The sequence below is a fragment of the Lutibacter sp. genome, assembly GCF_033723435.1.
Lineage (GTDB): Bacteria > Bacteroidota > Bacteroidia > Flavobacteriales > Flavobacteriaceae > Lutibacter.
The window spans coordinates 173,015-602,902 of sequence record NZ_JAWVXC010000002.1; the positions used below are offsets into that span (position 1 = coordinate 173,015).

The 429,888-nt window shown below is 28.9% G+C and carries 417 protein-coding genes, 6 tRNA genes, 3 pseudogenes and 2 riboswitches (1 of these 428 running past the window's edge); of the genes and pseudogenes, 232 read left to right on the forward strand and 194 right to left on the reverse strand.

Features of this window, described 5'->3' with window-relative positions; genetic code table 11:
• From R3342_RS03675 to R3342_RS03755, 17 genes are all read right to left on the reverse strand, one after another.
• Window positions 1-307, reverse strand: partial view of a GNAT family N-acetyltransferase gene (locus R3342_RS03675; protein WP_318938321.1) — the 5' portion only. The gene continues 245 nt to the left of window position 1, outside the view; only the first 307 of its 552 coding nucleotides appear in the window; its start codon is at window positions 305-307; the stop codon falls past the left edge of the window.
• 68 nt (window positions 308-375) lie between these two features.
• Window positions 376-1,533, reverse strand: coding sequence for an alanine racemase (alr, locus tag R3342_RS03680; protein ID WP_318938322.1), 1,158 nt, complete (start codon window positions 1,531-1,533; stop codon window positions 376-378).
• Window positions 1,523-2,662 (reverse strand): amidohydrolase, encoded by a 1,140-nt coding sequence (locus R3342_RS03685; protein ID WP_318938323.1) that lies wholly within the window; start codon window positions 2,660-2,662, stop codon window positions 1,523-1,525. Before R3342_RS03685 ends, alr begins: the two co-directional genes overlap by 11 nt.
• A 158-nt stretch (window positions 2,663-2,820) precedes the next feature.
• Window positions 2,821-3,084, reverse strand: coding sequence for a hypothetical protein (locus tag R3342_RS03690; RefSeq protein ID WP_318938324.1), 264 nt, complete (start codon window positions 3,082-3,084; stop codon window positions 2,821-2,823).
• Window positions 3,085-3,112: 28 nt separating this feature from the next.
• A complete protein-coding gene (locus R3342_RS03695; RefSeq protein ID WP_318938325.1) occupies window positions 3,113-3,715 on the reverse strand; it encodes a hypothetical protein in 603 nt (200 codons plus the stop codon).
• Window positions 3,716-3,977: 262 nt separating this feature from the next.
• The gene (locus R3342_RS03700; protein ID WP_318938326.1) at window positions 3,978-4,637 is read right to left on the reverse strand and encodes a hypothetical protein; all 660 of its coding nucleotides are present in this window, start codon (window positions 4,635-4,637) and stop codon (window positions 3,978-3,980) included.
• A 662-nt stretch (window positions 4,638-5,299) separates the two neighbouring features.
• Window positions 5,300-5,596: an STAS-like domain-containing protein gene (locus R3342_RS03705; RefSeq protein WP_318938327.1), complete on the reverse strand. Its 297-nt coding sequence runs from the start codon at window positions 5,594-5,596 to the stop codon at window positions 5,300-5,302.
• Entirely contained in the window at window positions 5,596-6,534 is a 939-nt protein-coding gene (locus tag R3342_RS03710; RefSeq protein ID WP_318938328.1) for a hypothetical protein, read from the reverse strand. The genes R3342_RS03705 and R3342_RS03710 overlap by 1 nt, the downstream gene beginning before the upstream one ends.
• Entirely contained in the window at window positions 6,534-6,995 is a 462-nt protein-coding gene (locus tag R3342_RS03715) for a hypothetical protein (protein ID WP_318938329.1), read from the reverse strand. The genes R3342_RS03710 and R3342_RS03715 overlap by 1 nt, the downstream gene beginning before the upstream one ends.
• A gap of 338 nt (window positions 6,996-7,333) precedes the next feature.
• On the reverse strand, window positions 7,334-8,782 hold the full coding sequence (locus R3342_RS03720; RefSeq protein ID WP_318938330.1) for a DUF4932 domain-containing protein: 1,449 nt from the start codon (window positions 8,780-8,782) through the stop codon (window positions 7,334-7,336).
• A gap of 217 nt (window positions 8,783-8,999) precedes the next feature.
• Window positions 9,000-10,442 carry a toll/interleukin-1 receptor domain-containing protein gene (locus R3342_RS03725; RefSeq protein WP_318938331.1) on the reverse strand — a complete coding sequence of 481 codons (1,443 nt, stop codon included), beginning with the start codon at window positions 10,440-10,442 and terminating at the stop codon, window positions 9,000-9,002.
• 781 nt (window positions 10,443-11,223) lie between these two features.
• Entirely contained in the window at window positions 11,224-11,676 is a 453-nt protein-coding gene (locus tag R3342_RS03730; protein ID WP_318938332.1) for a hypothetical protein, read from the reverse strand.
• 100 nt (window positions 11,677-11,776) lie between these two features.
• Window positions 11,777-12,433, reverse strand: coding sequence for a hypothetical protein (locus R3342_RS03735; RefSeq protein ID WP_318938333.1), 657 nt, complete (start codon window positions 12,431-12,433; stop codon window positions 11,777-11,779).
• Window positions 12,417-12,908 carry a sigma-70 family RNA polymerase sigma factor gene (locus tag R3342_RS03740; protein ID WP_318938334.1) on the reverse strand — a complete coding sequence of 164 codons (492 nt, stop codon included), beginning with the start codon at window positions 12,906-12,908 and terminating at the stop codon, window positions 12,417-12,419. Before R3342_RS03740 ends, R3342_RS03735 begins: the two co-directional genes overlap by 17 nt.
• Before the next feature lie 382 nt (window positions 12,909-13,290).
• Window positions 13,291-14,454 (reverse strand): alpha/beta hydrolase-fold protein, encoded by a 1,164-nt coding sequence (locus tag R3342_RS03745; RefSeq protein ID WP_318938335.1) that lies wholly within the window; start codon window positions 14,452-14,454, stop codon window positions 13,291-13,293.
• Window positions 14,455-14,459: 5 nt separating this feature from the next.
• Window positions 14,460-15,455, reverse strand: coding sequence for an MBL fold metallo-hydrolase (locus R3342_RS03750; RefSeq protein ID WP_318938336.1), 996 nt, complete (start codon window positions 15,453-15,455; stop codon window positions 14,460-14,462).
• Between the two features lie 24 nt (window positions 15,456-15,479).
• Window positions 15,480-15,929 carry a hypothetical protein gene (locus R3342_RS03755; protein ID WP_318938337.1) on the reverse strand — a complete coding sequence of 150 codons (450 nt, stop codon included), beginning with the start codon at window positions 15,927-15,929 and terminating at the stop codon, window positions 15,480-15,482.
• Between the two features lie 280 nt (window positions 15,930-16,209).
• On the opposite strand from R3342_RS03755, the gene R3342_RS03760 reads away from it, so the two are divergent.
• Window positions 16,210-16,746: a nucleoside deaminase gene (locus R3342_RS03760; protein ID WP_318938338.1), complete on the forward strand. Its 537-nt coding sequence runs from the start codon at window positions 16,210-16,212 to the stop codon at window positions 16,744-16,746.
• A gap of 2 nt (window positions 16,747-16,748) precedes the next feature.
• Here the strand turns inward: R3342_RS03760 and R3342_RS03765 are convergent, their stop codons facing one another.
• The 21 genes from R3342_RS03765 to R3342_RS03865 form a co-directional block, all read right to left on the reverse strand.
• Window positions 16,749-17,306: a Crp/Fnr family transcriptional regulator gene (locus R3342_RS03765; protein WP_318938339.1), complete on the reverse strand. Its 558-nt coding sequence runs from the start codon at window positions 17,304-17,306 to the stop codon at window positions 16,749-16,751.
• Between the two features lie 171 nt (window positions 17,307-17,477).
• Window positions 17,478-18,485: a hypothetical protein gene (locus tag R3342_RS03770; RefSeq protein WP_318938340.1), complete on the reverse strand. Its 1,008-nt coding sequence runs from the start codon at window positions 18,483-18,485 to the stop codon at window positions 17,478-17,480.
• Window positions 18,486-18,715: 230 nt separating this feature from the next.
• On the reverse strand, window positions 18,716-20,356 hold the full coding sequence (locus R3342_RS03775; RefSeq protein ID WP_318938341.1) for an ATP-binding protein: 1,641 nt from the start codon (window positions 20,354-20,356) through the stop codon (window positions 18,716-18,718).
• Window positions 20,357-20,593: 237 nt separating this feature from the next.
• The gene (locus R3342_RS03780) at window positions 20,594-21,073 is read right to left on the reverse strand and encodes a thioredoxin family protein (RefSeq protein WP_318938342.1); all 480 of its coding nucleotides are present in this window, start codon (window positions 21,071-21,073) and stop codon (window positions 20,594-20,596) included.
• Window positions 21,074-21,161: 88 nt separating this feature from the next.
• Complete coding sequence (locus tag R3342_RS03785; RefSeq protein WP_318938343.1) at window positions 21,162-21,500, reverse strand: lipocalin family protein; 339 nt, start codon at window positions 21,498-21,500, stop codon at window positions 21,162-21,164.
• A 134-nt stretch (window positions 21,501-21,634) separates the two neighbouring features.
• A complete protein-coding gene (locus tag R3342_RS03790) occupies window positions 21,635-22,519 on the reverse strand; it encodes a helix-turn-helix domain-containing protein (RefSeq protein ID WP_318938344.1) in 885 nt (294 codons plus the stop codon).
• An 11-nt stretch (window positions 22,520-22,530) separates the two neighbouring features.
• Window positions 22,531-22,950 carry a nuclear transport factor 2 family protein gene (locus R3342_RS03795; protein ID WP_318938345.1) on the reverse strand — a complete coding sequence of 140 codons (420 nt, stop codon included), beginning with the start codon at window positions 22,948-22,950 and terminating at the stop codon, window positions 22,531-22,533.
• Between the two features lie 67 nt (window positions 22,951-23,017).
• Window positions 23,018-23,563, reverse strand: coding sequence for a carboxymuconolactone decarboxylase family protein (locus tag R3342_RS03800; protein WP_318938346.1), 546 nt, complete (start codon window positions 23,561-23,563; stop codon window positions 23,018-23,020).
• Between the two features lie 152 nt (window positions 23,564-23,715).
• On the reverse strand, window positions 23,716-23,910 hold the full coding sequence (locus R3342_RS03805; RefSeq protein WP_318938347.1) for a hypothetical protein: 195 nt from the start codon (window positions 23,908-23,910) through the stop codon (window positions 23,716-23,718).
• Between the two features lie 22 nt (window positions 23,911-23,932).
• Window positions 23,933-24,394, reverse strand: a complete 462-nt coding sequence (locus R3342_RS03810; protein WP_318938348.1) for a hypothetical protein — start codon at window positions 24,392-24,394, stop codon at window positions 23,933-23,935.
• Entirely contained in the window at window positions 24,378-24,581 is a 204-nt protein-coding gene (locus R3342_RS03815) for a helix-turn-helix transcriptional regulator (RefSeq protein ID WP_318938349.1), read from the reverse strand. Before R3342_RS03815 ends, R3342_RS03810 begins: the two co-directional genes overlap by 17 nt.
• Before the next feature lie 230 nt (window positions 24,582-24,811).
• Window positions 24,812-25,471, reverse strand: coding sequence for a hypothetical protein (locus tag R3342_RS03820; RefSeq protein WP_318938350.1), 660 nt, complete (start codon window positions 25,469-25,471; stop codon window positions 24,812-24,814).
• Between the two features lie 62 nt (window positions 25,472-25,533).
• Entirely contained in the window at window positions 25,534-26,094 is a 561-nt protein-coding gene (locus R3342_RS03825; RefSeq protein WP_318938351.1) for a hypothetical protein, read from the reverse strand.
• Between the two features lie 32 nt (window positions 26,095-26,126).
• Window positions 26,127-26,882 carry a DUF6090 family protein gene (locus tag R3342_RS03830; RefSeq protein WP_318938352.1) on the reverse strand — a complete coding sequence of 252 codons (756 nt, stop codon included), beginning with the start codon at window positions 26,880-26,882 and terminating at the stop codon, window positions 26,127-26,129.
• Between the two features lie 387 nt (window positions 26,883-27,269).
• Window positions 27,270-27,689 carry an SRPBCC domain-containing protein gene (locus tag R3342_RS03835; protein WP_318938353.1) on the reverse strand — a complete coding sequence of 140 codons (420 nt, stop codon included), beginning with the start codon at window positions 27,687-27,689 and terminating at the stop codon, window positions 27,270-27,272.
• 63 nt (window positions 27,690-27,752) lie between these two features.
• Entirely contained in the window at window positions 27,753-28,322 is a 570-nt protein-coding gene (locus tag R3342_RS03840) for a Crp/Fnr family transcriptional regulator (RefSeq protein ID WP_318938354.1), read from the reverse strand.
• 28 nt (window positions 28,323-28,350) lie between these two features.
• Complete coding sequence (locus R3342_RS03845) at window positions 28,351-29,097, reverse strand: hypothetical protein (protein WP_318938355.1); 747 nt, start codon at window positions 29,095-29,097, stop codon at window positions 28,351-28,353.
• A 259-nt stretch (window positions 29,098-29,356) separates the two neighbouring features.
• Window positions 29,357-29,734 carry a hypothetical protein gene (locus R3342_RS03850; RefSeq protein ID WP_318938356.1) on the reverse strand — a complete coding sequence of 126 codons (378 nt, stop codon included), beginning with the start codon at window positions 29,732-29,734 and terminating at the stop codon, window positions 29,357-29,359.
• A gap of 87 nt (window positions 29,735-29,821) precedes the next feature.
• The gene (locus R3342_RS03855; RefSeq protein WP_318938357.1) at window positions 29,822-30,376 is read right to left on the reverse strand and encodes a hypothetical protein; all 555 of its coding nucleotides are present in this window, start codon (window positions 30,374-30,376) and stop codon (window positions 29,822-29,824) included.
• Window positions 30,366-30,866, reverse strand: coding sequence for a sigma-70 family RNA polymerase sigma factor (locus R3342_RS03860; protein ID WP_318938358.1), 501 nt, complete (start codon window positions 30,864-30,866; stop codon window positions 30,366-30,368). The genes R3342_RS03855 and R3342_RS03860 overlap by 11 nt, the downstream gene beginning before the upstream one ends.
• Window positions 30,867-30,887: 21 nt before the next feature.
• Window positions 30,888-31,073 (reverse strand): hypothetical protein, encoded by a 186-nt coding sequence (locus R3342_RS03865; RefSeq protein ID WP_318938359.1) that lies wholly within the window; start codon window positions 31,071-31,073, stop codon window positions 30,888-30,890.
• Window positions 31,074-31,529: 456 nt separating this feature from the next.
• Here R3342_RS03865 and R3342_RS03870 point away from each other — a divergent pair, with 456 nt between their 5' ends.
• Window positions 31,530-32,156, forward strand: coding sequence for a MarC family NAAT transporter (locus R3342_RS03870; RefSeq protein ID WP_318938360.1), 627 nt, complete (start codon window positions 31,530-31,532; stop codon window positions 32,154-32,156).
• A gap of 126 nt (window positions 32,157-32,282) precedes the next feature.
• Here R3342_RS03870 and R3342_RS03875 read toward each other — a convergent pair whose 3' ends face one another.
• The 4 genes from R3342_RS03875 to R3342_RS03890 all read right to left on the reverse strand — a co-directional run bounded on the left by R3342_RS03875 (window position 32,283) and on the right by R3342_RS03890 (window position 34,398).
• Entirely contained in the window at window positions 32,283-32,819 is a 537-nt protein-coding gene (locus R3342_RS03875) for a GNAT family N-acetyltransferase (protein WP_318938361.1), read from the reverse strand.
• Window positions 32,820-32,903: 84 nt separating this feature from the next.
• Window positions 32,904-33,395: a hypothetical protein gene (locus R3342_RS03880; RefSeq protein WP_318938362.1), complete on the reverse strand. Its 492-nt coding sequence runs from the start codon at window positions 33,393-33,395 to the stop codon at window positions 32,904-32,906.
• A 41-nt stretch (window positions 33,396-33,436) separates the two neighbouring features.
• The gene (locus R3342_RS03885) at window positions 33,437-33,862 is read right to left on the reverse strand and encodes a DUF3995 domain-containing protein (protein WP_318938363.1); all 426 of its coding nucleotides are present in this window, start codon (window positions 33,860-33,862) and stop codon (window positions 33,437-33,439) included.
• A gap of 14 nt (window positions 33,863-33,876) precedes the next feature.
• Window positions 33,877-34,398: a GNAT family protein gene (locus R3342_RS03890; RefSeq protein ID WP_318938364.1), complete on the reverse strand. Its 522-nt coding sequence runs from the start codon at window positions 34,396-34,398 to the stop codon at window positions 33,877-33,879.
• A 115-nt stretch (window positions 34,399-34,513) separates the two neighbouring features.
• On the opposite strand from R3342_RS03890, the gene R3342_RS03895 reads away from it, so the two are divergent.
• The gene (locus tag R3342_RS03895; RefSeq protein WP_318938365.1) at window positions 34,514-34,885 is read left to right on the forward strand and encodes a cupin domain-containing protein; all 372 of its coding nucleotides are present in this window, start codon (window positions 34,514-34,516) and stop codon (window positions 34,883-34,885) included.
• Between the two features lie 69 nt (window positions 34,886-34,954).
• On the opposite strand, the gene R3342_RS03900 is transcribed toward R3342_RS03895, so the two are convergent.
• Window positions 34,955-35,821, reverse strand: coding sequence for an NAD(P)-dependent oxidoreductase (locus R3342_RS03900; RefSeq protein WP_318938366.1), 867 nt, complete (start codon window positions 35,819-35,821; stop codon window positions 34,955-34,957).
• A gap of 164 nt (window positions 35,822-35,985) precedes the next feature.
• Here R3342_RS03900 and R3342_RS03905 point away from each other — a divergent pair, with 164 nt between their 5' ends.
• From R3342_RS03905 to R3342_RS03920, 4 genes are all read left to right on the forward strand, one after another.
• Window positions 35,986-37,089, forward strand: coding sequence for an alkaline phosphatase family protein (locus R3342_RS03905; RefSeq protein WP_318938367.1), 1,104 nt, complete (start codon window positions 35,986-35,988; stop codon window positions 37,087-37,089).
• On the forward strand, window positions 37,086-39,881 hold the full coding sequence (locus tag R3342_RS03910; protein WP_318938368.1) for a bifunctional YncE family protein/alkaline phosphatase family protein: 2,796 nt from the start codon (window positions 37,086-37,088) through the stop codon (window positions 39,879-39,881). The genes R3342_RS03905 and R3342_RS03910 overlap by 4 nt, the downstream gene beginning before the upstream one ends.
• A gap of 160 nt (window positions 39,882-40,041) precedes the next feature.
• Window positions 40,042-43,128, forward strand: coding sequence for a SusC/RagA family TonB-linked outer membrane protein (locus R3342_RS03915; RefSeq protein ID WP_318938369.1), 3,087 nt, complete (start codon window positions 40,042-40,044; stop codon window positions 43,126-43,128).
• 11 nt (window positions 43,129-43,139) lie between these two features.
• Complete coding sequence (locus R3342_RS03920) at window positions 43,140-44,546, forward strand: SusD/RagB family nutrient-binding outer membrane lipoprotein (RefSeq protein WP_318938370.1); 1,407 nt, start codon at window positions 43,140-43,142, stop codon at window positions 44,544-44,546.
• 87 nt (window positions 44,547-44,633) lie between these two features.
• On the opposite strand, the gene R3342_RS03925 is transcribed toward R3342_RS03920, so the two are convergent.
• The 3 genes from R3342_RS03925 to R3342_RS03935 all read right to left on the reverse strand — a co-directional run bounded on the left by R3342_RS03925 (window position 44,634) and on the right by R3342_RS03935 (window position 49,018).
• Window positions 44,634-45,272 carry a hypothetical protein gene (locus tag R3342_RS03925; protein WP_318938371.1) on the reverse strand — a complete coding sequence of 213 codons (639 nt, stop codon included), beginning with the start codon at window positions 45,270-45,272 and terminating at the stop codon, window positions 44,634-44,636.
• Between the two features lie 503 nt (window positions 45,273-45,775).
• A complete protein-coding gene (locus R3342_RS03930) occupies window positions 45,776-46,297 on the reverse strand; it encodes a hypothetical protein (RefSeq protein WP_318938372.1) in 522 nt (173 codons plus the stop codon).
• A 6-nt stretch (window positions 46,298-46,303) separates the two neighbouring features.
• A complete protein-coding gene (locus tag R3342_RS03935; protein ID WP_318938373.1) occupies window positions 46,304-49,018 on the reverse strand; it encodes an AAA family ATPase in 2,715 nt (904 codons plus the stop codon).
• Window positions 49,019-49,274: 256 nt separating this feature from the next.
• On the opposite strand from R3342_RS03935, the gene R3342_RS03940 reads away from it, so the two are divergent.
• A complete protein-coding gene (locus R3342_RS03940; RefSeq protein WP_318938374.1) occupies window positions 49,275-49,994 on the forward strand; it encodes a hypothetical protein in 720 nt (239 codons plus the stop codon).
• Between the two features lie 42 nt (window positions 49,995-50,036).
• Here R3342_RS03940 and R3342_RS03945 read toward each other — a convergent pair whose 3' ends face one another.
• From R3342_RS03945 to R3342_RS04005, 13 genes and pseudogenes are all read right to left on the reverse strand, one after another.
• Window positions 50,037-51,566 (reverse strand): FMN-binding glutamate synthase family protein, encoded by a 1,530-nt coding sequence (locus R3342_RS03945; protein WP_318938375.1) that lies wholly within the window; start codon window positions 51,564-51,566, stop codon window positions 50,037-50,039.
• Between the two features lie 22 nt (window positions 51,567-51,588).
• The gene (locus R3342_RS03950) at window positions 51,589-52,905 is read right to left on the reverse strand and encodes an NAD(P)/FAD-dependent oxidoreductase (protein ID WP_318938376.1); all 1,317 of its coding nucleotides are present in this window, start codon (window positions 52,903-52,905) and stop codon (window positions 51,589-51,591) included.
• Window positions 52,906-53,224: 319 nt separating this feature from the next.
• Window positions 53,225-53,506: a hypothetical protein gene (locus R3342_RS03955; RefSeq protein ID WP_318938377.1), complete on the reverse strand. Its 282-nt coding sequence runs from the start codon at window positions 53,504-53,506 to the stop codon at window positions 53,225-53,227.
• Window positions 53,507-53,536: 30 nt separating this feature from the next.
• Complete coding sequence (locus R3342_RS03960) at window positions 53,537-54,646, reverse strand: hypothetical protein (RefSeq protein WP_318938378.1); 1,110 nt, start codon at window positions 54,644-54,646, stop codon at window positions 53,537-53,539.
• Between the two features lie 17 nt (window positions 54,647-54,663).
• The gene (locus tag R3342_RS03965) at window positions 54,664-55,062 is read right to left on the reverse strand and encodes a cytochrome c (RefSeq protein ID WP_318938379.1); all 399 of its coding nucleotides are present in this window, start codon (window positions 55,060-55,062) and stop codon (window positions 54,664-54,666) included.
• A gap of 213 nt (window positions 55,063-55,275) precedes the next feature.
• Window positions 55,276-55,704, reverse strand: coding sequence for a hypothetical protein (locus R3342_RS03970; protein ID WP_318938380.1), 429 nt, complete (start codon window positions 55,702-55,704; stop codon window positions 55,276-55,278).
• A gap of 179 nt (window positions 55,705-55,883) precedes the next feature.
• Window positions 55,884-58,382, reverse strand: a complete 2,499-nt coding sequence (locus R3342_RS03975) for a heavy metal translocating P-type ATPase (protein WP_318938381.1) — start codon at window positions 58,380-58,382, stop codon at window positions 55,884-55,886.
• A 71-nt stretch (window positions 58,383-58,453) separates the two neighbouring features.
• Window positions 58,454-59,035 carry an AraC family transcriptional regulator gene (locus R3342_RS03980; RefSeq protein WP_318938382.1) on the reverse strand — a complete coding sequence of 194 codons (582 nt, stop codon included), beginning with the start codon at window positions 59,033-59,035 and terminating at the stop codon, window positions 58,454-58,456.
• Window positions 59,036-59,049: 14 nt separating this feature from the next.
• On the reverse strand, window positions 59,050-60,864 hold the full coding sequence (locus R3342_RS03985) for an efflux RND transporter periplasmic adaptor subunit (protein WP_318938383.1): 1,815 nt from the start codon (window positions 60,862-60,864) through the stop codon (window positions 59,050-59,052).
• Window positions 60,865-60,874: 10 nt separating this feature from the next.
• Window positions 60,875-62,122, reverse strand: a complete 1,248-nt coding sequence (locus R3342_RS03990) for a TolC family protein (protein ID WP_318938384.1) — start codon at window positions 62,120-62,122, stop codon at window positions 60,875-60,877.
• A gap of 4 nt (window positions 62,123-62,126) precedes the next feature.
• A pseudogene (locus R3342_RS03995) lies at window positions 62,127-65,965 on the reverse strand (efflux RND transporter permease subunit).
• Window positions 65,966-66,080: 115 nt separating this feature from the next.
• Entirely contained in the window at window positions 66,081-66,497 is a 417-nt protein-coding gene (locus tag R3342_RS04000) for an HYC_CC_PP family protein (RefSeq protein WP_318938385.1), read from the reverse strand.
• 101 nt (window positions 66,498-66,598) lie between these two features.
• Window positions 66,599-66,994 carry a DUF302 domain-containing protein gene (locus R3342_RS04005; protein WP_318938386.1) on the reverse strand — a complete coding sequence of 132 codons (396 nt, stop codon included), beginning with the start codon at window positions 66,992-66,994 and terminating at the stop codon, window positions 66,599-66,601.
• A gap of 199 nt (window positions 66,995-67,193) precedes the next feature.
• Between R3342_RS04005 and R3342_RS04010 the strand changes: the two genes are divergently transcribed.
• The 3 genes from R3342_RS04010 to R3342_RS04020 all read left to right on the forward strand — a co-directional run bounded on the left by R3342_RS04010 (window position 67,194) and on the right by R3342_RS04020 (window position 69,070).
• Window positions 67,194-67,463, forward strand: coding sequence for a helix-turn-helix domain-containing protein (locus R3342_RS04010; protein ID WP_318938387.1), 270 nt, complete (start codon window positions 67,194-67,196; stop codon window positions 67,461-67,463).
• 98 nt (window positions 67,464-67,561) lie between these two features.
• Window positions 67,562-68,533 (forward strand): type IX secretion system membrane protein PorP/SprF, encoded by a 972-nt coding sequence (locus tag R3342_RS04015; protein WP_318938388.1) that lies wholly within the window; start codon window positions 67,562-67,564, stop codon window positions 68,531-68,533.
• A 27-nt stretch (window positions 68,534-68,560) separates the two neighbouring features.
• The gene (locus R3342_RS04020) at window positions 68,561-69,070 is read left to right on the forward strand and encodes a gamma carbonic anhydrase family protein (protein WP_318938389.1); all 510 of its coding nucleotides are present in this window, start codon (window positions 68,561-68,563) and stop codon (window positions 69,068-69,070) included.
• 87 nt (window positions 69,071-69,157) lie between these two features.
• Here R3342_RS04020 and murI read toward each other — a convergent pair whose 3' ends face one another.
• From murI to R3342_RS04060, 8 genes are all read right to left on the reverse strand, one after another.
• On the reverse strand, window positions 69,158-69,958 hold the full coding sequence (gene murI / locus R3342_RS04025) for a glutamate racemase (protein WP_413468699.1): 801 nt from the start codon (window positions 69,956-69,958) through the stop codon (window positions 69,158-69,160).
• A gap of 72 nt (window positions 69,959-70,030) precedes the next feature.
• On the reverse strand, window positions 70,031-70,531 hold the full coding sequence (locus R3342_RS04030; protein ID WP_318938391.1) for an OmpH family outer membrane protein: 501 nt from the start codon (window positions 70,529-70,531) through the stop codon (window positions 70,031-70,033).
• Between the two features lie 18 nt (window positions 70,532-70,549).
• Complete coding sequence (locus tag R3342_RS04035) at window positions 70,550-71,335, reverse strand: OmpH family outer membrane protein (protein WP_318938392.1); 786 nt, start codon at window positions 71,333-71,335, stop codon at window positions 70,550-70,552.
• 67 nt (window positions 71,336-71,402) lie between these two features.
• A complete protein-coding gene (gene bamA / locus R3342_RS04040; RefSeq protein ID WP_318938393.1) occupies window positions 71,403-73,964 on the reverse strand; it encodes an outer membrane protein assembly factor BamA in 2,562 nt (853 codons plus the stop codon).
• Window positions 73,957-74,715: an isoprenyl transferase gene (locus tag R3342_RS04045; RefSeq protein ID WP_318938394.1), complete on the reverse strand. Its 759-nt coding sequence runs from the start codon at window positions 74,713-74,715 to the stop codon at window positions 73,957-73,959. Before R3342_RS04045 ends, bamA begins: the two co-directional genes overlap by 8 nt.
• Window positions 74,715-75,395, reverse strand: a complete 681-nt coding sequence (locus R3342_RS04050; protein WP_318938395.1) for a DUF6089 family protein — start codon at window positions 75,393-75,395, stop codon at window positions 74,715-74,717. Before R3342_RS04050 ends, R3342_RS04045 begins: the two co-directional genes overlap by 1 nt.
• 121 nt (window positions 75,396-75,516) lie before the next feature.
• A complete protein-coding gene (locus R3342_RS04055) occupies window positions 75,517-76,398 on the reverse strand; it encodes an NAD kinase (protein ID WP_318938396.1) in 882 nt (293 codons plus the stop codon).
• 1 nt (window position 76,399) lies between these two features.
• Window positions 76,400-77,059: a CBS domain-containing protein gene (locus R3342_RS04060; protein WP_318938397.1), complete on the reverse strand. Its 660-nt coding sequence runs from the start codon at window positions 77,057-77,059 to the stop codon at window positions 76,400-76,402.
• A gap of 98 nt (window positions 77,060-77,157) precedes the next feature.
• On the opposite strand from R3342_RS04060, the gene R3342_RS04065 reads away from it, so the two are divergent.
• The 4 genes from R3342_RS04065 to tig all read left to right on the forward strand — a co-directional run bounded on the left by R3342_RS04065 (window position 77,158) and on the right by tig (window position 80,461).
• The gene (locus R3342_RS04065) at window positions 77,158-77,883 is read left to right on the forward strand and encodes a pyridoxine 5'-phosphate synthase (protein WP_318938398.1); all 726 of its coding nucleotides are present in this window, start codon (window positions 77,158-77,160) and stop codon (window positions 77,881-77,883) included.
• Window positions 77,883-78,650 (forward strand): alpha/beta fold hydrolase, encoded by a 768-nt coding sequence (locus R3342_RS04070; RefSeq protein WP_318938399.1) that lies wholly within the window; start codon window positions 77,883-77,885, stop codon window positions 78,648-78,650. The genes R3342_RS04065 and R3342_RS04070 overlap by 1 nt, the downstream gene beginning before the upstream one ends.
• A gap of 45 nt (window positions 78,651-78,695) precedes the next feature.
• Window positions 78,696-79,049, forward strand: coding sequence for a phage holin family protein (locus R3342_RS04075; RefSeq protein WP_318938400.1), 354 nt, complete (start codon window positions 78,696-78,698; stop codon window positions 79,047-79,049).
• An 89-nt stretch (window positions 79,050-79,138) separates the two neighbouring features.
• Complete coding sequence (tig, locus tag R3342_RS04080; protein WP_318938401.1) at window positions 79,139-80,461, forward strand: trigger factor; 1,323 nt, start codon at window positions 79,139-79,141, stop codon at window positions 80,459-80,461.
• A 78-nt stretch (window positions 80,462-80,539) separates the two neighbouring features.
• On the opposite strand, the gene R3342_RS04085 is transcribed toward tig, so the two are convergent.
• Together R3342_RS04085 and R3342_RS04090 are read right to left on the reverse strand one after the other, a co-directional pair.
• Entirely contained in the window at window positions 80,540-81,871 is a 1,332-nt protein-coding gene (locus R3342_RS04085) for a DEAD/DEAH box helicase (RefSeq protein ID WP_318938402.1), read from the reverse strand.
• An 88-nt stretch (window positions 81,872-81,959) separates the two neighbouring features.
• Window positions 81,960-83,531 (reverse strand): M1 family aminopeptidase, encoded by a 1,572-nt coding sequence (locus R3342_RS04090; protein WP_318938403.1) that lies wholly within the window; start codon window positions 83,529-83,531, stop codon window positions 81,960-81,962.
• A gap of 152 nt (window positions 83,532-83,683) precedes the next feature.
• Here R3342_RS04090 and clpP point away from each other — a divergent pair, with 152 nt between their 5' ends.
• From clpP to dnaG, 3 genes are all read left to right on the forward strand, one after another.
• Window positions 83,684-84,343, forward strand: a complete 660-nt coding sequence (gene clpP, locus R3342_RS04095; protein WP_318938404.1) for an ATP-dependent Clp endopeptidase proteolytic subunit ClpP — start codon at window positions 83,684-83,686, stop codon at window positions 84,341-84,343.
• Between the two features lie 45 nt (window positions 84,344-84,388).
• Window positions 84,389-85,627, forward strand: a complete 1,239-nt coding sequence (gene clpX / locus R3342_RS04100; protein ID WP_318938405.1) for an ATP-dependent Clp protease ATP-binding subunit ClpX — start codon at window positions 84,389-84,391, stop codon at window positions 85,625-85,627.
• A gap of 114 nt (window positions 85,628-85,741) precedes the next feature.
• Window positions 85,742-87,718 (forward strand): DNA primase, encoded by a 1,977-nt coding sequence (gene dnaG / locus R3342_RS04105; protein WP_318938406.1) that lies wholly within the window; start codon window positions 85,742-85,744, stop codon window positions 87,716-87,718.
• Here dnaG and R3342_RS04110 read toward each other — a convergent pair.
• A complete protein-coding gene (locus R3342_RS04110; protein WP_318938407.1) occupies window positions 87,715-89,316 on the reverse strand; it encodes an NAD+ synthase in 1,602 nt (533 codons plus the stop codon). The genes dnaG and R3342_RS04110 overlap by 4 nt on opposite strands.
• Before the next feature lie 98 nt (window positions 89,317-89,414).
• On the opposite strand from R3342_RS04110, the gene gldB reads away from it, so the two are divergent.
• Both gldB and gldC read left to right on the forward strand, forming a co-directional pair.
• Window positions 89,415-90,374 carry a gliding motility lipoprotein GldB gene (gldB, locus tag R3342_RS04115; protein WP_318938408.1) on the forward strand — a complete coding sequence of 320 codons (960 nt, stop codon included), beginning with the start codon at window positions 89,415-89,417 and terminating at the stop codon, window positions 90,372-90,374.
• On the forward strand, window positions 90,364-90,699 hold the full coding sequence (gene gldC / locus R3342_RS04120) for a gliding motility protein GldC (RefSeq protein ID WP_318938409.1): 336 nt from the start codon (window positions 90,364-90,366) through the stop codon (window positions 90,697-90,699). Before gldB ends, gldC begins: the two co-directional genes overlap by 11 nt.
• Window position 90,700: 1 nt before the next feature.
• Here the strand turns inward: gldC and folK are convergent, their stop codons facing one another.
• Window positions 90,701-91,828: a 2-amino-4-hydroxy-6-hydroxymethyldihydropteridine diphosphokinase gene (gene folK / locus R3342_RS04125; RefSeq protein ID WP_318938410.1), complete on the reverse strand. Its 1,128-nt coding sequence runs from the start codon at window positions 91,826-91,828 to the stop codon at window positions 90,701-90,703.
• A gap of 105 nt (window positions 91,829-91,933) precedes the next feature.
• On the opposite strand from folK, the gene sppA reads away from it, so the two are divergent.
• Complete coding sequence (sppA, locus tag R3342_RS04130) at window positions 91,934-93,688, forward strand: signal peptide peptidase SppA (RefSeq protein WP_318938411.1); 1,755 nt, start codon at window positions 91,934-91,936, stop codon at window positions 93,686-93,688.
• Here sppA and R3342_RS04135 read toward each other — a convergent pair.
• The 8 genes from R3342_RS04135 to R3342_RS04170 form a co-directional block, all read right to left on the reverse strand.
• A complete protein-coding gene (locus R3342_RS04135) occupies window positions 93,685-94,170 on the reverse strand; it encodes a dihydrofolate reductase (protein WP_318938412.1) in 486 nt (161 codons plus the stop codon). The genes sppA and R3342_RS04135 overlap by 4 nt on opposite strands.
• A 15-nt stretch (window positions 94,171-94,185) precedes the next feature.
• A complete protein-coding gene (locus R3342_RS04140; RefSeq protein WP_318938413.1) occupies window positions 94,186-94,554 on the reverse strand; it encodes a 2TM domain-containing protein in 369 nt (122 codons plus the stop codon).
• An 8-nt stretch (window positions 94,555-94,562) separates the two neighbouring features.
• Window positions 94,563-94,775, reverse strand: a complete 213-nt coding sequence (locus R3342_RS04145) for a hypothetical protein (RefSeq protein ID WP_318938414.1) — start codon at window positions 94,773-94,775, stop codon at window positions 94,563-94,565.
• A gap of 37 nt (window positions 94,776-94,812) precedes the next feature.
• Window positions 94,813-95,637, reverse strand: coding sequence for a thymidylate synthase (locus R3342_RS04150; protein ID WP_318938415.1), 825 nt, complete (start codon window positions 95,635-95,637; stop codon window positions 94,813-94,815).
• Between the two features lie 35 nt (window positions 95,638-95,672).
• Window positions 95,673-96,914, reverse strand: coding sequence for a nucleoside permease (locus R3342_RS04155; RefSeq protein WP_318938416.1), 1,242 nt, complete (start codon window positions 96,912-96,914; stop codon window positions 95,673-95,675).
• A 5-nt stretch (window positions 96,915-96,919) separates the two neighbouring features.
• Complete coding sequence (locus R3342_RS04160) at window positions 96,920-97,534, reverse strand: bifunctional nuclease family protein (protein ID WP_318938417.1); 615 nt, start codon at window positions 97,532-97,534, stop codon at window positions 96,920-96,922.
• 84 nt (window positions 97,535-97,618) lie between these two features.
• Window positions 97,619-98,581 (reverse strand): electron transfer flavoprotein subunit alpha/FixB family protein, encoded by a 963-nt coding sequence (locus tag R3342_RS04165; protein ID WP_318938418.1) that lies wholly within the window; start codon window positions 98,579-98,581, stop codon window positions 97,619-97,621.
• A 32-nt stretch (window positions 98,582-98,613) separates the two neighbouring features.
• The gene (locus tag R3342_RS04170; protein ID WP_318938419.1) at window positions 98,614-99,360 is read right to left on the reverse strand and encodes an electron transfer flavoprotein subunit beta/FixA family protein; all 747 of its coding nucleotides are present in this window, start codon (window positions 99,358-99,360) and stop codon (window positions 98,614-98,616) included.
• Window positions 99,361-99,514: 154 nt separating this feature from the next.
• On the opposite strand from R3342_RS04170, the gene R3342_RS04175 reads away from it, so the two are divergent.
• The 4 genes from R3342_RS04175 (at window position 99,515) to R3342_RS04190 (ending at window position 106,196) form a co-directional block, all read left to right on the forward strand.
• Window positions 99,515-100,513: a pyruvate dehydrogenase complex E1 component subunit beta gene (locus tag R3342_RS04175; RefSeq protein ID WP_318938868.1), complete on the forward strand. Its 999-nt coding sequence runs from the start codon at window positions 99,515-99,517 to the stop codon at window positions 100,511-100,513.
• A 70-nt stretch (window positions 100,514-100,583) separates the two neighbouring features.
• Window positions 100,584-103,070, forward strand: coding sequence for a DUF5686 family protein (locus tag R3342_RS04180; RefSeq protein WP_318938420.1), 2,487 nt, complete (start codon window positions 100,584-100,586; stop codon window positions 103,068-103,070).
• A 62-nt stretch (window positions 103,071-103,132) separates the two neighbouring features.
• The gene (locus R3342_RS04185; protein WP_318938421.1) at window positions 103,133-103,660 is read left to right on the forward strand and encodes an inorganic diphosphatase; all 528 of its coding nucleotides are present in this window, start codon (window positions 103,133-103,135) and stop codon (window positions 103,658-103,660) included.
• A gap of 118 nt (window positions 103,661-103,778) precedes the next feature.
• Window positions 103,779-106,196, forward strand: a complete 2,418-nt coding sequence (locus R3342_RS04190) for a sodium-translocating pyrophosphatase (RefSeq protein WP_318938422.1) — start codon at window positions 103,779-103,781, stop codon at window positions 106,194-106,196.
• Window positions 106,197-106,271: 75 nt separating this feature from the next.
• On the opposite strand, the gene R3342_RS04195 is transcribed toward R3342_RS04190, so the two are convergent.
• From R3342_RS04195 to R3342_RS04205, 3 genes are all read right to left on the reverse strand, one after another.
• Window positions 106,272-106,886: a deoxynucleoside kinase gene (locus tag R3342_RS04195; RefSeq protein ID WP_318938423.1), complete on the reverse strand. Its 615-nt coding sequence runs from the start codon at window positions 106,884-106,886 to the stop codon at window positions 106,272-106,274.
• 77 nt (window positions 106,887-106,963) lie between these two features.
• On the reverse strand, window positions 106,964-107,650 hold the full coding sequence (locus R3342_RS04200) for a response regulator transcription factor (RefSeq protein WP_318938424.1): 687 nt from the start codon (window positions 107,648-107,650) through the stop codon (window positions 106,964-106,966).
• Window positions 107,643-109,112, reverse strand: coding sequence for a HAMP domain-containing sensor histidine kinase (locus tag R3342_RS04205; protein WP_318938425.1), 1,470 nt, complete (start codon window positions 109,110-109,112; stop codon window positions 107,643-107,645). The genes R3342_RS04200 and R3342_RS04205 overlap by 8 nt, the downstream gene beginning before the upstream one ends.
• 121 nt (window positions 109,113-109,233) lie before the next feature.
• Here R3342_RS04205 and R3342_RS04210 point away from each other — a divergent pair, with 121 nt between their 5' ends.
• The 4 genes from R3342_RS04210 (at window position 109,234) to R3342_RS04225 (ending at window position 114,164) form a co-directional block, all read left to right on the forward strand.
• Window positions 109,234-110,088: a GLPGLI family protein gene (locus R3342_RS04210; RefSeq protein ID WP_318938426.1), complete on the forward strand. Its 855-nt coding sequence runs from the start codon at window positions 109,234-109,236 to the stop codon at window positions 110,086-110,088.
• A 78-nt stretch (window positions 110,089-110,166) separates the two neighbouring features.
• Entirely contained in the window at window positions 110,167-112,833 is a 2,667-nt protein-coding gene (locus R3342_RS04215) for a TonB-dependent receptor (RefSeq protein WP_318938427.1), read from the forward strand.
• Window positions 112,834-112,884: 51 nt separating this feature from the next.
• On the forward strand, window positions 112,885-113,400 hold the full coding sequence (locus R3342_RS04220) for a PepSY domain-containing protein (protein ID WP_318938428.1): 516 nt from the start codon (window positions 112,885-112,887) through the stop codon (window positions 113,398-113,400).
• Window positions 113,401-113,465: 65 nt separating this feature from the next.
• Window positions 113,466-114,164 (forward strand): SIMPL domain-containing protein, encoded by a 699-nt coding sequence (locus R3342_RS04225; RefSeq protein WP_318938429.1) that lies wholly within the window; start codon window positions 113,466-113,468, stop codon window positions 114,162-114,164.
• A gap of 66 nt (window positions 114,165-114,230) precedes the next feature.
• On the opposite strand, the gene metK is transcribed toward R3342_RS04225, so the two are convergent.
• The gene (metK, locus tag R3342_RS04230) at window positions 114,231-115,487 is read right to left on the reverse strand and encodes a methionine adenosyltransferase (protein WP_318938430.1); all 1,257 of its coding nucleotides are present in this window, start codon (window positions 115,485-115,487) and stop codon (window positions 114,231-114,233) included.
• Between the two features lie 253 nt (window positions 115,488-115,740).
• Window positions 115,741-115,841, forward strand: a riboswitch (SAM riboswitch).
• 102 nt (window positions 115,842-115,943) lie between these two features.
• Between metK and thrA the strand changes: the two genes are divergently transcribed.
• From thrA to R3342_RS04290, 12 genes are all read left to right on the forward strand, one after another.
• Complete coding sequence (gene thrA / locus R3342_RS04235; RefSeq protein ID WP_318938431.1) at window positions 115,944-119,333, forward strand: bifunctional aspartate kinase/homoserine dehydrogenase I; 3,390 nt, start codon at window positions 115,944-115,946, stop codon at window positions 119,331-119,333.
• Window positions 119,334-119,352: 19 nt separating this feature from the next.
• A complete protein-coding gene (locus tag R3342_RS04240) occupies window positions 119,353-120,522 on the forward strand; it encodes a trans-sulfuration enzyme family protein (protein ID WP_318938432.1) in 1,170 nt (389 codons plus the stop codon).
• 128 nt (window positions 120,523-120,650) lie between these two features.
• Complete coding sequence (locus R3342_RS04245; RefSeq protein ID WP_318938433.1) at window positions 120,651-120,920, forward strand: DUF2061 domain-containing protein; 270 nt, start codon at window positions 120,651-120,653, stop codon at window positions 120,918-120,920.
• Window positions 120,917-121,534: a phosphoadenosine phosphosulfate reductase family protein gene (locus R3342_RS04250; protein WP_318938434.1), complete on the forward strand. Its 618-nt coding sequence runs from the start codon at window positions 120,917-120,919 to the stop codon at window positions 121,532-121,534. Before R3342_RS04245 ends, R3342_RS04250 begins: the two co-directional genes overlap by 4 nt.
• Window positions 121,535-121,544: 10 nt before the next feature.
• Entirely contained in the window at window positions 121,545-122,444 is a 900-nt protein-coding gene (cysD, locus tag R3342_RS04255; RefSeq protein ID WP_318938435.1) for a sulfate adenylyltransferase subunit CysD, read from the forward strand.
• Between the two features lie 87 nt (window positions 122,445-122,531).
• Entirely contained in the window at window positions 122,532-123,779 is a 1,248-nt protein-coding gene (locus tag R3342_RS04260; RefSeq protein ID WP_318938436.1) for a sulfate adenylyltransferase subunit 1, read from the forward strand.
• Between the two features lie 86 nt (window positions 123,780-123,865).
• A riboswitch (SAM riboswitch) is annotated at window positions 123,866-123,973 on the forward strand.
• A 151-nt stretch (window positions 123,974-124,124) separates the two neighbouring features.
• Window positions 124,125-125,126 carry a homocysteine S-methyltransferase family protein gene (locus tag R3342_RS04265; RefSeq protein ID WP_318938437.1) on the forward strand — a complete coding sequence of 334 codons (1,002 nt, stop codon included), beginning with the start codon at window positions 124,125-124,127 and terminating at the stop codon, window positions 125,124-125,126.
• A 12-nt stretch (window positions 125,127-125,138) separates the two neighbouring features.
• The gene (gene metH / locus R3342_RS04270) at window positions 125,139-127,823 is read left to right on the forward strand and encodes a methionine synthase (protein WP_318938438.1); all 2,685 of its coding nucleotides are present in this window, start codon (window positions 125,139-125,141) and stop codon (window positions 127,821-127,823) included.
• Between the two features lie 23 nt (window positions 127,824-127,846).
• Entirely contained in the window at window positions 127,847-128,800 is a 954-nt protein-coding gene (gene metF, locus R3342_RS04275; RefSeq protein WP_318938439.1) for a methylenetetrahydrofolate reductase [NAD(P)H], read from the forward strand.
• A gap of 120 nt (window positions 128,801-128,920) precedes the next feature.
• Window positions 128,921-129,238, forward strand: coding sequence for a thioredoxin (gene trxA / locus R3342_RS04280; RefSeq protein WP_318938440.1), 318 nt, complete (start codon window positions 128,921-128,923; stop codon window positions 129,236-129,238).
• Window positions 129,239-129,331: 93 nt separating this feature from the next.
• Entirely contained in the window at window positions 129,332-130,255 is a 924-nt protein-coding gene (locus R3342_RS04285; RefSeq protein WP_318938441.1) for a DUF58 domain-containing protein, read from the forward strand.
• A gap of 64 nt (window positions 130,256-130,319) precedes the next feature.
• A tRNA-Asp gene (locus R3342_RS04290) sits at window positions 130,320-130,393 on the forward strand.
• A 409-nt stretch (window positions 130,394-130,802) separates the two neighbouring features.
• Here R3342_RS04290 and R3342_RS04295 read toward each other — a convergent pair.
• The 16 genes from R3342_RS04295 to R3342_RS04370 form a co-directional block, all read right to left on the reverse strand.
• Window positions 130,803-131,258 carry a hypothetical protein gene (locus R3342_RS04295; protein ID WP_318938442.1) on the reverse strand — a complete coding sequence of 152 codons (456 nt, stop codon included), beginning with the start codon at window positions 131,256-131,258 and terminating at the stop codon, window positions 130,803-130,805.
• A complete protein-coding gene (locus R3342_RS04300) occupies window positions 131,248-131,949 on the reverse strand; it encodes a DUF3800 domain-containing protein (protein WP_318938443.1) in 702 nt (233 codons plus the stop codon). The genes R3342_RS04295 and R3342_RS04300 overlap by 11 nt, the downstream gene beginning before the upstream one ends.
• 877 nt (window positions 131,950-132,826) lie before the next feature.
• Entirely contained in the window at window positions 132,827-133,042 is a 216-nt protein-coding gene (locus R3342_RS04305) for a hypothetical protein (protein ID WP_318938444.1), read from the reverse strand.
• 10 nt (window positions 133,043-133,052) lie between these two features.
• A complete protein-coding gene (locus R3342_RS04310; RefSeq protein WP_318938445.1) occupies window positions 133,053-133,535 on the reverse strand; it encodes a thermonuclease family protein in 483 nt (160 codons plus the stop codon).
• Window positions 133,536-133,544: 9 nt separating this feature from the next.
• Window positions 133,545-134,453 (reverse strand): hypothetical protein, encoded by a 909-nt coding sequence (locus R3342_RS04315; protein ID WP_318938446.1) that lies wholly within the window; start codon window positions 134,451-134,453, stop codon window positions 133,545-133,547.
• Window positions 134,454-134,463: 10 nt separating this feature from the next.
• Complete coding sequence (locus R3342_RS04320) at window positions 134,464-135,723, reverse strand: ABC transporter permease (RefSeq protein ID WP_318938447.1); 1,260 nt, start codon at window positions 135,721-135,723, stop codon at window positions 134,464-134,466.
• A 1-nt stretch (window position 135,724) separates the two neighbouring features.
• On the reverse strand, window positions 135,725-136,120 hold the full coding sequence (locus R3342_RS04325) for a hypothetical protein (RefSeq protein ID WP_318938448.1): 396 nt from the start codon (window positions 136,118-136,120) through the stop codon (window positions 135,725-135,727).
• A gap of 118 nt (window positions 136,121-136,238) precedes the next feature.
• Complete coding sequence (locus tag R3342_RS04330; RefSeq protein ID WP_318938449.1) at window positions 136,239-136,598, reverse strand: hypothetical protein; 360 nt, start codon at window positions 136,596-136,598, stop codon at window positions 136,239-136,241.
• A gap of 12 nt (window positions 136,599-136,610) precedes the next feature.
• On the reverse strand, window positions 136,611-137,162 hold the full coding sequence (locus R3342_RS04335) for a hypothetical protein (protein ID WP_318938450.1): 552 nt from the start codon (window positions 137,160-137,162) through the stop codon (window positions 136,611-136,613).
• Between the two features lie 139 nt (window positions 137,163-137,301).
• Window positions 137,302-137,508, reverse strand: a complete 207-nt coding sequence (locus R3342_RS04340) for a hypothetical protein (protein ID WP_318938451.1) — start codon at window positions 137,506-137,508, stop codon at window positions 137,302-137,304.
• 105 nt (window positions 137,509-137,613) lie between these two features.
• A complete protein-coding gene (locus R3342_RS04345) occupies window positions 137,614-138,027 on the reverse strand; it encodes a hypothetical protein (RefSeq protein WP_318938452.1) in 414 nt (137 codons plus the stop codon).
• Window positions 138,028-138,262: 235 nt separating this feature from the next.
• Entirely contained in the window at window positions 138,263-138,559 is a 297-nt protein-coding gene (locus R3342_RS04350; RefSeq protein ID WP_318938453.1) for a TM2 domain-containing protein, read from the reverse strand.
• A 130-nt stretch (window positions 138,560-138,689) separates the two neighbouring features.
• Window positions 138,690-138,860, reverse strand: a complete 171-nt coding sequence (locus R3342_RS04355; protein WP_318938454.1) for a hypothetical protein — start codon at window positions 138,858-138,860, stop codon at window positions 138,690-138,692.
• Between the two features lie 97 nt (window positions 138,861-138,957).
• Window positions 138,958-139,626: a response regulator gene (locus R3342_RS04360; protein ID WP_318938455.1), complete on the reverse strand. Its 669-nt coding sequence runs from the start codon at window positions 139,624-139,626 to the stop codon at window positions 138,958-138,960.
• Window positions 139,627-139,631: 5 nt separating this feature from the next.
• The gene (locus tag R3342_RS04365) at window positions 139,632-141,569 is read right to left on the reverse strand and encodes a hypothetical protein (protein WP_318938456.1); all 1,938 of its coding nucleotides are present in this window, start codon (window positions 141,567-141,569) and stop codon (window positions 139,632-139,634) included.
• 50 nt (window positions 141,570-141,619) lie between these two features.
• The gene (locus tag R3342_RS04370) at window positions 141,620-141,790 is read right to left on the reverse strand and encodes a hypothetical protein (RefSeq protein WP_318938457.1); all 171 of its coding nucleotides are present in this window, start codon (window positions 141,788-141,790) and stop codon (window positions 141,620-141,622) included.
• Between the two features lie 386 nt (window positions 141,791-142,176).
• On the opposite strand from R3342_RS04370, the gene R3342_RS04375 reads away from it, so the two are divergent.
• A complete protein-coding gene (locus R3342_RS04375; RefSeq protein ID WP_318938458.1) occupies window positions 142,177-142,860 on the forward strand; it encodes a hypothetical protein in 684 nt (227 codons plus the stop codon).
• Window positions 142,861-143,172: 312 nt separating this feature from the next.
• On the opposite strand, the gene R3342_RS04380 is transcribed toward R3342_RS04375, so the two are convergent.
• The 6 genes from R3342_RS04380 to R3342_RS04405 form a co-directional block, all read right to left on the reverse strand.
• Window positions 143,173-143,355, reverse strand: coding sequence for a hypothetical protein (locus R3342_RS04380; RefSeq protein WP_318938459.1), 183 nt, complete (start codon window positions 143,353-143,355; stop codon window positions 143,173-143,175).
• Window positions 143,356-143,458: 103 nt separating this feature from the next.
• Window positions 143,459-144,733, reverse strand: coding sequence for a DUF3987 domain-containing protein (locus R3342_RS04385; RefSeq protein WP_318938460.1), 1,275 nt, complete (start codon window positions 144,731-144,733; stop codon window positions 143,459-143,461).
• Window positions 144,723-145,097, reverse strand: a complete 375-nt coding sequence (locus tag R3342_RS04390) for a hypothetical protein (protein WP_318938461.1) — start codon at window positions 145,095-145,097, stop codon at window positions 144,723-144,725. The genes R3342_RS04385 and R3342_RS04390 overlap by 11 nt, the downstream gene beginning before the upstream one ends.
• Window positions 145,098-145,099: 2 nt before the next feature.
• Window positions 145,100-145,387: a helix-turn-helix domain-containing protein gene (locus R3342_RS04395; RefSeq protein WP_318938462.1), complete on the reverse strand. Its 288-nt coding sequence runs from the start codon at window positions 145,385-145,387 to the stop codon at window positions 145,100-145,102.
• 92 nt (window positions 145,388-145,479) lie between these two features.
• Window positions 145,480-146,331, reverse strand: a complete 852-nt coding sequence (locus R3342_RS04400) for a hypothetical protein (protein ID WP_318938463.1) — start codon at window positions 146,329-146,331, stop codon at window positions 145,480-145,482.
• Window positions 146,332-146,482: 151 nt separating this feature from the next.
• Window positions 146,483-147,757, reverse strand: coding sequence for a tyrosine-type recombinase/integrase (locus tag R3342_RS04405; protein ID WP_318938464.1), 1,275 nt, complete (start codon window positions 147,755-147,757; stop codon window positions 146,483-146,485).
• Between the two features lie 477 nt (window positions 147,758-148,234).
• Between R3342_RS04405 and rfbA the strand changes: the two genes are divergently transcribed.
• The 23 genes from rfbA to R3342_RS04520 all read left to right on the forward strand — a co-directional run bounded on the left by rfbA (window position 148,235) and on the right by R3342_RS04520 (window position 173,237).
• Window positions 148,235-149,107, forward strand: coding sequence for a glucose-1-phosphate thymidylyltransferase RfbA (gene rfbA / locus R3342_RS04410; RefSeq protein ID WP_318938465.1), 873 nt, complete (start codon window positions 148,235-148,237; stop codon window positions 149,105-149,107).
• A 21-nt stretch (window positions 149,108-149,128) separates the two neighbouring features.
• The gene (rfbC, locus tag R3342_RS04415) at window positions 149,129-149,677 is read left to right on the forward strand and encodes a dTDP-4-dehydrorhamnose 3,5-epimerase (protein ID WP_318938466.1); all 549 of its coding nucleotides are present in this window, start codon (window positions 149,129-149,131) and stop codon (window positions 149,675-149,677) included.
• A gap of 10 nt (window positions 149,678-149,687) precedes the next feature.
• The gene (gene rfbD, locus R3342_RS04420) at window positions 149,688-150,545 is read left to right on the forward strand and encodes a dTDP-4-dehydrorhamnose reductase (protein ID WP_318938467.1); all 858 of its coding nucleotides are present in this window, start codon (window positions 149,688-149,690) and stop codon (window positions 150,543-150,545) included.
• A gap of 6 nt (window positions 150,546-150,551) precedes the next feature.
• Entirely contained in the window at window positions 150,552-151,568 is a 1,017-nt protein-coding gene (gene rfbB, locus R3342_RS04425; protein WP_318938468.1) for a dTDP-glucose 4,6-dehydratase, read from the forward strand.
• The gene (locus R3342_RS04430) at window positions 151,569-152,852 is read left to right on the forward strand and encodes a nucleotide sugar dehydrogenase (protein ID WP_318938469.1); all 1,284 of its coding nucleotides are present in this window, start codon (window positions 151,569-151,571) and stop codon (window positions 152,850-152,852) included.
• 79 nt (window positions 152,853-152,931) lie between these two features.
• Window positions 152,932-153,900, forward strand: a complete 969-nt coding sequence (locus R3342_RS04435) for a Gfo/Idh/MocA family oxidoreductase (protein ID WP_318938470.1) — start codon at window positions 152,932-152,934, stop codon at window positions 153,898-153,900.
• Window positions 153,901-154,052: 152 nt separating this feature from the next.
• The gene (locus R3342_RS04440; protein WP_318938471.1) at window positions 154,053-154,580 is read left to right on the forward strand and encodes a UpxY family transcription antiterminator; all 528 of its coding nucleotides are present in this window, start codon (window positions 154,053-154,055) and stop codon (window positions 154,578-154,580) included.
• A 138-nt stretch (window positions 154,581-154,718) separates the two neighbouring features.
• Window positions 154,719-156,062: a UDP-glucose/GDP-mannose dehydrogenase family protein gene (locus R3342_RS04445; RefSeq protein WP_318938472.1), complete on the forward strand. Its 1,344-nt coding sequence runs from the start codon at window positions 154,719-154,721 to the stop codon at window positions 156,060-156,062.
• Between the two features lie 304 nt (window positions 156,063-156,366).
• Window positions 156,367-158,784 carry an SLBB domain-containing protein gene (locus R3342_RS04450; RefSeq protein WP_318938473.1) on the forward strand — a complete coding sequence of 806 codons (2,418 nt, stop codon included), beginning with the start codon at window positions 156,367-156,369 and terminating at the stop codon, window positions 158,782-158,784.
• A 234-nt stretch (window positions 158,785-159,018) separates the two neighbouring features.
• Window positions 159,019-159,318, forward strand: a complete 300-nt coding sequence (locus R3342_RS04455; RefSeq protein WP_318938474.1) for a GIY-YIG nuclease family protein — start codon at window positions 159,019-159,021, stop codon at window positions 159,316-159,318.
• 237 nt (window positions 159,319-159,555) lie between these two features.
• Complete coding sequence (locus R3342_RS04460; protein WP_318938475.1) at window positions 159,556-160,683, forward strand: Wzz/FepE/Etk N-terminal domain-containing protein; 1,128 nt, start codon at window positions 159,556-159,558, stop codon at window positions 160,681-160,683.
• Between the two features lie 478 nt (window positions 160,684-161,161).
• Window positions 161,162-162,547: a hypothetical protein gene (locus R3342_RS04465; protein WP_318938476.1), complete on the forward strand. Its 1,386-nt coding sequence runs from the start codon at window positions 161,162-161,164 to the stop codon at window positions 162,545-162,547.
• Window positions 162,544-163,698: an EpsG family protein gene (locus R3342_RS04470; RefSeq protein WP_318938477.1), complete on the forward strand. Its 1,155-nt coding sequence runs from the start codon at window positions 162,544-162,546 to the stop codon at window positions 163,696-163,698. The genes R3342_RS04465 and R3342_RS04470 overlap by 4 nt, the downstream gene beginning before the upstream one ends.
• Window positions 163,699-163,709: 11 nt before the next feature.
• Complete coding sequence (locus tag R3342_RS04475) at window positions 163,710-164,663, forward strand: glycosyltransferase family 8 protein (RefSeq protein WP_318938478.1); 954 nt, start codon at window positions 163,710-163,712, stop codon at window positions 164,661-164,663.
• Between the two features lie 5 nt (window positions 164,664-164,668).
• Complete coding sequence (locus R3342_RS04480) at window positions 164,669-165,676, forward strand: polysaccharide biosynthesis protein (protein WP_318938479.1); 1,008 nt, start codon at window positions 164,669-164,671, stop codon at window positions 165,674-165,676.
• A gap of 26 nt (window positions 165,677-165,702) precedes the next feature.
• Window positions 165,703-166,122: a WxcM-like domain-containing protein gene (locus tag R3342_RS04485; protein WP_318938480.1), complete on the forward strand. Its 420-nt coding sequence runs from the start codon at window positions 165,703-165,705 to the stop codon at window positions 166,120-166,122.
• A 7-nt stretch (window positions 166,123-166,129) separates the two neighbouring features.
• Complete coding sequence (locus R3342_RS04490; protein WP_318938870.1) at window positions 166,130-167,248, forward strand: NAD-dependent epimerase/dehydratase family protein; 1,119 nt, start codon at window positions 166,130-166,132, stop codon at window positions 167,246-167,248.
• A gap of 12 nt (window positions 167,249-167,260) precedes the next feature.
• Window positions 167,261-168,397 (forward strand): non-hydrolyzing UDP-N-acetylglucosamine 2-epimerase, encoded by a 1,137-nt coding sequence (gene wecB / locus R3342_RS04495; RefSeq protein ID WP_318938481.1) that lies wholly within the window; start codon window positions 167,261-167,263, stop codon window positions 168,395-168,397.
• A 6-nt stretch (window positions 168,398-168,403) separates the two neighbouring features.
• Window positions 168,404-169,564, forward strand: a complete 1,161-nt coding sequence (locus R3342_RS04500) for a glycosyltransferase (protein ID WP_318938482.1) — start codon at window positions 168,404-168,406, stop codon at window positions 169,562-169,564.
• A 79-nt stretch (window positions 169,565-169,643) separates the two neighbouring features.
• The gene (locus R3342_RS04505; RefSeq protein WP_318938483.1) at window positions 169,644-170,801 is read left to right on the forward strand and encodes a glycosyltransferase; all 1,158 of its coding nucleotides are present in this window, start codon (window positions 169,644-169,646) and stop codon (window positions 170,799-170,801) included.
• Between the two features lie 2 nt (window positions 170,802-170,803).
• On the forward strand, window positions 170,804-171,727 hold the full coding sequence (locus R3342_RS04510; RefSeq protein WP_318938484.1) for an NAD-dependent epimerase/dehydratase family protein: 924 nt from the start codon (window positions 170,804-170,806) through the stop codon (window positions 171,725-171,727).
• A 74-nt stretch (window positions 171,728-171,801) separates the two neighbouring features.
• On the forward strand, window positions 171,802-172,701 hold the full coding sequence (locus R3342_RS04515; protein ID WP_318938485.1) for a glycosyltransferase family 4 protein: 900 nt from the start codon (window positions 171,802-171,804) through the stop codon (window positions 172,699-172,701).
• Between the two features lie 245 nt (window positions 172,702-172,946).
• Window positions 172,947-173,237 carry a GIY-YIG nuclease family protein gene (locus R3342_RS04520; protein ID WP_318938486.1) on the forward strand — a complete coding sequence of 97 codons (291 nt, stop codon included), beginning with the start codon at window positions 172,947-172,949 and terminating at the stop codon, window positions 173,235-173,237.
• A gap of 537 nt (window positions 173,238-173,774) precedes the next feature.
• Here the strand turns inward: R3342_RS04520 and R3342_RS04525 are convergent.
• Window positions 173,775-174,155, reverse strand: coding sequence for an HU family DNA-binding protein (locus tag R3342_RS04525; protein WP_318938487.1), 381 nt, complete (start codon window positions 174,153-174,155; stop codon window positions 173,775-173,777).
• Window positions 174,156-175,302: 1,147 nt separating this feature from the next.
• Between R3342_RS04525 and R3342_RS04530 the strand changes: the two genes are divergently transcribed.
• From R3342_RS04530 to R3342_RS04550, 5 genes are all read left to right on the forward strand, one after another.
• Entirely contained in the window at window positions 175,303-176,538 is a 1,236-nt protein-coding gene (locus tag R3342_RS04530; RefSeq protein ID WP_318938488.1) for an oligosaccharide flippase family protein, read from the forward strand.
• 163 nt (window positions 176,539-176,701) lie between these two features.
• Window positions 176,702-177,907, forward strand: coding sequence for an O-antigen polymerase (locus tag R3342_RS04535; protein ID WP_318938489.1), 1,206 nt, complete (start codon window positions 176,702-176,704; stop codon window positions 177,905-177,907).
• A 4-nt stretch (window positions 177,908-177,911) separates the two neighbouring features.
• The gene (locus R3342_RS04540) at window positions 177,912-179,033 is read left to right on the forward strand and encodes a glycosyltransferase family 4 protein (RefSeq protein WP_318938490.1); all 1,122 of its coding nucleotides are present in this window, start codon (window positions 177,912-177,914) and stop codon (window positions 179,031-179,033) included.
• 232 nt (window positions 179,034-179,265) lie between these two features.
• On the forward strand, window positions 179,266-180,396 hold the full coding sequence (locus tag R3342_RS04545) for an aminotransferase class I/II-fold pyridoxal phosphate-dependent enzyme (RefSeq protein WP_318938491.1): 1,131 nt from the start codon (window positions 179,266-179,268) through the stop codon (window positions 180,394-180,396).
• Between the two features lie 271 nt (window positions 180,397-180,667).
• Complete coding sequence (locus R3342_RS04550; RefSeq protein ID WP_318938492.1) at window positions 180,668-182,590, forward strand: nucleoside-diphosphate sugar epimerase/dehydratase; 1,923 nt, start codon at window positions 180,668-180,670, stop codon at window positions 182,588-182,590.
• Between the two features lie 34 nt (window positions 182,591-182,624).
• Here R3342_RS04550 and R3342_RS04555 read toward each other — a convergent pair whose 3' ends face one another.
• On the reverse strand, window positions 182,625-184,028 hold the full coding sequence (locus R3342_RS04555) for a capsule assembly Wzi family protein (protein WP_318938493.1): 1,404 nt from the start codon (window positions 184,026-184,028) through the stop codon (window positions 182,625-182,627).
• Window positions 184,029-184,462: 434 nt separating this feature from the next.
• Here R3342_RS04555 and R3342_RS04560 point away from each other — a divergent pair, with 434 nt between their 5' ends.
• From R3342_RS04560 to R3342_RS04575, 4 genes are read left to right on the forward strand one after another with little or no spacing between them, the layout of a single operon-like run.
• Complete coding sequence (locus R3342_RS04560; protein ID WP_318938494.1) at window positions 184,463-185,281, forward strand: prephenate dehydratase; 819 nt, start codon at window positions 184,463-184,465, stop codon at window positions 185,279-185,281.
• Entirely contained in the window at window positions 185,281-186,429 is a 1,149-nt protein-coding gene (locus R3342_RS04565) for a pyridoxal phosphate-dependent aminotransferase (RefSeq protein ID WP_318938495.1), read from the forward strand. The genes R3342_RS04560 and R3342_RS04565 overlap by 1 nt, the downstream gene beginning before the upstream one ends.
• Window position 186,430: 1 nt before the next feature.
• On the forward strand, window positions 186,431-187,279 hold the full coding sequence (locus R3342_RS04570; RefSeq protein ID WP_318938496.1) for a prephenate dehydrogenase: 849 nt from the start codon (window positions 186,431-186,433) through the stop codon (window positions 187,277-187,279).
• Between the two features lie 21 nt (window positions 187,280-187,300).
• Window positions 187,301-188,377 (forward strand): bifunctional 3-deoxy-7-phosphoheptulonate synthase/chorismate mutase type II, encoded by a 1,077-nt coding sequence (locus R3342_RS04575; RefSeq protein WP_318938497.1) that lies wholly within the window; start codon window positions 187,301-187,303, stop codon window positions 188,375-188,377.
• A gap of 42 nt (window positions 188,378-188,419) precedes the next feature.
• Here the strand turns inward: R3342_RS04575 and R3342_RS04580 are convergent, their stop codons facing one another.
• Entirely contained in the window at window positions 188,420-188,875 is a 456-nt protein-coding gene (locus R3342_RS04580) for a hypothetical protein (RefSeq protein ID WP_318938498.1), read from the reverse strand.
• Window positions 188,876-188,988: 113 nt separating this feature from the next.
• Here R3342_RS04580 and rsgA point away from each other — a divergent pair, with 113 nt between their 5' ends.
• From rsgA to R3342_RS04605, 5 genes are all read left to right on the forward strand, one after another.
• Window positions 188,989-189,927 carry a ribosome small subunit-dependent GTPase A gene (gene rsgA / locus R3342_RS04585; RefSeq protein WP_318938499.1) on the forward strand — a complete coding sequence of 313 codons (939 nt, stop codon included), beginning with the start codon at window positions 188,989-188,991 and terminating at the stop codon, window positions 189,925-189,927.
• Between the two features lie 22 nt (window positions 189,928-189,949).
• Window positions 189,950-190,402, forward strand: a complete 453-nt coding sequence (gene dtd / locus R3342_RS04590) for a D-aminoacyl-tRNA deacylase (RefSeq protein WP_318938500.1) — start codon at window positions 189,950-189,952, stop codon at window positions 190,400-190,402.
• Between the two features lie 48 nt (window positions 190,403-190,450).
• Window positions 190,451-192,361: a DUF3857 domain-containing transglutaminase family protein gene (locus tag R3342_RS04595; protein ID WP_318938501.1), complete on the forward strand. Its 1,911-nt coding sequence runs from the start codon at window positions 190,451-190,453 to the stop codon at window positions 192,359-192,361.
• Between the two features lie 7 nt (window positions 192,362-192,368).
• Entirely contained in the window at window positions 192,369-194,369 is a 2,001-nt protein-coding gene (locus R3342_RS04600) for a DUF3857 domain-containing protein (RefSeq protein WP_318938502.1), read from the forward strand.
• 93 nt (window positions 194,370-194,462) lie between these two features.
• On the forward strand, window positions 194,463-195,047 hold the full coding sequence (locus tag R3342_RS04605) for a YceI family protein (RefSeq protein WP_318938503.1): 585 nt from the start codon (window positions 194,463-194,465) through the stop codon (window positions 195,045-195,047).
• On the opposite strand, the gene R3342_RS04610 is transcribed toward R3342_RS04605, so the two are convergent.
• A complete protein-coding gene (locus R3342_RS04610; protein ID WP_318938504.1) occupies window positions 195,040-195,504 on the reverse strand; it encodes an Lrp/AsnC family transcriptional regulator in 465 nt (154 codons plus the stop codon). The genes R3342_RS04605 and R3342_RS04610 overlap by 8 nt on opposite strands.
• A 157-nt stretch (window positions 195,505-195,661) precedes the next feature.
• Between R3342_RS04610 and R3342_RS04615 the strand changes: the two genes are divergently transcribed.
• Window positions 195,662-196,885 carry an aminotransferase class I/II-fold pyridoxal phosphate-dependent enzyme gene (locus tag R3342_RS04615; protein ID WP_318938505.1) on the forward strand — a complete coding sequence of 408 codons (1,224 nt, stop codon included), beginning with the start codon at window positions 195,662-195,664 and terminating at the stop codon, window positions 196,883-196,885.
• A 104-nt stretch (window positions 196,886-196,989) separates the two neighbouring features.
• On the forward strand, window positions 196,990-198,717 hold the full coding sequence (locus tag R3342_RS04620; protein ID WP_318938506.1) for a Na+/H+ antiporter NhaC family protein: 1,728 nt from the start codon (window positions 196,990-196,992) through the stop codon (window positions 198,715-198,717).
• Here R3342_RS04620 and R3342_RS04625 read toward each other — a convergent pair.
• On the reverse strand, window positions 198,710-200,836 hold the full coding sequence (locus tag R3342_RS04625) for a putative porin (RefSeq protein WP_318938507.1): 2,127 nt from the start codon (window positions 200,834-200,836) through the stop codon (window positions 198,710-198,712). The two genes, R3342_RS04620 and R3342_RS04625, sit on opposite strands and share 8 nt — an antisense overlap.
• Before the next feature lie 155 nt (window positions 200,837-200,991).
• Here R3342_RS04625 and R3342_RS04630 point away from each other — a divergent pair, with 155 nt between their 5' ends.
• Window positions 200,992-201,594, forward strand: a complete 603-nt coding sequence (locus tag R3342_RS04630; protein WP_318938508.1) for a ribonuclease HII — start codon at window positions 200,992-200,994, stop codon at window positions 201,592-201,594.
• 54 nt (window positions 201,595-201,648) lie between these two features.
• Window positions 201,649-202,701: a nucleoid-associated protein gene (locus tag R3342_RS04635; protein WP_318938509.1), complete on the forward strand. Its 1,053-nt coding sequence runs from the start codon at window positions 201,649-201,651 to the stop codon at window positions 202,699-202,701.
• Between the two features lie 19 nt (window positions 202,702-202,720).
• Here the strand turns inward: R3342_RS04635 and lipB are convergent, their stop codons facing one another.
• The 6 genes from lipB to dnaE all read right to left on the reverse strand — a co-directional run bounded on the left by lipB (window position 202,721) and on the right by dnaE (window position 210,999).
• On the reverse strand, window positions 202,721-203,419 hold the full coding sequence (lipB, locus tag R3342_RS04640; RefSeq protein ID WP_318938510.1) for a lipoyl(octanoyl) transferase LipB: 699 nt from the start codon (window positions 203,417-203,419) through the stop codon (window positions 202,721-202,723).
• Entirely contained in the window at window positions 203,419-203,577 is a 159-nt protein-coding gene (locus tag R3342_RS04645; protein ID WP_318938511.1) for a YqaE/Pmp3 family membrane protein, read from the reverse strand. Before R3342_RS04645 ends, lipB begins: the two co-directional genes overlap by 1 nt.
• A gap of 103 nt (window positions 203,578-203,680) precedes the next feature.
• Window positions 203,681-204,424 carry a head GIN domain-containing protein gene (locus R3342_RS04650; protein WP_318938512.1) on the reverse strand — a complete coding sequence of 248 codons (744 nt, stop codon included), beginning with the start codon at window positions 204,422-204,424 and terminating at the stop codon, window positions 203,681-203,683.
• An 8-nt stretch (window positions 204,425-204,432) separates the two neighbouring features.
• Window positions 204,433-205,524, reverse strand: a complete 1,092-nt coding sequence (locus R3342_RS04655) for an acyloxyacyl hydrolase (protein ID WP_318938513.1) — start codon at window positions 205,522-205,524, stop codon at window positions 204,433-204,435.
• 1 nt (window position 205,525) lies between these two features.
• On the reverse strand, window positions 205,526-206,626 hold the full coding sequence (locus R3342_RS04660; protein WP_318938514.1) for an acyloxyacyl hydrolase: 1,101 nt from the start codon (window positions 206,624-206,626) through the stop codon (window positions 205,526-205,528).
• Window positions 206,627-206,640: 14 nt separating this feature from the next.
• Complete coding sequence (gene dnaE, locus R3342_RS04665; protein WP_318938515.1) at window positions 206,641-210,999, reverse strand: DNA polymerase III subunit alpha; 4,359 nt, start codon at window positions 210,997-210,999, stop codon at window positions 206,641-206,643.
• Window positions 211,000-211,246: 247 nt separating this feature from the next.
• Between dnaE and R3342_RS04670 the strand changes: the two genes are divergently transcribed.
• From R3342_RS04670 to R3342_RS04995, 65 genes and pseudogenes are all read left to right on the forward strand, one after another.
• Window positions 211,247-211,699 (forward strand): SoxR reducing system RseC family protein, encoded by a 453-nt coding sequence (locus R3342_RS04670; RefSeq protein ID WP_318938516.1) that lies wholly within the window; start codon window positions 211,247-211,249, stop codon window positions 211,697-211,699.
• A gap of 1 nt (window position 211,700) precedes the next feature.
• Window positions 211,701-212,591 carry a Fe-S cluster domain-containing protein gene (locus R3342_RS04675; RefSeq protein WP_318938517.1) on the forward strand — a complete coding sequence of 297 codons (891 nt, stop codon included), beginning with the start codon at window positions 211,701-211,703 and terminating at the stop codon, window positions 212,589-212,591.
• Window positions 212,584-213,912 (forward strand): electron transport complex subunit RsxC, encoded by a 1,329-nt coding sequence (gene rsxC / locus R3342_RS04680; RefSeq protein ID WP_318938518.1) that lies wholly within the window; start codon window positions 212,584-212,586, stop codon window positions 213,910-213,912. Before R3342_RS04675 ends, rsxC begins: the two co-directional genes overlap by 8 nt.
• A gap of 2 nt (window positions 213,913-213,914) precedes the next feature.
• Window positions 213,915-214,925, forward strand: coding sequence for an RnfABCDGE type electron transport complex subunit D (locus R3342_RS04685; RefSeq protein ID WP_318938519.1), 1,011 nt, complete (start codon window positions 213,915-213,917; stop codon window positions 214,923-214,925).
• A gap of 2 nt (window positions 214,926-214,927) precedes the next feature.
• Complete coding sequence (locus R3342_RS04690; RefSeq protein ID WP_318938520.1) at window positions 214,928-215,524, forward strand: RnfABCDGE type electron transport complex subunit G; 597 nt, start codon at window positions 214,928-214,930, stop codon at window positions 215,522-215,524.
• 5 nt (window positions 215,525-215,529) lie between these two features.
• Entirely contained in the window at window positions 215,530-216,138 is a 609-nt protein-coding gene (locus R3342_RS04695) for an electron transport complex subunit E (RefSeq protein ID WP_318938521.1), read from the forward strand.
• Window positions 216,138-216,713, forward strand: coding sequence for an electron transport complex protein RnfA (locus R3342_RS04700; RefSeq protein ID WP_318938522.1), 576 nt, complete (start codon window positions 216,138-216,140; stop codon window positions 216,711-216,713). The genes R3342_RS04695 and R3342_RS04700 overlap by 1 nt, the downstream gene beginning before the upstream one ends.
• A gap of 100 nt (window positions 216,714-216,813) precedes the next feature.
• Window positions 216,814-217,398 carry a 30S ribosomal protein S16 gene (locus tag R3342_RS04705; RefSeq protein ID WP_318938523.1) on the forward strand — a complete coding sequence of 195 codons (585 nt, stop codon included), beginning with the start codon at window positions 216,814-216,816 and terminating at the stop codon, window positions 217,396-217,398.
• A gap of 15 nt (window positions 217,399-217,413) precedes the next feature.
• The gene (gene rimM / locus R3342_RS04710; protein ID WP_318938524.1) at window positions 217,414-217,944 is read left to right on the forward strand and encodes a ribosome maturation factor RimM; all 531 of its coding nucleotides are present in this window, start codon (window positions 217,414-217,416) and stop codon (window positions 217,942-217,944) included.
• Between the two features lie 5 nt (window positions 217,945-217,949).
• A tRNA-Ser gene (locus tag R3342_RS04715) sits at window positions 217,950-218,034 on the forward strand.
• A 337-nt stretch (window positions 218,035-218,371) separates the two neighbouring features.
• On the forward strand, window positions 218,372-219,643 hold the full coding sequence (locus R3342_RS04720) for a site-specific integrase (RefSeq protein ID WP_318938525.1): 1,272 nt from the start codon (window positions 218,372-218,374) through the stop codon (window positions 219,641-219,643).
• A gap of 70 nt (window positions 219,644-219,713) precedes the next feature.
• Window positions 219,714-220,559, forward strand: coding sequence for an RteC domain-containing protein (locus R3342_RS04725; protein WP_318938526.1), 846 nt, complete (start codon window positions 219,714-219,716; stop codon window positions 220,557-220,559).
• A gap of 363 nt (window positions 220,560-220,922) precedes the next feature.
• Window positions 220,923-221,201 (forward strand): helix-turn-helix domain-containing protein, encoded by a 279-nt coding sequence (locus R3342_RS04730; protein WP_318938527.1) that lies wholly within the window; start codon window positions 220,923-220,925, stop codon window positions 221,199-221,201.
• 150 nt (window positions 221,202-221,351) lie between these two features.
• Entirely contained in the window at window positions 221,352-222,056 is a 705-nt protein-coding gene (locus R3342_RS04735; RefSeq protein WP_318938528.1) for a hypothetical protein, read from the forward strand.
• 348 nt (window positions 222,057-222,404) lie between these two features.
• Entirely contained in the window at window positions 222,405-223,094 is a 690-nt protein-coding gene (locus R3342_RS04740) for an ATPase (RefSeq protein ID WP_318938529.1), read from the forward strand.
• A gap of 199 nt (window positions 223,095-223,293) precedes the next feature.
• A complete protein-coding gene (locus R3342_RS04745; protein ID WP_318938530.1) occupies window positions 223,294-223,710 on the forward strand; it encodes an HYC_CC_PP family protein in 417 nt (138 codons plus the stop codon).
• Between the two features lie 127 nt (window positions 223,711-223,837).
• Window positions 223,838-227,677, forward strand: coding sequence for an efflux RND transporter permease subunit (locus R3342_RS04750; protein WP_318938531.1), 3,840 nt, complete (start codon window positions 223,838-223,840; stop codon window positions 227,675-227,677).
• 10 nt (window positions 227,678-227,687) lie between these two features.
• Window positions 227,688-228,935, forward strand: a complete 1,248-nt coding sequence (locus tag R3342_RS04755; RefSeq protein ID WP_318938532.1) for a TolC family protein — start codon at window positions 227,688-227,690, stop codon at window positions 228,933-228,935.
• 8 nt (window positions 228,936-228,943) lie between these two features.
• Window positions 228,944-230,776: an efflux RND transporter periplasmic adaptor subunit gene (locus R3342_RS04760; protein ID WP_318938533.1), complete on the forward strand. Its 1,833-nt coding sequence runs from the start codon at window positions 228,944-228,946 to the stop codon at window positions 230,774-230,776.
• Window positions 230,777-230,796: 20 nt separating this feature from the next.
• On the forward strand, window positions 230,797-233,025 hold the full coding sequence (locus R3342_RS04765) for a multicopper oxidase domain-containing protein (protein WP_318938534.1): 2,229 nt from the start codon (window positions 230,797-230,799) through the stop codon (window positions 233,023-233,025).
• A gap of 26 nt (window positions 233,026-233,051) precedes the next feature.
• Window positions 233,052-233,621 (forward strand): hypothetical protein, encoded by a 570-nt coding sequence (locus tag R3342_RS04770; RefSeq protein WP_318938535.1) that lies wholly within the window; start codon window positions 233,052-233,054, stop codon window positions 233,619-233,621.
• Window positions 233,622-233,680: 59 nt separating this feature from the next.
• The gene (locus R3342_RS04775; RefSeq protein WP_318938536.1) at window positions 233,681-234,001 is read left to right on the forward strand and encodes a P-II family nitrogen regulator; all 321 of its coding nucleotides are present in this window, start codon (window positions 233,681-233,683) and stop codon (window positions 233,999-234,001) included.
• 15 nt (window positions 234,002-234,016) lie between these two features.
• A complete protein-coding gene (locus R3342_RS04780) occupies window positions 234,017-234,589 on the forward strand; it encodes a helix-turn-helix domain-containing protein (RefSeq protein ID WP_318938537.1) in 573 nt (190 codons plus the stop codon).
• 178 nt (window positions 234,590-234,767) lie between these two features.
• Window positions 234,768-235,154, forward strand: coding sequence for a heavy metal-binding domain-containing protein (locus tag R3342_RS04785; RefSeq protein ID WP_318938538.1), 387 nt, complete (start codon window positions 234,768-234,770; stop codon window positions 235,152-235,154).
• 126 nt (window positions 235,155-235,280) lie between these two features.
• Window positions 235,281-235,706 carry a hypothetical protein gene (locus R3342_RS04790; protein ID WP_318938539.1) on the forward strand — a complete coding sequence of 142 codons (426 nt, stop codon included), beginning with the start codon at window positions 235,281-235,283 and terminating at the stop codon, window positions 235,704-235,706.
• 204 nt (window positions 235,707-235,910) lie between these two features.
• On the forward strand, window positions 235,911-236,099 hold the full coding sequence (locus tag R3342_RS04795; RefSeq protein WP_318938540.1) for an SHOCT domain-containing protein: 189 nt from the start codon (window positions 235,911-235,913) through the stop codon (window positions 236,097-236,099).
• A 3-nt stretch (window positions 236,100-236,102) separates the two neighbouring features.
• Window positions 236,103-236,489 carry a DUF302 domain-containing protein gene (locus tag R3342_RS04800; RefSeq protein WP_318938541.1) on the forward strand — a complete coding sequence of 129 codons (387 nt, stop codon included), beginning with the start codon at window positions 236,103-236,105 and terminating at the stop codon, window positions 236,487-236,489.
• A 32-nt stretch (window positions 236,490-236,521) separates the two neighbouring features.
• Complete coding sequence (locus R3342_RS04805) at window positions 236,522-236,761, forward strand: hypothetical protein (protein WP_318938542.1); 240 nt, start codon at window positions 236,522-236,524, stop codon at window positions 236,759-236,761.
• Window positions 236,762-236,916: 155 nt separating this feature from the next.
• Window positions 236,917-239,724, forward strand: a complete 2,808-nt coding sequence (locus R3342_RS04810; protein WP_318938543.1) for a heavy metal translocating P-type ATPase — start codon at window positions 236,917-236,919, stop codon at window positions 239,722-239,724.
• A 23-nt stretch (window positions 239,725-239,747) separates the two neighbouring features.
• A complete protein-coding gene (locus R3342_RS04815) occupies window positions 239,748-240,032 on the forward strand; it encodes a DUF5676 family membrane protein (protein ID WP_318938544.1) in 285 nt (94 codons plus the stop codon).
• A 30-nt stretch (window positions 240,033-240,062) separates the two neighbouring features.
• Window positions 240,063-240,383, forward strand: coding sequence for a YHS domain-containing protein (locus R3342_RS04820; protein ID WP_318938545.1), 321 nt, complete (start codon window positions 240,063-240,065; stop codon window positions 240,381-240,383).
• Window positions 240,384-240,506: 123 nt separating this feature from the next.
• Window positions 240,507-241,808 (forward strand): APC family permease, encoded by a 1,302-nt coding sequence (locus tag R3342_RS04825; protein ID WP_318938546.1) that lies wholly within the window; start codon window positions 240,507-240,509, stop codon window positions 241,806-241,808.
• A gap of 12 nt (window positions 241,809-241,820) precedes the next feature.
• Window positions 241,821-242,003: an SHOCT domain-containing protein gene (locus R3342_RS04830; RefSeq protein WP_318938547.1), complete on the forward strand. Its 183-nt coding sequence runs from the start codon at window positions 241,821-241,823 to the stop codon at window positions 242,001-242,003.
• Between the two features lie 11 nt (window positions 242,004-242,014).
• Window positions 242,015-242,401 carry a DUF302 domain-containing protein gene (locus R3342_RS04835; RefSeq protein ID WP_318938548.1) on the forward strand — a complete coding sequence of 129 codons (387 nt, stop codon included), beginning with the start codon at window positions 242,015-242,017 and terminating at the stop codon, window positions 242,399-242,401.
• A gap of 69 nt (window positions 242,402-242,470) precedes the next feature.
• The gene (locus R3342_RS04840; RefSeq protein ID WP_318938549.1) at window positions 242,471-242,977 is read left to right on the forward strand and encodes a hypothetical protein; all 507 of its coding nucleotides are present in this window, start codon (window positions 242,471-242,473) and stop codon (window positions 242,975-242,977) included.
• Between the two features lie 358 nt (window positions 242,978-243,335).
• Window positions 243,336-243,716 (forward strand): cytochrome c, encoded by a 381-nt coding sequence (locus tag R3342_RS04845; RefSeq protein ID WP_318938550.1) that lies wholly within the window; start codon window positions 243,336-243,338, stop codon window positions 243,714-243,716.
• Between the two features lie 150 nt (window positions 243,717-243,866).
• Window positions 243,867-244,559, forward strand: a complete 693-nt coding sequence (locus R3342_RS04850; RefSeq protein ID WP_318938552.1) for a hypothetical protein — start codon at window positions 243,867-243,869, stop codon at window positions 244,557-244,559.
• Window positions 244,560-244,650: 91 nt separating this feature from the next.
• Window positions 244,651-245,277 carry a DUF3347 domain-containing protein gene (locus tag R3342_RS04855; protein WP_318938553.1) on the forward strand — a complete coding sequence of 209 codons (627 nt, stop codon included), beginning with the start codon at window positions 244,651-244,653 and terminating at the stop codon, window positions 245,275-245,277.
• The gene (locus R3342_RS04860) at window positions 245,277-245,732 is read left to right on the forward strand and encodes a heme-binding domain-containing protein (protein WP_318938555.1); all 456 of its coding nucleotides are present in this window, start codon (window positions 245,277-245,279) and stop codon (window positions 245,730-245,732) included. The genes R3342_RS04855 and R3342_RS04860 overlap by 1 nt, the downstream gene beginning before the upstream one ends.
• Before the next feature lie 150 nt (window positions 245,733-245,882).
• On the forward strand, window positions 245,883-247,277 hold the full coding sequence (locus tag R3342_RS04865) for a LuxR C-terminal-related transcriptional regulator (RefSeq protein WP_318938557.1): 1,395 nt from the start codon (window positions 245,883-245,885) through the stop codon (window positions 247,275-247,277).
• 218 nt (window positions 247,278-247,495) lie between these two features.
• A complete protein-coding gene (locus R3342_RS04870) occupies window positions 247,496-247,879 on the forward strand; it encodes a cytochrome c (protein WP_318938559.1) in 384 nt (127 codons plus the stop codon).
• Window positions 247,880-247,883: 4 nt separating this feature from the next.
• On the forward strand, window positions 247,884-249,044 hold the full coding sequence (locus R3342_RS04875) for a hypothetical protein (RefSeq protein ID WP_318938560.1): 1,161 nt from the start codon (window positions 247,884-247,886) through the stop codon (window positions 249,042-249,044).
• A gap of 20 nt (window positions 249,045-249,064) precedes the next feature.
• On the forward strand, window positions 249,065-249,343 hold the full coding sequence (locus R3342_RS04880; protein ID WP_318938561.1) for a cytochrome c: 279 nt from the start codon (window positions 249,065-249,067) through the stop codon (window positions 249,341-249,343).
• A 170-nt stretch (window positions 249,344-249,513) separates the two neighbouring features.
• Window positions 249,514-249,942 (forward strand): HYC_CC_PP family protein, encoded by a 429-nt coding sequence (locus tag R3342_RS04885; protein WP_318938563.1) that lies wholly within the window; start codon window positions 249,514-249,516, stop codon window positions 249,940-249,942.
• Between the two features lie 116 nt (window positions 249,943-250,058).
• Window positions 250,059-250,967 carry a DUF4382 domain-containing protein gene (locus R3342_RS04890; RefSeq protein ID WP_318938564.1) on the forward strand — a complete coding sequence of 303 codons (909 nt, stop codon included), beginning with the start codon at window positions 250,059-250,061 and terminating at the stop codon, window positions 250,965-250,967.
• A gap of 365 nt (window positions 250,968-251,332) precedes the next feature.
• Window positions 251,333-251,533, forward strand: coding sequence for an SHOCT domain-containing protein (locus R3342_RS04895; RefSeq protein ID WP_318938566.1), 201 nt, complete (start codon window positions 251,333-251,335; stop codon window positions 251,531-251,533).
• Between the two features lie 33 nt (window positions 251,534-251,566).
• Complete coding sequence (locus R3342_RS04900) at window positions 251,567-251,902, forward strand: DsrE/DsrF/TusD sulfur relay family protein (protein WP_318938871.1); 336 nt, start codon at window positions 251,567-251,569, stop codon at window positions 251,900-251,902.
• Between the two features lie 140 nt (window positions 251,903-252,042).
• Window positions 252,043-253,239, forward strand: a complete 1,197-nt coding sequence (locus R3342_RS04905) for an MFS transporter (RefSeq protein WP_318938569.1) — start codon at window positions 252,043-252,045, stop codon at window positions 253,237-253,239.
• 10 nt (window positions 253,240-253,249) lie between these two features.
• Window positions 253,250-253,552, forward strand: coding sequence for a rhodanese-like domain-containing protein (locus R3342_RS04910; RefSeq protein ID WP_318938571.1), 303 nt, complete (start codon window positions 253,250-253,252; stop codon window positions 253,550-253,552).
• A 91-nt stretch (window positions 253,553-253,643) separates the two neighbouring features.
• A complete protein-coding gene (locus R3342_RS04915; protein WP_318938572.1) occupies window positions 253,644-253,865 on the forward strand; it encodes a GDCCVxC domain-containing (seleno)protein in 222 nt (73 codons plus the stop codon).
• A 409-nt stretch (window positions 253,866-254,274) separates the two neighbouring features.
• A pseudogene (locus tag R3342_RS04925) lies at window positions 254,275-257,648 on the forward strand (Eco57I restriction-modification methylase domain-containing protein).
• 317 nt (window positions 257,649-257,965) lie between these two features.
• Complete coding sequence (locus R3342_RS04930; RefSeq protein ID WP_318938578.1) at window positions 257,966-258,370, forward strand: hypothetical protein; 405 nt, start codon at window positions 257,966-257,968, stop codon at window positions 258,368-258,370.
• Window positions 258,336-258,809, forward strand: coding sequence for a helix-turn-helix transcriptional regulator (locus R3342_RS04935; RefSeq protein ID WP_318938579.1), 474 nt, complete (start codon window positions 258,336-258,338; stop codon window positions 258,807-258,809). The genes R3342_RS04930 and R3342_RS04935 overlap by 35 nt, the downstream gene beginning before the upstream one ends.
• Before the next feature lie 10 nt (window positions 258,810-258,819).
• The gene (locus tag R3342_RS04940) at window positions 258,820-259,281 is read left to right on the forward strand and encodes a hypothetical protein (RefSeq protein WP_318938580.1); all 462 of its coding nucleotides are present in this window, start codon (window positions 258,820-258,822) and stop codon (window positions 259,279-259,281) included.
• 298 nt (window positions 259,282-259,579) lie between these two features.
• Window positions 259,580-260,581, forward strand: a complete 1,002-nt coding sequence (rhuM, locus tag R3342_RS04945) for a RhuM family protein (RefSeq protein WP_318938582.1) — start codon at window positions 259,580-259,582, stop codon at window positions 260,579-260,581.
• A gap of 252 nt (window positions 260,582-260,833) precedes the next feature.
• Entirely contained in the window at window positions 260,834-261,943 is a 1,110-nt protein-coding gene (locus R3342_RS04950; RefSeq protein WP_318938583.1) for a porin, read from the forward strand.
• Window positions 261,944-261,999: 56 nt separating this feature from the next.
• Window positions 262,000-262,524, forward strand: coding sequence for an FMN-binding protein (locus R3342_RS04955; protein ID WP_318938585.1), 525 nt, complete (start codon window positions 262,000-262,002; stop codon window positions 262,522-262,524).
• The gene (locus R3342_RS04960; RefSeq protein ID WP_318938587.1) at window positions 262,521-263,018 is read left to right on the forward strand and encodes a hypothetical protein; all 498 of its coding nucleotides are present in this window, start codon (window positions 262,521-262,523) and stop codon (window positions 263,016-263,018) included. Before R3342_RS04955 ends, R3342_RS04960 begins: the two co-directional genes overlap by 4 nt.
• Window positions 263,019-263,116: 98 nt before the next feature.
• Window positions 263,117-263,425, forward strand: a complete 309-nt coding sequence (locus R3342_RS04965; protein WP_318938589.1) for a DUF6660 family protein — start codon at window positions 263,117-263,119, stop codon at window positions 263,423-263,425.
• 74 nt (window positions 263,426-263,499) lie between these two features.
• On the forward strand, window positions 263,500-267,882 hold the full coding sequence (locus R3342_RS04970; RefSeq protein ID WP_318938591.1) for a CusA/CzcA family heavy metal efflux RND transporter: 4,383 nt from the start codon (window positions 263,500-263,502) through the stop codon (window positions 267,880-267,882).
• Window position 267,883: 1 nt separating this feature from the next.
• Window positions 267,884-269,071, forward strand: a complete 1,188-nt coding sequence (locus tag R3342_RS04975; RefSeq protein ID WP_318938593.1) for an efflux RND transporter periplasmic adaptor subunit — start codon at window positions 267,884-267,886, stop codon at window positions 269,069-269,071.
• Window positions 269,072-269,096: 25 nt separating this feature from the next.
• On the forward strand, window positions 269,097-269,429 hold the full coding sequence (locus R3342_RS04980; protein WP_318938595.1) for a P-II family nitrogen regulator: 333 nt from the start codon (window positions 269,097-269,099) through the stop codon (window positions 269,427-269,429).
• Window positions 269,430-269,454: 25 nt separating this feature from the next.
• Window positions 269,455-270,186 (forward strand): cation diffusion facilitator family transporter, encoded by a 732-nt coding sequence (locus R3342_RS04985; RefSeq protein WP_318938597.1) that lies wholly within the window; start codon window positions 269,455-269,457, stop codon window positions 270,184-270,186.
• A gap of 20 nt (window positions 270,187-270,206) precedes the next feature.
• On the forward strand, window positions 270,207-270,620 hold the full coding sequence (locus R3342_RS04990; RefSeq protein ID WP_318938598.1) for a Fur family transcriptional regulator: 414 nt from the start codon (window positions 270,207-270,209) through the stop codon (window positions 270,618-270,620).
• Window positions 270,621-270,673: 53 nt separating this feature from the next.
• The gene (locus tag R3342_RS04995; RefSeq protein WP_318938600.1) at window positions 270,674-272,617 is read left to right on the forward strand and encodes a heavy metal translocating P-type ATPase; all 1,944 of its coding nucleotides are present in this window, start codon (window positions 270,674-270,676) and stop codon (window positions 272,615-272,617) included.
• Between the two features lie 702 nt (window positions 272,618-273,319).
• On the opposite strand, the gene R3342_RS05000 is transcribed toward R3342_RS04995, so the two are convergent.
• On the reverse strand, window positions 273,320-273,532 hold the full coding sequence (locus R3342_RS05000; protein ID WP_318938602.1) for a hypothetical protein: 213 nt from the start codon (window positions 273,530-273,532) through the stop codon (window positions 273,320-273,322).
• A 742-nt stretch (window positions 273,533-274,274) separates the two neighbouring features.
• On the opposite strand from R3342_RS05000, the gene R3342_RS05005 reads away from it, so the two are divergent.
• From R3342_RS05005 to R3342_RS05015, 3 genes are all read left to right on the forward strand, one after another.
• The gene (locus R3342_RS05005; protein WP_318938603.1) at window positions 274,275-274,679 is read left to right on the forward strand and encodes a DUF6943 family protein; all 405 of its coding nucleotides are present in this window, start codon (window positions 274,275-274,277) and stop codon (window positions 274,677-274,679) included.
• A 107-nt stretch (window positions 274,680-274,786) separates the two neighbouring features.
• Window positions 274,787-275,152, forward strand: coding sequence for a DUF2493 domain-containing protein (locus R3342_RS05010; protein ID WP_318938605.1), 366 nt, complete (start codon window positions 274,787-274,789; stop codon window positions 275,150-275,152).
• Between the two features lie 222 nt (window positions 275,153-275,374).
• Window positions 275,375-276,424, forward strand: coding sequence for a DUF4339 domain-containing protein (locus R3342_RS05015; protein ID WP_318938606.1), 1,050 nt, complete (start codon window positions 275,375-275,377; stop codon window positions 276,422-276,424).
• 169 nt (window positions 276,425-276,593) lie between these two features.
• Here the strand turns inward: R3342_RS05015 and R3342_RS05020 are convergent, their stop codons facing one another.
• The 4 genes from R3342_RS05020 to R3342_RS05035 are packed head-to-tail and all read right to left on the reverse strand — an operon-like array spanning window position 276,594 to window position 278,208.
• Window positions 276,594-276,788: a hypothetical protein gene (locus R3342_RS05020; protein WP_318938607.1), complete on the reverse strand. Its 195-nt coding sequence runs from the start codon at window positions 276,786-276,788 to the stop codon at window positions 276,594-276,596.
• 8 nt (window positions 276,789-276,796) lie between these two features.
• Window positions 276,797-277,054 (reverse strand): hypothetical protein, encoded by a 258-nt coding sequence (locus tag R3342_RS05025; RefSeq protein ID WP_318938608.1) that lies wholly within the window; start codon window positions 277,052-277,054, stop codon window positions 276,797-276,799.
• 3 nt (window positions 277,055-277,057) lie between these two features.
• Complete coding sequence (locus R3342_RS05030) at window positions 277,058-277,453, reverse strand: DUF5675 family protein (RefSeq protein WP_318938609.1); 396 nt, start codon at window positions 277,451-277,453, stop codon at window positions 277,058-277,060.
• Entirely contained in the window at window positions 277,453-278,208 is a 756-nt protein-coding gene (locus R3342_RS05035) for a hypothetical protein (protein ID WP_318938610.1), read from the reverse strand. Before R3342_RS05035 ends, R3342_RS05030 begins: the two co-directional genes overlap by 1 nt.
• Before the next feature lie 157 nt (window positions 278,209-278,365).
• Here R3342_RS05035 and R3342_RS05040 point away from each other — a divergent pair, with 157 nt between their 5' ends.
• Window positions 278,366-278,569, forward strand: a complete 204-nt coding sequence (locus R3342_RS05040; protein ID WP_318938611.1) for a hypothetical protein — start codon at window positions 278,366-278,368, stop codon at window positions 278,567-278,569.
• 208 nt (window positions 278,570-278,777) lie between these two features.
• Window positions 278,778-279,494 (forward strand): tRNA1(Val) (adenine(37)-N6)-methyltransferase, encoded by a 717-nt coding sequence (locus R3342_RS05045; RefSeq protein ID WP_318938612.1) that lies wholly within the window; start codon window positions 278,778-278,780, stop codon window positions 279,492-279,494.
• 10 nt (window positions 279,495-279,504) lie between these two features.
• Here the strand turns inward: R3342_RS05045 and R3342_RS05050 are convergent, their stop codons facing one another.
• Together R3342_RS05050 and R3342_RS05055 are read right to left on the reverse strand one after the other, a co-directional pair.
• Entirely contained in the window at window positions 279,505-280,875 is a 1,371-nt protein-coding gene (locus R3342_RS05050) for a saccharopine dehydrogenase family protein (RefSeq protein WP_318938614.1), read from the reverse strand.
• 75 nt (window positions 280,876-280,950) lie between these two features.
• Window positions 280,951-281,178: a putative signal transducing protein gene (locus tag R3342_RS05055; RefSeq protein ID WP_318938616.1), complete on the reverse strand. Its 228-nt coding sequence runs from the start codon at window positions 281,176-281,178 to the stop codon at window positions 280,951-280,953.
• Between the two features lie 77 nt (window positions 281,179-281,255).
• Between R3342_RS05055 and R3342_RS05060 the strand changes: the two genes are divergently transcribed.
• Together R3342_RS05060 and pckA are read left to right on the forward strand one after the other, a co-directional pair.
• Window positions 281,256-281,624: a DUF423 domain-containing protein gene (locus tag R3342_RS05060; protein ID WP_318938618.1), complete on the forward strand. Its 369-nt coding sequence runs from the start codon at window positions 281,256-281,258 to the stop codon at window positions 281,622-281,624.
• Between the two features lie 302 nt (window positions 281,625-281,926).
• Window positions 281,927-283,552, forward strand: coding sequence for a phosphoenolpyruvate carboxykinase (ATP) (gene pckA, locus R3342_RS05065; RefSeq protein ID WP_413468697.1), 1,626 nt, complete (start codon window positions 281,927-281,929; stop codon window positions 283,550-283,552).
• Between the two features lie 60 nt (window positions 283,553-283,612).
• Here the strand turns inward: pckA and R3342_RS05070 are convergent, their stop codons facing one another.
• A complete protein-coding gene (locus R3342_RS05070; protein ID WP_318938620.1) occupies window positions 283,613-284,011 on the reverse strand; it encodes a DUF6146 family protein in 399 nt (132 codons plus the stop codon).
• A 93-nt stretch (window positions 284,012-284,104) separates the two neighbouring features.
• On the opposite strand from R3342_RS05070, the gene R3342_RS05075 reads away from it, so the two are divergent.
• Window positions 284,105-284,668 carry a DNA-3-methyladenine glycosylase I gene (locus tag R3342_RS05075; protein ID WP_318938622.1) on the forward strand — a complete coding sequence of 188 codons (564 nt, stop codon included), beginning with the start codon at window positions 284,105-284,107 and terminating at the stop codon, window positions 284,666-284,668.
• A 34-nt stretch (window positions 284,669-284,702) separates the two neighbouring features.
• Here R3342_RS05075 and R3342_RS05080 read toward each other — a convergent pair whose 3' ends face one another.
• Window positions 284,703-285,713, reverse strand: a complete 1,011-nt coding sequence (locus tag R3342_RS05080; protein ID WP_318938623.1) for an SRPBCC family protein — start codon at window positions 285,711-285,713, stop codon at window positions 284,703-284,705.
• Window positions 285,714-285,823: 110 nt separating this feature from the next.
• Here R3342_RS05080 and R3342_RS05085 point away from each other — a divergent pair, with 110 nt between their 5' ends.
• The 4 genes from R3342_RS05085 (at window position 285,824) to R3342_RS05100 (ending at window position 290,268) form a co-directional block, all read left to right on the forward strand.
• Window positions 285,824-286,693, forward strand: a complete 870-nt coding sequence (locus tag R3342_RS05085) for a cation diffusion facilitator family transporter (RefSeq protein ID WP_318938625.1) — start codon at window positions 285,824-285,826, stop codon at window positions 286,691-286,693.
• 271 nt (window positions 286,694-286,964) lie between these two features.
• A complete protein-coding gene (locus R3342_RS05090; protein ID WP_318938627.1) occupies window positions 286,965-287,681 on the forward strand; it encodes an SDR family NAD(P)-dependent oxidoreductase in 717 nt (238 codons plus the stop codon).
• 9 nt (window positions 287,682-287,690) lie between these two features.
• Window positions 287,691-288,074 (forward strand): nucleoside triphosphate pyrophosphohydrolase family protein, encoded by a 384-nt coding sequence (locus tag R3342_RS05095; RefSeq protein WP_318938629.1) that lies wholly within the window; start codon window positions 287,691-287,693, stop codon window positions 288,072-288,074.
• Between the two features lie 97 nt (window positions 288,075-288,171).
• The gene (locus R3342_RS05100; protein ID WP_318938631.1) at window positions 288,172-290,268 is read left to right on the forward strand and encodes a M13 family metallopeptidase; all 2,097 of its coding nucleotides are present in this window, start codon (window positions 288,172-288,174) and stop codon (window positions 290,266-290,268) included.
• A gap of 23 nt (window positions 290,269-290,291) precedes the next feature.
• On the opposite strand, the gene nadB is transcribed toward R3342_RS05100, so the two are convergent.
• The 3 genes from nadB to R3342_RS05115 form a co-directional block, all read right to left on the reverse strand.
• Window positions 290,292-291,887 carry an L-aspartate oxidase gene (nadB, locus tag R3342_RS05105; protein ID WP_318938632.1) on the reverse strand — a complete coding sequence of 532 codons (1,596 nt, stop codon included), beginning with the start codon at window positions 291,885-291,887 and terminating at the stop codon, window positions 290,292-290,294.
• A gap of 11 nt (window positions 291,888-291,898) precedes the next feature.
• A complete protein-coding gene (gene nadA, locus R3342_RS05110; RefSeq protein WP_318938633.1) occupies window positions 291,899-292,894 on the reverse strand; it encodes a quinolinate synthase NadA in 996 nt (331 codons plus the stop codon).
• A 124-nt stretch (window positions 292,895-293,018) separates the two neighbouring features.
• Window positions 293,019-294,071 carry a branched-chain amino acid aminotransferase gene (locus tag R3342_RS05115; RefSeq protein ID WP_318938635.1) on the reverse strand — a complete coding sequence of 351 codons (1,053 nt, stop codon included), beginning with the start codon at window positions 294,069-294,071 and terminating at the stop codon, window positions 293,019-293,021.
• A 263-nt stretch (window positions 294,072-294,334) separates the two neighbouring features.
• On the opposite strand from R3342_RS05115, the gene mnmD reads away from it, so the two are divergent.
• Both mnmD and R3342_RS05125 read left to right on the forward strand, forming a co-directional pair.
• The gene (gene mnmD / locus R3342_RS05120) at window positions 294,335-294,994 is read left to right on the forward strand and encodes a tRNA (5-methylaminomethyl-2-thiouridine)(34)-methyltransferase MnmD (protein ID WP_318938636.1); all 660 of its coding nucleotides are present in this window, start codon (window positions 294,335-294,337) and stop codon (window positions 294,992-294,994) included.
• An 18-nt stretch (window positions 294,995-295,012) separates the two neighbouring features.
• Window positions 295,013-295,150 carry a hypothetical protein gene (locus R3342_RS05125; protein ID WP_318938637.1) on the forward strand — a complete coding sequence of 46 codons (138 nt, stop codon included), beginning with the start codon at window positions 295,013-295,015 and terminating at the stop codon, window positions 295,148-295,150.
• Here R3342_RS05125 and R3342_RS05130 read toward each other — a convergent pair whose 3' ends face one another.
• Together R3342_RS05130 and R3342_RS05135 are read right to left on the reverse strand one after the other, a co-directional pair.
• Complete coding sequence (locus R3342_RS05130) at window positions 295,151-296,278, reverse strand: glycosyltransferase family 2 protein (RefSeq protein ID WP_318938638.1); 1,128 nt, start codon at window positions 296,276-296,278, stop codon at window positions 295,151-295,153.
• On the reverse strand, window positions 296,275-297,237 hold the full coding sequence (locus R3342_RS05135) for a hypothetical protein (RefSeq protein ID WP_318938640.1): 963 nt from the start codon (window positions 297,235-297,237) through the stop codon (window positions 296,275-296,277). Before R3342_RS05135 ends, R3342_RS05130 begins: the two co-directional genes overlap by 4 nt.
• 25 nt (window positions 297,238-297,262) lie before the next feature.
• Here R3342_RS05135 and ruvC point away from each other — a divergent pair, with 25 nt between their 5' ends.
• Window positions 297,263-297,817 (forward strand): crossover junction endodeoxyribonuclease RuvC, encoded by a 555-nt coding sequence (gene ruvC, locus R3342_RS05140; protein ID WP_318938641.1) that lies wholly within the window; start codon window positions 297,263-297,265, stop codon window positions 297,815-297,817.
• Here ruvC and R3342_RS05145 read toward each other — a convergent pair whose 3' ends face one another.
• The gene (locus R3342_RS05145; RefSeq protein ID WP_318938642.1) at window positions 297,818-298,105 is read right to left on the reverse strand and encodes an antibiotic biosynthesis monooxygenase; all 288 of its coding nucleotides are present in this window, start codon (window positions 298,103-298,105) and stop codon (window positions 297,818-297,820) included.
• A 112-nt stretch (window positions 298,106-298,217) separates the two neighbouring features.
• Here R3342_RS05145 and hemW point away from each other — a divergent pair, with 112 nt between their 5' ends.
• The 11 genes from hemW (at window position 298,218) to R3342_RS05200 (ending at window position 307,011) form a co-directional block, all read left to right on the forward strand.
• Window positions 298,218-299,360: a radical SAM family heme chaperone HemW gene (gene hemW / locus R3342_RS05150; RefSeq protein ID WP_318938644.1), complete on the forward strand. Its 1,143-nt coding sequence runs from the start codon at window positions 298,218-298,220 to the stop codon at window positions 299,358-299,360.
• A gap of 71 nt (window positions 299,361-299,431) precedes the next feature.
• Window positions 299,432-299,809, forward strand: a complete 378-nt coding sequence (locus R3342_RS05155; RefSeq protein ID WP_318938646.1) for an OsmC family protein — start codon at window positions 299,432-299,434, stop codon at window positions 299,807-299,809.
• Between the two features lie 86 nt (window positions 299,810-299,895).
• Window positions 299,896-300,504, forward strand: a complete 609-nt coding sequence (locus tag R3342_RS05160; protein ID WP_318938648.1) for a DUF4230 domain-containing protein — start codon at window positions 299,896-299,898, stop codon at window positions 300,502-300,504.
• A gap of 1 nt (window position 300,505) precedes the next feature.
• Window positions 300,506-300,859: an MmcQ/YjbR family DNA-binding protein gene (locus R3342_RS05165; RefSeq protein WP_318938650.1), complete on the forward strand. Its 354-nt coding sequence runs from the start codon at window positions 300,506-300,508 to the stop codon at window positions 300,857-300,859.
• Window positions 300,860-300,871: 12 nt separating this feature from the next.
• Window positions 300,872-302,461 carry an aldehyde dehydrogenase (NADP(+)) gene (locus tag R3342_RS05170; protein ID WP_318938652.1) on the forward strand — a complete coding sequence of 530 codons (1,590 nt, stop codon included), beginning with the start codon at window positions 300,872-300,874 and terminating at the stop codon, window positions 302,459-302,461.
• Between the two features lie 58 nt (window positions 302,462-302,519).
• Window positions 302,520-303,011 (forward strand): MarR family winged helix-turn-helix transcriptional regulator, encoded by a 492-nt coding sequence (locus R3342_RS05175; RefSeq protein WP_318938653.1) that lies wholly within the window; start codon window positions 302,520-302,522, stop codon window positions 303,009-303,011.
• Between the two features lie 194 nt (window positions 303,012-303,205).
• Window positions 303,206-303,400, forward strand: coding sequence for a 30S ribosomal protein S21 (gene rpsU / locus R3342_RS05180; RefSeq protein WP_318938655.1), 195 nt, complete (start codon window positions 303,206-303,208; stop codon window positions 303,398-303,400).
• Window positions 303,401-303,414: 14 nt separating this feature from the next.
• Window positions 303,415-303,861 (forward strand): GNAT family N-acetyltransferase, encoded by a 447-nt coding sequence (locus tag R3342_RS05185; RefSeq protein WP_318938657.1) that lies wholly within the window; start codon window positions 303,415-303,417, stop codon window positions 303,859-303,861.
• 6 nt (window positions 303,862-303,867) lie between these two features.
• The gene (locus R3342_RS05190; RefSeq protein WP_318938659.1) at window positions 303,868-305,271 is read left to right on the forward strand and encodes a sodium:solute symporter family protein; all 1,404 of its coding nucleotides are present in this window, start codon (window positions 303,868-303,870) and stop codon (window positions 305,269-305,271) included.
• Between the two features lie 4 nt (window positions 305,272-305,275).
• On the forward strand, window positions 305,276-306,349 hold the full coding sequence (locus tag R3342_RS05195; protein WP_318938661.1) for an alanine/ornithine racemase family PLP-dependent enzyme: 1,074 nt from the start codon (window positions 305,276-305,278) through the stop codon (window positions 306,347-306,349).
• An 83-nt stretch (window positions 306,350-306,432) separates the two neighbouring features.
• Window positions 306,433-307,011 carry a PhnA domain-containing protein gene (locus R3342_RS05200; RefSeq protein ID WP_318938663.1) on the forward strand — a complete coding sequence of 193 codons (579 nt, stop codon included), beginning with the start codon at window positions 306,433-306,435 and terminating at the stop codon, window positions 307,009-307,011.
• Between the two features lie 32 nt (window positions 307,012-307,043).
• Here R3342_RS05200 and R3342_RS05205 read toward each other — a convergent pair whose 3' ends face one another.
• Together R3342_RS05205 and R3342_RS05210 are read right to left on the reverse strand one after the other, a co-directional pair.
• Entirely contained in the window at window positions 307,044-307,439 is a 396-nt protein-coding gene (locus R3342_RS05205; RefSeq protein ID WP_318938665.1) for a hypothetical protein, read from the reverse strand.
• Between the two features lie 71 nt (window positions 307,440-307,510).
• Window positions 307,511-308,899 (reverse strand): dipeptidase, encoded by a 1,389-nt coding sequence (locus tag R3342_RS05210; RefSeq protein WP_318938666.1) that lies wholly within the window; start codon window positions 308,897-308,899, stop codon window positions 307,511-307,513.
• A 121-nt stretch (window positions 308,900-309,020) separates the two neighbouring features.
• Here R3342_RS05210 and R3342_RS05215 point away from each other — a divergent pair.
• Window positions 309,021-309,102 (forward strand) — tRNA-Leu (locus R3342_RS05215).
• Between the two features lie 61 nt (window positions 309,103-309,163).
• Here R3342_RS05215 and R3342_RS05220 read toward each other — a convergent pair.
• A complete protein-coding gene (locus R3342_RS05220) occupies window positions 309,164-309,751 on the reverse strand; it encodes a hypothetical protein (protein ID WP_318938667.1) in 588 nt (195 codons plus the stop codon).
• 130 nt (window positions 309,752-309,881) lie between these two features.
• Between R3342_RS05220 and R3342_RS05225 the strand changes: the two genes are divergently transcribed.
• On the forward strand, window positions 309,882-310,580 hold the full coding sequence (locus tag R3342_RS05225; protein WP_318938668.1) for a hypothetical protein: 699 nt from the start codon (window positions 309,882-309,884) through the stop codon (window positions 310,578-310,580).
• A 15-nt stretch (window positions 310,581-310,595) separates the two neighbouring features.
• On the opposite strand, the gene R3342_RS05230 is transcribed toward R3342_RS05225, so the two are convergent.
• The 4 genes from R3342_RS05230 to R3342_RS05245 form a co-directional block, all read right to left on the reverse strand.
• The gene (locus tag R3342_RS05230; protein ID WP_318938669.1) at window positions 310,596-311,039 is read right to left on the reverse strand and encodes a thioesterase family protein; all 444 of its coding nucleotides are present in this window, start codon (window positions 311,037-311,039) and stop codon (window positions 310,596-310,598) included.
• An 85-nt stretch (window positions 311,040-311,124) separates the two neighbouring features.
• Window positions 311,125-312,219, reverse strand: a complete 1,095-nt coding sequence (locus R3342_RS05235) for an ABC transporter permease (protein WP_318938671.1) — start codon at window positions 312,217-312,219, stop codon at window positions 311,125-311,127.
• A gap of 39 nt (window positions 312,220-312,258) precedes the next feature.
• Window positions 312,259-314,367, reverse strand: a complete 2,109-nt coding sequence (locus R3342_RS05240) for a carboxy terminal-processing peptidase (RefSeq protein WP_318938878.1) — start codon at window positions 314,365-314,367, stop codon at window positions 312,259-312,261.
• Between the two features lie 73 nt (window positions 314,368-314,440).
• Window positions 314,441-314,965 (reverse strand): hypothetical protein, encoded by a 525-nt coding sequence (locus R3342_RS05245; RefSeq protein WP_318938673.1) that lies wholly within the window; start codon window positions 314,963-314,965, stop codon window positions 314,441-314,443.
• Window positions 314,966-315,090: 125 nt separating this feature from the next.
• Here R3342_RS05245 and surE point away from each other — a divergent pair, with 125 nt between their 5' ends.
• From surE to lpxB, 3 genes are read left to right on the forward strand one after another with little or no spacing between them, the layout of a single operon-like run.
• Window positions 315,091-315,882, forward strand: a complete 792-nt coding sequence (gene surE / locus R3342_RS05250; RefSeq protein ID WP_318938675.1) for a 5'/3'-nucleotidase SurE — start codon at window positions 315,091-315,093, stop codon at window positions 315,880-315,882.
• Complete coding sequence (locus R3342_RS05255) at window positions 315,879-316,163, forward strand: hypothetical protein (RefSeq protein WP_318938677.1); 285 nt, start codon at window positions 315,879-315,881, stop codon at window positions 316,161-316,163. Before surE ends, R3342_RS05255 begins: the two co-directional genes overlap by 4 nt.
• 9 nt (window positions 316,164-316,172) lie before the next feature.
• Entirely contained in the window at window positions 316,173-317,276 is a 1,104-nt protein-coding gene (lpxB, locus tag R3342_RS05260) for a lipid-A-disaccharide synthase (RefSeq protein WP_318938679.1), read from the forward strand.
• 57 nt (window positions 317,277-317,333) lie between these two features.
• On the opposite strand, the gene R3342_RS05265 is transcribed toward lpxB, so the two are convergent.
• Window positions 317,334-318,221 carry a hypothetical protein gene (locus R3342_RS05265; protein WP_318938681.1) on the reverse strand — a complete coding sequence of 296 codons (888 nt, stop codon included), beginning with the start codon at window positions 318,219-318,221 and terminating at the stop codon, window positions 317,334-317,336.
• 146 nt (window positions 318,222-318,367) lie between these two features.
• On the opposite strand from R3342_RS05265, the gene R3342_RS05270 reads away from it, so the two are divergent.
• Window positions 318,368-320,410, forward strand: a complete 2,043-nt coding sequence (locus R3342_RS05270; protein ID WP_318938683.1) for a ComEC/Rec2 family competence protein — start codon at window positions 318,368-318,370, stop codon at window positions 320,408-320,410.
• Between the two features lie 5 nt (window positions 320,411-320,415).
• Here R3342_RS05270 and R3342_RS05275 read toward each other — a convergent pair whose 3' ends face one another.
• From R3342_RS05275 to R3342_RS05295, 5 genes are all read right to left on the reverse strand, one after another.
• A complete protein-coding gene (locus R3342_RS05275; RefSeq protein ID WP_318938686.1) occupies window positions 320,416-320,955 on the reverse strand; it encodes a thioredoxin family protein in 540 nt (179 codons plus the stop codon).
• 71 nt (window positions 320,956-321,026) lie between these two features.
• Window positions 321,027-323,057 carry a peptide MFS transporter gene (locus R3342_RS05280; protein ID WP_318938687.1) on the reverse strand — a complete coding sequence of 677 codons (2,031 nt, stop codon included), beginning with the start codon at window positions 323,055-323,057 and terminating at the stop codon, window positions 321,027-321,029.
• 69 nt (window positions 323,058-323,126) lie between these two features.
• Window positions 323,127-324,686: an MFS transporter gene (locus tag R3342_RS05285; protein WP_318938689.1), complete on the reverse strand. Its 1,560-nt coding sequence runs from the start codon at window positions 324,684-324,686 to the stop codon at window positions 323,127-323,129.
• A gap of 84 nt (window positions 324,687-324,770) precedes the next feature.
• On the reverse strand, window positions 324,771-326,270 hold the full coding sequence (locus tag R3342_RS05290; RefSeq protein ID WP_318938691.1) for a peptide MFS transporter: 1,500 nt from the start codon (window positions 326,268-326,270) through the stop codon (window positions 324,771-324,773).
• The gene (locus tag R3342_RS05295; protein WP_318938692.1) at window positions 326,267-328,450 is read right to left on the reverse strand and encodes a S9 family peptidase; all 2,184 of its coding nucleotides are present in this window, start codon (window positions 328,448-328,450) and stop codon (window positions 326,267-326,269) included. Before R3342_RS05295 ends, R3342_RS05290 begins: the two co-directional genes overlap by 4 nt.
• A gap of 151 nt (window positions 328,451-328,601) precedes the next feature.
• On the opposite strand from R3342_RS05295, the gene R3342_RS05300 reads away from it, so the two are divergent.
• The 3 genes from R3342_RS05300 to R3342_RS05310 are packed head-to-tail and all read left to right on the forward strand — an operon-like array spanning window position 328,602 to window position 332,016.
• A complete protein-coding gene (locus R3342_RS05300; RefSeq protein WP_318938694.1) occupies window positions 328,602-329,879 on the forward strand; it encodes a hydroxymethylglutaryl-CoA reductase, degradative in 1,278 nt (425 codons plus the stop codon).
• On the forward strand, window positions 329,879-330,808 hold the full coding sequence (locus R3342_RS05305) for a GYDIA family GHMP kinase (RefSeq protein WP_318938696.1): 930 nt from the start codon (window positions 329,879-329,881) through the stop codon (window positions 330,806-330,808). Before R3342_RS05300 ends, R3342_RS05305 begins: the two co-directional genes overlap by 1 nt.
• Window positions 330,808-332,016 carry an NAD(P)/FAD-dependent oxidoreductase gene (locus tag R3342_RS05310; RefSeq protein ID WP_318938697.1) on the forward strand — a complete coding sequence of 403 codons (1,209 nt, stop codon included), beginning with the start codon at window positions 330,808-330,810 and terminating at the stop codon, window positions 332,014-332,016. Before R3342_RS05305 ends, R3342_RS05310 begins: the two co-directional genes overlap by 1 nt.
• Here R3342_RS05310 and R3342_RS05315 read toward each other — a convergent pair.
• The gene (locus R3342_RS05315) at window positions 332,013-332,246 is read right to left on the reverse strand and encodes a hypothetical protein (protein ID WP_318938698.1); all 234 of its coding nucleotides are present in this window, start codon (window positions 332,244-332,246) and stop codon (window positions 332,013-332,015) included. The two genes, R3342_RS05310 and R3342_RS05315, sit on opposite strands and share 4 nt — an antisense overlap.
• 1 nt (window position 332,247) lies before the next feature.
• Window positions 332,248-332,853, reverse strand: a complete 606-nt coding sequence (locus R3342_RS05320; protein WP_318938699.1) for a thiamine diphosphokinase — start codon at window positions 332,851-332,853, stop codon at window positions 332,248-332,250.
• Window positions 332,854-332,967: 114 nt separating this feature from the next.
• On the opposite strand from R3342_RS05320, the gene R3342_RS05325 reads away from it, so the two are divergent.
• The 10 genes from R3342_RS05325 to R3342_RS05370 all read left to right on the forward strand — a co-directional run bounded on the left by R3342_RS05325 (window position 332,968) and on the right by R3342_RS05370 (window position 344,775).
• Window positions 332,968-334,062 carry a diphosphomevalonate/mevalonate 3,5-bisphosphate decarboxylase family protein gene (locus R3342_RS05325; protein ID WP_413468698.1) on the forward strand — a complete coding sequence of 365 codons (1,095 nt, stop codon included), beginning with the start codon at window positions 332,968-332,970 and terminating at the stop codon, window positions 334,060-334,062.
• Between the two features lie 7 nt (window positions 334,063-334,069).
• Complete coding sequence (locus R3342_RS05330; protein ID WP_318938701.1) at window positions 334,070-334,999, forward strand: mevalonate kinase; 930 nt, start codon at window positions 334,070-334,072, stop codon at window positions 334,997-334,999.
• Window positions 335,000-335,011: 12 nt separating this feature from the next.
• Complete coding sequence (locus tag R3342_RS05335) at window positions 335,012-335,941, forward strand: geranylgeranylglycerol-phosphate geranylgeranyltransferase (RefSeq protein WP_318938704.1); 930 nt, start codon at window positions 335,012-335,014, stop codon at window positions 335,939-335,941.
• Between the two features lie 59 nt (window positions 335,942-336,000).
• Entirely contained in the window at window positions 336,001-336,945 is a 945-nt protein-coding gene (locus R3342_RS05340; protein WP_318938706.1) for a pseudouridine synthase, read from the forward strand.
• Between the two features lie 149 nt (window positions 336,946-337,094).
• A complete protein-coding gene (locus R3342_RS05345) occupies window positions 337,095-337,400 on the forward strand; it encodes a hypothetical protein (protein ID WP_318938707.1) in 306 nt (101 codons plus the stop codon).
• Window positions 337,401-337,512: 112 nt separating this feature from the next.
• Complete coding sequence (locus tag R3342_RS05350) at window positions 337,513-338,217, forward strand: NUDIX hydrolase (protein WP_318938709.1); 705 nt, start codon at window positions 337,513-337,515, stop codon at window positions 338,215-338,217.
• Window positions 338,218-338,331: 114 nt separating this feature from the next.
• Entirely contained in the window at window positions 338,332-339,483 is a 1,152-nt protein-coding gene (galK, locus tag R3342_RS05355; RefSeq protein ID WP_318938711.1) for a galactokinase, read from the forward strand.
• A gap of 6 nt (window positions 339,484-339,489) precedes the next feature.
• Window positions 339,490-341,142, forward strand: coding sequence for a sodium/sugar symporter (locus R3342_RS05360; protein WP_318938713.1), 1,653 nt, complete (start codon window positions 339,490-339,492; stop codon window positions 341,140-341,142).
• A gap of 10 nt (window positions 341,143-341,152) precedes the next feature.
• Window positions 341,153-342,298: an arabinogalactan endo-1,4-beta-galactosidase gene (locus R3342_RS05365; protein ID WP_318938716.1), complete on the forward strand. Its 1,146-nt coding sequence runs from the start codon at window positions 341,153-341,155 to the stop codon at window positions 342,296-342,298.
• Between the two features lie 23 nt (window positions 342,299-342,321).
• Complete coding sequence (locus R3342_RS05370) at window positions 342,322-344,775, forward strand: glycoside hydrolase family 2 TIM barrel-domain containing protein (protein ID WP_318938718.1); 2,454 nt, start codon at window positions 342,322-342,324, stop codon at window positions 344,773-344,775.
• Between the two features lie 67 nt (window positions 344,776-344,842).
• Here the strand turns inward: R3342_RS05370 and R3342_RS05375 are convergent.
• Window positions 344,843-344,915 (reverse strand) — tRNA-Phe (locus tag R3342_RS05375).
• Window positions 344,916-345,013: 98 nt separating this feature from the next.
• Here R3342_RS05375 and R3342_RS05380 point away from each other — a divergent pair.
• The 7 genes from R3342_RS05380 (at window position 345,014) to R3342_RS05410 (ending at window position 352,739) form a co-directional block, all read left to right on the forward strand.
• Entirely contained in the window at window positions 345,014-345,736 is a 723-nt protein-coding gene (locus R3342_RS05380; protein WP_318938720.1) for a type III pantothenate kinase, read from the forward strand.
• 3 nt (window positions 345,737-345,739) lie between these two features.
• Complete coding sequence (locus tag R3342_RS05385) at window positions 345,740-347,029, forward strand: hypothetical protein (RefSeq protein ID WP_318938721.1); 1,290 nt, start codon at window positions 345,740-345,742, stop codon at window positions 347,027-347,029.
• Window positions 347,030-347,061: 32 nt separating this feature from the next.
• Complete coding sequence (locus tag R3342_RS05390; RefSeq protein ID WP_318938722.1) at window positions 347,062-348,414, forward strand: hypothetical protein; 1,353 nt, start codon at window positions 347,062-347,064, stop codon at window positions 348,412-348,414.
• A gap of 32 nt (window positions 348,415-348,446) precedes the next feature.
• Window positions 348,447-349,007 carry an LPS export ABC transporter periplasmic protein LptC gene (gene lptC / locus R3342_RS05395; RefSeq protein WP_318938724.1) on the forward strand — a complete coding sequence of 187 codons (561 nt, stop codon included), beginning with the start codon at window positions 348,447-348,449 and terminating at the stop codon, window positions 349,005-349,007.
• A 3-nt stretch (window positions 349,008-349,010) separates the two neighbouring features.
• Window positions 349,011-349,199 (forward strand): hypothetical protein, encoded by a 189-nt coding sequence (locus R3342_RS05400; protein ID WP_318938726.1) that lies wholly within the window; start codon window positions 349,011-349,013, stop codon window positions 349,197-349,199.
• Complete coding sequence (locus tag R3342_RS05405; RefSeq protein ID WP_318938728.1) at window positions 349,200-350,465, forward strand: hemolysin family protein; 1,266 nt, start codon at window positions 349,200-349,202, stop codon at window positions 350,463-350,465.
• 111 nt (window positions 350,466-350,576) lie between these two features.
• The gene (locus R3342_RS05410) at window positions 350,577-352,739 is read left to right on the forward strand and encodes a SurA N-terminal domain-containing protein (RefSeq protein WP_318938730.1); all 2,163 of its coding nucleotides are present in this window, start codon (window positions 350,577-350,579) and stop codon (window positions 352,737-352,739) included.
• Window positions 352,740-352,808: 69 nt separating this feature from the next.
• Here R3342_RS05410 and rho read toward each other — a convergent pair whose 3' ends face one another.
• Entirely contained in the window at window positions 352,809-354,542 is a 1,734-nt protein-coding gene (rho, locus tag R3342_RS05415) for a transcription termination factor Rho (protein WP_318938733.1), read from the reverse strand.
• Between the two features lie 220 nt (window positions 354,543-354,762).
• Here rho and R3342_RS05420 point away from each other — a divergent pair, with 220 nt between their 5' ends.
• The 3 genes from R3342_RS05420 to R3342_RS05430 all read left to right on the forward strand — a co-directional run bounded on the left by R3342_RS05420 (window position 354,763) and on the right by R3342_RS05430 (window position 357,730).
• Window positions 354,763-355,197 carry a DUF4293 domain-containing protein gene (locus R3342_RS05420; protein ID WP_318938734.1) on the forward strand — a complete coding sequence of 145 codons (435 nt, stop codon included), beginning with the start codon at window positions 354,763-354,765 and terminating at the stop codon, window positions 355,195-355,197.
• 147 nt (window positions 355,198-355,344) lie between these two features.
• Window positions 355,345-356,004, forward strand: coding sequence for a response regulator transcription factor (locus tag R3342_RS05425; RefSeq protein ID WP_318938737.1), 660 nt, complete (start codon window positions 355,345-355,347; stop codon window positions 356,002-356,004).
• Between the two features lie 16 nt (window positions 356,005-356,020).
• Window positions 356,021-357,730 carry a tetratricopeptide repeat protein gene (locus tag R3342_RS05430; RefSeq protein WP_318938739.1) on the forward strand — a complete coding sequence of 570 codons (1,710 nt, stop codon included), beginning with the start codon at window positions 356,021-356,023 and terminating at the stop codon, window positions 357,728-357,730.
• On the opposite strand, the gene R3342_RS05435 is transcribed toward R3342_RS05430, so the two are convergent.
• A complete protein-coding gene (locus tag R3342_RS05435; RefSeq protein ID WP_318938740.1) occupies window positions 357,727-358,221 on the reverse strand; it encodes a metallophosphoesterase family protein in 495 nt (164 codons plus the stop codon). The two genes, R3342_RS05430 and R3342_RS05435, sit on opposite strands and share 4 nt — an antisense overlap.
• A gap of 66 nt (window positions 358,222-358,287) precedes the next feature.
• Between R3342_RS05435 and truA the strand changes: the two genes are divergently transcribed.
• The gene (truA, locus tag R3342_RS05440; protein WP_318938741.1) at window positions 358,288-359,037 is read left to right on the forward strand and encodes a tRNA pseudouridine(38-40) synthase TruA; all 750 of its coding nucleotides are present in this window, start codon (window positions 358,288-358,290) and stop codon (window positions 359,035-359,037) included.
• Complete coding sequence (locus tag R3342_RS05445) at window positions 359,030-360,793, forward strand: ABC transporter ATP-binding protein (protein ID WP_318938743.1); 1,764 nt, start codon at window positions 359,030-359,032, stop codon at window positions 360,791-360,793. Before truA ends, R3342_RS05445 begins: the two co-directional genes overlap by 8 nt.
• Here the strand turns inward: R3342_RS05445 and cdaA are convergent.
• From cdaA to R3342_RS05465, 4 genes are read right to left on the reverse strand one after another with little or no spacing between them, the layout of a single operon-like run.
• Window positions 360,790-361,563: a diadenylate cyclase CdaA gene (cdaA, locus tag R3342_RS05450; RefSeq protein WP_318938744.1), complete on the reverse strand. Its 774-nt coding sequence runs from the start codon at window positions 361,561-361,563 to the stop codon at window positions 360,790-360,792. The two genes, R3342_RS05445 and cdaA, sit on opposite strands and share 4 nt — an antisense overlap.
• Window positions 361,564-361,609: 46 nt before the next feature.
• Window positions 361,610-362,323 carry a hypothetical protein gene (locus tag R3342_RS05455; RefSeq protein ID WP_318938746.1) on the reverse strand — a complete coding sequence of 238 codons (714 nt, stop codon included), beginning with the start codon at window positions 362,321-362,323 and terminating at the stop codon, window positions 361,610-361,612.
• Window positions 362,320-363,153 (reverse strand): dihydropteroate synthase, encoded by an 834-nt coding sequence (gene folP, locus R3342_RS05460; protein WP_318938747.1) that lies wholly within the window; start codon window positions 363,151-363,153, stop codon window positions 362,320-362,322. Before folP ends, R3342_RS05455 begins: the two co-directional genes overlap by 4 nt.
• Window positions 363,153-363,734, reverse strand: a complete 582-nt coding sequence (locus R3342_RS05465) for a TIGR00730 family Rossman fold protein (protein WP_318938749.1) — start codon at window positions 363,732-363,734, stop codon at window positions 363,153-363,155. Before R3342_RS05465 ends, folP begins: the two co-directional genes overlap by 1 nt.
• 61 nt (window positions 363,735-363,795) lie before the next feature.
• Between R3342_RS05465 and R3342_RS05470 the strand changes: the two genes are divergently transcribed.
• The 5 genes from R3342_RS05470 to R3342_RS05490 all read left to right on the forward strand — a co-directional run bounded on the left by R3342_RS05470 (window position 363,796) and on the right by R3342_RS05490 (window position 367,460).
• Window positions 363,796-364,338, forward strand: a complete 543-nt coding sequence (locus R3342_RS05470; RefSeq protein WP_318938750.1) for a DUF1599 domain-containing protein — start codon at window positions 363,796-363,798, stop codon at window positions 364,336-364,338.
• Window positions 364,338-365,300 (forward strand): DoxX family protein, encoded by a 963-nt coding sequence (locus tag R3342_RS05475; protein WP_318938752.1) that lies wholly within the window; start codon window positions 364,338-364,340, stop codon window positions 365,298-365,300. The genes R3342_RS05470 and R3342_RS05475 overlap by 1 nt, the downstream gene beginning before the upstream one ends.
• Before the next feature lie 3 nt (window positions 365,301-365,303).
• Window positions 365,304-365,675, forward strand: coding sequence for a fluoride efflux transporter CrcB (gene crcB, locus R3342_RS05480; RefSeq protein WP_318938753.1), 372 nt, complete (start codon window positions 365,304-365,306; stop codon window positions 365,673-365,675).
• A gap of 202 nt (window positions 365,676-365,877) precedes the next feature.
• The gene (locus R3342_RS05485) at window positions 365,878-366,216 is read left to right on the forward strand and encodes a P-II family nitrogen regulator (RefSeq protein WP_318938754.1); all 339 of its coding nucleotides are present in this window, start codon (window positions 365,878-365,880) and stop codon (window positions 366,214-366,216) included.
• 38 nt (window positions 366,217-366,254) lie between these two features.
• Entirely contained in the window at window positions 366,255-367,460 is a 1,206-nt protein-coding gene (locus R3342_RS05490; RefSeq protein ID WP_318938756.1) for an ammonium transporter, read from the forward strand.
• A gap of 68 nt (window positions 367,461-367,528) precedes the next feature.
• Here the strand turns inward: R3342_RS05490 and R3342_RS05495 are convergent, their stop codons facing one another.
• Window positions 367,529-368,146 carry a DUF1684 domain-containing protein gene (locus tag R3342_RS05495; RefSeq protein ID WP_318938758.1) on the reverse strand — a complete coding sequence of 206 codons (618 nt, stop codon included), beginning with the start codon at window positions 368,144-368,146 and terminating at the stop codon, window positions 367,529-367,531.
• Window positions 368,147-368,291: 145 nt separating this feature from the next.
• Here R3342_RS05495 and R3342_RS05500 point away from each other — a divergent pair, with 145 nt between their 5' ends.
• A complete protein-coding gene (locus tag R3342_RS05500) occupies window positions 368,292-369,512 on the forward strand; it encodes an MFS transporter (protein WP_318938760.1) in 1,221 nt (406 codons plus the stop codon).
• On the opposite strand, the gene R3342_RS05505 is transcribed toward R3342_RS05500, so the two are convergent.
• The 6 genes from R3342_RS05505 to R3342_RS05530 form a co-directional block, all read right to left on the reverse strand.
• Entirely contained in the window at window positions 369,505-370,080 is a 576-nt protein-coding gene (locus tag R3342_RS05505) for a peroxiredoxin (RefSeq protein ID WP_318938761.1), read from the reverse strand. The two genes, R3342_RS05500 and R3342_RS05505, sit on opposite strands and share 8 nt — an antisense overlap.
• Before the next feature lie 36 nt (window positions 370,081-370,116).
• A complete protein-coding gene (scpA, locus tag R3342_RS05510) occupies window positions 370,117-372,177 on the reverse strand; it encodes a methylmalonyl-CoA mutase (protein WP_318938762.1) in 2,061 nt (686 codons plus the stop codon).
• Window positions 372,167-373,522: a methylmalonyl-CoA mutase subunit beta gene (locus tag R3342_RS05515; protein ID WP_318938763.1), complete on the reverse strand. Its 1,356-nt coding sequence runs from the start codon at window positions 373,520-373,522 to the stop codon at window positions 372,167-372,169. Before R3342_RS05515 ends, scpA begins: the two co-directional genes overlap by 11 nt.
• Window positions 373,523-373,524: 2 nt before the next feature.
• On the reverse strand, window positions 373,525-373,845 hold the full coding sequence (locus R3342_RS05520) for an FtsB family cell division protein (protein WP_318938764.1): 321 nt from the start codon (window positions 373,843-373,845) through the stop codon (window positions 373,525-373,527).
• Between the two features lie 3 nt (window positions 373,846-373,848).
• Window positions 373,849-374,454 (reverse strand): uridine kinase, encoded by a 606-nt coding sequence (gene udk, locus R3342_RS05525; RefSeq protein ID WP_318938765.1) that lies wholly within the window; start codon window positions 374,452-374,454, stop codon window positions 373,849-373,851.
• A 233-nt stretch (window positions 374,455-374,687) separates the two neighbouring features.
• Window positions 374,688-374,761 (reverse strand) — tRNA-Thr (locus R3342_RS05530).
• Between the two features lie 218 nt (window positions 374,762-374,979).
• Here R3342_RS05530 and R3342_RS05535 point away from each other — a divergent pair.
• The 4 genes and pseudogenes from R3342_RS05535 to R3342_RS05550 all read left to right on the forward strand — a co-directional run bounded on the left by R3342_RS05535 (window position 374,980) and on the right by R3342_RS05550 (window position 377,379).
• Window positions 374,980-375,588, forward strand: coding sequence for a WG repeat-containing protein (locus R3342_RS05535; RefSeq protein ID WP_318938768.1), 609 nt, complete (start codon window positions 374,980-374,982; stop codon window positions 375,586-375,588).
• A 17-nt stretch (window positions 375,589-375,605) separates the two neighbouring features.
• The gene (locus R3342_RS05540; protein ID WP_318938770.1) at window positions 375,606-376,052 is read left to right on the forward strand and encodes a DUF2267 domain-containing protein; all 447 of its coding nucleotides are present in this window, start codon (window positions 375,606-375,608) and stop codon (window positions 376,050-376,052) included.
• Between the two features lie 11 nt (window positions 376,053-376,063).
• Window positions 376,064-376,714 carry a dienelactone hydrolase family protein gene (locus R3342_RS05545; RefSeq protein WP_318938772.1) on the forward strand — a complete coding sequence of 217 codons (651 nt, stop codon included), beginning with the start codon at window positions 376,064-376,066 and terminating at the stop codon, window positions 376,712-376,714.
• Between the two features lie 11 nt (window positions 376,715-376,725).
• Window positions 376,726-377,379 (forward strand): annotated as a pseudogene (locus R3342_RS05550) (phosphoribosyltransferase).
• On the opposite strand, the gene R3342_RS05555 reads toward R3342_RS05550, so the two are convergent.
• The 4 genes from R3342_RS05555 to R3342_RS05570 form a co-directional block, all read right to left on the reverse strand.
• A complete protein-coding gene (locus R3342_RS05555; protein ID WP_318938774.1) occupies window positions 377,357-377,767 on the reverse strand; it encodes a hypothetical protein in 411 nt (136 codons plus the stop codon). The pseudogene R3342_RS05550 and the gene R3342_RS05555 sit on opposite strands and share 23 nt — an antisense overlap.
• Window positions 377,768-378,316: 549 nt before the next feature.
• Window positions 378,317-379,156: a universal stress protein gene (locus tag R3342_RS05560; protein ID WP_318938775.1), complete on the reverse strand. Its 840-nt coding sequence runs from the start codon at window positions 379,154-379,156 to the stop codon at window positions 378,317-378,319.
• Between the two features lie 94 nt (window positions 379,157-379,250).
• Complete coding sequence (locus R3342_RS05565) at window positions 379,251-380,306, reverse strand: response regulator (protein WP_318938777.1); 1,056 nt, start codon at window positions 380,304-380,306, stop codon at window positions 379,251-379,253.
• The gene (locus R3342_RS05570; RefSeq protein ID WP_318938779.1) at window positions 380,303-381,550 is read right to left on the reverse strand and encodes a PAS domain-containing sensor histidine kinase; all 1,248 of its coding nucleotides are present in this window, start codon (window positions 381,548-381,550) and stop codon (window positions 380,303-380,305) included. Before R3342_RS05570 ends, R3342_RS05565 begins: the two co-directional genes overlap by 4 nt.
• Before the next feature lie 222 nt (window positions 381,551-381,772).
• Here R3342_RS05570 and R3342_RS05575 point away from each other — a divergent pair, with 222 nt between their 5' ends.
• The gene (locus tag R3342_RS05575; protein ID WP_318938780.1) at window positions 381,773-382,357 is read left to right on the forward strand and encodes a CDP-alcohol phosphatidyltransferase family protein; all 585 of its coding nucleotides are present in this window, start codon (window positions 381,773-381,775) and stop codon (window positions 382,355-382,357) included.
• 16 nt (window positions 382,358-382,373) lie between these two features.
• On the forward strand, window positions 382,374-383,591 hold the full coding sequence (locus R3342_RS05580; protein WP_318938782.1) for a metallophosphoesterase: 1,218 nt from the start codon (window positions 382,374-382,376) through the stop codon (window positions 383,589-383,591).
• Between the two features lie 5 nt (window positions 383,592-383,596).
• Here R3342_RS05580 and R3342_RS05585 read toward each other — a convergent pair whose 3' ends face one another.
• From R3342_RS05585 to R3342_RS05610, 6 genes are all read right to left on the reverse strand, one after another.
• A complete protein-coding gene (locus tag R3342_RS05585) occupies window positions 383,597-383,983 on the reverse strand; it encodes a hypothetical protein (RefSeq protein WP_318938784.1) in 387 nt (128 codons plus the stop codon).
• An 83-nt stretch (window positions 383,984-384,066) separates the two neighbouring features.
• Window positions 384,067-385,047, reverse strand: a complete 981-nt coding sequence (locus R3342_RS05590; protein ID WP_318938786.1) for an MlaD family protein — start codon at window positions 385,045-385,047, stop codon at window positions 384,067-384,069.
• Window positions 385,048-385,056: 9 nt separating this feature from the next.
• Window positions 385,057-385,803, reverse strand: coding sequence for an ABC transporter ATP-binding protein (locus R3342_RS05595; protein WP_318938787.1), 747 nt, complete (start codon window positions 385,801-385,803; stop codon window positions 385,057-385,059).
• Between the two features lie 8 nt (window positions 385,804-385,811).
• Window positions 385,812-386,588, reverse strand: a complete 777-nt coding sequence (locus tag R3342_RS05600) for an ABC transporter permease (protein ID WP_318938789.1) — start codon at window positions 386,586-386,588, stop codon at window positions 385,812-385,814.
• Between the two features lie 171 nt (window positions 386,589-386,759).
• A complete protein-coding gene (locus R3342_RS05605) occupies window positions 386,760-387,524 on the reverse strand; it encodes an exodeoxyribonuclease III (protein ID WP_318938791.1) in 765 nt (254 codons plus the stop codon).
• A gap of 48 nt (window positions 387,525-387,572) precedes the next feature.
• A complete protein-coding gene (locus R3342_RS05610) occupies window positions 387,573-388,085 on the reverse strand; it encodes a BON domain-containing protein (protein WP_318938792.1) in 513 nt (170 codons plus the stop codon).
• 225 nt (window positions 388,086-388,310) lie between these two features.
• Here R3342_RS05610 and R3342_RS05615 point away from each other — a divergent pair, with 225 nt between their 5' ends.
• Window positions 388,311-389,030 carry a TIGR00730 family Rossman fold protein gene (locus R3342_RS05615; protein WP_318938794.1) on the forward strand — a complete coding sequence of 240 codons (720 nt, stop codon included), beginning with the start codon at window positions 388,311-388,313 and terminating at the stop codon, window positions 389,028-389,030.
• Between the two features lie 75 nt (window positions 389,031-389,105).
• Here the strand turns inward: R3342_RS05615 and R3342_RS05620 are convergent, their stop codons facing one another.
• Complete coding sequence (locus tag R3342_RS05620) at window positions 389,106-389,618, reverse strand: nicotinate-nucleotide adenylyltransferase (RefSeq protein WP_318938796.1); 513 nt, start codon at window positions 389,616-389,618, stop codon at window positions 389,106-389,108.
• Between the two features lie 215 nt (window positions 389,619-389,833).
• On the reverse strand, window positions 389,834-390,037 hold the full coding sequence (locus R3342_RS05625) for a dodecin family protein (protein WP_318938798.1): 204 nt from the start codon (window positions 390,035-390,037) through the stop codon (window positions 389,834-389,836).
• 257 nt (window positions 390,038-390,294) lie between these two features.
• Here R3342_RS05625 and R3342_RS05630 point away from each other — a divergent pair, with 257 nt between their 5' ends.
• Window positions 390,295-390,927: a hypothetical protein gene (locus R3342_RS05630; protein ID WP_318938799.1), complete on the forward strand. Its 633-nt coding sequence runs from the start codon at window positions 390,295-390,297 to the stop codon at window positions 390,925-390,927.
• On the opposite strand, the gene R3342_RS05635 is transcribed toward R3342_RS05630, so the two are convergent.
• The gene (locus R3342_RS05635; RefSeq protein WP_318938800.1) at window positions 390,924-391,766 is read right to left on the reverse strand and encodes a universal stress protein; all 843 of its coding nucleotides are present in this window, start codon (window positions 391,764-391,766) and stop codon (window positions 390,924-390,926) included. The genes R3342_RS05630 and R3342_RS05635 overlap by 4 nt on opposite strands.
• Before the next feature lie 248 nt (window positions 391,767-392,014).
• Here R3342_RS05635 and R3342_RS05640 point away from each other — a divergent pair, with 248 nt between their 5' ends.
• Window positions 392,015-392,401, forward strand: coding sequence for a hypothetical protein (locus tag R3342_RS05640; protein ID WP_318938802.1), 387 nt, complete (start codon window positions 392,015-392,017; stop codon window positions 392,399-392,401).
• A 159-nt stretch (window positions 392,402-392,560) separates the two neighbouring features.
• On the opposite strand, the gene R3342_RS05645 is transcribed toward R3342_RS05640, so the two are convergent.
• The 3 genes from R3342_RS05645 to R3342_RS05655 all read right to left on the reverse strand — a co-directional run bounded on the left by R3342_RS05645 (window position 392,561) and on the right by R3342_RS05655 (window position 393,679).
• Window positions 392,561-392,995: an Hsp20/alpha crystallin family protein gene (locus R3342_RS05645; RefSeq protein WP_318938803.1), complete on the reverse strand. Its 435-nt coding sequence runs from the start codon at window positions 392,993-392,995 to the stop codon at window positions 392,561-392,563.
• A 222-nt stretch (window positions 392,996-393,217) separates the two neighbouring features.
• Window positions 393,218-393,292 (reverse strand) — tRNA-Pro (locus R3342_RS05650).
• A 48-nt stretch (window positions 393,293-393,340) separates the two neighbouring features.
• The gene (locus R3342_RS05655; RefSeq protein WP_318938804.1) at window positions 393,341-393,679 is read right to left on the reverse strand and encodes a thioredoxin family protein; all 339 of its coding nucleotides are present in this window, start codon (window positions 393,677-393,679) and stop codon (window positions 393,341-393,343) included.
• A gap of 54 nt (window positions 393,680-393,733) precedes the next feature.
• Here R3342_RS05655 and R3342_RS05660 point away from each other — a divergent pair, with 54 nt between their 5' ends.
• The 11 genes from R3342_RS05660 to trpA all read left to right on the forward strand — a co-directional run bounded on the left by R3342_RS05660 (window position 393,734) and on the right by trpA (window position 406,059).
• Window positions 393,734-395,158 (forward strand): aldehyde dehydrogenase family protein, encoded by a 1,425-nt coding sequence (locus tag R3342_RS05660; protein WP_318938806.1) that lies wholly within the window; start codon window positions 393,734-393,736, stop codon window positions 395,156-395,158.
• Window positions 395,159-395,168: 10 nt separating this feature from the next.
• Entirely contained in the window at window positions 395,169-396,758 is a 1,590-nt protein-coding gene (locus R3342_RS05665; RefSeq protein ID WP_318938808.1) for a GMC family oxidoreductase, read from the forward strand.
• 111 nt (window positions 396,759-396,869) lie between these two features.
• On the forward strand, window positions 396,870-397,817 hold the full coding sequence (gene trxB, locus R3342_RS05670; protein WP_318938810.1) for a thioredoxin-disulfide reductase: 948 nt from the start codon (window positions 396,870-396,872) through the stop codon (window positions 397,815-397,817).
• A gap of 134 nt (window positions 397,818-397,951) precedes the next feature.
• Complete coding sequence (locus R3342_RS05675; protein WP_318938811.1) at window positions 397,952-399,535, forward strand: aspartate:alanine exchanger family transporter; 1,584 nt, start codon at window positions 397,952-397,954, stop codon at window positions 399,533-399,535.
• 197 nt (window positions 399,536-399,732) lie between these two features.
• A complete protein-coding gene (locus R3342_RS05680) occupies window positions 399,733-401,124 on the forward strand; it encodes an anthranilate synthase component I family protein (RefSeq protein ID WP_318938813.1) in 1,392 nt (463 codons plus the stop codon).
• Between the two features lie 6 nt (window positions 401,125-401,130).
• On the forward strand, window positions 401,131-401,706 hold the full coding sequence (locus tag R3342_RS05685) for an aminodeoxychorismate/anthranilate synthase component II (RefSeq protein WP_318938816.1): 576 nt from the start codon (window positions 401,131-401,133) through the stop codon (window positions 401,704-401,706).
• Complete coding sequence (gene trpD, locus R3342_RS05690) at window positions 401,706-402,695, forward strand: anthranilate phosphoribosyltransferase (RefSeq protein WP_318938817.1); 990 nt, start codon at window positions 401,706-401,708, stop codon at window positions 402,693-402,695. The genes R3342_RS05685 and trpD overlap by 1 nt, the downstream gene beginning before the upstream one ends.
• A gap of 26 nt (window positions 402,696-402,721) precedes the next feature.
• Window positions 402,722-403,504 carry an indole-3-glycerol phosphate synthase TrpC gene (gene trpC / locus R3342_RS05695; protein ID WP_318938819.1) on the forward strand — a complete coding sequence of 261 codons (783 nt, stop codon included), beginning with the start codon at window positions 402,722-402,724 and terminating at the stop codon, window positions 403,502-403,504.
• Between the two features lie 5 nt (window positions 403,505-403,509).
• Window positions 403,510-404,118 carry a phosphoribosylanthranilate isomerase gene (locus tag R3342_RS05700; RefSeq protein ID WP_318938821.1) on the forward strand — a complete coding sequence of 203 codons (609 nt, stop codon included), beginning with the start codon at window positions 403,510-403,512 and terminating at the stop codon, window positions 404,116-404,118.
• Window positions 404,115-405,299 (forward strand): tryptophan synthase subunit beta, encoded by a 1,185-nt coding sequence (trpB, locus tag R3342_RS05705; RefSeq protein WP_318938823.1) that lies wholly within the window; start codon window positions 404,115-404,117, stop codon window positions 405,297-405,299. Before R3342_RS05700 ends, trpB begins: the two co-directional genes overlap by 4 nt.
• Window positions 405,292-406,059: a tryptophan synthase subunit alpha gene (gene trpA, locus R3342_RS05710; RefSeq protein WP_318938825.1), complete on the forward strand. Its 768-nt coding sequence runs from the start codon at window positions 405,292-405,294 to the stop codon at window positions 406,057-406,059. The genes trpB and trpA overlap by 8 nt, the downstream gene beginning before the upstream one ends.
• Here trpA and R3342_RS05715 read toward each other — a convergent pair.
• From R3342_RS05715 to R3342_RS05740, 6 genes are all read right to left on the reverse strand, one after another.
• Window positions 406,056-406,718, reverse strand: coding sequence for a uracil-DNA glycosylase family protein (locus R3342_RS05715; protein WP_318938827.1), 663 nt, complete (start codon window positions 406,716-406,718; stop codon window positions 406,056-406,058). The two genes, trpA and R3342_RS05715, sit on opposite strands and share 4 nt — an antisense overlap.
• 4 nt (window positions 406,719-406,722) lie before the next feature.
• Window positions 406,723-408,336 (reverse strand): amidohydrolase, encoded by a 1,614-nt coding sequence (locus R3342_RS05720; RefSeq protein ID WP_318938828.1) that lies wholly within the window; start codon window positions 408,334-408,336, stop codon window positions 406,723-406,725.
• A 10-nt stretch (window positions 408,337-408,346) separates the two neighbouring features.
• Window positions 408,347-409,750, reverse strand: a complete 1,404-nt coding sequence (locus tag R3342_RS05725; RefSeq protein WP_318938832.1) for a M20/M25/M40 family metallo-hydrolase — start codon at window positions 409,748-409,750, stop codon at window positions 408,347-408,349.
• Window positions 409,751-409,810: 60 nt separating this feature from the next.
• Window positions 409,811-411,535, reverse strand: coding sequence for a TonB-dependent receptor (locus tag R3342_RS05730; RefSeq protein ID WP_318938834.1), 1,725 nt, complete (start codon window positions 411,533-411,535; stop codon window positions 409,811-409,813).
• A 36-nt stretch (window positions 411,536-411,571) separates the two neighbouring features.
• Window positions 411,572-414,595, reverse strand: a complete 3,024-nt coding sequence (locus R3342_RS05735) for a tetratricopeptide repeat protein (RefSeq protein ID WP_318938836.1) — start codon at window positions 414,593-414,595, stop codon at window positions 411,572-411,574.
• A gap of 100 nt (window positions 414,596-414,695) precedes the next feature.
• Window positions 414,696-415,922: a TlpA disulfide reductase family protein gene (locus R3342_RS05740; RefSeq protein ID WP_318938838.1), complete on the reverse strand. Its 1,227-nt coding sequence runs from the start codon at window positions 415,920-415,922 to the stop codon at window positions 414,696-414,698.
• A gap of 116 nt (window positions 415,923-416,038) precedes the next feature.
• Here R3342_RS05740 and R3342_RS05745 point away from each other — a divergent pair, with 116 nt between their 5' ends.
• The gene (locus R3342_RS05745) at window positions 416,039-416,728 is read left to right on the forward strand and encodes a cell division ATP-binding protein FtsE (RefSeq protein WP_318938840.1); all 690 of its coding nucleotides are present in this window, start codon (window positions 416,039-416,041) and stop codon (window positions 416,726-416,728) included.
• Here R3342_RS05745 and R3342_RS05750 read toward each other — a convergent pair.
• The 12 genes from R3342_RS05750 to R3342_RS05805 all read right to left on the reverse strand — a co-directional run.
• Entirely contained in the window at window positions 416,725-417,855 is a 1,131-nt protein-coding gene (locus R3342_RS05750; RefSeq protein ID WP_318938842.1) for a hypothetical protein, read from the reverse strand. The two genes, R3342_RS05745 and R3342_RS05750, sit on opposite strands and share 4 nt — an antisense overlap.
• On the reverse strand, window positions 417,830-418,927 hold the full coding sequence (locus R3342_RS05755) for a glycosyltransferase (protein WP_318938843.1): 1,098 nt from the start codon (window positions 418,925-418,927) through the stop codon (window positions 417,830-417,832). Before R3342_RS05755 ends, R3342_RS05750 begins: the two co-directional genes overlap by 26 nt.
• A gap of 22 nt (window positions 418,928-418,949) precedes the next feature.
• Window positions 418,950-419,177, reverse strand: a complete 228-nt coding sequence (locus R3342_RS05760; RefSeq protein ID WP_318938845.1) for a uroporphyrinogen decarboxylase — start codon at window positions 419,175-419,177, stop codon at window positions 418,950-418,952.
• Window positions 419,178-419,491: 314 nt separating this feature from the next.
• A complete protein-coding gene (locus tag R3342_RS05765; RefSeq protein WP_318938847.1) occupies window positions 419,492-422,395 on the reverse strand; it encodes an FAD-binding and (Fe-S)-binding domain-containing protein in 2,904 nt (967 codons plus the stop codon).
• A 14-nt stretch (window positions 422,396-422,409) separates the two neighbouring features.
• Window positions 422,410-423,477, reverse strand: a complete 1,068-nt coding sequence (locus tag R3342_RS05770; RefSeq protein ID WP_318938849.1) for an anhydro-N-acetylmuramic acid kinase — start codon at window positions 423,475-423,477, stop codon at window positions 422,410-422,412.
• 21 nt (window positions 423,478-423,498) lie between these two features.
• The gene (locus tag R3342_RS05775; protein ID WP_318938851.1) at window positions 423,499-424,764 is read right to left on the reverse strand and encodes a DUF4010 domain-containing protein; all 1,266 of its coding nucleotides are present in this window, start codon (window positions 424,762-424,764) and stop codon (window positions 423,499-423,501) included.
• A gap of 136 nt (window positions 424,765-424,900) precedes the next feature.
• Window positions 424,901-425,503, reverse strand: coding sequence for a hypothetical protein (locus tag R3342_RS05780; RefSeq protein WP_318938853.1), 603 nt, complete (start codon window positions 425,501-425,503; stop codon window positions 424,901-424,903).
• A 101-nt stretch (window positions 425,504-425,604) separates the two neighbouring features.
• Entirely contained in the window at window positions 425,605-425,823 is a 219-nt protein-coding gene (locus R3342_RS05785) for a hypothetical protein (RefSeq protein WP_318938854.1), read from the reverse strand.
• 225 nt (window positions 425,824-426,048) lie between these two features.
• Window positions 426,049-427,188 (reverse strand): alpha/beta hydrolase-fold protein, encoded by a 1,140-nt coding sequence (locus R3342_RS05790; RefSeq protein ID WP_318938856.1) that lies wholly within the window; start codon window positions 427,186-427,188, stop codon window positions 426,049-426,051.
• A 166-nt stretch (window positions 427,189-427,354) separates the two neighbouring features.
• The gene (locus R3342_RS05795) at window positions 427,355-427,936 is read right to left on the reverse strand and encodes a hypothetical protein (RefSeq protein ID WP_318938858.1); all 582 of its coding nucleotides are present in this window, start codon (window positions 427,934-427,936) and stop codon (window positions 427,355-427,357) included.
• A gap of 200 nt (window positions 427,937-428,136) precedes the next feature.
• On the reverse strand, window positions 428,137-429,516 hold the full coding sequence (locus R3342_RS05800; protein WP_318938860.1) for a serine hydrolase domain-containing protein: 1,380 nt from the start codon (window positions 429,514-429,516) through the stop codon (window positions 428,137-428,139).
• A gap of 176 nt (window positions 429,517-429,692) precedes the next feature.
• Window positions 429,693-429,888: hypothetical protein (locus tag R3342_RS05805; RefSeq protein WP_318938862.1), on the reverse strand; the 196-nt coding region annotated here is incomplete at its 5' end.

Consider the following 429,888-nt stretch of genomic DNA (forward strand, 5'->3'; position numbering starts at 1 on the left):
CCAGAACATAAATTCGTTCTAGCTCCATAGCATCATCATCTTTTAAATCTGTCTGTGCCGAACCAAAGTTGATTTTTATATATCCAACAGTTACCTCATTCATTTTTGCAAAATAAAAAACCGATTGTTTTTCATTTATTTCAGATTTTAGTTGTTTAATACTTAAAGCTGAGTTTAAATATAACATCATATTTTCTTTACTATTTCCCCAAGAAAACGCATCAGAGTATGTTTTTTGACTTATATCTTTTAATTCTGTTAAATCTGATAAAGTCAGTTTTTTTAATTTGATTTCAGGGATTGCCATTTTAAAATAAATAGATTTTCAAATGTTCAAAGTAATTTTTTATGTATAATGTTTATTCAAAATGTTAGTTATCTTTTTTCAATAACAGCTCGTTTTATTGATCGTGATAAATGTGTTAATACTTCATAATTAAGCTCATCACTTATATTGCTAAAGGCGCTTACTTTAATTTCTAAACCATTTTGTTTTCCAATAATTACTACTTCGTCTCCAACTTTTGCATTTGGCACATTTGAAATGTCCACAATAATCATATTCATATTTACAACTCCAATTACCTGGCAACTTTGGCCATGTATAAGTATTCTACCTTTATTACTTAATGCTCTACTATACCCTGATGCGTATCCGACTGGGACAAGTGCAGTTTTAATATCAGTTTGTGCTTGATAAGAAATGCCATAGCTGATAAATTCACCACATTTAACATCTTTGACAGACATAATTTGACTTTCCCAACTCAGAATTCGCTCTAATGGATCTGTTTTATTGGTTTTGTTGTTGATATACTGAATAAAAACTTCTGTACTAGACCAAAAACCGTAAAGCATAATTCCTATTCGCACCATATCCATCCGTGCTTTTGGATAAATAAATGAGGCTGCTGAATTTGCCGCGTGTTTACATTTAGGTTTAATATCATTTGCTTCCAGAAAGTTCAACATTTTATGATATTTCTTTAATTGTTTTAATATTCTTGGATGATTTGAGATGCTTTCTGCTCCTGCAAGGTGCGTACAAAATCCAACTACGTTTATATAGGCTTCATTTTCTTTAATAATAGCTATAGCCTTATTTAATTCCTCCATATTTAAACCAGAACGATTCATTCCTGTTTCTGCTTCAAGATGAATATTTGCTTTACTATTTAGCTTTTTAGCACAAGTAATCGCTATTTGTAAACGTTCGATATTAAAAATAAAAAATTCAATTCCTTTTTCAATTACATCGGCCATATTTTCATCGAAAATCCAACCCATAATCATTATTGTTTGGGGATTGGAAAGCGAATTATAAACCCTGATGGCTTCGCTATAGCTAAAAACCGAATAATGATTTATTCCCTGTTTTTCAAAAAGAGGAACAATTTGTTCTATACCATGTCCATAAGCATTGGCTTTAACCACCGCTGATAAGATGACCTTATTGCCCATTTTCTTTTTTAAAAAAGCCACGTTGTTTTGTAATGCGTTTTCGTCGAGAGTTATTACTGAACTATCTGTCATTGTTTAAATTTATTTTTTGGTAAATGTTGTAAAATGTTTTTATCCCCGTTTCAATTATTTCATCTGGGAAATTAAAATCTGGGTTATGGAGTGGAGGTTGTGTTATTCCTGAACCTAAACCAAATAAACAAGAGTTATATTTTTGTGCGTAATATCCAAAATCTTCTGACCATTTAAAAGGTTTGTTTATGTTTTCAATTACTAAATTGTTTTCTTTTGCCGCTTGTTTAACATAGCTTACACATGCATCATTGTTTACGCTTGCAGGAAATTCTTCAGAATAAGAAATTTTGCATTCTAAATTTTCAGCTTTCGAAATTTCATTGATTATTTTCTCGGCTTGTAAAGTTAGTACTTCCATATCTTCATTTTCAAAAGAACGTAAGGTAACTCTTATTTCAGCATAACCTGGTGTTGTTCCAAAAGATATTTCCCCTAGTTGAATATGAATGATGGTTAGTAATGCCAAATCTTTAAACAGACTTTTATTTTCTTTTAATTGATGAAGTTGATTAATAATTTTAGAAATAGCACTTGCCGGACTGATACCGTTTTCAGGTTCGGCGGCATGTGCTGTTTTACCAAAAAGCTGAATGGTCATTCCTTTAGAAGCTGCTGAAAAACTGCCACCTTTTAACACAATACTGTGTTTTTTAATACCCGGAATATTATGAAGTGCAAAAATACCATCAGGTTCAATTTCTTTAAATCGGGGATCTTCCATTACATCTTTTGCACCTTGTTCTACTTCTTCAGCAGGTTGATAAAGCAAAACCACTTTTCCATATTTGGGTGGATTTTTTGCTATTTTTTGAGCTAAACCAGCCAAAATAGCCATATGTCCATCGTGTCCGCATACGTGCGCTACATTTTTATGGATGGAAGCGTAGGGGAGTGCCGATTTCTCCGCAATTGGTAACGCATCTAATTCGGAGCGGAACATAGTTGTTTTACCGGGGTTTTGACCGTTAAAAACAAATGCAAGTCCTGTTTTACTTAGAGGAATTACTTTGGATGGCGCAAGGGGATTGATAAAATCTGCAATTCGTTTTGAAGTTTTGAATTCGTTATTTGAAACTTCAGGGTTTTGATGAAGTTTATGTCTTAATTCAATAATTTCGGTTATCATTTAGATATATTTTTTAGTAAAGATATATACTAAAAAATAAACGAATTTTTAAACGCTGTGTGTACGTTAACTTTTATTTAACCTTTAGTAGTATTTATTACTAACTTTTATAAAGTTAGTTGTTACAATTTTTTACACCTAATGCCAGCTATAGTATTTTAGTCATTTAAATCTGAATCCGTTAAAATATTTTGTTCTAAATCTGTCCATTTTCCATTGTTAAAAATAATTACACCGAATTTTTGATGGTAAAATTCATTTCCTAAATCGAAATTTTGAGCTTCACCAGCAATATAATCGGGCATACAAATATCCTGTCCATTTATATTTACGCTTGTGTATCCAGAATCGCAAGTTGGTCCACAACTCATATACATTAAGCTTGTAGCTATTATAATCATTAAAATTTTAGTGTTTTTCATAAGGCAATTATTAATTATTGTTAAGTGTTTAATTACATTGTGTGTTGTAGTATTCTACAATTTCCTCAATATCTCTTTTTTTGTAAGTTTTATTTTGAATTTTATTTACCAGAGATTTACAGTCTTTAAAATATTCTGAGGCAGCTTTTTTAAAGTTTTTTTCGAATAATGTTCCTCTGCTTGTTAATTTGGTAACTGTATCACTATCATCTCTAGAAACATAATAACTATCCATGGTAAAACTCATTACCATTCCGCCCATTCCACCAAATGATCCAGCCATAGGAGCGCTAGTAGTGGTAGTTGTTATTCTGTATAAATCAATTTTCCCCGCCGTTATTAATATCATAAGTTTTCGTTTTGTAGAACGTTGATTTCCTTGAATATATTTATATGCATAGGTGTTTTTAGAATCGTGTTCATTTAAATCGAACTTTATTAATTGATTGGGTAAATAAATTTTCTTTTTACTTTTTTTATTATATCTAAATTTAATTTTTCCAAACGCTGTTATTTTGGCTAAGCCTTTAATTGTATCGCCATTTGTTAAATAAAGTGTTGCTGTTTTGTTTTGTGAATTAGAATTAAGTGAGAATAATATAATTCCAATAATTAGCATAGTTTTTTTCATAGTTTTCTTTTTCAATAGATACTAACTGTTTAGTATATATAAAGTTGAGATTTGGTACTTGCAATTTTTTGTTTGGTAAAATTAAAAAAAAATAATTTTAGAAACATTCTATATAATATGATATAGCAGTTATTGTTGTGTACTGCTTTTTTTAGCTATAGTTTGTGCTAAAATGGGTTTGCAGTGGGCTGTAAGCTCTTTGGCAAACTGTTAACAAAGCTTAGTTTGTGCGAGTTTGCCAATGTGCTTACTTTTTGGAAGATTAACTTCGTATAAATTTACCTAAGGATTCTAATAATTGAGGATTATCTTCTAATGCAATTTTACCTACGGTATAAAATTCGCTCATCCAGTCGTCTAATTCTCCAAACGCTTTGTCTTTTGTTTTTGTAGCGTTTTGCGACTCTCCTTTTTCTCTTAAATATTCGGCTCTGTTTATTTCTAATTCTGCTATTAGCGCAATTGTACTTTCTAATTCTGTAGGAGTTACCTTTAATTTTGCTAGTTTGGTTTCTATTTCGGTATCGCCAAAAGCTACTGCGTAAAATTTCTTAACTGCTTCTAACCACTTGATATAAGATTTAGGTAAACTTCCAGAAATTGACAGTTTACTTAAGGTAACCGGCTCTTTTCGGAAAATTACTTTTGCTTTTTTACGGTGAAGCGTGTAGGTATTAGCTAAATTTTCTTTTGTTGTTATAAAATTGTTATACGCTTCTGAAGTTTCATCGTCTTCTTTTTTATTGAAATCGTAAGTTTGACGCGCTTTTGTTAATAGGGTTTTACCTTCGGTTAGCAAGGTTTCATCGTACCCAAACTCAGCCATAATAGTGGCTATTTCGGGTTGACTTGCTACATTTTCAAAGGATACTCGGTACTGTTCTAAGGCTTCTGCCTCGGATAACGTTTTGTTTGTTGCCATTTTTTTGCAATTTTTAATGTTACTTTTTGTTTTTTGCGTTTGTTTTATTACTACTCGCCAGTATTTTATAATTCTTTTTCTATTTATTTTGACTGCTCATGCGTTCCTTAAGGCTTCCCATGCATTCCTTAAGACCGCTCATGTGTTCCTTAAGGCTTCTCATGCGTTCCTTAAGACTACTTTTCCATTCCTTAAGACTTCCCATGCGTTCCTTAAGACTGCTTTTCTATTCCTTAAGGCTTCCCATGCGTTCCTTAAGAATGTTTTTGTATTTCTTAAGGTTGTTGTTGGTTAAAATACTAAGTAGTGCCTAACTTTTATTAGGTATTTACCAGATTTTATTAAATTTAGTATTGAAAATGTGCAATTTTTTTCTGAGTACGAATGTAGGGTTTATTTTTTTGTTTTAAAGGCTACGAGTAATTTATTTGTATTGTTTTTTTCTTAAAACTTTTAGAACAAAAACCATGGTTAAAATAAGTATAATAGGAGAAAAGAAATTATTAAATGAGTTTGCATAAAAATTGGAATAATTAAATAAGTATAAGGCTCGGATAATTCCTATTATTCCTAGAATAATTAATAAATAGGGTAAATCTAAATATTTTTTAAGCTCTTTTATTTTCATAGTTTTTAATTCCCCCTGTTTTTTATATACATTGTTAGTCATTGTTATGCTCATTAACAGCATTTTGAATTCCTATTTTTATTATTGTTTTCAGGTCGTCAGATGCATTTAAAATTTCAATTCTTTCAAAGAATTTTTCAGAACCAAGTTTTAGGTAAAGATTTCCAAAAATCTGTTTAGCACAAAATGTAGCCATTGATTTAATTTTATTTAAATCGATTTGAATTTGAGTATTATTACTTAATGAATTATTAATCAACTCTAATATTTCATTTCCAGACTCTTTTCTACTTATTATCGGCCCGTATTTATTTAGATTAATATTTTCCATTATTTCCAATTTATTTTAATATTATTAAACTTTGTACTATCATGATTTTCTATATCACTCAATGTTATTGGTTTGTTTAAAGGTAAGGATAAATAAATTATTGTCCCTTTCCAATAGCCACAATTATCTACAATTTCTTTGCCAAATTCGTTCTTAAAGTATGCACCTTCTGAATAAATATGAAATCTACCATGTGTTTTTGTAGTTATTTGATTTAATATCCATAAACCATATCCCATATGATTAGTCATTTTTTTTGAAGTTATATTTTTTTCAACTGCTTTTCTTAGGATTACTGGTTTATCATAAGATTTATTAAAAAAAACAGAATTTAATGTAGAAATTATACCATTACCAGTATCTGCACACGCTATTTCAATATTGTTTTTATTACCTTCAGCAACAAGGATTGAGTTTGAATCATCTATTGCATGCTCCCAAAAATTCAATAAAATTTCAGAGAGGCATAAAAAAATCATTGCGACAACTTTTTCATTGCTTTTATAATAATTTTCAATTTTTGGAAGAAACTCTGTTTTTAAAAATTTATCTGAATAATCTCTTGATCTTAATAAAGCTTGGGGAGCAATTATAAAACGATCATCAACTTTTACTTTTAATTTTTTATAACCTTTCTCTGTTTGATCCTTATTTTCAATGAAAAGGTGAATTAAATCAGTAAAGCCATATCTTTCCCATTGAGCTTGTACATAATCATTTACTATCATTTCAGGATTTTTGAAGCAATAATGTTTATAAGTATATTCTACAAATTTGTAATTCAACAATATCCCCAATAAGGACGTTTTTTTTACCTTACCTAAATCAATTTTTATATTAGGAATAAGTTTTTGTTCAAGGTTAAAAGCAGTCTCTAAAGAATTAAGTAATAGATGAACATTAGTTGGCTTTAAAATTTTTGGAAATATATACCTCATTATTTATTAAAATTTGAAGATAATTTTTTAAAATATTTTTCTTCAATTAAATAATCTTTTTTTCTAAAATCAGATAAAACGGTTTTGTAATAGTCGCTTATTTCATAAATTAGTTTTGTCTCTTTATTATTAAAATATAATTTATTGCAACTTAAATATTTTTCAACGTTCTGTATTGATTCTAAAAATAAGTTATTATTAGATTTACCGTCATAAAAAGATAGCTTGTCTAATTGTTTGTATATATTTTCGTATAATTTAATTCTTTTTTCTTCTTTGATTTTGAATGAGATTATTTTTTTATCTTTTAATTTTAACCTATGCTGTGAAATAATGTTTATTATTGTTGTAATCAAATTAATAAAAATAAAAATAAGTAATGCTATTGATAATTTATTATTTAAAGCTACATCCTTTGAGAAGTTTTCTATTAAATTATTTAAGATTCCAAAGTCATTCATATTTCATAGTTTTTTTGTGACCAACCTTCATAACCTAAAAAATAGTTGCTTCGCACTATAAATTTTAAGATAAACTTAGTTTTAAGTTGTTATGGTTGGTTAGCAAATTTTAATAAGCAACTAAATTAATAAAAAAACAACGGTTTTAACTAAAATTAGAGCCGTTATTTATATGTTTTATTAAATGTGCACTTTTTTAATTTCTATAAATTTTTAAACGAACCTAGTTTTTTATTACAAACACCAACTGAATTATGGTTAAGGTTTGAAGAATTCCAATTTGGATATGGTAAGCATTAGCTTAGCTCTAAAATGGAAGGTGGTTAGTATTATTTTAGTTATTTTTTCCACGAGCTTATTTTAAAGTTATAAATAGTGTCCTTATCAATTTTCAATTCAATATTTTGTCCATTTTTAAATTTCTCTAAATTACCTTCGCTATCCCAACTTCCTTTAGTGAATTTAAACTTTGTGTTTTTATATAAGTTAAGTTTAATTGAACGTTCAAAATTGGATGATTTGTTCATTTTTATTTTACTTGGATTCCAATTTCCTAAAACAGATTGATTACCTACAATAAAAACTTCATCTTTTTTATTAGGAACTTTTAGGTTTATGGTAGTAGGATAAGTTTTTGTAGAAAGCCCTAAAAGTTCTCTTACCTGCTTTGGACTTACCTTATTTAAAGACGATAATAATTCTGGAAGAAAATTTTGATAGGTTGGATATTTATCTCGATTTTTTTCATATTCTACTATTTTCTTTTCTAAAATTGGAATTAAAACAAAGTGAAATTCGTTGATATGCATTTTTCTTAATTCTTCGGCTCGTTTTTTTTCTCCATTGCATTCGGCAATTCTAATTTCTCCTAATCTCACTAAATGCTCATCTAAACAAATATTCCAACTACCGTAGCCTTGACCTTGCATTTTTTCTGAAAGTCCTGAATTGAAAAGTTTTTCAGTAGCCTTTATTTGTTTTTTTACGGTTTTTAACGTGTGATTAACAAAGGAATGCCCAAACTCGTGTGTAATAATAAAACGAACATCTTTTGGGTAATTAAAACCATATTCATTAGGTTGCTTTTTTATGTTAATAGGTAAAAAAGCGCTTGTAATCATTGTTGCAACTGTTCCATTTTTTGTATCAATTCGTTGTCCGTTTCCGTGAAAAAAATCGGTATCTCCCTCATTTAATCCAACAGTGTTAAAAGGATCGGGATAAACTATAAATTTTTCGAATGTTTCGCCATAATAGTCTTGCATTTTTTTTACGTAATTTTTTGGAACGTTTTTTTTGAATTCGTTTATGCCTCCATTTATAAATTTTTCGTTTTCTTTAAAAAAAGAAGCGAGGTTATTTTTTATATAAAATTCTCGCAAATCTTTTACGTATTGTTTTACTGCTGTAATTTTTTCTTTGTCAATATTTAAGCTATCTAATGAATATTTAAACCCTTTACTTGGAAATTTTTTACTTCTTACTAATGCTTGGTAGGTTAAATCTTGTTGGTAGCCTACAATTGATAAATAGTGTAATGTACTTTGAATAATTTTTGAATTATCCTTATTCTTGAATTTATTAAAAGCTTTAGCCACCATTGGAATATAATTGTAATTGGCTTTTCCATCTATATAAAATAGTCTTCCTTGGTTGTTTGCAACCAATCGTTCTACAATAGAATATGTAGAAATATTTGGGTTAAATTTAATGGATAGTTTTTGGCTTTTTTTAGTTGTACAAGAAAAAGTTAGACTAACTAAAAGAATGTAAATTAAACGTTTCATTGTTTTTTAATTATGTAGTATAGTGGTTTGTGTATGTGTAGTGCGTAATTAAAAGTTTTGTACTTTTAATTACGCACGGAGCCAATTCGTTTATTCATATTTTCTTTTTTCCCGTCAATCGTCGAAGATAAATTGTCGGAGTTACAACAATGAGCCTCAGTTACAAAAACTTCTGAAACCCGTATTACTTATAGCCATTGTTAGCATTAGTGTTTTATTATCTATAAATCGATATTTTTTCAGGGTCAATTAGTTGATAAACAAATGGAACTCTGTTGAAACCACCATTGCCATATCTAATACTATCACCTGAATTTTCTTTATTTTTTTCGAGCTTTTCTTTTAATTCGGTTTCGTTTTGAACATCAAAAAGGACTTTTACTTTCTCAAAGTGTTTTTTCGAAGACAGTTTATCAAAGAAATTAAATCCAACGTTTCGTTCACCATACAGATAGGTAGCTGGAAACCAACGGTCATAATAATCTACGGTTTCTAAATAACTAACACAATAGCATAAGGTGTCTGAAAATATCAAAGTTTGTTTACTTATTTGGTCAGATAAATTCGTTATTACATAGTGTCCAAAACCTGTAACTTTATTGAATGTTTGATTCATATAGTTTTCCAGATTTTGATGATAATCATATAAAAATGGAAAGCTACTTGGCTCTTGATTATTTTTGTAAGGGTCTTTGACGAAATATTTAGAGTGAAGTAATTCGGATACAAATAGGTAATCCTTATTTTTTATTCCAACTGCAATAGTGTAAATAAAGAGTTCTTGAAAAATAATTTTGAATGTATCAAATTCAGAAACTGACCAGCTATTTCTTTCATCTCGTGGTCTTAAATACAAAGGTTTGTTTTCAAAGAATTCGATTATTACATCACTTGCAAAATCAGTCTGATTCATTGTCAATAAACCAATGAATTTTATAAAGTCTTCTCTTAAAGGTTTATAACTCTTTAAAGTCTCTATTAAGGTTTCACCAAAAACTTTTAAGTCATTTGGCGAATTCACAAGATTAAATTCCCATAATTTGTCTTGGAAAGCATCCAAAAAATCGGAAGCATACTTTTGATTAAAATCGTTGTGTTTCTTAATCTGGTTTTCAATAGTTCGTATCTTACTATTAGTCTCAGATAAGTCAACGATATTTTCTGTTATGTATGTTGGTGGTTTAGTTCCAAGTTTTGGTTTTGGTATTGACGGTGTTTCTAAAATGTTCCTCAATAATTCTTCATAGCTATCTTCAAAATCCTCTTCTTGGGAAAAATCAATATATTTTCTACTCGACAAGTAAATTGGCAAATATGGTTTTCCATCTTCGTCTCTTTCAAGTACGATTGGTATAAACTTTTCTTGTTTTTCGTTTGAGTATAAATTTGGGCTTATAATTTGAGTTTCAGTTCCAACACCACCTTCTCGGTCATCAGCTTTTTCTTTGTACTTTTTATCACATACGATAAGTACTCGAAAAACATCTTTAGACTTTACCATTTCCTCCATAAAACTATGGATATCGTGTCCATCTTTCAAGCTCCATCTATCTAAAATTACATCTACAGTATCGGTCATTAATCTTTTTCCAAGATTAACAATCCAATCTTGGTGTTCTTTATTTCCCCAACTATATGATATAAATACTTTTTTGTTCATTCAAAGATTTAGGTTTTTTACATTAATGCTAACGGTTTAGTGCATGAGAAAGTTGCGAGTTTTTATGCAAAATTTTCATAGCTTATTTTTCAACTTTAAATGTATTACTTTTTTTCTTTTAATCATAAAATTAGCAATTTTTTATGCGCAATGTTAGCCACTTTAGGGCTGCCTAAACCTTTCTGACAACTCAAACCTTAATTGATGATCCTATTACCAACCGAGACAGAATGCACGCCTAAAACTATTTAAAAATACAATGTCATTTCTATGAAGAAAATCAATTGATAAATACCTATAAACCTTTCTTGCATTTAGGTTGGTACACTGGTTTATGAAACTACACCTTTTTTGGATTTTGAACGAGGCAGAACGCTAACGAATTCTTTCTCTTAAAAACTTAATTTTTCTTTAAACTTTTATGTTTCTATTAAACCTAAAATTTGTCTTGCGTTTAGTTCCCAAAAAAGGAGAAATCAATGCTCAACATTTACCTAATAAAAACAATTTTCCAATGATATATCTTGCTTTCTTTAAATGTTGAATTTTCCTCTAGCACTATTGTGGGTAACTTGTTATATCCTTTAAAAACATACGGTTTATTGGTTTTTCTTTCAGGATAAACTTAGTTTTAAGTTATTTTATTGGTTAGCAAATTTTTACAAGCACCTAAATTAATAAAAAAATAACGGTTCTAATTAAAATTAGAGCCGTTATTTATATGTTTTATTAAATGTGTTGTTGTACTTAGTATTTTATTAAGTTTACTTGGGTGTATTAATTAGAGTATTTTTCCAGCAATTTTAGCTTGAGTATCTTTGCTACTACCAATTATTGCTCCAATTACCATTCCTCCAATTAAACCTAGAGAAATACCTAACGAGCGTTCTAGATTAGTTAAAACAGTAACTCCAAAAAGCAAACCAAATATTAATCCTAAACCTCCATATAAACTTGTGTAATACCCTTTGGGAGTTAAGGAAAAAGTGTTTTTTAAATATTTTTTAAAATCACTTAGTGTTTTCTTAAAATATTTTATTCTGTTTTCAGGATTTGACGTTAAGTTTAAACTATCTAATTCCGTTTCTATAGATTGAATTTCATTGGTATTGAATTCTCTATTTTCTAATTTTTTAAGAATATCAATAAATTGATTATAAATTTTAATTTCCGACTTTTTAACTGTTTCTACTTTTAAACTTTCAAAAAAGTTGATTGTATTTTTTAGTGTCATAATTTTTACTGTTTTTTTGGTTAGTGGTTTAAATAAAAAAATATTACATCTAAAATTTATTTTTTTAACTATTTAAAATAAAACATGTTATTTACCGTAGTTAACTTCTTAAACTTTCTATATCCGTCATTAATTCTTCAAGTTTTTTAAAAACTCTTCCATAGATTAGGTTTACATCCCAGTTGTAAATTCGACCACCAAAAAATGCGAGTAAAACTAAAATTAATAATGCTATAACTATTCCTGCTAAAGGAATTCCGTATACCATATAAGCATCAGGAAAACTTATACGAATTTCATTTACAAGTTTTTCACCCAATAGAATGCCTTCAGCATCTTTAAACCAAAATCCTAAAATCATGGATATAAATATAATTGGGTACAATAATTTTGACATTTTTTTATTGATAGCTATCTGTTTGTTTTTCCATTGGGTAAAACCTTTTAAGTACTGATAACTACTTACCCCAAAATCTATTTTCTCTAAATCAGTTAATAATTTTTTATTAATAATAACAATTACCGATAGGGTAACAAAAAATATAACACCAGCAATTGGTATGCCTATAAAAAATGAGATAACTAAAAAAAGAAATGAGAATACTACAATTGCAATTAAATTAATTTTAAACATTCTTTTAAATTTATCAATAATATGAATTGATTTTTGGTTGTATAGATTGTTTATTTTTGGCGCAACTAATGCATCACTTTCTAAAAAGCCTTCTTTCCATAAATTTTCAATTGATTTTTCCATCTAATATTTTTTTTAATCTATTTTTAATTCTTTTAACTCGTACTCCAATATTATTAGGGTTTGTTCCTATAATTTCAGCAATTTCCTTTTGGTTTTTTTCTTCTAAATAAAGCATAATAATGGCTCTATCAATTTCTGAGAGTTTTCGAATTGCATCATATAGAAGGTTTAAAGATTCGTTTGAAAATGCATAATTGTCTTCGGTTTCTTCAGAAGTTATAGAATCGGACACAAAATGTTGAACGTTATTTTTCTTTTTTTTAAGTAGGGTTAAGCAAACATTTAATGAAATACGATACACCCATGTGCTCCATTGAGATTCTTCACGAAATTTGTCTTTACTCCGCCAAATTTGTAAACATACTTCTTGGTAATAATCTTCAAAATCTTCTTGCGAGTTGGTATAGGCTCGACATAATTTGATGATTATTCCTGCAAATGGTAAAATGGATGTTTTATAAAAATCGCTACTCAATAGTGTTCTTTTTATTGGTTAGTGGCTTAAATTTTGAATTATTACAGATAACTGGCAAAATTGTAAAAGAAACTGTTTTGTTTAAATTTAAGCATAAATTTTATACATTGTTAGAGCAAGTACTTTTATCTATTTTTTTTCACACTATTCCTCTTGAATAATTGTACCTAATAATATTCTTAAATAATAAAGATAATATCTATAATATGAAGCTAATGTTAACAGTACAAAGCATAATAGAATTATTGGTAAAACCATATTGCAAGTAAAGATGCATAATGTTAATGAGGAAATTAAAAGACTTAAAGATATGTTTCTTGTAAAAATATACAGGATAAAAAACGAGTTAATTTGTTCACCTAAGTATAATTTATTTTGAAATTTAATTTGTGTTTAAACTTTCTATCTTCATTAAAGCATTTTTATTATTTGGATTAAGTTTAAGGGATTTTTTATAATTATTAATAGCGTTTGCTTTATCTCCAAGTACTTCATAAGCCTCCGCTAAACTATCAAAGGCATTATAAGAATTGGGGAAGTTTTCTGTATTCAAAAGAAAAAAAGATAATGCCTTAGTTCTATCAGTTGCATTTCTACTTTGAAGCATTCTGTAACCAATCCGGTTCACGAGAGCTTCAGGCGGACTGAAATCCCAGTATAGTCGTTGGGAAAGGGTTTGGTAGTGTTGTTTAAGTTGTTCTGCAGTTTCTATGTTTCGATAGTTAATTCCATAGCCATTAAAAATAGTAGAGATACCATTATGAAAAGCAATGATTGGAACTGATCTATGGTCTTCATTTTCAAAGTATTCTAATTTTGCAGGTAATTCACCTTTGCATTTACTATTCAATGACTCATACAATCGTACATGGCGATCACGATTTCTGATGTTCCTTTTGCCCCAATTGGCAGTGGCTATGTAAATGAATCGTTCAAATGATTGTTCAGTCAGGGAATCTAACTTTTTGTCCATGGTTTCTGAATCCCATGTTCCAAAACTTGGGTCAACCGCAATAAAAGCATTGAAAAGTGTCTTTTCTTTCATATATGCATGAGTTGCCAACAAACCTCCTAAAGAATGTCCGAACAATATTTGGTAGGATGTTGTTCTATAATTTTTATCTAGTTCTTTAATGAGTTCTTCTTCTAAAAAGCGTAAAAATTTTTCACCACCACCTGTATTGTTTTCTCTAACGGTAATTATTTTATCTGGTGTAAAATCTCGTCTTCTATCAATATTCTGAATACCAACCACAATCATTTCAGGAATTCTAATATTATACCCAGAACTCATATAGTTTACCATACCAGTTATAGCCCTGAAATGTGTATTTCCATCGAGTACAATAAGTAATGGGTATTTTTTATGTGATGCCGCTTGGGTATTGTAAGATTCAGGAAGACTAATCCAAAATTCTCTATCTTCATTTAAAATATTGGAGTGAAGATGGTGTTTAGTTCCAATAACTATTTGCTCAGCATTTTGTGAACTTACTTGGTTAAGCCCTAAAATAAGAAGTATTACTGTAATAAAATGTTTATTCATGTTGTTTAGTTTTGTAAAGAATACATAAGATTTATATACCGTTCAATTTCTGTTGTATAGTTTTTATATAAAAGTTTATATTGAGGTTCTAATTCAGCCTTAATTTTTAAGAGGGTTTCCTCAGGCTTGCTGCCATTTTCAGAGTCTAGTTTTACCTGCTTCCAAACACTTGATAACAAATTGATATCTCGTACAATTGATCTCACTGTGGTTTCATTACCATGCCCGGTTAACACTTTGGTAGGGTTTAATTCAACGATGGAATTAAGTGTGTTGATTAAACTTGGAATATTTACATCGTCAGTGATTATCGGCATCCAATCTGAACTTAAAATGTCTCCCCCAAAAACAACTTTATGTTTTGGTAGCCACATTATTATATCTCCAGCAGAGTGATTCTCTTCGGTCAAAATAAATTCAACTTCTATCCCATCGAAATTACGTTTTAGATTATTGTTTATTATAGAAGAGGGAAATACAAGACGGGTAGTACCTATTTTACCTTTAGTAACTTTATTATAAAATGTAATATCATCGTTGCCATTTTTTTTCATTTCAGTTAATGCGTGTTTACTAGTAATAATTTCAGTTGTAGTATCAGCAAAGGCAGCATTACCAAGCCAATGATCTGCATGACTATGCGAATTTACCACCCAGCGAACTGGAAGACTGGTAACAGATGCTATGGTTCTCTTTATTTTATATCCAATAGACTCAGACGAGCCTGTATCAAAAAGTAAGACGCCACTTTTGGTAACGATAAAATGAACATTAGAATTCCATCCTTTATTTTCAGGAGTTGGCAACCCAAATGACGGGGAAACTATACTATATATATTTTCTGCAACACGAATGACATTAAATGTTTCAGAGCTTATCTCTTTTTTATAGAATTTTTCAGTTTTTGCGTTTTTGTTATTGAAAGAAAAACACAAAAAGCAAATAATTAAGATGCTTAAATGGTATTTAAAGAATAAAAATTTATTTAGCATTGATGTCATTTGTTTGATGTTTTAATCATGTTATTAACCGGCTATTTGACTAAAGTTTACGTGTTCTTTTTCCCAATTCCAGATGGACATGCCAAAGTTTCCGGAATCTTCAACAACTTTCATTTGTACCTCATTTATTATTTCAATAACTATTTTACCGTTTAAATTGTCGTTGCCTATGGGAACGTCTGCCCATTCTAAAATTATTTGATTGCCCTCTATTTTTCCATTCCCAACATGACACCAGTTTTCAGCTAATTCACTTTCCGGTGTTTTATGGTTCATACCTAACCAAAAAACCTTGTTTTCAACAATGTTGATCCAAAAAAGATTCCCTCCGGTTGATTTCCAAAATCCTTTTTTTGGTACGATAGTTTCCTTTTTTACGTTGTCTTTCATACTTGTGTTTTTATGATATTTTTCATTACAGCCGAAAATAGAAATAAGAAAAACAAATATCATTATTTTTTTAAAATAGGTCATTTTTTTTAATCTAAGTTGTTATTAAGCTTATTTATAGCCTTTTACTATATGACTTTAGTTATGATAGATTTTCATTCTAAATGTATCTCCTAACTTTAGTTTAAGTAATTTACAAATGCTAATTGCTGTTTTAGTTTTTTTTGAGGTTGATGTATTTAATATTATCTATCTCAATTATAAAGTCAATTTGTTGTTTTAATTTTTTTTCTTGCATCAGAATAATTTTAAATGTCTAATTAATTGCAAAATACAATCTTTTAAAATTTATCTAAAAGGACAATTGTCCTTTGCCAAAAAATCTAAAACTATTTCATTTGCATTAACAAATTGTAGAAATAAACAAGATGAAGTTATGCCTTTAGATAAAAATGGAATTGAGAAAGCAATAAAAGTGGCCCAACAAGCAAAAGAAAAAGGGAATTTACCTTACGGGTGTATTTTAACAGATGCAGACGGAAAAGTTTTGCTCGAAGGAGAAAATACAATTAATACGGATAATGATTGTCTGGCACACGCTGAAATAAACTTAATTAGAGAAGCTTGTAAACTTTATGATTATAATGTTCTAAACTCATGCGTTATATACACCAGTGACGAACCATGTGCAATGTGTTCATCTGCAATTTACTGGAGCGGTATTGGCAAACTAGTTTTTGGATTAAGTAAAAAAACTTTCTATGATAAAGTAGGTAGAGAAAATCCTAATTGGGTATTTGAACTTGGTTCGCGAGAAGTACTTAGTAAAGGAGGTCGTAAAGTAAAAGTTGTTGGTCCAATATTAGAAGATGATGTCTTAAAGATTCATGAAATAAATTAAGGTTAAATTTGATTCTTTAAAGCTCTGTTTAGACTCCTTAATGTTACTCCTAGATAATTAGCAATATCTTGTTTAGATATGACTTGTGTTAATTCGGGAAAAATCTTTTTTAGTCTTTTAATATTAGAATGTATAGAATTAAATTGATTATAAGAATGCCTATGCGCTTTATAAGCAATTTTATTAGTAAGTGTTTTTAAAATTAAATCATTAAAATGCTTATCATTACTTAAAAGTTTTTTAAAATAACTTTTATTTATTGCATAGACTTGAACTTCATTAATACTTTCTACAGAACAAACACTTACAATATCATGTATAGCTTCTACCTCTCCAAATAGTTGACCTTCTCCAAAAAATTCTTGAATAAAAACATTTCCATCTTCAGTAGTTATATAACATTTACTAATCCCACTTTTTAATACATAAACATGAGATGTGTTATGATCTTGCTTTATAATCTTATTTCTTGGTTCGACTTGTTGCAAAATAATATGTTCACTCGATTTTTTTTCTAAGGATAAAATATAATTTAAAATGTTTTTGTCTACTCTAATCATATGAGATATCGTGTGTTTTTTTAATGAAGCCCAACGGTTTTTTTATAAGATTTGTGCGACTGGAAAATCGGATATTTTTCGGACGTAGCAAATCTATTTGTTAAATTTTTTTTCGTTTTGTACTAAATCAAATTTAAGCATAAATTTTATGAGTTGTTGTGTGTAGTGCATTTATTCATAATTAATGTTTGCATAAGAGTTAAAACTCTCAAATTCCTGTGGGAAAGTATTGTTGACAAATTCATACTCCCAAAGCTCCATATATCTAATACCTATTGTTTGTGCTTGTTCAAAAATAGTTGTGTAGTCGTTATTTTCAAATCTTGAAGGTTGGTCTGACCTCCCGATAGCTTGTGCATAAATATCTCCGGGGAAATCAATTAAAGCATTTACTAAATTAGGTTGATAGTTAATTTTTCCAGAAATCCACCACATTGCAGCACCGACTCTATGATTTAAAGAAGGCTCATTCCATAAATCTGTCATTATTCGATTAGGAATTGAGGTATCTTCCATTATATCGTGAACTTCAACTGCTATTGCCTTTTTTGTGAAAGCATTTGCAAATATCCTGGCTGTTTCTTTTACACCATTAACCCAATTATCAGAAGTTAGTCCAGCATCTAAAAGCTCATCTGTTGTTACACCATTAAAATGACCTTCTATACCATTTGCAGTCATTTGTGGAACATATACTAAAACCAAATCTTCATCTTCATTATATGCATTCGAAAGTGCTTCTGCAAGTAAAGTTAATCTTTCATTAACTCTAGTGTCCCAAATTTTAGGGATTCGTTTTACTGTATTGTCAATTCCTACTATTTCAAAATAATCAGCTCCAATAGATTCTGTCAACCATAAAGGACTATCTCCACCAGCTATAACACCAAGGCTCCACTTTAAATTTCTCCCTTTAATAATTTCACGAAATTGCTCTATGCTTGAAAAGTCATAAATCCCTTTATTTGGTTCTATTTCACTCCATTTTACTCGAATTAAGGAACCATTAACTTGATTATTATCTAGAGCAGTTTCATTTCCAAAAGAACTAGTGTAAAGTCCTTTAGGCTTTGTAATATCTAAAGTATTATTTGAATTTTCGGGAATAGAATTATTATCATCTGAATTACAAGAAAATAAAAATAGTATTATAAGAAAAGTTAAGTTGTATTTACTCATATTTAGTCTTTAATTAGTGATTTAATTTTAGACTTAAAGAATAGTATAAGGTTTAATTAGCATTACACACAACTTGTTATATCCGTCAAAAACTTATGGTTTATCCCTTATAATTTATATATAAACAGTTTTGAATTGTTTTTATTGGTTAGCAAATTTCTACAAGTAACTAAAATTAAAACCGTTATTTAGATGTTTTCATACAAAGTAGTAGGAGTTTTGATTTTTCCTTAAGAATCTAGATTACGTGGAATGGTAAAAAAGAAAGTTGAGCCTTTAGCTTCTTCGCTTATTACCCAAATTTTACCATCCAGCATTTCCACATAAGCTCTTGAAATGGTTAAGCCCAATCCTGCACCTTGCCTTGCCATTTTATCAAAGATATCTGCTTGAATAAAACGCTCAAAAATGGCTTCCTGCCTGTCTTTCGGAATTCCAATACCCGTGTCTTTCACATAAAATTCAAATTCGTTTCCTTTATTAGCATACCCAAATTCTATGGTTCCTTTATCGGTATATTTTATGGCATTTTTAACTAGATTGGAAAGAATTGAATAAAATTTTTCACTATCTGTTTTAATAATTGCTTTTTCTTCGGGTAGTGGACAATTAAAGGATAGATTGAGATTTTTATTATCGGCATCTAGTTTTAAAGAATCATAAACAAATTGTAACTGATTGTTTATATTCATTTTTGAAAGATGAACATCTAATATACCTGATTCTATTTTTGAAATACTTACAATATCGTTTATAATATTAAGCATACGAGCACCACTTTTTTCGACAAGCTGAATGTACTTTTGTTGTTTTTCACCAGACAATTTCGGTTCTTTCAGTAGTCCAACAAAACCCAAAATTCCATTCATAGGTGTTCGGATTTCATGACTCATGTTAGCAAGAAAGGCTGATTTTAATCGGTTGCTTTCTTCTGCTTTTTCTTTGGCTTTAATAAGCTCTTTATTTTTATCATTTAGAATTTTGGTTTTAGCTTTTACCTTGAATCTTAACACAAGTGTAAATAGCAAAAAAACAAATAAACCGAAACTTAAAATAATAATCAACCATATCAAATAGGTTGGTATTATTGTCTTATTTTTATTAAACCATTTTTTCAATGAAATATAAAAGTCTGATTTTGGATTGTTTTTGAGTGATGTTATATTTTTATCGAACAATTTGATTAATGCAGGATTAATATTTTTTGAAAAAGCAAAATGTACGTCGGAAAGTTGCATAACAATACCAGTGGGCAAAATTTCTTTATCACATAAATCAGAAAAATAAAAGAAACGATCAGCTACAATTACATCTATCTCGCCTTTTTTGAGTGCAATAACAGAATTGTAATAACTTTCGTACGTAAAAACCGAATAGTCAATATTATAATTATTTTTTACATTAAATTTCATGAAATCTTCCTGGGTTGATCCTTTTAGTACACCAATTTTTTTATTTGTTAAATCTTCAACCTTGTTAATAATGCATTTATTCGTGGTAAAAACTTGCAACCAAGAATTAAGAACAGGCATGCTAAAATTAAAAAGCGAATCTCGTTCAATTGAGTAGGCCATATCAGGCATAATATCAATTTCTCCATTTTCAAGCTTAGAAAACAACTCAGACCAATTTCCTGCGACATATTCTATTTGTAAATCTTCATTTTTAGAAATAGATTTCAGAACATCAATAAAAATCCCATCTGGATTTCCGTTTTTATTCATAAATATCTTAGGAGGATTATCATAGACTCCTACTTTTACAATTTTGGAATTAATAGCTTCCTGAGCCAACGCAAAAGGGTGAAAGCCTAAAGAAAAAAGAATTAGGCTTATAGTAATCTTAATATATTTTTGACTAAGCATTATCATCAACGTATATTTTTTGCATGCGGTACAATTTGTTATATCCTTTAAAAGTATAAGGTTTATTGGTTTTTCTTTTTGGATAAACGTAGCTTTAAGTTATTTTATTGGTTATCAAATTTTTACAAGTAACTAAATTAATAAAAAAACAACGGTTTTAACTAAAATTAAAACCGTTATTTAAAATGTTTTATTAAATGTGTACCGTTTAAATTTTAGCGCTATAAGCCAAAGACGTTATATTTATTGTTTAGGAGCAGAATTACTAAGCATTTCAAGAAATTTCTTTTTTTCAATCTTTCCCACAACGTAATCAAGTACTTTTCCTTGGGAATCAACAATAATTGTTGTTGGTGTTACACCGACTTTATAATACGTTACTAACTCTTTGGTATTTGGGTTGTCAATATCAATTATTACTGGTGTAACTTGCAAATTGACGATCTTTTCAACCTCGTTGTCTGCAAAAACCTCACGTTTCATAATTCGGCATGGTGAACACCATTTTCCTGTAAAAAAAAGAAGCGTGTTCTTATTGGTGTTTTTAGTAAGTTGTTGAATAGATGTAATGTTGTTGTCCCATTTAATATCATTAGAAGGAGCATAAAATGAATACCACGCATAAGCAAGTGATACTACAAGAAAAGTGAGCCAGAACCATCGCCAAAATGGATGAGACTTACTTTTAGCAAATTTTTGGGATGAATTAGCTACTTTATTCATTTAAGTTTTTATTTTTTGGTTCTGCTTGCATACCGTAAACATAAAAACCGTTAGCAAAGCAAAAAATGACATAGTTTTGGTTATGGTATTATTTTTTTAAATAGATTTTACTTTCAAAATTTTTAAGAACTAATTTTTTTTTAGAAAGTTTAAGAATTTTAAAATGCGCATCCTCTTGTCCGACATTTAGTGTTATCAAGTTTTCGTTTTCGTCATAGGACCATGTTCCGCTTTTAACCAAGTTGCCTTTACTTGCCTCAAATACACCACCTTGCTTAAACGACATTCTATCCATGCTATTGTCATGTTTCCTGGTTTTCGTATTTATGATTTTTGAAATTTTCCAGTTTCCCAGTAATTTTGTTGGAGGTGTGAAAGACGTTAATGTGAAAAAGCTGATTAGGAGGAGTAAAGTTAATTTTTTCATGGAGATAGTAGTTTACAATTTTCGGCAACTAATTTAGAAAATAAAAACCGAATAGAAAATCTGCGAGGATTTTAGTAAGTAGGCGAGTACTAGCAATAAATTATACACGTTGTTGTACGTTTGTTTTTATTCTTTTAACTATTCGAAGCTCTATCAAAACCAACAGTTTCTCTATAAAGTTGTGGAGATACATCTACATTTTTTTTAAAAAACCTGCTAAAATAGTATTCGTCATTATAGCCTAATTCGTATGCAATTTCTTTAATTGTTTTATTCGTTAAGTATAATTCCCTTTTGGCCTCTATAATGATGCGCTCCGAGATTAGGTCGGTTAAGGTTTTATTTAAATGAGCTTTGGTTAGTCTTGTTAATGCTTTTGGAGTAATTGCTAACATATTGGCATATTCGCTAGCTGAATGCTTTTTTTTGTAATGTTTTTCAATGTAATTTTTTAAATTCTGTAAAATGAAAGGTTCTTCGTTATCGATAGTTACTTTTTGGGCTTCAGCTTGTTGTTCTGTTTTTAATCTTGATGCGGTTATTAAAAATATTTTTAAATAGGATATTAACAATTCATATTGTGCTAAAGCTGACTTTCTCATTTCAACTTTGAATTGTTTTATTATCATTTCAAAACTTGCTGTTGCTTTGTCCTCAACTTGAACCATTGGTGGATCGTAAATATTATTGAATAACACCCCATGACAAGCAACTTCTTTGTGGTGTTTATGAATACAGAAAAAGTCGGGATGAAAATGAATTACTACACCACTTATGTTTGCTTTAGCACATAGCATAAATGGTTGATAAGGTGAAAAAGACAACAACATATTCTCTTTAAAATCGTATTCAGAAAAATCGGCTTTTAGAGTTCCATTACCTTTTTGTATCCAAATGAGCGAGTAATAATTTAGTCTTTGGATATGATCAAATGGATTGTCTTTTTCTAAATGATATATTTTAAATGCTAGATTACCCGTTTGTGGATTAATAAGTGTGAAGTTGTTGTTTTGCACCATGATTTAATAGTTTACCTAAGTTTTCTTTCGTTTTCTTCAATTTTTAAATCGTTTATACTAGCATAACGTTTTTGCATGAGTCCATTTTCATTAAATTCCCAAAGTTCATTGCCATAGGCTCTGTACCATTGGTCGTTTTTATCTTGAAATTCATACTCAAATCTAACAGCCATTCTATTTCCTCTAAAACCCCATAGTTCTTTTTTTAGTTTATAATGTCTTTCATTTTTCCATTTTTGGGTTAAAAACGTAATAATTTCTTCTCTTCCGTGAATAAATTGTGTTCGGTTTCTCCATTTAGAATCTATAGTGTAAGCTTTAGAAACTTGTATTGGGTCTTTGGAATTCCATGTATCTTCTGCTTTTTGAACTTTTTCAAGTGCAGATTCTAAAGTAAATGGAGGAAGCGGATATTTTTTTTCTTGATTCATCTCTAAATTAGTTTTAAAGTTAAAAATAAAGGAAATATGAAAACCCATATTTCCTTTATTTGTTTTTTTAAATGGTTTCTGCTAAAGGAAAATCTACAGGCACTTTAGTGAGGTTATGTAAATAATTCATAGCTGTTTTGTCACTTACCTGTAAAATAACATCTACAAGGTTTTCTTTAGTGTAACCTTGCGCAAAGAAATTTTCTACATTTTCATTGCTAGCTTTTCCTCTATTTTCAGTAATATCTGCTGCTAGTTTTACTAAAGCATTTAATTTAATATTTTCGCTTCTTCCTTTTCTGATATCTAATAATTGTTCATCATTAAATCCATTCATTTTTCCCAATACTAAATGTGCACTTTGGCAATAGATACATTTATTTACTTGACTTACAATAAGGTTTACTGCTTCTTTCTCCTTATTAGTTAATGATGTTTTAGCATTTTGATAGTCTAAAAAACGTTTTAAACCATTGTCTGAATACCCTATAGTTGCATAAAGATTCGGCACAAAACCTAATGCTTTGTTTAAATTGTCAAAAATCTCTTGATTTGTTTGAGATACCTCATTTCTTGTTGGAACATTAAATTCCGTAGCTGTTACATTTTCCATTTTTTATTTTTAAAATTGTTTGTCAATATTGACACTACAAAGTTGATGAAGAATGCAATGACTTAAAATGGATAATATTCGTTAATAGATGGATGATTTTCGTAAGTAGGGGGTAGAAATAGCAATAAATTATATACGATGTTGTGTGTTCGTTATTTATTGTTCTGTTTATCAACTTTACTTTTTTTACTCATACCAATAATGAAAAACAGTCCACCAACAGCTATAAATACCGTACCTAATGAACCAGGTACGTCTTTTAATGTTGTATTAAAAGTAATTCCTAGTGAAATAATAATTATTCCCAAAAAAATATATCTTCTATAATTCTCTATTTGTTTTTTCATTTCATTTTTATTTAAAAAGATTTTATTCTAATTCTTTATCAATTCGTTTTTTAGCCATAAATGAAAGTAATGTCCAAAATCCCATTATTAATCCTATGATGGTTATGATAATTATTAGTTTTTCAAATAATTGTTCAAATGACAATCCAGGGCTTTGAAAGATATTATATTTAAAATAGGTGAATATACTTCCAAGAATTACAAATACAAGATAAATTAATAAAATACTCTTGATTTTTAGTTTTCTAATCTGAATTGCACCAAAATATAAAAGAGCACTTACAAGAAATAGAGAATTTATTGTCATAATGATGGCAATATCCTCAAAATCGCCTAACTCTTGTTCAAGAATAAACTGTCGATATAATACAATCCCTTGCATTGCCAAAATTGTTAGAAAATACATTATGGAAATTACTTTATAAGCAATTTGCTTATTCCTCTCATCCATATTTAAAAACGGTTTCTTATTCTTTGTTTTCATACCAAAATAAATCATTTAAAGTTCTATCTAATCTCTTTGCAATCTTGATACATAAATTAAGTGACGGATTATATTTTCCTTTTTCAATCAAACCAATCGTTTGTCTTGTTGCACTAACCAAATCTGCAAGGTCTTGTTGAGATAGTCCTTTTTCTACTCTTGCTATTTTGAGTTTTATGTTTTCCACATTACAAATGTAATATAAATATTACTAAATGCAATATATATATTACATTTTTTTAAAACAATTTTGAAATCTAGAGTTTGACTTTAATATTTAATTGATTGTTGGGATTTTTCTTAATGACGCACAACTTGTTATATCCGTCAAAAACTTATGGTTTATCCCTTATAATTAATATATTTTATTAAATGTGCACTTTTTTAATTAGTTGCTTTAAACCAAGGGCTTTATTTTTATTGTTGTGGGTAGGTAGGTGAATTGTTAAAAGAAGTATAATAGGTGTACCCTTCTAAAGAATTAATTTTCCATTGCCTTCCTTCTTTTCTTGCAGTTATTTTGTAATTCATTGACTCATATTTATCCGGTATTTTCCAATTTAAATTAAAACTTGCAAAGCTGTTTTTAATTTTTAGACTATCAATAAGTAAAGTTTTCCAAAATTTATCAGGATAATCTTGACAATTACACCAATCCTCAGCTTCAGAGTCCCACATAGTAATTCCATCGTTTATATTTCTCCATTTAACACTGGCTTTTTTTATTGATTTATCCATTCTTAAAGCGATGGATTTGTGGTATTCTAAAAATTGATTAGTAAAGTAATTTGTTTTTTTGAACAATTCCATGTTTTGATTATACTTATCCCAATCTATGCCAGTGAAAATGCTATCGGATTCTTTTTCGTATTTATAAGGAAATTCGGCCAAATGTTTTTTCATGTGCCATTGATATGCTTCTCTTACTAAATTTGTCAATTTTAAGCTATCTGCATTTAAACTATTTGAAGGTTTTTCTTTTTCAATTGATTTAGCGTTTTTTTTATTTACGTTAGAGCAACTTACTAAAAAAGCCATGGATAGCGTTAATAATATTGAATAATACTTTAAATTCATTTTGGGATATTCTTTAATTGCGTTTGTTTAAAAGTAAGTATAAATTTTGTGCGTTGTTGTGCTTAGTTTTTTTCTGTATACTCTTCAAATATTTTAGTTTTCTCATTTAATATATAAATTATTGGTTTACAGTAATCACAATTTTCATAAAATCCTTTTGAGTCAGGTGGATTTACAATTAGCATTCTGCTTTTTGAATAAAACTTATAACCAAGTGAAGCAACTGGAGAGTCATAAATTTTTCCAGTTAATCGGTCAATTATTAAACTACTTTGACAACTTGAGCCGCAACCCCAAAAAACAAAATTATAGTGTCCTGCAAAATTTGAACTGTCAGATTTGTAAGCATCTTTTAATCGTGTTTTAAATAGACTTGCATTTTCATTTGAGTTCAAGTCTAGTTTAGCTTTATTTTTAGTATCCATATTTTTAACCAAAAAGTCATTAAATGAAATTTTAGGTTGAAACTTTATTAATTTTTCATTTTCAATAATTGTGTCTTTTGCACTTTTTACAATTTTTAAACTATCATTTTTAGTTGAAATAGTTTCTTTTGGTTTGTTTTTTTCTCCACACGAGAATGATAGGATTAATAGTAGCACTATAGCAAAATAATTTTTCATGTAATTAAGCATTATAAATTGTTGGTATTTGGTTATTTTTTTAATTCTTCATTAATAATCTTTGTAATTTCTTCAATATCTTGCATCAAGTTATTACTACGTGCATATGCGTTTTTAAGGAGTAGTTCCTCTTCATAGAGTAGGGCTTCAAGATGCAGTAAACTTTGGAGTGCAATTTTTTCATCATTAAAATATTCTATCAGTTTAGTTTGATTTCCGATTCTAGTTGGCAGATTAGCCCCACCATATATTTTTTCGGTAGCAATACTGGCATTTGAAATGATAAGGTTTTGAGATTTTACATAATCCAGTAGACCTGATTGTTTGTGCCTAAAATCAAGAATTTTATTTCTTATTTTTGTAGGAATTAATTTAATATCACCTGTGTTTATAAGGGTGTGAATTGTATTTGTGTTGGTTTCAAGATTCCAACCCTGACTTTCTTCTGTAGAAAACACTTTACCTATTCCAACAGTAGCTCCCCAAATTGAAATATTAGGTTTTTTGAAGCTTTCTTTATAGGATTGCAATCTTATAAAAAACGAATCGATATGTTTATTTGCTTCGGTCATAAGTGTCTTTTCTTTTTCTAAATCCTGTAGGATTTGAACATAATAAGATCTTTTTAAAGCATCGTTTTTTCTGTCCGTATTCCAATTATTGATTTTTAATGCTATTAAAATTCCAATAACAACTAAAACAATTTCTCCTATGGCATAAAGGAGGTATTTGCCAAATCTATTTTCGGTTAGCGATCCTAGTCTAATTTTCTTAAAAAAATTTATCATAGGTTATTGGTTGATTATAATTAAGCACAACTTGTTATATCCGTTAAAAACGTATTGTTTACCATTTATAATTTTAGATAAACGTGTTTTTTTAGCTATTCTGTTGGCTAGCAAAACTTTATTAACCCCTAAATTAATAAAAAAATAGCAATTTGAATTTTAGTTAAAACCGTTATTTATTGTTGGAGGTAGGAGGTTATTTAATTTAAGTTTTGTGTTAAAATTTTTAGCCAACCTATTTCAGGAAAGTACTTTGTTTTCTGGATATAGCCTAATGCATTTTTTTAATATAACTTAGGGCTGCCTCCAAGTAAATAGGAGTGGAATACAGTTTATATAATTCTGTTAATGAAAAAACTATTTTTTGGATCTGCGTATTGTTGGCGGTTAAAGCTTTTTTTCGGCTTCTATTTTTAATTGTTTATTCATTTTTATAAAACCATTTTTTGTTTCGGTTGTTAACTTTTTTTTGAAAAGTGGAACTAAAATTCCACTGAATTTTTCACTTTGCTCAAATTTTGTCGTTCCGTTTTTATTGTCGATTAATTTAAATGAATGTTCTCCATCAAAAAGTCCTTTAAAAAGTAAGTGACCTAGCCAACTAAATTCTTTTTCCTTTTTGAATGTTAACACTTTGGGTTTAAAGGTTATTCCTTGTAATTCAATTTTTATTGGCTTTCCAATTTTTACATCACCTATCAGCGTTTTGATGAAAGGATTCCAATTGGGATATTTTTCAAAGTTGGTTAATATTTCCCATACTTTACTTGGTTCTGCATTTATTATTATTTCTGTTTTTAATTCCATAATTTTTGATTTTTATTTTAATACAAAAATCAGAGTTATGAATAAAATTTGTCTTGATCTAAATCAAGAAATATTCTTTCTGCGTATTCTGCTTAGTGTTTCAGGTGTCATTCCAAGCATAGAAGCTATGAAATGAAGAGGAACCTGATTAAATAATCCGCTTTTATTCTCAAATAACAGATTAAATCTATCCTCGGCAGACATTGATAGAAATGAGTAAACACGGTCTTCTAAAGTCAGAAAACACTTTGCAATAAATAACTTTTCTAATTTGTCCCATTCCGGGATAACTTCTCCTATTTTTTTATAGTTTTCTTTACTTATGGTGTATAACTCACAATGTGTTAAGGCTTGTATATTCCAGCGAGAAGGTGTGTTAAAAATTAAACCTGATAAATCAGTCACAAATTCTCCTTTCGAAGAAATCCATTGAGTTATATCTTTTCCATCGGAATAATTATAAACTCTTAAATATCCATTTTTTACAAAACTTAGCATCAAACAATTTTTTCCTAATTCCGTAAAATATTCGTCTTTAGCAAGGGTTGTCAGGGTAAACAACTTTAATAAAATATTTAGATATTTTTTTTCAATTCTAAAATATCCATTTATATATTCTTCTAATTCTGTCATTGTTTTTATACATTTGTTGTAGTGCGTATTATTTTGTAATTTCTTTTTTCAGGTTTCTATGTGATATAAATATCAGAATTGTTATAAGTAATATTGAGATTATAGAAGAATTCAACGTTCCCAAGTTTAAACCTCCATTTGTAATTGGTTTTGTCAAAAAATCTCCAAATGTTGCTCCAAATGGTCTTGTGAATATAAATGCAATCCAAAACAATATTACGTGATTTATTTTTGTCATATAGTGTAGCAATACCACAATTAAAATTATTCCAGCCGTAACCATTGCACCATTAAGATAACTTAAACCAACCACATCACTCAAATAATCTCCAAAAGCTGTTCCTAAACTATTTGAGAATAAGATTGCAATCCAGTAATAAATTTCTTTGTCTTTGTCCAAAATCGGATAGACGCTTAAAGACTTGAATTTTTTGTTCCAAAGGATTAAGGTTAAAATTAGTCCAGAGAATAAGAACAAACTACCTAAAGTATATCCTAAATGTAAACTTCTATCAAGAAAATCGGATATTTCAGTACCTAATGTAGTTGTTGCTATAATTACTAACCAGTAAAAAACAGGAATATATTTTTTGGTATATAACTGAACGGAAAGTAAAACTAAAAAGAAAATTAGTGTGATAATAATTCCAGTTAAATAACCTAGATTTAACGTCATTGACAAATAATCACCCATAGTTTCACCCAGTGTTGTTGCAACAATTTTCATTAACCAGAAGATGAATGTTATTTCAGCTACTTTGTTTAGTTTTTCCATATTCGATTCTACTTGTTATATCCTTTAAAAAATATACGGTTTATTAATTTAAATTTTTGGATAAATGTTGTTTTAAGTTATTCTTATTGGTTAGCAAGTTTATTCAGACATCAAAATTAATAAAAAAAATAACGGTTTTAATTTTAGTTAAAACCGTTATTTATATGCTTTATTAAATGTACACCTTTTTAATTTTAGTTTAAAGAGAGTATAAATATTTTCTACTTTATGGTTGCAAAAATATAAGTTTAGAGCTTTATTATAAATCCATTGATATCCAATTAACAGCAGCTTCCATTGTAGAGAAGGGTTTAATTTTTAATTCTTTTTCATGTTCTTCACCTAAAAAAGGAAAAATCATTGTTTGTGGAGAACCTGTAATTACGGCTAGTTTAATTTCTTTAAAACAATCCTTCTTTTTTAGGTAATTTATTAGGGTTTTAAAATTTTCCATATCCATGGTAAGTTCACAATCAGATAAATCATTTATCACTCCCTTAGTTTTCTTATTGGTTAATTTGTTTACAAGTAAATATTCCCACGAATCAATAATATCGTTAAGGCTAACTTTTCCAATAAACTTTCTAATTAATATGGATTCTGGATACAAATCATGTTTTTCATAAATTATACTCATAGCATATTATTGTTTTAATTACTCAAAATTAATAAAATCAAATTACACATAACTTTTATATTATTAAAAGAATTACAAATTGTTTTATTATTTATTTATGTTTTTTAATTTTTTAATTAAAGGCAAAATCTCATGGTTGTAATTTTTTATTCCTACTTTTCTTACAATTAATAAAACGATAAAAAGAATGATTGTTGAAAAATGAAATAACATTTTGTAGGTCCAATATGTATTTTTTAATGCACCAATAAAAGCAATATTTAAGGCTAAGATAAATAGCGTTATAAAAATTAAGAAATAGACTTTAGGAATTAATAGTTTTTTCTTTAAATACTGAATATGGTTTTCAACAAATTGATAATTATTGATGTTATTTATGTCTGATTTTTTTTTGAGAAGAGGTATAAGAAGAATTAATAAGCCTGTTAATATTATTAAAGCTGCTGTAACATTGTATGAATTTAATGTAAGATGTGTGTACATAGAATAAATAGTAAATACAGAAACTAATAATAAAAGTAATCTTTGAAATTTTGTAATTCGTTCCAATTTTATTAAACGACAAGTTAACTTGTCAATATCAATATCACTAGCCTTTTGTTGTTGCCATAAACCTTCCCATTTATTTAATTCATCTTCCATAATTATTCATTTTTTTAGTTAAGGTTTTTTTTATTCTATTAATTCTAACGCCTACATTTGATATACTTATTCCAACAATTTTAGATATTTCAGAATAGCTGCTTTTCTCTAATAGCAAACTAATAATTATTCTATCTTTTTCTTTTAGACTAGCTATTGCTTGGTATAGCTTCATAATCTCTTCATCTAGAATTTTATCTTCATTATTTTCAAATCTTAAATTTTCGGGTTGTAGCTGGCTAATTTTCTCGTTATTTATTTTTTTATTTTTAATAAATAAAATTGCTGTATTTGATGCAATTCTATAAATCCATGTGTTTATATTACTTTCATTTCTAAAAGAATGTAAGTTATTCCAAACTTTTATGTAGACTTCTTGAAATAAATCGTCAGCATCAGTTTTGTTTCCCGAAAATCCTAAACAAAGTCGATAAATTTTATCTTTAGATTGTTGGTATACATCTTTGAATTTTCGTTCTTTTTTATTCATTTATAAAGTATCAAGATGACTTTAAATGGATGTGTGCTTTTTATTTTTTAACGTTACTTTTAAACCTAAAATTGTTATTCCAGATGCAATACCTATTAGTCCGCCATATATATAATCAGATATATTCAGATAATGATTGATGACTGGAATTATTGCTAAAATTATTATTCCTAAAAGTATTAATTTTTGCGATTTTTTATTGTTCATTTTAATACGTTTAATAAATTACTATACCCTTTAGAGTTTCAAGTATTAAATTTATTACACTTTTCTCAAATTTTTTTCGCTTGTGACTATACGTTACCAGTTATGAGTAACTGTGTGGAAAATAGATTTTAATTTGGATTAAAACCTCTATCCAGATGTTTTTATTAAATGTGTACTTTTTTAATTTTGACACTATTTGTCAAATGCTTTATATTTATTGTTGTGAGTAGATGTTATTTAGTTAGTTTAGTGATATTATTATCCGTTAAATTCAGAACATTCTCTTTTATCTTTTTAATATCCCAATTCCACCATTTTAATTCCAAAAGTTTTACGATTATTTTGTTAGAAAGTCATTTTTTTATTTATATCTAATTTTTGATATAAAAAATTTACATAAATCTAATATGGGGTTAATTCAAAAGAAAAAGAAAGCAATCATCTTTGCAAAAAAAAATGGAATTATTTATAATGATTTTTGCAGCATTGTTCTCAGTTATGAACCCTTTTGGGACAGTACCAGTATTTGTTGGTTTGACACAAGAACACGATAGTTTAGAGCGAAATAGAATAGCCTTCTGGACGTCTCTAAATGTTTTAATAATATTACTTATCTCATTTTTTGTTGGAAAGTATATTTTATTGTTCTTTGGAATTACATTAAATTCTCTGAAAATTGCAGGAGGACTAATTATTGCTTCATCAGGTTTTGCTTTATTGACTGGAGAGTTTAATAAACATAAAGGAATGAAAAAAGAAAAAGTAAAAGAAGATATTAAATCTCGTTCTGAAATTTCATTAACTCCTTTGGCAATGCCGATGATAGCTGGTCCAGGAACGATGTCCTTATTAATAACTTATAATCAAGAATTTAACGAATTAAATAGCGTATTAATAATTTTTGGAGCAATAATATTATCTACAATATGTATATATTTAATATTGAAAAGCTCGTTTTATATTGTTAAAATACTTGGAGCATCTGGCATAAATGCATTATCTAGAATTATTGGGTTTATTGTTATTGCAATTGGTGTTGAATTTATTATTTCAGCAGTTAAAAGTGTTATTAACATTGCCTAGCTTGATCTACTTTACATGTATCTAAATTAAATAAAGCGATCTGAATTCCAGCTCAGATCGCTTTTTTATAGGTTTTTATTAAATGTGCTTTTTTGATTTTAGTACGATGTGCCAAATACCTTATATTTAAGGTTGTTTGTAATCTTGTTTTTCAATTTTATAAAGTAATAATTCCTCATCATCATTTGGTAGTTTTGTTGTGCCATTTAACTCCAATCCTAATTTCTCTATTAGTTTTTGGGATGAGATGTTGTTTTTTGTAGTTATAGCATTTATATGAGTTAACCCGAATTTATTAAATGCCACATTTTTTAACTTATTTGCAGATTCAAAAGCATAACCTTTCCTTTCATATTCAGGTAAGAACGCGAACCCAATATCAACTCCTTCTAATCCTTCTCTGTCATAAAGTCCACAAGTTCCTATTTTACAATTGTCAGCTTTTCTTATTAAGGTATAATTGGAATACCCAAGTTTTTTAAGTTGAGGCAGCATTTTAGTTTTAATATAGTCTCTTGCATTTTTAACTGTTTTAATATTTCTATCTCCAATATATTTAATCCATTTAGGAGTGTTTAATAACTCAAAAATAAATTCAGCATCTTCTTCTGAAGTCGGTTTAAGTATTAATCTTTCAGTCTCAAATATTTTATATTGGTTCATTTAATTCAGCTTTGGTTATAAACAGGTTAGGTTAGGAAAATCGGATATTTTTTGGTTGCAGCAAATCGTTTGTTAAAATATTCGTCATTTTCCTTTAATTGAAATCCCATATTTTTTTAAAGTGTTTATAATTCTTTCGGTATCTTTTTTTTCTAACCTAACCTCACCTGAATAACGATCTGAAATATACTTTTTCCAAAATAAGGAAATTAAATTTTTTTCTTTTAATACCAAATAAAATTTAAATCCATTATCTATCTTCACTATATAGCTTAATTGATCCAATAGAAATAGTGTTTTATATGGTTTTTGTTCTTTTTTACTAACAATCCTAGATTCTAGTTTTTGTGGTGTTAATCGATATTCTATACGTGTAAATATTTTTGGGATAATTGATAAAATAAAACCAAATGCAGTAAATGCAAGTGTTTTTACTGCTGTTAGTGAATGAAATCCAAAATAAGTGATTGTAATTATAATAATAAAAACAATAGCTAAATATAATATTATTTTAGGAGACATACTTCTAGCTGACCAGTAATATTCAATTGCAGGATTTTTTTCTGTTATATTCATATATTTTCAAAAATACAACTTATCTCAATTAGGATTTGTCATTATATATTTAATTCTATCAAAATTCCAATTAGTCCAATTGTCAAACTTAAAATGGAAAAATATTTAGTGTCAAAAACTCCAAATTCCGTGTTTTTTATTTTTTTAAAGAAACCTATATATTTAAACTCTCCTATTGCTCGTAGCATAAAAATAGATGAAATTATCCAGCCACTATAATCTTCTATTAATTTTGGTAATTCTATTTCTAATACCCCAGCTTTTACTGCATAGTAAAATGCAAAAGATAATAGACCGAAAGCAACTATAGAAGTTTCTATTTTTCCAGGATTTAAGACTCTTTTACCTTTCTCGTCTGTAGGTAGTGCTTTGTTTAATCCTTTTAGTCCACCAAAAACCCAATAGAAATGTATTATAGAAATGCTTAAAAATATAATTATTAAGACGCTTTCAAGAGTAGTTTTCATTGGATAGGTTTAAATTAAAAATTGTAATCTGATTTTATAAGAGCATACATAATTGAGTCTTCAAATTCATTTCCGTTTTTATAATGTCCTCTTAATATTCCTTCACGTTTGAATCCATTTTTTTCAACTATTCTTATTGAGTTTTCATTAGTTGGATCAATTAATGCTTCTATTCTATTTAAATTCATCTTTTTAAATCCATAATTAATAACTTCCTTGATTGCTTCACTCATATATCCTTGATTCTGATACTCTTTATGAATTTCATATCCTATTTCGCTTCTTGAATGCTCTTTATTCCATTTATGAAATCCACAACTTCCAATTACCGTTTTATTTTTCTTCTCTATTAAATCAAATATTTGATAATCTACATTTTCTTTTGATAGACCTTCCTGTATTCTTTTTAGTTTATATTCTAATTGATTATTTGTAGAAAACCCAAAAAACAACATTTGTTCTTCTTTGGAATAGGTTAACATTTCACGGATTAACTCTCTTGTTCTATTTCTAAAAAATAATCTATTCGTATTCATTTTGTATTAGCTTGGTATTTTTTAAGCACCTAAAATAAAAAAATACTATTCAATAAGTATCAAAAAAATCAATTAATTAATTAAATTTATTGTTATAACAATTTAACTTTATATAATGGATAAAAAATTGAATTTGTTTAACATACTAGATAAAATTGAAGACTATTTTTCGCCTAAAATAATTGGAGAAGTAAATGATGTTTATATTAAACTAGCAAAAATTAATGGAGATAAAATACCATGGCATAATCATGAAAATGAGGATGAAATGTTTTATATTTTAGACGGCAGTTTGTTATTTGAAATTGAAAATGAACCAAGTTTTATGATGAACACAGGAGATATGTTTATTGTTAAAAAAGGCATTAATCATAGAGTAACTTCAACAGAAGAGTGTAGTGTATTATTGATTGAAAATAAATTAACTAAACATACAGGTTCTGTAAAAAGTGAGATTACAAAAAGTATAGCACAGCAAAAACTATAAAAACACAAATATTTAAGTGAAAGAAAACTACAAAGCTGTATTTATAAACTTTGTAGTTTTCTTTTTGTATTATCCGTTTTGTTCTAAATGTTTAAATATTGCTGAAAAATCAAGTCTTCCCATTCCTTTTTTATTAGCTCCTGCAAATAATTCTTTTGTTAGGTTAGCTAAAAATAATGGTTGTTTATTTTCGTAAGCAGTAATTGCTGCTAAATGTAAATCTTTATGCATCCATTCTAAAGGAAACTGAACGTCATAATTATCATTTTTTATATTATCTGTTTTAAATTTTATAAAAGGAGCTGACACAATAAGGTTTGGTAAAACCTCTAATAAAAAATCTTTAGAAATTCCTGTTTTTTCACCAAGTAATACAGCTTCTGAAAAAATTAACATAGATTGAGCAAGCATAATATTTACAATCATTTTAAGGGAAGCTCCTTTACCTGTATCTCCAACATGTAACACTTTTTTTCCCATCATATTCATATATGGTTCAACCTCATTAATTACTTCTTTTTTTCCACCAACAAAAAATAGTAATTCAGCATTTTTTGCTTGAGGTTTTGAACCTGAAACAGGTGTGTCTAAGAATCGGATTTTATGTTTTTTTGCTTCTTGAAATGCTTTTAAGCTAAATGAAGGATTTACTGTAGTACAATCTGCCCAAATTGCATTTTCTTTCATAAAACTTAGTGTATTACCTTCTCCAAAAAAAACTTCTTCAACAACTTCAGGAGTAGATAACATACTAAACACAATATCAGCATCTTTAACTGCGTTTTGTAACGAATCTGCAATAGTTACATTTTGATTTAAAAATGTATCTTTCTTAATTTCTGACCTATTGTAAACAGTTAAATTTACATTGTTTTTTACAAGGTGAGAAACCATTTGACTTCCCATAATTCCTAATCCTATAAATGTGATTTTCATGATTTATATTTTTTGCGTTTAATATTATAAAACTTTTATAACTATAAAATTAAATTTTTTCGATTGTAGCAAATCGATTTGGTGTTTTAATTTTTGGTAAATTTAATCTTAAGTTTACAATTACATTGTAATACAGCCGTATTTTTGTGGAATAAAATCTTTCCATGAAAAACTTATTTTTAACACTCAGTATTGTATTATTTCTATTTTCTTGTAAAAATAATGATAATAAAAATTTAACAACTTCTAATTTACCAGTAGTAAACCATTCAGCAAAAAGCAATGATTTAAACAAATTACCTGTTTATGACCATATTGTAATTGTTATTGAAGAAAATAAAGGGTATGATGATATTGTAAATAATAGTAATGCGCCATATATTAATAATATATTAAAAAAGGAAGGTGCTAGTTTTACAAAAATATATGCTGAGGAGCATTATAGTGAAGGTAACTACTTTTGGCTTTTTTCAGGAAGCAATCAAAATGTTGGATTTTTTGATAAAATTCCTAATTATAAAACTCCAAATTATCCTTTTAATACACCAAATTTAGGCTCAGAGCTTATAGATAAAAAATTATCTTTTAAAGGTTTTTCAGAAGGTTTACCTAAAATAGGGGATACCATTAACGGAAAATTTGAATTAATTGGTAAAGATTCTGTAAAAGTATATGCCAGAAAACATGTGCCATGGATAAGTTTTTCAAATGTACCTAATGGTAATACCTATGAAACTTCTTCTAATCTTAGATTTAAGGATTTTCCTAAAGATTCTTCAAAATTCAAAAATTTACCAACGGTAAGTATTATAGTTCCTAATCAACAGAATGATATGCATAATGGTCCTTTAAAAGAAAGTATTCCTAAGGGCGATAATTGGCTTAAAACTAATATAGATTCTTATTATCAATGGGCCAAAACGCATAATAGCTTATTAATAGTAACTTTTGATGAAAATAGAGATGTTACAAATTATTTAGGATTAACAAATCCAATGGTTAGTCCAGATGCAATAACAACTACAGGAGTAGCTAAAGATTTATATAGAGATATTGAAAATAAAATATTTACTGTTTTTGCCGGTGCACATATAAAACAAGGAGAATATGAAGAACGTGCAGGAATAACTCATGTTAATATTTTAAGAACTATTGAAAGTATGTATGGTTTATCACATGCAGGTAAGCAACAACCAAATGCTGTTGGAAAAGGGATTACAGACAATTATATTATAACAGATGTCTTTAAAACAAACAAAAAATCATGAAAAAACTAATCATACTTTTATTACTTCTGGTTAGTTGTAATACAAACAAAAAATCAAAAGATGTTTGGATAATTTCTGCACCTTCAGATAGTCAATTTACCAAGATTGACACTTTAGGAAAAACCATATTACCAAATGGAAGAATTATTACACCAACTGGTAAAAGCATAAGAACAGCACCGCATCCTTATGGATTAACTTTAAGTCCAGATGGACAAACTGTTGTAACCGCAAATTCAGGAACAAATCCACTTTCAATTACTATTGTTCGAAAAATACTATCTGAACATCCTGAAATTCAACAAATACCACCAGGTCCAACTACAGACAAAGGAGTACTTGCTTCTGTTTTTATGGGGTTGGCAATTTCACCAGATAATAAAACAGTTTATGTAGCTGGCGGACAGGAAAATAAAATTTATATTTTTGATTTAAATACAGGCAAATTTAAAGGAAGTATTGATTGCTCATTTGTTTCTAAAGACAAAAATTATTCTGATGGATATATCGGTGATTTAAGACTTACCAAAGATGGAAAAACAATTTATGCAGTTGATCAAATAGGATTTAGGGTTGCGGTTATAGATACCGAAAGTAAATCTTTAAAATCTTCTATACCAGTAGGAAGATATCCGTTTGGTATTTGCTTATCTCCAGATGAAAAAAGAGTATATGTTGCTAATGTTGGTATGTTTCAATATTCATTTATCAAAACTAATTCGAAAGATAAACCCGAATTAAAACCAATTGATTATCCAGCTACGGCTTATGGATCAAAAGAGATGATTAATGGTATTAAAAATGATACCATGGTTGTTAAAGGTTTAGGAAAAATGAATGTTGCTGATGCGTTTTCTGTTTTTACAATAGATATTGCAAATCCTGAAAAGCCAAAAGTAATTGCGAAAATTAAAACAGGTCATTTAGTTGGAGCTATGGTTGAAGATATTCCTGCAGTTGGTGGTTCTAGTCCAAACTCTATTGTTGCAACAGATAAATATGTATTTGTTAGTAACGGTACAAATGATAATATTTCTGTTATCTCAGCTTCAAAAGATACAATTATAAATACTATAAATCTTAAACCTTTTGAGCGGTTAAAACATTTTAGAGGCATTATTCCTTTTGGGTTGGCATTAAGTCCTGATCAAAATAGATTATATGTTGCAGAATCTGGAATAAACGCTGTAGCTGTAATACGCCTTTCAGATTTTAAGGTTTTAGGACACATACCTACAGGATGGTTCCCATCAAAACTTCGAGTGAGCAATGATGGTAAAAAACTAATTGTTGCAAATGCAAAAGGGTTTGGAAGTGGTCCAAATGGAGGTGAAAATTTTAAAATAGGAAAAGAAGGAAGCTACATTGGTTCCTTAATGAAAGGAACAGTTGAGGTTTTAAACATTCCAACGGATGATGAACTTCAAAAAATGACAAAAAAAGTAATTTCTAATAATTTTAAAATTACTAAAGCAAGTAATCCAATTTTTGATACAAGGAAAAATAATCCTATACCTCTTTATCCAGGAGAAAAAAGTAGCCCAATAAAACATATAGTTTTTATTTCAAAAGAAAACAGAACGTATGATGAAATTTTTGGACAAATTAAAAAAGGAAATGGTGATGCTACTATAGCTAGATATGGAGAACATTCCACTTTTAAAAATAGAAATAAAACAGATTCAGTAGTTGATGCAACTGTTATGCCTAACCATTTAGCCATAGCTAGGCAATTTGCAATGTCAGATAATTTTTATACGGATTCTGATGTTTCTGCAGATGGTCATCGCTGGTTAGTTAATACGTATCCAAACGAGTGGTGCGAAACATCAACTTCAGCAAGTTATGGAGGGAATAGAACTTTTAAGCCAGAATCAAAAGCTCCCGGAATTTATGCTATGAACGGATCAGCAGGTGCAATTTATCCTGAAGATTATAATGAAGCTGGTTCCATGTGGGATCATTTAGAAAGACATAATACTAGTTTTTATAATTTTGGTTTTAGCATTATGTTTGAGCCTGCTTTGTACAAACCAGAATATAAATATTCCGGAATTAATCAGATTATAAATTATCCAATGCCGGCTCCTTTATACAAAAGGACCTCTAAAATGTTCCCAACATTTAATATGGCAATTCCTGATCAATTTAGAGTAGATCAGTTTATTAAAGAATTTAATTCTAAATGGACAAAAGGTAAAGATTCATTGCCAGAAATTATTACCGTTATCCTTCCTAATGATCATGGTGCTGATGAAAGACCTGATGCAGGTTATCCTTTTAGAGAAAGTTATATGGCAGATAACGATTTAGCGGTTGGAAGAATTGTAGAATTTTTATCAAGAACACCTTATTGGAAAAATACTTTAATTGTAATTACAGAAGATGATGCTCAAAATGGAGTTGATCATATAGATGCACATCGAAGTGCTTTAATGCTCATTTCACCTTGGGTGAAAAGAAATTATGTTAGCCATGTGCATTATAGTTTTGGTAGCTTATTTAAAACTTTCTGGAATATATTAGATTTACCTTATTTGAATCAGTACGATGCTGGGGCAACGGATTTATCAGATTTCTTTACAGATGTTCCAAATTTTGAGCCTTATAATGCTTTAGAAGTTAATCATAAAATATTTGACCCTCAAAAAGCACTAAATCCATTGAATGAAAAGTTCAATTGGAAAGCACTTAAAGAATCTCCTAAAATTGATAATGTTGAAGATATGTTAAGAGATAGTAAAGAGCAAGATAAATATAGATTAGAGAATAGAGAGAAGAAAAAAGACTAGTTATTTTTTTTATTAATGAAAAGTTAAATAATTGTGAATTATGACCTATATGTCCAGTGATTCCATAAAAAACTATAATATTTAATTAAAGAAGAGTTAACCAGCTAGGGTTTAATTATTGGTTTATTTGCGTTGAATTAAAAACGAAAACTAATCAATAATGAAAAAACAAAAAAACTTACTTATTCTATTTTTTTCTTTATTATTTCATTTTCTAAATGCACAAGAAATTGAAGTAACTGGAAAAATAACTGATCAAAACGGGCAACCACTTCCAGGGGTTTCTGTTATAGTAAAAAATACTGCAAATGGCGTACAATCTGATTTTGATGGTAATTATGTAATCAAAGCAGAAAAAGGACAAACCCTAAATTTTTCTTATATGGGTTATAACCCTAAAGATGTATTAGTAGCAGCGCAAAGTAACATTAATATTACTTTAGAAGAAGCTACTCAAAGTTTAAAAGAAGTTGTTGTTACGGCATTAGGAATTACAAGAGATAAAAGAGCATTAGGTTACTCAACACAAGAGATTAACTCTAAAGATTTAAACAAGGTAAATTCTACAAATTTTGTTAGTAATTTATCGGGTAAAATTGCAGGTGTTCAGGTAACAGGTTCGGGAAATGGGCTTACAAGTTCATCTAGAATTGTAATTAGAGGCGAGAGTTCTTTAAATATTAATAATAATGGACCTTTATTTGTTGTAGACGGAATTCCAATAAATAACTCTGTATATGGAGTAGGAGGAGGACCTACTAATCAAGCAGATTTACCAACGGATTATGGAAATGGAGCTGCCGAAATTAATCAAGAAGACATTGAAAGTGTAAATGTTTTAAAAGGAGCTGCTGCTTCAGCATTGTATGGATCTAGAGCTGCTAATGGTGTAATTTTAATAACTACTAAATCAGGTAAAAAGCAAAAAGGATTAGGTGTTTCTTTTTCGTCGTCAACCATGTTTAGCTCGCCATTAAAATTATGGGATGTTCAAAATAAATATGGTGCAGGTTCTCATTTAACTTATAGTCCAGGAGCAGATACCAACTTAGGACCTAGATTAGATGGTACAACAACTGTAATTCAAAATGGTAGTCCTGGTTACTATTTAGGTCAAGCAGAACCACTTCCGTTAATATTTAGATACAATTTAAAAGATTTTTTTCAAACAGGTAAAACTTTACAAAACACATTATCTGTTAATGGAGCTACGGATAAATCAACCTATAGATTAAGCTACACAAATTCTAATAGTAATGGAATTGTACCTAATACAAATTTAATTAGAAATGATGTTAGTTTAAAAGCTAGTTATGAAATTAATAGCAAATGGAAAATTAATTCATCTGTTAATTACATATTAAGTAATAGTGATAATGCTTTGGTTACAGGTTATGGAAGCCAAGGAATTATGTATAATTTAATTTGGAACCATACTAATGTTGATTTAAACTGGTTGAGAGATTACTGGATTACTAAAGATGTGGAACAAAACAGTATGTTCTCTTGGGGCGATAATATTTTTAAAATTGCCAACGAAAATATAAATGCTTTTAGAAAAAAGAGAGTGTTAGGTAATATTTCATCCGTTTATAATTTTAATGAAAACTTATCACTTTTAACTAGAATTGGAATTGATAATTCAGGAGATTTTAGATGGTCTAGAAGACCTCTTGGTTCATCTCGATATCCAAAAGGAATGTATAGAGAGCAGAATATTGATTTCAGCGAAATAAACACAGATTTTTTATTAAGTTATGATAAAACCTTTGGTGATTTTACTACAAAATTTTCTGTTGGAGGAAACAGAATGGATCAGTTTACAAGTAAAAGTTTTATTGAAGGAGATGGATTAAGTATTCCTGGAATATATAATTTACAGAACATTAATGTTACTCCATCAATGTCAAGAAATGATTATAAAAAGCGAATAAATAGCTTATATAGTTTTGCCAATATTGGATACAAAAATTATTTATTTGTAGATGTAACAGCAAGAAATGACTGGTCATCAACTTTACCTAAGGGAAATAATTCTTATTTCTATCCATCTGTATCATTAAGTTTTATACCAACATCTGTATTTAATTTAGGAGATGAGGTAGATTATTTAAAATTAAGATTAAATGCAGCATCGGTTGGTAATGACACTGATCCGTATCGTTTAGAGAAAACCTATAATAATGGAACTCTTCCAGGGTCTTTAACTAACCCTAAAGTAATTTTAAATAATAATTTGAAACCAGAAATTCTTACATCATATGAAGCAGGTTTAGAAGCCTTTTTATTTAAAAAGAGAGTGTCTTTTGAAGCAACATATTTTATTTCTAATTCAAAAAATCAAATTATTGGATTAAATATATCTGAGGCTTCAGGAATGGAATACCATTATATTAATGCTGGAAAAATTCAAAATCAAGGTGTTGAGTTGAGTTTAGGAATTATCCCTGTTAAAAAGAAAGAAATGGAGTGGTCAGTAAATGCAAACTTTTCAAAAAATAACAGTAAAGTAATTGAACTTACACCAGGTATTGATAATTACGTTATTGCTAAAGGGCCAAATGGAGGAACAATAGAAGCAAGAGTAGGAGGTAGAATGGGAGACATTTATGGTTTAGGTTATTTAAGAAGTCCAGATGGGCAAATTGTATATGATAGTTCAGGATCTCCAATTGTAGACACTAATGTTAAAAGAATTGGTAATTACAATCCAGATTGGATGCTTGGCTTATCCTCTAATTTTAGTTATAAAGGATTTAATTTATTTGCTCAGTTTGATGTTCGTCATGGAGGAAAAATTTATTCAATGACCAATGCAATTGGTATGGAAAGTGGTTTATTGGCAGTTTCATTACCAGGTAGAGAAACTGGTATTGTTGGACCAGGTGTAGTTAAAAATGCAGATGGAACGTATAGTCCAAATACTACAGTTATAAGTGCTGAAAACTGGTATTATGGCAATGCTTATAGAAGGAACAACATTGAGGCAAATAGTTTTGACGCTTCTTATGTTAAATTACGACAATTAAGTATTGGCTATACATTCTCCAAAAAAATTGCAAGCTCACTTAAAGTTCAAAATTTAAGCATCGCATTAGTAGGAAATAATTTGGCGCTTTGGACAAAAGTACCAAACATAGATCCAGAATCACAGGCTTTAAATGGAGGAACGCTTTTACCAGGGTTTGAAGTAATGCAATTGCCTTCTACAAAAAATTATGGTTTTAAAATAAACGTAAACTTATAATAATTTTAAAAATGAAAAAATTTATAATATACATACTAACAATATTTGCAATTAGTGCTTGTACTAATCAATTTGATGAGATAAACACTAACAAAAATCAACCAACTAATGCTGGACCAAAGTTTTTATTGCCTTCAGTTATTTTTAATTTGGCAAATAATTCAGTTTATGCGGCTTTTGATTTTGGAGAAATAATTTCACAATATGGAGGCGATTATGAGTATAACGCCTCAGATATTTATAATTGGGGTCCTGATAGTCGTTTTTGGGATTTATACGAGAATTTACATGATGTAAAAGACATAGAAAAACAAGCTATTGCTGACGGAAATCAAAATTATCAAGCAGTTGCTTTAGTGCTTGGATCTTATATGACAAGTATTTTAACAGATAGTTATGGACCAGTTCCTTTTACCGAAGCTAATCAATCTGAAGATGGAATTTATGCGCCAAAATACGATTCACAAGAGTCAATTTATAATAATATTTTAGATAACTTAACTCAAGCAAACTCTCTTTTTGATACAAATAGTAGTATTGATGGTGATATTTTATTTCAAGGCGACATGCTAAAATGGAAAAAGTTTTGTAACAGTTTACATGTAAGATTGTTAATGAGAATTTCTAATAAAGAAGATGTTTCACAAAGGTTATCAGAAATTTTGTCGAATCCATCTTTGTATCCGCTATTTGAATCGAATAATGATAATGCTATTTATAAATATTCTGGAGTTTTTCCTGATATTTCACCAAGATCAAATGGTAATGGACGTGAATATGAATATCACATCGTAGTACCTACAACACATTTGGTAAATTTATTAGTTGATAATAATGATCCTCGTTTAAATGAATGGATTGATCCTAGTGCGGCTTCTAATTCTTATATTGGACTTCAACCAGGATTACCTTTAGATCAAATTGGAGAACCAGCTAATTATGCTAGAAGAGCAGATAGCTATTTTGAGAGTGCTTCGAAAATATCAGCTATTTTCATGACATATAGTGAATTAAATTTTTTACTTGCCGAAGCAAGAGAGAGAAATATAATTAATTTAAGTACAGCTCAAAATTTTTATAATAAAGCAGTTCAAGCTTCTTTTGAACAATGGGGTGTAAATATGCCATCAGATTATTTAACAACTACAGCACCGTATAATAATACAAATGATGTGTTATATGAACAAAAATGGTTAGCATTATACCATACAGGAGTAGAAGCTTGGTTTGACTGGAAAAGAACAGGTAAGCCTAGTTTTATTACACCTGGACCAGGAGCTCAAAATGATGGTTTAGTACCAAGAAGATTAATTTATCCTAGTATTGAGCAATCAGTAAATAATACTAATTATCAACAAGCTGCTCAAAGTATTGGAGGCGATAATATTAACGCAAAAGTTTGGTGGGATAATTTTTAAATAAATAAACTTTAAAAAAGCCTATTTTTAAATAGGCTTTTTTTGTTTAAAAAAGTGTTTCTTTTGAAAATACGTGTTAAAATTAGATTATTTAGTATAAGGTATCCTTCTTGATACTTTACGCATTAAAACATTAATTAGATCTTGAGCATCAGAGCCAAGACTTCCTTTTACCTTTTTATTATAATTAACAACTAATTCATCATCTACTGTACTCATAAAATTCATATTCATAACAGCGCTATTTGTAGCAAACATTCCGCCTGTTAAAACAGCTAGACCAATTGCAGCTCCTGTTGACATAGGTTTTGAAGTTTCATAAGAGCCGTTTATAACTGTTTCTACTCCTAAAATTTTTCCTAATTCACTTGGTAAATATGCATCAAGATTAAATTTGTCAATACCATTTTTTTTGAGTAAAGCATTAGTTCTTGCAGGGTTTTGAACTCCAACTAGTAAAGTACCTCTTTTCTTTCTTGTTAAAAACCAGGTGTACATAGCATTTTGTATGTCTAAAGATTCATTTTTTTCCATTTCTACAATCTGTTCAGAGGTAAAATCTTTTAATTGTTTAGGTCTTAATTTTACTTGAACTCTTAATGGTAAAATTGCAATAGTTTTAGTGTTTGCAACATAACCATCTGCTTTGGGGTTTAAGTACAGTTTAGTTTGAGAAAAAGATAATGTTGTAATGAATACAGTTAAAATAAAAATAATTTTTTTCATTTAATTTTAATTTGTTTCTACTCATAAGGCTTTTCGAAATTCGCCCCGTTTTTTTTAGTGGGTTCTGGTCTCCACTATTCTTTATAATTTTTTGGCATATAAATTTTCATTTGAAAGTTATATATGAATAAGGAGAAAAAATTTGCGTGCAATTTTTGATTCTTATCAATGATTAAATACTTAATTAGTCAAATTGAATTTTATATAGCTATGTATAGCCTTTAAAAAGACAATCAAATATTCAATAGTTTAGTTTGGTGTTTTATTAAGATATAAATTAATTTTTAGCAATTTTTTTATTTGGGAAACCAAATATAGAAAATAATTCCTAATGTTAAGATTCCATTATTAAATTTATTTTTCTTCTTTTAAAAGGCATTTTTATATTATATATTTAACTTGAAATAGGTTTTTGACATAAAAAGCGGAATTTAGTAACCTCATTAAGTTCTAGTTTTGTAAAAAACGGTTTAGTTTATACGAATTTATTTTCTTCGTTAATCTTAAATTATTTCTGATAAATTTTCTAAAAGAATTAATATAGAACCCATACATAATGTAATACTGAAAATAAGCAGTATAGTTTGAAAATGCCTAAAATAGAACTTCCAAATAGCTTTATTGCCAGGAATCCACAGAATAAGCATAGAAACAAGCCCAAAAATAAATGTATAAGATGCAAAGTTGACAAACTCTCTAGTTGCTGGCTGATTTTTAATAGTATAAATTAAAGCTGCAATTGCAAGTACAGCAGTAGCTGCTGTAAAAACATTAGATAGGCGAGCGTTTATTGGATTAAAAAGTTCCTCTTCTTCTTGTACAGGGCCAACATACCAAAAAATACTATTTAATATTAAATTACTCAATAAATAAATTAGACTTACCAAGAAAGGAAGCCATAAAATTTTGTATTCTTTAATCATTAAAGGAAAGGCATCAAGGAAATACCAGATTACTAACCAACATAAAATTGCTCCTGTATATAACAAGAAAAAGTACGTTTTTTTTGTATTTAAATTACTCATAAATAGTTATTTATATCCAATTTTAGTTCTGTTTTCTATTTTAATTTTACGTATATCAAATTCTTGAACATCACTTAATGTAATGGTTGACATAACTTTAGAGGTACGTTTATTTTTTGGTAAATCTGCCATTCTTAATTCATGGTTTCTAAATGCTTTTTCAACAATTTTACGTATTGAACGTGCGTTTCCAAAAAACTTATTTTTAGTTGCATTTAAATGCGAAATGTATTTTTTTAAATGAACTTCAGATTCGTCATCAGGTTTTACTTCTTTATCTGCAAACATGTTAAGCAGTATTTTCCATAAATCGTCTTTGGTAAAATCCTCAAAATGAAATGTTCTGTCAAAGCGAGATTTCATACCTGGATTTGTTTCTAAAAAATGTTGCATATTTTCGGTATAGCCAGCAACTATAACACCAAATTCACCTCTGTGGTCTTCCATTTCTTTAAGTAAAGCGGCTATTGCTTTTTTTCCAAAATCGTTATTATTCCCTATTCCAACATTTTCAGAAATAGCATATGCTTCATCTATAAATAAAATGCCACCGAAAGCACTTTTTATTAATTCTTTAGTTTTTAGCGCAGATTGGCCAACAAAACCAGCAATTAAATCACTTCCGTCAGCTTCAACTAAATGGCCTCTTTCTAGTAATCCGAGTGCTTTATAAATTTTACCTAAAATTCGGGCTACAGTTGTTTTACCAGTTCCAGGATTGCCTAAAAAAACAGAGTGCATAGAAAATGCTTTTAATAAATCTCTATTCATTTCTCTATAATATTTAGATAATCGAACTAGTTCTTCAACTTCTTTTTTTATGGCAGAAATTCCTGTTAATTTATTTAACTCTTTAAGGGTATCTTCTAATAAATTAGTGTCAACTTTCATTTCAATATCGACTACTTTATTTCCTTGAGTAATATCTTCTACATCTTCTTCTTTTATCACTGAAAGTATATGTTTATCTACATAAGAAGGCTCATAATTTCTAACGACTCTAATGCCTAAATTAATTTTGGCTTCTTCAATTATTGAGTGTGCTAATCGGGCATTACCAAATGATTTATCTCTACTTCTAAATGCATTAGTAAGTATTTTTTCAATTTTTTTACTAGCTTTCTCACTAATGGTTAGGTTTTTTAGTTTTGCTGCATAGTTTGCAATTTGTACTAATTCAGATGGGGTATAATCGTTAAAATGATAATAATTTCTAAAGCGAGATTTTAAACCAGGATTAGAGTTGATAAAGCTTTCCATTTCAGCAGGATATCCGGCTACCATAATTGCAATATCTCCAGGTCCATCACTCATTTCGGTTAATAAAACGGCAGTTGCCTCTGGCCCAAAATCATTTGAAACACCTTCTTTAAAAAGCATATAGGCTTCATCAATAAATAAAATTCCACCTCTTGCTTTTTCAATAAATTCTTTTGTGCTTTCACCTGTCTGACGAACATAACCAGAAACTAAATCATTGCTTTCTACACTAATTACATGACCTTTTGATAATAGACCTAACGATTTATAAATTTTACCGAGTAATTTAACAACGGTTGTTTTTCCTGTTCCTGGATTTCCAGTAAAAACACTATGAAGATTTATGGTTTCGTCATCATTAATCCCTTTTTCTTCTCGTAATTGTAAGTAAACAACATAGTCAATATATTCTCTAATTTTGGTTTTGATATCTTTTAATCCAATAAGACTATCTAATTTTTCTAATATTTTTTCTAAAGGTTCTGTTGGTTCAATTTCTTCATTAATTGTTTTTGATTCTTCTATTGGAGTTTCATCATCACTAATTTTATCTTCTTCTTTTAAATTTTCATCAACTATAGTTGTTGGTGGATTAAAGTAATTTTTTAGTCTTGAGTTAATTAAAGTATCATTACTATTTGTTCTTGCTTTTATTTCATCGCCTACAATAAAAGGAATAATTGCAACAACAGTATCCATAAAAACAACTTCTATTCTATAATTATCTTTCAACCAAATTGTAGGATCTTTACTTCCCCAGCCACGAATAATGCTGTAATCTTCTCCTTCGCCAATATTTGGAGTTATGTATCCAATATCTTCAGTAACACCAATTAATAATCCGGTATCATCATAATAATTAAAAAAAACTTCGCATAACCATTCTTCAGGAACATGATTAATGAAGTTAAATTCTGTCATAATATAATGGGTGTGTTTGTATAAAAACTGTTTTAGATAAATTTTGTTATTATCTTCATCGGTGCCATTAGTTTCAAAAGTTTTTACAGAAATTACTGTAAAATATGGGTTTTCATTTGGAGTTACTAATCCAACATCTTCAATATGAAATTTTGCAGATTCAACAAATTCATCATTTATAAATACTTCCCATATGTAATCTCCTTTTTTCCAATAAGAGCCGTGAGAATCATTCCCCCAACCATAATCACAAATAGCAATATTTTCTTCTTTTGAAATAGTTTGTTCAGTAGTATTTGTACAATGTTGAACTGTTTTTTTACCGTTTTCTAAGCTATATGCGGTAAAAGTTATAGTCGCTTTCCAATCTTTTTCATCAAAAAATTTATTGTATAATTCAAGAGCTACACTTAAATAGTTTATTTCTTTTCGATCAAAAACTTTACGATATTTTCGGGTATTATTAATGGTTTTATCCCAGGCATACGTTTTTAAACTTTTAAATTTATAAGGATTTTCCTTTTTTTTTGTAAACCACATTTGTATTTAGTTATTTTTTAATAAGAAATTGTTGCAAGACGTAATTTTAAAATTACTTTATTTAGAGTTATTAATACCTGATATAAATCATTTAAGCATTTGATATTATGGTTTTTATTGCCAATTTAGATTGAATATAAATTCATTTATCTATAAAATTTAGTATCATAATTCACTATATTTGATAGACTATGAAAATTAATTTTACTACTGCTTTTAATATTGAAATCTAAATAATTTTAATTTTTTTATTTAAATGGAAGTTTTAAAAATTATAGCAGAAATAGTGGTTCCTATTTTGGCTGTAGTAATAGCGGGTATTTGGACTTTTTTTAAATTGTTTCATAAGTTTAAAACAAAATTCTTATTTATTACAAATTGTCAGATATTGCATAAAGCAATATGGAAAGACATTGTTGCATATTATGATATTCATCAAAATGGGGAAATGGATCATGCTTTTAGACCTCTTGTTTTACTGCCTGATAGTTTAAAAAAATATACCTCTATAAAAAATGGTCAAAAAGCTGTTTTAGAATGTACAAATTCATTAAATGAAAACAAGTTAAAAGTTTTAGCAGAAGTCTACTGGATACCTGAAACAGTGGTAAAAGATGGTAAAAAAGTGAAATTTGAGCCGTGGAATACTATAAACCACCCAGTTTTTTCTTTAGTTCTTAGAAGATATTTTGGAATAGAAAGACCTATGTATCAAGATGCAGAAGAAGTAAACGATACTGAAAATTGGACTAAAGTAAATCATCATAAAAAGCATTTAGATCCGTTAAATAAATCTATAAATGGAGATTTTTTACAGTGGGCCGCGTCTAATAAATATACGTTTCGTTACTTTAATCCAAGCGAAGGCGAAAAAGGTGTTTATGAGACAGAACCAACTCAAAATAATTTTATTGAATACTGTGGCCTTTCCATAGTTTTTAGAACGCATTCCTTATTAAGCGTTGAAAATGATTAACTCAAAATATAGTTAATTTAATTACTATTTAGCTTTTTCCAATTAGTTTAACAAACTCCCTGTTTTTGTATACGGAAAAATATCTTCATATTTTAGAACGGTATTCATATTAACTCTTCTATTAATATGATGCCTTTTTAAATTAGACGGATTAGCAACTCCTGCAGCAGCAATTAACTCACTAAAACTTTGTAAAGTTTCCTGATGAAAATTGGTAACTCTTTTTGATTTATCTTCTACATCTAAACCACTCATTAACGATTTATTTTGAGTTGCAACTCCAACTGGACAAGTGTTATTGTTACATTGTCTAGCTTGTATACAACCAATAGCTAACATCATTGCTCTGGCACTATTTACCATATCGGCTCCTAAAGCAATAATTCTAGCAATATGAAATGCACTAAATATTTTTCCAGAAGCAATAATTTTTATATCCTTTTTTAAATCGTAACCCATAAGCGTATCAGTTACAAAAGCCAAACCATCTCTTAAAGGCATTCCTAACGAATTTGAAAACTCAACTGGTGCAGCACCTGTTCCACCTTCTCCACCGTCAACGGTTATAAAATCAGGTTTAATTCCAGTAGAAACCATGGCTTTGCACAAATCTATAAACTCTTCTTTTTTACCTACACACAATTTAAATCCAATGGGCTTTCCTCCAGATTTTTCTCGTAATAGTTTTATAAAATCCATTAATTCAGTTGGTGATGAAAATGCCGAATGCGAAGGCGGTGAATTAACATCAATATGAGGAGGGACATCTCTAATAATTGCAATTTCTTCAGAATTTTTAATTGCAGGTAAAATACCTCCATGACCTGGTTTTGCACCTTGAGAAATTTTAATTTCTATCATTTTCACATTTTCCAGTGTTGCTTTTTTTGTAAATGTATCTACACAAAATTTTCCATCATGAGTTCTACATCCAAAATAGCCTGTTCCTATTTGCCAAATTAAATCTCCTCCATGTTCTAAATGATAAGGACTTATTCCTCCTTCTCCTGTATTATGAGCAAAACCACCTTCTTTAGCTCCTTTATTTAAAGCTAAAACTGCATTTTGACTTAAAGAACCAAAACTCATAGCTGAAATATTTAATAAACTTGCATTATATGGCTTTTTACAATCTGGACCACCAACTTTTACTCTAGGATGCGAATTTTTTTCATTATCATTAAAAGCGTACATAGAATGGTCTAACCATTCGTAGCCAACTCTATAAACATCCATTTGAGTTCCAAACGGAACCGTATCATTTGTTTTTTTTGCTCGTTGATACACTAAATTTCTAAATATTCTATTAATAGGAGCTCCTTCAATATCTGTTTCTACAAAATATTGCATAATTTCAGGGCGAATTTTTTCGAGCATATATCTTCCATGACCTAAAATTGGAAAATTTCTTTTTATGGCATGTTTTTTCTGTAAAATATCGTAAAAGCCTAATAAAATAAGTGGACCAAAAAATAGTAAGCTCCATAAAATTGGTTTATAGGTAGTTGAAATAAATCCTATAATTATTAATGTAATTATAGACAAGGTAATAAATGCTTGTTTTGTTTTCATTTTAGTTAGTATTTATAATTTTTTAATTTTCTCTTTTATATTTTCTAATAATTAATTGGTTGGCTTTTTCATAAGAAAAATATTTAAGCATCCAGTTAAAAGAAACGGTAATTTTATTTTTAAACCCTGTAATTGAAATTAAATGGATTAATGACCATAGCATCCAGCCAATTTTTCCATCTAAAAAAGTAGAATTTAAATCAGCAACTGCATCTTTTTTCCCAATAGTAGCCATAGAACCTTTATCATTATATTTAAAAGGATTTTTAAAATGATTTGTTTTTATTTTTGAAACTATATTTTCTGCTAATGTATGTCCTTGCTGAATAGCAACTTGAGCAACCATTGGATGTCCTTTAGGGTTTTCAGTAGAAACCATAGAGGCTACATCTCCAATTGCAAATACATTTTTTAAGTTATCTATTTGATTAAATTCATTTACTTTAATTCGGTTTCCAGCTACAATAGCGTTTTCATTAATTCCTTTTATACTATTTCCTTTAACTCCAGCAGTCCAAATTAAGGAATTGGCATTTATAGTTAAATCTTTATCTATAGTTGATGTTTTAACCGTTTTACCATCGTAATCCGTTACTTTAGTGTTTAATAAAACTTCAATTCCTAATTTTTGTAAGACTTTTAGAGCATGGTTTGAAGCCTTTTCAGACATAGCAGGTAATATTCTATTATCAAATTGAATTAAATATATTTTCATAGAACTACGTTCTATTTCAGGATAATCATTTTTAAGTAAATATTTTTTAAACTCGGCTAATGCTCCAGCCATTTCAACTCCAGCAGGTCCACCACCAACTACAACAAATTTTGTTAAAGCATCTTTTTCTACCATATTACAACCATTTACTGCTTTTTCCAAATTTTGTAGCATCCAGCTTCTAATATTTATAGCATCATTTATATTTTTTAACCCAATACTATATTTTTCAATATTTTTTGAGCCATAAAAATTAGTACTACTTCCAGTTGCTATAACTAAGTAATCATAATTAACAGAACCTATATTTGTATGAATTTTATTGTTTTCAGTATCAATAAAATCAACTTTTGCCATTCTATAAATCATGTTTTTACAGGATTTAAATAGTTTTCTAATTGGGGAAACTATAGAATCGGGCTCTAGACCACTAATAGCAACTTGATAAAGTAAAGGCTGAAATTGATGATAATTGTGTTGATCAATTAAAATAATTTGAACAGGTTTTTCTTTTAGTTTCTTTATGAAATTGATTCCAGCAAAGCCGGCTCCAATAACTACCACCTTTGGCAAATTACTTTTAGGAATGCAAATTGATTTTGTAGTTAAGTAGGATGTTTTCATTTTTTTAGGATTTATTTGCCTTATTTTTTTGTTAGATATAAAAAATAGTAACAAATTAGGAAGTATACCTTTTACAAAGGTAAAATCTTTTCACCTCTATGTAAATTTTTTAGGTTTAAAGTAAAGTTAAATAATGAATTACTAACAGAATTATATTTTCTATATCCTTATGAAATGCCAATGTTTTTATTTTATAATAATTGCAATTTGGTTAGGTTGGTCGTATCTATTTTAAAACACTTACTTTAATTTAGTATTAAATAAAAAAACCGTTTAGAGTTTTAATTCTAAACGGTTTTTTAGTGTTATTAATATAAAATTAGTGATTTGCAGATTTCAAAAAAGCGGCAACTTTATTTATATCTTTTGTGGTAAATCCAGCAACTTTTTGCATGTGATTTGTAATAGCATCCCAATCAGCATCACTGTATGCGTTTGGAGGTGGCATGTTATGACATCTTAAACAATTACCAGCCCAAAGTTGTGATCCAGTAGGTTCTTCTGATGAAGCTACTTTTTTGTTAGTAGTACAGCTTGAAAGATTGATTGAAATAAGTATTCCGATAATTAGAATACCCATTATTCCTAAACTATTTTTCATTTTTTTAAATTTTTAGTTAACATATTTTAATTATAATCCCATGGCAAAAGTAAAACCAATGCCAGTTGCGTCATTGTTAGCAAAATCAACACCAAATTTGAATACGGTGTTCCAACTAATCCAGTAATCTAAACCTGTAGTAAAACGAGTTTGGTCAGCTCCCCAAGTAACTTGATTAGGAACATTAAAATTTGCAATTCTATTAACTAGTTCAAGTTTTGAATTTGGAAATCTATAAGCTAACTGTAAATAGGAAGCGCTTGTAGTATTATTAAAAGGTTGAAATGCTACTTTTGTGCCAGGATATACTCCGTCACTCACTTTTTGATTGTTATACTGTCCTTTTACATCAAATTTACCAAAGTCAGTTTGCTTAACGTAATTTAAATCCAAAGCAAATAATGTAACATTTACATTTGAATAAGCTGTTTTGTCTCCAGCTTTTCCTCTATACCCTGAAATTCCAACTTCAAAAGTTGAATTAGCAAATGGTAAAATACCAATTCTACCACCTACTGCTGGAGAATTATTATTATCCATTCCTACATTGTCCCAATTAACAGAACCATCATCATTTAATTTAGGTCCGTTGGTAATATACACGTTGTAATTTAACCTTGAGTTACCAGCGTAAAAACCACCTTTTAACCCCATTCCTATTTCACTATCCCCTTGTAAACGTTTTATTCCGTTTACTTCATTTTGAATACCAATCGGATTATTAATTGATTTATTTATCCAAGCTGGGTGGTATCGTTGTTGGTAAGTTCCAATTGGAGATAAAAATTTACCAGCATAAAAAGTCATGTTGTTATTTAATTCATACGCTAGTTCAGCAAATTCTAATGCAAAAGCTCCATCCCATTCTTCGGCATCTGCAACTTCAACTTCTAATTCTGCATTAAAAGATAATCTATCCGTTGGTCTGTAAACAAAAATTGGGTTAAAAGTAGAAGATATAAAACCTCCATTACCTCCTTTTGAGAAATAATTTGCAGTAGCATAACCTACCACAGCAATTTTCTTTTGATTATCAACTTGTTTTTGAATGGTTTCAGTATTCTGAGCAAACAAGCTTTTGGCTCCAAAGAACAGTAACATGCTAAGAACTATTCCTAATTTTAATATGTGTTTTTTCATTATCATTAAAGTTTATGTTATTTTTTTTTCTTAAAAGTTCGGATGTAATTAATTAAATCCCATCGTTGGGTTTTAGTTAAAATATTTTTATAAGAAGCCATTGGAGAGTTTCCATTGGTTAACTTCCAAAATAGATCGCCATCCGTTTCGCTTTGTATTTTAGCTGAAGTAAAATTAGCTGGATGCGGATTTAAATACATTCCTGCAGGTCCTTTACCATTTCCTTTTGCTCCATGGCACATTTCACATTGAGCTTTGAATAAAGCCGCTCCGTCTTTAACAGATGAGGCTAGATCTTTAGTTGGGTTTACTATGGAATCTGCACTTTTTGGTGCAACCCACATTTTTTGAGCAAAAACTTTTGTAGTAAAAGTGCTTAACCCACTAATAATTATAATTATTAATACTTTTTTCATTTTTTTGAAATAAGAGTTATTATTGTTTTTGTTTGATTTTATATTTACTTCTAACAATTGAGTTCATAATACTCCTCCATTAATTTTTCTATCAAATAGGAGTAAGAAAATAGAAGTATTCGGTTTTTATTTTACCGAACAACAATAATTGCTAAGAATAAATTTAAAAGGTGTTATAATTATTTGCCTAGAAGGTTGGCAAAGTAGTTTAAATCATATGCGAAAACATTGAATTAAAACCAAAATATTTTTTGAGTTTTTTGTTAAAGAAGCGCAATGTTTAAAATTGGTTGCACTTTTAATAGGTGTTTTAAATATACTTAGTTGTGAAAAATTTAAATAAGGAGAGTTAAAAGAAAAATTAAATTCTAAACTAAAATCATCATCATTAAGTTCAAAATTTGATGATTTTGGAAGAATTAAATTTAAATTGTGATTGTCTTCTTCTAAAGAGGTGTTTTTTGAATTTTCAGAAAACGATTTTAACGAAGCAGTACTATTATTTGCTTTTTTTCCAAAAAGAGAAATATTGTTTGATTTACTTAAATGAAAATGTTCTTCAATTTGAAAAAAGGATATGGAGAACAATAACAATATTGTTAAAGTAACCGCCTTAATTTCTATTAAAAAAGATTTTTTCAAAATAGTAGTATTAAAAGAATATGAGTCAAAATTAATTTATAAATTAAGATAGACCTATGACATCTGTCAATCCTTTTACAGAGCTCTTTTTGTTATATTAGAAGCAATAGTTTATTTATTAGATAAGTTTTATAAAGGTAATAATTGTTTTTGAAGTTAAAAAAATATTACAATTTTATTTATTCTTTTAAAGACACTTTTCTTAATCTTAATGAATTTGTAATTACAGAAACTGAACTAAAACTCATAGCTAAAGCCGCAATTATTGGAGACAGTAGAATTCCAAAAACAGGAAACAATACTCCAGCAGCAATAGGTACTCCTAAAGAATTGTAAGCAAAAGAGAAAAACAAATTTTGTTTGATATTTTTCATAACTGCTTCACTTAAAGTTTTTGCTTTTACAATACCTTGTAAATCACCTTTAACCAGTGTAATTTTAGAGCTTTCAATTGCTACATCAGTACCTGTGCCCATGGCAATACCAACATTTGCTTGTGCTAGTGCTGGTGCATCATTAATACCATCACCAGCCATAGCAACTATTTTCCCTTTAGATTGTAGATTTTTAATTATATTTAGCTTGTCTTCAGGTAAACACTCTGCTTTAAAACTACTTAAATTCAACTCGTCAGCTACTGCTTTTGCAGTATTTTTATTATCACCAGTTAGCATCATAACTTCAACACCTTTATCCATTAATGTTTGTACTGCTTTTTTACTAGTTTCTTTTATAGCATCAGAAATACTAATGTAACCAACAGCTTCATTGTCTAAAGATATATAAGAGACTGTTTTTCCTAACTTTTGTTCGCTAATAATTTCTTTTTCTAATTTTTCAGGAATTACAACCTTAATTTGTTGCATTAATTTTTTATTTCCTAAAGATACTTTTTTTTGCTCTACAACACCTTTTATTCCCTTTCCAGCAACAGCTTCAAAATTAGTAACAGTAGCTAGTTTAACATTATTCTTTTTTGCGAAATTTAAAATAGCTAATGCTAAAGGATGTTCACTAGATTGATTTAATGATGCAATGTATTTTAATAAATCCTCTGAATTATTATCAAAGGTTTCTATTTTTTCTACAGAAGGTTTTCCTTCAGTTAATGTGCCAGTTTTGTCCGTAATTAATACGTTTACCTTTTTCATAGTTTCAAGTGCTTCAGCATTTTTAATTAAAACGCCATTTTGTGCTCCTTTACCAACACCAACCATTACAGACATAGGAGTTGCTAAACCTAAAGCACATGGACAAGCGATAATTAATACGGCTACTGCATTTACAAAAGCATATATTAAAGATGGATCTGGACCAAATTTTGCCCAAATAATAAAAGTTATTATTGAAATTAACACTACAATTGGAACAAAATACTTAGAAATAGTATCTGCTAAATTTTGAATAGGAGCTCTTGATCTACTAGCATCACTTACCATTTGTATAATTTGTGCTAATAAAGTTTCGGAACCTACACGTTCAGCTTTCATAATAAACGACTTTGTCCCATTTATGGTTCCTGAACTCACTTTATCATTAGTAGATTTATCAACAGGAATAGGCTCTCCTGTAATCATAGATTCATCTATGCTACTCTCACCTTCAACAATACTTCCATCTACAGGAATTTTTTCACCGGGTTTTACTCGTAGTAAATCACCTTTTTTAATTTCACTTATTGAAACAAATTTGTCTTTACCATTAATAACTAAAGTAGCTTCAGATGGAGATAATTTTAATAGCTCTTTAATAGCACTGCTAGTTTGGTTATGTGCACGAGCTTCCAATAATTGACCTAATAAAACTAGAGTTAAAATAACGGCAGTTGCTTCGAAATATAAACTTACATTTCCAGATTGATCTTTGAATTCTTGAGGAAATATGGATGGAAAAATTAGCCCTGCAATACTAAAGATAAAAGCTGCTCCGGTACCAATACCAACTAAAGTAAACATATTTAAATTCCAAGTAATAATAGATTTCCAAGCACGTTCAAAAAACATCCAACATGTATAAAATACAATAGGAAGCGTTAATATAAATTGCGTCCAATCCCAATAAGTTTGAGGCATTAATTTTAATAATGGATTAGTAGGAAGATGCATGGACATGGAAATAATAAAAACAGGAATAGCAAACACAACAGATAGCTTCATTTTTTCCCACAGTGCGTTATAAGTTTTACTTTCGGCACTTTCATTTGGCTTTTTTGCAACTAAATCCATTCCACAAATAGGGCAATCTCCTGGTAAATTTTTAATAACATCAGGATGCATAGTACAAGTATATTGTGTTTCCTGAACGAGTTTAGGCTGTTCAATTAAATCCATTCCACAAACTGGACAATCACCTGGTTTAGTATATGTTTTATCGCCTTCACATTGCATTGGACAATAGAAAACCTCATTTCCTTGTAGTGGTTTTATCTTTACTTTTGGTTTTGCATTTTCGCTATTAATTTCAGGATTGTATTCTGTTATGGTATAGTGTAATCCAGCTTTTAAGAATTCTTGTTGCAAAAATTCTACAGAAAGATGTGTTTCCATTTCAACTTCAGCCTTTGCTTCTTTTAAATCAACGGTTGCTTTTTTTACACCTTGAATATTATTTAAGGTATTTTCGGCATTGGTTCTACAGCCATTGCAAGACATTCCAGTTATGGTATAAGTATGTTTCATTACAACTTCAATTTTAAAAAGTAAAATTAAGTAATCACTTTAAAAACAAGATGTAATATTTAGATTTTAATCTACACTATTTTGTCTAAAGATTTTCTATTCCAAATGGATAATTTTTTATAGGTACTCATACTCATTCCAGTTATTTGTTTGAATTGGTTTGATAAATAATTAACGCTACTGTAACCCAAATCATAGGATATTTGAGTAAAATTTAATTGCCCTGCTTGAATTAATTCTTTTGTTTTTTCAATTTTTAATAAAATAAAATATTTTTCAATAGTAATTTCTAATTTATTCGAAAATAGTTTACTTAAATAAGTGTAATCTTTTTCTAATTTATTTGCTAATATAACCGATAAATTAGTAGTCATTTCTATAGGAAGTTTACTAATTATTTCTACTAAAATAGTTTTTATAGCTTCTATAGTTTTAGTGTCTTCATCAATAATTAATTCAAAATTATGCTTAACTAAAGCATTTTCAATACTTTGTAAAGTGATTTTGTGCTTAGGATATTTTATAATTGCCTTGCCGAGTTTAAGTTCAATAATTTGTGCTCCTAAATTTTCCAATTCAGTTTTTACTACGCTAATACAGCGATCGCAAACCATACCTTTAATATGAATTTCTTTAAGATTTGAAGTTTCCAAATTGTTTTAAATTATTATTGAGTTTTATATACTTTTTTTACTTCTCCACAGCTTGCCATTACTTTTCCATAGAAAGGGTTTTTAATTGTTTTTTCAAAACTTAACCAATATTGATTTTTCATAGAACAGTATTCTAAATAAATATATTTATTAGAGTTTTGGACACCAAATTTATCAATTATATTTCCAAGAGTAATACTAAATTTTCCAAAATTATTTCTTTGGTTTTCAATATTTTCAGCACTTAAAATGGATGCTATTTGTTGAGTTAGCGTTTTTAAATCTTTCATCCATTCATTATGAACGTCACCTAAAAGTAATAACATATCTACATTGTTTAGAGCTTCTTTAACCTTTTTGGTTTTCATTTTGGCTTTGTCAAAATCATCATTAAACAGTGCGTCTTTTAATTTAATATATTGATTTACAACTTCTCCTAATTGTTTTTGAAACTCCGGATCAATCTTAGATTTGTTTATCATTATCTTATTTTTCATTTCTACATCACTCATTTTAACCTTTTTTTTATCACTATCTCCCATATCCATTCCTGTCATGCCGCCTATATTACCTTTAGATCCGGTTGGATTCATCATGCTTTTTTGACCAATTAATTGTGACGAAGCGTCTATTCTAAATACACCATTAGTTGCAATAATTTCACCTTGTTTTAATCCCTTTTTTACGATATAAAAATCACCCATATCTTGTCCTAAAATAATTTCTCTATATACAAATGAAATAGTTTTTTTATGAGGTGCTTTTACATAAACAACTGATCGTTTTCCTGTCCAAAGAACAGCGGATTTTGGAATTATAATGGCATTTTCGACATTAGTTAATTTTGCGCTAATAGTACCATTAGCATACATTTCTGGCAATAACTTATGATTTGTATTTTTCAGTTCAACACGTACTTGAGCAATTCTAGTAGTTGAAGAAACGAATGGATCTATATAAGTTATTTTTCCTTTAAATGCTTTTCCTGGAATTGCGTTGATTGTAAAATTGACCAAATCGCCATTATGAATCCAAGGAATATCAGCTTCATAAGCTTCAAACATTACCCAAACACTGTTTAAATTTGCAATATCATAAAGGTTGGTTCCTGCTTTTACATGATCTCCTAATTCCACATTTTTTTTCATTACATAACCTGAATAATCGGATAAAATATCAATTTGATCTTGTACCTTTCCTGATTTTTCAATAGCATTAATTTGGTTGTCAGATAATTTCCATAATTTGAGCTTGTTACGAGATGCAGTATATAATTGAGGATAAATTTTTCTGGATCTAATAGCTTCAAACAATTCTTTTTGAGCTGAAATTAAATCAGGAGAATAAATTCTAACAATTTTTTGTCCTTTAAATACTTTTTCACCAGTAAAATTCACATATAATTTTTCAATTCTACCAGGAATATGAGAGACTTGTGAATATAAACGTCTTTCATCAGGTTTTACTTTTCCTAATAGGTGAATTTCTTTAACAGCATTTCCTTTTTCAACTACAGAAGTTTGAATATTTGCTAATTGTATTGCTTCGGGCGTTAACACAATTTCGTTGGAAGCTATTTTATCTTTTACAGAATTACTATTGTCTAAAGGAATTAATTCCATTCCACAAATTGGACAATTTCCAGGTTTGTTTAATTTAATTTGTGGATGCATTGCGCAAGTCCATAATTTTGTAACAGAATCTTGAACATATACGTGTTCTTTTTCGTTATGAATTGGTTTAGAATTTCCATCGGAGAATAAATTTCCAAGGATAATGCCAATAATTAAAATACCAATTCCAATACCATAATTTTTATATTTTTTCATGAGTGTAATTTTATTTTCCGATTAAATAGTACATAAATGCAATAGCAGCATTTTTATCAATTAATGCTTGTTGATAAGCTAATTCGTAAGTCAATAATTGACTTTCAATTCGTAACACTTCTTCAAAATTTGTTGCATTTGTTGAATAAGAAGTAATTAAAACATCCAACACTTTTTTTGCAATTTTCGATTGTTTTTTATTTAAAGCTATTCGTCTATTTCCATCATTATAATTCTTATAGGAATCAGAAAAAATAGTGCTTAACATTCTCTTTTTATTTTCCTTTTTATTGGATTCAACTTCTTGTAAATAAGTTGTTTCTTTAATTAAAGCTTTATATTTTTTTCTGAAAATGGGAATATTTATTCCAACGGAAGGAAATAAAAATGCATCTTTACCATTGTTAATAGTATTTGAAGAAGGAATTTTTTCAACTACCGTGTAGTTTAATCCAATATTAAATTTTGGCATTCCTTCTTTTTTAGCAACAGTTTTTTGGTTTATAAAAGCATTTAATCTGTGATTAATACTTTTTAATTGATGGTTGTTAGCATAGATTTCAGTTAACATTGCTGATTTATCAAAAGGTAATTTATCTTGCCACAATGTGTCAGGAATTTTTATGCTTTTTGAACGCTCTCTTAACAATAAATTATTGAATTTTATTAGTAAAGTTTTTTTAGAATCTTCAAATAAAGCTAATTTATTTTCTAAATTGTTTAATTCTAATTCCACACGTAATTCATCAACAATAGAAGCTTTACCTGCCTCAATTTTAACTAAAGATAAGCGTTTGAAAACCTGAAGAATATTTATGTTTTCTTTAATAATTTGAATTGCTTTTTCCGTAAAATAGTAATTATAATAGGTAGTTTTAACTTCAAAAAATAAATTTGATTTCGAGTTTTCAAATTCTTCAAATTTTGCATTCGCCAATTCAGTTGCAAGATTTTCTTTGGCATTTAATAAACCAAACCAAGGAAAACTTTGAGCTAAATTAAATTTCCATTTTTGAGGTCCAACTCGTGTTTCAACAGGTTGAATAAAATAACCAAAAACAGCTTGAGAATCTGGCAAAGTACCTACTTGTGGTATTTTTTGCATAGCAGCCATATATTTGTTAAATGATGCTTTTAAATCAGGATTATTTTGTGCTGCTGTTTTTAGATAGTTTTCTAAATTTTCTTGACTAAAAATACTTGAGCTTAGCATTAATAACAAGCTAGAAAAAATTAAGGTATATCTTTTTAGTTTCATAATATTAAGCTTGTAATTTTTTTAATTGTTTTTTTAAACTATGTTCTTTCCACATACTATATAGCACAGGAACAACAAACATGGTCATTACTTGTAATAGCATACCTCCAAAAGAAGGAATTGCCATAGGTACTACAACATCAGCACCTTTTCCAGTTGCGGTAAGTACAGGTATTAACGCAATAATAGCAACAGCTGCAGTCATCATTGCAGGGCGCACTCTTTTTGAACCTGCGTGTAAAATTGAGGTTCTAATTTCTTTAATGGTAGTTGGCTTTTCTTCATCAAATACTTGAGTCAAATAGGTTCCCATAATAACGCCATCATCTGTAGCGATACCAAATAAGGCAATAAAACCTACCCAAACAGCAACACTCAGATTAATGGTATGGAGCTGAAACAAATCTCGCATCTGCATACCAGCAAAACTGAAATTTAAAAACCATTCTTGTCCATATAACCAAATCATGATAAACCCACCAGAAAAGGCTACAAAAATTCCTGTAAATACCATTAACGAAGGTAAAATATGTTTAAATTGAAAATATAAAATCAATAAAATTAATAATAATGAAATTGGAACTACAAGCATTAAGCGTTTTGAAGCACGAATTTGATTCTCATAATTACCAGTAAATTTATAAGTAACACCTTTTGGTAATTTAAATTCACCGGAATCTATTTTATGTTTGATGAATTTTTGAGCTTCTTCAACTACATTAGTTTCTGCGTGACCATCTTTTTTATCAAAAATTACGTAACCTGTTAAAAAAGTATTTTCACTTTTAATAACTTGTGGTCCACGAACATAATTTATAGATGCTAATTCTCCTAATTCAACTTGAACGCCTGCAGGTGTTGGAATTAAAATTTTTTTTAAATCATCAGGATTATCTCTAAATTCACGAGCATATCGAACTCGAATTGGGAAACGTTCTCTTCCTTCAATAGAAGTAGATAGTTGTTTGCCTCCAACAGCTACAGACAGTTGTGTTTGCATATCTTTTACGGTTAATCCGTAGCGTGACATAGCTTGTCTATTTAACTTAATTTCTAAATATGGCTTTCCTACAACTCTATCTGCAAAAACTGTAGAAGGATTTATACTTGGAACTTGTTTTAACATATTTTCTAATTCAAAACCTGTTTTTTCAATGATTTCTAAAGAAGGACCATATATTTTAATTCCCATAGGTGCTCGCATTCCAGTAGAAAGCATAATTAATCGAGTTTGAATTGGCTGCAATTTTGGCGCAGAAGTTAACCCTGGAAATTTAGAGTGTTTTACAATTTCTTTCCAAATATCATCTGCCTTTTTAATTTTCGGACGCCATTGTCTAAAGTATTCGCCATCTTCATCTACAATAAGTTGCTCTTTACTTATTTTTCTGAATGTATCTTTTCTATATTTATAAGTTGTTCCATCTTTTAGTATAAAAGCATTATTGTTATTTACTTTAAATCGAATTTTTCTTCCGTCAGCATTTAAAATATATTCTGGAATATAATTAATAGTGTTTTCAAACATAGATGTTGGAGCAGGATCTAAAGCAGAATTTACGCGTCCCCATTTACCTACGGAAGTTGCTATTTCAGGAATGGCATTCATACTTTTATCAATGCTAGCTATTACTTCCATATTTTCAGCTATACCTGAGTGTGGCATGGTAGTTGGCATTAATAAAAAAGAACCTTCATCTAAAGCTGGCATAAACTCTTTTCCAACCCCAGGAAATGTTTTTTCTAAGCTATTCCAAGCGCTATTTGTTTTTACAAAATTTGGCATAAATCCAAATACTTTTCCAAAGCCTATCCAAATAGTTACACCAAAAAATACTACAATAATAGGAATTGATAAAAATTTCCATTTATTATCTAAACACCATGCTAATATGTTTTCATAAAAATGAACAATAGTCATTAAAATTCCTAAAACAGAACTCACAATTATTATCACAAAAATAAAATTAACTAAAGTTGAGTTTGAAGCTCCTAAAGGCATCCATTCTACTGTTAAAAAGTAGATAACAATTAATACGGTAATACCAATATTAATATAGTTAGCAATTTTTTCAGAGTACGGTAATTTTATGCTGTTTTTTAAGAGGGATCTTTCTGAAACTTGTGTTAATAGATTATTTACTCCAAAAGCTACTAAAGCTAAAGCAATAATGCTTCCGTAATAGATCATAAAAACAATTCCAAAACCTATTAATAAAGAATTAAATATTCTGCTGGTTCTCTTTTATCTAATTTTATAGAGAATAATACTTGCGCAATTGCAGGAATAAACATAATTCCAATAAATAATGAAGAAACTAAAGCGAATGTTTTGGTAAAAGCTAAAGGTCTAAATAATTTTCCTTCAGAAGCTTGCATGGCAAAAACAGGTAAAAAACTAACAATAGTTGTAGCTAAAGCAGTTATAATTGCCGAAGCTACTTCAACAGTAGCTACATAAATTATTTGCATTAATTTTTTCCCTGAAGCTCCGTGATTTTCTGGCATTTCTAAATGCCGTATAATATTTTCGGTAAATACAATTCCCACATCAACCATAACTCCAATAGCAATAGCGATACCTGAAAGAGCTACAATGTTAGCATCTACATGAAAATATTTCATTAAAATAAAGGTCATTAAAACTCCAACGGGTAATAAAGTGGATATTAAAACTGAAGCACGTAAGTTTAAAACCAATACGATAACTACAAGAATACTTATTAAAATTTCATGAGATAAAGAAGATTCTAATGTGCCAAGAGTTTCCTGAATTAATCCTGAACGATCATAAAAAGGTACTATAGTTACTTTAGAAACTGTTCCATCTGCTAATTTTTTAGATGGTAATCCTGGAGCAACTTCAGCAATTTTATTTTTTAAATTATGAATTACTTCTTGTGGATTTGCTCCATACCTAGCAACAACAACTCCTCCAACAGCTTCAGATCCACTTTTATCTAAACCACCTCTTCTGGTAGCTGGCCCAAATTGAATTTTAGCAACATCTTTTAATCGAATAGGAACATTATTATTAACGGTAACTACACTTTCTTTTAAATCCGATAGATTTTTAATATAACCTAAACCCCTAACCAAGTATTCTACTTTATTAAACTCCAGAGTTTGCGCCCCAATATTTAAATTGCTGTTTTTTACAGCATTCATTATCATTTTTACATTAACATGATTTGCTTTCATGGCATCAGGATCAATATCTATCTGATATTCTTTTAAATAGCCGCCAATAGAAGCAACTTCTGAAACGCCACTTGCAGCGGTTAAATAGTAGCGAACATAAAAATCTTGAAAGGTTCTTAATTCTTGAGGATCCCAACCTCCAGTTGGTTTTCCTGTTTTTGGATCTCTTCCTTCTAAAGTGTACCAATATACTTGACCTAATGCTGTTGCATCAGGACCTAAAGCAGGTTTAACTTCAGTAGGAATTGTTCCGGGAGGTAAAGAATTTAATTTTTCAAGTATTCTTGTTCTACTCCAATAAAAATCTACATCATCATTAAAAATAATATAGATACTTGAAAGACCAAATATGGAGTTACTTCTAATAGTTTTTACACCTGGAATTCCCATTAAAGCTGTGGTTAATGGGTAGGTAATTTGATCTTCAATATCTTGAGGAGATTGCCCCATCCATTCTGTAAAAACAATTTGTTGATTTTCTCCAATATCAGGAATTGCATCAACTGGCACAGGATCTCTTTCAATAAAAGAAGTTTTCCAATTAAAAGGAGCTGTTACAATTCCTCCAATAATCAAAGCGAAGAATAACACAAATGTTATCAACTTGTTTTCAAGAAAATAGCGAATTATTTTATTAAGCATTATTATTAATTTTAAAAATTTTAGGTATGTTGTATTCTTGGTTAGGAATACAATAAAAAAATACAGCAATAGTTTTATTAAAAACTAGCTGGTTTTACATTAAAATTCTTAAAAATCAAATGATAAAAACTTGATCTACAACTTGTATGTTTGTGACCAATAGAGGAGGAGTGTAATTTTTAAAAGGAATGATGTTTTTATCTAATCCTTCAAATAAATTTATATAAGTGTAAACAAAAGAAGCAACCATAATTTGTTGGTAATTTTGAAGCTGTTGTGCTTCAGTTTTAACAACTTTTTTACCTTCAATTTGTTTAATAATATCTTTACAACAATTTTCTTTTTGAATACTACAGTCTTTTGGTGTAGCTGGTTTTTGCATTTCCATACCGCAAGATTTTGCTTTAGAAAACAGCGCGCTATTAACTAATTCGCCACCACAATAGTGTTGGCTAACAGTAAACGACATAGTAGAAAATATGACTACTAATGCCATTAATATGGATGCTATTTTTTTAGAAAAATCTTTCATATGGTTATACAAATATATCTAAAAATATGATTATTAAATTTTTTGGCTAAAAAAATAAAATCAAAGATGGTGAAAATCAGTTTTTTATCGTCTAATTAATTCTAATTTTTTAACAGGTCAATAATTCTTTTTAATTTTTGTTGTACTTCTTGTGCAATTCCTTCTAAATTAGGATTTTCAACAGCTCCCATAGACGCAATTGGATCAACAACAGCAACAGTAATACTTTCATCTTCATCTTGCTCAATAATAACATTACAAGGAAGCATAATTCCAATTTTATCTTCTGCTTGTAAAGCTTTATAAGCAAAATCAGGATTGCAAGCCCCTAATATTTCATAAGGTTTAAAATCAACATCTAGCTTTTTTTTGAATGTTTGTTTTATATTAATATTAGTCAATACTCCAAACCCTTCTTTTTTTAAAGCTAAAATTACTTTTTCTTTAACGGTATCAAAAGATTCGTTTTTAATTGTTGTGCTAAAATAATATTTCATAATATTTAATTTATTAGGGTAAAGATAATGTAGACTTATTTTAAAATTCTATATTTTTTTGATTCATTTATGTAAAATTAAGAATAAGTTTTAAAATGTGATACTTAAAATATTTTTGTAGATTAAAAATCATCAAAAAAGATTATTTAATTTATTAAAAATCTGTAAATTAGAAGAGCCAATATAAATTTCATTTAAAATGGTAACTATTAATTTAACCGAAGTAAAAAGTAAAGAACAGATAGCCAAAATAATTTTAAAAACCATGGAGATTAATGGTATTAAAAAATCGGAATTAATAAGAGGTACTAATCTAAGTGAAACAGCAATTAGAAGTGTAGTTATGCTTAATGAATCTAAAAAAGATTATCGTTTAAGCACTTTGTTAAAAATACTTAATTATTTAAAAATAACTATTTATATTGGTAAAAATGAAGAAAAAAGAAGTGAGGTACTTTCTCTTTTTTAAATAATTTAAATACTAAAAAGGTTGTATTAGAGTTTAATTATATAATCTTATATTTGGATATTGTTTTAACAAGTGAAAAGGATTATATTTTTTTAATAATGAAGATTAACAAGATAATTATAATATTAGTTTTAAGCTTTAATTCGTTATTACTTAAGGCTCAAGAAACGTTACCTATTTACTCTGATTATTTATCAGATAATGTGTATTTGGTACATCCTGCAGCCGCAGGAATAGGTAATTGCGGAAAGATAAGGGTTACAGCTCGTAGCCAGTGGAGCGGAATTACTGATGCGCCTTCACTGCAAACGTTAAGTGCGCATAACAGAATTGGAGATAATATAGGAGTTGGTTTTATTTTATTTAATGATAAAAATGGCTATCATTCTCAACAAGGTTTTCAAGGAACCTTTGCTTATCACATAAATTTAAGTAGGCCAGATGACGTAAATCAACTTTCGTTTGCATTGTCATTAATGGCAGTTAACAATTCGGTAGATGAAAGTACTTTTGTAATTCCAGATCCAGTAATTTCACAAATAGTTAGAAGTGAAAGTTATTTTAATGCTGATTTTGGGATGGCATATCATAATAAAGGTTTTTTCTCTTATTTTACAGCCAAAAATATTATGCTTAATGCCCGAAATTTATATAATCCAAAATACGAATCTTTAAACTTAAGACGATATTTAGTTACGCTTGGATACTACTTTGGAAAAGGTGAAAATTTACAATTTGAGCCTTCCGTAATGATGCAGGCTATTGAACGAACCGGAGAGAAATTTGCCGATTTTAATATTAAAGTTTATAAGAATGTTGCAAACGCTCAACTTTGGGCAGCATTTTCATATCGTAAAAGTTTTGATAATGCAGGAACTCAAGATTTAAATTATATTACTCCAATTATAGGTGTTAATTATAAAAATTATATGATATCCTACACTTACACTAAACAAACAGGAGATATTTTATTTGATAACGCAGGTTATCATCAAATTTCTTTAGGGTGGAATTTTTTATGCAGGACACCTAGAACCAGTGGTTGCCCTAACATAAATGCATCTTTTTAAAATTTCAAAAAATAATAGTTAAAAAAAATGATCATTAAAGAATTAAATGGCGTTAAACCTGTTTTTGGTTCCGATTGTTTTATTGCCGAAAATGCAGTAATTATTGGTCAAGTTACCATGGGTAATCAATGTAGTATTTGGTACAACGCGGTAATTAGGGGAGATGTGCATTATATTAAAATGGGTAATAAAGTAAATGTACAAGATGGTGCTGTAATACATGCAACTTATAAAAAATCGCCTACCAATATTGGTAATAATGTTTCTATTGGTCATAATGCAATGGTACATGGTTGTACTATAAATGATGATGTTTTAGTAGGAATGGGAGCTATTATTATGGATGATTGTATAGTAGAAAGTAATACTATAATTGCTGCTGGAGCTGTGGTTACTAAAGGAACTCATATAAAATCAGGAAGTGTTTATGCTGGAATTCCTGCAAAAAAAGTAAAAGGTATTAGTGAAGAATTAGTTTCTGGTGAAATTCATAGAATTGCAGATAATTATGTGAAATATGCTAATTGGTATAAATAATATCTGGATATTTCTATCTATCATTTAAATTATAACTACTAGTTTCAAGTAGGTGAAAATATTAATAAACGGTTTATTTATAAAAGACTAAAAATCTAATTTTTCTATTAAAATTGGATCTGTCACATCACTTAAAATATTTTGTAAGACTTCAAGAGAACCATTGGTGTAAAATTGATGCTTACTAGTTGTAAAATTATTTGAAAGTAAATGATGTTTTTTTAATATAGACTTGGTTTGCTTGGCAACTGCTGCACCAGAATCAATAATGGTCACATTTTCACCTACAATTTTTTTTATTTGAGGTATTAAATATGGATAATGCGTACAACCTAAAACTAAATGATCCAAATTATGCTGTAACATTGGAGATAAATATTTTAATAATAATTCATTTGTTTCAGAACTATTAAGTTTTCCGTCTTCAATTAAAGGAACTAATCCTTCTCCATCTTGTTCTATAGTAACTATATTTTTAGCAAATTCAGAAGATGTTTTTTCGAATAATTTACTGCTCAAAGTACCTTTTGTTGCCAAAATTCCTACAGCACCAGTTTTGCTATATAGTGCAGCAGGTTTTATAGCAGGTTCAATACCTATAAACGGGACATCGTAATTTTTTCTTAAATAATTAATAGCATTTGTAGTAGCTGTATTACAGGCTACAATGATTAATTTACAACCTTTATTTAGTAAGATTTCGGTATTTTTAATGCTTAATTTTAGTATTTCTTCAACAGGTTTTTCACCATAAGGTGCATTTTTACTATCGGATAGATATATAGTGTTTTCGTTTGGCAAAAGTTTATGTACTTCTTTCCAAATAGACGTTCCACCAATGCCAGAATCAAATAATCCAATGGGTTGCTTATTGTTCAAATTCACTATTGTTTAAAGGATAAATAAAAGTAAAAAAAAATCCTGCAATTGCAGGATTTTTTTTTACTTGAAATCTATTTTTTATTTAAGTCCTAATTTTGCTTTAACAGCAGGTAATAAATCTGTACCATTAGCAACAATTAGAGTAGAAGCTTCTAAAACATAAGTATAACCTTGTTCTTTTGCTACTTCATCAATTGCTTTTTTAGCTTTATCTAAAATAGGTTTTAATTTTTCATTTCTTTTTTTAGATAAATCATCTCTAGCAGCTTGTGAAGATTGATATAATTTTTGTTGATCTTGTTGTACTTCAACACCTCTTTGTTGGTTTACTTCATCCGTTTGCGTTTTAGCTTCTTCATCATATTTTTTTAATTTAGCTTGTAATTTAGCTTGTTCAGCTTTAAGCTCTGTTTCGTATGTTTTGCTTAATTTCTCTAATTCAGCATTCATAGCTTTTGTTTCGGGCATTATGCTCAATAATTTGTCTGTGCTAATATGTCCTATTTTTTGCTGTGCATTTGCTGCAGTAAACCCTAAAGTAATTATTGCAATTAATACTAAGTTTTTAAATTTTCTCATTTTTAGTGATTGTTTAAATTAATTATTTTCTTTTTTTTGTTCTTTCGCTTTCTTAGCGTCTTCTATTTGTTTTATTCTTGCTTGTCTTTTAGCTTCTATCGCTTTTTTTAAGTCTTCTCTTTTTTTAAGTTGAGCAGCTTTTCTTTCTTCAATTTTTTTTAGAAGCGCTGCTTTTTTTTGCGCTTTACTATCTATTTTATTTTGAGCTTCTTCACTTATTTCAGCTGCTGGCGCAACTGTTTTTTTACCTTTTTTAGTTTGCCTATTATTAGCTTCTATTACTTTTTTAGAACGTGTTATACTTTTAATAACTAAATCGCTAATATTATATTTTTTGTTGGAATATAACATTACTAAATCGCTAGAATTATCTAAAATAAAATCGTAACGCCTTTTGGTTGCTATATCTTGTATTGCATTATACACCAAATCTTGAATTGGTTTTACTAATTGTTGACGTAAAAAATACAAATCACCTTTGGTTCCAAAATAAGCAGCTTGTAATTTTTTTAAATCTAATTCTTTAATTTCAATATCTTCTTCTTTATCTGCTATTAATTCTTTAGTTAACAACTCTTTTTCATTATTGAGATCCGCTTTTAAATCATCAATTTCTTTTTGTTGTTTTTCAATTTTATTTTGCCAAGTAATTGCTTTGGCATTAATTTTAGCTTGTGCTTCTGTATATTCAGGAATATTTTCTAAAATATATTCCATGTCAATAAATCCAATTCTCTGAGGTTTTTGAGCATAAGTATGTAAACTGAAAATTAAAACTAGAATTAAAAGAACTTTCTTTATCATATTTATAAGGTATTAAGAAAAAACCGTGCCAATTTAAAAAATCATTTACAAATATAACTCAATTATATTAAAATTGTTGTCCAATAATAAAGTGCGTTTGCCAACCAGATTTTTGTGTTTGACCTGGTAAAGGATCAAACCCATTTGCAAAATCAATTCCTAACATACCAAAGGCAGGCATAAATATTCTAATTCCAAATCCTGCTGCTCTTTTAAGTTCAAAAGGATTAAAATTTTTGAATCCATTATATGAATTCCCAGCTTCTAAAAACCCTAAAACATATATAGATGCAGACGGTTTTAAGGTAATTGGATAACGAAGTTCTAACTGAAATTTGTTATAAATAGTGCCTCCATCTGTATTGGATAACCTTCCGTTTTCATAACCTCTTAATCCAATAGTTTCTCTACCATCTAATTGAAAAGTAGCCATTCCATCACCTCCAACATAATAACGTTCAAAAGGTGTTGCTCCTAATTTTTTGTTGTAAAAGCCTAAAACACCAAATTCAGCATTAGTCATTACTACTAAATCTTTATTTAACGCTGTATACCATTTAGCTTTAAAAGTTGTTTTATAGTATTCAAGCCATTTATATTTTTCTAAATCTGGTAAATTTGCATAATCTTTATTATTAACTAAGGAATAAGGAAAAGTCATTTTAGCACCTATACTAATATCAGAACCAGATTTAGGAAATACTGGGTTTGGACCGGAAGAATTTCTTCCTAAAGTAATACTGTAAGCTAAATTATTGGATTTACCAGTAGAAAATGAAAAGGTTGAAATAGGGTAATCTTTTAAATCGTATAATTGGTAACTAATACTTTGTGATAAAGTAAAATAGTTATCAGGCCATTGTAATCTTTTTCCTAAGCCAACAGTTGCTCCAACAATGTTTAAGCGTTGAGCTTTATCAACTCTATTAGTAGTGTAATCGTATCTAAATTGTTTTGAGTTATATATGGAAAAAGATAAGGATTGTGGTTTTTTACCTCCTAACCAAGGTTCTGTAAATGAAAAACTAGAAGTAGTATAATATCTACTTTTTTGTAAACGAAGTGATAATTTTTGACCATCACCCATTGGAAGAGGAGTATAAGCTTCTTTTTTAAATATATTTCTAATAGAAAAATTATTAAAGGATAACCCTAAAGTTCCAATAAAGGAACCACCTCCGTAACCACCTTGTAATTCAATTTGACTTGACCCTTTTTCCGCAACGGTATAATCAATATCAACAGTTTTATCCGTATAATTAGGTTTTATGTCTGGTGTAATTGCTTCGGCATCAAAAAAGCCAAGTTGGCCAATTTCACGAATAGTTCTAATTATTTGGCTTTTGCTATATAAATAACCAGGATTACTTCTAATTTCTCTATAAATTACGTGATCGTTGGTTTTATCATTTCCTTGAACGGTAACTCTTTTTATTTTTGTAGGCTCATCTTCATAAATTCTAATTTCAACATCAATAGAATCATTATTTACTCTAGTTTCAACAGGCATTACTCTTGAAAACAAATAACCATTATCTTGGTATAAGGTGGCAATATCTTCTGAATCTGGTTTTCCATTTCCAGTAACTCTTTCTTTTAATACTTTACCATTATAAGTATCTCCTTTTTCAATTCGAAGAATATTTTGCAATTGAGCATCAGTATATTTACTATTTCCTAAGAATTTAATATTTCCAAAAACATATTTTTCTCCTTCTTCTACTTTAACATTTAAATTAATAGTATTATCAGGATTCCAAGTTAGAGTATGATCTATAACTCTTGCATCTCTATATCCTTTTTCGCTGTACGTAGTAACAATATTTTCTAAATCAGTTTTAAAATCGGCATCAATAAATTTTGATTTTTTCCAGAACCTACCTAATACAGCTTGTTTGGTTTTTTTCATTGCTTTATGCAATTTTTTCTTGTTAAAAGCTTTGTTTCCTGTAAAAGTGATTTTTTTAATTTTAATCTTTTCCCCTTTGTCAATACGAATTAACATATCAACACTATTTGTATTTGAAGTGTCTTTTTTGGTAGTTAAAAGAACTTTTGTTTTTAGAAATCCTTTTTCTTGGTATTTCTTTTTAAAGTAGTTTTTGGTGGTTACAATAAGGTTGTCTGTAACCATTGCGCCTTTTTTAAGTTCAGCGTCTTTTTCTAAATCTTCGGCCTTATTTTTTTTAACGCCTTGTATTGTAATTTTGTTAAGTTGTGGTAATTCATCAACGTCAAATTCTAAATAAGCAGTATTTCCATCGATTTTTGCAATATAAACTTCAATATCACTAAACTGTTTAGTATCGTATAGTTTTTTAATAGCACTAGTTAATTTATCGCCTGGTAATTTTATTTTTTGTCCAACAGTTAAACCGGTATAAACTCTAACAGTTTGTTCTTCAAATTTATGAAGCCCTTTTACGGAAATACCACCAAGTAAATATTTGTGGTCTTTTATAAATTTAGGAGGTAAGTTTTTAATTGGAGTTAACGAATCATTAACAATTGTATCCGTTTTAATTTGAGTAGTTTCTTTTATACTTTTTTTTGTTGGTTCTTGCGAATATCCAACATTTACAAAAGTTATTACTATTAAAAATAGTAAAGTGCTAGTAAGTTTATTCATTGATATTTTTTTCAATTTGTTCACTTGTTTTTCCAAAACGACGTTCTCTTTTTTGATATTCTAAAATAGCCGTGTAATAATTTTCTTCTTTAAAATCGGGCCATAGTACATTGGTAAAATAAAATTCGGCATAAGCAACTTGCCAAAGTAAAAAATTACTAATTCGTTTTTCACCACTTGTACGAATCAAAAAATCAACATCCGGCAAAGAAAACGTATATAAATGATTATTAATAATATTTTCGTTAATTTCTTCTATTGAAAGTTGATTATTAACAACTTTTTTTGAAATATTTTTGATAACATTAACAATTTCATCTCTGGCTCCATAATTAAGCGCCAAAGTTAAGGTTAAAGTTTTATTATTTTTAGTTTTTTCGATTACTTCAGTAAGCTCTTTTTGTACTTTTTTTGGTAAATGACTTAAGTCACCGATACTTAGTAATTTAATGTCGTTTTCTACAAAAGTTTTTAATTCTTTTCTTAAAGAGGATACTAATAGAGACATTAATGTTTTTACTTCTATTTTTGGTCTATTCCAATTTTCGGTTGAAAAAGCATAAAGTGTTAAATAGTTTACACCAATTTCAACGCTAGCTTCAATAATAGCTCTAACAGAATCTACACCTTTTTTATGACCAAATGTTCTAGGTTTACCTTTTTGTTTTGCCCATCTTCCATTGCCATCCATAATAATTGCCACATGATTTGGAATAGTATTTTGCTGTATGGTAGTTTTTAGGTTTTCCATTAATAAGGTGATGAGTAACATGCTGGTCGTCCAAAAGTATACACTAATGATATGCCTGATAGCATATACCAATCATTACTTTTTGGATTTCCAAATTTTAGGTTATCTATTTTTTGGTTATTATAATCTAAATTGTCATTAAAAGTATATCGAGCTCTAATTTCTAAAGCTATTGCAAAATCTTGAAATAATTTAGTTTTATATCCAATTCCAAAAGGTATTGCAAAAGAAGTTTTATTACCATACTCATATTGATTTGGAGCTGTTTCATTGGTAACTACGCTATAATTATATGCGGCTAATTCTACTAAAATATATGGAGTTTGTGTGTATTTATAATCGTCTAAATTGTATTCAAAAAAATTAAATTCTAATCCTAAAGCTAATTCTTTTATGCTGTTGGTAAATCTTAAACCTCTATTAAGTCTTTCTAAGTTTTTAGATTTGGCATCATTTGCAGAAATTTGAGCATAAGTAAAAGTGCCTCTAAAAGCAATTCTTGGGTTTTTATTCCATTTATAAATTAGGCTTCCCATAAAATTATTGGGATTTATATAGTATTCTGAACCAATATCACCTATGTAATTGCTGCCACCAACCATGATGCCAATTTCATTGATTTGAGCAATTGAAGTGCTTGTTATCCAGCTAAATGCGATAAGTAAATATATTTTTTTCATATATAAAATAGCGAGCAAATATAACGATTTCTATTTGCTTTTAGAAGTTTCAATAATTCTTTTTTGAATAACTATTTATAAATGAAATTATTGTAAAATTAAAAGGATACTTTTAATAAGCTTAATTTCTTAAATCTTTACCCCAAAGTAATTTTTCTCGCAAAGTTTTAATAAAGGTTTGCTTATTAATTTGAACCATTTTTAAATTAAAAGGTGCTTTTTCTACGAATATCTCTGTGTTACTGTTAATTGTGGTAACGCGAGAATCTAGTGACAGCAAAAATTCGTTTTCTCTACCTTTTACTGTGAATTTTATGTTTGTTTCATCTGGAATTACGAGTGGACGCGCATTTAAGTTGTGTGGTGCTATTGGAGTTAAAGCAAAACTTTTTGCCTGTGGCGTTATTATTGGTCCACCGCAACTTAAGGAATATCCTGTTGAACCAGTTGGAGTTGAAATTATTAATCCATCAGCCCAGTAAGCGTTTAGGTATTCATTATCTAAATACGTTTCAATAATAATCATAGATGCCGTATTTTTTCTGCTAACTGAAACTTCATTTAAGGCAAAATTTAGAGGTAATAAATCTTTTTGGTTTGATGAAGTTGATACACTTAGTAAAGTTCTTTCTTTTATTAAAAAATCTTTATTTATAAGAGCGTTAATTGCACTTTCAATTTCTTCTTTTTGAACGGTTGCTAAAAAACCTAATCGGCCGGTATTTATACCAATAATTGGGATATTAGAATCTCTAACAATGGTTACGGCACTTAAAATAGTTCCATCTCCTCCCATAGTTATTATAAAATCGAAGGAGTTTTTTAAATCATTATAAGATGAAAAGGTAGCTATGTTTTTTGTTCTAATATTTTTTTTGATAAAGTTAAAATAGTTTTCTTCTACTAAAAATTCAACATTTTTTTTAGTAAGAATGTTAAAAAGTTCTTTTATATAAACAATGTCTTCTGACTTAAAAAACTGTCCGTAAATGGCAACTTTCATATTAAATATTTAAATATTTTTGTAAATATTCTGTTCTATCTTTTAACTCTTCTAGTAAAAAATCTTCTTTATGTTTGGATAAAACATGATAATTAAATCGCCTAAACGATTGTATAATTTCATTTACTTCGGAAGCATTAAATTTTAAGGTAATAGTTACGGTTGAAGGTGTTGTTTTTGAAATAAAAATTCCTAAAACTTTTCCGTTGTTAGATTCTACAATTTGACAAATTTCACTAAATGAGTAATCTCTTGCTTCTTTTTCAAGAATAATTATAGTGCCTTCATTACTTAAAAAAGGGGAGTTGTTATAAATATGTAAAATATCAATCAAATCATAATAACCAACATAATTTTGTTCTTTAGTAACAACAGGAGCTAAATTGGCTTCGTTAATAGCAAAAACATTTAAAATTTCTAAAAAATTAGTATGCTCTTCAATAAAAAAAGATTTAAATAGGTATTGGTATTTTTCTAAAGTGTTATCCTCATCATAAATTCCTTGAATATCAGTTTCTGAAATTAAACCAACTAATTTTTTATTACTTACTACAGGAAAATGTGAGTAAGTATTTTCTTTAAAAAAGGCTTTCGCTTCGGCAATTTTAGTTTGCAAAGTAAATGCTTTAAACTCTGTTAATAGTGTAGGAATTGCTTTCATTACGTTTTTAATTATAGTACAAATTAATCAAAAATAAAACCAAATTTGTATAGTTAGTTGTAAATTTGCATCATCATTTCAAAATAAAAGTTAAAAATATGACAAAATTAAGTGTAAATGTAAACAAAATAGCCACTTTACGAAACGCTAGAGGTGCAAATTATCCTGATGTTGTAAAAGTAGCTAGTGACATACAAGAGTATGGTGCAGAGGGAATTACAATTCATCCAAGGCCAGATGAACGTCATATTAGATATCAAGATGCTTTTGATTTAAAAGAAATTGTTACTACAGAATTTAATATTGAAGGAAATCCTATTCCAAAATTTATAGATTTAGTATTAAAAGTAAAGCCAACTCAGGTAACTTTAGTGCCAGATGCGGTAAATGCTATTACTTCAAATGCAGGCTGGGATACTATAACGCATCAATCTTTTTTAAAAGAAGTAATTACTGAATTTAAACAAAATGGAATTAGAACTTCTATTTTTATTGATACGAATTTAAAACTTATGGAAGCTGCAGCAACCACTGGTGCGGATAGAATTGAATTATATACCGAAAACTATGCTTCACAATTTAGTTTAGGAAATAAAGAAGTAGTAGAACCATATATTAAAAGTGCAAATTTGGCAACAGAATTAGGTTTAGGAATTAACGCTGGCCACGATTTGAATTTGGAAAATATTCAGTTTTTTGCTAAATCGATACCTAATTTAAAAGAAGTTTCAATAGGGCATGCTTTAATTACAGAATCATTGTATTTAGGATTGGAGAATGTTATAAATATGTATAAATACAAATTAAGTTTGGCTAATAATTAATGAATAAACTACATACTACTATACTAGGAAAGGGAGATCCGCTTATTATTTTACATGGTTATTTAGGAATGAGTGATAATTGGAAAACACTAGGAACTGAATTTTCTAAAAACTACCAAGTGCATTTAATAGATCAAAGGAATCATGGAAGAAGTTTTCATTCCGATGAGTTTGATTATGAACTATTAGTGGAAGATTTACATGATTATATTGAGAATCATAATTTGCAGGATCTTAATTTGTTAGGTCATTCAATGGGAGGTAAAGTAGCCATGTTGTTTGCAGTAACTTATCCAAGTTTAGTAAATAAATTAATTGTTGCTGATATAAGTACGAGAGCTTATAAACCTCATCACCAACAAATACTGGCAGCTTTAAACGCTGTTAATTTTCAAATTCAAAATACTCGTAAAAAAGTAGCGGAAATATTGAAAATTTATATTGATAATCAAGGAATTCTACAATTTTTACTTAAAAATGTATATTGGAAAAGTAAAGGAGAATTAGCATATCGTTTTAATTTAAACAGTTTAACCGAGAATTATCCTGAAGTAGGAGAGGCTTTACCTTCTTTTTCTGAGTTTAAAGGAAAAACGTTATTTTTAAAAGGAGAAAACTCGGATTATATTACCAAAAATGATGAAGCTTTAATAAAAGCTCATTTTGAAAATTCAAAAATTGTAACTGTCAAAAATGCAGGTCATTGGTTGCATGCAGAAAATCCGACACAATTTTATAACGAAGTTGTCAGGTTTTTAAGTGATTAACAGCCTGGCATAATTATAGTTACGTAAAATACAAAATATTAACTTATGAAAACTATATTTAAAATACTGCTCACAGCTATTGCTGTAGTTTTAATAGCAAATTTATTACCAGGTGTACAAATACAAAATTTCACCAACGCTATTTTAGTAGCAATTGTTTTGGGTATTTTGCGAATTACCGTTAAACCACTATTAATATTTTTTACTCTACCAGCAACCATTGTAACGTTTGGATTATTTTTATTAGTAATTAACGCTTGTATAATTCTGTTGGCAGATTATTTTGTTAGTGGGTTTAGAGTAGATGGTTTTTGGATAGCTTTGTTATTTAGTTTACTATTATCCTTGTTTCAATCTGTTTTATTTTCTTTATTAAAAGAAAATAATCAAAAGGATTGAATTTGAATGAATTAAATACTTTGACAAGTGCGCAAAAAGTAGTAATTTTGCACCCGATTTTTAATGATATAAGATAAATTTAGAATACAATGAATATTACAAAAGAAAATATTGATGAGTTAAATGCAGTAGTAAAAGTTGAAATTGCAGCTGCAGATTACCAAGATAAAGTGAGCGAAATTTTAAAAGATTACCGTAAAAAAGCAGATATACCTGGTTTTAGAAAAGGACAAGTGCCAATGGGAATGGTAGAAAAACAATACGGTAAATCTGTGATGATTGATGAAGTAAATAAACTATTACAAGATTCATTGAATAAATTTTTAACCGAAGAAAAAATTGATATTTTAGGAAATCCTTTACCAAAAATGCAAGATGATTTTAATTGGGATGCTGGAGATTATGCTTTTGAATTTGAGTTAGGTTTAGCTCCAGTTATTGAAATTGATTTAAAGGCTAAAAATAAAATCAATCAATACAAAATTGTTGCAGATGATAAATTGATTGAAGAAGAAGTTGAAAAAATTAGAAAACAATTTGGTAAATTAGTTTCAAAATCAGAAGTTGAAGAAGGCGTTACACTTACAGGTACTTTTGTAAACGAAGAAAAAGAAATCAATAAAAAATCTACTATTGAATTCGCTTCAATTAAAGGAAAAACAAATCAAAAGAAATTTTTAGGAAGTAAAGTTGGAGATGTCTTAATTTTAAAATCTAAAGGACTATTTGATGATGATCATAAATTAATGGGAGCTTTAGGTTTGTCTCACGATGATATTCATGGTTTAGATATCGCTTTAACTTTTACAATTGAAGAAATTAATGTTACTGAATTAGCAGAAATGAATCAAGAATTGTTTGATAAAGTTTTTGGTAAAGATGTAGTTAAAACAGAAGAAGAATTAAAAGCTAAAATTAAAGAAGAAATTGAAAAACAATTTCAAGCTCAAGCAGATCAACAAATTATAAATGATGTTAATGAATATTTAGTTGAGAATACTAAATTTGAATTACCTGCTGAATTTTTGAAAAAATGGATTGTTGTTTCAGGCGAAAAACCATTAACACCAGAACAAGCAGCTGAAGAATATGAAAAATCTGAGAAAGGGTTACGTTTTCAATTAATTCAAGATAAAATATTTAAAGACAATAACTTACAAATTACTTTTGAAGAGTTAAAAGAGTACACAAAAGGTTTTGTAGTTGCTCAAATGGCACAATACGGACAATTAAATCCAGAAGAAAAACAATTGGATGAAATTGTACAAAGAGTGCTAACTAATGAAGAAGAAGTAAAACGATTACAAGATCAATTAATGGGACAAAAATTATTAGACTTTTATAAAGCTAATGTTTCCTTTAAAGTTAAAGAAGTTAATTACGAAGAATTTGTAAAAGAAGTTTACAAATAAGAATTCGGTTTTTATAAAATTAAAAACTCCTTAAAATTAAATTTTAAGGAGTTTTTTTATGGTTAAATTAAAGCAAAACTATTTTCTTTTTTGGCCTCTGGTTTTAGGTTTTTTATATTTTTTGGCTATTTCTCTTCGGTAAGAACCTCCTAAATTTACACGTTTATTTTTTTCTTTTTTCTCATGAAAAGCATCGCCTTTGGGTTCTGTAATTTTTCTTTTTTTACCTGTTTTTTCGGGAGCTACTTTTGGCATTTCTTCTTCAATTTGTTTAGAAGAAATCTCTATGTTTTCAGGTAAATCGTAAACGTCAATCTCGGTATTCATTAAAGTTTCAATCTCACCTAAATAATCCGCTTCAATTTCTGTAAAAAACGAAATTGCAGTTCCTTTTTGTTCAGCGCGTCCTGTTCTACCAATTCGGTGAATATAATTTTCAGGTTCTTCAGGAATATTAAAATTTATTACGTGGCTAACGTCAGTTAAATCTAATCCTCGAGCAATAATATCTGTTGCAATTAAAACATTAAAAGTTCCTTTTTCAAAATTCTTTACAGATCGTAAACGATAATTTTGAGTTTTATTGGAATGAATAACATTGGCTTGGTTTGGAAGCAAAGTTTCTAATTCTTCAAACAAAATATTTGCCTGTTTTTTATTTTTTACAAATATCAATACTTTTTTAAATTCATCTTTATTTTGAAGAAGATGCACTAAAAAATTAATTTTAGTATAAAAATTTGGAACAGGATATGCTTGTTGTGTAATATTATCTAACGGACTTCCGCTACTTGCAATTTCTATTTTAACAGGCGATTTAAAAAACTGATCTAAAATACCAGCGACTTCTTTTGTTAAGGTTGCAGAAAACAAAATACTTTGTCGTTTTTTTGGTAATAAATCTAGCAAAGTAATTAATTGAGGTCTAAAACCTAGGTTCATCATTTCATCTACTTCATCAATTACTAATTTTTGAATGTGTTTTAATTTTAAAACGCCATCTAGCGCTAAATCTAATAATCTTCCTGGAGTTGCCACTAAAATATCTTGTCCTTCAAATACTAACTGTTTTTGCTTATTTAAGTTTGTACCACCATAAACTCCAGCAAATCTAACATTAATATATGGTGTTAAATTTTCAATTTCCTGAATTACTTGAACTACCAACTCTCTAGTTGGTACAACAATTAAAACACGTGGATGTTTTTGAGTAGAAAAAGTAAGTTGTCTTAAAATTGGCAACAAATATGCAAACGTTTTTCCAGTTCCTGTTTGTGCAATTCCAACCATATCTCTACTACTCATTATTACCGAAAAAGCTTTTTCTTGAATAGGAGTGGGAGTTGTAAACCCCATTTCATCTAATGCATTTAATAAAAAGCGGTTTAAATTTAAATCGGAAAATTTCATGGTTGTATTTTTTGCAAATATAATCTTTAATAACTAAGTGATTTTGGAAAAGATTATCTGCTAATAATATTCAACTTTTTAAAAATCATTAATTTTTCACGTGTTTAAAAAGAAGCCAAGTGTTAGGATCTAATACAATATTTTTTACTTCTTTACTTGCATTTAAAACAAAAGGAGTGACTTTATCAGTTATTTGCAAAGTTTTAATTTCTGAACTTCCATCTTTATAAATTAAAGCAACATCTAATGGAAATTGAAATGGAGTTTGTTGTGTTTGCGTAACCATAAGTCTAACTTTATTTTTAAAATAAATCCATTCGGTTTTAATTTCTGGCTGTCCGGGTTTTTCTAACCATTGATTAAAAAACGAAGTTAAATTTTTGCCAGATAATGCTTCCATTACATTTTTAAAATCTGTTGTAGATGCATTTTTATTTTTAAAAGAATCATAATAAGTGCGTATTCCTTTCCAAAAAGTTTCATCTCCAATTTTATGACGTAGCATATGTAAAAACCAAGCTCCTTTTTCATAGGAATTAGCATTTAATAAACTCATTAAATTTTTAGGATGTCTATCAATTAAAGGAGTTTGTTGTTTTTTATAGAAATTTAAAATTTTAGTTCGCTGTGTTTTTAATCGATTTTTAAAAATGGAATCATTTTTGGTTTTTTCTATATATAAATCGGTGAAATAAGTAGCAAAACCTTCGCTTAACCATAAGTGTGGCCAATCTATTTCTGAAACGGAATTACCAAACCATTGATGAGCAATTTCGTGTGCAATTAAGGCCTCGTTATCTTGTTTCCCAGTAACTGATTTTTCAAAATAAAAAATATTTCCTGCATTTTCCATGCCTCCATATCTTGTTTTAGACTGCACATTTGCTAATTTTTGATAAGGATAAGGACCTATATTATCTATATAAAACCTAAGGACTTTTTTTGCAATACTATAATCGTAAAAGCCTTCTTTTTTGTTTTGAGGATATACCCAACTTGAAACAGGAATTGTTTTTACAGTTCCTATGTTTTCAACAGCAAATTTGGCAACGCCAATAACCATTACTTTAGGTGGAATTGGTGCTATAGTTTGGTAATGGTATAATTTAGTAGAATTGGATGTATTTGTTTCTTCTGTTAATAATCCATTTGCAATAACTTGGTATTTATTTGGAGCAGTTACATAATATTCAACAGTGGCTTTATCCGAAGAATGATCTACACAAGGAAACCAGTTATGCGCTCTGTTTGGCCAATTATCTCCAAAAAAGGTACGATCACCAAACATGTTTTTACTAATAATTAAACCGTCTTTTGGAACACCTTTATAATCAATAGAAAAAGTATATACACTATCCGTTTTTATATTTATTGGAGTTATTGTTAAAAGGCTATTTTTATGGATATAATTTATGGTGTCTTTACCTTCTAAAACGTAATTTACTCGCATTCCTTTTCCAGTACTATCTTGTTTGGTGAAATCTAGTTGAAAATCTTTCAAAAGTTTTTTGAATTTTATGGAGATTCTCATGTTTCCATAAATAACATTTGAAGTATCGTTTACAGAAATAGTTAAATTGTAATGTAAAACGTCCAATTGATTTAATCGTTCTTTATAACTTTGAGCATTAATTTGAGTAGATATTAAACTAAAAATCAAACAAATTTTAAAGAGAATTTTCATTGTGAAATAGGATTATAGAAGTCCAAATATACTTAAATTGATAAAATAAAAAGTATAATACTAACTCTAATTGAGTATCTAACAAATACTTCTTATCTTTACAAACTAAAATTATAAAACCCTGTAAAATGGATTACGGAAAAGAATTCAAAAAATTTGCAACTAAAGACCAAGGCATTAGTAGCATGCACTATGACAAAATTATAAGTAGTGTTACACCTTATATTATTGAAGAACGCCAGTTAAACGTAGCACAAATGGATGTGTTTTCACGTTTAATGATGGACAGAATTATTTTTTTAGGAACAGCTATTGATGATTATGTTGCTAATATTATACAAGCACAGTTGTTGTTTTTAGAAAGTGTAGATAGTTCTAAAGATATTTCCATTTATATTAACTCTCCAGGTGGAGGTGTTTATGCTGGTTTAGGAATATATGATACTATGCAATTTATTAAACCTGATGTTGCTACTATTTGTACAGGTATGGCAGCTTCAATGGGTGCAGTTTTAATGTGTGCAGGTACCAAAGGGAAACGTTCAGCTTTGCCTCATTCAAGAGTTATGATTCATCAACCATTAGGAGGTGCACAAGGTCAGGCAAGTGATATTGAAATAACTGCACGCGAAATTTTAAAATTAAAAGATGAATTGTACCAAATAATTTCAAAACATTCAGGGCAAACTATGGAAAAAGTACATGCAGATTCTGATAGAGATTATTGGATGAAAGCTGATGAAGCAAAAGCTTATGGTATGATTGATGAAATTTTAATAAGAAAATAATAAATAGCATATATTTTCGCTATTAATTAAATAAAAACGATTAGTATGGCAAAAGATGAAGTATTAGAATGCTCGTTTTGTGGTAGAAAAAAATCAGAAACTGATTTATTGATTGCAGGTTTAGATGCACACATTTGTGATAAATGTATTGAACAAGCACATGGTATTGTAATGGAAGAATTAGCTGAAAAAAATTCTTCAACTTTAAGCACAGAATTAATATTAAAAAAACCTAAGGAAATTAAAGCGTTTTTAGATCAATATATGATAGGGCAATCACAAGCCAAAAAAACGTTGTCTGTTGCAGTTTACAATCATTACAAACGATTATTACAACCTGCTTCTTCCAAAGAAGAAGAGATTGAAATAGAAAAAAGTAATATAATTTTAGTAGGAGAAACAGGAACGGGTAAAACATTAATCGCAAGGTCTATTGCTAAAATGTTAAATGTACCATTTAGTATTGTTGATGCTACAGTTTTAACAGAAGCAGGGTATGTGGGTGAAGATGTTGAAACTATTTTAACACGATTATTACAAGCTGCGGATTATGATGTTGCAAAAGCAGAAAGAGGAATTGTTTTTATTGATGAAATAGATAAAATAGCACGTAAAGGAGATAATCCATCTATTACTCGTGATGTTTCAGGAGAAGGCGTGCAACAAGCTTTATTAAAACTTTTGGAAGGTTCTAAAGTAAATGTGCCGCCAAAAGGAGGAAGAAAACATCCTGATCAAAAATTTATTGAAGTAGACACTAAAAATATTTTATTTATTGCCGGAGGTGCTTTTTCAGGAATTGATAAAATAATAGGAAAACGATTAAATAGACAAGCAGTTGGTTATGGAGCTTCTATTAAAGAAGATAAAGTTGACCAAGAAAATATGTTGCAATATATTATTCCAAGTGATTTAAAATCTTTTGGGTTAATACCAGAAATAATTGGTCGTTTACCAGTGCTAACGTATATGCATACTTTAGATGAAAAAACTTTACGATCTATTTTAACGGAACCTAAAAATTCAATTATTAAACAATATAAAAAATTGTTTAAAATGGACGGAATTGATTTTTCTATTGATGAAAAAGCCTTACAGTTTATAGTTGAAAAAGCGGTAGATTACAAATTAGGAGCTAGAGGATTACGTTCTTTATGTGAAGCAATTTTAACAGATGCTATGTTTGAAATGCCTGGATCTGAAGAAAAAACTTTACGTATTACTAAAAAATACGCAGAAAATAAAATAGAAAAATCTACATTAAAAAGATTAAAAGCAGTTTAGTAAAATTGCATTTTATATAAAATTTAAAATCACTCTTTGAAATTTTCTAGAGTGATTTTTTTTAGTTAATTTTTGTACTTTAGACACAATTTAAAAACTTTTAAATAGCAACTATTGATTTCTAGAAACACCATAGATAAGGTTTTTGAAACTGCTCGGGTTGAGGAGGTTATTGGCGAATTTGTTAATTTAAAAAAATCGGGAAGTAATTTTAAAGGATTAAGTCCTTTTTCCGAAGAACGAACACCTTCGTTTATGGTTTCTCCAGTAAAGCAAATCTGGAAAGATTTCAGTTCAGGAAAAGGAGGAAATGTTATTACTTTTTTAATGGAGCAAGAACATTATTCCTATCCAGAAGCCATTCGGTATTTGGCAAGAAAATACAATATTGAAATTGAAGAAACCGAACAAACCGATGAGCAAAAACTGCAAGCTGATGAGCGTGAAAGTATGTTTTTGGTGTCAGAATATGCTCGAAATTATTTTCAAAAAACGTTACTTGAAAACGAGCAAGGAAAAGCCATTGGCTTAACATATTTTAAAGAACGCGGTTTTACCGAAGAAACTATCCAAAAATTTGAACTAGGTTACGCCTTAGATGAATGGGAAGCTTTTACTAAAGAAGCTTTAGATAAAGGATATGATCTTAATTTTTTAGAAGCTACAGGACTTACCATTGTTAAACAAACCGAAGAATTATCTAAAACTAAAAAGTTTGATAGATTTAAAGGAAGAGTAATGTTTCCTATTCATAGTATGAGCGGAAGAGTACTTGGCTTTGGAGGTAGAATTTTAACAAAAGATAAAAATGCGGCTAAATATTTAAATTCTCCTGAAAGCGAAATTTATCATAAAAGTAATATCTTATATGGTATTTATTTCGCAAAACAGAGTATTGCAAAACAAGATAATTGTTATTTAGTTGAAGGTTATACGGATGTAATTTCCTTTCATCAATCTGGAATTGAAAATGTAGTATCTTCTTCAGGAACAGCTTTAACTAAAGAACAAATTAGATTAATTCATAGACTTACAAACAACGTAACCATGTTGTTTGATGGAGATGCAGCAGGTATTAGGGCTTCCATTCGAGGGATTGATTTATTGCTGGAACAAGGTTTAAATGTAAAAGTAGTTTTGTTTCCTGAAGGCGAAGATCCTGATAGTTTTTCAAAAAAAGTAACTCCAGAAGAACTTAAAGTATATATTGAAAACGAAGCGCATGACTTCATTAATTTTAAGGTTACTTTGTTAATGAAAGATGCTGAGAATGATCCAGTTAAAAAAGCGGGATTAATTCGAGATATTGTTATTAGTATCTCAAAAATCCCTGATAGAATTCAGCGGGAAGTATATATTAAAGAATGTTCCAAAATTTTGGATATTTCAGAAACAGTACTTTTTAGTGAATTGGCGCAAATTGTAAAAAAAGAACAACGCGAGGCATCTAAAACTCCTGTGTATAATAAACCTTTAGCACCGGTTTTACAAAAAACTCCAGAGTTTAAAGAGATTGATGAGTTACATAAATGCGAACGTGAAATTATTAAAATTTTACTGCTATATGGTAATAAAGATATTGAATTTGAAGGTTATGTACCAGGAGAGGAAGTGGATGATAATGAAGTGAAACCCTTAAAAAAATACCATTTTGAAAATGTAGTTTCCAAAGAAATATATTTGAATTTACAAGAAGATGAAATTGAATTTACAGATGAACTATTTCAACAAATTTATTATGAAATGATTCATCAATTAAATCAAGAAGAAACCATTTCAGTAGATACTTTTGTGAATAATGAAGATATAAGAATAGCTAATTTGGTAACCAATATTTTAATGGACGATGAAAAATATGCTTTAAGTGATTGGAATAGAAAAAAAGTTTATCCGCCAAGCAAAGAGGATAATTTATCAAAAATGGTTTTAGATGCAATTTATAATCTTAGGCGTGTGCTTATTGAGAAAAAAATAAAATCCTTAATTTCTGAAATGGAACAAGAAGATATAAATAATCCAATTTTAGATACTGTTGTAAATTATACTAATCTAAAGCAAAAACTATTTGAGCGTTTAAATAGAGTTATTTAATCGTCTTTCCAACGATTAGTAATAGGCATTCTTCTTCCTTGACCAAAAGCTCTTGATGTAATTCGTAATCCTAAAGCAGCTTGTTGGCGTTTGTATTCATTTCTATCCACTAAATTTATTATTCTAGTAACAATTGCATCGTCAAAACCTAATCTAATTATGGCTTCTTTTCCTAAATCATCTTCAACATAAGCTTTTAAAATTGGGTCTAAAATATCGTATTCTGGTAATGAATCTGAATCTTTTTGATCTTCCCTTAATTCAGCAGATGGCGGTTTAGTTATAGTAGAAACAGGAATAACTTCTTTGCCTTTAACTTCATTTATATATCTAGATAATTCATAAACTTTAGTTTTTAAAACGTCTGAAATTACCGCTAATCCGCCAGCCATATCTCCATATAAAGTTGAATATCCAACAGAACTTTCAGATTTGTTACCTGTGGTAAGTACTAAATAGCCAAATTTATTTGAAAGTGCCATTAAAATATTACCTCTAATTCTAGCTTGAATATTTTCTTCGGCGACATTGAATTTAGTGTTTGCAAATTGAGTTTTTAAAGTTTTTAGATAGCTATTGTAAATATCTTTAATAGGAACTACATCACAAGGAATTTCTAAATTTTCTGCTAAATCTAAAGAATCGGATATGCTTCCTTTAGAGGAAAACTTACTTGGCATACTAACACCTCTAACGTTGTCTTTTCCTAAAGCATCTACAGCAATAGCAGCTGTTAAAGCAGAATCAATACCACCACTTAATCCAATTACCGTATTTTTAAATCCATTTTTTCTAAAATAATCTTTAACACCTAAAACCAATGCGTTATAAATGGATTTGTTTTCGTTCTCAATAAACGCTATTTCATTTTTAGATTCAATATTACTAACATAGCTTAATTCTTCTACAAAGGATTTACTTTGCTGCACTAATTTTCCTTTACAGTTAATAACATAACTTCTACCATCAAAAATTAGGTCGTCTTGTCCGCCAATTAAATTACAATAAACAATTGGGATGTTATTTTCTTTGGCTTGTTTAGCAACCACATTTAACCTGATTTTTTCTTTTCCTGCATGAAATGGAGATGCTGAAATATTAATGATCAATTCAGCTCCTTTCTTTTTTAAATCGTAAGCAGGACCATTATCTATCCAAATATCTTCACAAATAGTTAATCCTAATTTAACGCCTTTAAAATTTACTAATGAAGTGGTAGAACCAGCAGTAAAATATCTTTTTTCATCAAAAACATCGTAATTTGGTAAATGAATTTTATGATATATTTCTACTATTTTTTTATTTTTAATAAATGCAGCAGCATTGTATAAATTGCCGTTTTTTTCATCAACAAAACCAACAACAATGGCAATATTTTCTGTAAAATCAACTAGTTGGTTAAGTACTTCAATATTTTTTTTTACAAAACTTTTTTTAATAAGTAAGTCTCTTGGAGGATAACCCGTTAACGTTAATTCTGGGAAAACTACTAAATCGGCATTTTCATTTTTAGCTTTGGTTATATTTGAAATAATTTTTTCAAAATTTCCAGTAATATTTCCTACCGTTGTATTAATCTGCGCAATTGCTATTTTCATTTGGGTGTTTGATCTAATTTCAAAAAAGATTAAATGCTTTTTAAACTAATTTAATACTTTTGTCGTTACTTAAATTAAGTTTGTAAAGATAGAAATTAATGAACAGATATTATATTCCCATTTTTATTTTATTAGTGTTAGCATCATGTAGCGACACATCAAAAAAGGACATTGACGTTTCTAATATTAAAACTAAAGTTGTTGTAAATAGGTTTGAACAACAATTTTACACATCTACTAAAGAAACTTTACCCAAATTGGAAAAAAAATACCCGTATTTATTTCCAGAAAAAAATGATAGTATTTGGCTTGCAAAAATTAAAAATGAGCAAGAATTATACAAAAAATCGCAAAAAGTATTTGGAGATTTTAGTAATGAAAAATCGCAAATAAATAATTTGTTTAAACACGTAAAGTATTATTATCCAAATTTTAAATCGCCAAAAATAATTACATTAATTACAAATTTAGATTATGAAAGCAAGGTGATTTATGCCGATAGTTTATTATTTATTTCATTAGATATGTATTTGGGAACAAAAGATAAAGTTTACAATGATTTTCCAGAATATTTAAAGCAAAATTATAATAAATCTCAATTAGTTGTTGATGTTGCAAAAGCTATAGCAGATAAATATTACAGACCAAAAAGAGAACGATTATTTTTAAATAATTGTATAATTCAAGGGAAAAAGAAATATATGTTAGATGAATTTTTACCAATGGTTTCTGATGAGAGAAAAATGGGTTACACTAAAGATCAGTTGGATTGGGCTAAAGCAAATGAATTGCCTATTTGGACTTATTTTATGGAAAAAGATTTGCTGTTTAGTAGTAATTCATCTTTATATAAAAGATTTATTGCCGACGCACCTTTTTCGAAATTTTATTTGAATATAGATAATGAATCGCCTGGGAGAATTGGAAGTTGGATTGGCTGGCAAATTGTACGTTCATATATGAAAAATAATAATGTAACTTTGCAGCAGCTTTTACAAACTAAAGCGGAAGAAATATTTAAAAAATCTAAATATAAACCACATAAAAATGGCAATTAATCATACCTCTAAAATAGAATTTAACGTTGGATTAGACGAAAATAAAATTCCTGAAAAAATCAGCTGGACTGCAAAAGATAATAATATAAAAGATCAGGAAGCTAAAGCAATGTTAATTTCGGTTTGGGATCCGAATGCAAAAGATACTTTACGATTAGATTTATGGACTAAAGATATGCCGTTAGATGAAATGAAATATTTTTTCCATCAAACCTTACTTTCTATGTCAAACTCTTTTGAAAGAGCAACTAACGATGAAAGGATGAGTGCTACAATGCGTGATTTTTGCGATTATTTTGCAGAAAAGTTAGAACTTAAAAAATAAATTAATCAGCGTTTTTTATTAGCTCAATAATGTTTGTGTAATCGTCTGGATGGTTAACAAAATCTAATTCAGAAACGTCTATTATTAACGTTTTTAAATTTTCTTCTGTTTTAATAAAAGTAGCATAACCACTATGAATGTTGTCTAAATATTCTGGCGCAATATTTTGTTCGTATTCTCTTCCTCGTTTTTTAATATTTTCTAATAGGCGAGGTGTTTTTTGATATAAATAAATGTATAAATCAGGCTTAGAAATTTCTTTGTACATAATGTCAAACATTTTTCTGTATAAAAAATATTCATCATTTTGTAAGGTAACCTGTGCAAAAATCAAGGATTTAAAAATATAATAATCTGAAACTATAAAGTTTTTAAATAAATCAAATTGGGCTAAATCATCAGAAAGTTGTTGATACCTATCGGCTAAAAAACTCATCTCTAAAGGAAAAGCATAGCGTTCTTTATCTTCGTAAAACTTTGGTAAAAACGGATTATCTGCAAAACGTTCTAATACTGTTTTTGCGTTAAAATCTTCCGCTATCATTTTAGTAAGCGAAGTTTTTCCAGCGCCAATATTTCCTTCTATGGCAATGTAATTGTACTTTTCAGATAAACAAATTGGACGGTTTAGTTTGAAATCGGTTTTTGTAATTTTACTAGTATCTGTACAATTATTAAGTAAAATCTGTATTCTTCTTTTTTCTATTGGATGTAATAAATTTGGTGCAATTTCAGCTAAAGGAGCAAGTACAAATTTTCGCTGAAGCATTTCTTTATGTGGCACTATTAAATCTGGCGAAAAAATAATTTCATTATCAAAAAGTAAAACATCAATATCTATTTTGCGAGCTTCATAATCTTCTTTTGTTTTTTCTTTTCGACCAATAATTTTTTCTATAATTTGCGTGGTGTGTAATAAATCTTCAGGATTTAGTTTGGTAGAAACCTGTAAGCATATATTATAAAAATCATCACTTTCAAACCCCCAAGATTCCGTTTTATAAACGGTTGATATTTTGGATATTGCACCTATTTTTTGACTTATAAAATCTACTGCTTTTTGTAGGTTTTCAAGCTTGTTTTCTAGGTTGCTACCTATAGATAAATATGTGCTTCTAAGTAAATGCATAAAGTATATACAAAGAAAAGAAAAGTATTATATAAAAACATATCTTTGTTATTCAACTTATAAACATTTAGCACCTTTTTTTGCTAATAAAAATATTTTTAAACGATGAAATTTTTAAGAAATTTATTTGCTTCAATTTTTGGAACTTTAATAGGTATTGGTCTATTACTTTTACTAATAGTTTTAATCGCATCTTTAGTTAGCGACACAAAAGAAGTAGAGGTGAAAAATAATTCGGTTTTAACTTTAAATTTAAAATCTGTAGTTAAAGATTATGCGCCAAAAAATAGTAATTTTTTAGATGAAGTATTTAATATTAATGAGCGAAAAATTGGTTTAAATCAGATTTTAAATGCTATTGAAAACGCTAGTTACGATGATAATATTAAAGGAATTTCTATTTCAACATTAGGTATTAGTGCTGGTGTTGCTCAAATGCAAGCAATTAGAAATAAACTTTTAGAATTTAAACAATCTGGTAAATTTATTTATGCCTACTCAGATATATACGATCAAAAATCATATTATTTAAGTTCAGTTGCAGATTCCGTTTTTGTAAATCCACGAGGCTTTGTTGATTTTAAAGGATTGGCTACAGAAATTTTGTATTATAAAGATTTTGAAAATAAGTTTGGAGTTAAATATGAAGTAATTAGGCATGGAAAATATAAAAGTGCTGTAGAACCATATCTAACAAATAAAATGAGTGATAATAATAAAGAACAAATCACCTCATTTTTAAAATCTATTTGGAACGAACTTACTTTAGATATATCCAAAAGCAGAAATATTAGCATCCAAAAATTAAATAATATCGCTGATAATTTATTAGGAAGGAACGCTAATTCAGCAAAAGATAATATGCTGGTTGATGGAATTATTTATGCCGATGAATATAAAGATAAATTAAAAAATGCAGTAGAAACACCTTTAAAAGAAACTTTAAACAGTGTTTCATTACCAAATTATATTACAACAGGAAAAGGTAGAATTAGGTCATCAGCTTCGGATAAGATAGCTGTAATTTATGCGCAGGGTGAAATTATTTATGGAAAAGGAGATGAAGATAATATTGGACAAGATTTAATTATTAATGCATTACGAAAAGCTAGAGAATCAGCTAACACTAAAGCAATTGTTTTACGTGTAAATTCTCCTGGAGGAAGTGCATTAACTTCCGAATTAATTTGGCGAGAAATTGAACTAACCAAAAAACAAATTCCTGTAGTAGTTTCTATGGGTAATGTTGCAGCCTCTGGCGGATATTATATTTCGTGTAATGCCAATAAAATTATTGCAGAACCAACAACTATAACAGGTTCAATTGGGGTTTTTGGCATGATACCAAATGTTAGTGATTTAGCAAATAAATTAGGTATAAATGCCGAACAAGTTAAAACTAATAAAAATCCTAGTTATAGTGTTTTTGAGCCAATTTCTGATGAATTTAAAAAAGTAACAAAAGAAGGTATTGAAGCGGTTTATACTACTTTTTTAGATAGAGTTGCTAAAGGTAGAAATTTAAGCGTTGAAACTGTGGATAGTATTGCTCAGGGTAGAGTTTGGACAGGTGCTCAGGCAATTAAAAATGGATTGGTTGATGAGTTGGGTAATTTACATGCAGCAGTTGTTGAAGCGGCAAGTTTAGCAGGAATAACCGATTACGGAATTCGTAATTATCCAAGTTATCATATGAATTTAGAAGATAAATTTAGCAAGTTGCCTTTTATAAAATCTAAAGAAAAAATATTAATAGAAGAATTTGGGCAAGAAAATTATAGAATTTATAAAAGCTTAAGAAATATGACAAATGCAAAAGGAATTCAAGCAAGATTACCTTTTACATTAACCATTAATTAATCTTTTCTGGTATAAGTTACAAAACTATAATCGTATTTGTTTTTTTCGTCGGCTTTTAAATCTTGTCGGGCACTTTCTTTCCAAATAGATTTATCTATTTTTGGAAAAAAAGCATCTGCTTCAAATGTATGATGTACTAAGGTTATGTCTAACACATCGGCAAATTTTATGGCTTGCTCGTATATTTTTGCTCCTCCTAAAATAAATACATTTTCTTCATTTTTAGAAACAGCTATAGCTTCTTCTAGCGAGTGAACTACAATACAACCATCGGCTTTGTATTTTTTATTTCTAGTAACAATAACTGTGGTTCTATTTGGTAAAGGTTTTTTGAGAGATTCAAAAGTTTTTCTTCCCATAATTACATAATGATGTAATGTGGTTTTTTTAAATCGGGTTAAATCGGCAGGTAAATACCAAATTAACTGATTGTTTTTACCAAGAGCATTATTGTTTGCAATTGCAGCAATTATTGTAATCATGTAGTAGGGAATAAATTATAATACTATTTCATCATCCTTAGTAGAAGATGATTTTTTTTCTATTGTTTTTTGAAGTTGAGTAATCTTTTTTTCTTGTTTTTCAACTAATTTTTCTATTTGTTTTCGTTGCCATTCTTTTCCTAAAAATCTATTTACAAAAAATACATTTACAAAATGTAAGCATAGTAAAATAAACCAAAAAGAAATTACCCAAACAAACCAGTTTTCAATATAATTTTCTCCGAATTTAAAAATTTTATTTAAAATAATTAGAAATACCGAGCCTATTAAAAAAAGTACAAAGTGATAGTATAATCGCTTTTTTTGTTGCACTCTGTTTCGTGCATTCTCATACAATTCGTGTTGCTCAAGGTTGCTACTCATAAATTTAATTACATGCTTTTAACCCATTCTTTAATATATCCTGAAAAATCTTCTTTATCGTTAAAGTTTTCGCTATGTAGTTTTTCATTTGCAAATTTTAAAAAATTAGCCAAGTTTGTGTCTGACATGCTTAGTAAACTTTTTAATGAAAGCAATACTTCGCTGTCGTCTAATTGGTTAATTTTTTCAATGATTTCATCTCTTAATTCCTGTGTGTTCATAATGTATATTTTTAATTTTTTTAATCAAGTTTGGTAGTTATATTGAAACAGCTCCTTTAATATGAGGATGCGGATTATAATTTACTAAGTTAAAGTCTTCAAATTTAAAATCAAAGATATTTTTAACATTTGAATTAATTTCCATTTGAGGTAACTGTTTTGGTGTTCTTGATAATTGAAGGTTAATTTGCTCTAAATGATTGTTGTAGATATGAGCATCTCCAAAAGTATGCACAAAATCTCCTGGCTTTAAATCACAAACTTGTGCAATCATTAACGTTAGTAAAGCGTAGGATGCAATGTTAAAAGGAACACCTAAAAAAGCATCGGCGCTGCGTTGGTATAATTGACAAGAAAGTTTTCCATCGGCTACATAAAATTGAAAAAAAGCATGGCAAGGAGGTAAGGCAGCTTTTCCATTAGCTACATTTTCAGCAAAAGAAACAGATGTGTCAGGCAGTACACTTGGATTCCAAGCGGAGATTAACATTCTTCTACTATCAGGATTGGTTTTAATAGTTTCTATTACTTGTTTTATTTGATCAATTCCTTCGCTATTCCAATTACGCCATTGATGACCATAAACAGGACCTAAATCTCCGTTCTCATCTGCCCAAGCATTCCATATTTTTACATTATTTTCTTGTAAATATTTTATATTGGTATCTCCTTTTAAAAACCACAATAGTTCATAAATGATAGATTTTAAATGCAGCTTTTTTGTAGTGAGCATCGGAAAACCATCTTCTAAATTAAAACGCATTTGATATCCAAAAACACTTTTAGTTCCGGTACCAGTTCTATCTTCTTTTTGAGTACCGTGGTCACGTATATGTTTTATTAAATCTAAATATTGCTTCATATAGTTGTTTTATTAGTAGTAAACTTAAATACTTTTTAATGATGAACGTTTTTTATAGCATTTGGATTGTGTTTATACTTAAATATTAATCCAAAAACTATAGCTAAAACTAATGCATAGGCTGCAAAAATCATCCATATTGAAAACCAATCTCTACCTGTTTCAGTTGTAAATAGTTGCACAATATAACCGCTTCCTAACCCGCCAATTATAGCTCCAACACCGTTAGTTAGTAAAACAAATAATCCTTGTGCGCTACCTCTATATTTAGTGTCTGTTTCAGTTTCTATAAATAACGAACCAGATATGTTGAAAAAATCAAAAGCAGCTCCGTACACAACCATGGAAAGGATTAAATATCCAAGCCCAATTCCTTCTGGGCTACCTATTCCGAATAAGGCAAATCTAAAAAACCAAGCCATCATACTCATAATCATTACTGTTTTAATTCCGAATCGTTTTAAAAAGAATGGAATTGTTAAAATGAATAGAGTTTCGGATACTTGGGATAGTGCAATTAAAGTATTTGAATTAGTTACAGCAAAAGAATCTGGATAGGTTTCTTTGAAACTTCTTAAAAATTCGGAAGCCCAAGCATTTGTTATTTGAAGAACAATTCCTAGTAAGGTTGAAAAAATAAAGAAAACGGCTATTTTATATTCTTTAAATAAAACAAACGCATCTAAACCTAATCGTTCTAATAATGATTTATTGGATGCAGTGGATAAAGGAACGTTTGGTAATGTAAAAGAGTAAACACCCATTATTAGTGAAATAATCATAGCAAAATAAAATTGCATATTGCTTTGCGCCCACCCAAATGTTCCAACCGAAACTTCAGCAACAATAAATCCTATGGTTCCCCAAACTCTTATTTTTGGAAAGACTTTTATTACGTCAAATTTATTGCTTGTTAAAATACTGTACGAAACGGTATTTGCTAAACCTAATGTTGGCATATACACGGTTAAGTATCCTAATATTAGCCAAAAAAACAAGTCAAAATCTTTGGTTTGTGCTAAAAAGAACATAAAAATTGCTCCAATAATGTGTAATAAACCTAAAAGTTTTTGTGCATTTATATATTTATCGGCAATAATTCCTATTATGCCAGGCATTACAACAGATGCAATACCTAAAGTTGTAAAAATTTTACCTATTTGAATGCCTTCAAAATTTAATTGTCCTCCTAAATAACCGCCTAATGAAATAAGCCAAGCTCCAAATACAAAAAGTTCTAAGAAATTTAATACGGTTAAACGAAATTTAATGTTCATGTTTATTATGCTCTTTTATTGATTTCATCACGAATTTTAGCTGCTAATTCATAATTTTCATTTTGAATAGCCTCATTTAGTTTATCGTGTAATTGTTTAAGTGTGTCTTTTGAAAAGGAAGACTCTTTGCTTATAGTAGATTGTTGTTCTTCATCAATCAAATTTTCAATACTTAGTTTATCCTTTTCAACGTTTAATTCATCTTTAAATTTCAGATAAATACCTGCTTTGTCTAAAATGTTTTCATAGGTAAAAATTGGAGCATTAAACCGTGTAGCTAAGGCAATAGCGTCGGAAGTTCTAGTATCTATAATTTCTTCAATATTATCTTGTTCGCAAATTAAACTTGAATAAAAAACACCATCAACTAATTTATGTATAATAACTTTTTTGATAGTAATATGAAACCTGTCTGCAAAACTTTTAAATAAATCGTGTGTAAGTGGTCTTGGAGGTTTTATTGCTTTCTCCAAAGCAATAGCTATAGATTGTGCTTCAAAAGCACCAATAACAATAGGTAAAGTTCTTGTGCCTTTTACTTCACTTAATACTAGTGCATAAGCACCACTTTGGGTTTGACTATAGGAAATACCTTTAATATTTAAACGGACTAAGCTCATAATTTAAAATGTAAAAAACGGTCTAATCAAAGGACATCGTCATCCAATAATTAGACCGCCTTTTAGAGGCACAATTTAATAAAATTATGCGTTATTTGCTTTAAATTCTTTTAACTTTTCAATTAATTTAGGAACTACTTCAAAAGCATCACCAACAATTCCATAATCTGCAGCTTTAAAGAATGGAGCTTCAGGGTCGTTATTAATAACTACTTTTACTTTAGAAGAATTAACTCCAGCTAAGTGTTGGATAGCTCCTGAAATACCAACTGCTAAATATAAATTAGAAGCAACAGGCTTACCTGTTTGCCCAACATGTTCACTGTGAGGTCTCCATCCCAAATCAGAAACTGGTTTAGAACACGCAGTTGCAGCTCCTAAAACTTCTGCTAACTCTTCAATCATTCCCCAGTTTTCAGGTCCTTTTAATCCTCTACCACCAGAAACAACTATATCCGCATCGGCAATTGTAATTTTACCTGAAGTTTTTTCAATAGATTCTGATTTTAAATTACATGCTACCAATTCAGGAGAAAACTCTTCTGTGCTTCCTGTAACTGGAATTTCGTGTACTCCTACAGAATTTTTTGCTAAAGTTAATACTTTAGTATCTGTTGAAATTTGGGTATTATTAAATGCTTTATTTGAAAATGTTTTTCTTTTAACGGTAAATGGATTAGTAGAACTAGGTAATGCAACAACATTACTAGCATAACCAGCGTTTAATTGTACAGCTACCATTGGTGCAGCATATAATCCGTTTGTGTTTGCTTCAATTACAATAACAGCAGCATTTTCTTTTTCTGCAACTTGTTTTATAACGTTAGCAAATATTTTTGCATTGAAATTTTTTAAAGCATCATTAGACACTGAAATTACTTTTTCTGCTCCGTATGTATATAATTCTGTAGTATCATTTGCGTTTATTGCTAATACTACCAAATTAGTTTGCATTTGCTCAGCAACTTTTTTCCCGTAAGCAGTTGCTTCAAAAGCTGGTTTTTTAAATTTTCCTTCCGATGTTTCGGCATAAACTAAAACTGACATATATTTTTTTAATATTAAGTATTAGACAATTATTAAATTACTTTAGCTTCATTATGTAATAAATCTACTAACTCTCCTACATTATCTGCATCTACTAATTTACAAGCTCCTTTTGCTGCAGGTTTTTCAAAAGAGATGATAGAAGTTTTTGCTTCGCTATTTATTGGTTCTACAACAGTTAGAGGTTTTTTTCTAGCCATCATAATTCCTCTCATATTTGGAATTCGTAAATCTTTTTCTTCTACAATTCCTTTTTGACCTGCAATTACAATTGGTAAATTAGAAGTAAGTACTTCTCTTCCACCATCAATTTCTCTTGAAATAGTAGCTTTTTCACCATCAATTTCTAAACCAATACAAGCATTAACAAAATTATAGTTTAATAAAGAGGCAACCATTCCAGGAACCATTTCTCCATTGTAATCAATAGATTCTCTTCCAGCCATAATTAAATCGTAATTACCATTTTTGGCAACTTCAGCAAGTTCTTTTGCTACTGCAAATCCATCAGTTGGTTCTGCATTAACCCTTATGGCATCATCAGCACCAATAGCTAACGCTTTACGTAAAGTTGGTTCACTGGTTGTGTTTCCAACATTGGCAACCGTAACTGTAGCTCCTTGTTTTTCTTTAAACCACATTGCTCTGGTAAGTACAAACTCATCAAATGGGTTTATTACATATTGCACTCCAGCACTGTCAAATTTCGAATTATCATCCGTAAAATTTATTTTTGAAGTAGTATCTGGAACGTGACTAATACAAACTAATATCTTCATTTTATTATTATTTAAATAGTTGGGTTAAAATTAATCAGGTTTTTTTGTAATTGCTACGAAGTTACTACTTTTTTTTAAAATACTATGCGTGCATAGTAAAATTTTATTATGAATATAAGTTTGATAGAAAAAATAGAAATGCGTAATTTTGCAAATTGTAAAAAAAGATAAAATGAAGACAATACAATTCAGAGAAGCTATTGCTGAAGCAATGAGTGAAGAAATGAGACGTGATGAATCCATCTTTTTAGTTGGAGAAGAAGTTGCGGAATATAATGGAGCATATAAAGCCTCAAAAGGAATGTTGGATGAGTTTGGTCCAAAACGAGTTATTGATTCTCCAATTGCTGAGTTAGGTTTTACAGGTATTTCTGTTGGGGCAGCAATGAACGGAAATAGACCAATTGTAGAATATATGACGTTTAACTTTTCATTAGTTGGAATTGATCAAATTATAAATAATGCAGCTAAAATCAGACAAATGTCTGGCGGGCAGTTAAATTGTCCTATTGTTTTTAGAGGTCCAACAGGTTCAGCAGGTCAGTTAGGAGCAACACATTCTCAAGCTTTTGAAAATTGGTATGCAAATACTCCAGGTTTAAAAGTAGTAATTCCTTCAAATCCATATGACGCTAAAGGTTTATTAAAAGCAGCTATTAGAGATGACGATCCGGTTATTTTTATGGAATCAGAACAAATGTATGGAGATAAAGGCGAAATACCAGAAGGAGAATATATTGTGCCAATTGGTGTTGCAGATATAAAAAGAGAAGGAACCGATGTTACTATAGTTTCTTTTGGGAAAATAATTAAAGAAGCTTATAAAGCTGCTGATGAATTAGAAAAAGAAGGTATTTCTGTAGAAATAATTGATTTACGTACAATTCGCCCAATGGATCATCAAGCTATTTTTAACTCCATTAAAAAAACAAATAGATTAGTAGTTTTAGAAGAATCTTGGCCTTTTGGAAGTATTGCTTCAGAAATTACGTATCAGGTTCAAGAAAATGTATTTGATTATTTAGATGCACCAATTAAACGAATTACTACTGCAGATACTCCAGCGCCATACTCTCCAGTTTTATTGGAAGAATGGTTGCCAAATTCAAATGATGTTATAAAAGCAGTAAAAGAAGTACTCTATAGAAAATAAAAGTTACTACAAATACGTTATTAAACCTTTTAAGTAACACTTGAAAGGTTTTTTATTTGGAATGAAAAAAATGAAAACAAAAATATTTTTACTCTTTTTATTAAGCGTAACCGCTACTTTTTCACAAGTAAAAATAAAAGGAGTTGTAGTTGATGAACACAATGAAAGTATTCCTTTCGCAAATATTGTTTTTGTTGGATCAACTACAGGAACTGTATCGGATGAGAATGGGAAATTCTATTTAGAATCCGATAAAAACTACACAAAAATTGCAGTTTCATTTTTGGGTTACAAAACAAAAACAGTTCCTATAAAGAGTAGAGATTTAAACTTAACTATTCAGCTTAAAGAAGAAGCAGATCAACTTAAAGAAGTGGTTATTTATAGTGGAAAAGTTAAGAAAAAAGGAAATCCTGCTATTGCTATTTTAAAGAAAATTTGGGCAAAAAAAAGACAAAATGGAGTGTATTTATTTGATCAATTTCAATATGATAAATATGAAAAATTAGAGTTCGATATGAATAATATTGATAGCTCTATGATGAAAAGTAAACTTTTTAAAGGTCTTGAATTTGTTTTTAAAAGTATTGATACATCCAATATTACAGGAAAAGCTTTTTTACCAATTTTTATTAATGAATCGGTTTATAAAGCTTACGGAAAAAATAAAGGAGGCTTAAAAGAACGTGAAGATTTAGTTGCAAATAAAAACTCAGGGTTTGAATCCAATCAAAATGTAATAGCATTTATAAAAGATTTATATGTAGAGTACAATATTTACAGTAACTATATTAAAATTTTCGACAAAAGTTTTGTTAGTCCAATTTCAAAATTATCAGGAATTTCTACCTATAATTATGTATTGTCTGATAGCGCTTATATAGATAATAAATGGTGTTATAATATTGTTTATTATCCACGAAGAAAAAACGAACTTACGTTTAAAGGTGATTTTTGGGTAAACGATACCACTTTTGCAGTTAAAGAAATTAATATGCAAGCCACACGATCGGCTAATATAAACTGGGTAAAAGATATTTATATTGAGCAAGAATTTAACGTGCTAAATGATTCTGTGTTTTTATTGAAAAAAGATTATATGATGTCTGATTTCAGTTTAAATAAAAAGGACAAATCAAAAGGAGTATACGGTAGAAGAACTACCATGTATAAAAATTACGATTTTAATAAAGTTAAAGAAAACAGTTTTTATACAAAAAAGGCAGATATTTCAGATCAAAACATATATCATAAAAACGAAGATTATTGGACGGCTAACCGACAGGAAAAACTAAACAAAACCGAACTAGGTATTTATAAAATGCTAGATACTTTAATTACGGTTCCAAAATTCAAACGAATTTATAATTTAGTTTCCATTTTAGGATCGGGCTATATTGGTTTTAAAAACTTTGATTACGGTCCAATTTATTCCACCTTTGGTAAAAATGATGTAGAAGGATTACGTATTAGAACTGGAATACGAACCTATTTTGGGGAAAATGATCCTTGGCGTTTACAAGCATATACTGCTTATGGATTTAAAGATAATCAGTTTAAATATGGTATTTCGGGTAAATGGATGCTTAATCATAAAAAAAGATTTATTATAGGGCTTGGAAACCGAAGAGATATTGAACAAATTGGAGTAAGTTTAACTACAACCAATGATGTTTTAGGACGTAGTTTTGCCTCCTCTTCCTTTTTTGCAAGTGGGGATAATAGTAAATTAACCTCTATAAATTTAACTAGTGCTTTTGCATCGATAGAACCGAAACATAATTTAAAATTTCAAATAGGTGCATCATATAGAACCTTAAAATCAGCATCGCCACAAACCTTTAACTTAGATTATTGGATTGATGAAGCTAACAATATAAAAGGATCCAATATTGCTCAAACTGAAGCAGATTTCTCCATAAAATATACTCCAGATAGAAAAACTATTGGTTTTGGAGTGGAGAGAAAGGAAGTAACAGATACTTATGCAACGTTCTTTTTAAATTATGAACATGGTTTTAAAGGTATTTTAAATAATGACTTTAATTATGATAAAGTACAATTGTATTATCGTCAACCAATTTTAATTGGAGGCTTTGGTCGTATGTTTACCACTTTTGAAGTTGGTAAAACTTTTGGAGCAGTTCCGCTTGGATTGCTAAATGTGGTTCCAGGAAACCAATCGTATTTTACCATAGAAAATACGTATGCACTGTTAGATTATTATGAGTTTGTAACCGATTCGTACGCTTCTGTACATATTGATCATAACTTTAATGGTCGTATATTTTCAAGAATTCCACTATTAAGAAAGTTAAACTTAAGAGAATTAGTAGGTGTAAAAGCAGTAATTGGTTCTATTTCTGACAAAAATAGGGCATTAAATGCTTCTAATATTAACTATGTAGCTCCAACCAAAGCATATTATGAATATAGTTTTGGTATTGGCAATATATTTAAAGTGTTTAGAATAGATTTTAGTTGGAGAGGAAATTACAAAAATGTTCCGGGAGCTAATAAATTTGCTATAAAAGGAGCATTTGGATTTTATTTTTAAAAATAACCATATTAAAATAGGTTTACTATTTCAATTTTATAATTTTGTAAAAAAAAATAATAATGAGTTCAGAAGAAAAAAAATCGTTTGATGTATTAATTGAAATACCAAAAGGAAGTAGGAATAAATATGAATATGATTTTGTATTAAAAAAAATTAGATTTGATAGAACGTTGTTTTCATCTATGATGTATCCAGGAGATTATGGTTTTGTGCCAGAAACAATTGCTTTAGATAAAGACCCATTGGATGTATTAATTTTAGGAACAGAACCTACTTTTCCTATGTGTGTGATGGAGGTAAAGGCAATTGGTGTTTTCCATATGACTGATGAAAAAGGTCCCGATGAAAAGATTATTTGTGTTCCTGTTTCAGATCCTATTTGGAATAAATTAAATGATATTTCCGATATGAATCCTCATCAAGTAAAAGAAATTGAACACTTTTTTCAAGTATATAAAGATTTAGAAAAAAAGAAAGTTGATGTAGGAGGTTGGGGTAATGCAATTGAGGCATATGAAATAGTTGAAAAATGTACTGAACGTTATAATGAAAGTGAACATAAAAAGAATAGAACTTTTACAATTTAATTAAAAATAATTATAAAAAATTAAAGCCACCTTCAATTTAAAAAGGTGGCTTTTTTTATCACAGTTATTTTATTACATTTAGCACCGTGAAAAATAATTAAACAAACAACAAAATTAAATGGAATTAATAGTAAATTATTTACCTCTTTTTGGAATTTTAGCACTTGTATTTGTAGTGGTTAAAAATGCTTGGGTTACTAAACAAGAAGAAGGAAATGAACAAATGGCTAGAATAGCAAAAAACATTGCAGATGGAGCCATGTCTTTTTTAAAAGCGGAATATAAAGTACTTTCCGTATTCGTAATAGCTGTAGCAATTTTATTATATTTTAAAGGTGAATCTGAAGTTGGTTCAAGCGGAATGGTTGCTTTATCTTTTGTAGTTGGTGCAATTTGTTCAGCATTGGCTGGGTTTATTGGAATGAAAGTAGCTACAAAAGCGAATGTTAGAACTACTCAAGCAGCAAGAACATCTTTAGGTAAAGCGTTAGAAGTAGCTTTTGCAGGTGGTTCAGTTATGGGATTAGGTGTAGTAGGTTTAGGTGTTTTAGGATTAAGTTCTTTATTTATATTATATAGCGGTCAAGGTTGGGATATAACAGAAGTGCTTAATGTACTTTCAGGTTTCTCACTAGGAGCATCTTCTATTGCTTTATTTGCTCGTGTTGGTGGAGGTATTTATACTAAAGCCGCAGATGTTGGAGCTGACCTTGTTGGAAAAGTTGAAGCTGGAATCCCTGAGGATCATCCTTTAAATCCTGCAACTATTGCAGATAATGTGGGTGATAATGTAGGAGATGTTGCAGGTATGGGCGCCGATTTATTTGAATCGTATGTAGGGTCTATAATTGGTACCATGGTTTTAGGTGGTGCTTTTGTTGCATTACCAGTTTTTAAAGAAAGTGGTTTTGACGGATTAGGACCAGTTTATTTACCATTAGCATTAGCTGCTGTTGGTATAATAATGTCTATTATAGGAACATTTTTTGTAAGAGTTAAAGATGGAGGTAACCCTCAAACAGCTTTAAATATAGGAGAGTTTGGTTCTGCAGGATTAATGGTGGTTGCTTCTTATTTTATCATTGATCAAATGCTTCCAGCATCATGGACTTTTAACGGATTTGAATATACTTCATTAGGTGTTTTTTGGGCAACTATAGCTGGTTTAGTCGCTGGTTTAGGAGTTGGTAAAATCACGGAATATTATACAGGTACTGGAACAAAACCAGTTAGTTCAATTGTTAAACAATCAAATACAGGAGCTGCTACAAATATTATTGCAGGTTTAGGAGTTGGAATGATGTCAACAGCAGTGCCAATTTTATTGATTGCAGCAGCAATTTTAGTTTCACATCATTTTGCAGGCTTATATGGTATTGCTATTGCAGCAGTTGGTATGTTAGCAAATACAGGAATTCAATTAGCAGTAGATGCTTACGGACCTATTTCTGATAATGCTGGAGGAATTGCTGAAATGGCAGAATTACCAAAAGAAGTTCGTGAACGTACAGATAAATTAGATGCTGTTGGTAATACAACTGCAGCTATTGGAAAAGGATTTGCTATTGCTTCAGCCGCTTTAACTGCTTTAGCATTATTTGCAGCATTTATGCAAACAGCTCATGTTACTTCTATTGATGTTTCTAAACCAAACATTATGGCTGGTTTATTAGTAGGTGGTATGTTACCATTTGTGTTTTCAGCTTTAGCAATGAATGCAGTTGGAAAAGCAGCAATGTCAATGATTGAAGAAGTTCGACGTCAGTTTAGAGATATTCCTGCATTAAAAGCCGCTTTAGAGGTTATGAAAAAATATGACTCAGATATGTCAAAAGCTTCTGTTGAAGAAAGAAAAATATTTGATGATGCCCAAGGAGTTGCGGAATTTGAAAAATGTGTTGCAATTTCAACGGAAGCATCTATTAAGCAAATGGTATTACCTGGTTTATTAGCTATAGCAGTACCGGTACTTGTTGGATTTGGAGAAAAATGGTTTGGCATTGGTGGACCACAAATGTTAGGTGGTTTATTAGCAGGAGTTACTACTTCAGGAGTATTAATGGCTATTTTTCAATCTAATGCTGGTGGAGCTTGGGATAATGCAAAAAAAATGATTGAAGAACAAGGATTGAAAGGGACAGATGCTCATAAAGCTGCAGTGGTTGGTGATACCGTTGGAGATCCTTTTAAAGACACTTCAGGTCCTTCTTTAAATATTTTGCTAAAATTAATGTCTGTTGTAGCATTAGTAATTGCACCAAGTATTGCACTTTCTTCGGATGCAGTATCTGAACATGTTGCAATAAAACCAGCAACAGAAATAGTAAATCAAGAAGTTCAAAAACAAGTCCAAGTTGAAATGACTACCAATGAAGATGGTACTGTTAAAGCAACAGTTACTACTACTTCAACAATTAATGGTGAAACAACTAAGGAAGAAAAAGTTTTTGAAGGAACAAAAGAAGATGTTCAAAAAGATTTAGATAATTTGAAAAAAGATAATATTCAAGTTAATGTTGAAGAACATAAAGAATAATTATTTAATAGTTATAGATAATAAAAAAAGCTCACCATTGGTGAGCTTTTTTTATGAATTTTTATAAAAAGAAGATTAAAACAATCCGTTAATTTGAGCGTCAATTTTATCAATAATAGAACCTAAATCTTCAGGGTTGTCTACAAAATCTAAATTGTCAACATCAATAATTAGTAATTTACCTTTTTTGTATTTTGTAATCCAAGCTTCATAACGTTCATTTAATCTGCTTAAATAATCAATGCTAATAGAATTTTCATAATCACGTCCTCTTTTATGAATTTGCCCAACTAAAGTTGGTATAGAAGCACGTAAATAAATTAATAAATCAGGAGGTGTAACTAAACGTTCCATTAATTCAAATAGCGATTCGTAATTGTTAAAATCTCTATTTGGCATTAAGCCCATTGCGTGTAGGTTTGGCGCAAAAATTCTGGCATCTTCATAAATGGTTCTATCTTGAATAATATTTTTACCACTTTCACGAATTTCTAATATTTGACGAAATCTACTATTTAAAAAGTAAACTTGTAAATTAAACGACCAGCGTTCCATAGCGCCATAAAAGTCGTCTAAATATGGATTTTCATCAACGGATTCATAATGTGGATCCCATTTGTAATGCTTGGATAAAAGCTTGGTTAAAGTAGTTTTACCTGCTCCTATGTTTCCTGCAATAGCTACATGCATAATATGTGTTTGGTATAAAATTTAAAAGGCTAAAGTTAATTAAATTTTTTATGTTTTGGTAGTCGAAATTATAACTGTTAATAAATAAGTTTATATCCAAACCCACGTACATTAATAATTTGAATAGAAGGATCTTCTTTTAGCTTTTTTCTTAATTTAGTTATAAAAACATCCATGCTTCGTGCATTAAAAAAATCATCATTACCCCATAATTTTTTAAGAATAAACGAGCGTTCTAAAACTTGATTCTTATTTTTGATTAAATAATATAACAAGTTAGCTTCTCTATGGGTTAAATTTTGGATGGATTGCTTTTTATGTTGTAATGTTTGTTTTTTTAAGTTGAAAATAAAATTTCCTAAGGTAATAGTTTCATCATTATTGTTTTCAGAAGATGTTCGGTTTAGCAAAGCTTTAATTCGCACGATTAACTCTTCCATGCTAAATGGTTTTTTTAAATAATCATTACCACCAAGGTTAAACCCTTCTACCACATCACTAGTTTGCGATTTTGCGGTTAAAAATATTATGGGAATAGTTGTGTTTTCAGCTCTTATTTCTTTTGCTAAAGTGAAGCCATCTTTTTTTGGCATCATTACATCTAATACTAATAAAATAGGTTTTTCCTTTTTATAAACCTCGTAAGCTATTTCTCCATTTTCGCATAACAAAACTTCAAAATTTCTAGTTTCTAAACTTTCTTTAATTATTTGGCCTAAAGAAGGTTCGTCTTCAGCTAATAATATTTTTAAAGTTTCATTCATTTGGTAATGTTATTTTAAAAGTGGTTTCTATATTTTTAGTGTATACTATTTCAATAGTTCCACCATGTTTTTCGATTATTTTTTTGGTATAAAACAAGCCAATACCAAAACCTTTTACCGTATGTTTATTACCAGTTGGAATTCTGTAAAACTGTTCAAAAACTTTATTTTTTTGATTTTTAGGAATTCCGTTTCCGTTATCAGAAATAGTTAAAAACAAAGCATTATTTTCGGTTGTTAGTTTTGCATTAATAATATTTCCACCATATTTAATAGCATTATCAAAAATATTTCCAATAGCATTTTCAAAATGAAAACTATCTAAATTTACTATTTTATTAGGAATTGTAGAATTAAAATTAATGGTTTTCTCTTTGGATATAAATTGATATTTTGTTACAATTTCATCTATTAAATCGGTAATATTTACAGGCTTTTTAGTAATATTTAAATCTTCTTGATTTAAGGTTGCTGTTTCCAATATTTTTTCAATCATTACATCTAACTTTTGTATTTGGCTATTAGCAATGTTGATGTATTTTTCTGATTTTTCTTTATCATCTAAAGCATTAAAATTTTTCATAGCTTCTAATGCAGTTGAAATGGTTGCAATAGGTGTTTTAAATTCGTGAGTAATATTGCTAATTAAATCGTTTTTAATTTCAGATAATTGTTTTTGCTTATAAATGGTTTTCAATAAATATAATAAACTAGCAATAATGCATAAGGATAAGAATAATGATAGCAATATACTTATTAGCGATTCTTTTAATAAGATGGAAGACTCGTTTGTAAAAAACAATTCAAGGTCGCTTCTATGTGGTAAAAATGTAGATTTTGAAACTGCTTTTAAATATTTCTTGGGAAAATTATCTAAATTATAAGTGGTAACGGTTGGATTTTTACCATTACTTTCTCTATGAAAGGTTGAAAGTTTTAGTCCATAAGTTAAATTATCAATATTATTTCTATTGAGTTCTTCATTTACATAGGAGTTTAATTTTTTTAAATCTAAACTATCTCTGGAAATAGAAATAAATACTTTTGAAATTAAGCTATCAATACTTTTTGGAAATGATTTATTTGCTGTAAAAAAAGGATAATTTCCGTTTCTTCTATTTTTTATTAGTAGCGGTTTTTTAGTATCTGCTTTAGCTATTTTTTCTAAAGTACTATCAATTTTTTTACGTAAACCAAATCGCGAACCAGGTTTTAAATAAATAGTATCTATCTTTTTTTTGGTGGTAGATGAATCTGTAGATGTAAATGTAATAATACCTGTTTTGGTTAAATTTACATAATAGGCTTCTACAGAATTGTCTAAACTAAGTTGCACTTTACTAATTAAATGTTGCTTGTTTAGTTGAAATTCTTTAAAAATCCAATAAAGTTGAACGCCAATAATTACAACTATGGTAATACCAATTAAATAGACAACCGATTTGTAATTTCGTTTATTCATACTTCAAAGTTAAGTACATATATTTTATAATCCGAATAGGTTAACAATAGTTAACACTAGTTAACTGAAAAACATTTAAGTAGCTTTTATATTTGTTTAAAATTAATTTAAAATGATAAAAATGAATAAGGTGTTTTTAAAAATCTGGATTTTGGTTTTAATAAGTAGTAGTATTTCTGCTCAAGATTTTCAAGGAAAAGCTGTTTATCAATCAAAAACTTCGTTAGCATTAAATTTTGAAGGTTCATCTATTCCTGCAGATAGGATTAAAAGAATTAAAGAAATGATGAAAAATCAATTAGAAAAAACATTCATTTTAACCTTTTCTAAAAATACATCTATTTATAAAGAAGAAGAAAAACTAGATCAACCAACATCGGCAAGAGGTATGCGATTTAGAATGTCTATGTTAGGAGCTAATGATACCGAATTTAAAAATATTACAGAAAAAAGAATTGTAAAAGAAACTGAATTTAGTGGAAAAAAATTTCTAATTAAAGATTCGTTGGAAACGTATAATTGGAAAATGGAACAAGAAACTAAAATGATTGGCGAAAATTTATGTTTTAAAGCTACTACGGTTATTAAACAACCAAAACGAAATTCTAATTTTAGATTTGGAAGAAGAAATTCTAATGAAGATAAACCAGAAGAAAATAAGCCTCTGGTAATGGAAGATGTTATTGTAACAGCTTGGTACACACCAAATATTCCTGTTAGTAACGGGCCAAATAATTATTGGGGATTGCCAGGTTTAATTTTAGAAGTAAATGCAGGAAACACGCAAATTTTATGTACAAAAATTGTGATGAATCCAAAAGAAAAAATAATGCTTAAAGAACCTAATAAAGGAAAAGTAGTTACGCAAAAAGAGTACGATAATATTGTAAAAGAGAAGCTCAAAGAAATGCGTGACCGTTTTAGAAATGAACGTCAAAAAAGTGGAGGAGAACGACATTTTAGAATTGGCGGATAATATGTTTTATCATCATCTATTATAACCACATTAAATTTTCAAAGTGTTTACCAATTAAATATTCATATATAATTTATAATGAAAAAGACATTTTACATCATTTTTTTAATCGTTTTTTCTACTTCAGTTTTCTCACAAAACATTCAATTATCAGGAACGGTAAAAGATACAAAAGGAAACCCGTTAGAAATGGCAAATGTTATAGCCTTTAAAAAAGGGACACAATTTTTGCAATCGTATTCTATAACCGATACTAAAGGAAATTATAAATTGACTTTAGTAAACGATGAATCCTATACGTTAAAAGTAAGTTATTTGGGGTATGCAACTAAAAATGTTGCTGTTGAAATAGGAAATTCTACAGAAGACATTACTAAAAATATTACGTTAACTGAAGCTAGTGATAAACTAAATGAAGTGGAAATTACCTATGAAATGCCAGTAAAAGTTATTGGAGATACAATCGTTTATAATTCCGATTCATTTACTTCTGGAAAAGAGAAAAAATTAGAAGATGTTTTAAAAAAATTACCAGGAGTTGATATTGATGATAATGGTGAAGTTGAAGTAGAAGGTAAAAAAGTTCAAAAAGTTTTAGTAGAAGGAAAAGAGTTTTTTGATGGCGATTCTAAATTAGCAACTCAAAATATTCCAGCAAATGCGGTAGATAAAATACAAGTATTAAAAAATTACAATGAAGTTTCAGGAATGAAATCCGTTACAAATAATGAAGATAATATTGCCATAAATATAAAACTAAAACAAGGTAAAAAACGATTTTGGTTTGGTGAAGTTAACGCTGGTATTGGTGACAATGAAAAATATATAGTAAAACCTAAATTATTTTATTACAGTCCCGAAAAAAGTGTAAATGTACTTACCGATTTTAATAATATTGGTAAATCACCATTTACTATGCGTGATTATTTTAGGTTTACAGGTGGTTTGCGAAGTGCAATGCGTGGAAGCGGAACAAGTTTTAATGTGTCTTCTTCTGGATTAGGTTTTATGACAGCTCAAAATAATAAGGCACAAGAAATTACCTCTAACTTTGGAGCTTTAAATTTTAGTTTAGCGCCTAAAAAAACTATCGATTTTAATGGTTTTGCTATTTTGAATAGTTCAGAAACTGATATGTTGACTAATACCAACACTATATATAACAAAACAAATATTGTAGATGATAATACCACTTCTACTACACAAAAAAATCAATTAGGAATGTTAAAATTTAGTACCAACTATAATCCTAATAAGAATGTGCATATAGATTATGATGTGTTTGGAAAACTATCCAAACAAACTGAAAAAAATGATGTTACTTCTACACAACGAAGTGCCGATACTTATAAAGAAGAAAAGCCAACTACTTTAAATCAAAATTTTAATTGGTATTATACCATGAATGATAAAAATATCTTTTCTGCAGAAATGCAACATATGTATGAAAAAGATAAGCCACTTTATAATTCTTTGGCAGATACGCAACCATTTGTTATTATTCCAACTTCGTCGGCAGAATCTATTTTTAATTTACTTCAAAATAAAAAAACTACTACAAGTAAATTAGATGCAAAATTAGATTACTATTATTTGCTTACTCCAAAAAGTAATATCAATATAACTTTTGGAACAACTTTAAGTGCTCAAAAATTAGAATCAAACATTTTCCAAAAGTTAGACGATGGTAGTGTTTTAAATTTTTCAGATATTAATTTGAATAATGATGTAAATTATAATTTTACCGATATGTTTTTAGGTTTACACTATAAAATGGTATCAGGAATTTTTACATTTAATCCTGGAGTAGGATTACATTATTATCAAACTAAAGATAATCAATTAGAAAGTGTTTATAAAAATAAAGTAACCAAATTATTACCGGATGTTTATGCACGTTTGCAGTTTAATTCTTCGCAAAGTTTACGATTTAATTATTCCATTTCTACACAGTTTTCCGATATAAATACTATCGCAGAAGGTTATGTTTTATCTAATTACAAATCGTTAACTAAAGGAAATAGAACAATTGAAAATCAGTTATATCACAAGTATTCTTTAAGCTATTTTAGTTTTAGCATGTTTTCGTTTACCAATATAAACGCATCGGTTAATTATACTAAAAAACTAAACGGAGTAAAAAATAATACGGAGCTTTTAGATGTAAATTTTATAACCTATCCTATAAATTCAAATTTAGCAGATGAAACATTTTCAGCTAATTTTAGATATGGAAAAACGTATAGCAGATTAAAAACCAACTTTAGAGCAAATGTATCAAGTAATTTTTATAATAATATTGTAAATAATATTGCTGTAAAATCTAAAAGTGTAACGCAAAGTTATCAGGCAAGTGTTGCAAGTAAATTTAAAAATGCACCTAATTTTGAAGTTGGATTTCAAAAGTCGTATAATAACTATGCTAACACAAGCAGTATAACGGATCGACCTTATGCAAATATGGAAATAGGCTTTTTGAAAAACTTTATTTTAACTGCTGATTATAGTTATTATAATTATAAAAACAATACAAACTCTATAAAAAACACATATTCCTTTTTAAACGCAAACTTGTATTATCAGCAAAAAGACAGCAAATGGGAATTTAAAATTTCGGCAGATAATTTAACTAATAATAAATCGTTAAATACAGATAGTTATAACGAAATATCCGATAGTAATAGCACTTCCTTTTATTTTATACAACCACGAGTTCATATGTTTTCCGTAAAGTATAATTTATAGGACGTGTTACATTTTATAACCAAAAAACACAAATTATAATTAAATAGATTTATGAAGAAAGTAAAATCAACCAATTTCTATATGCGTATTATACATCGTTATTTAGGATTCTTTTTAGCAGGAATTATGCTTGTTTATGCATTAAGTGGGATACTACTTATTTATCGTAGTACAGATTTTTTGAAGGTTGAAACCCAAATGGTAAAAAAACTAAAACCTAATGTTGAAGCAAAAGAACTTGGCGAAATGTTAAGGGTAAAAGATTTTAAAGTAATTAAAACCGAAGATAATTTGGTTTATTTTAAAAATGGAACCTATAATAAAAAAACAGGTGTAGCAAATTTAACTGTAATGCAACTTCCAAAGGCGTTAGAAAAAATTACACAATTGCATAAAGCTTCTACTAATAAGCCATTGTATTGGTTAAATGTTTTTTTCGGAGTTTCACTTTTATTTTTTGCAATATCTTCATTTTGGATGTTTTTGCCTAAAACTAAAATATTTAAAAAAGGAATGTATTTTACGCTTGGAGGAATAATTTTAACTTTACTATTAATTTTTATATAAGCTAATTATATTTTGGAATAACATTTGTAATACCTTAGTAAATATAAAATCTTAATAATATAATTATGAAAAAAGGAATCCTCATTATTTTAGTAAACCTAATAGCAATCAGCGCATTTTCACAAACCAAAAATTTTATTGATCAGCCTTATTTAGAAACTCGATCTAAAGTAGATACACTAGTTTCTCCAGATAGAATTTATATGCAAATTTCTATTGCAGAAAAAGATTCTAAAGGTAAAATTTCAGTAGAAGAGCAAGAACATAAAATGGCTAATAAGCTTGTTGAATTAGGAATAAATTTAAAAAAACAATTATTTTTAGATGATGCTGCAAGTAATTTTAAAAAGTATTTTTTAAGAAAACAAAACGTTTTAAAAAGCAAAACATATCAATTAATACTGTATGATGCGGTTTCTGTAGGAAAGGTGTTAACAGGTTTAGAATCTATTGGAATATCTAACGTTGAAATAGTTAAAACAGAATATTCTAAAATAGAAACACTTAAATTAAATTTATTGAGTAAAGCAATATCTAAAGCAAAAAAACAAGCAGAAGCTTTAGTAAAACCGTTAAACCAAAAAGTATTAAACGCTATTTATATTTCTAACAATACCAACTATATTAATTATAGTTTACAAGGAAGAACAGCGGGTTTAAAAATGTCCTTAGTCCCAGATAAAGAACAATTAGCTCCTGTTAATATAGATTTTCAAAAGATAAAAGTGAGTTCTGAAGTTTTTGTAAAATTTAAGATAGATTAAAAAAATTAAAAGCCTCAAAAATTATTTTTGAGGCTTTTAACAATATATTTTAAAAGTTGTTGCGTTTTACTTAAGGTTAAACGCTTTTTTTATGTCGTCAACATAATCTAATTTTTCCCAAGTAAACAGTTCAACTTCTTTAGTTATTTCTGTTCCATCTACATTTTTAAAATGTTTAGTAACAATTTTATTTTCTCTTCCCATATGGCCGTATGAAGCAGTTTCAGAATAAATTGGTTCACGTAATTTTAAACGATTTACAATAGCTGCTGGACGCATATCAAACAAGGTTTCAATTATTTTTGCAATTTCACCATCGGTTAAATTAACTTTTGATGTTCCATAAGTATTTACAAAAATCCCCATTGGTTTAGCTACTCCAATTGCATAAGAAACCTGAATTAAAACTTCATCTGCAACACCTGCAGCAACCAAATTTTTAGCAATATGTCTGGTTGCATAAGCAGCACTTCTGTCTACTTTACTAGGATCTTTTCCTGAAAATGCACCTCCACCATGAGCTCCTTTACCACCATAAGTATCTACAATAATTTTTCTACCAGTTAAACCTGTATCACCGTGTGGACCACCAATAACAAATTTTCCAGTTGGGTTTACGTGATAATTAATTTTATCGGTAAATAAAGTTTTTAACTTTGCTGGTAATTTTTCAATTACTCTTGGCATTAAAATAGTAATAACATCATATTTAATTTTGGCAAGCATTTTATGATCATCACTATCAAAATCGTCATGTTGGGTTGAAACTACAATATCCGTAATTTTAACAGGTACATTATCATCAGAATACTCAATAGTAACTTGACTTTTAGAATCTGGCCGTAAATAAGTTATTTCTTTATTTGCTCTTCGTAATGCTGCTAGTTCTAATAAAATTCTATGACTAAGTTCTAAGGCTAAAGGCATATAATTATCTGTTTCATTAGTAGCGTAACCAAACATCATCCCTTGATCTCCAGCACCTTGATCTTCATTTATGCGCTCAACACCTTGATTAATATCATTAGATTGTTCATGGATTGAAGAGAAAATACCACACGAATTTCCATCAAACATATATTCGCTTTTGGTATAACCAATTTTGTTAATTACATCTCTAGCTATTTTTTGAACATCTAAATAGGTTTTAGATTTTACTTCTCCAGCTAAAATTACTTGTCCAGTAGTTACTAGGGTTTCACAAGCAACTTTTGAGTTTTTGTCAAATGCTAAAAAATTATCAACTAATGCATCTGAAATTTGATCAGAAACTTTATCTGGGTGCCCTTCAGATACAGATTCTGAGGTAAATAAATATGACATGTCTTTTAAATTTTAATTCTATTTAAATGAATGGTTGTGATTGCAACAGCGCTTGGAAAGTAGTTTAAAAACTGCTTTAGCATTTTTTTATGAGGTTGCAATCAGTACAAATCATTCCTCTTAATTATTTCGAGGGCAAATTTACAAAAACTATAAATCATAAAAAACAAAATGTGATTTTAATTTTAAAATGAGTTGTTTTATAAAAATTTAATGTGTTAATTTGCGGACTAGTTCATACACTTATTGACTATTGTTATCAAGAAAGGCAGAGGGAATAGACCCTGCGAAGCCTTAGCAACCCTTTACTTAGTAAAGAAGGTGCTACATTCTACCATTTTGGATAGATAACTTAACGTAATTACTTCCCGTAATTTTCTGCATTTTTTTCGTAACAATATTATTTAAGTATATCAAACTAAAAGTTTTGATTTTATAATTTATAAATAATATTTAATGAATACTTTAAAATACATAAACATATTTAATTTTATTTCTGAAAAAGAAGACGTTTATAATAATATTACACTTTCATATCAATTATTTGGAAAACAATTGCATACAGCTCCAGTTGTTCTAATTAATCATGCATTAACAGGCAATAGTAATGTTGCCGGTAATGATGGTTGGTGGCAAGAATTAGTTGGTAAAAGCAAGGTTATTGATACAGATAAGTATACAGTTTTAGCTTTTAATATTCCAGGAAATGGTTATGATGGATTTGTTATAGAAAATTACAAAGATTTTGTAGCGAGAGATATAGCAAAGTTATTTCTAATTGGACTTGAAAATTTGAATATTAAAGAATTATATGCAATTGTGGGAGGTTCATTAGGTGGTGGGATTGCTTGGGAAATGGCAGTAATAAATCCAATTGTAACAAAATATTTAATACCTATAGCAACAGATTGGAAATCTACAGATTGGTTAATTGCAAATTGTCAAATTCAAGAACAGTTTTTATCTAATTCAAGCAATCCGGTTCATGATGCTCGTATGCATGCAATGCTTTGTTACAGAACACCAGAATCATTTAATGCTCGTTTTCAACGTTCAAAAAACGAAACATTAGAAATTTTTAACGTAGAAAGTTGGTTGTTGCATCATGGTAAAAAACTGCAAGAACGATTTCAGTTATCTGCTTATAAATTAATGAATCAGTTATTAAAAACTATTGATGTAACTAAAAATAATGATCCATATGTGTTAGATTCTATAAAAGCAACTATTCAAATTGTTGGTGTAGATTCTGATTTATTTTTTACCGCTGAAGAAAACAGAGAAACCTATAAACAATTAGCATTAACAAATCCAAATGTTTCATATAGTGAAATTAATTCTGTGCATGGGCACGATGCCTTTTTAATGGAATATGAACAACTTGAAAAAATTATTGAGCCAATTTTTAGAAAAGATGCTAAAAGGAATTCCATAAAAGTGTTGAAATTTGGTGGAAAATCATTAGCAAATGGAAGAGGATTAGAAAGTAGTTTAGCTATAATTACTGGCAAAATAAAAAATGGTGAAAAAATTACTGTTGTGGTTTCAGCAAGAGGAAAAACTACAGATCAATTGGAAACTATTTTAGATAAAGCAAAAGCTAACCAACCTTATTTAGAAGAGTTTGAAGAACTGAAAAACTATCAACTTCAGGTTGATAAAACAATTGATTTTTCAAGTGAATTTAAATTATTGGATGAAATTTTTAGAGGTGTTAATTTATTGGGTGATTACAGCGAAAAAGTAAAAGATCAAGTGTTAGCGCAAGGGGAAATTTTTGCCGCCAAATTGATAACACATTTGTTAAATAAAGAAGGTATAAAGGCAAATTTTGTAGATTCAAGAGCATTACTAAAAACGGATAATCAATATGGAATTGCACAACCAATTGAAAGTATTTCTGAAAAAAATGTAGTAGAATATTATCAAAAGAACAACGGTAATACTACACATATTATTACTGGTTTTATTGCTTCAAATTTAAATGGAGATACCACTACACTGGGAAGAAATGGAAGTAATTACACCGCCGCTTTAATGGCTAATTTTTTAAACGCTTCCGAATTTCAAAACTATACACACGTAAACGGAATTTTTACTGCAAATCCTGATTTAGTTGAAAATTCTAAAAAAATAGAAAAACTTTCATATCAAGAAGCGAATGAAATGGCCAATTTTGGCACTAACATTTTACATGCAAAAACTATCATTCCACTTATTGAAAAAAAAATTCCATTGCGAATTTTAAACACATTTGAACCTGAAAATGAAGGAACTCTAATTGGTTTGGAAACAAAACAAGGAGGAATAAAATCATTAACTGTTCAGGAAAATGTGGCGTTGGTAAATTTAATTGGTAGAGGTTTGCTCGGAAAAGTTGGTGTTGATGGAAGAATATTTGGCGCTTTAGGACGCGAAAATATTAGCGTGAGTATTATTTCGCAAGGTTCTTCTGAACGAGGAATTGGATTTATTGTAGATGCAAAAAATGGACTTAAAGCAAAAAACGTTCTTGAAGAAGAATTTAAAACTGAGTTTTACAGTAAAGATGTAAGTCAGATTTATGTTACTGAAAATGTATCTGTTATTTCAATAATTGGGCAAAGTTTACAAGCATTTAATCAACCTTATAGTGCTTTAATCAAAAACCACATAACACCTATTTTAATTAATAATACGGTTACTGGTCAAAATGTGTGTTTAGTTGTAAAAAAAACCGAATTAAAAAAAGCTGTCAATGTTATTCACGGTGAAATATTTGGAGTTTCAAAAAATATTAATATAGCTATTTTTGGTAAAGGTTTGGTTGGTAGTACTTTAATAGATCAAATTCTTTTAAGTAAGCAGCATATTTTAAAACGAAAAAATATAAACCTAAATATTTTCGCTGTTGCAAATTCCAAAAAAGTGCTGTTGAATAAATCAGGAATTCTGGAGAATTGGAAAGAAAAATTAGCAAAAAGTACTATTGAAAGTTGTACTGATAGTGTGTTTGCTTATGCTGATCAAAATCATTTGGAAAATCTAATTGCCATAGATAACACGTCAAGCGTAGAATTTGTGAAGAATTATACAAAACTAATTGAAAATGGTTTTGATTTAATTTCTTCAAACAAAATAGCCAATACTTTAGGTTATAATGAGTATAAAGATTTCAGAAATAAATTGCTTCAAAATAAAAAATCGTATTTGTATGAAACCAATGTTGGTGCTGGTTTACCCTTAATTGACACTATTAAATTGTTGCACGATTCTGGTGAAAATATTACAAGAATTCGTGGTGTTTTTTCAGGTTCGTTAAGTTATATTTTTAACACTTTTTCAACTGAAAATAAATTATTTAGTGAAGTTTTAAAGGAAGCTATATCTAAAGGTTATACAGAACCAGATTCAAGAGAAGATTTATCGGGAAATGATGTAGGTAGAAAGTTGTTAATTCTAGCGCGTGAATTGGATTTGCAGAACGAATTTGAAGATGTATTTATCGAAAATTTGATTCCAACTGAATTGCAAAATGAAACTCCAAATGAATTCTTAAATAAGTTGGATAAATTAGATATACATTTTCAACAAGTTAAAGAAAAACAACAACCAAATCAAGTACTGAGATATATTGGAGATTTATCAGGTGATTTGCAAAAAGACAAAGGAGTTTTAGAAGTCAAATTAGTTTCTGTACCTGCAAATAGCGCTTTAGGTCAAATACAAGGTGCTGATGCTATTTTTGAAATTTTCACTGAATCTTACGGAAAAAAACCATTAGTAATTCAAGGAGCAGGAGCAGGAGCTTCTGTAACTGCTCGAGGAGTTTTTGGAGATATATTAAGATTAGCAAATAAGAATTAAAACATTAAAATTTATAAATATGAAAACAAATAATTTTGAAACTAACGCTATCAGAACGCAATTAGAGCGTTCTAAATTTCAAGAGCATTCTACACCAATATATCTTACTTCAAGTTTCGTGTTTGAAGATAGTGAAGAAATGAGAGCTTCTTTTACTGAAGAAAAACATCGAAATATTTATTCGCGTTTTAGTAATCCAAATACTTCTGAATTTGTAGAAAAAGTAGTTCAGATGGAAGGCGCTGAAAATGGTTATGCTTTTGCTACAGGTATGGCAGCTGTTTTTTCAACGTTTGCAGCTTTATTAAGTAGTGGAGATCATATAGTTTCTGCACGTTCTGTTTTTGGTTCAACACATACATTATTTACAAAATACTTTCCAAAATGGAATATTACAACTTCTTATTTTGATATTAATAAACCGGAGGAAATTGAAAGATGTATTCAACCAAATACTAAAATATTGTATGCGGAATCGCCAACAAATCCAGGGGTAGATATTATTGATTTACAATTGTTAGGGAATATTGCAAAAAAACATAATTTATTATTAGTTATTGATAATTGTTTTGCAACGCCATATATACAACAACCTATAAAATTTGGAGCTGATTTGGTAATTCATTCTGCTACAAAATTAATGGATGGTCAGGGGCGTGTTTTAGGAGGCGTTGTAGTTGGAAAAGCGGAATTAATACGTGAAATTTATTTGTTTTCAAGAAATACAGGCCCTGCGTTATCGCCTTTTAATGCATGGGTTTTATCCAAAAGTTTAGAAACATTAGCTGTTCGAGTTGAAAAGCACTGTGAAAATGCTTTAAAATTGGCTGAATTTTTAGAAAATCATGCAGAAGTTTCAAAAGTAAAATACCCATTTTTAAAATCTCATCCAAAATTTGAAATTGCAAAAAAGCAAATGAAATTAGGAGGAAATATTATTGCAATAGAAGTAAAAGGAGGTTTAGAGGCTGGTAAAAAGTTTTTGAATGCTATTAAAATATGTTCCTTATCTGCTAATTTAGGAGATACAAGAACTATTGTTACACATCCTGCATCTACCACACACAGTAAGTTATCTGAAAAGGAGCAATTAGCAGCTGGAATTACTCCAGGATTGGTTCGAATTTCAGTTGGTTTGGAACATGTTTCAGATGTTATAAAAGATGTTAATCAGGCATTAACTAAATAATTTTTTAATAAAACTTTAAAATTTAATTTTAAAAATGATTTTTCTTTAAAATATAAAGCCTATCAATTAAGTAGGGTTTTAAAAAATGTTGTAAGTTTGTATCCTAAAATGGATATAAATAGCAATACATGATAATTGATAGTTTTATTTCTTCAACTAAAAAAGAATCAACTAAAAAAAATGATCCAAAAAAGAATTCTGAAAAACCAATTCGTAGCTTGGTTAAAGCCTTTAGTTGGAGATTAGTTGGTACTATAGATACTATGATAATTTCTTGGTTTATAACAGGGAAATTAACTATGGCACTATCTATTGGTTCTATAGAAGTTATCACTAAAATGATATTGTATTATGGCCATGAACGAATTTGGAATTTAATTAAATGGCGAAAACAATGAGCAACTTAAACCTTGAAGATGTAAATAAATCTTTAAAAAACAGTACTCCCGAACAAATTATAGAATGGGCGTTAAGTATTTCTAAAACACCCGTAGTTACCACTAATTTTAGACCTTATGAAGTAGCAATTTTACATGCTTGTACTAAGGTTGATGAAAATTTAAAAATTATTTGGTGCGATACAGGTTATAACACGCCAAACACATACCATCATGCATTTGAACTTATTCAAAAACTGAATTTAAACATTCAGTTATATGTTCCAAAGCAAACTGTTGCCTATCGTGATGTAAAAATGGGAATCCCTGAAGTAGACACTGAAAATCATAAAATATTTACAGAACAGGTTAAGTTAGAGCCATTTAGAAGAGCTATGAACGAACATCAACCAGATGTTTGGTTTACTAATTTACGTAAAGGACAAACTTCATTTAGAAATAGTATTGATATTGTATCTAGAAGTAAAGATGGAATTTTAAAAGTAAGTCCTTTTTATTATTGGACAGATGAAGAACTAGATGCCTATTTAAGAACCTATAGTTTACCAAACGAGTTTAAATATTTTGACCCAACCAAAGTTTTAGAAAACCGAGAATGCGGTTTACACTCTTAAAAATTAGCATATGACAAGCAATTTACAAATAAATGCTTTAGAAAATGAAGCAATATATATAATGAGAGAGGTAGCAGCACAATTTGAAAAACCTGTGCTATTATTTTCTGGAGGTAAAGATTCCATTACTTTAGTTAGATTAGCTCAAAAAGCATTTTATCCAGCTAAAATACCATTTCCTTTAATGCATATTGATACTGGTCATAATTTTCCTGAAACTATTGAATTTAGAGATAGATTAGTAGAAGAATTAGGAGTTGAGTTAATTGTTCGCCATGTTCAAGATACCATAGATCAAGGAAAAGTACAAGAAGAAACAGGTAGATATTCTAGTAGAAATACCTTACAAACCACTACATTATTAGATGCAATTGAAGAATTCAAATTTGATGCTTGTATTGGTGGGGCTCGTAGAGATGAAGAAAAAGCACGAGCTAAAGAACGCATTTTTTCCGTAAGAGATGATTTTGGACAATGGGATGAAAAAAATCAACGTCCAGAATTATTTGATATGTTAAACGGACAAATTCATTTAGGTCAAAATGTACGTGTTTTTCCTATTTCAAATTGGACGGAGTTAGATGTTTGGACTTATATTGAAAAGGAAGATCTTGAAATACCATCTATTTATTTTGCGCATAAACGTAAAATATTTGTTCGAGATGGATTGATATGGTCTAGTTCTGAATTTGTTTATAAAGATGAAGAAGAAGAAGTTGAAGAACGTATGGTTCGGTTTAGAACTGTTGGAGATATGAGCTGTACTGCAGCCGTAGATTCTTACGCAACAACCATAAGTGAAGTAGTTGCAGAAATTAGAGATTCAAGCATTTCAGAACGAGGAGCTAGAATTGATGACAAACGTTCAGAAGCTGCCATGGAAAAAAGAAAACAACAAGGATATTTTTAGATAATTAAAAAAATAATAATGACCTTCTGAAAATATAACACTGAACTTTTCAAAATGTAATTTCAGAAATTTATAATAATATAGAAAATGGAAGTTTTAAAAATAGCAACAGCAGGAAGTGTAGATGATGGAAAAAGTACTTTAATTGGGCGTTTGTTATACGATACAAAATCACTAACTACAGATAAATTAGAAGCTATTGAAAAAAGTAGCAAACAAAAAGGATATGATTATTTAGACTTTTCGTTAGCAACCGATGGATTAGTTGCGGAACGTGAGCAAGGTATTACTATTGATGTTGCTCATATTTATTTTTCAACAGCTACTAGAAGTTATATTATTGCCGATACTCCAGGTCACGTAGAATATACACGAAATATGGTTACAGGAGCTTCAACATCACAAGCTGCAATTATTTTAATTGATGCTCGTCATGGCGTAATTGAGCAAACCTATCGTCACTTTTTCATCAATAATTTACTTCGTATAAAAGATGTAATTGTTGCTATTAATAAAATGGATTTAGTTGATTTTTCGGAAGAAATTTACAATAAAATTAAAGAAGATTTTAAAGCATTAGTTGCTAAAAGCGATTACGAAGATCAAAATATTACATTTATTCCGGTAAGTGCTTTAACAGGAGATAATGTGGTTAACCAATCAGAAATAATGAATTGGTATACAGGTAAAACTTTGTTAGAACATTTAGAAGAATTAGATACGCAAGATGTGTATAATAAAGGAGTTATGCGTTTTCCTGTACAGTATGTAATTCGACCAAAAACTACTGATTTCCACGATTTTAGAGGATACGCAGGTAAAGTATATGGAGGTGATATAAATGTAGGAGATGAGGTAGTTGTATTACCATCTTTAACTAAAACCAAAGTAAAAGAAATATATTTTAACAATAAAAAATACGCCAGCGCAACTAGAAGATCTTCTATTACTGTAACTTTAGAAAATGATGTAAATGTTAGTAGAGGTGATATGATTGTGAAAACTAATGAATTACCAAAAGTTGAAAAACAATTTGACGCAACTATTTCTTGGATGGATAATAAACCATTATCCAATGGATCAAAATATGTATTGCAACACGGATCGCATAAAGTACTTGCAAAAGTGTCCAATATTCACCATAAAATTGAAACCGATTTTTCAGGTGTTGTAAATGATATAGTTACTTTAAATATGAATGACATAGCTTCGGTTTCGTTTCAGCTAAATAAGCCAATATTTTTTGATGCTTTTAAAAATAACAGAACAAATGGATCTTTTATTTTAATTGATCCTCAAACTAATAATACTGCCGGAGTTGGTTTTATAAATTAATCCAAACCATATAAAAATCGTAAAATACTTGTAAATAAATGGCATAATGCCTTTATTTGCAGTCTAGTTCATAAACAAATCGATAAAAGTTATTAAGAAAGGCAGAGGGAATAGACCTGTTGAAGCCTTAGCAACCCTTTATTTATAAAGAAGGTGCTACATTCTACCGCATTTAATCTGTGGGAAGATAACACAAGAAACTTCATAAAGAACTTCTTCTTTTTTAATACTATTTATTTGGGCGTTACCGTAAACGGTCGGGCTTTTCGCTATATCTTTTTTTTCAAAAAATGATGTCGCTATAATCCCTAACGCAAAATTTTTGGACTACTAAAATAACCAAGTATGAATACAATACAAGAAGAAATAAAAAAACGAATTTTGGTTCTCGATGGGGCAATGGGAACTATGATTCAGCAATATCATTTTACGGAAGAAGACTATAGAGGTGAACAATTTAAAGACTTTCCTATTTCTGTAAAAGGAAATAATGATATGTTGTCTATAACACAACCAAAGGCAATTAAAGAAATTCATAGAAAATATTTAGAAGCTGGTGCCGATATTATTGAAACCAATACATTTTCAAGCACAACTATTGCAATGGCCGATTATGAAATGGAAGATTATGTATACGAAATCAATTTCCAATCGGCAAAAATCGCCAAAGAAGTTGCCGATGAATTTACTGCAAAAAATCCTAACAAACCACGTTTTGTTGCAGGATCTATTGGTCCAACCAACAAAACGGCTAGTATGTCTCCAAATGTTAATGATCCGGGTTTTAGAGCAGTTACTTTTGATATTTTACGAAAAGCATACAAGCAACAAGTTGAAGCATTATTAGATGGCGGTGTTGATTTATTGTTAGTAGAAACTATTTTCGACACTTTAAATGCAAAAGCAGCTTTATTTGCAATTGAAGAAGTTAAAACCGAACGAAAAATTGACGTTCCAATTATGGTAAGTGGCACAATAACCGATGCTAGTGGTAGAACTTTATCTGGTCAAACAGCAGAAGCTTTTTTAATTTCAGTGGAGCATATTCCACTTTTGTCAATCGGATTTAATTGTGCATTAGGAGCAAAACAATTAACACCACATTTAGAAGTATTGGCATATAAATCAGACCTGCCAATTTCAGCACATCCAAATGCAGGTTTACCAAATCATTTTGGAGAATATGATGAAACACCGGAGCAAATGGCTTCTCAAATTAAGACGTATTTAGATAAAAATATTATAAATATAATTGGTGGTTGTTGTGGTACAACTCCAGCGCATATTAAAGCAATAGCTGATTTGGTAAAAGAATATAAACCTAGAAATATAATTTCTACTAATTAATTTGAAAAATTGATGAAAGAAAAACCAAAAAAATATTTGAAATTATCAGGTTTAGAACCACTAATAATTACTCCAGAAAGTAATTTTATAAATGTTGGAGAACGTACCAATGTTGCAGGTTCACGAAAGTTTTTGCGTTTAATTAAAGAAAGAAAATTTGAGGCAGCTTTGGCAATTGCACGTCAACAAGTAGAAGGAGGAGCGCAAATTATTGATATTAATATGGATGACGGATTGATTGATGGTAAAGTAGCCATGGTTCGTTTTTTAAATTTAATTGCTGCAGAACCTGATATTGCACGCGTTCCTATTATGATTGATAGTTCTAAATGGGAAATAATAGAAGCTGGTTTGCAAGTGGTTCAAGGTAAATGTGTGGTAAATTCTATAAGCTTAAAAGAAGGAGAAGAAGCTTTTATTCATCATGCTACTTTAATAAAAATGTACGGCGCGGCAGTTGTGGTTATGGCTTTTGATGAAATAGGGCAAGCTGATAATTTAGAAAGAAGGATTCAAATTGCAAAACGTTCGTATGATATTTTGGTAAAAAAAGTTCATTTTCCTTCAGAAGATATTATTCTCGATTTAAATATTTTTCCAGTTGCAACCGGAATGGAAGAACACAAAAAAAATGCCATTGATTTTATAGAAGCTACGCGTTGGGTAAAACAAAACTTACCTAATATTAGTGTAAGTGGAGGAGTAAGTAATGTGTCATTTTCATTTCGTGGAAATAATACAGTTCGTGAAGCAATGCATGCGGTGTTTTTATATCACGCTATACAAGCAGGAATGAATATTGGGATTGTAAATCCTACAATGTTAGAAGTTTACGATGAAATTCCGAAAGATTTATTAGAACGTGTTGAAGATGTTATTTTAAATAGAAGGGAAGATGCTACAGAACGTTTATTAACTTTTGCTGAAACCGTCGTTAGCTCTTCCAAAGAACATAAAGTGGATTTAGCTTGGAGGCAAACCAATTTGCAGGATAGAATTACGCATGCTTTAGTAAAAGGGATTGATGAATTTATTATAGAAGATATTGAAGAAGCACGAAATGCTGTTGAAAACCCAATTGAAGTTATTGAAGGAAATTTAATGATAGGAATGAATGTGGTGGGTGATTTATTTGGTTCTGGTAAAATGTTTTTACCACAAGTGGTTAAATCGGCACGTGTTATGAAAAAAGCTGTCGCATATTTATTGCCTTTTATAGAAGCAAGTAAAGATGGTGTAGCCCAAACCAATGGTAAAATTTTATTAGCAACCGTAAAAGGAGATGTACACGATATTGGTAAAAATATTGTAGGTGTTGTGTTAGGTTGTAATAATTATGAAATTATTGATTTAGGAGTAATGGTTTCTCCTGAAAAAATTTTAGAAACTGCAATTAAAGAAAAAGTGGATATTATTGGCTTAAGTGGCTTGATAACACCTTCGTTAGATGAAATGACTCATTTAGCTAAAGAAATGGAGCGTTTAAATTTTAAAATTCCGTTGTTGATTGGCGGCGCAACTACTTCAAAAGCGCATACTGCAGTTAAAATTGACACACAATATTCCAATGCTGTAGTGCATGTTCACGACGCATCAAGAGCTGTAACGGTTGCAGGAAATTTAATAAATGATAATGATACGGCTAAAGATTATATAAAAACAATTAAAGAAGATTATGTAAAAGTTCGTGAAGGATTTGCAAATCGTTCTAAAAATAAAGAATACGTTTCACTTTCAGAAGCTCGAAAAAATAAATTTAAAATAGATTGGGAAACCCAAAATATTGCTACTCCAAAATATTTAGGAATTCAAGTTATAGAATCCATGGATTTAAAAGAATTACTGCCGTATATTGATTGGAGTCCATTTTTTAGAACTTGGGAATTACACGGTAAATATCCTGCTATTTTAACAGATACTATTGTTGGGAAAACTGCAACTAATTTATTTGAAGATGCTCAAAAAATGCTTCAAAAAATAATTTCTGAAAAGTTGTTGAAAGCAAAAGCGGTTTTTGGAATTTTCCCTGCAAATTCAGAGGAAGATACTATTGAAGTTTATACAAATGAAGACAGAAATCAGATTCAAACAACATTTAGAACGTTACGTCAGCAATTAAAAAAGAGAGAAGGCGCTCCACATATTGCATTGGCCGATTTTATTGCTCCAAAAACCACCAACATAAAAGATTATATAGGAACTTTTTGTGTAACTGCAGGTTTTGGAACTGATGAATTGGCAAAAGATTTTGAAAAAAATCATGACGACTATAATGCCATTATGATCAAAGCTTTGGCAGATCGATTAGCGGAAGCCTTTGCTGAATATTTACACCAAAAAGTACGAAAAGATTTTTGGGGATATAATTCTACTGAAAATTTATCGAATGATGAATTAATCAAAGAAAAATATAAAGGTATTCGTCCAGCTCCTGGTTATCCCGCTTGTCCAGATCATACGGAGAAAACAACCATTTGGGAATTACTAGAGGTAGAAGAGAAAATTGGAGTTAAACTTACCGATAGTTTAGCAATGTGGCCAGCCGCTTCGGTTTCAGGATACTATTTTGCAAATAAAAATGCACGATATTTTGGCGTTGGTAAAATTAAAGAAGATCAAGTTATAGATTTTGCAAAGCAAAAAAACAGGTCCGTAGAAACTGCTAAAAATTGGTTGCGACCTAATTTGGCAGAATAATAGAAAAGATTAATAAAATTAAAATGAAAGTAACCGAACATATTAAGCAAGCAAAGGGTAAAACTCTTTTTTCTTTTGAAATTATTCCACCACAAAAGGGACAAAATATTCAGGAGTTGTACAACAGTATTGACCCTTTAATAGAATTTGATCCTCCTTTTATCGATGTTACTACTTCAAGGGAAGAATATGTTTATATAGAAAAGCAAGGCTTGTTAGATAGGAAAATTACCAGAATGCGACCTGGAACCGTTGGTATTTGTGCTTCTATAAAACATAAATATAATGTAGATGCAATCCCACATGTGTTGTGCGGAGGTTTTACCAAAGAAGAAACAGAATATTTATTGGTAGATTGTCATTATTTAGGATTAGATAATGTTATGGCATTGCGTGGTGATGCTATGAAACATGAAAAATATTTTTCACCAACTAAAAATGGACATGCGTTTGCTTCAGAATTAGTTACTCAAATTCATAATTTAAATCAGGGAAAATATTTACATGAAATTATCGATTCGCCATACAAAGCAGATTTTTGTATTGGAGTTGCTGGATACCCAGAAAAGCATATGGAATCTCCAAGTTTAGAAGCAGATTTGCGAAGGTTAAAAGAAAAAGTAGATGCTGGAGCAGATTATGTAGTAACACAAATGTTTTTTGATAATGCTAAGTATTTTAATTTTGTGGAAAAGGCACGAGCTATTGGAATTACAGTTCCAATAATTCCAGGTATAAAACCCATTGCAATTAAGCGGCATTTACAAATACTTCCACAAGTTTTTAAAATTGATTTACCTGAAAGTTTAGTAGTTGAAGTTGAAAAGTGTAATAATAACCAACAAGTTCGTCAAATAGGTATTGAATGGGCTATTCAGCAATCTAAAGAATTAATTTCCAGAGGTGTTCCTGTGGTTCATTTTTATTCTATGGGTAAGTCCGATAATATTAAAGCAATAGCATCCACAGTTTTTTAAAAATCATTTTTAATAATTGCATTATAAATAAAAGTAATATTACTAATGTTGTTATGGTAAAATAATTGTTTATTTTTGTGCAATTAATAATCAGAAACTTATAATTTAAAAATATAGATTATGGCAGTAGAAGTAACAGATGCAACATTTGAAGAAATAGTTTTAAAATCAGATAAACCAGTGATGGTAGATTTTTGGGCAGCTTGGTGTGGACCTTGTAGAATGGTAGCTCCAATTTTAGAGGAATTACATAACAATTATGAAGGTAAAGCAGTAATTGCAAAAGTAGATGTAGATGCAAATCAAAAATATGCAGCTCAATACGGAGTTAGAAATATTCCGACAGTATTAGTGTTTAAAAATGGAGAAGTAGTTGAAAAACAAGTTGGTGTAGCTCCAAAAGCAACATACGAACAAAAAATAAATGCTCATTTATAAAAAATAAGATTTATTTACAATTTTTAAAGCCTGACCAATTTCGGTCAGGCTTTTTTATTTAAAGTACTATATTTACCTAAACTATTTTTTTGAATGGCGGATTTAAAAGAAATAAACATAGCAGAGTTAAAAAGTATTGAATTACTAGCAAAACAAATAGTAGAAGGATTTATTACAGGAATGCATAAAAGTCCTTTTCATGGGTTTTCTGTTGAGTTTGCAGAACATCGATTGTATAATACAGGCGAAAGCACACGTCATATTGATTGGAAATTGTATGCAAAAACAAAAAAATTATTTGTTAAAAAATATGAAGAAGAAACCAATTTGCGTTGTCACTTAATTATTGATAATTCAGCTTCTATGTATTATCCAAAAACAAAAGGCGAACTAATTTCTAATCTTTCAAAAATAAAATTTGCAACTATTGCTTCTGCAGCTTTAATTGAATTGTTAAAAAGACAAAGAGATGCAGTTGGTTTAAGTGTTTATAGTTATAAAAGCGAATATTATGCGCCAGCAAAAGGAAGCGAAAGTCATCGAAGGAAATTGTTTGTCCAATTAGATGAACTTTTGAAAAGCACTTCAAATTCTAGTACAGAAACTTATCAAATGCTGCATGAAATTTCTGAGAAAATACATAAGCGATCATTGGTTTTTTTATTTACAGATATGTTTCAAACAAATAAAAATCAGGAAGAACTTTTTGATGCATTACGCCATTTAAAATATAACAAACATGAAGTTATTTTGTTTCACACATTTGATAGTGAGTTAGAATTAGAGTTTAATTTTGATAATTCTCCTAAAAAATTTGTGGATGTTGAAACAGGGGAGATAGTAAAAATATATGCAAAAAATGTTCAAGAAAAATATCAGTTACAAGTGGAAAATTATTTTAACGATTTGAAATTGAAATGTATACAATATAAAATTGATTATGTTCCAATTGATATCCGTAAAGGGTTTAACCAACTTTTAACTTCTTATTTAATAAAGCGAAACAGAATTTTGTAATATTTTCAATAAAAGTTTTGCTATTAAAAAAAACGCAGTTATATTTGCATCCGCTAACAGCAACGGTTTGGTAGTTCAGCTGGTTAGAATACCTGCCTGTCACGCAGGGGGTCGCGGGTTCGAGTCCCGTCCAGACCGCAAAAAGCCTGATAATCATCTGATTATCAGGCTTTTTAATTTTAATGCTGTTTTTTGTGACGGTATTTGTGTCGTTTAATTTTTTTTAATTAGTATTTTGAAAATTATACTTAAAAAATTATGATTGAGTTCTCTTTGTTTATAACTTATACTGTTTTTCACATGGATATTTAGTTTATCTAATGAAAGTATTATTAAAATGTCCTTTATTTTTTATTTAAATGTAAAATTTAGAAGATTATTTTGATTGTGGAACGATCTTTGTAATTAAATGATTTGCAAACAATTAACATTTTATCAATTAATTTGAAAATTAATTTGTACATTTGCATTGTTCTTTACCTAAGGTCTGGAATTTAAAAAGGTTTCAAACGCTGTACCAGTAATCAGCGTTTTTTTTATGTCCTTATTATTCCCAGTCAGGACTGTTGTTAATTTTTTCGATATTTTCTGCTTCTAAAATTTCATACGCAGTAATAAACCTTGCTTTAGTTTTTTGTTTGTTTACACTTATTACAACAACATAGTTGCCTTTAACAAAATTAACTCTCCTATTATTTAAATAAACTTTTTTATCTCGATGCCATCCAAGTTTTAAAATGGCAGTTTCATCCTGTAAAGTATCTTTAATCCATAGCATTTTCTCTAATCTATTTAATGAGAGGATAGATTTATCTCTCATTTTATTATTTGCACTCTCATAAAAGCAATGATCAAACATATCTTCATAGAAACTAACTTGTATATTATCAAATGTCATTATTGGATTTTCCTTAATACAATATTCATTTTTCCATATCTCTCTCATAGCAGATTCAATATTTTCTTTAGAATAATTTTGAGGTTTTAATTTTTTATAAGCCATACCAACCTCCCTCTAAGTTAATTTTAAAAACATTAAAATGATTTTCCGACTTATAAGTTGGTTGTATGGGGTGTCCTAAATAATCTTCAATTTCTTGAATTAATTCTAGTTTAGATGCACTAGTTATTTTTTTATTCATTTTCCCATTAAGAGCTCCAGTAAATAAATCAGCAAATTGAATACCCAAAGATTCATGAGAGGGTAAAGCTTGAACGTTTTCAATATTGGAAAATAAATTTGCTTTTGAAAGAACATCTTTTAATTTATTAACTCTTGTTAAATCCTTATTTACTTTATGATCTAAAAAAATTGAATAATCATTAAAGCTAAATATCCAATGATGTAATAATTGATAATAGAATTTATAAAAGCTTAATTCGCTATCATCATTATGAAATTTTATTAAATCAATTTTTTCAGCTTCAACGATTATTCCTCTAAATCGAATATCATCTGAAGTAAAGAAATACCCAATTAATTCCTTGTAAAAATCTATTGAAGAAGGTGACACCTTATTCCATTTAATCTCGTTTCGATAACCAAATTCTTCTTTTATACTTTTAATTTTCTCTTTAAATTTATTTCTAAATCCAGAGGGCATCCAAATACTTCCTAAAATAAGATATTTATTAGCTTGACGGTCAGCTAATACTTCAGGACTACTTTCATCACAATATACTTCAAATTTCATAGTCTAAAATCAATTTATTATTTCGAAAATCTTTAACAAAACTGATATGAAAATTAAAATTATCATAAGAGTTAATAAAATTTTACCAAATTTTGAATTTAATAACCAAAACCGAGCATCATTATTTTTATAATTTTCAACATATTAATATATTATATAATACAAATATAAGCCACGATTAAGGGATTTGTAATTTGGTACACTAAATTTCTAAAAATTTAACATTTAGCTTGTTCATATTTTAAATTCCGAAATCATTACTTTTTATAATTATTCATAACAGTCTTTATTCCATTAGCTCCAAAAATAGTATAAGAAATTGTTAAAATCTTTTCAAAAAAATTGTCTATAACATTTATTTTCCTATTAGGCATTAACCAAAATAAAACTACTAAAATCAAAAAGAATATTAGAACGTATAATAGATTTTTGTTCATGATAAATACTTTATTAAATTATATACACACAAGTTGCAATTAGATATCCCAAAAATCTAGGACATAAAAAGGCATCTTAGTTTCTCAAGCTGCAAAAACCTCATTAATGTATTATTAAAAATGTAGTTTTTGCTATTGTTTACAAGGTATATCAAGTGATTTAATTTAAAAAGGACATCATAATTTTAGATCAGTAGCTGCACTAACTTTTTTATTGTTGAAGATTAGTTTTCTATCAGTTTAAGTTTAAAACTGACTACTTTAGTTTTTCTTACTGATTAAATATTGTTGTTGCAACGATATTTGGAAACGTTGCAACAAGTTATTAGAACGTTTTATGAAATATATTAACTCCTTTATTTATATAGGGTTTGTATAGGCTATACTTTAATTTAAGATGTTTAAGATTTGTTGCAACATTCTAAACGACAATACTATTTTTAATCTTCCCATTTACAAAGGGTTCTTCCAACTTTTTTTGCTTTTATTAATGTTATTTTTTCTATTTTATGAGAGCATCTTTTTAATCCTCTGCAATTTTTAACTAAATGATATCTTTTGCTATTTCCTCCTTTACAGATATATACATAAGTGTCTTTTGAAATAAAGGAGGCCGTTAAAAAAAAGATAGATGTTATAAGTAGTGCTTTTTTCATGATTTTTGTCTTAACCTTTTCTAAATATCCAAGGAGCAATTACATTTTGTTGAGACCAAATTCCAATTTTATCACTTTTTGCTTTTTGCTCTAGAAGGTTGTATGAGTTGTCTTTTGAATATTTTTTGAAATGCATTGCTAATCCATTTTTTACTAATTCTTTATTTATGTTTTTGCCTTCAAATTTAATAACAGCAATAAGCCTTCCCCACCTGTCTTTTTTCCCATTAGAGATAACATTTACTGTTTTACCAAAAATATAATCTGATACAAATTGTTTTGCTTTTTTTCCAAAAGGTTGTTTTCTTTCGGGGCAGTCAATATGTTCGAGCCTAATTACAATTGGGACTTTATTAAAAAGAACTTCGATTGTATCTCCATCCTTAACTCCTATAACTTTTGCTGTAAAGTCTTCAGGGTATTTTAAAACTTCAAGTCCTGAAGGGAAGTAATTAGGAATTAATAAAAATAGAAAAACAAAATTCTTTATCATATGTTAATTTTAATTATCTAATACAAAATCACGAATTACTTTTTCCATATTTGAAGGTAAATCGGCATTTTTTATTTTATATTTTTTAACTCCCATTTTATCAAACCAAGACTTCCAATATGTTTTGATAATATCTTCTTCATAAGGATTATTTTTATTTGGGTTTATTCCTAAAACTAAAATTTCTAAATTAGATAAATCTTGGTTTAAAGGTATAAAACCAAAATTATCATTTTCCATTTTAGATTTCCAATTAGAATTATTTAATTTATTCAATTTAATTGTTTCAGGTGTTATATAAGAGCTTAAATTTCCTTCATGAAATTTAGTAGCTTCATGATAAATATAACCGTCAGATAAAATGATTAAAATGTTTCGATAACCATCTTCAACACAATAATCTTTGATTTTATTCTTAAAAAAACGCCAAGTATCAGATCCAATATAATTACCATCTTTAATAGCTAAATTATAAATTTCTTCAGGTAAATTAGAATAAGCATTTTTAATCTCATCTAATAAATCTAAGGAAATATTATCTTTAGTTACTTTATATTTCAATTTTTTAGAAATGGAATTAATTTCTTGATTTAAGGGTTCGGGATCGAAAAAGAGTTGAATTTTATCATTCATACGTCTATTTTTTTTTGTCCCTAGATGTGAACTGAAAACCTGTGCAACACTATTTATATAGCCTATATCTCTTTTATAATAATCCATACTTTCATTTGGATGTTTTATTGGGTCAATTCTATCAGATAAATCAAGAAGGAAACTGATGTTCCAATTGTTTGAAACAGTGATTTTCTTTTTTTGGATTGGTGTTTCTTCCTTTTTTAGTTCTTTTACATCATTGCCTTTGCACCCTAATACTAAAAGTGATGCAAGACAAACTGTTTTTATTGCTAGACTATTCATTTTAAGTATTTTAAGAAAATATTACGTTTTGATTTTTAAAATCTTTTAAATTCAAACTGGATAAGTGGGTTTGGCAAACATCTTCACATTCAGATAATAACTCATCTTTTTGTTTTGCAGGCAACGCAATTTCAGTCCCTATGGCCTGGAACCAACCTTCTTTATATTGAGAATGATAAAGTAGATATTCTTTAATAGGAAATATAAACCCATTTATTTTAGCTTGTAATTGAGAAATATTCCCTTTAATTTCAGTAATATTTTTCTTTAATTCATCTATATTTTTTAACGCTTTATTCTTTTGAGTAAATATATTTTTTATTTCTTCCTTTTTAGACCTTATAAAAGCATTGATTTTATCCAGATTATCATATTCTTTCATTATAAAATCAAAAACTAAACCCCAAATTAAATACACTACAAATCCAGCAAAAATAATCATCCAAAATTCAGGCTCTTTAATTGCAATTCTAAAATTAAAATCGGGTGTAGTAGGTGTTCTATTAAAATCATAAATCTTTTTTTCAATGATAAAAGCCAACAATCCATCGAAAGAAAATGTAATCATGAACAATCCAATTAATTTTATGATACTAATAATTGATTTGCTTTTTTGCATCATATGAATTAAATATCCCAATCCTAAAAACACAAATGGTATTGTTATCACTAATATACCTTCTAACCAACTAGCTTTAAAAGAGTCTGTTAAAGCATTTGCATCAAATATTGCAGCAGTTAGACTATCATCAGTGAATATTTTAAAAAAGGCAGAATAGGAGGCAGAGATATAAAAGACAAACAGATATATGGTAATTGGTACTAATAATGCAAGACCTATATATAGAAGAGCTTTAGGGTTTTTATCTACATCTATCCCGAAATCTTCGGGATTTTGCCTGACTTTAACAATATCACTTTTTGCTATTTCAATTTTATCTCTATAATTCTTGACTTTTCCTTCTTGAATACCTTTTAAAGTTTCAATTTTTTTTAATTCGGTGTTTTGTCTTTCTTTTTCTTCTTGAAAAGGCTGTTTTAGCCTTCTTTGTTCTACTTCTTGATTTTTACATTGATTTTCAAAACTGTTATAAACATTCTCTAAACAAGCTTTTAAAACTATTGGTTTTCCTGTAGCTTTTTGGGAAGCAGCAAAACCACTTTGGTAATATGTAATTCTAATTTGTTCTTTATGCTCTTCATTATTTTCATAAATATTTTCTTCATTTTTTTGTTTATTAAACGCGAATAAATTTTTAAGAGTTCCCATATTACAAAGTTTTTATATCATTAATTATATCCTCTTTTTTCACACCTTCTTTTGCTCTCGTTAGCAAATAAGAAGCCAACTCATCTATATTTTCATTTAAAAATTCAAATCGTCTACAATATTTTTTTAAAGTATTTCGTTCATCTTCAGTTTCTTTTCCATCGGCCCAAATCATTAGTGCCAGGTCATATAGATATTCTATCCTTTTTTCTAAAGTTTTTGGTATTGAAACATCATTTGTAGGGTGTAGTAATATATGATTTAGTTGATCTTCACTAACACCCCTTTGTTGTGCAAAGGAGTATAACATTTGTAGTTCTAGAACATCAAAATTATCATCTGAAAATGCCATTTGATAAAGTCTTAAGAAGTGAGCTTTTAATTCTGCTGAAATCATAATATTATTCATTAAATTTAAATTACTTGATATAGTTGTTATATAAATTATTAGTAAGACAAAAGTTCTTAATAGCCATTACTCTTTCTATTAGGGTTTTGTTTTGACCAATGAAAAATCACCATTTTAAAGTTTTTTTACTTGCCTTGTTCTGTTCATTATACATCATTAAAATTGTAGAGTAATTGCACATTCCAATATTGCAATAGGTTTTGATAACATCTTTCAAAAGGGATGTATTAGAGGCTTTGGTTAATTCTTTAAAAGCCTTTAAATTTTCTTGTTCCATCATTCTTAATGTTGATGGGTCATCCATTCCAATAGCAGAATAATCATCTTTTACTTGCTTTTTTATATATGAAATTACCTTTTGTTTGTTTACTTCATTTGGAATAAAACCTATTGGGCTAATAAAAGATTGAGCAAATAGATTTAATGTGAAAAGCATAATACCGAATGATAATATTGTTTTTTTCATAGTAAATAGTCTTTATTTTTTGAGTTCTTCAATTTTTTTCTTTGCTGTATTAAATGCAGTTTTAAGTATTAAAGGATCCTTTATGAATATAGTGTTATCAGAACCATATTTCTCTAATACTAGGTACCAGCCAATTTTTTTATCACTAACATAATATCCTAGGCTTAATCCATCATCAGTAATAAATTTATTTTCTAAATAATCAGGATTAATTGCTTTATCATTAATTGCCTCAGCTTCTAACGTTTTTAGGGATTTAAGGATTTCTTGTAAATCTTCATATGCTATTGATGCAGTTTTAGTACCATATTTACTTTTTTTTGAAATTTGATAAAAAAGTTGAACTTCATTACCGCTAATTAACTTTCTGATTTTGGTTTTTGCAACTCCATAGGTAAGGGGTAAATCAGGAAGTGAAAAATCAATATATTTAATAATTACTCCTTTTTTTGAAGTAAAGGCTTCCATTTTAGTCACGTCTTTTTTTATTTCTTTTTTGGTTCCTTGAGCACAAGAAGTAATAGAAATAAATAGAATGCTGATAAGTAATATTTTAATTTTCATCTTTTATTTTTTAAAGTTTGTCAATCCAAATTTAAACTCATTAAAAAACAAAACCTTACGGATTTCCGTAAGGTTCAGTATTAACATTTCTTTTTCGTTTAACAGTATAGCAAATTTCCTAATTACTATTTTAATACAATTAGCTGGTATGACATTCTTTTGAGCAGTGATAACAACCGTTAACTTGTGAGTAATGCTCTTTTGCTTTTTGAACAGCAGATTTACAAGTGCTATGATATCCTAAATAAGTTCTATTTTCTTGTTTTGGCATCCAAGAACATCCTTCTTGGTGAACTTCATGATCTCCATTCGTTTGAGAATTATCATTTACATAATATTTTGGCATAATTTTGAGTTTTAAATTGATATTATTCAAATTTAACCTCAATAAAAAACAAAACCTTACGGGTACCCGTAAGGTTTAAAGTCATTAGAAGTTAATTGTGTAGTTTTAAAAAGCATTTTTAGCTTTTGCCTGTTTAAGATACTCATATTTTACCATTGTCCAATCACATTGCATTTTAACTAAATCTTTTAATCCAAAGGATTTCATTTCTTTGAAAATATTAATATTAAAACTTTGATAACCATCAAAACTCCATTCTTGAATCGCTTTATATGCAATATTTGTATTTTCACTTTTAAAAGCTCCAATTAATTCTATTAATGCATCAGCTTGTTTATTAATTTCATAAACAACCATGGAAAAATCATCTTTCCACTCGTTTAATGCATGTTTTTTTATTATATTCTCATATTCAGTTTCATAATTATTTTTAATATAACTAGCATTTGAATTTAAGCTTTGTGAACTCGCAACATTAGTCATTATAGATACAACTAAAAAGATAATTATTTTTTTCATTTTTTTAAATTTTAAGTTCTTAAATTTTTTATTTAACAATTTTATTACTCCCTAATTATTAAAAAATAGAGTTGTTGTAACTAAATTTATTCTAAACTATTTATCAGCCTATATTTTTATATAATTTATCTGATATTTACTTTTAAAACTTTGATGAGAAATAAATATATTTTTTTAATATTAGGATTCAATTTTAATCTTTTTGATTTTATTTTAAATAATTGATGTCTCTAATTTAATTCCCTTTAGCGGCAGTAATAAATGCTAATTGTCTTGCTTGGTCGTCTTCTCTTTCTCGTTTTTCAATTTTATCAATTTGTTGAAATATCTCTGCATTGTGACGCTCTACTTTTCCTGAAATTGTAAAAAGATCAATTAATGCCCAAATACCAAGCCCACCAGCAGTTAACCAGAATAAAAATTGTGTTCCCCATTTTCCAAGGTATGCATAATGAGAACCAAATATGAATAGGAAAAACAAATACGCTGTTCCTGTGGATTTAATTTGTGATTGAAGTTGATGTTTATTCATAACTATTATTATTAAGTGAATGTAAATTCTATTAATTTCAAATTTAAATTATCTATAAAATAAAACCTTACGGATTTCCGTAAGGTCTAATCATTTTTGTTCCTTTTTCATTATTTAGCAAATCCCCAAACTAAGCATATTGAATTAATTTCCAAGTTACAGCCTTGCCCCGATAAGGAGGCATTCTATTTCCTTCTGCAATTGGAGCAGTAGTTGTAGGCGTGCTAATTACTTTCCAAACTCCTGATTCAGGACATGATTGTCCAGTAGTAGCAGTTGTTCCTATTGGTTTTTTTGACATAAGTTTAAAATTTAAAGTTTAATATTTCAAAAATACCTCTCTAAAAGCAAAAAAACTTACGGGAAACCGTATGGCAATATCAATTGATGTAAATATTTTAAATAAGCCCTAAATCTTTTGCTAAAGAAACTAGATGTGTTGGGTTGTTAGCGTTAAAATGCTCTTTTAATAATTTCAAGCGCTTTTCAATAGTGCTTACACTTGTAGGTGACCATTTTTTTTCTTTTAGTAGATCGCTAATTTGTTCTTGTAAATAACCTTTAGAAAGACATTCTATTAAAAAAATATCATAATCAGCGATTTCGATTGCTTTATTTTTATGGAGAGCATTTGCAACTTGTGGAGAAATATAAAAACTTTCAGAATTATATATTTTTTGTATTGCTTTCTTGAGTTCTCTTAATCCTTGTCTGCTTTTCCATACATAAGCATTAATTTTATGTTCATTAAACAATGTTTGTATTCTAAAGTCTTTGTCTTCAACGGAAAATACAACGATTTTTAAATTAGGAAACTCATTTCTTACAGCTTTTATCAATTCATCTCCAGAATTAATTTTTTGTTCTAAATAATCTTTATCAAAAGATAAATCACTTATTAATAAGTCGAAAGGTACATTATTTAAACGCGCACTTTTTAATTTTAAAAGTGCTTCATCACAATATTGAACATAATCTATTTGTTGTATGTCTAATTTGGTTAATTCAGACTTTATTCCACTATTAATAAAGTCCATATCCTCAGCTATTAATACTTTTTGGAACATAGTAGTTATTTGTTAAAACTTATAAATGCTTTAAATCCATTATTTAATGACGAGTCAAAATTAATACTTCCGTTTATTGATTTTATACGGGTTTCCACATTTTTAAGTCCATTTTTCAAAGTAAGGTTATCAAATTCTAGCCCTACTCCATTATCAGAATAATTTATAAAATATTCACGACCAATATTTTTAAATGAAATTGCAACTAAAGAAGCTTTACTATGCTTTTGCATATTAACCATGAGCTCTTGTAATACTCTATATATCTCAATCTGTTTATTTTTAGCTATAAATTCTAAACCAATTTCATTAATATTTTTAAGAATAATCCTCGTTTTTTCATTGTTATAACTTGTAAGAAGTGCTTTTAAGGAATTCTCAAAATTACCTCCAGTTTCAATTGTGCTATTCTGGTGAGAAATATTACGAGTTAACAAATAAACTTTTTCCAAATCATCTAAAAGTCTATCGTTACTCTCTTTAGTATATTGAACTTTATTCATAATATTAATTACATTATTAGCAACTTCATCATGTATTTTTTTAGCAATACGAGTTTCAGTTTTATAAACTTCTTCTCGTTTTTCTCGCTGATGTTTTTGTTTTCGGAAATAAACAAAAACTAATAATCCAATTATAACTGAACCACTTGAAACAACTCCAATAATATTTCTTGTTTTTTCTTTTTCTAATTCTAATCTACTGTTTGATTGAGCTATTTTTAATTGTAAATTTTCTTTTTGATTTTTATCACTTTCATATCTGATTTTTGCAAATTTATTTTGTTCTACTTCTTTGGCTTTCTGTAAACTATCATTTATTTTGATATATGTATTATAATACTCTTTAGCGTTTTCTGGATTATCTAAAGCTATTAGTTTTTGCAAAGCTTCTAATTGATCATTTATTCTGTTTTGAGTTTTAGCTACATCATACATTTTTGAAGCATAATATAAAGAAACATTTGTGTCTATATTTTTATAATATTCAGAAAGATGTGCATAACTTGCTATAGAACCATATAAATCATTCTCTTCTTGTCTAATAGCTAGAGCGTTTTTTAATTCAGGGAGTACATACTCATTTTTATTGGCTAACCATTTTATATAAGCTAAATTATCTTCAACTCTAGCTTTAGTATTGTTATCAAGTGTTTCTATACTTTTTAAACTATCTAGGATTGCTATTGATAAATCATATTTTTTTAAATCTCGATAAATAATTGCTAAATTATTTTTATAAATTATAATATTTTTTTTTGAAGTTGAAAGACCAATCGCTTTTTTATAAAATAATAACGCATCTTTCAATTGTCCTTGTGATTTTGAAGAAATTGCCCAATTGTTATAAACAGATGCCGAATAATTTGGATTTTCACCTTTATAATAGTTAAGTGCTAAAGAACCAGAATATTCACTTGCTATGAAATCACCTATAGATAGTTCAATAATAGACATCCCAAATAAATTATTTCCATTTGAAAGGCTATCATTGTATTTTAAGAAATCATTTTTAAGTAAATTGTAATAGAAATAAGCGCTATCATTTTGATTATTTCTACTAAAATAATATGCCATTTTAGAATAATTTCTCCCAATGGATATCGAATCATTTTCTTTTATTGTTTTTTGTAATAATTCTCTAGTTGTATAAATTGCACTATCATACTGTTTTAAACTTCCAAATAAGTAAATTTTATAAGCTAAAATTTCATTTATATCTGAACTATCTTTTGTTATATTTATCCATTGTAAAGCTTTACTCGATGATTGTAAGCGAGTTTTATAATCAAAATTTTCATCTTTCATTTTAAGGATAAAAATATCCAAAGAATCAATTATTTTACTCTTTTCTTGATTTACTGATAATTTTTCGTTGCAAGATGAGAATAAAAATAAATTGTAAAGACAAAAAAAGAGGAATGCAATTTTTAAATCTTTCATTCCTCTAAATTAAGGTAAAACTATTAATTAATTATCAAACCATTTAAATTTTATGGAATTGGAGGAGGAGGTGGTGGTGGTGTTATACCTTCTTCACCGCCAGTTCCAAACAATTCAACATTATTTTGATAGGTGTCTAAATTCTGATCATCATCATTTGAACAAGAAAATAGCATTCCATTTATTAAAATAATTCCTGTTAATAAAAGTATTTTTTTCATTTTTTTCATTTTTTAAAATTTGACAATAGTATTGCTGTCCGAGTTTTGCTCAGTATTTTTTGCCTGACAGCGATACATTTAATATTGAAGAGATTTTCTCTCCTACTTTGGGAAGTATGAAGTCTAAAAACAGTTAAGATTAACTGCTTCCCAAAACGGTTGTCTTTCCTGTTTTAGAACTTCATTTAGAATTAGCTTATGTACAGCCTTAATTTGTACTTAATTAAGTTTTTCACTAATCCTAATGCAAAGATTAGAAGTGATTAACTGATTTGAGTGGAAAATTAATGGATAATACTTGGAAAAGATTAACCATAAGTGTTGGAAAATGTTTTCCATCGATTTTCCAAATTATTTTTAACTTTGAATAACTAATCTCAGCCAAAATGTTAAAAAAATTACTTAGCCAATTATTTGATAAACTTGAGAACGAAAGAGATAATGATAGAAAAACGAAAAATGGAAATGCTATTTATTTTGTTGAAGAAGTTCTAGAAAAAAAGTATGGATTATCTAATTATATTAGCTCACGAGCTATTAAGGGGTATTATGATAAGTATGTAGAAGAAAAAGAAAATAATGCAGGAGAACCTAGTGCTGAGTTAAAAAACTTAATTTCAAAATATTTAGAGTATAGTGATTTTCTAGACTTTGAAAATAATAATGGATCAATAGGGAGAGTTACTAAAATCTCTAAATTAAAGGTTGTTAAAATAACCGTTTTAATAACTTTAATGTTAATTGTGATATTTGGTTTTTTATATTATAAAGGAATATTTAAAAGTAATAATTGTATTATATGGGAGACTGATCACTATGAAAAAATTAATTGTGAAGGAAAATCACCAAACCTACTTTTAAAAGGCATTAATATTAAAAAATTTAAAAAGATCGAGGTTAGTGATACCACAACTTTTTTCGTTAATGGTCATCCTGTGATTTGGTATGGAAAATCTGATAAAGGGGAAATGGAATATTTTAATTCTAGGGGGGTACATCCAATTACAATGAAAGAATTAAAACCTATCACAGAGCATATAATTAATAAGTATATTTATGAAAAGAAATAAGCGCTATTGATATACGTTTGCTCTTCTTAGCTTACATCAATTATAGTAATATACTGGACAGAAAAATAGTGATTTGTCGTTTTTTTAATAAATTTCTGTTGTTGCAACGTTTTACTTTTCTTGTTGCAACAAGGTGTTTTTTTTAATGCATTTATCAATTGTCAATTATGAGAAGCCCTTTGTTTATAAAGGATATTGTATGTTGTAAGTTTTATTGATAACGTTGCAACGAGCTTATAATACTGTAATATCACTTAAAATAGTCACAGTTGCATTATTAGATGTAGAACTATTTTTTTGAATTAAATATTCTTATAAATATTTTTTATATTCTTCTTCGTTGAGATTACTTGCTGGATCATATTTGTAAACTACTTTATTTTTTGCTTGTTGCAATAAATAATGAGAATGAACAGGATATTTTCTTGTTATATCAATTGGGAAATAGATTTTTGTTTTTTTGTATTTTGTAACTTCAAATATTATTTGTTTCATAATTATTGTTTTGTTTAGAGAGTGTCATTATTGTCATTATTTACACTTTACTCTTAAAATTTAATACAGAATGACAATAGTGACAATAATGACATAAGAATAGCTAAATATATTTTACATAAATACCGTGATTTTCTTTAAGAAAAAATCTAGTATTTTTTAGAAATCTATATAATGTTCGTTCATTTAGATTTATTCTTTTTGCTTCAGTTAAAGCTTCTTTAGTTGTAAATCTAGTATTTAAGTTTTCGTAGAATTGTTTTTGAATTTTTGACAATCGATTTAAAGGATTTATATTATTTATTTTGTCATGAACCTTAAGGGCTACATTAAAATAATATTCAGTCAATTTAATAGAATTTTCTACGGCAAATAATTCAACTTTATCTTTTGTTTTATCAGTTAATGCCCAATGAGATAATTGAATTAGAAGTGAAAGCCTTATTGCATATACTTCATATTTAGCTTGAATGCTTGTTGCAACATCATCATCAATAAATTCTATTCTCTTGGAATTTTGCCATTCAATAAGAGCTTTTTTTGCTTGAGGATCAAACTCTAAAATTTTTGAATTTATATCATTATCGTTTTGTTGCAACATAAATAATCTTTCAATATATAGTTGATACATCTTAATTAGATCATTATCAATTTCATTAGTGCTCCAAAGTATGGGTTTGGGGTTGTCGTTTATAGAAAAAAGAAGCCTTTCAATAAATCCATTATTACCTCTATTATCTTTGTTTAATTCAGGTAAAATTTTAGTTTGCATTGTTCCAATTATATTTACATAAGTATCATCAAGTCGAATAGGATCATCATTTTTTCGATCAACAGAAATGGAATGTCCATTCCAAAGACTTAAATAAGTTTCTTGCTCACCTGAGCTATTATATCTTCCGAAATTTTTAATCCAGCCAAACAATTCATCTGAAAGAATTGCTATTCCATTTTTATTATTTGAATGTATTGATATTAATGACTCAGGTGTAAAATCTTTTAAAATATATTTTTTATAAATAGGTTTAGATTTAGTTCTTTTGTCTTCAGGACTAAGGCTATTGTATTCCTTTAATTCATTTTGATAATTCGAATATGAAGCCTTTTCTGTTTTTTCTATAGGGTTAAAAGCAAATTTTAAAGGATGAGATTTTACATCCCCTGCATTTCCAATAAGAGCTAAATATAAATTAGACTTAACAATAAAACCTTCTTTTAGTTTAACCTGGTATGAATTTCCAATTGCAACTGACGAAGCTGAAAGTATAGAACTACCTAAATATTCAATTGGAAAATTAAGGGTTTCTTCTGCTTTTTCAAGTAATATTTGGATCTCAATAGGAAATATCTCATAAGGGAATTTAGTTCTATATTCCATATACTTCAGGATTAAATTCACTAGGATTAATTAATTGATATACTGGTATTACAACGGTAATTCGTTTTGGTTTTACAGGAGAATTTCTATAAAGATTATCAATTGTTAATTGAAGTTTTTGATAAGGAAACCTTGGATCAGCAGTTGCAACAGTTTTAATGTGCTTTAATTTTCTTAAGTATTGATCATGCTCTCTTATTTGATTATCATCAATTAAGTAGGCTTGACTTCTAAGTATTTGTTGTTCTAAATTTTCTAATAACTGTAATAAATTAGATTTAATTTTTGAATTTTTCGTATATTGCATTTGATTTTTAACCGAATTATTGGGTGCTTTTTTAGTGCCCTTTTTCATTTTTGACATAGTTATTTTTTATTAATATTTGTTAAAGCATTTTCAATATCAATTCTCTTAAATCTAATACGATTTCCTATGCGATATGGACTTAGAATGCCTTTTTTACTCCAGTCGTCAATTGTAACAATTGAAATAGATAAAATGATTGATACTTCTTTTTTAGTAAGCCAGGTAGTAGGTTCTTTAGGAGTAAAACTTTTTTCAAATTCTTTGAGTTTGTTTTCAACACCTTTAATAATGTTGCGGATTAATTCATCTTTTGAAGTATGATGAACTTGGGTGATTTTTTCACTCATAATTTTTTAATTTAAATTTTGAGTAAAATTGTGATAAGTATGTTTAATTTATAGTACAAGGGTAACCCTATAAATTACCCTGTTGTATTTTTTTATATTGATTTTATAAAGTTTTTTATTTCTTTTTCATCATTTTTAAATTGTTGAGTCGTTTCTGATGGTTTTTTCTCTAATAGACGGAGACCTCTTAATGTATTAGTGTAATCTTTGTTAAATAATTTTGATAATAGTTTTGCTTTTTTTGTTTTGGCTATATCTCCCCATGTTTCAGATTGAAAACTAATAATATAGTCCATAAGTAATATGGATTTATTTAAAGTTAATGGTTTAATTGATTTGTTATTTTCTTCAGATAAATATTCATTTTTAAAAACTTTTAAGGCTTTTAAGACACCATTATATTTTTCAATTTTAATCCATTGATTAAATATTTTATTTTTGTCAAAATCTATAAATTGATGGGTAATAAATTCTTCAATTAAATTTCGATCTAATTCGCAGCTAATATGATCAATAAAATCTTTTTCACCATAATCTCTGTAATCATCTTGACCAAGAAAATACCAAAATGAAAGATCTATTTTAAATAATTTCTGAAAATATTTTTTATGGTTTTTTCTAAGAATATTTTCAATTTCAATTTTATCAAAAGCGTTTTCAATTTTCATTTTTACTTCTTGTATTTCCGCAAAGTTTTCGGTGTATGCTTCTTTTGTGTCCAAAAAATAATTAATGATTTCATCAAGCACAAGCTCATTTACTATGTGGGTACGTTTAAAGAGTTCTCCATTTTTTTTAAAAGAATTTAGATGTTCATTTGAATATTTTATTCTCCTTTTTTTGTAAATATTGTTCTTAACTAAATATTCTTCTTTTTCTTTTTCTGTAAAATTATAATACTTCTCTGTAGAAATAGAATTTGAAAATTTGGATGATTTCCCCATTTTTATTGCTAATTTTTTTGTAAAACTGTTATTTATAGATTTTAATTTTTAACATTTTGAAATACCTCTATTTTTTATTTATCTGAATTCTTTATTATAACATGATTTAAATTAAATATTTTTTAGATTACAAATTTCAAGCCAAATACAATTATGAATTAAAGAATGGATTGTTAGAAATTTTGATGGCTCTTTCATCCGTAGTAATTTTAATGTAGTTTAAAAATGTTTTTTCAGAACTATGGCCACTAATGGCCATAATATCTAATGTTGGCATACCGGCAATATATGCATTTGTACAAAAGGAGCGTCTGGCTGTATGGTTTTTAATTAAGTTATATTTAGGTGTAGTTTCAGTAATTGTTTTTCCTCCTTTTATTGAGTTAATAGTTATAATTTCTTTAATCTTTGCTTTTTTGCCAATTTTAGAGAGTTGATCATTTATTTCTTGAGGATGCATTTTTTTTGGAAGCTTGTTGTTATGTTTTTTAAGAATTTTTTCAACTTCTGGGTGAAGAGGAATAGATAAATATTTCCCAGTTTTCTTGACTGTTAGATTAAAAAATCGCTTTCCATTATGTTCTTTTATATTATCTTCTTTTAAGTCGTTAAAGTCAGAAACTCTTAATCCGGTATAAGCTCCTACAATAAATAAATCTCTTGCATTATCCATAAAAGGATTTTCTGTTAGGTCTAAATTTATTATTGATTGAAGCTCTTTTATATTGAGATAAATATTTTCTGAAACAACATTTGGTTTTATAAAGTGTTTGTTTCTGTAGCTTAAATTTGTATTATATCCTTGCTCCGTTGCAGCATTCATAAAAACTTTTAAAACTTTAATAAACTTTCCAATTGTATTTACAGAAAATTCAAGTTTTTCCAAATAGGTTTTGAAAGCATAATAAAACTCTAAATTGATCGTGTCAAAAGTAATTTTGTAGTTTTTCTTTTTTTCAAAATCTTTAACTAACTCAATGGTTCTATTGTAATCTTGAATAGTTCTTACTGATAATTTTTTTCCAGTTGTTTCGTTTACTCTGTTTTCTGATTGTTCAATAAATGTTTTTGTAAATGTATAAAAGGTGATTATATCTTCCTTTTCTTCTTCCTTTTTTCCTAAATAAATGTCAACATCATCTTTTAAAAGTTGTTTTATTTCATTTATGTTATTGGTTTCATATTTACTTAATTTATCAAAAACATAAGTTTTAAAATCAGAAAGCTTTTTGTTTAAATGGTCTTTAGTATTTGAAAGGGCAACAACGTTTCTGATTTGTTGTTTTGAATTATCCCAGTATTGCGGAATGACTTTAATATTAGTTGAGCCTCTCAATCGAATTGTAGATGATAAGCTAATATCATAATTAATTGAAACTGGTTTAATTGATTTTTTGTTACGTATTATATATTTGACAGTAGCCATTTTGAATTTGATCTTTAACCATTTCAAATGTAACTAAAATAAAACTTGTGACAGTATTTGTGACGGTAAAATTTTATATTAACTTTTTATAACTTTTATTTACTTTGTATAAGAACCTTATATATAAAGGGATCGAAGGCTAAATTACTATGTGTTAGTCTTAAGTACTCATATATTATATTAGTCCCGTCCAGACCGCGCAAAAAGCATCTCAATTGAGATGCTTTTTTTATGTTATCTTGTATTAAAACTTATTGATTGTTCCATTTATATCCATTTTTTATTTTTAAATGTATGCGCTAATAATTGAGCATTTGAAAAAACTCCATTTCGAAATTAAATAGGAAGCAGTAATAAACCTTTTATAAATTAACAAAAAACTAATCTTCATCTTATTTATTAATAATGACAATGCATATAAATTGGTATTAAGTAAATATTAATTTAGCTTTGCATCTAATTTATAAAACTGCACTTATGAAAGGAATTATTTTAGCAGGAGGCTCTGGAACTAGATTATATCCAATCACCAAAGGAACTTCCAAACAATTGCTGGCTATTTACGATAAACCAATGATTTATTATCCGCTATCCATATTAATGCAATCTGGCATTACGGAAGTACTTATTATTTCAACGCCACAAGATTTACCAAATTTTGAAAAGCTACTGGGAAATGGCAATAATATTGGAATGCAATTTTCATATAAGGAACAGCCATCACCTGATGGTTTAGCGCAGGCATTTATTTTAGGAGAAGATTTTATAGGAGAGGATGATGTTTGTTTAGTTTTAGGAGATAATATTTTTTATGGTGCTGGGATTGAAAACTTATTACAAGATGCAGTTAAAACAGTTACTGAGGATAAAAAAGCAACTATATTTGGATATTATGTTCAGGACCCTAACAGATATGGTGTAGCGGAATTCGATGTGAATGGAAATGTAAAAAGTATTGAAGAAAAACCCGTAAATCCAAAAAGTAATTATGCGGTTGTTGGATTGTATTTTTATCCAAATAATGTAATAGATATTGCTAAAAATATTAAGCCATCAAAAAGAGGAGAGTTAGAAATAACTACGGTTAACGAAACTTACTTAAATCAAAATAATTTAAAGTTAGAAGTTATGGGTAGAGGCTATGCCTGGTTAGATACCGGTACGCAAGATTCCTTATTAGAAGCATCTAATTTTATTCAAACTATTGAAAAACGTCAGGGATTAAAAGTTGCTTGTATTGAAGAGATTGCTTTTGAAAAAGGCTATATTACTAAAGCGCAGTTAATGAAATTGGCTGAAGAATATAAAAATAATGATTATGGCACATATTTGATGGGGCTGATTAAGTAAAGAAAATTTAACCTTAAATAAATGAAATTTACAAGAACAACAATACCAGAGGTAATTATTTGTGAACCACAAGTTCATGCCGATGAAAGAGGTTATTTTTTTGAATCCTTTAAAAAAGAATCTTTTGAAAAATTTATAGGATATTCTGTAGATTTTTGTCAAGACAATGAGGCGAAATCTACCAAAGGAGTTTTACGAGGATTGCATTACCAAATGCCTCCATTTGCACAATCAAAATTAGTTAGAGTAATTAAAGGAAGCGTATTAGATGTGGCTGTTGATATTCGAAAAAAATCTAAAACATTTGGTAATTATGTTGCGGTAGAACTTAGTGAACATAATAAAAAACAACTATTTGTTCCTCAGGGTTTTGCTCACGGTTATGTGGTGTTGAGCGAGGAAGCTATTTTTACCTACAAAGTGGATAATTATTATCATAAAGCATCGGAAAGAGGTATTTTATACAATGATCCAACGCTTCAAATAGATTGGAAATTTCCAATAGAAGAAGTGTTGATTTCTGAAAAGGATAAAATTCAAACAACTTTTAATAATGCAGATTATTTTTAAGCCATAGGTGATGAAGCATATTTTAATAACAGGAGCAAATGGTCAACTTGGTTTAACCTTTAAAAATATCCAAACAAAATATCCTAATTTTAATTTCTTTTTTGCAACAAAATCGATTTTAGATATAACAAATTCAGTTGAAGTTGAAAGATTTATAGTAACAAATAAGATTACTACAATAATAAATTGTGCAGCGTATACTCAAGTAGATAATGCAGAAGAGGAATTCGTTTTAGCAAATAAAATTAATCATATTGCGGTTGAAAATTTGGCTTTACAGGCAAAAAAATACGCTATAACTCTAATACATATTTCTACCGATTATGTTTTTGATGGAGATTCCAAAGTTCCTTATACAGAAATCTGCAAAACAAACCCTCAAAATGAGTACGGAAGAACTAAATTAAAAGGAGAAAAGGCTATACAAAAAGTTAATCCTAAAAATTCTATAATTATAAGAACTTCGTGGTTATATTCCGAATTTAATACGAATTTTGTAAAAACAATTCGTAGAATAAGTAAGGATAGAGATAAAATTCAGGTAGTTTCGGACCAAATTGGTTCCCCAACTTATGCAAAAGATTTAGCGGAAGCCATACTTAATAGTATTTCTAAAATAAAAAATACAACTACAGAAATTTTTCATTATTCTAATAAAGGAAGTTGCAGTTGGTTTACCTTTGCAAAAGAAATTGTCAAAATTTCTAATATAAAATGCATGGTGGAACCTATAGAAGCTATAAATTTTAAAACGAAAGCAAAAAGACCAAAATATAGCTTGTTAGATACTAATAAAATTCAAAATACGTTTGGAATAGATATTCCAAATTGGCAAGATTCTTTAAAAGAATGTATTAAAAACATGTAAATAACTATGAAAACCATTTTAATAACCGGAGGAGCAGGATTTATTGGGTCTAATCTTGTAGAATACCTTGTAGAAAAATACCCAAATAACCACTTTGTAAATTTAGATATGTTAACCTATGCGGGTAATTTAGAAAATTTAAAAAGTATAGAAAATGCTAACAATTACACCTTTATAAAAGGAAATATTTGTGATAGAACATTAGTAGAAAGCATATTTACCAAATTTAAAATTGAAGGCGTTATGCATTTGGCCGCCGAGTCGCATGTAGATAATTCTATTACCAATCCAGATGTATTTATTGAAACCAATGTAAAAGGTACATTTACTTTGTTAGATGTAGCTTATAAGTTTTGGATGGAAAAACCATTTACGTATAAAAAAGAATTTAAAAATAGCCGTTTTTTACACGTTTCTACGGATGAAGTTTATGGTACATTAGGAAAAACAGGATTATTTACCGAGCAAACACCTTACGCTCCAAATTCTCCATATAGTGCGTCCAAAGCTAGTAGCGATATGATTGTTCGTAGTTATTTTCATACTTATGGAATGAACACGGTAATTACTAATTGTTCCAATAATTACGGACCAAAACAGCATGATGAGAAATTAATTCCAACCGTTATCAGAAAAGCATTATCTGGTGAAATAATACCAATATATGGTGATGGAAGTAATATTAGAGATTGGTTATATGTATTAGACCATTGTAAAGGAATTAACTTGGCTTTTCGAAAAGGAATAAGTGGAGAAGTGTATAATATTGGAGGAAAAAATGAGCAGAATAATAATTATATTGCGCAAAGAATATGTGAATTGTTAGATGGTATTCAACCTTTAGAAAAAGGCAGCTATAAAGATCAAATTAACTATGTAGAAGATAGAGCGGGTCATGATTTTCGTTATGCCATTGATGCTTCTAAAATTGAAAATAATTTAGGTTGGAAAGCCGCTGAAAATTTTGATTCTGGAATTTTAAAAACTGTGGAGTGGTACTTTAATAAGTACAAAAATAAATAAGTGAAGCAAACACCAAAAATAGCAATTATAGGACTAGGTTATGTAGGTTTACCTTTAGCTCGATTATTTGCGACCAAATATTTGGTTGTAGGATATGACATTAAACCAAAAAGAGTTTCGGAACTTAAAAAAGGGATAGATACTACTTTAGAAGTTGAAAAAGAAATCTTAAATGAAGTTTTAGTAAACTCTGTAGATGAAAAAAAAGGATTGTTTTGCACTTCAAATCTTGGGGACATTTCTAACTGCAACTATTATATTGTAACCGTACCAACACCTGTAGATAAAAATAATAAACCCGATTTAACACCATTAATAAAAGCTAGTGAAACAGTTGGGGGTGTTATAAATAAAGGTGCTGTTATAATTTACGAATCTACTGTATATCCAGGTGCTACAGAAGAAATATGTGTTCCTATTTTAGAAGAAAAATCAAATTTAGTTTTTAATAAAGATTTTTATGTGGGTTATTCTCCAGAACGAATAAATCCAGGCGATAAAAAACATACGGTAGATAAAATTTTAAAAGTTACTTCAGGCTCTACTAAAAAAGTGGGAGAAGAAGTAAATAATTTGTATGCTTCGGTAATTACCGCAGGTACACATTTAGCGCCAACTATTAAAGTAGCAGAAGCTGCAAAAGTTATTGAAAATTCTCAGCGAGATATTAATATTGCATTTGTTAATGAATTGGCTAAAATATTTAACTTATTAGATATTGATACGCATGCGGTTTTAGAAGCAGCAGGAACTAAATGGAATTTTTTACCATTTAAACCAGGTTTAGTTGGTGGACATTGTATTGGGGTTGATCCTTATTATTTAGCACAAAAAGCACAGTCCGTTGGTTATAATCCTGAAATTATACTTGCAGGAAGAAGGCTTAACGATAGTATGGGAAATTATGTAGCTTCTGAGGTTATTAAACTTCTGGTTAAAAAGGATAAACCAATAAAAAATGCAAACATTTTAGTTTTAGGAATTACTTTTAAAGAAAATTGTCCGGATGTACGAAATACTAAAGTAGTAGATGTTATTAGAAACTTAGAAGAATACGAAACTAAAGTAACTGTTTTTGATCCTTGGGCTGATAGTAAAGAAGTACAGGATGAATATCAAATAGAAACAGTTCAAAGTATGCCAGATAATTATTTTGACGCTATTGTTTTAGCGGTTGCACATAAAGAATTCTTAAAAATAGATTTTTCAAAAAAATTAACGAAAAACGGAATTATTTATGATGTAAAAGGGGTACTAAAAGGTAAAGTCCAAGGGAGATTATAATTCACACAGAGCCTGTCGAAGTGTAGCGAAATCATTAATAAATTAAAAACACTAACAAAATAACTAAAACTAAAAAAACATGAAAAACTTTGCATTAATTGGAGCAAGCGGTTATGTGGCACCAAGACATATGAAAGCTATTAAAGACACCAATAATAATTTAATAGCAGCTTTAGATAAGTTTGATAGTGTTGGTATTATAGATAGCTATTTTCCAAATGCTGATTTTTTTACGGAGTTTGAAAGGTTTGACAGGCATATTTCAAAACTAAAATTTGAAAAGAATATGCAATTAGATTTTGTAAGTATTTGTACGCCAAATTATTTACACGATGCTCACATACGGTTTGCACTTAGGCAAGGAGCGGATGCTATTTGCGAAAAACCACTAGTATTAAACCCTTGGAATATAGATGCTTTAGCGCAAATTGAAAAGGAAACTGGTAAAAAAATTAACAATATTCTTCAGCTACGTGTACACCCAAGCATAATTGCTTTAAAGGAAAAAATAGATAACGGACCTAAAGATAAGATTTACGAAGTAGATTTAACGTATTTAACTTCTAGAGGACATTGGTATTATACTTCGTGGAAAGGAGATATTGCAAAGTCAGGAGGAATAGCAACCAATATTGGGGTTCATTTTTTTGATATGCTTTCTTGGATTTTTGGGGATTTAAAGCAAAATATAGTTCATGTAAATACTCACGATCGTTCTGCAGGATATTTAGAATTTGAAAAAGCTAGAGTTCGCTGGTTTTTATCCATAAATTATGATGTATTGCCTGAGGATATTAAAGCAAAAGGACAACGTACTTACCGTTCCATAACTATTGATGGAGAGGAATTAGAATTTAGTGGCGGATTTACCGACTTACATACCGTTTCTTATAACGAAATATTAAAAGGGAGAGGATATGGTATTGAGGCGCCTCGCCAAGCAATAGAAATTGTGCATGCAATTCGCCATGCCAATCCAATTGGTATAAAAGGAGAATACCATCCATTTGTTAAAAAGCCATTAGCAAAGCACCCTTTTGAAAAATAATCTTAGATATTTTAAGACTATTTTATAGAAAATTGTTCTAAAATATATTACTTTTGTGCCCTAATAAATTGTAAGGAAATACTAATAAATGGTAATTTATTCAATTTTATTTGAATATTGCTATAGTTGTTTTAAAAGAAAAAGAAATTATAATGTGTAAAAGTTCAGTAGGTTATGAGTTTAACTGGTATGCCATACGTACACATTCAAGGGCAGAAAAAAAGGTTTATGAACGATTGAATAATCTTGGATATGAAACTTTTTTGCCTTTATTAACCTCTATAAAACAATGGAGTGATCGAAAAAAGAAGGTAACGGAACCTCTGATTAAATCCTTTGTTTTTGTTAAAACTAGCAACGATAAATTTTCTGAAATACTAGCAGTATCAGGCGTAGTAAATATTCTAAAATATTTAGGTAAACCTGCTATTGTACGAGATGTTGAAATTGATAATTTAAAAATAATAATTGGTAATAGTAAAAATATTAAAATTATTAGTCCAATTAATTTATTAGAAGGCGAAACAATAGAAGTTGTAAAGGGGCCGTTTAAAGGATTATTTGCAACGTATATAAATAAAGCAGGTAAATATAGAATAATAGCAGAAGTTGAAGCTTTACAAAGTTTTATAGAGGTGAATTTACCGTTAAATAGTATTAAAAAGGTAGCTAATAATTAGTTGTTAGCTAATAAAATAAAGAAGTTTATAATACCAATGTTTCCAAAATAATATGGGACTGAGGAGGGCGAAGCCATGCTGATAAATAACTTTTAATTAAAAAGATTTTATTTAAATTTATATAGCTTAAAATAAATTATGAAAGTAACAATTATAGGGACAGGGTATGTTGGTTTAGTTACAGGAACCTGTTTTGCTGAAATGGGTAATACGGTAACTTGCATTGATGTTGATGCAAAAAAAATAAATGCCTTAAAAAATGGCGTTATTCCAATTTATGAGCCAGGTTTAGAAACGCTAGTAATAAAAAATGTGGCAAATGGAAATTTAAATTTTAGTACACAATTATCAGATGCCTTACCGGCTACAGAAATTGTTTTTATAGCAGTGGGAACTCCAATGGGTGATGACGGTTCTGCCGATTTACAATATGTTTTAGCAGTAGCTTCTCAATTAGGAAAAGAAATGACTCATGATTTAATGGTGGTAGATAAATCCACAGTACCTATCGGAACTGCAGATAAAGTTAAAGCCACTATTCAAAAAGAGTTAGATCAAAGAAACTCCACATTAAACTTTCAAGTAATTTCTAATCCTGAGTTTTTAAAAGAAGGTGCAGCAATTGAAGATTTTATGAAACCAGATCGCGTGGTAATCGGCGCTGAAGATGAAATAGCTTTTGCTAAAATGAGAACATTATATGCTCCTTTTTTAAGAAATCACGATCGTTTAATTGAAATGGATATTCGTTCTGCGGAAATGACCAAATATGCTGCAAATGCAATGTTGGCAACTAAAATTTCTTTTATGAATGAAGTGTCTAATATTTGTGAACTAGTAGGAGCAGATGTAAATAAAGTTCGTTTAGGTATTGGTTCTGATAATCGTATTGGGTATAGTTTTATTTATCCGGGATGTGGTTATGGAGGCTCTTGTTTTCCAAAAGATGTAAAAGCATTAAAAAAAATCGCAGAAGAATATGGCTACCAAGCACAATTAATTACTTCCGTAGAAAACGTAAACAATCAACAAAAACTAGTAATAGCGAATAAAGTAGTTAAACGTTTTGGCGAAGACTTAAAAGGCAAAACGTTTGCTTTATGGGGATTAGCATTTAAACCTGGAACCGATGATATGCGTGAAGCACCAGCAATTTACGTAGTAAAAGAACTGGTAAAAAGAGGCGCAAAAATACAGGCTTACGATCCAAAAGCTATGGATGAAGCCAAAGCATTTTATTTAAAAGATGTAGAGGGTATAATCTATAAAAATGCTAAATATGAAACCCTTATCAATGCAGATGCACTTATTATGTTAACAGAATGGAAAGAGTTTCGTTCCCCAGATTTTGAGGAAATAAAAGCACAATTAAAAAATCCAATTATTTTTGATGGTCGTAATCAATACAATATATTTAATTTAGAAGAAAAAGGGTTTGAATACTATCAAATAGGAAAACAAACAACCTTGCGAGGAGTGTAACGACGAAGCAATCTAAAGCTAAAAGTAAAAGATTGCTTCATTTCATTTTTCATTCGCAATGACGAATTTAACGCCATCACGAGGAGTACAACAAAGAAAACGTCATCACGAGAAGCGGTAGCGACGTGGTGATCTGCCAGTATTGAAAAAGATTGCCACGCTACGCTCGCAATGACGAATAAATGAAACTACCTTGCTAAGGAGGAATTAAAAATTCAAAATATAGTTTTGATCTAAGTCAAAACAATTCAACATCTAAATAAAAATAAAAAACTAAATTTACCACAAAATTAAAAGTAACCTTATGAAATTTAAAGCAATTGCTATTCTGCTGCTATTCAGTGTGTTTAGTGTAATGCAAAGTACGGCACAAACTATAAGTCAAAGCCAATTGTCTAGTATAAATATTGATGATTTATCCGATGCTCAAATTCAATCGTATTGGGATAAAGCAAAATCACAAGGATATACGATAGACCAAATTGAAATTTTAGCGAAGACAAAAGGAATGTCCGATGTGCAAATAATGAAGTTAAAGCAAAGAATTAATGCGTTACCTTTTAAAACTACAAATACAAGTTCGCAATCCGATATAAGTTCAACTTCTGCAATAAATCCATTAGAAAAATTTGGGTTAATAGATAGCAGCGAGGTTACCGTTAAAAAAGATTCTTTATTTGGTTACGATTTTTTTAATAATCCAAATATATCCTTTACCCCTAATTTAAATTTAGCAACACCAACAACGTACCAATTAGGACCTGGAGACGAGTTATTAATTGATGTTTGGGGAGCTGCACAAAATAATTACCGAAAACAGGTAGATAGAGAAGGTGCTATACGCATTGAAAATGTTGGTCCTATTTATGTTAGTGGTTTATCTATGGATAAAGCTAAAACTAAAATAATTTCCTATTTAAAAAAGATATATAATGGTATAAGTGCGCCAAATTCAAGTTACAATAAGGTATATGCTGATGTATCGTTAGTGGGGGTTCGCACGGTTCAGGTAAATATTATTGGAGAAGTTAAAGTGCCAGGAACTTATTCTTTAAGTGCATTATCTACAGTATTAAATGCTTTGTATGCAGCAGGAGGTCCAACAAAACATGGAACTTTTAGAGATATTAAATTAATTAGAGGAGGAAAAACATATAGTAATTTTGATATTTATGACTATTTAATCAATGGTTCAGAAAAAGGGAATACCCTATTGCAAGATCAAGATGTAATTATTGTTTCTCCATATTTGAGTAAAATTCTAGTAGAAGGAAATGTAAAACGCCCTGGGATTTATGAATTGAAAAAAGGAGAATCTATTCATGATTTGATTAATTATTTTAGTGGTTTTACTGCCGATGCATATAAAGAACGCCTATTGGTAGAACGAGTTAATGGTAAAGAAAAACAAGTTAGCGAAGTAGTATTAAAAGATCAAGGTAACTTTGAGTTAAAAGACGGGGATAAATTAACCGTAGGTACAGTTATTGACCGATATGAAAACAGAGTTAGTATTGGAGGTGCAATATACAGACCAGGAAATTACGAATTAACAAAAGGATTAAAACTATCGGAATTAATAAATAAAGCAGCAGGTATTAAAGAAGATGCTTTTTTAGATAGAGGTATTATTTATAGAACGGTAGATGATGTTAAACAGGAAGTAATACCATTTTCAGTAAATAAAGTAATACATAAAGAGGCAGATGAATTGTTGAAAAGAGAAGATAGTGTTCATATTTTCAGTAAATATAATTTAAAAGAAAAATATACCGTAAGTATTGATGGAGCTATTAATAAGCCTCAAACTATTGACTTTGTTGAGAAAATGCATATTGAAGATTTAATTGCTATTTCAGGAGGATTTAAAGAAGGTGCAGATCCTTCGGTAATTGATATTTCACGTAGAGTTGCAGATGGTAGTTATACCACTGTTAGTAAAAATATAAAAAAATCCAGTACTAATAAATTAATTGTTAGTGATAATCAAGGTTTTTATTTAAAACCTTTCGATAGAGTTTCTGTAAGGTATATACCTGGTTTTACCAAACAAAAAAATGTTAGCATAGAGGGAGAAGTAAAATATCCAGGAACCTATTCTTTAGCAAATAAAGACGAACGCATATCCGACTTGGTAAAAAAAGCCAATGGATTTTCACCTTATGCTTATTTAAAGGGAGCAACACTAGTTAGAAAAATGAATACCAATACAGATAAGCAACAGTTAGCAATGTTAGAAAACATTACTACAAAAGATTCTACATTAGTTTTTGAAAAAGATAATGAAATAAAAATAGGAATTAATTTAGAGAAAATTATGCAAGAAGGAGGAGCAAAATCAAAAATAGATTTGATTTTACAAGAAGGAGATGCTCTTTTTGTACCCACGGTAAAGCAAACGGTTGAAGTGCGTGGAGAAGTATTTTCCCCATCACTTTCAAGATATGATAAATCGTATTCGTTTAAAGATTATATTTCAAATTCTGGAGGATATTCGGAGAATGCAGTTAGAAGAAAGGCATATATAGTATATGCTAACGGAGATATTAGAAGTACCAAAAACTTTATATTTTTTAAAACGTACCCAAAAATAGAACCGGGAGCCTTAATAATTGTGCCTAAAAAATCTGAAAATAAACACAGACTTTCAGCAACGGAAATTTTAGGAATAACATCTGGTATTTCTACTTTAGGTATTTTAATTAAAACGTTGATTAATTAATTTAACATCATTGTGAGGAAAGAAAACGATCTTGCAAGGCAAACGTCATTGCGAGGAGAGCAACGACGAAGCAATCTGCTTCAAAATAAAGAGAAACACCTTTAAAAGAAACAGATTGCCACGCTACGCTCGCAATGACGGACATGAGGTGGGGCAAGGAAACATAACGTCATTGCGAGGGAGGAACGACCGAAGCAATCTGTTCTAAAATAAAACGAAGTAATCCGTTTCAATATGAAAAAGAATTATGTGTATTTTATGACAAATAAAAATAACAAGGTAATTTATATTGGAGTAACGAGTAATATAATTGAAAGAGTTTACCAACATAAAACAAGAGTATATAAAGGATTTACATCAAAATATAATTGTGAAAAATTAGTTTACTTTGAAGAGTTTAACGATATTAATCAAGCAATTAATAGAGAAAAACAGTTAAAAGCAGGTAATAGAAATAATAAAGTAAAATTAATAGAAGGTATGAATCCACAATGGAACGATTTAAGTAATGATTGGATATTTGAAACAGCATAATCCGTAATTGCGATGAGATAAACGAAGAAGCAATCTGTAGCTAAAATAAAAGATTGCTTCATTTCATTCGCAATGACGATTTTAACGTTATCACAAGGAGAGTAACAAAAAAGTACGTCATTGCGAGGGAGGAACGACCGAAGCAATCTGCTTCAAATTAAAGAAAAAGATTGCACAGCTTTTACAAAGCTTCGCAATGACAGATAAAAATAAAACATAGGTTATAAATTAAATAACATGGCCCAAGAAAACACCAAACCAACACTTACCTCAGAAGAAGATGAAATAGACTTAATAGCTTTAGCCAAAACGCTATGGGATGGTAGAAAAACCATTATAAAAGCAATACTTATTTTTATGGCTATAGGCTTATTTATAGCCTTGTTCTCCGAGAAAGAATATACCGCTTCTACCACTATTGTACCTGCTACTCAAGGAAAAAGTATTGGAGGGAGTTTAGGAGGCCTAGCTGCAATGGCTGGTATTAATTTAGGTAGTTTGGGGAGTGATTCAGGTATTTCAACTTCGCTATACCCACAAATTGTTAATAGTATTCCTTTTCAAAAACAATTATTGCAAACCCCCATAACGATAGAAGGACAAGAGAAACCAATAACATACACAGATTATTACACCAATGTATATAATCCAAGCTTGTTAGGGTATATCAAAAAATTTACCATTGGTTTACCGGCACTTATTATTAAAGCCATCAAATCCAAACCAGTCATTGCGAACAAAGTGAAGCAATCTGTTGATGGAAACCAAATTCAAACTGTCACAGATGATGAATACCAACTTATTAAACAATTAAAGGATCAATTGGTAATAGATATTAATGATAAAGATGGCTATGTTACTATTTCTGCAACTTTACCAGAAGCAAAATCTGCAGCACAATTAGCAAAAAAAGCACAAGAACTATTACAACATTATATCATTAATTTTAAAGTTCAAAAATCAAAAGAAGAACTTAAATTTATTCAAGGTCGCTATCAGGAAAAAGAAAAAGAATTTAAAACTATTCAAAATCAATTAGCTAGTTTTAAAGATCGTAATCAGAACATTAATACTACGTTGGCACAATCTAAAATGGTGCAATTGCAAAGTGAATACGATTTAGCATTTAGTGTATATACCGAATTAGCTAAACAATTAGAAACGCAACAATTACAAGTAAAACAAGATACTCCGGTGTTTACGGTATTAAAACCAGTTACTATTCCCATAGAGAAAGCAAAACCTAAAAGAGTTTTAATTTTAGCTATTTGGACATTTTTGGGTGTTATTATTGGAATTGGGATGGTGTTTGGAAAAACATTGTTAGGAGGACTGAAAAAGGATTGGATAAAAAGTGAAAATTAGTTATAAAAGAATTTAATTTAATGTAAGTGAAACAATTTCATAAGTATTATTGTCAGGTTGAAGACATCATCCTTAGCAGACCTGCACTGAGAGAAGTAGAAGTGTCGAAGGGTATTCCTGCGGCTTATGAACAAAACCTTCATTCTGAAAATGGACGACATGCTGAACTCGTTTCAGCATCTCGTGATACTAACGTCATTGCGATCGCAGTGAAGCAATCAGCCTCAAATGAGGCACCCACCACCACCTCACTGCCTCATCTAGATACGCAACCCCACATTAACATTTGACACAGGCAAAGATATCAGAATAAAAAAATTAACAAATACTTCTAAATTACACTAATTAGATTAGTAGCATAAAATTAAATTGGAAGAAGGGATTCAGAAAATGTATAAGTGGTGCTCAAGTAAAACTAGATTTTAAGATTATTTAAATTAATTATCTTTTTAACTTAAAGGATTCAAATAGATTATTTATGAGTTTAAAAAAAGATTTGTTAAGAGTTTCAGGCTCAAATTTGATTGTCATGCTATCAAGTATTATTAATGGACTTGTTTTGCCTTATGTATTATCAATTGACGCTTTTTCTGATCTTAAGACATATACACTTTATGCAAGCTTTATAGGATTTATGCATTTTGGTTTTGTTGATGGATTGAATATTAAATATGGAGGGAGCACATTTAAAGATGTTGATAAAAAAGAGTTTGATGGTTTTCATAGTTTTTTTATAACATTTCAACTATTAGTATTACTTTTTGTAATGTTAATAGGTCTTTTTTTAAATAATACTATTATTTTATTGGTTGGATTGGCTTTATTACCAATAAATTTACAATCATTTTTTCTGTATTTTTACCAAGCAATAGGTGAGTTTAAAGATTATACCAGAGCAGTAATTATTGTTCCTATTGTAAATATATTACTTACATTATTATTTGTATTCATAGGTGTTGTTGATTATAAATTTTATATTTTTTCAACAATATTTAGCTATTTAATCTCTATTATTTTTTTAGAACTAAGGTATAGAACATTTTTAAATAATCGATTTAAATTGTCACTAGGGCTATCTAATATATTTGATGATTTTAAAATTTATAAACCAATATTTATTTCAGGGTTTTTTATTATGCTTGGAAATGTATTATTTACTTTATTTTTTGATACAGGACGTTGGATGGCAAAGTTTTTATCAAACAATGAGGGTTTTGCAAAATACTCGTTAGGAATTTCATTAATTGGTTTTGTCGTAATATTTATTAGTGCAATAAACAAAACCTTTTATCCATATTTATATCGTAATAATAGTTCAAAACTTATCCTTAAATATAAAAATACCTTATACTTAATTGGAAGTTTTTCTTTATTGAGTTTTTTTGTTCTAAAACTAATTATAACTTTTTTTTTACCGAAATATATTGACTCTTTGCCACTTACAGCCATATTGATGACTTCAATTCCTGGGATGATGATTATAAAATCAATTTATGTAAATTTATATAAAATCCAAAAAAAAGAACGATTTTTTTTGTTTGATACTATGCTGTATTTAATTGTTGCAATAGTATTGAGTTTTAGCTTTTATTTTTATTTTAAAACATTAACAAGCATTGCAATTGCTGCGGTTATAGCAATTTATATTTGGGCTATTTTCCCAATAAATTGTATAGCCCTAATAGGTAAAGGTGTTGTAAAAGATTTAGGTTATATAATATTAGTTACAAATGCTTTTTGGTTTGTTTATTCTATGAATTTTAATCTTATCAGTAGTCTTGGTATTTTATTTGTTATCCTGCTATTTTTGAATCTTCTTTTTTTTAAAAATTTGGTAATTGACATTATTCATTTTAGGATATGATTTATTTTTTAATATTAATACTATTAATATTTTTCGCTTTTATCTATGATTTTGGGAATGCAAAATCAGGAAAAAAAATAGCGTATTATGGTATATTACTTGTTTTAATTTGTTTGTCTAGCTTTAGATACAGAGTTGGTGGGGATACTTTAATGTATATGCTTAAATATCAAAATATGCCGAATTTTAATGAATTTGGAAATTATGAAATAGGTTTAAGTAAACTGCAACCACTTTGGGTTCTTCTTGTGGCAATAGCCAAATCTATTACTCCAGAATTTTACATGTTACAAATTTTACATGCAATTATTGTAAATTCATTAATTTTTAGTTTTATAAAATCAAATACAAAATATGTTTTTACCGCAATATTGTTATATTATATTGGCTACTATGGTTATTTTAATTTTGAAATACTAAGAGAATCAATAGCAATTGGTATATTTTTATATTCAATTAAATATTTACAAAACAAAAAATGGTTTTTATATTTTACGCTCTCATTTGTTGCGTTTTTATTTCATTTTTCTGCTATAATTTTATTTATTTTCCCCTTTATTATTAATTTAAAATTTAGTTTTTGGCGAGCGCTTTTGATCTTTGTATTGGGTATTTTATTTAGCAGTTATTTCTCCAGATTTGTTGACTCTGTAAACTTAGTAGGTGGTTTAATTACAAGTATGAAAGAATATGTTGAATACGTCCCAACCATATGGGGGATAATTTCAATTTTAGTATTATATTTGTTGTATCCCACTGTTATTTATAAATTAAGTAAATCTTTTTTAAAAATAAATTCTAATTTTTATAGTTTCCTTAGTGTTTATATCATCATTGGTGCAGCAGCTACATTTTTTTTTATCTTCTTTAGGTTTTTAAATTACCTAACTCCAATTATCTTTATTTTTTTAACAGAAATATTACATGGTTTTTTTAGAAGAAAGGATATTAGATCTATCAGAATGGCATTTGTAATTATTATTTTTCTTATTTTTTCAATAATTCATATGAATCGTTATTTTACTGATACTTCAAAATATGTTGCTTCCTCAAGGTGGTATAGCTATTGGTATCCATATTATTCAATCTTTGATAAAAAGAAAGACGAAACAAGAGAGAATTTGATAAGAGCACAAAATAATTTAAATTAAAAAGAAATTTTATGAAATTAAACATAGCCTATTCTTGTGATGAAGCTTATATATCACATACAGGTATTTCTATAGTATCTTTATTAGAAAACAATAAAGAATTTGAAGAAATTGATTTTTATTTTGTAGCAAAAGATGTTTCACAAAAATCGTTAGATCTGCTAAAAAAATTAGTTAATTCATACGGTCGTAATTTAATAGTTGTTTCGTTTTACGATATTTGTGGTGATTTAAAAATAAAGGCGCTTGGTAGACATATTGAAACAGTTTATGCAAAATTGTTTTTTGCTAGGATTAAAGAAATTGATAAAGTACTATACATAGATAGTGACACTATAATTAATGATTCATTAAAAGAATTTTGGGAGACGGATTTAACAAATGACTTAATTGGGGGAGTAGAAACATACACAGTAGATGCAAAAAAGTTACTTAATCTAAGTAAATCTGATAAATTTATAAATGATGGAGTTGCACTAATAAATTTAAAAGAATTTAGGAAACAAAATATTGAAACAAAATTTATTGAGTGTATAGCAGAATATAATGGGAATCCACCTGTTTTAAGTGAAGGAGTTATCAATAAAGTTTGTAAAGGTAAAATAAAAGTACTTCACCCTAAATTTAATTTAATGAGCGGATTGATTACCTATAAAAAAAACCGATTTTTAAACATTACTAATTATTACAGTAAAACAGTAATTAAGGAAGCAATTGATAAACCTGTAATAATACATTACTTATCGGCTTTTTATAATAGGCCTTGGGATAAAAATTGTACACATCCAATGAAAGAAAAATATTTATATTATAAATCTATATCGTATTGGAAGGATGAACCCTTACAAAGTAAAAAAATGATTTTTAGGTTAAGAGTAATAAAATTTCTTTATGATTATTTTCCAAATATTATTTTGGATTTTATAAGATTTATTATTAAGAAAAAAAGAATATTTAAATACTAAAAAATATGTTTAAAAACAAAACATTATTAATAACAGGTGGAACTGGGTCTTTTGGAAACGCCGTATTAAATCGCTTTTTACATACTGACCATTTTAAAGAAATACGTATTTTTTCACGCGATGAGAAAAAACAGGATGATATGCGTAACCAATTGAAAAACGATAAATTAAAGTTTTATATTGGTGATGTACGTGATTATAATTCGGTTGAAAAAGCAATGCGAGGTGTAGATTATGTATTCCATGCGGCAGCGTTAAAACAAGTGCCTTCCTGTGAGTTTTTCCCTATTGAAGCAACCAAAACCAATGTGTTTGGTACGCAAAATGTAATTGATGCAGCAGAAGTAAATAAGGTGAACAAAGTAATTTGTTTAAGTACCGATAAAGCTGCATACCCAATAAATGCTATGGGAATTTCAAAAGCATTGATGGAGAAAGTTGCCATTGCAGCTTCACGAAATTTAAAAGATACAACGGTTTGTTTAACACGATATGGCAATGTAATGGCATCTCGAGGTTCTGTAATACCATTATTTTTAAAACAAATTAAAGAAGGACTTCCTTTGACTGTTACAGATCCTAATATGACACGTTTTTTAATGTCCTTGGAAGAAGCTGTTGAATTAGTACTGTTTGCATTTGAACATGGAAATTCAGGAGATTTATTTGTTAATAAAGCACCTGCTAGTACTATAGGTGATTTGGCTCAGGCAATTAAAGAATTATGTAATGCAAACAATGAAATTAAGATCATTGGAACGCGTCATGGCGAAAAATTATTTGAAACTTTATGTACCAGAGAAGAGATGATAAAAGCAGAAGATATGGGTGAATTTTATAGAGTGCCTGCAGATAATAGAAATTTAAATTATGCAAGCTATTTTTCTGAAGGAGAGCAGGATATTTCTACTATTGAAGATTATCATTCTCATAATACCGAGCAGCAAAATGTTGAGGGAGTAAAAAAAATGTTATTAAAACTACCAATAATACAACAGGCAATATCCAAATAAAATCTAAAATAATTATCTAAAAAAATATGGAAGAGCCACTTGTTATAAAAGGAGCTAGTTATTCGGATGATAGAGGTAAATTGCTATACAATAATCTATTTGATGTATCCGCTATTAAACGGATTTATGTTATTGAAAATGCAAATACAGATGTAATTAGAGCTTGGCAAGGACATAAAATTGAGCAACGTTGGTTTTCAGTTGTTTCAGGAAGTTTTAAAATTAAGTTAATTGCAATTGATAATTGGGAAAAACCTTCAAAAAACTTAGCCCAACATACATTTATTTTAAATGCAAATCAGCTAGATGTACTACACATCCCAGCGGGTTATGTTAGTAGTATACAAGCAATGGAAATTGGTTCAAAATTAAATGTAATGGCTAATTATTTGTTAGGTGAAATTAAAGATGAGTATAGGTATGATGCAAATTACTTTAATGAATAAAAAAATAATGAAAAAAATAGGAATTACAGGACAGCAAGGTTTTATAGGAACTCATTTGTATAATACAATAGGTTTGTTTTCAGAAGAATTTGAGCGTATTGAGTTTGAAAGAAATTATTTTGAGAATTCTGAAAAGTTAGATGCTTTTGTTTCTCAATGTGATGTAATTGTTCATCTAGCGGCAATGAACCGTCATAACAACCCTGAAGTTATTTATAGCACAAATATAAATTTAGTTAAAAAGTTAATTGCATCATTAGAAAGAACAAATTCTAAAGCACATATTTTAATAGCCTCCTCTACTCAAGAGGAAAAAGATAATTTATATGGAAAATCAAAAAAAGAGGGAAGAGAGTTATTAATACAATGGGCATCCAAAACAGGAGCTATATTTTCAGGGTTAATTATACCAAATGTATTTGGTCCTTTTGGAAAACCTTACTACAATTCAGTTGTTGCTACTTTTTCACATCAGATAGCAAATAATGAAGAGCCAAAAATTAATGTGGATGGAGAGATGAAGTTGATTTATGTAGGGGAATTAGCAACAGAAATCATTAATAAAATTAGAAAAAATAAGAGTGAGTTTCAATATGTAGTACCTCACACTTCAAAAGCCAAAGTTTCAGAGGTTTTACATTTGCTAAAAAAATATAAGGCAGAATACCAAGATAAAGGAGAAATACCAATAATAAATAATACATTTGAATTGAATTTATTCAATACCTTTAGGTGCTATATGGATATTGCAAATTATTTTCCAGTAAAATTTACACAACATACCGATTCTAGAGGTTCATTTGTTGAAATTATTAGATTAGGAATTGGCGGTCAAGTATCCTTTTCAACAACAGTTCCAGAAATAACAAGAGGAAACCATTTTCATACCCGTAAAGTTGAACGCTTTGCAGTTATTAAAGGGAAAGCGTTAATCCAGTTAAGAAGAATTGGTACAGATGAAGTATTAGATTTTTATTTAGATGGAGAGGAACCTGCATATGTGGATATGCCAATTTGGTATACGCATAATATAAAAAATATTGGAGATGAAATATTGTATACCAATTTTTGGATAAATGAAGCCTATAATCCAAATGATGCAGATACTTATTTTGAAGAAGTTTAAAAAAATAATGAAATGAAAAAATTAAAAGTATTAACCGTAGTTGGAACACGTCCAGAAATTATCAGACTTTCAAGAGTTATCTTAAAATTAGATGAAACTGAAAGTATTGAACATATTTTAGTGCATACCGGTCAAAATTATGACTATGAATTAAATGAAGTATTCTTTAAAGATTTAGGGCTTAGAAAACCGGATTATTTTTTGAATGCAGCAGGAGGTAATGCAACAACAACTGCAGGTCAAATATTAATAAATATAGATCCTGTTTTGGAGTCGGTAAATCCTGATGCTTTTTTAGTATTAGGCGATACAAATTCTTGTTTGTGTGCCATAGCAGCTAAAAAAAGAAAAATACCTATTTTCCATATGGAAGCAGGAAACAGATGCTTTGATCAAAGAGTTCCAGAGGAAACAAATAGAAAGATAGTAGATCATATTTCCGATATTAATTTAACGTATAGTGATATTGCAAGAGAATATTTATTGCGTGAAGGGTTGCCAGCAGATAGGATAATAAAAACTGGCTCACCAATTTATGAAGTTGTAAATGCTTACAGTTCTCAAATAAATAGTTCGAATGTTTTATCTAGATTGAAATTAAAAAAAGAGAACTATTTTGTGGTTTCTGCACATCGTGAAGAAAATATTAATTCCGGTAATTTTATAAAATTAGTAGAAATACTTAATGCTATTGCAGAGACTTATAAACTGCCTATTATTGTATCCACACATCCACGTACAAAAAATAAAATTGAAGAAAAAGGAATTATATTTAATAGCTTGGTTAAGCTTATGAAACCATTAGGGTTTCATGATTACAATCAATTACAAAAAAATGCAAAAGTTGTACTTTCGGATAGTGGAACAATTTCGGAAGAATCTTCTATAATGAATTTTCCAGCTTTAAACATTAGAGAAGCCCACGAACGACCAGAAGCTATGGAAGAGGCTTCGGTAATGATGGTAGGTTTAAATACTGAACGTATTATGCAGGCATTAAAAATTATTGACACTCAAAAAAGGGGAGAAAGCAGAACTCTACGTCCTGTTTATGATTATTCTATGCCTAATGTGTCAGATAAAGTGGTGAGAATAATAGTATCCTATACAGATTATATAAACAGAGTTGTTTGGAGTAAAATAGTTTAATTTTTGATGAAACATAAAAATGTATTATATATTGGAGGGTTTGAATTGCCCGATAAAAATGCTGCAGCACATAGAGTATTATCTAATGGTAAAATATTAAATGAATTAGGATGCAAAATGTTTTACATGGGTATTTCTCACAATGAAGAATGTGATAGGAATATATTAAAAACAAAAGAGGTTAAAAATTATGGGATAGACTATAAAGTAAAGTATCCAAATAGTAAAATTGCATGGTTTAATTATTTATATAATATTTCAAGTATTGTAAGTTTAATAGAAGATAATGATATAGATTTAATTATTGCATATAATTACCCTGCTTTGTCATTATTTAAGTTATATAAATATTGTAGAAAGCAGAAAATAAAATTAATTTCTGACTGTACTGAGTGGTATGTTCCGCAAGGAAATATTTTTTTTAAAATTATAAAGGGCTTAGATACTTTTTTCAGAATGAGGGTTATTCATCCCAAATTAGATGGTTTAATTGTAATTAGTAAATATCTTAATAATTATTATTCAAATAAAAACAAAAATATTATACTCGTTCCACCACTTATAGATTTAAATGATTTAAAATGGAATCAAAAAATAAATTATAATAACCCAGTATGTAGTTTTATTTATGCAGGCTCACCAGATAGTAAAGCAAAAGACCATTTAGGAAAAATAATATCAGCATTTAAAGGTGTTAATAAAGAATTTAATTTTAGTATTCTTGGCATAACTCTTGAAGATTATAATAAAATATGGCAAGATTCGCCAATACCTTCTTCTTTAAATGAAAAGATTAAGTTTTATGGAAGAGTATCTAATATTGAGGTAATAAAAAATCTGAAAAAGGCCGATTTTTCAATTTTCATAAGGGAAGATAATTTAATAACTAAAGCAGGATTTCCAACTAAATTTGTAGAGTCAATAACTGCAGGAACACCTGTTTTGTCTAATAAATGTAGTAATATTGATGACTATTTGATAGAGGGTGAAAATGGATTTTTTTTAGACATATCAGATGTTTCCACTTTAACTAATTCTTTAAATTTTGTCTTAAATCAAAGTAGAGATTTAATTGATGAGATGAAATTAAATTGTAAAAAATATAGTAGGTTTAATTATTTAGAATACAAAGACGACTTTATGCGTTTGTTAAGTTTTCATAAATAAAAATATGTTTCATAAAAAAATATTTTCAATTACTGAATAGTTGAGAATATAATAAATATTTTAATGATTATTTAAAAAAATGAAAATAGCATTAGTAGAAAATTTTGGATCAGATTTTGTTGGAGCTCGGTTGCGATTTGCTGTTTTTTTAAAGGAAAAAGGCATTGAGGTTACTGCAATTATTCCACAAGATGGCCATCGTGAATTTGTTGAAAATAGAGGTATAGGTGTAATAGAAGTTGGAGCTAATATTCGTGGCAATGGAATAAAAAATAAATTTGAATATGCCAAACAGTTAAAACAGATTTTAAAAAAAGAATCTTTTGATATTGTTCATTTTTATAGGTTACAGCCAAATATTATAGGTACATTTATAGCAGGTATATATACGAAATCCAAGATTGTAAATCATGTTACAGGTTTAGGAGTTGCGTTTACTAACAAATCTTCAAAAAATAGATTGTTTCAATTTGTAATTAAGTTTTTATATAAATTTAACAATGTTTGTTTTAGGCCGTATACAATTTATCAAAATAAACATGACAGTTTTGATTTAGGAATACAAAAAAGAGCTATATGTATTGAGGGAAGTGCAGTGAATGAATCAAAATTTTATAAAGAGTTAGCCTTAAAAAAGCAGGATGAAATTTTAAGCTTGAAAAGTGAGCTCAAAATTCCTATACAAGGAGCTAAGGTATTTTTATTTGTTTCAAGATTATTAAAGGAAAAGGGTATTTTACAACTCATTGATGGTTTTATTAAGGCTCAAAATGAAACGGATGAACCAATTTATTTAGTTTTAGTTGGATGGAGTGATTCTGAAAACCCTTCTTCAGTTAAGCCAAAGGAACTTGAAGCCCTAATTAAAAATTATAATAATATACTATTTCTCGGAAAGCGTTCGGATGTTGATTTATTAGTTACTTTAAGTGATGTTTGCATTTTACCAACCTATTATAGAGAAGGTACACCAAGATTTTTATTAGAGGCAATGGCTTTGGGTAAAGCTATTATTACTACTGATATGCCAGGTTGTGATCATTTAATTGAAAATAATGAGAATGGGCAATTAATTGAACCAAAAAGTGTGGATGAAATTAAAAATTCTATTTTAAAAATTATTGATAGGGACCTTGTTAAATTAGGAATTAAAAGTAATGAATTGTACCATAATAAATTTTCGGAAAAAAGAGTCTATTCATCCATTTTAAATCTTTATGAATCAATTTTAAAATAGGAATGAAAATATTAATAACAGGTAATAATGGGTTTGTAGGCTCAAACTTGAGCTTATATCTTCAAGAAAAAGGTTTTCAACTAGTTGGAATTACCAGAACCCCAAAAACAACCAATGAAATCAACTATAATTCACTTTCAACAGAAATTTGGGATGAATCCGATGCAATTATTCATTTGGCGGGCAAAGCACACGATTTAAAAAATACATTAGACGAGCAAGAATATTTTGAAGTAAATACCGAGCTAACTAAAAAATTATTTCAACAATTTTTAAAAAGTACTTGTAAAGTATTTATTTATATGAGTTCTGTAAAAGCAGTAGCAGATAAAGTGGCAACTACTTTAACGGAAAATGTTGAGCCAACTCCTGCAACCCCCTATGGAAAATCTAAATTAGCAGCAGAACAGTATTTATTATCTCAAAAACTTCCAAAAGGAAAATTCTTATATATTTTAAGACCTTGTATGATTCATGGTCCGGGTAATAAAGGAAATTTGAATTTATTATATAAGTTAGTTTCAAAAGGAATACCTTATCCATTGGGGGCCTTTAAAAATAAACGTTCTTTTTTGTCTATAGAAAATTTAAATTTTCTAATTTTAGAATTATTAAAACAAAAACCATCTTCAGGTGTTTATAATGCAGCCGATGATGAGGCTATAGCAACAACTGATTTAATTAAATTAATGTCAGAGTCACTTGATAAAAAGCCAAGAATAGTTAGTGTTACTCCAAAATTTGTAAAAGTATTAGCTACTTTTGGAACTTTAGTTAAATTGCCTTTTACAAAAGAAAAATTGCAAAAGTTAACGGAGAACTATGTGGTAAGTAATCAAAAAATAAAAGATACCCTAAATATTCAATTACCAGTTAGTACTAAAAAAGGATTGATTAGAACAATTAAATCATTTAATAATAAATGAATTATCTTTTAATTACAATTTTACTGATAATTTGTGCCGTGATATATATAAGATTGGCACAAAAATTTAATATTGTGGATAACCCTAATTTTAGAAGTTCACATACCATACCAACTATTAGAGGTGGAGGTATTTTATTTTATATGGCTGTAGCATTATTTTTTATGCTATCTGATTTTAAATATCCATATTTTTTTATAGGTATTAGCAGTATAGCCTTAATAAGCTTTATAGACGATATTGAAACACTATCCGCCAAAGTTCGCCTACCATTTCAATTTTTTGCCATAGCATTGGTAGTCTACCAAACAGGGTTATTTGATAGTTCAATTCTGATAATTATTTCCTTATTAATCGTAGGTGTTGGATTTATTAATCTTTACAATTTTATGGATGGTATTAACGGTATAACAGGTTTGTATAGTTTGGTGGTTTTAAGCGGATTTTTACTGTTAAATTATAATAATCAGATTGTTGAAACAAATTTGTTGTATTACAGTATATTGTCTATAGGTGTTTTTGGATATTACAATTTCAGAAAAAAGGCGCGTATGTTTGCTGGAGATATTGGTAGTATTACATTAGCCATGTTGGTGTTGTTTTTAGGGTTGCTGTTTCTATTTAAATTAGAAGCGCCTGTAATTATTTTATTGATGTTGGTATATGGGTTAGATAGTGTTTTAACTATTGCGTATAGGATATATTTAAAAGAACATATTATGCAACCACACAGACATCATATTTATCAGAAGCTGGTAGATGTTAAAAAATGGTCACACTTACAGGTTTCAGGGATGTATGCAGGAATTCAACTAGTAGTAAATGTTTTGGTGTTAGTTACTTATAAATTACCTATTTCTGAACAAATGGGAATTGTTGTGGTTTGTATTGTGCTGGGTGTTTTAGGGTACGTTTGGTTGTTTAAGATGTTAAAGATTACAAAGGTGAAGATGCTGAACGAAAACTTAAAGTAATCCGAAATGTACGTCCTCCTAAGCGCAACTTCATCCTGAACTTGTTTCAGGATCTCACGAACAGGATTTCAAAACACACAGATGCTGAACTAAATTCAGCATGACGAAAACTTAAAGTAATCCGGAACATACGTCCTCCTATGCGCAACGTCATCCTGAACTTGTTTCAGGATCTCACGAACAGGAGCTCAAAACACACAGATGCTGAACTAAATTCAGCATGACGAAACTTAAAAATAATTGTATTGAAAGAAAGTTACATTTATATAACTAGTAATAAAAACCGAACTGTATTATATATAGGTGTTACTTCAGATTTAATCAAAAGAATTGAGGACCATAAGAATGGCAAAGGTTCAATATTTACAAAAAAATATAATGTAAATGAATTGTTGTATTTTGAAAAATTCAATGCTATAAATTTAGCAATCAGCAGAGAAAAACAACTAAAAAAGTGGCATAGTGACTGGAAATGGAATTTAATAAAAGAAAGTAATCCTAATTTATTGGATTTGTGGGAATTTTTGCAACCATAACTTAATTATTTACGGTTATTCTGAGCGCAATATCCTCCAGAACAAACGTCATCCTGAACATAACGTCATCCTGAACTTGTTTCAGGATCTCACAAAAAGGAGTTCAAAACATACAGATGCTGAACTAAATTCAGCATGACGAAATCTTAAAATAATCTGGAACATACGTCCTCCTAAGCGCAACATCATCCTGAACTCGTTTCAGGATCTCACGAACAGGATTTCAAAACACACAGATGCTGAACTAAATTCAGCATGACGAAACTTAAAGCAATCTGGAACATACGTTATCCTGAGCGCAACGTCATCCTGAACTTGTTTCAGGATCTCACGAACAGGATTTCAAAACATACAGATGCTGAACTAAATTCAGCATGACGAAATCTTAAAGTAATCTATAAAAAGATACTTAACAAATTATAAAAGATGCCTTTCTTTTTTTAAAAGAAAGGCATCTTTTATTCAAAACAAAACAACTTATAAAAAAAAAGAAGGCAACATTATTGCCTTCTTTTAACGTTACCTTATAACTAAAAATTAAGAAACTTGCTCGTATTTAACATTCGCAAGCAAATTCCTAAATTCTCGTGCAGGTCTAAATCGCACATTTAGACTCTTAATTTTAGAAACCGTAAATTCAGGAGCTGTATCAGCACCCTCTGCGGATAAAGTACTTCTAAAAGTCCCAAAATCACCCAGCTTAATAATTTTGCCATTTGCAATTTCATCAGGAATTATTTGTAACAAACCTTCTAAAACAGCCATGGCGTCCATGGTACTTACGGTACTTTCTCTGCTGATTCTTTTTGCAAAATCACGCAAGGTTAATTCTTCCTGTGCTTGTTTAACAGGAAAGAATTTTTTTGGAGCGGCCAAATCAATAGGATTAACACGTTCCATTAATGAATATTTAATCATAACTTTTTTTTATGTTGTATAACATTGAAAAAGGCTGTTATACCGACGCCTTATAAAAAATAAACACATTATGGTACATCTTTATTGAATAAATCTAACAAATCCTTTGTGCGTAGGCTTGTTTGAACTAGTTTTTGATATAAAAACCAGGATGTAGGTTCCTAAAATTAAGTCATAATTCCTCCTTTCTGCATTGATTTGAATGCAATTAATTTTTTTGTTAAAAATTTAGGTAGGATAAAAGAAGTGTTGTAAATTTGTATTGTAAAAAATAAACACAACGCTTCTTTTAGCGTAACCTTATTAAAAAGTCTTAAAGCGCCAACTTTAGGACTTTTTTATTTTTTCAAATTTAAAGATTTATATTCTCTTTTAAATTTAAATTAAGAAATAGTTATGCACATTTTGCGTCTATAAACTATTTCTTTTGTTAAGAAATAATTATAAATGATGGTACAAAAATATGGTAGAAAATCACCATTTCAGAAAAAGGCCTTTTTTAACAAAAAAATAAATAAAACAGCATAGTTCTCGATACCTTTTTGTTTCATTACCTTATACAAAAACTACTCGAACTGACGTGGAAGGTATATGGTGGGGCAGTTATGTTTTTACACTAGTCAGACTATGCCATTACGAAGGAGGTACGACTGAAGTAATCTGTCTCAAATTAATTGATTGCTTCATGTTTTTACCAAAACTTCGCAATGACGGATTATAGCAAGGAAAACAGAATAATATAAAATTAGAAAATCCTTCAACCCTTCGATAAAAACTCAGGACAGGCTCTGTTCAGAAGGACAAGGTTAGAAAGAAATTATATAGAAAAACACAAGTTCAAGTAACAGCGAGGCGTATTTTTACGACATGCAGTCTGTTTAAAAGAATCAGGTAGTGTCAATATAAATCTTATTAGTTTACTAAAATGTTTTTTAAACATTTTCTACATGTTCCACTATGAAATGACGAAACAACTATAAGATCAATTAGCTTGATTTTTCTATCTAAAAATAATAGAAAAAAAAGCTTGGCTAAGCTTAGCCAATTACAACTGTTTAAACTATAATAATTTAATTTTATTTGCAGTTTTAATCTTAAAAAAAAACGTAATTTGTAATTAAAATTAAAACCAAAACGGTAGTAGTACTTGAACGGAAAAAAAATATATAAATTTTCTGAAAATACCCTTTCATTATTTAGTATAAAGGCTATAGAATTAGGATTAACTATTTTTTTAATTCCTTATTTAATTTCTAAGGTGGGATTATTAAATTATGGAAGCTATGCATTTGCAATGGCATTGATTATTTTTTTGCAAAATGTTATGAATTATGGTTTTAATTTAGCCACAGTTAGAGAGGTTGCCAAAAACAAAAAGGATAAAAGGGTTATAAATGAAATATTTAGTACGGTATTTTCTGTAAAAATATTTTTATTAATAGTTATTTATGGTTTTTTATTAACACTTATTTTTTTAATTCCTGAATATTATTCTCAAAAAAAAATGTATTTTTTTGCTTCATTTCTATTAATTGGAGATTTATTTTCTTTGCGCTGGTTTTTTTTGGGAATGGAGCAAATGAAATTTAAAGCAATTATTAATTTTTTTTATACTCTTTTATATCTTTTATTTGTTTTAATATTAGTTCAAAATGAAACAGATTTTTATTGGATACCATTTGCAGAGGGAATGGCATTACTAATTGTATCCATGATTTCTTTTGTCATGGTAATCCATCGTTATCAAATCATTATCAAATTAATTTCTATTTCAGAGATAATTAACTATTTAAAATTAAATTTTAGTGCTTTTGTAAATTTATTATTACCTTCAACTTTTAGTATAGTTGCTGTTTTTTTGGTTGGAGTTTTTGGTATGCCAACTCAAGTGAGTTTTATGCAAGTTGGAGTAAAAGTTTCTAATGCGTTTTGTACATTGAATTCCATTTTAACATTGGCTTTTTATCCAATGGTTAATAGAAATAAAAGTATTATGTTTAATTCAAGAGTTGTATTATTAACTATAGGCGTAATATTGAGTTTAACCATGTATTTTACTAGCGATTATCTTATAACAAATTGGCTTAGAATTGAAACGTCAGAGAATATTAATCACCTAATTAAAATTGTTTATTTATTAAGCCCAATGCCAATTTTGGTTGCCATTATTTCAAGTTATGGTATAAATGGTTTACTGCCTTTTTTAAAAGATAAAATATTCAGTTATATAAATGTGTTTTCCATGTTGTTTATGATTTTATTAGCATGGATACTTATACCAGTTTTTAAATTTTATGGAGGAGCAATTGCATTTTTAGGAGCTAGATTTGTTCATGCGGGCTTATCCTATTTTTTATTTAAAAAAATGAAAAAAAGTGTTTAAAAAATTAAAGAATTATAATACAACTAAATTATCAAGACTATTATTTATAGTGTTGTCAGTTTTTAGCTTTTTTTTTATTTTTTTGAATACAGGTGTTAGGTATGATTTATGGATATTGACGGTGTTTTTTCTTATAGCATTTTTTTCATTGTATAGTATTTTTATGTCAATGGATACTAGAGGTTTTTCATTAAATAAGTCTTTTGGCCTTTTCTTTTATTTTTTCTTTTCTTTAGCACCCGTTTTTCAATTTAAAAATAAACTTTCTTTTTTTATAACAGATTATTTACCAAGTGAAGTGTATTTAAAATCTGGTATAATTTTGCTAAGTATTTTACTCTTTTATATATTGTTATATCATATTGGGTTTAATTATTTACGTAGAAATAAATTTATGAGTTTAAAAGGTAAATTTAAACAAGGCAAAAAAAATGAAGATAATTTAGTTGCGATGTACGTCTTAGTTATAATTTCATTTATTAGCTTTATGTACCTAATAAAATGGGATTGGACATTACTATTATATCGCCCCTTTCTGTATAGATTAAAATACAATACAAACCTAGGATTTGTAGGCTACGCCATATCGTTAATTTTAAGGTTAATTCCTTTTATAGTTTTGTTGTATTATAAAATTCAAAATAAAACTAATAATAAGCATACTTATTTTTTTCTAATAATGTTGTTATTGGTAAATTTTCCTACCTCATTGTCCAGAGGTGTTTTAGCCATTATATATATTCCAGTTTTAATTTTGTTTATACCTAAATTAAGACAAGGAGTAAATTATGTGCTATTATTTATGGGAGGTTTATTGATCATATTTCCATTGTTTAATAATTTTAGATACTTGAAAGAAGGAATGGTTAATTTAAATTTTGAATTATTTAATACCGCACATTTTGATGCCTTTCAGAATTTTGCTTTGTTAATAGATAAAAATATTATTACAAATGGAAATCAGTTTTTGGGGAGCATATTGTTTTTTATTCAAAAATCTCAATGGGGAAGTAAACCAAATGGAACAGGGCATTTACTAGCAGAAACCATAGATTATTCTTATTTAAATGTTTCTATGCCTTATTTTGGAGAGGGATATGCAAATTGGGGTTATTTAGGAATCATTTTATTCTTAATATTTATTGCATTTTTCAATGCCTTTTTTGATGTAATTAGTAAGGAAATGAACTTAAAAATTTGGCTATATGGTTTATATCTTATTTTATTAGGCTTTGAATTTTATTTAATGAGAGGTGATTTGTATAGTTCAATAAAAATATTTTCCAGTTTTTTAATAGCAATGTTAATGGTATGGTTGCTACTTTTAATCCATTCAAAAATAATTAAGAAATTACTTTCTAAAGTATAAAATTATGAACAAGACCTTATTAATAGTAGTTAATGTGGATTGGTTATTTTTAGCACATCGATTAGAAATAGCAAAGGAAGCTCTAGGTCAAGGCTTTAAAGTTACAGTTGTTGCTAGAGATACAGGAAGAAAAGCAGAAATTGAAAACGCAGGTTTTCAATTTATCAATCTAAATATTTCTAGATTAGGAGTGAATCCGTTTTTTGAGTTTAAAACAGTTTATGAATTATTTAAAATATATAAAACATTACAACCAGCTATAGTATATCAGGTAACCCTGAAGCCAGTTATATATGGAACATTTATAGCTAGGTTTTTAAAAATTAAATCGGTGAATGCCATTAGTGGTTTAGGCTATAATTTTACAGATAAAAGACGTAGTTATGTCCAACAAATTATGCTTTTTTTTATGAGAATTGGGTTTAATAAAAAGTATAACTTTTTAGTTTTTGAAAATGAAGATGATTATAAAGAGTTAGATGCATTAAAAATTATTAACAATAAAAATAATTATAGGATTATAAAAGGAGTTGGAGTTAATTTAGTAGATTTTAAGCATGAGGACTTTGTTAAAAAAGAAAAACTAATTATTTTATTTCCGGCTAGAATGTTGTGGGATAAGGGTGTTAGGGAATTTGTTGAAGCAGCTAAAATTTTACAAGAAAAATATTTTGATAAAATATACTTTAAATTGTGTGGAATGATTGATAAAGGGAATATAGCATGTGTATCAGAAAATTATTTGAAACAAATTGAAATTGAGAATTATTTGAAGTGGTATGGACACCAAAAAGATATTAAATACTTTTATAAAAATGCAGATATTGTTGTTTTACCATCTTATAGAGAAGGATTACCAACTTCCCTTATTGAAGCTTGTGCTATTGGAAGACCTATTATTACCACTAATGCCATTGGGTGTAAAGAGTGTGTAGATGAAGGATTAAATGGATACAAAGTACCTGTAAAATCAACAATAAAATTAGCAAAAGCCATAGAAAAATTAATTGTGAGCTCTAAGCTTAGAAAAGCTATGGGAATTAGATCTAGACAAAAAGCAGAAGCTGAATTTGATAAGAAGGCTGTAATTAAAGAACATCTAAAAATTTTTAATGAGATGATTTAAAATAGGGAAGGCAATTAAGTATTTATTGATATCTTTTCATTTCATAACTCAAAAGCTATTTAAATGAGGTAAAGGTTTATGGCAGAGAAAATATTTACATTAGTATTCGAAAGGCTTAGACGGACTCATCGTCACTTCGAGTAATTTTTCAGTAAAAAATAGTATCGAGAAGTATTTTGTTTATTTTTATATTAAAAATGGTTGTAATTTTAGCCCAATAATAAGCTAAAAAATGAATAAAAAAATATGGCTTTCATCACCTCATATGAGTGGGAATGAGCAAAAGTATGTACAAGAAGCTTTTGATACTAATTGGATTGCTCCGTTAGGGCCAAATGTAAATGAATTTGAAAATGCTATTCAAAACTATATAGGTCAAAATAAATCTGTTGTGGCTTTAAGTTCAGGTACAGCAGCTTTACATATGGCACTTATTTTAGCTGGAGTTGAATTTGGAGATGAGGTTTTATGTCAAAGTTTTACATTTTCTGCTTCGGCAAACCCAATAATATATCAGGGAGCCAAACCAATTTTTATAGATAGTGAACCCGACACTTGGAATATGTGCCCGTTGGCATTAGAAGAAGCTGTTAAAATAAGTTTAAAGAAGGGCAAAAAGCCCAAAGCTATTATTATAACCCATACCCATGGTATGCCTGCTAAAATAATGGAGCTGTTGGCTATAGCAATTAAGTATAAAATTATTTTAATAGAAGATGCCGCAAGTGCACTGGGTTCGTCCTATAAAGGCCAAATGTGTGGCACTTTTGGAGATTTTGGAATTTTATCCTTTAATGGAAATAAAATTATAACGACTTCAGGTGGAGGTGCTTTAATTTGTAAAGACGAAAAAACAAAGCAAGAAGCCATTTTTTTAGCAACACAAGCAAGGGATAATGCACCACATTATGAACATAGTAAAATTGGTTATAATTTTAGAATGAGTAATATTCTTGCAGGGATTGGTAGAGGGCAAATGGAAGTGTTAGACAAGCGAATAGATCAACGAAGAGCTATGCACCAATTTTATAAAGAAATATTTAAAAACAGAAGTGATATTTTTATGTTAGAAGAGCCTTCTTCAAATTTCTATTCAAATTTTTGGTTAACCACTATTTTATTAAAATCTTTTGAGCAAAGAGAAAAACTTCGATTATATTTAGAAAAACAGCATATAGAATCTAGACCTTTATGGAAACCAATGCATTTACAACCCGTTTTTAAAAAATACCAATATTTTGGAACAGAACTTTCTGAAGAATTATTTAAAAAAGGTTTATGCTTACCTTCTGGATCAAATTTAAGGAATAATGATAAGATAAGAATTTCTAAAGCCATTCATAATTTTTTAGAAACTAACTAGAAATAAATCAATGTATAAGCTAGATAGTAATAAATAGCTGTTTGGAATTCTTTACTAAAAAATAAGTTGAGCTAATAGTTGTTTCTAAAATTTTATTTATTGCTAAAATTCTAGATTTGAAGATTTAGGTATAAATGTTTATATTTGCAATCTCTTCCCTAGTTATGAAAAAAGAAATAAAAAATGAAAAAGTTGTGTTTTACAATAGTTGTACATAGAAGTACACTAAAGTTGTTTAAATGGAGTTCTAATATTAATAAAATAGTTTAGTATGAAAAGAAGAATGCTAAAAAGGTTTGTTAAATATAGTACGCCTAGGTGGATTGTATTACTTATTGATGTTTATATTGTTGGAAATACTTTTCTTTTAGCCTATTTAATACGGTTTAATTTCAATTTCAACTTTAATGTATCAAAACTAATTTTTCAGGAACCTTTAGTTATAATAGCAGCTTTAATTAGCTTTTATGTTGTAGGTTCTTATAAGGGAATTATTAGACACACAGGCTTACGTGATGCTATAAAAGTGACTTCAGCAAGTTTTTTGATGTTGGTATTTTTAGTTGTTTTTGTTTTAATAAATAGAGTAACTGGAGTTTTTAATAATTTTACAATTCCACTGTCCATTTTAATTATCCATTTTCTTCTAAACACAATAGTGCTAATTGCCAGCAGATTTCTATTTAAAGAAATTTATAATTTAATCTTCTCTAATTTAAAAAACGAAACAAGAGTTTTAATTTATGGAGCAGGAGAATCTGGTATAATTACACATAATGTTTTAAAACAAGATAAAACATCTAAAATTAAGGTAGTAGGATTTGTTGATAACAACAAAAATAAAATAGGAAAAGAAATTAATGGTTTAAAGGTTTATAGGTCTAATACTATTGATGAAGATTTTATAATTAAAAAAAATATTAGTGAAATAATTATTTCCATTCAATATATTAGGTCAACACAATTAATGAAAATTGTCCAAAATATATCTGAGCTACCAGTTAAAGTTAAAATTGTACCACCAGTAAAAGATTGGATTAATAATAGTTTAAAAGCAAATCAAATAAAAAAAATAAAAATTGAAGATTTGTTAGGTAGAGCACCTATAGATTTGAAAAATCCTAAATTAGAAAAGGAATTTGAAAATAAAATTGTTTTAGTTACAGGAGCTGCAGGTTCAATTGGTAGTGAAATAGCGCGTCAAATTGAATATTTTAAGTATAAACAACTAATTTTAGTAGATCAGGCAGAATCAGACCTTTATAATTTACAACAATATTTTTGGAATAAAGGCGTAAAAAATTTCACAGCCATTGTTGGTGATATTAGAAATGAGGAAAGAATGCGGTCTTTATTTGAAGAATTTCATCCAAATCTGGTGTTGCATGCAGCTGCATATAAGCATGTTCCATTTATGGAACAATACCCAAATGAAGCAATTGGAGTAAATGTAAAAGGAACTAAAATTATTGCAGATTTATGTATTGAATTTAAATCTGAGAAATTTGTAATGATTTCAACGGATAAAGCTGTAAACCCTACTAATGTTATGGGGGCAACCAAGCGTATTGCAGAAATGTACATTAATAGTTTAAATAAACTGCAAGAAACTAAATTTATTACCACCCGCTTTGGAAATGTTTTAGGTTCTAATGGTTCGGTTATTCCACTATTTCAATCACAAATTGAAAACGGGGGACCACTTACTTTGACAGATAAAAGAATTACCAGATACTTTATGACAATCCCTGAGGCATGTAAATTAGTTTTAGAAGCAAGCACTATGGGAAATGGAGGTGAAATCTTTGTGTTTGATATGGGAGAATCCATAAAAATTATGGATTTAGCTATAAATATGATTCATTTATCTGGATTAAAATACCCAGAGGATATAGATATTAAAATTGTAGGATTAAGACCTGGAGAAAAAATTAAAGAAGAGCTTTTAGCGAATGATGAAAATACAATTCCTACACACCACAAGAAAATTATGATAGCAAAAACAAGAAATATAAATGCTAAATTAATTAAAAAGAAAATAGAGGATTTGTGTGCTATTAATACAGATTTAGATGCTAAAAAATCTGTTGCTGAAATGAAAAAAATTGTACCAGAATTTATTTCCAATCATTCTGTTTATGAAAAATTAGATGTTAATAATAACCCTAAAGTAATAGAGCTTAAAAGAGCCTAAAATGATATCGCTATAATATCTTTGATCTAATTGTTTAGAAAAATCCTGTTTTAGATAGTTTTATAAACCCTCCAAAATTTACAGGTCTATATGTTCCAGTATCAAATGAAGAGCTTACAGTAATGGTAAAAGGTAAATTTTTTAACTTGGGAAAAGTTACTGCTAGAAAACCAGAAAATTGCTTTGGCTGAGGATGGTATTCGTAATCAAACCATCCAACATAGGTTGCATGACTAAAAATAGCTTTATATTTTAGGTTATGTAAATTTCCATTCCAACCAAAATTAAAAGCAATAAACCTATTATCTCCTAAAATTATTCCGTTAGAAACACCTTCTTCATTTAAGGGAGTAGCTGTAAAATAAGGAGAACCAATAGTATTCCCATAATAGGTCCATCCAGAATTGTACACAAAGTTGTTAAAATAATTATCACGCCCTCTACCACCATTAGCGTCATCAGGGGCATTTGCTCCACTCATATGTTTGGTATAGGTAAACTCCAATAGAACCTGATTTATAAAACTTTTAGGTTTATTTAAATCAACAAATACACCATACAATCCATCGCGCCAATTTTGCATTTCTCTACCAGATCTATCTTCAAAAGGATGCGAATAATAAAAATTCCAGTTCGTTTTTAAACCTTTGTAATTTAATTGTAATAAATAGGCGCCAATTGTATTGCCTAATGCATTTATTTGATCTCCTTCACTAGCACTTGTTCCTCCTGAGCTTCCGGTAATAATTTTAATATAATCTTTTAATCCAGAGGGTTGCTTACCATAAATTGGAGAAGTCCCTCCCCATTGTACATAATGATCTAAACCAGTAATCACAGCTAACTTTGAGTTTAAACTAGATTTAAAATACAAACTTTTATGATGTAAATGTACGTGGTTAACAATGCGTTTATCATTCATTAAATATTCTGCATAATTAAATTTTATGCTAAGCCAGTTTTTAGCAAAAGGTAGTTTTATATAGGCATTGCTAGCAATGTTTATACCTGGTAAAGCTCTTGTATTGGTTGATTTTAAAATGTTTCCATTAGAACTGGAAAGACCTTCCCATTGTATGGCATCATTTTTATTTCCTAGGGTTATATGCCATTTCTTAAATTGTAAAGTACCATAAAGTTCATTAATCATGATTTTTTTGGAAGGAGATAAAAAGCCAGTAAAAGAGGCTTTATACTCAAAATTAAAAGAATTTTTTTTAGCGGGAATTTCACCGAAAAAGGACGTGTTTACCGAAGCGAAATCCGTATTAGGAACGGTTCCAAAAGTATTAGCAGTTAACCAAAAAGGCAAAGTGTTTTTAGTAGTAGCAGCGCCATTTAATGCGATAGAATAGTTAGTAGAGTTTTGACTAAAACCAATTTGGTATTGTACGATACTTAGAAAAATAATTAGGGATACTAAATGGCGTTGTTTCATTCCAATGAATTTTTTACAAATGTAATTAATTATTTAGGAAGTATTTTTATACCCTAAATAATATAGATGTTTGTTATTACAGGATGAGGCGCATAGGAGATGTTAAGCGATTCTTTTAAGCAGACAGGCTACTGCGTTGTGAAATACGTCTCGAAGTGGTGTGCATACTTAATACTACAAAATGAAAGATTACCTATTTGTATAACTAGTAATAACAGTTTAAGCAACATTTTTTTAAAAAAGAGTTGCATTTTTAAAATTATTGTATAGATTTGTTGCTCAAACAAGAATTATGAGAAACATTAACACTTGGAATAGCTTTTATTTTTACTTTTATTTTAACAATAAGAGATGAGGCTTTGTGTGTTAATTTTTAATAAATAATATAATAGTCTCGATTTAATCGAGATTTTTTTTTGACTAAATTTTAGGATATGAAAGTCGCAATTCAAGGTATAAAAGGATCATTTCACCATTTGGTAGCAAATCATTATTTCGGTAAAAATATTGAATTGGTAGAGTGTTTATCCTTTAGCAAATTGCCAGTTTTATTACAGACTAATAAAGCGGAAGTAGCGGTAATGGCAATTGAAAACTCCATTGCAGGAGCTATTTTACCTAATTACACACTAATTGACGAACATAACTTAACTATTTCCGGAGAATATTATTTATCTATACGCCATAATTTAATGGCTTTAGAAAATCAAAAAATAGAGGATATAAAAGAAGTATATTCTCATCCAATGGCATTATTACAATGTCACGAATTTTTTAAAAAATATCCAGAAATTAAATTAATTGAAGATACCGATACAGCTTCCGTAGCAAAACGAATTCAAAAACAAAAATTGAAAGGAGTTGGTGCAATTGCAAGTACAACAGCGGCAGATATTTATAAGTTGAAAATTTTAGCAGCAGATATCCAAACCATTACCAATAATGCCACTCGATTTTTTGTGCTAACAAAATCTGAAAATAAACATAGCGTATCCGCAAATAAAGCATCTATTAAATTTATAGCAAGTGACGAAACAGGAAGTTTAGCCGAAGTGTTAACCATTTTAGCAAAGCACCATTTAAATCTATCTAAAATACAGTCGCTTCCAGTAATGGAAACACCTTGGAAGTATGCTTTTTTTGCAGATTTTATTTTTAATAGTTATGCCGATTATTTTAATGCGCTAGAAGAAGTAAAACACAAAGTAGAAATGTTGCAAGTACTTGGAGAATATACAAAAAGTAAAAGATAATGATACCAAAAGCAGAACGATTACATAGTGTAGAAGAATATTACTTTTCAAAAAAGTTACGAGAAGTAGCCACTTTGGAAAAAGAAGGTAAACCTATTATTAATATGGCAATTGGTAGCCCAGATTTGCAACCTCCACAAAAAGTTATACAAGCTTTAGAGGCTACTTCTAAGCTAGAAAACGCACACAGTTATCAAAGCTATCAAGGTATTCCAGCTTTGCGTTTGGCAATGTGTGATTTTTATGATAAAAATTATAAGGTATCCTTAAACGAAAATGAAGTAATGCCTTTAATGGGCTCAAAAGAAGGAGTAATGATGATTTCTTTAGCCTTTTTAAACGTTGGAGATGAAGTTTTAATTCCTGATCCCGGTTATCCAACTTATACGTCTGTGACAAAATTAGTAGGTGCAAAACCTGTTTTTTATAACTTGAATGCTAAAAATAACTGGCTTCCTGATTTTGAAGAATTAGAAAACCAAAATTTAGAAAAAGTAAAAATAATGTGGGTAAATTATCCGCATATGCCAACTGGTACAAAAGGAACTGCCGATGCCTTTCAAAAAATAGTTTCTTTTGCTAAAAAGCATCAAATTTTAGTAGTAAATGATAATCCATATAGCTTTATTTTAAATGAGAATCCTTTAAGTATTTTAGCTACAGATGGCGCTAAAGAAGTAGCTTTAGAATTAAATTCGCTAAGTAAATCCTTTAATATGGCCGGATGGAGAGTTGGATTAGTTGTTGGAAGCGAAAAATATATAAAAGCTATTTTACAGGTAAAAAGTAATATGGATTCTGGTATGTTTTTGGGGATTCAAAAAGGAGCAATAGCCGCTTTAAAAACTTCAAATGAATGGTTAGCTAACCTAAATGCGATATATGAAAAAAGAAGAAAAATTGTTTGGGAAATTATGGAGGTACTAAACTGTACCTATTCAAAAAATAGCAGTGGATTATTTGTGTGGGGTAAATTACCAAATGGTATCAATGAAATTGACCTTACAGACAAATTATTAAGTAATAATAATATTTTTATTGCTCCAGGGAGTATTTTTGGAACTAACGGGAAAGGGTATATTAGAGCATCATTATGTGTGCCGGTGGTTAAATTAAAGGAAGCTTTACAACGTTTAATAACAGTATAATATGAAAAAATTAGTAGTTATAGGGTTAGGTTTAATAGGCGGTTCATTAGCACTAGATTTAAAGAAGCGATTAAATTATACGGTTTTCGGTTTGGATGCAGAAGAAGCACATCTTAAAAAGGCATTGGAATTAGGAATTATAGATAAAATAGCAGAAAATAAAGATATTAAAGAAGCAGAAGTTGTAATTGTTGCAACTCCTGTAAATAGTATTGCTTCAGTTTTACAAAATGTATTGGATAACTTACCTAAAGAGGCTTTGGTTTTTGATGTTGGATCGGTTAAAAATGAAATTTGTGAAGCGATAGCAAATCATCCAAACAGGAAAAATTATGTAGCAGCTCATCCATTAGCGGGGACAGAGTTTTCGGGTCCGGAAGCTGCTATTTATAAGTTGTTTGATGAAAAAGTTAATATTATTTGTGAAACGGAAAAAAGCGATTGGAGAATATTAGACAAAGCAATTAGTATATTTAAAGCATTAAATATGCGAATTAAAATGATGAATCCTGTAGAACACGATAGGCACATAGCTTATGTTTCGCATTTGTCCCACGTAAGCTCTTTTATGTTAGGAAAAACAGTACTGGAAATTGAAAAAAATGAACAACATATTTTTGATATGGCAAGTACAGGTTTTGCTTCAACTGTTCGTTTAGCAAAAAGTGCATCCTCTACTTGGACACCCATTTTTATGCAAAATAAAGTAAATGTAATTCGATCATTAGAAGAGTACATTAAAAATTTATCGGAATTCAAACAATTGTTAGAAAACGATGAAGAGCAACTATTAAATGAAACTATGGACAATACAAATTATATAAAAACCATTTTAAATGGTATTAAATAACAAAATAGAAAGTGAATTAAAATGGAAATAAAAAAAGAAAACAGACAGTGGTTAGATAATTTAAATTTACCGCATCCAATTGTAATAGCAGGTCCTTGTAGTGCTGAAACGGAAAAACAAGTTTTAGAAACAGCACATTTACTAAAAAACACCGATACAAATGTTTTTAGAGCGGGTATTTGGAAGCCTCGTACACGTCCAGGAGGATTTGAAGGGGTTGGGGAAATAGGATTACCTTGGTTACAGAAAGTAAAAGAAGAAACAGGATTGTTAACTACAACAGAAGTTGGAAATGCACACCATGTAGAACTAGCATTAAAACATAAGGTAGATATTTTATGGATTGGCGCTAGAACTACTGTAAATCCATTTGTTACTCAAGAAATTGCAGATGCATTAAAAGGAGTGGATATTCCGGTTTTAGTTAAAAATCCGGTAAACCCAGATTTACCTTTGTGGTTAGGAGCTGTAGAACGATTTTATGCTGCAGGAATACAACAGCTAGGGGTAATTCACAGAGGTTTTTCTACATATAAATCCACACATTATAGAAATAGTCCTAAATGGCAAATAGCTATTGAATTAAAAAAAGAATTCCCAAACTTACCTTTAATATTAGATCCATCTCATATTTGTGGAAGAAGAGATACTATTTTAGATGTTTCTCAAACAGCATTAGATTTAAATTATGATGGTTTTATGGTAGAAACACATATTGATCCGGATAATGCTTGGAGTGATGCAAAGCAACAAATTACCCCAGCCAGATTGGAAGAAATTACCAAAGAATTAAAAATACGACAACAACATAGTACTAAAGAAGAATTTCAACAGAAATTAAACTTGTTTAGAAGAGAGTTAGATTTAATAGATACTAACCTTATTGATTTATTAAAAGATAGAATGGGTATTTCTGCAGAAATAGGCGCATTAAAACATAAAGAGAATGTTTCTATTTTACAAAGTGCACGATGGGCTGATATTTTGAAAAATATGATTGAAAAAGGTGCAAAAAATGGATTAAATAAAGAATTTGTAGAGCAAATTTTTAAAGCAATCCACGTAGAGTCTATAAAAATTCAGCATGAAATAAAATAAATGAAAAAGCCGTTTGAAAGAATTTCAAACGGCTTTTGTTTATTACTTAATTAAGCGTTTAAAAATATAACGAGTTATAAAAATACCATTGCCATCACCTTTACCAGCATCACTTTCTACGGCACTTGTTACAAAGGCTAAATCCCAACCATCACTAACCATAGTATTTATTTTAGAGGTAATTAAAGCATCGTTAGTTGCAATATTTTGAAAACGAATTCCACCTAAATTATAAAAGTTCAATAGTTTTGTTTCATCAAAACCTTTAACTCTCATATCGCCTCTTTTTGATTTATTTCTACCGTTATTTTCTTCTGTTTGTGTAGAGGTATAATTTTTATAATCTCTATTGTCGTTAGCCGATATAATTCTAGAACGACCTAAGCCATTAGGGACAATAGATTCTACACTGGTTACTACTTTGTACTCATAACTTTGTGCCTGTAGGTTAATTATTGAAAACAAAACTACAGCAAACAGTATTAAACTTTTTTTCATTTAAATTATATTTTGGTTTATTAAATTGAATGCTAATATAGTTTATAATTCAATTATATTTGTGGATATTTAACATGCATTTAAGCATAATATATAATTAAAGCAAGTTTATAGTGAAAGGTATTGTTGCAAAATCTACTGGGAGTTGGTATGTTGTTTATAAAGAAGATGGCACTAAATTAGATTGTAGATTAAAAGGTAAATTCAGAATAAAAGGGATAAAAAGTACCAATCCTGTAGCTGTAGGTGATCATGTAAATTTTGATTTAGAAAACGATAAAAATACCGGAATAATAACTAGTATTAATGAACGCCGAAATTATATTATTCGTAAATCCGTAAACCTTTCTAAGCAAACTCATATAATTGCAGCTAATATTGATATTGCCTTTTTAGTAGTTACCATTAACAATCCGCCAACTTTTACCGGATTTATTGACCGATTTTTAGCTACTGCGGAAGCATATAATATTCATGCAGTTCTGCTGTTTAATAAAATAGATACTTATGCAAAGGAAGAGTTACAGAAGCTAGAAGAATTAGCATCTATTTACACTAAAATTGGTTATGCCTGTATTCAGGTTTCTGCTACCAAAAAGATTAATATTGATTTGGTTAAGGAAATGATGCAAGGAAAAACAACCATGTTTTCCGGACATTCAGGAGCAGGAAAATCTACTTTAATAAATGCTATTGAACCTAAATTAAACTTAAAAACAGCTGCTATTTCCAAGCAACATAAACAAGGCATTCATACCACAACTTTTGCGGAGATGTTTCCGCTAAGCTTTGGAGGCTTTATTATTGATACTCCAGGAATTAAAGGATTTGGTGTGGTAGATTTTGATGTGCAAGAGATTTCACACTTTTTCCCTGAATTTTTTAAAGTAAGTTCGAAATGTAAGTACAATAACTGTTTGCATATAAACGAACCGAAATGTGCAGTTAAAGAAGCTATAGCAGAAGGAGAAATTGCAGAGTCAAGATATAAAAGTTATTTGCAGTTAATGGAAGGAGATACAGAAAATTACAGAGTAGATATTTATGGATAAATGTTTAAAAGTATAAAGGTTTATGAGAGTTGTAATTCAAAGAGTTTCAAAAGCATCAGTAACGGTTGAAGATAAATTAATAAGTGCTATACAAAAAGGGCTTTTAATTTTAGTAGGCATTGAAAATTCTGATTCTATAGAAGATATTAAATGGTTAACTAATAAAATTGTTAATCTTCGTATTTTTAATGACGAAAATGAGGTAATGAATAAATCTCTGAAAGATGTAGATGGAGATACAATTATTGTTAGCCAGTTTACCTTACAGGCAAGTACAAAAAAAGGGAATAGACCATCTTACATAAAAGCTGCAAAGCCAGATGTAGCAATACCTTTATACGAAAAATTTATTCAGAATTTTGAAAGGCTATTAGAAAAAAAAGTTGGTACAGGAGAGTTTGGAGCAGATATGAAGGTAGCACTTGTAAATGATGGACCAGTTACTATTTTGATTGATTCTAAAAACAGAGAATAATTGTCCATCTAAAGGATTTTTTTTAAATTTAAACTCAAAAAAAAATCTATGAAAAGAAACAAGTATTCTATTGTTTTACTATTACTTATCACTATTTCAAGCTATTCTCAAAATAACATTTTTAGCGTTTTAAATATTCCTGAAAATCTTAGAAAAAATGCAAATTCTATAGTTCAAAAGGATGAGTCTTTAGTAACTATGGATTCACAAACTAGCTATACACTTAAATCTCAGCAAATTGTAACTGTTTTAAATAAATTAGGGGATGATAATGCATTAATTGCACTCTATTATGATAAAAGCAGACAAATTAAAAATGTGGTTGTTTATATTTATGATGCCTTTGGAAATGAAATAAAAAAAATAAAAAGAAAAGATTTTAAAGATGTAAGTGCGTATGATGGTTTCTCGCTTTACAATGATGGTAGATATTTATACTACAAATACATTCCATTATCTTACCCATACACAATTCATTCTATAATTGAAATTAAAAGTGAAAATACCGCAGGAATTCCTAGTTGGCGTGCAATTGATGGATATAACCAAAGTGTTCAATTAAGTAAATTTACCTTTAGATATCCTTTAGATGTAAAACTCAATAAAAAGGAATATAATTTCAACGGTTTTGACGTGAAATCAAATGCTATTAATGGCGAAATAAGTTACGAAGTAAAAAATATTCCAGCTATTAAGAAGGAACCTTATGCTCCTTCCTTTAGAAAAATAATTCCTTACGTACGTTTAAGTGTTAACAAGTTTAATTTAGAAGGAGTTAAAGGAATAGCAAATAACTGGAAAGAGTTTGGGAAATGGTATTATGATAATTTAATACAAGGCACACAAGCATTACCAGTAGCAACGAAAGAAAAAATTAAAAATTTAACTTCAGGTACTAATGACACTATTGAAAAAGCAAAAATTATTTATAACTACGTTCAAAATAAAGTCCGTTATATAAGCGTGCAAGTTGGAATAGGTGGATATAAGCCTATGCTATCAAGTGATGTGGACAGATTAGGATATGGAGATTGTAAAGCGTTAACCAATTACACCTCTGCTTTATTAAATGTTGTAGGAATTAAAGCTTATCCAACACTTATATATGCTGGAGAAGAAGAGAAAAGAAGTATTGATGCCCAAGTAGCTTCTCCTCAAGGAAACCATATGATTTTAAATTTACCTATTAATAATAAGAATATTTGGTTAGAGTGTACAAGTCAAAAAGTTCCTTTTGGAGAAATAGCAAGCTTTACTGACGATAGAGATGCTTTAGTGTTAACTCCAAATGGAGGAGAAGTAAAACATACTAGAGTTTATACTGCAGAGGATAATATGCAACAAACCAATGGAAACATGATTATTGATGATAAGGGAAACCTTAAAGCTCAGTTAACCATTAAATCTACTGGAACTCAATACGATTATCATTTAGGGAAGTATGATGGAGAAACTCCTAAAGAATTAGATGTATCCTTAAAAAAATATTTTTCGAACATAAACAATATTCACCTTTCAAAAGCAGAAGTAGCCAATAAAAAAAAGGAAGCAATTTATAAAGAAGATATAGCTTTTGAAGCATCTGATTATGCTTCATTTACAGATAGTCAAATGTTAATAAAAATAAATGCTTTTAACCGAAGATCAACTGTACCAAAACGAATAAGAAATAGAAAATTACCATTTGAAATTACAAATGGTTATAAAGATGTGGATTCTATTAATGTGCAACTTCCTAAAGCATTAAAAGTAAATTATATTCCAGAAAAAGTAGAGCTAAAAAATAAATTTGGAGAATATGTTATGGAATTAAAAAAAATAGATGAAACTCATTATTTATATGTTAGAAAATTAAAAATACTAGGAGGATTATTTCCAAAAGAAATGTACGATTCCTACAGAAAATTTATAAAACAAATACGAAAGTATGACAATACTAAAATAATTTTAACCAAATAAAAAAAATATGCAAAAGATAATATTCACCTTAATTTTATTCATCCTTAGTCAATTAGTTATTTCACAAAATTATAAAGTTGGAAAAATTTCAAAAAGTGAATTAACAGAAAAGGTATACCCTTTAGATTCTTCAGCAAATGCAGCTTTTTTATATAGCAAAAGAAATACATATTTTAAATATGTTCAAAATGAAGGATTCAAAGTGATTACGGAAATTCAAGAACGAATTAAAATATATAACCATGAAGGATATAAATGGGCTACGAAAGAAATAAGTTATTACAACCCTTCCATGAATGCTGAAAGAGTGACTATTTCAAATGCTAAAACGTATAGTTTAAAAGATGGAAAAATTGAAAGTTATAAATTGAAAAAAAATGATATTTTTGACGTGAAAGAAAATAAGTATTGGTCTACCAAAAAATTTACAATGCCAAATATAACGGATGGTTGTGTGGTAGAATGGACGTATAGAATTACTTCACCATATACCAGTATTGATGCTGTGCAACTTCAGTATGAAATCCCTGTTAAAAAAATTAGTTGTAAAATTGAAATTCCAGAATACTATGTTTATAGCATTAAGGAAACAGGTTATTTGCCTATCAATATTCAAAAATTACAAAAAAATAAAACTATTGTAATAAAAGATAAGACAAGATCAGGAGGTAAAGTAGTCAAAACGTATTACTCAACAAATAATATAAATTATATTTCAAATACTACTGTAATAGAAAATACAAATGTTCCAGCATTATTAAAAGAACCTTATGTTAATAATATAGATAATTATAAATCGGCAATTCATTATGAACTAGCTACAACAAAGTGGCCGAATAAGCCATTAAAAAATTACACGAAAAGTTGGGAAGATGTAGCAAAAACAATTAGTAAAAACAGTGAGTTTGGAGGTGAACTTAAAAAAACCTCCTATTTTAAAGAGGATTTAGATAAATTAAGAGCGAAATTCCCAAATAAAAATGAGTTGATGCTTGCTATTTTTGAATTTGTTAAACATAAAGTGAAGTGGAATAATACTTATGGAAAATATAGCTATAATGGTGTGAGAACCGCTTATAAAAAGGGAGAAGGGAGTGTAGCAGATATAAACTTAATACTAGTTGCAATATTTAGAGAGGCAGGCATACATGCAAATCCAATAATATTGAGTACTCGTTCGCATGGAATTCCAATTTTTCCAACTTTAAAAGGATTTAATTATGTAATTGCTGGTGTTGAGGTTGAAAATAATGTATTGCTTTTTGATGCTACTGAAGAGAATAGTATTCCTAACATTTTGCCAATTAGAGATTTAAATTGGAAAGGCAGAATAATTAGAGATAATGGAAGCTCAACTTGGGTTAATTTAATTACACAACCTGCTAAATTAAACACTACAGTGCAAGTTAAAATAAATGAAAACGGAGAGGTAGAAGGTTTAGAAAGAGCTCAATATATGAATTATGAAGCTTATTATTTTAGAAATACATATGGGAAAGTAAAAGATGAAGATATAATTAGTAAAATGGAAGAGGAGAATAGTAATATTGAAATTTCTGATTTTAAAATAATAAATAAGAATAATTTATATAAGCCAGCTACCATAATGTATAAATTTGATTCAGATGAATTATTAGATGTAGTAGATGATAAAATTTATTTTAAACCTTTACTTTTTATGGCAGAAACAAAAAATCCATTTAAACTTGAAACTAGAGATTATCCCATAGATTTTGGAATGCCAAATAATAATAAAAAAGTAGTGAGCATAACAATACCTAAAGGTTACGCTGTTGAATCAATACCTGAAAGTTTTGCAATAGGGCTTCCTAATAATTTAGGAGTATATAAATTTTCAGTAACTGCAACAGGTAATAAAATAAGTGTTATATCATTATTTAAAATTAATACACCAATAATTCCTACTGCATATTACCCTCAAATTAAAGAATTTTATAAACAAATGATTGCTAAAAATTTAGAGCAAATTGTTTTAAAAAAGGTATAAGTTTCTGTAAAAAAAATATTGTAAACACCTGATTTCAATTAATTAGGTGTTTTTTTGTATCATTGTTATAACTAAAAAATTAAAAACTATTTTATGAAGACTTCCTTAAAAAAATTTATGCTAAGTACATTTTTAATATTGGTAAGTGTTTCTTTTTACGCACAATCTAATAGTACATATACTATAGATAAAGTAAATTCTGTTATTCATTGGAAAGGGTATAAACCAGTTGGTTCTCAAGCGGGAACTATAAAGTTATTAAGTGGTTCAATAAATATTGAAAATAGTCAAATAGCAGGAGGGAAGTTTGTTGCAGATATGACTACAATTAAGGATAATAATGGTAGCGAAAGATTAGAAAATCATCTAAAATCTATAGACTTTTTTGATACAGAAAAATATCCAACTTCCAGTTTTACCATAAAAAACATTAAATATTTGAATGATGGAACTTTTTTAATTGGAGATTTAACTATAAAAAATATCACAAAACAAGTTGCTATTCCTGCTAGTATACTAATTAGTTCTAGTACCATTAAAATTAATACGAAAACTATAAAAATAAACAGAGCAGATTTTAATATAAAGTATAAATCAAAATCTTTTTTTGATAATTTAAAAGATAAATTTATTGAGGATGATTTTGATTTACAAGTAGATATAGTAGGAACTAATTAATTTTTAAAACTGCATTACTTTTTGTAGCTGAAAGTATAAAAGTACTTTGCACATTAGCTACAGAATCTAAAACCGATAATTTATTCTTTAAGAAGAATTGATAACTTTTCATGTCTTTTACAATTACTTTTAACAAGTAATCATAGTTGCCAGCTACGTGAAAACATTCTATAACTTCATTCATGCGTAAAACTGCTAATTCAAATTTATTTATTAATTCATTTGAATGTACCTGAAGCGAAACTTGACAAAATACTTCAATGTTAAAACCAACTTTTGATTTATTTATTATAGCAATATATTTTTCAATTACTCCTAATTTTTCTAGTCGTTTTATACGTTCGTAGGTTGGGGTTTGGGTTAAACCTACCTTTAAAGCAATTTCTTTAATATTGGTTTTTGAATTTAATTGTAGGATGTTTAAAATAGTTAAGTCAATAGTATCAAAAGAAATCATAAATAGGAATTTTTTCTAAAAGTATAAATTATTTTGAATAAATAAAGAAAATAATATGGTTAAATAAATATTAAATAGAAAATAATACTAAAAATATAAATTTATTCAGTTTAATACCTTGTAATGTTGTAATTTTATAATAAAAATAATAGTAATTATGAGCAATAAACCAGCCAATAAAATCCAAGATTTACAGTATTTTGGAGAATTCGGAGGTGTAAATCCTTCAATTTCAGATTCAGCAACGTACACGTTTTTACACGCAAAAACTATGCTCGACACTTTTGAAGGTCACGCAGAAGGTTGCTATTTATATTCTCGTCACTCAAGTCCCAGCAATTTATATTTAGGAGAAGCTTTAGCAGCTATGGAAGGTACAGAAACAGCTAATGTAGCTGCATCAGGTATGGGAGCTATAACTTCAGTATTATTACAAATTTGTGGAGCGGGAGACCATATTGTTTCAAGTAGAACTATTTATGGAGGAACTTATGCTTTTATGAAAAATTTCGCGCCAAAGCTAAATATTACTACTTCTTTTGTAGACATAACTTCCTTAGAAAGTGTTGAAGCTGCGATAACAGCAAATACTAAAATAATTTATTGTGAGTTAGAAAGCAATCCATTATTAGAAATTGCAAATGTACCTGAATTAGCAAAAATTGCTAAAAAGCACAATGTTAAATTGGTAGTAGACAATACGTTTACCCCTTTAATTTTTACGCCTAAAAATTTAGGTGCAGATGTAACTATTCATAGTTTAACTAAATTTATAAATGGTACTAACGATACTGTTGGAGGTGTAGTTTGTGGTAGTCAAGAGTTTATTAACGATTTGCGAAGTGTTAACGACGGAGCAGCTATGTTATTAGGCCCAGTGATGGATAGTTTACGTGCTGCCAGTGTTCTTAAAAACTTAAGAACTTTGCATATTAGAATGAAAAAACATAGTGAAAATGCTATGTACTTAGCAGAACATTTTGAAAAGGATGGATTAAAAGTGGTATATCCAGGTTTAAAAAGTCATAAAGATCATCAACTTTTTAAAACAATGTATAATAAAGAATATGGTTTTGGAGGAATTATGACGATTGATGTTGGAACTATAGAAAAAGCTAATGAACTTATGGAATTAATGCAAAAAGAAAATTTAGGTTACTTAGCAGTTAGTTTAGGATTCTACAAAACATTATTTAGCGCTTCAGGTACAAGTACTTCTTCTGAAATACCTGAAGAAGAACAAGTTAAAATGGGACTTTCAAATGGTATTATTCGTTTTTCTATTGGATTAGATAATGATATTGAAAGAACCTACCAATCTATGAAAGAATGTATGAAAAAGGTTGGTGTTTTAAATATAAAACAAGAAAGTGTTTTATAATTAATAATAACCTGTTTAGGGTTAAGCCTTACTCAATTTTGAGTAAGGTTTTTTTTTGCATAACCTTCTATTTTTATGTATCATTACATTTCTAAATTAAAACTATGCCTAAAAACGATAACCTTACACAATTTAAAGCTGGAGATATAACTATTGTTGAAAATAAAGATTTAAATATTTGGAAAGCGTTATTGCCAGTATTTGTATTAGTAGCTTTATTAGCTTTTAATGTTTTTGTATATGGCGATGATGCTTTAAGTGGAAGTAATCAATTTATTTTATTAATGGGAGCTGCAGTTGCGGCAATGGTTGGTTTTACAAATAAAGTTTCCTATAAATTAATGATAGAGGAAGTAGCTGAAAATGTAAAATCAACAACAGGTGCTATATTAATATTGCTAATGGTTGGCGCATTAGCAGGAACTTGGCTAATAAGTGGTGTAATACCTTCTATGATTTATTATGGATTACAAATTTTAAGTCCTACCATTTTTTTAGCGGCATCTTTAATAATTTGTATAATCGTTTCTACTGCAACTGGAAGTAGTTGGACTACATCTGCAACTATGGGAATAGCATTAATGGGTATAGGAAGTGCTTTAGGAGTTCCTCCAGGAATGACTGCCGGAGCTGTTTTATCTGGTGCTTATTTTGGCGATAAAATGTCTCCTTTATCCGATACTACTAATCTAGCACCAGCAATGGCTGGAGGGGATATATTTGAACATATAAAATATATGACCATTACTACGGTTCCAACCATTACTATAACCTTAATTGTTTTTATAATTTTAGGTTTTACAATTGATACCGTTGGTACTGCTAATACACAAGTAATGTTAACTGGAATTAAAGCTTCATTTCATGTTACGCCTTTGCTTTTTATTGTTCCATTAGTAGTTATAGTTTTAATTGTAAAAAAAACATCTCCTTTAATTGCTTTAATTATAGGTACGTTACTGGGAGGATTATTTGCTATTATTTTTCAAAGTGCAATTATTTGGAATCAAGGTTTACGATATCAGGTAACTAAAGTTCCTGAGAAATACTCTAAGATGGTTACTTGGGATAACATAACTAATAATCATTATCAAACACCAGGAACTTACAAATTAGTTACAAAAGCAGATAATATTACGTTACAAAATCCTGTATTATTTACGTTACCAGAATCTAATAAAAAAGTAAGCCAAATATTTAAAGGAAGCACCACTATTTTAGAAGACGGAAAAGTTGTTGGGGAATTAAAGGTTACTGCAAAGCCAACTTCATTTTTTACCACGGCTTATTTTGCCGTAATGAATGCAATGACTGTGCCGACTTCTATAAATACTAAAAGCAAAAAATTAAACGATTTATTTTCGTCAAAAGGAATGGGAGGAATGTTAGGTACTATTTGGCTTATTTTGTGTGCTATGACTTTTGGCGGCGTTATGGATGCTATTGGGGCTTTAGCTAAAATAAGTAGTGCTATTTTAAATTTATTTGACTCTATTTTTGGTCTTTTTGCAAGTACGGTATTCAGTTGTATTGCGTTGAATGTAACTGCATCCGATCAATATTTAGCAATTGTTGTGCCAGGTAAAATGTATGCAAAAGCGTTTAAAGATAAAGGTTTGGCACCAGAAAATTTGAGTAGAACTTTAGAGGATGCAGGAACAGTAACTTCAACATTAGTGCCTTGGAACACAGGCGGAGCTTATCAGTCTGGAGTATTAGGCGTTAGTGTTCATGAATATTTTATATATGCAATATTTAATTGGTTAAGTCCAATTATGACATTAATATTTGCTGCATTTAAAATAAAAATTAAAAAACTAGTGGTTAAATAAAGAAATTCCAAACTAATCCAAACCTAACAGTTAAATCACGGTATGGATAATTTGGAGCAGAATAATAATTTCTTCCAGTAAAACTTGCGCTAAAATTTTCCACTTTTAAAAATAATCTGGTTCTTTTAATTTGAGCATTAGCAAAAAAATCGAGTATAGGATAATTACCTATTTTAGAATTGTTTTGTAAAACAAATTCACTTAACAGCGGATTATATGCGTTTGCCTTAAATGCAGAAAAATACTTAACAGTAACACCTGTTTGTAAATACATTGGCTTACCTTTAAATACGTAGGAAGAATAATATAAAGAGTTACGAGTTATAATATCTGGAACTCTAAAAAAATCAGCGCCATTGATAACTTTTTGATATAATATGGTATTGGTAAGCGTAAACTTTTTATAATGAAGTGCTTTTTCTGCTTTCACTCTAAAATAATTTAAAGTTTTGGAAGTTTGTGTCGGCTTTGAATTTTCATCAAAATACGTATAATTATTTACCGAATTATAACTTGCTTTAGCCATTCCCCATTTATTTGAATTTATTTCAAAACCAAGAGTTGCATATTTTTCATTACTAAAGTTGTTTGCCCAATTGTAATCTTTATAATCACTTTGGTATAACTGTTTATTAAAATTAGGTTCTTTTGAAGCGTAATTTGCAAATACCTGAATGTTTAAAATACTATCTTTTTTAAAAGATGCTGTAGCGTATAAAGAGCTTCCGTTTATATTTCCTGTGAGGATAGAAGAAGCTTTAGCTTTAAGATATACGTTGCCAAAATTAGTATTCCAATCTGCTGCTAGTGCCACGGCATTCCCTTTTAAATGATCTGGAATAGTAGCGCTGTTTAAATATAAAATACTTTTATAGTGGTAGTTGTAGTTGAAATTAGAAATGCTGGTTTTTAATATCCCTAAATATGGTAAAGTAAACTGTGCATATAAACTACTTATACTTTTTTGATATGAAGTATGATCCGCTATGGTACTTGAGTAAGAGTCTCCAAAAATAGAAGTAGTGCTAGTTTGATTAAAACGATAATGTTTAGTTTCGTATAAAAAGCTAGAGCCAATTTTTAAGCTAGTTTCAGGTTTTGATTTAACCAAAGTAGAATCTTTTTTTTGAGTTTGTGCGATGCTTTTTTTTGCTAAGAGCTCCTTTAATTTTGGCTTCATAATTCTAATGGAATCCTTTTTTGCTACTAATTTATCTTTACGCTTTAAGTTAGAATCTAATGAAGCTGCTTTATTAAGTGGAGGTTTTTTTGTTTTCGATTTTTTAATAACTACTTCCTTTTTATTTGTAAATAAAGCATAAGATTGATCCATATAATAGCGCTTTCCTTCAAATAAATTATCAGCATTGGTGTAATTTACATCCAATCGTTCTCTTTTAATATAATTAGGATCATTATTTTCAAAATAGATAATAGATTGGTCTGTTAACCCTCCATTTTCTTGATTAGAAAAATCAAAGGAATAAAAATGACCTTTAAGAAAATAGCGCTTGTTTTTAGTGTGGTAATTAAAGGAAGTTCTAAAATTACCGTGACTTGCTAGTGTATTTCTGTATCTGCCTAAAGACCGTAAGCCTTTATAGCCAATAGCAATATTAAATTGTTTAGAAGTGTTTAACGTTAAAAAAGCATCCAGTACTTGCCCTTGTTGCAAACCAGTTCTGTACATTAGCTCAGAAGTTGGTGTTGGAACATAATAATACTTAATATCATTTAAGTTATAGTAATTAAATTGTTTGGCTGAAAATCCAACATCCGGTAAGCTACTTTCATTTTCGAAAGAATAAGCTAAAGTAGAATAAGTTTCTCCTTGATTATGAAAAGGTAATAACTCAAAATTATCTTTACGAATATAATTAAATTTATAATCTTTTTTAATGGTTAATGTAGTATCAATTATAGTAGTATCGTTATTAATAGAAATTATTTTGTAATCTTTATAATTGGTTTTACCATTTAGTTCAATTTTAACTTCTTTATTAAATGAGGTACTGTCTTTTGAAAACAAACCATTATCTCTAGAAGGTCTTATAATTTGTGCCTGTATAGTTGTAAAAGCAAAAATTCCAAAAAAGAAAACTAAAATTAATTTTTTCATACAAAGGTTTAAGTCGCAAAGGTAAAATATTTGAACGAATTGAACCATAGTATATTTTGTGGTTAACTTAAAAAAGAAAGCCCAATTTTTTAATTGTATTTTAAAATAGTTATAGATTAAGGTTTAAAATTAAATATGTTTTCTAAATTTGAAAAATGGCACTTAAAAAATACTATTTAAAAAATTGTGTAGAAGCAGGAACAGATGAAGCTGGTAGAGGTTGCTTAGCAGGTCCAGTGGTTGCTGCGGCAGTAATATTACCGCCAAATTTTAAGCACCCATTATTAAATGACTCTAAACAATTAACTGAAAAAAAACGATTAGAATTAAGACCTTTTATTGAAGAAAATGCGTTGGCATATTCGGTATCGTTTGTGTTTGAAAACAAAATTGATGAAATTAATATTTTGCAAGCATCTATTTTGGCGATGCATCAATCTATAGATAAACTATCTGTAGCACCCAAACATATTATTGTAGATGGAAACAAATTTAATCCGTATAAAAATATAGCGTTTACAACTATTGTTAAAGGAGATGCAAAATACATGAGCATTGCAGCAGCATCTGTATTAGCAAAAACGTATAGAGATGATTTTATGTGTAAAATTCATAAAGAATTTCCAGAGTATCAATGGGATAAAAATAAAGGCTATCCAACTAAAAAGCACCGAAGTGTTATAGCTGAATTAGGCGCAACAAAATATCATAGAAAAACATTTAAATTATTGCCAGATCAATTAAAATTAGCATTATAATTTGATGTAATTTAATTGTAAAAGAATACTTTTGTTCGGTAAAAAATTTAAAATATGATTAAAAGAAACCGAGCAGCTATAACAAAATTTATTATTCATAAAGTTGGAAATAAATTTAATTCCGCTACCAATATATTTTCAGAAACTGAACTAACTTTTGACCAAGAAAGTTATGAATTAATGGTTCCTTTTTTATTAAAACCTTTTGTGAATTTAGCGCAAAGTTATCGGTTTAACCATCATGCAAATATCGATTTAAACGAAATTAATAGCTATGCTACACAAATTTTTAATGATGAAACGGTATTTGTAGAAATTTCAAAACATATAGTTAATCATTTATACGAGCAATCTAATTCTGCACAAATAAAAACAGGCGATGTACTAATTGCAATTATCGAAGATATAGAGTACAACGAAGTGTTAACCAATGCTATAGGTATTTTTAAAATTGAAAATAAACTAGATTTTTTTCAAACCTATATGGACAATAATAGTTTTGATGTTGCTGTTCAAAAAGGAATTAGTACTAAAAAATTAGATAAAGGTTGTTTAATAATTAACACTTCAGATGCGGATGGCAAAGTAGTTTTAAGTGTTGATGCTAATAATTACGATGCTAATTATTGGGTAAATCATTTTTTAAATTTAAAATATGCTAATGATAACAATCAGCATACACAAAACTATATTGAAATGTGTAAAGAGTTTTCTGAAGAAATTTTAAAAGATGATTTTGGAATTCAGGAAAAAAATAAGTTTTTGGCAAAAACGGTTGATTTTTTAAAGGAAAACGAAACGGTAAACATTCACGATTTTAAAGAAGAAATTTTTGATGAAAATGAGGATCAAAAGGAATTATTTGATACTTACAAAAAACAATATGAAGAGGTAAATGATGTATTAGTTAGAAATCAGTTTGCAGTTTCTGAAATTGTTTTGAAAAAGCAAAAACAAAAAATTAAAACAGAAATAAAATTAGATACTAATATACAAATTAAGTTAGATGTTGATGCGCCAGATGCATCTATTGAATATATAGAAAAAGGATATGATGAGGATAAAAAAATGAAATTTTACAAAGTATATTTTAACGAAGAAGAATAAATTTAGAAAAAATTATTAGTTACATTTTAGCAAATTTAGCCTCAAATAATTCTGAAAAATGCTTTAATATTTTTGATTTAACTTCTTCTAAAGGAACTTTTCTATTTATTTCCGCTTCTAAGGAAGTAACTGCTTTTCCTTTTATACCACAAGGAATAATATTATCAAAATAACCTAAATCTGTAGTCACATTTAAAGCAAATCCATGCATAGTAACCCAGCGACTAGATCTAACTCCCATAGCACAAATTTTACGAGCAAATGGTGTTCCAACTCCTAACCAAACACCTGTTTCCCCTTTGCTCCGTTCACTTTGTAAACCATATTCTGCCAAGGTTTTTATAATTACTTCTTCTAAAAAACGTAAATATTTATGAATATCTGTAAAAAAGTTATCTAAGTCTAAAATAGGATAACCAACAATTTGACCTGGCCCGTGATAGGTGATATCGCCTCCACGATTAATTTTATAAAATGAAGCACCTTTAGCAATTAACTGTTCTTCAGACAATAATAAATTTTGAATATCTCCACTTTTTCCTAAGGTATAAACATGAGGATGTTCAACAAAAATAAAATAATTAGGAGTTGGTTTTTGGGTGTCATTTTTACGATTTTCAATTTTAACATCAATTATTTCTTTAAATAATTTTTCTTGATAGTCCCAAGTGTCTTTATAATCTTTTAAACCTAATTCTATAAGTTGAATATTTTTCATTAATTATTGGGATTATTATTAATAATAAGTGCAGCAATTACGCCAGGAATCCATCCTAAACAAGTTAATATAAACACAATTAAAATAGAACCACAACCTTTGTCAATAACTGCTAAAGGAGGAAATATAATACAAAGTAACACTCTAAAACACCCCATATATATTATTTTATTTTAATTATAGAATTTCAAAGGTCTTAAAAATAAATAAAACCCACAACGTTAACTAATAAAGAGTTATATTTTGGTAGTTTTTTAGTGTTTATTTAAAAATAAGTTGCCCCACATTTTGCACATCTACATCCACATTTGCTGGATGATTATATGAAATTACATTTCCAACGGAATGGATACTACCAGTTAAGCTTTCTAGAGGATAAATAAGCATGTCATTAGAACTAATTTGTGTAACATTTATATTTTTAGCTTTAAAATTTTTGCCTTCAAAACGAGTGTCGCCATCCGAAAAACTAATATCTAAATTGTTAGTTGTTCCGTCTATATGAAAAGTTGCAATGCCGTTACTCCATATTCTTACTTTATCATTTTCAATAGTTAGGTTAAAATCTCCAATGGCTAAATATTTTCTTTTTTCACCTGAGGATCTTAAATATAACGATGGGTAAGTAAGTGTATTTGTTGAAGTTATGTTTTGTTCTGAAGCATTTCTAATTTCTGTTAAATTTGGTGAAGTAACATATACTTTGGTAATGCCATAATCTCTAAAAAAATTACAAGTGTTATTGTTAATTAGCACTAATTGGTTATCTACCACAGAAACGCTAATATCTGGCATTAAATTTTTACCAGTTTCAACAGTTACTTTTTGTGTTGGACCTTCAGTTATTATTAATTCAATTTTGTCGTGAACCACAATTTTAGTAAAGTTGTCTAACGTAAATTCTTTTTGAATTTTTTCTCCAACGGTTTGCCAGCAGTCACCAGCTTTTTCACTATTACAGCTAATGCTTCCAATTAAAATAAGAATGTAAAGTATTTTTTTCATAAGTACTTTTAAAATTTATAACCTAAACCTATTTCTAAACCTTCTGCTCTAAATAAATTTGCTTTTAAAGTAACTTCGGAAAACAAATGTTTGGATATTTTATACTTAAATCCAAATCGTTCATAAAGTCTGCTTACATAAGGAAACGGATAATAAGCATAATATCCTATTTGAGAGACAAAAGCAAAATGATTTTGGGTTAATTCATGACCAATAAAAATTCCTATTCTACTATAATCGTTTGGATTATAATTTTTTCCAGTAATAGTAGCTTCATTTTTTATGTATTCTTTTAAAAATTTAGAATCAAAATAATCCGCACCTAAAGTTAGTGTTGAATATTTATTAAGGTATTTGCTTCCATAAAATGTAAAGGTGTAAAAAGGAAATAAGCCACTATCAATAATTAGGGATTCGTTATAACCAACTCTAACCAATACATTATAGTTCCATTTATAGGATTTTTCTACAGTTGTTAAAGGTTCAGGTTTTGTATTAATTATTGGGTTTTGATATTTTATTCCAAAATGGAGGGAAACGGTATTGATACCTAAATTCGGATTTTTAAATGCAATATTTGAAAAATGTACTAGGCTAAATCCAGAAGACAAGGTTATTTTTTTGTTTAGGAAGTATTTAAAATAATTTAATTTTAAAAAAGCAGTAACTAATAAATGAGAGCCCAAAGCAAAATTTTCAGAATTTGTGGCGGCATTATAAGGTTTATTAGCATAACCTAATCCAAAACCTGTAGTAAGTTTTAGTTTAAATTTATTATTTTGGCGAATAGCATAAGCATAATGTCTATAAGCTCCAACAGCTTCTCCTAAAATAGAAGAATTGTAATTTAAATAAATTAAGGAAAATCCTTTATCAGGATAATTATATAAAGTATTAAATTCAGATTTTTGATTGTTTGGTGTATTTAGTAAAACCATTAATCCATAACTATTTCCTTGAATTGCGTTGTGTAATGATTTATCGTGTTCGATATTTTTTCCAATAAAAAAATCACTTTCCACGCTTTTAAAAAAAGAAGAATTTTGTGCAAAAATACTTGTGCTTAATAATAAAAAAACGATGTAAATTATTTGTTTCATATTACATTCTAATTCCAACTCCAAATTCAACAGTTTCAGCGTTAGCAGCGTGTGCTTTTAAACGAACAGTAGCAAACCATTTTTTATTGAAATATCTTTTTAAACCAAGAGTTTCATAATAAACAGCCTGATATACATAAGGAGATTTTATATAATAGGCTAATGTGGTTTCTACAGATACTTTATTTATAAATAATTCGTGTCCAATAAATAATCCAACACGAGAAAATTCATGAGCTTCTTTTAAATGAGAATAAGGTATCGTCTCGTTAATTTTATAAAAATCTTTTACAATTGGAGAAATATATAAATCCAATCCTAACTGTAAAGCAGAAATTCTACTTATTCTTTTATCGGCGTAAACTGAAGCTACAAAAAAGGGTCTTTGTCCGCTACCAATAATTTCCGATTCATTAATTCCTCCTCGAACTGCTATGTTAAGTTTAATTGGTTCTGTATACTTCTTTGATTCAGAAGAAGGAATAAAAGAATTGTTTTTAAGATTTGGAGTTAAATTATAATTTAAACCTACTGCAAATGCCCATAAATTAACTCCAGAATTTGGAGATTTTACATTAGAATTAGAAGCGTGAATAAAGGTTAAACCTGCATTAAGTCCAATATTTTTAATTAGATTTTCGTGTTGGTAGTATAGTTTAAAATAAGTGCTCGAATTTAAGTGTGTACCAAACGCAGTATTTTTATTGTTGGTTACTTTGTTGTATGGATGCGTGTTGTAAGCTAAACCAATTCCAGCTCTAATAATTAACTGATTTTTATGAAGTCTGTTTAATAAATAAAAATTATAATGCCCATAAACTGCATACAGTTTTCCTAAAATTTCAGAGTGATAATCATAAAAACCTAATGAATAACCAAAATCTGGATAATTAAAATGTTCTTGCCATTTTTCTTCTCCAAAACTTCTTTTATTATAACTTAATATAAAACCAGTTGGATGTCCTTGTAGAAAAGCTGTTGCATCTGGATTATGTGCAATAATATTTCCATAGATATAATCGGCTTGAAGATAAGAAGATTTTGTTTGTGCAAAACTATAAAAACAGTTTAGTAAGCCTAATAGAAAAAATAACTTTTTCATCAAAATAAATACAATTAATTAAGTTTAAAGTGAATTTGTTCTTTTTTTAAATTTTCTAATAATTCATTAGAAATATTCACTTTAAAACTTCTGCTTGGCATTGTTAATTTTAAATTTTCTTTGGGCTCAAAAATAGTAAATTGAATTGGTTTTTTACCTTCATAATTTTTTAAAACTGTATTTATTTTTTGAATGTTTTCTTTAGTTACGTCGTTATTTAATAAATTAATAGTCAGTTTTTTAGAAAATTGTTCTAAGATATCGGATAAAAGTTGAACGTTTGTAAATGAAAGACGTACGTCTGTTTTATTCCAACTTGGACGACAACTAATTTTTAAATATAAAAAAGAATTCATCACTAAAAAGTGCCTGAATTTTAAGTATTCTTCTCCAAAAATTCTAAAATTGTACGAACCTGAAAAGTCTTCTAAAGTAAACATTGCCCATCCATTACCTTTCTGATTAGTTCTATGTTCTACATTAGAAACAATTCCACCAATGGCAACATCTTTATTAAGTAAATTTTCTAAATTTTCAAATTCAGAAAGAGGTGTTTTACAATAGGTTTCAATTTCTGTTTTAAAATCATCTAACGGATGACCAGAAATGTAAATACCAATAACTTCTTTTTCTTTAGATAATTTTTCCATAATTCCCCATTTCTCACAAAAAGGAATATCAGGTTCAGGAAATTGAATTTCAGAAGCTTCGCCAAATAAAGAAACTTGAGAAGAATTTTTATTTTCCTGATATTTATTTCCAAATCTAATAGCTTTTTCTATAAATGAAATATTACGTTCATCTTTTAAAAAATATTGAGCTCTGTTGGTATTAGAAAAGGAATCAAAACCTCCCGCCAATACTATACCATCAATTGCCCTTTTGGTTACGGTACGCAAATCTACTCTTTTGGTTAAATCAAAAATAGAATTATAGTTTCCATTTTTCTTTCGCTCCTCAACAATGGCAGCAACAGCATTTGCTCCAACTCCTTTTATTGCACCCATTCCAAAACGAACTGCACCTTGTTGGTTAACCGCAAATTTATAGTACGATTCATTAATATCCGGACCTAAAACTGCTATTCCTGCACGTCTACATTCTTCCATAAAAAAGGTAACCTGTTTTATGTCATTCATATTATTTGAAAGTACGGCAGCCATAAATTCTGCAGGATAATGAGCTTTTAAATACGCAGTTTGGTAAGCAATATACGCATAACAGGTTGAATGTGATTTGTTAAATGCATAAGCGGCGAATGCTTCCCAGTCTTTCCAAATTTTTTCTAGTATTTCTTCAGGATGATTATTTGCAATACCTCCTTTTATAAACTTAGGTTTTAGTTTTTCAAGTAAGGCAAAAATCTTTTTCCCCATTGCTTTACGCAACATATCCGCTTCACCTTTAGTAAAGTTTGCTAATTTTTGAGAAAGTAACATAACTTGCTCTTGATAAACCGTAACGCCATAAGTTTCTTTTAAAAACTCTTCCATTTCTGGCAAGTCATATTCAATAGCTTCTATGCCGTGTTTACGCATTATAAACAAAGGAATATATTCCATTGGACCAGGACGATACAGAGCATTCATAGCAATTAAATCTGCAAATTCCGTTGGTTTTAAAGCTTTTAAATGTTTTTGCATTCCGGGAGATTCGTACTGAAAAACACCAACCGTTTCTCCTTTTTGAAATAGTTCAAAAGTTTTAAAATCATCTAAAGGAAAATCATCTGGAATTAATTCTTTTCCATGAATTGCTTTTATAATTTTAATGGTATCCTTTATAAGTGTAAGTGTTTTTAAACCAAGAAAATCCATTTTAAGTAACCCTGCACTTTCTACAACACTGTTATCGTATTGCGTAACGTACATGTCAGAATCTTTAGCAGTAGCAACAGGAATTAAATTGGTAATATCTTCAGGTGTAATGATAACTCCACAAGCGTGAATTCCAGTGTTTCTAACAGTACCTTCAAGGTTGTGCGCCTGATTTATGGTACGTGCTTCTAAATCATCTCCTTCTGATAATTTGATTAATTCAGCAACGCAATCGTAATCTTCTTTTCGAAGTTCTTTTATTTTAGCTTTACTTTTTTCATCTTCTCCAAATATATTTTTTAGTTTAATATTTGGAATAAGTTTTGCAATTCTATCTGCGTCTGAAAGAGGTAAATCTAATGCTCTGGCAGTATCTCTAATAGAAGATTTAGCTGCCATAGTGCCGTAAGTTACTATTTGCGCAACTTGATTTGCACCATATTTATCAATTACAAAATCTAATACTTTTTGCCGTCCTTCATCGTCAAAATCAATATCAATATCGGGTAAAGAAACACGATCAGGATTTAGAAAACGCTCAAAAAGTAGGTCGTATTTAATAGGGTCAATATTGGTTATCCATAAACAATATGCCACTACAGAACCAGCTGCAGAACCACGTCCAGGGCCAACAGAAACTCCCATTTTTCTAGCCTCTAAAATAAAATCCCAAACAATTAAAAAGTAGCCTGGATATCCAGTTTTTTTAATGGTTTCTAGTTCAAAGTTTATTCGTTCTTCTACTTCTTTGGTGAGGTTTTCACCATATCTTTTTTTAGCGCCTTCAAAAGTTAGATGTTTTAAATACGCATTTTCTCCTCTAACACCATTATCTTTTTCATCTTCTGGATTTATAAATTCGTTTGGAATATTAAATTTTGGAAGTAAAACATCACGTTGTAAATTATAGATTTCAATTTGATCTATAATTTCTTGAATGTTGGTTATAGCATCAGGAATATCTGAAAATAACATTTTCATTTCTTCTTGAGACTTAAAATAATATTCATTATTAGGTAAACCGTTACGGTAACCCCGGCCTTTACCTTTTGGAGTAGCTAATTTTTCGTTTTCCTTTACACATAATAAAATGTCATGAGCTTCAGCATCTTCTTTTTTTGTGTAAAAAGTATCGTTAGTGGCAATTAATTTTACGTTATGTTTTTTTGAGAATTGAATAAGTACGTCATTAACGTGATTTTCATTTTCTTGGTGGTGACGCATAATTTCTAGATAGAAATTAGAACCAAATTGTTCTTTCCACCATAATAAAGCTTCTTCTGCTTGATTTTCACCAATATTTAGAATTTTACTAGGGATTTCTCCATTTAAATTTCCAGATAATACAATTAAATCTTCTTTATATTCTGCTACTATTTTTTTATCAATTCTTGGAACATAATAAAATCCTTCGGTATGAGAAAGTGAAGACATTTTAGCTAAATTGTGGTATCCATTTCTGTTTTTAGCTAAAAATACAACTTGATATCCATTGTCTTTATGTGTTCTGTCTAAATGATTTTCACAAACATAAAATTCACAACCAACAATAGGTGTAATAGGTGTCTTTTCTTTTTCTTCTTCAGGTTTAGTTTCATTAAATTTAGCTACAGAATTATTGTAATTTATAGCATCTCTAATAAAATAGTAAGAACTCATCATATTGCCAACATCTGTAATAGCAACTGCTGGCATATTAAATTTAACAGCGGCATTTATTAATTGTTGAACATTAGATGTAGATTGAAGAATTGAAAATTGAGAATGACAGTGTAAATGAGCAAAGGAAGCATCTTTAAATTCATCGCTAAGTTTGATGTTTTTAGTAGTAGCTTCTGATTTTTCCTGAGTTTCTTCTTTTAATGTTTTACTAACTTTTTTAAGATTAACATGTTTAAGCCCAACAACTTTAATAGGAGTTGGATTTTTAGCAGTAAACTTTTCAAAATAGTCATTACTTACTTTAAGATCTTCAGTAGTAAACGCTTTTTGACGGATTAATTCTAAAAAACATCTTGTAGTTGCTTCAACATCGGCAGTAGCATTATGTGCTTCGGCAAAAGGAGCATTAAATAAATGTTGATGTAATTCAGTTAACGTAGGAAGTTTAAATTTTCCATACCTACCACCAGGTATTTGGCACATGCTTGCGGTAACTTCCGTACAAGTATCTAAAACTGGCATTTCATTTAATGAAGTACTAATTTCAGTTCTTACATACTCACAACCCATGATATTAAGGTCAAATTTTACATTTTGACCAACTATGAATTTTGCTTTGGCAATAGCTTTATTAAAAATTTCTAAAACGGTAGTTAATTCTTCTCCATTTTCAGTAGCTAATTGTGTTGAAATACCATGAATTTGTTCGGCATCATAAGGAATATTAAACCCATCTGGCTTAATTAGAAAGTCTTGATGTTCAATTAAAGCTCCAAACTCATCATGCAATTGCCATGCTATTTGAATACATCTAGGCCAATTATCAGTGTCTGTAATTGGAGCATTCCAACGTTTAGGTAAACCAGTAGTTTCAGTATCAAATATTAAAAACATGTAGTGCGTATTTCGTAAAAAAAATGAGATTTTAAAAATAGGAATTTAATAAGTGTTAGACTTTTAAAACTCATAATTTTTATTAACAATCTAAAAACAGAGCGTCTTTTAAATGTATTTTTTAAGTTGAATTTTATTTTAAAAAGTCACTTAAAAATAAATAATATTAAAACCTAACAATAATCATATTTTATAACTTTTATAACCGTTAACTTTATAGTATCGAGTTAATTTTAGACTAGAAATTATGGTGAAACTTGATTTAAATAGTTTTAAAAACACTGATTATAATAGTGTTGTAAAACATGAAGGAATAATTTCTAAGATTTCAAAAAATAAAGTTACCGTTTCTTTATTTGGAAATGCAAATTGTGAAACTTGTAACGCAAAAGGAGCTTGTGGAGTTTCAGATTCAAGTGTAAAAGAGATAGAAATTTTTGATGTAAATAATTCGTATCAACTTCAGGAAACAGTCCACGTAATTTTAAAAAAAGAATTAGGATTGAAAGCTGTTTTTTTTGCATATGTTTTTCCATTTATACTTATGTTTTTCATTTTAATAATTTCTATACCATTTTTTAAAGAGTGGATTGCAGGTTTACTATCAATTTTAGTTTTAATTCCTTATTACTTAATTATTTATTTAATGAAAAATCCATTGGAAAAGATGTTTAAAATTTCAATAATAAAAATAAATTAAATTGACAGTTTCTGTTTTATATAGTGTTTTATTATTAGCTTCTTTAGGTATTATTGCAGCAGTGGTTTTGTATGTGGTTTCTAAAAAATTTTATGTTTATGAAAATCCTTTGATAGCTGAGGTGGAAGAATTATTGCCTTCTGCCAATTGTGGTGGATGTGGTTCTCCTGGATGTAAATCTTTTGCAGAAAAACTAGTAAATACAGATGATATTTCCGATTTATTTTGTCCTGTTGGAGGTAATGATGTTATGAAGTTAGTAGCTGAAACTTTAGGGAAAGAGGTAGCTGAAAAAGATCCAACTGTAGCGGTTATACGATGTCAAGGTAACTGTGAGGTTAGAAGAAAAACATCAGAATATCAAGGTCCAAAAACTTGCGCAATTTCTGCTATGATTTACAGCGGAGAAACAGATTGTCAGTATGGTTGTCTAGGAGATGGCGATTGTGTTGTTGCCTGTAAATTTGATGCCATGTATATGGATGAAGAAAATGGCTTGCCTATCATTATTTCGGATAAATGTACTTCTTGTGGTGCTTGTGTTGATGCTTGTCCTAGAGATATTATAGAAATGCGTCCAAAAAACAAACGTGATTTGAAAATTTTTGTAGGATGTTTAAATGAAGATAAAGCAGGTATTGCAAAAAAAGCTTGTGATGTTGCTTGTATTGGATGTTCAAAATGTGAAGATGTATGTCCAAAAGATGCAGTTATTATGATAAATAATTTAGCATATATAGATCCTGTACTTTGTACTTTATGTAGAAAATGCGTTCCAGTATGTCCAACACATTCAATTATTGAAACCAATTTTCCGCCAAGAAAAGAAAAAATTGAAGTTAAAAAAGTAGTAGAAAATGTTGAATCCGTAAAATCTCAAACAAATGCTTAAAACATTTCCTAAAGGCGGTATTCATCCCCCCGAAAATAAATTAACTTCATTCAAAGAAATAAAACGAATGTCTTTGCCGAAAGTTGTGTATGTTCCTATATCACAGCATATTGGTATTCCTTCTGAAATTGTAGTAGCAGTAAAAGAAAAAGTTCAAAAAGGACAAGTTATAGCTAAATCTGGCGGATTTGTTTCTTCGAATATACATTCTCCAGTTGCAGGTACAGTAACCAAATTGGATAAAATTATCGATTCTAGTGGTTATAAAAAACAATGTATTGTAATTAGAACGGATGTAAAAGATGCTTCAAATTTAGAAGAAATGGAATATCCTCTAAAAGAAGAAATAATGTTAACACCAAAAGAAATTTTACAGCGAATTTCAGACTATGGTATTGTAGGTTTGGGTGGAGCAACATTTCCTTCTCACGTAAAGTTGAGTGTGAAAGAAGATAAAAAAATGGATTGCTTGGTGGTTAATGGAGTAGAGTGTGAGCCTTATTTAACGGCAGATCATAGATTGATGTTGGAAAAGACAAAAGAAATTGTAGTTGGTATTAAAATTTTAATGTACTCCTTACCTGTTGATAAAGTTATTATTGGAATTGAAAATAATAAAAAGAACGCAATTCAAGCTTTTTTAAAAGCTACAAAAAGCGAAAAAAATATACATGTAGCAGCATTAAAAGTTAAGTATCCGCAAGGAAGCGAAAAACAATTGGTAAAAGCATTACTAAAAAGAGAAGTTCCTAAAAATGGCTTGCCACTTGATGTGGGCGTAATTGTACATAATGTAGGAACTATTTTTGCTATTTATCAAGCGGTACAACATAATATGCCTTTAACGGAAAGGGTAGTTACAGTAACAGGTAAAAAGCTAGAAAATCCTTCTAATTATTGGGTTAAAATAGGAACTCCAATCACAGATTTAATTAACGAAGTTGGAGGGTTTCCAGAAGGAACTCGTAAATTGGTAAATGGAGGTCCAATGATGGGTAAAGCTATTAAAAATACAGATGTGCCAATTACTAAAGGAACTTCAGGAATTTTGGTTATTTCTGAAGATGAAGCGAGTAGAGGAGAACAGCAAAATTGCATTCGTTGTGGAGAATGTGTTTATGTGTGCCCAATGGGATTAGAACCTCATTTATTAATGAATTTATCTGAAAAAGGATTATATGAAAAAGCTTTTTCAGAAGATATTTTAACCTGTATAGAATGTGGTTCTTGTAGTTATATATGTCCATCACATAGACCGTTATTAGATTTCATTCGGTTTGGAAAAAATATCGTTAAAAATTTACAAAACGCTAAAAATTAAAAATGAGTAATCCACCTATTATAGTTTCAGCTTCACCGCATATACATTCAGAAAAATCATTAAAAAAAATAATGTACGATGTGGTTATAGCTTTGGTTCCTGCTTTTTTAGTTTCCATGTATGTGTTTGGAATTAATGCGTTTGTGGTAACTGCTGTAGCAGTGGTTTCTTGTTTGTTATTTGAGTATTTAATACAGAAATATTTGTTAAAAACTAATATAACCATTACGGATGGTTCAGCATTAATAACAGGAATTTTATTAGCCTTTAATTTGCCTTCTGGATTGCCAATTTGGATGGTGGTTATTGGTAGTTTATTTGCTATTGGAGTTGTAAAAATGTCGTTTGGAGGATTAGGTTTTAATATTTTTAATCCAGCTTTAGCGGGAAGAGTTTTTTTATTGATTTCTTTTCCTGTGCAAATGACCATGTGGCCAACTGCCGTTGAAAATAATGCCACAATGATTGATGCAGTTTCAGGAGCTACGCCTTTAGGAATTATAAAAGAGGGCGTAATGTATGGAGATACCATAACGAGTTTAAGTTCTAAAATACCTTCAACTATGGATATGTTGTTAGGAATTACAGGAGGTTCATTAGGGGAAATGTCAGCATTAGCATTGTTAATAGGAGGAGCTTATCTTTTATACAGGCGAGTAATATCGTGGCATATTCCAATAACTATGTTGGTAACAATTGGTATAATGACCAGTATATTTTGGTTGATAAATCCAGAGCATTATGCAAATCCTTTAATTCATCTGTTATCAGGAGGAGCTATTTTAGGAGCTTTTTTTATGGCAACAGATTTAGTTACTAGTCCAATGACCAAAAAGGGAATGTTTGTTTTTGCAATAGGAATAGGGGTAATTACAGTGGTAATCAGACTTTTTGGAGCTTACCCGGAAGGAGTTTCTTTTGCAATATTAATAATGAATGCTTTTGTGCCACTAATTAACAGCTATTTTAAACCACGTCGTTTTGGAGCTGCAATAAAATCTAAAATTATGTAATTATGAGCAAAAAAGAGTCAACATTTATAAATATGGTGGTATCTCTTTTGGTAATCACTATAATTTCAGGGTTTTTATTAGGGTATGTTAACGATTTAACAATTAAGCCAAAAGCAAAGGCTAGATTACAAAAAAAGGTGGATGCATTAAAAATAGTACTTCCTGAGTTTGATAATAATCCTGTTGAAAATATCAAAAAGATAAAATCGGAAAAATCTAAAGATAGTATTGAAATATATACTGCATATTTAAATAAAAGTATAGTAGGTACTGCAATAACAAGTTCTTCGGAAAAAGGATTTAATGGATTAGTAAAATTAATGGTTGGTTTTAAGCTTAATGGAAACATACAAAATATTCAAATATTAGATCAAAAAGAAACACCTGGATTGGGAACGAAAATGAAAGGAGATAATTTTATTAAACAATTTAGAGGTAAAAATCCTTCGATCTATAAATTAAAAGTAAAAAAGGATGGTGGAGATATTGATGCTTTAACCGGTGCTACAATTAGTTCTAGAGCATTTGCTGAATCGGTTCAACTGGCTTATGATGAATTTGTAAAAACAAAAAAGTCAACTAAAACAACTGAAAATTAAGAATTATGGCTGGTATAATAAATCAAAAGCAAAATTTCTTAAAAGGAATTGTTAAAGAAAACCCAATATTTGTAATGTTATTGGGTATGTGCCCAACTTTAGGTGTTACAACATCGGCATTTAATGGTTTAGGAATGGGAGTAGCAACATTATTTGTGCTGTTAATGTCGAATATTGTAGTTTCATTAGTAAAAAATCAAATACCAAATAAAGTTCGTATTCCAGCATTTATAATCATTATCGCATCATTTGTAACCGTTGTTGAAATGGTATTAGAAGCATTTGTTCCATTCTTGTATGAGCAATTAGGAATATTTATTCCATTAATTGTTGTTAACTGTTTAATATTAGGAAGAGCAGAAGCTTTTGCATCCAAAAATAATGTTTTGTCATCTATTATTGACGCTTTGGGAATGGGAATAGGGTTTGTAATAGCACTTACAGTTTTAGGAGCCACACGCGAAATGTTAGGAAATGGAAGTCTATTTGATTTTAAAATTTTTTCAGAAAATGTAAATACTTTTATAGTTTTTATATTACCCCCAGGAGCTTTTATTGCTTTGGCGTATTTAACGGTTTTATTTAATAAAGTAACTTCTAAAATAGTTGGATAATGGAATATATTGTAATACTAATAGCCGCAGTTTTTGTTAATAACATTGTTTTATCACAGTTTTTAGGAATTTGCCCTTTTTTAGGAGTTTCTAATAAAGTTTCAACTTCTGTGGGAATGTCTGGCGCAGTTTTATTTGTAATGACAATTGCTACAACAGCAACCTATTTGTTATATGAATATATATTAGTTCCGGCTGGTTTGGATTATTTAAAAACAATTACCTTTATTTTGGTTATTGCCGCATTGGTACAAATGGTTGAAATAATTTTAAAAAGAGTAAGTCCACCATTATATCAAGCATTAGGAGTATTTTTACCATTAATTACCACTAATTGTGCGGTGTTAGGAGTAGCAATTTTAGCATTAGGATTAGAAAATGGTAGTTTATTAAAAGCAGTGTTTTTTGCAATAGCAAATTCCATAGGTTTTGCTTTAGCACTTATTTTATTTGCAAGTATTAGAGAACATTTAGAATTGGCAAATATTCCAAAAGGGATGAAAGGTGTACCAATTAATTTATTGGTTGCAGGGCTTTTATCACTTGCTTTTTTAGGTTTTACAGGTTTAGTATAAAATATACTGAAATTGAGTGTGTTATTTCAAAAAAAACTCACTATCTTTGCGCACTTAAAAATTAATAACCAAGGTCGAGAACCTTAAAAATTAAAACAAAATGCCAGTAAAAATTAGATTACAAAGACACGGTAAAAAAGGAAAACCATTTTATTGGATTGTAGCTGCAGATGTACGCTCAAAAAGAGATGGTAAGTATTTAGAAAAAATTGGAACTTATAATCCAAATACAAATCCAGCTTCTATTGATTTAGATGTTGATGGAGCTGTAAAATGGTTACAAAACGGTGCACAACCAACAGATACTGCAAAAGCAATTTTATCTTATAAAGGAGCAATGCTTAAAAATCATTTAGTTGGAGGAGTAAGAAAAGGAGCTTTAACTGAAGAGCAAGCTGAAGAAAAATTTAAAGCTTGGTTAGAAGAGAAAGAAGCAAAAATTCAAGCTAAAAAAGATGGTTTATCTAAAGCTGAAGCAAAAGCAAGAGCAGAAGCTTTAAAAGCAGAAGCTAAAATAAACGAAGAACGTTCAGCTGCTGCTAAAGAAGCTGAAGAAGCTGCAATTAAAGCAGAAGCAGACGCAAAAGCTGAAGCAAAAGCAGCAGAAGAAGTAGTAGAGGAAACTGCTCCTGAAACTATTGATGACGCACAAGCTGCAGCATCTGAAGAAGGTAAAACTGAGTAAATATTCAATACGATAATGCGTAAAGAAGATTGTTTTTATTTAGGCAAAATCGTAAGAAAACATAGCTTTAAAGGGGAAGTTGTAGCAAAATTAGATACAGACGAACCTGAACTTTATACAAATTTGGAATCAGTATTTGTTGCCTTTGGCAGCCAACTGGTTCCTTTTTTTATTGAAAAGAGTTTACTTCAAAAAGGAAATCAACTGCGCCTTAAAATAGAAGATGTTAATAATGAAGCAGAAGCAGATGAAATTTTAGGAGGTGAAATTTATCTACCATTAGAATTTTTACCAAAATTAACAGGTAATAAATTTTATTTCCATGAAATTATCAATTATAAAATGATAGATGAAAATCATGGGGATATTGGTGTAATAACTGGTATTAATGATAGAACTGCACAGCCATTATTTGAAATCAATGCAAATGGCACAGAAGTTTTTATACCAATGATTGATGATTTTATTATAAAAGTGGATAGAGATAATAAAACAATTTTGGTTAAAACCCCAGAAGGGTTAATTGATTTATACTTGAATCCATAAAACTTAGAGAGGTGGCCGAGTGGTCGAAGGCGCACGCCTGGAAAGTGTGTATACGGCAACGTATCGAGGGTTCGAATCCCTTCCTCTCTGCGAAAACAATAACAAATTTTAGTAAAACCCATTAAAATATAGGGTTTTCGAAGTTTTTTTATTTTAACACCATCATTTTGTTTGGTATAATTTCATATATTAGGTCAACAAATCGGTCAACAAATAAAAAAAATAAATTTGTTGACCGAATTATTGCGATAGACCTTGAAAACACTTAGATTTTATATTTCTAAAATCAATTATATTTAGTGTTAAAAAGGCTTCGTAATTTGATTTAAAAGTTCACAAAAAGGTTATACTTTTATGTGAAATGATTTTGCCATAGTTGATTTGACTTTCGTCTTAAAAAAAGTTTAACTTAAAAAAGACGACAACTATGAAAACAACAACCACTTTTGCAATCCTAATTTGGATTAATGCTTCACGTGCTAAAAACAACGAAGCAGAACTTTTCGCAAGAATTACTGTAAATCAAAAACGAGTTAATATTAGCTTAAAACGGAAAGTGAATATTGAATCCTGGGATAAAGCCAAATCAAGGGTAAAAGGAACTAGTCAAGAAGCACGTATCATAAATGGATACATTGATCAAACCCAAACAGCCTTATTTCAAGCTTATCAAGATTTAAAAGCTGAAAGAAAAATAGTTACTTCACAAGCAATTAAATCAAGATTTTTAGGAACAGACCAACAACATTATTCTCTTCAGAATATAATTGATTATCACAATGCTAATACTGTTCATAAGTTGCATAAAGACACAATGGGGCTTTATAAAACTACCCAAAGGTATTTAATGGAATTTGTGCTTAAAGAGTTCAAAACATCAGATATATATCTACGTGACCTCAATTATTCATTTGTTTTAAAGTTTGATAATTTTTTACGTTCCTATAAGATGTCAAGAAATAAAAAATTAATTGGTAATAATACTATTATAAAGCACATTCAACGTTTACGTAAAATGGTTACAATGGCATTTCATATAGAATGGATAAATAGGGACCCATTTGTAAAATATAAACCAGTATTTGATAAGTCTGAACGTGAATTTTTATCGGCGAAAGAATTGAAGTCTATTGAAAACTTTACTTCAGATATAGAACGTTTAAGCATTGTCAAAGATTTATTTATTTTTAGTTGCTATACCGGTATTGCTTATGTGGATATTATGCAACTTAAAAAAGATAATATTTTACTAGGGATTGATGGCGGTCAATGGATTGTAACGAAAAGGCAAAAAACAAATACACCAGTAAAAGTTCCAATTTTAGAACAAACACAGTTAATTATTAACAAGTACAAAAACAATGTAAGAGCTGTGTCAACGGGTTCATTGCTGCCTTTACTTTCTAACCAGAAATTAAATAGTTATTTAAAAGAAATAGCCGATTTATGTAAAATAAAAAAGAACCTTACTTTTCATATGGCACGTCATACTTTTGCAACAACTGTAACATTAACTAACGGAGTTCCAATAGAAACCGTTTCAAAATTGTTGGGACATACAAAATTGGCAACTACTCAAATTTATGCAAAAGTTATTGAGCGAAAAGTAAGTGATGATATGAATGCATTACAGAAAATTTTAAATTACAATAGTAATGAAATAGAAGTAAATAATAAAAATTTAAAGCATTCTTCATAATAGTTATTTTCCTTTGGTTATTTTTAAAGAATTAGTAATTTTAGCCGCTGAAAAAGACTAAAAATTACGAATGAAAAAAATTGCTGAGATTATTGCTAATTATAGCAATGAGCTTTTTGAAATTGAACAGCTCCAACTTAAAGAATCCAAAAAACTTAAGAAAAAAATTGAACTCACTAAAGATTGTTTAAATAAACTAAGATTATATATTAGAGAAATTGATTTCCCTTCGGAAGAGGAGGAAATCAATTTTTTTAAATATCAAAAGCCTGGCGTTTATGGTAATCTAAAATACTTTTCACATATAAATAAGTATCAATTAGTAAAACCAAAATCAAATCTCACTAAACAAAAGAAGCTCATCAATGGGTATTTAGACAAACTAGAAAATTGGAAAGTAAAACATCTTGGTTTTTATAGGTACTATGAACAAAATGATACATCATTTGACGCTGCATACTTTTTAAGAAGAAATACGCAACTCGAATTGATTTTTGACACCTTACACTTAGATCGTGAACCGGAATTTTCAACCAGTTATGATTTGCAAGCTGCTAAAGTAATTGCATACAATCTACTCACAAATTATTACGAAAAGGAACTAATCAACATCAAGCAACTTGAAAATAATCTGCCAGTTAAAGAAGTAAAACCTAAAATTTTAACAGACATACCTTGGACGGCTTCAAAAACAGAATTAGCAGAATTAGTAATTTCTTTAATTGCTTTTGGTGCTATAAAAAATGGAAATGTAGATATGAAAAAAATTGCTGAAGGCTGTAAAGAACTTTTTGGAATAGATTTAGGAAATATTTATAATACATATACTCAAATTAAGTCAAGAAAAAAAGACCCAACAAAATTCCTTGACAAATTAAAATTTTCCCTAATCAAAAAACTGGAAGCAGATTTGTAAAAAAAACTATACAGACTGAAAATAAGCTTGTTAGTAGCATTTGAAATGTTAAAATTTCTAGTAGTAAATAGTAGCTATTAATTACTACTATTTTTCATATTTAAGACCTTTTCAACTTCAAAATTGTCGTTTTTTATAGTTTTCTAGGCTTCGAAATACTAAATAATCATCATTCAATATTCTAGTTAAAAAATATTTTCTCTTACATTTTTGAATATCAGTTGAGTAGCTATTTTCAAATGTTAAATTTTTTAGTAGCTACTAACAACTATGTAAAAATATTAAATCAACTTTCCCAGTTTTGTAGCACGAAAGTCAAATCGCTATAAAACAATTTTATCAACTTAAAACCATTTTAAAAAAATGCCAACACAAATTATTACAACAGATGATTTAAGAGAATTCAAAACAGAATTATTAGATGAAATCAAAACCCTCTTAAAAAAAAGTGCAGCAGTTGGAAACAAAAAATACCTCAAATCTGCTGAAATGATGAAACTGTTAAAAGTCAGCCCGGGAACCTTGCAAACATTACGAATCAACGGAACACTTCCATACACCAAAATAGGTGGAATTATTTTCTATGATGCCGATGAAATTCAACAAGTAATGAATGAAAACAAAATTCATAACAATTTTTAAACAGTTAACCATTATAAAATGAATAGAATGAATAGATAGAAAACTAAGATGCTGACTTGATTTTTAGTCTTGGTTTATGCTGAGCACAGTCGAGGATTTTGCATCAAGGCAAAATGAAAAGAATGGAAAAAATAAAAATATTAATTTAAAATGCCTGAAATCAATTACATAAAACACCTCAACAGTGTATTCCAACAATTTTCAAAAGACAGTCGTTTAAATCCAACACATATCAGTCTGTATATAGGCTTGTTTTACATCTGGAATTACAACCGTTTTCCGGATTCATTTTTTATCAATCGTGAAGAAGTTATGAGTCAATCAAAAATTGGCTCAAAATCCACCTATCATCGATGCATAAAAGAACTAAGTCATTGGAAATATGTAAAATATTATCCGTCTCACAACCCATTTAAAGGAAGTAAAGTAAAGATGTTCAATTTTGATACAAGTATTGTTACAACTAATGGTCAAGCAGTGGACTTAAAGAATCCCATAAAAGGACAAGCATTGGTATCTTATATAAACATTAATAAACATAATACAAACTTTATTAAACTAGAGGCAATCGCAAAAGAAAAATTAATTTTTGAATTTTTTAAAAAAGAAAAATGGCCAGAATTGGAAGCCAAAAAATTTTTTAATCATTACCAGGGAATCGGTTGGAAAGTCGGTGGAAAAACAAAAATAGTTGATTGGCAAGCCACCGCCCGAAGCTGGATGTTAAAAGCTGATGAAATGAAATTGTCAGCTCGAGCGAAGTCGAGAGCAAACAATAAAACCGATTTACCACTTAACCATTTTCAAGACAACCTCCACACCAACAACAACAAAAATTACAATGAACCACTTTAAGCCTATTCCAGATTCGTCATTCTGAACTTGTTTCAGAATCTCATCAATGGATACAAAACCAATATGAAAAAGCAACCACTTCTAATAACCATAAAAAATTTAAAATGAACCTTTCTTTTTAGGAAGAATAACACTTAAAAGCTTCGAAATCCAGTCACGTAGTGACGCGAAGTTTTAAGTGTGGTGCTACAAAGCAGCAATTCCTGCTAAAAAGTCCCCTTTCTTTGGTTCGTTTCTTTGGGGAAACAAAGAAATGAACAAGAAACAAAAGAAATTAAAATCAGATTAGATTTTTTTTGGACAAGCAAAAAATGAATAGATAAAAGAATTTATTTAAATCTAAAAACTATGAAAAACCAACCTCACATCAAAACAGAAGGAACCTCTAAATTCCAAATCGGAGAAATAAAAGGAAATATAATTCATTACGATTTCGAAAAAATAAAAACCTACCTCAACATAAAAGGGCACCAACTATTCGGACAAAACTTCAGAATTTATAAAGAAGACGAACCTTTGTTATTCAAACTCTGCTGCTATTTTATTCAGGATCATTACAGCTGTGCTCAAATGGGAATCGACACCAACAAAGGAATATTATTAACCGGACCAGTTGGTTGTGGAAAAACCTCTTTAATGAAATTATTACCACACTTGGCACCACATAAAACAAATTATGAAATCATTCCAACTCGCAACATCGTATTCAATTTCAATGCAAACGGATATGAAGTACTCGAAAAATACAACGAAACCAAAAACTACTGCTTTGATGATTTAGGAGTAGAACCAACTGGAACACATTATGCAAAGGAATGCAATGTAATGGGTGAAATCTTACTCTCCCGTTACGATCTATTTACTCAAACCGGTCAGAGTCAGTGTCAAGGTCATCGTCAAAACATAAAAACCCACATCACAACCAACCTCAATGCCCAGGAACTCGAAAAAAGATACGGCAGCAGAGTAAGAAGCCGATTAAGATCTATGTTTAACTTAATTAGTTTTGATAATTTAACAACTGACAAGCGTAAATAGTTAAACATCTAAGTTCAGAATAATAAATTAAAATAAACTGATTAAATATTTTACGTTAGAGGCTGCTCAAATTCAACAAAAAAACAACATTAACCTCAAATTTAAACATCCGTTTTTCTCCTTTTTTAGTTTTGTGTTTTTTAATTTTAATAAAATTTTTACAGTCCAAATAATTTTTTTTATATCTTTGTAAACAATTATGAGAGAAATCTTTAAAAAAATAGGAGCCGTTTTAATGTCATTAGTAGTACTGTTTTCTACTATGTCATTTACTGTAAGTGAGCATTTTTGCGGTGATCATTTAGTTTCTGCTGCTATTTTTTCAAAAGCGAGTTCTTGTGGTATGGATATTAAAAAACAAGGTGTTGATAAAGAATCTTGTACCCAAACTGATAATTGTTGTAAAGATGTGATGAAACAATTTAACAGTCAAAATGTTGTTAAAACTAACTTTGCTGAATTAACTAATAATCAACAATTCTTTGTTGTTGCCTTTACATACTCATATCTAAATTTATTTGAAGGATTAGAACAAAACATCATTCCTTTTAAAAATTACAATCCTCCTCTATTGGTCACAAACATACAAGTTGTAGATCAAGTTTTTATCATTTGATTTTATTGTTTTTTTAGGTGTTAACAGGCTTAAAATTGTGTTGCAGTTTTGACAGCCTTGTTAAATTCACGTATATATCATTTTTTGATATATACATTATTTAAAAAAATTATAAAATCAAATTAACATGCTTAATAAAATAATTCGCTATTTTCTTGAAAACAAGTTAATAACATTTATACTACTTCTTTCATTTGTAATTGGAGGAATTGTAACAGCTCCTTTTAATTGGAAAACATCTTTAATTGAAAGAAATCCTATTCCTGTAGATGCTATTCCTGATATTGGAGAAAATCAACAAATTGTTTTTACAGAATGGAAAGGACAATCTCCTCAAGATATTGAAGATCAAATTACCTACCCATTAACCACTGCATTACTTGGTATTCCTGGTGTAAAAACTATTAGAAGTAATTCCATATTTGGTCTTTCAAGTATTTACATCATATTTAATGATGATGTAGATTTTTACTGGAGTAGGACAAGGATACTTGAAAAATTAAATTCCTTACCTCCAGGAACAGTACCTAAGGAGGTGAAACCTGCTTTAGGCCCAGATGCAACAGCATTGGGACAAGTTTATTGGTACACTTTAGAAGGGAGAAATCCAAAAACAGGAAAACCAACTGGCGGTTGGGACCCTCAAGAATTAAGAACCATTCAAGATTTTTATGTTCGTTATTACTTAACCGCTACTAGTGGCGTTTCAGAAGTTGCCTCTATTGGTGGTTTTCTAAAAGAGTATCAGATTGATATTGACCCTGATGCAATGAAAGCCAATAACGTAAATGTAAAAATGATAATGAATGCTGTTAAAAACAGTAATTTAGATATTGGTGCACGAACCTTAGAATTTAATAAAGTAGAATATTTAGTTCGCGGTTTGGGTTATATTAAAAACTTAAAAGATCTAGAAGAAAGTGTAGTTACAGTTAAAGACAATGTTCCTATCCGTTTAAAAGATGTTGCCAAAATACAATTTGGACCAGCAACTCGTAGAGGTGGACTTGACAAAGGTGGTGTGGAAGCCGTTGGGGGTGTTGTAGTAGCTCGTTATGGTGCAAATCCGTTAGAAGTGATTCAGAATTTAAAAAAGAAAATTGCTGAAGTTGCTCCAGGATTACCTTCAAAAACTTTAGCGGATGGTACCGTTTCTAAAATAACCATTGTCCCTTTTTATGATCGCTCTGGTTTGATTCATGAAACTTTAGGAACCTTAGAATCTTCCCTCTCTCATGAAATATTAATTAGTATTCTTGTAGTTATCGTATTGGTTTTAAACTTACGTGCTTCCGTTTTAATATCCACTTTATTACCTGTTGGTGTTTTAATGACCTTTATTTTAATGAAATATTTTCATGTAGATGCTAATATTGTGGCTCTTTCAGGAATTGCTATTGCTATTGGCGTTATGGTTGATGTGGGAATCGTATTTACCGAAAATATTATACGGCATTTAGAAATGCCTGAAAACCATGGAGCTTCAGGAAAAAAACTAGTACAAGTAATTTATGCTGCCACGGTTGAAGTTGCGTCAGCAATTATGACTGCCTTAGCAACTACCATTGTTAGCTTTTTACCAGTTTTTGCCATGCAAGCATCCGAAGGAAAACTATTTAGACCTTTAGCATTTACCAAAACATTTGCATTAGTTTCTTCATTATTTATAGGAATTATGTTTATACCGGCTTTAGCACAAGTACTATTTTCTATAAAATTAGATAAAAAGAAAACAAGCAGAATATTTAATTCTTTATTAATAGGTTTTGGAATTGTTTTTTTAATAGCCTACGGAAGTGTAATTGCTTTGGCTTTAGTAGCTTTTGGAGTAAATAATCTGTTAACTCAGGTATCAGAACGTACTTTCTTAAAAAACAGCATAAAATTACCGTACTCTGAAAAAATTGCTAACTATATTAATATTGGTATTACCGTATTAATTGTAGTTTACTTTTTAACGGTAGAATGGATGCCTTTAGGGGCTTCAAACTCAACATTAATTAATTTTATTTTTGTAATTATAATTGTTGGTGTGGTTTTAGGATTGTTAATGACCATTGTTCATTTCTATAATGTAGTTCTAAAATGGTGTTTAGAAAATAAATGGAAATTCCTTTCAATACCTATTATTGTAGTTTTCTTTGGAGCTACTATCTGGTTAGGTTTTGGTAAAGTTTTCGGTTTTATGCCAAATTTTGTAAAAACCAATAGCGCTTGGAATAGCTTAGAAAATACATTTCCTGGAATTGGAAAAGAATTTATGCCAGCTTTAGATGAAGGTTCTTTTTTATTAATGCCAACCACCATGCCTCATTCTGGTATTACAGAAAACAGAGAGATAATAGCATCTATTGATAAACGTATGAATGCTATTCCTGAAATAGCAACTTCCGTAGGTAAATGGGGACGCGTAAATTCTGCTTTAGACCCTGCTCCAACATCTATGTTTGAAAATACCATTAATTATATTCCAGAGTATATTTTAGATGCAGACGGTAGAAAAATTCGATTTAAAGTAAATAAAGAGAAGGCTTTTATATTAAAAGATGGCACCACCTATAAATATGGTAAAAATAAATTTAGAAAAATTACAGAAGATGAATTAATTGAAGATGAAGATGGCGAGTATTTTAGACAATGGCGACCAAAAATTAAAAAAGCAGACGATATTTGGAAAGAAATTGTAAAACATTCTAAATTTCCAGGGTTAACTTCTGCCCCAAAATTACAGCCAATTCAAACACGTTTAATAATGTTATCTACTGGAATGCGAGCACCTATGGGAATTAAAGTGTTCGGTCCAACCTTAGAGTCCATTGAAAAAACTGGTTTTAAGTTGGAAAATTTGTTAAAACAAGTTCCTAGCATAAATCCTTCTACCGTTTTTGCAGATAGAGTTGTTGGAAAACCTTATTTAGAAATAAAACTTAACCGACAAGCAATGTCTAGATATGGATTAACCATAAAAGACATGCAAATGCAATTAGCTGTAGCTGTTGGTGGTAAACAACTATCTACTTCTGTTGAAGGAAGAGAACGTTTCCCAATCCGAGTTCGTTATGCTCGTGAATTTAGAGATAATCCTGATGATTTAAAGAAAATTTTAATTCCAACTCCTGCAGGTGTTCAAGTTGAACTAGGGGAATTGGCTTCTATAAATTATGTTCGTGGACCACAAGTTATTAAAAGTGAAGACACTTTTTTAACAGGGTATGTTATTTTTGATAAAAAAGATGGTCACGCAGAAACTAATGTAGTTGAAGATGCTCAAAAATTAATTAAAGATAAAATAGATACCGGTGAATTTAAATTACCAAAAGGTGTTACCTATCGTTTTACAGGAAATTATGAAAACCAAATTAGAGCATCAAAACGTTTAATGTTAGTGGTTCCAATTTCATTAATTTTAATTTTATTGATTTTATATTTTCAATTTAAACATGTTTTACCATCGTTAATGGTATTTACAGGAATTTTTGTAGCTTTTTCAGGTGGGTTTATTATGATTTGGTTGTATGGTCAAAACTGGTTTTTAAACTTCAGTTTTGCAGGGGTACAGATGCGAGATTTGTTTCAGCTCCACACCATTAATCTTAGTGTTGCGGTTTGGGTAGGATTTATCGCCTTATTTGGTATCGCTACGGATGATGGGGTAATTATGGGAACCTATTTAACCCAAGTATTTGAAGAAGAAAAGCCAAAAACGGTTAAAGATATAAGAGCATCCATTTTACATGCAGGCTCAAAAAGAGTTCGTCCAGCAATGATGACTGCAGCCGTTGCAATTATTGCGTTAATACCAGTACTTACCGCAACAGGGAAAGGAGCTGATGTTGTTGTGCCTATGGCAATTCCTTCTTTTGGAGGTATGCTATTACAAGTTATGACCATGTTTGTGGTTCCTGTGTTATACAGTATGTGGAAAGAACATAATTTAAAGAAAGAATTAAAAAAATCACAAGCTTAAATTTATAAAAATGAACCTAAAAATTTATAACTTAATTTTCTTTAGTTGGTTGTTACTACTAAGTGCTAACGCTTTTAGTCAGACCACTTTAGAAAATTACCTGAAAATTGCAGCCGAAAATAATCCTGAATTAAAAGCAACATTCAGTGCATATATGACTGCTATGGAAAAAGTTCCTCAAGTAGGCGCTTTACCGGATCCTCAAGTTGCATTTGGTTATTTTATTGAACCTGTGGAAACACGTGTTGGGCCTCAAAAATGGAAATTTAATTTAGCCCAAAGTTTTCCTTGGTTTGGTTTGTTAGAAGCAAAAGAAAATGTAGCAACTGACATGGCTAAAGCTAAGTTTGAAAAATTTGAAAATACTAAGTCAAATCTATTTTTTGAGGTTAAAACAGCTTTTTATAATTATTATTTTATGGAAAAAGCCATTAATATAACCAAACAAAATATGGATATTTTACAGGTTTTTAAACGATTGTCTTTAGTTAAAATTGAAGCAGGAAAAGCATCTATTGTGGATGAATTACGTGTGGAATTAGAGTTGAATGATTTAGAAAATAAGTTGGCATTATTTAAGGATACAAAAAATACTATCCAAACTAATTTTAATAATTTATTAGCCAGAGAAGTTTCTAATAGTATTGAAATACCCGATACTTTGTGGCAGGATAAATTGCCTTTTGATAAGTTAAATATGCTAGATGAAATTTATAATAATAACCATCAGTTAAAAAGTATAGATTACCGATTAAATGCTTTTGAAAATCAAGAAGTTGTTGCTAAAAAAGAAGGATTACCTAAATTTAATATCGGTTTAAATTATACCGTGGTGGATAAAAATCCTTCTTCAACTGCTGTTGACAATGGTAAAGATGCATTTTTGTTTCCTTCTGTAGGAATTAAAATACCTATTTTCAGAAAGAAATACAAAGCCTTAATTAAAGAGGCAAAGTTATTACAAGAAGCCGAAACCTATAAAAAAGAAGATAAAAAAAATGTGTTAAGCACTATTTATACTTCTTCCTATAAAAATTATAGTGATGGCGAAAGACGAATAGCATTAAACAAAAAACAAGCACAAATAGCAAAAAAAGTACTAGATGTTTTAATTACCTCTTACTCTACAGATGCAAAAGATTTTGAAGAAGTATTACGCATAGAACGTCAGTTATTAAAATATGAATTGGCATATCAACAAGCCTTAATTGATAAAAATGCTGCCATAGCATTTATGAACTATTTAATTGGAAAATAAAGAATATTATGAAAAAATATAAAAATTATATCATAGCAATCAGTATTTTAATACTCGGAATTATTTTAGGAAACGTGTTTTCTGGAGATAATACAAAACCCTCTCACAACGAAGGTGAGCATAATTTTGTTCAAGACCCTGTTACAAAATTATGGACTTGTTCTATGCACCCACAAATAAGAATGAAAAAACCAGGAAAATGTCCTATTTGTGGAATGACTCTTATTCCTTTAGATGATAGCAAGGAAACTGGAGAAAAAATAGCTTCCAATGAAATTGTTATGACACCTGAAGCTATACAATTGGCAAATATTCAAACTTCTGTAGTTGAAAAAGGAAATGCTGTCAAAGAAATTCACCTACTAGGAAAAGTAAAGCCTGATGAAAGACGCTTATACTCTCAAGTTTCTCATATTCCGGGACGTATTGAACGTTTGTATGTAAACTTTACAGGTGAAAAAGTACACAAAGGACAAAAAATTGTTCGCATTTATTCCCCTGATTTAATTTCTGCTCAAAAAGAATTATTTGAAGCTATCAAATCAAGAAAAATTTACCCTCAATTATATACGGCATCACGTAATAAATTAAAATTATGGAAATTATCTGATAGCCAGATTAATGCTATTGAAAAATCAGGAAAGGTACAAGAGCAAATAGATATTTTATCCGATTATTCAGGCTACGTAATGAAACGGAATGTAGAATTAGGAGATCATATTATGGAAGGAACTAACTTATATGATATTGCAGATTTAAATGACGTTTGGGTAATGTTTGAAGCTTACGAAGCAGATATTCCTTGGATACAAGTTGGAAACACAATAGATTTTACTATCAGTGCAATTCCAAACAAAGATTTTAAAGGAAAAGTAACCTATATAGATCCTTTTGTCTCGTCAGCCACAAGAGTTGCAAAAGTTAGAGTAGAAATCAAAAATCCTGGAAGTAAATTACTACCTGAAATGTATGCTAATGGTATTATTAAAGCGAAATTAACTAATGTTAAAAATGCCATTATAGTCCCAAAATCCGCAGTACTTTGGACAGGAAAAAGAGCTGTAGTTTATGTAAAAGTACCTCATAAAAAAACCATTTCATTTGTGTATAGAGAAATTATTTTAGGACAAGATATGGGCGATTTTTATATTGTAGAAAAAGGTCTAAAAGAAGGTGAAGTTATTGCAACCAATGGCGTATTCAGAATTGATGCTTCGGCACAACTAATTGGTCAAAAAAGTATGATGAATCCAACTGGAGCAAAAGGCAACACTGGCGGAATGGCTGGAATGGATATGGGTGGAGGCAACAAAAAGAAGTCTAAAATGAGCGATGCGGAAATGAAAAAAATGAAAAAACCTGCTAAAAACATGGTTATGATAGACAAATCTAAAATTGATTCTAAGTTTAAAAAACAATTAGGAAGCGTTATTGACACTTATATTAATTTAAAAGATGCTCTTTTTAAAGGTGATTTTGCACAAGCAAAAGCACAGTCAGAAAAAGTTAAAAATGCTTTAAACAATGTAGATATGTTGCTTCTTTTAGGCGATGCTCATAACGAATGGATGAAAGATTTAAAAATATTAAATTTAGCAACAATAAATATTATCAACGCTGAAGATATTGAAAATCAAAGAATTAATTTTGCGAAGTTAGGTCCTGCTCTAGGAGAATCTATTGATAAATTTGGTTTTAAAAATGCTGATAAACCACTTTATTTAGAGTATTGCTCTATGAAAAAAACTTATTGGCTAAGTTATGATAAAGTCATTAAAAATCCTTTTTATGGCAATGCAATGCCAACCTGTGGAGAAGTTACAAAACAATATAAAAATTAAATAATAACAACTTAAAATATATGAAAGGAATAAATTTGAAATTCATTTTGTTAATGTTGGCATTTGTTGTAACAACAATAAATTACGCTCAACAAAAAAAAGATTTGTTAACTGAAATTAAAGGAGATACCACAGTTTATCATTTAAATATTAATAAAACAAAAGTAAATCTTGCAGGAAAAAAAGTAAATGCAATGTCTATTAATGGATCCATACCTGGTCCTACATTAAAATTTAAAGAGGGTGGATTTGCAGTAATCTATGTTAGAAATAACATGGATGTTGAAACTTCAGTTCACTGGCATGGTTTATTAGTTCCAAATTATTATGATGGAGTTCCTTACCTAACAACACCTCCTATAAGACCAGGTCATACGGAAAAATATGAGTTTCCATTAAAACAATCTGGTACTTATTGGTATCATGGACATACGGGATTACAAGAACAAATAGGAGTTTATGGTTCAATTATAATTGAACCTAAAGAAAAAAAAATAGCTTATGATAAGGATTTGGTGTTGGTTTTTTCTGATTGGACTAATGAAAAACCTTCAAGTGTATTAAAAACATTAAAACGAGGAAGTGATTGGTATAATATAAAAAAAGGCACCTCAACGCCGCTAAATGAGGTATTAAAAAGAAGAGCTTTTAGTGCACAATTAAAATTTTGGAAACAACGTATGGAAAGTGCTGATATTGCCGATATTTATTATCCTGCTTTTCTAGTTAATGGTAAGTCTGTTCAAAATTATACTGATTTTAAGCCTGGAGAAAAGGTAAGGCTTAGAATTATAAATGCAGGTGCTTCTACTTCATTCTGGTTAACTTTTGGAGGTGACACACCTACTTTAGTATCAGCAGATGGTAAAAATATAGTCCCCGTAAAAAGAAACAAAACTTTTATTGCAATTGCAGAGACTTATGATTTTATAGTAACGATACCTGAAAATGGGAGAATTGAAATTAGAGCAACATCACAAGATGGTACAGGAAAAACATCTGCCTTTTTAGGAACAGGAAAAAAACTTGTAGCTCTTGATGTACCAAAACCTGATAAGATTGAAATGATGAAAAAAATAGCAAAAATGGATATGAAGATGGGTGCACCAGCTCTCGTTTTTAATTCACGTAAAAGTGACCCCTATAAGATGATGAAAAAATATGGTATGAAAATGTCTAGTTCAAAAAATAAAAAAATGGCTGGTATGGATATGATAATGAAAAGGACAAGTAAAAATCTATTTTCTAAATATAATTATGATTATTTAAAATCACCAAATAAGACTAGTTTTAGTAAGGATATTCCTGTTAAAAATATATTATTAAACCTTACCGGAAACATGCAACGCTACGTTTGGAGCTTGAATGGTAAGCCGTTATCTGAAGCTGATAAAATTAAAATTAAATCAGGTGAAGTAACAAGGATTACACTTAATAATTTGACAATGATGAGTCATCCAATGCATTTACACGGTCATTTTTTTAGAGTTATTAATAAAAATGGCGATTATTCTCCACTAAAACATACGGTTAATGTAGGACCAATGCAAAAAGTAACCATAGAATTCTATGGTAATGAAAGTGGAGATTGGTTTTTTCATTGCCATATTTTATATCATTTAGTTGGAGGTATGGCAAGAGTTGTTAGTTATGGAACTCCTAGAGATACACGATTAAAAATGTATCCTGTTTCAAAAATTATAGATGAAACTAATCGATTTTATTCTTGGAGCAATGCAGATATAGCCTCCCATATGATAGGATTTAACTTTACAACTTCAAATATTAGAAATCAATTTAATATAACTACCGAATATGGGTGGAATAAAAATTTAGAGTCAGAAATCACTTATGAAAGGTACTTGCAGTCTTATTTTAGAATTTTTGGAGGCGTTAATTTTGAAAATACATCTAAGGATAATCTTAATAATATAACTACAACTGCAGTGATAGGTATGCGCTATTTAACCCCTTATTTATTTAATCTAGATGTACGAATAGATAGTAAATTACGTCCAGATATTAGTTTGAGTAGATCAATAATGATATTTCCTAGAACTGTAATTTTTGGATACTATGAATATAAAGCGAATTTTAATTGGTCAAATAAATTACCAAGTGGTATTAATTATCAAAAAGATATTACATGGAATTCTGGGTTGGAATATATAATTTCCAAAAACATATCTGTTTTTGGAAGTTATGATAATAGATTTGGAGCTGGAGGAGGTTTTTCATTTCGTTTTTAAAAAATAATAAATAAAAATATTATACCATGAAAACAATAAATTTAACAACAATTTTAGTAGTCATTTTTACAATAAGTGTATCAATTTCAAACTATGCACAACAAAATCATAACCACAGTAAAATAAAGACGATTTACGCAAAAAGAAGCATGATGGAAGGTGATATAATGCAACAAAGTCCTAATATACAATTTAACGATTCCAATTTAAATAAGGCATATATGCATTATATAATGATTAATACTGCTTTGACAAAATCAAATATTCAGAAAGTAAAAATGATATCAGAAAGGTTAATAGTCATTTTAAATAATTATGGTAAAGCTTCAGAATCTATAGCAATAGCAAGTAAACTAGCTGAGAGCTCAGATTTAAAAGGTCAACGTAAATTATTTGCAGAATTAACTATCTCAATAGCTCCATTTTTTAAAGAAAGCATTACAAAAGGTAAAGTTTATAAAAACTTTTGCCCAATGGCAAATGGTAATGGTGCGTATTGGCTTTCAAATTCGAAAAATATCGTAAACCCTTATATGGGAGAAAAAAGTCCAATGTCTAGTTGTGGCAGCATAAAAGATACTTATAAATCTATATAAAAACATTTGGATTTTTTTTAAATTTTAAAAATTAAAAATAACCCTCTAATAGCAGTATTATGAAAGAAATTAAAGCATTTATCCGTCCAGAAAAATTAAACTTCGTAGCTCAAAACCTTAAAAAAGAACACTTTTGTTGTTTTACGGTATTTGAAGGAGAAGGAGTTGGTGATTACGCAGATCCTGATACAGAATTTCCAAGTTTAAATTTTCCTTTTTTACATAACAAAGTAGTTAAAATTGAACTTGTTTGCGATAAAAAAAACGTAGATAATATTGTACAAACCATTAGAGAACATGCTAAAACTGGTCATAGTGGTGATGGGTTAATCTATGTTAGTAATGTAGAAAGTAAAATTCGGATTAGGGATGGAGAATAATTAAATCAATTAAAAATGGAACCGCAAAATTATATAATAATAGTTAAAAATATGGTATGCGATCGCTGTATTAAAGTAGTTAAGGAAGAATTAACAAAAAACAACATTAAGTTTGTTAAAGTTGAATTGGGTAAAATTTATGTAAAACAACAATTAGTAGCTACTAAAAAGGAAACTTTAGAACGAATTTTAGAAAAGGAAGGTTTTCAAATAGTAGATCAACTCGATTCAATTTTAGTAAATAAAATAAAAACCTTAATAATTGAATACATTCACTACGGCAAACAAAAATCTAACACACAAAGTTACTCTTCTTTTTTAGCAGCCACTTTAAAGACGGATTATTCACATTTAAGTAAAATTTTTTCTGAACTAGAAGAAAATACAATTGAACATTTCACTATTCAACAAAAAATTGAACGTGCAAAAGAACTGCTAATGTACAATGAATTAAGCCTAAGCCAAATATCGTATGACTTAAATTATAGCAGTCCGCAACATTTATCACGTCAATTCAAACAAATTACAGGAATAACGCCATCTCAGTTCAAAACATCAGGTTTTCGAAATAAATTAGATACAATTTAACCATAATTATGCACAATAATAAAAAAGAATAATCAGAAATTTGAAGTACTAAATTAGTTGATTTTAAAGAAGTTAGATGATAAATTAAAAATAATAAAAAATGAAAACAAAAATTTTAATCGCACTTGTAACAATAGGAATTTTTACAGTTGCCACCGTAAAAGGGCAAGAAACGCCTATGAAAATGGATTCAATGAAAATGAATCATAGCAAAATGAATATGCAAATGAATAATAGTAAAATGGATATGAAAGAGGACGCTATGAACATGAAAAACATGAAAGATAAAAAAATGAATATGAAAAAAGATTCAATGAAAATTGATCATAGTAAAATGAACATGAATATGCAAATGGATCACGGTAAAATGGATATGAAAGAGGATGCTATAAACATGAAAAATAAAGAAATGAATATGGATCATAGTAAAATGGCTAAAATGTACACTTGCCCAATGCATCATGATTATGTGAGCAATAAACCAGGTAATTGTCCAAAATGTGGCATGACTTTGGTTAAAAAAATAAATACACAGCAAAAGGGCATTCATCATAAACGTGAATAAACATTAGTAGAAAGTCCTGAAGTAAAGAAAAGGATGTAACTCCAAGAGGTTAGTTAATTTTGATTGAATAACGCATTCTTTTCTTACTCAGGCACAACTTTATTAACCAAATAAAAAGAAAAAATTATGTTCACAAAATTTAAATTAGGCACTTTAATAGCACTTTTAGTAATAATTTCTAGTTGTTCTACTTCAACAAAAGAAAACAAAAATCAAAACGTAATAAACTCTAAAGAAAAGGTTGCTCCTCTAAATTCAAGTATAACAAAAAATACAAAACTTAAGCCAAGTTTAGTATGTTTTGTTAATAATAAATATATGGGAATTGATCAAATTCCAGTATTGGTTGAAGGCAAAACGTATTATGGGTGTTGCCAAGATTGTGTTGGTAAATTGAAAAATATAAGAAGTGCTCGCTTTGCAAATGACCCGTTAACTGGAAAGAAAGTAGATAAAGCGTTAGCCTACATCACAATGGCACCCGCAGGAAATCAAGATGTTTTATATTTTGAATCAGAACAAAATTATTTAAACTATATAAAAAATAATTAACAATCTCATTGTTGAATTTGAATCGGAAATGGCTATAAAAGTAACTCCTCTAAGCTAAATACATATTAAAAATTTCTCATTGCCATTTTCGATTTTTTTTTAATAATTTTTTGATTTAACCATTAACTAATAGGAAGGTATTACAATTCTCTTAGTTTTGAAAAGAGCAATCAAAAAAAGTTTAATCTGTAAAATAATAAAGTTATGATGTACACATGGATTATTGCATTAGGAATTATCTTCTTAGGTGGTATCCTTTACACAAGAAAAAATAGAAGCCAAATCCTCAAAAGAGAAAATCCTTTAGAAATACTAAATAGACGGTTCGCAAGTGGTGAAATTACCAAGAAAGAATATGAGGAAAGAAAACGTATTATTAATTCAAATAAATAAAATATGAACTATTATTTTGACAAAATGATTAATGGAACTTTTGAAGATGTTATCGATAAAGTTACACAAGAATTGAAAGTAGCAGGTTTTGGTATACTCACAGAAATTGATGTAACAGCAACCTTGAAGAAAAAACTGGATGTAGATTTTAAAAAATATAGAATATTAGGAGCTTGTAATCCTCCATATGCCTATAAGGCATTACAAGCAGAAGAAAAGATTGGAACAATGCTTCCCTGTAATGTTATAGTACAAGAAGTTGCAGCAGGCGTTATTGAAGTTGCTGCAGTAAACCCTCTGGCATCAATGCAGGCTGTGGAGAATAAAGAACTAGAAAAAATTGCAAATGAAATTAGATTAAAACTTGAAAAAGTTATTGAAAACATTTAGTAATATAATTATAAACCTTTAAAAATATAATCATGAAAAATCTATTCAAACTTGAAATATTAGAGACAAACAAGACTCTCACATTAGAAGAGCAAAATGATTTTCGCCTGAAATTTAAACCCTTGTTAAAGATAGCAGGAATTCAAAGTCTTTGCCTAGAGCAAAATGAGCTGTATATTGAATTCGATCCTATAATGTTCAATAAAGCTTCCTTCAAACATATCTTAAATGAAATGGCATTTCCTTTGAAACTTAATAAAATACTAGTTTAATGATATTTTAGTTATTGCAAAAAAACTAAATGATAAAGTAAGCTGGTCTAAAATATTAGTGGCAGTTATAATAGCAGCTTTAAATAATTATATAAAATTTCATAAAAAAACTAATATAGTTATAAGTAATTTTAATCTTTAAAAATTAAATTATTATGAAACATACCTACAAAATAACAGGAATGACTTGTGTTGGTTGTAAAACTAATGTTGAGTCGGCTTTAGGGAATTTAAAAGAAATTACTAAAGTAACTGCTAATTTAAAAAAAGAAGAAGTTGTTGTTGAAATGACATCGCATATACCTATAGAAAAATTGCAACAAACACTTTTGCTTGCAGGTCTACATTATACTATTTCAGCACCAACTGCTGAAGGTAAAAAGGCTAGTAATACACACTCACACAGCCACCACAAATCCGACACACCTTCTAAAAAAACCGGCAGCGGATTATATCACTGTCCTATGCATTGTGAGGGTGATAAAACCTATGATAAACCCGGTAATTGCCCAATTTGCAAGATGAAATTGGTTGAACTTCCCGCACAAGCTATCAAAACAGAATACACTTGTTCTATGCATCCAGAAGTTATTAGTGATAAACCTGGAAATTGTCCAAAATGTAAAATGAAACTCATCCCAAAAATGAGTATTGGAAAAACGGGACATGAGCATCACAATCATAAAATAATAGCTCCTCAACATACCCATTCACACGACAACGATAGTTCAAGTAATAATAAAGGCATCTTTTATTGTTCTATGGGCTGTGAAGGAGACAAAACATATGACAAACCAGGAAGTTGTCCAGTTTGCGGTATGGATTTAATTGAGCAACCAAAATTGGTGCTAGGTTCAAAATATACTTGCCCAATGCACCCTGATATAATTAAAGACGAACCTGGTGCTTGCCCTATTTGTGGTATGGATTTAATACCCATGGAACCCGATGAAAGTGAAGAGCAAAAAACTTACAATGAGTTGGCAAAAAAAATGAAAATTGCCACAATTTTTGCTGTGCCAGTATTATTAATTTCTTTATTTGCCTACTTGCCAAGTAATCCCTTACTAACTGTAATGAAACAATATAACTGGGATTGGGTGCAATTTGCCTTAACCTTACCTGTGGTGTTTTATGCGTGTTGGATGTTTTTTATACGCGCTTGGAAATCTATCATTACTTGGAATTTAAATATGTTTACATTGGTAGGCATAGGCACAGGTGCCGCCTTTATATTCAGTATAGTAGGACTTGTTTATCCCGATGTGTTTCCCCAAGAATTTAGAGGTGAGTCAGGTGATGTAAGCTTGTATTTTGAGGCTACCGCTGTTATTTTAACCCTAGTTTTATTAGGCCAATTATTAGAAGCTCGGGCACATAGCCAAACAAGTGGCGCTATTAAAGAATTATTAAAATTAGCACCTTCCGAAGCAACATTAGTTATTGATGGCGAGGATAAAATAGTGCCTATTCATGCTATTAAAAAAGGTGATTTGCTACGTGTAAAACCAGGAGAAAAAATTCCGGTTGATGGTGTAATTTACGAAGGAAAAAGTAATATTGATGAATCAATGATTACCGGAGAGCCCATTCCTGTTGATAAAACGGTTGATGATAAGGTAAGTTCGGGGACTATAAATGGCACACAATCTTTTATTATGAAAGCAGAACGTGTAGGCTCTGAAACTTTGTTGTCACAAATTATTCAAATGGTAAGTGATGCAAGTAGATCTAGAGCACCCATTCAAAAATTAGCCGATACCATATCAAAATACTTTGTACCCATAGTGGTATTGGTTTCCATAATAACCTTTATTATTTGGGCAAATTTCGGACCTAATCCTGCTCTAGTTTACGCTTTTGTAAATGCCGTTGCCGTATTGATTATAGCCTGTCCTTGTGCCTTGGGTTTAGCAACACCAATGTCGGTTATGGTTGGTGTAGGTAAAGGTGCACAAAGCGGAATTTTAATTAAAAATGCCGAAGCCCTTGAAACCATGAATAAAGTCAATGTTTTAATTACCGATAAAACCGGAACGCTTACCGAAGGAAAACCTTCTGTCGAAAAAGTAATAGCCTTAGAAGGTAACTCATCCGATTTATTACAACAAATAGCATCATTAAACCAATACAGCGAGCATCCATTGGCTCAAGCTGTAGTTAATTATGCCAAAGAAAATGAATCTAAATTAAGTAAAGTTACCGATTTTGAGGCTATAGCGGGTATGGGCGTTATCGGTACGGTTGTTAAAAAGAAAATTGCCTTAGGGAATGAAAAATTAATGCTCAAAATGAAAGCAACTATTTCTGATGACTTAAAAACTAAAATTATTGAAGAACAAAAATTGGGTAAAACCGTTTCTTATATTTCTGTTAACCAAAAAGGGGTTGGTTATGTTAGCATCTCCGATGCCATAAAATTAACTAGTAAAGAAGCTGTAAAAACGTTAATGGCAAAAGGCGTAGAAGTTATTATGATGACTGGTGATAATGAAAATACTGCTAAAGCGGTAGCTGATGAATTACACCTAACCAATTTTAAAGCCGGTTGTTTACCTGAAGATAAATTAACACTAATTAAAAAACTGCAGGAAAAAGGAAAAGTAGTTGCCATGGCGGGTGATGGTATTAATGATGCACCAGCATTGGCACAAGCCAATGTAGGAATTGCTATGGGAACCGGTACCGATGTAGCCATAGAAAGCGCTACAATAACTTTGGTTAAAGGCGATTTACAAGGTATTGTAAAAGCAAAAAATTTAAGTCATGAAGTGATGAAAAACATCAAACAAAACTTATTTTTCTCCTTTGCGTATAACGTTTTAGGTGTACCAATTGCGGCTGGTGTCTTATTCCCTGTATTTGGAATTTTATTATCACCAATCATTGCGGCTTTAGCCATGAGTTTTAGTTCAGTTTCGGTTATTACAAATTCATTACGATTAAGAAGTATTAAAATTTAAAATAACAATTAAAAAATACGATTATGAATAAACTATCTGCAAAAAAAATGAGTATTGCCTTTGGTTTAACAGGTGTGCTAGTGTATTTCGGATGCATTATTTTTATGGCTATACTAGGCCAACAGAATACTGTTAAGTTTTTCAATAACTTTTTGCACGGTTTAGATACAACCTCTATCATTAATATGAATGTTTCAATTACCAATAATTTATTTGGTGTGTTACAAACATTTGTACTCTGGGCATTAATTGGTTTTAGTATCGCGACCTTATATAATATATTATCCATAAAAAAATGGAAAGAATAATTTAATTAAATAACAATGAAATATATTAAAATGATTTTTTTACTTAATGGTTTGTTATTTCTTTCATCATGTATGATGTTGGCACCAAATCATACGTCAAGCGTGCATCAAAAAAATCCCAGCATAGCAAAAGATATAGTTTGTGGAGATTCTGTTGATATTAATCAAACACAATTTTCTACAGTTTACCTTGATAATACATATTATTTCGATTCCGTGGAATGTTTAAATAAGTTTAAGCAGGCTCCTAAAATGTATGTGAACAATAATCAATCACATTCAAACACAAACTGGCTATATTGGGGGGCAGGTGCTGCAGCAATGGGAGCCATAATGCTTATAATGCTTTAAAAAAGATGAATTAATAACTTTAAAATTAAATAATTAAATATAAAACAATACGGATGTTTATTTTAAATCCACACATTTTAGTTACTACAACGGTTTAGGTGGAGTTTTATCTATAAGATATTTATGAATAATAACTATAAAAAAGATAGCATATCACTAATAGGAGCAGTGGCATTAGGAACTGGTGTAATGATTGGTGCTGGCATTTTTGCTTTATTAGGTCAGGTTGCTGAACTGTCAGGCAATTTATTTCCATTTGCCTTCATTGTTGGAGCGATAATTTCAGGATTTAGTGCCTATGGTTATATCAAGATGTCAAATGCGTTTCCTTCATCAGGAGGCATAGCCATGTACTTGGTAAAAGCCTACGGAAAAGGAACCGTTGCGGCATCAAGTGCGCTGTTAATGGCTTTTTCAATGATTATTAACGAAAGTCTGGTTGCTCGTACTTTTGGATCTTATACGTTGCAGCTCTTTAATGTTAGCAATAATGGTGTTTGGGTATCACTTTTAGGTGTTTTCCTCATAGTTGGTGCTTTTCTAATTAATATTTCCGGAAATAACATTATTGGAAAGTCTTCATTAATAATGGCTATTATAAAGGTTGGCGGTATCGCTATTTTTGCTATAGCTACTTTATGGATAGCAGGATTTTCATTTCAGGATAGTATTTCTGTAAGTAACTCCTCAAATTATGTGATAGCTGATTATTTAGGTGCATTAGCCTTGTCTATTTTGGCGTACAAAGGATTTACAACAATTACGAACAGCGGCGGAGAAATTGTAAACCCAAATAAAAATGTAGGGAGAGCTATTGTTATATCTCTTGTAATATGTACCGTAATTTATCTCTTAGTAGCATTTGCTGTCTCTTCAAGTTTAACGATTTCAGAAATTGTTACAGCCAAAGATTATTCACTGGCTGAAGCATCCAAACCTGCCTTTGGAAAATACGGACTATGGTTTACCGTTGGTATTGCAATAGCAGCTACAATATCTGGAATTATAGCCAGTATTTTTGCCGTATCAAGAATGATGGCAATGCTAACAAATATGAAACTTATCCCGCACAACCATTTTGGCATGTCTGGAAATATTCAAAGACACATGTTGGTTTATGTTGCTATCATTGCTATTTTATTAACCATTTTTTTTGATTTAAGTCGTATTGCATCTCTAGGAGCTATATTTTATTTGGTGATGGACATAGGAGTTCAATGGGGCATACTAAAAAATTTAAGAAAAGAGATAAAGGCCAATTCCTTTATGGTGCTAACAGCAATAATTTTAGATATAGTAGTTTTAAGTGCCTTTTTATGGATTAAGGCAAGTTCAGATATAACTGTTATAATAGTTGCATTAGTAGTCATGATGCTTATCTTTTTTGGCGAAAAATGGTTTTTGAAAAGAAACAATAACAAATAAAAAATAGAAATTATGATGTACACATGGGTTATTGTATTAGGAGTCGCTATTTTAGGAATTTTACTATATACAGGAAAAAACAGCAGTAAAATTCTCAGAAGAGAAACGCCCCTTGAAATCTTGAACCGCCGATTTGCTAATGGTCACATCACCAAAGAAGAATACGAAAAACAAAAACGGATTATTAATTCTTAAATTTAAAAATCATGAAGTATTATTTTAACAAAACCCTAAAAGGGACTTTTGATCAGATAATTGACAAAGTAACAGAAGAACTGAAAAAAGAAGGTTTTGGTATTTTGACCGAAATCGATGTAAAAGAAACACTAAAAAAGAAACTTGATATTGACTTCAAGAAGTATAAAATATTGGGAGCCTGCAATCCGCCTTATGCTCATAAAGCTTTAGTGACCGAGGATAAGATTGGTACTATGTTGCCCTGTAATGTCATCGTTCAGGAAATTTCAAAAGGAATGGTTGAAGTTGCGGCAGTCAATCCGATGGCTTCCATGCAATCGGTAGAAAACAAGGCTTTAGGGGATATTGCCCAAGAGATTACCGCAAAATTGAAAAATGTAATTGAAAAACTTTAGTATCCAACTTTTTTCTATTGCCAAAAACAGAAAAGAATTAAATAATAATTAACACTAAAACAAAGAAAAATGAAAACAATTGTAAAAACTTTATTGATTATTGGTGTAATAGGCTCATTGGTGAGTTGTAAATCCACCTTTAATGCTTCCGAAACTTTGGGAAAGCAAGAAAATAGAAATGCGGTTTATCAAGAGATAATTTCGAATCCAAGCCAATTCAGTGAATTTATCGACTTGGCACAGCAGGATGACGGGGCACGTAAGATAATGATGAAGAAACATATGCAAATGATGGAACCTGGAAAGATGAAAGCGATGATGAAAAGCAATCCTGAAATGAAAGAAAAAATGAAATCTCATATGCAAAAAATGATGGAGGAAAATCCTGAAATGAAAGAAAAAATGCAAACAATGATGCTCGATAAGATGTTAAAAAATCCAGAAGGTAGAAAGATGCTAATGCAAAAAATGAAGGAAAACCCGAAAATGATGGAAGCGATGATGAAAAACCCTAAAATGAAAGAGAAAATGATGGAGGAAATGAAGAACAAAAAAGAAGACTCCAAAGAATATTAACACAACAAATAACACTTAGAGCCTGTTTTGAAATATTTCAAAACAGGCTTATATAACCAAAAATTAAAAATATGTTGATGCTGGTATAGCCTTGGGTGTAATAGCTTTTATATGTGGTGTGTAAAAAAGGGAATAAGCTAATAAAAAAGAGAGTCCTAAGGATATTTTGAACAGTAGCTTCGCTAATAGTGAAATTGCCAGAGAAGAATGCGAAGAGCAAAAACGAATTATCAATTCTTAAATTTAAAAAAGAATGAAAACAACAATTTATATAGTAGCAATCTCAATGCTGTTTTTGACAGCTTGTAAAAATAAAAAAAAGCAAACGAACGCTACTCAAATGCAACCTGGAATGCAAATGCATAACTCATCGATGCCAATGAATCATGGAATAGTAACTACTGGTTCTACTCAAACAAAATGGGTAGCACCAAGTTCAGCAAAAACAATTAAAAGCCCTTTAAAAATGGAGGCTAATGATGTTAAAGCTGGAGAAGCATTATTTACTCAGACGTGTGTTATTTGTCATGGTATAAAAGGTGAAGGAAATGGTATGGCAGGTGCGGCTTTAATACCAAAGCCAGCAAATCTCACGCTAAACTCAGTGCAATCACAAACAGATGGTGAATTATTTTGGAAAATAACAAATGGCAATCCGCCTATGTCAGCCTATAAGGATATTTTAACTGAAACACAACGTTGGCAATTGGTAGCTTATCTAAGAACCTTTAAAAAATAAAAAATAATCTATACCGCCGCTAATTCTCCACTAATTTTAAGTCCTTGTAAAATAGAAATATAGAATCAACGGATATACAACTCAAAGGAATCAGTATTGAAAAGGAAGTTTAAAATTAATTAGTAAATAATTTCAGATAGTGAATTCTGTATGAAAAATAAAATAGATAATAATTTTTTCGTCTTTATTTTAATTTGGTTATTAATACCAACACAAAACCTATTGGCACAAAGCAATAACGGTATGTTAATGTTTCAAATAGAAGGTAAACAATTTAAAAAAATTAATTATAACAAAAAAGGTTTTATTATAGATTCTCAACTTTTAAATATTGGGAAAATAAAAAAAGATATTAAAGGTTATTCTCTAAAAATTAATACTAAAAATTATAATAAAAAAGGAGGCTTAAAGTCTGAAAAATCTTTTAATTATCTATGTGATAAATCTCAAAATGGATCTGTTTTTATGAGTGTATTTCCATTAGTAAATACGGAATCCAAGGATATTAATATTACTATTTTAAGCAATAATTTTTTATATCCATCTTCGTTTGAAAACATTGATAAGATTGATGATTTTTCGCTTAAGATAAACTATAAAACCAAATTTTTAGGTGTAAATACCAAGACTTTTATAAAATTCACAAATAGAAAAATTAAAAAAATAACCAATGAAAATTACAATTTAACAGGTAATATTAAAATTAAAACCTTTGTTGGAAGTATAAATGTTTTGAACTTAAATTACACCTTAAACGAAATTATATCTATTAAAAATGGGATTATTTCTCAAAAATATACTAAAAAAGATGGTTCCTATTTTACAATTGAACTTAATAATTAAATAATTTTAAAAAAAAGTTTGTTTCAAATTTAATACTTTATAAATCGGAATACTTTATTTAAATAAATATTAATAACTAAAAACTAAAAAAATGAAAAAAACAATGTATGTAGTTGCAATTTCAATGCTGTTTTTGACAGCTTGTAAAAATGAAAAAAAACAAACCAATGCTGAAATGCAGCCTGGAATGGAAATGCAAAACAACGCAAAGCCAATAAATAATGGGATGAAAACTAATTCTATGATGCAAAAAAACAAAAGAAATAATGAATATGTGGTTACTCAAAAAAATAAAACGACCACACCAATTATTGAAGCCTATTTAGATTTAAAAAATGGTTTAGCTGATGACAGTAATGGTAAAGCCACAAAAAGTGCAGAAAAACTTCTTAAAGCATTCGCTAATTTTGATAGATCTAAACTTTCTGAAGAACAGAAAAAGAAGTACATAGATATAGAAGATGATGCAAAAGAAAATGCAGAGCACATATCAAAAAATCCTATTGAACATCAACGCGAACATTTTGAAAGTTTAAGCGTCGATATTAATGATTTGGTTATTTTACTAGGTACAAGTAAAACGTTATACCAATATTTTTGTCCGATGGTAGGAGATGGCAAAGGAGCAATTTGGCTAAGTGAAACCAAAGAAACTAGCAATCCGTATTTAGGCAGGAAAACACCAACTTGTGGCACCATTCAAAAACAAATAAATTAATGTCTAAATTCAAAAAAATACTAATTTTTATAATAATTGTGTTAGTGGGTATTCAATTCATACCCACTAAACGCAATGAAAGTATGGTTATTTTAAAAACCGATTTTACAAAAATATATGTGGTACCTGAAAATATTCAAATTATACTAAAAAATTCTTGCTTTGACTGCCACAGTAATAACACCAATTATCCTTGGTACAATAAAATTCAACCCATTAATTGGATGATGGAAAGCCATATTAATAACGGTAAAAAGGAATTAAATTTCAGTGAATTTGGAAGCTATTCAAAACGTAAACAAAAAAGTAAATTAAAGGCAATTATCAACCAAATTAAAGATGATGAAATGCCACTTTCATCTTATACTTTAATTCATAGAGATGCTAGACTATCTGTTAAAGAAAAAAAAATAATTAAAAATTGGATGGGACAATTAATGAATAATATAGAATAACATTAGTAAAATTAATAATTGTTTAAGCGAACACGTTAAAAAAACATACACAAATCTCGGTTTAGTAATAGTCAATGCTAAAACAGAATAATTAAGATCTCCATTGAGTGATTTAAAAGCCACAATATTTATTAAAAAAATATTAAAACAATGAAAATTAATTTTAGTTTCTTTAGACCTAAAATATCTATCTTTCAAAAGTTGTTGATTGGAATTTCTGTTATGTTATTTTTAAATCTGATTATAGCTTATGTTGGAATAGTAAGTGTAAATAAGCTTGAAAGCACATCTGAAATTATATTAAAGGAATCTAATAAATACAATAATCTTCATAGCTTAAAATTAAATTTTACGGAGCTTTTGATGCCTGCAAATGATTATCTAATCCATGGTAATAAAGTGGAAATTTTAAATTTTAAAAAATTAGATGCTATAACTAAGCAGCAATTAGAAGAGTGCAAAGCGGTTGAAAACAATCATTTTAATGAACACTTTTTAGAAGAAATAGAAAATATATTTCATGAAGTTGAGGGGCTGAGTAATAAAATATTTGAGTTAAAAACCCCTGTTGGTAATACTCAAGGAGCTATTATGATGGAAGTTATGGATAGTAATGTTGCAACTATTGAAAAAAAAATAGACATATTATTGTCATCTTCATCAACGTTAATGAATAGAGAACTAAACTCAAATCAAGTAACAAATACAAGGACTCCTAGAATTATTATTATTGTGGTGTTAATTATAATTATAGCATCAGTAATAGTAGGATTTTATTATGCTAAAGAAATAACAAAACCATTAGAAAATTTAGCTAAGACAGCCAAAAATATTACGCAAGGGAATTCTGATTTAAAAGTAGAAGTTAATCAAGGAACCCATGACGAAATTTATAATTTTGTTAATTTATTTAATAATATGATTAAAGTTTTGTCAGAAACTACAGTTTCAAAAGATTATCTTAATAGCATACTTGCTAAAATTATGGAGTCAGTAATAATTACAAATGTTGATGGAAGAATATTAATAGTAAATAAGGCTACAATAGACCTATTAGAATATAAAGAAGAAGAACTTATTGGAGAATCTATTGAGAAGATATTACTTAGTGAAAGAAAAAAAGAAAGTATAACTTTAACAGAAGAAACAGTTCAAAATATATATAATAAATATTATTCTAAATCAAAAATAGCGATTCCAGTATCTTTCTCTAAAACTTTTATTTATGACACGAATAATAAAAAAACTGGGATTTTGTATTTAGCTTTTCATCAATCGGAAAATGGTAAGAAAAAACTTAAATTAACTAAAGAAACTTCGGATAATAAAAGAAATATAAAATTGACAGAAAAAATTCCACTAACTAATAGAGAGTTAGAAGTAATTAAATTAATACTTGAAGATAATAGTAGTCAACAAATAGCTGAAAAACTTTTCATTAGCATAAGAACAGTTGAGACACACAGAAAACATATCATGGAGAAACTTCACACAAAAAGTATTATTGGCTTGGTACATTATGCAATTCAAAATGGACTAATTTGATTATCCTTTCCTTTCACTCTTTATATTAATAGTTCTTTATAACGCCTTTTAAATTAAACTCTTAATTAAAACGTTATAAGGGTTAGTAGGTATATTTTTAGAATTGTATTTTATAAGGATTATAGGGTATTTATAAATACTGAATATTGATGAAATTTGTAATAAATTCTTAGAATAATTAAAAACAAATCATTAATAATCCTATTTAAATAAAATTTATGAAAGTATCACTTACATTATTATTACTTATTTCTGCAACGTTTACGGTTAATGCCCAAAGTAAATGGGTGGCTCCAAGTGCTGCAAAAACGATCAAAAGCCCTTTAAAAATGAATGCTAACGATGCTAAAGCAGGGAAAGCATTATTCACACAAATGTGTGTTATTTGTCATGGTATAAAAGGGAAAGGTGATGGTATGGCAGGAGCAGCCCTTAATCCAAAACCAGCAAATTTTACATTAAGTTCAGTGCAATCACAAACAAATGGAGAATTATTTTGGAAAATGACCAATGGAAATCCACCAATGGCAGCTTACAAGGATATTTTAACGGAAACACAACGTTGGCAATTGGTTGCTTACATTAGAACCTTTAAAAAATAATAAAATGAAAAAAATACTAATAATATGCATATTAAGTTTGATGGTATTCAATTTACAAGCACAGCAAAACGACTTTAAATCAAGTAATAATCAATTTATGATTCGTGGTTTTGGTGATGTGGGTTTTAATTCTTTTAATTTAAATGGTGATAAAAGTTCATCTTTTAATGCCGGTGGATTTTCTCCAATTTTTCTTTTTAAGCAATCAGACAGACTTATGTTTGAATCTGAATTGGAAATGGATATGTCAACCGGAAGTTTAGATATTGGCTTAGAATATGCCGATATAATGTATGTTTTAAATGATTATGTAACGGTTAGAGCGGGAAAATTTTTGGTGCCATTTGGTACGTTTATGGAACGCTTGCACCCAAGCTGGGTAAACCGAATGCCTACTAAACCGCTTGGCTTTGGCCACGATGGCATTGCACCAATGTCTGGTGTTGGAGTAGAATTAAGAGGAGCTTTTAGAATTGGTTCAGGTACAATGAACTATTCCGTTTATACAACAAACGGTCCTACTTTAAAAACTCCAAATGGTGAGGAGCCAATGGAAAGTGGTATGCTAATGTTTGATAATTTGAAAGACAATAATAATAATAGAGCTTTTGGTACCAGAATCGGACTTTTACCATTTTCCGATTCATCAACTGAAATAGGATTTTCTTATTATGCAGCTGGGAATGTTGGTACCAAAGAAACTGCTTACGAAAACATAGGTGCAAAACTATTTGCATTTGATTTTTCTTTTGTAAAGCAACTTCCAGAAATTGGAGGTATTGTTGATATCAAATCTCAATACGCTAAATCAACTATTGACAATATTACGTATACAGTAGAAGAAGAACCTGGAGTATTTGAAGATCTTAATTTTAATAATGTGAGCTCTTCTTATTATGGACAATTATCGTATAGACCTACTATGTCTGGCAATAGTTTTATAAAAAACCTTGAGTTTGTTGGTAGATATTCAAAACTTGAAACTCCAGTGGGTTCTGGTTTTGCAACGAATAAAAAAGAATTTTCCTTTGGATTAAATTATTGGTTAAGTTGGCATTCATTAATTAAATTGAATTATCAAAATATAACCGGTGAAGGAGGCCATGATGTTGTGGGTAAAATTAATGAAAAAGCATTGTTCTTAAACTGGGCAATCGGATTTTAACTAATTAAAAAACATATAAAATGAAAACTTTAAAAATAATAGGTTTTGCAGCCGTTGTTATAAGCATAATAGCTGCATTTACATTGCAATCTTGTTCTTCTGAAAAAGTTGCAGCGTATAAAAATAAATCAGGAGCACAGTTATGGGGTGAAAACTGCATAAGATGCCATAATATACCTTCTCCGGCAAGTTTTAATGATACAGATTGGAGTACCATTCAATTACATATGCGGGTTAGAGCTAATTTATCAAAAGAACAATCTGATAAAATATTTGAATTTCTAAAATCAGCAAATTAAAAGTAGTTTTTTTAAATAGAATTACTTATAAAGGCAGGGGGTAAATCCCTGCTTTTATATAAATGTTATTATAGTTATTAAGTAACTTATGTTACACAAATTAATCTTCTTAATAAAAGATTTATTCGTATTTTTATACCATAAATAATGAAAGATTTCGTTATAATAATATGAGAAAATTTCTTACCAATATAGCAACTGTTCTGCTGGCATTTTTAGTGCTGTTTTCTTCATTTTCTTTTACGGTAGAAAAGCATTTATGCGGTGGTCAACTCTATTCTAAATCATTTTTTGGTCACGCTAAAGAATGCGGTATGGAAGTTATGAACAACAACGATTGTTCTTTCTCAACTCACAATAAATCTGTTTCCAAAAATTCGTGTTGTAAAACTGAATTTGATTTTATTAGCGGTTCGCAATTTAAAAAAGAAGTTTCAACTTCTATTGCTTCTAAACAACAGTTCATATATTCTTCTTTTATTGATTTAAACGCTGGACTTTTCTTAAACAAGGAATTTGAAATTCCTTTTTATAAAAATTATTTTCCGCCTCCTATTTCAAAAAATCTAACCATTCTTTATAGGGTTTTTCGTATTTGATTTGTTTTAATTATATACTGTTTGCTATGATTTTTTTCATAGTATAAATTAATTATTAATAGCATAAGTTATTAATAAATCATACATAATTTAAAATAATTAAATACAAATAAAAAATGAAAACAATAAAATATTTATTCATTGCCTTTTTGGCAATAGCAACAATTAGTTGTTCAAAAGATAATTCAGTAGGTCCAACAGGAACTCTTTCATTAAAATTAACTGATGCGCCAATGCATTATAATCAGTTTACAAATGCCAGTGTAACCATTGATAAAATTGAAATGGGTAACAGTGCAAGTGCAAACTCATTTGTAATGGTTACAAATACGGCTATGACTTATAATATGTTAGATTTGGTTAATGGTATTACAAAAACGTTAGCGAGTACCGAAATACCTGTTGGAAATTACAATATGATTAGATTGTTTATTTCTGATACGCAAATGACCTTGAAAGATGGTACAACCTTTAACTATAATATGAGTCAAAATGGTTTTTCAGGAAGCGGTATGGGAATGATGCAAAACGGAGTTGCCCTGAACAATGATAAAAAAAGTATCGATATTCAGTTAGATCAGATGCTTACTATTACTACAGGTAATATGAGTGACTATTTAATGGATATGAATGTGGCAGATTCCTTTAATTTAGAAGGTGTTTCATTTACTGGTACCGGAGCTGGAATGATGATGAGTATGTCTGGTTTTACCTTTACTCCTTCTATGAGAGTGGTAGATATGACCAATGCAGGAACAATAAACGGAACTATTCATGATGCAACTGGTAATTTACCAAATGCAACCGTAACTTTAATGCATAATAATACAGTTTACACCACTACGCATACTGATGCAAACGGTAATTATACATTTATCGGAATTCCTCAGGGAACATACACAATGTCAGCTGAATTAGATGGTTATACAATGAATCCAGTTGGTAACGATCAAAGTATGGGAGAAATGACTATGATGGCAAATGGTACATTAAGTGTTAATTTTATAATGATGCCGGTTAATTAAATTATCAAAAAAACCTCAGATTTGTTTAAGTGAAAAAAGTGGGATTGAAAGATCTCACTTTTTTATTTTACACAGGTACGCACAACATAAATGCTAAAACTTTATAAAATTGTTATAATTAGAGCTAATTATTGTTTGCGACATAATAATTTAATAGTAATTTTAAACAAAGTTCTGGCAATTATTGAAAATAATGATTCAATTGTAAAATCTTTTATAAATTGAACCGGTATAAAAATAGTATTAGCAATCCAATAACAAACCCTATTTTCAATGAATTATATACGCCATTAGATGGCATTGTTGGAAATTTGGTATTGAAAGTTGATTTTTAAAAATTAAATAATAACTAAATATATAAAACTATGACACACGGATATTACTGGGGAATGGGCTGGGGAATGTGGCTGATTCCAATTATTGTTATCGTACTGCTTGTTCTTTTTTTAAGGAATAATAATACAAGGCAACCGCATAATGAAACACCTTTAGATATTCTCAAAAAGAGATATGCAAAAGGAGAAATTACCAAAGAACAATTTGATGAAATGAAAAGAAATATTTAACAATTAAAAATTAAAATATCAATTTTAATTTTAATTAACGACGCTCCTTATGGAACAGAAAAAGCATATAATGCTTTACGACTAGCCAATCAACTTGCCAAAGAACACGAAACAGTAGAAGTTCGAATTTTTTTAATGGCAGATGAGGTGAATTGTGCTATTGCCAATCAAAATACACCAAATGGCTATTATAACATAGAAAGAATGTTTAAATATTCAATAAACAAAGGTGCTAAACTTAAAATTTGTGGCAGTTGTGCCGATGCGCGCGGCTTAAAAAATATGCAACTTATAGAAGGTGCTGAAATAAGTACTATGGCAGAATTTACAAATTGGGTGGTGGAAAGCGACAAAGTATTAACTTTTTAACATGGAATAAGTATACTCTAGAAGAAAGTCACAACCACTATTTAAAATTTATGCATATCCTATAACTTTATAAAAAACAAATAATAGCTAATATGAAAAATGTAAAACTGGGACTAAAAGAAAACTGGAAACAGTTTACATTGTTAGTAATCATTAATGGTTTTGTTGGAGGTATGGTGGGATTGGAACGTTCCATTCTTCCGCAAATAGCTGAACAGGATTTTACCATTGCTGCCAAAACCGCCATTCTTTCCTTTATCATAGTTTTTGGGATTGTAAAAGCCATTACTAATTATTACACAGGTGCATTAGCCAATAAATACGGTAGGAAAAATTTATTGGTTACAGGTTGGCTAATAGCTATTCCCATTCCTTTTATCTTAATGTATGCACCCAATTGGAACTGGATAATTGCAGCCAATGTGCTTTTAGGTATAAACCAAGGATTAACGTGGTCAAGCACGGTAGTAATGAAAATTGACCTTGTGGGAGAAAAACAAAGAGGCTTTGCAATGGGCTTGAATGAATTTTCTGGCTACCTTTCAGTTGCGATAATTGCTTTTTTAACAGGTTGGATTGCAGGTAAATATGGCATCAGACCCTACCCTTTTTACTTGGGATTTATTTTGGTATTTTTAGGGCTAATAGGAAGTGTTTTTTTTGTTAAAGATACAAAACACCATGTTGCCAAAGAAACAACAACCAGCACCATTCCAAAACTAAAAAATATTTTTTGGGATACCACATGGAAAGATAAAAACCTCGGTTCAGTAACTCAGGCTGGTTTAATCAACAATTTAAATGATGGAATGGTTTGGGGGATATTTCCGATACTGCTTGCCAATAAAAATTTCACCTTGGAACAAATAGGTATTGTAGCTGCTGTTTATCCTGGTGTTTGGGGAATTGGACAGCTTTTTACAGGTAAAATGGCAGACAAGTTTTGCAAAAAAGATATGCTCTTTACAGGAATGTTTTTACAAGCCATAGCATTGGTTTCGTTTGTTTGGGCAAATACAATGTTTCACTATGTAGCACTTTCGTCTATTTTGGGTTGGGGAACAGCAATGGTTTACCCTACTTTTTTAGCCACAGTTGCTGAAAATACACATCCTCAGGATAGAGCAAAAAGTATTGGAATATTTCGACTTTGGAGAGATTTAGGGTATGCTATTGGCGCTATTTTAACAGGAATAATAGCCGACTTAGTAAGTATCAATGCTTCAATTCTTTTTATTGGCATACTTACCCTATTATCTTCATTCATCATATATTTCAGAATGAAATGTAGTGAGAGCACTTCTGTTAAAATACTCAATTGGATTTTACGAAAATAACTACATAAAAATGAAAACAGAAAACAACTGCATTGAACTTAATACTTTAAAAAACAAACTTAAAAGTAAAAACGAAATTGTAATTATTGATGTAAGAAGCAATGAAGAATACAATGAAAAACACATACCCAATGCAATCAATATTCCTCTTGACAAACTAGAAAACGAAGCAAAAACTTTTGATAAGAATAAGTTTTATGTAACTGCTTGTGGCAAAGGTGGCAGCCGTTCAGCTGCAGGAGCAGAAAAATTAAGACAAATGAAGTTTAAAGCGCTATGGCTTGGTGGCGGAACATTTGGTTGGTTTTATTAAAATTTATAATTTGAACAGATGAAAATACATTGTTTTTTTATGTTTAGTTAGAAATACTTGTTATAAAGTAATAACCTGAAATAAAATATAAATGAAAATCATATTAAAATCAGAGATCACTTGTCCAAACTGTGGACACAAAAAAGTAGAAACAATGCCAACGGAAGCCTGTCAATTTTTTTATGAATGTGAAAACTGCGGTGTAATGCTAAAACCAAAAGAGGGCGATTGTTGTGTTTATTGCTCTTATGGTACGGTTCATTGTCCTTCGGTTCAGGAAAATAACGCTGATACAGATTCTTGTTGTAGTTAATTTAATAACACAACGTTTTATAAACAATTAATTTTTTTTGATAAAAATTACAGATTAAAATTGCAATAAGCCAAAACCAGAATTTGGATAAGTATTTTTTATGAAACAGCAATTCTATGATTGCAAAAGGAAAATTTAATATAAATTTTATAAGGTTTCAGGTTAATTAAACAAAAAAAATTAAAAGATGTTAAATCAAAAAAAAGTGAGGTCTATTGATTTCACTTTTTTATTTAAATAGCTACTAAACAAAACTACAGTAACAATATTTTAAAAATTCATTAAATAAATAGCAACAATTAACTACAAATTATTGTTTGTTAAATAATATTTTAATGGTATTTTTATGCAAAATAATTGCAGTTGTAGTTTAATACTTCAACATTAATCAAATTCATTCCGTTTTTTAATGGCATTATATCAAACTTCAGTTCTAAAAAACTACTTAAAATTACAAAATGCAGAGGTGGTTGCTAAATCCTTCAAAAAATATAAAAAGTATTTTTTTAATGTTGAAATTCAGGAAAATATAAAAAAATCTAAAGAAGAAGAATATCAAGGTATTTTTTTAACGGAATTATTTGTAAATATATTTGGGTACATACTAAACCCAATGCCTGATTTTAATTTGGTTGCTGAAAAGAAAAACCAAACAAATGCCCAAAAGCCGATGGCGCTATATTAAAAAACAAAGTGGTTATTGCGGTAATTGAATTAAAAGGTACCAATACAAAAGACCTTGAAAGCATTCGCAAACAAGCATTCGATTACAAAGCAAACCAAAAAGAGTGTGTGTATATTATAACTTCCAATTTCGAAAAATTGCGATTTTATATTAATGACGCAACCGAATTTGTTGAATTCAATTTGTTTAACCTTAACGAAGAAGAATTTGCTTTATGTTATTTATGCTTAAGTGCCGAAAATATTTTAAACAACCTTCCGCTTAAAATTAAAGAGGAATCAGTTGTTGAAGAAGAAAAAATTACCAAACAGTTTTATGCCGATTACTCCATTTTTAAAAGAGAATTATTTCGTGATTTAGTAAAACGAAATGCCAAAGAGTTAAAGTCTAAACAGTATGCCGTCCTTAATTCAGAATCTCCTGCTATTGAAAACAAATCACAAAAGGAATTGCTGCAACTTGAAAAAAATGTAAAACGAACCCTTTTTAAAAAATCACAAAAATTAATTGATCGGTTTCTATTTATATTTTTTGCCGAAGACCGCAATCTGTTACCGCCAAATTCAGTATTACAAATAGTACAAAAATGGAAAAATGACAAAGACTGGGGCGATGAAAAATCATTATACGGTCTATTTAAACAATATTTCCATTTTTTAGATACCGGCAGAAAGGAAACCAGTTCAAGAGCAGAAATATTTGCTTATAATGGCGGACTGTTTAAATCCGATACAATTTTAGATACTATTGAAATAGATGATGAATTGCTGTTTAAACACACCCAGAAACTTTCAGCCTATGATTTTGAAAGTCAGGTAGATGTTAACATTCTCGGGCATATTTTTGAAAACTCATTAAATGAAATTGAAAGTGTAAATGCTGAAATTGATGAGGGTGATTTTGATAAACAAAAAAGCAAACGTAAAAAGGATGGTATTTTTTACACACCAAAATACATAACAAAATACATTGTTGAAAATACAGTTGGCAAACTTTGTGCTGAAAAAAAGGAAGCCCTTGGTTTTAAGGAAGAAGAATACTACAAAAGCAGAAAAGGAAGACAACAAAACACCTTAGAGAACTTGCTTAAAATTCTCAATGATTATAGAGCCTGGTTATTACAGCTTACTATTTGCGATCCGGCTTGTGGTTCAGGTGCATTTTTAAATCAGGCACTCGATTTTTTAATAAGAGAACATCACTATTTAGATGAACTCAAAGCAAAATTATTGGGTGGCGGCTTGGTGTTAAGCGATATTGAAAAAACCATTTTGGAAAATAATATTTATGGGGTAGATTTAAACGAAGAATCTGTTGAAATTGCAAAACTATCCTTATGGTTACGAACCGCACAACCACGCCGTAAATTAAACGATTTAAGCAGCAATATTAAATGTGGCAACAGCTTAATTGACAGCAAAGCAGTAGCCGGTGATAAAGCCTTTAATTGGGAAACCGAGTTTCCACAAATATTTGGAACCTCATTGCCGGCTGTCAGTTCGAGCGCAGTCAAGAACAAAGCGAAGGAAGCTGACAACATCAACCTTGCGAGCAAAGCACAGCAATCTCATTCTCCAAAACAAGGCTTTGATGTGGTTATTGGGAATCCACCGTATGTTAGAGTACAAAACTTGAAATATTCAGAGATAGATTTTTACAAGGAGAATTATTCAGTTGCTCATAAAAGAGTGGACATAAGTTTAATGTTTTTTGAATTAGGTTTTAAAATAATTAAAGATAACGGTTTATTATCCTACATTACATCAATTCAATTTGTTAATGCTGAATACGGCAGAAAGGTAAGGGAGCTACTTTTAAATTATAGAATATTAGAATTTATAGATTTTAATGGTTTAGGAGTATTTGAAGAAGCAACAACCTATCCAGGTATCTTATTGCTTCAAAAAAGTAATTCAACTAAATTTAATTATTATAAAGTTAATAAATTAGGTTCAGAGAGCCTTTATAATAAGGATAATCCAAATAATTTACTTGTTTCAAAAAATAATATTGATATTAAAAAAATGAATGATAATGTATGGGTTTTTGAATCCACAGATTATCAGGCGGTTTTGGATAAACTTGAAACCAATTCAATCAAATTAAAGAGTTTTGCAAATCCTTGTACTGGTCTTACAAGTGGTATGGATAAAATATTTATACTTGATAAAGCAGCTATTGAAAAAGAAAATTTAGAACCTGAAATGTTATTACCTGTAGTTCGAGGTAGAAATATTTCAAGATTTTTTGTAAACCAAGACACAGACTATGTAATTTACCCTTATAAATTAAACTCTGGCGAAACAGAACTTATAGATGAAAATACTTTGTCAAATAAATTCCCAAAAACATATAATTATCTTTTAAGGCATAAGAACCAATTAAGTAAAAGAAAAGATTCGAGAAAATTATTATCAGAAACAGGAGATTGGTATAAGTTAATTAGAAAAGGTAAATTAGATTTATTTAAATCTTCAAAGATTTTAACACCAGGGATTAGTAAAGAAAATAGGTTTGCCATAGATCATAAAGGTTATACTTACTTATGCGGTGGTGCTGGAGTTTTTGGGCTATTACAAGAAAATTATGATAATTATTATTTAGTTGGTCTTTTAAATAGTAAAGTTGTTCAATTTTTTCTGCACTCGATTAGTACTAAAAAGCAAGGTGGATATTATTCTTATTTGAATAGTTTTCTTGAACAAATTCCAATTCCAAATTCTTTTAATGACAATATTAGGTTAGCTTCAATGCAGAATGAAAAATTTAGATTATTATTAAACACTCAGGTCATTAATTTTATAAAATATTTTACAGCTAGAAACTCATTTGAAATTATTTCAAATAAACTCGAAAACTGGCACGAATTAGATTTTAGTGAATTTTTGAAAGAATTAAGCAAAGCCATCAAAAAAGCAGGAGGTACGCAGCTTACCAAAAAAGAGGAGTTTGAGTGGTTAGAACTTTTTGAAGAAAACAAACAAAACGCACAATCCTTAAAAACTGAAATTCAAAAAACTGAACAGGAAATAGATCAGTTGGTTTACCAATTATATAATCTTACAGATGAAGAAATAGTAATAGTTGAAAACTCTTAATATTCACGAACACTTAAAAAAAGATGGTGTGTAATTTGCAATAATCGAAAACGCATAACAACACGTCAGTTCGAGTGTTTTTATGTAGTGAAACAAATAAAAATATATCGAGAACTATTTGTAACGTCATTGCGACCACAGGGAAGCAATCTTTTAATTAGATAACTAAAATAATAAAGTATTGAGAACCAATCAATAATTTAAAAAAAAAACAATGAAAAAGAACTTCTTAAACAGCTACAAATCAAATAGTATTAACAATTTTTTGTTAATAAGTTGCTAAAAACTTTGAAATAATTAACCAATAGCTTAATTTTGTGCAACGAAAAGCAATAATAATTAGAAAAAGTAGTGATGGCAAACGATGTGTTTGTGTAGATGTAGAAAATGCTGAAACCATTTTAGCCTATGCTAAACTACATCAAAAAAAATTCAACCATATTGTTGGCATTATACTAAATCAGTTAAGAGTACCCGATTTATACGATAAAGAAAACATCAATAAACAGGTAAAAAGTGTAACAGCTATGAAATTTTTTAAAGGTGGCTCTAATGATAGAATTTACTGTAAAGAATTTACCCAAAACGATAAAACGTTTACCGTGGTGGCTGTAGAATTATTCGAAAAAAAGAAAACGCAAAAAAACTCTCCAAAAATCACACATTTAATAAACAAAATTTCCAACTATGAGTACCAAATCATTGAAAGACATTCAAAATGAATTTGACAGTATTTTTAACTTTGAAAATAAAGAAGATAAATGGGAAGTAGATGCTAAATTATTAGCTTCCAGATTTTTGTCTATTATTCAAATAGAATTAGATAAAAATAATGGAAATAGAAAAGAATTGGCAGAAGCAATTGGCACTTCGGCAAGTTATATTACCCAGTTGTTTAGAGGCAATAAATTTCCTAATTTTTTAACGCTTGCCAAAATGAAAGATGCCTTAAATATTGAATTTAATATTGCGTTAGAAGGTGAAATTACTTCTCAGATTTCTGAAGATGAAATCAGCCAGTATTTAAATAAATTTTATCAATCTCGTAACGGCGATTATATTAAGGTAATAAAAAATAAACCGTTTACTTCAAAACCAAAAGCAGTTAATAAAACAACAGCTCCTTTTAATTTTAGTGGGGTAGATTACCAGTCAGCTTAAAAATACTAAAATGAAAATAACCAAATCTCCTTTAATTCAAACAGATTTTTTTGTATTAAACTGTAATTATAATTTCATTGAACCTAATGAAGATAGCACCAATATTACGGAAACATTTGGCAATTATAAAATCGACTTTGATTTTGCCCATAAATTTCAGGAAAACAACCAAATTTACATATTTGTAAAAGTTGAAATTAACAATATTAAAAATGCCTTGCCGGGTTATAAAATGTTTATTGAAGGCGTTTCTATTTTTGAATTGGATGTCACAAAAAAAATAAATCAAAAGCAAAAGGACAATTTAATTCATATTTCCGGTGTAAGCATTGCAATAAATAATTTACGTAGTTACATCGATAATTTAACAATGTACAACCCATTTGGTAAATACACACTTCCGGTTATTGATTTAGGTGCACTTTATAATGAAAAAAATAAAAAAGCTAAAAAAAAGGAAGTTAAAAAGTGATAGTTTATTGTTTTCATATTTCGTTTTACCTTACTGAATAAGTAGTTTAGCGCTTTATAATAAACAGTGCAAATAAGTAGCCTCATCTCCAGCAGTATTCCGTTTCATTTCATTTCACTACATACAGCTTCCAATTCCCTGCATAAGAACTTCCTTGCAGTCAGTACTTATCTTTGCCTTTGCCCTTTTTAAATCCGTTTCCAGTAGAATAACTTCAACAAAATAGAATATTCAGCAGGTAATAAAATTATTATGGTGTCCTAATTTTGTTTTACTAAATAAGTATATTTGTGATACTATGAAAGAACAAGAGCAAATAATTATATACCAAGCTGAAGATGGCCAAACTCAAATTGATGTTCAATTAGAAGAAGAGACCATTTGGTTATCTCAAAAGCAAATGGCGGTACTTTTCGATAAGGGTAGAACAACAATTATAGATCATATTCAGAATATTTTTACGGAAGGTGAGCTAATTGAAGAAGAGGTATGTCGGAATTTCCGACACACCACTCAACACGGTGCAATAAAAGGAAAAACACAAACAAGTAAAACTAAATATTACAACCTCGATGTCGTTATTTCTGTCGGATATAGAGTAAAATCTAAAAGGGGAACACAATTTAGAATTTGGGCGAATAAAATTTTAAAAGACTACTTAGTACAAGGTTATGCAATAAATGAAAAATTATTAAAAGAAAGTAATCAAAAATTGAACGAATTCAAAAAAATAGTTCAACTTCAGGAAAAAGTAATCTCAGAATATCAGTTAGAAACTAATGAAACTCAAGGTTTAATAAAAGTTATAGCCAATTACAGTAAAGCATTAGATTTATTAGATGATTATGATCACCAAAGGTTAACAATTCCTAAAAAAGAATATGTTGAAGCCGTAAAAATTAACTATAAAGAAGCCAGAAATGCTATTGATGAGCTTGGAAAGCAAACCAAATTTGAAGGCTTATTTGGAAAAGAAAAGGACGATTCTTTTAAGGGGTCTTTAGAAAATATTTACCAAACCTTTGATGGTGTTGAATTATACAAAACTATTGAAGAAAAAGCAGCACATCTACTTTATTTTGTAGTTAAAAATCATTCTTTTACAGATGGGAATAAACGGATTGCAGCATTTTTATTTGTGTGGTTTTTACAGAGAAATAATATTTTATATACTGCTAACAGTAATAAAATAGTATCTGATAGTACATTAGTAGCATTAACCTTAATGCTAGCTCAAAGCAATCCTACAGAAAAAGACTTAATGATTAAAGTAATTATGAATCTGCTCATAAATTCATAATACCAAAATCTCCAGCAGTATTTCATTTCATTGCATATAGCTTTCAATTCGCCATTGTAACAAGAAACGATAACATAAAATACAAATATCGGTTAGCTTGTAATGTTATTTTAAAAAAACGTGACCATTTGTTTGTGAAGAATATTATTTATAATAATTCTAAATAAAATCTATAAAATCATTGTATTATTTATGTAACGTTTGTTACATTTGCTCCTTATTTATAATGAATCTAAATAATAATATATAACAATGAAAAATATTATAATGTTACTGGTAACAACTTTAATTACACTATCCAGTTATTCACAACAAAAAGAAACATCTTCCAATTTAACAAATAAATTTACCTTAGGTGGTTACGGACAAATCGATTACAATGAGCCAAATGGCAACATTCCGGGCAATTTAGATGTGCATCGCGTTGTTTTATTTGTAGGTTATAAATTTACAGAAAAAGTAAGTTTTGTAAGTGAAATTGAATTTGAACATGTTAGGGAAGAAGCAGGTCTTGAACAAGCATATGTAAAATATCAGGTTGCTGATAATGTGAATGTGTTAGCAGGTTTAATGTTGATACCAATGGGTATAATTAATCAGGAACACGAACCAACAACTTTTTATGGTGTTGAACGCCCAAATGTTGATACATTCATTGTCCCATCTACTTGGAGAGAAATTGGATTAGGTGTTTCAGGTAATATTAACAGTGCTTCCATAAAATACCAAGTTTATTTATTTAATGGGTTTAAATCATATGCAAATGGCATTGGATTATTAAATAGTGGAGGTTTTCACGATGGGAAACAGGAGGGTATGGAAAGTATTATAAATACTCCTAATCTATCAATGAAAATGGACTATTATGGTGTTACTGGACTTCGTCTTGGTTTAGCAGGTTATTTTGGAAAAACACAGACGGATAATTCATTAATTAACGCATCTACAGTTGGTGTGGCTATGTTAGGATTAGATGCTCGATATACTTATAAAAAACTGGAATTAAGAGGACAATATATTCATACAAGTATCACAAATACAATTAACTACAATGCCTTAACAGGAAATGATTTAGGTTCTGCAATGAATGGTTTTTATTTAGAAGCAGCCTTTAACTTTCCAATAAATGAAACTCAAAAAATAACCCCGTTTATTCGATATGAAAAGTACAATACTCAAGCTAAAACGGCAGGAAATCTTGTTGCAGACAAAGCCAATGATAAAAATGAATTATTGGTTGGTTTAAATTATAAGGTTGCTGATGGAGTTGCTTTTAAAGTAGATTATCAGTTCATTAATAATGCAGTAACAGTCAGTGATACTCAAAAGCAATTTAACGCAGGTGTAGCTGTTTGGTTTTAATTAAAAAGCTGAATAATTACTTTATTCAGCTTTTTAAATTTAATAATGTTTTAATAATGTTAAAATACATTTTTCCTTTTTTTGTTCTTTTTGTAAATGTTGGTTTATCACAAAATAAAAGAATAGAAATATTAATTCAAAAAGAGATAAAAAATACTTTTGGGATAGAATCATATTCCAATACGCCAATTCAAATAGAAAAGGAAGTTTTAGATGAACTTCCTACAAAATTTTCAGCAATTAATTTTTTCAAAATAAATAAGCAAAAAGAAATTATTGGTTATTATTACATAGGTAAAGCTTTTGGAAAAACTGATTATTTTGATTTTATGGTTGTTTTTAATAAAGAATTAAACATAGTTAGGGTTAAAGTTTTAGTGTATAGAGAAGAGCGTGGAGGAGAAGTTGCCAGTACACGTAGGTTAAAACAATTTAATGGTCAATCGTACAGAAATACCGTAATTTATCAAAAAGATATTGCAGCAATTTCAGGGGCAACTATTTCAGCGAAATCAATTACAAATCAAATTAATATGTTATTACAATCAATGGGCATATTGCATTCAAAAAAAATATTATGATGGAATTACACGGCAGCATCCATAGGTTCCCAAAGGAAATAGAGCTAACGATATTAGCCTTTGTTACCTTGTTAAGTATTGGTTTTTTCGGAGGGCTATCATTTGTAAATAAAACAACCGAAATGAAACCATCAGGAATTGAAACTAATTATTTAGGTAATGAAAATGATGAACTGGCAACGGTTATGAAATTTAAAAAGAATGAACAAGAAATGCTTACCATTGTTCACAATCATATTTTGTCAATGTCTGTTATCTTTTTTTTAATGTCTTTACTATTAGCTACCACTTCCATTAATAAAAAATTAAAATATTTCTTAATGTTTGAACCTTTTCTATCAGTTATTTTAACTTTTGGAGGTATCTATGTTCTTTGGAAAGGATTTCTTTGGTTTAAGTATATCGTATTGTTATCCGGAATATTAATGACATCTACTTTTGCAGTATCCGTTTTAATAATTTGGCATCAAATTCTGTTTTCAAAAAAATACTAATTTAGAAAAAGGTATAATTACTTGATCGGGTTTTTCCTTTTAAACAGAAATAATTGCAATAGGGTTGCATTTATTATTTTGTACATTTGCCTTCAATTATGAAAATACTTGTAATTATATTAGCTATTTATTCAATTGCATTAACAGCACTGCCTTGCGATGATAATGCAAATCTTAATGACCAACAAATTACTTCAGTATATCAAAATAATGATAACAGTCATAATGCTATTGATTTATGTTCTCCATTTTGTATTTGTAGCTGTTGTGCAGGTTTTGTTTTAAAGACTACCTTTCAACATATTATTTTAAAAACTACCAACCCGTCTAAAAAAGTAAACACATACTATAGTGTTTCATTCACTTCTAATTACAAAACTTCTATTTACCAACCGCCTCAAGTTTAAGTTATAAATACGTTTTTAAGCGCCTTCATTTTTGTTGGTGATTACACATTTTTATAACTTAAATATATCATAAAATGATCGATAAAATCATTCGCTTTTCTATTAACAATAAATTTATTATTGGATTATTCGTATTAACCCTAATTGGAACAGGAATTTATTCAATGTTAACCATAAAATTAGGTTCTGTTCCAGATATTACCAATAATCAAGTTCAGGTTATTACAGTTGCGCCAACACTGGGAACAGAAGATGTTGAGCAGTTTGTAACCTATCCTATTGAGTTGGCTGTTGCCAATTTACCAAAAGTTACAGAGTTGCGGTCTGTATCTCGTTTCGGACTTTCTGTAGTTACCATTGTATTTAAAGATAATAGTGGTACTTATTTACCACGCCAATTGGTACAAGAAAAATTAAATGCCATACAAGCAGATATACCATCCAGTTTAGGAAAACCATTTATGGCACCTATAGCTACCGGATTAGGTGAAATTTATCAGTATTCATTAGTACCTGAAAAAGGATTCGAAACTAAATATTCCCTTTCTGATTTAAGAACAATTCAAGATTGGATTGTAAAACGCCAAATGGCTTTGGTTCCGGGTGTTGTAGAAATAAATTCATTTGGAGGCAATATAAAACAGTACGAAATTGCTTTAAATCCAAATAGATTAAACAGCATGGGAATTAGTATAAATGAAGTATTTGAAGCACTTGAAAAAAATAATTCCAATACAGGTGGTGCTTATATTGAAAAAAATCATCAAGCTAATTTTATAAGAGGAGAAGGGTTGGCAAGAACCATTTCAGATATTGAAAACATTGTAGTTAAAAATAATGGAAATACGCCTATTTTAATAAAAGATGTAGCAGAAAAAGTTCAATTTGGCACTGCTATTCGCTATGGTGCTTTTACAGAAGAGGGTCACGAATCTGTTGGAGGCCAAATACTTATGCTAAAAGGTGAAAACCCTAATGAAGTAATTAAAAACGTTCAAAAACGAATTAAAAGTATTCAAAAATCATTACCCGAAGGTCTCCAAATTAAACCCTTTTTAGATCGAAGTGATCTAATTGCGCGTACTACAAGCACTGTTTCCAAAAACCTGATTGAAGGTGCGCTAATTGTTGTATTTGTACTCGTATTATTGTTGGGTAGTTTACGTGGCGGATTGTTAACTGCTTCAATTATTCCGCTATCATTATTATTTGCCTTTATTTTAATGAAAGCCACAGGGGTTTGGGCAAATTTAATGTCGTTGGGAGCTATTGATTTTGGAATTATAGTAGATGGGGCTGTAATTATAGTTGAGGGCACTGTGCATCATATCGAACAACGAATCAAAAAAAACAAAGCTGACTTTACGTCTCAAGAAATGGATGAACTCACCTATAAGTCTAGCAGCACTATGATGAATTCAGCTTTTTTTGGGCAGCTAATTATTTTAATTGTGTTTAGTCCGATTTTATTTTTAACCGGTGTGGAAGGTAAAATGTTTCGTCCAATGGCATTTACTTTTGGTTTTGCAGTATTGGGAGCCTTGTTATTATGCCTAACCTATGTGCCTGTTATGGCTTCGTTATTTTTAAAACCTGCTTCAGAAAACAAACGAAATTTAGTTACAAAATTAGAGAATGGTCTTACAAATATGAGTAATAAAGTAATGGCTCAAATATTTAAAGCTTATAAACCATTTGTTCAAGGAGCTTTAAAATTCAAGAAAACGGTACTTGCAATAGCTGTACTTTTATTTGTATTGGCAGCTTTTTTGTTTACAAGAATGGGAGGTGAATTTATACCAAAATTAGATGAAGGAGACATTGCAATGCAAATTATTTTGAAACCAGGCAGCTCTTTAAGTGAATCTATTAAAGTTTCTGAAGAAGCTGAAAATATCATTAAGTCTAATTTTCCGGAGGTAAAAACAACGGTTAGTAGAATTGGCGTATCCGCAATACCAACCGATCCAATGCCAATGGATATTGCAGACACGTTTATAATTTTAGAAAAAGATAGAAGCAAGTGGAAATCAGCTTCCAATAAAGCAGAATTGATTGAAAAAATGCAGGAGAAATTAAAAACTATTGTTGGTGTTAATTTTGTATTTACCCAACCGGTGGAAATGCGTTTTAATGAATTAATTACAGGGGTACGTGAAGATGTTTCAATAAAAGTATATGGCAATAATTTAGATACCTTGGCAATAAAGGCAAATGAAATGGCTAAAATTATTCAAACCGTAAAAGGTGCCTCTGACGTACGCATTGAAGCTACGGAAGGGTTGCCACAAATAACAATTAATTATGAAAGAGATAAACTGGCAAAATATGGCTTAACTATTGATAAATTAAATATGTATGTAAGTACCGCATTTGCAGGTGCCAATGCCGGTATCATTTTTGAAGGTGAAAAACGCTTTGATTTGGTAGTTCGATTTGCTGATAATTACAGAACCAACATTGAAGATTTGCAAAATTTACTGGTGGATTTACCAAATTCCAAAGGTCAAATTCCTCTTAAAGAATTGGCAAAAATTAACTATAAACCTGGTCCCATGCAAATATCACGCGACAACACATACAGAAGAATTTATGTTGGAGTGAACGTTAGAGGTCGCGATGTGGAATCAGTTGTCAACGAGGTACAACAAAAACTGGATAAACAACTTAAATTACCGGATGGCTACTTTATTACTTATGGCGGTTCATTTGAAAACTTAATACGAGCAAAAGAACGATTATCAATTGTGTTACCCATTGCCTTATTTTTAATATTCATACTACTCTACTTTGCATTAAATTCTGTAATACAGGCAACAATGATATATATGGCAGTACCTCTGGCAGCTATTGGGGGCATTTTTAGTTTGTATGCACGCGGTATGCCGTTCAGTATTTCCGCAGGAGTTGGATTCATTGTATTATTTGGTGTGGCGGTATTAAATGGTTTGGTATTGGTAAGCAGATTTAACAGTTTAAAAATAGAAGGAATGGTTGATATAAAAAAACGTATTTTAATTGCCACAGAGGAACGATTGAGACCAATTTTATTAACCGCAATCGCTGCGATTATGGGGTTTATGCCAATGGCAATTTCTGCATCAGCAGGGGCTGAGGTACAAAAACCTTTAGCAACCGTTGTTATTGGAGGTTTAATTTCATCTACCTTGTTAACCTTATTAGTAGTTCCTGTGTTGTACTATTTTGTTGAAAAATTTACACAAAAAAGAAAAGACAAGAAAATAAACAAACAGTTAATAGGCTTATTCCTTATTGGGTTGTTAACTTTTATGGGAACTCAAAACGCAATGGCGCAAGATCATTCTAATAAGCTAACAATTGATGAAGCGGTAGCTATTGCTTTTGAAAAGAATCCAACAATAAAATCGGCAAATCTTGAAATAGAAAAACAGCAAAATCTTAATAAGTCGGCTTTCAATTTAGATAAAACAGCAATTTCATATACTAAAGGTCAAATTAATGGTATTCAACAAGATTATAATGTAACCATTTCTCAAGATTTTAAATTTCCCACTGTATATGGAACTCAATATAATTTACAAAAAGAAAAAATCGCTTTAAGTGAGGTTTCTTTAGCTTTTAAAAAAAATGTATTGGAACGCAATGTAAGAGCGGTTTATCTGCAACTTTGGTTCGCTAAGAGTAAACTTTCTTTAATTGCCGCATTAGAAAAAGAATTTCAAGATTTTGCAGTTGTAGCCAAAAAAAGATTTGAATCTGGTGAAACCAATTTAATTGAAGAAATGGCTGCTGAAGGCAAACAAGCCGAAATAAATCTTTTGAAAACGGAAGCAAGTTTAGATGTTGATAATTTAAAGAAACAACTGCAATTAGTGCTTAATACTAAAGATGAGGTAACTATAACAGATGTCGAATTGCAAAAAACAACGATAGCAAGCAGCAAAAATTTGGGCAAAGAGACCCCAATTTTAACATTACAAAAACAGCTTATTAAGGTTTCTGAAAAAGAATACAACCTTGAAAAGTCAGGATTTTTACCCGATTTATCTGCTGGTTATTTTAATCAACAAATTGATGGAATTAAAAATTTTAAAGGTTTTCAGCTCGGTTTAAAAATTCCGTTATTTTTCTGGTCACAAATGGGTAAAACCCAAGCTGCTTTTAAAAACACCAAAATAGCCCAACAAAATTTTGAACAAACTAAATTAGATATAAATTCAATCTTGCAAAGTAACCTTCAAGATTTTGAAAAGTATAAAACCTCATTAGTGTATTATGAAACCAAAGGGTTGCAATTAGCCGATAAATTATTCGCTTTTTCTAATAAGGCCTATAAAGAAGGTGAAATTGGGTATGTTGAATATATAGCCAATTTAGAACAAGCTGCACAAATTAAACGAGACTATTTAGTAAAACTGAATTTATACAATCAAACAATTAACGAAATTAATTACCTAACAGGAAAATATAATTAACATGAAAAATATAGTAAAAATAACCACCCTTTTTGCATTGCTAATTATTTCAATAAGCTGTAAAAAAAATAATTCTCAAAAAATGTCAGCTACTAATGAAGATGTGAAAAAGGAACTAAAAAACGCTGCAAATATATTAACACTACAGCTAAATCAATTAAATGTTATGGATATAACATTAGGTACTGTTAAAAAAGTAAATATGGGTGTTTCCTTTAAAGTAAATGGTCAATTGGAATTACCACCACAAAATAAAGCAAGTGTAAGTGCTATTATTGGTGGTCGTGTACAAAGTATTGCCGTTATAGAAGGCGATTATGTTAAAAAAGGACAAATTATTGCGCAGTTGAATAATCCGGAATTTATTAAATTACAACAAGATTATTTAACTGCAAAAAGTAACAATTCTTATTTAGAAAACGATTATAAACGAAAAAAACAATTAATAAAAGACGATATTACTTCAAAAAAATCGTTTCAGCAGGCAGAGGCTGCTTACAACGAAAGTTTAGCAACACTTAATGCGAGTAAATCAATGTTACAGTTAATAGGCATTAATATTTCAAATGTAGAAAATAACCAAATTATTTCAAACGTACCCGTTATTGCCCCAATAAATGGATATATTCAAAGCATTAATATGAATATCGGGAAATTTGTAGCACCAGAACAAACAATGTTTGAAATTGTGGATAATGCCTTTTTACACCTTGGATTAGAAGTCTTTGAAAAGGATTTAGACAATGTTAAAATTGGTCAAAATATTTCCTTTTCACTAGCATCAAATCCAAATAAAATCTACCAAGCTAAAATTTATGCCTTAGATAAATCGTTTAATAAAAATACAAGATCGGTAAAAGCACACGCAAAAATAATTGGCAATTATGAAGGTTTAATAGAGGGTATGTTTGTGGAGGCAAGAATAATAACTAAAAATAAGGAGGTTAGTGCACTTCCAGATGAAGCTTTTGTAAGTGAAAAAGGATTGGATTATGTGTTTGTTCAAAAAAACAAAACTGCCGATAAAATTGAGTTTGAAAAAACACAAGTTAATAAAGGAATTTCCGATTTAGGGTATTCCGAAGTTTTATTTATGGATGAATTGCCTGAAAATTCAATTATTGTAACTAAAGGTGCCTATTACTTAAATGCTGAAATGCAAAAAAGTGAATTTGGCGACGAAGATTAAATGAACCAACTGAAATATAAAAGTGATGAAAGAAATTAAAGCATTTATTAAACCCAATAAATTAGAAGAAGTTATTGAAGTGCTGAAAGAAAATGGCTTTGAAAGTGTTACCTTATCAGAATGTGAAGGCACAGGTGCCTATAAAAGAGAAGATTCAGCCCCTTCGTTAAAATTCCATTTTGCAGATAGTAAGGTTGTTAAATTGGAATTGGTTTGCCAAAATGAAGAAGCCGAGTTAGCTTGCCAAATCATTTGTAAAAATGCTGCCACGCCATATCCTGCCGATGGAATTATTTATGTGTCAGACATTAATGACGCGTACAGAATTAAAACAGGAAAATCAATAAAAATTAATTAGTTTTAAGGTCCAAAATAAATTAAGTATGTCTAACAAAAAACAGCTATCTCAATCAAAATCAGAGCATCATAATCATATAGATGCCAGTCATAACCATCATGAACATACCAAAGAAGTAATTGATTATAGTAATGCTCACGAACAACGAACGCGTTGGGTTGTTTATCTTACTGCAATAACAATGGTAATTGAAATATTTTTCGGTTATTGGACAAATTCAATGGCTTTATTAGCAGATGGTTACCATATGGCTTCACATGTGTTTGCACTCGGTTTAGCTTGGTTTGCATATGTTTTCTCGAGAAAATATGCTCAAACTGATACTTTTTCATTTAGTAAAGATAAATTACTTGCTTTATCAGGTTTTACAAGTGCAATAGTTTTACAAATAGTTGCTGTAATAATGGCAATAGAAGCGGTCAATAGACTCCTTAATCCATTGACTATTAAATTTAGCGAAGCAATATTTGTTGCAATAATAGGACTTTCCGTAAATGTGCTAAGTGCTTTTTTTCTGCATCATGAACACGACCATCACGACCATAATATTCGTTCAGCCTATTTACATGTGTTAGCCGACGGTTTAACAAGTGTGGTTGCTATAGTAGCTTTAGTGGCTGGAATGTATTATAATTTATATTGGTTAGATAGCATCAGTGGTATTTTAAGCTCACTTGTCATAACAAAATGGGCCATTGAATTAATAATAGGTTCAGGTAAAGACTTAATAGAATTTAGCAAGAAGAATTCTAAGTAATTAAATTATAAAGTATCAAAATGAACAATTTCGAAAAAATATTGAAGAATAACAACGTAAAACCAACTGCAATGCGCTTGTTGGTTTTACAATTTCTTTTAACTAAAAAAGTGGCAATTAGTTTAACGGATGTAGAAAATTATTTTGACAAATCGGATAGAACCACCTTATATAGAACTTTAAAAACTTTTGTTGAAAAGGGTATTTCCCATAAAATTGATGATGGTACTGGGATTTCAAAGTATGCATTGTGCGAAGAAAATTGCCATTGCGAAATAGACACCGATTTGCATTTGCATTTTCGTTGTACTAATTGTAATGAAACCGTGTGCATTACCGATTATAAAATTCCAAGAATAACCTTACCTATTGGCTATATTGCTGAGAATATTAACTTGGTGGTTAAAGGCATTTGTGATAATTGCAACACATAAATGCACTTCCGTTGCATACTTCAATAGCATACTTTTGAATCAAATTTAATAGTATGAGTGAAGATTGCAAAAAAGGTTCAGCCTGCGCTATAGATTATACAAAAGAGAATCCAAAATCAAAAAAAATAGTTTTTATAAATAAAGACTATATAATACCAATTATTTGCTTATTATTTTTGTTTTTTGGAATTGGTTTTAATTTTTATGATGTTGCTTTTTTTAAAGCGCCTGTTCCATTAATTTGGTTTGGTATTAGCTATGTTCTTATTGGTGGTCCGGTAATCTTAAAAGCTGCAAAATTAATTCTTAAAAGGGATATTTATAATGAGTTTGTCTTAATGTCTGTAGCAACCCTTGGTGCTTTTTTAATTGGTTCTTATGAGGAAGGTGTTGCAGTAATGTTATTTTATGTTGTTGGAGAATTATTTCAGGAAGCAGCAGTCAATAAAGCCAAACATTCTATTGAATCCTTGTTAAAAGTACAGGTTGAAGAAGTAACAGTGCTAGAAAATGATAAAGCTATTGTAAAACACCCAAAAGAAGTTGAGGTCGGACAAATAATTCAAGTTAAACCTGGAGAGAAAATTGCCTTAGATGGGGAGTTGATTTCAGAAAATGCCGTTTTAAATACAGCCGCTTTAACTGGTGAATCTTCACCGGATACAAAAACAAAAGGAGAAAAAGTACTGGCAGGGATGATAAATATATCTAAAGTAATAGCAATAAAAGTTACCAGTAAATTCGAAGACACTAAACTCTCCAAAATATTAAAATTAGTACAGGAAGCTATAGGCAGAAAAGCAAAAACTCAACTATTAGTGAGTCGTTTAGCTAAAATATACACCCCTATTGTGTTTTGGTTAGCCATAGCTTTGATTATAATTCCCTATTTTTTTCTTGGAGATGCCTATATTTTTCAAATGTGGTTTCAAAGAGCATTAATCTTTTTGGTAATCTCTTGTCCGTGTGCATTGGTAATTTCAATTCCATTGGGTTATTTTGGAGGTATTGGAGCAGCTTCACACAATGGAATTTTATTTAAAGGGTCTAACTTTTTGGACTTAATGACCAAAGTAGATACGGTTGTTATGGACAAAACAGGAACACTTACCAAAGGTGTTTTTGAAGTGCAAGAAATAGTTGCCCTAAATTTTGATAAAGAATTATTGGTTGAATTAACTGCTGTTTTAGAAACAAATTCTACCCATCCCGTTGCAGAAGCCATTGTAAAATACGCGAAAATTGATAAAACCACCTTCAAAGCAACCAACGTTGAAGAAATTTCCGGTTACGGTATGAAAGGAGTAATTGAGGAGTATGAGATTTTAGCTGGTAATACAAAGCTATTGGATAAATTTAAGATTTCTTATGATGAAAACTTAAAATCTAATATGGAAACTATTGTTATTATAGCCATAAATAAAAAATATGTTGGTTATATTACTATTGCTGATACCCTTAAGGATGATGCTGAAAAGGCAATATCAGCTTTGCATACTCTTAAAAAGATAACCGAAGTTGTGATGCTTTCTGGCGATAAACAAACCGTAGTTAATAAAATTGCCAAACAATTGGGTATTGATAAAGCTATTGGTGGATTGTTGCCAGAAGATAAAATAATAGAAGTTGAAAAATTAAAAGCACAAGGTCGTACAATTGCATTTGTTGGTGATGGAATAAACGATGCTCCAGTAATTACAATTGCCGATGTAGGGTTAGCTATGGGTGGTTTAGGTAGTGATGCCGCCATTGAAACTGCTGATGTGGTGATACAAACCGATCAGCCTTCAAAAATTGCGACAGCCATTAAAATAAGCAATGCAACTACAAAAATTATATGGCAGAATATTGGTTTGGCATTGGGCGTTAAAATTTTGGTATTAATTTTAGGTGCTTTTGGATTGGCAACTTTATGGGAAGCAGTAATTGCCGACGTTGGTGTAGCTTTATTGGCTATTTTAAATGCGGTTAGGATTCAAAGAATGAAATGGGGTTAAATAAAACAATTTACTTTAAGTGAATAAATTTGTTTGCAAATTATAAAGGAAAACTGTATAAGAAAAAAACGAATGATCTTGTAAAAATTAAGCTTTCCTAAATTAACAATACACTTAGAATGATTTAAATTCCATTTTAACATTTAAGTTATCAATGTGTTTTATATAATGGCTCCATCTCCAGCAGTATTTTCCTACTATACGTCATTCTAGGGCAGAGCGTTAAGAAAAGAGCTGGTAGCTGTTTTTAGCGAATGAGCCAGTTTGCGCTAGGAATTTCAGAATCTTACCTTATTACAATATTTAAGCAACCTATAAACTTTAAAATACCGCTTCCAATTCCCCTCATAAGAACTTCCTTGCAGTCAGTACTTATCTTTGCCTTTGCGCTTTTTTAAATCTGTTTTCATTAGAATAATGGCAACAAAATAGAATATTCAGCAGGTAATAAGGTGTTCGTCATACGTTCCATTTTGTTCCATAAAATATACCTGCAAGGGCATTTCATTACCAATTGTCACCCTGAGCGCAGTTGAAGGGTCTCATTCTCATTACTTAAATTCAATTATTTAACCCCTTGCATATACCGTAAATAGCACTAATTCGTTGACACGCCTCATTTAGCACTATTTACTTATTTTACTCCACACATTCCACGTATTCCTCACGCACAGCTACTTTTGCCCTTAAAATCTTTTAGGGTTATGCTTCGCAAATCATATTGTTAAGGGCAACCGCTGTTTCATAATTTTGGCTCGCCTGCTGCTCACTCCGGGCTAATCGGGTTGTCACAGTTTTTGCAGTACTTACTTCAGAATAAGACAATCCATTTTGCATATAATTTAACCACTCCTTAGCACTCGCGATTAAACCATATTGCAAACGCTCACAAGAGCAAGATATTTCGTTCATCATTTCTCGTTTTGGCACTTCACTAATTCAATAAAATTAATAATTAGCACCCTATCAAACCAACAACTAAAAACAAGCAGCAAATAACCAAAAGCGAAGTACACAATACGCTACATTCTTCACTTCATATCTTGCACTTGCCTTTTCCACCTCCAAATTTGATTACAAAAAAGTAAGCAAAAACAGCGCCAACCCTGCGTGTGACACGTAGTTGTTGCACGCACTTATTCCGTTGTCAACGTGCTTTTGCCCCAACACCCTCCGTTCAGCTCGCGGCGGCTCGCCTAAATGCTACCACATTTGTCGTGCAATTACCTGCGAAACAAACTTTTTTTTATTTTTGTAGTGTTATTTCAGCATCGGTGTTATAATCTGGTTGTGATGGGTAACAGAAACCAAAGTGTAATTCCTGTTGGACTGTATCCTTCAAGGCAATGGCTTTGGTTTTTTACTTTTTGTACAATACGATAATCCTGCTTCTAAAAAAATAAAAAAAGACAGCAAAATTCGGTTGTTCCCTTCTCCAGCGGCACAACACCTTTCAAGGTCAAGCCCTTTGGGTTTTGAAAAAAATCTCCACCTCACAAATGTTCGTCTCCGTTTTTTTATAAAAACACAGGTCGTATTTTTCTCAAAAACCTTGATAGGCTAACCTTCACAACCAGTAACATTGCTTTCTTTTTTCTTTTTGTTTCAAAATTTATGTGTGCGGAACGCAGTGAAGCATAACTTTAATTGCGTACCTATGTCTAATTTTGAAATCAAAACTCACCAACCAGGAAGAACCTACAACACACCGCACTTTTTTATTTTATCGAAAGGCTTAAACAGTGGCAGGCCGATGAACCAGCCTTGCCCCAATTGTTTTGTAATTACAACAGCTGCAGAACCAACCCGGGAATCCTTGTATTACTTGTGCTTATCACTTAAAACAGGTCAATACTTCAGTTATTATCTAAAAGGAAGTGTTATCCCTTTTATCAGTATTTCAGATGCTAAAAAAGTAATCAATGAAGCACTCCAAAATAACCAGGATCAGCAGTGGCAAATAAAAGTTGAAAAACTCAAAAAAATCAATGCTTTTGAAGAAAATCTCAAGCAGCAACTTTCAACAATCAAGCAATTAAAAATTGCGTTGTTGAGGTCCTAAAAAAATAACAAGCAAAATGCCTGGCTTTACAGCTAGGCATTTAAAAGGATTTGAACAGTCATCCTGAACTTGATTCAGGATCTCATGAATTAAAACTTAAACTAAATATGAAAACAATAATTGCCGGAAGTAGAACCTTTACCGACTACAAAAAACTATGTCAAATTTGCGACAACATACTCCAAGATCATACCAATATTGAAATAGTAAGCGGAGCTTACTACAAAGGAGCTGACAAATTAGGCGAACAATATGCAAAAGAACACAACTATCCTATAAAAAAAATCGCTGCCGATTGGGCTAGATTCAGAAAAGCAGCAGGACCAAAACGCAACGAGCAAATGGCAAACTATGCTGAAGCACTAATCGCTTTTTGGGATGGAAAAAGTAAAGGAACAAAGCATATGATTAACTTAGCAAGAAGCAGAAATTTAAATGTCTTTATTAACCGAATTACTTCAAATGAAATTTAAATTCATTTTAAATTAGTAATAAACATATTTTTTAAACTCTTTTTTATTAAATTAGTGCATTGAAAAAATTGCCAATTTCAACAAATGATAAATTTATCTAAATCTACTTTTAACTTTAATTTCTTTTGGGATAAAAGAGAAATAGTATTAGATATAACAAGTTGTGTGTCAGACAAAGAGCTACTTAACTATAAATTTGAAAAACTATTAAAATAATAAGTAATGACAGATAAAATCTATTTCTATTTAGATGGTGCTGATAAAAAAGGACCTCTTTCAAAGGATGAAATTATTGCATTAAAATTATCTGAAAAAACTTTAATTTATTATGATGGTTTAGATAATTGGCAACCAATATCTGAATTAGAAGATTTTAAAGAAAAGAATACAGTCAATGACTTGAAATTCGAAGAGCAGGAAACGAAAACAGAAAAGAGAAAAATTAAAATCCCTAGTTTTATAATTTTCTTATTTATTGCAACAATAGCCTCTACTATAGCATATTATATTTCAGAAAGGATAAAAGAAAAGGACTTACAACTCATAAAACAAAATGTAAATGATATTTTTAATGGTAAAGATGAAATCTGCGACTTTACTAAAACAGGAGTTAAAGGCGACCTTAAATTAAATCCTGGGAAGCACACATTAGATTGGCTTTCATATTTCTATAAAAATGACAACGAAGATAAAGAGCTTTATGAAATGTTCATTTGTGAATCTGGAGGTTGGACAGTCTTAACATTAACTAAATTAAATAATGGTTATAAATATGTAGAAAGCTACTCAACTGATATGGGATTTAAAGTTCCAGAATCAACTTATACACCTGGAACTAATTATGGTTATGGAGTTAAAACTTCTGGATATTCATTGCCAACATATCGAGGAACTGTTCAGAACGCTTATAATGAAGCGATGAATTACATTTCTGTTGAAAAAGAAAACAAGTCCTATTTAGCTGGTGTATATAATAAGATTATGACTTTCGGAGAATTAAATAGTGAATTTCATTCTGTTAACAATGTCGAGCCATCTAAATATTCAAGTGAGTCAGTTTTTGCTAAATCTTGGGAAAGTATGGGAGAAGCTTCTGTATTTAACAAAAAATGGATTGTTTGGTATAAATCTAAAGGTAAACACTATGAAATAGTATTAAACGAAGAAAAATATAAGAAAAGACTAATAATTAACTTGTCGATTGCTTTAGGCATAACATTATTAATTTTTCTTATTTGGAAAATCAGCAAACGATTTGAAATAAAAATTTAAAAACCGAACACACAACAATGTATAAAAATAATAGCGGTTTAACCGCTAAAAAAAAGTAAGTAATAATAAAAAAGGTCTGTGTTTGACCGAAAAGTTAGTCCGTGAAAATCCGCTACTATTCTTATACTAGGCCGTTAAAAAATGCTTGGCTAAAATAGCAAGGCATTTTTTATGATCTCTTTTTAGATTTATTAGAATCTGAAAATAATTTCCGCAGCACATAAGAAACAAAGAAACTAACAACAGCTCCAATAACAGCCATTACAGCAGTGATAATAACATCGTGCAATTCAATATTGTAAACAGCAGATAATATCGTTCCTCCAACTACTCCCGATTTTAATTGTAAATCACTACGCAACATATTTAGTCCTAATTTTTACTTTCGTCTAAGTCTGCGTTAGTGTCAGAGTTAGAGTCTTTGTCAGTGTCAGCTACCACCGCCTGACTAACAGCAGTCGCAACAGTTCCGGCAGCAGTCAAGTAAGTAGCAATAGTAATTACCAAAGATGGTAATGAAATTGGAACTGCAATAATAGCTCCTCCAGTAGCAGCCAATGCTATACCAATATTCCGCAGTTTTCTAAAAAAGGAGGGGGTTGGTTTTTGATAACGTTCTATTAGTTTCATAAATTAATTTTTAATGGTTAATGTTACTTTTTCTTTTCGGTCAAATGCTTGGAAACAAGCTGAAAGTATTTTCTGAAATATAATGCGAGATTGCAATCCTTTGGCAATACCTGTAAGAGAACTTACAGGCGCAATACATCCTTGCAATTCTTTGTTAGCATCATTCGCTGGGTGAATCAATATCAAACTTCTGTTTGAAACATTCTGCAGCACTAAATGATGTTTAAACTTATCAGAATAGCGAGCTTTCAATTGATAAACACCTTCAGGAATGCACGATACTCTTTTTAAATTATCTTTCCAGGGCAATTCAATGCAAAAGCCTACAAAGCTGTCATTAATAAAAAGGACACCGTTGGTGCCCTCTTTATAATAGGTTCTATGTAAATGAAGTTCCATTAAACAGCATCAACTTTCACTACAGACAAAGCATTATAAGCACCATTTTTCAACGGGTACATTGCTCCATTTACTTCCTGATAAAATTCAATCCCCAATACCTGAATTACAGGAAGTGTTGAATCTGCAGTTATAGTTGCTGTCAATTCAATGGCAGCAGTATTAGCACTGTCATAAGGTAACACTTCAGTTTCATCACTTTCAAAAGTGGAAATTTCCTCTGCAAAATCTAATTCTGCGGCACCAGTTACCACTTTAAAATGAGTTGTTCCAGCTGGAGCAGCAATACGCACTGTTGGTGCAAAAGCAACAATATTTACAGTTGCTTCACCAGTAGCGCGATCAAAAGCATTAACTACAGGAGCAAATAAAGTAGCACCTAACTTTCCATTGGTGTTAAATTCAAACCCTTTTATAAGGCTCATATTACCATCCTGAATAGTTCGTAAACCACGATCATTAGTTGTATCCGTTTTTACAACTTTTAATAAATCCGTGGTTAATCTACTTACCACTCTTTTATCCTTTGCATTTTGCAAAAGAATACGAATCGCATTTCTAACCAATTTACCACCTTTTCCAGCTGCTCCAAATTCAGCACCGTTTTCACGCGTTCTTTGAAACGCAGGATCATTTGCAATTCTGGATTTATCCACACCACCTTTTTCGCGTGCAAGATCACCATCAGAAGTTTTATAAAAAGTAATACCTCCAATAGTTCCTTTTAACTTAATAATACCATTTTGTCTAGCCATAATCTTATAAATTTTTAATTCTCAACAAATGAAGCTATCTTTATAATGAAAATAAAAAATGAAGTCCCATTCCAGCCGTTTATAACTTTTTAGTCCGAATTACACTTAATAGACAAAGTATAAATGAAGCTAGGATAAAGCATAGATAGAGTATTAAATGAAGATAGTACGAGCTTGCATATACCCAAAAGATATTCAGTGTATTACTGGAAGAAGTGAACGCTATGGAAGAAAACTACTTAATAAAATAAAATTACATTTTGGGAAGGAGCCGCATCAATTTATTACTTCAGAAGAATTCGCAGAATATAGTGGAATCAACATTGAAATTGTAACAGATTATTTACAAAAAGTTTCATAGAATTTAATATGATTTGGAGCTATTTGTAGTATTAAAAATCGTATCTTTGCTAGTGAGATTGAGAGTTAAAGCTAATCAATGGATATCAATGGTTAGGTCAACAAATCGGTCAACAAAATTTTAATGTAGATGGGAAGTCCTAATAAATAAAGGAAAATCTCCAAAGGTTCGAATCCCTTCCTCTCTGCAAGTTCTTCAACATTACAAAATGTCAAACAAACCGTTCCAATTTAAACAATTCGTTATTCAGCAGGATAAAACCGCTATGAAAGTTGGTACAGATGGTGTTTTATTAGGTAGTTGGGTAAAATTACAAGATGAATTTAATTCTATTTTAGATGTGGGTTCAGGCACTGGACTTATTGCTTTGATGCTAGCTCAGCGTTCTTATGCTGAAACTATTGATGCTATTGAATTAAATGAAGATGCCCACGAACAAACCATAGAGAATTTTGAAAATAGTACATGGAGTGATCGTTTATTTTGTTATCATGCGTCTTTTCAGGAATTTACAGAGGAGATAGATGAATTATACGATTTAATTATTTCTAATCCTCCTTTTTATACTTCAACGTTTAAAAAATTACCAAGTGAAAGAGCGATGGCTCGTCATTCAGAAAGTTTATCTTTTAAAGAATTATTATATGGAACTTCAAAACTATTAAAAGATACAGGAACTTGTGCGTTTATTATTCCGTTTGAAGAGGAAGCTTATTTTATTGAATTAGCTAAACAATATCATTTATTTCCTAATAGAATTACACGAGTTAGAGGAAATGAACAAGCTGAAATTAAGAGGAGTTTATTGCAGTTTTCAAAAATGGAAACCACTATTGAAACTAGCGAGTTAATTATAGAAATTACACGTCATAAATATACCAATGTATATAAAAATTTGGTAAAAGATTTTTATTTAAAAATGTAAGTTTTACTCTTTAAGTATAAGATTTATCAGGATTATAACCTAAGTAAGGCATTTTTTCTTCAGTAAAAACAATTCCATTTTCTTTTAATTCAGATAAAATTGGCTCATAAACTTCTTTGCTAATTGGCAATAAAACCCCTGGAGTTTTAATTTTACCATTTAAGATTTGAATTGCTGCAATACCAACTGGTAAACCAACTGTTTTAGCCATTGCAGTGTAAGTTTGATCATCACCTATGCAAACCATACTACTTTTAACTTGCTCTTTTTTACCATTAAGCTCATATCCAAAAAGATGTTGCATAACAATCATATCTTTATCCTCTTTTTCTAATGTCCATTTATCTCTAAGAATTTTTTCTAAAATTTGAGCTGGAGTAGCATTTTTTAAGCTCACTTTTTTATGAGGATTAAATAAATCTAATTCTAATAATTTCCCCCAAATTTCATCATCCTGATCAATTTTTAGGTAATGACGAAGTTTAAGTTCCACAGAATCATTAGGATTGTAAGCCAAAAATGAATTGGTGAAATCTCTATAACTCATATGCTCAGAGTCTTCAATTGTGTAAGTATCATCAGTCATTCCTAGCTGCACAAATACATTCCATGCTCTTGAAAAACCAACACGCCTAATTGTTCCTCTATATAATGTTAAAATATCATCTAATCCGTAAACGCTTTTATATTTTAAAGAATCTCTGTTTGCATAACCTTCAAATTTTCCATATTTGTTAATATGTAATATTTCGGTTCTTCTAAATAATTTTTGATAAGGGATGTATTTATAAGTTCCTTCTTGTAAAAATTTTGCAGCGCCACCTTGTCCTGCTAAAACAACATTTCTAGGATTCCACGTAAATTTATAGTTCCATAAATTTGTGTCACTTTCAGGAGCAACTAAACCACCAGTAAAAGATTCAAAAAGCAGCATTTTGCCACCTTTTTCTCGTATGTTATCAATTACTTGCATAGCACTCATATGATCTATGCCTGGGTCTAAACCAATTTCATTTAAAAATACCAACCCTTTTGCCACTACTTTTTCATTAAGTTCTTTCATTTCATCAGAAACATAAGAAGGTGTAATTAGATTTTTACCAAAATCAATACAATCTTTAGCAACCATCATATGCAATTTAGCGGGCAGCATAGAAATTACGATAGTGGCATTTTTTATTTCTTTCTTTCTAGCTTCTTCATTAAATATGTCTAAAGTAATCGCCTTTCCATTTGGATGATTATTTATTTTTTGTGAAGCTAATTCTAAGGAAACATCAGCAACAATAACATGTAAATTTTCAGTTGTAGATTTGTTTAGTAAGTAGGTAATTAGAGACGATGAGGATTGGCCTGCGCCAATTACTAAAATAGTGTGCATATTTATATAAATTTGACTCAAAAATTGAATTACGAAAGTACAAATTTTAATGTTTTAAAAGCTTAAAAATAGTTATTAATTGTTGTGTTTTGTTGTTGCTAAAATTTGTTTTGCATTTTCAAAATCTAACTCATTAACTTTTAGTTTATAACCTTCTAACACAGGGATTCCAATAGTTGTTAAGTTTTCATCAAAAATATAACTTGGTATATCATAAGTGGCTAGCAAAGTTTTTGCAATATGAATTTCGTGAATTAAACTAGTTTCCAAAAGGGTTATTAAAGTATCAGAATGGTTGTGCATAATCTATGGTAGTTTTAATTATATAAAAATTGAATTTAGCAACTAATAATTTTATATTTACCAAAATTTAGTTAAAAATGAATAAAAATTTAACAATTACCTCCGTTTTAGGCGCAATTACTATTATTTTAGGAGCTTTTGGTGCTCATGCTTTAAAAGAAAGATTAGGAGTACAAGAATTAAAAAGTTTTGAGACAGCTGTAAAATACCAAATGTTTCATGTGCTTGTTTTATTATTTATAAATACTACGGCTAATTTTACTTCAAAAATCAAAAATCAACTAACTTTATTATTCTTATTTGGAATCTTATTTTTCTCAGGATCTATTTACGCAATTACATTTGGTGTCCCTGCAAAATTAATTTGGTTTATTACACCTTTAGGTGGCTTACTTTTTATAATTGGATGGTTAAAAATGGCATTCACTTTTTATAAAAAACAATAACTTAAAATTATAATAAAAAATAAAAGTTTGAAGTATTCATCAAAAAGTATATTTTAGCAAAAATTATAAGAAAAAAAAGAAACTCGTTTTTTTTTGATAGATTACGAAAACGTTTTCGTAATTTTTTATAATTTAAAACTAACTATAAAGAATTGAAAATGAGTAATATAACTTTTGGAAAACGTTATCGTGAAAACTCAGGTTTTTATGATATTTCTCATATTCATGGACAATTTATTCTTACTAAATTTGATATAGAAATATGAAAAATCATTGTAAAAATAATTTAAAAACCTCTTTTAATGGAAACGATAATGAAAACAGCGCTATCTGAATCACTTTACAAACTTGGAATTAAAAATGTAAAAAATGTAATACATAATCCTTCTTATGAAGCATTATATAGTGCAGAATTAGATCCTGAATTAACAGGTTTTTCTAAAGGAACTTTAACAGAACTAGATGCAGTTAATGTAATGACTGGTAGATTTACTGGCCGTTCACCTAAAGATAAATATATTGTTAAAGATGCTGTAAGTGAAAATACTATTTGGTGGAATTCTGAAAAAGCTCCAAATGACAATAAACCAATATCTCCTGAAATTTGGGAAACAAAAAAAGAATTGGTTTTAGAACAACTTTCAAATAATGAAATTTATGTGATTGATGCCTTTTGTGGCGCAAATGAAGATTCTAGATTAAAAGTAAGGTTTGTAGTAGAAGTGCCTTGGCAAGCACATTTTGTAAAAAATATGTTTATTAGACCAACAGAAGAAGAATTAGACAATTTTGGAGAACCTGATTTTGTAGTATTAAATGGCTCAAAAATTTCAGATCCAAATTGGAAAGAACAAGGTTTAAATTCCGAAGTGTTTACCGCATTTAATTTATCAGAACGAATGCAAATTATTGGAGGCACTTGGTATGGAGGAGAAATGAAAAAAGGAATGTTTGCCATGATGAATTATTATTTGCCTTTAAATGGAATGGCTTCAATGCACTGTTCTGCTAATAAAGGTAAAAATGGTGAAGTTGCTATTTTCTTTGGATTATCAGGTACAGGAAAAACAACATTATCAACAGATCCTGAGCGTGAGTTAATTGGTGATGATGAACACGGCTGGGATGATGATGGCGTATTTAATTTTGAAGGAGGCTGTTATGCAAAGACAATTAATTTAGATAAAAATGCAGAACCAGAAATTTATGGTGCTATAAAAAAAGATGCTTTATTAGAAAATGTAACGGTGGATGATAATGGACATGTAGATTTTACAGACGATTCTGTTACTCAAAATACCAGAGTTTCTTACCCAATTTATCATATAAAAAATATTGTAAAACCAGTTTCAAAAGCAGGACATGCAACTAAAGTTATATTTTTAACTGCAGATGCATTTGGTGTAATGCCACCAGTATCTAAATTAACTCCTGAACAAACTAAATATCATTTTTTATCAGGGTTTACAGCTAAATTAGCTGGAACAGAAAGAGGAGTAACTGAACCAACTCCTACATTTTCAGCTTGTTTTGGAGAAGCATTTTTATCGTTACATCCAACTAAATACGGTAAAGAATTGGTTAAAAAAATGGAAAAGCATAATGCAACTGCATATTTGGTAAACACAGGTTGGAATGGTTCTGGAAAAAGAATTTCTATAAAAGATACAAGAGCAATTATTCATAGAATTTTAGACGGTTCTATTGAAAAAGCAGAAACTAAAATAATACCGGTTTTTAATTTAGAAGTTCCAACACAATTAGATGAAGTAAATCCAGCTATTTTAGATCCAAGAGATACTTATAATACTGCCGAAGAATGGAATGTGAAGGCGGAAAAATTAGCAAAATTATTTATTAAAAATTTCGATAAATATACCGATAATGAAGAAGGTAAAGCTTTAGTTGCAGCAGGACCACAACTTTAATAAGTAGAAATAAATTAAACATAAAAAAACCGTTCAGTTAACTGAACGGTTTTTTTATGTTTAAAATCGTTGCCGGTATTTGTATTCTACAAATTTAAAATAGTTGTAGAGTTTATAATTTACATCTAATCCGTAATCTACATTAAAATCGTAATCAATTTTGTTAGAATAAATAGAATCATCATAACGTAATGGGTTTTGAGCCCTAATATTCCATTCGGTTACGTAAAACTTATTTTTAGTTTCATAATATTGCTGAGAATAATAGTTTTTAGGTTTTGCAATGGAATGTAAATAAGTATTAAATCCATTGTCCATTATAATAATCTCATATTGTAAACTATCATTAGCAATTTTTACAGGAACTTCATCTGAATTAGTAATTGTAGTTACTTTTGAAGAAGTTCCACAACTAACCATAACAGAAGTAATAATCAATATGTAAAGTAATTGTTTCATAATTAGAGTAATTAGTATAAAAAATAGCGCAAAAACTATTCCATTTTAAATATACGAAAAAACACTATATTGTTAAAGTTAAAATTTTGAAAAATGAATAAAAATAGATGTCAATGGTGTGGAGAAGATCCACTTTATGTAAATTATCATGACCAAGAATGGGGAGTTCCCGTATTTGATGATGCTAAATTATTTGAATTTTTAATTTTAGAAACCTTTCAAGCTGGGCTAAGTTGGATTACTATTTTACGTAAGCGAGAAAATTTCAGAAAAGCTTTTGATAACTTTAACTATAAAAAAATCGCGAAATATTCGGATGAAAAATTTGAAGAATTAATGCAAAATGCAGGTATTATTAGAAATAAACTTAAAATTAAAGCAACTATTACCAATGCAATAGCTTTTATGGAAGTTCAAAATGAGTTCGGATCTTTTTCAGATTATATTTGGAAATTTACAGATGATAAACCAATTATAAATAAATGGAATAGTTTAAGTGAAGTTCCAGCTACAACTGAATTATCCGATAGTATTTCAAAAGATTTAAAAAAGCGTGGTTTTAAATTTGTGGGTTCAACAGTTGTTTATGCACATATGCAAGCAACAGGCATGGTTAACGACCATGTAAAAGATTGTTTTAGATATAATGAAGTATAAAAAAAGCTGTTGAATTTTCAACAGCTTTTAATTATTATTGAATTGGAATGTAAATTTCAGTAATCCATTTTGAAGGATTGGGTGTGTCATGTGGGCTAACCAAATAGACTTCAAAAGGTTCAGCATTTACTATTTCTTTTAAATTTTGTGCATATAAATTTTTAAATGCAGTTTCCCAGGCTTCTGTATTGTATTTATAATTTCCAGTAAATACTGTTTTAAAAGTTTTTTGTGGTTTTAAAAATCCAGTTAGCACATTGCCAGTAGTTATAATTCGTTCTGAAACAGGAATACATGTTGAAAACATAGCTGTATTATTTTCTTCATCCCATTTATGATTAATAGTAAATGGTTTTCCTGAAGATTGTAAATTGTTTTCTTCCATATATTTCATGATTTCAGAAAACATAGGTTCTACTTTTTTTTCGAGGTCAGTTATTTTACAAGAAGTGGTTAAGTACAAATAGTAACCTCCACCATAATCTACAATGCCTTTACTAACAATACTATGTTTATCCATTTCTTTAGTAATATAATTATCTAATAAATCTAGACCTCTTATATACATTGGTTTAATGTTTTTTTCAATTCCACCTTGGGTTAACCAATATGCTTTTTCTGTAAATGTATTTTTACCTCGCATTCCCCAAGTAACTTCAGTACCATCGTCTACTTTTTTTAAATTCCAATAAACTTCAGGAGTACTACCTGTTCCAAAATCAATTTGTTGAATAATTTCTTTATTTGGAATTAATGAAATGGTTTTCATAGAACCTCCGCCTTCTTTTCCAGTCCAACTATAAGATGCGTTTACTCCAGAAGTAATTTCTGGATAAGTAGCAACAATTGTAGAATCCATTTCTAGCCAAGGGCCCCAATGTTGCCAGTTTTTGTAATCGTTAATTTCATTAAAAACTACTTCAATAGGTGCTTTAATAGTCTTTGTTTGTTTAATATCATAGCTGCCATTTAAAGTTGCTAAATAAATAGATCCGCCAATAATAAGAATGAGAATTAGAAAAAAAAGGTATTTTAAAAGTTTCATAACTGGTTTATTTAAGTTTACTTCTTGCTAATTTACTAAATTAAACCATTTGAAATCAGTAAATTTGTGAACTGATTTTGTTTCTATTTACCTATATTAATTAAATTTTAATGAGTAAAATTAAAACTGCAATAAATGCGTCCTATTTTAGTATTATAGGAAATATAATTTTAGCAATTATAAAAGGATTAGCAGGTTTTTTTGGTCATTCATATGCTTTAATAGCTGATGCAATTGAATCTACAACTGATATTTTTGCGTCCATATTAGTTTTGATGGGGTTAAAATATGCAAATAAACCAGCAGATAAAAACCATCCTTATGGGCATGGAAAAGCAGAACCATTGATCACTTTTTTAGTTGTGGGATTTTTAATTACTTCGGCTATTATAATTATGCATGAAGGAATTGTTAATTTAGGAAAGCAGCGCGAATTACCAAAAGCATGGACACTTATTGTGCTCGGAATAATTATTGTTTGGAAAGAAATTTCATACCGGTTTGTTGTTAAAAAAAGTAAGGAAACGGGAAGTTCCTCTTTGAAAGCAGATGCTTGGCATCATCGAAGTGATGCTATTACATCGGTAACAGCATTTATAGGAATTTCTATAACCTTGTTATTGGGTGAAGAATTTGTAAATGCGGATATATATGCTGCGTTTTTTGCAGCTATATTTATACTTTACAATAGCTATTTAATTTTTAGACCAGCTTTAGGCGAAATAATGGATGAAAATTTACACGAAGATTTAATTGCCGAAATCAGGAAAGTTTCATTAACTGTAGATGGTATTTTAGATACTGAAAAATGTTTAATTCGTAAATCAGGGATGAAATACCATGTGGATTTGCACGCTATAGTTGAAGGAAAGCAATCCGTAAAAGAAGGGCATTATTTGGCTCATAAACTTAAAGACAAACTTCAAAGTGAAATTGAAAGTATTGAAGAGGTTTTAATACATATTGAACCTAATAATTAAGCTTGTGAAAATCTGTTCCAAATTAGGGTAACAGATTTTTTTAATGAAGTGAAAAAGTAATCATTGTAAAAATAGCAATAACTAAGAAGATTGCAATTAATATGATAAAAGTGTTTTTATAATATTTTTTGTGGATTTTAAAATCTTTTCTATAACTCCAAATCATTGCAATAGTAAATGCAATAATAAATAATGCGGCAAAAATTAGTTGACTTTTACTAAACATATTAAATAGTGTATATTTATCTTCAAAAATACATAATTTTTTAAGATGAAATATGCATTAATAATAGGAGCAACTTCTGGTATAGGTAAAGAATTAGCAGAGTTACTTACTGTAAATAATTATTTTGTAATAATTACAGGAAGAAGAGAGCATTTATTAAAACAAATTAAGCAAACTAATCCAACTAATTATAGTTATAAAGTTCATGATGTAACCGATTTAAATTCTTGTGATATTTTATTTGAAGAATTAAAATCGGAGTTTAAGAATATTAACTTAATAGTTTATAGTTCAGGTACTGGAGGGCCAAATTATAATCTAGATTGGGAATTAGAAAAAACAACTTTAGAAACTAATGTTTTAGCAGCAACAAAAATTTATGGATTAGCATATAACCTTTTTAAAAAACAAGGATTTGGACATTTAGTAGGCATTTCATCAATAGCATCTATTAGGGGCAATAGGCATGTGCCTTCTTATTTTGCGTCCAAAGCATTTCAAGCTAGTTATTTAGAATCCTTATGGATGAAAGGAAATAGAAGTAAAGCTAAAATATTTGTAACAGATGTTCAACCAGGTTTTGTAGATACATCTATGGCAATTGGAAAAACTTTTTGGATGGCAACTTCTAAAAAAGCTGCAAAACAAATATTTTCCGCCATAAAAAAAAGAAAGAAAAAAGCATATATAACAAAACGATGGCGTTTAGTAGCATTTATTTTAAAATGGATACCAGCTAAAGTATTGATTAAATTTTTATAAAATTATTAAATGAGAAATAAGTTAAAAGATGTTCAAAAATTTATGGAAGTTTTTGAATTAGGATATCAAAAGCAGCCAACAGCAAAACTTCCTTTAGATAAAATTAAATTGCGTTTCGAATTGATGAAAGAGGAAAATGAAGAATATTTGGAAGCAGCAAAAAATAATGATTTAGTAGAAATTGCAGATGCTTTAGGCGATATGTTATATATTTTATTAGGAACCGTTTTAGAACATGGTTTACAAGATAAATTTGAAGCAGTTTTTAATGAAATTCAACAAAGTAATATGAGTAAACTAGATATTAATGGCAATCCCATTTATAGAGAAGACGGAAAAGTGCTTAAAGGACCTAATTATTTTAAGCCAAAAATAAAAGAAATTTTAGGGTAAAATCTTAACAATATTTTAAGTAAATTGTACCAAAATAAATTGTTATTTTATAACAATGTAAAATTATAAATTAACCAAAATTTTAAATCACAATACTATGATTAAATTATTTAATAAAAACATCTTATTAGTAGGGATTGTTTCTATAGCCATGATTCCTATTTCCTGTCAAAAGGAAGCTAGTAAGAAGAAAGAAATCCATGGAATTATAACTGCTAATATGGATAAAAAAGTGCGTCCAAATGATGACTTTTTTAGATATGTAAATGGTAGCTGGTTAGATAAAACCGAAATACCTGCAGACAGAACTTCTTGGGGTAGTTTTAATGAATTACGTAAAAATACAGATGCCGATGTTTTAAGCATTTTAGATGAAGCAATTGCACAAACAAAAAATGCAAATCTTAAAGATGCAGAAGGAAAACTAAAACTAGATTCTGATCAAAAGAAAGCAGTAGATTTATACGAAACTATTTTAGACACAGTTTCTCGTAATAAAGCAGGAATAGAACCATTAAAACCTTACCTAGCTAAAATTGATGCTATCAAAAATGCAGATGATTTACAGAAATTATTAACAGAAATGGCTCCTTATGGAGGTATTGGTTACTTTGGATTTTACGTTACGAATGATCTTAAAGATAGTAAAATGAACGCAGGTTATTTATCTCCTGCAGGATTAGGTTTACGTAGAGATTATTATGTAGATCAAGATAAAGACACCAAAGAAAAAAGAGAAAAGTACATAGCTCATATTGCTAAAATGTTTGAATTGTATGGAGATAGTAAAGAAGTAGCAGAAACAAATGCAAAAAAAGTATTTGATTACGAATATAAATTAGCAGTTCCTAGAAATACAAAAGAAGAAAATAGAGATGCTAGAAAAAGATATAACCCAAAAACTATTGCAGAACTTCAAAAGTTGACACCAGAAATTAACTGGGAGGCATATTTTAAAGGAATTGGTGTTACTAATTTAGATAAAGTAATCGTAACGCAGCCAAAATATATGGTTGCATTAAATGAAATTTTGAAATCTAGTTCATTAGAAGATGAAAAATTGTATTTACGTTGGACACTTATTGATAGAACTGCAGGACTGTTAGATACTAAATTAGAAAATACAAACTGGGAATTTTATGGTAAAGAGTTAACAGGAGCTAAAAAACAACGCCCTAGAGATGAACGAGCTTTAGCATCTGTCAACGGTAGAATTGGAGAGGCATTAGGTAAATTATATGTAGCTAAAAAGTTTCCACCAGAAGCGAAAGCTAAAGCGGAGGAAATGATTAAAAATGTGATGCAAGCATATAAGAACAGAATTAATGCTTTACCTTGGATGACAGAAGATACTAAGAAAAAAGCTATCGAGAAGATAGAAAAAATGACAGTTAAGATTGCTTATCCAGATAAATGGAAAGACTATTCTAAATTAGTAATAAATAGCACTAAAAATGGAGGTTCATTTTTTCAAAATTCTTTAAATACTACCAAATGGAATTTCGAAGAAAATATTGAAAAACTTGGAAAACCAGTAGACAGAACAAGATGGGGAATGTCACCTCAAACAGTAAATGCATATTTTAATCCAGTTAATAACGAAATTGTATTCCCAGCAGCAATTTTACAACCACCATTTTACGATTATAAAGCAGATGCAGCTGTAAATTATGGAGGAATAGGAGCTGTAATTGGTCACGAAATTTCTCATTGTTTTGATGATTCAGGATCTAGATTTGATTCAGATGGTAATTTAAATAATTGGTGGACTAAAGAAGATTTAGAAAAATTCACAGCATTAGGCGATAAATTAGCAGCTCAATATAGCGCAGTTAAAGCTTTAAAAGATGTTCACTTAAATGGTAAGTATACTTTAGGAGAAAATATTGGTGATTTAGGTGGTGTTAACGCTGCTTACGATGCTTTGGAATTATATTTTAAAGATCATAAAAGACCAGGTAAAATTGATGGATTTACTCCAGAACAACGTTTTTACTTGTCTTGGGCTACAGTTTGGAGAACTAAAATGCGAGAAAATGCATTACGTAGTTTAATTAAAACTAATCCACATTCTCCAGGAATGTACAGAGCTTATATGCCATTACAAAATGTAGATGCGTTTTATACTGCATTCAACATTAAAGAAGGTGATAAAATGTATCTTAAACCAGAAGACAGAGTTAAGATATGGTAATAAAACAAATAAAAAAGGAGCTTTTAAAGCTCCTTTTTTATTAAATCAATATTATAAAAACCACCTTTATTTTCTTTTCTTTTTTTAGAAAATTGCGTAATTAAATAGGCCGTTGTAATTAGATTTCGCAACTCACATAAATCTACGGAGAGTTCAGAATGATCATAAAGTCTTTTATTATCTTCATATAAAACTCTTAATCTTTTTTCAGCTCTTAGTAAACGCTCATTCGATCTAACAATTCCAACATAATTACTCATAATAGTTTTAACCTCATTTCTATCGTGTGTAATTAATATTTTTTCCATGTTTTTTACCACACCGCTATCATTCCAAATAGGAACATTTTTGTGGAAATTAATTTTCTGAAAACGCTTGGTTAAATTATAAAATGCATTGTGTGAAAAAACTAAACCTTCTAATAATGAATTGGAAGCTAATCTGTTTGCGCCATGTAAACCAGTTCTAGTTACTTCACCACTGGCATATAAATTTTTAATAGAAGTTTTCCCTTTTTTGTTTACAACAACCCCTCCACAAATGTAGTGTTGTGCAGGTATAACAGGTATATAATCGGTTCTAATGTCAATACCTAAACTTAAACATTTTTCGTTAATATTTGGAAAATGTTTTTTAAAAGCATCGTAATTTAAGTGAGTACAATCTAAATATACATTTGGAGAACCACTTTTTTTCATTTCATTATCAATTGCTCTTGCAACAATATCACGAGGCGCTAAATCTAATCTGTCATCATATAAATGCATAAATTTTTCGCCATTAAAATTTCTTAAAATTGCGCCATCACCACGTACTGCCTCAGAAATTAAAAATGCAGGATATTCTCCAGGATTATATAACGCAGTTGGATGAAATTGAATAAATTCAACTTCTGAAATTTCAGCTTTGGCTCTATATGCCATTGCAATGCCATCACCAGTTGCAACTACTGGATTGGTTGTAGTACTGTAAACCTGCCCATTTCCTCCAGCGGCTAGCATGGTTACTTTAGCTGAAAAAGTTTTTACTTTATTGGTTTTTTCATCTAAAATATAAGCACCATAGCAGGTTATTTTTTCTTTCCGGGTGATTAATTTTTTTGTGATTTGATGTTCTGTAATTAAATCAATGGCAAAATGATAATCTAAAAAAACAATATTTTGAGTCTTTTTTATTTGCGCTAATAAGGCTCTTTCAATTTCTGCTCCTGTAATATCTTTATGGTGTAGTATTCTGTTTTGTGAATGGCCACCTTCTCTTCCTAAAGCATACTTACCATCTTCTTTTTTGTCAAAATTAGTTCCCCAATCAATTAACTCTTGTAATCTATCAGGAGCCTCTTTAATAACCATTTTCACAATTTCTTCGTCACAAATTCCATCCCCAGCAATTAAAGTGTCTTTTATATGTTGATTAAAAGTATCTATAGTTTTATTCCAAACAGTAGCAATTCCGCCTTGAGCATATTTGGTATTACTTTCATTTTTTTCGCTTTTTGTAACAATGGTAATTATAGAATCTTTAAAATGAGTAGCTGTTTTTAAGGCGAAAGTTAAACCAGCAACCCCAGAACCAATTACTAGAAAATCAGTTTTATAAATGTTTTTGTCTGTAACCATTTTACTTAAAATTATTTTGATAATTCAAGCATTCGCTGAATAGGAAGAATTGCTTTTTTACTAAGTTCAGCATCTACTTCAACAAATGGTAACTCATATTTTAAGCAAAGGTATAGTTTTTTCATTGTGTTCATTTTCATGTAAAAACACTCACTGCAATTACAGTTATCATCATCTACCGGAGCAGGAATTAGTATTTTGTCAGGAACTGCTTGCCTCATTTTGTGTAAAATACCAACTTCAGTTGCAACAATAAACTTAGTTGCTTTGCTCGTTTGTACGTATTTTAATAAACCAGATGTTGAACCAACATATTTAGCAACTTTTAATAAATGAGCTTGAGATTCTGGATGAGCAATAATTTCAGCATCTGGGTTTTCAGCATATAAATTCAATATTTTTTCAATAGAAAATGCTTCATGTACCATACAAGCGCCATCCCAAAGTAATAAATCTCTTCCTGTTTTTTTAATTAACCAACTTCCTAAATTTTTATCTGGGGCAAAAATAATAGGTTGATCTTTTGGTATAGAGTTTATTATTTTTTCTGCATTTGATGAAGTACAAACAATATCGGTTAATGCTTTTATTTCAGCGGAAGTATTAACATAAGAAACTACAAGATGGTTGGGATGTTGTTTTTTAAAAGCAGCAAAATCGGCTGGAGGACAAGAATCTGCTAATGAACAACCTGCTTTTAAATCGGGTAATAATACTTTTTTTGATGGATTTAAAATTTTAGCGGTTTCAGCCATAAAATGAACTCCTGCAAAAACAATAATATCTGCATTAGTTTTAGCAGCTTCTTGTGCTAAAGCCAAGCTATCTCCAACAAAATCGGCTATATCTTGTATTGCACCTTCTTGATAATAATGTGCTAATATAATTGCATTTTTTTCTTTCCGAAGTTTATTGATTTCTGCGAAATAATCAATTTTTTCATCTAATTCAATATCTAAAAAACCCTTTCTTTGAATGTTTTTAGTTGCTTTTTCAAGAGTTGTCATAAGTTAAATATTTAGGAGCTTTAATTCCAAAAAATATGTCAAACAATCGAGTAAAAACTCGATTGTATTGACATTGCTAATTTATAATTTTTAATAGGTGCAGTCAAAAATTCCTTGTTAAGGATTATTTAACTTTATATGTCCATCCAAAAATATCTTCTGCTTTATGTTGCTGAATATCGGTTATTCGTTTTTTAATATAAGATGCATAACTATTTTCAACTTTAGGTAATTCAAAACTCTCATCGTGATGAGAAAACCCTAAAATTGGACTAATAACAGCAGCAGTACCAGCTCCAAACATTTCTAGTAATTCTCCTTTTCGAGCAGCTTCTAAAACTTCGGTAACTTTTATTGGGCGTACTTCTATGTTAATTCCTTCGTGTTCACAAAGTTGCACAATGCTTTTTCTTGTAACTCCATCTAAAATACGTTCGCTAGTTGGACCAGTAAGTAAAGTATCATTAATTCTTAAAAATACATTCATGACACCAGCTTCTTCTATATATTCATGAGTACAAGAGTCCGTCCAAATAACTTGTTGAAATCCTTTTTCACGAGCTAATTTAGTTGGGTAAAATGAACCAGCATAATTCCCAGCAGCTTTAGCATAACCAACACCACCATTAGCAGATCTACTATATTTATCTTCAATAATAACTCTAACTTCACCTGCATAATAAGATTGAACTGGTGAGCAGATTATCATAAATTTATAAGAATCTGAAATAGAAGCAGAAACACAACTTTCTGTAGCAATAATAAATGGGCGAATGTATAATGAGTTTCCTTCTCCTTTTTTTATCCATTCACTATCTAATTTTAATAAATTGTTTAAACCATCAAAAAATAGTTCTTTTGGAAAAGCAGGCATTCCTAATCTTTCCGATGAAATATTTAGACGTTTCTGGTTTTGATCAGGTCTAAACATCCAAATTTCATCATCATCCGATTTATAAGCTTTCATTCCTTCAAAAACGGCTTGACCATAATGGAATACTTTTGCAGAAGGATCAATTGTTAAAGGAGCGTATGGAACAATTTTAGGTGTTTGCCATTCTCCATTAATATAATCGCATTCAAACATATGATCTGTAAAAACTTGACCAAATGAAAGATTATTAAAATCAACTTTTGAAATTTTGGAAGTAGTTGTTTTTTCTATATGAAGTGTCATAGTTTTGCTTTGTTTTGTTCACACAAATTTACTTAATTTTTAGATAATAATCCTATATTTTAAATATCTAATTATTAGTGATTAAGGTAGTTTGTAGTATAAAATGTAATTCAAATTATGTAAAACGTAATTATTTATATTTTTTAAATTAATTCATCATACAAATGACAAAAATTTTGTTATAAATATTAAGCGGTTTTATTTTTTTAAACTCGTTGAAAATATGGATATTTGTTTTGGGTGGATTTTACTCTTAATTAAAAATGAATAGAAAAATTATAATAACAGATGATGGGTCAACTACTATTCAATTATTAGATTGGGACGAACAATATCATTCTAAAAATGGTGCTATTCAAGAAGCAAAACATGTTTTTATAAAACAAGGGTTAGCACAGTTTAAAACTAAAGAAATAAATATTCTTGAGATTGGTTTTGGGACAGGTTTAAATGCTTTTATCACTTTTTTAGAAGCTCAAAAATGTAATTTAAAAATTAATTATGTTGGTGTTGAAGCCTTTCCAGTTCAAAAAAATGAATTAGATAAATTGAATTATGTTAGTAAACTGAATGCCGAAGTATATAAAGAAGTTTTTTCTTTAATGCATCAAAGTAATTGGGATGAAGAGCAGAAGATTGCAACAAATTTTAAGTTAACCAAAAGAAAACAACAATTTGAAGAAATTATCGATCAAAATAAATATCATTTAATATATTTTGATGCTTTTGGCGCTAAGGTTCAGCCTGAATTATGGACGGAAGTAATTTTTAAAAAAATGTACGAATCTTTAAAAAAAGGTGGAATTCTAGTAACATACAGCGCTAAAGGAAGTGTTAGGAGAGCAATGCAATCCGTTGGATTTGTTGTGGAACGATTGCCTGGTCCACCAGGAAAAAGAGAAATGTTACGAGCAACTAAATAAAACTTTAAATTAAGTAGTATGAAACAAAGATTTAAAAAACGCAAAAAACCAAACTATAAAAGAGGAATTTTATTAGTATTGGCATTATTTTTAATAGTTTATTTATGGATGCATGCAGAAGAAATAGTTACTGCTTTATTTTCTGTAAAAAAATAATTACTTTTTAAAGATTCTGCCTTTCCATTGGTATTTTTTGAAGAAAGAAATAATGCCGATAAACCCAATAAAAAATGGGTGAATTAAGCTAGTTGGAATTAAATAAATAATAGAAAATGTTTGTTTAAAATACTTAAAGGTTTTTATTAAAATAACGCTATCAATTATTAGCTTAGAAATAAAAACAAGTAAAAATAAATTCCAAAATAGAGGATTAATAAAGACTGAAATTGATAAAGTAATTACAAGTAAGTTTTCTGCCAAAACTATTATACCTACCAATTTTGAAAAAGTGTTTTTATAATAAGTTGCTTTTGACGCCCAGCGAATTTGTTGATGTATAAAATTACCCCAACTTCCTTCCGATTTTGTAATAACCAAGCTAGATTTGCTTTTTAAATAATGCACTTTTTTTTGGGCATGTTTTATCATTTTTTCTAACAAAAAAACATCATCACCACTTGCAATATTTAAATTTTGATTATATCCATTTATCTTAAAAAAAGCATCTTTTTTAAAACACAAATTTGCGCCATTACACATAAAAGGCATTTTAATTCCAAAACTACCAATAGTAGAGCCAATTAAACTTGTAAAATTCAAATTTTGAAAATGAAATAAAAAGGAGTTTTGTTTTTCAAATAGTATTGGCGCAGCAATAAATAAAGGATTGTTTTTTTGAATGAATTCATTAAATGATGTTAACCAAGTTTTTGGTACTTTACAATCTGCATCTGTAGTTATAATCCAATCAAAATTTGCCAAATTAATTGCGGTATTTAGGGCGTCTTTTTTTGGAGAATTATATTTTCTAACACTATTGATTAATTGAAGATTTATAGTTGGATATTCTTTTTTAAAAGCATCAATTATGTGTTTAAAATTATCAGAAGATTCATCATTAACTAAAATAATTTCAAAAAAATTGGTTGGATAAGTTAGGTTTGAAAATGAATCTAGTAATACTGGCAAATTATTAGCTTCATTTCTGAAAGGAACAATTACAGAGAATTTAATTTCTGAGGATAAATTAGAAAGTTTAAAATCAGATAGTTTAGAAAATCCTATAATAAAAGCACCTACTAAAATGATATAAAAACTGGAAATAATTAGAGCTAAAATTATCATGTTTCTTCAGGAATTTTAAAATTTAACACAAATATACTTCCTAAAACTGCTGGAATAGCAAAATTAAGTATCCACATAAAAGTAGTTACGGTTACTATTGTTAGCACGGAAAGATTGACTAAGCTAAAAAGCCAAATGGCAACGCTACCTTTAATAGCCCAATCAAACAAACTTAAACTTGGAATTAAAGAAGCAATAAAATACATTGCAAATATTAAGCTCATGGTATCTAAATATGGTGTTTGAACTCCAAGTAATCGTAATAAAAAATAAAATTGATGAGAGAACACAAGGTATCTGACTAAAGCATAAAATAGCGTTGAAAAAATAATAGATTTAGGTATTTTATTTATGTAAAAGATAAATTTTGCCAAATAAGTTTTAATGCTTGTGAATAAATTAGTTTTTTTAATTCCGAAAAAGAGGATAAAAATTACTAGTAAAAAAATAGCTAATTTGATTAGATTAAGTTTTGGGAATTCAAAGGAGTAATTAAATACCAAGAAAAGCAGACCAAAAAAACCGAATAAAAAAGTAATAGTTAATTGAGATAAATTTCCGATTAAATTTAAAACCATTATTTTTTTTCTGAGTTTCTTAGTAAAGTAAAGTGCTTTTGCGCCATATTCTCCAATTCTATTTGGGGTAATTAATGAGGCGGTTAATGACCCCAAGCATTGTTCATAAGCTTCAAAAAAAGTGATTTTTTTTTCAACAGAAACTAATTTTTTCCATTTAAAAATTTCTAAAAACCAATTTGCATCTGTAAATAGAAACAATAAAATAATAATCCACAATTTATAAGTAAATAAAAAGTATAATTGCTGTTTTAATTGAGCTACAGAAAAAAGTTGGTTAAAAACTAATTTATAGTATATAAAATATAATGCAGCAATAACAATTATTAATTTTAAAACTAAAATGATAGAAGGTTTATATTTATAGAAGATATTGTACATTTGATTATTACAAAGAAACAATTATTTGAGCACAGAGAAAATAATATTAGGTATTGATCCAGGAACCACAATTATGGGGTTTGGTTTGATAAAAGTAGTAGATAAAAAAATAGAATTATTACGTTTAGATGAATTATTGTTGAAAAAATATGATAATCATTATGCAAAACTAAAGGTGATTTTTGAACGAACTATTGAAATTATTGAAACGTATCATCCAGATGAAATAGCTATTGAAGCTCCGTTTTTTGGGAAAAATGTACAATCTATGCTTAAATTAGGAAGAGCTCAGGGGGTTGCTATGGCTGCAGGATTAATGCGTGAAGTGCCAATTACAGAATATTCTCCAAAAAAAATAAAAATGGCAATTACGGGAAACGGAAATGCAAGTAAAGAGCAGGTAGCTAAAATGCTGCAAAGTTTGGTGAATTTAAAAACGCTACCAAAAAATTTAGACGCAACAGACGGATTAGCCGCTGCAGTTTGTCATTTTTATAATAGCGGAAAAATAGGCGTCGAAAAAAATTATACCGGATGGGCATCTTTTGTAAAACAAAACGAAAAACGTGTAAAAAAGTAATTATATAATTACATCGCATTCAAAAACATCTATCTTTTTTTCGATAACAATATCTCTTAAATAATGAAAATGTTGATGATCTTTAGAGTTTTCCAAATTATCTTTGTCTTTTTTTGAATTCCAATACTCAATTAAATAGTATATAAACTCATCATTTTTATCTTTAAAAATATGAAAATGATCTAATCCAGCTGGTTTAGCTTCTGTAATTTCTTCAAATTTTTGTAGTTCTACAAATGAAATACCTTCGCCTTCTTTTACTTTAAATGATACAATATGTGCGTACATAATATTTGGTTTTACCCAAATTTAGTAAACAGTTTTTATAAAAAAGGTAACATAAATCACGTTTTGTGTTTTTTGATAAAGCCGTACATTTAGCAAATCAAAATTAAACAAATTGGCAGGCATTTATATTCACATACCATTTTGCAAACAAGCTTGTTTGTATTGCGATTTTCATTTTTCTACATCTTTAAAAAGAAAAGAAGAAATGTTACAAGCTATTAAACAAGAATTAGTATTACGTAAAAAGGAACTTATAGGTGAAAAAATTGAGACTATTTATTTTGGCGGAGGAACTCCATCTATTTTAACATTTAAAGAATTGGAAACACTTTTTAAGGTGATTTACGTCAATTACAATATAGTTGAAAATGCTGAAATTACGTTAGAAGCAAACCCAGACGATTTAACCAGTGAAAAAATTAAAGAACTAGCAAAACTTCCTGTTAACCGGTTAAGTATTGGTATTCAATCTTTTTTTGAAGAAGATTTAAAATTTATGAATAGAGCACATACAGCTAATGAATCTGAAAAATGTTTGACGGAAGCTCGTAAATATTTTGATAATATTACCATAGATTTAATTTACGGAATACCAGAAATGAGTGCTGAGAAATGGCAATTAAATTTGCAAAAAGCATTTGATTTTGGAGTGCCTCATATTTCTAGCTACGCTTTAACTGTTGAAGAGAAAACGGCGCTAAATCATTTAATAAAAAAAGGTGAAATTCCTCCTCTTGATGAAGATTTGGCATTGCAGCATTTCAATATTTTGGTAAATGAAACAGAAAAACAAGGATTTGTACATTATGAAATCTCTAATTTTGGTAAGCCAGATTATTTTTCAAAACATAATATATCTTATTGGAAAGGAGAAAAGTATATAGGAATTGGTCCCTCGGCTCATTCCTATAATGGTATAAAACGAGGGTGGAATGTAACTAATAATGCAAAATATATTAAAGCTATTTCGGAAAATAATTTACCTATAGAATATGAAATTTTAACTAAAGAAAATCAGTTTAATGAATACGTTATGACTGGTTTACGAACAATTTGGGGAGTTTCATTAGAAAAAATAAAAAATGATTTTGGAAAGATTTATACAGAGGAATTACTTAAAAATGCACAAAAATTCATTAAAAATAATTCACTAGAAATTATTTCGGTTAATAATTCAAAAACATTAGTAACAACCAAAAAAGGTAAATTTTTAGCCGACGGAATTGCTTCAAGTTTGTTTATAATAAATACTTAATTACAATGTAGTTATAGTTACATATAGGCTTTAAAAGTTGTGATAATTTTGTACTATAAAATTAAATAATTATGGATTTAAAAATAAATTTTGACAAAAGCGGTAGAATAGTTCCTTCTATGAATGGTAATGAAATTACCATGAACGAATCACCTTTTTTAATATTTTTAGCAACTGCAGGTATGTGTTCGGCAGTTTATGTAAGAGCCTTTTTGCAACAAAGAGGAATGACCTTAGAAGGCGTAAGTTTAACACAAAGAATGGAGTATGACCAAATGACGAATATGGTAAAAACTATTGATATGATAATAGATCTACCTGAAAGTTTTCCAGAAAAGTACAAGGAAACTATGAAAAAAGTAGTAGCTCAATGTCCTGTAAAACGTCATTTAGCAGAACCTCCAGTATTTAATGTAATTCCAAATTTAAAAACCGTTTTAAACAATTAATACAATAATTGTTTTACCCTAATTTAAGCAGCTTATTAGCTGCTTTTTTTATGCCTTAAAACCAAATAATTTAGTAATTTTAAATTATGGAAATATTTTTAGGAATTATACTTGGTACTTTACTTACCTATTGGGGAATGTCCTTTTATCAGAAAAAAAGTAATGTAAACAAAATTGAATCTCAGGCTGTAATTTTAATTGAAAAAATTAAAAGTGTTTGCAAACTAATTACTGTTGAAGGCGATTTTGCTGAGATTTATCATTATGAAGATACTAAAAATCGATTTTTAAATATGATTGCTAGTAAAAAGAAGGCAATTCTATTAATTAATGCAACAGTTCATATTGGTTTCGATCTATCACAAATTAAGTTAGAAGCTAATAATGATAGACAAGAAATTGTGTTAACTCATTTTCCAGAACCTAAAATTTTAACTGTGGAAACAGATGTAAAATATTACGATAAAAAAGATGGTCTTTTCAATAAATTTGATGCAAAAGACTTAACCGAATTAAATCAAGCATCTAAAAAATTCATAATAAATAAAATACCTGAAAGTGGTTTGCTTATTACCGCAAAAAAAGAAGCTTTTGATACAATTTTAATGATTGAAAAATTAATAGAAACCTCAGGTTGGAAGCTAAATTATACTAATTTCAGTTTAGATAATAAAGAATCGGAAAAATTGAATTGATATGAATATTGAAGAGTTTAGAGAGTATTGCTTATCTAAAAAATACGTTACTGAATGTTTTCCATTTGATGAGAAAACTTTAGTGTTTAAAGTTGCAGGTAAAATGTTTGCTTTATCAGGTTTGGAGCGTTATCCATCCACTGTGAATTTAAAATGCGATCCAGAAAGAGCAATCGCTTTGAGAGAAGAATATTTTGATATTATTGAAGGTTTTCATATGAATAAAAAAAACTGGAACACTATAGTTATTGAAAGTAACGTGCCAAATAAATTAATAAAAGAATTAATAGATCATTCCTATGATTTAGTAATAAAAGGAATGCCTAAAAAGAAGCAACGAGAACTGGGCTTTTAAAACACATTAAATATGATTACAGGAAAAAATTTTATTGGAAATGTATTAAGTGCAACTGGTTTAAAAACATTTAAAACGTTTAATCCAAAAGAAAATATTGAAAATGAATATGTTTTTGTTGAAGCATCAAAATCTGAAATTGAAGTTGCGGTTTCTTTAGCAAATGAAGCTTTTAAAGAATATAGAGAAATTTCAGGAAATAAAAAAAGTGCTTTTTTAAATGAAATAGCCAATCAAATTTTAAAATTAGATGATGCGCTTATCGAAATATATTGTAAAGAATCTGGATTAACCAAAGAAAGAGCAATCTCAGAAAGAGGCAGAACCATTTTTCAACTAAAATCTTTTGCAAATTTAGTAAAAGAAGGCTCTTGGGTAAAAGCTATTATTGAAACTGCTGATGTAGAAAGAAAACCAATTCCAAAAGTAGATTTGCGAAAAATGTTAATTCCTTTAGGTCCAATAGTAGTATTTGGTGCTAGTAATTTTCCATTGGCATATTCAACTGCAGGAGGTGATACAGCAGCAGCTTTGGCTGCTGGTTGCCCAGTTATTGTTAAATCACATCCAATGCATGCAGGTACAGGTGAATTAGTTGCTAAAGCTATTATTAAAGCAGCTGAAATAACAGGAATGCCAAACGGAGTTTTTTCGAATTTAAACAGTAGTGGTATTGAAGTAGGAACCATTTTAGTTAAGCATCCTCAAATTAAAGCGGTAGGTTTTACAGGAAGTGTACAAGGAGGTAGAGCTTTATTTAATTTAGCAAGTCAACGCCCCGAACCAATTCCTGTTTTTGCAGAAATGGGAAGTGTAAATCCTGTTATTTTATTGCCAAAAGCATTACAAAACAGTTATGAAGAGTGGTCGGATATGTATGCGGATTCAGTTACTTTAGGAAGTGGTCAGTTTTGTACAAATCCAGGATTAATGATTGGAATTAAAAGTCCAGAATTAAATAATTTTATTGAAGTTTTAGCTAAAAAAATTGCCAAAAGAGAACCGACATGTATGTTGCATCCAACTATTTATAAGTCTTTTGAGACTAAAAAAGAAGCTGCATCAGTACAAAAAGGAGTAGATGTTGTTACTAAAGATTCAAATAATAACGTTCAAAATTTTGGAAGACCATCAGTATTAACAGTTGATGGAGAGCAATTTTTAAAAAATCCTAATTTACATCACGAGGTGTTTGGTCCATTTACTTTAATAGTGCAATGCGAAAATGAAAATCAGTTAGAAGAAATTATTTCTAAATTAGAAGGGCAATTAACAGGAACCATTATAAGTAATTCAGATGAGGTTTTAAAATTTAAAAAGATAGTTGATGCTCTTAAAAATAGAGTAGGGAGAATAATATTTAATGGAGTTCCAACAGGCGTTGAGGTATGTGAAGCTATGCAACATGGAGGGCCTTATCCTGCATCAACAGATAGTAGGTTTACAGCTGTTGGAACTTTGTCTATTATACGTTGGGTACGCCCGATTAGTTTTCAAAATTGGCCAAATAATTTATTGCCAGATGCATTAAAAAATGAAAATCCATTAAACATTTCTCGTTCCATTAATGGTGAGATATCTAATAAAAAAATTAATTCTTAAAATATAGTACTAGATTAGTATTCAAAATTGCTTAACAATTTTTACTTAATTTTGCAAAATGACATTTGTTGATATTTTAATAAAACTTAGAAAAATAGTACGTTCCGTAAATTTGGAAAGTAAACGTGTTGAAAAAGAACAAGGCGTTAGCATTCCTCAATTATTATGTTTGCAATATTTAGCGGAGCAAAAGGATTATAAAACTAATGCTTCAAAGTTAAAGGAATTTTTAAATTTAAATGCTAGTACAATTTCGGGGATTATAGTTAGGTTAGAAAAAAAAGGTTTTATAGCCAAACTTCCAAAGGAGGCAGATAAAAGAGTTACATTAATATCATTAACAGATAGAGGTATGAAATTACTGCAAAATGCACCTATCACTTTTCAACAGAAATTAACTAAAAAGCTTAAGTCTCTTCCACCTGAAAAAATAAATACTATTAATGAAGGTGTTGATTTGTTAATAGAGCTTATGGAAGTTAATGAAATTGGAGCTTTTCCAATTGTTACTATGGAAGAATTTCCTACAAATACTCAACAAAAGAAATAAACAAAACTCTTCCTATTTAATTAATTAATTTCTATAGAAATTAATTTCTAAATTAATTAATTTATCTAATAAATAATATAGTTAATGCTTTTAGTTTACTATATTAGTATTATTTCATTCTGATTTATTGTTCTTTTAATATTGTTTCTATAGAAACTATTTTTTACCTTTGCAGCAAATATTAAAATAATTATATGTTAATAATAAACGTTAAAGAAGGAGAAAAAATTGATAGAGCATTAAAACGGTATAGGAAAAAAACAAAAGACACAAAATTAATTCAGCGTTTAAGAGATCAAAAACAATACACAAAAAAATCAGTTAGAAGGAGAAAAAAGGTACAAAAAGCCACATACAAACAATATTTACAAGATCAACAGGATAAATAACCAAAACACAACAAATGACTTTTAAAATTTTTAATGAAACATTAAAACCTTCAGAAAAAGAAAAGGATGTAATTGTAAATTTTTTACATCAACATTTAGAAGAATATGGAGATGAACCTGAAGATATTAGAAAATGTTTAGACTTTGCAATTAAAGAGAGTCCAAATTCTATGGGAGGCTTTGTTTTAATTCTTACAGAGGATGACCAAATTAAAGGAATTACTATAGTAAATAAAACAGGAATGTCAGGTTATATTCCTGAAAACATACTTGTTTACATTGCTGTTCATAATAGTGCTAGAGGGCAAGGAGTTGGTAAAAAAATAATGAAAAGAGCTTTGGAGTTGTCTGATGGCGATATGGCTTTACATGTTGAACCAAATAATCCTGCTAAATTTTTATATGAAAAACTAGGGTTTGAAAACAAATATCTTGAAATGAGATATAAAAAACAATCCTAATAGTTTATGAATATTTTAGATGTCATAGTTTTTTTTGTATACATGCTTGCTGTTTTAGGAATAGGTTTTTACTATTTTAGAAAGAACAAGGATGTTAAAGATTATTACATAGGCGGTGGAAAAATGAGTAGTTTACATGTTGGACTATCCGTTGTAGCAACAGATGTTGGAGGAGGATTTTCAATTGGACTTGGAGGACTTGGATTTGTAATGGGTATTTCAGGATCTTGGATGTTATTCACAGGTATAATTGGAGCTTGGCTCAGTGCGGTGTTTCTAATTCCAAGAGTAGTTAAAAGTGGTCAAAAGTACCATTTTTTAACTTTTCCAGAATTTTTAAAGCATAACTATGGGCCAGTAGTTGCATTAGTGGCTGGTATTATTTCTTTTATTGGATACTTAGGTTTTACATCTTCACAACTTTTAGCTGGTGCAAAATTAGCCGTAAGTACTTTTCCGTCTTTAAGTTTAATAGAGGCATTAGTAATAATGGGAGTTGTTGCTTTACTCTATACCGCTTTTGGAGGTATGAAAGCAGTAATTTACACGGATACTTTTCAGTGGATTGTATTAATGTTAGGACTAATATTTGTCGGAATTCCAATTTCATATTTTTATTTAGGAGGTTATGATGCTATTATAAAAGTGCTTCCTGATAAGTTTTTTTCGCTAACAAATTTTTCATGGATACAGCTTATTAATTGGTTTGTAATTATTGTTCCTATTTGGTTTGTTGGAATGACATTATATCAAAGAATATATTCATGTAAAAATGAAGAAACTGCAAAAAAAGCATGGTTTATTGCTGGAATATTTGAGTATCCAATTATGGCTTTTATGGGAGTTGTTTTAGGGTTACTTGCTAGAGTTGCTGCAACTAAAGGTGTTTTTATTGCAGATGGATATGCAGATGCAACAAGCCTAGATCCTGAAATAGGAATGCCTCTACTTTTAAAACATGTTTTACCTGCAGGTTTAATGGGAGTTATGTTGTCAGCGTATTTTTCGGCTATTATGTCTACTGCAGATAGTTGTTTATTAGCGGCATCTGGTAATTTTGTGACAGATATATTAGGATTAAAGGATTTGAGTCCTAATACTATTAAATATTCTCAAATTATTACGTTAGTAGTTGGAGCTTCAGCAATCTTATTAGCCACTACCATGCAAAGCGTGTTAGGTCTTATGCTATTATCATACTCGTTTATGGTGTCAGGCTTATTAGTTCCTGTTTTAGGAATTCTTTTTCATAAAAAGAAAAAACCAAAAGCAGCACTATGGTCAATGTTAGTAGGAGGGTTTACAACACTGATTTTAACGTTTCTTAAAGTTAAAATACCTTATGGTTTTGATCCAATATTAATAGGTATTTTATTTTCATCAATTGTTTTTGTAGCAGTTAAAAAATAGTAATATGGCATATATAACTTTAAATAAAAAATCACTAGCAATTAATTACAGCTATCTTCAAAATTTATTTTATAAAAATAATATTGATTGGGCTCCTGTATTGAAATTGCTTTGTGGTAATAAAAAGTACTTAGAATATGTTTTATCATTAGGTAACGAACAGGTTTGTGATGCTAGATTAACAAACTTAAAAGTAATTAAATCTATAGATCCAAATGTTGAAACCATTTATATAAAGCCACCAGCAAAAAGAAGTATTGCAAATGTGGTGAAATATGCTGATGTTAGTTTTAATACAGAATTTACAACCATTAAATGGTTAGCTGAAGAAGCTCGTAAACAAGATAAAATTCACCGTGTAATTATTATGATAGAGTTAGGTGATTTACGAGAAGGAATTCTAGGGGAGCATTTAATAGAATTTTATAAAAAGATATTTCAACTTCCAAATATTAAAGTAGTTGGTATTGGGGCAAATTTAAACTGCTTAAGTGGCATTATGCCAAGTAAAGATAAATTGATTCAGTTAAGTTTATATGAACAACTAATTGAAGCTAAATTTGGTCAAAAAATTGAAGGAGTTTCAGGCGGTTCTTCAGTTATGATTCCTCTTTTATTAAAAAAGCAAGTTCCTAAAGGAGTTAATCATTTTAGAATTGGAGAAACTTTATTTTTTGGAGTAGATTTATTTTCCAATAAAACAATTCCAAAAATGAAGGATGATGTTTTTTTATTACACTCTGAAATTATAGAAATCACAGAAAAGCCGGTTGTTCCATATGGCGATATTGAAGAAAATCCTTCTGGAGAAATGCTAGAAATAAATCCTGAAGATTACGGAACTGTTCATAAAAGAGGTATTTTAGATATTGGACTTTTAGATATTTCAAATACAGATTTTTTAATTCCAACCGACAAAAGAATTACTTTTATTGGTGCAAGTAGCGATATGCTAGTAATCGATTTAAACGAAACCAGAAGAAAATATAAAGTAGGAGATGTGGTTTCATTTAAAATGAAATATATGGGAGCTTTGCGAATTATGAATTCAAAATACATTGAAAAAAGACTTATTTAAAGTTACTTTTTTGTACTTAAAAAATCAGCTAATTAGCTATTTATAAAATAAAATGTATTTTTGCGTCCTTATAAAAATAAAGGATGAGTATATTAAAAAAATTAGAAGCAAGAAGCGGAAATACATGCGAATTATGTGCTTCAACCGAAAACTTAAAACAATATAAAATTCCACCAACATCAAATGGAACAGTAGATGATAGTATTTATGCATGTGAAACCTGTATAGACCAAATTGAAAATCCTGATAATATGGATGCAAACCATTGGAGATGTTTAAATGATAGCATGTGGAGTGAAGTTGCTGCAGTACAGGTAGTTGCTTGGAGGATGCTAACTCGTTTACGTGATGAAGGCTGGCCTCAAGATTTATTGGATATGATGTATTTAGATGATGAAAATTTACAGTGGGCAAAAGCTACAGGAGAAGGAGAAGCTCCAGAAGATAAAGTAATTCATAGAGATGTAAATGGAGTAATTTTACAAGCTGGTGATTCAGTAGTTTTAATAAAAGATTTAAAAGTAAAAGGTTCAAGTATGGTTGCTAAACAAGGTACTGCAGTTAGAAGAATTTCATTAGATCCAGAAAATGCAGAATACATTGAAGGTAAAGTTGGGCCAACACAAATTGTGATTATTACAAAATACGTTAAGAAAATTTAAAAAAAAAGGAAATAACAATTAATTGTTCCCTACTAATAATCTCTTATATATTTTCTTGGATAATAAGTATTGTTTCTAATATAACTAGGAATATCTGATCTGTTAATTCTTTTAAGCTCAATAGTTCCTTTTGTTCTAATAAATTTTAATTTACCATTTTGTCCAATATATAAGTAATTTTTATTAGACCAGCCATTTTTTGTTTGAACTTTATACTTTCGAGAACTTGGGTAATATTTTACTGCATATAATGTTGCTCTATCATCTCCTGTGAAATAAGTTCTTATATGGGGACCAAACTTTGCATGACTTTTAAATAATGCTAAATAGTATGTTCCATTATTAAATTTTAATTTCCAATAAGACTTTTGAGCATTAATTGAAATGGTTATAAGGGTGAATAGTAATAGAAAAATTCCTTTTTTCATAATTATTTTAGTTAGTTAATAATTACAAAAAAAGGAAAATTATTTTATAACGTCAAAAAAGTAAATTTAATTTACTTATTCATTTCGGTGTAATACTTGTAAAATAAAGGAATAGTTTCAATTCCTTTTAAATAATTGAAGACACCAAAATGTTCGTTTGGTGAATGAATAGCGTCACTATCTAAACCAAATCCCATTAAAATAGATTTACTTTTTAGCTCATCTTCAAACAAGGCAACAATTGGAATACTTCCACCTGAACGTTGTGGAATTGGTTTAACTCCAAAAGTTTCTGTATATGCTTTGCTTGCAGCTTGGTACGCAACAGTATCAATTGGTGTAACATAACCTTGTCCTCCATGATGTTCTGTAACTTTAACGGTTACGGATTTTGGAGCAATACTTTCAAAGTGAGATTTAAATAATTTTGTTATTTCTTGCCAATCTTGATTTGGAACTAAGCGCATAGAAATTTTTGCGTAAGCTTTACTTGCTATAACTGTTTTAGCTCCTTCGCCTGTATATCCTCCCCAAATTCCGTTTACATCTAAAGTTGGTCTAATAGAATTACGTTCGTTAGTTGTGTAGCCAGTTTCACCATAAACATCTTTTATATCTAATGATTTTTTGTACGCTTCTAATGAAAAAGGTGCTTTGGCCATTTCTGCTCTTTCCTTAGCAGATAATTCTTCTACTTTATCGTAAAAACCAGGTATAGTTATGTGATTGTTTTCATCGTGTAAAGAAGCAATCATTTTTGTTAAAATATTGATAGGATTAGCAACAGCTCCTCCATATAAACCTGAATGTAAATCTCTATTTGGGCCAGTAACTTCTACTTCAACGTAACTTAAACCACGTAAACCAGTAGTTATAGAAGGTTGTGTGTTAGAGATCATGCCTGTATCAGAAATTAATATAATATCGTTGGCTAATTTTTCTTGATTTCGTTTTACAAACCACCCTAAACTAGTAGAGCCTACTTCTTCTTCACCTTCAATCATAAATTTTACATTACAAGGTAAATTGTTGTTTTTAGTCATATATTCTAATGCTTTTACGTGCATAAACATTTGACCTTTATCATCACAAGAACCACGTCCAAAAATAGCGCCTTCAGGATGAATTTCTGTTTTTTTAATTACTGGCTCAAAAGGAGGTGAATCCCAAAGCTCAATTGGATCAGCAGGTTGTACATCGTAGTGGCCATATACTAAAATAGTTGGTAAATTAGCATCTATAATTTTTTCACCATATACAATTGGATTTCCAGGTGTTTCACAAATTTCAACTTTAGAGCAACCAGCATTTTGTAATGCTTTTTCTACTGCTTCAGCAGTTTTTAAAATTGCAGGTTTATATTCAGAATCAGCACTTATTGAAGGTATTTTAAGTAATTCAATTAATTCATTAAGTAGTTGTTCTTTGTTTTGAGAAATATAGGATTTTAAATTTTTCATGAATGAAGTATTTTATAGGTTCAAAAGTAGCAATTATTATTCGAAATATATAGTATAAAAAAAATTAACAAGTGCTTTGCAAATAATAAGTATTGTGTATATTTGCATCTGCAATTAATAAGCGGGCGTGGTGGAATTGGTAGACACGCTAGACTTAGGATCTAGTGCCGCAAGGTGTGAGAGTTCGAGTCTCTCCGCCCGCACTAAAAAAGCTTCTCATTTTTGAGAAGCTTTTTTTATTATATAGCGTACAAATAACACCTTTTATAAAGCTTTTTTACCTTTTCTTTTATGTGATTTATTTGAATTGTTAGCTTTGTAAGAAGGTCTCACTTCTTTAATTTTCATGCTTTCGTATCTTAACCATTTTGAATTTTGTTTTTCAGAGAAGACTTTTTCTAAAGATTGATTTAATATTTTTTGTTGCTTGTCGACTTTGTCTACTATAGGTTTTAATAGTTCAAGTATTTTTAATCGTGCTTCTTTGAAATCATTTACATTAGGTGTTTTAGAACTTTCTGTTTTTTGCTCAATAAACCTTTTTACTTTACTAAAAACATCAGAATTGAAAGTTTTAATTTCATTAATCTTATTATTGTATTTTGTAATAGCCTTTTCAACAACTATCTTTTTCGATTCGTCTTTTATTTTGACTTTTTTAATAACTTCATCATAGTCATACATTAAAATGCCTGCCATATTTTCAACAGTAAACTTTTTAGGAGCTGATGTATTTCTTTGATAATTTTGTTGACCTCCGTAATTTTGATTATAACGCCTTTGTTGCGCAAATAATATTGTATTAAAAATTAAAAAGCAAATAGTAAAATATTGTTGTTTTGTAAGATTCATATAATAGTTTTTTAAAATTCAAATTTAAACTGTAAAAATCGGAAAAAATAATTTGAAATAAGTTATTAACTGAATTTTAACTAGATTATATATCTTTTTTGTATTTTTATAAGAACAAATAAGCAATATTATGAAAATAAAAATTATTGGTTTACTTTCCTTTTTTTTAATAGGAGGAATTGTAGTTCTAAATGCACAAAATAAACCTTGTAAAGTTTTAAAGGAAGGGATACAAAAAGAATATATAGGTAAATGTAAAAAAGGTTTAGCAAATGGAAATGGAGTTGCTAAAGGAATTAATACATATAAAGGGAATTTTAAAAAGGGGTTGCCAAATGGAAAAGGCATTCTAACTTTTGCTAACGGAAATGTTTATAATGGGCAATTTAAAAAAGGATTAATGGATGGTAAAGGAAAATTAACCTTTAAAGTAAATGGTGTAGATTCTGTTAGAGTTGGTATTTGGAGAGAAGGAAAATATATAGGTAAAATAAAAATCCCGGATTATTCTGTAAAATGGAATAGAGGTGTTGATCGATATTCATTTAGAAATATTTTAGAAATTAATAATTCTACAATTAATAAAGTAAAGATTAAATTTTTACAAAATGGAAACAAAAATGTTGGAATTACAAATATAAGACTTGATGGAAATAATGGAAATAGGATAGAAACACCTAATTATGTTGGTTTTGAAAATATTACTTTTCCATTTAAATGTAAAATAAATTATACAACAAATAATAAACTTAAAACATCAACTTATGATGTTATTTTTGAATTTGTAATTAATAAACCAGGCGAATGGGAAGTGATTTTAAATAATTAAAATTAATTTTAATTATTACTTGTTTAATATAATTTCTTTAAAATTTTCTGACTTAGGTAAATCGTAAAAAATATGTTGATATGCACTAGGCAAACCAGTTAATTTTCGTTTTTGTAAGTCAATCCATGCTCCATATACTTTTACTTCTGCTGAAAGTTTACCTATTTCATTAAAAATTTGGTGACTAAATTTCCAGCGTTCTAAACCTTTTGAGCTTTCTTCTAAAGTCATATTAACCGTAATGTTTTCTCCAATATGAATCTCTCTAAGAAAAGATGTTTCTTCTTTAAATAATATTGGACCAATATTTAGTTTTGCAAATTCATTTATAGAAAGTCCTTGTTTTTGAAAGAAACGGACTCTAACTTCTGCAGCATAATCATTGTAGGCAGTATGACGCATATGTCTGTTTGGATCAAAATCTGACCACTTTGTATTAAAGGTAACTTTAAAATTCATAGTTGTAAATTAAAAGGCAAATATAAGAGATACAAAAAAAATGTATTTGCTTTTGCTCCGTTATTTTAAAAAAACATCTTATTGCTTAATTTTTAACATCTAAAGCATCACGTAAAGCATTGCCAATAAGCATAAAAGCCATTACTAAACTCATAATTGCCAAGCCTGGTATTACTGCTAAATAAGCTTTTCCTAAAATAATATAATTATAATGGTCTTTAATCATTGCTCCCCAAGATGGAGTTGGAGGTTGAGCTCCTATTCCTAAAAAACTTAATCCGCTTTCAATTAAAATAGCTGCAGCAAAATTAGCAGCAGAAATAACAATAATTGGAGCTAAAATATTCGGTAAAATATGTTTAAAAATAATTCTGAAGTTAGAAAATCCTAATGCTTTTGCGGCTTCAATATATTGCATTTTTTTGATGCTTAATATTTGGCCCCTAACTATTCTGGCTACTTCAACCCACATTGTAAGTCCAACAGCAATAAATACTTGCCAAAAACCTTTTCCTAAAGCTAAAGTAATTGCGATTACTAATAATAAGGTTGGAATAGACCACGTAATATTAATAAGCCACATAATAAAAGCATCTATTTTTCCTCCAAAATATCCTGCAATTGCACCCATAGAAATTCCAATTACTAAAGAAATAAATACAGCAATAAATCCTATAAAAAAGGAGATTCTGGTTCCAATTAACATTCTACTTAATAAATCTCGTCCGTATTTATCCGTTCCAAGATAAAATGTTTTGCTTTTAATAAATTTTGTGATGTCTTTGTTTGAGAACTTAGAAATAGGATAAGTTTTAGTTAAACTTTGGGTATTATTTTCTGAAAAAACTTGTACTGTAAGCTGATTATTAGAAATACTATATTTGGTAATAGGAATTTCAGTTTGCTGACTTTTTTTTCCGAATAAAAAAGCATTGAAGAAAGATTGTTTGCTTACTTCATTAGAAGGAATAGTAAGCATTAACACTTTAAAACCTGGTTTTTTTGTGTGAATTTCTAAATGCATCTGATTTGCATTGCTACTATTATCTGGGGCTAAAACATATGCAAATATGGCTATGAATCCACATATAACAATAAACCAAAAACTTAGCACTCCAATTTTGTTTTTTTTAAACTTATGGAGTGCTAATGAAGTTAATGAGTTAATTTTACGTTTCAAAAGTTGAATTTATTATAACTATAAACGTAAAAGTAAGTATTAATTTTTTACCAAATGTAATTCGGGTTTTAATTTTAATTCACCTAAAACATTAATAGCTTCTTGCATGTAAATGTCCTTTTTTAAATTTCTATGCCAAGCTTTTCTTTTGTCAGATAAATCTTTATTATTTTTTAATAAAGGTTTTTCATATAAAGGAGATGTATAAGTTAAATTAGAAGTGTAATTTTTTATAGCATCGAATTTTTTTGCTTCCTTTTCGTTTGTTTTTATTTCATTTTTATAGTCCTTATAATCTAAATATACAGAAGTTTCATCTTGAGTTTTTTTCAGCCAATGCGCATTTTCATCTATAAGTTTAAAATAATTATTATTTGCTATTCGTTTTTTGCTATTATTTATAGTTTCACTAAAGTTTTCATAATTATTCCAAAGTGAATAGGTAGCAGCAGGAACTTTATCAAAAGGTAATGGGTTTTCTAAATCTCGTTCCCCAATTTTTAAGTAGGTAAATTTATCTGGTAACATAATATCAGAACGAACACCATCTAATTGTGTAGAACCACCATTAATTCTATAGAATTTTTGAATAGTCATTTTTAAGGCTCCCAAATCTTGTTTTGAATTTGCATATCTGTTTAAGTCTAATAAACTTTGAACGGTACCTTTTCCATAGGTTTGTTTACTTCCGATTATAACAGCTCTTCCATAATCTTGCATAGCAGCTGTAAAAATTTCAGAGGCTGAGGCAGACAATTCATTTACTAAAATTACTAATGGACCATCCCAAGCTATTTTCGCACTTTTATCTTCCTTAACATTAGCATTTCTATCTCTATATTTTACTTGTACAACAGGTCCTTTACCAATAAATAATCCTGAAATTTCTATGGCAGTTTTTAATGATCCTCCACCATTATTTCTAAGATCAATCACTAAACCTTCAACATTTTCCTTTTTTAATCGTTCAATTTCTTTAGCCATATCGGTAGCGGAATTTCTAAAATTCTTTTCGTCAAAATCGATATAAAATTTAGGTAAATTAATGACGCCAAATTTTCTGTTATCTTTAGTAACTACGCTAGATTTTACAAAAGTATCCTCTAATTCAACCACGTCTCTAATAATGGAAATTACTTTAATGGAACCGTCTAGTTTTTTTACAGTTAACTTAACTTCTGTACCTTTTTTACCTTTAATATATTCAATAGCATCATCTAAACGCATTCCAACAATATCTACTGGTTCACCATCTCCTTGTGCTACTTTTAAAATAATATCACCAACTTCAAGCTCTCCTTCTTTCCAAGCTGGACCTCCAGAAATTAATTCGCTAACTTTGGTATAATCGTTTTTCTTCATTAATCGTGCGCCAATACCTTCTATTTTACCAGACATTGAAATGTCAAATTGTTTTTTAACACTAGCGTCAAAATAAGTTGTATGAGGATCAAAATCTTCTGCAATACTATTTAAATAAGTAGAAAACCAATCTTGATAAGATATATCATGCATTCTTATAAAAAAGTCGCTCATATTTTCTTTTGTTTTTGATCGAGCAGCTTTTTCAAGTTCTTCAAAAGATTTTTTCTTATAGGTTTTATCTTCTTTTAGCTTATCATTTTCTGCGGTAAGATTATCATATAAACGAGATAAAGTGTTTAATTTAAGTTGTTTACGCCAAATTGAAATTAATTCACTTTTGTTTTTAGCATAAGGCGTTTTATCATAATCTACATTTAAAATTTCTTTTTTATTGAAATCAAATGGTTTGGCTAAAATTTCAGGATAATAACTTTCTGCTTCCTTTATTCTTTGAGTTAAACGATTATAAACTAAATAGAAAAAGCTTAAATCTTCATTTTTTATTTGGTCATCAATGTCTGTTTTATATTTTGAAAACTCATCTATATCTGATTGTAAAAAATAGTGTTTAGACGGGTCTAAACTTGTGATAAAATTTTTGTAGACGTTTCTAGAAAATTCATCATTTAACTTCTTCGGCTGGTAGTGTCCCTGGGTTAATACATATTTTAATATAGATAATAGTAACTTATCGTTAGGATTATTGTTTGCTTTTGTGCTATACCCAAATAATAGTGTAAAAACTAATAAAATAGGTATCAAAATTTTGAATTTTTTAATCATCATCTGTCTATTCCTTTTATGTTAAATGCTTTATTTAATTCACTAAAATAATGCCAATAATTTGATTAGGCATTCAATTTAACTTTTTTTTATAAATTCCTTTAAAGGCGTTTGCTGTTTTTTCTCCTTTTTCATTAAAAATATCCCATTGTTGCGTAACAGAACCATCTTTATTTTTTTTCCATGAAATCTGGTTATAGTAATTACCTTTTGAGCTTTTTACTAATTTGCTTTTAAGTACCATAACTCCATTTTTGTCTATGTTTCCTTCTAAATTAATGATATTACCAGTATTACTTATCCAAACTTGATGCCATAAATTATCTGCTTTATCATAATAATTATAACTGGTTCCTGTATTTTTATTATTGGTGGCTATCCAATTTTCTTGCAAACCACAACCAAGTTTTATTTTTCTAACTTTATTGCTCCCAATTAGTTCTCCTTTTGGGTTATATACGTTCCAATTTCCTTCCCAAAAATTGAATGCTTTATAGTTTTTTGAGCAACAATTACAATCTTCTGTTTTATTTTGAGAAATTACTACAGTTGAAAAAGTAAGTAAAAAAAGTGTTATTATTTTAGTAAGTATATTCAAAAGTAGTAGTATTTAGTGTTACAATATTAGTCAAATAAACTATTCAAAAATCTTTACAAAATGTTAAAGTTTAATTGAAATAAACCCAATAAAATAGATTAGTTTTGTTATTTAAATTTATGATAATGGATAAGAGACCCTTAATTTTAGTTACTAATGATGACGGAGTAACAGCTCCTGGTTTGCGAGCTTTAATTTCTGTTATGAATGAAATTGGAGAAGTAGTTGTAATAGCTCCTGATGGCCCGCAAAGTGGTATGGGACATGCAGTTACTATTAATGAAACTTTATATTGCGATGAAATTAAAATTGATGATGGACCGCAAACTGAATACAAATCATCTGGAACGCCAGTTGATTGTGTTAAGTTAGCAGTAAGTGAAGTATTAGATAGAAGACCCAATTTATGTGTTTCTGGTATTAACCATGGTTCAAATTCATCTATTAATGTTATTTATTCAGGGACTATGAGTGCTGCAGTAGAGGCTGGAGTAGAAGGTATACCAGCTATTGGTTTTTCATTATTAGATTACTCATGGAATGCAAATTTTGAACCTTTAAAAAAGTATATAAAGCAATTGGCATTAAATGTATTGGAAAATGGATTACCAGATGGGGTAGTTTTAAATGTTAATTTCCCTAAAATGAATTCATTTAAAGGAATAAAAGTATGTAGGCAAGCTCGTGCAAATTGGGTTGAAGAATTTGATAAACGTATTAATCCTGGAGGAAAGATATATTATTGGTTAACTGGTAAATTTGTAAATATGGATAAAGGAGAAGATACTGATGAGTGGGCATTAGCAAATGGATACATTTCCTTAGTTCCTGTACAATTTGATTTAACTGCTTACCATGTTATAAACGAGCTTAATAACTGGAAATTAAATAACTTTCATACCAATAATAAAAAGTGAAAAAGGAAATTCTAATAGGATTTTTTACGGCTCTTATAGCTACTTTTTTTGGATGCTATTTGTTTATAGAATATTTTTCAAATAAAGGATTTTATGAAACAATTCGGCTTATAGTTGAAGGAAACTTACAAGGAAAAGTATTAGTTTTAGGTGCTATTGCTAATTTTTTTGTGTTTTTTATCTTTCTAAAAAAGAAGCAAATTTATAGAGCTAGAGGTGTTTTATTAGAAACTTTTTTAATCGCTTTTATCGTTTTATTATTAACTTTATTTGCTAAATAAATTGTGGGTATGAGGTATTATATTATAGCTGGCGAAGCATCTGGAGATTTACACGGCTCTAATTTAATGAAAGCAATGTTTGAGATAAATCCAGAAACTAACATTAGGTTTTGGGGTGGAGATTTAATGCAAAAAGTTGGAGGAACTTTAGTAAAACATTATAAAGATTTAGCTTTTATGGGTTTTGCAGAAGTTTTAATGAATATTAGAACTATTTTTAAAAACATTTCTTTTTGTAAAGAGGATATTTTACAATTTAAACCTGATGCTTTAATTTTAATTGATTATCCAGGATTTAATATGAGGATTGCAGATTTTGCAAAAAAAAATGGAATTAAAGTTTACTATTATATTTCGCCCCAAATTTGGGCATGGAAAGAAAATAGAATAAAAAAAATAAAACGTGATGTAGATGAAATGTTTGTAATTCTTCCTTTTGAAAAAGATTTTTACGAACAAAAACACCATTTTCCAGTTAAATTTGTTGGACATCCACTTATTGATGCAATAGCTAATAGAACTCAGGTAGATGAAGTTTCTTTTAAAAAAGAATATGGGTTATCTCAAAAACCAATTATTGCTTTATTACCTGGAAGCAGGAAACAAGAAATAAAAAAAATGCTTTCTATTATGCTTAAAATGGCTCCTAAATTTGAGAATTATCAATTTGTAATTGCCGGAGCACCAAGTCAAAATTATAGTTTTTATAAACCGTTTTTAAAAAGCAGTAATGTTAAATTTTTGAGTAATAAAACGTATGATTTATTATCTATTTCATACGCGGCAATAGTTACTTCGGGTACAGCTACTTTAGAAACCGCTTTGTTTAAAGTTCCTGAAATTGTTTGTTATAAAACAAGCTGGATTTCTTATCAAATAGGAAAACAGTTAGTAAAACTAAAGTTTATTTCATTGGTGAATTTAATAATGGATAAAGAAGTTGTAACCGAATTAATTCAAGATGATTTTAATGAAAAAAAATTGGAAAAAGAACTCACATTATTACTTGACGATTATAAACGCGCAGTTTTATTTTTAGACTATTATGATTTAGAACAGAAACTAGGCGGCAAAGGAGCCTCTAAAAAAGTAGCCAAATATATAACAGCATAAAAAAACTTTTGGAATACTTAAATTCCAAAAGTTCTTCAATATTTGTTAGTAAAGTAATTATTTGCAAACAGCTTCTAAAGTGTCTTCAATATCACCAGGAGTACTCATAATTTTCATAAAAGTTCCCATAGATAATTCAGGCCAACTTAAAGCTAATCTGTATTTTCCGTGTAGCATGGTTACTGTTTTTCCTTGTAAAATTATTTCATAAGGCATAGCAGCAATATTTTCTTCTCCTATTTTTGGTAAAAAATAAGATTCTCCATCTTCTTTACTTTGTAAACCAATTCCAAAAACAGCTACTTTTTCTTTAGGATATATAACTTTGTAAACTAAAACTGTATTTGATTTGTGATTTTTTAAATTATTTTCGATAATTTTTAAACCCTCTTCAAATGAAGAATATTCGTTTAGTTCTACAGGATCTGTAAAATAAGGCATCATTATTTTATAATGATATTTTTTAATTTTATTTGCAGCTATTGTACCTCCAAATGGTTTAAATTCATTTCCTAAAGTAGCTAATGCGGTTTTTACATCTGCACTAAATTTTTGAAAAACACTTTTAAAAGTAACGTAATTATTTTGCATATAAGCACGTAAAAAATAATCAGGGTTTGTATATGAAATAGTTATTTTTCCATCTTTTTCTACTAAACCTACTTTAAAAGCAGCTCCAAGTGCGCCTCTATCACTTACTTTAACTACCGTATTTTTTAAATCTGTACTAGTAAATACAATTACTTGTAAGTTGTTTTTATTTTCAGGATTATATTTTCCTAAAATTGTAAATGAATTGTTTTGTAAAGCATTAATTACTGCTTCAGACGTTTGTTGCATAGAATTTGTAGTTTCTCCAACCTTTATATAAGGAGCTATATCTTGTGCAAAAACACTTAAACTGAATAAAATAATTGTAATACTGCTGAAAATTAGTTTCTTCATGATTTTTAAATTTTTTTAACAGCTCAAAGTTACTTTATATTGAACATCTTAATTATGATTTAAATCACGTTTATAAAAAACGAATATTTCATTAAATTATCTAATTAAAACGTTGGGTAAATTATTTTTTGTAGCTTTATCGTGCTATGATTAAGTTTTTAAAGTTTGTTCCTGTACAACTTACTTTTTTTCTGATTTTCGGAATTTTAGTTGGAAAGCACTTCCCATTTTCTGTAGATTTTGTTGCTGAAATTTTATTGTTTTTAATTCTTCTTTTTGGAATAGTTTATTATTCATCAAAAAATAAGATTTCAACCATTTCTTTTGCTTTTCTATTTTTTGCAATTACTATTTTTATTGGAATTGCTAGTATTACTTTTCAAAAAGATAAGAATAAAACTAATTATTTTGGAAACGTATTTGAATTTTCAAAGAGTAGTAATCCAACAGCCTATTTACAGATAACAAAAACATTAAAAGATACCAAGTATTACAATAAATTTGAAGCAGCAGTAATTCAGTTAAATAAAACTAAAACTTCGGGTAAAATTTTAGTAAATATCCAAAAGGATAGTATTAATAATACATTAGAGTTGGATGATGTTTTATTAACTAAGGTTAAATTTAAAGCTATTCTAAAACCTAAAAACCCATACACTTTTAACTATAAAAAATATTTAGAGAATAAACAGATTTTTTACCAGTTAACTCTTTCAAAAAAACAATATAAAAAATTACCTAAACAAAGAATTACTTTAAATGGATTTGCCTTTTTTATTAGAAAAGAAATTAATAAATCGTTGCAAAAAAATGGATTTAAAAATGAGGTGTTAGCGGTAATAAATGCTTTATTGTTAGGTCAACGGAATTTTGTATCTAGCGATTTATTAAAAAGCTATGCAGGTGCAGGAGCAATTCACATTTTAGCCGTTTCAGGATTGCATATTGGTATTTTATTGTGGCTATTAACATGGTTGTTTAAACCTTTACATTATTTAAAAAATGGAAAAACAATTGCTTTAATTTCAGTAGTAATTTTATTATGGATGTATGCTGTTATTGCAGGCTTATCAGCATCTGTGGTTAGAGCCGTTGCAATGTTTACTGCTATAGCTATAAGCTTAAACGTAAATCGACTTTCTAATATTTACAATGCTTTGGTAATATCTATGTTTTTTTTATTGCTTTTTCATCCTTTCTATTTATTTGATGTAGGATTTCAACTAAGTTACTTAGCTGTTTTTTCTATTGTATGGATACAACCCAAATTAGTTGATTTAATTAAACCTTCATATTGGATTCTAAATAAATTATGGCAACTATTTACGGTTTCTATTGCTGCTCAAATAGGAATATTACCATTGAGTATTTATTATTTTCATCAATTTCCGGGTTTGTTTTTTGTGGCAAATTTGATAATTATTCCTTTTTTAGGAATAATTTTAATTGCAGGTATAATTGTAATTCTTCTTTCAATATTTAATATTTTACCAAACTTTATAGCCGAGATATACAATTTCATTATCAATTTTATGAACGAAATTGTTGCGTTTATTGCAAATCAACATCAATTTTTAATTCAAAATATTTCTATAACTTTTTGGATGATGATTGCCGTTTATATTTTTATTTTAGTTTTTTTTAAATTTTTTGAAAAGCAAAATTTTAAAAGAGTTGTATTAGTTTTAAGTAGTATTATTTTAATACAATCTATTTTTATTTTTCAGAAATATAAACTGCAAACCACTAACGAACTAATTGTATTTAATAAAACAAAAGTTTCAATAATTGGAATTAGAAGTGGTGAAGATTTTAAAATTTATACATCTAATAACAAAATAGATAAGTATTCTGAGCCTATAAAATCCTATTTAATAGGAAATGGAATTTATAATGTTGTAATTTCTAATCAACAAAGAAAACTATTAGCATTTAATAAAATTAATTTTTTAAGAATTGATAGTTTAAGTTTGTATCCAGTAAAATTGAAAAAGCCAGTTGCAATTATATTACAAAAGTCACCTAAAATTAACTTGGAGAGATTATTAAAAACAATGCATCCAACATTAATAATTGCTGATGGATCAAATTTTAAAAGTTATATGGTAAATTGGAAAAATACATGTATAAAAAATAAAACTCCTTTTTACAGTACTATGCAAAAAGGAGCTTATAAAATAGTAGATTAAAAAAATTAATCTTTAAAACTAGAAGTAAAATTAGAAGAATATTTCTCAAAATCTTCTTTAGTTTTTATGTTTTTATAATCGTCGTTTTTAAATATTTTCAAAAAAAGTTCTAATTGTTTTGGTGTTTTATAACCAACCAAAGGTCCAATAAAATCTGATTTTTCATCTAAAAAAAGAATGGTAGGATATGCTCTTACACCATAATATCCGGCTAATTCATGCGAACTATTACGTCCTTTTTTATTTGGGTCAAAATTTGGATTACCAAACGTTTTTCCTTTAAAGCTAATTTGTTCATTACCTTCGGCATTAAATTTTACTGCGTAGTAATTTTTATTAACATAAGCTACCACATCAGGATTATGGAAAGTATTTCTATCCAACATTTTACATGGTCCACACCAAGTGGTAAAAGCATCTATCATTATTTTTTTAGGATTTTTTTGTTGAGCAGCAATAGCCTGTTCAAAGGTCATCCAATTAATTTCTTGAGCACTTATAGTTAAGCTACTTACAAATGCTATGAATAAAATTATTTTTTTCATTAATTAAATTTTAAATATTTTAAAGTTATGTCGCAATAATGTTGCCAAAATTACAGATTATTTATAATTAATTATTTAACTCCGTGCATTAATTTTTTTAAGACAGGAGTTAATGCTAACGCAATAACACCAATAATTATTGGTACAAATGTAAAAATTAAAAAGAAAGTTGAAATATCATATTTAGCGGTTACATCATCAATCATAGCTCCCATTTTACCCGAGGTTTTATTTCCTATTGCTAAAGCTAAATACCAAACACCAAACATAAAAGCAATCATTCTGGCAGGAACTAATTTACTAACATAGGATAATCCAACTGGAGAAACGCAGAGTTCTCCTAATGTATGGAATAAATAAGCTAAAATTAACCAGACCATACTTATAGAGGCTGTTTTAGCTCCTTGTGGTATTCCTGAAGCTCCAAAAGCTAAAAATGCAAACCCGATTCCTAAAAAGAAAAGCCCAATAGCATATTTGGAAGCAGGATTTGGATTGTATTTACTTTCCCACCATTTAGAAAATAAAGGTGCAAAAACAATAATAAATAATGAGTTTAAAATTAAAAACCAAGTTGCAGGAATTTGAATCTCGTTTTCGCGTTTTTTTACAATAGTTGCTTGTATTTTAGTATCTATTAATTCTGCTTTCTCTGGAGTTAAATACTTAAAATTAGTTCCTTTTTTATCGATGTCGATAATAGAAATTTTATCATTTTTAAGATATTCTAAAGAGGAACGAATTACCGTGTTTTTAGTAATTATTTCTGCATTTTCAGGAACTTTAGTAGTGCTAGTAATTACATAATTTTTTTTAGTGATTTCTCCATTCGGATTAGATTGTGCTATTTGATAGGTAGGATAAGAAATTTCATAAGAATAAGTAGTGAAATTTCTATTAATTTTCCAAATAACTAATCCCCAAATTATTAGAAAGCTAAAGCCTAAAATTAGATTAGAAACAAAATATTTTTTAAAAGTTTGTCTAAAAAGCAGGAATAAAACCCAAGTAATAATTGCGATTGGAACCACCGTAATAATTACATCAACAATGTTAAAAATGAATGCAGCATTACCAGATAAAACTCTATTTGTATAATCTTTTGCAAAAATACTCATAGAGCCTCCAGCTTGTTCAAATGAAGCCCAAAAAAATATAATAAATGAAGCAAAAATTACTACAGCAATCATTTTATCACGGGTAATTTTACTGTATCGTACAATTCTTGACACGAGTAAAAATAAGAAAATTACAAGGGTGATGGAAATAACATAACCTGCATAATCTGTATTATGAAAACTAAGTAAGTTGTAATCTATAATTTTAGATAAAGGATCGTTTATAATCCAAGTAAGCCCTAAAACAGCTACTATAACTATAAGTATTTTATCTAAAGTAGTAAATGGATTTAATTTATCTTCAATTTCAATATGATCATCAGTTTCAATGGTTTTGTTTTCTTTGTTTGGTTTTTTTCCAACTTCTCCAAAAATTCCGTGAGCCATTGTAAATTGTAATAATCCAAGCAGCATAAAAATGCCAGCCAAACCAAAGCCCCAGCTCCAACCTAGTTCTTCTCCCAAATAACCACATAACATAATTCCTAAAAAAGCGCCTGCATTAACACCCATATAAAAAATTGTGTATGCTCCATCTTTTTTTTCTGGAAAATCTTTATATAAAATAGAAATAAAAGAACTCATATTTGGTTTAAAAAAACCAGTACCAATAACTAATAAAAATAGTCCCAAATACAAGAAAAAAGGACTAGATTCTATAGCCATACTAGCATGCCCAAAAGTCATAATTAAAGCTCCAATAATAATAGCTTTTCTATTTCCTAAGTATTTATCTGCTAATGTTCCACCTATTATAGGCGTTAAATATAGTAAGGCTAAATATGTTCCGTAAAGAGCTAAAGCATTTTCACGTGGCCAATTCCAACCACCTAACCCTAAAGCACTAACTAAAAAAAGTACTAACAAGGCACGCATTCCATAAAATGAAAAGCGTTCCCACATTTCTGTAAAAAATAACACAAAAAGCCCAGCAGGATGACCTAAAACTTGTGTTTTGAAAAATTCGTTTGAAGATTTATTCATAGATTTTTAATTATAGATAAATAAACACAAACCTCTTTTTTCATAGAAAAAAGAGGTTTGTGTTTAAGATTAAGCATTTTTCTTTTTCTTTCTTGCATAAATTTTATCATAAAATAAAAGCGATAGAAATGTAAGTACTCCTAATCCAACAAAAATATATAATATTTGATTTGGATGATATGTGTCCCATAAATGAGTAGTTAAATTGTTTGAAGTCATATGTAACTTTTCAGCAACTTGATCTATATATGCATTTTTAGTAATATCTGCATTTACATTTTTAATGACATTACCAGCTTTATCTACTACTTTAAATCCTGTTTTAGTATAATGAACTAAATGATCATTTTTATCTAAAATTTCTATTCCTTTTGAAATTGCTTCATTTTGCGCTAACGTAATTTTAGAAGAAATTTTACCATAAACACTTCCTGAAATCCAGCCAGCAATAACATTACCTACAAATACAGGTAAAAAATAGGTTCCTTGGTATAGCGCTTCTTTACCCTTCGGAGAAATTTCGGCAATATAAGCTGAAAACTTAGGATTAGTAGTCATTTCACCAATAGCAAAAACAATAATTCCAAGAATTATAAAAAGACCATCTCTAAAATAGAATGCTAATCCAATACCAATAGTTACAATTACTAAACCAGTTATCATTGCATTTATAGATCTCCATTTAATAACAATGTATGAAATTAAGATTTGAAAGAAAATAATAGCAAAAGCATCTAAATTTACTAACAATTCAGGTTTAGCAATTTTTTCGGTACTATCGCCAATAACTGAAGCTAAAAAAGGGGAAAATCCATGAATGGAATTAAATAAAGATTTAACATCAACCCAATCTTGAATGTATTTTGGTAGGGTATAAAATAATTGATTGAATAAGGTCCAAAAACCAATCATTATTAGTAATAATACAGTCAATTTTGCATCTTTTAATGCTTTCCATATATTTAGGAATGATTGTTTTATAGTGTCTAAAAGTGGTTGTTTTGCTTCTTTTTCCTTAGCAGGGTCTTTATAGAAAAAAGTTACAAAAATTAAATTGATTAAAATAACTGCAGTTGCCATTTTAAAAGCAATAACCCAGTTGGTTTCTCCTCTAAGTTTCCCAACAACAAATGGCCCAATCCAACCACCTACATTAACCATCATATAAAAAATACCAAATCCCATAGATACATTAGTAGAATTGGTAGAGCGAGCAACAATTCCAGAAGCAACTGGTTTAAACATAGCTGCACCAAGCCCTAAATACATAAATACCGCAAAAAATGCCCAATAGGATTGTACAAAATTTAAGGTAAGATATCCTGAAGCTAAAATTACAAAAGCAATTATTAAACTTTTTCTATAGCCAATTTTATCAGCAATAGCTCCTGTGATTATAGGTAAAAAATAAAGTGTACCAGTTACTACACCAATAATTAAACCACCTTGATCATCGGTAAAACCAAGCCCATTGATATCTTTTGAAGCCACTAAATACATGGCTAAAATAGCAAACATTCCATACCAAGCAAACCGTTCAAAAAGTTCAAAGAAACTAGCTTTCCAAAAAGTGCTAGAAAATGATTTCATTAATTCTATAAAACCTAAATCTTTTTTTTCTGTACTCATTTTATTTATTTTAGATAATAAATAAGCTCAGCTAATTATTTAACTGAGCTTTTTAATATTAATATTAATTATGTATTAATCATATTAGTGAATTCCTTTCATTGCTTTATTTAATAAAGGAGAAATTAGTACGGTTATAACTCCAATAATAATCATTACCCACATTATAAATGGATATAATGGATAATCAAACCTTTTAAGGATGCTTTCTAGCATTCCTGCCATAAAGTTCCCAGCAGCAAAACTTGCCATCCATAATCCCATAACTACGGAAACTAATTTAGTAGGTGCTAATTTGGTAACCATAGATAATCCAATAGGAGATAGCATTAATTCTCCTAAAGTTAGTAGAACATAAACTGATACTAACCACCAAGGCGACACTTTTATACCAGTATCCGCAAGTCCTTGAGCTTGTGTCATTACAAAAAAGGCAATTGCACCTAAGAAAAAGCCTAGTGCAAATTTTATTGGTGTTCTTGGATTCCATCCTTTTTTATCTAACCATATCCACATAATAGAAAATAGAGAGGCAAATAATAAAATAGCAAAGGAATTTACATTTTGAAACCAAGTAGCTGGCATTTCCCAACCAAATATCATTCTATCTGTGTTATTTTTTGCAAATAAACTAAATGTACCACCAGCTTGTTCAAAGCCCGCCCAAAATACAATATTAAAAACAGCCAATACAATAATTACTGCCATTCTACTCCATTCATCAGCTCCTTTTGTTCCTTTACCAATAGAAAAAGCTAAGCCTAAAATAATGGCTCCAAAAATGCCATAAGTGATAATTGTTTTTGCAATTTCAGGAATTAAACCCCAAGAAAACATTAAAACATAAGTAGTTACAATTAAACCAATCATCCAAATAAAAATAGTTACCCAATCTTTACTGTCTAATACTGTTTTCTCTTCAGGAGTGTTTGGAGGTAATCCATAATGTTCTAATGTGTTTTCTCTCATTTTAAGCCAAAGTACACCTAAAATCATACCAATACCAGCAGCTAAAAACCCATAACCCCATTCAACATCTTCTCCTAATCCACCGGCAATAAAAGTTCCTAAAATTGCACCTAAGTTGATTCCTAAATAAAAGATGTTAAAAGCAGAATCTTTCATTGGATCGTTATTATTGTAAAAGTCACCAACCACAGTAGAAATATTTGGTTTAAAGAACCCATTTCCAATAATAAGCACACCCAAACCAAAATTGAATAAGAATTGACGACTATCAGAAGTTGTTTGAGTAGTTTCGTATAGTAAAGCACTTGAAGCCAATAAAAATTGACCAACAGCCATAACTAAACCACCAATATAAACGGTTTTTCTTTGCCCAAAAAATTTATCAGATACCCAACCTCCTAGAATTGGAGTTAAATAAACTAAACCAGTAAAAATTGCGTACACTTCAAGAGCAGACTCTCTATCTAAACCAAACCCTCCATTTACTAATTCTGCTGTAAGATAAAGTGTTAATAAGGCACGCATTCCATAGTAGCTAAATCGTTCCCACATTTCTGTTGCAAACAACGTATATAGCCCTTTAGGATGTGATTTTCTAAATGGTATTTCTTTCATAATTTAATTGTTAATTGTTTATTTGTTTTTAAATTTTGCTCGATAAATTTAGTCATTTTATTATAAAGGTGTAATCGAGTATTTTTACCTCTATAAATTCCGTGTGTTCTATCTGGATAAATAGCTTCGTCAAAAGGTTTGTTAGCTTCAATTAAAGCATTTGAAAATCGCATAGAGTTTTGAAAATGAACATTATCATCGCCACTTCCATGCACTAATAATAATTTTCCTTTTAATTGATTCGCGAAATTTAATGGAGAATTATCATCGTAACCTGAGGGATTTTCTTGTGGTGTTTGCATATAACGTTCTGTATAAATAGAATCGTAAAAACGCCAACTAGTTACCGGAGCAACAGCAATTGCCATTTTAAATACATCATTTCCTTTTAAAATACAATTTGCAGACATAAAACCTCCATAGCTCCAACCCCAAATGCCTATTTCAGATGCATCAATAAAAGGTTTTTTACCTAATTCTTTAGCTGCTTCAATTTGATCTTGAACTTCGTATTTGCCTAATTCTTTATAAGTAACTTTTTTAAAATCTCTTCCTTTAAAACCTGTTCCTCTTCCGTCAACACAAACTATTACGTATCCTTTTTCAGCTAATAATTCGTACCAATAGTCATTATAACTATTCCAGCTGTTACTTACAGATTGTGATCCAGGACCAGAATACTGGGTCATAAATAAAGGATATTTATTTTTAGGATTAAAATTTGTAGGTTTTATCATCCAAGCATTAAAGTTACCATTTGGTGTTTTTAATGTGAAAAATTCTTTTGGAGAAAGTTGGTAATCTTTTAATTTGTTTGCTAGTGCATTATTATTTAAAACTTCTTTAAGTTTTTTTCCGTTTTCACTATATAAAGTATAAATAGGTGGTGTAGAAGCACTTGAAAACGTGTTTATAAAATAGTGTTTGTTTTTACTAAAAGAAGCATCGTTTGTTCCGGTGTTAGCACTTAATAAGGTTTTATTTTTACCGTTCAATTTTATGGAATAAACAGTTCTATTTATAGATCCATTTTCTGTGGATTGGTAAAATACTGTTTTTAAATTTTCATCAACGCCATAAAAATCAGTTACCTCCCAGTTCCCTTTGGTAACTTGATTAATTAATTTACCATTTTTTGAGTAATAGTAAATATGATTAAATCCATCTTTTTCACTTGTCCAAATAAAACTATTATCTTTTAAAAACGTTAAATTATCCGTAACGTCAACATAAGCAGGATCGGTTTCATTTAATATTATTTTAGTGGTGAAATCATTTGCATTAACTATATACAAGTTTAAATTATTTTGATGACGATTTAAAGTAGTAGCCGATAAAATATTAGCATCTTTAGTCCATTTGAATCTAGGAATATATTCGTAGTTTCCTAAATCTATTTTAGTGGATTTTTGGTTAGAAACATTATATAAATTAAGTGTTACTATTGAATTTTTTTCGCCAGCTTTTGGGTATTTAAAGACTTTTTGTGTTGGGTATAAAGTTTTGCCATAAATATCCATGGAAAAAGTAGGAACTTCACTTTCGTCAAATCTTAAATAAGCAATGTTTTTACTATCGTTACTCCATTTAAAAGCTCTAACAAATGCGAACTCTTCTTCGTAAACCCAATCACAAATACCATTTATAATGTTATTTTTTTTACCATCAAAAGTTATTTGTGTAGTGGTATTAGTTTCTAAATTTTTAATGTAAATATTATTGTTTTTTGCGTAGGCAATCTTTTTACTGTCAGGTGAAAAAGTAGGTTCTTGAATTTTATCTTTATCAATTAATTGTAAAGATTTAGAAGCAATATCATAAACGTAAAAAATTCCAAGTGTCGATCTTCTATAGATAGGTTCAATATCAACACCTAATATCAGTTTGGTTTCATTATTGTTAAAAGCATAGGTTTCAAAATATTTTAAATTATTTAAATTTTTGCTGTCTACAATAGTTCCAACTTTTTCTAAAGTTTCATAACTGTATTTATCTACAGAAGTACTTCTGGTTTCTCTATTAAAATTTAACAAGGTGTAAAAATCCCCATTCATGGAATTTAGTTCGTTCATTCGTTCTGTTCTAAACGAACCATTCCAAATTTCTTCTAAGGTAAAATCTTTTTTTTGTGCATTTGCTATAGAGGTTATAGCTATAAATAACAAGAGTATTTTTTTCATGAAATAAATGTGCTTAAAAATAAGTGTCAAGTTTAAGAAAAAAATAGCAAAGTAAGTATGAAATAATTCATAAAATAATTCATAAGTGTTATTATAGAACCATTTATTTTTATTGATTTATATTTGTTGCATTATAAATTTCAGGATAAAAATGGGGAAAAGTGTACATGGTTTTTCAAAGCTCTCTAAACATGAAAAAATAAATTGGTTAGTTACTACTTTTTTTAATGATGATGAAAAAATAAAAAAAGTAATTCAACAATATTGGAATACTAATAAAGTGCTTCAATATTTACATGACGATTTTATAGAAAACACCATTTCTAATTTTTACATTCCCTTTGCTATTGCGCCTAATTTTTTAATAAACGGTAAAGAGTATACTATTCCAATGACTATTGAAGAAAGTTCTGTAGTTGCAGCAGCATCATTAGTTGCTAAATTTTGGAGAACTCGTGGAGGTTTTAGCGCTAAGGTAATTTCTACTAAAAAAGTTGGACAAGTACATTTCATGTATAAAGGAAATAAAGAAGAACTCAAAAATTATTTCAATAGTAAAAAAGAAGACTTTTATAAAGTAACCGAAAATATTACTAAAAACATGCGAAAGCGTGGTGGAGGTATTTTAGATATAGAATTACGTGATAAAACTAAAGAATTAGCAAATTACTATCAAATCCATGTTACGTTTGAAACAATGGATAGTATGGGCGCTAATTTTATAAACTCTTGTTTAGAAGCTATTGCAAATGAGTTTAAAAAGCCAGATATTCAAATTGTAATGAGCATACTATCAAACTATGTTCCTGAATGTTTAGTACATGCCGAGGTTAGTTGCAAGGTTGAAGATTTATATGCAGAAAATTCAGAAGAGTTGGCACAAAAGTTTGTGCAAGCAGTTCAAATAGCTAATGCAGAACCTCACAGAGCGGTAACGCATAACAAAGGAATTATGAATGGTATTGATGCAGTTGTTATTGCTACAGGAAATGATTTTAGAGCCATTGAAGCTGGTGCTCATGCTTATGCTTCTCGAAGTGGAAAATATAAAAGTTTAACAAATGCTAGTATTGAAAATGGAATTTTTAAATTCTGGATTGAAATTCCATTGGCTCTAGGTACTGTTGGAGGGTTAACAAAATTACATCCATTATCAAAATTATCTTTAGAATTATTAGAAAATCCTTCAGCAAAAGAGTTGATGGAAATTATTGCAGTTGCAGGATTAGCACAAAATTTTGCAGCATTAAGAGCATTAACAACTACTGGAATTCAAAAAGGACATATGAAAATGCACTTAACTAATATTATTAAGCAATTAGGTGCAAGCGAAGAAGAAAAAGCTTTTTTAATTGATTATTTTGAGCATAAAACAGTAACCCATAATGCTGTGGTTGAAGCATACAAAAAGTTAGCGAAAGATAAATAATGAGCAAATTCTACAGTAACGGAAAATTACTATTAACAGGCGAATATTTTGTGCTTGAAGGCGCAAAAGCATTAGCTATACCAACAAAATTTGGACAAGATTTAGTAGTAACTCCAATTGAGGAGTCGCAATTAATATGGAATAGTTTTACAGAAGAAGGAGCTTGTTGGTTGGAGGCTATTTTTGATTTGCCAAAATTACGTTTAGTTAGCGCAACTTTTAATTCGGATAAAGAAGGAGGAAATGATAAAATTGCTGAAAATTTAAGGGAAATATTAGTTCAGGTTAAAAAACTAAATGCTTCTTTTTTAAATTCAAAAAAAGGATTTTTAGTAAAAACAAATCTTACATTTCCTCAAAATTGGGGATTAGGAACATCTTCAACATTAATAAATAATATTTCTAATTGGGCAAAAATAAACCCTTATCAATTATTAGAAACCACCTTTGGAGGAAGTGGCTACGATATTGCTTGTGCACAAAATAATACGCCAATTTTATATACTAAAAACAGAGTAAATCCTTTTGTTGAAAAGGTAAAGTTTAACCCTTCATTTAAAGAAAATTTATATTTTGTGTATTTAAATAAAAAACAAAATAGTAGAGAAGGTATTCAACGTTTTAAGCAATTAAAAGGAAATTTAACTTCAGAAATTAATCAAATTTCAAGTTTAACAGATGAATTCTTGACTTGTAAAAATCTAAATGATTTTGAAAAAATAGTGATAGCACATGAAGAAATAGTTTCAAAAACAATTCATTTAAAAACAATTCAGGACGAATTATTCTCTGATTATTTTGGGCAAACAAAAAGTTTAGGAGCTTGGGGAGGCGATTTTATTTTAGCTACAGGAAATGAAGCTACTCCAAATTATTTCAAACAAAAAGGATTTGAAATCGTAATTCCTTATAAAAAAATGGAATTATAATGAAGAGGTTTGTAATTATTGGAGGTGGAGCGGCAGGTTTTTTTGCCGCAATAAATGCTGCTGAGATGCATCCAAATTTGGAAGTAATTATTTTAGAAGGAAGCAATAAAGTTTTACAAAAAGTAAAAGTAAGTGGAGGAGGAAGATGTAATGTAACTCATGCTTGTTTTACGCCAAATGAGTTGGTAGAATTTTATCCGAGAGGTAAAAAGGAATTGCGAGGTTCATTTCATCAATTTATGACGGGAGATACTATGGAATGGTTTGAAAATAGAGGAGTTTCCTTAAAAATTGAAGACGATAATAGAGTATTTCCTCAAAGTAATTCTTCACAAACTATAATAGATTGTTTTTTAGAAAGTGCTAAAAATGCTGGAGTTATTTTAAAAACAAGTACTCGAGTTGATGCTATAAAAAAAATAGGCGAGAAGTTTATTATTAAAACAACTTCGGAAGAATTTACAGCAAATTATGTGTTGGTTGCTTCAGGAAGTAACACTAAAGTTTGGAATATGATGGAAGAGTTGGGTCATACCATTATAAAACCAGTTCCTTCACTGTTTACTTTTAATATTGAAGATGAAAGATTAAAAGAGATACCAGGAATTTCTGTTCCTAAAGCAACCGTAACTATTTTGAATTCAAAATTAACGGAACATGGTCCTTTATTAATTACACATTGGGGTTTAAGTGGTCCGGCAATTTTAAAGCTATCTGCTTGGGGAGCATTAGAATTATCTCAAAAAAAATATCAATTTCAAATTGAAGTGAATTGGTTATCCTTAAAATTTGAAGCTGTTTTAGAAAGGTTAAAATCAGCAAAGAAAAACCACGCTAAAAAGCAAGTAGTTTTGCATACGGTTTTTGAAGAAATTCCTAAAAGATTATGGCATAAATTAATACTTGCAGCAGTTATTTCTGAAAATGAACAATGGGCGCAATTAAGTAATAAACAGTTAGATAATTTAACAAATCAACTTACTAAAAGCGCATTTAATGTAACAGGGAAAAGCACTTTTAAAGATGAATTTGTAACAGCAGGAGGTATTAATTTAAAGGAAATTGATTTTAAACGTTTTGAAAGTAAACTACATAAAAATCTATTTTTTGCAGGTGAAGTGCTAAATATTGATGCAGTTACAGGCGGATTTAATTTTCAAAATGCTTGGACTGGAGCTTGGATTGTAGCCAATTCTGTAAATAATTAGGCTAATTCTCCTCTATGAGGTTTTAGAGCATCTCTATAAATTTTCATATCTATTTCATCAACAGTTATAAAAGCAATGGAATGTGTTTCGGAAAGTTGTTTAAAAGTACTTTCATAAAAATGTAACTTTTCTTTTAAAGCGAATTCTTTTAAATGAATAGATTGGTGTTCTGCAGTTTTTTGTGCATCTAATCCTCTAAAATCCCAAATTAATTTTAATTTTCTATTCATTTTATTTACTTATATAAATTAATAAATTCCCTTTTTTTAAAGTTATTTCAATAGTGTTTTCAATAGCTTTATTTCGAGTTCCAATTCTTTTTCCAAAATTTAATTTTTCATTTTTTAAAGGATATTTTAATCCTGCTGTTATAATTCCTTTTGCCTTTGGAAATGGTATTAATGAAATGTTTTTGTTTAAAATATCGGATGTTGTAAATGTGTTATTGATGAAAAAATATTTTCCAAAATCATCATAAAAAGTAATGTTCAACTTTTTTTTCCAAGTTAATGCGGTGCTAATATTTCCTAAAAAGTGATCGTGCTCTTTACCGCTTCCTCCATAAACATCAATTTCTGAAAAACCTCTTTCATTTAAAATAAACAATGCTTTTTCAAAATCGGTATAATCTTGATTTGGAGTATTAATTACTTCAACGGTTGTTGGAATTTTGTGTATAGAATCAAAATCGCCAGTAACCAAATCGGGTACAATGTTTTTAGCTTCAAGATAATTGTAAGCACCGTCAATAGCACAAATTATTTGATAATTAGATAAATTTGGGAGTGCGGCAGGTTTTAATCCGTTAAGTAAAACAAATGCCTTTTTAGTTTTCATTTTGCGAAATTAACTAAAAAGACATTACCAATAAGTAGAAGTTATAAAAAAGAAGTGTTATTAAGATTAGAAACTATCTAACTAAAACAATTATCTTTGCTCAAAATTTTTGTTTTGACAGAAACCGATTTTATTTTCACCCAAAATCAATCCATTTTAATTCCAAATGGAAGTGCAACTTGGAAAACGCCAAGCAACATTGCTTTGGTAAAATATTGGGGAAAAAAAGAACCACAACTTCCAGAAAACACATCCATTAGCTTTACATTAGATGCTTGTTTTACCATTACAACTTTAGAATACAACTTAAAAAAAGATAAAGGGAAAAGTGATTTCACTTTTGAAATTTATTTTGAAGATGAAAAAAAGGAAGATTTTAAACCAAAAATTCAAAAATTCTTTGAACGAATTGAAAAATATGTTCCTTTTTTAAAAGATTATAATTTTGTAATAAATTCAAGAAATTCTTTTCCTCACAGTAGTGGAATAGCTTCCTCAGCAAGTGGAATGAGCGCTTTAGCACTATGCATAATGAGTATAGAAAAGGAATTAAATCCATCTATTTCTGATGAATATTTTAATAAAAAAGCTTCATTTTTAGCACGTTTAGGATCGGGAAGTGCTTGTAGAAGTATTGAAGGAGAATTAATTGTTTGGGGAGAGCATAAAAAAATAAAAGAAAGTTCTGATTTATTTGGAGTAAAATTTCCTTATAAATTACACAAAAAATTTAAAAATTATCACGATACTATTTTGTTAGTTGATGAAGTCGAAAAGCAAGTTAGCAGTACAATTGGTCATCAATTAATGCATAGTCATCCGTTTGCCAAACAACGCTTTTTACAGGCAAATGAAAATATTTCGAAAATTTCTGAAGCTTTACAAAATGGAGATATAAAATCATTTGTGGAAATTGTAGAAAGTGAAGCTTTAACCTTACATGCAATGATGATGACTAGCAATCCATATTTTATTTTAATGAAACCAAATACACTAAAAATTATTAACAAAATATGGGAATTCAGAAAGTTAACAAATGCTAATGTTTGCTTTACTTTAGATGCCGGAGCTAATGTCCATGTGTTGTTTCCTGAAAATGAAAAAGAAGTGGTTAATAAATTTATAGTAAACGAGTTAGTGCAGTTTTGTCAAGAAAATCATTATATTTGCGATAGAATTGGAATTGGGGCAAAACGATTATCAATTTAAAAAATTTATGAAAGGACCACTTTTTTACGCAAAGATTTTGCTTTTTGGTGAATATGGAATTATTAAAGATTCTAAAGGCTTAGCTATTCCATATAATAGCTATCAAGGAGCACTTAAAAAATCGGATAAAACTTCTGAGATAGAAATTAAATCTAATAAAAACTTAAAAAAATTCTATGATTACCTTTTAAATATGGATAATCAGAATTTAGTGAGTTTTAGGTTAGATGAATTTAAAACAGATATTGAAGAAGGTATGTATTTTGATTCCAGTATTCCTCAAGGTTATGGTGTTGGAAGTTCGGGCGCTTTAGTTGCTTCTGTTTACGATAAATATGCGAATGACAAAATTACGGTGTTAGAAAATTTAACTCGTGAAAAGCTATTAAAATTAAAATCTATTTTTTCTTTAATGGAATCTTTTTTCCATGGAAAAAGTTCAGGATTAGATCCTTTAAATTCATATTTAAGCATTCCAATTCTAATTAATTCAAAAGATAATTTAGAACCAACAGGAATTCCTTCTCAAAAAGAAGGAAAAGGAGCTGTATTTTTATTAGATTCTGAAATGACTGGCGAAACTGAGCCAATGGTTTCTATTTTTATGAATAAAATGAAAAATGAAGGTTTTAGAAAAATGTTGAATGAAGATTTTGCAAAATATACCGATGCTTGTATTGATGATTTTTTACATGGTAATGTGAAATCGTTATTTGGAAATGTAAAACAGCTATCCAAAGTAGTATTTGATAATTTTAAACCGATGATTCCTCAAACATTTCATAATGTTTGGCAAAAAGGTATTGAAAGTAACGATTATTATTTGAAACTATGTGGTTCAGGTGGAGGTGGCTATATTCTAGGATTTACTGAAGATTTTGCAAAAACCCAAACTATACTAAAAGATTATAAATTAGAATTAGTTTATAGATTTTAGTAACTTTTTTAAATGGATTTATTAGAAATTTCAAAAAACAATAGAAAAAAACAAGCTCCATTTTACATAAAAGTATTGAGTTTATTTTCTGTTGTTCGTGGTTACAATATATTATTAATTGTAATTGCACAATATTTAGCATCCATTTTTATTTTTTCCCCTCAAAAATCATTAAAATATGTGTTACTAGATTTAGACTTGTATTTTATTGTTTTAGCAACTACTTGTGTAATAGCATCAGGTTATATAATTAATAATTTTTACGATTTAGATGCCGATAGAATAAACAGACCAATTAAACATAAAATTGACACGATTGTTCCTCAAAAAACAAAGTTGATTATCTATTTTTTGTTAAATTTTATAGGTTTTTTATTTGCTTTTTTAGTGTCGTGGCGTGCAGCTTTATTTTTTTCGGTTTATATTTTTTTGATTTGGTTCTATTCACATAAATTAAAAAAATACCCATTAATAGGATTATTTTCAGCTGTAATTTTAGCTATTTTACCTTTTTTTGCGGTTTTTGTATACTATAAAAACTTTTCTGAAATTATTTTTACACATGCAGCTTTCCTATTTTTTGTTTTGTTGATTAGAGAATTAATTAAAGATTTAGAAAATATTAAAGGCGATTTTGTTCAAAACTACCAAACCATAGTAGTAAAATATGGAGAGTATTTTACCAAATTATTAATTTCTTTAATCTCTGTTTTAACTTTAAATCCGATTTATTTTTTATTAAAATATCCTGAAATTGGAGGAATGAAATATTACTTTTATACAAGTATTTTTGTGTTATTAGTATTTAATTTACTGTTGTGGTTAAGTAAAAACCCAAAAAATTATTTGCTACTTCATGTAATTTTAAAGCTATTAATTATAGCAGGAGTTTTTAGTTTAGCTTTAATTGATTATTCGGTAATTATCAATAGATTAGTTTAAATTAGAGTTAATTTCTACTTATTCAAAAGAATAACCTTATTTTTGCAAAAATTTATAAAATGAAACCAAATAAAAACTCGTCGAGAGGACGACAATCTTCCGGAAAAAGAGATTCTAAAAAAAACACTAAAAGAACATCTGATTCAAAGCCTTTTAAAAGAAGTTCTGAAAAAGAATCGAATAGTAATTTCCAAAAAAAGCCTTCCTATAAAGGGGATTCAAGAAAAAAATACAACACTAACTTTAGAGATAAGCCAAATGCTAATTTTAAAAAACCAAGTCAAACTTCAGATAATGATGAAACTAGGTTAAATAAATTTATAGCTAATGCAGGTATTTGTTCAAGACGTGAAGCGGATGTTTACATTAAAGCAGGAAATGTTAAAGTAAACGGTAAGCTTGTTACGGAAATGGGGTATAAAGTAAAACCTACAGATGAGGTTAAATTTGATGATTCCTTAATTAGTTTAGAACAAAAAAGATATGTTTTGCTTAATAAGCCTAAAAATTATATTACTACTATGGATGATGAACGTGGTAGAAAAACCGTAATGGATTTAATTGAAAATGCATCTAAAGAACGCATTTATCCAGTTGGCAGATTAGACAGAAACACAACAGGTTTGTTACTTTTTACAAATGATGGTGAGTTAGCTAAAAAATTAACACATCCTAAACATAATATCCAAAAATTATACCACGCAAGTTTAGATAAAAAACTATCTATTGGCGATATGCATAAAATTGCAGAAGGGTTTATTTTAGACGATAAAAGAGTAATAGTAGATGAAATTTCATATATTATGAATCAACCAAAAAGCGAAATTGGAGTTAAAATTCATTCTGGTAGAAATAGAATTGTTAGAAGAATATTTGAACACTTTAACTATAATGTAGTTAAATTAGATAGAGTAGTTTTTGCGGGTTTAACAAAAAAGGATTTACCAAGAGGAATGTACAGAAACCTTACAGAAATGGAAGTTAATTCTTTAAAAATGCTATAATTTACGATAGTAAAATAAGGCTAAAAGCTCCTTTATAATTTTAAAAAATTAATTTTTTGATTTAAATATTTTTATATATTTGAGACGCTAATAAATTGTATTAAAATCAAAAATTTAAGTTTTGTAAGTTTAATTGTAATCATTTAGTTTTGAATAGAATAATTGTAGATCATAAAAAATTAACTTCTGAAATACTGAATTTACTCGTTGAAAAATTTCCTGATGGTTATGGAGTTAGAGACATAATTAAATTCACTAACCATAAAGGACAGTATATAGAAGCTGTTGAAGTTAGAACAGATGACACTATATATTTAGTTAAAATAAGTGATCAGCTAGTAGACAGTATGGATAATTTTGATGACGACAGTGATGATGAAGATATATCATCCGATATAATAGATGCTCCAGAAATTGATGAGGTGAATATTGACGATGACTTAGACGAAGATTAATAATAAATATAAAACATAAAAAACTCCGATAAATTTATCGGAGTTTTTTTATTTCGATTAATTTTGAAGTTATTACTGACAAATAAAATCTTTTATTAAAATTATTAGTTAAATGAAATTATTGGATAATGCGCACAATTATGAAGGACAAGAAAAATTTCTTGTAGCTGTTGATTGTATAATTTTTGGATTTGATTCTGAAAATCTTAAACTATTACTTTTTAAAAGAAAAGTAGAACCTTTAAAAGGATCTTGGTCATTAATAGGCTCATTTATGAAAAAAGATTTAAGTTTAAATGAAGCCGCAAATCAAATATTATTTGAATCTACTGGATTAAAAGATATTTATTTAGAAGAACTGCAAACATATAGTAAAGTTGATAGAGATATTGGGGAACGTGTAATTTCAGTAGCTTTTTTTAGTCTTATTAGAATTGATGAAATTATAGAAACAGAGGTGGAAAAATATAATGCACATTGGTTTAGTTTTGATGAAATTCCTAATCTTATCTTTGATCATAGAGAAATGGTAGATAACGCAATTCAAAAGTTAAGATCAAAAGCGCGTTATCAACCAATTGGATTTGAATTACTTCCAAAAAAATTTACGATTCCTCAATTACAATTGTTGTATGAATGCATTTATCAGAAAAAATTAGATAATAGAAATTTTAGAAGAAAAATATTATCCTTTGATATTTTAAATAAAACTTCTGAAAAAGATAAATCTGGCTCAAAAAAAGGAGCGTTTTTGTATAAATTTAACAGAGCTAAATTTAATAAATTTTTAGCTAAAGGATATAATTTTGAAGTTTAGTTTTAGTTTAAGTAAATCAATATCAGAAGAGTATAATGTTTTTTTATTTAAATAAATAAATGTAAATTTGACATTTAATATCAACTTTTAATAAAGCTGAAATCTATTGAGTAGGTGGAACAAATAGAAACTAAAAGTGTTAAATACGATTTAATAGTAAATTCTCCTGGAAGAATTAATATTATTGGTGAACATACAGATTATAATAATGGATTTGTTTTACCAACGGCGATTGATAAAAAAATACAATTTAAGTTTAAAAAAAACGCTAGTTTAAATAGATGTACTGTTTATAGTAACGATTTTAACGAAGGTTTTACATTCAATCTTGATGAAGTTACAAAAAGTAAAAACCAGTGGGAAAACTATATTTTAGGAGTTGTTTTTGAAATACTACAACTTTCAAATAATCTAAAGGGTTTTGATTGTGTGTTTAAAAGTGATATTCCAATTGGTTCAGGAATTAGTTCATCAGCTGCGTTAGAATGTGGTTTGGCATTTGGCTTAAATGGATTATTTAACTTAAACCTTTCCAAAAAAACTATTGTAGAACTTTCACAAAGAGCGGAACATAATTTTGTTGGTACAAAATGCGGAATTATGGATCAGTTTGCATCTGTAATGAGTAAAGAAGGCAGTGTAATTTTATTAGATTGTGAGTCACTTGATTTTGAATATGTTCCAATAAAAATTGAACCTTATAAAATAGTTCTTTTAAATACAAATGTTTCACATAATTTAGCTTCTGGAGAATATAATATTCGAAGAGCACAATGCGAAAAAGGAGTAGCAATTATTAAACAAAATTATCCGAAAATTAATTCATTACGAGATGTTTCTTTAAGTATGTTAAACGAATTTAAATCTGTATTAGAACCTGTAATTTTTAATAGATGTTTATATGTAATTGAAGAAAAGGAAAGAGTTTTAAATTCGGTAGAAGCATTAAAAAATAATGACTTGGCTACATTAGGAAATAATATGTATAAAACACATAACGGTTTACAACATCAATATGAAGTAAGTTGCACTGAATTAGATTTTTTAGTTGATTTCTCAAAAAAATATGAAGATGTTTTAGGTGCAAGAATGATGGGAGGTGGTTTTGGTGGATGTACAATTAATGTTGTGCATTCAAAAGAAGTTACTAAATTTATTGAAGATTCTTCAATAGCATATTATAAAAAGTTCAATATAAAATTAACAGCCTTTGAGGCAATGCCAAGTGAAGGAACATCAATTAAAATTAATAACTTAAAGAATTAAATTAGCATGACATCAGTTTTCGGTTTTTGGGATTATTTCATATTTATAGCCTATGCAGTACTAATTTTAGGAGTAGGTTTATGGGTGTCAAGAGATAAAAAAGGGCATCAAAAAAATGCAGAAGATTATTTTTTAGCAAGTAAATCATTGCCTTGGTGGGCTATAGGAACTTCTTTAATTGCAGCAAATATTTCAGCAGAACAGTTTATAGGCATGTCTGGTTCAGGTTTTGCATTGGGGTTAGCAATTGCGTCTTATGAATGGATGGCTGCAATGACCTTAATAATTGTAGGGAAATATTTTTTACCAATTTTTATAGAAAAAGGATTATACACAATCCCAGAGTTTGTTGAAAAACGATTTTCAACTAATTTAAAAACCATTTTAGCTGTTTTTTGGATTGGTTTGTACGTTTTTGTCAACTTAACTTCGGTTTTATATTTAGGCTCATTAGCATTAGAAACTATTGTTGGAATTCCAATGATTTATGGCGTAATAGGTCTTGCATTATTTGCAGCAGCATATTCATTATACGGAGGGCTTTCAGCAGTTGCATGGACAGATGTTATTCAAGTAGTTTTTTTAGTGTTAGGTGGATTAGTTACTAGCTATTTAGCTTTGAACGAAGTATCACAAGGGGCAGGTGTTATTGAAGGGTTTAAGGTGATCTATCATGAAGCTCCAGGTCATTTTGCTATGATTTTAGATAAATCAAATCCTTATTATAAAATGTTACCTGGTGTTGGAGTGTTAATTGGAGGAATGTGGGTTGCAAATTTATATTATTGGGGATTCAATCAATATATTATTCAACGAACTTTAGCTGCTAAATCATTAAAAGAAGCACAAAAAGGAATTTTATTGGCTGCATTTCTAAAATTAATAATTCCACTTATAGTAGTAGTTCCAGGAATTGCAGCTTATGTAATGGTTAACGATCCTAATATTTTAGCTGGTTTAGGAGTAGAAGGAATGCATAATTTACCATCGTTAGAGCATGCAGATAAAGCATATCCTTGGTTGTTGCAATTTTTGCCAGTTGGTTTAAAAGGTGTTGCATTTGCAGCATTAGCAGCAGCTATAGTATCATCTTTAGCTTCTATGTTAAATTCAACTTCTACCATTTTTACTATGGATATTTATAAACAATATATTAATAAGAATGCAGGAGATAAAGCTACGGTTAATGTTGGTAGAATATCGGCAGCAATTGCTTTAATAATAGCAGGGTTAATAGCACCTATGTTAAGTGGTTTAGATCAGGCTTTTCAATATATTCAAGAATATACAGGAATGGTAAGCCCGGGGATTTTAGCGGTGTTTATGTTAGGTTTATTTTGGAAAAAAACAACAAATAAAGCAGCAATTATAGGAGCTTTAACATCAATTCCTATAGCTATGTACTTTAAAATTGCACCAAATGGTTGGTCTACAAATCCAATTTTTGTTAACGTGCCTTTTATGGATCAAATGGGATATACAGTAGTATTTACTATGATAGTTATTATAATAGTTAGCTTACTTCAAAATAAAGGTAAAGATGACGAAAAAGGTATTCCTATTACTAAAAATTTCTTTAAAACTACTCCAACTTTTAATATTGGGGCTTTTGCTGTAATGTTAATATTGGTGGCATTGTATTCCATATTTTGGAAATAAAATTTTTAACATGAAATATATTATAATAGTAGTTGTCTTTTTTTCTTTAACAAGTTGTTCTTCACAAGATTTAAAACCTGTAGATCAAAATACAAATCCAGAAGAACAAGGTGGCGAAGCCACTTCAAACTTTTATTACGGAGCTGATTTATCTTATGTAAATGAAATGGTAGATTGTGGTGCAAAGTATAAAGATAATAATGGAATTGAAAAAAATCCATTTAAAATTTTTAAAGAAGCAGGAACAAATATGGTGCGTGTGAGATTATGGAATAATCCAACTTGGACAAATTATTCTAATTATGAAGATGTAAAAAAAACTATTTCAGAAGCAAAAGCAGAAGGAATGAAAGTGTTATTAGATTTTCATTATTCAGATACTTGGGCAGACCCTAATCATCAGGAAATACCTGCAGCTTGGTTAAATGAAGTGGATAATACGGAAGTTTTAGGAGATTCATTATATAATTATACTTATAAAACGCTGAATAATCTTTCAAAAGCTAATCTTTTGCCAGATATGGTACAAGTTGGTAATGAAATTAATGCTATGATTTTGCAGCATGGCGAATTAAAGGCTACGGATTGGAATAGAAATTCATTTTTAATTAATAAAGGGATAAAAGCTGTTCGAGATATATCTGCTGAAAAAAGTAAAAAAATTGAAGTTATGCTTCATGTTGCTCAGCCTGAAAATGGACTTTGGTGGTTTGACAAAGCAACTAAAAATGGTATTACTGATTTTGATATAATTGGGCTTTCTTATTATCCAAAATGGTCTACATATAAGTTGGATAACGTTGGAACAGCTTTTAAAACGTTAACTTCAACTTATAAAAAGCCTTTAATTGTAGTGGAAACAGCTTACCCTTTTACAATGGAAGATGCAGATAGTGCAGGTAATATTTTAGGCTCTGATTCCTTAATTGATGGTTATCCAGCTACACAGCAAGGGCAATTAGATTTTTTGAATAAGTTAGCTGAAATTCTAAAATCATCAGGAGGTGAAGGGTTGGTTTATTGGGAACCAGCGTGGATTTCTACTCCTTGTGAAACTCAATGGGGGCAAGGATCTCATTGGGATAATGCAACTTTGTTTGATCATAACGATAAAGCTACTTTGGGGATGAAGTTTTATAATACTTCATTACAGTAAAACAGTTATAGAAAAGTAACATAATGAGAATATTTAGTACAAGTTTAAGTAAAACATTTTTAATATTAATAAGTATTTTAAGTGTTACAATCCTAAAAATTGATGCACAAACAAGAGAATTATTTACGCTTCAAAAAGATTGGAAATTCACTAAAGGAAATCCTGAAAATGCTTCAGTTTTAAACTTTGATGATAGTGCTTGGAAAAATGTTTTAATTCCACACGATTGGGCAATTTCGGGTCCGTTTATAATCAATGGAGATGGAAATACGGGTAAACTTCCTTGGAAAGGGCAAGGCTGGTATAGAAAAAAAGTAAATATTCCTTCAAGCTATTCGACCAAAAGAATAGTATTAATTTTTGATGGAGTTATGGCATTTCCTAAGGTTTACGTTAATGGAAAATTAGCAGGGCAATGGGATTATGGATATAATTCATTTTATATAGATATTACAAAGTATTTAAATTTTGGAGGCGAAAATGTTGTAGCAGTTCATGCGGATACACGAGAGCACGAAAGCAGATGGTATCCTGGAGGAGGTCTTTATAGAAAAGTTCAAATGTTAGTTGCTAACCCAATTCATATTAATGTTTGGGGAACATATATTACTACTCCAATTATTAAATCGAATTATGCGGATGTTAGAATAAGTACTTCAGTTCAAAATAACTCAAATAGCGATGAAGAAATTAAAGTTGAACAAAAAATTGTAAATTCCGAAGGTTATGAAATAGCTAAAGGTGATATTTCAAGCGTAATTTCATCAGAAAAAAATAAAGATTTTGAAGTTACATTAAAGGTTATTAATCCTATACTTTGGGATGTTAAAAACCCTTATTTATACAAAACCATAACCACTATTTATAAAAAAGGAAAAATTATAGATTCAAATTCAACAACTTTTGGAATTCGTACAATTCGTTTTACTGCAAATAATGGCTTCTATTTAAATAATAAAAGAGTTCAGTTAAAAGGTGTAAATATGCATAGTGATTTTGGACCTTTAGGCGTTGCTTTTAATAAAAGAGCTACAGAGCGTCAGTTAGAGATTATGAAATCTATGGGAGTAAATGCAATTCGGAACAGTCATAATGTTGCAGCTCCAGAGTTATTAGATTTATGTGATGAAATGGGAATTTTAGTTTTTGATGAAGCTTTTGATAAATATGATGCCAAAATTGATATAACTAAAGATACAGATTTTGATGATTACGCAAAGCGAAATATTCACAATTTTGTTGTCCGTGATCGAAATCATCCTTCCGTATTTATTTGGAGTGTAGGAAACGAAATTGGAGATGTGCAATGGAATTTGAACAACGGATTTGAACGTTTGCACACCATGGTAAATTATGTTAATAAATACGATCCAACACGCCCAACAACTTTGGTAAATGATAATATGGAAAGTGCCGTATTACGTCATTTTGATTATTATGATGTGCATAGCTGGAATTATGCAAGGCGTTATCGTTTAGCCAGAAAGTTAGATCCTACAAAATCGGTAATTATAAGTGAATCAGCTTCAACACTAAGTACAAGAGGGTTTTATGAATTACCATTGCCAAAAGTTAAAACAGATTTTACAAAATCATTACAAGTAAGCTCTTACGATTTAAATGCTCCAGAATGGGCAGAAATAGCAGATGATGATTTAATGTGGGAGCAAGATGAAAATTATATTGCGGGAGAGTTTGTTTGGACAGGTTTTGATTATTTAGGAGAACCAACTCCATACACAAATAAAGCAGTTAAAGAAATGGGGATGACAGATAAACAAGCATCTAGGAGCTCTTATTTTGGTATTGTTGATTTGGTTGGAATTCCAAAAGATAGATATTATTTATATAAAAGTTATTGGAATTCAAAAGAAACAACTATTCATATTTTACCTCATTGGAATTGGAATGGTATGGAAGGTAAGAATGTTCCTGTTTTTGTGTATACCAATGGAGATTGTGCCGAACTTTTTATTAATGGAAAATCACAAGGTAAAAAATGCAAAAAACCTTCTTCAAAAAAATCTATTGAACGTTTTAGATTAATGTGGAATGATGTAGTTTATGAACCAGGAGAAGTAAAGGCTATAGCTTATAAAGAAGGTGAAAAAATAGGAGAAAGAACTGTAAAAACTGCCGGGAAACCATACAGAATAAAGTTAACGCCAGACCAAACTATTTTAAAGCCTAATGGAGAAGATTTGTCTTATATATTAGTGGAAGCTTATGATAAAGAAGGAAATTTATGCCCTCTTGTAGCTAATAAAATAAATATTGAAATTACTGGAGTAGGAAAAATTGCAGGAGTTGGTAATGGTAACCCACAATCTTTTGAATCATTTCAATCAAAACAGGTTCAATTTTTTTATGGAAAAGCTATGATAATTTTAAAATCTGGTTTTAAATCAGGAATTGCAAAAATCACTGTAAAATCGAAAGGAATATTAAAAGATTCTGTTGAAGTTAAAATCAAATAAACTTTTATAAGATGGACTTTTTAGTATAAATAAAAAAACCTTGATTAATTAATCAAGGTTTTTTAAGTGGTACCTCCAGGAATCGAACCAGGGACACAAGGATTTTCAGTCCTTTGCTCTACCAACTGAGCTAAGGTACCATCGCGTTAGCGGATGCAAATATAAATGTATTTTTTATACTTGGCAAAACTATTTTAAAAAAATCTGTTGTATTTTTGAAGTACTTTAAAAAAATAAAATGAACTTAATAATTGATGTTGGGAATACTAGAGTTAAAAGTGCAGTTTTTAATGAATGTAAAATAATTCATTCTGAAAGATTTAGCCATGAAAATATAGTGAATAAGGTTGCTGAAAGTGTTGATAAATTTGAGTGTACTAATGCTATAATTTCATCAGTTAGCATTTTAAAAAAATCTCAAATTTCTCGAATTAAAGAAAAAATCAACCTAATTATTTTAAATTCTGAAACTAAAATTCCATTTAATAACAAATATAATACTCCAAAAACTCTAGGAGTTGATAGAATAGCTCTTGCAGCAGCAGCTATTTTTCATTATCCAAATAAAAATGTTTTGGTAATAGATGCAGGTACTTGCATTACCTATGATTTTATAAATAAAAATAATGATTATTGTGGAGGTGCAATTTCTCCAGGTATTTCAATGAGATATAATGCTCTTAATTATTATACAGATGCGTTACCATTACTAAGTCCAGAATTTAAAATTGATCTAATAGGGAAAGATACAAACTCAAGTATTCACATTGGTATAGTTACAGGAGTTATAAATGAAATTGATAGTTTTGTTAATGAGTATAGAAAAAAAAATAAAGATTTAACAGTAGTTTTAACAGGTGGAGACGTTAATTTCTTGAATAATAGATTAAAAAATGGCATATTTGCCAATCCTAATTTTTTATTAGAAGGATTAAATAAAATTTTGACCTATAATTTGTAATAAATGATAAGAAAAATAATAGTAGTTAGTGCACTATTTGTTTCAATAGTAAGTTTCGCCCAAATTAATAACACCTCAGCATACTCTTTTTTTGGAATTGGAGATAAGAACAACCAAACTACTGTAGAGCAGTTAAGTATGGGAGGGGTTGGAGTTTCTTTTCATGACAGTTTTCACTTAAATTTTCTTAATCCAGCAGCAATTGCATCTATAAAATCTACAAATTATTCATTAGCTTTAGAAAATGTAAATATTAATGCCAAAGATAATGTTAATAGCCAAAAAGGCTCTTACACCTATTTATCCTATTTAGCAGTTGGATTCCCTTTAAGTAATAAAGCAGGTTTTGTTTTTGGTTTATTACCAAACTCATCCGTTGGTTATTCATTAATAACTACCATAGAAGATACGGATGGTAACATTGTAGAAGCTTCTTATTATAAAGGTAATGGTGGAACCAACAAAGCTTTTGTTAATTTTGGTTACAAACCATTTAAAGGATTTAGTGTAGGTTTGCAAGGAAATTATATATTTGGCAATATAGATAATAGCGTTATAAATCAAAAAAAGGATGTAGCTTTAGCGGCTAAATATCAAACAGTTTCTAATATAAAAGGATACGCATTTTCTGTTGGAATGATTTATGACAAAAAGCTATCAGAAAAGGTAGATATGCATTTAGGCGCAAATTTAGAGTTAGAAAATAATATTAATACTAAAGGTAATGAATATTTTTATTCATTATTATATAGTTCTGGTTCTGTTGAATCTCCTAGAGATACCATATTAAATGTACAAAGTAATGGTACTATAAAATCACCTCTTAAAACAAATTTGGGAGTTGGGTTTGGTAAAGAAGGAAAATGGTATGCGGGTTTAGATTATAGTTTCCAAAAAGCTTTAAATGTAGAAGGCGATGTGCTAGGAAATTACACTAAAATTGCATATGATAAATATAATAAAATTTCAATTGGAGGATTTTATATCCCAAAATTTAATTCAATTTCAAATTACTGGGAAAGAGTTACTTATAGGGCTGGAATAAAATTTGAGAACACAGGTTTGATGGTAGATGCTCTTGGAAATGGAACGGATTATACACCGATAAATGATTTTGGCATATCTTTTGGAGTAGGATTACCAATGAACAAACAATTATCAAATTTAAACCTTGGATTTGAAGTTGGAAAAAGAGGTAAAACTACCAGCGGATTAGTTCAAGAAAATTATTTTAAATTTAGAGTTAGTTTATCATTAAACGATAAATGGTTTAAAAAACGACAAATATTTTAATTATTAAGAAAACTGAATAGACGATGAAAAAAATGAAACAAATTTTACCGTTAGTGTTATTTTTATTTGTAGCAACACCTACTGTTTTTGCACAAGCAAATCAAGATTGCAGCATTAAATACAACTTATTTAAAGGAGATTATAAAGCTAAAAAATATGATGCAGCCTTTGATAACTGGATGTGGTGTATGGATAACTGTCCTAGTTTATCTATTAATATCTATAAATATGGTATAAATATTGCCGAATATAAATATAAACATGCTAGTGAAGCTGATAAAGCTGCAGCAGCAGATTTGGTAATGAGAGTTTTTAACCAAAGATTAAAATATTATCCAAAAGATAATTTAGCTAAAGTTTATAGTGATATCGCAACATTTAAACAAGAGCAAGGTGCTCCAGATTCTGAAGTTTATACTTGGCTAGAAAAAGGCTTTAAAGAAGACCCAACTGGTTTATCACCAAAAAATATTTATAAATATTTTGATATTGTTTTACAAAAAAATAAAGATACAAACCCTCAATTAGTATTTGATACGTATGATGAAGTTGCAGAAGGCGTTGAATTAAAAAGAGCAGAGTATTCTAAAAAAATTGAAGCTATAAACGCTAAGGATTCTACATCTTTAAGTTCTAAAGATATAAGAAGGAGAAAATTGTATCAGCAAATACTAACTGTTTTAAATATTGTTGAGGGAGGATTAGATTCTAAATTAGCCTCAATTTCAACTTGTGAAAACTTAATTCCATTAAACAAAAAGTATTTTGAAGAAAAGAAAAATGATAAAGTTTGGTTAAAAAGAGCAGTATCTAGAATGTATACTAAAGAATGTACAGATGATCCATTTTACGATGCTTTAGTAGAAACATATGTTAAAGCTGATCCATCGCCACAAGCATCTGTGTTTTATGCAGGAATCTTAATGAAAAAAGGAGAGTCAACAAAAGCAATGGATTATTTTAAACAAGCTATAGAGCAAGAAACAAATCCTTATAATAAAGCACAAGATTTGTTGAGAGTTGCCCAAATTTTAAGTAAAAAAGGAAGAAAAAGTGAAGCAAGAAGTTATTGTTATCAAGCTTTAAAATTTGCACCAACTATGGGTAATGCTTATTTATTAATTTCAGGTTTATATGCCTCAAGTGCAAATGCCTGTGGAACAGATGTAGTTTCTAAAAGAATGGTATACGCTGCAGCGCTTAATATGGCCTACAAAGCTAAATCTGTAGATCCAAGTATTAGTGCAAAAGCAAATAAATACATTAGAATGTACACAAGTAATTTACCAACTAAAAAAGATTTATTTGTTGCAGGTGTAAAGCCTGGTTCAGCACATAAAATTGGTTGTTGGATAAATGAAACAGTGAGAGTTCCTAACAACTAGTTTTACATCCTAATAATTGATATATTTGTTGAATGACAAAATCAATTAAAAATAATATTAAAAACATTGCTTTTATTATTTTATTAGCAATGTTTTTTTCATGTACTAATAATGTTAAAGAGGTGCGTGACTTTTTAGCTGATAAAAACTTACCTATTGGAGAAGCTTACGATATAAATTTAAAACATACCGATTCAGGTAGAATTGATATTAAAATGAAAGCTAAATTAATGCTTGATTTTAGTAATAGAACAAAACATCCTTATTCTGTTTTTCCTAAAGGAATTACTATAACTACTATAGATAAAAATGGCGATTCAATTACTATAAAAGGAGATTATGCAAGAAGTTTTGCTAAAACAGAGGTTTCAGAAATTAAGCATAATGTTTCTATAGATAATTACGCACAAAAAAATCGATTAGAAACAAATCAAATTTATTGGGACCAAAAAACGCATTATTTTTTTACTGAAGATAAATTTGCATTTTATACCTTAACCGATACGATTTACGGAGTTGGTTTTGAAGCTACTGAAGATTTAAAACATTGGTGGGTAAAAAACCAAACAGGAGCACTAACTATAAAAGAATAAAACATGAATAAAATTTGGAAATTTTTTGAATACGGATATTTAATAATTGCAGTTGTTTTTATTGTAGAAACATTCTTAAATTGGGGAAGTGATAAAGTGTATTTTTTTGCATTATTTTCAGTTTTATCCCTAGGAATGTTCTTCTTTAGAAGACATTTCAGGAAAAAATTTGAAAATAGAAATAACCAATAAATGGAAACCGAAATTGCTATCATATTTATTTCAATGTTACTTTCGGCATTTTTTTCAGGAATGGAAATTGCTTTTATTTCATCTAATAAATTTCAGGTAGAATTAGAAAAGAAAAAAGGCGATTTTATCTCTAAAATTTTATCGAAAATAACGGTTAAATCTACCAAGTTTATTACTACAATGTTAGTAGGAAATAATATTGCGTTGGTGGTTTATAGCTTTTTTATGGGGAAATTTATAGTTGGTTTTTTACCAGAAGATCAATTTAATGGGTTTACCATTTTATTAATTCAAACCATAATTTCAACATTAATAATTTTAGTTTTTGCCGAGTTTTTACCTAAAGCAATTTTCCGTATTTACGCAAATGAAACCTTACGGTTTTTTGCTCCGCTAACCTATTTATTTTATATAGTTTTTCATTTTATTTCTGATTTTATAACTACTATCTCCGATTTTATTTTAAAAATTTTCTTTAATACGTCAAAAGATAGTTTTCATACAGAATTTAGTAAAGAGGAATTAGGAATTTATATTACGGAACAATTAGAAAACAAAAATGAAAATGAGGTAGTAGATTCTGAAATCCAAATTTTTCAAAATGCACTAGATTTTGATAATGTAAAATCTCGTGAAATAATGATTCCTCGTACAGAAATTGTAGCTGTAGATATTTCAGAAAATATAAATAATATTAAAAAACTATTCATTGAAACAGGCTATTCTAAAGTTATTATTTACCAAAATTCTTTAGATAATATTTTAGGATACGTCCATGCTTTTGAACTATTTAAAAGGCCAAAAAATTTAAAAAGTATTGTTTTACCAGTTGAATTCGTTCCAGAAAGTATGCTAATTAATAATTTGCTAAATATTTTAACCAAAAAGAAAAAAAGTATTGCAGTAGTTTTAGATGAATTTGGTGGAACTTCGGGTATTATTACTGTAGAAGATATTGTAGAAGAATTATTTGGCGAAATTATAGATGAACATGATACCGTTGAATTATTAGAGAATAAAATTAATGATCGTGAATTTGAGTTTTCTGGTCGTTTAGAAGTTGATTTTTTAAATGAAAATTATAATCTTAATATCCCTGAAAATGAGGCTTATGAAACCTTAGGAGGCTATATTGTATATCATCATGAAGATATTCCTAAGCAAGACGAAATCATTGAAATTAATAATCTATATTTTAAAATGATGAAAGTAGATTCTTCTAAAATAATGGAAGTTTACGTTAAAGTTTTAGATAAAGAGAATTAATTATTATTTAAATTAAAAAATAATTACCTAAACCTATTAAATATAGCCATTTCACTTTTATAATTAAATACTTAATTGTATTTTCGCAAACTGTAATAAAAGAAAACTATAATGGCAATATTATCAAAAATTAGAGATCGCTCTATGTTTTTAATCCTAATTGTAGGATTAGCACTTTTCGCATTTGTATTAAACCCAAGTTCTATTCAACGTTTTTTTAGTGCAAGTAAGTCTAATGAAATTGGAGAAGTAAACGGAGAAGTTATTGGTAGAGAGGATTTTGCAAGTCAAGTTGAAAATTATCGTTCTAGATACGGATCAAGAGTTTCTCAAATGCAAGCAGTAAATGCAGTTTGGAATTCTACCGTTAGCGAGAAAATTTTTAAAACACAACTTAAAGAAGCTGGAATTGTAGTTGGTGAAAAAGATATTTGGGATGCAATGGTAGCTATGCCTGAAATTCAAAATTCCCCATTATTCAAAAATAAAGCTGGTCTTTTTGATGAAGAAAAACTAAAAGAATATGTTGCAACTTTAGAAGATGATGCAAAAGCTGGAGATACAAAAGGTTGGACAAACTGGTTAAATACCGAAAAACAGATAAAACAAAATTTAGAAAGACAGGCATATACAACTTTGGTAAGCGCAGGTTTAGGAACTTCATTAAAAGAAGCAGAAAGAGATTATATATTTAATAACCAAAGCATAAGTGCAAATTATGTATATATGCCTTACAGTTTAATTCCAGATAGTTTAGTAACCGTTACTAAAGCTGATATTTTAAACTATGTAAAAGATAATCCAAAAACTTACAAGCCAGAAGCAACACGTTCTATTAAATATATAAAATTTGATATTGTTCCTTCTAAAGCTGACGAAGAAGCTGTAAAAGCTAACGTGGCATCTTATATAAATGATAAAGAGGAGTATAGTAATGCAGCTAAATCTATTATAAAAATTCCAGGTTTAAAAAATGCTACAAATTATGAAGACTTTTTAGTAGAAAATAAATCAGATGTTTTATTAGATAACTCATACAAATATGAAAATCAGGTTCCTCAAGCAGTATCAGAAGAAATATTTAATGGTAAAGTAGGAGATGTATTTGGACCTTATAAAGAAAATGAAACGTATAAAATTTCTAAATTAGTTGAAGTATTACAATTACCAGATTCTGTAAAATCAAGTCATATAATTGTACCATTTAAAGGTGCGGTTCGTTCAACATCTACTAAAACACCAGAAGAAGCTAAAAAAACTGCAGATAGCATTTATAATTTAGTAAAAAATAGTGATGCTAAATTTAAAGAAATTGCAGATAAAATTAATTCTGATGGAACAAAAGGAAAAGGAGGAAGTATTGGTTGGGTAACTAAGGACCAAGCTTTTTCACCATCATTTGACAAAGATTTCGCAAATTTCATTTTTAAAAATAAAACAGGAAGTATTAAAGTGGTAAAAACTGCTTTTGGTTACCATGTTATTAAAATTAATGAGCAGACAAAATATAAGAAAGCTGTTAAACTAGTAACTTTTGCACGTTCTATTGAGCCTTCAGAAGATACTGAGAATTTTATATTCCAACAAGCAGAAACTGTTGCGTCAAAACTTTCTGAAGGTAAAAAATTAGATGAAATAGCTAAAGCTGATGGTTATAAAGTACAATCAGCAGTTAATTTAAAAGCTTTATCTGAAACTGTGCCAGGTATGGGAGCGCAACGTCAAATTGTAACTTGGAGTTTTAAACCAGAAAGAGAACTTAATAATTCAAAACGTTTTGATATTAATATTGGTGAAAAACGAGGTTATGCAGTTGTAGTATTAACTGGAATGACTTCTGCAGATGAAATTTCTTTAAATTCATCTATTATTGCTAAAGTTAGACCGTTACTAATGAACAAGAAAAAGGCAGAATTATTAAAAGATAAAATTAAAGGAAATACTTTAGCAGATATTGCTAAAAATGCTAATACTACAGTACGTTCTGCAAATTCTGTATCTTTAGCTAGTCCGTTAATTTCTGGAGTAGGTAATGAGCCAGCAGTTGCAGGAGCAATGTCAACATTACCTTTAAATAAAGTTTCTCCAGCAATAGATGGTGCAAAAGGAGTTTTTGTAGTTGAAGTTACTAAGCGTGAAGATCCTGTTAAATTAGATAACTATAATGGGTTTAGAAATAATATAACTAAAAAGTTACAAGGAAGAAGTTATCAATTATATCAGGTTTTACAAGATAATGCTGATATTACAGATAATAGAGCTAAATTCTATTAGTATTAAATTATAAACATAAAAAAAGGCGAACAATTTGTTCGCCTTTTTTTATGTCTTAATTTTAAGTTTTTATCTATTCATAGATATTAAAAACTCCTCATTCGAGTTTGTATACTGAATTTTATCTTTAATAAATTCCATTGCCTCTACAGGATTCATATCCGCTAAGTATTTGCGCAGAATCCACATACGTTGAACTGTTTTAGGTTCTAACAATAAATCGTCTCTACGGGTGCTAGATTTAACTAAATCAATAGCTGGGTAAATTCTTCGGTTAGCAATGTTTCTTTCTAACTGTAACTCCATATTACCAGTTCCTTTAAACTCTTCAAAAATTACTTCATCCATTTTTGAACCAGTTTCAGTTAAGGCTGTAGCAATAATAGATAAGGAACCACCATTTTCAATATTACGAGCCGCCCCAAAAAAGCGTTTCGGTTTGTGTAAAGCATTTGCATCAATACCACCGGATAATATTTTTCCTGAAGCAGGAGCAACGGTATTGTATGCTCTAGCTAAACGGGTAATTGAATCTAAAAGAATAACTACATCGTGGCCACATTCAACTAAACGTTTAGCTTTTTCTAAAACTATATTAGCAACTCTAACGTGTTTTTCAGCTGGTTCATCAAATGTAGAAGCTACAACTTCACCTCTAACACTACGTTGCATATCTGTAACTTCTTCTGGACGTTCATCAATTAATAATATTATTTGATAAACTTCTGGGTGATTTGAAGCTATTGAATTTGCAATATCTTTAAGTAACATGGTTTTACCGGTTTTAGGTTGAGAAACAATCATTCCTCTTTGACCTTTACCAATAGGTGAAAATAAATCCATGATTCTAGTGGAAAGTGTACTATTTTTACCAGCTAGATTAAATTTTTCTTTTGGAAATAATGGAGTTAAATGTTCAAACGAAACTCTATCTCTAACCACATTTGGATTTAATCCGTTAATTTTTGAAACTCTAATTAAAGGAAAGTATTTTTCGCCTTCTTTTGGAGGTCTAACTACACCTTTTACGGTATCTCCAGTTTTTAAGCCAAATAATTTAATTTGAGATTGCGATAAATAAATATCATCAGGAGAAGATAAATAATTATAATCGGATGATCTTAAAAATCCGTAACCATCTGGCATCATTTCTAAAACACCTTCACTTTCAATAATGCCATCAAATTCATAATCAGGATCTCGATAACGATTTCCGTTATTTATACGTTGACCTTTTTGTTGGTTTTGTTGTTTACTTTTATGCGGTTGATTTTTATGCGTGTTATCTCCCTGTTTTCTTGGGGGATTTGCAGGAGTACTCTTTTTAGTGTTCTCGTTCTGTTTTTGAGGTCTATCCTGATTTTTGTTTTGTAAAGGTTTTGTATTGTCCTTTTCTTGAGGATTAGACTCTTTTTTAACCACTGGTTTTTCCGGTTTATTTGGAAGTGGCTTTTTGCTTTTAGGCGTACTATCTACTTGAGTTGCTGGTTTTGGAGCTTTATGTTCCACGGGTTTTTCAGCTTTTTCAGATGTTTTTAAATTTATAGATAGTTGACTGTCTTCCTTTTTTTGAGTTTCAGGAGAAGGTTTAGGTTTTTTAATAATTCGTTTTCGTTTTGGTTTGTTCTCTAAAGAATTAATTTCTTTTTTAACAACTCTGGAAGGAGCAGCAGCTTGAATATCTAAAATTAAATAGACTAAATCTAGTTTTTTTAAATGACTGTACTTTTTTGCACCTATAGTTTTGGCAATTTCTTGCAACTCAACTAAGGTTTTCTCCTTTAATTGGGATATTTCAAACATTATAGTAAGTATATTTTAATTGTGTAAAAATCGTTTTATGTGTCCTATATTTTTCTAAGGACTGTTTTGTGAATAAATTTTGTGGTAATTAGTTTGTTTTAGTTGTAGTTATGTATTTGTTTAAATACACAATGTTATGCAAATATATAAATTTATTTTATATAATTAATCTTTTATTTCTTTAAAAATAAACCGTATTTTTGCCACTAATTATTTAAAAATGATTCAAAGAATACAAACTATTTATTTATTATTAGCTGCATTTTTGTCCGCAGGCTTAATCTTTTTGGTTAATTTATGGATAACTATGTCAGGAGATAAATTTTTTGTTATGGATGCTTTTAATACAAACAATACAGTATTAAAAAGTATGGCCGTTTTATTCTTTGCATCTGGTTTATTAGCCTTTATTACCATTTTTTTGTTTAAAAATAGAAAATTGCAATTTGTAATGGGGCGAATTATTATTTTGATCAATTTTATTTTATTAGGTATTCTCGTATATTTTTCACAAAACTTATCTGGAGAAATTAAAATTTCTGAGAAGGGTATTGGGCTATTAATTCCAATTGTAACTATAGTAGTTATCTCTTTAGCTAATAAAGCTATAAAAAAGGATGAAGAGCTTGTAAAATCTGTTGATAGATTACGTTAATCCTAACATCTTAGTATATTTAGTGCAAAAAAACCATTTCGTAACAGAAATGGTTTTTTTATAACGGTTTACCGTGATAAGAAAATATCACTATTTTTGGGTATAAAATTAGGAGGTTAATTACATACATTTGAAAAAGGGAAAATATTGGAAAAGATAAAAGTTCATATTGCAGACGATCATCAACTATTAATTGATGGTATAATTGCGGTATTATCATCCGAAAAAAACATAGAAGTCGTTGGGCAATCCTTAAATGGCGAAGATGTAATTAATTGGTTTAATAAGAATACTGCGGATATCTTAATTTTAGATATTAATATGCCAAAAATTGATGGAGTTGGCGTTCTGCAATTTTTTTTAGATAAAAAATTAGAACAAAAAGTTATTGTACTTTCTAGCTATGATGATACAAAACTTATAAAAGAAGTTTTAAAAATTGGTTCTAGTGGTTTTTTAGCTAAAAATAGTGCGGCCGAAAACATTGTTGAAGCTATTAATACTGTTTATAATGGTGAGCAATATTTTAGTAAGAATATTCAAAATAAGTTGAATGCTACTTTTACTAAAAATAGAGTAAAGAATAAAGAAGAATCTAATAAAAATGCTTTTTTTAGTACGTTAACTCCTCGTGAAATAGAAGTTTTAAAATTAATAGCAGAACAATATAATTCAAAAGAAATCAGTAAATTACTTCACATTAGTATAAACACAGTTGAAACTCATAGAAAAAAATTAATTGCTAAGTTAAATGTTAAAAATGTAGTAGGCTTAGCAATCTATGCAGTTAAAAACAATATTGTTTAATTTTCCTTTTACCTAAATGAAATATTTAAAACGTATTATACTCGTTATTTTTATTGGATTATTTTTTGTTTGTAATATTTCTGCAAAAAATTCAATTAATTCTTTTCAAGCTCCAATTGATTTAAAGAATAAAAAATTAAAAGATATTCAAAAATTAATTGATAAGAACGAAATTGAAGAGGCACTTCAAAAATTGTATAAAGTAATTGACGAAGTAGAAACCAAAAAAGATACACTTGCTATTATCAATAGCCATAGAATGTTAGCAGATATTTTACGTGAAAATGGAGATTATAAAAAATCTAATTTAAATTATAGCAGAATAATTCCTTTAATTAAAAACGACTTTGAAACTTTACAGTATGTTTATTTTAAAAAAGGCGGAAATTTTCAGTTAGACGCAAATGTCGATAGTGCTTTGGTAAACTATTTAAAAGCTGTAGAATTAAGTAAAAAAGTACAAAATAAAGAAGATTTAAAAGCCAAAATACATAGTAATTTATCAGGCATTTATTATTTAAAAGAAGATTATAATAAGGCAATAACTCATTCAAAAATTGCTGCAAAATATCAAAAAATTCTTGGTAATACACAAATTGAAGCTGGTATATTAAATAACTTAGGAAGCATTTATTATATGCAAGGCAAGTACAATGAAGCACTTCAAATGTTTCAAAAAGCACTTGCACTGGTTGGCAATGGGCAAGAAGAGTTGGATAAAAAAACTAGAAGATCTGCTTTTATTAATATAGCATATGCTTACAGTGGATTAAAAAATTACAAAAAAGCATTTGAATATCAAGATAAATATACAGTTGTAGATGATTCTTTAAAACAAGAATTAAAATATAAAGAAATTGCCGAGATAGCATCAAAATATAAAGTTGCTAAAATGGAGAAGGAGGCTGAAATTGAAAAAACAAAACGTTTAAAAGCAGAATTACTTTCAGAAGGTTTAATAATAGCTTCCATTTTATTGTTAATAGCAGTCTATGTATTTTATAAATTAAATAAACTTTCTAAAAAGAATTATAAGCTTCAAATGGAACAAGGATTGTTAGTACATAAAGCAAATATAGACAAAGTTAAAAGTGATGCCCAATCTAAAATATTGGTGGCTACTTTAGATGGTAGATTAGGAGAGCGAAAACTAATTGCAGAGGTTTTACACGATAATGTTAGTGCTTTGTTATCAGCAGCCAATTTACATTTGCAAGCTAGCAAAAAACAGTTAGGAAAAAATGCTCCAATAGAAATTGATAAATCTCAATTAATTATCTCAGATGCATCTAATCAAATTAGAAATTTATCACATAAATTTATGTCTTCCATTTTATTAAAATTTGGATTAACCGCAGCAGTTCAAGATTTGTGCGATAAAACTTCAAATTCTACTTTAAATATTAGTTTAAACTCTAAAAATATTACTCGCTTTAATCAAAACTTTGAAATTAAAATGTTTAATATAATTAATGAAATAGTTAATAACATTTTAAAGCATAGTAAAGCTCATAACGGAATGGTTAAGCTTGAGCAACTTAATGGCAACTTACAAGTTGTTATTTTTGATGATGGTATTGGGTTTAATGTAGATGAAATTAGAGGTAAAGATGGCGTTGGACTTAGTCAGGTTGAAGCGCGAATTCATGTTTTAGGAGGTCTAATTAATATTAAATCATCAAAAACAGGTACTCGGATATTTATTTCAGTACCAATTGTATATTAATTTCTTTTAAATTCAATAATTTCTAAGTTAGAAATTTTATCTTGATCTATTTGAAACCTAAGCATTGTTCTAACTTTATGAAATCCGTGTTTGCCAATTGCGCCAGGATTTAAGTGTAACGTATTTAACTTTTTGTCAAACATCACCTTTAAAATATGAGAATGTCCGCTGATAAATAAAGTAGGAGGATTACGTTGAATTTCTTTTCTAATTCTAATATCATAATGGTTTGGATAACCGCCAATATGAGTCATCCAAACAGATATTTTTTCTATATTAAATTTTAAATCTAACGGATATTCAGCTTTAATCAGATAATTGTCAATATTACCATAAACGGCACGTAAAGGTTTTAATTTTTTAATTTCATCTACAACTTCTAATGAACCAATATCGCCAGCATGCCAAACTTCATCGCACTGTTTTACATACTTTAACATTTGCTCATCAAGGTAGCTATGTGTATCTGATAAAAGAAGAATTTTTTTCATTTTACAACCAAAAAACAACTAACAAATATGGTGTATATTTGTAGTAGTACAAAAATAACATTTCAGTTGAGATATTTTATAAAACTTGCATATAAAGGCACTAATTATCACGGTTGGCAATATCAACCTAATGCGATTACAATTCAAGAGTTAGTTAATAAAGCTTTAAGCACTTTATTAAAATCTACTATTGATGTGGTTGGAGCAGGTAGAACGGATGCAGGTGTGCATGCTACAGAATATTATGCACATTTTGATGTAACTGAAGAAATTAAAACTGAAGAGTTAATTTATAAAGTGAATGCCATTTTGCCAAATGATATTGTAGTTTATAATATATTTAAAATAAGCGATGATTTACATGCAAGGTTTGATGCAACTTCTAGAAGTTATGAATATCGTATTTATTTAGGTAGAAATCCGTTTGAAATAGATACAACTTGGCAAATAATTCATAAAAAACTTGACATAGAAGCGATGAATGAAGCTGCTAAATTGTTATTTAATTATGAAAATTTTAAATGTTTTTCGCGTTCAAATACCGATGTAAGAACTTATAATTGTAAAATAAAAAAAGCAGAGTGGAAATTAAACGAAACTAATTTAATTTTTTATATTACTGCAGACCGATTTTTAAGAAATATGGTTAGAGCTGTTGTAGGCACTTTAATAAATGTTGGTACAGGAAAAACAACATTAGATGATTTTAAAAAAATAATTGAAAGTAAAGATAGAAGTAATGCAGGTCCTTCTGTTCCAGCAAAAGGATTGTTTTTAACTGAAATTACCTATCCAAAAAACATAATAAATGAGTAAAAAAGTATCAGGAAAAGCTTTTGATGTAAAAATTTTTAAACGCTTAATGAGTTTTGCGATTAAGTATAAACAGCAATTTATTGTTGGTATTGTTTCGGCAATATTATTGGCTTTGGTAGCAGTTGTTAGGCCTATACTACTTCAAAAAATAGTACATGTTTATTTTAAAGATAATGATAAAGTTGGTTTACTAAATTTTTCATTATTAATGATTGTGTTTTTAATAGCAGAAGTTATTTTGCAGTTTGTTTTTATTTATAAAGTAAATTGGTTTGGTCAGCATATTATAAAAGATATTAGAGAGCAACTTCAAAAACATATGTTGCAGTTTAAAATGACTTATTTTGATAACTCTTCAGTTGGGAAATTAGTAACGCGTTTAGTTTCGGATACTGAAACTATTGCTCAGTTTTTTGGACAAGGATTATTTATGATAATTAGCGATTTATTAAAAATGTTTGTTGTAGCTATAGTCATGCTTTGGATGAATTGGAAACTAGCTTTAATTGCATTTATCATATTACCAATTTTAATTTATGCAACTAAAATTTTTCAAATAGCAATAAAAAGCGCCTTTCAAGAGGTAAGAAAACAGGTAGCAAATTTAAATGGTTTTGTGCAAGAACGAGTTACTGGAATGAAAATTGTTCAGTTGTTTAACCGTGAAAAATTAGAATATGAAAATTTTGTAAAAATTAATGATAATCATAAAAAAGCACATATTAGAACGGTTTGGTATTATTCTATTTTCTTTCCAATTGCAGAAATTTTATCTTCTATTGCGGTTGGTTTAATGGTTTGGTTTGGCGGGTTAGATATTGTAAGTTCAGGAACTACAAATGTTGGAGAAATTATAGCTTTTATAATGATGTCGCAAATGTTATTTAGACCACTTCGTCAAATTGCTGATAAATTTAACACTTTGCAAATGGGTATGGTTGCTGGAGACAGAGTGTTTGAAGTTTTTGATACAGAAAGCCAAATTAATAATACAGGAACATTAAAAGCAGAAAAATTTAAAGGAGATATTTCTTTTAATGATATTTATTTTAGTTATGTAAAAGGAGAAGAAGTAATTAAGGGGATTTCTTTTAATGTAAATGCAGGTGAAACTGTAGCTATTGTTGGGGCAACAGGAGCTGGAAAATCTACAATTATTAATTTAGTGAATAGATTTTATGAAATAGATTCGGGTGAAATTTGTATTGATCAAAATAATATAAAACAGTATGATTTAGAATCGTTAAGAAACCAAATAGCTATTGTTTTACAAGATGTATTTTTATTTTCAGATTCTATTTATAATAATATTGTTTTAAATGATGAATCTATTTCTTTAGATGAAGTTAAAAGGGCAGCCAAAGAAATTGGAATTCATGATTTTATAATGAGTTTGCCTAATGGTTATAATTATAACGTTAAAGAAAGAGGCGTTATGCTATCTTCAGGACAAAGGCAATTAATTGCTTTTTTACGAGCTTATGTTAGTAAGCCAAGTATCCTAATTTTGGATGAAGCAACTTCATCTATAGATTCGTATTCGGAAAAATTAATTCAAAAAGCTTTAGATAAAATTACACAATATCAAACTTCTATAATTATAGCGCATAGGTTAACTACGGTTAAAAAGGCAGATAGAATTATTGTTATGGATCATGGTAAAATTGTAGAACAAGGATCGCATTTACAACTGCTTCGAAAAAATGGATATTACAAAACGCTATACAATATGCAGTTTGCCAGTAATGTTGCTTAATTTAAATCGTAACGAATAGTTTCAATAAGTTCATTATTTGTTTTAAATAAAACAAATTCTCCATCTTTAAAATACGATATTTTTCCAGTTTCTTCGGAAACTACCAAACATAATGCGTCTGTTTTTTCCGTAATACCAACTGCAGCTCTATGTCTTAATCCAAAATGATTAGGTAACTGTTTTTGGGATAACGGTAAAACTATACGAGCAGCAACAATAAAATTTTCTTTAATAATTACGGCCCCGTCATGAAGTGGACTATTTTTATAAAAAATACTCTCTAAAATTGGTTCACTAATTTCAGCATTTAAATTATCTCCAGTAGATTTTACAAAATCTAAATTCTGATTTCTTTCTAAAACAATAATAGCTCCCATTTTTTTTTCGGCCAAAGCTTCGCAAGCTGAAATTATGGATTCAATATCCATAGTGGTTACAATTTCGCTTTGTAAAAATTTTAACTGTTTTAAAAAATTTCGTCTATGTGTAAAATTGGTAGAACCAAGCATTAATAAAAATTTTCTAACTTCAGGTTGAAAAACTATTAAAATGGCAATAGCTCCAACACTAATTAATGCGCCTAACAGGCCACTTAACATTTCCATTTGTAGCGCTTGTGTAATTTTCCAAATTAACACTACTAAAGCTATTCCAATAAAAATATTAATAGCTACGGTTCCTTTTAGCAATTTATATATGTAATATAATAAAACTGCAACCAGTACTATATCTAAAATATTTAGGAAAGAAAAATCTAAAAAATCTAACATGGAGCTTGTTTTTGTAAAAATAGAAAAAAGTTATGATAATAAATAGCTAATTGCAATTGCAATTTGGCACTTTGGTTTTGTTAAACACAAACATTTCATTGTCCACTTTAATTTTAGGAGTTTTAAGGTTGTTTATTAAAGTTAAATAATTTAAAAAATCTGCATATAATATATCTTCACTAAAATTTAAATGCAATAATGTAATTTTATTATCTGAAGAAAAATCTATAAAATCTAACAAAGTTTTTTTGAATTCAGAACGCTTAATTTCAGTATCATTTAAGAGTAATTGATTTTTACTAAAAGTTAAGTTGATGTTGTTAAAATTTATATACTTTTTAGGACTTTTTTTAATTACATATTTTGATAATAAACTATCTGTTTTAAAAGAAATGGAATCAAATGATATAAATGATAACTTTTTAGAAATGGTATCTGAATAGCTAAAATAATCATGCATTCCTTTTTTGGAATGGATAGAGTTTGCATGTTTATATTGTAGCTTATTTATAGAATTAATAATAGTTTTTAAAGGTAATCGTTTGTCTATATTGTAAATCCAATGCGTTGTAGCAATGGTATTTTTTCTATTAATGTCAGCTATAGTATCATTCTCATTTAAAGTAAAAAACATCCAAACTTCAGAATGATTGTATATAACTTTTTCAATTCCTTTATTGGGTAAAGTAGGTATTTTTATTTCTGTTTTTTTACAGCTAAAAAAGCTAACTAAAATTAGTAAGATTATTAGTTTCTTCATGAATTATTTTTTAACAAATCTACAATTTTAATACATTCCATAGCTTCTTTTACATCGTGTACACGCAAAATATTTGCGCCGTTCATTAAAGCAATAGTATTGGCAGAAGTAGTAGCGTTTAATGCAGATTGAGGTTCAATTTGCAATGGTTTGTAAAGCATAGATTTACGAGAAATTCCAGCTAAAGTAGGAACATCTAAGTTTTTAAACATTTGTAAATTATGTAAAAGTTGATAATTATGTTCTAACGTTTTTCCAAAACCAAAACCAACATCAGTAATAATATCATTAACACCTAACTTTCTAAGTTGTTCAATTTTATCAGAAAAATAAAAAAGCAATTCTTGAACAATATTATGGTAAGTTGGTTTCAATTGCATGTTTGTTGGATCTCCTTGCATATGCATTATTATATACGGAACTTGTAATTTAGCAACAGTTTTAAACATTTTTTTATCCAAATTTCCTCCTGAAATATCATTTATAATAGCAGCTCCATTTAAAACACATTGTTTGGCAACATTACTTCTAAAAGTATCAATAGAAATTATAATTTTAGGAAATGCTTTTACTAAAGTTGTAATTATAGGTAAAATACGATTTAATTCTTCTTCCTCTGAAATAGATTTAGCTCCTGGACGTGATGAATAAGCACCAATATCTATAAAAGTGGCGCCTTCTGAAATCATTTTTTCAACCTGATTAATTATATCTTTTTCGGAAGAATATTTTCCACCATCAAAAAATGAATCAGGAGTTAGGTTTAAAATCCCCATAACTTTAGGGGAAGAAAAATCTACCAATGTTCCGTTGCAATTTATGCTGTACATTAACTTACTACTTTATTAATAACTTTAGTTTTTTTTGGAGCTTTATAAGCATCCATTTTAGCAATTAATTCTTCAACTGTAGAAGCTATAATTAGCATTTCTTTATTAGATTCTTTTAAATATCCTTCAGTAACCATAACCTCTAATTGCTTAATTAAATGATTAAAAAAGCCATTAGTATTTAAAATTCCAACAGGTTTTTGTTCAATGCCTAATTGACTTAATGTTAAAGCTTCAAAAATTTCATCTAAAGTGCCAAATCCGCCAGGTAATGCAATATAACCACTTACTAATTTGCTAATAGTAACTTTTCGATCGCTCATCGTTTTAGTAACAATCATTTCTGAAATTTTGGCATGAGCCACTTCTTCATGACGAAGTAAACCAGGAATAACACCAATAACTTCTCCGTTTTTTTTCAGCATTGTATCGGCTAAAATTCCCATCATTCCAATTTTACCACCGCCATATACCAAGCTAATTTTATTTATTGCAAAATAGTTTCCTAATTTAATGGCTTCGTTTTTATAAATGTCACTAAATCCTAAACTAGAACCACAAAAAACGGCAATTTTCTTCATAATTATCAAGATGTTTTTTTATTCCTTAAATTTGTTCGAAATTTACGCAAATTAAAGTTACATGCAACAAACTTCAAAACAGTATAATCAGGTTGTTGAAAAATGCCGAAGCTTATATATTAATAAATTGAAAGACTATGGAAGTGCTTGGAGAATACTAAGATTACCATCGCTTACAGATCAAATCTTTATTAAAGCGCAAAGAATTAGGCAGTTACAAGAAAATAGTACAAGAAAAGTAGATGAAGGTGAAGTTTCTGAATTTATAGGAATTATTAACTATTCTGTAATGGCTTTAATTCAATTAGAAAAAGGAATTGCAGAACAACCAGATTTAAATGTTGAAGAAGCAACGGAGCTATTTGATAAGCATATTTCCATAACAAAGCAATTAATGGAAAATAAAAATCATGATTATGGTGAAGCTTGGAGAGAAATGCGTGTAAGCTCGTTAACCGATTTAATTTTGCAAAAATTATTGCGTGTTAAACAAATTGAAAATAATCAAGGTAAAACTTTAGTGTCGGAAGGAATTGATGCAAATTATCAAGATATGATTAATTATGCTATTTTTGCTTTAATTCATTTAAAAGAAAATAGCTAATGAAAATTTTGATCCAAATTTCTAGAGTAATAATTGGTGTTACATTTATTTTTTCAGGATTTGTAAAAATGATTGATCCGTTAGGCACCAGTTATAAGTTACAAGAATATTTAAGCGCCGATGTATTAAATATAGAAGGCTTAATTCATTATGCATTGCCATTATCGGTTTTCTTAATTTTTATAGAATTTTTTCTAGGAGTTTTATTGTTAATTGGCTATTTCCCTAAAGTTACAATTTGGGGTTTAGTACTGTTAATAGGATTCTTTTTGTTTTTAACTTGGTATTCCGCATATTATAATAAAGTTACGGATTGTGGTTGTTTTGGTGACGCAATAACTTTATCACCTTGGCAAACTTTTTACAAAAATGTATTCTTTTTAGTTTTAATACTTTTCCTACTATTTAATATAAGAGAAGTTAAACCTATTGGGGGTATCACTTTATTAAATTGGATATCTTTTTTATCCTTTTTAGGAAGTTTTACATTAATGTACTACGTGTTATTACATTTACCAATTATTGATTTTAGACCTTATGCTGTTGGAAAAAATATTCCTGCACAAATGCAATATATTGGCGATGAATTACCACCAGTACATGATTTTTTATTAGAATCTAATGAAGGGAAAGATTTAACAACTAAAGTTTTAGAATCTCCAAAAGTGCTTTTAGTGGTAATGAATACAATTACTAAAAGTAGAAAAACTGGTTTTAAAAACGTAAAAATAATTACAGATAAGGCTTTAAAAGAAGGTTATTTAGTTTATGCATTATCTTCTTCATTAAATGAAACATTTACAAGTTATAAGCAAAAATATGATTTCAATTTTGAAATGTTATTTTGTGATGAAACTACTTTAAAAACTATTATACGTGCAAATCCAGGTATAGTAATATTAAATAAAGGCACAGTTAAAGGAAAATGGAATGCAAGAGATATTGATAAAATTAATTTGTAGAATATGAAACAAGTCTTATTAGTCTTTTTTGGAGGAGGAATAGGAAGTGTTTCAAGATACTTATTAAGTAAATGGGTAAATAATTTTGAGACAAGCCTTCCGTATGGCACTATGTTGTCTAACGTGTTGGGAAGTTTGTTAATTGGACTTATTTTAGGGTATTTAGCTAAAACACCACACTTATCTCAAAGCCAATCATTACTTTTAGCTACTGGTTTCTGTGGAGGTTTTACTACTTTTTCCACTTTTGCATATGAAAATCACATATTTTTTAAAAATGGAGATTATCTTCATTTTTTCGCCTACACAATTAGCTCTTTATTGTTAGGTTTTACTGCAGTATTTTTTGGTTTGTATTTGTCAAAACTTCTTTAATATTTTAAAAACCTTATTTTTTTTACCTTCTTTTCTTTATTGAACAATAATTTTTATTGCAAATATTTTAATTAACCTATAAAAAATCAGGGTTAAAAATATAAAATATATAAAAACTAAAAATTAACCCCTGTAAAATTATGGGTTAAAAATATATAAATATATATTTGAAGCGAAATAACCCATAATATTTGTTTTGATTATGAAAAAAATAGAAACTATTATTCGAAAATCTAAATTCGACGAGGTAAAGGATGCTTTACATCAAATTGAGATTAACTTTTTTAGTTACTGGGATGTAACTGGTGTTGGTAACGAGAAACAAGGACATGTTTATAGAGGTGTAAGTTATAGTACAACAGATATACAACGAAGATTTCTGTCTATTGTAGTTTCAGACCCTTTATTAGATAGAACAATTGATGCAATATTAAAAGCTGCACATACTGGTACAGTTGGAGATGGTAAAATATTTGTTTCTGAAGTTATAGAATCTTATAGGATACGAACTAGAGAAAAAGGGGTTGATGCTCTTAAATAAAAATATTAAGAAACTAACTAATTAAAAAAATATATATAATGGATACAAATGCAGTATTGAACTTAATGTGGGTTGTAATTTCAGGGATTTTAGTGTTTTTTATGCAAGCTGGTTTTACACTTGTTGAAACGGGTTTTACTAGGTCAAAAAATGCAGGTAATATAATTATGAAAAATATAATGGACTTCTGTATAGGAAGTTTGTCTTTTTGGGCTTTAGGTTATGCACTTATGTATGGTGATGCCGTAGGTACATTTGGAGCATTAATAGGTAAACCTTCCTTATTTTTTAATAACCCTAAGGAAATGCATAGTTTATTTTTTCAAACTGTTTTTGCGGCTACATCAGCAACAATTGTATCAGGTGCAATTGCTGAAAGAACTAAGTTTTCAACCTATTTAATATTCTCGCTTTTAATGACCCTTATTATTTATCCAATATCAGGACATTGGGTATGGCAAAGTGGAGGATGGCTTTCTAAACTTGGATTTATTGATTTTGCAGGTTCTACAGTAGTACATTCTGTAGGAGGATGGGCATCTTTGGTAGCGGCAGTTATGGTTGGACCAAGAATTGGAAAATATGTAAATGGAAAGTCAAATGCTATTCCAGGGCATAATTTATTAATTGGAAGTTTAGGGATATTTATACTCTGGTTAGGTTGGTTTGGATTTAATGCAGGTTCTAAATTGGCAATTTCTGGTGACAATGCAAATGCTGTTGCAAATATAATTGTAACAACTAATTTAGCCGCCGCCGCCGCCGCTATAACTTCTATGTTTGTCACTTGGTATTCTTATGGAAAACCAGATATTTCAATGACATTGAATGGCGCTTTAGCAGGTTTGGTAGCAATTACAGCAGGTTGTGCTGCTGTTAGTCCAGTGGGAGCTGTAATTATAGGTTTTATATCAGGTGTTGTTGTGGTCTTTTCAATTGATTTTATAGATAAAAAATTAAAAATTGATGATCCTGTCGGAGCAATTTCGGTACATGGAGTTAATGGCGCTTTAGGAACTTTATTGGTTGGAGTATTTGCTAAGGATGGAGGCTTACTTTACGGGGGTGGATTTCATCTATTAGGTGTTCAAGCAATTGGAATTTTTACCATAGCAATTTGGGCAATGCTAGCTTCTTTTATTGTTTTATCTATTTTGAAGAAAGCTATGGGTTTAAGAGTTTCGAGAATAGAAGAAGAAGATGGTTTAGATAAACACGAACATGATATGAGTGTTTATAATTGATATTAAGTATTAGGTTAGTTAATTATTTTAAGTTTGGCCTATTCAGGAAAATTTCTGGGTAGGCTTTTTTAATTTTCTTTTTTGTAAGCTTTAACTCCTGCAAGTATTTCAACTTCTAAAGTGTTTTCTTTAGGCGGAATTGGGCAAGAAAACCTATGGCTATAAGCACAATATGGGTTATATGCTTTATTAAAATCTATTGTAATGGTTTTTGCATTTTTTGGAGGTAATTTTAAATCAATAAATCTACCACCACCATAAGTTGTTTTTCCATTAGATAAATCATTGAAAGGTAAAAATAGATAGTCATCATATTCAGGATTATTCATTAATTCTTGACTTCTGTACAGGTTTAATTTAAACTGTTTGCCATCTAATTGAAAAGAGGCAATAGCAAATTTTTTATATAACTGAATTTCTGTTGAGGTAGTTTGCATTTCCATTACAGGAGCATTTGGAGTATATTGTAAGGTTGCAATTACCTTGTATTTTTTATCTATCGGAAAGAAACTTAGCGACTTAAAATTTTGTAAATCTTCTTTAGTTAATGGAGATGTTTTTGGATTGCTATATTCAACATTTAATTTATATTGAAATTGTTTAACTTCATCAGAATAACTTAGTGCTTTTTTATGGCAGCCAACTATTACTAAAAATAAACAAGATAACAGTATTATTCTTTTCATGGATTTAAATTTCATCAAAAATAAGAATAAGCATTTTATATTTAAATTTAAATTGGAGAAATAGTAAAATAAAATTTTATTTGGCTATAAAATAAATTGATAAAAAACTATAAAATTTAGTTAAGTATTATTGTAGTTTAGCAAAATGATAAAAAAGACTGCCAAATCATATCAAAATTCATTTAAAGGACTTTCAAAAGAAGTTTGGTGGCTTGCATTAATTACCTTTATTAATCGTGCAGGAACTATGGTTTTGCCTTTTTTATCGTTGTACTTAACAGAGGATTTAAAATTTTCATTAGCACAAGTTGGAACTATTATGGCATTCTTTGGTGTAGGCTCATTATTAGGATCATGGCTTGGAGGAAGACTTACTGATAAAATAGGATTTTATCCTGTTATGTTTTGGAGTTTACTAATTACAGGGTTTTTATTTATTGGTTTGCAGTATGTTACTACTTTTTATGGTTTTGCTTTTGCTATGTTTTTTACTATGGTTATTGCAGATACATTTAGACCTGCAATGTTTGTGTCATTAAAAACCTATAGTAAACCAGAAAATCAAACCAGATCGTTAACATTAATACGGTTAGCAATTAATTTAGGTTTTTCATTTGGACCTTTTTTAGGAGGTATAATAATTGCGACTCTTTATTATCCAGGACTTTTTTGGATAGATGGTATTACTTGTATTGCCGCTATTATGTTAATGAGAATTGTGCTTAAAGAGAAAAAACCAGTATTAAGTAAAAATAATAATTTAGATAAAGAATTATCAATTTCTGTTTTTAAAGATAAATCGTACTTAATTTTTTTAGTAGTAGTTTTTTTAATGGGATTTATGTTTTTACAATTGTTTACTACAATGCCATTATATTATAAAGTAGATCATGGTTTAAGTGAAGTTGAAATAGGTTTATTAATGTCGGTAAATGGATTATTAATTTTTATTTTAGAAATGCCATTAATACATAGTATTGAGAAATCAACTTTGAATAAATTAAAAGTAATTACTTGGAGTTTGGTATTGTTTGTATTATGTTTTTACGTTTTAAATGTATCTAATTGGGTTGGTATTTTAATTGTAAGTATGGTGTTAATAACTTTTGGTGAGATGTTAGCATTTCCGTTTACAAATAATTTTGCTATGAATAGAGCTCCATCAGGTAAAGAAGGTAAATATTTAGCAATGTACACTATGGCATTTTCAATGGCTCATATTTTTAGTGCAAAAACAGGCATGGAAATTATTGAGCGATTTAGTTTTGAAACCAATTGGTACTTTATGGGAAGTTTAGGAATTGTAGCTGTTCTACTAATGCTTTGGTTACAAAAAACCTTACAAAATGAACCAAAAACTAATTAATTTTACTAATTTTTGAAATAATATTTATAATGTTTTTACTATCTTCAGCTGCATTTACTTTAGAATTTTTATAAACTATTTTTCTGTTTTTATCCAAAACAAATGTCCAACGAGATGCAGTAACACCTCTTGTTAATAAAAAATTATTGCCATTAAACTCTTTATTAATTGAACCGCCACTAGATGTTGGAACTCCAAATTTATTTGCAATTTTTCCTTTGGTATCAGAAAGTAACGTAAAATTTAAATGATATGATTCTTTAAAATGTTTTAAATTTTTAACCTCATCACCACTAACTCCAATTACCGTAACACCCATTTTTTCTAATTTAGTTTTATCATCTCTATAAGCGCAAGCTTCTTTTGTACAACCACTAGTCATTGCAGCAGGATAAAAATATACTACTAAAAAAGGGGAGTTAACTTCAGAAGACTTCCAAAGTTTTCCTGTTTCATTTAAAGCGGAAAAATCACCAATTTTATCACCTTTAGTAGGTTTGGTAGTATTTTGAGCAAAACTGTTATAGTTAAATGCTATTAAAAATAGACATAAATAAAAATATTTCATTTTTTTAGTTTAAGTAGTTAATGGTAAAAATAGAATTTAACTATTAAAGTTATCTAGTAAAATTGTTAAAATTTCTAAAGCAGCTTTAGAAATTTTAGTACCTGGACCATAAACACCAGCTACTCCTGCATCAAACAAAAAAGCATAATCTTGTGCAGGTATTACACCTCCAGCAATTACCATAATATCTTCTCTACCATATTTTTTTAACTCTGAAACAACCTGTGGAACTAGAGTTTTGTGACCTGCAGCTAAAGAGGATATGCCTAGTATATGCACGTCATTTTCTACAGCCTGTTTTACGGCTTCTTTTGGTGTTTGAAACAATGGTCCTATATCTACATCAAAACCTAAATCAGCATAACCGGTTGCAATTACTTTTGCACCTCTATCATGCCCATCTTGGCCTAATTTAGCTATCATTATTCTTGGTCTTCTTCCTTCTAATTCTGCAAATTTATCTGCTAAATTTTTAGCTTTTTCAAAATCTTTATCGTCTTTAATTTCTTTACTGTACACGCCGGTAATGGATTTTATAGTTGCTTTATATCTTCCGAATACTTTTTCAAGAGCACTAGATATTTCTCCTAAAGTAGCTCTTTTTTCAGCTGCTATTACAGCCAAATTTAATAAATTTCCTTCACCTGATTTAGCGCAATTAGTTAAATTCTCCAAAGCAATAGTAACTTCTTTTGAATCTCTATTGGCCTTTAAAGTGTTTAAACGTGCAACCTGAGATTTTCTCACCGCATCATTGTCTACTTCTAGAATCTGTAAATCATCTTCTTTTTCTAAAGTGTATTTGTTAATACCTACAATTATGTCTTGATTACTGTCAATTTTAGCTTGTTTTTTAGCTGCAGCTTCTTCAATTCGCATTTTTGGAATTCCTTTTTCAATTGCTTTGGTCATTCCTCCTAATTCTTCAACTTCTTGCATTAATTCCCATGCTGCATTTGCAATTTCTTCAGTTCTTTTTTCAATAAAAGTTGAACCAGCCCAAGGATCTACAGTTTTAGTAATTTTAGTTTCTTGTTGTATATATATTTGAGTGTTTCTAGCAATTCGTGCTGAAAAATCGGTTGGTAAAGCAATAGCTTCATCTAAAGCATTGGTATGTAAACTTTGTGTTCCTCCAAATGCAGCAGCCATAGCTTCAATAGTTGTTCGGGCAACATTATTAAAAGGATCTTGTTCGGTTAAACTCCATCCGCTTGTTTGACAATGTGTACGTAATGCTAACGATTTTGAATTTTTAGGATTAAATTGTTTTACCAGTTTTGCCCATAACATACGTGCGGCTCTTAATTTTGCAATTTCACTAAAATGATCCATTCCTATTGCCCAGAAAAAAGAAAGTCTAGGCGCAAAGGAATCAATATCCATTCCACTTGCCATACCTGTTTTTAAATATTCTAATCCGTCAGCAAGTGTGTAAGCTAATTCAATTTCAGGAGTTGCTCCAGCTTCTTGCATATGGTAGCCAGAGATTGAAATTGAATTAAATTTTGGCATATTTTTGCTGGTATATTTAAAAATATCTGCAATAATTTTCATGGAAGGTGTTGGTGGATAAATGTAGGTGTTACGCACCATAAATTCTTTTAAAATATCATTTTGAATAGTACCTGAAAGTTGATTTTCTAAGACGCCTTGTTCTTTTGCAGCTACAATATAAAAAGCTAAAATTGGCAAAACAGCACCATTCATAGTCATTGAAACCGACATTTGATCAAGTGGAATTTCATTGAAAAGTATTTTCATGTCTTCTACTGAATCTATTGCAACACCGGCTTTTCCTACATCACCTTGAACACGTTCATGATCAGAATCGTAACCTCTGTGGGTTGCTAAATCAAAAGCAACGGATAATCCTTTTTGCCCAGCAGCTAAATTTCTACGATAAAAGGCATTGCTTTCTTCAGCGGTTGAAAATCCAGCATATTGACGAATAGTCCAAGGTCGGCGAACATACATTGTAGAATATGGACCTCTTAAATTAGGAGCAATTCCAGCAATAAAATTTTCATGACTAAAAATTTCTTCTTTTGAGTTTTGATATTCAACCTTAAGTTTTGAAAAATCGTTACGCTTCATTTTTAAGTCTTTTTTGTTCTATTATTTCAGCTAATCGCTTTGGAATAATTGGAATAATACTGGTTTTTTTATAGTTTTTCTTATTGAAAATAGGTTTTTCTAATTCGTTTTTTAATTTTTCATCTTCTTGTATAAAAGAATTTGTTCCAACTAAAATAAGCTTATTTTCTTCAAAAAGTTGTTGTTCCTTTTGGGTATTTTCACTAATTTTTCGTTGAATGGTTCCTTCTTTTAATTGTTTTAAAAAGCCTCCACTTTTTTCAATATCTTTAAAAATAGAAAGCGATTTTTCTACTAATTGATTAGTAATTTCTTCAATATAATAAGAATTAGTAGCTGCTTCTTTGGCGTTTTTAAAATAACTTTCTTCTTTTAAAATTAATAACTGATTTCTAGAAATTCTGTCTCCAAAATCATTTTCGTTATGAAAAACTGCATCATATGAAATATTTGAAATAGTATTAGCGCCACCTAAAATACTACTCATACACTCCGTTGTTGTTCTTAACATATTTACGTTATAATCATAAATAGTTTTGTTTCTTAAACTTGGTTGCGCAAAAATTTGTGGATTTGTATTTTGGTTATAAGTTTCGGTTATTAATTTGTATAAATAACGGATAGCTCTAATTTTTGAAATTTCAAAAAAGTAATTACTTCCTATTGCAATATTAAATTGAATTTGATTAGCAATTTCTCCTCCAAATTGCGTTAAATATTCGTTTGCGTGAGCTAAACTATAGGCAATTTGTTGCACCATGTTTGCACCAGAATTTTGGTACAAATCTGCATTAACACTAAATAAATAATGTTTTTTAATTTTAGAAGATAATGTGGTTAAAATTTCAAAATCTTGTTTAAAATTATGAAACCAATTGCCGGTTTTGGCTAATTTACCAATAGGATCAATATTGAAATAAAAGGTTTCATTTTTTAGGAATTCGGATAAATTCAATAAAAAATCTTGGTCTAAAAAATTGAATTGAAATTGAAATTCACAATTTTTTTGGAGTAAGTTGTTAAAAAGCTCTTCAAAATTAAAAGGTTTATCTGCCTCAAATTTTAAAGAGTTAGCACCTTTTAATATTGCATCTGTTGATTTATTATTTGCATCTATTTCAGAGTCAATTTTAATGTTTTGGCAAATTTTAAAATCGGTTGTTACCGCTGGTATATTTAATTTTTTAAAAGTATCTAAATGATAGAATGGTTTTATGGTAATTCCTTCTAAAGTAGATGTTAAAAGGGTTTCATTATAGTCTGCTCCTTTTAAATCTACTTGTATTTTTTGTTTCCATTCGGCAGAGGTAACTGGTTTAAAATCGTTAAGTAAAGAAAGAGCCATGTTTATTTGTTTTTTATGGTATCGTATTTAATAATGTAAATATCCTCGTTTTCTTTTTTCATGTGATATTTTTCACGAGCAAATTTTTCTAGTTGTTTAGGGTTTTTTAAACTATCAATTATGCTTTTATCTTTAGCAATTTCAGTTTTATAATAGTTTTTTTCATTTTTTAGTTTATTGATTTCTTTGTTAAATTCATAATGAATAAGTATGGAGTTTTCATCGAAAAAAAACATCCAAATCATAAAAATAACTAAAATAATTACATATATATTAGTGATAAATTTTATTAGAGGTTTGTTTTTTAGTTGTTTAAAAGTCATATATTATAATTTGTGACTAATAACCGTTCTAACTATATCTACAGCTACCGTATTGTATCTATCATTTGGGATAATAATATCGGCATAATTTTTTGTTGGCTCAATAAATTGTTGGTGCATTGGTTTTAAAGTGGTTTGATATCTATTTAATACTTCAGAAATATCTCTTCCTCTTTCCTCAATATCCCTTCTAATTCTTCTAGTTAATCGTTCATCAGCATCTGCATGAACAAATATTTTAATATCAAATAAATCAAGAAGTTCTCGGTTGTTGAATATTAGAATTCCTTCCACAATTACTACTTTTCTAGGATGCGTAATTAAGGTGTCTTTAGTTCTATTATGTGTAATAAAGGAATAAACAGGTTGTTCAATAACTTCGCCAGATTTTAATCTAGTTAAATGATCAACAAGTAATTCAAAATCAATGGCTTTTGGATGATCGAAATTTATTTTAGTTCGTTCTTCATAGGAAAGGTTGTCATTTTGTTTGTAGTAAGAATCTTGAGAAATAACACAAACCTCACCGGCAGGTAATTCGTGTAAAATTTGATTAACAACTGTAGTTTTACCACTACCTGTACCACCAGCAATACCTAATATTAACATATATTTTCAAAATTAAATTTATACAAATTTAGGGAATAATTTTTTGATTAAAATGGTAGATTTATTTTTTTATGAATTTAAAATGGAAAGATATAATTTTAAATTTTAAGTCTAAAATCTATAGCCTATAATCGATTAAATTTAACTTTTATTATTGAAGCAAAGAAAAAATACGGAATGAATTTTATAATATGTATACAAAAAAACCTCTTTAAAAAAAGAGGTTTTTTTTGAGCCGATAGAGGGACTCGAACCCACGACCTGCTGATTACAAATCAGCTGCTCTAGCCAGCTGAGCTACATCGGCGTTAATAAGGCTGCAAATTAAATTACTTTTAAATTAATACACAAGTTTTTTATTGAAAAAAACTAAAAGAATTTCAAAATATATACTAATTAAGTACAAGAGGTGAAATTGATATATATCAAATTAGTTGAGTAATTAATAATTTGAATTGAGGAATATCATTTTGAAAAAAATTAACAAACTATAACTTTAGAAAAGTAATTAAAATTAGAAAGATTATGAGAAAATTTATAACTTTTATTATTTGTTTAAATGTTAGTTTTATCTCGTTTGCTCAAATATTTAACAATATAGATGAAATTTATCCTTTTTATGGAGATTTTGCAGCAATAAAAAAAGGAAATCAATGGGCTTTCATAAATAAAAATGGAGAAAAAGTAATTAATTTTAGAAATGATTTGGTTTTAAGTAATGTCACAACTGAAACTACACAACCAAAACCTTCTTCTTTTCCAATATTTAAAGATGGCAGATGTTTAATAAAAAGAGAGATTGATGGGAAATATTACTATGGATACATAGATAAAAAAGGCAATGAAGTAATAACTCCACAATATTTAAATGCTTCAAACTTTTTATACGGTTATGCAATTATTGTTAAACATTTAAAAGATACTATTGGGTATAATGAAGTGTTAAAAAAGAATGTAGTTTCTTATAAGTTAGAAGAGTACATTATTGATACAAAAGGAGAAATAGTAAAATATTTACTTACTAGAAATTATATAAAATCTAAAAATACTCTTAAAATTCAATCAAAATTTATAGCCCCACATTTAATTGCTGTTAAAAATGAAGACAATAAATGGGATATTTATAATTTTTAACTTAAACATAAAATATTATGGCACTAAATTTTAATCAGTTTGCAAGTGAGGCAAATGTATTTTTAAATGAATATGCAAAAAAATTGAATTTAAATGAGGATACAGACAAAGCTGGAAGAATTTTGAGTTCTATTTTGCATGGTCTTAGAGAAGTAATTTCTATAGAAGAATCTATTCAACTTATAGCACAATTTCCGATGTTTTTAAAAGCAGTTTATGTTAATGGATGGTCATTACATAAAAAAAATAAAGTTAAAAATTCGGAAGAATTTATCGATTTAATTAGAGAGTTTGATGGTAAAACGTCTTTATATGACTTTGCTAATGATGATATGGCTGAAAATTATATTGTTATTACATTTATTATGCTACGAAAATATATTTCTTTAGGAGAATTAGAAGATATAAGATCTGGACTACCTAAAGATATAAAATCGTTAATATATGATAATATTATGTTCTAAATCTTTTTAAAATGACAGCGTCAGATATATATGATGAACTGTATATTAAATTAGATACGGTTAGTTTAAAAGGAAATTTAAGACTTGTTGATAATAGCAAAGGAATTATAATTTTTTCACATGGAAGCGGAAGCAGTAGGTTGAGTGTTAGAAATAATTACGTTGCAAATTTGCTTAAGGAACAAGGTTTTTCAAGTTTACTTTTTGATTTGTTAACAGTTCAAGAAGATAAAATATATGAGAATAGATTTGATATTGAGTTGCTTACAAATAGATTAGTTAAAGTAGCTAAATGGGTTCTTAAACGTAAGGATTTAAAACAATTACCAATTGGTTTTTTTGGGGCAAGTACAGGCGCTGCTTCTGCTTTAAAAGCTGCGGTAAAATTAGGCGATACAGTAAAAGCAGTTGTATCAAGAGGAGGTAGGCCAGACCTAGCCATGTTAAGTTTGAAATACTTAAATACACCAACACTTTTAATAGTTGGAGGCAATGATGACATCGTAATTGATTTAAATAAAAAAGCAAAAGAAGCTATTTTTGGAATTTGTGAATTAGAAATAATTGAGGGAGCAACACATTTGTTTTCTGAGCCAGGAAAACTAGAAGAGGTTGCAAAATTAACAAGCAATTGGTTTAATAGATATCTAACTACTAAATAAAAGGGTTTGTAATGTATATTAACAGAGAAGAAGCAGGAAATTTATTAGCTGAAAAATTAATAAATTATAAAAACAGTAAAAATACAATTATTGTTGCTATTCCTAGGGGAGGAGTTCCTATAGGCTATGAAATTGCAGAAAAATTAAATTTACCTTTAGAAGTAGCACTTTCTAAAAAAATTGGACATCCGTTTAACAAAGAATTTGCTATTGGAGCAGTTACATTAGAAAGTAGAATTTTAAGTGATGAAGCAGATACAGTTTCAAAAGAATACATTGAAGAAGAAACGGAACGAATTAGAAATTTATTAAAGAAACGAGTTGAACTATATTATGGAAGTAAAAAATAGTTAAATTTCAACAATAAAATTATTATAGTTGTTGATGATGGTATTGCAACTGGTAATACATTATTATCATGTATAGAACTTATTTCACAACAAAAACCTTCTAAAATTATTGTAGCCTTACCTGTGGCACCTCTTTCCGCGCTAGAGAAAATAGACAAATTATCTGTAGTTAACGATACTATTTGTTTACTTGTTCCAAGAAATTTTCAGGCAGTAGGTCAGTTTTACGAAGAATTTTATCAGGTTGATGATAATAAAGTAATAACATTATTGAAAAAAGCCAACAATAAATTTATAAGCCAATTTTTAAAGTAATTGTGGGGTGTGCTTTGGTTAAAATCATATTATTTTGTGGTAAATATATCTTTTGAATTTGTACACTTATAGTTGCTGCTTTTCGGGCATTACTGCTTGAACTTATAAAAAAAGGAATACTAACTAAATCAGTAATTAAACCTCCTACAAGTAAAAAAGCTCCTGTTTCAAAATCTGAGTTATTATTATCAAACAAACTTGAATTATTTCCTACAATTACACCAACAACCGCCATAGTTGTTCCACCAGCTAACAACACCCAGCCAACTGTTTTTTGATTTTTACTTTTTTGTAAATAATCAGCTTTTGATAATTTAAAATCTTGTGTTTGACTAAAAGAATTTACAGTTAAAATAGATAGAACAATTAGGAAAATTAATCTTTTCATATCGGTAGTTTTATGCCTACTTTAAATTTTCGGCGTTTTAAATTCAGTTCCTTTTAAATAGAAATAGGGAACTTTAAAGTTCCCTATTTCCTTAAGAGTTTAATTTTACAATTGTATATAATTGTATTTTAATATTCATTTTATTTCTAAAGTGAAATAAAACCTTAATTAATAAAACTGTATTTTTAAACTCTACATTTAATTCAAATTATTTTGCAATAAGAAGAACTTATTTTTACTTTAGATAAAACAGGAGGCCGAAACCTCCTGTTTCCACATTGAAGTGATTAGGGCTAATTTTGAATAACCATAAAACTTAATAGTTTCAATTTCTACAAATTAAATCAAACCTTTATAGTACTCAACTTTACCTTCTCGCTTCAATTGTATTAATTTCAATTATTTATTTGAATGAACTTTATTTTATGCGATAAAAATAGTTATGAAATTTTTGCTGTGAAATGATTGAAATCAATGTTGTGTATGATTGTTATCAGTTTAATAATCAAATTGTAACAAACTTGAATATATATTTATAAAATGTAATTATTATTCATGTAACACAAAAAAAGGAATATCGGTATGATAACTTATTTCTGTAACTGTTGGTTTAAATAGAATTCGTTGGAAAATATTTAAGTTTTTCGCAATCATAACAATCATATCAATATCTCTTGATTCTACAAAGCATTGTACACCTTCTTCTATTTTAGAATTAGTAATTTTATGAAAACTATGTTTTTCAAAAGCAAAAAAATCTTCTAAAAGTTCTTTATTTTCAATTTGAAAAGAAGTTAATTCCTCACTTTTCTTAGCAACATGCAAAATTCTTAAAGAAGACTTAAACATTTTTACCAAATTAGCAATGCTATCTAAAATGCTTGAATGGTAATAAAGATTATAATCTGTTGGAAAAGCAATTTCTTTTATTGGTTTAAATTGTGCATTCTCTGGAATTATTAAGGTTGGACATTTAATTCGAGTAATTAAGTCCGCAGCATTACTTCCAATAATTACTTCTTGTAACCCTGAAGCACCTTTAGTTCCCATAATTATAAGGTCTATTCCCTTTTCTTCAATTTGTTCTTTTATAGCTTCAATAAAAAAGTTATAGGTTGATACTGTAAAAAAATGATGCTTAGGATTTTGAAATGTATCTTTAATTTTTTCTAATTGTGCTTTTAATGATTTTTTTGCCTGACTTAATACGGTTTTTTCAAGTATATCTGTTGAAGGTATTATAGGTATTTCTGCCCCAGTGGTGTAGGAAATCATAGAAACATGTAATAAATAAAAATTACATCGTTTTTTTTTCAGATAGTTGATGCCGTATTTTATTGCATTCCAAGAGTTTTCTGAAAAATCTGTAGGGATTAATATATTTTTCATTGGTTATAAATTATATTATTATCCATTAAATTTAAATCGTATTAATTTTTTTTAAAATGATATATATCAAAGTGATAAATATTTTTTAATAGGCTTACATTACTTTTCTTAATTTATCAATATTCAATATTTTAATATTATTTCCATCAATATCAATAAGTCCATCTTTTTTAAAGTCGGATAATGTTCTAATAAAAGTTTCGGTTGCAATACCTGCAATACTTGCAAGGTCACTTCTTAAAATTTTTAAATTTTCTTGAGGAATCTTTTTTATTTTTTCTGAAAATTGAATAATTGTTCTAGCTGTTTTTTTTCTTACAGAACTATAAGCCATTTGTAGTAATTGATCTTTAATTTCCGAAACATTATCGGTTAAATAATCTATAATTTCTAATGTAGCTTCATGATTTTTTTGCAAAATATTTTTTAGTTCTCTTTTCAAAAGTCGCAATACTAGCGTTTCTTCAATTGCAGTTGCATATTCTTGGTAAGGAACATTTTTACAAAAAGAGGTAAAACCAAAAAAATCATTTTCTTTGTGAAGGCCTGTTATTAATTCTTTCCCTTGTTCATCAATTTTGTAAGTTTTAATAATTCCTTTGTAAATGAGGTAAATATAATTGGAATTATCACCTTTTCTGTAAATAATTTCCCCTGGTTTAAATAAAAATTCTTCAAAATTACTAGCAAAATAATTTTTAAGTTGGTTTAAAGTTTTAAACTCTGTTTCAGAAATTAATGGAGAAAGTTCTGTTTTCTTTTCGTAGTTTTCTTTAATAATAGCCACTTTAGCTAATCTACTTTCAATAGCACTTAACAATTCTGATTCATCAAAGGGTTTTGTTATGTAATCATCGGCACCTAAATTCATCCCTTTTCTAATATCGTTACGTTCCACTTTAGCGGAAAGAAAAATAAAAGGAATTTGTTTGGTTGTTTTTTCTTTAGAAAGTATTTGAAGTACTCCATAACCGCTTAATTCAGGCATCATTATATCGCATATAATAATATCTGGTAAGTGTTTTTTTGCTTGTGCTACACCACTTTTACCATTTTCAGAGGTAATAACTGTGTAATCCGCTAATTCTAAAAGTTCAGCAGTATTTTCTCTAACAACACTATCGTCTTCTATTAATAAAACTTTTGTCATTTTTTAATAGTTGATATTGGTAGTTTAAAAGTAAAAGTAGAGCCTCTATTTTCTTTACTAGTAAAGTTAATTGTGCCGCCCAAATTTTCTATATGGCTTTTTACAATATTTAAGCCAATGCCGGTTCCTTGTATATTTAGAACATTATTTGCTCTAAAATATCTATTAAATATAAATTTTTGATCATTTTCAGGGATTCCAATGCCATTATCAATAATTTTAAATTGTACGAAATTAGAATTTTGTTCAAATTCAATTTTTATAATTGAATTTTCAGGGGAATATTTTATTGCATTATGGATTAAATTTAATAAGATTATTTCTAAAACATTTTCATCTTGATACAGCATATAATCATCAGCATCAAGTGGAATAATAATTTTTTGACCACTTTTTAGAAGCATATTAGCATTATAAACAACTTCATTAATTACTTTAATTAAATTAAAATAGGAGTGTTTATAATTAATATTGCTTGAATCAATACGTTCTATAGATAAAAAATCATTTAAAATATTGTCTAAGTACTTTACTTTGCTAGTAATTTTTTTTAGATGTTTTTTTCGTTTTTCATACTGAGAGGTTAGCTTATATTTATCTAATAAAATAGTTGAGGTTAAAATACCGCTTAAAGGTGTTTTAAATTCGTGAGATACCATAGATAAAAATTTTGTTTTAAGCTCATTTAATTCTTTTTCTTTTTCTAAAGCAATTTTCATTTTATTCTCTATTTCAATTCGTTTGGCTATTTCCTTTTTATAGTTATAATTAATTTCTTTTAGTTGTAAAATTGTATTACTTAAATCAGCCGTTTTTTGTTTGACTTTATTTTCAAGTTCTAAATTTAATTTATCAATTTTTCCCTCAATCTCTTTACGCTGTGTAATGTCAATTATCAATGCTAACAAAAAAGTTTCATCGTAATATTTAAAAGAATTTATACTAAATTCAACTGGAAATTCTTCGCCATTTTTTTTAAGACCATATAAGTAAATTCCTCTTCTTTGGTAATTTAAATTACCTTTTTTTAAAAAGTATTCTAAGCGTTTTTTGTGAGTTGTTAAGTACCTATTAGGAATTATAATTTTTGAATGTTGATTGTTTAACTCTCCATTTTCATAGCCAAACATTTTTTCGACAGAATTGTTAGCCGCAATTATACGTTGTTCATTATCAACTATAATTACACCTTCTGGTATAGCCTTAAAAAGAACATCAAACATATTTTGTTTTTCAACAAGCATATAAACTCATTTTAATACTGTTAAAAATTCTAATTTCTTAAATAAGGGGGTATAATTAATTTTAATTATGTTGGTGGCAACTAAAATTATTATTAAAATAATTGATATTATATTAATATATTCTAGTAAATTTAATCAAATAAATACAGATATTAAATTTATTCATCTATTTTTTTAGTAAAAACAGAAAAAAATAAGGTGGCAATTTTTAAAGTTTGAACTATGTTCACATTCAAAAATTTCAATATAGCAGATTGGTTTTCCTTCTACAGAATAGCTGCTGTACCAATTTTAATATTGGTTTTATGGTTTGATAATAAATCTCTTTTTACTTGGCTTTTATTGGTAAGCTATTGTACTGATATGATTGATGGATTTTTAGCAAGAAGGTTAAAAATAACTAGCGCTAGAGGGTCTCAATTAGATTCTTTTGGAGATCAACTAACGTTTTTAATTGCTCTTGTTGGGTTGTTTACTTTTGAGTATAATTTTATAAGGGAAAATTATGTGTTAATTTTAATTTCCTTTTTTCCATATATAATTCAAATGTTTATTGCATTTTGGAAATATGGTAAAGCAACTGCTTTCCACACGTATTTAGCCAAATTATCTGCAATAATACAAGGTATATTTATACTTTGGTTATTATTTTTTGGGCCTATTTATTGGTTGTTTTATACTATGATTGTTATAGGATTATTAGAAACCATTGAAGAGATTACGCTTATTTTTATATATGATAACTGGGTAGCTGGAGTTAAAGGAATTTATTGGGCATTAAAAGATAAGAGAAGAAATTTAAATTAATTAGAGCATATTTATTATGCGGAGATATTCATTTTTTATAATTATTCTATTATGTATAGCAATTTTAATTGTTGATATTATATCCTTTTATTGGTTACAATCCATAACAAAATTTATTAATACTCCTTATTTAGAACGTATAATTAATACAGCTTTTTGGATTTTTACTATTGGGTTAATTACAGCAATTATTTGGTTAAAAAGTAGATTAGATAAAATGAATCTTTACCGAAAACAATTGTTAATTACATCTCTTTACGGACTCACTGTTTCGTCATTTATTCCAAAATTAATTTTTAGTATAGCAATTTCTATACTCTATTTTACAAATAGTGTATTTTCGGAAGAAGAGTCATTAATTGTGGTTCCAGTTATAGGTTTATTTTCAGGATTTTTTCCGTTTTTTGTAATTCTTTACGGTATTTTTAGAACACTTTACCGTTTTAAAGTGGAACGGATTAAAATTTATTTTAAGAATCTTCCAGAAAATTTTGAAGCACTTCGTATTATCCATATCTCCGATCTTCACTTAGGAAGTTTTAATTTCCGTTACCATATTTTAGAAAGAGTTGTTAAAATAATTAATCATCTAGAACCCGATTTTATTTTTTTTACTGGCGATTTGGTTAATAATCGTTCATGGGAATTAAGAGGTTGGCAAACTGTTTTAGAGAAATTGTCAGCTAAAATTGGGAAATATGCGATTTTAGGAAATCATGATTATGGAGATTACAGTGATTGGAAATCTGCCGAACGAAAACAAGCTAATTTTGAATCCATAAAATATTTTTATAAAAAAATAAATTTTAAGTTGTTGTTAAATGAATCTGAAATAATTGAGAATAAAGACGAAAAAATAGCTGTTGTTGGTGTTGAAAATTGGGGGAATCCACCTTTTAAAAAATATGGTAATTTGAAGAAATCATTAGCAAATGTAGTAGATATCCCATTTAAAATATTGCTTTCACATGATCCTTCGCATTGGGATAAAGAAGTATTAAAAGAGTCTGATATTTCATTAACACTCTCTGGGCATACGCATGGAATGCAGGCGGGAATTATTTTTAAAAATAGGCAATGGAGTCCAATTCAATATAAGTATAAACATTGGGGAGGATTGTACAAGTATTACAACCAGTATTTATATGTAAATAGAGGATTAGGCTGGCTCGGATTTCCTGGGAGATTAGGGATTCGCCCTGAAATCACCTTAATTGAACTTCATAAAAAATAGGTTTATCAATTTCTTCTTCTAACGGAGTTTGAATTCCTTTTATTAGTTTGGTTTCTATTATCGTAATGATATTTTCTAATATTGTCTCCAAAATAATTTTTAATTCTAATTTGCGAAGTTCGTCTTAAATTTATATGATTAAATTTTGAAGGTAAAACATTAACAGTTAGCCATGTGCCGTTATCAAAATAAATATAATTTCTTAGAGATAAGTCATAATAAATTAAATAATCAGGGAAATAAATATAACGTACAGTTTCGGCTCTGTGTGGATAAAACCATGGAGGAGGTGGAGTTCCTATTCTTGAAGTAACAACTACTGGTCCACAACTTTCTAAGCTAAAAAAAGCAATGCCAATAAGTAACAATTTAAAAAAACTAACTTTTTTCATAATTATAGTATTTAGTAAAAATTAAATTTAAATAGAATACGAATTTTTGAAAATGATAATAATCAATTTGGTTGCTTAATTCTTTATTTTTTTTCTTCTCTACGTTTTTGTCGTTCTAATTTTTTAAAATAGCTTCTTAAAAGAAAATTATGTTTTAAAGCCTCTAAGTTTTCATTTAAACGAACGCTACCTTCTTTAATATTTTTAATTGTTTCATCAATATTTTTAACTAAGGCGGTGTCGTTCATAATATAATTATAAGTTCCTTCACTGTTTTTAACATTTAAAACAACATCATTTAAATTTGAAAGAATAGAGTCTATTCCGCTACTTGAATTATCTAAGTTTGTAATAATTGATTTCATTTTAATTGCTGAAATAGAGTCGCTTAATAAAACGGAAGCAAAGCTTTCATCATAATTAATGGAATTAACAATTTTTTTTAATTCACTTATAGTTTTTGATGCATTAGTACTTGCAGTTTTAAAATTCACAACGGTTTGCTTTAAATTTGAAGCCATATCGGAATCTTTAATTAGCATTCCAAGTGTTCCTTTTCCTTGGTTTATTGCAGTTGTAATTTTTAATAAATCAGAAGTTAGTAATGCTGCATTTTCATTGGTTGTATTTAAAGTTTCAAGCATATCATTTGTTGAAATTTTACTATAGGACAAAATAGTATCTCCAGAAATCAGCGGCAAGGATTTAGTTTTTCCAGGAGAAATATTTATAACCATGCTTCCTACCAAACCATCAGAGCCAATTGCGGCTACAGCGTTTTTTTTAAAATGCTTTAAAATTTTAGATTCAATAATCATGTCTACACAAATTGTGCTATCATTTATCATTGTAATATTTTTTACTGTACCAACATTAATCCCCGAATAGCGAACGTTATTTCCTAATTGTAATCCATTTACATTATTAAATATTGCACTTATTCTAAAAGTTTTACCAAACAAGTTTTGTCTATTTCCTACAAAGTAAAAAGCTGTAATTAGTAGGAGAGTAGTTATAATAATAAACAAACCAAGATTTAATTTTTGTGTATTTGACTTTTCCATAATAGTTATTTATTTAAAAAATGCTTGAATCTTTTTATCTTTTGATAAAGATAAATTTTCGAAAGTATCTTCTGCATAATTAATGCCATCAATTAATAAAATCATTCTATTTGAAATTACCCTAGCACAATCAACATCATGAGTAATTATAAGAGCTGAAGTACCATATTTTTTTTGAATAACTTTCATTAATACAATAATTTCTTTAGCTGTAATGGGATCAAGACCTGTTGTTGGTTCATCATAAATAATAATTTTTGGTCTAAGAATTAAAGCTCTTGCAAGTGCAACTCTTCTTTTCATTCCTCCAGAAAGTTCATCTGGCATTAAATCTATTGCATTTGCCAAACCAACACTTTCTAAGGTTTCTAATACTAATTTATCTTTATCTTCTTTGCTGTATTTTTTCTTGCGTTTGCGAAGAGGAAATTCTAAATTTTCACGAACAGTCATAGAATCATATAAGGCACTTCCTTGAAACAAAAAACCAATTTCAATACGTAAATCGTCAAGTTCATATTGATTTAGATTGGTTATGTTTTTACCCATAATTTCAATAATCCCTTCATCAGGTTGAATTAAGCCTACTAAGCATTTTATCATTACAGATTTACCCGATCCCGATTTACCCATAATAACTAAATTTTCACCTTCAAACAACATCATATTAAACCCGTTGAGCACATGGTTATTTCCAAAACTTTTTTTTAAATTTTCTATTTTTAATATGGGCGCTATGTTGTTACTGTATTTCATATTTAAGTTTAATAAAATATATCAGTTACAAAAACTGCTATAAAATCAATTACAAATAATAATAAAGAAGTATATACTACAGCAGTATTTGAGGCTTCACCAACTCCTACAGTTCCATTTTTACAATTATAGCCTTTATAGGTGCCTACTATACCAATTGCAAAACCAAAAAAGAACGATTTTATAGTTGCTGGAATAATATCAGAAAATTTTAAGGCTCCAAAAACTTTGTTGAAATAGAGTACAAAAGAAACATCTCCTTTTAAATTTTCAACTATTGCAGAACCGTACATTGCAACTGCATCGCCAAAAATTATAAGTAATGGTATCATTAACGTTGTTGCTACAACTCGTGTTACTACTAGGTATTTAAATGGATTTGTACCAGAAACTTCCATAGCATCAATTTGCTCTGTTACACGCATTGAACCTAATTCTGCACCAATCCCTGAGCTTATTTTTCCGGCACAAATAAGCGCAATTATTACAGGCCCAATTTCACGAACAATAGAAATACTTACCATCGAAGGCATCCAAGACTCAGCACCAAATTCCATTAAAGTAGGTCTTGATTGAAGTGTAAAAACTAAACCTAAAATAAACCCAGTAATACCTACTAAAAACAAAGTTCGATTTCCAACATTGTAGCATTGACGTATTAGTTCTTTAAATTCAAAAGGCTTTGTAAATACTTCTTTAAAAAATCGTACTGCAAAATAAGATATATCGCCTATTTCTATTAAAAAAACTTTAATAGCATTAAATATTTGAACTGATGTTGTCATCAATTTTATAGATAGTTAGACTAAAACTAAATATAGAGGATATTTTTTTTAATACATATGATTTATATCATTTAAAAAATTTAAAAATATTTTTCCGAGTTATAGGATGCAATAAATATAATTTATAAATTTTTTTGTGATAATTTTCAATAACCTTTTTAAAAGAATTGTTTATAAATCAATTTCAAGTTGTATTGGACAATGGTCGGAACCATAATAATCTGATAATATTTCAACTTTTTTTATTTTATTTGTTAGCGATTTGCTAATCAAAAAATAATCAATGCGCCAACCAATATTTTTAGCTCTAGCATTAAATCGATAACTCCAGAAAGTATATGCAATTTCGTTTGGATTTTGATGTCTAAATACGTCTACAAACCCAGTATTAATTAAATTATTCATTCCATCTATTTCAATTTGGGTATATCCTGCTGTTTTGTTGTAATTAGATTTGTCATTTTTTAAATCGATAGAACGATGAGCTACGTTAAAATCTCCACATACAATTACTGGTTTTATTTTTTCTAAATTTTTTAAATAGTTAAGAAATTCAACATCCCATTTATTTCTGTATTTAAGTCTTTTAAGTTGTTGTCCAGAATTAGGTACATACACATTTATCAAATAAAAGTTATTATATTCTGCAAAAATTAATCTTCCTTCATTTTCATTTTCAATAATATTAATATTAGTAGTTACTTTAATAGGTTTTTTTTTGCATAGTAAAGCCGTTCCTGAATATCCTTTTTTTTCGGCGGAACTACAATACAAAAAATAATTAGTTAAAGGAGATAAAGTTGTTTTTACATATTTGTCTTGGGCTTTTGTTTCCTGTAAGCAAAGTATATCAGGATTTAATTTAGCGATAGATTCCAAAAAGTCTTTTTTTATAATTGCTTTAATACTATTTACATTCCATGATATTAGTTTCATTTCTAAATTTTATTATGTAAAATATTGACCTTTACTTTTGTTTTTTTGTTAGGCATATTCAGGGTAATATTGCACTTTAAGTTCATTTCTTACGTCATAAACTCCAGGAGTTTGGTATGTGGCTTTTTGAGCATCTTCTTTTTCGGCAATTGAATGTACAGTTCCTTTTAAAGTAACTGTATGGCCATCAACTAAAATAATAATATTTTTTGCTTTAATATTGGCAGAATGTACAAATGCCTTAGTAATTCTTTTTTTTACTTGTGCAGGTTCTATATCTTGTTTTGTTTTAATGTTCTTAACAACAGCTCTTGTAATTTCTTCATCTGTTTTTTTACAATCGAGGCCATGTATAACTTTAATATTCATTGTAACAACTTTTACTCCTTTTACACTTTTTATAGCTTTTTCTACTTCTATTTTTTTTGTATAACTATCTACTATACCGTTTAAAGTTACAATACCATTTTCAACATTAACTTCAATTTTTGTTTCATCAATGTTAGGTTTCCATGTCAATTCATTTAATACATTGTCTTTAATTTCCGCATCAGTTTTCATAATATAAGTTTTGATTAAACATTAATATTTAGTTTAAAAATAGTTTGTGAAAGGTTTAATTAAAATGATGAAGATCAATGAGGTGTATTTTGTGAATAATTTAATTACAGTATAACTTTAAATTAAGCTTTTAATAAATTTATATTTTATAAATTTATTCATTTACTATTTTTTTGAAGTAGGAGAGTTAATAAATAACATTTTAGGTAATATAAATTTATTAAGATGAATAAAGAATTTTTATCAGATGAACATTCCTTTCTTCAAGGACCAAGAGACCGTTTAAAAGAATTTTTCTTCACAATTAAAGTTCAATATCATTTTATAAAGGCTTTTAGAAAACTTCATTTTATAGGTCCATGTGTAACCGTTTTTGGATCTGCAAGATTTGAAGAGAATAATTTTTTTTACAAAAAAGCGGAAGAAGTTGGGAAAGCTTTGAGTAAATTAGGGTTTACGGTGTTAACAGGTGGTGGACCAGGAATTATGGAAGCGGCGAATAAAGGGGCTTACCAAGCAGGAGGTTATTCTGTTGGTTGTAATATTGTGCTACCAAAAGAACAGAAACCTAATCCATATTTACATAAATGGATTGATATTCCTTACTTTTTTGTGCGTAAATTTTTGCTTATGAAGTATTCTTTCGCATTTATTGTAATGCCAGGTGGTATTGGTACTTTAGATGAATTGTTTGAGGCATTAACTTTGATTCAAACAAAAATGATTAAAGATTTTCCAGTTGTAATTTTTGGAAAGGAATACCACAAAGAATTATGTCACCATATTCAATTAATGGAAAGAAATGAAAGTATTGATGAAGAAGATAGAAAGTTACTTTTTATTACAGATTCTGTTGATGAGATGGTTGAACACTTAAAAACTCATGCTGTTAAAAAGTTTGGCTTAGTTAAAAAGCCTCGTAAAAATAAATGGTGGTTAGAGTAGTAAACCATTAAATAAATTACATAAAAAAGAAATTGCTTTAAAACAATTTCTTTTTTTGATTTGTTTAGTTAAAGATTAAAGGAAATTTCCAATTTCATCTGTTTTTACTCTTATAGTATTACCATTTTTTTCCAATTTAAACTTATAAATCATTTTACTGCCATTATCTGTATGATAAGTAACTTTGTAAATGTTTTTTGAAATAGTCCATCCAGGGTAAGTAGCAGCTATAGATTTCATTACATTTGGTATCGTTTTAATATTTTTATACCTTTCAGCTGTACGAATAATTTTGCCGTCTTTATCATAGGCAGCTAAAATGTGACCTTCAGGAATATAAAATGATACAATGTATTCATCATAATCATCATCGTAAAAATCTGAATTTTTAAGATCGAATGAGGCTAGTTTGTGTTGAAGCATTCTTACGTTTATAGCGGATTCTGTGTTGTCTACTTCATTTAAGTACTTGTAATTAGTAGCAACTATTACTACTTCAGATAATTTTTCAACTGGTGTTTCTTGTGCAAATGCTTCAAATGCAATACCAAACACAAACAAACAACATATTAATTTTATTGTTTTCATATTATAATAAATTTTAATTAATAATTAAGTAAATCAAAAGTTGATATTACTATACGGGTATTAAAATTATTTTGCATTTTATATAATTACAATGAGTGTTATCAATTATAGTTAATTTAATTTCAAATAATATTTAAAATTATTCTTTAACTATTATGATTGTAATCAATGTAAAATGAATTGTTTAAAAAATAAGATCTTATTTTTTAATGTGCTTAATCTAAAATACCAAAACAAACTTTTGTTGTTACACGGTATTCTACAACTTTGTTATTGTCGACGGTTACCTGCATATCTTTAATATACACAGATTTAATGTTTTTGACCGTTTTAGATGCTTCTGTAATTACATTTTGTACGGCATCCTCAAAACTATCTTTTGAGTTGCCTAATACTTCGATAACTTTTAATACTGACATAATACTTTTTTTTAATAGTTTTTTATAATTTAAACCAAATTACCAACACATTAAAAGATGTGAAATGATATAAATCAAGAGCGCTGAAAGTAAATTTTTGAAATGTAGTTGTAAGTTACATGTATTATAAAATTTTATAAGATAAGTGTTAAGGTATTATCTTTTGAATTTGATATATATCATTACACTTAACTGATATATATCAGTAAGAATTTCTACGATTAATATTAATTTTAAAAAGGACAAAATTTAATATTATGAAAAAAATAAGCTTAATATTAGGGATATTATTAACAGTTTCTTGTTCTTCAACAAAATTTGTTGATAGCTGGAGAAATCAAAAGATAAAAACTTTTACACCCAAAAAACTTTTGGTAATAGGGATGACAGATAATCTTACTGCTCAAAATATTTTTGAAGAAGATTTAAAAAAAGCTTTTGTTCTTCGAAATATTAATGCGGTTGAAAGCACTACCGTTTTAGATGAAAATTTCACGAAAACAGAAAAAAGCGAAGAAGAAATTAATCAAATGATTAAAGAAATATCAGCTGAAGGTTTTGATGCAGTTATTATTACAGCGGTTAAAGGTGTTAAAAAACTTAATTATCCACCAAGGTATTATACAATAGGATACCGTTGGACTCGTTTTGGTCATTATTATTTAAACTTTCAAGATGTTTATTATACCCCACAATATTATGAGTCTTACAAAGTTTATAATATAGAAACTTCTATTTATTACATTAATAAAGAGGATGATAAATCACTTGTTTGGGTAGGTTCATTAGAATTGGTAGATCCTAAAACAATTAAATCAACGGTTAAAAAATATGTGGATAAAATTATCAAACAGTTAGAACGTGAAAGTTTGATAAAAACTATAAATTAATAATTAGCTTCATTAAAACTTATTAATGGAACTTTTCCATAAATTTCCATTTTTTTTACTAAATCTTCTCGAAATATTTTTCTGATAAACCCTGTTTTTTTTCGTTCCATCATTGCAATTAAGTCAGTATTAGTATTTTTTATATAAGTTTTAAGAGAATTAAATATATTTTCTGAGTAAACAACCTCAAACTCTATTTTTTCGTAATTTACTTTTTGTTTAAGTAATTCTTTAAACCATTCCATTGTTAATGTTGCTTCATCTTCATCTTTAATAGAAATATGTATTACTTTAATGTTGGAATTGAAAGGTTTAATAATCTCAGTTAATTTGTGTATTGCTGCAATATCCTCTTCTTCAAAATCAGAGGCGTATACAATAGTTTTAATGTTTTTGAGTATAAAACCATTTGGAATTGCAAATATAGGACAAGGAGCTTTATCAATAAGCTGCAACGTTGTGCTACCCATAATAAAACCTTTTAATATGTTTTCACCTTTCATACCAGCAACTATAATATATGAATTCAATTCTTCAGATTTTGTAAGGATTTCATTCGTAACAGAATTATTTTCAACAACATCAATTGTTATATTCTCTTTTTTTAAATCAATTTTTAAATTGCTTTCGCAAAATTCCTTAAGCTTTATTTTACAGCTTTCAAATAATTCTTTTCCAAAAAGTAAATAAGGCTCATTAAGATTTGAGCCTAATGAGGGATAATTATATACATGAAATACAAATAAATTTGCCTTTATTTTTTTACTTAGAGCATAAGCAAATTTTAAAGCAGTAATCGAATTTTCTGAATAATCTACTGCGCATAAAATTGTTTTCATTTTTCATTCTTTGTAATTACACTTTTAAAGTTATTAATATATAGTTGCAAATTTTATGATATGCCTCATATAATAGTGCTATTTATTATTGATATTAATCATTTCATTTTTTAGTATACCTATATAAATTTAAAGGAATATTTAATAAGGCATTAGTAAGAGTGATTTTAAAAATAGGTCAAATATAACATTGGAAATAAGAATTTATACCAATAATAAATAGTCTATTAAATTAAAACAAACACATTATGGAAAAAGAAGTTATTTATAATTCAGATTTGTATTTTGAGCATAAACAATGGCGACGTGAACTTTTCTTTTGGGAAGATGAGTTAAAATCTTTTAAAAACAGATTAAATGAAATTGCAAATAGATGGACAGATAAAAATGTGTTGGCCGAGTTAGAGCATTTTCAAAATCAGTTTATTAATCAAGCGGAAGTTATTGATAAAATGCAACATGATATTAATGTTCATGAAAATAAGATTGTTGAAAACACAAAAGAAGGGGAAGATATACTTGATCTTAATCTTAGTAGAAAGCATATTGAATTTAGAAATAGTATGGAAACACAAAGGCATATTTATGGGGATTTAAAAAAAGAATTTTTCCGCTTTCTATCAAAATACTTATAATTTGAAATACTATTAATTACATAGGTTTTTAGTCTTTTTATTTTTGTTGCTTAACAGAAAATTTAAGGTAAATTCGAATAAAGGATAGTATCAAAAAACACAATGAGTTTTAATTAGTACTAGTTAAAACTCATTGTGTTTTTTGAAATTTACTATTTACTATGAAATTTCAATTACTTTTGGTTTGTGTTTTTTAGCTTCTTCTTTTTTTGCTAAGCGGAATTTGAGTATCCCATTTTCATAATTAGCTTTTACTTTTTCATCCATTACACTTTCAGGAAGTTCTAAAGATCTTTCAAAAGAGTTGTAGCTAAATTCTTTTCGAGTATAGTTTTCATCAGCTTCTTCTTTTGTTTCTTCTTTTTTTGCTGAAATGTTTAAACATCCATCATCAATGGTAACAATGAAATCTTTTTTTGAAAATCCAGGAGCTGCTAACTCAATTTCAAAGGCATCATTTTTTTCTTTGATGTTTAATGCTGGTTCATCGATTTTTTTTAACCAGAACCTATCATTAAATAGATTGTCTGAGTTAAAAAAATCAGAAGGAATTAAATTTTCCCACGGAGTTTTTTTAAATTTTACTAGTGACATAATATTATGATTTAAATTAAACTTAATTACGAAACCAATATAGTTTCAAGCAATAGTATTTAAAATGATATGGCTCAATTTTGTAAGTGTAAAGTATTGATTTAAATCATATTAGTAGAACTATAAAAATATCAAAAAAATACAGTTATTGATAAAGTAAATAGAGTAGAAAATAATTAAAAAAATAAAATCCTTTTCAAAAAATATTGAAAAGGATTTTTGTCGGGGTGGCAGGATTCGAACCTGCGACCTCCGCGTCCCAAACGCGGCGCGATAACCGGGCTACGCTACACCCCGAATATTTCGGACTGCAAATATAAAACTAAAAAAGCATTTTACAAGTAATTATTCAAAAATTAATTTATATGGTCGAGCTATTAATTTTTCTAACTCATAAATGCCTATATTTCTACTTTTTCGGATAGTTTCTTTGCCATCAAAATAAACTATTATAGTAGGTTCAACAAAAGCACTACATTTTGCAGCTACTTCTGGAGCAAAATTAATATCAACAGTATAAAATTTTAGTTTGGGAAAATTAGAATTAAGTAAGTTTTTAATTTTTGGCTCTAATGATTCTCCTACATTGCAAGAAATGGTGTTAAAATATAACAATACTGCAATTTCTGATTTCAAAATTTCTTCAAGTCTGTTTAAAGAATTAATTGTTTGGTTATCCTTCATAATTTAAATAAAATAAAGTGTAAATTTACGTTAATTAAAAGATTATTCAAGTAAATGGAAGCAATAAAGGACACCTTAAGTTTTAACGAAATTCAAACCCTATTTAATAATCAAAAAGGAAACCAGTTTAAGGTTGCTAATAGATCAATTGTAGAAAGAAAGAAAAAACTAAAGCAATTAAAAACGGCTATTGAGGTTACTTTTAGAGACGAAATTAGAACAGCATTATACAATGATTTTAAAAAACATCCTTCAGAATCAGATTTAACTGAAATTTATCCAATTACAGGTGAAATTAAACATACTTTAAATAGTTTAAAAAAATGGACAGGAAGAAAGCGTGTGTCTACACCATTAGCTTTTTTAGGTGCATCTTCTCATATTCAATACGAACCAAAAGGAGTTTGTCTTATAATATCTCCATGGAATTTTCCTTTTAATCTTACTTTCGGACCATTAGTTTCAGCTATTGCAGCAGGAAATACTGTTATATTAAAGCCTTCGGAACATACAGTTAATTCTTCGCACCTTATCAAAAAAATAGTAAAATCTATTTTTAGCGAAGATGAAGTTGTTGTTATTGAGGGAGCTGTTGAAACATCAAAACATTTATTATCGCTTCCTTTTAATCACATTTTTTTTACTGGATCGCCAAATGTTGGGAAAATAGTTATGGCAGCAGCTGCTAAAAACTTAACATCAGTTACTTTAGAATTAGGTGGAAAATCACCAACTATTATTGATGAAACAGCTAATATTGATAATGCTGCTAAAAGAATAGTTTGGGGGAAATTTATAAACGCAGGTCAAATTTGTATTGCTCCAGATTATATTTTAGTACATGAAAATATAAAAGAAGAATTAGTGAAAGCATTTCAAAAATATTTAAAAGTATTTTTTGGAGATGATATTACTAGATCAGAAGCATTTCCAAGAATTGTAAATAAATCACATACTAAACGAATTTTAAATTTAATTGAAGATTCAAAAAGTAAAGGAGCTGAAATAGCCTTTGGAGGAATTAGTTCTGTTGATGATAAATATATACAACCAACACTTATTACAAATGTCTCTTTAGATTCCGAAATTATGGAACAAGAAATATTTGGACCAGTGTTGCCAATTATCAGTTTTAAAAATGTTGAAGAAGTAATTAATCATGTTAATAGCAAAGAAAAACCATTAGCACTATATATTTACAGTAGTAAAAAAACAAATATTAACTATTTAATTAAAAATACTAGAGCAGGCGGAACTTGTGTAAACAGTAATGATATTCACTTTTTCAATAATAATCTTCCTTTTGGAGGCTCTAATAATAGTGGAATTGGAAAATCCCACGGATTTTTTGGCTTTCAAGCTTTTTCAAATGCCAGAAGTATTTATAACCAGCACGTACCAGGTGCACTAGAATTGTTAATGCCTCCATATAATAATTTTAAGCAAAAACTGATTGATTTAACTATTAAATGGTTTTAAAAATATTTTTATGAAAGAAATACAACAAGAGTACGATTATGTAGTTATTGGAAGTGGATTTGGAGGCGCAGTTTCTGCTTTGCGATTATCGGAAAAAGGATATAAAGTTTTAGTTATAGAAAAAGGGAAATGGTTTAAAAAAAAGGACTTTCCTAAATCTAATTGGAATCTGAAAAAATGGTTGTGGTTACCAACTTTTCGCTTTTTTGGAATTTTTAAAATGACCATGTTAAAAGATGTTACCATAATTAGCGGAACTGGAGTTGGGGGAGGATCATTAGTCTACGCAAACACTTTACCAAGACCACATAAAGATTTTTATAACCGAGGAAATTGGAAAGGTTTAGCAGATTGGGAAACAGAATTAAAACCATATTATGCAGAAGCAGAACGAATGTTAGGAGCTGCAAAAAATCCTAAATTATTTGATGCGGATAAGGCTCTGTTTGAAGTGGCAAAAATGTATAATAAAGAAAAAGAATTTGAACCAGCTAATGTTTCCGTATTTTTTGGCGAACCTGAGAAAGAAGTACCTGATCCATTTTTTAATGGAGAAGGTCCTAGTAGGGAAGGTTGCAGATTTTGTGGAGGTTGTATGACGGGTTGTAGGTACAATGCGAAAAATTCATTAGATAAAAATTACTTGTATTTAGCTCAAAAAAAAGGTGCAGAAATAAAAGCGGAAACCATAGTAAAAGATGTAATGACCATTGGAAAGGAAGATGGTTCAGATGGCTATTTAATAACGGTTAAAAGTTCAACTTCTTTACTAAAATCAAAAAAAACTATAAAAGCTAAAGGCGTTATTTTTTCAGGAGGAGTATTAGGAACAAACCGATTATTGTTGGATATGAAAAAGAAGAATCGATTACCTAATTTATCTAATGTTGTAGGAGATCATATAAGAACCAACAATGAAAATTTAGCAATGGTAGTAACCAAAAAATCAAATAAAGATTATTCTAAAGGAATAGCAATTGGTTCTATTTTTCCACCAAATGAAGATGGACATATTGAACCAGTTAGATATAGATCAGGTTCTGGTTTTTGGAAAATTTTTATTTTACCTATGGTTTTTAATAAAAAAGCAATGGTTAGAATTCCAAAATTAATTTTCAAAACCATTTTTAAACCTTGGATTTTAGGTCGAGCTTTATTTGCAAAAGATTTTGCAAAACAAACAGTTATACTTTTGTTTATGCAACATTTAGATAGTACTTTAAAACTAAAACGAGGTTGGTTTAATTTAAAAACATCTATGTCTTCCGGAGAAAAAGCAACTCCATTTATAAAAGGAGCAGATGAATTGGCAATAAAAACTGCAAAAATAATTGATGGAGAACCATTTATGGTAAAGATTGATTTAATTACTGGAGCGCCTTCTACAGCACACATTTTGGGAGGATCAGTTATTGGTAAAAATGCATTAGAAGGAGTAATTGATATAAATCAGAAAGTATTTGGATATAAAAACATGCTGGTTTGTGATGGCTCAGCCGTATCTGCTAATCCAGGGGTAAATCCTTCTTTAACAATTACGGCAATGACAGAAAGAGCAATGTCTTTTATACCTGAAAAAAAGAATAAGGAGGTAGTTTAAATAACTTATCATATATTTCTATAAAAGCATTATTAAAAATTATTATTAAACCAGTAAAATTCTAATAAAATGCCATAAATTTGTTATTCATAAAAAATAAAAATACAAGTTATGTCAGATACTATTGAAAGAATAAAATGTTTAATAATTGGATCAGGCCCAGCAGGATATACAGCTGCAATTTATGCTGCAAGAGCAGATTTAAAACCAGTGATGTATACCGGAATGCAAATGGGAGGCCAGTTAACAACTACTACAGAAGTAGATAATTTTCCAGGTTATCCAGAAGGAACAGATGGTAATGCAATGATGGAAGATTTGAAGAAACAAGCAGAACGTTTTGGAACTGAGGTTAGATTTGGAATGGTAACTAAAGTAGATTTTAGTACTAAAGTAGGTGGAATTCATAAAGTTACTATAGATGAATCTAAAGTTGTAGAAGCAGAAACGGTTATTATTTCTACAGGAGCAACTGCTAAATATTTAGGTTTAGAAAGTGAACAGCGTTTAATAGGAGGAGGAGTATCAGCTTGTGCAACTTGTGATGGATTCTTTTATAAAGGACAAGATGTTGTGGTAGTTGGAGCAGGAGATACTGCAGCAGAAGAAGCAACTTATTTAGCTAATATTTGTAAAAAAGTTACTGTATTAGTTCGTAAAGATTATATGAGAGCTTCCAAAGCTATGCAAAAAAGAGTTGAAAATACTCCTAATTTAGAAGTGAAATTCAACACAGAAATTGATGAAGTTTTAGGAGATAATGTAGTTACAGGTATTAGAGTATTTAACAATCAAACTAATGAAAAAGAAGTGATTGACGTTACAGGTGTTTTTGTTGCTATCGGTCATAAACCAAATACAGATATATTTAAAGGTGTTTTAGATATGGATGAAACAGGTTATTTAATTACCAAAGGAAAATCTACCAAAACTAATTTGCCTGGTGTTTTTGCAGCAGGAGATGTACAAGATAAAGAATACAGGCAAGCAGTTACAGCTGCAGGAACAGGCTGTATGGCAGCATTAGATGCAGAACGTTATTTAGGATCATTAGTTTAAATAATTAAATTAAGAATTTAAACCCAAGCGTTAGCTTGGGTTTTTTGTTTAAAAAGGAAACGTTTTCGTTATTTTTATAAATAATAAATTCATCACGTTAAATTAGTCCGTAATTTTGTTAAAAAATTATTAAAATGAGTTTATTTAGTAATAGTTACTTTGTCTTATTTTTAATTATTTTTATCGGTTTTATAATTGGTAGAATTAAAATTAAAGGAATTTCTTTAGACGTCTCAGCAGTAATATTTGTAGCACTTTTTTTTGGACATTATGGAGTAGTTGTTCCAAAAGATTTTCAATATTTAGGATTAGTACTTTTTATTTTTACGGTTGGAATCCAAGCCGGACCAAGTTTTTTTGAATCTTTTAAAAAAAATGGTCGTGAACTTGCATTATTAGCTGGTTTATTAGTGGTGAGTGCGGGTTTAATTACTTTTTTAGTTTATTATTTTGGCGGAGTTGATAAAAATTTATCTATAGGCTTACTAAGTGGCTCTTTAACAAGTACACCAGGTTTAGCGGTTGCTATTGATGTTACGGGTTCTTCTTTAGCTTCTATTGGATATGGTATTGGATATCCATTTGGAGTTATAGGAGTTATTATTTTTGTAAGTTTTTTACCTAAAATTTTAAGAGCTAATGTAAAAGAAGAAGAATATAAATATAAAGGCGAAATGGCTACCGAGTATCCCGAAATTTTGCAAAAGCATTTTATAGTAGAAAATGAAAACGTAATAGGTAAAAGTTTTAAGGAACTTAATGTGCGATTTATGACTAAAGCAGTTATATCTAGAGTGTTACAAAATAATATTGCATTTGTTCCAGAGCCAGAAACCATTTTTAGAAAAGGAGATTTAATAAAAGCAGTTGGTACGGAAGAAGCTTTAGAGCGCGTTAAATTATTAATAGGTCCAGAAACTAAAAAATCAATTTCATTAAGTTCTAATTTTGATGTAAAATCTCTGTTAGTTACTAATAAAGAGGTAGTTAAAAAATCACTAGGGCAACTTCATTTATTAAATAAATATCGCGCAACAGTTACTAGAATTAGAAGATCAGGAATAAACCTTTCTCCTAGTCCTTCTTCAAGATTACAATTTGGGGATAAAATAATGGTTATTTCTTCCAAAGAGAATATGCAAAAAGTAACCCGAATTTTTGGTAATGATGACAAACAATTATCTAATACAGACTTTTTACCAATTTCCTTTGGAATTATTTTAGGGATTTTAGTAGGAAAATTAAGTATTACGTTTGGTGATTTTTCTTTCAGTTTGGGGTTAACAGGAGGTATATTGTTACTTGCTTTAATATTAGGTAGAACAGGAAAAACAGGTCCAATTATGTGGACTATGACAGGTGCCGCTAACCAAATTTTAAGACAATTTGGGTTGCTTTTCTTTTTAGCTGCAGTAGGTACAAGTGCTGGATCAAGTTTAGAAGCTACTTTTGAAAATTATGGAATAGAATTATTTTTATATGGAGTACTTATAACGTTAATTCCTATGATAATTACCACAATTGTTGCTAAATATTTTTTAAAAATGAATTTGCTTACATTGTTGGGTACTTTAACTGGAAGTATGACAAGTACACCAGGTTTAGCAGCGGTAGATAATATGGTAGATACAGATGCTCCAGCGTTAGCATATGCAACGGTTTATCCAATTGCTATGGTATTATTAATAATTATAATACAAATTTTAAGTATAGTTTAGCAATAATTTTTTTAGCAATAATTTGTTCATTTAAAAATCTATGCTACATTTGTCATAAATAATGAAGATATATAATTTAAATATGAATTGGTGGTGGAACTCTCTTAAACAATAAGCGAGCAAGAACTACTATATTTATATAACACATATAACAAAAGGACTTATCGCGAGATAAGTCCTTTTTTATTTTAGAAAAAATGAAGAATTTAAAATTTAAAACGATATCAAAAAAACAATTGGCAGATACCATTACGCCAGTAGGAATGTATTCCAAAATTAGAGATAAGTATGCCAATAGTTTACTGTTAGAAAGTTCTGATTATCACAGTAAAGAAGAAAGTTTTACGTTTATTTGTGTAGAGCCAATTGTAACTTTAAAAGCAGATAAAAGTACTTTTTCGTATTATTATGGAAGTAAAAAACTGGATACAAAAAGTATTGATAATAACTTTTATGATATTTTTGAAATCTACAAAAAAACTATTTCTGTTACTTGTGATGAAACTATAAAATCGTTTAACGGATTTTACGGTTATATCGCTTATGACGCGATTCAATATTTTGAAAATATAAAGCTAAATGCTAAAAAAGCACCTTCAGAAATACCAGATTTTCAATTTAGTTTCTTTAAATTTATTATTGCAATTAATCATTTTAATGATGAATTAGTACTAATTGAAAATATTGAAGAAGGTGAAAAATCAAGAATTCAAGAAATTCAAACGTTAATAAATTCAAGAACATACGGTTTATACAAATTTCATAGTATTGGAGAAGAATCTTCTAATTGTGCCGACGAAGATTTTAAAAATAATGTAGCAAAAGCAAAAGAACATTGCAAACGAGGCGACGTTTTTCAATTAGTATTGTCGCGTCAATTTCAACAAAAATTCTCTGGTGATGATTTTAATGTATACAGAGCTTTACGTTCTATAAACCCATCGCCATATTTATTTTATTTTGATTATGGTAATTTTAAATTAATGGGTTCTTCCCCAGAAGCACAAATAAAAATTGATAAAGAAAAAGCTATTATTAATCCAATTGCAGGAACTTTTAGAAGAACTGGAGATATGGCACAAGATATTTTGTTAGGAGAGAAATTATCAAAAGATAAAAAAGAAAATTCTGAGCACGTAATGTTGGTAGATTTGGCGCGTAACGATTTAAGTAAACATGCAAGCAACGTACAAGTTGAGGTTTTTAAAGAAGTGCAATATTTTAGCCATGTTATTCATTTAGTGTCAACAGTTCAGGGAAAACCAAAAGGAAAAGCTATTGAAATAGTAGGAGATACTTTTCCGGCAGGTACTTTAAGTGGTGCGCCAAAATACAAAGCAATGGAATTAATTGATTCTTACGAAAATCAAACACGTGGTTTTTATGGAGGTGCGGTTGGTTTTATTGGTTTAGATAATTCGGTAAATTTGGCAATTGCAATTCGTTCCTTTGTAAGTAAAAACAATACTTTATTTTATCAGGCAGGAGCAGGAATTGTTATAAATTCTAGCGAAGAAGGAGAGTTACAAGAAGTGAATAATAAGTTAGCAGCTTTAAAAAAAGCATTAATCTTAGCAGAAAATATTTAAAAAAACATGAAGATTTTAGTCATAGATAATTACGATTCATTTACCTATAATTTGGTACATATGGTTGAAAATATTACAGGAGAATATCCAGCAGTATTTAGAAATGATGAAATAGAAATTGAAGCAATTAATGAATACGATTTAATTATTTTGTCTCCAGGTCCAGGTATTCCTGATGAGGCAGGAATTTTAAAAGAAGTTATTAAAACCTATGCAGCAACTAAACCAATTTTCGGTGTTTGTTTAGGTTTACAAGCCATAGCTGAAGTGTTTGGAGGATCGTTAGAAAATTTAGATTCTGTTTTTCACGGAGTTGCAACAACTATGAAAGTAACTAATTCTGATGCTATAATTTATAAAGATATTCCAGTCGAATTTGATGCAGCGCGTTATCATTCTTGGATTGCATCTTTAAAAGATTTTCCTTCCGAATTAGAAATAACTTCCGTAGATGAGTTTGGAGAAATCATGTCTTTACAGCATAAAAAATACAATATAAGCGCAGTGCAATACCACCCTGAATCTATTTTAACGCCTTTAGGAGAACAAATGGTTCGTAATTTTATAGAAGCAAATCAGTAATGAAAACAATATTAAATAAATTATTTGAGCAACAACGCTTAACAAAACAGGAAGCTAAAGAAGTATTGATTCAAATAGCAAATGAGCAATATAATTCTTCTCAAATGGCTTCATTTTTAACAGTTTTTATGATGCGACCAATTTCCGTTGAAGAATTGGCTGGTTTTAGAGAAGCGCTATTAGAATTGGCCGTAAAAATAGATTTGTCCGAATTTAATACCATTGATTTATGTGGAACAGGAGGTGATGGTAAAAATACATTTAATATTTCAACATTAACTTCATTTGTAGTTGCTGGTACAGGAAACAAAGTTGCAAAACATGGAAATTATGGCGTTTCTTCTGTAAGCGGCTCTTCAAATATGTTAGAGTATTTAGGCTATAAATTTACGAATGATGCATCTATTTTAAAAAGTCAAATAGATAAAGCTAATATTTGTTTTTTACACGCTCCATTATTTCACCCAGCAATGAAAGCTGTTGGACCTGTTCGTAAAGAATTAGGTTTAAAAACCTTTTTTAATATGTTAGGGCCTTTGGTAAATCCTAGTAATCCACAAAATCAATTGGTTGGAGTTTTTAATTTGGAAGTTGCACGAATTTATAATTATTTGTTGCAGGAAACATCTAAAAATTATGGCATTGTTTATAGTTTAGACGGTTATGATGAGATTTCATTAACAAGTGCTTTCAAATTATTTACTAAAGAAAACGAAGAGTTAATAACTCCTGAACAATTAGGATTGCAAATTTTAAAACAATCGGAAATTTTTGGTGGAGATTCTGTAGCGGAATCAGCTAAAATATTTGTTGCTATTTTAGATGGAAAAGGTACGGTAGCACAAAATAACGCAGTGTTAGCAAATGCAGCATTTGCACTAAAAATAATAGATAATAATAAAACATTTGAAAGCGCATTTGAAGAAGCTAAATCGTCATTATTAGGTTTAAAAGCAAAAGAAAGTTTAAAAAAATTAATTACTAATTAGTGATAATTAAAATTTGAAATTATACTATGAATATTTTAGATGAAATAATTGCACATAAAAAACAAGAAGTAGCAAAATTAAAGCAAGAAGTAGCAGTAGAAAAATTAGTAAAGAGTCCTAATTTTAATCGAACATCAATTTCATTAAAAAAGGCATTAACAGTTAAAAATTCTACAGGAATTATCGCTGAATTTAAAAGGAAATCACCTTCAAAGGGTATTATAAATGATAAAGTTGAGGTTATAGATGTAACACAAGGTTATTTAGACGCAAATGTTGCCGCACAATCCATTTTAACAGATACTCATTTTTTTGGAGGAACAGTTTTAGATTTAATTCAAGCAAGAACAGTAAATGAAATGACCCCTATTTTAAGGAAAGATTTTATTGTAGATGCATTTCAAATTGTGGAAGCTAAAGCTATTGGGGCAGATGCTATTTTGTTGATTGCAGCTTATTTAACAAAACAAGAACTTAAAAATTATGGAAAATTAGCTGAAGATTTAGGTTTAGAAGTTTTATATGAAGTTCACAATAAAGAGGAGCTAGATAAAATTGAACTAAATAATAAAATTATAGGAATTAATAATAGAAATTTAAAAACTTTTGAAGTGGATTTAGAACATTCTATTCAATTAGCAAATCAAATTCCCGATAGTTGTATTAAAGTTTCCGAAAGTGGATTAAGTAATCCAAGGGTAATAACAGGTTTAAAAGAATATGGTTTTCAAGGTTTTTTAATTGGAGAAAATTTTATGAAAACGGTAAATCCAGGTTTAAGTTGCCAAGCATTTATAAATCAATTATAATAAAAATGAAAATTAAAGTTTGTGGAATGCGTGATGCTGAAAATATTCAGAGCTTGTTAGCTTTGAAACCAGATTTTATTGGCTTTATATTTTACAATAAATCGAAGCGTTTTGTAGAAGGTTTTCCACAAGTTGATTTTCCTAAAGGAATTAAAAAAGTAGGTGTTTTTGTAAATGAAAATATAGATGTAATACTTGATAAAGTAAAAAAATACCAATTAAATGTTGTGCAATTACATGGCAATGAAACTCCTGAATACTGTGCTAAATTACATTATTATAAACTTGAAGTTATAAAGGCTTTTTCAGTAGATGAAAATTTTAATTTTAATTCAATATTAGCATATGAAAATAGTTGCAATTATTTTTTATTTGATACAAAAGGAACAAATTATGGTGGAAATGGTATAAAATTTAATTGGGAAATACTTCAAAAATACAGAGGAAATGTTCCGTTTTTATTAAGTGGAGGAATTTCCAAAAATGATGTGTCGGAAATTCAAAAAATAATGCATTCAGCTTTTGAAGGAGTGGATATAAACAGTGGTTTTGAAATTGAACCAGCGTTAAAAAATATAAATGAAATTAAAGAATTTAAAGAGAACTTAATATGAGTTATTTTGTAGATGAAAATGGTTATTATGGTAAGTTTGGAGGTGCTTTTATTCCAGAATTACTATATCCTAATGTAAAAGAATTAGAAGATAATTATTTAAAAATATTAGAATCAGATTCCTTTAAAAAAGAGTTTAAAAGTTTATTAAATAATTATGTAGGAAGACCAACTCCATTATATTTTGCAAGTAGATTATCTGAAAAGTATGGTGCAAAAATTTATTTAAAACGCGAAGATTTATGTCATACAGGAGCTCATAAAATTAATAATACCATCGGGCAAATATTAGTTGCAAAACAACTTGGTAAAAAACGAATTATTGCAGAAACCGGAGCAGGGCAGCACGGAGTTGCAACAGCTACAGTTTGTGCTTTAATGAACTTAGAATGTGTTGTTTTTATGGGTGAAGTTGATATTAAGCGTCAAGCTCCAAATGTTGCACGTATGAAAATGTTAGGAGCAAAAGTTGTTCCAGCTACAAGCGGAAGTAAAACGTTAAAGGATGCTACTAATGAAGCAATTCGTGATTGGATTGGAAACCCAGAAGACACCTATTATTTAATAGGCTCTGTTGTTGGTCCTCATCCATATCCTGATATGGTGGCTCGTTTGCAATCTATTATTAGTATGGAAATTAAAGAGCAATTATTGCTTCAAACAGGAAATGAAAATCCAGATACGGTAATAGCATGTGTTGGAGGAGGAAGTAATGCTGCTGGAGCTTTTTATCATTATTTAGATGAGGAAAGTGTCGAATTAATAGCAGTTGAAGCTGCTGGTTTAGGAGTTCATAGTGGAGAAACTGCAGCAACATCGAAATTGGGTGAAGTTGGTGTTTTACACGGAAGTAAAACCATTTTAATGCAAGATGAATTTGGTCAGGTTGTTGAACCGTATTCCATTTCAGCAGGATTAGATTATCCTGGAATTGGACCATTACATGCTTTTTTACACGAAAGCAAACGTGCTAAATTTATGAACGCAACCGATAATGAAGCTTTAAAAGCAGCTTATGAATTAACAAAAATAGAAGGAATAATTCCTGCATTAGAATCGGCTCATGCTTTAGCAGTTTTACCAAAAATGGAGTTAGAAAAAAGCCAGGTAATTGTAATTAACTTATCAGGAAGAGGAGATAAGGATTTAGAAACTTATATAACAAATTTAAAAGATGAGTAAATTAACTAGTTTATTTAAAACGAAACAGCATAATCTATGTTCTGTGTTTTTTACTGCAGGCTTTCCAAAGTTAAATGATACGGAAATAATAATTAAAAGTTTAGAAAATAATGGTGTAGATTTTTTAGAAGTTGGTTTACCATATTCTGATCCGTTAGCAGATGGACCAACTATTCAGCATAGTAGTTCAATTGCCTTGAAGAATGGAATTAATTTGGATATAATTTTCAATCAATTGGAATCTTTAAAAGATACTATTAAAATCCCTCTAATTTTAATGGGATATTTAAACCAAGTGATAAAATATGGAGAAGTTAAATTTTGTCAGCGATGTAAAGAATGTGGAATTGAAACTGTAATTATACCAGATTTACCTATGATTGAATACGATTCGCATTACCAACAATTATTTGCAAATTATGGTATTACCAATGTTTTTTTAATTACGCCACAAACTTCGGAAGAGCGAATTTTAAAAATCGATAAAATAACCAATGCTTTTATTTATGTTGTTGCTTCTTCCTCAATTACAGGTGCAAAAGGTGAAATATCTTCAAAACAAATAGCATATTTTGAACGAATTAAAAAAATGAATTTAAAAAGTACTTTAATTGCTGGTTTTGGAATTTCAAATAAAACTACATTTGATACTGCTTGTAAATATGTAAATGGAGCAATTATTGGTTCGGCTTTTATTAATTTTTTACAAGAGAATGGAACAGAAACTATTTCTAAATTTGTTGAAGATATCCTAAATTAATTTTTAAAATAAGCGCTATACTGTAAAACCCTAAAATCAAATGTGTTGAAATTAGGGTTTTGTTGTTTTAATAATTTATACTGATTATTACTACCAATAGCCCTATTTGCACTTCCTGACGGAGCAGTTAATGAAACAACTTTAATGTTTCTATTATCATTTATTTTAAATTGATGCACTTTTGGGGGTTTGTTAGAGATAGATGTAAGCGTAATTTTATTGGCTTTTAATAGTTTTCTTAAATGATATTCAGGTCCATTTTTACTATTTCCACCAGTTAATAAAAGAGTATCAATTTTTGGGAACTTAGTTAAATAAAAAAGCATATCTCTAAGCTGAATATTCTCCATGCCTAAATCGGAAGCATCTAATTTTTTTCGTTCACAGGATTCTACAATATCACAAATTCCTAATTGGTTCTTTATTAAAAAGTTTTTTCGTTGTTCAATAGCAAATTCGGTTGTTTCAAAATGCAAATTCAAATTAAATATAGTATCTAAAACTTTCCAAAGTAATCCATCAATACTTCCATAACAAAAATCTACATCTCCTTTTTTTAAATTTCCTATGGTAAATCGAGGAGGAGGTAAGGTGCCCACAATTAATTTAGTTGCATTTTCTGGAATAAATGGTTGATATGGATGCTTATGTTGAAACAATAAATTAATTTACTTTTTCTCCTCCAATATAGGTTGCTTCAGTTTTTATATTTGGAATATTAGATAGCTCAGTTTTTATAATATCTTTATCCAGAATAATAAAATCGGCCATTTTACCTACTTCAATACTGCCTTTTTCCTTTTCTTCAAAATTAGAATAAGCTGCCCAAATAGTCATTCCTCTTAAAGTTTCTTCACGGGTTAAAGCATTTTCCATTTGAAAGCCATTTTTAGGGTAATTATCTATATCTTTACGAGCTACAGCAGCATAAAAAGTTAAAAAAGGACTTACTTTTTCAACAGGGAAATCGGTTCCTAAAGCTACTTTTCCATATTCATTTAACAAATCTTTGTAAGCATAAGCTCCTTTCATTCGTTCTGCACCTAGTCTATCTTTTGCCCAATACATATCAGAAGTTGCATGTGTTGGCTGTATAGAAGGTAAAATATTTTTAAAATAATGAAAATCTTCTGAATCAATAATTTGAGCATGTTCAATTCTCCAACGTCTGTCTTTTTGACCTTTTAATGCATCCGTGTAGGTTTTAAGGATTAAATAATTTGCAGAATCTCCAATAGCATGTGTATTCATTTGATAATCGGAAGCAGCTATTTTTTTTGCTATTTTTTTAAATTCTTCTGGAGATGACAATAAAGCTCCAAAATGATTATGCATATCGGAATAAGGCTTTTTTAAAGCAGCTCCTCTTGATCCTAAAGCTCCATCAGCATATACTTTTATAGACCTAACATTTAGTCTATCCGTTTTATAAATACCTTTTTTTAAATAGTAATCAACATCTTTTGGAGTGTTTGCAACCATTGCGTACATACGGATTTTTAAATCTCCTGAATTTTGTAAACTATCTATTAATTCAATTACTTCTCTTGGAAGTCCAGCATCATCAACTGTTGTTAAACCATAACTTATGCAAATTTTTTCAGCAGCTTTTAATGCTTTAATTTGCGTTTCTTTTGAAGGTTTTGGGACTTTTGCTGTTATTAAATCCATTGGATTATCAATAAAAATCCCTGTTAATTTTCCGTTTTTTTGAAGTATATCTCCTCCTGAAAATGGTGTTTTAACAGTTATACCGGCTAAATCTATTGCTGCTTGATTTGCCAAAAGTGCATGTCCATCAATTCTATTAACGGCAACTGGAGTATTTGGAAATAATTCATCCAATTTTTGTTTGGTTGGAAATTCTTTAGTATCCCAATCGTTTTGATCCCAACCTCTTCCTGTTATGTAGGAAACATGATTTTTATTTTGAAAATCAACAATACGTTGTACAACCTCATCAAAACTTTTAGTACCAGTTAAATCTACTTTTTGCTGTTGCAGCCCTAAACCATAAAAATGACAATGTGCATCAAAAAAACCAGGAACAATAGTTTTTCCTTTTGCATCAATAATATTTGAGGCAGAAAATCTTTTTTGAATGTCTAAGTTAGTTCCTACAGCTACAATTTTTCCTTTATTTATAGCAAAAGCCTCAGCTGTATCAAAATTTGCATTTACGGTGTAAATATTTCCATTAATTACAATACTATCTATTTTTTCTTTTTTGGTACAAGAAATTGAGATTAATAATAAAAGTAAAGTCGCTTTTTTCATAATATGTATATTAATTTAAATATTTATCTAATAAATAAACTAAGGAAGTCATAGATGCTGCACCTAATTCTAATTCACGCTTGTTAACTTTATCAAATGTATCAATAGCAGTGTGATGATAATCAAAATAACGTTGAGAATCTGGTCTGTAACCGAATAAAGAAATAGAATCGGATTTTAATGGACCAATATCGGAACCAGCATGTCCTACTGAAAAATCATTTAAACCATAAGGAGAAAGTAACTTTTTCCATCCTAAAAATAATTTATAATTATTTGCTGTGGATCCTATTGAAAATCCTCTTGGTGTAAAACCACCTGAATCAGATTCTAAAGCTGCAATATTATTTTCATGATTAAGTTTGGCTTCTTCAGCATATTTTTTACCACCTCTTAAACCGTTTTCTTCATTCATAAATAAAACAACTCTAATAGTGTGTTTAGGTTTAATTCCGCTTAATTTTAATAATCGTAAAACTTCAATAGATTGTACAATACCAGCTCCGTCATCATGTGCGCCTTGAGCTAAATCCCAAGAATCTAAATGACCGCCAACAGTTATGTATTTATTTGGAAACACACTCCCTTTAATTTCACCAATAACATTAAAGGAAGGTTCATCAGGTAATGTTTGACAACTTTGTTTAAAATAGAATTTTAAATTTGGATTTTCTTTAAGTTTTTTACTTAATAAATTTGCTGCATTTGTACTTATTGCTGCATTAGGAATTTTTTCATTTTCAGGAATACTTCCGTATGACATTGCTCCTGTATGAGGATTATCATCAATACTAGAAGTCATGGAACGAACAATCACCGCTAATGCACCAAACTTTCCAACAGTTGCTGCGCCGCTATAACGTTGGTCAACGCAACCTCCATAAGCATGAAATGTGTTAAGTAAAGCATCATCAAAAGGACGATTAAAAAACACAATTTTGCCTTTTAATTTTTCACCCATTTCGGTAGCTTCTTTTAAACTTTTTACTTCAACAACTTCTCCAATAACTCCATTTTTTGAAGTAGCAATTGAACCTCCAAGCGCACAAATAGGAACATCATATTTTGTATTGTTAACTGTAAAATATGCTTTTTCTTTTTCGCCTCTTACCCAATGAGGTACCATTACAGGTTGTAGCCATACTTTATCAAAATTTAATGATTTTAATAAGTTTTCACCCCAAATAACTGCTTTTTGAGCTTCGGGAGAACCTGATAAGCGTCCACCAACATTAGTAGTTAAATCTCTTAACCAATCGTAACTTTTTCCTTTAGTAAGTGAATTTTTAAAGAAATTTGCTATAGTTAATGAGTCTGTTTCGGTAGTAGCAATTTTTTCTTTTTTATCCATAGTAATTTTGGAAAATGGTGTTAGGGATAGCATAATGCTAAACATCAATAAAATTGGTTTCATATAGTTTTGGTTTTAGAATTCCTAAAACTACAAAAAATAATATTGATTTATAAGGTGAATTTATAAATTGAATTTATATGTAATTCCAGCTAAAATTTGAAAACCTTGAACTTGATAATTTATAAACTGATGATATTTTTCACCTAATGCGTTATTAATTTTAGCAAATGCTGTTAAACGATTCGAAAAAATGTAACCTCCGTGTAAATTTAAATCTAAATAGGATTTATTATTTACAATAATACCAGTTGAGTTATTATAAGGCATTACATAATCTTTTGTTTCTCCTCTATAAAATAAATTTGCATTTACAAACCAATTGTTGTGTTTGTAATTTGCAGTTGCAGATGCTTTTATAGTTGGTAAATTCCAAGCTTCTTGTTGATTTGTTGTTGAAAAATTTGAATACGAAATGTTTGCTGTAAAAAGAAATTCTTTAGAAACTTCTGTAGTTATTTCTGCTAAAAAGTTTAAAGTTTTAATGTCATCGTAAATTACTTGAAATGAATTTCCTGCTTGGTATGCGTTTGTAACTTGTATAGTTCCATCAGTTTGCGTAGGATTTTGAACAAATAGAGGTTTGTTTTTTTGTGAATTATAACTTACCGATGTGTTAAAACTTAGATTATTGTTAAGTTTTCCTTTAACACCAAAAAAAGCATTGTATTGCTCATCGGTTTGTAAAATAGTTAGCGTTGGTGAAACAAACGAATTTTCGGTTTCAAAATTTTGATAACTATTTTGAATTAAATCGCCTGTAATTCCTCCATTTAAAATTAAATTGTCCTCTGCTATTTTATAAGATGCTGTAACTTTTGGATAAGCAAAAAACGAAGTTTCTTTAGTTTCTAAATTAGAAGAATAATACAATTTTGCTCCTAAATTTATAGATAGATTTTTTCGTAGGACTACTAAATTAGGATTAAATCCAGCGTTAAAAAAGCTATATTTTATATTGTTTGTATTTGTATAATTTTGTTTGAATTTCCCTGTAATTAAATCTACTAAAAAATCGTTAGATAATGTTTCTGTTGCAATTGGTAATTCAATTTTTGGTTTTATTGTTGCTCTTATCTCATTCGATTTATAATCATCTGAAAAGTTTTGAATTTTTGCATCTACATTTTTTAAGAAAGAATGTTCAAGTGCTAAATTTCCGCCAATATTTATCGTTTTATAAATTTGTTTCTCATTTATTGCATCAATTACAGTTGGATCAAATGTAGTGTTTGAAGGCAAACCATAATAATTTATTATTTGTTGTTGTACGCCTGCAGTAACTTTATAATTTAAAGAACGTTCGTATTGCTGATAGTAACTTTCTATTTTAGTATCGGAATAATTTGAGTTTAGTAAGGTGTTTTCAATTCCGTCAATAGAGGATTGGTGTTTTAAAAATAAACCAAAATCGTAATAACGACGATCTGCAGTATTTATAAAAGCTTCAAAAAGAGGTGTTGTATAATTTCCAAATCCGGCAGTAATATAACTGTTAAATAGTTTTTCTTTTGGTTCTCTTTTTAATCCTTTTACTTTTCCTTTACTTGGTGTAAAAGTTGAGGCTACAGGTACAGAGTTTATTTTATAATTTACCTTTTCCTTTTTTAAAAAATCTTCATTTTTAATACTAGGATTTGTTTTTAATTTAAAGGCGTCTGATATTTTAGGTGTATAAGATTTAACAACCGTAATTTCTTCTGTTTTAAGCGTGTCCTTTTTAGTTTTTTGTGCAACAGCAATTCCAGAAATTAACAAGAATAAAAATATGATATAAAACTTTTGCATGGTGTGTTTTTTAATAGAGGTTTTAACTAATCTTACTTAATTTTTGTTAGTGTTTACGGATTCATTAGTCTTAGCTTGTTCCGCTTTAATTTGTTTTAAATTACTTTTTGCTTCCGTAATTACATCATCAAATTCAGAGAAGTTTTTAATTACACTTTCTAAAATGTAAGTTGCTTGAAAAGCATCTTTTAATTGATGATAATTATCGGCCATAATTAGTAAACTTTTTGCAGCCCAATATTTATATGAAGCGTAATTTGCAGCAACTTTTTGAACGATTTCATTTGAAACTCTATAACTTCCATCTTTATTTTCAAAATAAGCGTGGTAATATAAAGCTTCAGCTTTTAGTTCGCCAGAGGCAATTTTTTCAACGGTACTATATGCTTTTCTAGCTTTATCAAAATTATTAGTTTTAATGGCCGAACGAGCAATTATTAGTTGTGCATCGGATGCTGTTTTATTTTCTACTTTAGGGCTTTTTAAAATAGATTCGGCATAATTAACCGCTTTGTCATAATTTTTTTGATGATAGTATGCTTTCATTAAATTGGCTTGTGCAAATTCAATGTTTTGTTGTGAATTCCCACTAGATTCTAGTTGGGTTAACAATGGAATTGCTTTTTGCCAATTTTCTTGTTTTAAATAAATTAAGGTAAGTTGTACTAATGATTTTTCGGTAAATTCATTTTGAGGTTGTTCAATAACAAAAGTATAGTTTGTGATGGCTTTATTTTCTTGATTTGTATTAGTTAATAGTTGTCCTAAATAAAAATTAGCTTGTAAACTATGAAGACCATTATTAAAACTTTCTAAATACTTTTCAAAGTTGGTTATGGCTTTTTTAGTGTTATTTAATAAATATTGTTTTTCTGCAGCCTCATAAGTAGCATCATCTAATTCGGCATTAGAAACGGAAACAAAATCAATTGTTTTCACCCATTTTGCGTAGGCATCAACTTGGCCTAAATCTACATAAATTTCTCGAGCGTTTTTAACTGCTTGTTGTGCTTCTGGAGATTTAGGAAATTGCGAAACAACTTTTTTATAAGCAGTAAGTGCTTCTTGATTTTTATTGGAATTATAATAAATTAATCCTTTTTTTAAGATTGCTTTTGGAACTAACGGACTTCTTTTATAGTTTGAAATTAATTGATTAAAGGAAGCAATAGCATCCTCAGTTTTTTGTTGTTTTATATATGAATTTCCTAAAATATATAAAGCATCATCGTTATAGATAGATCTTAAATGTTTATTTAACAAGGATTGTAATTCTTTAATTTTAGCGTTTTCTTTTCCTAAAAAACCATAACAATTTGCAATTTGGAATTGAGCATAATCTAATCTTAACTTTGTAGATTCTATTGATTTTTTATAATATTCAATTGCATTTGCATACTTTTTTGTTACAAAATAAGAGTCAGCAATTCTTAAGTAACTATCGTTTTTAAAGTTTAATTCTGTATTTTGTGCATCAAATAATTTGAATTCACGAATAGCATTTGGATAATCTTTTAGTTTAAAGTAAGTATAACCTAAATTGTAATGAATAGTTTTAAATTCTTCGGTATTTGAGGCGTTTGAATTATTGAAAAAGGATTTAAAATTGTGGAGAGCTTCCGTAAAATTATTTAATCTATAATTACTTTCTGCTTTCCAATAAGTTGCTAACGCAATAGTTTTAGCATCTACAGGATTAGCTAATGATCTATCAAAATTTTCTATAGCTAATGCGAAGTTTTGTTTATTAAAAAGTTCAATACCTCTATAATAAGCAACTTCCTGAAGTGTAGCTTGGTTTACATCCGATTTGTTTTTATCTAAATAATCCAAAGCTCCTTTAAAATCTCGTGAGGTTATATAAGCACTTACTAAAAGGCTTTTAATTTCTTTATTTTTTTCAGATTTAGGGTATAAATCAAGGTATTCTTGTAAAACATTTGGAACACTTTTATACGGGTTTCCAATATCATAACTTAATTTGGCGTAGTTGTACCAAGCATCTTTTTGTATAGCTGTATTAAAGTTTAAATGAGCAGCATTCCTAAAAGCATTTAAGGCTTCCGTTTTTTTATTTAATTGCAAATAACATTCGGCTAAATGATAATAAGCATTTTGTGCAACTTCATTATTTCCACTAATAATTTTGTTGAAAGTATTTATAGCATTTTCGTAATCATTTTGTTTATAATAAGCATAGCCAAGCAAATAATAATCCGTATTTGTCCATCTACCACGTTTGCCTTTGTAATTTTTTAAATAAGGAATGGCTTCTTTAAATTTTTGAAGATTAAAATAGCTTTCTCCAATTATTTTAGAAATTTCAGATAACTCTAATCCTTTAGCTTTATCAAGAAGAGGTAAACCATTATCTATTGCCTTTTGAAATTTACCTAGTTTAAAATTCATATCGGCTAAATAATAAGAAACCTTAGTTTTAAAATTTTCATTGGTTTCAACGCTACTTAAATATTTTTCAGCAGTACTATAATCGTTTTGCTTATATGCTATATAACCGTAATAATATTTAGCTTGTGCGCCATATTCTTGCGAAGTAAATAAGTTAAAAAATAATTTTTTTGATTTGACATAACTTTTATTGACAAATAAAGAATACGCGTATTTAAAGTTAAATTCCTCTTGGTTATACCTGCCAATACTTTTAGGATTAATTTTAGAATACCATTTTGCTGCATAACTGTATTTTCCGATTTTAAAATAGTAATTAGCAACATGTAAAAAGGCACTATTTTGTTTAGTGCTTGTTGGATAATTAGTTACAAATTGCTGCATTAATTCATCCGAATTTGGTAATCCTAATTTTATAGCACAATCAGCTATGTAAAATTCACAATTTGCTTTTAATTCTGAAGTAGCATCAAACTGTGGTGCAATATCTTTAAATTTAGCTTGTGCTGCATTGTACGATTTATTTTGATATAGTTCAATAGCTTCATTATAGCTTGCTAAATTATTGGTGTAAATAGTTGTTTTTTGGGAATAGGTAAAAAGCGTAATTAAAATCGCAATAAATAAAATACCATTTTTTTTATGTTGCATATGTATCTAATTCAAAAATTAATCTATGTATTAATAACGCAAAATTTAAAAGTAATTGCGTAGTAAATAAATTAATTTTCAAAAATTAGAAAGCTTATTACTATTTTTCTGTAAGAAGTTGATTTATAAATTTATTAAATTCAGTTTTAAAATCATTGTAATATTTGCCAGTAGCTGGACCAGAAAAACCTGTGTGTATTTTACGAACATTTCCGTGTTTATCTATAACAATGAAAGTAGGAAAAGACATTACATGGTTTAACATTGGCAACGATTTTGAGGCACCATTATTAAGATAACTTCCAGCTATTAATAAATCGTAAGGAACATGTAATCGTTTTTTCATGTTTTCAACCCTAGTTTTTGCATAGTTAAAATCGGTTTTAGCTTCATAAGCTAACCCAATAATAGCAATATCTTTATTTTTATTTTGTTGATACCATTGCGTTAAAAAGTTAGTCTCATCCATACAATTTGGACACCAGGTTCCGAAAATTTGTAGTAACACTACTTTATTTTGGTATTTTTTATCCGATAAAGAAACTATTTTGCCATTCAAGTCTGGAAATTTAAAATCAATTTTGTGATATCCTTCTTTTAAAAATGTAAGTTTATCTGCATCTGGTAAAGCGGCATTTTCATTTTTTACAGCAGTAAAAGTTTCATGTGAAGATTTTCCTGCCCAAAAATCGCCTGTAAAAGTGGTGTCTGTCTTTTTTTCTCCTTCAAAAATAAAAGCGTGATTTCCATCAAAAGAATACAATGTAAATTTATTGTTCTGAGTAAATCCTTGTAAATAACGATAATCTCCAGTAGTTGTTAAAATAGAACCGTTTAATGTTTTATTTTCATTGTTAAAAATTCCAACGCCATGATAGCTGTCATCTCCATTAACCGATTTAAAGTTCATATCCCACTTACCATTTAAAATTTCAGAGGATGCTTGAGTTGTTTTTTTAGGATTAAAACTAGCCTTAAAGGGTAGCACATAATCTTTTACATAATTTTTCACATAAACTCCGATAATAGTATCATTATTAAATTTAGCTTTAATTGAAATATCAAAAATGTGAAAATTGAAAGATAAAGAGTCGTTAAGTACTTTAACGTTAGTCATTTTAAGCTTCTCTTTACCATTTATTAAAGTGATTTCGTAGGAAGAATCGTTTTTATAAATTTCAAAATTAAAAGGAAGTTCCTTGTTTTGCATAGTAATTTTACCAAGCCAATTACCAGTTTTTAATATATTTTCTTTGGGTTTAGTATTGCAAGAAATAATAGAAACTAAACTTATTAAAAGGGTGAATTTTATAAAGTGATTACGCATAATTTTCAGGTTTTTAATATTCAAATGTAAACATTATAGATAAATTACAGTAATAGTTTTTAATTAGTTGAAATATTACATTTAAATATTTAGCTTTGTTTAAAATCTTATAATTTATGGCTGAGCCAATTCTTACTTTAAAAAATACAAAAATTTTTCAACGAGAAAACTTAGTGTTATCCGACGTTAATTTAGAAATTAATAAAGGAGAGTTTGTGTATTTAATAGGTAAAACGGGTAGTGGTAAAAGTAGCTTAATGAAAACTTTGTATGGCGATTTACCTTTGCATAAAGGAGAAGGCTCTATTGTTGGATTTGATTTAAAAAAATTGAAGGATAAAGAAATACCTTTTTTGCGTAGAAAATTAGGAATTGTTTTTCAGGATTTTAAACTACTAAACGATAGAAACGTTTTTGAAAATTTAAAGTTTGTTTTAAAAGCAACTGGGTGGAAAAATAATGATGAAATTAAGCAAAAAATAAAGGAAGTTTTAACTAAAGTTGGTATGGAAACTAAAGATTTTAAAATGCCATTTCAGCTTTCTGGAGGAGAACAACAAAGAATAGCTATTGCAAGAGCTTTATTAAATGATCCTGATTTAATTTTAGCCGATGAACCTACAGGAAACTTAGACCCTGCAACTTCTGTAGATGTTATGAATGTTTTAAAAGAAATTTATGAAAGCGGTAAAACTATTGTAATGGCTACTCATGATTATGCATTAATTTTAAAATTTCCGTATAGAACTATAAAATGTGAAGGAGGAGAATTGTTTGAAGTAGTGCAACAGAAATCTAATAGTTAATTTAATAATTCAACAATTTTTAAAGCGCTCATTTCAGTATTATAATTAGCTAATAATTCTTTTCTTTTTAAAATTTCTTGGTCTGTAAATTTTTGTTGAGAAAGTGATTTTATTTGTTCTGTAAATTGTTCTTCTGAATTAGCAATTACACATAATTTCTCTAAACCAGTATCTTTTACCATAAAATTATTTACCAAACAAAATTTTCCATTATACAAAGCATTAATTAGTTTTAGTTTAATTCCAGTATTTTGAAATGTTGGTAATACATTAATGTGAGCATCCTTAACTAAATTATCTAGTTCACTTTTGTTGCAATTATTTTTAAAAGAAATATTGGTATATTTTTTTACTTTATTTGATATATGTTGATTATTAAAACTACTAGCAATGACTAAAGGATAATTAATCTTAGAGAATATTTTAATTAAAAATGTACAGGCTTTAATATTATCAGGAACTCTTAAATCTCCATGATATAATGCAAATTTCCCAATGCCATTATTAGAATTAATAGTATTGTTTTGATGGAATGCAGGAATATATTTTGATTTTAAAGGGAATCTAATAGAAAAGTAATCCTGTTCTAAGGGGGAAATAGTTAAGATGAAATACGTTTTTTCTAAAACTTCCTGATGCTTTTTTAGTTTAATAGCTTCAAAAAAATAAAATAATTTTTTAAAAATATTCGATTCGCTTTTTAAAAGTCCATTATAATAATGATGTTCAATATTATGGGCTCTAACCATTATAATCCTTTTATTAAAAAAAGTTTTTATTAATGGGTAAGTTGTATGTAGCCCTTCAAATAAAATTGGATAATTATTTTTTTTTAAATTAATAATGAGCCTTTTGTTTTTTCTTGATAAAACAATAGAAGGTACTATAGAAAATAGACTTAGTAAAGTGGATTTTCTTTTATAATAGTATATTTTTTTGCAGTATTTTTCTAGTTCATTTGATTCACCTTTACCATACTCGAAAGTGTGTAAATAAATATCAAACTCCAATTTTTTTAAGGCTTTTATTTTATAAAAAACATCAATAACACCACCGTAATTAGGAGGATAAGGTACATCAAATGAGATAATGTTTATTGCTTTATCCAAGTTTGTTATAAATTTCAATTAATTTTTTAGATTCATTTTCCCAATTTAATTCAGATGCTGCTATTTCTAATTGAATTTTATAAGCTATTTTTCCTTTCTCCAATATTTTTTGTATTTGTTTTGCTAACAACTCTGGATTTCTATTTTCTACTACTTCGCCAACTTTATACTTAGATGTAATATTTTTCATTTCATATAAATCTGATACTAAGATTGGAATTTTAGCTTGTATATAATCAAATAATTTATTCGGTAATGCATATTTGTAATTTAATCCTAAATTTTCTTCTAAACTAATACCTATATCTGCTAGTGGTGTAAGTTGTTTTAGTTCTTCAGGTTCTAATCTATCTATTAATCGAACTTTTTTCTGTAACTTTTTTTCTGCTATTTTGTGTTTGATGCTTATTTCAATATCTCCATTTCCAATAATTACAAAAATTGTATCTTCTAAATAAATCATTGTGTCAATCATTAATTCCAGTCCTCTACCTTTATTTATGGCTCCTTGATACAAAATTATTTTTTGATTGTCTGTTTTAAATGGAAAAGAATTAGCTCTTTGTTTCTTTATTACAAAAGGTAAATTTCGTATTACAATGAATTTAGTATGATAAATTGAATTATAATATTCAGAAATTGAATTACTTACAGTAACACAATTTTTGAGTTTAGGAACAATAAACTTTTCAATATATAGCCAAATATTTTGAATAAAAGGTCTGTGAATAAGCTCAGGCACTTCTGTAAAAAGTTCGTGACTATCGTACACTAATTTTTTTCTAAGGATTTTACTTGCTAAAAAATTAGCTAATAAAGTATCTAAATCATTTGCTAGTAAGATGCTAGGTTTTGAAATTAAAATTTTAAAAAGTAAACGAATATTATATTCCGCATAAAAAAAAGGACCTTTATTAAAAAGAAGTTTAAAACGATATGTTTTGTATTTTCTTTCTAGTTTTTTACTATTAGAAAATTGTCTTCCAATTAGAATAATTTCATAATTATTTTGAGAAAGTGTTGAGCAAATCTTATGGACTCTTTGGTCAGTTACTAAATCATTGGTGACTGAGACTATTACACGATTCAAAATAAATGAATTTAAAAAGAAATTATTTTTTTGTTTTAGAAAGGTAATAAATATTAGCCATTAAAATAAAACTATTTGTAATTATAATTGGCCAAGAAATAGCTAGCATAATTCCATATACAACAAATAAAAATGAACCTGCAGAATTAACAATTCTTAAAGTGTTTACATTTTTCATTAAGAAAGAGACAATTAATAATAAGGATGCTAAATAGCCAACCCATTCAGTATAAGAAATTCCTAAAATCATTTTATATATTTTTTATTGGGCGACAAAGATACTTAATATAAATGATTTGGAAATTGCCTAAAAAAAGAAACCTCACCCAGTAAATGAGTGAGGAAAATTGCTATGAAAAAGATTGATAAGCCTAAACTTATCGTTGCAAATATACGAATAAATGTAATTATAACACTATATATTTGTTAAAAAAAACCTAAAAAAAAGTTAAAATAGTTGATTAGATTAATGTTATTTAATTTGGTTAAATAATTAATTAGCTATTGTGTTGATTTTTAGGCCTTTTTAGGGGTTATCAAAATAGCTAAATAATTTCGCTCTCTCTATAATTTTAGAGCTTCGTATAAAATAGTTACGGGATGTTTAGAAATCCTTGTAGTTCCGTCCTTTATTTGATGTCTACAACTTGTCCCAGATGCAGCAATTATTGTGCTTTTATTGGAATTTCTTATTTTTGGGAATAAAGTGTCTTCACCAACTTGCATGCTAATATTATAATGCTCTTTTTCATATCCAAATGAACCTGCCATACCACAACAACCTGAATTTATTATGGTTACAGAATAGTTTTTTGGAATGGATAGCATTTTAAAAATAGATTCTGTATTACTTAATGATTTTTGCTGGCAATGCCCGTGGATTTTTACTATTTTTTCTTTAGAGGTAAAGCTACCTGCTGAAATGTTGTTTTTTTCAAATTCTTGTTTAATAAATTCTTCAATGGTAAAAGTATTTTTGGCAATTTTTTTAGCGGAATTTTTATCATCTGCTAATCGTAAATATTCATCTCTAAAAGTTAAGATAGCTGAAGGTTCAATTCCTATCAAAGGAGTTTCTTTTGAAACTAAATTTTTAAAAAAGTTCACGTTAAAATCAGCTCTCTCTTTCGCTTTATCCAAAATACCTTTTGAAATAAAACTTCGTCCACTTTCTTCATGCTTAGTAATAATAACTTTATAACCTAATTTTGTGAGCAGTTCAATAGCGTTTACGCCAATCGTAGCATCATAAAAATTGGTAAACTCATCTACAAAAAGATAAATTTCACCAAATTTAGTAGGTTTATTTTCTAATCGTATTTTATTTTTTTTATACCATTTATTAACTGTGGTTTTTGCTAATTTTGGGATGCTTCTTTTAGGGGCAATTCCCATCAACTTTTTAGTGATTTTAGTATTTAAAACTAGATTTGTAAAAGTAGGTGTGAGGCTACCAAGTTTATTCCATTTTACATTGTTAGCAAATAATTGAGTTCTAAAAGGAATACCATTTTCTTTGTAATATTGATGCAAAAATTCGGCTTTTAAAGTAGCTACATCTACATTGCTTGGGCATTCACTAGCGCATGCTTTACAACTTAAACACAAGTCGAAAACATCATATAATTCTTTATGATTAAATTTGTTTTGTTTTTTCGAATTTGTCAAAAACTCCCGTAGCGCATTTGCCCTAGCTCTTGTAGTATCTTTTTCATTTCTAGTTGCTCTGTAACTTGGACACATAGTTCCACCAGCTGAAGGTAATTTTCTACAATCACCATATCCATTGCATTTTTCAGTTGCTCTTAAAATTCCTAAACTATCGGTAAAATTTTGAAAAGTTTCAATTTTAGGTTCAATTCTGTCAATTTCATAGCGTAAACTTTTATCCATTGGAAAAGCATCTACAATTTTCCCTTTATTAAATATATTATTTGGATCAAAAGTGTGTTTAATTCGTTTTAATAATTCATAATTTTTAGTTCCAATCATAAGCGGAATAAATTCTGCTCTTACAATTCCATCGCCATGCTCTCCACTAAATGACCCTCCATATTTTTTAACAAGTTTTGCAGTTTTTGTAGTTATTTCTCTAAATAGAACAACGTCTTCTTTCTTTTTTAAATTTAAAATTGGGCGTAAATGTAATTCTCCAGCTCCGGCATGAGCATAATACACAGCTTTTTGCCCAAAATCTTTCATCATTTCTGAAAATTCCGAAATGTAATTTGGTAAATCATTAACTTTAACTGCGGTATCTTCAATACAGGCAACGGCTTTATTATCTCCCACAATATTACCCAACAAACCAAGTCCTGCTTTTCGTAATTCTAAGGCCTGATTTATTTTGCTCCCAACTAATTTTGGATAGGCATAGCCCAATTTATTTTCTTGTAAATCTGAAATTAAATTATCTGCTAATTTGTTAGATTCTTCTTCGGAATTTGTGCAGATTTCAAGCATTAGAATAGCTTTTGGAACACCTTCAATAAAGAAGCGATTTTTTAGCTGTTCTCTATTATTTTTGGTGCAATCTAAAATGGTTTTATCCATTAATTCACATGTATAAAGATTGTGTTTCATAGCAATAACTACAGCTTTTAAACTTTCTTTAATACTGTTGAAATGTACAGCAATCATAATGTTTTTTGCTGGAGGCAATTCATCTAATTTAATGGTAATTTCAGTTGTAAACGCTAAAGTTCCTTCACTTCCTGTTAATAATTTAGCAATATTTATAGTTTTATTTTCACCTCCAAAAGCCTCAAAATTTAAAAGAGAATCTATTGCATAACCGTTATTTCTTCTATGGATTTCTTTTTTGGGGAATTCTTTTAAAATTTCCTGTTGATTTTCTTTATTAGATAGTTCATTAAAAATAGTTTGATAGATTTCATTTTCTAAGGAATTTCCAATTCTTTTTTGGTTGAATTTTTCCTTACTTATTTCGTTGAATACAACTTCAGAGCCATCACTTAAAATAGTTTTAAGTTCTAAAATTTTATCTCTGGTTACGCCGTATTTTATAGAAGTTGTTCCGGAGGAATTATTTCCAACCATTCCACCAATCATACATCGATTGCTTGTTGAGGTGTTTGGGCCAAAAAATAATCCGTAGGGTTTTAGGTAATTATTTAGTTCATCTCTAATAATTCCAGGTTGTACAGTAATTGTTTTTTGATGTTCATCAAAAGCAATTATTTTAGTAAAATGTTTGGAAACATCTACAATTAAACCATCACCAACACATTGCCCTGCTAATGAAGTTCCAGCAGCTCTAGGAATTAAAGTTATATTATTTTCGGTTGCAAACTGGATAAGTTTTTTTATATCGGCGTTATTTTTTGGATATACAACTCCTAAAGGAATTTTTCTATACACAGAAGCATCTGTTGCATAAATGCTTTTATGTAAATTATCAAAATGTACTTCTCCAGATATTAATTTTTCAAGTTTTTGTAAATCCAATTTTTATAATTTATTTATGGAGTAAAAATTACACCGCTACTGTGATTTTTTTGAGCTCCGGTTATGCTTTTTAAACAATTATTCTCGCCTTCATATTTTAAATAGCCCAATAGTGCAAAAACTAAAGCTTCTTTATAATTTATAATGCTTTCACTAGGTATTACAATCTTGGTTTTAGTGAGTGATCTCAATCTTTCTATTAAAAAAGTATTAAAAGCTCCTCCACCTGTAATAAACATTGATTTTTTTGAATCGGAATCAATTTTATTTGCAATTTGTAGCGCTATGTGTTCCACAAAAGTTCTTAAAAAATCCTTTACTTCTAAATTATATTTATTAATAATTGGGAAAATAGAATTTAGAACAAATTCGTAACCTAACGATTTAGGCTTTTTAGTTGTATAAAAGGTAAGTGAATTTAATTCGTTTAGTAAAGCACTATTTATTTTACCGTTTGAAGCAATTTTTCCCTGATTGTCAAATGGTAAATTAAGCTTTTCAGCAAAATGATTTAGCACAATATTTACGGGACAAATATCAAAGGCAACTCTGTTATTTTTTTCTTTGTAGGATATATTTGCAAAACCGCCTAAATTAAGACAGTAATCATATTCCGAAAAAAATAATTCATCACCAATAGGAACTAAAGGCGCTCCTTGTCCTCCTAAAGCAACATCTTGTACTCTAAAATCACAAATGGTTTTATAACCTGTAATCGTGGCTATTTCAGGGTTATTTCCAATTTGTAGAGTGTATTTATTTGTTGGATTGTGGAAAATTGTATGACCATGACTTGCAATAAAATCTAATCCTTTAATATTATTTTCTTCAATGAAGTTTTTAAGGATTTTTCCTAAATAGATTCCATAAGAAGTATCTAATTTTTTTAATTCTTCTTCATTTAAATGTATTCCATTTTTTAAATTACTTTTCCATTTTTTTGCATAAGGAATGGTATCTGTTTGTATAATTTTAAATTGGTAATCATCAGCTGTTTGGCTAATTTTAACGTAAGCAATATCAACACCATCTAATGATGTGCCACTCATTACCCCTAAAATATATTTCGATTTCAACTTCAACTTGGTATTTGTAATGTGAAATTACATTTTTAAACTTAATAATAGAATAATACTAACAACAATAACGGTTATAAAACCTATAATTATATTTAGATTTATTTTTTTGGATCCTAAAACTAAGGCATAAATCATTTTAATAAAAGCGTTACTTATAGTTGCAATTACGGTTGAAGATACAATTACAGAAATACTTATTACAGATATTTTTGTTTGAAATAAATTTAATATAAAAGGGTCTATATCTGTAACACCAACTACTAAAGATAAAATATGAATTCCATGGTTTCCATAATATTGCATAACTATTTCTGTAATTTTAGCAAAAACGATAAATAATAACCCAAACACAAAAGCAGTTTTAAATTCTAATGGGTTTTTATTTGGTATAAATTGATGTTTTGTTTTTGTTTTATCTTTATAATCGAAATATAAACCAGATAAAATACTTACTATAATAAGAGGAATAAAATATTTTAATAACGCTATTGCAATATCTTTATTAAAAATAAAAGCTAAAATTAATAATCGAAGGTACATCATAGCGGTAGCCATTAAAATTCCAGCAACAATTTTACCTGTAGCTTCATTATTTTTACTTCTTTTGGCTAAAACAATGGTTGTGGCAGTACTACTATATAAACCTCCTAAAATACCTGTTAATAATAAACCTGCTTCTTTAAATATATATTTTTGTAGTAAATAACTTATATAGGAAATAGATGAAATAGCTACTATAGCAAGCCAAAATTTATAGGGCGAAATATTTATAAATGAGAAAATTGGTTTATTTGGTAAAAGAGGTAAAATAACACCAGCAATAATTAAAAATTTAGCAAGAGTAATAAAATCTCTATGTTTAACTTGTTTAGAAAATTTTAATAAATTTTTCTTGATTTCTAATAAAATTAACACCCCAATAATAATCAATAATAACAGCCAATGTGGTTGTGTATATATTAAAGGGGCAATGGTATAGGTAATTAATAATGCTATAATTGAAGTAAAACCAGCGGATTTTTCATTTTTTAGTTTAAAGTAATAAAACAGGGATACTAAGCTTGAAATAACAATAAAGCCAACTAAAAAAGGAATAAAACTTATTGGATTTAATATATATAAAATGAAGCCTAAAATACCAACAAGGGCAAAAGTTCTATCAGTTCCAAATAATTCATCATCACTTATTTTTTTGTGTAAACTCTTTTGTTCTAATCCAATTAACAAAGAAAAAACAGCTACTAAAATAAAATTAATAAAATCTTGAGGGATACTTTTATAAAACTCCATGATAGTTAAATTTATTACGTAAATATACTGAGTTTAAAAAATAAAAGATAAAATTATTCAGTCTCTTTTTAGAATTATTTTTTCTTAGTCTATTGTTTTGATTTCATTTTATTTTGTATTCTTCTCTCTTTTTTTGCTATTCAATACGTTGTTCAACTTCTTTTAGTTTTCTTATTTTTATTCGTTCACTTTCAGTTCTTGTTGCATCAATACGTTGCAATTCTAAAGTTTTTTTAAGTAATTGTTGAAGGTTGTTGTTTTTCTCTAATAATTTTTTTTGATAAGATTGTAGATTAAAAAAACTATAAGTCCAACTATTATCTTTAGTATTCTGAATAATTTTAGTAGCTGAATTTTTAATATTTGTAATCAATTCAAAAATAGGACTTTCAAAAGCTGTAGTTCCAGAAATCATTTTTTTAGCTGACAAACATTTATCATTTGCTAAACCATATCTATTTTTGCTCTTTAAATATGCATAATGAGCTTCAATTAAAGGTTTTGCTTTTAAATATGCTTCTTCAATTGAAAATGCCAAAAGTTTAATGTTTTTTGTTTTTTGAAATCTATTATCATAATTCTTATTTGTTTTGTAGCTACTCTTGATAGATTTTAATTCATTAGCAATTTCAATAATAGCATTTTCTTGATTTGTATATTTTAGTGAATTATTCAGATTATCTTCATCTAATCCATCTAATCCAATGAACGTAAAAAGTAGTATTAAAAAATATCTCATGACTTTTGTGATTTTAGTTATATGTAGTATTTAAATATATTTTGATCCTTAAAAATATAATATTATTTGGTTTGTCTGTAATTTTTTAATTTAGAAATGAATTACTCAATCAAATTATTTTCTAACCTATATTTTTCTGATACCCAAACATCACCTAATGGTTCAGCAGGACTTAATCCGCATTCTTCTGCTCGTTTTATACTTTCAGGATCATCTAAATTTATTATAATACTATCGGGACAATCGTTGTCATCTTTTGAACAATTATAAAATGATACAGTGAAAATTATTAACAATAAGAATTTAAATAGCTTAGTCATATGGATATTTGTATAATTTATTTTTTTTCTTTTTTTTGATGTTTCTCAACTGTTTGTCAACGGTTTTAGCTATGCATAATTCGGGATTTCAAGGCCATGCATTTTCCTATTACCGATTTGTTTATTTAGTGTATTTACTTTCATATTAGCAATTTTTCCCGCATTACGTATAGCCAATGTTTCCAATCGTATTTATTCGCTCTTATTTAATTTTTTATTTTTACTCTAGCGTGTTTCATTACTTGGGTTAAGTTCAAGAGATTTTTTATAGTTTTCGATTACTTTTTGAGTATTGCCTAATGTTTCATAAGCTTCTCCCAAGCTATCATAGGAATTGGATGATTTAGGGTAATTTTCTACATTCAGGATGAAGAATCCTAATGCATTGGATTTGTCTTTATCATTTCTACTTTGTAGCATTCTATAACCTAATTGGTTTACAAGATACTCGGGAGGTCGAAAATCATATGAAAGTCGTTTTGAAAGTGCATGGAAATGTTGAATTAGTTGCTCTTTATCTTCCACATCACGATAGGAAATTCCATAGCCATCAAAAATTGCGGAGATACCGTTATGAAAAGCAATAATTGGAACTGAGCTATGGTCTTCATTTTCGAAGTATTCTAATTTTGCAGGAAATTCACCTTCACATTTACTATTCAATGCTTCATATAATCGCACATGGCGATCACGATTTCTGATATTTCTTTTGCCCCAATTCGCAGTGGCTATGTATAGAAACCTTTTAAATAAATTTTCAGTTACGACATCTAATTTTTTGTCCATAGTTTTAGCGTCCCAGGTGCCAAAGCTTGGGTCAACGGCAATAAAAGAGTTGAAAAGCGTCTTTTCTTTCATATAGGCATGAGTGGCCAACAACCCCCCTAAAGAATGGCCAAAAAGGATTCGATAAGGTTCTGTTCTATACTTTTGATCCAATTCGGGAATAAGTTCACTTTCCAAAAATCTTAGGAAATGCTCTCCACCACCTGAATTATTCTTTCTTACTGTAACAATTTTGTCCGGTGTATAGTCACGTCTTCTGTCAACATTTTTAATACCTACTACTATCATCTCTGGAATTTTCCGGTTTCTGTATAAACCGGAACTCATATAGTTGACCGTACCTGAAACCGCTTTGAAGTGCACATTTCCATCAAGAACAATAAGCAGCGGATAGTTTTTATAGGAGGACTCTTTATCATTGTACGAATCAGGAAGATTAATCCAATATTCCCGGTCTTCATTCAGGATATCAGATATAAGTGAATGTTTTGTACCGATAACAATTTGTGCAACATCTTGTGATTTTACCTGATTAATCCCTATTACTAAAAGGAGTGCTGCAATAATATTTTTATTCATTCTGTTTTTCTATATGATTTGTAACGGTTTTTTATAAGATTTGTGCGACTGGAAAATTGGATATTTTTCGGACGTAGCAAATCGTTAGTTGAATGTTTGTCGGTTTGTTATTTAGTTTAAATGTAAGCATAAATTTTATGAGGTGTTGTGCTTAGTTTTATTTAACTTACTCTTTTTCTAAAAATGTTTTTACTATACTAAAATAATCTCCACCATAATATTTAAAAAAATCACCATTCGATTTTATAATAAAAAAAGCATCACAAGTCTCATGAAGAGTAAAAATGTTATTGTAAAAAAATCCAGAGTCTAATTTGAACTTCTGTTTTTTTTTATATAAATTTTTATAAAAAGCGTTTTCTTCATAAACAAAATAGTCAAGTGTATTATTATCTGCACTTATTTTTGAGGAAATTTGAATACCTCTGTTTGTAAATTTAGAAAAATCACTATTATTTAAGCTTAAGGATATACAGTTTCTTCCCTTTTGACGATAATTAATAAGAATTGTTTTCCCTTCTGGTATTTTTGTGTTTAATTCCTTTTCTAAATTTATTTTCAATAGCTTGTATTGAGGATTAGTTAATTTTTCAGAAAATGCTTTTCTACTTTTTATTAATTCAGGGTTTAGTTTAGTATTAACCTCTATATCAATTATTGGTTTTATATCTGTTATTTTATTTGTCACACAAGAAAACAATGTATTTACAAATAAGAAAAAGGAAATTTTTTTTAAATAGTTATTCATTCATTCATTCTTTTATGGTTTAATTTAGACTTAGCTTTTTTGTCTCGATTGATTAAGCACAACGGTTTAGGACAAGGAAAGTTGCGATTGGTAAATCGTAATTTTCCGCCTAAAAATGTTGTTTATTTTTATGTTACAATTTTTATATTATCTCAAATTTAGCAATTTTTTATATGCATTGTTTTGGGTAGTCTTTCCATTTACCATCCAAAAGCAACAATTTTATTATTTTCATTGAATTGTATATCAAAACATGGTGTTAATCCAATAATTTTTCCATCTTTCGATTCAAGTATTATATCATAGCTTAAATCTCCATATTCCAAAACGTGATTTAATTTGTAGCCTGAAAATTCATTTTGCATATCTTTAACCCACATTTTGAATCTTCGTTCTCTTTCTTTACTAGCGACATGTTCGTTGATGAAATCATCAATGTTCTTATCATCTGTCAAAATTAGTTCTACAAACTGATGTATGATTTCAAGTTGTTTATTTGTAATATCGGTACTGCCATGTTTTATACTTTTCATTTTGGGTACAATGGGTTTGTAGTCTTCCTTAAAAAGTAATTGCTCTATTTCCCACGCAACAATTTGAGTATCGTATCTTAATTCATTGGTCATATATATGATTACAGTATTTTCTTCCGGCAGTTGTATAAAATCGGCATAAAAAACACCATTTGAACCATTGTGTGCAATAATTTTCGTATTTCTATCACTATTCATTATTGTCCATCCATAAGCATAATGAGAATTGCCTGATTCATTTTCTTTTACGTAGGGAAAAGTGAGTTGTTCAAATGATTTTTTAGAAATTATTTTGTTTTCTCTTAATGCAGTATACCATTTATATAAATCGGAAGGATTAGAAAGTATCCCACCATTTCCTTTTAAATGCCATGATATTTGATTTGAATCTGCCTTCCATTTTATGAGATGAGTACCCCAATCTTCACCACATTTATAACCGTGGGCAATTTGAGTTGTATCCCATTTGGGGGAAAGATAACCAGTATGTTTCATGCCTGCTTTTTGAAAAAGATTTTTTTGCAAATAGGTTTCGTAATCTGTTTGCGTAATTTTTTCAATTATCATAGCCAAAATACTGTAACCCACGTTGGAATAACTAAATTGTTTTCCTGGTTCAAAATCTAATGGTGACTTGTAAACTTCACTTAAAAACTTCTCTTTTGAGATGGGAACGAAATCCACTCCGTAACCCAGATTTCCAACTATTCCTGATGTGTGTGTCAGTAATTGATGAATTGTAATGTTTTGTTTGTCTTTAGGAATGTTTTTAAAGAATTTGTAAATAGAATCATTTACGGATAATTTACCTGCTTCCTGTAATTTTAGAATAGCAGTTGCTGTAAACTGCTTTGTCAATGAACCTATTGTAAATATAGTTTCTTTATTTACAGGAAGATTTTTTGATTTGTTTCTTAATCCAACGCCACCATTATAGATAATATCCCCATTTTTAGCGACCAATATACTTGCCGAAAGTCCATTTTTATTACATTCGTTAAGGTAAGATTGGAGTTTATTTTTTACAGTGTTCTCCGAATGTTTCAATTTGGGGGTATCTTTACAAGAAATCCCCAAAGTAATAATTATTGCTATAAATAAAATAATTTTTTTCATCGATTGTTTAATTGTTTTTTCGTTTGTAGCAAATCGATTTGTTAGAGTGTTTGTCGTTTTGTACTAAATCAAATGTAAGCATAAATTTTATGAGGTGTTGTAAGCCGTTATTTTTTTGTCATATAATAGAATTCACGTTCTAATTCGTGTTTCATTCTTTTGGCTCCTCTTCTCATAAAAAAGTATGGAATTCCAAACATAAAAGTTGCGTGGATAAAAATAAACGGCAAAGCAAATCCAGGAGCATTTCCTTCAATATTATCCGCCATAAAAAATGCTCCAATAAATATGGAATAAAACACA

Bases quoted from the DNA above. Each gene is read 5' to 3' on its own strand.
- alr (WP_318938322.1), bottom strand. From the start codon at position 1,533: ATGACAGATAGTTCAGTAATAACTCTCGACGAAAACGCATTACAAAAC.
- R3342_RS03685 (WP_318938323.1), bottom strand. From the start codon at position 2,662: ATGATAACCGAAATTATTGAATTAAGACATAAACTTCATCAAAACCCT.
- R3342_RS03690 (WP_318938324.1), bottom strand. From the start codon at position 3,084: ATGAAAAACACTAAAATTTTAATGATTATAATAGCTACAAGCTTAATG.
- R3342_RS03695 (WP_318938325.1), bottom strand. From the start codon at position 3,715: ATGAAAAAAACTATGCTAATTATTGGAATTATATTATTCTCACTTAAT.
- R3342_RS03700 (WP_318938326.1), bottom strand. From the start codon at position 4,637: ATGGCAACAAACAAAACGTTATCCGAGGCAGAAGCCTTAGAACAGTAC.
- R3342_RS03705 (WP_318938327.1), bottom strand. From the start codon at position 5,596: ATGGAAAATATTAATCTAAATAAATACGGGCCGATAATAAGTAGAAAA.
- R3342_RS03710 (WP_318938328.1), bottom strand. From the start codon at position 6,534: ATGAGGTATATATTTCCAAAAATTTTAAAGCCAACTAATGTTCATCTA.
- R3342_RS03715 (WP_318938329.1), bottom strand. From the start codon at position 6,995: ATGAATGACTTTGGAATCTTAAATAATTTAATAGAAAACTTCTCAAAG.
- R3342_RS03720 (WP_318938330.1), bottom strand. From the start codon at position 8,782: ATGAAACGTTTAATTTACATTCTTTTAGTTAGTCTAACTTTTTCTTGT.
- R3342_RS03725 (WP_318938331.1), bottom strand. From the start codon at position 10,442: ATGAACAAAAAAGTATTTATATCATATAGTTGGGGAAATAAAGAACAC.
- R3342_RS03730 (WP_318938332.1), bottom strand. From the start codon at position 11,676: ATGACACTAAAAAATACAATCAACTTTTTTGAAAGTTTAAAAGTAGAA.
- R3342_RS03735 (WP_318938333.1), bottom strand. From the start codon at position 12,433: ATGGAAAAATCAATTGAAAATTTATGGAAAGAAGGCTTTTTAGAAAGT.
- R3342_RS03745 (WP_318938335.1), bottom strand. From the start codon at position 14,454: ATGAATAAACATTTTATTACAGTAATACTTCTTATTTTAGGGCTTAAC.
- R3342_RS03750 (WP_318938336.1), bottom strand. From the start codon at position 15,455: ATGACATCAATGCTAAATAAATTTTTATTCTTTAAATACCATTTAAGC.
- R3342_RS03755 (WP_318938337.1), bottom strand. From the start codon at position 15,929: ATGACCTATTTTAAAAAAATAATGATATTTGTTTTTCTTATTTCTATT.
- R3342_RS03765 (WP_318938339.1), bottom strand. From the start codon at position 17,306: ATGATTAGAGTAGACAAAAACATTTTAAATTATATTTTATCCTTAGAA.
- R3342_RS03770 (WP_318938340.1), bottom strand. From the start codon at position 18,485: ATGAGTAAATACAACTTAACTTTTCTTATAATACTATTTTTATTTTCT.
- R3342_RS03775 (WP_318938341.1), bottom strand. From the start codon at position 20,356: ATGATAATGCTTAGTCAAAAATATATTAAGATTACTATAAGCCTAATT.
- R3342_RS03780 (WP_318938342.1), bottom strand. From the start codon at position 21,073: ATGAATAAAGTAGCTAATTCATCCCAAAAATTTGCTAAAAGTAAGTCT.
- R3342_RS03785 (WP_318938343.1), bottom strand. From the start codon at position 21,500: ATGAAAAAATTAACTTTACTCCTCCTAATCAGCTTTTTCACATTAACG.
- R3342_RS03790 (WP_318938344.1), bottom strand. From the start codon at position 22,519: ATGGTGCAAAACAACAACTTCACACTTATTAATCCACAAACGGGTAAT.
- R3342_RS03795 (WP_318938345.1), bottom strand. From the start codon at position 22,950: ATGAATCAAGAAAAAAAATATCCGCTTCCTCCATTTACTTTAGAATCT.
- R3342_RS03800 (WP_318938346.1), bottom strand. From the start codon at position 23,563: ATGGAAAATGTAACAGCTACGGAATTTAATGTTCCAACAAGAAATGAG.
- R3342_RS03805 (WP_318938347.1), bottom strand. From the start codon at position 23,910: ATGAAAAAACAAATAGAGAATTATAGAAGATATATTTTTTTGGGAATA.
- R3342_RS03810 (WP_318938348.1), bottom strand. From the start codon at position 24,394: ATGAAAACAAAGAATAAGAAACCGTTTTTAAATATGGATGAGAGGAAT.
- R3342_RS03820 (WP_318938350.1), bottom strand. From the start codon at position 25,471: ATGAATTTAAAGTATTATTCAATATTATTAACGCTATCCATGGCTTTT.
- R3342_RS03825 (WP_318938351.1), bottom strand. From the start codon at position 26,094: ATGAAAAATTATTTTGCTATAGTGCTACTATTAATCCTATCATTCTCG.
- R3342_RS03830 (WP_318938352.1), bottom strand. From the start codon at position 26,882: ATGATAAATTTTTTTAAGAAAATTAGACTAGGATCGCTAACCGAAAAT.
- R3342_RS03835 (WP_318938353.1), bottom strand. From the start codon at position 27,689: ATGGAATTAAAAACAGAAATAATAATAAATGCAGAACCAAGTAAAGTA.
- R3342_RS03840 (WP_318938354.1), bottom strand. From the start codon at position 28,322: ATGACAGAATTAGAAGAATATATAAATGGATATTTTAGAATTGAAAAA.
- R3342_RS03845 (WP_318938355.1), bottom strand. From the start codon at position 29,097: ATGGAAAAACTAAACAAAGTAGCTGAAATAACATTCATCTTCTGGTTA.
- R3342_RS03850 (WP_318938356.1), bottom strand. From the start codon at position 29,734: ATGAGTATAATTTATGAAAAACATGATTTGTATCCAGAATCCATATTA.
- R3342_RS03855 (WP_318938357.1), bottom strand. From the start codon at position 30,376: ATGGAAGATGAATTAAATAAATGGGAAGGTTTATGGCAACAACAAAAG.
- R3342_RS03860 (WP_318938358.1), bottom strand. From the start codon at position 30,866: ATGAATAAAAAAGAACGAAAATTCAAAGATGTATACCAACAATCTAAA.
- R3342_RS03865 (WP_318938359.1), bottom strand. From the start codon at position 31,073: ATGAACAATAAAAAATCGCAAAAATTAATACTTTTAGGAATAATAATT.
- R3342_RS03870 (WP_318938360.1), top strand. From the start codon at position 31,530: ATGGAATTATTTATAATGATTTTTGCAGCATTGTTCTCAGTTATGAAC.
- R3342_RS03875 (WP_318938361.1), bottom strand. From the start codon at position 32,819: ATGAACCAATATAAAATATTTGAGACTGAAAGATTAATACTTAAACCG.
- R3342_RS03880 (WP_318938362.1), bottom strand. From the start codon at position 33,395: ATGAATATAACAGAAAAAAATCCTGCAATTGAATATTACTGGTCAGCT.
- R3342_RS03885 (WP_318938363.1), bottom strand. From the start codon at position 33,862: ATGAAAACTACTCTTGAAAGCGTCTTAATAATTATATTTTTAAGCATT.
- R3342_RS03890 (WP_318938364.1), bottom strand. From the start codon at position 34,398: ATGAATACGAATAGATTATTTTTTAGAAATAGAACAAGAGAGTTAATC.
- R3342_RS03895 (WP_318938365.1), top strand. From the start codon at position 34,514: ATGGATAAAAAATTGAATTTGTTTAACATACTAGATAAAATTGAAGAC.
- R3342_RS03900 (WP_318938366.1), bottom strand. From the start codon at position 35,821: ATGAAAATCACATTTATAGGATTAGGAATTATGGGAAGTCAAATGGTT.
- R3342_RS03905 (WP_318938367.1), top strand. From the start codon at position 35,986: ATGAAAAACTTATTTTTAACACTCAGTATTGTATTATTTCTATTTTCT.
- R3342_RS03910 (WP_318938368.1), top strand. From the start codon at position 37,086: ATGAAAAAACTAATCATACTTTTATTACTTCTGGTTAGTTGTAATACA.
- R3342_RS03915 (WP_318938369.1), top strand. From the start codon at position 40,042: ATGAAAAAACAAAAAAACTTACTTATTCTATTTTTTTCTTTATTATTT.
- R3342_RS03920 (WP_318938370.1), top strand. From the start codon at position 43,140: ATGAAAAAATTTATAATATACATACTAACAATATTTGCAATTAGTGCT.
- R3342_RS03925 (WP_318938371.1), bottom strand. From the start codon at position 45,272: ATGAAAAAAATTATTTTTATTTTAACTGTATTCATTACAACATTATCT.
- R3342_RS03930 (WP_318938372.1), bottom strand. From the start codon at position 46,297: ATGAGTAATTTAAATACAAAAAAAACGTACTTTTTCTTGTTATATACA.
- R3342_RS03935 (WP_318938373.1), bottom strand. From the start codon at position 49,018: ATGTGGTTTACAAAAAAAAAGGAAAATCCTTATAAATTTAAAAGTTTA.
- R3342_RS03940 (WP_318938374.1), top strand. From the start codon at position 49,275: ATGGAAGTTTTAAAAATTATAGCAGAAATAGTGGTTCCTATTTTGGCT.
- R3342_RS03945 (WP_318938375.1), bottom strand. From the start codon at position 51,566: ATGAAAACAAAACAAGCATTTATTACCTTGTCTATAATTACATTAATA.
- R3342_RS03950 (WP_318938376.1), bottom strand. From the start codon at position 52,905: ATGAAAACATCCTACTTAACTACAAAATCAATTTGCATTCCTAAAAGT.
- R3342_RS03955 (WP_318938377.1), bottom strand. From the start codon at position 53,506: ATGAAAAATAGTTTAGGAATAATGGGTATTCTAATTATCGGAATACTT.
- R3342_RS03960 (WP_318938378.1), bottom strand. From the start codon at position 54,646: ATGAAAAAACACATATTAAAATTAGGAATAGTTCTTAGCATGTTACTG.
- R3342_RS03965 (WP_318938379.1), bottom strand. From the start codon at position 55,062: ATGAAAAAAGTATTAATAATTATAATTATTAGTGGGTTAAGCACTTTT.
- R3342_RS03975 (WP_318938381.1), bottom strand. From the start codon at position 58,382: ATGAAACATACTTATACCATAACTGGAATGTCTTGCAATGGCTGTAGA.
- R3342_RS03985 (WP_318938383.1), bottom strand. From the start codon at position 60,864: ATGAAAAAATATAAAAATTATGGTATTGGAATTGGTATTTTAATTATT.
- R3342_RS03990 (WP_318938384.1), bottom strand. From the start codon at position 62,122: ATGAAACTAAAAAGATATACCTTAATTTTTTCTAGCTTGTTATTAATG.
- R3342_RS04000 (WP_318938385.1), bottom strand. From the start codon at position 66,497: ATGAAAGATTTTTCTAAAAAAATAGCATCCATATTAATGGCATTAGTA.
- R3342_RS04005 (WP_318938386.1), bottom strand. From the start codon at position 66,994: ATGAAATATTATTTTAGCACAACAATTAAAAACGAATCTTTTGATACC.
- R3342_RS04010 (WP_318938387.1), top strand. From the start codon at position 67,194: ATGGTAACTATTAATTTAACCGAAGTAAAAAGTAAAGAACAGATAGCC.
- R3342_RS04015 (WP_318938388.1), top strand. From the start codon at position 67,562: ATGAAGATTAACAAGATAATTATAATATTAGTTTTAAGCTTTAATTCG.
- R3342_RS04020 (WP_318938389.1), top strand. From the start codon at position 68,561: ATGATCATTAAAGAATTAAATGGCGTTAAACCTGTTTTTGGTTCCGAT.
- R3342_RS04030 (WP_318938391.1), bottom strand. From the start codon at position 70,531: ATGAGAAAATTTAAAAACTTAGTATTAATTGCAATAATTACTTTAGGG.
- R3342_RS04035 (WP_318938392.1), bottom strand. From the start codon at position 71,335: ATGATAAAGAAAGTTCTTTTAATTCTAGTTTTAATTTTCAGTTTACAT.
- bamA (WP_318938393.1), bottom strand. From the start codon at position 73,964: ATGAATAAACTTACTAGCACTTTACTATTTTTAATAGTAATAACTTTT.
- R3342_RS04045 (WP_318938394.1), bottom strand. From the start codon at position 74,715: ATGGAAAACCTAAAAACTACCATACAGCAAAATACTATTCCAAATCAT.
- R3342_RS04050 (WP_318938395.1), bottom strand. From the start codon at position 75,395: ATGAAAAAAATATATTTACTTATCGCATTTAGCTGGATAACAAGCACT.
- R3342_RS04055 (WP_318938396.1), bottom strand. From the start codon at position 76,398: ATGAAAGTTGCCATTTACGGACAGTTTTTTAAGTCAGAAGACATTGTT.
- R3342_RS04060 (WP_318938397.1), bottom strand. From the start codon at position 77,059: ATGAAAGCAATTCCTACACTATTAACAGAGTTTAAAGCATTTACTTTG.
- R3342_RS04065 (WP_318938398.1), top strand. From the start codon at position 77,158: ATGACAAAATTAAGTGTAAATGTAAACAAAATAGCCACTTTACGAAAC.
- R3342_RS04070 (WP_318938399.1), top strand. From the start codon at position 77,883: ATGAATAAACTACATACTACTATACTAGGAAAGGGAGATCCGCTTATT.
- R3342_RS04075 (WP_318938400.1), top strand. From the start codon at position 78,696: ATGAAAACTATATTTAAAATACTGCTCACAGCTATTGCTGTAGTTTTA.
- tig (WP_318938401.1), top strand. From the start codon at position 79,139: ATGAATATTACAAAAGAAAATATTGATGAGTTAAATGCAGTAGTAAAA.
- R3342_RS04085 (WP_318938402.1), bottom strand. From the start codon at position 81,871: ATGAAATTTTCCGATTTAAATTTAAACCGCTTTTTATTAAATGCATTA.
- clpP (WP_318938404.1), top strand. From the start codon at position 83,684: ATGGATTACGGAAAAGAATTCAAAAAATTTGCAACTAAAGACCAAGGC.
- clpX (WP_318938405.1), top strand. From the start codon at position 84,389: ATGGCAAAAGATGAAGTATTAGAATGCTCGTTTTGTGGTAGAAAAAAA.
- R3342_RS04110 (WP_318938407.1), bottom strand. From the start codon at position 89,316: ATGAAAATAGCAATTGCGCAGATTAATACAACGGTAGGAAATATTACT.
- gldB (WP_318938408.1), top strand. From the start codon at position 89,415: ATGAACAGATATTATATTCCCATTTTTATTTTATTAGTGTTAGCATCA.
- gldC (WP_318938409.1), top strand. From the start codon at position 90,364: ATGGCAATTAATCATACCTCTAAAATAGAATTTAACGTTGGATTAGAC.
- folK (WP_318938410.1), bottom strand. From the start codon at position 91,828: ATGCATTTACTTAGAAGCACATATTTATCTATAGGTAGCAACCTAGAA.
- sppA (WP_318938411.1), top strand. From the start codon at position 91,934: ATGAAATTTTTAAGAAATTTATTTGCTTCAATTTTTGGAACTTTAATA.
- R3342_RS04135 (WP_318938412.1), bottom strand. From the start codon at position 94,170: ATGATTACAATAATTGCTGCAATTGCAAACAATAATGCTCTTGGTAAA.
- R3342_RS04140 (WP_318938413.1), bottom strand. From the start codon at position 94,554: ATGAGTAGCAACCTTGAGCAACACGAATTGTATGAGAATGCACGAAAC.
- R3342_RS04145 (WP_318938414.1), bottom strand. From the start codon at position 94,775: ATGAACACACAGGAATTAAGAGATGAAATCATTGAAAAAATTAACCAA.
- R3342_RS04150 (WP_318938415.1), bottom strand. From the start codon at position 95,637: ATGAAGCAATATTTAGATTTAATAAAACATATACGTGACCACGGTACT.
- R3342_RS04155 (WP_318938416.1), bottom strand. From the start codon at position 96,914: ATGAACATTAAATTTCGTTTAACCGTATTAAATTTCTTAGAACTTTTT.
- R3342_RS04160 (WP_318938417.1), bottom strand. From the start codon at position 97,534: ATGAGCTTAGTCCGTTTAAATATTAAAGGTATTTCCTATAGTCAAACC.
- R3342_RS04165 (WP_318938418.1), bottom strand. From the start codon at position 98,581: ATGTCAGTTTTAGTTTATGCCGAAACATCGGAAGGAAAATTTAAAAAA.
- R3342_RS04170 (WP_318938419.1), bottom strand. From the start codon at position 99,360: ATGAAGATATTAGTTTGTATTAGTCACGTTCCAGATACTACTTCAAAA.
- R3342_RS04180 (WP_318938420.1), top strand. From the start codon at position 100,584: ATGAAAACAAAAATATTTTTACTCTTTTTATTAAGCGTAACCGCTACT.
- R3342_RS04185 (WP_318938421.1), top strand. From the start codon at position 103,133: ATGAGTTCAGAAGAAAAAAAATCGTTTGATGTATTAATTGAAATACCA.
- R3342_RS04190 (WP_318938422.1), top strand. From the start codon at position 103,779: ATGGAATTAATAGTAAATTATTTACCTCTTTTTGGAATTTTAGCACTT.
- R3342_RS04195 (WP_318938423.1), bottom strand. From the start codon at position 106,886: ATGCATGTAGCTATTGCAGGAAACATAGGAGCAGGTAAAACTACTTTA.
- R3342_RS04200 (WP_318938424.1), bottom strand. From the start codon at position 107,650: ATGAATGAAACTTTAAAAATATTATTAGCTGAAGACGAACCTTCTTTA.
- R3342_RS04205 (WP_318938425.1), bottom strand. From the start codon at position 109,112: ATGAATAAACGAAATTACAAATCGGTTGTCTATTTAATTGGTATTACC.
- R3342_RS04210 (WP_318938426.1), top strand. From the start codon at position 109,234: ATGAATAAGGTGTTTTTAAAAATCTGGATTTTGGTTTTAATAAGTAGT.
- R3342_RS04215 (WP_318938427.1), top strand. From the start codon at position 110,167: ATGAAAAAGACATTTTACATCATTTTTTTAATCGTTTTTTCTACTTCA.
- R3342_RS04220 (WP_318938428.1), top strand. From the start codon at position 112,885: ATGAAGAAAGTAAAATCAACCAATTTCTATATGCGTATTATACATCGT.
- R3342_RS04225 (WP_318938429.1), top strand. From the start codon at position 113,466: ATGAAAAAAGGAATCCTCATTATTTTAGTAAACCTAATAGCAATCAGC.
- metK (WP_318938430.1), bottom strand. From the start codon at position 115,487: ATGTCATATTTATTTACCTCAGAATCTGTATCTGAAGGGCACCCAGAT.
- thrA (WP_318938431.1), top strand. From the start codon at position 115,944: ATGAATACTTTAAAATACATAAACATATTTAATTTTATTTCTGAAAAA.
- R3342_RS04240 (WP_318938432.1), top strand. From the start codon at position 119,353: ATGAAAACAAATAATTTTGAAACTAACGCTATCAGAACGCAATTAGAG.
- R3342_RS04245 (WP_318938433.1), top strand. From the start codon at position 120,651: ATGATAATTGATAGTTTTATTTCTTCAACTAAAAAAGAATCAACTAAA.
- R3342_RS04250 (WP_318938434.1), top strand. From the start codon at position 120,917: ATGAGCAACTTAAACCTTGAAGATGTAAATAAATCTTTAAAAAACAGT.
- cysD (WP_318938435.1), top strand. From the start codon at position 121,545: ATGACAAGCAATTTACAAATAAATGCTTTAGAAAATGAAGCAATATAT.
- R3342_RS04260 (WP_318938436.1), top strand. From the start codon at position 122,532: ATGGAAGTTTTAAAAATAGCAACAGCAGGAAGTGTAGATGATGGAAAA.
- R3342_RS04265 (WP_318938437.1), top strand. From the start codon at position 124,125: ATGAATACAATACAAGAAGAAATAAAAAAACGAATTTTGGTTCTCGAT.
- metH (WP_318938438.1), top strand. From the start codon at position 125,139: ATGAAAGAAAAACCAAAAAAATATTTGAAATTATCAGGTTTAGAACCA.
- metF (WP_318938439.1), top strand. From the start codon at position 127,847: ATGAAAGTAACCGAACATATTAAGCAAGCAAAGGGTAAAACTCTTTTT.
- trxA (WP_318938440.1), top strand. From the start codon at position 128,921: ATGGCAGTAGAAGTAACAGATGCAACATTTGAAGAAATAGTTTTAAAA.
- R3342_RS04285 (WP_318938441.1), top strand. From the start codon at position 129,332: ATGGCGGATTTAAAAGAAATAAACATAGCAGAGTTAAAAAGTATTGAA.
- R3342_RS04295 (WP_318938442.1), bottom strand. From the start codon at position 131,258: ATGGCTTATAAAAAATTAAAACCTCAAAATTATTCTAAAGAAAATATT.
- R3342_RS04300 (WP_318938443.1), bottom strand. From the start codon at position 131,949: ATGAAATTTGAAGTATATTGTGATGAAAGTAGTCCTGAAGTATTAGCT.
- R3342_RS04305 (WP_318938444.1), bottom strand. From the start codon at position 133,042: ATGAAAAAAGCACTACTTATAACATCTATCTTTTTTTTAACGGCCTCC.
- R3342_RS04310 (WP_318938445.1), bottom strand. From the start codon at position 133,535: ATGATAAAGAATTTTGTTTTTCTATTTTTATTAATTCCTAATTACTTC.
- R3342_RS04315 (WP_318938446.1), bottom strand. From the start codon at position 134,453: ATGAATAGTCTAGCAATAAAAACAGTTTGTCTTGCATCACTTTTAGTA.
- R3342_RS04320 (WP_318938447.1), bottom strand. From the start codon at position 135,723: ATGGGAACTCTTAAAAATTTATTCGCGTTTAATAAACAAAAAAATGAA.
- R3342_RS04325 (WP_318938448.1), bottom strand. From the start codon at position 136,120: ATGATTTCAGCAGAATTAAAAGCTCACTTCTTAAGACTTTATCAAATG.
- R3342_RS04330 (WP_318938449.1), bottom strand. From the start codon at position 136,598: ATGAAAAAAACAATATTATCATTCGGTATTATGCTTTTCACATTAAAT.
- R3342_RS04335 (WP_318938450.1), bottom strand. From the start codon at position 137,162: ATGAAAATTAAAATATTACTTATCAGCATTCTATTTATTTCTATTACT.
- R3342_RS04340 (WP_318938451.1), bottom strand. From the start codon at position 137,508: ATGCCAAAATATTATGTAAATGATAATTCTCAAACGAATGGAGATCAT.
- R3342_RS04345 (WP_318938452.1), bottom strand. From the start codon at position 138,027: ATGAAAAAAATAATTATCTTTTTAGTTGTATCTATAATGACTAATGTT.
- R3342_RS04350 (WP_318938453.1), bottom strand. From the start codon at position 138,559: ATGAATAAACATCAACTTCAATCACAAATTAAATCCACAGGAACAGCG.
- R3342_RS04355 (WP_318938454.1), bottom strand. From the start codon at position 138,860: ATGTCAAAAAAACCAATAGGAACAACTGCTACTACTGGACAATCATGT.
- R3342_RS04360 (WP_318938455.1), bottom strand. From the start codon at position 139,626: ATGTTCCAAAAAGTATTAATAGCTGAGGATATGGACTTTATTAATAGT.
- R3342_RS04365 (WP_318938456.1), bottom strand. From the start codon at position 141,569: ATGAAAGATTTAAAAATTGCATTCCTCTTTTTTTGTCTTTACAATTTA.
- R3342_RS04370 (WP_318938457.1), bottom strand. From the start codon at position 141,790: ATGAAAAAAATACTTTTATTAACAGGAATTATTTTAATAAATGGAATG.
- R3342_RS04375 (WP_318938458.1), top strand. From the start codon at position 142,177: ATGTTAAAAAAATTACTTAGCCAATTATTTGATAAACTTGAGAACGAA.
- R3342_RS04380 (WP_318938459.1), bottom strand. From the start codon at position 143,355: ATGAAACAAATAATATTTGAAGTTACAAAATACAAAAAAACAAAAATC.
- R3342_RS04385 (WP_318938460.1), bottom strand. From the start codon at position 144,733: ATGGAATATAGAACTAAATTCCCTTATGAGATATTTCCTATTGAGATC.
- R3342_RS04390 (WP_318938461.1), bottom strand. From the start codon at position 145,097: ATGTCAAAAATGAAAAAGGGCACTAAAAAAGCACCCAATAATTCGGTT.
- R3342_RS04395 (WP_318938462.1), bottom strand. From the start codon at position 145,387: ATGAGTGAAAAAATCACCCAAGTTCATCATACTTCAAAAGATGAATTA.
- R3342_RS04400 (WP_318938463.1), bottom strand. From the start codon at position 146,331: ATGGGGAAATCATCCAAATTTTCAAATTCTATTTCTACAGAGAAGTAT.
- R3342_RS04405 (WP_318938464.1), bottom strand. From the start codon at position 147,757: ATGGCTACTGTCAAATATATAATACGTAACAAAAAATCAATTAAACCA.
- rfbA (WP_318938465.1), top strand. From the start codon at position 148,235: ATGAAAGGAATTATTTTAGCAGGAGGCTCTGGAACTAGATTATATCCA.
- rfbC (WP_318938466.1), top strand. From the start codon at position 149,129: ATGAAATTTACAAGAACAACAATACCAGAGGTAATTATTTGTGAACCA.
- rfbD (WP_318938467.1), top strand. From the start codon at position 149,688: ATGAAGCATATTTTAATAACAGGAGCAAATGGTCAACTTGGTTTAACC.
- rfbB (WP_318938468.1), top strand. From the start codon at position 150,552: ATGAAAACCATTTTAATAACCGGAGGAGCAGGATTTATTGGGTCTAAT.
- R3342_RS04435 (WP_318938470.1), top strand. From the start codon at position 152,932: ATGAAAAACTTTGCATTAATTGGAGCAAGCGGTTATGTGGCACCAAGA.
- R3342_RS04440 (WP_318938471.1), top strand. From the start codon at position 154,053: ATGTGTAAAAGTTCAGTAGGTTATGAGTTTAACTGGTATGCCATACGT.
- R3342_RS04445 (WP_318938472.1), top strand. From the start codon at position 154,719: ATGAAAGTAACAATTATAGGGACAGGGTATGTTGGTTTAGTTACAGGA.
- R3342_RS04450 (WP_318938473.1), top strand. From the start codon at position 156,367: ATGAAATTTAAAGCAATTGCTATTCTGCTGCTATTCAGTGTGTTTAGT.
- R3342_RS04455 (WP_318938474.1), top strand. From the start codon at position 159,019: ATGAAAAAGAATTATGTGTATTTTATGACAAATAAAAATAACAAGGTA.
- R3342_RS04460 (WP_318938475.1), top strand. From the start codon at position 159,556: ATGGCCCAAGAAAACACCAAACCAACACTTACCTCAGAAGAAGATGAA.
- R3342_RS04465 (WP_318938476.1), top strand. From the start codon at position 161,162: ATGAGTTTAAAAAAAGATTTGTTAAGAGTTTCAGGCTCAAATTTGATT.
- R3342_RS04470 (WP_318938477.1), top strand. From the start codon at position 162,544: ATGATTTATTTTTTAATATTAATACTATTAATATTTTTCGCTTTTATC.
- R3342_RS04475 (WP_318938478.1), top strand. From the start codon at position 163,710: ATGAAATTAAACATAGCCTATTCTTGTGATGAAGCTTATATATCACAT.
- R3342_RS04480 (WP_318938479.1), top strand. From the start codon at position 164,669: ATGTTTAAAAACAAAACATTATTAATAACAGGTGGAACTGGGTCTTTT.
- R3342_RS04485 (WP_318938480.1), top strand. From the start codon at position 165,703: ATGGAAGAGCCACTTGTTATAAAAGGAGCTAGTTATTCGGATGATAGA.
- R3342_RS04490 (WP_318938870.1), top strand. From the start codon at position 166,130: ATGAAAAAAATAGGAATTACAGGACAGCAAGGTTTTATAGGAACTCAT.
- wecB (WP_318938481.1), top strand. From the start codon at position 167,261: ATGAAAAAATTAAAAGTATTAACCGTAGTTGGAACACGTCCAGAAATT.
- R3342_RS04500 (WP_318938482.1), top strand. From the start codon at position 168,404: ATGAAACATAAAAATGTATTATATATTGGAGGGTTTGAATTGCCCGAT.
- R3342_RS04505 (WP_318938483.1), top strand. From the start codon at position 169,644: ATGAAAATAGCATTAGTAGAAAATTTTGGATCAGATTTTGTTGGAGCT.
- R3342_RS04510 (WP_318938484.1), top strand. From the start codon at position 170,804: ATGAAAATATTAATAACAGGTAATAATGGGTTTGTAGGCTCAAACTTG.
- R3342_RS04525 (WP_318938487.1), bottom strand. From the start codon at position 174,155: ATGATTAAATATTCATTAATGGAACGTGTTAATCCTATTGATTTGGCC.
- R3342_RS04535 (WP_318938489.1), top strand. From the start codon at position 176,702: ATGTCAATGGATACTAGAGGTTTTTCATTAAATAAGTCTTTTGGCCTT.
- R3342_RS04540 (WP_318938490.1), top strand. From the start codon at position 177,912: ATGAACAAGACCTTATTAATAGTAGTTAATGTGGATTGGTTATTTTTA.
- R3342_RS04545 (WP_318938491.1), top strand. From the start codon at position 179,266: ATGAATAAAAAAATATGGCTTTCATCACCTCATATGAGTGGGAATGAG.
- R3342_RS04550 (WP_318938492.1), top strand. From the start codon at position 180,668: ATGAAAAGAAGAATGCTAAAAAGGTTTGTTAAATATAGTACGCCTAGG.
- R3342_RS04555 (WP_318938493.1), bottom strand. From the start codon at position 184,028: ATGAAACAACGCCATTTAGTATCCCTAATTATTTTTCTAAGTATCGTA.
- R3342_RS04560 (WP_318938494.1), top strand. From the start codon at position 184,463: ATGAAAGTCGCAATTCAAGGTATAAAAGGATCATTTCACCATTTGGTA.
- R3342_RS04565 (WP_318938495.1), top strand. From the start codon at position 185,281: ATGATACCAAAAGCAGAACGATTACATAGTGTAGAAGAATATTACTTT.
- R3342_RS04570 (WP_318938496.1), top strand. From the start codon at position 186,431: ATGAAAAAATTAGTAGTTATAGGGTTAGGTTTAATAGGCGGTTCATTA.
- R3342_RS04575 (WP_318938497.1), top strand. From the start codon at position 187,301: ATGGAAATAAAAAAAGAAAACAGACAGTGGTTAGATAATTTAAATTTA.
- R3342_RS04580 (WP_318938498.1), bottom strand. From the start codon at position 188,875: ATGAAAAAAAGTTTAATACTGTTTGCTGTAGTTTTGTTTTCAATAATT.
- dtd (WP_318938500.1), top strand. From the start codon at position 189,950: ATGAGAGTTGTAATTCAAAGAGTTTCAAAAGCATCAGTAACGGTTGAA.
- R3342_RS04595 (WP_318938501.1), top strand. From the start codon at position 190,451: ATGAAAAGAAACAAGTATTCTATTGTTTTACTATTACTTATCACTATT.
- R3342_RS04600 (WP_318938502.1), top strand. From the start codon at position 192,369: ATGCAAAAGATAATATTCACCTTAATTTTATTCATCCTTAGTCAATTA.
- R3342_RS04605 (WP_318938503.1), top strand. From the start codon at position 194,463: ATGAAGACTTCCTTAAAAAAATTTATGCTAAGTACATTTTTAATATTG.
- R3342_RS04610 (WP_318938504.1), bottom strand. From the start codon at position 195,504: ATGATTTCTTTTGATACTATTGACTTAACTATTTTAAACATCCTACAA.
- R3342_RS04615 (WP_318938505.1), top strand. From the start codon at position 195,662: ATGAGCAATAAACCAGCCAATAAAATCCAAGATTTACAGTATTTTGGA.
- R3342_RS04620 (WP_318938506.1), top strand. From the start codon at position 196,990: ATGCCTAAAAACGATAACCTTACACAATTTAAAGCTGGAGATATAACT.
- R3342_RS04625 (WP_318938507.1), bottom strand. From the start codon at position 200,836: ATGAAAAAATTAATTTTAGTTTTCTTTTTTGGAATTTTTGCTTTTACA.
- R3342_RS04630 (WP_318938508.1), top strand. From the start codon at position 200,992: ATGGCACTTAAAAAATACTATTTAAAAAATTGTGTAGAAGCAGGAACA.
- R3342_RS04635 (WP_318938509.1), top strand. From the start codon at position 201,649: ATGATTAAAAGAAACCGAGCAGCTATAACAAAATTTATTATTCATAAA.
- lipB (WP_318938510.1), bottom strand. From the start codon at position 203,419: ATGAAAAATATTCAACTTATAGAATTAGGTTTAAAAGATTATAAAGAC.
- R3342_RS04645 (WP_318938511.1), bottom strand. From the start codon at position 203,577: ATGGGGTGTTTTAGAGTGTTACTTTGTATTATATTTCCTCCTTTAGCA.
- R3342_RS04650 (WP_318938512.1), bottom strand. From the start codon at position 204,424: ATGAAAAAAATACTTTACATTCTTATTTTAATTGGAAGCATTAGCTGT.
- R3342_RS04655 (WP_318938513.1), bottom strand. From the start codon at position 205,524: ATGAAACAAATAATTTACATCGTTTTTTTATTATTAAGCACAAGTATT.
- R3342_RS04660 (WP_318938514.1), bottom strand. From the start codon at position 206,626: ATGAAAAAGTTATTTTTTCTATTAGGCTTACTAAACTGTTTTTATAGT.
- dnaE (WP_318938515.1), bottom strand. From the start codon at position 210,999: ATGTTTTTAATATTTGATACTGAAACTACTGGTTTACCTAAACGTTGG.
- R3342_RS04670 (WP_318938516.1), top strand. From the start codon at position 211,247: ATGGTGAAACTTGATTTAAATAGTTTTAAAAACACTGATTATAATAGT.
- rsxC (WP_318938518.1), top strand. From the start codon at position 212,584: ATGCTTAAAACATTTCCTAAAGGCGGTATTCATCCCCCCGAAAATAAA.
- R3342_RS04685 (WP_318938519.1), top strand. From the start codon at position 213,915: ATGAGTAATCCACCTATTATAGTTTCAGCTTCACCGCATATACATTCA.
- R3342_RS04690 (WP_318938520.1), top strand. From the start codon at position 214,928: ATGAGCAAAAAAGAGTCAACATTTATAAATATGGTGGTATCTCTTTTG.
- R3342_RS04695 (WP_318938521.1), top strand. From the start codon at position 215,530: ATGGCTGGTATAATAAATCAAAAGCAAAATTTCTTAAAAGGAATTGTT.
- R3342_RS04700 (WP_318938522.1), top strand. From the start codon at position 216,138: ATGGAATATATTGTAATACTAATAGCCGCAGTTTTTGTTAATAACATT.
- R3342_RS04705 (WP_318938523.1), top strand. From the start codon at position 216,814: ATGCCAGTAAAAATTAGATTACAAAGACACGGTAAAAAAGGAAAACCA.
- rimM (WP_318938524.1), top strand. From the start codon at position 217,414: ATGCGTAAAGAAGATTGTTTTTATTTAGGCAAAATCGTAAGAAAACAT.
- R3342_RS04720 (WP_318938525.1), top strand. From the start codon at position 218,372: ATGAAAACAACAACCACTTTTGCAATCCTAATTTGGATTAATGCTTCA.
- R3342_RS04725 (WP_318938526.1), top strand. From the start codon at position 219,714: ATGAAAAAAATTGCTGAGATTATTGCTAATTATAGCAATGAGCTTTTT.
- R3342_RS04730 (WP_318938527.1), top strand. From the start codon at position 220,923: ATGCCAACACAAATTATTACAACAGATGATTTAAGAGAATTCAAAACA.
- R3342_RS04735 (WP_318938528.1), top strand. From the start codon at position 221,352: ATGCCTGAAATCAATTACATAAAACACCTCAACAGTGTATTCCAACAA.
- R3342_RS04740 (WP_318938529.1), top strand. From the start codon at position 222,405: ATGAAAAACCAACCTCACATCAAAACAGAAGGAACCTCTAAATTCCAA.
- R3342_RS04745 (WP_318938530.1), top strand. From the start codon at position 223,294: ATGAGAGAAATCTTTAAAAAAATAGGAGCCGTTTTAATGTCATTAGTA.
- R3342_RS04750 (WP_318938531.1), top strand. From the start codon at position 223,838: ATGCTTAATAAAATAATTCGCTATTTTCTTGAAAACAAGTTAATAACA.
- R3342_RS04755 (WP_318938532.1), top strand. From the start codon at position 227,688: ATGAACCTAAAAATTTATAACTTAATTTTCTTTAGTTGGTTGTTACTA.
- R3342_RS04760 (WP_318938533.1), top strand. From the start codon at position 228,944: ATGAAAAAATATAAAAATTATATCATAGCAATCAGTATTTTAATACTC.
- R3342_RS04765 (WP_318938534.1), top strand. From the start codon at position 230,797: ATGAAAGGAATAAATTTGAAATTCATTTTGTTAATGTTGGCATTTGTT.
- R3342_RS04770 (WP_318938535.1), top strand. From the start codon at position 233,052: ATGAAAACAATAAATTTAACAACAATTTTAGTAGTCATTTTTACAATA.
- R3342_RS04775 (WP_318938536.1), top strand. From the start codon at position 233,681: ATGAAAGAAATTAAAGCATTTATCCGTCCAGAAAAATTAAACTTCGTA.
- R3342_RS04780 (WP_318938537.1), top strand. From the start codon at position 234,017: ATGGAACCGCAAAATTATATAATAATAGTTAAAAATATGGTATGCGAT.
- R3342_RS04785 (WP_318938538.1), top strand. From the start codon at position 234,768: ATGAAAATGGATTCAATGAAAATGAATCATAGCAAAATGAATATGCAA.
- R3342_RS04790 (WP_318938539.1), top strand. From the start codon at position 235,281: ATGTTCACAAAATTTAAATTAGGCACTTTAATAGCACTTTTAGTAATA.
- R3342_RS04795 (WP_318938540.1), top strand. From the start codon at position 235,911: ATGATGTACACATGGATTATTGCATTAGGAATTATCTTCTTAGGTGGT.
- R3342_RS04800 (WP_318938541.1), top strand. From the start codon at position 236,103: ATGAACTATTATTTTGACAAAATGATTAATGGAACTTTTGAAGATGTT.
- R3342_RS04805 (WP_318938542.1), top strand. From the start codon at position 236,522: ATGAAAAATCTATTCAAACTTGAAATATTAGAGACAAACAAGACTCTC.
- R3342_RS04810 (WP_318938543.1), top strand. From the start codon at position 236,917: ATGAAACATACCTACAAAATAACAGGAATGACTTGTGTTGGTTGTAAA.
- R3342_RS04815 (WP_318938544.1), top strand. From the start codon at position 239,748: ATGAATAAACTATCTGCAAAAAAAATGAGTATTGCCTTTGGTTTAACA.
- R3342_RS04820 (WP_318938545.1), top strand. From the start codon at position 240,063: ATGATTTTTTTACTTAATGGTTTGTTATTTCTTTCATCATGTATGATG.
- R3342_RS04825 (WP_318938546.1), top strand. From the start codon at position 240,507: ATGAATAATAACTATAAAAAAGATAGCATATCACTAATAGGAGCAGTG.
- R3342_RS04830 (WP_318938547.1), top strand. From the start codon at position 241,821: ATGATGTACACATGGGTTATTGTATTAGGAGTCGCTATTTTAGGAATT.
- R3342_RS04835 (WP_318938548.1), top strand. From the start codon at position 242,015: ATGAAGTATTATTTTAACAAAACCCTAAAAGGGACTTTTGATCAGATA.
- R3342_RS04840 (WP_318938549.1), top strand. From the start codon at position 242,471: ATGAAAACAATTGTAAAAACTTTATTGATTATTGGTGTAATAGGCTCA.
- R3342_RS04845 (WP_318938550.1), top strand. From the start codon at position 243,336: ATGCATAACTCATCGATGCCAATGAATCATGGAATAGTAACTACTGGT.
- R3342_RS04850 (WP_318938552.1), top strand. From the start codon at position 243,867: ATGAAAAATAAAATAGATAATAATTTTTTCGTCTTTATTTTAATTTGG.
- R3342_RS04855 (WP_318938553.1), top strand. From the start codon at position 244,651: ATGAAAAAAACAATGTATGTAGTTGCAATTTCAATGCTGTTTTTGACA.
- R3342_RS04860 (WP_318938555.1), top strand. From the start codon at position 245,277: ATGTCTAAATTCAAAAAAATACTAATTTTTATAATAATTGTGTTAGTG.
- R3342_RS04865 (WP_318938557.1), top strand. From the start codon at position 245,883: ATGAAAATTAATTTTAGTTTCTTTAGACCTAAAATATCTATCTTTCAA.
- R3342_RS04870 (WP_318938559.1), top strand. From the start codon at position 247,496: ATGAAAGTATCACTTACATTATTATTACTTATTTCTGCAACGTTTACG.
- R3342_RS04875 (WP_318938560.1), top strand. From the start codon at position 247,884: ATGAAAAAAATACTAATAATATGCATATTAAGTTTGATGGTATTCAAT.
- R3342_RS04880 (WP_318938561.1), top strand. From the start codon at position 249,065: ATGAAAACTTTAAAAATAATAGGTTTTGCAGCCGTTGTTATAAGCATA.
- R3342_RS04885 (WP_318938563.1), top strand. From the start codon at position 249,514: ATGAGAAAATTTCTTACCAATATAGCAACTGTTCTGCTGGCATTTTTA.
- R3342_RS04890 (WP_318938564.1), top strand. From the start codon at position 250,059: ATGAAAACAATAAAATATTTATTCATTGCCTTTTTGGCAATAGCAACA.
- R3342_RS04895 (WP_318938566.1), top strand. From the start codon at position 251,333: ATGACACACGGATATTACTGGGGAATGGGCTGGGGAATGTGGCTGATT.
- R3342_RS04910 (WP_318938571.1), top strand. From the start codon at position 253,250: ATGAAAACAGAAAACAACTGCATTGAACTTAATACTTTAAAAAACAAA.
- R3342_RS04915 (WP_318938572.1), top strand. From the start codon at position 253,644: ATGAAAATCATATTAAAATCAGAGATCACTTGTCCAAACTGTGGACAC.
- R3342_RS04935 (WP_318938579.1), top strand. From the start codon at position 258,336: ATGAGTACCAAATCATTGAAAGACATTCAAAATGAATTTGACAGTATT.
- R3342_RS04940 (WP_318938580.1), top strand. From the start codon at position 258,820: ATGAAAATAACCAAATCTCCTTTAATTCAAACAGATTTTTTTGTATTA.
- rhuM (WP_318938582.1), top strand. From the start codon at position 259,580: ATGAAAGAACAAGAGCAAATAATTATATACCAAGCTGAAGATGGCCAA.
- R3342_RS04950 (WP_318938583.1), top strand. From the start codon at position 260,834: ATGAAAAATATTATAATGTTACTGGTAACAACTTTAATTACACTATCC.
- R3342_RS04955 (WP_318938585.1), top strand. From the start codon at position 262,000: ATGTTAAAATACATTTTTCCTTTTTTTGTTCTTTTTGTAAATGTTGGT.
- R3342_RS04960 (WP_318938587.1), top strand. From the start codon at position 262,521: ATGATGGAATTACACGGCAGCATCCATAGGTTCCCAAAGGAAATAGAG.
- R3342_RS04965 (WP_318938589.1), top strand. From the start codon at position 263,117: ATGAAAATACTTGTAATTATATTAGCTATTTATTCAATTGCATTAACA.
- R3342_RS04970 (WP_318938591.1), top strand. From the start codon at position 263,500: ATGATCGATAAAATCATTCGCTTTTCTATTAACAATAAATTTATTATT.
- R3342_RS04975 (WP_318938593.1), top strand. From the start codon at position 267,884: ATGAAAAATATAGTAAAAATAACCACCCTTTTTGCATTGCTAATTATT.
- R3342_RS04980 (WP_318938595.1), top strand. From the start codon at position 269,097: ATGAAAGAAATTAAAGCATTTATTAAACCCAATAAATTAGAAGAAGTT.
- R3342_RS04985 (WP_318938597.1), top strand. From the start codon at position 269,455: ATGTCTAACAAAAAACAGCTATCTCAATCAAAATCAGAGCATCATAAT.
- R3342_RS04990 (WP_318938598.1), top strand. From the start codon at position 270,207: ATGAACAATTTCGAAAAAATATTGAAGAATAACAACGTAAAACCAACT.
- R3342_RS04995 (WP_318938600.1), top strand. From the start codon at position 270,674: ATGAGTGAAGATTGCAAAAAAGGTTCAGCCTGCGCTATAGATTATACA.
- R3342_RS05000 (WP_318938602.1), bottom strand. From the start codon at position 273,532: ATGATGAACGAAATATCTTGCTCTTGTGAGCGTTTGCAATATGGTTTA.
- R3342_RS05005 (WP_318938603.1), top strand. From the start codon at position 274,275: ATGTCTAATTTTGAAATCAAAACTCACCAACCAGGAAGAACCTACAAC.
- R3342_RS05010 (WP_318938605.1), top strand. From the start codon at position 274,787: ATGAAAACAATAATTGCCGGAAGTAGAACCTTTACCGACTACAAAAAA.
- R3342_RS05015 (WP_318938606.1), top strand. From the start codon at position 275,375: ATGACAGATAAAATCTATTTCTATTTAGATGGTGCTGATAAAAAAGGA.
- R3342_RS05020 (WP_318938607.1), bottom strand. From the start codon at position 276,788: ATGTTGCGTAGTGATTTACAATTAAAATCGGGAGTAGTTGGAGGAACG.
- R3342_RS05025 (WP_318938608.1), bottom strand. From the start codon at position 277,054: ATGAAACTAATAGAACGTTATCAAAAACCAACCCCCTCCTTTTTTAGA.
- R3342_RS05030 (WP_318938609.1), bottom strand. From the start codon at position 277,453: ATGGAACTTCATTTACATAGAACCTATTATAAAGAGGGCACCAACGGT.
- R3342_RS05035 (WP_318938610.1), bottom strand. From the start codon at position 278,208: ATGGCTAGACAAAATGGTATTATTAAGTTAAAAGGAACTATTGGAGGT.
- R3342_RS05040 (WP_318938611.1), top strand. From the start codon at position 278,366: ATGAAGATAGTACGAGCTTGCATATACCCAAAAGATATTCAGTGTATT.
- R3342_RS05045 (WP_318938612.1), top strand. From the start codon at position 278,778: ATGTCAAACAAACCGTTCCAATTTAAACAATTCGTTATTCAGCAGGAT.
- R3342_RS05050 (WP_318938614.1), bottom strand. From the start codon at position 280,875: ATGCACACTATTTTAGTAATTGGCGCAGGCCAATCCTCATCGTCTCTA.
- R3342_RS05055 (WP_318938616.1), bottom strand. From the start codon at position 281,178: ATGCACAACCATTCTGATACTTTAATAACCCTTTTGGAAACTAGTTTA.
- R3342_RS05060 (WP_318938618.1), top strand. From the start codon at position 281,256: ATGAATAAAAATTTAACAATTACCTCCGTTTTAGGCGCAATTACTATT.
- pckA (WP_413468697.1), top strand. From the start codon at position 281,927: ATGGAAACGATAATGAAAACAGCGCTATCTGAATCACTTTACAAACTT.
- R3342_RS05070 (WP_318938620.1), bottom strand. From the start codon at position 284,011: ATGAAACAATTACTTTACATATTGATTATTACTTCTGTTATGGTTAGT.
- R3342_RS05075 (WP_318938622.1), top strand. From the start codon at position 284,105: ATGAATAAAAATAGATGTCAATGGTGTGGAGAAGATCCACTTTATGTA.
- R3342_RS05080 (WP_318938623.1), bottom strand. From the start codon at position 285,713: ATGAAACTTTTAAAATACCTTTTTTTTCTAATTCTCATTCTTATTATT.
- R3342_RS05085 (WP_318938625.1), top strand. From the start codon at position 285,824: ATGAGTAAAATTAAAACTGCAATAAATGCGTCCTATTTTAGTATTATA.
- R3342_RS05090 (WP_318938627.1), top strand. From the start codon at position 286,965: ATGAAATATGCATTAATAATAGGAGCAACTTCTGGTATAGGTAAAGAA.
- R3342_RS05095 (WP_318938629.1), top strand. From the start codon at position 287,691: ATGAGAAATAAGTTAAAAGATGTTCAAAAATTTATGGAAGTTTTTGAA.
- R3342_RS05100 (WP_318938631.1), top strand. From the start codon at position 288,172: ATGATTAAATTATTTAATAAAAACATCTTATTAGTAGGGATTGTTTCT.
- nadB (WP_318938632.1), bottom strand. From the start codon at position 291,887: ATGGTTACAGACAAAAACATTTATAAAACTGATTTTCTAGTAATTGGT.
- nadA (WP_318938633.1), bottom strand. From the start codon at position 292,894: ATGACAACTCTTGAAAAAGCAACTAAAAACATTCAAAGAAAGGGTTTT.
- R3342_RS05115 (WP_318938635.1), bottom strand. From the start codon at position 294,071: ATGACACTTCATATAGAAAAAACAACTACTTCCAAAATTTCAAAAGTT.
- mnmD (WP_318938636.1), top strand. From the start codon at position 294,335: ATGAATAGAAAAATTATAATAACAGATGATGGGTCAACTACTATTCAA.
- R3342_RS05125 (WP_318938637.1), top strand. From the start codon at position 295,013: ATGAAACAAAGATTTAAAAAACGCAAAAAACCAAACTATAAAAGAGGA.
- R3342_RS05130 (WP_318938638.1), bottom strand. From the start codon at position 296,278: ATGATAATTTTAGCTCTAATTATTTCCAGTTTTTATATCATTTTAGTA.
- R3342_RS05135 (WP_318938640.1), bottom strand. From the start codon at position 297,237: ATGTACAATATCTTCTATAAATATAAACCTTCTATCATTTTAGTTTTA.
- R3342_RS05145 (WP_318938642.1), bottom strand. From the start codon at position 298,105: ATGTACGCACATATTGTATCATTTAAAGTAAAAGAAGGCGAAGGTATT.
- R3342_RS05155 (WP_318938646.1), top strand. From the start codon at position 299,432: ATGGATTTAAAAATAAATTTTGACAAAAGCGGTAGAATAGTTCCTTCT.
- R3342_RS05160 (WP_318938648.1), top strand. From the start codon at position 299,896: ATGGAAATATTTTTAGGAATTATACTTGGTACTTTACTTACCTATTGG.
- R3342_RS05165 (WP_318938650.1), top strand. From the start codon at position 300,506: ATGAATATTGAAGAGTTTAGAGAGTATTGCTTATCTAAAAAATACGTT.
- R3342_RS05170 (WP_318938652.1), top strand. From the start codon at position 300,872: ATGATTACAGGAAAAAATTTTATTGGAAATGTATTAAGTGCAACTGGT.
- R3342_RS05175 (WP_318938653.1), top strand. From the start codon at position 302,520: ATGACATTTGTTGATATTTTAATAAAACTTAGAAAAATAGTACGTTCC.
- rpsU (WP_318938655.1), top strand. From the start codon at position 303,206: ATGTTAATAATAAACGTTAAAGAAGGAGAAAAAATTGATAGAGCATTA.
- R3342_RS05185 (WP_318938657.1), top strand. From the start codon at position 303,415: ATGACTTTTAAAATTTTTAATGAAACATTAAAACCTTCAGAAAAAGAA.
- R3342_RS05190 (WP_318938659.1), top strand. From the start codon at position 303,868: ATGAATATTTTAGATGTCATAGTTTTTTTTGTATACATGCTTGCTGTT.
- R3342_RS05195 (WP_318938661.1), top strand. From the start codon at position 305,276: ATGGCATATATAACTTTAAATAAAAAATCACTAGCAATTAATTACAGC.
- R3342_RS05200 (WP_318938663.1), top strand. From the start codon at position 306,433: ATGAGTATATTAAAAAAATTAGAAGCAAGAAGCGGAAATACATGCGAA.
- R3342_RS05205 (WP_318938665.1), bottom strand. From the start codon at position 307,439: ATGAAAAAAGGAATTTTTCTATTACTATTCACCCTTATAACCATTTCA.
- R3342_RS05210 (WP_318938666.1), bottom strand. From the start codon at position 308,899: ATGAAAAATTTAAAATCCTATATTTCTCAAAACAAAGAACAACTACTT.
- R3342_RS05220 (WP_318938667.1), bottom strand. From the start codon at position 309,751: ATGAATCTTACAAAACAACAATATTTTACTATTTGCTTTTTAATTTTT.
- R3342_RS05225 (WP_318938668.1), top strand. From the start codon at position 309,882: ATGAAAATAAAAATTATTGGTTTACTTTCCTTTTTTTTAATAGGAGGA.
- R3342_RS05230 (WP_318938669.1), bottom strand. From the start codon at position 311,039: ATGAATTTTAAAGTTACCTTTAATACAAAGTGGTCAGATTTTGATCCA.
- R3342_RS05240 (WP_318938878.1), bottom strand. From the start codon at position 314,367: ATGATTAAAAAATTCAAAATTTTGATACCTATTTTATTAGTTTTTACA.
- surE (WP_318938675.1), top strand. From the start codon at position 315,091: ATGGATAAGAGACCCTTAATTTTAGTTACTAATGATGACGGAGTAACA.
- lpxB (WP_318938679.1), top strand. From the start codon at position 316,173: ATGAGGTATTATATTATAGCTGGCGAAGCATCTGGAGATTTACACGGC.
- R3342_RS05265 (WP_318938681.1), bottom strand. From the start codon at position 318,221: ATGAAGAAACTAATTTTCAGCAGTATTACAATTATTTTATTCAGTTTA.
- R3342_RS05270 (WP_318938683.1), top strand. From the start codon at position 318,368: ATGATTAAGTTTTTAAAGTTTGTTCCTGTACAACTTACTTTTTTTCTG.
- R3342_RS05275 (WP_318938686.1), bottom strand. From the start codon at position 320,955: ATGAAAAAAATAATTTTATTCATAGCATTTGTAAGTAGCTTAACTATA.
- R3342_RS05280 (WP_318938687.1), bottom strand. From the start codon at position 323,057: ATGAATAAATCTTCAAACGAATTTTTCAAAACACAAGTTTTAGGTCAT.
- R3342_RS05285 (WP_318938689.1), bottom strand. From the start codon at position 324,686: ATGAGTACAGAAAAAAAAGATTTAGGTTTTATAGAATTAATGAAATCA.
- R3342_RS05290 (WP_318938691.1), bottom strand. From the start codon at position 326,270: ATGAAAGAAATACCATTTAGAAAATCACATCCTAAAGGGCTATATACG.
- R3342_RS05295 (WP_318938692.1), bottom strand. From the start codon at position 328,450: ATGAAAAAAATACTCTTGTTATTTATAGCTATAACCTCTATAGCAAAT.
- R3342_RS05300 (WP_318938694.1), top strand. From the start codon at position 328,602: ATGGGGAAAAGTGTACATGGTTTTTCAAAGCTCTCTAAACATGAAAAA.
- R3342_RS05305 (WP_318938696.1), top strand. From the start codon at position 329,879: ATGAGCAAATTCTACAGTAACGGAAAATTACTATTAACAGGCGAATAT.
- R3342_RS05310 (WP_318938697.1), top strand. From the start codon at position 330,808: ATGAAGAGGTTTGTAATTATTGGAGGTGGAGCGGCAGGTTTTTTTGCC.
- R3342_RS05315 (WP_318938698.1), bottom strand. From the start codon at position 332,246: ATGAATAGAAAATTAAAATTAATTTGGGATTTTAGAGGATTAGATGCA.
- R3342_RS05320 (WP_318938699.1), bottom strand. From the start codon at position 332,853: ATGAAAACTAAAAAGGCATTTGTTTTACTTAACGGATTAAAACCTGCC.
- R3342_RS05330 (WP_318938701.1), top strand. From the start codon at position 334,070: ATGAAAGGACCACTTTTTTACGCAAAGATTTTGCTTTTTGGTGAATAT.
- R3342_RS05335 (WP_318938704.1), top strand. From the start codon at position 335,012: ATGGATTTATTAGAAATTTCAAAAAACAATAGAAAAAAACAAGCTCCA.
- R3342_RS05340 (WP_318938706.1), top strand. From the start codon at position 336,001: ATGAAACCAAATAAAAACTCGTCGAGAGGACGACAATCTTCCGGAAAA.
- R3342_RS05350 (WP_318938709.1), top strand. From the start codon at position 337,513: ATGAAATTATTGGATAATGCGCACAATTATGAAGGACAAGAAAAATTT.
- R3342_RS05360 (WP_318938713.1), top strand. From the start codon at position 339,490: ATGACATCAGTTTTCGGTTTTTGGGATTATTTCATATTTATAGCCTAT.
- R3342_RS05365 (WP_318938716.1), top strand. From the start codon at position 341,153: ATGAAATATATTATAATAGTAGTTGTCTTTTTTTCTTTAACAAGTTGT.
- R3342_RS05370 (WP_318938718.1), top strand. From the start codon at position 342,322: ATGAGAATATTTAGTACAAGTTTAAGTAAAACATTTTTAATATTAATA.
- R3342_RS05380 (WP_318938720.1), top strand. From the start codon at position 345,014: ATGAACTTAATAATTGATGTTGGGAATACTAGAGTTAAAAGTGCAGTT.
- R3342_RS05385 (WP_318938721.1), top strand. From the start codon at position 345,740: ATGATAAGAAAAATAATAGTAGTTAGTGCACTATTTGTTTCAATAGTA.
- R3342_RS05390 (WP_318938722.1), top strand. From the start codon at position 347,062: ATGAAACAAATTTTACCGTTAGTGTTATTTTTATTTGTAGCAACACCT.
- lptC (WP_318938724.1), top strand. From the start codon at position 348,447: ATGACAAAATCAATTAAAAATAATATTAAAAACATTGCTTTTATTATT.
- R3342_RS05400 (WP_318938726.1), top strand. From the start codon at position 349,011: ATGAATAAAATTTGGAAATTTTTTGAATACGGATATTTAATAATTGCA.
- R3342_RS05405 (WP_318938728.1), top strand. From the start codon at position 349,200: ATGGAAACCGAAATTGCTATCATATTTATTTCAATGTTACTTTCGGCA.
- R3342_RS05410 (WP_318938730.1), top strand. From the start codon at position 350,577: ATGGCAATATTATCAAAAATTAGAGATCGCTCTATGTTTTTAATCCTA.
- rho (WP_318938733.1), bottom strand. From the start codon at position 354,542: ATGTTTGAAATATCCCAATTAAAGGAGAAAACCTTAGTTGAGTTGCAA.
- R3342_RS05420 (WP_318938734.1), top strand. From the start codon at position 354,763: ATGATTCAAAGAATACAAACTATTTATTTATTATTAGCTGCATTTTTG.
- R3342_RS05430 (WP_318938739.1), top strand. From the start codon at position 356,021: ATGAAATATTTAAAACGTATTATACTCGTTATTTTTATTGGATTATTT.
- R3342_RS05435 (WP_318938740.1), bottom strand. From the start codon at position 358,221: ATGAAAAAAATTCTTCTTTTATCAGATACACATAGCTACCTTGATGAG.
- R3342_RS05445 (WP_318938743.1), top strand. From the start codon at position 359,030: ATGAGTAAAAAAGTATCAGGAAAAGCTTTTGATGTAAAAATTTTTAAA.
- cdaA (WP_318938744.1), bottom strand. From the start codon at position 361,563: ATGTTAGATTTTTTAGATTTTTCTTTCCTAAATATTTTAGATATAGTA.
- R3342_RS05455 (WP_318938746.1), bottom strand. From the start codon at position 362,323: ATGAAGAAACTAATAATCTTACTAATTTTAGTTAGCTTTTTTAGCTGT.
- folP (WP_318938747.1), bottom strand. From the start codon at position 363,153: ATGTACAGCATAAATTGCAACGGAACATTGGTAGATTTTTCTTCCCCT.
- R3342_RS05465 (WP_318938749.1), bottom strand. From the start codon at position 363,734: ATGAAGAAAATTGCCGTTTTTTGTGGTTCTAGTTTAGGATTTAGTGAC.
- R3342_RS05470 (WP_318938750.1), top strand. From the start codon at position 363,796: ATGCAACAAACTTCAAAACAGTATAATCAGGTTGTTGAAAAATGCCGA.
- R3342_RS05475 (WP_318938752.1), top strand. From the start codon at position 364,338: ATGAAAATTTTGATCCAAATTTCTAGAGTAATAATTGGTGTTACATTT.
- crcB (WP_318938753.1), top strand. From the start codon at position 365,304: ATGAAACAAGTCTTATTAGTCTTTTTTGGAGGAGGAATAGGAAGTGTT.
- R3342_RS05485 (WP_318938754.1), top strand. From the start codon at position 365,878: ATGAAAAAAATAGAAACTATTATTCGAAAATCTAAATTCGACGAGGTA.
- R3342_RS05490 (WP_318938756.1), top strand. From the start codon at position 366,255: ATGGATACAAATGCAGTATTGAACTTAATGTGGGTTGTAATTTCAGGG.
- R3342_RS05495 (WP_318938758.1), bottom strand. From the start codon at position 368,146: ATGAAAAGAATAATACTGTTATCTTGTTTATTTTTAGTAATAGTTGGC.
- R3342_RS05500 (WP_318938760.1), top strand. From the start codon at position 368,292: ATGATAAAAAAGACTGCCAAATCATATCAAAATTCATTTAAAGGACTT.
- R3342_RS05505 (WP_318938761.1), bottom strand. From the start codon at position 370,080: ATGAAATATTTTTATTTATGTCTATTTTTAATAGCATTTAACTATAAC.
- scpA (WP_318938762.1), bottom strand. From the start codon at position 372,177: ATGAAGCGTAACGATTTTTCAAAACTTAAGGTTGAATATCAAAACTCA.
- R3342_RS05515 (WP_318938763.1), bottom strand. From the start codon at position 373,522: ATGGCTCTTTCTTTACTTAACGATTTTAAACCAGTTACCTCTGCCGAA.
- R3342_RS05520 (WP_318938764.1), bottom strand. From the start codon at position 373,845: ATGACTTTTAAACAACTAAAAAACAAACCTCTAATAAAATTTATCACT.
- udk (WP_318938765.1), bottom strand. From the start codon at position 374,454: ATGTTAATATTAGGTATTGCTGGTGGTACAGGTAGTGGTAAAACTACA.
- R3342_RS05535 (WP_318938768.1), top strand. From the start codon at position 374,980: ATGAGAAAATTTATAACTTTTATTATTTGTTTAAATGTTAGTTTTATC.
- R3342_RS05540 (WP_318938770.1), top strand. From the start codon at position 375,606: ATGGCACTAAATTTTAATCAGTTTGCAAGTGAGGCAAATGTATTTTTA.
- R3342_RS05545 (WP_318938772.1), top strand. From the start codon at position 376,064: ATGACAGCGTCAGATATATATGATGAACTGTATATTAAATTAGATACG.
- R3342_RS05555 (WP_318938774.1), bottom strand. From the start codon at position 377,767: ATGAAAAGATTAATTTTCCTAATTGTTCTATCTATTTTAACTGTAAAT.
- R3342_RS05560 (WP_318938775.1), bottom strand. From the start codon at position 379,156: ATGAAAAATATATTAATCCCTACAGATTTTTCAGAAAACTCTTGGAAT.
- R3342_RS05565 (WP_318938777.1), bottom strand. From the start codon at position 380,306: ATGACAAAAGTTTTATTAATAGAAGACGATAGTGTTGTTAGAGAAAAT.
- R3342_RS05570 (WP_318938779.1), bottom strand. From the start codon at position 381,550: ATGCTTGTTGAAAAACAAAATATGTTTGATGTTCTTTTTAAGGCTATA.
- R3342_RS05575 (WP_318938780.1), top strand. From the start codon at position 381,773: ATGTTCACATTCAAAAATTTCAATATAGCAGATTGGTTTTCCTTCTAC.
- R3342_RS05580 (WP_318938782.1), top strand. From the start codon at position 382,374: ATGCGGAGATATTCATTTTTTATAATTATTCTATTATGTATAGCAATT.
- R3342_RS05585 (WP_318938784.1), bottom strand. From the start codon at position 383,983: ATGAAAAAAGTTAGTTTTTTTAAATTGTTACTTATTGGCATTGCTTTT.
- R3342_RS05590 (WP_318938786.1), bottom strand. From the start codon at position 385,047: ATGGAAAAGTCAAATACACAAAAATTAAATCTTGGTTTGTTTATTATT.
- R3342_RS05595 (WP_318938787.1), bottom strand. From the start codon at position 385,803: ATGAAATACAGTAACAACATAGCGCCCATATTAAAAATAGAAAATTTA.
- R3342_RS05600 (WP_318938789.1), bottom strand. From the start codon at position 386,588: ATGACAACATCAGTTCAAATATTTAATGCTATTAAAGTTTTTTTAATA.
- R3342_RS05605 (WP_318938791.1), bottom strand. From the start codon at position 387,524: ATGAAACTAATATCATGGAATGTAAATAGTATTAAAGCAATTATAAAA.
- R3342_RS05610 (WP_318938792.1), bottom strand. From the start codon at position 388,085: ATGAAAACTGATGCGGAAATTAAAGACAATGTATTAAATGAATTGACA.
- R3342_RS05615 (WP_318938794.1), top strand. From the start codon at position 388,311: ATGAATAAAGAATTTTTATCAGATGAACATTCCTTTCTTCAAGGACCA.
- R3342_RS05620 (WP_318938796.1), bottom strand. From the start codon at position 389,618: ATGAAAACAATAAAATTAATATGTTGTTTGTTTGTGTTTGGTATTGCA.
- R3342_RS05625 (WP_318938798.1), bottom strand. From the start codon at position 390,037: ATGTCAGTATTAAAAGTTATCGAAGTATTAGGCAACTCAAAAGATAGT.
- R3342_RS05630 (WP_318938799.1), top strand. From the start codon at position 390,295: ATGAAAAAAATAAGCTTAATATTAGGGATATTATTAACAGTTTCTTGT.
- R3342_RS05635 (WP_318938800.1), bottom strand. From the start codon at position 391,766: ATGAAAACAATTTTATGCGCAGTAGATTATTCAGAAAATTCGATTACT.
- R3342_RS05640 (WP_318938802.1), top strand. From the start codon at position 392,015: ATGGAAAAAGAAGTTATTTATAATTCAGATTTGTATTTTGAGCATAAA.
- R3342_RS05645 (WP_318938803.1), bottom strand. From the start codon at position 392,995: ATGTCACTAGTAAAATTTAAAAAAACTCCGTGGGAAAATTTAATTCCT.
- R3342_RS05655 (WP_318938804.1), bottom strand. From the start codon at position 393,679: ATGAAGGATAACCAAACAATTAATTCTTTAAACAGACTTGAAGAAATT.
- R3342_RS05660 (WP_318938806.1), top strand. From the start codon at position 393,734: ATGGAAGCAATAAAGGACACCTTAAGTTTTAACGAAATTCAAACCCTA.
- R3342_RS05665 (WP_318938808.1), top strand. From the start codon at position 395,169: ATGAAAGAAATACAACAAGAGTACGATTATGTAGTTATTGGAAGTGGA.
- trxB (WP_318938810.1), top strand. From the start codon at position 396,870: ATGTCAGATACTATTGAAAGAATAAAATGTTTAATAATTGGATCAGGC.
- R3342_RS05675 (WP_318938811.1), top strand. From the start codon at position 397,952: ATGAGTTTATTTAGTAATAGTTACTTTGTCTTATTTTTAATTATTTTT.
- R3342_RS05680 (WP_318938813.1), top strand. From the start codon at position 399,733: ATGAAGAATTTAAAATTTAAAACGATATCAAAAAAACAATTGGCAGAT.
- R3342_RS05685 (WP_318938816.1), top strand. From the start codon at position 401,131: ATGAAGATTTTAGTCATAGATAATTACGATTCATTTACCTATAATTTG.
- trpD (WP_318938817.1), top strand. From the start codon at position 401,706: ATGAAAACAATATTAAATAAATTATTTGAGCAACAACGCTTAACAAAA.
- trpC (WP_318938819.1), top strand. From the start codon at position 402,722: ATGAATATTTTAGATGAAATAATTGCACATAAAAAACAAGAAGTAGCA.
- R3342_RS05700 (WP_318938821.1), top strand. From the start codon at position 403,510: ATGAAAATTAAAGTTTGTGGAATGCGTGATGCTGAAAATATTCAGAGC.
- trpB (WP_318938823.1), top strand. From the start codon at position 404,115: ATGAGTTATTTTGTAGATGAAAATGGTTATTATGGTAAGTTTGGAGGT.
- trpA (WP_318938825.1), top strand. From the start codon at position 405,292: ATGAGTAAATTAACTAGTTTATTTAAAACGAAACAGCATAATCTATGT.
- R3342_RS05720 (WP_318938828.1), bottom strand. From the start codon at position 408,336: ATGAAAAAAGCGACTTTACTTTTATTATTAATCTCAATTTCTTGTACC.
- R3342_RS05725 (WP_318938832.1), bottom strand. From the start codon at position 409,750: ATGAAACCAATTTTATTGATGTTTAGCATTATGCTATCCCTAACACCA.
- R3342_RS05730 (WP_318938834.1), bottom strand. From the start codon at position 411,535: ATGCAAAAGTTTTATATCATATTTTTATTCTTGTTAATTTCTGGAATT.
- R3342_RS05735 (WP_318938836.1), bottom strand. From the start codon at position 414,595: ATGCAACATAAAAAAAATGGTATTTTATTTATTGCGATTTTAATTACG.
- R3342_RS05740 (WP_318938838.1), bottom strand. From the start codon at position 415,922: ATGCGTAATCACTTTATAAAATTCACCCTTTTAATAAGTTTAGTTTCT.
- R3342_RS05745 (WP_318938840.1), top strand. From the start codon at position 416,039: ATGGCTGAGCCAATTCTTACTTTAAAAAATACAAAAATTTTTCAACGA.
- R3342_RS05760 (WP_318938845.1), bottom strand. From the start codon at position 419,177: ATGATTTTAGGAATTTCTTATACTGAATGGGTTGGCTATTTAGCATCC.
- R3342_RS05775 (WP_318938851.1), bottom strand. From the start codon at position 424,764: ATGGAGTTTTATAAAAGTATCCCTCAAGATTTTATTAATTTTATTTTA.
- R3342_RS05780 (WP_318938853.1), bottom strand. From the start codon at position 425,503: ATGAGATATTTTTTAATACTACTTTTTACGTTCATTGGATTAGATGGA.
- R3342_RS05785 (WP_318938854.1), bottom strand. From the start codon at position 425,823: ATGACTAAGCTATTTAAATTCTTATTGTTAATAATTTTCACTGTATCA.
- R3342_RS05790 (WP_318938856.1), bottom strand. From the start codon at position 427,188: ATGAATAAAAATATTATTGCAGCACTCCTTTTAGTAATAGGGATTAAT.
- R3342_RS05795 (WP_318938858.1), bottom strand. From the start codon at position 427,936: ATGAATAACTATTTAAAAAAAATTTCCTTTTTCTTATTTGTAAATACA.